Below are 452,969 nucleotides of genomic sequence, written 5' to 3'. Positions count from 1 at the left end.
CGTCTTGTGAGAGTCTGCACCTGTTCCCGGCGGACGTCAACACCGAGTCGGACGATCGTCCAAGTAGTGTCCCGGGCGGACTGAAATCGTTACCGAGACTCCCCTCCCCGGCGCCGAAACAGTCCCCTCTGCCGCAGGATCACGCCGTTCCCGCGCGGTGCGCTCGCCGCCTCGGCTGCCTGCCGCCCCGCACCGTCCGGGCCCCGTCGAGGCGGCGTCCGGCGTCGCGGAGATCACCCCCTCCTGCAGGGCGTCGGATCCCGACAAAAAAGCATGGACGTCGTACCTAGACTTGACTATTTGTGAGCAAACTCGTCGAGGCAGTCTTTCCCCGCCGGCTCGGCCGGTCGTTCCGCTGGCTCGTCGGCTCGTCCTGGACCAGCAACATCGGGGACGGCATAGCCCTCGCCGCAGGCCCCCTGCTGGTGGCGTCGCAGACCGACAGCGCGTTCCTCGTCGCGCTCGCCGCGATGCTCCAGCGACTGCCCTGGCTCCTGTTCGGCCTCTGGGCCGGCGCGCTCGCCGACCGCCTGAACCGCCGCCGCATGGTGATGGTCGCCAACGGGCTGCGCGTCGCGGTGATCGCCGCGCTGTGCACGTTCATCGTCACGGACGTCGTGAACGTCTTCCTCGTCCTTGCGGTCATGTTCGCCCTCGGTGTGGCCGAGGTGTTCGCCGACTCCACGAGCCAGACGCTCCTGCCGATGGTGATCCCCAAGGCGGATCTCGCGATCGGCCAGGCACGGCTCATGGCCGGCTTCGTGACGGCGAACCAGCTCGCCGGGCCCCCGATCGGGGCGTTCTTGTTCGCGGCAGGCATGGCCTGGCCGTTCGCCGTCCAGGCGGTCACCGCGTCCCTGGCGATCCTGCTGGTCTCGCGGGTCGCGGTGACCCGGGTCCCCCCGCGCGAGACCCGCACGCACATCCGCCAGGACATCGCCGAGGGCCTTCGCTGGGTGTGGCGCACCCCTGCCGTGCGGACGCTGATGCTCACGATCCTCACGTTCAACGTGACCTATGCGGCGCCGATGGGCGTGCTCGTGCTCTACGCGACGGAGCACCTCGGCATGACCACTCCGCAGTTCGGCCTGCTGACCACCGCGATGGCCGTGGGCGGCCTCCTCAGCACCGTCGTCTTCGACAAGCTCCAGAAGCGTGTCGCGCTCGCGACACTGATGCGCGTCGTCCTGACGTGCGAGGTGCTCTGGCACCTGGTCCTCGCACTCAACACGACGGCGTGGGGCGCGTTCGTCGCGATGTTCTGCTTCGGTGTCTACTCGTTCGTCTGGGGTGCCATCTCCAACGCCGTGCGCCAGCGCGCCACCCCGATCGAGCTGCAGGGTCGGGTCGGCTCGCTCAACATGGTGAGCGTCTTCGGCGGGATCGTGCTGGGCAACGCGCTCGGTGGCTTCATCGCCGAGCACTGGGGGCTGACCGCGCCGTTCTGGTTCGGGTTCGTCGGTGCGGGGATCACGCTGGTCCTGATCTGGAAGGCCCTGGGAACCATCGCCCACGCCGGAGAGCCGGCGTAGCCCGAAACAACCCGGCCGTGCCTCAACGGGGCTTGACGACCGGGATCGAGCCGGTCTCCGTGAACTCCCGCATCCGCTTGCCCACCGTCGACCGGCTGACGCCGACCTCTTCCGCGATCTCCCGGTACGTGCGGCCCTTGGTCCGCAGGTCGATCATGCGCTCGGCGTCCTGCGTGCCGAGCTGCGTGTTCCGGCGCGGCTTGCGGCGCGGAGGCAGCGCCTCCCGCACGTTCTCGGTGGCGCGGGCCGCCGCCTCGGCCGGCTCCGCGACAGACGCACCGCTCTGCTCCGCCGGCTCGGCGTCGGGCAGCGGGGCACGCTCGCTCACTCCCTGCCGTGGGGTGCCCCGGGCGGCGCTGACCCGCGCCGGAGCGCGCCCCGCGTCGCCGTCGAGCACACGCTCCCCGAACCGGTCGCCGTCGTATCCGTCCTGGTCGAACCCGCCCTGGTCGAACCCGCCCTGGTCGAACGCCTCGCCGTCGAACACGCCACCCGCCAGGCCCCCCGAAGCCGGGCGGTCGGCGGCGAACTCGGCGGCCACGGCTTCGGCGGCCCGGCCCTCGTACTCCGGAGCCCCGACGCGGGCACCGGCCAGTACGCCGTCGCGCGTGTCGTAGGCCCGTCCGTCCATGCGCTCGTCGTCGACGAGGATGCCGGTCAGCCGCTGCCGGTCGGCGAGGTGCAGGCGGGCGACGTCGGCCGTGCCGTCACCGACGGCGGCGAGCGCCTCGCACCAGGCGGCGACCTGGGCCCGCATCTCCGTGGGCGGGACGGTGCGCAGCGCGACGGAGCGCGCCCGGCGGCGTCCCGCCTCGGCCCGGGCGAGCCGACGGCGGGCGGTTCGCGAACCGTCGCTCAGGCTCTGCGCCCGGAACAGGTCCTCGGTGGAGAGGAAGAGGGCGTGCATGCGTGCGGACTGCCGCATCGCCGACCAGGACGTGCCGGTGGCGAGGTGGCGGTCGCCGATCAGCGCGAGGTGCCACATGAGGGCGGCAAGCAGCGGCACGACGAACCGGAACACGACGGCGCCGAGCGGGTGGTCGATGTAGGCCTCGTGCCAGGCGGCGAACACCCCGGACGCGGACGAGAGGGCCCAGGTCAGGGCGAGCAGCGTGCCGCCGGGCCGGTTGTCCCGGGCTGCCTCGCGGGCCAGGAGGGCGACGGTGACGAGAGACAGCTCGAAGACGCCCGCGGTCGCGTAGGCGGTGCCCTGGTTCATGGCGAGGACGTCGATGCCGAACTGGACCATCGCCAGGTACGCGGACCCGGTCGAGATGAGGGCGACGGATATCGCGCCGGTGAGGACCAGTCTGCGGGAACGGCGCGTCGGGACGGTCGATACTGGGAACGTCCGGTCGGCGGGTGCCACGGGATCTCTCCTTGGTCGAGGACTGTCGGGTGACTGCGTCTGCAAGAGTTCAGGTACCCAGCGGTTCGGGCGACCACGAAGATATCGGACAAGTGTGACAACCCGGTATCGTCCGTCACTTTGCTGCGTCCGGCAGCCTGCTGGGGGCACGATGGACACGCACGGCACAACCTGCGCGGGCGGCGCAGGGCTCACGGAGGGGACACCATGACGGAGACGCACAGTGGGCCGACGGCCGAGGCGGGCCCACGCCGCCCCGGCGGACGCACCTGGGCCTGGGTGGCGGGCATCGTCGCCGTCGCGCTGCTCGGGTCCGCGCTCTGGGCCAGTGTGCGGCCGGTCGACAAGGCTGATGCGGCAGCGGTCGTGGTCACCTCGCCGAGCCCGTCGCCGTCGCCGTCGCCGTCGGCCACCCCGTCCCCGCCGAAGCCGAGGCCGACGCCTGCGGAGTACTCGCTGACCGACCTGCCCCGGCCGGACATCGACGCGATCCTGCCCCGCGGCCTGCCGCGGGCCGACGTCGGCCGCTTCGAGAGCCTGCCCGGTTCGGTCGCCGAGCCCACGCGGCAGCGGATCCCGGTCTGGACGCAGCCCGATGTGACCACGGCGCCGGTCCTCGCCCTCGAGTCCGAGTACTACGAGGCCGACGCGCGCTGGCTCGTGCTCGAGCGCCGGCCGGGTTGGGTCAAGGTGCTCGTCCCGTACGGGCGCGGTGCCCTGCCGTCGCGCAACCCCGAGAAGGTCAACGGAGCGGCGGGCTGGCTCCGCGCGAAGGACGTGGACCTCGAGCGCGAGAAGCGGTCGGTGGTGATCGACCTGTCGGAGCGCACGGTGACGGTCAAGCACGCCGACGGCACGAGCGACGAGCTCCCCGCCGCCGTCGGAGCACCCGGTACCCCGACGCCGCAGGGCCTCACGCAGGTCTTCACGGTGACGGAGGCGGTGAACACCGGGCTGTCCGTGTTCCTGTCGATGCAGAGCGAGTCGCTGGACGGGTTCTTCGGCACCGACTACGCCGCCACCGCGCTCCACGTGGGGGTGGGCCAGGGCCAGGCGGTGAGCAACGGCTGCGTCCGGCTCACGAGCGCGGACTTCGAGCGGCTCACCGACCTGGAACCCGGCGTCCCGGTGCTGGTCAGGGCCTGACGGTCGGCCCCGCCGGGCACTCCTCCTCCGCCGCCTTGCGGAAGCACCCCACGAAGTGGCCGGGCGCGTGCTCGACCAGCCCGAGGCCGTCGGGCACACCGTCCACCGACTCGGCCTCCTCGCCCAGCGAGCGGCCCTGCGCGGCGACCTCCTCGTGGTACAGGCACCGCCCCGCGAGCCGCCGGGTGCGCTCCTCCTCCTCGGCCTCCACCTCGGCCCAGGTCCGGTCCAGGTGCGGCACCGAGGCCAGGAGGTCCCGGGTGTAGGGGTGCAGCGGGTCGTCGAAGACGGCGCTCGTGCCGCCCCGCTCCACCACGCGCCCCTTGTAGAGGATGACGACGCGGTCGGACACGTAGTTGCCGAGCGAGAGGTCGTGCGTGACGAACAGGATGCCCAGGCCGCGCCCCTTGAGCTCGCCCAGCAGGTTGAGCACGTCGATGCGCGTGGAGGCGTCGAGCATGGAGATGATCTCGTCGGCCACCAGCAGCTCGATGTCGAGCAGCAGGGCGCGCGCGATGAGCAGGCGCTGCAGCTGCCCGCCCGAGAGCTGGTGCGGAAACTTGCCGAGGATGTCGTCGGGCTCGAGCGTCACGGCAGCGAGCGCGTCGTCCAGGCGCGAGCGCCACTCCTTCGACGAGACCCTGGCGAAGTAGGAGCGCCGCAGGGTCTCGAACGTCCGGTCCACCTTGTAGATGGGGTTGAAGGACGAGAACGGGTCCTGGAACACGCCCTGGACCTTGCGGTAGTAGTCGCGGCGGGCGCGGAACCCGAGCTTCGTGACGTCGTCGCCGTCGAACGTGATGGTGCCGCCCGTGGAGTCGAGCAGGTGGAGCACCATCTTGCCGATGGTCGACTTGCCGCTGCCGGACTCCCCGATGAGCGAGACCACCTCGCCGCGCCGCACGTCGAGGCTGACCTGCCGCACGGCGTGGAGGTCGGAGGTGCCGAAGGTGCCGGTCCTGTAGACCTTGTCGAGCTGGTCGAGGGTCAGCATCAGCTCACCGCCCAGCAGGCGACGTGATGGCCTTCGGCCACCTCGCGGAACGGCGGCGCCTCGGCGCACTTGTCGTGCACCAGGGGGCAACGGTCACGGAACCGGCAGCCGGCGGGTGGTTCGAGGAGCGACGGCGGCCGTCCTTCGATGCCTTCCAGCGGCTGCTCCTCGTACCGGTCGCCGACCTTGGGCAGCGCCCCGATGAGCATCTTCGTGTACGGGTGCAGGGGTTCGCTGATGATCGTCGTGGCGGGCGCCTTCTCGGCGAGGTGTCCCGCGTACATGACCAGGATGGTGTCGGCGACCTGGAACAGCACGGAGATGTCGTGCGTGATGACGATCATCGACTTCACGAAACCGTGGTCGCGGAACTCGACGAGCGCCCTGGCGACGGCCTTCTGCGAGGACACGTCGAGCGCGGACGTCACCTCGTCGCCGATGAGCAGCGACGGGTTCAGCAGCGTGGACAGCACCAGCACGACGCGCTGCTTCATGCCGCCGGACAGCTCGATCGGGTAGCGGCCCAGCACGTCGGTCTCCAGCCCGACGAGCCGGAGCCGCCGTTCGAGCTCGGGCAGCACCTCCGCGTACCGCACGCCGTGTGCCGACAGCAGGTCGCGGATCATCCGGCCGATCTTGCGGGTCGGGTTCATCGCGGACATCGCGTACTGCGGGATGAGGGACACCTCGCGGTAGCGGTGACGGCGCATGGCGGCGTCGTCGGCCAGGGGCAGCTCGTCGTCGTCGAGGACCACCGTGCCGCCCACGTGCCGCATGCGGGTGTCGAGGCGGATGAGGGCCTTGCCGAGCGTCGTCTTGCCGCAGCCGGACTCCCCGGCGATTCCCATGATCTCGCCGTCCGCCACCTCGAAGGTGACGCCGTCGAGCGCCTTCACGTCACCGCGCAGGGTGCGGTACCAGACCTTGAGGTCGTTCACAGCCAGGGCCATGTCACATCTCCCGCAGCTTGGGGTTGAAGACCTCGTCGAGGCCGACGTTCATGATGTAGAGCGAGCCCACGATGAGCGTGATCCCCAGGCCCGGCGGCACGAACCACCACCACAGCCCCAGATGGAGCGCGCTCCACTGCACCGCCTGGTTCATCATCAGGCCGAGCGACATCGCGTTGGTGGGGCCGAGCCCGATGAAGTCGAGCGACGCCGCCGTGAGGATGGAGCCGCCGAACAGCAGCACGAACGTCATGAAGAGGTAGGAGTACATGTTGGGCGCCACCTCGCGCCGCAGGATCGTGCCCACCCCCACGCCGGACAGCCGGGCCAGGTCGATGAAGTCGCGTGACCGCAGCGACAGCGTCTGCGAGCGCACGGCGCGCGCCACCCACGGCCAGGTGAAGATGCCGATGTAGAGCGCCTGCATCGGCACGCTGCGCACGCCCAGGTAGGCGTTGATGATGATGAGCACGACGAACCCCGGGATGACGAGCACCACGTTGGTGAGCATGTTCAGGAGCTCGTCGACGAGGCCGCCGCAGTAGCCCGCGACGAACCCGATGGTCATGCCGATCACGGCCGCCACCCCACCGCCGAGCAGACCCACGAGGAACGTGGACCGCAGGCCGGCGACGAACTGCGCGAACACGTCCTGCCCGAACGTCGTGGTCCCGAACGGGAACTCCGCCGACGGCGGGGCCATGGGCGGTCCCGCGTAGTCCATCGGTGCGTAGCGCAGGAACGCCGGCCCGATCAGTCCCAGCAGCAGGAACCCGAGCACGACCACCGCCCCGATCAGGACCTTGGGGTTGCGCAGCGCGAAATACAGCGTCTCGCGCTTGTCCCCCCGTGCCTTGCGGCCGCCCGCCGGCGGCCCGGCCGCCCCGGGTGGCTCACTCGCCCCGGTCCCGGGCCCCGCTGTCGGTCGTGTCGCCGTCATGCTCTGCTCCTTCCGCACGAGTCTGCGACTCCGTTACGGCCGGGTGCCTCGTACCTCGGCCCCCACCCTCCACTGCGTCTCCGGCTCATGCGGTCGCCCCCGTCAGTCCGGTCCGCGTGCGGGGATCGACCAGCACGTAGACGATGTCGATCACGAAGTTGGCCAGCAGCACGCCGATCACCACGAACAGCAGGGTGCCCTGCAGCAGGAAGAAGTCCTGGTTCTGGATGGCGGACAGCACGAGCTTGCCCAGGCCCGGGTACGCGAACACGATCTCGGTCACCAGGGCGCCGCCGAGGATGGTGCCCAGCTGCAGCGCGAGGCCCGTGATCTGCGGCAGCATCGCGTTGCGGAACGCGTACTTCCGGATGAGCCGCTTCGGCGCACCGAGCGCGGCGAGATAGTTGGAGTAGTCCGACTCGAGCTCGTAGATGATCAGGTTGCGCATGCCGATCGCCCAGCCGCCGAGCGCGACGAGGAACAGCGACAGGAAGGGCAGCACCCAGTGCTGCAGCAGGTCCACGGCGAACGACCACGACCACTGCGGCACCAGCCCGAAGTCGTAGCCACCGGCCACCGGGAACCACCCGAGCGCGACGCCGAAGCCCCAGGCGAGCAGGATCGCGAGCCACATGTACGGCATCGCCGTCACGAGATACCCGATCGGCAGGGCGACGTTGTCGAGCCACCGGCTGCGCGCCGCCATCGCGCCCACGCTGTTGCCGACCACCCAGCTGAGCAGGATGGCGGGGATCATGATGCCGAGCGTGTACGGGACGGCGGCGAGCACCACCTCGCTCACCGGCGCGGGGAACAGCCACACGCTGGTGCCGAGGTCACCCCGGAAGAGCGCGGCCCAGTAGTTCAGGTACTGCTGCCAGACCGGCAGGTCGAGGCCGAACGTGCGCTCGTAGTAGTCGGTCATCGACGCGATCGTCTCGGGATGCTGGACGGCGGCGCGCGCCACCATCCGCTGGACCGGGTCCCCCGGCATGAGCCGGGGGATCAACCAGTTCAGCGTCACCGCCACGACGAAGGTCAGGCCGTAGAGCAGCGTCTTGCGGGCGAGATAGCCGCGCATACGTCAGGAGACCGGCTCGAGGGCGAGCAGCGTGTTGAGACCGCCCATCTGCACGTAGTTGTTCCACATCACCGGGAAGTACGCGTCCGCACGGCCTTCCTTGGGCCAGTTGGTCCACTGCGACTCGTTGTACTGGGCCCACGCGCCGTTGTACCAGAGCGGGATCACCGGCAGGTCGGTCATGAACTTCTCCTGGACCTGGGACAGCGTCTCGGAGAACTCCGGCGTGCCGGTCTCGGTGCGCGAGAGGTCCTCCACCAGGTTCCAGGCCTCCTCGTTCTCGTAGCGACCGAAGTTGCCCGCCAGCATCTGCTCCTGGATGGGCTGGTAGAACGCGTAGTTGTAGTAGGTCCACGGCGTGTTGCTGATGCCGGCGTTGCCATTGATGAGCAGGTCGAAGTCGCCGGTGGCCCGGGCGACGTCGAGCGCACCCGCGTCGGGGAAGTCGGCGGTGACCTTGATGCCTGCCGCCGAGGCGTCCTCGGCGATCACGCGCGCCGCCTCCATCCAGTCGGTCCAGCCCGCGGGGACGATCAGCTTGAGGTCGATCGGCTCACCGTCCGGCGTCTCGACGAACCCGTCGCCGTCGGTGTCCTCGTAGCCGGCGTCGGCCAGGATCGACGTGGCCTCCTCCGCGTCGAAGGTGAAGCCGTGCTCCGCGGCGACGTCCTCGTCGTAGTACTCCTCGAACGCCGGCACCAGACCCGAGGGGTGGGCCTTCGACACGAGGCCGCCGTACGCGTTGGTGACGATCTTGTCGACGTCGATCGACCGCGCCAGCGCCTGCCGGAAGTCGACGTCGTCCATCGGCGCCCGCGTCTGGTTCGGGATCAGGTTCGCCGACGCCGCCGCCAGCATGTACGGCTCGCCGTCGTAATAGGTGCTGACCGAGCCCTGGTCGACGAGCGTGTTGACGCCGGGCAGGAAGTTGTTGCTCAGGTCGAGGCTGCCGGACAGCATCAGGCCGAGCGCCACTTCGTTGGAGGTGTTCACGACGTCCACGATGTACTTCATCGGCATCTCGAGGCCGAGCTCGCTCTTGGCCCACCAGTCGTCGTTGCGCTCCCAGACCATGCGGTCCTGGCCGACGGCGGAGAACTTGAAGGCGCCCGAACCGATCGGGTCCTCGTTCGGGTTGGACAGCAGCTCCTCCTCGGACCACTCGCTCATGATGTGCTCCGGGAGCACCATGTTGCTGTAGAGCCAGTTGTCCCACTCCTGGTAGCGGGGATCGGAGAAGGTGAACTCGACGGTCGTGTCGCCGGTGGCCTCGACCTTGTCCAGCCAGGTCCACAGGTTGCTCCACGGCACGGCGTCGACCTTGCCGAGCTCTGCGGTGAAGACCACGTCGTCGGCGTCGAGCGTCTCGCCGTCCTGCCAGGCGAGGCCCTCGCGCAGCGTGAGCTCGTACGTCTTGTCGTCGGTCCACTCCCCGCCCTCGGCGAGCCATGGCGTCAGCTCGAGGGTGATCGGGTCGAACTGGAACAGCGGCTCGTAGAGCAGGCCGCGCGCGCCCGTGGCGTGCCCCGCGCCGGAGATCGGATTCCAGGACGACGGCGGCCCCCACTGTGTACCGCTCGTGAAGAGCGTCTCCTCGCGGGGGTACTCACCCACGAGCTCGGTCGCCGCATCCATTCCTTCGGCGGACGCGTACGGGTTGGCGGCAGGTGTGGGTGCGTTCCCACCACCACCACCGGAACAGCCGGCGAGCAGCAGGCCCGCCACTGCGGCTGTCGCCAGAGCCGATGTGCTCCGGGACCTGGTCTGTCGAAGGAACATCGTTGATCCTCTCGTCCACCCCGCACGGCCGTCGTGCGGACCCGGTGCAGCGCCGCACCAGGTTGCTGAGCATCGTTCTGCCCGCGTAGCGGACGCGTCAAGGTTTGGGAGGGAAGTTGCCAAACTGTGACGTGCGCGTGGCCCGGCACTTTCGCGCGCCGGGCCGCGCTGACGTTAGGCTGTGTGCGCCGGTCCGGGCTGTGCCCGGCGCCGACCTCGCTCCTCCCGCCAGGAGAGGTGCGAGCGCCTGTAGCTCAGTGGATAGAGCACCGCTCTCCTAAAGCGGGTGTCGGCAGTTCGAGTCTGCCCAGGCGCACCGTGGGACCCGCCGTTCCGGCACGGGCCCGGTCACCGGCTCCCTCACGGGCGGGCGGAGCCGGGGAACCCGGTCCAGCGCAGACGGGCGGGCAGATGGCTCATGTCGTTGAACATGACGACGCCCGGTGGCAGGCCCTGCCGGTACTCGATCAGCGTGAGGGCCGTGTTCGCGCTGCTGAGGCCGAGCCATCTGGCAGCAGGCGCGTCGAGGGCGTCCCTGACGAGCCAGGCGATCTGGTACGCGTGGGTGACGAGGAGCTCGTGGACGTCACCCTCGCGATCGGCGGGTGCGGAGGCGAAGCGGGTGATCAGGCTCCTGGCGGTCCGGTGCCCGGACTCGGCCTCGTCGGCGTCGTAGCCGTCGAAGAACGGGATCCACGAGGACGGCATCTCCTCCGGTCCGGGCACGTAGGGGATGTGGTCGACGAGCTCCGCGGCCTCGGCGACGGGCGTCCCGGGCCGAAGATGCGCTGCGATCTCCCGAGCGCTGTCCGCCGACCGGGGTAGCGGAGAGTGCCAGACGGCGTCGAGCGGTGTGTGCGCGAATCGCTCCCCGAGCAGGCCTGCCTGCTCGCGGCCCGTCTCGGTGAGCCGCCCGAAGGGGTCGGCGTCGCCGTGTCGGATCACGTAGAGATATCGGATCGTCATGCGGTCACCGGGACGTGTTCCCGTTCGGTTCACGTCCCGCCTCCTCGAGGTCGGCGGTCGGGACGACGCGCGGTGTGGCCGAGACCTGGACGGCGACCACCGTTCCCGCCGTGCCGTCGAGGGTGATGCTGGTTCCGTCGCGCAGCCGGCCGGACACGCCCGCGACCCCGAGGACCGCCGGGATGCGCAGCTCACGGGCGACGATCGCGGCGTGGGAAAGTGCCCCACCGGTCTCCGTGACCACACCGGCGGCGATACCCAGGAGAGGCGTCCAGGCGGGGTCCGTACCGGGGCAGACCAGGATGTCGCCGCGACGTACGCGGTCGAAGTCGTCGGGTCCGCGAACGGTGCGCGCGGTTCCGGTCACTACCCCGTGGCTCCCTGGCGTGCCCGTCAGCGTCAGCCCGGAGCTGGTGCGCGCTTCCCGCACGCTCATCCCTGGCACGTGCGGCGGGAGCGCTGCGGTGATCGGCCGGGCCTGCAGGATCCAGATCCGGCCGTCCGCGACCGCCCACTCGACGTCCCGCGGCGCACCGAGCACGGCAGCGACCCGCCGGCCGAGCCGCGCCAGTCGCGTCACGCTCGCGTCGTCGAGCGTCGCCACGCGGCGGTCTGGGACCGGGACGTCCCGGGTGACGAGGTGTGTGCCGTCCCGGTCCACGCGGCTCCGCTTGTCCGAGACCGCCCTGGTGACACTCCCGTCTCCGGCGACCCGGAAGGCGTCCGGGGTGACGGAACCGCCGACCACGGTGAGCCCGAGACCCCAGGACGCCTCGATCTCGGTGACACCATCCGGAGCCCTCGGGGTGAACATGACCCCGGAGACCTCGGCGTCGACGAGGCGTTGCACGAGGACCGCCATCGCGCGGTGCTCGGACGACGACCCCTGGCCCGATGCGGCGCGGTAGCTGATCGCCCGCGACGAGCGCAGCGAGGCCCAGCACCGCTCCACGGCGTCCGCCACCGGGCCCATGCCCTGCACGGCGAGGAAGCTCTCGTACTGTCCGGCAGCGGAGGCCCCTGCCGCGTCCTCGTCGTCCGCCGAGGAGCGGACCGCGACCGGTGCGCCGCCGAGCCCCTCGAGTCCCTCGGCGATCGCCGCACGCACCGCGCCCGGCACCGCACCCGGCATCGGACCGGTGGACGCTCTCGCAGCCGCCCGGTAGGCGTCGAACGGCACGACGAAGCCGTCCGGTACCGGCAGGCCTGCGCGGAGCAGGGACCCGAGCGCGGCCGCCTTGCCGCCGCCGGTCTCCGCGACCGCCTCTCCGAGTCGTTGCACCGCTTCGCCACTCCTCAACATTATGTTGACAACATTATGTTGACTATGGAGGATCAGGGCATGGAACGCAAGCACGAGGTCGCGGGCACGACGAGCGACGATCACGCGGACGCAAGGCGTGAGCAGGACGCCGCCGAGCACCTCCTCGCGCTCGGCGCGAACGAGCTGGCCGCACGCCCTTGGCGGCCCGCGCCCGCGCCGCCGTCGGCGGTCGACCTCGCCCAGTACGCGCTCTGGCGCTCCACCGACCTCGCCCCCGACGCGATCGCCAGCGCCCTGGCCCTGCTCCCGGCGGCCCGTGCCGAGACCGAAGGGCTCGAGGCCGGGTTGCTGTTCACCGCACGTAGTGCCGGTCTGACCTGGGCGCAGATCGCGGACGCCCTGGGATTCAACTCGCCCCAGGCCTGCCAGCAGCACTACAACCGGCTCACCTCCCGGCACAGGTCCGCCTCCTGACCTGCTCGTCCCGCACGTCGGCGACGGTCAGGGCCGCCAGAACGACCACGACGCATCCGGCCCGCCGCACGTGGTGCGGCGGGCCGGATGCGTCGTCGGCGCGGACGCCGTCAGAGGATCGCGCCGTCAGAGGATCGCGCGGAGGAACTCCTTGGTCCGCTCGTGCGTCGGCGACGTGAAGATCGTGTCGGGGTCGGCTTCCTCGATGATCTTGCCGCCGTCGAACATCAGCACCCGGTTGGAGACCTCCCGGGCGAACTGCATCTCGTGCGTGACGATCAGCATCGTGATGTCCGTGGTCTCCGCGATGTTGCGGAGCACACCGAGCACGTCGGCCACCAGCTCGGGGTCGAGCGCCGACGTCACCTCGTCCAGCAGCAGGATCTCCGGCTCCAGGGCCAGAGCGCGCGCGATCGCCACGCGCTGCTGCTGCCCACCGGACAGCTTGTTCGGGCGCTCGTCGCGCTTCTCGGCCAGACCCACCTTCTCCAGGAGCGCCTCGGCACTGGCGATCGCCTCGGCCTTGGTCTTCCCGAGCACGTGGATCGGGGCCTCGATGATGTTCTCCAGCACGGTCATGTTGGGGAACAGGTTGAACTGCTGGAACACCATCCCGACCCGACGCCGCACCAGGCTGCGCCGCTTCTCCGGGATGGCCACGCGCTTGTCGCCACGCATCTCGTGCGTGTACGGGTCGCCGTCGACGTAGACGAGGCCGCCGTTCGCCTCTTCCAACGTCATGAGCAGGCGCAGGATGGTCGTCTTGCCGGAGCCCGACGGGCCGATCAAGGTGACCCGGTCGCCCTTGGCGACCGAGAAGTCCAGGCCGTCGAGAACGACGTTGTCGCCGAAGCGCTTGACGACCCCCTGGAACTGGATGGCAGGGGTGGTGTCCTTCTCAGGCAAGACGGTTCTCCAATCGGCGGACGAGCAGCGAGGTCGGGTAGCTCACCAGCAGGAAGAGCAGGCCGGCCATCGTGATCGCCTCCATGTAGCGGAAGGTCCCGGCGCCGTACTGCTGCGCCGCCGTGTACATCTCGACCACGAAGATGGCGAACAGGAACGGCGTCTCCTTGAACATGGAGATCGCGTAGTTCCCCAGGCCCGGCAACGTGTTGCGGATGGCCTGCGGCAGCACGACCGCGCCCCAGGTGCGCGAGCGCGGCAGGTCGAGCGCGATGGCCGCCTCCCACTGCCCCTTCGGCACCGCGTCGATGCCCGCGCGGTACACCTCGGACATGTACGTCGCGTAGTGGATGCCGAGCACCGCGCAGCCGATGGCCAGCGACGGGATCTGCGCGAACAGCAGGTTGGCGAAGACGAGCTGCACCAGCAGCGGCGTCGACCGGATGAACTCGACCAGGAAGCCGACCGGGAAGGTGATGACCCGCAGGTGCGACCGGCGGACGATCGCCACGATCAGCCCGAGCGTCGAGGCGATGAGCATGCCGACCACGGTCGCGAAGACCGTGATCTGCAGACCCTCGAGCAGCTGCGGGAGTGCGGCCGCGGCATGCTCCCAGTTCCATACGACGTTCTCATTCATCTCGGCCACCTCCCATCGGCGTCGTCGGCGGCAGCTGGCTGGTGACCATCGGAGCCGGGGTTCCGGCACCGACGTCTGCCCTGGTCTGCACGGGCGCGAGGCGCAGGACCTCACGCAGCGACGGGCCCACGCCCAGCCGGTTCTTCGCCCGCACCTCGAGGGCGTTCATGGCCAGCGTGAGCAGGTAGGCGACCAGGAAGTAGCAGAGCAGGCCGATCGTGAACGAGAAGATCGTGTCCGACGTCCGCTGGCGCAGCTCGCCGGTGAAGAAGTTGAGGTCGTGCAGCGAGATGTACGCCGCCAGGGCGGACCCCTTGACCAGCTGGATCAGCAGGTTGGTGAACATCGGGATCATCAGCGGCCAGGCCTGGGGCAGGATCACCCGGCGCATGCGGTGCACGGCGCCCAGGTCGAGCGCGATGGACGCCTCCCACTGCCCCTTGGCCACCGAGTTGATCGAGCCGCGCACCACTTCGGACGCGTAGGCCCCGTAGTTGAGCCCGAGCGCGATGATGCCGCAGGCCAGCGGGTCCAGCTCGACGTAGAACGGCGGTAGTGGCAGCACGTAGTAGAGCCAGAAGATCTGCACCACCAGCGACGTGCCGCGGAAGAACTCCACGACCACCCGGGACGGCACGCGCGCCCACTTGGTGTGGGCGCGCGAGCCGAAGCCCAGGGTGAACGCGACGAGCAGTGCGAGCACCGCACCGCCGAGGGTCAACTGGAGCGTGACGATAATTCCTTCACCGAGCTGCGGAAGCAGATCGACGAATTGTTGAAAGTTGTCTGACACGCGCTCGGTCAGCCGTCCAGGCCGAGCTCCGGAGCCAGCTCCTTGGCCAGCGTCTCGAGGTCACCCTCGCAGAGCTTCTCCGTGGTCAGGCCCTCGACGGGACGCTCGGCCTCCGTGAAGCCGAACGGCCCCACGATCTCGAGCCAGCGCTCCTCGTCGGAGACGATCTTCGCGAGCTCCTCGTTGTAGGCGTCGCGCAGCTCCTCCTCGCCCTGCGGGAAGACCTCGGCGCCGGCGCCGATCTGCGGCACGCCGTCGATCTCGGCCACGAACGAGTCCGTGACCTCGACCGGGGCATCGGTCTTGGACTCGAGGGTGCGCAGCGAGATACCCGTCAGGGCCAGTGCGTCCGCACGACCCGACACGACGGCGTCCAGGCCGTCCTGCGCGTCGCCGACCTCGATCTTCTCGATCTCGAGGTCGTCGGCGTAGCCGGACTCGATGGCGCCGCTGAGGACGGCGAGCTTGACGCCGGCGTCCTTCGCGGACTGCATGTCCGACAGGTCGTCCGGGTTGCCGTCCGGCACCATGAATGCGGTGGTGTACATGATCTCGGGCTCGGAGAACAGAGCCTGCTCGCACCGCTCCGGCAGGATGGACATCCCTGCGCTGACGGTGTCGTAGCGACCTGCGGTCAGGCCGGGGATGAGCGAGTTCCACTCGGTCTGAGTGCCCTCGATGTTGTCGATGCCGAGCGCACCGAAGATCTCTCGGTCCAGGGCGATGGTGGCGCCGGTGAGATCGCCACCGTCCTCGTAGCTGTACGGCTCCTCGCCGTTGAACGCGACGGTGACGGTGCCCTCTTCCTGAAGCTGCTCGAGCGTGCTGGCGCCTTCTTCGCCGCCTTCGTTCGGAGCCGTCGACGAGCACGCGGCCAGCGCGACCAGGGTGAGTGCTGACCCTGCCGCGAATACGGCCCGGCGGAGCGGTCGGACGCTTGATGTAGACATGGTTCCCTTCACGCCACCCGGCGGTCTTGGCAAAGCCTGGGTGGGCTGGAGTTCACGGACGATTCGCAACGGTAGCGCGGTGCTGACGTACATACAATCTAGCGTTCGACATTAGGATTGTCTACAATCTACAAGTTCACCCGACCGGCGCAGCCCTGGACACCGCCGTCGTCGTACAGCTGTCTGCGCACCGGGGATGATGTCGTCATCGACGTGCGCTCACGGAAGGAGCACCATGTCCCACCCGTCGCGGGCCACGCTGACGACCGCCCCGTCCTTCTCCCGGGTCACGCGTCCTTCGACCGTCGACCTGATCCAGACGGAGCTGCGCAACGCCGTCTACGCGGGGGTACTCACCGTCGGCTCGCCGATCCGGGAGGTCGACGTCGCCGCCCAGCTCGGCGTGAGCAGGGGCCCGCTGCGCGAGGCCGCCCAGCGACTGGTCCAGGAGGGCCTGCTGGTGGCGACCCCGGGGCGCGGGATGCGGGTGGCGACGATCGGGAGGGAGCGGCTCCCCGCTCTGTACGAGGCGCGCAAGTCGGTGGAGATCACGGCGGCCCGGCTGCTCGTCCGGGCCGGCGACGACGCGGCGGTCGCCGGCGTGCGGCGCGCACACGACGAGCTCGTCGCCGCGAACGGCACCGGGGACGCCCGCCGGGTCGGCGGCGCCGACCTCAACCTGCACTGGACCCTCGTCGCCGCAGCGGGCAACCCCTGGCTCACGCGCTGGATGACGACGCTCATCGTCGAGGTGCGGATGGCCACGTTCACGGTGAGCGACGAGTACGTGGTGCGCAAGGACACGGCGGACGCGCACGCACTGATCGTCGAGCGGCTGGAGGCAGGGGACGAGCCGGGCGTGGTCCAGGCCATCACCCAGACGCTCGAGGGCGCCGTCGTCCGGCTGCTGGGCCAGGAGGACGGCGCCGTCGAGACGCTCGAGGAGCCCGCGGACGCCCCAGCGATCACTCTCGGCCCGATCGACGCACCGGACGAGTAGGCCGCTGCCGTCAGGCGTCGGTCGCGATGATCGGCTTGCTCTCCTTCTCCCCCTCGGGCTGCTGGGTCTGCACCCGCATCCCTGCCACGGGCACCCGGATACTGACGAACCGTTCGCTCTGCAAACCGCGCCACAGTGCAAACATCGCAGCGAACATGAGGATGAAGATGGGCAGCCCCATCACCGTGATGACCTGCCGCAGGGCTTCAAGTCCCGCGTCGCCCGCGAGCACGATCAGGCAGGCCGCCACCGCCCCCTCCGAGACGCCCCAGAAGACCCGCTGCCGCACCGGACCCGGGTCCTCGGTTCCGGTGCACAGCATGTCGACCACCAGGGAGGCGGAGTCGGACGACGTCGCGAAGAAGATCGCGACGATCACGACGACGAAGCCGGACACGATCGCGGTCATCGCACCGCCACCGAGCAGCTGTTCGAAGAACGTGAACATCGCCGTGGCCACGTTCTCGTTCACGGCATCCGTGATCGCGTGCGGGCCGTCCGCCTCCATCCCGATGCCGTCCAGCTCCATCGCCGTCCAGCCGAAGATGGCGAACCAGATCAGCGTGAACACCGACGGGGCGACGAGCACCCCACCGACGAACTCCCGGATCGTCCGACCCCGCGAGATGCGCGCCAGGAAGATGCCCATGAACGGCGCCCAGGTCACTGTCCACGCCCAGTAGAAGACCGTCCAACCGGCCTGCCAGCCCCAGCCCGCCTCGCCGGTGAACTGCGCGAGTGCGTCGTTCCAGAAGGCCAGCCGCACCAGGTCCTGCAGATAGACGCCGAAGGTCTCGATGATCTCGCGGAACAGGAACAGCGTGGACCCGGCGAACAGCACGAAGATCATCAGCCCGACGGCCATGCCGATATTGATGTTGGACAGTGTCTTCACGCCCTTGTCCAGCCCGACGACGATGGACGTCACCGCGATCGTCGTCAGGATCGCGATGATGATCACCTTGGGGAGCACCGCGTCCGGGATCGTGGTGAGCACCGCGAGGCCGCTGTTGATCTGCTGCGTGCCCAGGCCGATGGACACCGAGACGCCGAAGAGCGTGCCGAGGATCGCGAAGATGTCGATCGTCTTTCCGATCGGCCCGTGGATGCGCTCCTTGATGAACGGGTAGAAGACCGAGCTGACGCGCAGCGGCAGCTTGTGCCGATAGATGAAGTAGCCGAAGGCCAGACCGGGCAGCGTGAAGATCGCCCACGTATGCAGGCCCAGGTGGTAGATCGAGATCCCCATCGCATCGGTGGCGGCCTGGGCCGAGAACGGTTCGGCGCCCAGCGGAGGAGCCGAGAAGTGCGAGATCGGCTCCGCGACACCCCAGAACATCAGCACCGTGCCGATGCCGCCGGCGAAGAGCATGGTGAACCACGAGACGTTCGAGTACCGCGGACGCTCGTCGTCGTCCCCGAGCCGGATGCTGCCGTACTTGCTGACCGCGATATAGATGAGGAACAGCACCCATGCTGTGACGCCCAGGATGAAGAACCAACCGAGCGTCTCGGTCACCCAGGCACGCCCGGCGGAGAAGAAATCGTTGATCCGCACCGGAAAGATCAGCAGCAGGATGAGGAAGACGATCATCAGGCCGGCCGCGACGAAGAAGATCACCGGGTCTGTCTTGAGCCCTAACCGCCGAGCGAGTGAATGCAGCACAGAGAACGCCTCCTCGCGGGGGAAACTGGGCGGATTCCCACTGGCCCGATATCCCCTCTCGTACCGAACCAATGGCCAGGCATGTTGCCAACAATTCGCCCTGGCGTCTATCCCAGAAGGAAATCTTCTCTCGCCGGACGGAAATCGGCGACGCAGATCAGACCCAGGCGGCCGGGTCGGCGAGCACGGCCCGCAGCACCTCGCGCGCCCCGCCCGTGAGCGCCGCGTGCGGCCCTGCCTGCGCGGCCCGGACGTCCAGGTGGACGAACGGTGCGGCGAGCACGCGGTCGGCCAGGACGGCCTCGACGTCGGGGCGCAGCCACGGCAGCAGCTCGGTGTACGCGCCGCCGAGCACGATGGTGGCGACGTCGAGCAGGTTCACGAAGTCCGCGAGCGCCGAGCCCAGCGCGCGCCCGGCGGGTAGCGCCGGGTGCGGACCGCCGGACGCCGTGGCGCCGGCGGCGGTCCCGGTCCCTGCCAGCCGGGTGACGAGAGCGGCCAGCGGAGCATCCGGGGGCAGCCCCGCCGCACGCAGCATCGCCGCCTTGCCCGCGTACTGCTCCAGGCAGCCGAACGCGCCGCACGAGCAGCGTGGCCCGGCGGGGTCGACGACCACGTGGCCGATCTCGCCGTTCCAGCCCCGCTCCCCCAGGAACAGCTCACGGTCGACGACGATGGCCGCGCCGATGCCGACGTCGCCGGACACGAAGATGAAGGAGTCGGGCGCCGCGACGTCGGAACCGCCCGCCAGCTCCGCGAGCGCGGCAAGCTTGGCCTCGTTGGCGATGCGCACCTCGGTGCCGCCCAGCCCGAGCAGCGGTACCGGGTCGAGCGACGACCACCCGAGGTTGGGCGCCACCTCGAGGAGCCCGGTGCGCGGGTCGACCAGCCCGGGCAGCGCGAGGCGGGCGCCGGCGACCGTCATGTCCGATGCCGCGACGCCGTCGGTCACCTCGCGGGCGAGCTCGCCGAGCCGGCCCAGGACGACGGCGGGATCGCTGTCGTGGAACGCGCCGGGCACCACGCGCTCCGCGACGACGTCCCCGGTGAGATCGAGGACCCGCGCGCCCAGGTAGTCGACGTTGACCTCGAGTCCGAGCCCCACGACGGAGCGCGGCGCGGGTACCAGCGGGACCGCCGGCCGGCCCGCGCGTCCGCCGGTCACCGCGGGCAGCTCGCGCACGAGCCGGGCGGCGACGAGCTGGTCCACCAGGGTCGACACCGTCGCCCGGGCCAGGCCGGTCGCGGCGGCCACACCGGCGCGCGAGAGTGGTTCCGGTACCTCGAAGACCGCGCGCGCGACCAGCTCGAGGTTGCGCTCGCGCAGGGTGTGCTGGCGAGCCGCGCCAGAACCCGGGAACGTGGCGGTGTCGGCTGCAGGGCCTGCGGTGGTCACGCCTTGACTGTAGCCGAGACCCGGGTAATAGTTCAGTCGTACAACTAATGCGGCGCCGCATGTCGGGGCCGCCTCGATGAGGAGACCCCCGTGAGCGACATCAAGTACTCGTTCGGCCTGTGGACCGTCGGCTGGAACGCCGTGGACCCGTTCGGCACGGCATCGCGTCCCGAGCTCGACCCGGCCGAGTCCATCCGCAAGCTCGCCGACCTGGGCGCGTGGGGCTTCACGTTCCACGACAACGACGTCTACCCCTTCGGGTCGGACGACGCCGCACGGCAGAAGCACATCGACTCCGTCAAGCAGGCGGCCGCCGACACCGGCCTGGTGTGCGAGATGGTCACCACCAACACGTTCACGCACCCCGTCTTCAAGGACGGCGCGTTCACCTCCAACAGCCGCGACGTGCGCCGCTTCGGGCTGCGCAAGGTGCTGCGCAACGTGGACCTGGCCGCCGACATGGGCGCCGAGACCTTCGTCATGTGGGGCGGCCGCGAGGGCACCGAGTACGACAACTCGAAGGACCTCAACGCCGCGCACGCGCGCTACGCCGAGGGCATCGACACCGTCGCCTCGTACATCAAGGAGAAGGGCTACGGGCTCAAGATCGCCCTTGAGCCCAAGCCGAACGAGCCGCGCGGCGACATCTTCCTGCCGACGATCGGCCACGCCATCGCGCTGATCGACTCGCTCGACAACGGCGACATCGTGGGCATCAACCCGGAGACCGGTCACGAGCAGATGGCCGGCCTCAACTACACGCACGGCATCGCGCTGGCCCTGCACCTGGGCAAGCTGTTCCACATCGACCTGAACGGCCAGCACGGCCCGCGGTACGACCAGGACCTCGTGTTCGGTCACGGCGACCTGCTGTCGGCGTTCTTCACGGTCGACCTGCTGGAGAACGGCTTCCCGAACGGCGGCCCCCGCTACGAGGGTCCCCGCCACTTCGACTACAAGCCCTCGCGCACCGAGTACCTCGACGGCGTGTGGGAGTCGGCCAAGGCCAACATGGAGACCTACGACATGCTCGCGGCCAAGGCCGCCGCATACCGTGCCGACTCCGAGGTGCAGGCGGCGTTCGAGCACGCCGGCATCTTCGAGCTGGGCCAGTCGACCCTCGCCGAGGGCGAGACGTTCGACTCCTTCCTCGCCGAGGCGGACCCCGACGTGGACGCGCTCGCCGAGCGGGACTACGGCCTGGTCAAGCTGCACCAGCTCGCGCTGAAGCACCTGATCGGCTGACCCCCCTCGTCGAGTGTCGTTGAGTGCTGGCCATCTGTTGCCCTGACCCGGGAAATCCAACAGATGGCCAGCACTCAACGTGTGCGGTGTGGGGCGCGGTAGCGTGTCCAGCCGTATCTCCCTTCCGTCCCACCCTTGTTCTGGAGCACCGATGCCCCTCGTCGCCGGCGTGGACACGTCCACGCAGTCCTGCAAGATCGTCGTGCGCGATGCCGAGACCGGCGCGCTGGTCCGGACCGGTTCCGCCAAGCACCCCGACGGCACGGAGGTGGACCCGCAGCACTGGTGGGACGCCTTCCAGGAGGCGTCCGCCGCGGCAGGCGGCCTGGCCGACGTCGCCGCGCTCTCCGTGGGCGGTCAGCAGCACGGCATGGTCACGCTCGACGCCGACGGCAACGTCGTCCGGCCCGCGCTGCTGTGGAACGACAACCGTTCCGCGCCGTCGGCCGAGACCCTGATCACCGAGCTGGGCGAGGGCGACCGCGAGGCCGGGGCCCAGGCCTGGGCCGATGCCGTCGGCTCGGTGCTCGTCGCGTCCCTCACCATCACCAAGCTGCGCTGGCTGCGCGACAACGAGCCGGAGAACGCCGCCAAGGTGGCCGCCGTCGCGCTGCCGCACGACTGGCTCTCGTGGCGCATCGCCGGCTACGGACCGGTCGGCGACCCCACCGCGCCCCTCGGGCCCCAGCTGGACAAGCTCTTCACCGACCGCTCGGACGCGTCCGGCACCGGGTACTACGACGCCTCGGCCGGTGAGTACCGGCTCGACCTGCTGGAACGTGCTCTGGGGCGTACCGATGTCGCGCTGCCGCGCGTGGTCGGCGTGGCCGAGGCCGGCGCGGGCGCCCACCCGACCGTGGCCGGTGGGGCGACCGCCACGTCCACCGGCTCGAACGGGTGCCTCATCGGGCCCGGCGCCGGCGACAACGCGGGTGCCTCCCTCGGGCTGGGCATGACGCCCGGTGACATCGCGATCTCGATCGGCACCTCCGGGGTGGTCTCCGCCGTCGCACCGCAGCGCACCGCGGACGGGTCCGGCGCGATCAACGGCTTCGCCGACGCCACCGGCAACGCGCTCATGCTCGCCGTGACCCTCAACGCCGCACGGGTCCTCGACGCCGCGCGCGAGGTGCTCGACGTGGACTTCGATGAGCTGGCCGAGCTCGCGCTGCAGGCCCCGGCCGGCTCCGACGGCCTCGTCCTCGTGCCGTACCTGGAGGGCGAGCGCACCCCCAACCGGCCCGACGCCACCGGCACCCTGCACGGCATCCGCCTCGCCACGTCGACCCGCGCCCACCTGGCCCGGGCCTACATCGAGGGCATGCTGTGCGGTCTCGCGGACGGCCTCGACGCGCTGCGCGCGCAGGGCGTCGCGGTGGAGCGCGTGATGCTGATCGGTGGCGCCGCACAGTCCCCCGCGGTGCAGCAGATCGCCCCGCAGATCTTCGGGCTCCCGATCAGCATCCCCGAGCCGGGCGAATACGTGGCCGACGGCGCCGCACGCCAGGCCGCCTGGACGCTGGCTGTCGCCGCCGACCAGGACGCAGGCGCCCCGGCGTGGTCCACGACGATCGCCACCACGCTCGCCGCCGACCCGCGGCCGGTGGTCCGCAAGCAGTACGCCGCGGTCCGCGACCTCGCGTGAGTCTGAGCCAGTGCCCGCACCTCCGGAGAGCATGTCCACGGAAGAACTGATCGGCGCGCTCGCCCAGCGGGCGAGCGCGCTCGACATCGCCCTGCACACGGTCCAGGTGAGCGTCCACGGCGAGACCGTCACGCACGCCGTGAGCGAGCCGTTGGACCTGGACACGCCGCAACGGATGTACTCGGTGTCCAAGACGGTCACCGGTCTGGCGATCGGGCTGCTCGCGGACGAGGGCCTGCTGAGCCTCGACGACCCCGTCACGAAGCACTTCCCCGAGATGGGCCCGGTGCACCCGTGGCTCGAGGCCACGACGATCCGGCACATGCTCACCATGCGCGGCCCGCACCGGTCCACCACGTACAAGCGCACGGCGGGCGGGTGGTTGGAGTCTTACTTTCGCGTGCCGCCGACGCACCCACCGGGCACGGTCTTCACCTACGACACCAGCGCCTCGTACACGCTCGCCGCGCTCGTGGAGCGGCTGTCCGGCGCCTCACTCGTGGACTACCTGCGTCCGCGCCTCTTCGACCCGCTGGGCATCAGCCCGGACCTGCGGTTCCTCACCGGACCGGAGGGCATCGCCCACGGCGGCTCGGGGCTGATCTCCACCCCGCGGGACCTGCTGCGCCTGGCCCACCTCCTGCTCGACGACGGCGTGCACGACGGCGTGCGACTGCTCCCTGCCGACTACCTGCGCGCCGCCACGAGCCCCCAGGCCGACACCGCCCTGCAGAGCTCTGCCGCCGCGCTGCGCGGAGGCTATGGCTACCAGCTCTGGCTCCCCCGTCCGGGATGGTGGCTGATGTTCGGGCTCGGCGGCCAGCTCGTCTACGGCAACCCCGCCCGGGGGCTCACGGTCGTGGTCACCGCGGACTTTCAGGCCTGCCCGAGCGGCGACCGGTTCCTCGACGACGTCCTCGACCTGCTGGTGGACCCGCTCGTCGCGGAGCTTGCCGCCGGCCACGACCTGAGCAGGCCGGACACCGCCGTCCGGCTCCCCTGGCCCGCACCGCAGCACTCCGCTGGGCACGTGCGACCCGTCGACGCCCGCTACGAGAACGTCGTCGACGGCCCCGGGCCGGCTGAGCTCGTCCTGTCGCTGGACGACGACGGCGGCCGGCTGCGTACCGCCGGAGGACCCGACCTCGGGTACCCGGCCGCCGACGGCTGGGACATCGAGCTGCGCTACGACCGTCCGGTCCAGACCGTGGTCGACGACCAGCCCGCCGTCGTCACCGCCGGCTGGACCGGCGCGGGCACGCTGGACGTGCGCTGCGCGCTGCTCGGCGACGAGCTGACGACATGGCGCGCCCGTCTCGCCTGGGCACCCGACGGCACGCTGGCCGTGCAGTCCCAGGTGTTCGGCGAGACCGCTGACCAGAGCTGGACCTTCCACACGGCCTACCGGCCCGTGGCGCCCCGCCCGCTGGACGGCGACACGACGAGGCCCGACGACCCCAACAGGCTGCACGCGACACGCCGACGGTAACGTGCACATCGTTGGGGTCGCACCCAGAGCCTCCCGAGGCCCTATCCCTTGACGGACCCGATGAGCGCGCCCTTCACGAAGTAGCGCTGGATGAACGGGTACACCAGCAGCATCGGCAACGTCGCCACGACGATCACTGCCATCTTCACGGACTGCGCCGGTGGCACCACGTCCACGACCGACGCGTCCGCGTTCATGCCGCTCGCGACGATGACGATCTGCCGCAGGAGCACCTGGATCGGCCACTTCGCGGAGTCGTTGATGTACAGGATGGCGTGCTGGTACGTGTTCCAGTAGCCGACGGCGTAGAACAGACCGATGGTCGCGATCGAGGCGAGCGACAGCGGCAGCACGATCCGCAGGAACACCCCGAGGTCGGAGCAGCCGTCGATACGGGCCGCCTCCTCGAGGCTGTCGGGGATCGCCTGGAAGAAGCTGCGCATGATCACGAAGTTGAACGCGTTGATCGCGACGGGCAGAATCAGCGCCCACAGCGAGTCGATCAGGCCCAGCTTCTGCACCACGATGAACGTGGGGATCATCCCGCCGCTGAACAGCATGGTGAAGATGACGAGGAAGTTGATCACCCGCCGCCCCCGCAGGTAGGGCTTCGACAGGGCGTACGCCATGAACGACGTGAGCAGCAGGCTCACGAAGGTGCCCATGGCCGTGACGAACACCGAGACACCGAGCGCACGGAAGATCGTCGACGTCGACAGGATGTAGCGGTACGCGTCCAGCGTGAACGTCTCGGGAATGATGACGAAGCTGCGCGTCGCGAGCTCGCCCGGCGTCGCCAGGGAACTGCCCAGCACATTGAGGAACGGCAGCACGCAGATCAGCGCGAAGCCGCCCAGCACGAGCACGTTGACGACGCGGAAGACCCGCATCGCAGCGGTGGGTCGTCGGTGGCCGCTCGTGCGCTTCGCCAGCCGGTTCAGTGGCACCCGCGGTGCCGCGTCGGTCGTGGTCATCGGGTGCTCCCGGGGTCGGGCCGCGGATCCGGCCGGCGGAGCGCGAACATCGCCGCGCTGACGAAGAACAAGAAGGCGACCGGGTAGAGGACGAGCTGGCTGCCCACCAGGCAGACCAGGCCCGTGGCGGCGAAGAACCAGCCCGCCGTGCGGCTCCCCGGCCGGCGCCTGGCCACGAAGATTCCGACGACGCCGAGGAGCAGCACCGCCATGAGCGTGCAGCCGAACCAGGCGGCGAGGGCCCGTGCGGCGTCATAGGCGTCACCCGGGACACCTCCCGCCGTCAGGTCCAGGCCGATCCGCTGCATCTCCGGGTACAGGGTGCTGGCGAACTCCGCCTCGCCGATCCGGTTCAGCACCAGCGTGAACGCACCGAGGAACAGGGTGGACAGCACCATGCCCGTCCCGGCCGCCCAGATCTCTACGGTGCGCCGAGGCGACGACTCCGCCACGGCGGGTGCGGACCTGGCCGGCACGGGCCGGGCCGTGACCCGGTCAGTCGTCGTCGATGCCATCGCCTCGCACCTCCGCCCTGCGCAGCGTGGGGCTGTCGTCGACGTGGAGCACGGGACCCTCGCGGCCGTCGACCCGGACCCGCGCGACGTCGGAGTCCGCGACGTTCCCGAGGTAGAAGCCCTGCCGGGCCATGAGGTCCACCCCGTCCGCCATCGCCGGCCGCCCCGGGACGGGGTCATGGGCGAAGGAGACCGTGATGTCGTCGAGGGTGAGCTCGGCAAGGGGCTGCTCGGGCAGCCCGTAGAGGTGCCCGGCCGCCGCGTGCACCCCGCGAGCGGTGATGTGCGCCAGATGGATACGGCGGAAGACCGGCGTGGCGTCGTCCACGGGGTACGGGCGCCGGTCCGCGATGTGCGGTGCGTCGCCGCCCGGGCCGCAGAAGTAGTACGGGTTGACCACGATCGGGCACATCACGTCGCTCATCACGATGTTCGTCACCCGGATGTCCTCGACCACCCCGCCCCGGCCCCGGCGGGACTTGATGCGGATACCGCGGTCGGTGCCCTGGAACACGCAGCCGGTGATGACCACGTTGCGCACCCCGCCGCTCATCTCGCTGCCGATGACCACGCCGCCGTGCCCGTGCACCATCGTGCAGCCCGTGATCGTGACGTTCTCGCACGGGACCCGCTCCGGCGAGGCCTCCGTGCCCGCCTTGATGGTGATGCAGTCGTCGCCGACGTCGATGTGACAGTCGCTGATCCGGACGTTCCGGCACGACTCGGGGTTGATGCCGTCGGTGTTGGGCGAGTCGGGCGGGTTGGTGATCCGCACGCCCGAGACGCTGACGTCCTGGCAGAGCAGCGGGTGCACCGTCCATGCCGGCGAGTCCCGCAGCGACACGTCACGGATGGTCACCCGCTCGCACCCGTGCAGCCCGATCAGGGTGGGCCGGGGGTAGGCCAGGGCTGCGCGGTCGTCGCGGAAGGTGTCCCACCACCGCTGCCCCTGACCGTCGATGGTGCCCAGCCCGGTGATCGCGACGTCGGTCTCGCCGCTCGCGTACAGGCACGGGGAATGGATCAGGCTCGGCGCGCCCTCCCAGCGTGCCTCGACCGGCGGGTACAGGTCCGGGTCAGGGACGAACTCCAGCCGGGCCCCGGCCTCGAGGTGCAGCTCGACGTGGCTGCGCAGGCGCAGCGCGCCGGTGCGGTGCACGCCGGACCGGACCACCACGGTGCCGCCACCCGCCCGTGCGGCCGCGTCGATCTCGGCCTGGAACGTGGCGGTCTCCAGGACGTCTGTGTCACTCGTCTGCATGCGTTGCCTCTCGCATCGCCGGGGGGGGTGGGTGCCGGCCGGCCGTCGTCGGACCGCCCGGCACCCGGGACGGTCAGCCGTTCACCTCGGCGTACGCCGCGGTGAACTCCTCGATGATCTGGTCGAGGCCCTCGCCGCGGAGGCCCTCGATCGTCGCCTCGAAGTCGGACATCTCGATGGCCCCGGTGATGTACTGGTTGTAGGCGTCGTTGACCTGCTGCTCGATCGTCGACCAGCGGCTGTCGTACGTCTCGGACGTCAGGGACTGCGCCGGGTTGGTGATGACGTAGTCCTCGTTCTCCGCCATCAGCTCGTTGCCCTCGTCCACGTACGGGGTCGCGTTCTTGTACGTGACGACCTTCTCGGACGGCCGCGACGAGCTGAACGGCTGGACCTCCTGCTCCCACGCGGTCTGGTCGGTGATCGTCACCACGCCGTCGGCGTCGACCTCGTAGTGGGTGCCCTCGACGCCGTTGGTCATGAGGCCGTACGCCTCCTCGTCCATGAGCTTGTCGATGAAGCCCAGCACCTTGCGCAGGTCGTCCTCCGTCTCCACCTCGGACTTGGGGATCGCGAGCCAGCCGCCCATGCCGCCGTTGGTGTCCGAGAGGATGCGGCGAGGCACGTCCTCGTAGGTGAGGTCGTTGACCAGCGCCCACTTCATCGGCGTCTCCGGGTCGGCGCTCTCGGCGATGGCCAGGTAGTTCTTCGCCTCGAAGAGGCCGGTGACGACGATGCCACCCTTGCCCTGCGCGATGCCGTCCTGCTGGTTCTGCTTCTGCACGGTGACGAACTCCTGGTTCACGCCGCCGTCCTCGTACACGCCGCGGTACCACTCCATGGCTTCCTTGAACGCGTCTGTGGTGAAGGTCGGCACCACGTCTCCGTCCTCGGTCGCCTCGAACACGCTGCCCGCGCCGAAGTACCCGGTCAGGGAGCGGAAGCCGACCCGGAAGCTCTCCTCGCGGTCGTAGAACCCCGTGGTGTCGTCCTTGCCGTTGCCGTCCGGGTCGTCGTGGGCGAACGCGTGGGCGACCTCGGTGAGGTCCTCGATGGTGTGCGGCACCTCGAGGCCCAGGTTGTCCAGCCAGTCCTGCCGCACGACGACGCCGTAGCGCGCCTTGATCTTCTGGTACGGCACGCCGTACAGCTCGCCGTCGATCCGGGCGGCCTCGAGCGTCTGGGGGTCGATCTTCGACAGGTTGGGAAACTCGGAGAGGTATTCCTCGACGTCCCAGAACATGCCCGAGGTCAGGGACGAGCGCACGGTCGTGCTGTCGATCTGGGTGAGCGAGACGATGTCGGCGAGCGTGCCCGAGGCGAGCGCGGCGTTGATCTTCTCCTCCTTGGAGGCGTCGGGCACCCACTGCATCTCGAACTCGGTCCCCGTGTACTCCTCGAGCGCCGTCTCGATCGTGCCATTCTTCTCCGGCGTCGTCGGGGTGTGCAGCATCGACATCCAGGTCAGCGGAGCGTCGGCGGCACCCCCGTCGCCGTCGCCCGACCCGCCGCCGCACGCGGCGAGCGTGAGTGCCAGCACCGTCGCCGACGCCACTGCCGTTCCGTTCCTTCTTGAGATCATGAGACATCCCTTCCGTGATGTGAGGTCGTCGCCCGTCCGCGGCGTTGCGGGCGGGCGGGTAGAGCTATCGGGCCACCGCGGTTCGCGGCACCGCCGGTTCCGCCTCCTCGTCCGGCGCGTCGTCCGCCTCCTCGTCCAGCGCGTCGTCCGGCGCCAGGCCGCGGAACACGGCGCGGGTGACGAGGCCGACGGCGAACGCCGGGATCCCCACGCCGAACAGCACGAGCAGCGGCAGGGCGAACTGCCACAGCAGCCACCAGGCCGCTCCGACGAGCGTCGCTCCGAGGACCGTCCAGTGGAGCGACCCGAAACCGATCAGCAGCGCTCCGCCGAGCTGGCGCGGGATGGTGGTCAGGTCGGTCGCCACCAGGACCGGGTACACGTAGGCCGTGGTGATCGCGAGCACGACGAGCGCGCCGACGTTGAGGATCTGGAGGTACCAGGTCGATGCGAGAAAGACGTTGGTGACGATCACCGCACCGGCCGCCAGCAGGATCCAGGAGACCAGGATCGATCTGCCGGCCTGCTCGCGGGCGTACTTCCAGAAGACGCGTGCCGGCGGCGGAGTCTCGCCGGCACGCAGCCAGCGGTCCAGGTACTTCGCCAGGGCGTACGACGCCGGTCCGACGCCCACCACGACCAGGCCGCCCACCGTCGTCACCAGCCAGAGCAGGTTGAGGAACGCGACGCGGTACACGCTGGTCAGGAACGTGTTGATCCGTACGAAGCCCTCGAACGAGAACACGGTGCACCACCCTTCACAGCCGGACCGGGCGCATCAGTACACGCCTTCTTCGCCGAAACGCTTGGCCAGCCGGTTGGCCATGACCACGAGCAGGAGGCCGACGAGCCCCTTGAACAGCCCGACGGCAGCCGCGTAGCTGAGCTGCCCGTTCTGGATGCCCGTCGTGTAGACGTAGGTGTCGAAGATCTCGCCCACCTCGCGGTTGAGCGAGTTCATCACCAGGAACATGTGCTCGAAGCCCAGCTCGAGGAAGTCGCCGATGGCCAGGATGAACATGACGATGATCGTGGGCCGGATGGCGGGCAGCGTGATGTGCCAGGACTGGCGCAGCCGGCCCGCTCCGTCGAGCTCCGCGGCCTCGTAGAGCTGGGTGTCCACGGCGGTCATCGCGGCGAGGTACACGATGGTGCCCCAGCCTGCGCCCTTCCAGATCTCCTGGCCGATGTACAGCGGTCGCAGCCATTCGGGATCGGTGAGGAACGGGACCGGCTCCCCACCCGCGTCGACGATGAGGTTGTTGATGCTGCCGCCGTCGGTGGACAGCAGCACGTAGAAGATCGAGGCCACGATGACCCACGACAGGAAGTGGGGCAGGTAGATGACGGACTGGATGCTCCGCTTGAAGTACTTGCCGCGCAGCTCGTTGAGCAGCAGCGCCAGGACGATCGGCACCGGGAAGGCGAAGACCAGCAGCATCAGGGAGATCACCAGTGTGTTGCGCAGCAACATCAGGAACGTGTCCTCGGTGAACAGCCGGACGAAGTGGTCGAGGCCGACCCACGGGCTGCCGCCGATGCCGAGGAACGGCAGGTAGTCCTGGAAGGCGATGACGAGCCCACCCATGGGCGCGTACTTGAACACCAGGAAGTACGCGATGCCCGGCAGCGCCATCAGGTACAGGGTCCGGTGCCGCAAGAACGCGGAGCCCCGCGGCCGGCGCCCACCTCGCGAGCGCCCCGGGGCCGCCGTCGGTGCCGGCGGACGCGGCACCGACGTGGTCGGCGCGCTCATCTCCGCGACCCCGTCATCGTCACTACCACCATTGGTGTGCCCTTCTGCTCGCCCTCGAGCCGGATCCGGTGAAGACCTCGATGTCAGCAACCGGTTTCTGGGACCGTACCCGACGAGTGCAGGCGCCGCAAGACCCTGTTTTCCTTGAACTTCCGTCAATTCCGGCGGCAGCTACCGCCAACAGGAAACCGGTTGCTAGAGTGGACGGGCCGCAGCAGGAGAAACTTGGGGCGAACCGGTTTCTCGCGTTTCACAAGGGTGTGACGGACGAAAGGCAGGCGATGGTGCTCTACTCGAACCCGGTCCTCGACGCCGACTGGCCGGACCCGGACGCGATTCGCGTCGGTGACGACTTCTGGATGATCGCGTCCAGCTTCAACAGAGCGCCCGGGCTCCCGGTGCTGCACTCCCGGGACCTGGTGAGCTGGACCCACGTCACCAACGCACTGCCGGCGGTCCCGCCCGTCGACCACTACGCGCTCCCCCGCCACGGCTCGGGCGTCTGGGCGCCGAGCCTGCGCCATCACGACGGGCTGTTCGTCATCGTGTACCCCGATCCCGACCACGGGATCTACGTGCTCACGGCCGCGGACCCCCGCGGGCCGTGGTCGGAGCCCTGGTGCCTGCTGCCGGGCCGTGGCCTGATCGACCCGTGCCCGCTGTGGGACGACGACGGCCGGGCCTACCTCGTGCACGGCTGGGCCGGCAGCCGCGCCGGAATCAAGAACCGGCTGACCGTCGTCGAGGTCGACCCGGACCTGCGGCGGGTCGTCGGCGACCCGCGCACCGTCGTCGACGGCGACGAGCTGCCCGGGTTCCGCACCCTCGAAGGCCCGAAGCTCTACCGGCGCGACGGCTGGTACTGGATCTTCGCTCCGGCCGGTGGCGTGGCGACGGGCTGGCAGACCGTCTTCCGGTCCCGCTCCGTGTGGGGTCCGTACGACCACCGCGTGGTGCTGGAGCAGGACACGTCGAGCGTCAACGGCCCGCACCAGGGCGCCTGGGTGGACGCGCCGGACGGATCGGACTGGTTCCTGCACTTTCAGGACCGCGGCGTCTTCGGCCGCGTCGTGCACCTCCAGCCGATGCGCTGGGCGGACGGGTGGCCACAGATCGGTGAGCCGCTGGGGCAGGGCCGGGGCAGACCCGTGCTCGAGCACCCTCGGCCGGTCCCGGCGGTCGGCGACGGCCAGCAGGAACCGGTCCGCAGCGACGACTTCACGTCTCCGGGGCCGGCCGCCCGCTGGCACTGGCAGGCCAACCCCCTGCCCGACTGGTCGGCGGCGACCGGGGACGGGACGCTCCGGCTGCGGGCGCAGGTGACCACCCGCGGTGACCTGCGCGAACAGGGGGCGGTGCTCTGCCAGCAGCTCCCTGGCCGGCCGAGCACATGGACCACGCGTGTACGCCTCCAGGGCGACGCGGCGGGGACGCGGTGCGGGATGGTGCTGCTCGGGCGCGAGTACGCCTGGCTCGGGCTCGTCCGCACGCCGACCGGTGTCGACGTCGCCCTGCGCCGCAGCGGCGGGGGCACGGAGGACACGCTCGCGCAGCTCCCGGCACCGGGCGACGCCCTCGACCTCCGGCTCACCGTCGACGACGAGGGTTCGGCCACCTTCGCCTGGCGCACCGACGACACGGAGCCGTGGCACGACCTTCCGACCGCGTGGGCGGCGGTCGAGGGACGATGGATCGGTGCGGAGGTAGGACTCTTCGCCACCGGCATGCCGGGCACACCTCTCGACGAGCGCGGCGACGCGGTGTTCGGCCCGGTCCGGGTCACGGTCGCCGGAAAGGAAGCATGATGGCGCGGGCCGCGAAGAACGGGACCACGATCGCCCAGGTGGCAGCTGCCGCGGGAGTGTCGCGGGCAACCGTCTCACGTGTCATGAACGGCCGGTCGACCGTCGCGGCGGACATGGCCGAGCGGGTGCGGGCGGCGGCCGCCGACCTGCAGTACCACCCCAGCACGACGGCGCGCGGCCTCTCTCTCGGGCGCACGAACACGGTGGCGCTCGTCGTCCCGGACCTCGGCAACCCGATGTTCCAGCAGATCCTGCGCGGTGCGGTCGCCGCGGCCGAGCCCTTCGGCTTCCGGTTCCTCGTCGCGGAGACCGCCGAGCACGCCGACGCCGAGGCGGAGACAGCCCTGGAGGCACGGCTGCGCTGCGACGCCCTGATCCTCGCCGCGCCACGCAGCTCCGAGGCTGCGCTGCGTGAGCTGCTCCCCCAGGTCACGCCGGCCGTCCTCATCAACCGCGACGTGCCGGGACTCGACGTGCCGTCCGTCCGCGTCGACTACGGCGCGGGCGTGCACAGCGTCGTCGACCATCTCGTCGCGCTGGGCCACCGCGACCTCGCCTACGTGGCCGGACCACGCGCCAGCGCCTCCCACGCGTTGCGTGCCCGCGCGCTCGAGGAGGCCCGGGAACGCCACAGCAGCCTGCGGGTCACCACCGTGGCCTGCGGGTCGACGGTCGATGACGGCTACCGCGTGGCCGACGAGGTGCTCGCGACCGAGGCGACCGGGGTGGTGGCGTTCAACGACCTCGTCGCGTTCGGGCTGCTCGCCCGGCTCAACGAGACCGGTGTCGACGTTCCGGGGGACATCTCGATCGCGGGCTTCGACGACATCGAGCTCGCGCGCTACGGTACCCCCTCCCTGACGACAGCCGCCGTGCCGCAGGCCGAGCTCGGTGGGCGCGCCTGGGGACTCCTGCACCAGCTCGTCGCCGACCAGGCCGCCACGCCGGGTGCCGGACGGCCGGCCCCGGCCGCGAGCCCGCTCGTCATGCCGGGTCTCGTCGTCCGGTCCAGCACCGGGCCGGTCCCGCCGGCACGACGGCTCGCCGTACCGTCGTCGGACCGGGCCGGCCGGGTGCGGACCTCGGATCCCGGCGTGCGTGCCAGGTGGTCCGCGACGAACGACGGCTGGGCCCTGACCACGGGCGAGCAGCCGTTGGCCCGGTACGCGAGCGGGGACGCCATGCCCGCAGTGCACAGCCCGCGCCCGCACCTGCACCCGCTCCACTCGCTGGGCGGCGTGGCGATGACGCAGACGACGCCGATCGACCACCGGCACCACTACGGGGTCTCGATGGCGGTGCCCGACGTGAACGGCACCACCTACTGGGGCGGCCGCACGTTCGTCCGTGGCCAAGGGCCCACGCTGCTCTCCAACCAGGGCCGGCAGCACGCGGACTTCACCGAGGCCCTCGAGGGCGGTGCGACGCTGTCGAGCCAGGTGCGCTGGACCGACGAACGCGGGCACGATCAGGTCGTCGAGCACCGCCGCCTCACTGGCCTGCTGCTCCCGGAGGTCGAGGCCTGGTCGCTCGGCTGGTCGAGCCGCCTGCACGCGCAGGGTTCGGACGTGGTGATCGGCAGCCCGGCGACCAACGGCCGGCCCGGGGCCGGCTACGGCGGGCTCTTCTGGCGCCTCCCGTTCGCCGACGAGGCCACCGTGCTCACCGCGGACGGCGATTCCGAGGCGCACGCGCACGGATCGCGCTCGCCGTGGATCGCGGTCGTGCGCCGGCACGGTGAGGCGTGGACCACGCTCCTGCTCGTCCAGCCCGGCGACGTCGACCCCTGGTTCGTACGGGTCGCCGACTACGTCGGGGCCGGTCCGGCGCTCGCCTGGGACGCGACACGGCGCATCGCCGCCGGGTCGTCGCTCGACGTCGAGCTGGTCGCCGTGGTCGTCGACCGGCGGCTCGACACGGTCGACGCCGCCGACCTGACCGAGTTCGCCGTGGCCCGGGTGCGGGCGGCCGGAGGTACGTCACGGCTCGGCCCTCCTCAGGCCTCCGTCTGCCCCCCGCGCGTGTAGCGCAGGTGGCGGTAGCGGAGGCCCGACGACGACGTCGTCCACCCCGTCGCTTCGGCGACCGTCCACTCGGGGCCGATCTGAGGGGCGAACACGTCGCCCTCGACCTCCGTGTTGATCTCGGTCACCACCAGCACGTCGGCGACCGGGAGCGCCTCGCTGTAGACCTGGGAGCCGCCGATGACCCACACCTCGTCCCCGCCGGGCGCCTTCGCGGCCGTGTCGAGCGCCTCGGCGAGCGTCCCCGCCGGCACGGCTGCCGTGTCCGGCACACCGAACGGACCCCGCGAGGACACGACGACGTTGGTGCGGCCGGGCAGCGGGCGCTTGGGCAGCGACTCCCAGGTGAGCCGTCCCATCACCACGGGATGACCGGCCGTGGTCCGCTTGAAGTGGGCGAAGTCCTCGGGGACGCGCCACGGGATGTCGCCCCCCGCGCCGATGACCGGTCGTCCGGCGCCGTCGCGTGCCTGTGCCCAGATGAGTCCGATCATCAGACGGCGATCGGGGCCTTGATGGCGGGGTGCGAGACGTACCCGAGCACCTCGATGTCCTCGAACTCGTAGTCGAAGATCGACTCCCGCGGGGCGAGCCGCAACGAGGGGTACGGGTACGGGTCGCGCGCGAGCTGCGTCTCGACCTGCTCCACGTGGTTGTCGTAGATGTGGCAGTCCCCGCCGGTCCACACGAACTCACCGAGCGCGAGCCCGGTCTGCGCGGCCACCATCTGCGTGAGCAGCGCGTAGGAGGCGATGTTGAACGGCACGCCGAGGAACAGGTCGGCCGACCGCTGGTAGAGCTGGCAGCTGAGCTTGCCGTCGGCGACGTAGAACTGGAACAGGGCGTGGCACGGCGGCAGCGCCATGTCGTCGACCTCTGCCGGGTTCCACGCCGTCACGACGTGCCGCCGCGAGTCAGGGTTGGTGCGGATCTGCTCGATCACCTTGGCGATCTGGTCGACGTGCCCGCCGTCGGGCGTGGGCCAGGAGCGCCACTGGACGCCGTAGACGGGCCCCAGCTCGCCCGTCTCGTCGGCCCAGTCGTCCCAGATCTTCACGCCGCGCTCCTGCAGCCAGCGCACGTTGGAGTCGCCGCGCAGGAACCACAGCAGCTCGTAGACGACCGACTTGAGGTGCACCTTCTTGGTGGTGACCAGCGGAAAGCCCTGAGCGAGGTCGTACCGGATCTGCCGCCCGAACACGCTGCGCGTCCCCGTGCCGGTCCGGTCGCCCTTGTAGGTTCCGTTCGCCAGCACGTCGCGCAGCAGGTCCTCGTACGGGGTGTCGATCGCGGTCATGCGGCAAGCCTAAGCCTCGCCGCCGACACGGCGCGGGGCGGCCCACGCCGTCAGTCCTGCTGCGACCGCAGCTCCTTGATCCGGGCGCCCCGACGGCGGTACAGCACGCTCATCGTCACGATCGTCAGCGCCACGATGCCGCCGATCACCGCGCCCCACGCGGTCCCGCCGCGGAACGCCGGCCCGTCGACGTCGAGGATCCGCTCGCCGGCGTGCGCCGCCGCCGAGGTGCCGAGCACGATCCCGAGCGTCAGCAGGTTCGGCACGGCGAGCAGCACCGCGAGGACCAGGAACGCGCTGCGCACCTGCCAGGACCTCCGCGTCATGACCGCCTGGGCCAGGAGCAGCACGGGGACCACCGTGAACACCGCACCGACCAGCAGTCCCCACCACGCGCCGGCGGCGAACGAGCCGTCCACCGCGTTGCCGATCACCTGCGCCCACCAACGGGGCAGGAAGGCGTCGAGGAACAGGTAGATCAGCCACACGGCCACGATCACCGCGACCACGCCGACCAGACGCTTCACGACGTCGCGCCAGTTCGGCCTCCACCGGGCAGGACCCGACGTCGGACCGGTCGACGTCGGGCCGGTCGCCTCCGGCTTGTCGCTCGGGTTCTGCGCCATGAGCACGATCGTTGCAGCGCGCGGCCCCCTGTGCGCGGTGAACGGGAACGTCGCGGGCCTCGTTCGCGTTGTGCACTAGTCCGACCGACCGGGATGCGTTGGACCTCACTCCGTGACCGTGTCGGTGACCAGTGGAAGGATGATCCTCATGACGGAGCAGACCACCACCCCGGGCGCCACCGGCGCCGACAGCACGGCGACCCCTTCGCCCACCGACCCGCTCTGGGTGGAGCGCAACGGCACCCGCACCTACACGGGCTTCTCGGCCCGCGGTGCCCGGGTCGACATCGGTCCGGTCGAGGCCGGCGCCGTGTTCACGCCGGGCGAGCTGCTCAAGATCGCGCTCGCCGCGTGCGCCGGGATGAGCAGCGACAAGGCGTTCGCGCGCCGGCTGGGCGACGACTACCGGACGACCATCCGGGTCGAGGACCCGAAGGACGTCGCCGACGACCGGTACCCGGTCCTGACGGAGAAGTTCGAGATCGACCTGTCCACCCTCGACGACGAGGACCGGGCGAAGCTCCTCACGATCGCGCAGCGGTCGATCGACAAGGCCTGCACGGTGGGGCGCACGCTCAAGGCAGGAGCCCAGATCCCGGACGCGCAGTTCGAGCAGCCGACGGAGGGCTGACATGGCGGATGAAAAGCAGAAGCTGACGGCGGCGGAGGCCAACGGCCGGTCGGCTGCGGGCGACGCCGTCCTCAAGCCGGACAACTCGGTGGAGGTCACGCCGGCGGACTGGCTCCACTACAAGCCGCAGAGCCCGCTCGACCACCTGGTCGGCCGGGCGGTGACCATCCCGTCGGCGACCATCCACAAGCATGTGGACAAGGTGCGGGCGCGCAACCCCGGCGCGTCCCCGGCCGAGGTCATCAAGCTCCTGGAGAAGGAGTACCTGCGGGTCATCCAGACCACGGGCAGTGCCGTCGGCGCGGCGGCGGCGATCCCGGCCGTCGGCACCGCAGCCAGCGTCGCACTGTCCACGAGCGACGTGGCGACGTTCTTCGCCTCGTCGGCGGCGTTCTCGCTCGCGGTGGCCGACGTGCACGGCATCGAGGTCGAGGACGTCCCGCGACGCCGGGCGCTGCTCCTGGCGACCGTCCTCGGCGACAAGGGCGCGCAGGACGTCGAGAACGCCATCGGCGGTTCCGGCGTCGCGTGGGGCAAGGTGCTGCTCACGAGCATGCCGCGCACCACGCTGCACCGGGTGAACAAGGCGCTCACGCACCGGTTCATCCAGAAGCAGATCGCCAAGCAGGGCAGCCTGATGCTCGGCCGCATCCTGCCGTTCGGTGTCGGTGCGGTCGTGGGCTGGGTCGGCGCGCGCGCCCTCGGCCACACGGTGATCGCTCAGTCCCGCATCGCCTTCGGCACCCCACCGGAGCGGTTCCCCCGCGTCATCGAGCAGAAGCAGAAGTAGCCCGGCCGGGCGTGCCGTGCTCTGGCACGACGTGCCGTTCGGCGGCCGCCAGGCGGCTGAGCAGCGGATATCGCACACCTGCTCGGCGGGATCCGAAGTCCCGACCTAGGCTGCAGATCATGGCGGACACGACGCACGGCGCACTCGCCCCGACGTACCACCCACTGCCGATCATGATCGCGCGGGCGCACGGTACGCATGTGTGGGACACGGACGGCAACGAGTTCCTCGACTTCCTGTCGGGGTACTCGGCCCTGAACTTCGGGCACCTGCACCAAGGCCTGGTGGCGGCGGCGATGACGCAGCTGCGCCAGGTCACCCTCACCTCGCGCGCGTTCGACCATGACCGGCTGGAGGAGTTCGCGCAGCGGCTCGTCGAGGTGGTCGGGCCGCTGACCACCGGCGGCGAGGACAGCGTCGTGGTGCCGATGAACACCGGCGCGGAAGCCGTGGAGACGGCGATCAAGGCGGTCCGCAAGTGGGGGTACGACGTCCGCGGCGTACCCGAGGACGAGGCGACAGTGATCGTCGCCGACGGGAACTTCCACGGCCGCACCACCACGCTCGTCGGCCTCTCGGACAACCCGACCACGCGGGACGGGTTCGGCCCGTTCGCCCCCGGGTTCCGGCGGGTCCCCTTCGGCGACCTCGACGCGGTCGCCGAGGCCGTGGACGACACCACGGTCGCGGTCCTGATGGAGCCGGTGCAGGGCGAGGCCGGCGTGCTGGTGCCTCCGGACGAGTTCTGGCCCGGGCTGCGCGAGCTCACCACCACGCAGGACATCGCCCTGGTCGCCGACGAGATCCAGTCCGGGCTGGGCCGCACCGGCACCACGCTCGCGTGCGAGCTCTGGGACGTGCGGCCCGACCTGGCCTGCCTCGGCAAGGCACTGGGCGGCGGGATAGTCCCCGTGTCGGCGGTGGTCGGCAAGCCCGAGATCCTCGGCGTCCTGACGCCGGGAACGCACGGCTCGACGTTCGGCGGCAACCCGCTGGCGTGCGCGGTCGGTATCGCCGCGCTCGACCTGCTCTCGACGGGGCAGTACCAGGCGCGAGCCGCGGAGTCGGGCAAGGTGCTCAGGGAGCGGCTCGACGCACTCGTCGGGCGGGAGCTGCTGACCGAGGCCCGCACCGTGGGCCTGTGGGCTGGCATCGATCTGGCCCCTGAGCTCGGCACCGGGAGGGAGCTGTGCGAGGCGCTGCTCGAACGCGGCGTGCTCGCGAAGGACACCCGCACCGGAGCCGTCCGCCTGTCGCCGCCCCTGTCGATCGTCCAGCCCGAGCTGGAGATGGCGCTGGACATCCTCGAGGAGTCCCTGGTGGCGCTGCGCGACGCCGATCCCGGCGAGACCGGCGAGACAGCCGACACGGGCGAGACGGCCGACACGGCCGGGACGGGCAAGATCGCGGACCGCACCACCGCCGGCGACCAGGACGAGCGCTCCGAACTGTCACCGAGCGCCGGCTGAGCGTAGGCTCCCAGGGGTGACCACTACGACGTCGTCCCACACCACCGCAACGCTCCCGGCCCTCCACGAGCTGCAGCAGGCCTACGCAGACCTTCAGGCCAAGGGCCTGAAGCTGGACCTCACGCGCGGCAAGCCGTCGGCCGAGCAGCTCGACCTCGCCGAGCCCCTGCTCGCCCTGCCCGGGATCGGTGTGCACGCCGACGACACGGGCACGGACGCGCGCAACTACGGCGGGCTGGACGGCGGGCTCGCGGTCCGCCGCATCTTCGCCGAGCTGCTCGACGTACCGGTGGAGCAGCTTCTCGCGGGAGGCAACGCGTCGCTCACGCTCATGCACGATGTCGTCACGTTCGCCGAGCTGTTCGGCTTCCCCGAGTCGCCGAAGCCGTGGGCGCGCGAGGAGAAGGTGCGCTGGATCTGCCCCGTCCCGGGGTACGACCGGCACTTCACCGTGTGCGAGGCCCTCGGCATCGAGATGATCCCCGTGCCCATGACGCCGGACGGTCCGGACGCCGACGCCGTGGCCGAGCTCGTCGCGTCGGACCCCACCATCAAGGGCATGTGGGTGGTCCCCACCTACTCGAACCCGGACGGCGCGGTCATCAGCGACGCCGTCGCCCGTGCTCTGGTCTCGATGCCGACCGCCGCCCCGGACTTCCGCATCCTGTGGGACAACGCGTACGCGGTGCACCACCTGACCGACGACGAGGTGACGAGCCCCGACGCCATCGCGCTGGCTGCCGAGGCAGGCCACCCGGACCGGGTGCTCCTCTTCGCGTCCACCTCGAAGATCACGTTCGCAGGCGCGGGTGTCGCGTTCCTCGGAGGCTCGCCGGCCAACATCGCCTGGTACAAGAAGCACCTGTCGGTGGCGTCGATCGGCCCGGACAAGCTCAACCACCTGCGGCACGCGATGTTCTTCGGCTCGGCCGACGGCGTGCGGGAGCACATGCGCAAGCACCGCGAGATCCTGGCGCCCAAGTTCGAGGCCGTGGTGCAGATCCTGACCGAGCGCCTCGGCGGGTACGACGTCGCGTCGTGGAACGAGCCCAAGGGCGGCTACTTCGTGTCGCTCGACGTGGCACCGGGTACGGCCTCGCGCGTGGTGCAGCTGGCCAAGGAGGCGGGGATCGCCCTCACGCCGGCGGGCGCCACCTACCCGTACGGCAAGGACCCCGAGAACAAGAACGTCCGCCTCGCGCCCTCGATGCCCCCGCTGGACGAGGTGCGCACGGCGATGGACGGCGTGGCCACCTGCGTGCTGCTGGCGGCCGCAGAGGCCGCCCACGTCGACTGACCTGTCAGCACCGCCCCGATGTGTCAGACCCTCAGGTCACTCCGGTGACCTGAGGGTCTGACACGTTCGAGGGCGCCTGACCGGTCAGTCGTTGCAGTGCTTGTTGACCACGAACACCGGGCACGCCGAGTGGTGGAGCACGGCCTGGCTCGTGGAGCCCAGCAGCAGCCCGCGGAACCCGCCGCGGCCACGCGAGCCCACCACCACCAGGTCGGACGCCGTGGAGAACTCCGTCAGCAGCTCGGCGCCCGTACCGTCCAGCACGATCCGCCGGATCCGCAGGCCGGGGTTCTCCGCCTCGTACCGGTCGACCAGCACGTCCATGCCCACCGCGATGTCGGCCAGCACCTGCTCACGGTCGATCGTGGACGGCAGCCACGCCAGCATGCCGGTGTTCCCCACGGGTACGCCGGTCACCGCCGTCAGCTCCGCGCCCCATGCGTTGGCCTGCACGATCGCGTGCTGCAGCGCACGCTCCGCCTGCGGCGACCCGTCCACGCCGACGACGATGCGGCGCACCTCCCGGATCTCGGCAGCGCCGGGCGCGACGGCGGTCGGTGTCTCTGCCGCACCGCCGGCAGCAGTGCCCGGCACGCTCCAGGAGACGCCTCGGTTGGCCTCCGCACGCAGCGGGACCACGACGACCGGGCACTGGGCGTGCGCGGGTAGCGCGGACGACACCGTGCCCAGGAGCCGCTCCGTGAATCCACCCCTGCCGCGCGTCCCGACGACGGCGAGCCCGTAGTCGGCGGACAGCTCCACGAGCACACCCGCCGCGTCGCCGGTGGCGACCTCGGTGGTGGCACGCACCCCGGCGTCGGCCACGCGGGCCTCGGCCTCGGCGAGCACCGACTTGGCGCCCTCCTGGATGGTCGTGTCGTCGAGGGCGGCGTACCCGCCGTCGAGCGAAGCGGCCGTGAACGACGGCAGGGAATAGCTGCACACGATGTGCAGCGACCAACCCACACGATGTGCGTAGGCGGTCGCCCAGTCGAGCGCATGCAGACTAGCGGCCGATCCGTCCACCCCGACCAGTACGACCTCGGATCGCGTCATCGCCAGACCTTTCTTCGCCCAAGCACCATTGCACTCCCAACGCTACCGGCGGCGGGCACGTTGTGGGTATCCGGAGGCATGACGACTGCAGAACGATGGCACGACAGAGCGCCTGCCCGATGGTCCGGACAGGCGCTCTGGCTGGTGGTCGTGCGCGGCTGGGGTCAGCCCATGCGGATGAACGTGGGGTTCGACTGCCAGATGGTGCGGAAGTCGACCACGGTGCCCGGCTTGGACGCGTCGATCATGGTGTTGCCACCGGCGTAGATCGAGACGTGCCCGGGGGTCCACATCAGGTCGCCCGGCTGCGCCTCGGACGCCGGCACCTGGGTGCCGTAGCTGGGCTGCGAACCCGACGAGTGCGGCAGCGGGATGCCCAGCTGGCCGTAGACGTACGCGGTGAAGCCGGAGCAGTCGAACCCGCTCGGCGAGGAACCGCCGGAGACGTACGGGACGCCGACGTAGCGGCTCGCGACGGAGATCACGGAGTTGCCGATCGCCGACGCGGGCACGTCCACGGACGCGGCCGTCGTGGTGGCAGCGGCCTCGGCAGCCTCAGCGGCCTCGGCGGCAGCAGCCTCGGCGGCCTCCGCAGCCTCGGCGGCGGCGAGCTCTGCCTGGTAGTCCTCGTTCTCGGCGGCGGAGACCACGGAGACCGCGGCCTTCTCCACGTTGAGCTCGGCGTCGGGTGCGACGGTCACGACCGGGGCGTTGGTCAGCGCCTGGCGGGCCTGCGACGTCAGTGCGTTGAGGTCAACCGAGTTCATCTTCGCGTGGCCGGCCTCGACGGGCGCGGCCTGTGCGGCCATCGCGCCACCGAAGGTCGAGACGAGAAGCGCGCCACCCGCGGCGGCGACGGCGGTACGGCGGCCGACCGCGGCGTTCTGGGCGAGTTCGGTGAGCGGAGTTACTGGTCGTCGCGCAGCCCGATGACGAGCGCGAGTCGTACGTGCAGTCACGTATTACCTCTCCTTGTACGCCTTCGAGGTCAGCTGTCGGGTTCGGGTGGGAGAAATCACCCGGCCGTGCAATCCCGAAGGAGTGCCCGGCTTCACCCCGAGGACGCACCCTGGCGCCCGTTGGTGGGTCCCCCGCCTCTGTCATGCGGTCGTATTGGACCCCGGCCGGTGACAGAGTTCGGCGTCCGTCCGAGGACCCCCACGAACAACTCCGCGGGAGCGGTCTGAACGTACCGGACCTCACCCTCAATGTCACGTTCCGGCAACGAATGCCATGACGTGTCGTACCTTGGGTGGCAGGTTTCCGACAAACCGGACGGTTCGGAACCGACTCAGGTGGTCGGCGAACCGGCTCAGGCGGTCGCGACGAAGAGGTGGCGGGCCAGGTCCTCACCGAGCTCCAGCGCCGTACCCGCGCCGTCGACCGTCACCGTGTAGGTGCCGTCGCTGTGCTCGGCGGTGATGCGCGAGCCGGGCACCAGGCCGGCGTCGGACAAGCGGGCGAGCAGCTCCACGTCGGTCTGCAGCGGCTCCGCGATACGGGTGAGGGACGCCGCGAGCGGCTCACCCCTGACCCCCTTCTTCGCCGCTGCCTCGAACGCCGACGGCAGCGAGATCACACCGCTCAGGAACGGCACGTCGGTATAGGCCTCACCGAGCTCCGACAGGCCCGGGATGGGGTTGCCGTACGGGTCGTGGTGCGGGTGGTCGAGCAGGCCCACCAGGCGCTTCTCCACGAGGTCGCTCATGACGTGCTCCCAGCGGCAGGCCTCGACGTGCACGTGCTCCCAGTCGAGCTTGATGACGTCGGTCAGCAGGCGCTCGGCGAGACGGTGCTTGCGCATCACGCGCATGGCCTTGTCCTGGCCCAGCTCGGTGAGCTCGAGGTGCCGGTCGCCGGTCACGATCACCAGCCCGTCGCGCTCCATGCGCGCGACAGTCTGTGACACCGTCGGTCCGGAATGCCCCAGGCGTTCCGCGATGCGCGCGCGCAGGGGCGTGATGCCCTCCTCGTCGAGCTCGTAGATCGTCTTGAGGTACATCTCGGTGGTGTCGATCAGATCCGTCACGTCAGCTCCCGTCATGCGCACAGCCGCCCAGTCGCCCTGGACACGTGCGGCCCGGGCGTCGGCCCAGGTTCTAGTCTAGTTCTGTGCCACTGACTATCCCGCCACACCTGCTGCCCACCGACGGCCGTTTCGGCTCCGGCCCCTCCAAGGTGCGCCCGGGACAGGTCGATCATCTCGTGGCGAACGCGCACGTGCTGGGTACGTCACATCGACGGGCGCCGGTGAAGGACCTGGTGCACCGCATTCGTGAGGGTGTCACGGAGCTGCTGGGCGCGCCCGACGGGTACGAGGTGGCGCTCGGCAACGGAGGCGCCACGGCCTTCTGGGACCTCGCCACCCTGTGCCTCGTGGAGCGCAGGGCGCAGCACGCGGCCTTCGGCGAGTTCGGCGGCAAGTTCGCCGCCGCGACGTCGCGAGCCCCGTTCCTCGAGCCCTCCCAGGTGATCGCGGCGGAGCCGGGCACGGTGGCCTACCTCGAGACGGCCGAGGGCGTGGACACCTACGCAACCCCGCACAACGAGACCTCCACGGGGGCGGTCGCCCCGGTGCTCCGGCCGGCCGGGTCCGACGGCGCCATCGTGCTCACGGACGGGACGTCCGGAGCCGGTGCGCTGCCCGTCGACCTCAGCCAGACCGATGCCTACTACTTCGCACCGCAGAAGGTGTTCGCGGCCGACGGCGGACTGTGGCTCGCCGTACTCTCCCCCGCTGCCGTCGAGCGCGCCGCGCGGATCGAGGGCTCGGGACGGTGGGTGCCGGAGTTCCTGTCGCTCACGACGGCCCTCGAGAACTCACGCCAGGACCAGACGCTCAACACGCCCGCCGTCGCGACGCTGCTCCTCCTGGCCGACCAGGTCGAGTGGCTGCTCGACCAGGGCGGGCTCGAGTGGTCGACGAAGCGCAGCGCGGCGTCCGCGGAGATCCTCTACTCCTGGGCAAGGGCCCGGGAGTGGGCGACGCCGTTCGTCGCGCGCCCCGAGGAGCGGTCACCGGTGGTCGGCACCATCGACCTCGCCGCGGAGATCGACGTCGACCGTGTGCTCGCGGACCTGCGCGCCAACGGGGTGCAGGATGTCTTCGCGTACCGGAAGCTCGGGCGCAACCAGCTCCGGGTCGGGATGTACCCGGCCGTCGATCCCGACGACGTCGCAGCGCTCACCGCGTGCGTCGACTACCTCGTCGAAACCGCCTGACCAGCATGATCACGTCCGCAATATCCCTTGGACGGCGGGTTCTGCCTATTGTCCGAGACAGAGGGACTCTGTAACGTTTCCGCAACAGAGGGAACCATTCGAGGGGCTGTTCAAACACCATGCCAGTGATCGACCACTTCACCTTCGGGATCGTGACGCCTCTGCTGGCGTACGCGATCTCGTGTACCGGCGCGGCGACGGGCCTCGCGTGCACGTCCCGAGCCCGAGCAGCTTCGGGCGGCACGCGCGCGGCGTGGCTCGTGTTCGGCGCCATCGCCCTCGGCGGCACCGGCATCTGGGTGATGCACTTCGTCGCCATGCTGGGGTTCTCCGCTTCCGGTGTGACCATCCGATACGACATTCCCCAGACCCTCCTGAGCGCGGCGATCGCGATCGTCGTGGTGGGAGCGGGCCTGTTCATCACGGAGCTGGGCAAGCGGAAGCTCGCGGCGATGCTCGTCGGCGGTGCCCTCGCGGGCGCCGGCGTCGCGGCCATGCACTACATGGGCATGGAAGCGATGCAGATGTCGGCGCAGGTCGTCTACAACCCGGTCTACGTCGTCGCCTCGATCGTCATCGCGATCGTCGCGGCCACGGCCGCACTGTGGTGCACCGTGCACATCCGCGGCACGCTCGCCACGATCATCGCCACCCTGGTGATGGGACTTGCCGTGACCGGCATGCACTACACCGGCATGGCCGGTGTCACCGTGATCAACCCGATCGACAGCGTCCCCGCCGGCGCCTCGACGATGCAGCTTCTCGTGCCGCTCGTCATGGCGGTGAGCGTCGTGACGTTCCTGCTCATCCTCGGTATCGGCCTCTGGCCCACCGAGGAGGAGCTGCGCACGCAGGCCGAGTTCGAGAACCGGCTCAAGGCGCACAGCGAGCAGGGCCAGCAGTTCGAGAACGTCCGGCAGGACCCGCAGCCGGGGCCCGCACAGTTCGCGCAGACGCATCGCGCGCACTGACTTCCGTCCGGCAGCGATCTCGGAGCGCCCGTCCCCTCGTGGGGCGGGCGCTCCGCTCGTCGGGGGGGGGGGGGGGCGACCCGTGCGCGCGGGCGGGTGTGACCCCACCCACGTACCGTTAGCAAGGCTAATGATCTAGACTGGAGCGGTGTCGAGCTCCCGCAGATCCAGCCGCAGCCCGGCCACCGTCGGGGGCGACCTCCGCGTCGCCCTGACCCGGGTCTCCCGCCGCCTGCGTGCCGAACGCGGCGAGGCCGATCTCCCCGAGGGCCAGTTCGGGATCCTGACGGTGCTCCACAAGCACGGCGAGATGTCCCCCGGTTCCCTCGCCGAGCACGAGCGCGTCCGGCCCCCGTCGATGACCCGAGCCGTCAACACGCTGACGGAGCTCGGCCTCGTCGAAAAGGTGGAGCACGCGACGGACCGCCGTCAGGTCGTCGTACGGCTCACTCCCGCAGGTTCCCGCGAGGTCGCCGAGACCCGGCGCCGGCGCGACGCCTGGCTCACCAAACAGCTGTCCACCCTGACCGGAGAGGAGAGAGAGATCCTCGCAGGAGCCAGTGAGCTCCTGATCAGGATCGCCGCTCGATGAGCGCCACTTTCGCCAGCCTGAAGTACCGCAACTATCGCCTCTGGTTCGCCAGCGCTCTCGTCGCCAACATCGGCACCTGGATGCAGCGCGTGGCCCAGGACTGGGTCGTACTGACCCTCCTCACGAACAACTCCGGCGTCGCCGTGGGTATCGTCACCGCCTTGCAGTTCATCCCCCACATCTTCCTGTCCGCCTGGGCGGGGCTCCTCGCCGACCGTGTCGACCGCCGCAAGCTCCTGATGATCACGCAGGGCGGCATGGGTGTGCTGGGCCTCGGGCTCGGTCTGCTGGTGCTGTCCGGCGCGGCCGAGCTGTGGCACGTCTACGTGTTCGCGACCCTCCTGGGCGTGGTGAGCGCCGTCGACGGACCGGTGCGCCAGACCTTCGTGGCCCAGCTGGTGCCGACCACCCGGCTCGCGAACGCCGTCGGCCTCAACTCGACCAACTTCAACGCCGCACGGCTCATCGGCCCCGGTGTGGCAGGCCTGCTCATCGCCGCTGTCGGCACGGGGTGGGTGTTCATCATCAACGGCATCGCGTTCGGCGCCGTGATCATCTCGCTCGCCCGGATGCGCGACCTCCAGCCCTTGCCGATCGCCTCGCGCGCCAAGGGCCAGATCCGCGAGGGCCTCGCCTACATCCGTGGTCGCAGCGACATCGTCGTGATCATGGTCGTCATGGGTGTGGTCTCGACGTTCGGCCTGAACTTCCAGCTGACGTCCGCCATGATGGCGCGCGTCGAGTTCGGCCGGGGCGCCGGCGAGTACGGCATCCTCGGGTCCGTCCTCGCCATCGGCTCGCTCGCCGGAGCCCTCCTGGCGGCCCGGCGGGAACGCCCCCGGGTGCGGCTCGTGCTCGGTGCCGCGTTCGCGTTCGCGGTCTCGATGGGGGTCCAGGCGGTCATGCCGACCTACCTCGGTTACCTGTTGATGTGCATCCCGGTCGGCTTCGCGTCCCTGACCATGCTGACGTCGGCGAACGCCGCGATCCAGCTGTCCGTGGCCCCGGAGCTGCGTGGCCGCGTCATGTCGATCTACGTGATGGTGCTGCTCGGCACCACGCCCCTCGGCTCGCCGGTGGTGGGCTGGATCGGCGAGGAGTTCGGCCCGCGGTACGCCGTGCTGATCGGTGCGGTGGCGACGCTGCTGGTGACCGTGCTCGCGACAGTGTGGGCGTACCGCACGTGGCACGTCCGCGTGCGCGCCCGGCTCTCCCGCTCGCACCGCATCCCCCGCCCGTACCTCCAGGTGACGTACCCGGAGCTGGACCGGAAACCGGAGCAGCAGGCCCTAGCGGCCTGACCCGACCGCCGCTACCCAGCGATTGCGCCCGAACTCGCGCTGAGTTCGGGCGCAATCGCTGGGTAGCGCCGCGTCCGAACTCGACCACAGGGCGTGTCGGAGCGCCGTTGTGCACAGGTGGCCGTCGGGCGGCCTGCCCGGTCGGCTCGGCGCTGCTGGAGTGGTCCCATGCCAAAGAGCTTCACGATGCCCCGAGCGGCAGAACCACTCCTCCGACGGCAGGCAGGGCTCCTGTCCACGCTCCAGTGCGAGGAGCTCGGCATCGGACGCGAGGTTCGGCGCCGCATGGTCAAGCACGGTCGCTGGACCAGCCCGGCGCGGAGCGTCTACGACACCGATCCCGTGCCGCTCGCACACAGGGTCCGGGCCGACTTCTTCGATCACGTCGCGCGGTGGCGCACCTGGTTCGCCCTGCTGCTGCACGGCCCGGACACCGTAGCGACCGGCGGCTGCGCGCTCGTGCTGCACGGTGTGTCCGGTCTGCCCCGCGACTTCTCGCTCGAGGTCGCACGTCAGGACCGGTCGCCGCGACAGCGCCGGCACGGGGTCGCCGTCGTCGACCATGCGCCGTTTCCCACCGTGACGATCGGTGGCCGCGAGGTCGCCCGGATCGACCACGCCGCAGCGCAGGCGATCCCCAAGCTCTCACGGCAGAACGCCCTCGCCGTGCTCGACGACCTCGCGCGGTCGCACCGGTTCGGCCCGGTCGACCTCGCCGCGCTCCACGACCTGGTCCGACGCCGCCACGGTGCCGCCATGCTCCATGAGCTGTTCGGTCTGGTCGACACGCGCTCGGAGTCGCCCGCCGAGTCGTTCGTCCGGTTGTCGTGTCATGACAACGGGGCACCTCCGGACGACATCCAGGCCCTGATCGTGATGGGCGGCACGGTCGTGGCCCGCGTCGACTTCGTCTGGCGGCTGCCTGACGGGCGCTGGCTCGTCGTGGAGATCGACGGCATCGGCCCGCACAGCACGCAGCAGGCCCTCGTCCGGGACGCTCCACGGCAGAACCAGCTCCTGGCGTCCGGCCAGGTGATCATGCTGCGTTTCAAACCGGCCGACAACGACAAGCCCGGCGGCGTCGGCGCAGAGATCGCCAGGGTCCTCGCCGCCCATCGTTGGCGGCCGGGTCAGTACACCGGCGCGGGCACCCACATCGACCTGCCCGCGCCCGCGCGCGCCCGCGCCTACCCAGTGATCTGGCCCGAACTCAGCGGGATTTCGGGCCAGATCACTGGGTAGGCCGCCGCACATCCGCCACCCGCCCGCACCGGACCAGCTAGATGCCTACCGCGGCCCGGATCGGTCCGATCAGGAAGTACACGACGAACAGTGCCGCGGCCACCCACAGCAGCGGGTGCACCCTGCGGGTCTTGCCGACGGCGACCTTGAGCAGCACGAACGAGATCACACCGGCCCCGATGCCCACCGTGATCGAGTAGGCGAACGGCATGAGGATCATCGTCAGGAACGCGGGGATGCCGACCTCGAGGTCGGTCCAGTCGATGCCCGTCACCTGGACGACCATGAGGAACCCGACCACCACGAGCGCGGGCGTGGCCGCCTCGTGCGGCACCACCTCGACGAGCGGTGACAGGAACGTGGTCAGCAGGAACGCCACACCGGTGGTCACGGCGGCGAGCCCCGTCCGGGCACCGTCGCCCACACCGGACGCCGACTCGACGTACGCCGTGTTCGACGAGACGGAACCGGCACCGCCCGACACCGCGGCCAGCGAGTCGACCACCAGGATGCGGGTGGTGCGCGGCGGGTTGCCCTTCTCGTCGAGCAGGCCGGCCTCGCCACCGATGGCGACCATCGTGCCCATCGTGTCGAAGAAGTCGGCGATGAGAAGCGTGAACACCAGCAGGATCACGGCGACGGGACCGATCGCAGCGAACGACCCGAACAGCGAGAACTGGCCGAGGAGCGAGAAGTCGGGCAGCGCCACCACGGAGTCGGGCAGGGCGGGGACGTTGAGCGCCCAGCCACCGGGATTGTCCTCTCGCGACCCGATGTTGCCGACGGCCTCGACCACCAGGGCGAGCACGGTCGACGCGACGATCGCGATGAGGATGCCGCCGCGCACCTTGCGCACCATCAGGACGGCGGCGAGCAGCAGCCCGAACGCGAACACGAAGAGCGGCCAGGTGCCGACCGAACCGCCCATGCCGAGCTCGGTGGGGGTCGCCAGCGACGCGGGGATGCGCACGAAGCCGGCGTCGAACACGCCGATGAACGCGATGAACAGGCCGATGCCCACGCTGATCGCGATCTTGAGCTCCCGCGGGACCGCCCGGAACACCGCCTCGCGGAAGCCGGTGATGACCAGGATCAGGATGACGAGCCCCTCGAGCACCACGATCCCCATGGCGTCGGCCCATGTCATGCCCGGCAGGGCGGCCACGGAGTAGGCGACCACGGCGTTCAGGCCGAGACCGGCCGCGAGCGCCATCGGGAAGTTCGCGATCACGCCCATGAGGATCGACATGATGCCCGCGACCAGGGCGGTGGCCGCGGCGATCGCGGCCAGGTCGCCGCCGGACGCGTCGCCGCCGAGGAACTGGCCGGTCCCGTCGGGCACCTTGCCCAGGATGAGGGGGTTCAGCACCACGATGTAGCTCATCGTGAAGAAGGTGACGAGGCCGCCGCGTACCTCCGTCCAGACCGTCGATCCGCGTTCGCTGATCTTGAAGTACCGGTCGATGGCGCCACGCGCCTGGGCCTGGTCGTGAGCCATGGTCCGATGTTCCCCTTCGTTACCCGAGGTTGCTTGCCGACGTGCCACGGACGGCGTCGCGGAGCATCTGCTCCACGGACGGCACCCGTGTCAGCACGTAGTCGACGCTGAGGTGGTGAAAATCCCGGTAGACGGGGTGGTCGGTGTCGCCGACGCCGCAGAGCTGCGCGTCGCACGTCTCCGTCCACACTCCGTCCCAGGTGGGGATACCGTACTTCGTCCACACCTCGGCGCTGATACGCGGCAGGTCACCGTTGGACGCTTCGGCGTCCGCACGCGACATGCTGCAGTCGCCGAGGCCGGACAGGGGCCGGGTGAGGCACTCGAGCGGGTCGACGTCGAGCCGGGGGTTGTCCTTGACGGCCACGACGGCGGGTGCCACGGCGGTGAGGTGGGCGAACAGCTCGTCGTTCGCCTTCGCCCAGGCGCCTCGTGCCTCGCCCGCGGTCATGCGGGTGCCGTCGGGGTGCTGCATGCGGTCCGCGTAGATCTGCGCCTGGCTGACGACGACGGCGTCGGGCCGCAGCTCGTCGACGGCCCGCAGGGACTCGGCCTGGAAGTCGGTGCACGGTCCGCGTTCGGCGGGCTGTTTCACGTCGACCGGTGCGGCGGGACAGCCGTGCCGCCAGCGGACGGCGAGCCGCAGGCCGGCGTCCTGCGCTGCCGCGTCGAACGCCGGGATCCAGTGCATGGCGTGCGAGTCGCCGAGCAGCAGCACGGTGGTGTCGGCGGCGAGGTCGCCCAGCAGGCACACCTCGATGCCCGACGCCGTCTCGGTGGTCTCGGCGCACTCGTACGGGTCGGGCTCCGTGCCGGCGGTGACGGCCGTGGCGTACGGCTCGCGCTGCAGCACGGCTCCGGTCGCCACCCGGGTGCCGACGGTCACGGCGCCGACGGTGAGCCCGATGGCCACGGTGATCGCGGCGGTGCGCCGCCATGACTTCATGGCGCGGCTGAACCGGACGGGGTTCTCGACCCAGCGGTAGGTGGCAACGGCGGCGCCGAGCGCAGCGAGGGTGGCGAGCACCTTGATCCAGATCGCGTCGTTCTGCACCGCGGCGGTGGTGAGCACCACGAACGGCCAGTGCCACAGGTACCAGGAGTAGGAGACGTCACCGATCCGCTGCAGCACCGGCACGGCGAGCATGCGGTCCACCCAGGTGCCCGGTGCGGGGATGCTGCCGGCGGCGAGCACCAGGAGCGCGCCTCCGACGGGCAGCAGTGCGACGGTGCCGGGGAACGGGTCGGTCTCGTGCACGACGGCGAACGAGAGTCCGAGGAGTGCCAGCCCTGCGGTACCGAGCAGCGTCCGGAGCAGCACCGGACGCAGGCCGGACAGCCTGGCGAGCCGACCCCAGGGCAGCGTCGCGACCAGCGCGGCGCCCGCGAACTCCCAGGCGCGGGTGGGCAGCACGTAGAACGCCCAGTCGGGGACGGTCGCGGTGAGCCAGGCGGAGGTGGCGAGCGATACGACGAACGTGCCGGCGAACAGCACCTGCAGCATGCGGCGGGCCGGCACACGGGTGCGCCGGGCGGCCGCGACCGCCAGCAGGATCAGCAGCGGCCAGAAGATGTAGAACTGTTCCTCGATGCCGAGCGACCAGGTGTGCAGGAACGGGCTGGGGGTGACGGAGTCCGAGAAGTAGTCCTGCCCCTGGTACGGGAACAGCAGGTTGGAGACGAACAGCATCGCGGACGCGCCGTGCCAGGCGAGCCGCCCCCACACGAGCGGCGACAGGACCAGGACGCTCGCGAGCAGCGTGACCGTCACGACCAGCGCGAGCGCCGGCACGAGGCGCCGCATGCGCCGGGTCCAGAACTCGACGAGGTCGACCGAACCGGCGCGGTCCACCTCGCGCAGCAGCAGAGAGCTGATGAGGTAGCCGGAGATCACGTAGAAGACGTCGACGCCGGTGAACCCGCCAGGGATCGCTATCCCGGCGTGGTAGACGACGACGGCGAGGACCGCGACGGCCCGGAGCCCGTTGATGTCCGTGCGGAACGCGTGACCGGTGCCCGGTCCGGCAGGGGCCGTGTCGGCGCCGGTGCCGCGGGGCTCGGTGCTCGGCCCGCTGGGTCGGCCGACGGCAGTGGTCGTCCCCTGCGCCATTTTTCTCCTGCTGTCGTTCCGGACGGGTGCGCGGCTCACACCATAACGGGCGCATCGGGTGGGCTTGACGCGTTCTCGGGGAGGGTGTGGGGAGAGCTGCTCAACCGAGGAACACGTGCGAGCAGATCAGCACGGGTGCCGCGGCCGTGCCGCCGTCGCGCACGCACCCGATCGCACCCCGCCGCAGGTTCCCGTCGACGAGGTTGTCCCGGTGCGACGGCGAGTCGAGCCATGCCTGCACCACGTCCTGCGGCGGGCGCCCGGTGCGGCTGAGGTTCTCGGCGGCGACCGTGTCGCCCGGGCAGCTCCGCTGCACCGGCCGCAGGGGTGCGTGCACCAGCTCCGGCGCTCCGACCAGAGCCTTGGCACGGCCGACCGCGACGGCCTCGAGGCAGGCGTCGTGCTCCAGCGGCGGCACGTCCTGCTCGATCCTGGCCGCGTTCACCCCCGCCTCCAGGACTGCCCCGTACTGCTCCGGGTCGGTCAGGTCGACGCTGCCGGAGGTCTCGGGACCGCGCGGGGCGGTGTCCGGCGCCGTCGAGCAGGCGGTGAGCAGCACGGCGACGGTCAGGAGCGGGACGGCGAAGCCGGTCGGGGTGCGGCGCACGACGTCGATTCGACACCGCGCGTCCACCCTCCACAACCGGAGGCAGCACCGTCCGACAGCGCCGCGTCGGTACGGCTAGCCCAGGAACACGTGGGCACAGATCATGACCGGGGCGGCGGTGTCCCCGCCGTCCGGCACGCAGGCGACCGCGCCGCGCGTCAGGTGGCCGTCCAGGATGTTGGCGCGGTGCCCCTCGGAGTCCATCCAGCCCTGCGCCGCCTCCGACGGCGCCCACGCACCCTTGGCCAGGTTCTCCGCGACCGCGTCGGTGGGGCAGGCCTCGAAGATCGGCTCGAGCGGCGCGTGCGCGAGCTCCTTCCCGACCAGCGCGCCGGCCCGCTCGAGCGCCACGTCGTACGCGCAGGCGTCGTGGGCCAGGGCCGGAAGTCCGTTCGCGGTGCGGTGCCCGTTGACGGCGTCCTCGAGGTCGACGGCGTACTGCTCGGCGGCGCTCGGGTCACCCTCGTCCGAGCCTGCGCCCGGGCCCGAGCCCGTGCCGGCGGAGCCGCCGCCGGAAGCTCCCTGGTCCGCGCCAGTGCTCGGAGCCGCGTCCTCGCCGGCCTCCGGCGTCGGCTCACGGCCCGCGCCGCGCGACGCCGAACCTGCCGGTGCGGGCTGTACGTCCACCGCGGCGGACTCCTGGGTGTGCTCCCCCTGGATCGATCCCACCGACGTCGGCCGCGGCGAGGGCGCCGCCTCCACGGGAGCGGCGGCGCCCACCACACCTGGGGCGATCCCCGGAGCGGGCATCGGCTCGGCGCCCGGGTCGAGCACCCCGGCGCACGCCGTCAGGCAGGCGGCCACCGCCACACCCAGGACCACGCGGGCGGCGCGGCGCAGGGCGCGGCCCGGTGGAGCCGCGGACGACGTCGTGCAGCGCGCTGGGAACACAAGCCCGGACAATACCGGCGATCTCGACAGGACGGAATAGCCCGGACGATAAGCACCGAAACACCGCAACCACCGAACGGCCGCAGAGGGACACCGTGACGGTCGAGCACCGGCGGCGGGAATTGCCGGGCTCAGGTCGCACGCGGAACATTCATCGCATACTTTTACGGGGCAGAACGCCCCTTTCCCGCCGACCACCTTAGGTTCTTGATGTCCGGAACGAGCACCAGCAGCACGCCGTGGAACGACCGTCGTCTGACCTTTGTCGGCGGGCTGCATCGCAGCGGCACCACCCTCGTCGCCCGCATCATCGGCGCGAGCGACGACGCCTCCGTGCTGACCGGAACCGGCAACGTGCTGGACGAGGGCCAGCATATTCAGGACGTTTATCTCGGTGGTCTGGGTAATACGTCCGAATGGTCGTTTCATCAGCAGGCGCACCTCACCGAGGAGGACGCGCGGCGCGTGCCCGATGCCGGAGCGCGGCTCTGGCAGAGCTGGTCGCCCTACTGGGACGTCGACCGCACGGTGCTCGTCGAGAAGTCGTCACCGAACCTCACGAAGATGCGGTACTTCCAGGAGATCTTCCCGAGGTCGCGCTTCATCGTCGTCACGCGGCACCCGGTGGTGCAGGCGCTGGCGGTCCGGAAGTGGGCCACGCGTACCCGCGGACGGTTCACCTACGGCTTCCCGCGGCTCGTCGAGCACTGGGTGCACGCGCACGACGTGTTCGCGGAGGACGCTCTGCACATCGAGAACCTGCTCGTGCTGCGGTATGAGCACCTGATGCGGGATCCCACGCGGGAGCTCGGCCGGGTCGCGGAGTTCCTGGGTATCGAGCTCGACGCCGAGGCGGTCGGCGCCATCGACGCGGGGCGCAGCAACCGCTACGCGGAGCTGTGGCAGACCGGCGGCAGAGGACAGCTGGCCGGACGGGTCCGGAGCCACGTCGGAAACCTCGGTTCCCGCAGCGGCACGCCCCGGGCCGACCTGCTCCGCGACGTCACCGACGCCGCGCTGCTTCCCCGCTATCGCAACGTCGTCAACGAGCACCTCGGAGACCGCATCCGCGCCCACGGCTACGACCTGAGCACGCTGGACGAGGCCGCCCCGTGGGCTCCGGTGGTCCGCGGCGCCCCGGCCGTCCTTGCGGCCGACGCCCGATGACGCGGTCCGCACGCGTCGTCTATGTCACCGGCTCCTGCCACAGCGGCACCAGCCTGCTGGCCGGGGTGCTGCGCCAGTTCGGGCTGCACGTCCCCGGACCGGAGGCAGCGGCAGGCCCGACCAGCCCGCGCGGCTCCGCCGAGCCGCAGTGGGTGGTGGACTTCCACGACGGCTTGCTGCGGTCGGCCGACGTGCAGCCCTCCGACCCGCGTCCCATCGCCTGGCACCTCGTCGACCGGGCGAGCACCGAGGGCGGCGCGCTCGCCAAGATCCGGACCTGGCTCGGTGCCCAGGTGGCCGCGCACGGCGACCTCGTCATCAACGACCCCCGGCTGCTCTGGTTCCTCGAGCTCTGGCTGGAGGCGGCCACGAGCGCCGGGAACCCGGCGTCGTGCCTCACCGTGCTCCGCCCCCCGGCGGAGGTGGTCCGCAGCAAGGCCGACCACGACCCCGGGCGCGGGCTGGTCGACCACGTGGCGGGATGGATCAACCTCATGCTCGGGACGGAGCTCGCCACCCGGGCGACACCCCGGGCCTTCTTGCGCTACGCGGACATCGTCCACGACTGGGACGAACCCGTCTTCGGGGCCGCCGCGGCGCTCGGCCTGCCGATGGTCGACCCGGAGGACATGGCAGCGGTGGAGCGGGTGGACGCGTTCGTCGACCCCGCGATGCACCGTGCCGGCGTCACCTGGCGCGACGTACCCGTCCCCGCGACGCTGCGTACGCTGGCCGACGATACGTGGGCAGCGCTCGACGCCCTCCCCGACCACGACGACGCGGGGACCCGCGCCGAGTTCGACCGGCTCCGTGCGCTCTACCCCTACGTCCACCGCAGGACCGCGGCGTCACCGGCCCGGCGCATCGCGCGCATGGTCCCTGGCGAGGTGGTGCCGTCGCTCGTCCGGCAGGGCGTCAGCGGCATGCTCCGCCGGCGGCCGCACACCACGCGCTGACGGCGCACCGGGCAGCCGTCACACCACGCGTGCCCCTCCGGTCGCGGTCGCGTATGCCTCGAGCACGCCGTCGTGCAGGGCCGACTCGTCCATCGCGCCGACGAGCCAGTCGCCCGACTCGACCATGTGCAGCCGCTGCTCCGGGTCCTCGACGGCGGCATGAGCGGCGAAGGCGGCCTCTGCCGGTGACTCGACGACGGTGAGCCGGGTGCCCTCGAATGCCGGTATGTCCCGCACGACGGTCGGCAGACCGACGCGAGCGGCGTCCAGCACGCTGATCGGGAACCCCTCGTACGCGGCGGAGTGCAGGTAGACGTCGGACGCTGCCATCCGGCGCACGCCGTCGTCCACGGTAAGCCGGCCGGTGACCTCGACGCCCCGGTCCGTCAGGGTGCGCACGAGGGTCTCCTCGCCGTCGCCCAGCCAGCGGAAGTGCAGGTCCAGGTCGAACCGGCGGGCGAGCCGGGCGGCCTCCGCGAAGAACTGCGGATCCTTCTGGGCCACGATACGGCCGGCCATCGTGACGGTCCGCGGGTTGGTCGCGACCACCCCGGAGCGCGTCGCGGCCTCCCGCACCGCCGCGGACGACGGGACATTGGGCACCCGCACGATGTTGCGCATGCCCAGGGACCGGGCGACCCGCTCCTCTCGCGGGCTCACCACCGCGACCACCGAACCGTTCGCCGCCAGCGCCCGCTCCAGGGCTCGGGCCCCGTGCCGGACCGGGCCCGGAAGTCGCGGCCGCTCGAAGTAGTAGCAGTGCGGCTGGTAGACGACGGGCACCGGCAGCCTCCGGACCCGCGTGTACATCCCGGCCGGGCCCGAGTGCGCGTGCACGACGTCGGGCGCGATCTCGTCGACGATCTGGTGGACCGCACGGACCCTGGCGACGAACCCGTCCGGCAGGCCGGCCGTGCTCGCGTAGACGCCGTGCCCCTGGGTGCGCCCGACACCCGAGGACAGCAGATGGTGCTCGGCCTCCGGGACCAGCTCCGTCATGCGGTCGATCGCGCGGCCGACTCCTCCGGAATACCGGTCCGCGACATGCAGAATTCGCAACAACGCCCCTCCGTCGCGTGCCGAGATCGCCCTGCACCGGAGAAGAGTTCCAGCGAGCGCCTTTCCACCGAACGTCGGGTCAGATTACCAATGAAAGCGCAGGTAGGCGCGGCAAAGAAACCTCAGTGACACAGATCCACGCATTGTTCCCGGCTGGCGACAACGAATGTCCGCACGTCGGCAGAGGAGTGGCGCTCAAATCACCGGATATCCTCGATAATTCGCAATAGCCGCATTCTCGCGATTGCCGTGACTCGCCGGGCGGGTAACCGCCGGCCTGTTCGTGAAGTCACCGACCGGCGAGGTGCGGCACCACCTTGCGGTACGCCTCGGCATGCCGCCGACCGACCTGCTCCCAGTCGCGCGCGCCCAGGTGCGGCCGCCTCCCCCGCTCCCGGGTCATCCGCGCGACGGCGACCGCCCGGAGGAGGTCCGCCGGCTGGAGCACACGGTCGAACATGATCACCCAGCCCTCGCCGACCTCCCGAGCGAGCGCGTCCGTCGCGGCGCTGCGCGGCACGAGCACCGGCCGGTCGAGCGAGAGCGCGAGGAGTGCGGCACCGGAGCCGTGCGTCTCCAGGGAGGGCAGCACCACCAGCTCCGCGCGACGCACCTCCCCTGCCAGCACGTCGTCGGGCACGGGCCCCAGCCTCGCCTCGATCCGGTAGTCGGCGGCGGCGACCGCCCCGACGCGGTCGGCGAGGGTCGGGTCCAGGGACGTTCCGACGACAGTCAGGCGCATCACCGGGTCGTTGACGGCGCGGAACACGTCGAGCAGCCGTTCGATCCCAGCGTTCCGGCGGATCTGACCGAACAGGACGAGTCGGCCCGGCTCCGCCCTGCTGCCGGGATCGGGCGGGAACACCGACCGGTAGTGGCCGTGCGGGATGGTCACGCTGCGCACGCCGGGCGGCAGCGACGTGGTGGGATCGAGCCTGATCCACAGGGCTGCCCGGCGGTCGAGCGTCGCCAGGACGGACCGCACCAGGCGATGGCGGGACTCGTGCGACGTGGCGTCGTGCGCTGTGCGCACGACCGGTGTCTCGGTCAGCTCGAGCCGTAGCAGGAGCGTGTAGGCGAGCGCCACGTCGACGAGCCGGCCGACCCAGGTCCGCTGCCGCACGAGGAGCTCCGGCCAGTGCACGTGCAGCACGTCATACGCGCCGAAGACCGCCCGAGGCCACGAGAACGTGCGGATCACGATCTCGGGCGCCGCTGCCCCGATCATCTGGTCGACGTACTGCGTGGTGCCGTTCGGAGCGGGCAGGACGTGAAGCACACGGATCCGGTCACGGACGGCCGGCTCGGCACCTGCTGGTTCTCCAGGATCGGCGGTTCCACCCATGCCGCGCGCTAGACGCACCATGCCCCTTTCCGACGAGATGCACAGAGATCCAGGGAGCTGAACACCCGGCAATGGCTGTAGATGGTATTCCCCTGACCGGTACTGCGCACCCGGGACGATGGCCGGTCGGCGACCCACCGAATTCACCCCGGACGCGCAGAGAGCATGAACGGGCTTGACCCGCTCTTGTCCGTAGAATCGCAAGGTGCCAACGATCCGCTCCCTGCTGGCCCACCCGGAGGAGCGCCGGCCCAGCCCGCCGGCACCGCGCGCCGACCTCTTCCGGGTCTTCGGCCTGGGCATGGGGCTGTTCGCGGTCGGGCTCGTCGTGACGCTGGTGCTCCACCTGACCGGCCGGGGCGGCGCCGAGGCCATCGCCATCTGCGGTACGGGCATCGTGCTCGGCGGTCTCGGCCTGATCTGGGCACGCCGGCACCGGTAGGACGCCGCCGCGCGCTCAGCCCCAGGCGCGTTCCGCGCTCGACCCCCAGGCGCGTTCCGCGCTCAGCTCCTCCGCCCGTGCCGGATCCCGCAGCGCCGCCTCCAGCAGCAGCACGTCCGCCCCGGTGAGCTCGGCCAGCGCGCGAGCGAGCCCTTCCGGCGAGGTGGCATGGGCGACTCCCGGTCCTGCCGGGTCTTCCGACGCCCACCACGCGACGCGGGTGCCGTCCACGGTGAGCACGGCGTGGCGACGCCAGGTCGCGGGTGCGCCAGGCACGAGGGCACGGACCCGGGGATCCAGGTCGACCGGCTCCCCCGGCTCGTCGGGGACGAGATCGGCGGCGCCCTCGTACGGAAGGTCCAGCAGGTCCGCCAACCGTTCGGCGACGTCGGGGGGTGCCGGCACCACGGGGCCGAGCTGCGCCCACCGGGGCGTGGCGGCGACCGCGAGATCGTCGGTGCTCTCGACGGTGACGCCGGTGGGCCCGAGCGCGGGGAGCCGAGGTGGGGCGATCGTCCGCGCGTCGTCGGCCCGCGCGAGCGCGGCGAGTCCCGTCCAGACGGCACGCGCGACGTCGACGGGCGGCCGGTCGTCCCCCCGTGCGGCGGGCAGACGGTCCAGGACCGTCTGCCACTCGTGTCCGGGCAGGTCAGCCAGGTTGTACAACCCGCCGAGCGCCGTCAGGAGGTCGTCGCCGAGGCCGGCGGTCTCCGGTGGGGCAGGCGGTAGGAGCGGCGTGTCGCTGAGCGCGAACGGGCCACCGAGCCGGCGGCGCAGGAACCACGCCGGGTACGACAGGGCCTCGCGGCCGGGAGTGTCGGGCGACCGCACGGGGGTCAGCAGGGCGCGGCGCAGATCAGGTTCGGCGGAGATGCGGTCGAGCGCCGCCGCGAGCGGCGTCCCGTCGGCGGGATCGCCCTCCGTGGGATCCCGCAGCGCGTCGAGGTCCGGTATGGCCGCCACGTCACCGATCCACACACCCGGACCGAGCTCGTCCGCGAGGTGGTCAAGATACTCGTCCCAGTCGGAGAGCCAGCCGGCCGGATCGTCGGGCCCGTAGTCGGCATCGTCGCCGTCGTCGGGCGTCAGCACGTCGACGAGCCGGTAGACGCCCAGGTCGGCCCTGGCTCCCGCCGCGGTGAGGGACTGCGTCCCCCAGCGCTCGACGACGTCGTCCCGCACCAGGGCGAGGTCGAGGTACCGCGCCGCCCACGTCCCGGGCAGCGCCGCCTCACGCAACGGAACGACGTCGCCGTCCGCCACGACGGGCAGCTCGCCCAGCCAGAACGGGAGGTCGGCCCCGGGCTCGGCGGCAGCGAGGCGCACGAGCTCGAGCACCGCGGAGACCGTCTCGGCGGGCGTCGGGTCGTCGAACCCGCCCGGATCGTCGGCCGCCGACGCGGAGTCCGGTCCCGACGCGGAGGCGGACCCCGATGCGGAGAGCACCGCCCCGAGCTGTTCCCCGTCGCCGTCGTCCAGCACGTCCTCCGCCGCGGCGAGCGCCGCCGACCGGACCGCGGTGTCCGCGAGCAGCCCGCGCGGCGTGGTGGGCGTGGCGCCGGCGCGCTCCAGCACGGGGTGCGCTGCCTCCGGGTGCACCACACGGACCCCGAGGGCGCGGGCGATCCCGGCGAGGTGCGGCGCGGCCAGCAGCACGGTCCCCCGTGCGCCCCGGGTCACGCGGCCGTCGGCGAGCGGGAGCGGCGCCCCGGCGACGGCCTCGAGGACCGCGGGTTCGCTCGCATGGGGTGCGAGGGCCGTGAGGGCCGCGTGCACCAGCCTGGGGTCGGGTGGCAGCATCTCGACGAGGTCGGCGAGGTCCACGGGGTCGGCGCCCAGCGAGCGGGCCAGTGCCTGATGGCGCACCGGCACCGTGACGAGCGCCGACGGGGCACCACCGGCGAGCGCCCGCGCGAGCGCGGCCTCCTCACCCAGCGGCCCGGCGAGGAAGACGGCATCTCTCGGCGCGACCCGCTGTGCTGAGGTCGAGGGGGTGCTCAACCGGAGGAGCGGGGTGTCGCGCAGCGCGTCGTCGGCCGATCTCCGGATCGCGGCGTCGACGTCGCCCGCCGGGAGCCCGGTCGGCACCAGACCGAGGACCTCGCGGTCCGCGCCGAGCTCACCCAGGAACGCCGCGTAGGCCCGTCCTGCCTCGGCAGCCACGCGGTCCGACGTCGGCCCCGGGAGCACGCCGCGCCGCCCCGGGTCGACCGGGAACGAGGCGATGAGCAGCGCCGGGAACGAGAGCCGGACGTCCGTGGGGGTCGGCGCGTGCAGCATCGGACGCTCCGTCACGCCGGCCCCGGCGGTGGGCAGCGCCCAGAGCACCGACCAGTCCGGGCGGCGCGCCTCCGACGGCAGCGACCCGTCGTGCTCCAGGGCCCCCGCAGCCCGGTGCACCCGCCACCGCGAACCGACGTCACGCAGCACGCGCCGGCTCGGTGACGCCGCGGTGTCCGGGCGGTCAGAACCCGGCTGACCTGCGAAGTCGTCCTGGATCACCACCTCGTCGAGGGCGGGGAGGGCGAGCAGGAGGGCGTCGTCGAGCGCGGTGAGCTGGGCGCTGACGGCGGCCACCGCGTCGGCGTCCCGCAGCAGGAGCTCGACCACGGTGTCGGGCTCGTCCGCCGCGGTCCCGGTTGCCGGGAACGGGAGCCGCAGTACGGGCAGTGCATCGCCACGCGCCTGGGCCTGGTCGACGAGATCGGTCGGTTGCCGGCCGTCCGGACCGGGACCGGGACCGGGACCGGGACCGGGACCGGAGAGCGGACCGGGGTCCGCGTCGCGCGTCTCGTCCGGTCCGTGCCCCAGCACGGCGCGGGTCGCGGCGAGCGAGAACCGCACACCACCGTCCCGGGAGCGCACCAGCACGTCGTCCGACACGGAGCGCACGGCCGCGAACCCGACGCCGAACCGCCCCACGACGCCGCCGGGTCCGGGGACCTCGCCGCCGGGCACCGTGGTTTTCGCCGAGGCGCGGAGGGAGGCCAGTGACGCGACGCCGTCGGCGTCGAGCGGCGCCCCCGAGTTCGCGGCGACGAGCCGCCAGCCCGTATCGCCGCCGGTCCCACCGTCGTCGGTGGACCCACCGGCACCGGGACCGACCGGCTCCAGGCGCAGGACGAGCCGCCCCGGCACGCCTGCCCGCGCGGCGGCGTCGGCGGCGTTCTGTGCCAGCTCGACCACCACCCGGTCGCGGTAGTAGCCCCGGGCGTGATCCTCCTCGGCGTTCGCGTCCTCGCGAAAACGGGTCGGCGACGCGCGCCACGCCTCGGTCACCGCGCGCCGCAGCGCGCCGGTGCCGAAGGGATCGTCGGTCACGTGGAGGATTCGTCCCCGTTGCCCGGGTGCTCGGCGGCCGCGTCCTGGACCGGTCGGGGGGCGACCAGCTGGGCGGTCTCCACCTCGTGCTCGTCGATCAGCGGTGCGGGCGCCGGCCAGTCGGTCGGGTGCTCCTCGACGTCGGTCTCCGAGTGCGCGCCGCAGCCGTGGTCGAGCGAGACGACCTTGCCATCGTCGGGCGACCACTCGTTGGCGCACACGCCGAAGAGCTGTCCCATCGACCCGGACAGCGGGATCAGGAACGCGCACGTCATGCACTCGGCCGCTGCCGCGACGGCACCCGCCGTGGTGGGCCCGCGCGAACCGCGGTACCAGCGGTCCGCGGCCTCGGCCCGCCCCTGGGGGGACAGCACACGGGTCCGGGCGAGCGCGAGCTCGTCGATCGCGACCTCGTCCATCTCGGGGTCGCCCGTCGCCGTGTACCCGGGCTCGAGCCTGGGGTCGTCGGCACGGAACGGCAGCACGTCGCCGGCGCCGACATCACCCGGGCGCAGGCGCTCGGACCACGGCAGCCAGGCGGGGGCGAGGATCGCCTCGTCGCCCGGCAGGAGCTCGACCTCGCTGATGGTGGCGGTCCGGCCGCGCGGCACGCGCGTCACCGTGACGGTCCAGTGCCAACCGCGGTAGCCCCGCATCGTGGCGGCGAACCGGTGGGAGACCACCCGTTCGTCCTCGAAGAGGGTGCCGAGGTGCTCCCCGACGTCGTCCGGCCGCTCGGCGACCTCCTGTGCGGCGGCGCGGGCGAGCTCGGTGGCGCCGTTCAGCACGGCGTCCCGGCTCGAGCGTGCGGCGATCCTCCGGGTGGGTGTTCGGGTGGCGGGCGCGATGGTCGTGACCATGTTCCTCAGGACCTCGTGGGGGGTGTCAGGCGTCGAAGTCGTCTGCGACCTTGCGCAGCATCTTGGCTAGCGTCTCCGGGTTCTTCGGATAACGCCCCTTGCGCAGGTCATTTGCTACGCGGTCCAGCATCTGCGTGAGATCGCCGACGATCACAGCCATGTCGTCGGCGGGCTTCCGCTTCGCTTTGGCGACCGACGGGGCAACGTCCAGCACCTTGACGGCGAGCGCCTGGGGACCACGGCGGCCGTCGGCCACTCCGAAGTCCACCCGAGCGCCCGGCTTGGGCACTACGCCCTCGGGCAGGGCGGAGGCGTGCAGAAATACCTCGCCTCCGTCCTCGTTGGCGATGAAACCGAAGCCTTTGTCGGTGTCGAACCACTTAACCTTGCCGGTGGGCACTACGACCTTCTTCTGTGCTTGTCAGTACTGCTCGTCGAAACTGCTCAGAGAAACTACTCAGAACGGCCTGGTTGCTGCGAGCTGAGCGCGCCACCGCCGGCCGGAGGCACCAGGTTACCGGGCAGATGCCCACCACGTCGCATGCATTCGGCACTCTTCGCCCGGACGCCGTCGCCGGAGCCGTCTCGCACGAGGCCCCCAACGGCCCTCAGGCCCGGATCCCGAGGTCGGCGCCGAGCCGGAGCGCCACCTCGTCCAACCACGCCTCGGGGTCGGCGACCGAGCCCACCTGGTGCCCGAACAGCTCGAACGAGATCACGCCGAACAGCGCGGTCCACGCCATCAGCGCACGGCGGACCACCTCGGGCAGCCCGTCGTCCGACAGGTCCGGTTCCGCCATCAGGCCGTGCTCGGCGATGAACGACAGCGCGGGCGCGACGGTCGACGGATCGGTGGCGGCCCGTGCATCCGGCACCACCGGCGGTCGGGCGCCCGCCGCATAGGCGTCCCCGACGATGCGGACGAGCACCCGCACCACCCGGGTGGCGGGGTCGACGGTGTCCCGTGGTGCGGCGTAGCCGGGCACGGGCGTGCCGTAGAGCAGCCCGAACTCCCCCGGGTGGGCGACGCACCACGCCCGCACCGCGCGGCAGGTCGCGAGCCAGCGAGCCGCGTGGTCGGAGCGGTCGGCGACGCCGGCGTCCGCGCTCTCCGCGGTGTCCCCCAGCTCGTCGTAGGCCTCGATGAGCAGCGCGGTGAGCAGCGCGTCCCGGCTGGGGAAGTACCGGTAGACGGCCGAGGAGACCATCTCGACGTCGCGTGCGACGGCGCGCAGGGACAACGCGGCAGGACCGTCGGTCCCGAGGCGCGCTCTGGCCGCGTCGAGGATCTCGCGGGTGATGGTCTCTCGGGCGAGGGCGCGAGCTGTGCGGGCCGGACTCATGCGCCCAGGCTGCCACGGTGGATCACCGCACACAAACGTGAGCACCGCTCTTGCCAAGGCATGTCCGGCCGTGGCAGGCTGATCGCACAAGAGAGCACCGCTCTCAGAATGGAGCATCGATCATGACTGACCGCCACCTCATCGTCGGAGCAGGCCCCGTCGGCCGCCATGTCGCAGGCCTGCTCGCCGAGCGCGGGTCCCGCGTCACCGTCGCGAGCCGCTCGGGACGCAGCACCGGGATCGACGGCGTCGAGCACGTCGCCCTCGACGCCTCGGACGCCGACGCGCTCGCCCGGGCCGCCGAAGGCACCGACCACCTGTACAACTGCGCCAACCCCGCCGACTACACCCAGTGGGAGCGCGTCTGGCCCCCGCTCGCCGCGTCCCTCCTCTCGGCCGCCGAGCGCTCCGGCGCCGTCTACGCGATCACCGGAACGCTCTACCCGTACGGCCCGGTCGACGGCCCGATCTCCGAGGACCTGCCCGACGCCGCCACCGACCACAAGGGCCGCCTCCGGGCCCGGATGTGGGCGGAGGCCAAGGCGGCGCACGACGCCGGACGGATCCGCGCCGTCGAGATCCGTGGCTCCGACTACATGGGCCTCGGCGTCGGCGGCAACGGCCACATCTCGCGCCTCGTACCCGACGCGCGGGAGGGCAGGCGCGTCACGATGATGGGCCGCACCGACCAGCCGCACACGTTCACCGACGTGCGGGACGCGGCCCGCACCCTGGTCGCCGCCGCCGAGGACCCCGGCGCCCACGGCCAGGTCTGGCACGTGCCGAGCAACGCGCCCGTCACACAGGCGCAGGCCCTGACGGACGTCCTCGCGAGCGTCGGCAAGCCGCCAGTACGGATCTCCGCCCTCCGCGGCGCAGCGCTCGGCGCCGTCGCGCTGGTCTCCCCGTTCATGCGGGAGATGCGCGAGATCGTCTACCAGTGGGAGCGCCCGTACGTGCTGGACGACTCCGCCGCGCGCACCCGCTTCGGCATCGCCCCGACCCCGTGGGAGGAGGTCTGCCGCCGGACCGCACAGGGCTGAGGCCGCGCCAGGCGTGGAACGGCCGAACTCCGGCCCAGGAAACCCGCGTAGCATCGTCAGGATGGCCTCCTCGCTCCCCGCAGCGCCGGCGGCGGCCACGCGGCACTTCGCCGACGACCTCCGGCAGCGCTCGGACACCGCGCTCGCCGCGCTCCTGCGCGCCCGTCCTGACCTCGCCTCGCCCTCTCCCTCGACACTCCGGTCGCTCGCGGCCCGCGCCTCCAGCCGCACGTCGCTCGAGCGGGCACTCGCGCGCGCGGACGCCCTGACACTGCAGGTCCTGGAGGCGGTGCTCGCCCTGGAACCCGTCTTCCGTCCGCTGCCGGAGCCACGCGACGTACCGGACCGCGGCGGGGACACCTCGCGGGCCGGCGGCAGGGGCGAGCCACCGCTGACCGGCCCGCTCGGCGTCGACGTGGTCACGTGGGCGCTGGGCGGTGCGGCGGAGGACCGGCCCCGCGTCGCCGACGCCGTCCGCCGCGCGGTCGAGGAGGCCCTGCTCTGGGACGCCGCCGGCGAGTACGGCGACACGCTCGACCTGCGCACGGTGCCCGGCCTCGACGAGCTGCTCGGCCCGAACCCGGCAGGTCTCGGGCCGCACCTCGACCCCGTGCCGGACGGTCTGCCCGAGGCCGTCGGCCACGCCCTCGGCGCGGCCCCCGGCCGGACCGAGACGGCCGTGGCACTCGACGCGCTCCTCGCCCAGGCGCCTCCCGGTGCGCGGGCCATCCTGGACGCACTGGCCTGGGGGCCGCCGGTCGGCGTCGTGCCGCCCGCCGGCTCCCGGCCGCGGGACGCCGTGAACTGGCTGGTCACCGAACATCTCCTGGTCCGGTCGGACGCTCGACACGTGGTGCTGCCGCGCCTGGTCGGGCTGGCGCTCCGCGACGGGCACACGCACCGCGAGCCACGCACCCTGCCGCCCCGGGCGGAGGGCCGCACCGTGCACACCGCCACGGCCGACGCCGAGGCGGCCAGCGCGGCGCTCGAGCTCGTCCGGCGCGTCCGGCTGCTGCGGCAGTCCTGGGACGAGAGCCCGCCGACGGTCCTGCGGGCGGGCGGCCTGGGCGTGCGTGACCTGCGCAGGGCCGCGACGCTGCTGGAGACGGACGAGCAGGCGGCTGCGTTCGTGGTCGAGGTCGCCGCGCTCGCCGGCCTGGTGCGGGACGACGGCGACGCGCCGCCGTCGTACGTGCCGACCGTGACCGACTGGGACGACCTGGACGACGCCGCACGCTGGGCGCGGCTCGCCGAGGCCTGGCTGGCCTCGCGCCGCGCACCGTGGCTGGTGGGCTCGCGCGACGACAAGGGAACCCTCCGGGCCCCGCTGTCCCCCGACCTGCAGCGCCCGTGGGTGCCCCGGCTGCGCGACGGCGTGCTCGGGGTGCTGACGGCAGAGCCGTCCGACGACACCGTCCTCGCCCCCACGACGGAGGCGGTGGTCGAGGTGCTGACCTGGCACACGCCGCGCTCCATCCCGCCGGCGAGCGCCGTCGAGGGCCTCCTCGCCGAGGCGGAGTGGCTGGGCGTGACGGGCGCGGGAGCGCTGTCGACGCCGGGCCGTGCGCTCGTGCTCGGCCGGCCCGACGTCGCCGACGCGCTGCGGGCGATCCTGCCGCACGAGGTGGACGAGATCCTGCTGCAGGGCGACCTGACGGGGATCGTCCCGGGGCGACCCTCGCGTGACCTCGCACGGCTGCTGGACCGGTCGACGGACATCGAGTCCCGCGGCGCGGCGACGACCGTGCGGTTCAGCCCGGCCACCGTGACCCGGGCCCTCGACCAGGGCGAGACGGCCGACGGCATGCTCGACGAGCTGGCCCACCGGTCGCCCGTACCGGTCCCGCAGCCGCTGGAGTACCTGATCCGCGACACCGCTCGACGGCACGGCGCGGTACGGGTGGGTGCGGCGTCGTCGTACCTGCGGGCCGCCGACGCCACGGTGCTCGCCGGCCTGGAGCACGACCCGACGCTCGTGGGGCTGAACCTGGTGCGGCTCGCACCCACCGTGCTGGCGGCATCCGTGCCCGCGGCGACCCTGCACGAGGCGCTGCGCAAGCGTGGCCTGGTCTCGGCCCTCGAGGGGCCCGACGGACGCGTGCTCGTCGCCCGCCGCGGCGTGACGGGACGGGCCATGCCGGCCCCCCGCTCGGCGGCGGCCATCCGGATGGGCACCACGGCCGACGTCGCGGGGCGCGTGCCCGACCCGGAGACACTGGTGGCCGAGCTGCGCGCGGTCGAGGACGCGGCGCGGTCCGGGGCGCGCGCACGGGCCGACGCGGCGGAGGTGGCCCGGTCGGTGACGGCGTCCGGCGGAGGTGGCCCGCTGCGCGGCTACCGCGTGGTCGCCAGCGTGCCCCGGCCCGAGCCAGTGAGAGAAGTGCCACGCCATGGCGCCCTGGAACCGCTGTCTGCCGCGGATACACCCGGTCTGGACCGCGCCGTGACGCCCGCCGCCGACCCGCACGGCGACGACCCGGGAACACAGCACCCCGCTGACGGGTTGGCATTGCTGCGCGACGCGCTCCGCGACGGCTCCACGGTGATCGTCGAGGTGGCCGGACACACCGGCCGGCTGGAGCGCCGCGAGCTGAAGCCCCTGAACCTCGACGGCGGGCGGCTCCGTGCTCTCGACCCGGACCGAGAGGCCGAGCTGACCATCGCCGTCCACCGCATCGCGTCGGTCCTGCCGACGACGTCCGCGCCGTAAGGCGCAGCAGAGCAAGACCAGAGCAAGACTGAGGGAGTCCCGTATGCCCGACGGCCCGTTGATCGTCCAGAGCGACAAGACGCTCCTGCTGGAGGTCGACCACCCGCGCGCCGAAGAGGCGCGCCGCTCGATCGCGCCGTTCGCGGAGCTCGAGCGTGCGCCCGAGCACGTGCACACCTACCGCCTCACGGCGCTGGGCCTCTGGAACGCGCGCGCCGCGGGCCACGACGCGGAGCAGGTGGTCAGCACACTCATCGAGTTCAGCCGCTATCCCGTGCCGCACGCCCTGCTGGTCGACGTCGCCGAGACGATGGCCCGCTACGGGCGCCTCCAGCTGGTGCAGGACCCGGCGCACGGCCTCGTGCTGCGTTCCACCGACCGGGCGGTCCTCGCGGAGGTGCTCAAGTCACGGCGTACCGCCGGGCTGGTGGGCGAGCGTCTGGACGAGGCGACCGTGGCGGTGCACCCCTCCGAGCGCGGCCACCTCAAGCAGGTCCTCGTCAAGCTCGGCTGGCCGGCCGAGGACCTGGCGGGCTACGTCGACGGCGAGAAGCACCCGATCGAGCTGAGCCCCACCACCAAGCCGCGCACCCCGCACGAGCAGGCCGCCGCCTGGGAGATGCGTCCGTACCAGGCCCAGGCCGTGGACGGGTTCTGGCACGGCGGCTCCGGTGTCGTGGTGCTCCCCTGCGGCGCGGGCAAGACCATCGTCGGCGCCGGCGCGATGGCGAAGTCGGGCACGACGACGCTCATCCTGGTGACCAACACCGTCAGCGCGCGCCAGTGGCGCGACGAGCTGGTGCGGCGCACCAGCCTCACCGAGGACGAGATCGGCGAGTACTCCGGTACCCGCAAGGAGATCAAGCCCGTCACCATCGCCACCTACCAGGTGCTCACCACCAAGCGGAAGGGCGTCTACACGCACCTCGAGCTGCTGGACGCGCGGGACTGGGGCCTGGTCCTGTACGACGAGGTGCACCTGCTGCCCGCCCCGGTCTTCCGCATGACCGCGGACCTCCAGGCGCGCCGCCGGCTGGGCCTCACGGCCACGCTGGTGCGCGAGGACGGCCGGGAGGACGAGGTGTTCAGCCTGATCGGGCCCAAGCGGTTCGACGCGCCGTGGAAGGACATCGAGGCGCAGGGCTACATCGCGCCCGCCGACTGCGTGGAGGTGCGGCTCACGCTCCCGGAGAGCGAGCGCATGACGTACGCGACGGCCGAGATGGAGGACAAGTACCGGCTGGCGGCGTCGGCTTCGGGCAAGAAGAAGGTGGTGGAGCAGATCGTGGCGCGCCACCCGGACGACCAGGTGCTCGTGATCGGCCAGTACATCGACCAGCTCGAGGAGCTGGCCGAGCACCTCGGCGCGCCCATCATCACGGGGGCGACCACCAACAAGGAGCGGCAGCGGCTCTTCGGCGCGTTCCGCGAGGGGGAGATCTCCCGCCTCGTGGTGAGCAAGGTCGCCAACTACTCGGTGGACCTGCCGGAGGCCTCGGTGGCGATCCAGGTCTCGGGCTCCTTCGGTTCTCGTCAAGAGGAGGCACAGCGCCTCGGACGCATCATGCGACCCAAGGCCGACGGCAGGACCGCGCACTTCTACGCCGTCGTCGCGCGGGACACCGTGGACCAGGACTTCGCCGCCCACCGGCAGCGGTTCCTGGCCGAGCAGGGGTACGCCTACCGCATCGTGGACGCCGAGGACCTGGACGAGTCCCCGGCCGACTCGTCGGCCCTCTGACCGGCGGTCGAACCGCTGCGTGAAAATGGGCTTCACGCTGGGCGTTTACCTGAGGATTCGTTGCATATGCGCAACAGCACCCTCTCCGATTGCGAGGTCTTGAACCCGGGGCGACGATCAGGGACGTGATCGAGTCCCCAGCAAGACACGAGCATCCGTACCAGCCCAGCACCCGGTCCTCCGGGGGGTGGGCAGTCGTAGCCTTCGCAGGCCTCGTCGGTATCGTGCTGGCGGCCACCTCCCAGGCCGCCAACGCGACGGTCACCGCTCCGGCGGAGCCACTGCCGTCGGTGTCGCCGCGGCTGTCCGCCGCGACCCAGGCAGAGCTGATGTCCGACGTGCTGCCGGCCTCGCCACCGATCACGCTCACCGCCCCGGTGACGGACGGCGCCGGCGCGCTCGACGACAGCGCCCGCCAGGACGTGCAGGCCGCCTTCGACCGGCTCACCGACGAGTCGGACCTGCGCATGTTCGTCGTCTACATCGAGAGCTTCGACGGCACGGAACCGGACGACTGGGCCAACGCGAGCGCCAACCAGTCCGGGCTCGGCACGGAGGACCTGCTGCTCGCCATCGCCACCGTCGACCGCGAGTTCGGCCTGTCCGCGGACAGCAACGTCCCGCTCACCGCGGCGGAGCTCGAGGCGATCAGCGAGACCGTGACGGCGGCGGTCGAGGACGAGCAGTGGGCGGCCGCCGCGACCGAGGCCGCCGAGACGGTCCGACGGTCCACCGCGGCCTCGACCAGCCCGCTCCTCGTCGCGGGCATCGCCGTCGGCGGCGTCCTGGTCCTCGCCGCCCTCGGGTTCGTCCTGTGGCGCTTCGTCGCGCCGCGACTCCTGCCGCGCCTGGCCCGCCTCCGTGCCGGCACCCCCGCGTCCGGTGGCCCGACGTCGGACGAGCTCGACGGCCTGTCCCTCGGCGAGCTCGACGAGCGCGCCGCCGCCGCACTGGTGGGGATCGACGACGCGCTCAAGACATGCACGCAGGAGCTCGGTTTCGCCCGCGCGGAGCTGGGCGCCGATGCGACGAAGGACTTCGAGCTGATCCTGGCGCGCGCCACCGGCGACGTCCGGCAGGCGTTCGCGATCCGGCAGGAGCTGGACGCCGACGACGCAGGCGCCGGCCCCGACGACCCGGCACGGCGCACGCGCCTGTCCCGCGTCATCGCGCTGTGCGAGAGTGCCGCGGACACGCTCGACGCGCGCACCCGCGCGTTCGACGACCTGCGCCGCCTGCAGCAGCGCGCCCCCGAGCTGCTGTCCGACGTCGAGGCTCGTGAGCCGGAGGTCGCCCGACGGGTGGCCACCACGCGTGCCACGCTGGAGCAGCTCGCGCGGCGCTACCCCGAGAGCACGCTGGCGATGGTCGCCGGCAACCCGGAGCAGGCCGAGCTGCTGCTCGCCAACGCCCAGGAGGCGGTGGGCGCCGGTCGGTCCGCCCTGGAGACCGGCCAGAAGGCCGTCGCCGTCGCGCACGCCCGCGGGGCCCAGAACGCCCTCGGGCAGGCGGTCGTGCTCCTCGATGCCGTCGATGCCATCGCGGCCCACCTCGAAGAGGCGGCCGGCCGGCTCGACAAGTCGATAGCGTCGCTGACCCAGGATGTGACCGCCGCCCGTGCCGTCGAGGGCGACTTCCGGATCACGCTCGCCCGGACCGCCGCCCAGGCCTCGCTCAAGCACGTCGAGGTGACCCGTGAAGGTGGTGACCCGCTCGCCGGCCTGCAGCGCATCGCCGCCGCGGAGGCGTCGCTCGACGCCGCCCTTGCGGGCACCCGGGACGCCACCGAGGTGGCGGCACGGGCCTCGGCGCTGCTGCGGGACACCCTCCGCCGGGTGGACGAGCAGCTCCGGCAGACCGCCGACTTCGTCGCCACGCGCCGCGGCGCCGTCGGCTCGACGGCGCGGACCCGGCTCGCGGAGGCAACCCGGCTCGCCGACACCGCCCGCACGCCGCACCCCGCCGACCCGGCCGCGGCTCTCGGCATGGCCCAGCGTTCGAGCGCGCTCGTGCAGGAGGCCGCCCGGCTCGCACGCGAGGACGCGGACGCCGTCGTGGAGACGGATCCGGAGGCGGTCGTCGAGGAGAACGGGCCCGTCACCGGCGGCATGCTGCTCGGCGGCATCCTGCTGGACCCGAGCCTGGTGCGCTCCCGCCGGCGCGCCAGCACGGCGCGGATCGGCGGCGGGTTCGGTGGCGGCGGGTTCGGCGGCGGCCGACCCGACGCGCTCAAGAAGCTCGGCACGGTCCGCACCTGGTGGCCGACGGCCACGAGGTAGCCGGTCAGCCATGGGCCGACAGCAGACTTTGCCAACACCTCCGCTCACGACTGCAGATTTGGTCGCGGATTGAGTGCTCCTGGCCGCAATCAAGTCTGCAGTCGGCCTTCGCGGCCGCAACCAACTCTGTACTCGGCCGCTAGTGCGCCAGGACTGCGGTGCCCTCCGACACGGTGCGGTTGCCCTCGGGCTGGGTGTGGCGCGCGTTGTGCCCCTGCGACGCTTCCTCGAGCACGGCGATCTGGTCGGCCGAGAGCTTGACGGGCGTGGAGTACACGACCCAGTGGACGCCCTCGGTGCACGGCGGTGTCGTGAGGCTGCCCAGGTAGGACACGTAGGTCGGATCCGTCGGCAGCATCGCGGCGACGTAGAACGGAAGGTCCGTGGTGCCGGGCCTTGCCGCGCCCTCGACGAACGGCTGCCAGACCTTGTTCTCGCGCGTGCCCTCCTCGGCGAACACGCCGACCACCAACGTCTGCCCGCCCGGCGTGGCGTAGACGAAGTGGAGCTCGGCGTCCATCGCCTCGCCGTCGACCGTGTGCTCCGACGGTGCGTGGAAGTGCAGCTGGGCGAGGTCGAACTCGGTGCCGTCCCGCTCGACCCTGGACGCGCCGCGCTCGGGCACGAGCTGGATCGTGTGGCCCGTGTCCACCGACTGCGCGACGGTCGGCGTCGACGTGATCTTCAGGTACTCCGTCGGCTCCTGATCGGCGTGGGCCGGCAGGTCGATGGGCGACTGGGCGTGCCCGGCCGAACAGGTCTCGAAGTCGGCGGAGAGGTCGCCCCACTCATCCTGGCCCTCCTCGCCGTCGTACGACCAGTGCACCTCACCCGCCTCACCCGTCTCGGCGGCCTCGGTGGCTTCGGCGGTCGACGAGGCCTGGGCTGCTTCACCGTCGGCGAGGCTGCCCGACCCGCAGGACACGAGCAGTGGGGCGACGAGCAGGACGACGGGCAGGACAGAGCTCTTCACCCGTAGATTGTGACCCACCCCGGCTACAGGTAGCGCAGCGGGTCGAACTCCTCGATCGGGATGATGCGCACGCGCGGCAGCATGGTGGTGAAGGCGTCGGCGTCGGCCTCCAGGTCGTACATGACCAGGCCATGCTGCTCCAGCTCGGTGAACCGGGCGTTGACGAACTCCCGGAAGCCCAGCAGGCCCACGCGGCGGTCGTCGTCGTCGAGCAGCGCCTCGATCTGGGGCAGGAAGTCGCCGTCATGGCTCGCGAGCAGCACGTCGCCGGGGCGGTCCAGCAGCGCGTCGAGGGTGCGCTGGATACCGACGTCGACGACCTTCTCCGACCCCTGGGCGGCCAGCGGGATCGGCTTGTAGCCCATGGCGAGCAGCGCCTGCACGAACGGCATCGGCATCTGGCCGGACGTCGCGTTGAGGAAGAACAGCGGCACCACGTTCTGCGACCAGACCTTCTCCGCGAACGCGGAGATGCGGTCCCAGCGGGGCCGCTCCTCCGGTGCCGGACGGCGGTTCAGCACGTTCATGCCGAGCGTGGCGTCGATGTTCTCACCGTCGACGATGAGATACGTGCGCCGGGGCGTCTGCCCTGAAACCTGCGGGAACGGTGCTGACATGCGTCACAGCCTAGCGGCGGGGCAGGTGGCGGGCCGGACGGATCGTGGGGCTGAAGTCTGGGCGATTTCCCGGGCGAATCTCAGGCACCCTTCAGGAACCGGTCGCACACTGGAAACATGGCTACTCCTGAGGCGCGTCTCGTCGTCGTCGACGACGAACCGAACATTCGTGAGCTCTTGTCCACCTCCCTGCGTTTCGCGGGCTTCGAGGTACATGCGGCCGCGGACGGCAACGGCGCCCTCCAGCTCGTCCGCGACGTCGAGCCCGATCTCGTGGTGCTCGACGTGATGCTCCCCGACATGGACGGCTTCACCGTGACGCGCCGCATGCGCGCGACCGGCCGGCACACCCCCGTCGTCTTCCTCACGGCGAAGGACGACACACAGGACAAGGTGCAGGGCCTGACCGTCGGCGGCGACGACTACGTGACCAAGCCGTTCAGCCTCGAGGAGGTGGTGGCCCGGATCCGCGCGGTGCTGCGCCGCACGGGGGTGCCCACCCCCGAGGAGGAGGCGGTGCTGCACGTCGGCGACCTGGAGATGGACGAGGACTCGCACGAGGTGCGCCGCGCCGGCATCGAGGTGGACCTTTCCCCCACGGAGTTCAAGCTGCTGCGCTACCTCATGCTCAACTCCGGACGGGTCCTGTCCAAGGCGCAGATCCTGGACCACGTGTGGCAGTACGACTGGGGCGGGGACGCGAACATCGTCGAGTCCTACATCTCCTACCTGCGGCGCAAGATCGACACCCTGGAGGTCGACGGAGAGCTTCTGCCCCCACTGATCCACACCAAGCGTGGCGTGGGGTACCTGCTCCGCGCCCCGCAGCCTGCCCGTGCTTGAGCGGATCAAGGAGCGCCTGTCCGGCATCCCGCTGCGTGCCCGCCTCGTCGCGATCATCTCGCTGCTGCTCGCGGCGGGGCTCGGCATCGCGGGTTTCGCGACGACCACGTTCGTGTCGAACAACCTCGTGGAGCAGGTCGACAACGAGCTGCGCAACACCGCCCTCGACCCCAGCGACGTGCTCCAGGGAACCTCGCAAGGACTACCCAGCGACTACTACGTCCAGGCCGTCGGCGTGGAGGGGACCGTCAGGTCGGCGGGCACCTGGGCGATCGCGCGGTTCGGCAAGCCGAACCTGCCGGACCTCACGTACGAGCAGGCAGCGGACAGCGGCAGGAAGCCGTTCACGGTCCCCTCGGCGACCGATACCGCGGGGAGCGAGAGCTGGCGCGTCATCGCCCTCGTCGGCACGCTCCAGCCGTCCGGCGAGCGGGCGGTCATCTACGTCGCGCTGCCGCTGGTCGGAGTGGACCGCACGGTCTCGTTCCTGACCAACACGCTCATCCTGTCCGGGCTGGGCATCGTGCTGCTGGGTGGGCTCACGGCATGGGTGCTCGTCGAGCGGTCGCTCCGGTCGCTGCGGTCCGTCGAGCACACGGCCGCGCAGATCGCGCAGGGTGACCTGACCCAGCGGGTGCCCGAGGCGCCGCCCAGCACCGAGATGGGCTCCCTCGCCGTATCGCTGAACGCGATGCTGGCCCAGATCGAGCGCGCGTTCGCGGCGCAGGAGGCGTCCGAGGCACGGATGCGGCAGTTCGTCTCGGACGCGTCGCACGAGCTGCGCACGCCCGTCGCGACCATCCGGGGCTACGGCGAGCTGTACCGGATGGGCGCGCTCGACTCGACCGACAAGGTCGACGACACGATGGCCCGCATCGAGGACGCCGCTCGCCGCATGGGCACGCTCGTCAACGACCTGCTGGTGCTCGCCCGGCTCGACGAGGGCCGGCCCATCGCCCGGGAGAACGTCGATCTCGCCGCCCTCGCCAAGGACTCCGCCCAGGACCTGCATGCGCTGGACCCCACCCGCGACGTCGCCGTGGTGCCGCTCGCGGCAGGTGCCGACGGCCCGCAGGGGCAGGCTCCCGACACGCTCGTCGTGGAGGGCGACCGCGACCGCCTGCGTCAGGTCGTCACCAACCTCATCGGCAACGTCGCGCGGCACACCCCCGCCGGCACACCGGTCGAGATCGCACTCGGCACACGGCCGGACGGCGTCGCGGTGCTGGAGGTGCGCGACCACGGACCCGGCCTCACCAAGGAGCAGGGCCATCGGATCTTCGAGCGGTTCTACCGCGCGGACTCGTCACGTACCCGCGAGTCCGGCGGTTCCGGGCTCGGGATGGCGATCGTCGCGGCGATCGTCGGCGCGCACGGCGGGCACGTCGAGGTGTCGACCACCGCGGGTGGTGGCCTCACGGTCCAGATCACGCTGCCGCGCTGACCACCACCCACACGTGGGGTGACCACCATCCAAGACAGTGGTAGCCGCCATTGACGTATTCGGTAATAGGCTGACGGTGCAGTGACCGACCTCAACCGATAGGCAGAATTCACATGGGCGTGCTGACGTCTGACGCGCCGCAGTGGTTCCTCAAGTCTTTCGTCCGCAGCGCGGTGGGCGCGGGAGCCACGGCGGACACCGAGGCGATCGAAGATGTCGGTCAGAAGCTGCTCGACCGATGGTCCGACGAGCACCGCCACTTCCACAACCTGCGTCACCTGGCCGCGGTGCTGCACCGGGTGGACCAGCTGGCCGAGGAGACCCACGAACCCGACCTGGTGCGGCTCGCCGCCTGGTACCACGGGGCCGTGTTCAGCTCCGAGAAGAAGGTGGCGGAGGCGTCGCACGGTGGCGAGCAGTCCACCGCCTCCGCGGTCCTGGCCCATGACGAGCTCACCGACCTCGGGGTGCCGCCGCGTGCGGCCGACCGCGTGGCAGCGCTGGTCAACGCCATCGTGCGGCATGCGCCGGATCCGGCGGACTTCGACGCGGCGGTACTGAACGACGCCGACCTGGCGATGCTCGCCGCCGAGCCCCAGCGCTACAAGGAGTACAAGTCGGCGGTGCGCGCCGAGTACGCGCACATCCCGACGGACCTGTACCTCAAGGCGCGGATCCGGGTCATCGAGCGGCTGCTCGCCCGCAAGTCGCTGTTCCTGAGCCCGATGGGTGCCGCCTGGGAGGAGCCCGCGCGGCAGAACCTCGACATGGAGCTGCACCGCCTGCGCAAGGAGCAGCGGAAGCTCGACTCGGCCTGAGACAGACCCTCCCGACCACCCCGCAACGGTTCGAGCACGACCACACCCCGGGCTCGCACGCGCCCGTGCACAGCGCGCCCCGGGTACGCCGCGCCGTCGGGCGGCGTGTCCCTACCGTCGGTGGACGACGCCGGACGGGCCGGCGCAGGGAGGTGAGGGCCATGCGGTTCGAGGTCGACAGCGACCAGGTGGAGCAGGCGGGCGCCGCGGTGGCGGGCTCGGTGGCGACGGTGCGCACGGAGGTGGGCGCGCTCATGCGCAACCTCGACGCGCTGCAGGCGACCTGGCACGGGCCGGCCGCCGCAGCGTTCGGTGGCACGGTCGCGCAGTGGCGGGGCGCGCAGGCACAGGTGGAGGGCGCGCTCGACGCGATCCAGGCCGCCCTGACGGCTGCGGCGCGCACCTATGCGGAGGCGGAGGCGGCGACGACCCGCATGTTCTCGTGAGACGGCCGACGCCGGCCGGTCGCCCTCCGTGCGGAGGGCGACCGACCGGCGTCGGACGGGTGCCCGGGCCAGGGCCCGAACGGGTCAGGCAGGACTCAGAAGTCCATGCCGCCCATGCCACCGGTCGGGTCGCCGCCACCCTGCGAGCCCGCGGGCTCCGGCTTGTCGGCGACGACGGCCTCGGTGGTGAGGAACAGCGCGGCGATCGACGAGGCGTTCTGCAGCGCGGAACGCGTCACCTTCACCGGGTCGTTCACGCCCGCGGCGAGCAGGTCCTCGTACACGCCGGTCGCGGCGTTGAGGCCCTGACCGGAGGGGAGGTTGCGCACCTTCTCCGCCACGACGCCGCCCTCGAGGCCGGCGTTCAGGGCGATCTGCTTGAGCGGGGCGTCGATGGCGGCACGCACGATGCTCGCACCGATCGCCTCGTCGCCCTCGAGCTCGAGCTTGGCGAACGCGATGGCACCGGCCTGGATGAGGGCCACGCCACCACCGGCGACGATGCCCTCCTCGACGGCAGCCTTCGCGTTGCGAACGGCGTCCTCGATGCGGTGCTTGCGCTCCTTGAGCTCCACCTCGGTGGCCGCACCGGCCTTGATGACGGCGACGCCGCCGGCCAGCTTGGCGAGGCGCTCCTGCAGCTTCTCGCGGTCGTAGTCCGAGTCGGACTTGTCGATCTCGCTGCGGATCTGGTTCACGCGACCGGCGATGAGGTCGGCGTCGCCGGCACCCTCGACGATCGTGGTCTCGTCCTTGGTGACGACGACCTTGCGCGCCTGGCCGAGCTCCTCGAGCGTCGCGTTCTCCAGCTTGAGGCCCACCGTCTCGGTGATGACCTGGCCGCCGGTGAGGATCGCGATGTCCTGCAGCATGGCCTTGCGGCGGTCGCCGAAGCCCGGTGCCTTGACGGCGACGGACTTGAACGTGCCACGGATCTTGTTCAGCACCAGGGTCGCCAGGGCCTCGCCCTCGACGTCCTCGGCGATGATGAGGAGCGACTTGCCCGACTTCATGACCTGGTCGAGCAGCGGCAGCATGTCCTTGACGTTCGAGATCTTCGACTCGACGATCAGGACGTACGGGTCCTCGAGCACGGCTTCCTGGCGCTCGGGGTCCGTCTCGAAGTAGCGGGCGAGGAAGCCCTTGTCGAAGCGCATACCCTCGGTGAGCTCGAGCTCGAGGCCGAACGTGTTCGACTCCTCGACGGTGATGACGCCTTCCTTGCCCACCTTGTCGAGGGCCTCGGCGATGAGCTCGCCGATCGCCGGGTCACCGGCCGAGATGGCGGCCGTGGCAGCGATCTCTTCCTTGGTCTCGATCTCCTTGGCAGCGTTCAGCAGCTGCTCGGTGACCGCCTCGGTGGCCTTCTCGATGCCACGCTTGATGGCGATCGGGTTGGCACCGGCGGCAACGACGCGCAGGCCCTCCTTGACGAGCGCCTGGGCGAGCACGGTGGCGGTGGTGGTGCCGTCACCCGCGACGTCGTCCGTCTTCTTGGCGACCTCCTTGACGAGCTCCGCGCCGATCCGCTCGTACGGGTCGTCGAGCTCGATCTCCTTGGCGATGGAGACACCGTCGTTCGTGATCGTGGGGGCACCCCACTTCTTGTCCAGAACGACGTTGCGGCCCTTAGGGCCGAGCGTGACCTTCACCGTGTCGGCGAGCTGGTTGAGCCCGCGCTCCATGCTCCGACGAGCTTCCTCGTCGAAAGCGATGATCTTGGCCATGGGGATGAATCCTCCGCTGGTGGCTTGTCCAGGCCGGCCGGTGCCCGCGACGGACGGCCTACCGCCGGCGGCGATCATGTCTCGCCGCGACAGGAGGCCTCACCATTCGACCCTGCTGTCACTCTCGAACGGAGAGTGCTAAGACATTATTGGCACTCGGACCAGGAGAGTGCAAGGCGCGTACCCTGCCGGCGAACTGCCGGCGAGACCGGCCGCGGGCCTATCCCGCCGCCAGGCCGGGCGCGTGGCGCACGTCGAACTCCCGCAGGAGCGCGCGGCGGGCGGCGTGCCAGCCACCCATCCCGTGCACTCCCGGACCGGGCGGGGTCGACGCCGAGCAGAGGTATACGCCCTCAGCGATCTGGTACGGGTCGGGCGCGAGCGTCGGGCGCGCGACCATCTGCCACATGGTCGCTGCCCCGGCGGAGATGTCGCCTCCCGGGTAGTTCTGGTTGTGCCGCTCCAATCCCGCGGCAGGGATGCACCGCGAGCCGACGACGACGTCGCGGAAGCCGGGCGCGAACCGCTCGATCTGCCGGGTGACCGGCTCGGTGACGTCCTCGGTGGAGCCGGCGGGAACGTGCGCGTACGCCCACAGGGGCCGCGTCGAACCACGCAGCCGGCTCACGTCGGCCACGCCCGGGTCGCTGACCAGCACGACCGGACGGTCGGCATGCAGCCCGTGCGCCACGGTGTCCTCGGCGATCACCATCTCGGCGCGGGTCCCGCCCACGTGCACGGTCGAGGCGCGCCCGACGTCGGGCACCCGCCAGGGGACCGGGCCGTCCAGGACGAAGTCGACCTTGGCGGCCGCGTTCCCGTACCGGAACCTGCCCAGGGCCGCGCGCCGCGACGGCCGGATCCGGTCCCCCGCGATCCGGAGCAGGGTGCTGGGCGTCGTGTCGAAGAGGACGGCACGGGCGGGCGGGAGGTCCGACCAGCTCTCGACCCGGCGGCCGGTGCGAACCTCACCTCCGTGGGCCTCCAGATCACGGACCATCGCGTTCGTGATGGCCTGGGAGCCGCCGAGAGGTATCGCCCAGCCGCCGTCGGCGTGCGCGAGTGCGGCGAGGAGCAGTGCGGTACCCGCGCCCGCGAGCGACGGGAGCGGCGTGATGTTGTGCGCCGCGACGCCGGTGAGCAGCGCCTTCGCCTCGTCGGTGAGGAACCGCCGGTCCCAGCGCGGGCCGCCCTGCTCCAGGAGGGCTGCCCCGAACCGCAGGCCCGGCCGGACCATCGAGCCGAGGTTCGACGCCGTGAGCGCGTGCTCGCCGGGGCCGCCCAGCCCGTCCAGCATGCCGCGCGGGGTCCGCTTGTCGCCCATGGCGAGCGCCGTGACCTGCCGCCAGTCGCTGGCGAGCGGACCCAGCAGGTCGCACCAGGCGTCGCCGTCCACCCCCAGACCGTCAGCGGTCCGCGCCAGGTCGCGATAGGCGAGGCCGGCCCGGTCGCCGTCGAGCGGCTGGGCGTAGGCGATGTCGGGCGCGATCAGCTCGACGCCGTGCGCGGGGAGGTCGAAGGCCCGGAAGAACGGCGACGCCCAGGCCATGGGGTGCACCGCGGAGCAGAGGTCGAACAGCATGCCGTCCGCGAGCTCGGGGATCGCGACGGTACGTGCGCCGCCACCGACCGTGGGCTCGGCCTCGAGGACCTGGACCCCGAGGCCCGCGCGGGCGAGCGTCACCGCGGCCGCCAGGCCGTTGGGTCCTGAACCCACCACCACCGCGTCGAGCAGGGTCACTCCCCCATCGAATCACGGCCGGGCGGCAAGCGGCCGACGACGGGCGCCGGGGACGACGAGCCGGCCTCACAACCAGAACGAGCAGCCGCGGTACGGGGCGGCTGCTCGTGGGGGTCGGGCATCGTCGTCCGACACTGTGCGGGGGAGGTCGTCGTCGACCGTTCGGGGGGCGGACGCCAGGGTCTGGGTCCCGGCATCCTTGGGGGGCGGGCGACGGGCGGGCCCTTCCCGCCCGTCGTCCCATCGATGTCAGGCTGGACGAACCTGCTCCGCCTGCGGACCCTTCTGTCCCTGCCCCACCTCGTATTCGACCGGCTGACCCTCATCGAGGGTCCGGTAGCCGTCGGTCTGGATCGCACTGTAGTGAACAAAAAGGTCCTGGCCGCCGGCGTCGGGGGTGATGAAGCCATACCCCTTCTCGGCGTTGAACCACTTGACGGTGCCCTGGGCCATGCGTAGTTCTCCTTGTACCTCTGCACGGGACACTCGGTCGACCCGTGGTGGTTCGAGCCTAGTGGTCCGGCTCACACCAGGGAAGCCTCTATGTCCGGTATGAGGCATTCAGCGGAAGGCGAACGCGCAGGTCAGAGGCTTGCACAAGGGTCGGCGCAGGCGAATATCAGCATGGTGGTACGGAACTGGTGGACATTCCGCCCCCGTGCTGCCTCCCGCGGGCGCCGCCCGAACGTTGACCGAAAGCCGACGACCACACTGCCATCGGCTCTCGGTCACGCACGCTCCAGCAGTCCTGCCGCGGTCGTACCCTTCGGGCCTGTCAGCCCGTCGGCTCCGTGTACATGAAGACCCAGACGGCTTCCGACGAGTTGGTCACAGCGTCGTTCATGACGACGTTGGATTCCGGGATGCCAAGGATCGCCGCAGTCGCCTTGCCCTCCGTCTCCCGCCCTTCGCCGTACCAGACGGTATTTGCGGCCGCCGTGTCGACAGCCGAGAGGTCGGGCGCGCTCTCCGGGTCCGCCTCCTGGCTGAAGGTGGCACCCCCGAGTCCGCTCGAGACCAGACCCTCGCTGGTCGACGATGCAAGCCCGGGGACCGTCCCGCGGTTGAACACCATGTACGCCGCAGCAGGGTCGACGGAAGCGACAAGCTCCTCGACGCTCTGCTCGGGCGTCTCGGTCGACGGCGAGGCGCTCGGCGACGAGCTGGGCGACGCGGGGGCCGAAGCGGACGTCGACGCCGACGCCGATGCGGAGGGCGACGCGCCACCCGACGCCTCTGCCGGGTCGTCACCCCCGGACAGCAGCGTGATGCCGCCCCACGCCACGGCGGCGCAGACTACGGCAACCAACAGGAACGGCCAGGCCGAGCTCCATCCGCTACGCGGCGCACGGTGCACACCCACGGGTGCGCCCCCGGGGACAGCGACGTCGAACTCGTCGGGCGGGTAGGGGTAGCCACTCTTCGTCACGGCAGAGAGAGTAGCGGGTCGTTGTGACGGATCGGTGCCCGCTCAGTGGTTCTCGTCCGTCAAGCGGCGTGCGGAACGCGCCCGCTGACGGGTCGAACGGAGCCTGCGCAGGCGTTTGACCAGCATCGGGTCGTGCTCGAGAGCCGCCGGGGTGTCGATCAGCGCGTTCAAAACCTGGTAATAACGCGTCGCCGTCAGATCGAACAGTTCCCGTGCGGCTTCCTCCTTTGCGCCGGCGTACTTCCACCAGCGGCGTTCGAACGCGAGAATCTCTCGTTCACGGTCGGAGAGCTTGCGCTCGGACTTCTCGACCCGCTCGGCGCGGTCGTCGACGGGGGCGCCCCCATCGGCGGCCAGCACCTCGCCCACCAACCCGCCGTGCGCCCCGAGCATGTGGCTGTTCTTCACCCTTCCCCTTTCACAGTGTCAACACGCCGACCCCCCTCGCGACGCCGGGTACCACGCCGGAGCCGCCCCTACGGGAGACGCCAGTCGACGGGCTGCGCGCCCTGCTGCTCGAGCAGAGTGTTGGCCCGGGAGAAGGGCTTCGAGCCGAAGAAGCCGTTGCGCGCCGACAGCGGCGACGGGTGCGCACTCTCGACGACCGGGATGTCCCCCAGCCACGGCTTCAGGTTGCGTGCCTTCGCGCCCCACAGGATCGCCACGAGCGGACCGCCGCGCGCCACCAGCGCACGGATCGCCGCCTCCGTGACCTCTTCCCAGCCCTTGCCGGCGTGCGAGTCCGACGAGCCGGGACGGCAGGTGAGCGTCCGGTTGAGCAGCATGACACCTTGGTCGGCCCACGGCCGCAGATCGCCGTTCGACGGGAGCGGGAGACCGAGGTCGTCCTGCAGCTCCTTGTAGATGTTGACCAGCGAGCGCGGGACGGGCCGCACGTCCGGCTGGACGGAGAAGGAGAGCCCCATGGCGTGGCCCGGCGTCGGATAGGGGTCCTGACCCACGATGAGCACGCGTACGTCCGCGAGCGGCCGCTTGAACGCCGCGAGCACGTTCTCACCCGCGGGAACGTAGGTACGCCCCTGGGCCACCTCGGCACGCAGGAAGTCCCCCATCGCGTGAATGCGCGGCTCGACGTCCGCCAGCGCTTCGGCCCAGTCCGGTGCGACCACCTCTGACAAGGGAGGCGGGCCCGCTGCGGCGTCGGTGTCGACTGGGGGTGTCTGGTTCACGGTGGTCTCCACGTGCAGGAGGTTACCGGCACCCTCCGACACTGCCAGGGTGTGCTGCCCGTCACACGCGCGAGCCAGCGACCTGGCCCCCGCAGCCGGGAGAATGAGGGCCGTGACCACGACAACCCCAGACCCGGAAGGCCACACCCCCGACGTCGCCGCGACCGCACCCGTCCGCTGGGAGCGGTACATCGCCATGGGCGACTCCTTCACGGAGGGCCTGTGGGACCCGTACCCCGACGCCCCGGACGTCCAGCGAGGCTGGGCGGACAACCTCGCCGCCGTGCTCTCGGCACGCCGCATCGCGGCGGGCGAGACGCCCCTCGAGTACGCGAACCTCGCGATCCGCGGCCGCAAGCTGCGCCCGGTCATCGCCGAACAGCTCGATGTCACCATCGACGCCCGGCCGGACCTCGTGTCGCTGGTCGCGGGCGGCAACGACATCCTGCGCGCCTCGGCCGACGTCGAGGCGATCTCGGCCGCGCTGGAGGACGCCGTCGTGGTGCTCCGCGCGTCCGGCGCGGACGTCCTGCTGGGCACCGGCTTCAAGGCCGGCGCCGCCCTGAGCTGGACCAACGGCCGTACGGCCATCTTCAACGCGAACCTCTGGTCCATCGCCCGCCGCACCGGTGCCCACGTCCTCGACCTGTGGGGCATGCGTTCGCTGGGCGACCTGCGCCTCTGGTCCGACGACCGGATCCACCTGACGCCCGAGGGGCACCAGCGGGTCGCGAACGCCGCCCTGGTCGCGCTCGGCCTGGAGCCGGACGACGACGCCTACGACAACCCGCTCGACGCCGCCCCGCCCGCGGCCTTCCGCGACGCGGCGCGCGCCAACGCGGTCTGGATGCGCCAGCACGTGGGCCCGTGGGTCAAGCGCCGTCTGACGGGCACCTCGAGCGGGGACGGCCGCTCCGCGAAGTGGCCGACGCCGCAGACGTGGCCGCGGGCGTGACCGCTCGACCCGTCCTAGACTTTCCAGGGTGAGCCAGGGGCTCCGGCGTCCGCGCCGGCTGGCCTCCGAGCCCGTCGGAGGCCAGCCGACTCAGCGGGTAACTTAACCTTCTAGAAAGTACAGTTACCCCATGACGATCAGCCCTCCGCTCAGCGCACGCACGCCGCTGCTCGGCCCTCGACGGCGCTGGACGCTCCTGGTCACCGTGGGCACCGGCCTGTTGCTGATCACCCTCGACAACTCGATCCTCTACACGGCGCTACCCACCCTCACCCGCGAGCTCGACGCGAGCTGGACGGAGAGCCTGTGGATCATCAACGCCTACCCGCTGGTGATGACCGGACTCCTGCTGGGCACGGGCACCCTGGGCGACCGGTTCGGCCACCGGCGCATGTTCCTGGTCGGGCTGGTGGTGTTCGGGCTGGCCTCGCTCATGGCGGCCACCGCGCCCACCCCTGAGGTGCTGATCGCGGCGCGGGGGCTGCTGGCCGTCGGCGCGGCGGCGATGATGCCGGCCACGCTGGCGCTGATCCGGGTGGCCTTCACCAACGAGCGCGAGCGCAACATCGCGATCAGCGTGTGGGGCAGCCTGTCGGTGGTGGGCGGCGCGCTCGGGCCGATCGTCGGCGGTGCGCTGCTGGAGCACTTCGCGTGGGGTTCGATCTTCCTGATCAACGTGCCGGTGGTGGTGCTCGCCGTGATCGTCGGGGTCGCCGTCGCCCCGGAGAACGAACCGCACCCCGGCACCCGCTGGGACCTCATCTCGTCGGTACAGGCCCTGATCACCCTGGTCGGGCTGGTGGTGCTGATCAAGGAGGTGGTCAAGGTCGACCGCTCCGGGACCGTCGTGCTCGCCGCGGCCCTGGCGACCTTCGTCGGATGGTGGGTCTTCGTCCGTCGCCAGCGCCGGCTGCCGTTCCCGCTGCTGGACCTGTCGATCTTCCGCAACGCCGCGTTCGCCTCCGGGGTGCTGGCGGCCGCGTTCGCCATGTTCGCGATGGGGGGCCTGCAGCTGGCCACCACCCAGCGGTTCCAGCTCGTGGCGGGCTTCTCGCCCCTCGAGTCGGGGCTGCTGGTGGCCGCCGTCGCGGTCGGGTCGCTGCCGTCGTCGATCCTGGGCGGGGCGTTCCTCCACGTCGTGGGCCTGCGGGTCCTGATCGGCGGCGGCCTGGGTGTCGGGGCCATCGGCGTGGCCTGGACCCTGGTCGGCGTCCAGCACGGGATGAGCTGGCTGCTCGGGGGCCTCGTCGTCACGGGCCTGGGGCTGGGCGCCGCGATGTCCGTGGCGTCGACCGCGATCATCGGGAACGTGCCGGCCCGGCGGGCGGGCATGGCCTCGTCCGTCGAGGAGGTCTCCTACGAGTTCGGCAGCCTGGCGGCCGTCGCGCTCCTGGGCTCGCTGCTGACCACCGTCTACACGATGACGGTCCGCCTGCCCGAGGGTGCCCCCGCCGAGGCCGGCCGGTCCATGACCGACGCGCTGACGGCGCCGGGCACCGGCCCGGCGGTCCTCGACGCCGCGTTCCGCGCATTCGGCAACAGCTACTCCACGGTGATGGTCGTCTGCGCCGGAGTGCTGGCCGTCGGCGCTATCGTCACCACCGTGCTGCTCCGCGCCTACGGCCCCGGGTCCGAGTCCTCCGCCTACGGCTCCGGCCACTGAGACCAGGGAGGCCCCGTGCGACCGAGCAACCGCGACCACATCCTCGACGCCGCCGTACGCGTCATCCAGCGTGCGGGCGTCACCGCCGTCACCTTCGACTCCCTGGCCGCCGAGACGGAGCTGACGCGCGGCGGGATCATGTACCACTTCCCGTCGCGGGAGGACCTGCTGGCCGCCATCCACCAGCACCTCGCGGACCGGTGGGAGGCCTCGCTCCTGGCCTCCGCCGGCGGGCCCGCCGAGCAGCTCACCGCCGACGAGCGACTGGCCGCCTACGTGCGGGTGAGCGCCCAGTCCGCGACGCGCGCGGAGCTGCAGCTCATGCTCGAGGCCGCCACCCGCCCGGAGTGGGCGGCGCCATGGAGCTCCGTCCTGGAACGCTGGGCGCCCGTGCCCGCCGACGCCGGGGACGACTCCGCGTCCATGGCCCGGCTCGTCACCCGGCTCGCCGCCGACGGGATGTGGATGTTCGAGGCCCTCGCCTACCGCGCACTGCCGGAGGCGCAACGCCGAGCGGTCACCGAACACCTGGTGCGGGCAGTCGGCTGAGTTCGGTCGGATGGGATGAGATCGGTCGGTCAACCGACCGATCTCACATCAAGGGACCGAAGTCGCTGAGTTCGGTCCGTTGGCCAAACCAAGGAGCTGACCGCGCCAAGGAAAACGTACGGCCCAGGTCAGCAGAGTCGCTGACCTGGGCCTCTGGAGCCGCCTGTCGGGTTCGAACCGACGACCTTTCGCTTACAAGGCGAGCGCTCTACCAGCTGAGCTAAGGCGGCGGGCGGGGACCAGCCTAACGGCTCTTCCCACCAGAATCCGAGTCGAGCGCCACGAGTCCGCCGGAACGAACGGACGGGGCCCCGGGCCGTAGCCCGGGACCCCGCCGTCGGCGTGCCGCGACTGCTACTCGGACGGCTCCGTCGACGGCTCCCCGGAGGGCTCCGACTCGGACTCCGTCGAGCCACCGAGGGCCTCGGTCAGCGCACCGGGCGTCTGCCAGCCCTCGAAGCGCTCACCCTCGACCAGTACGGTCGGCGTCCCGAAGCCGCCCTGTGCGTTCAGCAGGCGCTCGTCCTCCTGCGCTACCTCTGTCGACGCCGTGACCCACTCGCCGAACGTGTCGTGCGCGTCGCCGTCGGCGATGCCGGCAGCAGCCTCGGCCGGCACACCGGCCTGCTGCGCGACCTGGGCGATCTGCTCGTCGGACAGCCCGGCGGTGTTCTCCTCGGGCTGGCTGGCGAACATCGCCTCGTGGAAGGCGGTGAACTGCTCGGGCGCCCGGTCAGCGACCCACGCGGCGGCCGCGGCGGCACGCGTCGAGTACTCGGTGCCCTGCGACGCACGGTCCAGGATCGAGACGGGGTGCACCACGAGCGTCACGTCACCGGCCTCGCGCATCTCGGTGATGCTCGCGCCGTTCAGCGACTCGAACTGGCCGCAGATGGGGCACATGTAGTCCACGTAGACGTCGAGGGTCTTCGCGCCCTCGTTCGTGGTGCCTGCCGTGCCCTCGGCGCCGACGGGGATGCCGGTGTCCTGGACCACGCCGGCCGGGACGTTGTCGACCTTCTCCATGGGCGCCTTCTGGCCCTCGAGGAAGATCATCACGACAGCCACGACCAGGACGACGAGTCCGAGTCCGAGCAGGCTCAGCACGATCGCGCGGCTTCGCTTCTCGCGCGACTGCTGCTTCTTCTGGAGTGCAAGGGCCTCGGCACGGGCGGCGTCTCGACGCTGCGCCTTGGTCATGTTCGTCGACATCGGGGTCCTTCGAGATGCGGGCCAATGGGGCGAGGCGCTGTGCGCCCGGAGTCAAGCCTACTCGCGCTGGCTGGGAGACTGCTGGACGTTTCGGTACCAACCCGACACCAAGCCTGGGTATTACCACACAACGTCGGGCCGGTCCCCCATGGGCCACCACAGCACGTCCACCGAACCGTCGAGCAGCGGCCAGGCCGCCAGGCCCGCGAGGGCCAGCACGACCACGGCAAGCACGATCTTGGCCGTCCTGGAGGGCGCGACCCGGCGTAGCAGAGGGCCCGCCCCGACCCGCGTCGCGTACGACGCCGGCCCGAACCAGGTGACGATCACCGTCACCAGCATCGCGACGCCGAGGACCAGGCTGTCGACGATCGGCTCGTTCATGCCGCCCACCGATCGTGCCTCGACGGTCGGGATCGGGGCGATGATCACGTTGCCCGGCGCGAACACCGCCAGCCCCAGCAGCACCACGATCACCCCGCTGCAGATGCCGACCGCCGCGGCGGGCAGCACACCGAACACGGCACGCACGAGGTGCCAGGGGGACAGGAGCGTCGCGACGAGGGCATCGACGCGACGGGGCCCACGCCGCGCGCGGCGGCTCCGGAACTCGTCGACGGCGATCCCCGCCAGGCGCGCCACGATCAGCAGCGCCACGAGCACCGCGGCCGCCACCCCTGGCCGCACGGCAGCGAGGGCCACGAGCGCGAGGGTGAAGGCGACGAACAACCCGCGATAGCCGGTGACGTGCGCGGGGTTGGCCGTCTGCAGACCGAACGTCTGGTCGCCCGCCGGCGCGCCCGGGCCCTGTGCGCCCAGAGCCCGTCCGGTGACCGACCGCCCCCTGGCCGCGGCGGGCGCCGCTGCCAGGTCCGTCACGCCGCCCACGCCGGGGTGCGAGGCCTTGGCGTGCGCGGCCGCACCGGCCGCGGCGCCGACGCCCGTACCACCGGCGGCCGCGGACACCGGACGGGGCAGGAGGCCCTGCGGCATGACCCGCGTCGAGCCGAGGTCGGCCGGCAGCCCGGCGGTCCGCGCGTCGGCGGCGCCGAGCACCACGGTCCCGGAATCGTCCGGTCCCACCGTCGCGGCGATGAACGCCTCCGACTCGCCCTTGAGCGCCCGCGCCACCTCGTCGGGACCCCAGCGCTCCGCGGGCACCGCCCGCAGCGCCGCGTCGAGCGCCCGGGCCGACCGCGGAGGCAGCCCTTCGAGATCGGCCTGGCCCTGGCGGGAGCGTCGCAGCACCAGCTCGGTGGGCCGCACGCCGAACGGCGCCCGGCCCGTGCCGGCGAAGCCCAGCACGGCGGCCCAGGACCACCAGTCGGTGTCCGGGCCGGGCTCCGCGCCGTCGAGCAGCTCGGGGGCGAGGTACCCGGGGGTGCCCATGACGAAACCGGTACGCGTGGCCCGGACGTCGCCGGGTCCCTGCGCGAGCCCGAAGTCGATCAGGACCGGTCCGGACCGCGCGATGAGCACGTTGGACGGTGTGAGGTCGCGGTGCACCACGCCGGTGCCGTGCACGGCCTCGAGGGCATCGGCGAGCTGGTCGGCGAGCTCGAAGAGGTCCCGGGCGTCGAGCGGACCGCGTTCGTCGATCTCCTCCTCGAGCGTGGGGCCCTCGACGAGCTCGGTGACGATGAAGGCGTCGGGCCCCTCGAGCTCGGCGTCCAGCACCCGGGCCACCGCGGGATGTCGCAGTCCTTGCAGCGCCGAGGCCTCGCGGCGCAGCCGCTCGCGGGCGGCGGGGTCGTCGAGGTGGCGGTGCAGCATCTTCAGCGCCACGGCGTGCCCGCCGTCGTCCTCGGCACGGTAGACGGACCCCATGGCACCGGAGCCGATCTCGCGCACGACCGTGTACCCGCCGAGCTGCGCGCCTGCAGCGGGGCCGGTGCCGTTCGAGGGCGCCGTCGAGGCCTCCACCTCCTTCATGTGGCACACGGTAGCCGCCGGGGACCGGCGATGCCCGCCAAGTCTCAGCCCTCTGACCAGGGCCGAGAGGAAGGCCGACCCACGCTGCCGACGACCTCGTTACCCTGAACAGGTAAGAGACCTCGGTACTCTTGGCACTGCGCAGCGAGACTTCTACACATCTAAGGAGAAGTACATTGCCAGGTAAAGAAGGATACGATCTGGTCGTCGTCGCGAACCGGCTTCCGGTCGATTTCTCGGTCGGCCCCGACGGCGACCTCACCTGGCAGAGGTCACCGGGCGGCCTGGTCACCGCGCTCGAGCCAGTGATGCAGGACGCTGATGGTGCCTGGGTGGGCTGGTCGGGCGCCCCCGACCTGGCGCACGAGCCCTTCGAGGCCGACGGCATGCTGCTGGTGCCGGTCACGCTCAACGCCACGGAGATCGAGCGGTACTACGAGGGCTTCTCCAACGCCACCCTCTGGCCGCTCTACCACGACGTCATCGCGCCGCCCGACTACCACCGCCAGTGGTGGGACGCGTACCGGCGGGTGAACCAGCGCTTCGCCGACGCCGCGGCGGAGCAGGCGGCAGAGGGCGCCGTCGTGTGGGTGCACGACTATCAGCTCCAGCTCGTCCCCCGCATGCTCCGCGACCTGCGGCCGGACCTGCGCATCGGGTTCTTCGACCACATCCCGTTCCCGCCCGTCGAGCTGTTCGCGCAGCTCCCGTGGCGCCGGCAGATCATCGACGGGCTGCTCGGCGCGGACCTCGTGGGCTTCCAGCGCAACGGCGACGCAGCGAACTTCGTCCGTTCGGCACGCCGCCTCACCGGGTACACCACCCGTGGGCCCGTGATCACGATCCCGGACGCCGACGGTCGCCCCGGCCGGCACGTCCGCGCGTCGTCGTTCCCCATCTCGATCGACTCCCGCCGGTTCGACACCCTCGCCCGCACGCCCGAGGTGCAGGCACGGGCCAAGGAGATCAAGGCCGACCTCGGCAACCCCGACACCCTGATGCTGGGCGTCGACCGCCTCGACTACACCAAGGGCATCCGACACCGCATCAAGGCGTACGGCGAGCTGCTGGACGACGGCCGCCTCGACGTGGAGCACGCCACCCTCGTGCAGGTCGCGAGCCCGAGCCGCGAGAACGTCGGCGCCTACCAAGAGCTCCGGGAGCACGTGGAGGGCCTCGTCGGCCGGATCAACGGCGAGTACGGCGAGCTGGGCCACTCCGCGATCCACTACCTGCACCACTCCTACCCGCCGGAGGAGATGGCGGCGCTCTACCTCGCGGCCGACGTGCTGCTCGTGACATCGCTGCGCGACGGCATGAACCTGGTCGCCAAGGAGTACATCGCGGCGCGCTCCGACGAGCGCGGTGCCCTGGTGCTCAGCGAGTTCACCGGCGCCGCCGACGAGCTCTCGCCCGGTCCGCTGCTCGTCAACCCGCACGACATCGACGGCATGAAGGACATCATCGTGGCCGCGGCGACCATGGACCCCAAGGAGCAGCGCCGCCGCATGCGGCGCCTGCGCCGCAAGGTCCTGGCCGACGACGTCGCCAAGTGGTCGGAGACCTTCCTCGGAGTGCTCACCTCCGTACCGGCCCGGCCGCTCACCGTGGACCCGCGGTCGACCGAGCCCCGCCACCACAACCTCCGCGACGCCCTGACGGCGTTCACCACGGTGCCGGAGGGCGTGCCCGCGCGCGGCCGGCTCGCCCGCATGGGCAACGGGAACGGGCGGCGCAAGAAGCCGACCACCGGCTGGCTGCTCGCGTGCGACTTCGACGGGACCCTGGCACCGCTGGTCGACGACCCCAAGTCGTCCAGCATGACGCGTGCCGCACGCACCGCCATCGAGCAGCTGCACGCGCTCGGGCAGGAGGCGCCGGTGCGCCTCGCCTTCATCTCCGGGCGGGACCTCTCCGACCTCGCCGAGCGGACGGTCGCGCCCGACGGCACGTTCCTCGTCGGCAGCCACGGCGCCGAGGCGGGCCGGGCCACCACTACCGGCGTCGAGCAGGTGCCGTTCCACCTCACCACCACCCAGTCCGGCGAGCTCGACGCGCTCGTCGCCGGGTTCGAGTCGGCGGTGTCCGGCCGTGAGGGGGCCTGGGTGCAGGTCAAGCCCGCCGCCGCCGTCGTCCACACGCGCCTGGCGAGCGTGGACGACGCCGCCGCGATCACCGTGGCCGCCGACGAGGTGGCCGCCAACCTGGGCCTGCCCGCCATGCACGGCAAGGACGTGGTCGAGGTGTCGGTGGTGCCCACGAGCAAGGGTGAGGCGCTGCGCCGGCTGCGCGGCACCGTGGCGGCCGAGCTGGGCGTCGAGAAGGTGCGCGTCCTGTACGCGGGCGACGACACCACCGACGAGCACGCCTTCGGCGCCCTCGAGGCCGGCGACCTGTCGATCAAGGTGGGTACGGGCGACACGCTCGCCTCGCACCGGGTACCCGACCCCGACGCCCTGGCGGCCGTCCTCGCCGGGCTCGCCCGGACCCTGCGGAGCGAAGGCTGACCCGAACGTGACCCCGTCGATACCGCGACCTTGACCAACCGGGGTACGATCGCGCTGCAAGTGTCACCGCCGACACGTGAGTGGAAGCAACGGCACCCGACCACAACGGATCGTCCGGCACGTACCTGCCGGTGGAGGGATGTACTAGTCATGGCTACGGTCACTTTCGATCACGCGACGCGCGTCTACCCGGGCACTGAGCGCCCGGCCGTCGACCAGCTGAACCTGGAGATCGAGGACGGCGAGTTCCTCGTCCTCGTCGGCCCGTCCGGCTGCGGTAAGTCCACGTCGCTGCGCATGCTCGCGGGCCTCGAGGACGTCAACGGTGGGCACATCTTCATCGGCGACCGTGACGTCACCGATGTGCAGCCCAAGGACCGCGACATCGCGATGGTCTTCCAGAACTACGCCCTGTACCCCCACATGTCGGTGGCGGACAACATGGGCTTCGCCCTGAAGATCGCGGGCACGCCCAAGGCGGAGATCCGCCAGCGCGTCGAGGAAGCAGCGAAGATCCTCGACCTCGTGGAGTACCTCGACCGCAAGCCGAAGGCCCTCTCGGGTGGTCAGCGTCAGCGTGTCGCCATGGGCCGCGCCATCGTGCGTCAGCCCCAGGTGTTCCTCATGGACGAGCCGCTGTCGAACCTCGACGCCAAGCTCCGTGTCCAGACCCGTACGCAGATCGCGTCGCTGCAGCGCCGCCTGGGCGTCACCACGGTCTACGTGACCCACGACCAGACCGAGGCGCTCACCATGGGTGACCGCATCGCCGTCCTGAACCACGGCGTGCTCCAGCAGGTCGGCACGCCGCGCGAGATGTACGACCGCCCGAACAACGTCTTCGTCGCCGGCTTCATCGGCTCGCCCGCCATGAACATCGGCACGTTCGACGTCAAGGACGGCAACGTCCAGGTCGGCTCGGCCGAGGTCCCGCTCGAGCGTTCCATCGCGAGCGAGATCACGGACGCCGACGGCGGCAAGGTGACGCTCGGGTTCCGCCCCGAGGCGCTCGACCCGGTCCCGGTCGGTACGGCCGGTTCGTTCGACGTCGAGGTCAACCTCGTCGAGGAGCTCGGCTCGGACGCCTTCGTGTACGGGACGCTGAAGGGTGACACCGAGCTCAACCTCACCGCCGGTGAGACCAACCAGCTCATCGTGCGCATCGACCCGCGGAACGTGCCCGACAAGGGCGACGTCATCGCCGTCGCGATCCAGCCCGGCCACTCGCACGTGTTCTCCGCGACCACGGGTGAGCGCCTCGGCTGATCCCTGCGACTGATCCCTCGGCGCGCCGGGGGAACGGTTACGTCCTCGGGGTGTGTTGCTGTGCGTGGACAATGTCCACCCACAGCAACACACCCCGCAGGCCTTTCATCACTCCGCCTCCCGGAGATCCCCGGCTGCCCCGTGCCGTGCGCGGACGAGTGGCCGGCACAGCGCAGAATGGTGCCCATGCCCCAGCAGAAACTCCAGATCACCGCGGTCGCGCCCGACCCCGCGCTGCTGGACCTCCCGTGGGACGTGCCGCTGGCCGAGTGGCCCGACGACGTCCTGGCCGCGCTGCCGCAGGGCATCTCCCGGCACGTGGTCCGCTTCGTCAGCCACGGCGGCCGCGTGCTCGCGATCAAGGAGATCGGCGAGACCGTCGCCTACCGCGAGTACGAGCTGCTGCGTCAGCTGCACCGCATCGAGGTGCCGTCCGTGGTCCCCGTGGGGGTCATCACGGGCCGTAGGGCGCCCGACGGCGAGCGGCTCGAGGCCGTGCTGCTGACCGAGCACCTGCAGTTCTCGCTGCCGTACCGCGCGCTGTTCAGCCAGGACCTGCGCCCCGACACGGCGACCCGGCTCATCGACGCCCTCGCGGTGCTCCTGGTGCGCCTGCACCTGGTGGGCTTCTACTGGGGCGACGTCTCGCTGTCGAACACGCTGTTCCGGCGCGACGCCGAGACCTTCGCCGCCTACCTGGTCGACGCCGAGACCGGCGACATGCACCGCACGCTGACCAACGGCCAGCGCAACTACGACGTCGACCTCGCGCGCACCAACATCATCGGCGAGCTCATGGACCTCGCCGCCGGCGAGCTGCTCGACGAGGCCGTCGACGAGGTGTCCATCGGCGACGCCCTCGTGGAGCGCTACCAGGAGCTGTGGGACGCCCTCACCGGCTCGGAGGCGTTCGACTCCGACGACCGCTGGCGCGTCGCCGCCCGGATCGAGCGGCTCAACGACCTCGGCTTCGACGTGGGCGAGCTCGAGATCACCACCGACATCGACGGCACCAAGGTGCGCATCCAGCCCAAGGTGGTCGACGCGGGGCACCACTCCCGCCGCCTGCTCCGCCTCACGGGGCTGGACGTGCAGGAGAACCAGGCCCGCCGCATGCTCAACGACCTCGACAGCTACCGCGCGGCGACGGACCGGCAGAACGACCAGGAGCAGATCGTCGCGCACGCCTGGGTACGCCAGGTGTTCCGCCCGACGATCGACGCCGTGCCGCGCGAGCTGCGCCGCAAGCTCGAGCCGGCGCAGCTCTTCCACGAGATCCTCGACCACCGCTGGTTCATCTCGCAGCAGGCCCAGCGGGACATCCCGCTGCCCGAGGCCGCGGAGTCCTACGTGGAGCACGTGCTGCGGCACCGGCCGGACGAGGACGCCGTGCTCGGCCTCGCACCGGGCGAGGCCGAGCCGGAGGACGGCTGACCGCTAGCTCGACTCCCCGCGCTGCTTCGCCACCTCGTACAGGGTGATGCCCGCGGCGACCGCCGCGTTCAGCGACTCAGTGGCGGCGGCGATCGGGATCGACACCACGGCGTCGCACGTCTCGCGCACGAGCCGGGACAAGCCCTTGCCCTCGGAGCCCACGACCAGGACGAGCGGGTCGGTGGCGTACGCGAGCTCCCCCACCTGCATGTCGCCGCCGGCGTCGAGCCCCACTACGAAGCAGCCGGACTTCTTCAGCTCGGCGAGCTCCCGCGCCAGGTTGGTCGCCCGCGCCACGGGGACGCGTGCGGCGGCCCCTGCCGAGACCTTCCAGGCCGACGCCGTCACGCCCGCGGCCCGCCGCTCCGGCACCAGCACACCGTGCGCACCGAACGCGCCGGCGGACCGGAGCACCGCGCCGAGGTTGCGGGGGTCGGTGATGTTGTCGAGCGCCACGATCAGCGCGGGCTCCCCGGCCTCGGCCGCGACGTCGAGGAGGTCCTCGCTGTCCTTGTAGTCGTACGGCGGCACCTTCATGGCCACGCCCTGGTGCACGGCGCCGTCGGTGATCTTGTCCAGGTCGAGCCGAGACGCCTCGAACATGGGGTGGCTGCGCGTGTGCGCGATCTCCAGGATCTCCCGGGTACGGTCGTCCGAGTCCAGGTGCGCGGTCAGGTAGATGCCCTCGACGGGCATCTCCGCGCGCAGCGCCTCGAGCACCGCGTTGCGGCCGGCGACGACCTCGGTCGCTCCGGCGCCCTTGCGGCCCGCGCCGCGGCCACCAGGACCGCCCGGTCGCCGTCCGGCGGCCACCCGCTTCTCCGCCGCGACCTTGCGCTGGTGCGCGGGGTGGTAGGTCCGGTCCTCCGCCTTGGGCGTCGGACCCTTGCCCTGCAGGCCCTTGCGGCTGTGCCCGCCGGTGCCTACCTGCGCGCCCTTCTTGGAGCCTGCCTTGCGTACCGCACCGGCGCGCTTCGAGTTTCCTGCCATGGTGTGTCTCGTCTCTCAGCCGGTGGTCGAGCTTGTCGCGACCACCGCGGGTTCGGTAGAGGTGGCCTCGACAAGCTCGACCACCGGGGAAATGTTCAGGAGAGCGCCCAACGGGCGCCGTCGGCGGAGTCCTGGACCTCGATGCCGGCAGCCGCCAGGCGGTCCCGGATCGCGTCGGAGGTGGCCCAGTCCTTGGCGGCACGCGCCTCGGCCCGCGCCTTGAGCTCCGCCGTGACGAGCTCGTCGAGCGCCGTGGCGTACCGGTCGTCGGTGGACGTCGCCCACTGCGCGTCCGCCGGGTCGAGGCCCAGCACGTCGAGCATCGCACGCAATGTCACCAGCTCGGCACGCACGGCGGCGTCCGCCCCGTCCGCGAGGGCGGTGTTGCCGGCCCGCAGGTGCTCGTGCACGACGGCGAGCGCCTGCGGGACGTTGAGGTCGTCGTCCATGGCCGTGGCGAACGCCGGGGGCAGCTCGGCCTTGGCCACCTCCTCCGCCGGGACCGCGCCCACCCGTTCCGAGGCCCGCGTCACGAACCCCGACAGGCGCTCCCACGTGGTGCGCGCCTCGTCGAGCGTGTCGGGCGCCCACTCCAGCATGGAGCGGTACTGCACGGCCGCCAGGGCGTAGCGCACGACCGGCGCGGGCGCCTGGTCCAGCAGCTCGCTGACGAGCAGGCCGTTGCCGAGGGACTTCGACATCTTGACGCCGGACTGCGTGACCCACGCGACGTGCATCCAGCGCTGCGCGAACCCGTAGCCGGCCGCCCGTGACTGCGCCTGCTCGTTCTCGTGGTGCGGGAACCGCAGGTCGAGGCCACCGCCGTGGATGTCGAACGTCTCGCCGAGGTAGCGGCGGGCCATCGCCGAGCACTCCAGGTGCCAGCCCGGGCGGCCACGGCCGTAGGGCGTGTCCCAGGCCGCGGACTCGGGCTCACCCGGCTTGGGGGCCTTCCACAGGGCGAAGTCGTGCGGGTTCCTCTTGGCCTCGGCGGTGGAGCCCGGGGCGACGTCGGAGCCGTCCTCCGGGCTGAGGTCCTCGACCTTCTGGCGCGTCAGGTCGCCGTAGGCGGGCCAGGAGTGGACGTCGAACCAGACGTTGCCCGCGCCGGTGCTGTACGCGTGCCCCTTGGCGACGAGCCGCTCCATGAGCGCGACCATCTCGGGCACGCTGCCGGTGGCGCGCGGCTCGTAGGTGGGCGGCAGCACGCCGAGCGCGTCGTACGCCTGGCTGAACACGCGCTCGTACAGCGCGGCGTGCGCCCACCACTCGCGGCCGGCGGCCGCCGACTTGGCCAGCACCTTGTCGTCGATGTCGGTGACGTTCCGGATCAGGGTGACCTTGAGGCCGCGCCGGGTGAGCCAGCGGCGCAGCACGTCGAACGCGACCGCGGGGCGCAGGTGGCCCACGTGCGGCGGGGCCTGCACGGTGGCGCCACACAGGTAGATGCCGACCTCACCCGGGGTGATGGGGTTGAGATCGCGCACCTCGCGCGCAGCGGTGTCGAACAGGCGAATAGTCACCTGCCCAGGGTACCGGCGCCGCGGTACCCCTTTCCTGCGCGACGCGTGTGCCGCCGCGCACTCGTCGGCTAGTGCGTGTCGGCGGCCAGGAGCTTCGCCACGTGCCGGTGCCCGTGTACCTCGTAGCCGACGACCGACACGACCGGGGCGAGCATGACGAGGAGCAGTGCCCACGCCATGTGGGCTCCGGCGGCCACCGCCGCGACGGCGACGGCGAGGACCACCACGGTGCCGGTGACGAGCAGCAGGTGGAACCGGTCGAACGAGCGGGTCAGGGCCCAGAACTGGGCGTAGTCGGCCACCACGAACACCAGCACCGGCACGGCGACGGCCAGCACCGTCCCTACGGCGCCGACGTGGGAGTGCCCCTCCAGGTAGTACGCCGCCACGTGCAGGCCGGCGCCCACACCCGCCAGGGCGGCGAAGACGACGATGTGCCCGTAGCCCCAGGTGAACGACCGTTCGCGGTACCGGTGCAGCATCTCGGCGTCGGGCGTGAGGTAGTACGTCCACCAGAGCCCGAACGTCAGGGCGGTGCCCGCGAACGCGACGAGGGCGGCATCGAGCGTCCAGCCCGAGTCGTGGACGACGGCGGACAGCGTCGCGACGGTACCGATCACACCCTCGCCGAGCGTGATGATGGCCAGCAGCCCGTACCGCTCGGCCATGTGGTGGGCGTGCCACGGGGTGCTCCGCTGGCCGGGCTCCTCGGCACGGAACCGTTCCGCGAGCCACGGGCCGGCCATCTCGACGGCGCCGAGCAGCGCCCCCACGACGAAGAAGACGGGCACGCTCACGGGGGCGATCGCGAGGGCGACCCACCCGACCTGCGTGACGACGAGCGTGCGCACGTACCCCATGCAGGTCGCGCGGTACTCGGGCGCCTGCCGGGCCGCGCGTAGCCACTGCACGAGCATCGCCAGCCGCATCACGATGTATCCGGCGACCATCACCTCGTTGTGCACCCGGTCGCCCTCGACGAGCGACTCGAACATCTCGGGCAGGCCGAGCGCGAGCACCACCACGCCGATCATCTGGACCATCGTGGTGACACGGTAGAACCAGTCGTCGGTGTCGAACGCGGACGCGAACCAGGAGAAGTTGATCCACGCCCAGCAGATGGCGAACATCGAGAACGCGAAGCCGATCACACCGGCGGGAGCATGGCCCTCGGCGATCAGGTGGGCCCCCTGCTCCCCGGCCACGCCGAACCCGACCACGAACGCGAGGTCGAACAGGAGCTCCAGCGGGGTCGCGCTGCGCGCCCGTTCGTGGGGGTCACGACCCGTCATGAGCTGGTTGTGGTGATGGATGCGCGGCATGGCCCCTTGTCTACCGGATGGACCGCGCCGCGGCCTACCCGAAGTTCCTGCCCGCACCCCGATAGGTCGGCACCGTCTCCACGATCTCGGCGCCACGGACGAGGTGTACCTGGTCGAACCGCTCCATCATCTCCCCCGCCTTCGCATGGCGCAGCCAGACCCGGTCCCCGATGTGCAGCCTGCCGTCGGGCGAGAGCCCGCGGGTCACCCGCAGCGGCGTCTGCACCTCGCCGACGCCCTCCGGGCCGCTCAGGGCGTAGCCGGGCGTGAACGGCCGCGGCACCCGTGCGGCGCCGGCCTTGCCCGATGCCACGTACCCGCCGGCGAACGCGGTCACCCAGCCGGGCGCCGGCTCCCGCACGACGTCGAGCCCGAAGAAGGCGGCGGGGCGTGCCTCGAACGAGCGGTAGCCGTCGAACAGGCCGGGTGCGTACAGGCCGGAGCCCGCCGTGACCTCGGTGACGCCCGGGGCGCCGCCGCTCACCTCGATCGATCCGGTCCCGCCCGCGTTGACCAGCTCCACCTCGTGTCCGACGGCGTCCCGTACCGCCGTGAGGATCTGTACCCGGCGCTCGTTCACCTCACGCATCGAGAGACGTTTGACGAGCCGGACGGCAGGGCTCGTGTCGGGCAGACCGGCCACCTGGGCCTCGTAGAACATGAGGCCGCGCACGCTCAGGCCCTTCGCCTGCGCGACGGTCGCGAAGGCGGCGACGTCGCTGGGCCGGCGCAGGGGCGAGCGCCGGACCCCGAGGTGGGCGGTCAGGGCGCCGGCCCCGACGCGCAGCGAGCAGTCGACGTCCAGGCACACCTGGACGGGGCCGGCGTCCGCGATGAGGCCGAGATGGGCGACGTCGTCGACCATCAGCGTGATCTCGGCGCGCGCCACCGCGTCGGCCGCCAGGGCGGCGAGCGCCTCCCGGTCCACCGTCGGGTAACCGACCAGCACGTCGCGCACACCCGCACCGACCAGCCACAGCGCCTCGCGCAACGAGTACGCCATGACGCCGGCGAACCCGTGCCCTAGAGCGCGCTCGACGAGCGACCGCACCCGCACCGACTTCGACGCGACCCGGACGGGAACGCCGTCGGCGCGCTTGAGCAGGTCGCGCGCGTTGGCGTCGAACACGTCCAGGTCCACGACGGCGACCGGAGCGGGCAGTCCGGAGGTGGCGGCGGACAGCCGCGCGACGGTGTCTGCTGCGGAGCTCATGACCGCACGCTACTCCCCCGGCTCGGCCCAGGGACGGAGAGCGGACGCCGCACCGTGGCGGTCGGATCCGTGAGATACCGGGAGATACCGCCTCTGGTTCGCCGTACGGGGGCGTGGGATAGTGCATCGGTGATCTGGACGAACTGGGCACGCACCGTCAGCGTGACGCCTGTGCGGCAGGAGCAGCCTGCCTCGGAGGACGAGCTGTCCGACGCCGTGCGCCGCGCGGTCCGGGAGGGGCACCCGGTCCGCGTCGTCGGGGGCGGGCACTCGTTCGCGCCGGCGGCCGCGACGGACGGCGTCCAGCTCAACCTCGATCGGCTGAACGCCCTGCACCGTGTCGAGCGCGATCCCGACACGGGGCACGCCCTCGTGACCGTGGGCGCCGGCATGCGGCTGCACCAGCTCAACCGGATCCTCGCCGAGCGCGGCCTCGCCATGCAGAACCTCGGCGACATCGACCAGCAGTCGCTGGCCGGCGCCATCTCGACGGGCACGCACGGCACCGGCGCCCGGTTCGGCGGCCTGGCCACCCGTGTACGCGGCCTGGCGATCGTGGGGCCCGACGGTGAGGTCACGCGGGCGACGCCCACCGAGCAGCACGACCTGTTCGAGGCCTCGCGGCTCGGCCTGGGCGCCACGGGCGTCCTGAGCTCCGTGACGATCGAGGCGGTCCCCGCCTTCGACCTGCACGCCATCGAGGAGCCCTGGCCGCTCGACCGCGTCCTGGAGGGGGTCCACGACCTCGTCGCGGACAACGACCACTTCGAGTTCTTCTGGTTCCCCGCGACGCGTCGGGCGCTCACCCTGCGCAACCGGCGGATCGAGCCCGGGACGCACACCGGTTCGGGCCTCGGCAGTCGCGCGCGGAAGCTCGCCGGAGCGGCCCGCACCTTCCTCGACGAGGAGGTGCTGTCGAACGGGCTGTTCGAGGTGACCAACCGGATGGCGACGGCATTCCCGGCGACGACCCCCACGCTGAGCGCGATAGCGGCCCGTGCCCTGACGGCCCGCCGGTACACGGCGCCATCGCACGAGGTCTTCTGCACCAACCGCCGCGTCCGGTTCCGCGAGATGGAGTACGCGGTGCCGCGAGCCGCCGTGGTCCAGGTGCTGGCCGAGCTCGACTCCTGGCAGCGGTCCACCGGCGAGAACATCCCGTTCCCGGTGGAGGTGCGCTTCGCCCCCGCCGACGACGTCTGGCTCTCCACCGCGTACGGCCGCGAGACCGCGTACATCGCCGTCCAGCAGTACTGGCGCCTGCCGCACGACCGGTACTTCGACGCCGCCGAGCGAATCTTCACTGCCGTGGGCGGGCGCCCCCACTGGGGCAAGCTGCACACCCGCGACGCCGACTACCTCGCCGACCAGTACCGGCGGCTCCCGGACTTCCGCCGGGCACGGGCGGCCGCCGACCCGGAGGGAGTGTTCGCGAACCCCTACACGCGACAGGTGCTCGGCTGAGCCGGCGTCCTCACGCCTCCATCTCGTCGAACACGTCGTGCGCCAGCACCGCGAACCCCTCGCGCGCGGCCTCGTCGTCCTGGTCGACCATCCAGGCGAGCTCGATGCCGTCGATGCGCAGTGCCGTCATGCGCGCCAGCGTGCCGATCTCGGTGCGGTACTTGACGCCCGCGACGTCGGCGAGGCGCTGCAGGTACTCCCTCGTCATCGCGATGCTCTGCTTGAGGTGCGCCTGTGCGACCTCGCGCAGCACGGGCGTACGGGCACCCGATACGGCGAACTCGAAGGTCAGGAGCCGCATGTGCTGGTGCTGCTTGAGGCCGACCAGCAGCGCCTCGACCGTCCCTTCGGCGAGAGCCGACCGGTCGGGTCCGACGTCGAGTGCGGAGAGCACCGGCTCGGAGGCCCGCATCGCGATCGCCCGGCCCATGGCCCGCAGCATCGCGTCCTTGTCGTCGAAGCAGTAGTGCACGGTGCCCAGCGAGATGCCGGCCTCCTGCGCCACGCGGCGCACCGTCACCGACTCGACGCCCTCCCGCATCGCGACGTTGAGGCCGGCCTCGACGATCTCGGCGCGGCGTTCGTCGAGCGGCTTGCGCTTGTTCATGGTTGCCCCCCGACGTCGGGGACGACGAGCGCCGTCGCGATCGCCGCGACGCCCTCACCGCGTCCGGTCAGACCGAGCGCGTCGGTGGTGGTAGCGGTCAAGGACACGGGCGCGCCGGCGGCGGCGGACAGAGCCGCCTGTGCCTCGTCGCGCCGCGTGCCGACCCGCGGATGGTTTCCGATCACCTGAACTGCCACGTTACCGATCATGTACCCAGCAGCGCGTACGCGCCTCGCGGCTTCCGCGAGCAGGGTGGTCCCGGACGCGCCGGCCCACTCGGGGCGACCGGTCCCGAAGTGGGAACCGAGGTCGCCCAGGGCCGATGCCGAGAACAGCGCGTCCGCCGCCGCGTGCGCGGCGACGTCGGCGTCGGAGTGCCCGGCCAGGCCGCGCTCGCCGGGCCAGTGCAGGCCCCCGAGCCACATCTCCCGGTTCGAGCCGTCGGGCGCGAAGGCGTGCACGTCGACCCCGATCCCCGTGCGGGGCAGCGGGTATGCGGTCGGAGCCGGTCGGGCGGGGTCCGGTGTGCTGGACGAGTCGGTCATGCGTTGGTCTCCTGCAGCACGAGGGACGCGAGCCACAGATCGCGTTCGGTGGTGATCTTGAAGGCCGCCGCGTCGCCGGCGACCATGTGGACCGGTTCGCCGAGAGCCTCGACGAGCCCGGCGTCGTCGGTCGCCGCCAGGTGCTCCGCCACGGCCCGGCGGGCGCCCGTGCGATGCGCACGGACGAGCAGGTCACGGGCGAACCCCTGAGGGGTCTGCACGGCGCGCAGCATCGACCGGTCAGGAGTACCCGTGACCAGCTCCGCGTCGCCGTCCGGGCGAACCTGCTTCACCGTGTCGGTGACGGGGACCCCGGGCACCACCGCGCCGTGCCCGCCGCGGACCGCACCGACGACCCGTTGGACGAGGTCCGGCGGGACGAGGGGACGGGCGGCGTCGTGCACCAGCACAACGTTGTCCCTACGACTGGCGAGGGCCAGCCCTGCAGCGACGGACGCCTGCCTGGTGGGCCCGCCGTCGGTCACCTGGACCGAGATCTGCACCTGCGGATCGTTGGCCAACAGGTCGGTCATGACGCCGACGAGGCCGTCGGGTGCCGTCACCACGAGGGAGTCCACGACGCCCGACGCCGCGAGGCGTCGCGCGGCGTGCAGCACGAGTGGAAAGCCGTCGAGCTCGACGAGCGCCTTCGGCAGGTCGCGCCCCAGTCGGGAACCCGAGCCGGCGGCCGTCAGGATTGCAAGGGTCGTCATCTCGTCGCGGGTCCCCACAGGATCATGATTGAAGCGAAGGATCCCGTGGGGCGCGAGCACCGGGTCCTGACGGGTACGTCAGACGTGCGAGGGATCCTGTGGGTAAGTCAGGAAGCGAGAACCTCGTCGAGGATCGCTTCCGCCTTCTCCTCTTCCGTGTGCTCGGCCAGAGCGAGCTCGGACACGAGAATCTGGCGGGCCTTGGCGAGCATTCGCTTCTCGCCTGCGGAAAGACCGCGGTCGGCGTCACGGCGGGACAGGTCGCGAACGACCTCGGCCACCTTGATGACATCGCCGGACGCGAGCTTCTCGAGGTTCGCCTTGTACCGGCGCGACCAGTTGGTGGGCTCTTCGGTGTACGGCGCACGTAGCACCTCGAACACGCGGTCAAGGCCCTCCTGGCCTACGACATCGCGCACGCCAACCAGGTCGACGTTCTCCGCCGGGACCTCGATGGTGAGGTCGCCCTGGGCGACCTTGAGCTTGAGGTACATCTTTTCTTCGCCGCGAATCTTGCGGACCTTGATCTCTTCGATCAGCGCCGCGCCATGGTGCGGGTAGACAACCGTCTCGCCTACTGTGAACGTCATCTGCAGATGTCCCCTTTCCCTGAAACCAGGTTACCACGGCGTGATCCGCAGAAGTTGCGCCCTTGGCCTGGCCCACGCACCGCCTGAAAGCGCGTTTCCGCAGGTCAGAGCGCTATAGCCGAGGCAGTGCGCGACGGTAAGCACCCCGTGCCCCACGGTCGGATCGTTCCGGAGCCGTGACCCCCGCCACGCTCTGACCGGGCATTTCGTCGCCAACGGCGATGCGCGGGCACCCCCCGCGGACCACTAAGATGTGGCGGGGATCCGACCCCGCCCGAACCAAACGAACATCAGGGAGTTCACCGTGTCCCGTCGCGCCACCGCCGCCCGAGGCGCCCGCACCATCGCCCTCGCCGCGGCCTCCGCCGCGGGGGCCCTCCTCCTGGCGGGCTGCTCCCCGAGCACCACGACGCTGGACTACGACCCGTCCGACGGCGTCGGGGTCACCATCCAGAGCGTGGACGGTGACGAGCTGCGTGGCATCAACCTGATGGTCGTGGCGACGGCCGAGGGCGAGCCCGGCAACCTCCTCGGCGCACTGACCAACGAGACCCAGGATGACGCGACGTTCACGCTCGAGCACCCGGACGGCTCCCCCGTGTCTCTGGAGGTCCCGGCCGGTGGCACCGTCTACCTGGGCACCCCGACCGGCGAGACGGTTCAGTTCGACACGGTGAGCGCGGCTCCTGGCAGCTATGTCGACGCGACCCTCTCCGCCGCCGGCGCGGCCGAGGAGTTCAAGCTGCCCATCCTCGACGGCACGCTCCCGGAGTACGCAGACCACCTGCCCAGCGCAGCGGCCTCGCCGTCGCCGTCGGCCACTCCGACGGACTGAGCCGCACTCCACGGCAGGACGAAGCCGGCGGGCGCCGCGTGGTCTCCCACGCCGCACCCGCCGGCTTCGTCGTCCGCTCAGGCGGTCGTCACCCGAAGCGGCCCGAGACGTAGTCCTCGGTGGCTTTCTCGGCGGGCGACGAGAAGATCGTCGCGGTGTCGTTCATCTCGATCAGGCGACCCGGCTTGCCGGTGCCCGCGATGTTGAAGAACGCCGTGCGGTCGCTCACGCGCGCAGCCTGCTGCATGTTGTGCGTGACGATGACGATCGTGTAGTCCTTCTTGAGCTCCTGGATGAGGTCCTCGATCGCCAGGGTCGAGATGGGGTCCAGGGCCGAGCACGGCTCGTCCATGAGGACCACCTGCGGCTTCACCGCGATGGCGCGCGCGATGCAGAGACGCTGCTGCTGACCGCCCGACAGGCCGGAGCCCGGCCGGTCCAGGCGGTCCTTGACCTCGTTCCAGAGATTCGCACCGCGCAGGGACGACTCGACCAGCTCGTCGGCCTCGGCCTTGGAGATCTTGCGGTTGTTCAGCTTGACGCCCGCCAGCACGTTGTCCTTGATCGACATCGTGGGGAACGGGTTGGGGCGCTGGAACACCATGCCGATGTTGCGGCGTACCGCCACCGGGTCGACGTCGTCGCCGTACAGGTCGACGCCCTCGAGCTCGACCTTGCCCTCCACGTACGCGCCGGGGATCACTTCGTGCATGCGGTTGAGGGTGCGGAGGAAGGTCGACTTGCCGCAGCCCGACGGACCGATGAAGGCCGTCACGGACTTGGGGTCGACGGTCATGGTGACGCCCTCGACAGCACGAAAGTCGCCGTAGTAGATGTTGACGTCCTTGACGTCGATGCGCTGGGCCATCGTGAAGTTCCTTCGGGCTGTGGCTTCGGGTGAGCTGAGGTGTGTGGGTCAGCGAGTCTTCGGCGCGAACCAGCGGTTCACGAGGCGACCGGCGATGTTGAGCAGCATCACGATCGCGATCAGCGTCAGGGCGGCGCCCCACGCGTTCTGCAGAGCGATGTCCGGAACGCAGTTCACCTGATCCGGCTGGCACGTCGCGGGCCCCTGGCTGTACTGCCGGTAGATGAACACCGGCAGCGTCATCATGCGTCCCTCGGTCGGGTCGAAGTTGATCGAGTCCGTCACACCGACCGCGACGAGCAGCGGCGCCGTCTCGCCGATGACGCGTGCGACGGCCAGCAGCACGCTGGTGGTCAGCCCCGCCACGGACGTACGCAGCACGATGCGGACGATCGTGAGCCACTTGGGCACGCCGAGCGCGTACGACGCCTCACGGAGCTCGTTGGGCACGAGCTTCAGCATCTCCTCGCAGGACCGCACCACCACGGGGATCATCAGCACCGACAGGGCGACGGCACCGATGAGGCCGAACCGGGCGCCTGGCCCGAAGAAGATCGTGAACAGCGAGACCGCGAACAGACCGGCGACGATCGACGGGATACCCGTCATGACGTCCACGAAGAACGTCACCGCACGGGCCAGCGGGCCGCGCCCGTACTCGACCAGATAGATGGCGACGAGGATACCGATCGGCACGGAGATCAGCGTGGCGCAGCCCGTGATGATCAACGTGCCCATGACGGCGTGGTAGATGCCGCCGCTCGTGTCACCGCCGAAGATGCCGCGCATCGAGTAGGAGAGGAACTCGAGGCTGATGCGGCCCGCACCGTTGAACAGCACGGTCCAGAGCAGGGACACCAGGGGGATCATCGCCAGCACGAAGGCGAACCAGATGAGCCCCGCCATGATGCGGTCGGTGCGCCGGCGGCGCGGTTCGGCGGTGGTCAGGAGCGCACGGGTGCTCTCCGTCGAGTCCTTGGTCGTCGTGTCGGTGCTCATCAGTTGGCCCCCGAGAAATCCTTGCGGCGGGCGACGATGGCCCGTGCGGCCATGTTCACCGCCAGCGTGATGACGAACAGCGCGAGGCCGGTGGCGATCAGCGCGTTGACGGCCAGGCCGCTCGCCTCCGGGAAGTCCAGGGCGATGTAGGCGGCGATGGTCTGCTGCTGCGCAGCCTGGAAGATCTTGAACGAGTACAGGAAGCCGGGCGACAGGATCATCAGCACGGCCATGGTCTCGCCGAGCGCGCGACCGAGGCCCAGCATCGCGGCGGAGATGACGCCGGACTGGCCGAAGGGCAGGACCGCCGTGCGGACCATCTCCCAGCGGGTGGCGCCGAGCGCGAGCGCCGCCTCCTCGTGGAGCTTGGGGGTCTGCAGGAAGACCTCACGCGAGACCGCCGTGATGATCGGCAGGATCATCACGGCCAGCACCACGGCGACGGTCGCCATCGTGCGCGCCGTCGGCGACACGTCACCGGCGAACAGCGGGAACCAGCCGAACCAGTCGTTGAGCCACGTCCAGACGGGCGCCGCGACCGGCGCCAGGACGGTGAACCCCCAGAGTCCGTAGACCACCGAGGGGATCGCCGCGAGCAGGTCGACCAGGTACCCGAGGGCTTGGGCGAGCCGACGCGGCGCGTAGTGCGAGATGAACAGCGCCACGCCCATCGCGATCGGCGTGGCGATGAGCAGGGCCAGCACGGCGGCGAGCAACGTGCCGAAGACGAGCGGCCCGACGTACGCGATGAACGACGTGTCGTCGGGGTACCTCGGGACTGCTTCCGCCAGCGCGTCCGAGCCTGCCGTCATGGCGGGCCATGCCCGCACGATCAGGAACAGGGCGACCGCAGCCAGTGTCGCGAGGATCAGGGCGCCGGCCCCTGTCGCGATCCAGCGGAAGGTCCGGCTGAAGCCCCGCTCGGTGTCGCCGCTCGACCGTCGGCGCCGGACCGGCGCCACAGGAGCGGGCGGGCTGTCAGTGGTGGTCACAGATGTTCCTCGGCTCGTCGTGTCTGTGTGAGGTCAAGCCTGGCACAACCGTGCCGGTGGTCGGGGCCACGAGCGTCCGTTGCGCTCGCGCGGCCCGACCACCGGCCGGGTGTCGTGCCAGTTCTAGCTCCCAGCTGGGTCAGCCGGCCGTGATCGACTCGACCGCAGGCAGGAAGTCCTCGCGGAGCTTCGTCGAGAGCGGCGCGGAGCCTGCCGAGTCGGCGGCCGTGGTCTGGCCCTCGTCGCTCAGGATGTAGGTGTAGAAGCCCTTGACCAGGTCGGCCGTCGCCTGGTCCTCGTACGTGCCGCAGGCCAGGTGGTACGAGACCAGGACGATCGGGTAGGTACCCGCGATGTCACGCTTGAGGTCGTAGGCGAAGACGTTGTCGCTGGTGCCCTCGATACGGTCCGAGCCCTCGACCACGGCTGCGGCTGCCTCGGGGCTGTACTCGACGAAATCGCCGCCCACGCCCACGGCCACCGTGCCCAGGTCGGCGATCGCCGACGCGTCCGCGTAGGTGATGGTGCCCTCGCCGGCCTGCGCGGCGCTGACCACGCCGGAGGTGCCCTGCGCGGACTCCTGGCCCTTGATGGGCCAGATGCCCTCGGCCTCCCAGGTCCAGACGTCCGGGACCACCGTGTGCAGGTACTCCTGGAAGTTCTCGGTCGTACCGGAGTCGTCCGAACGGTGCACGACCGTGATGTCCGTGCTGGGCAGCTCGGCGTCCGGGTTGTCGTCGGCGATCGCCTCGTCGTCCCAGGCGGTGATCTCGCCGGCGAAGATGTTGGCGATGGTCTCCGGGGACATGTTCAGGGTGTCGACGCCCTCGAGGTTGAAGGCGACCGCCACGGGGGAGATGTAGGCGGGGTACTGGATGACGCCGCCCTCACCGCACTGGGCCTCGGCGTCGGCCATCTCGTCGTCGTCCAGCGCGGCGTCCGAGCCTGCGAACGGGTAGGCACCGGAGATGAAGCTCTCGCGGCCACCGCCGGAGCCGACGGGGTCGTAGTTCACGGTGACGTCCGGGTTCTGGCTCTGGAACCCGGCACGCCAGGCCTCCATCGCGTTCTCCTGCGAGGACGCGCCACCGCCGTTGAGCTCGCCGGACAGGTCACCCGTCTCGTCGGACGTACCGGTGGTCTCACCCGTCGACGGGTCGGACCCGCAGGCTGCGAGGCTCAGCGCGAGCGCGCCCACCATGACAGCGGAGCCAACGCGGGGGAATCGGCTGATCTTCACGTGTCGTTCCATCCTGTTCAAGTCGTACGCGCGGCGATCGCCAGCGCGTCAGTCGGGACGCTAGGCAGGTGGAGTGACCTGCTCACCAGGTATAGGTAAACGGAAGGTGAACAAGGCCGGGTAGAGCGGGTGATCCGCACCACCTTCCACCATGGCACGCCCTGGCTTTCTCCACCCGTCAGGCCGCCCCTCCGGGCTGGTCCTGTGCCTGATCGACCGGCTGGTCGACCGACTGGTCGTCCGGGCGGTCCTGGGTCAGGTAGATGGCCTTGGCAGCGTCGGCGATCCAGTCCTGGAGGTCGCTCGAGATCGTGGCGCTACCCGCGGCGGCCGCGGCACGCTCCTGCCCCTCGGTGGACGCGACGTACTCGACGAACTCCTTGACGAACCTGCCCTCCGCCTTGTCCTCGTACCGCGAACACACGATGAGGTAGGAGACGAGCACCATCGGATAGGCGAAGGGGTTGTCGATCGTGCGGTCGAGCACGAACGCGAGGTCGTGCTCGTAGCGGTTCTCGATCCGCGGCGAGACGTCGACGACGGCGGCCGCGGCCTCGGCGCTGTAGGGCACGTACTCCTCGCCCACCTTGATGGCGACGCGCCCGAGGTCCGCCGTCGCGGAGGCGTCCGCGTAGGTGATGCCGCCGGGCGTCGACCGCACGGTCTCGATCACGCCGCTCGTGCCGTCGGCGGCGAACCCGTCCGGCAAGGGCCACAGCCCGTCCGGACCGTGCGGCCACGAGTCCGGCGCGGTCGCGTGCAGGTAGTCGGTGAAGTTCTCGGTGGTGCCCGAGTCGTCCGACCGGTGCACCGGCGTGATCGCCAGCTTCGGCAGCTTCGTCTCGGGGTTCGCCGCGGCGATCGCCGGGTCGTCCCACGTGGTGATCTTGCCCGTGAAAATCTGCCCGATCATGGCGGAGGACAGGTTCAGCCGGTCGATGCCCTCAAGGTTGAAGGTCACGGCGATCGGGCTGATGTAGACCGGCAGGTCGATGGCGTTGCCACCGTCGCACGCCGGACCGGACGCCGCCATCTCCTCGTCGGTGAGCGCGACGTCGGAGGCGCCGAAGGCCGTGTTGCCCCCGAGAAAGGCCTCCCGGCCACCGCCCGAGCCCACGGAGTCGTACGTGATCGCGGCGTCCGGATGCTGCTCCTGGAAGCCGCTGATCCACGCCTCCATCGCCGCTTCCTGGGACGACGCCCCGGCCCCACGGAACTGTCCGGCGACCAGGGGCTCGGGGTCGGCAGTGGACTCGTCGCCCGCCCCGAGACCCGGCAGCTGGACCGCACCACAGCCCGCGAGCGGGAGTACGAGGGCGCCTGCGGTGGCGGTCGAGATGAGACGGGTGTAAAGGGAGGTGCTCACGGGTCGGGAAACTACTCACGGGTGGGGTCCGGTGAGCAAACACCAGGTGAACGGAAGGTGACCAGACTCGCGGTCACCCGTGAGGTTCGACACGCGGCGGCCGCGCGACCGGTGAGCTCACCCCTCGTCGTCGGCCAGCTTGTAGCCCAGGCCGCGCACCGTGAGGAGGTACTTGGGCGTGCCCGGGTCCGGCTCGATCTTCGAGCGGATGCGCTTCACGTGGACGTCGAGCGTCTTGGTGTCGCCCACGTAGTCGGCGCCCCAGACCCGGTCGATGAGCTGGCCACGGGTCAGCACGCGGCCCGCGTTGCGCATCAGCAGCTCGAGCAGGTCGAACTCCTTGAGCGGCAGCGCGACACCCTCGCCGGACACGGCGACGGTGTGCCGCTCCACGTCCATCCGGACCGGCCCGACCTCGAGCACGCCGTCCTCGTCCTGCTCCGCCGAGTCGTTGGGCTGCCGACGGCGGAGCACGGCGCGCACGCGGGCCAGCAGCTCCCGGTACGAGTACGGCTTCGTCACGTAGTCGTCGGCGCCGAGCTCGAGGCCCACGACCTTGTCGATCTCGGAGTCCTTGGCGGTCAGCATGATGACCGGCACGTCGCCGCGGGCCCGCAGCTCCCGGCACACCTCCGTGCCCGACAGGCCCGGCAGCATCAGGTCGAGCAGCACCAGGTCCGCCCCCTCCGCGTCGTACGCAGCGAGCGCCGAGTTGCCGTCGGCGGCCTCGACCACCTCGAAACCCTCGCGGGTCAGCTGGTACGTCAGCGGGTCCCGGTACGACTCTTCGTCCTCAACCACCAGGATGCGCGTCACGCACCTACCTCCTCGTTCTTCGTGGCCCCATGGCCTGTGGCCTTGTGCTGACCCTGCTTGCCCTGCCGGTCCTGCTGTCCTGCTGCTTCGGGCGGGGTCCCGCCCGGGTCGTCCCGGCCCGGCCCGTCGTGCGGCTCGGTGCCGTCACGGACCACGTCCACCAGCGGTGGCGGTGTGACCCGTCCGGTGCGGGACCCGCCGTCCGGCCGGTCCGCGGACGGGATCCGCAGGGTGAACGTCGAGCCCCGGCCGGGTTCCGACCACATCGTGACGTCGCCACCGTGGTCGGCGGCGACGTGCTTGACGATGCTCAGCCCCAGCCCCGTTCCCCCAGTGTCGCGCGAGCGTGCGGGATCCACCCGGTAGAAACGCTCGAAGACGCGGTCCTGTGCGTCCTCCGCGATCCCGACGCCCTGGTCGACGACGGCGATCTCGACGAGACCGCCGCGCTCGTTCACCCCGACGCCCACGCGGCTGGCGGGCCCGGAGTAGGCGACGGCGTTGTCGACCAGGTTGCGGACCGCGGTGACCAGGAGGTTGTGGTCGCCGTAGACCTCGGTGTCCAGGTCGCCGCCCATCGTGATCGCGATGTTCTTGGACTGTGCGGTGATGCGGGCCCGGTCGACCGCCTCTTCCACGACCTCGCGGATCGGGACGGGGGTCAGCTTCGGCACCGCGCCGGCGCCCTGCAGGCGGGACAGCTCGATGATCTCCTGCACCAGCGCGGACAGCCGGACGGCCTCGCGCTGCATCCGTTCGGTGAACCGGCGGACGGCGACGGGGTCGTCCGCCGCGTCGGCAACGGTCTCCGCGAGAAGTGCCAGGGCGCCCACCGGCGTCTTCAGCTCGTGCGAGACGTTGACCACGAAGTCGCGGCGGATCGCCTCGACGCGGCGCGCCTCTGTACGGTCCTCGGCGAGCACCAGCACCCGTTCGAGGCCGAGCGGCGCGACGCGGACCTGCAACAGCACCGTGCCCTGACCCACCGGACCGCGGGGCAGCTCCAGCTCCTGCTCGCGGATCACCCCGTCGCGCCGCACCAGGGCGACCAGGTCGGTGATGGCCGGATGCACCAGGGCGTCGTTGCGCACCACTCCCAGCGCGTAGGCGGGTGGGGAGGCCCGGATCACGTCGTCCTCGCCGTCGAGCACGACGGCGGCGGAGCGCAGCACCGAGAGCACGCGGACGAGACCCGCGTCGAGCTCGTCGGGTTCGGCCTGGGGCAGGGCGTGCTGCTGCCGCTCGGAGACGCGGAACGCCACGGTGGCGACCACGCCGACGATCACGCCGAGGATTCCGGCGGCCAGCACCGGTACCCCGGAGATGATTCCGTCCACGACTCCAGAGTAGGTCGAGGTTTCAACCGCAGGTCGACGTCGGCAGGCGCTCGGAGGATCGTGTCGCCTACTGTTCATGTCAGGGAGGAAGCGCGTTAACCTCCCGGTACAACGCGACGTCGAACCTTGGCGGGTGCGGGCGGTAGCTGTGCCGTGTGCCGTTCCGGGACTTGTCCGGGGCGGTCGGCCCGGCCGCGCGTCGGCCCTGCCCGCCCGTCGGCGGCGCGACAGCGGACGCGTACCCGTCCGCGCGCCCCGAGTGCGAGAGGAAACCGATGCGACAGATCTTCGAAGCTGAGCTCCAGCAGGTCGGAGAAGACCTGACCGAGATGAGCAGGCTCGTGGAGTCCGCCATCACCCGTGCCGGCACAGCGCTGCTGGAGGCCGACCTCCAGCTGGCCCAGGAGGTGATCGCCTCCGACAAGACCATCGACGCCATCGAGGACTCCCTCGACGCGCGATGCGTGCACCTGCTCGCGCAGCAGGCGCCGGTCGCCACCGACCTGCGGGTCGTCGTGAGCGCCCTGCGCATGAGCTCCTCGCTGGAGCGCATGGGCGATCTCGCCCGGCACGTGGCGCAGGTGGCGCGCGGACGCTACCCGGCGCAGGCGATCGTGCCCGAGGCACGGGACACGTTCGTGAGCATGCACGACGCGGCGGTCCGCGTGGCCCAGCGCACCACCAAGCTGCTCGCCACGCGCGACCTCACGGTGGCCGAGGCGCTCGAGCGGGACGACGACCGGCTCGACGAGCTGCACCAGGAGACGTTCAACAAGCTCCTGGCACCCGAGTGGCAGGGCACGGTCCAGGAGGCGGTGGACGTCACCCTCGTCGCGCGCTACTACGAGCGGTTCGGCGACCACGGCGTGTCGGTCGCCCGCCGCGTGACCTTCCTCGTCACCGGAGACTTCCACGACGAGTAAGCACCGCACGGCCTGCGCCGTCGTCGACCATGCTGTTGCCGCTCCCGGCTCCCGGGGGCGGCAACAGCTGCATGGTGGCGTGGGTGGCAGGATGGAGCCATGACTTACACCCTCGTGCTGCTCCGCCACGGCGAGAGCGAGTGGAACGCGAAGAACCTGTTCACCGGCTGGGTGGACGTAGCCCTCTCCGAGAAGGGCGTGGAGGAGGCCAAGCGCGGTGGCGCGCTCCTCAAGGAGGCCGGTGTGACGCCGGACGTCCTGCACACCTCGCTGCTGCGCCGCGCCATCTCGACGGCGAACCTCGCGCTCGACGTCGCCGACCTGCACTGGATCCCCGTCAAGCGCAGCTGGCGCCTCAACGAGCGCCACTACGGCGCCCTGCAGGGCAAGGACAAGAAGCAGACGCTCGAGGAGTTCGGTGAGGAGCAGTTCATGCTCTGGCGCCGCTCCTACGACGTGCCGCCGCCCGAGATCGAGCTGGGCTCGGAGTTCAGCCAGGACAGCGACCCGCGCTACGCGGACGCCCCGCTGATCCGCACCGAGGCGCTCAAGCTCGTGCTCGACCGTGCCCTGCCGTACTGGGAGAGCGAGATCGTGCCTGACCTCAAGGCGGGCAAGACCGTGCTCGTGGCCGCCCACGGCAACTCCCTGCGCGCCCTGGTGAAGCACCTGGACGGCGTCTCGGACGAGGCCATCGCCGGCCTGAACATCCCGACCGGCATCCCGCTGGTCTACGAGCTCGACGAGGAGACCCTCGCCCCGGTGAACCCGGGCGGCACCTACCTGGACCCGGAGGCCGCGAAGGACGCGATCGCCGCGGTGGCCAACCAGGGCCGCTGACCCCGCTCGTCCCCGTACCGAGGTAGGACCGTGGCGCGGCGGTGCCGCGCCACGGTCCTACCTCGCCCGTTCTACCTCGCCCGTGCTACCTGGTGGCGTGGTGCTTGCGCGCCTGCTCGTAGACGTCCAGGACCTCGTCGGCGGCGCGGTCCCAGCCGAACCTGGTCGCGGAGGTGCGGGCGCCCACGGCCAGCCGCGCGCGGAGCGCGTCGTCGTCCAGGAGGCTCTTGAGGACCAGCGCCCAGCTCTCGGGCTCGTGGTCGGGCACGAGCACCCCCGAGACGCCGTCCTCGACCACGGTGCGCAGACCGCCTACCGCGGCAGCGACGACCGGGGTCCCCGTCGCCTGCGCCTCCGCCGCGACGAGACCGAACGACTCGCTGTGTGACGGCACGGCCACCAGGTCAGCCGCCCGGAAGTAGTCGGCGAGTGCCTGCTGCGGCACCGGCGGGCGTACCTGGACGTGGGCGGCCACCCCTTCCTGGTAGGCGAGCGCCTCGAGCTCGCGGACCGCCGTCGGACGGCCCGACGCGCCGCCCAGCACCACGAGCAGCGGCGGCTGCCCGTCGTCCACCGACCAGATCGGCTCCCCCAGGGCGCGCACCAGGATGTCAGGGCCCTTGAGCAGCTGCACCCGTCCCGCGAACAGCACGATCTGCCGGTCCACCGGCAGCTCCAGCCGTTCCCGCAGCCGTGCGCACTGCTCGGCCCGCTGCCGGCCGGCCTCCACCGGGTCTCCCCCGGCGGTGTCCGGGAACGGGGAGAACACTCCGAGGTCCACGCCTGGCTGCACCACGCGCACCCGGTCGGCGTCGGCCCGGTAGTCGCGTACCAGCTCACCGGCCTCCTGGTCGGTGTTCGCGACCAGGGCGTCCGCCTCGGCGACCACCTGCTCCTCACCGATGATCCGGCCCTGCGGCTCGGGGGCGTCGCCGGGCGCGAGCGCGGCGTTCTTCACCCGCGCCATGGTGTGCATGGTGTGCACGAGCGGGACGTCCCAGCGCTCCGCCGCGATCCAGCCCACCTGACCGGAGAGCCAGTAGTGGGTGTGGAGCACGTCGTACCAGCCCTCGGGGCGGTGCGCCTCGGCGCGCAGCACCCCCGCGGCGAACGCGCAGAGCTGACCCGGCAGGTCGTTCTTGTCCAGCCCTTCGTACGGCCCCGCGGCCACGTGCACCACGCGGATTCCCGGCTCGGCGTCCGTCACCTTGGGCTGGGCCGAGGACGTCGCCCGTGTGTAGATCTCCACCTGCGCGCCGCGCCGGGCGAGCGCCCGGGACAGCTCCAGCACGTACACGTTCATGCCGCCGGCGTCGCCCGTTCCGGGCTGCTCCAGGGGCGACGTGTGCACGGAGACCATCGCGATCCGGAGCGGGCGGGGCGCGTCCGGCTCGACGAGGTCCGGCGGCAGGCTGTCGCGCATCATGCCTCCAGGACGCACGCGGGCACGGGCAGCTCCAGTCGATCCGCGATCTCGCCCTTGCCCGACGTGCGGTCGAGGCGCACCGCGATCAGCTCGTCGCTGTTCTGCGCCGCGACGACCACGACGGCGCCGTCGGCCACGACCGCGTGGTGGCGCGGCCAGGCGCCGGCGCCGAGCTCGATGTCGGAGACGTTCTCGATGGCGAGGTGCCCGACGGCGCCGGCGGACCCGGTCGCGGACTCCGCCTCGCGGACGCGGAGCACGGCCAGCACGTCCGGGCCGCGCACCCCCACGTGCACCAGGTCGCCGGCGACGGTGATGTGCGAGGGGTACCCGGCGGCGCCGTCTGGCATGGTGCGCCGGGTGATCGCCACGGAGCCGACGTGCTCGAGACGGCCGGGGCCCGCGGGCACCAGGACGTGCAGCCGGCAGTCCAGCTCGCCCACGAGCAGGACCGTGCCGTCGGCGAGCTCCACCAGGTGGCGCGGCCCCGTCCCGGGCGGCAGCACGGCGGCGACCTCGCCGCTCGGCGACTCCGGCGCGTCCGCCGTGCCGGCCGGGTCGAGCGGGTAGGTGCGCAGCTCGTCGGTGCCGAGGTCGGACACCAGCACGCGGTCGCCCCAGACGTGCGCGAAGTGGGCGTGCGACCCCTCCTGCCGGTCGAGGACCGGACCGGAGCCCGTGTGCGCGAAGCCGCGGGGCGCGCCGAGGGCGCCGTCCGGGTGCAGCCCGAAGACCGCGGCCGTCCCGTCGCCGTAGTTCGCCACCCAGGCCGAGGTGCCGGTCGCGACCACGTGGCAGGGGCTCGCGCCGCCCGAGGAGACACCCCCCGCGGGGGCGAGCGCGCCGGCGTCGGACACCTGGAAGGAGCTGACGGCACCGGCCTCCGCCTCGGTGACCGCCAGGAGCGTGCGCCGAGCAGGGTCCAGCGCCAGGAAGGACGGCGCCGCGACCGGCGCGACGAGCTCACCGGCCGTGAACCGTCCGGTCGGGTCGACGCCGACGCGCCAGATACCCTCTCCCGCGCCGGGGGCGTTACCCGCCGTCGGATAGGTGCCGATCCAGAGGGCAGCGGTAGCGATGCTCATGCAGCCAGCCTAATGACGTTGCGCCCATGCTCTCGCCGGAATGCACGACGCCCCGGCCGCCCCTTGTCACGGGGGCGCCGGGGCGCAATATGCCGTCGTGCCGGCGACGCGTCAGCCGTTGGCCTTCGCGTAAGCCTCCTGGACCTCTGCCGCAATTCGGCCGCGGTCGCTCACGGTGTAGCCGTTGGCCTTGGCCCATTCGCGGACAGCAGCCGTGTCGCTGCCGGAACGGGACCGACGCGTGGTGGCAGTGCGCGCAACGGGCGACTTCACCTTGCGTGCGTGGCCGACCCACGAAGCGAGCGCATCACGCAGCTGGGCCGCGTGCTCGGCATTGAGGTCGATCTCGTAGGAGACGCCGTCGAGGCCGAAGTTCACGGTCTCTTCAGCGGCACCGCCATCGATGTCATCTTCGAGAACGAGCTGAACCTTCTGAACCATACGGGTACTTCCCTTCCGCGCCACAAATTCCGGGGTTAGTTCGTGAGCATGCCGCACTCAATATTGACATGTCAATAATAGACATGTGACACCGATCACGAAAACTTCACCCTGCGGTGGTGAAGTGCGTGGATTTGATCCGGAAGGTCGGCGGGGATAACCTCGGCCGCGCGGATCAGCGCGAAGGCGAATTCCTCGCGCTTTCCGCTGCCGCCGTCATGCCTTCGCGGTCCATTCGGTCGAGCGCCTCGCGCTCGTGGCGGTCGGCACGAAGGATCTTGCGCATCGAAAACCAGAACAACAGGCCGACGCCCACCGAGGGCGTGAGCCCGGCGAGCACCGCAAGCGTCGTATCCATCACAAGATCCTCACAAACTCGTCTGCACCGATTGAAATCTCAAGCCTGCGGCTTCACCAGCGGGAAAAGGATGGTCTCACGGATCCCTTGGCCGGTGAGTGCCATGAGCAGGCGGTCGATGCCCATGCCCATTCCGCCCGAAGGGGGCATCGCGAATTCCATCGCGGTCAGGAAATCCTCGTCCAGGAGCATGGCCTCGTCGTCGCCGGCCGCGGCCATCCTGGCCTGCGCCTCGAAACGCCGGCGCTGGATCACCGGGTCCACCAGCTCGGAATAGCCGGTGGCCAGCTCGACGCCCCGGACGTACAGGTCCCACTTCTCGACCTGACCCTTTTCCGTACGGTGGTCCCGGGTGAGCGGTGACGTCTCGACCGGAAAGTCCCGCACGAACGTCGGCGCGGTCAGGTGGTCGCCCACCTGGTGCTCCCAGAGGGTCTCGACGAGCTTTCCGTGATTCAGGATCTTCTTGTTGCCGACCTCGACATCGAGCCGCTCGGCGATCTTCTCGAGTTCCTCGACCGACGTCTCGCCGGTGATCTCCTCGCCCAGGCTTTCGGACAGCGAGGCATACATGCGCAGGTTTGCCCATTCGCCGCCGAGCTCGTACTCGGAACCGTCCGGGAGAGTCACGAGCGTGGTACCGAGAACGTCAAGGGCCGCGGTCTGCACCAGGTCCTTGGTGAGAGCGCCGATGGTGTTGTAATCCCCGTACGCCTCGTACGCCTCCAGCATGGCGAACTCCGGCGAGTGCGATGAGTCCGCGCCCTCGTTACGGAAGTTGCGGTTGATCTCGAAGACCTTCTCGACACCGCCCACGACCGCCTTCTTGAGGAAGATCTCCGGCGCGATGCGCAGGAAGAGCTCCAGGTCGTACGCATTCATGTGCGTCGAGAAAGGCCGGGCCGTCGCGCCCGACGCAATGGTCTGCAGCATCGGCGTCTCGACCTCGAGAAAGCTGCGGCGGTGGAAGTTCTCGCGCAGAGAACGCACCACACCCGCGCGCAGGCGCACCATGTCGCGGGCCGCGGGCCGCGCGATGAGGTCCACGTAGCGCTGCCGCACGCGCGCCTCCTCGGACAGGTCCTTGTGCAGCACCGGGAGGGGGCGCAGCGACTTCGCCGCCATCTGCCACTCGTCCGCGAAGATGCTCAGCTCACCCCGGCGGGATGCGCCGACGCGGCCGTGCAGGAACAGGTGGTCGCCCAGGTCGACGTCGGTCTTGAAGGCCGCGAGCGCCTCCTCCCCGAGCACGGCGAGGCTCAGCATGCCCTGGAGGCGGTTGCCCTCGCCGTCCTGCAGCGTGACGAAGCACAGCTTGCCGCCGATGCGGATGAAGACCACGCGGCCGGCGACGCCCACGAGGTCGTCCGTCTCCTGGCCGGCCTCGAGGTGCCCGTACGCGGTGCGGACCTCGGTGATGGCGTGCGTGACCGGCACGGTGACCGGGTAGGCCTCGGTGCCGCGCGCCAGGAGGCGTTCACGCTTCTCACGCCGGATCCGCAGCTGCTCGGGCAGGTCGTCGGTCAGCGGGTTTGCGGCACTCTCGGCAGCCGGGTTCTCGGTCGTCACCCGAGTGATTCTATCGGTGCGGGGAGCTGGGTCAGGCGCGCAGGTCCAGGGCCAGGTCGAGGATCGGCGCACTGTGCGTCAGCGCACCCACCGACAGGAAGTCCACACCGGTGGCCGCGACCTTCCCTGCCGTGGCGAGCGTCAGGTTGCCGGTCGCCTCGAGCTCGACGTGCGCGGGGACGCCGTCGTGTCCCTCCCGTTCGCGGACGGCGGCCACCGCCTCGGCGAGGCGGTCGGGCTCCATGTTGTCGAGGAGCAGGAAGTCCGCGCCCGAGTCCAGTGCCTCCAGGGCCTGGGCCGTGGTGTCGGCCTCGACCTGGACCGGTACGTCCGGGAACATCTCCCGCACGGCGTGGATCGCCGCGGCGACCGAGCCGGCGGCGACCACGTGGTTGTCCTTGACCATGGCGACGTCGTACAGGCCCATGCGCTTGTTCGTGCCCCCGCCGGCGCGCACCGCGTACTTCTGCAGCGCGCGCAGGCCGGGCGTCGTCTTGCGGGTGTCCAGCACCTGCGCGCCGGTGCCCGCGAGCTCGCGGACGAACGCCTGGGTCGCGGTGGCCACGCCCGAGGCGCGGCTCACGAGGTTCAGCAGCGTGCGCTCCGCCACGAGGAGCACCTGGGTGCGGCCCTCCAGCGTGGCCAGCACCTGGCCGGCGGTGACGGCGTCGCCGTCCTGCGCGTGGAAGGTGGCGGCTGCCCGGTCGAGACCCAGTCGGGTCGCCACCTGGTCCAGTACCGCCTCCGTCACCACGAGTCCCGCGAGGACGCCGTCCTCCCGCGCCACGAGCTCGGCGGCACCCGTGCCCGACGGCGGGATGGTCGCCTGCGAGGTCACGTCCCGCCCCGGCGCGGGGCCGAGGTCCTCGTCGAGGGCGACCTCGACGGTGCGGGCCACCCAGCCGGCGTCGAGCCCCGGGGTGACGGTGGAGGGGGTGGCGAAGACGGGGAGAGTGCTCACGGGCTCACCGTATCCGCCGCGCGGGGCGTCGCGGCGCGGTCCACGACGTCCTGGAGCAGGTGCTCCGAGTCCGCGAGGTACCGGTTCAGGTCGGACGCCGCGCCCTCGGCGTCGCCCGCCAGGAACCGGCGCAGCAGGGCCGCGTTCCGGTCCACGAAGCCGTCGAAGAAGTCGCCGTCGTCGCCCAGCAGACCGAACGACAGGCGGAGCTCCGCGGAGAGGTTCGCGTGCACGCGGTCGAGGCGTGGGCTGCCGGCGAGCGCCACGATCCCCGAGTGGAACCGCATGTTCGCGGCGGCGATGTCGCGCCAGTCGCCGCCGAGCCGGGCGGCGAGGGCCGCGTCGACGGCGTCGCGCATGGCGCGGGCCCCAGGATGCTGGGGGTCGCCCGCCGCGAGGACGGGCACCTCGATGAGCCGCCGTAGCCGGTAGATGTCGACGACGTCGGTGAGCGTGGGTCTCGCCACGGCGACGCCGGCGTTGTGCCGCCGGACCAGGAGCCCCTCGTGGACGAGGATCCGGAAGGCTTCCCGCAACGTGTTGCGGGACACGTCGAGCGACTCGCTCACCGACTGCTCCGAGAGCCGCTGCCCCGGTGCCAGACGGCCGGTGACGATGAGCTCGCGGATGGCGTCTGCGCTGCGCTCGGCGCGGTCCGGCTTCACCGCCTCAGTCTACGGACCCCGACGGATCGTCGAGTGCTGGGTATTTGCGCGTCAGAGAGCGGAGAACCCGCAAATACCCAGCACTCGGCGAAGGCTGGTCAGTCGATCGTGTCCAGGACCGCGTGGACGAGGTTGCGGGACTGGGCGGCGATCGAGGTCCGCCACGCGTCGAACGTCGGGTCGCTCACCGCGAAGTCGGTCTCGAAGCGCTGCATGTCCGGGGTGTGGATGTGCCCGGCGGGGATGTCGAGACCCGCACGGTCACGCAGCAGGGTGTTGCGGTAGGCGCTCTCGTTCGAGAGGTAGTTGCCGCCGCCGCCGCTGTACGAACAGGAGCTCTCGGCGGGCGGGACCGGCGGTGTGGCCGGCGGGTAGGTGACCGACGGCGGGCTGTTGAACCGCTCCAGCTCCGGTGACGTGCAGTCCGGGAACTGCGTGTAGCTGGTGTTCCACACCACGCCGAAGGCCACCGACTCGTCGGGCCAGGTGTCCCCCGGCGGGCGCGGCACGTCGGCACCGGTGTTCGCGGCGATCATCTCCGCGATCGGCAGGCTCGCCGTGGTCCACTGCGGCGGGTCCGTGAGCCCGTCCCCGCCGCCCCAGCGGTCGACGACCTGGATGTTGCACGCCGGGTTGTCGACGGCGAGCTGCGGCACGCCGCCCACCGCCCGGCACGGCGCACCGTTGTCGTTGCCCGGGTACGTGCCGTGGTAGCGCGCGTTCCACTGCTCCAGGTTGAACTGGGACCCGCCGGCCTGGCTGACGGTGAGGGACGCGTCGACCTGGCGGGGCCCGGGCTCCATGAACGGACCGACGGTGTCCTCGAGGTAGCCCCGCTCGAACTCCGGGTAGCTCACGGGCAGGGTGTACGCCTCCACGTGCGCGACCTTGCCGTCGTCCGTGCGGTAGGTGCTGCCGTCCAGCAGGAGCGCCGTGGCACCCGACGGGTTGCCGTGCCGGATGTTGTTGCCGACGGTGCCGGGCGCCGGGCCGGTGACGCCGCCGTCGAGCGTGTAGACGTCGAACCCGCTCACGATCACGCGGAGGACGTCGTCGCCGGGCGGCAGGTCGATGTCGAACATGCCACGCGCCGCCTTGTCGAACGTCTCGACCAGCTCGGCGCGCTCCGCCTCGGTGAGGCCGCCGTCCGGTGCCCACTGACGCAGCACCGACATCGCCTCGACGCGGGTCCAGTACAGCGGTCGGTCGTCGCTGGCGGGCAGGTCGCCGCGGACGGCGCCGGCGGACTGGGCCCTGCGGACGGCGGCGTCCCACAGGGCCTCGCCCTTCCGCTCGGCCAGCGCCATGGCGCCGTCGAACGACCGGGTGCGGCACAGCGACGCCGTGAAGGCGTCCGTGTACCGGCCGAACCCGCCGCCCTCGATGACCGTCCGGGCGTAGGTCCGGTCGGCCGGGACGGTCGGATCGGCGGCGTCGGGCAGGTGGGCGGCCAGGCGGCTCTCCTCGACCGACAGCGGGACGCTCGGGTCGAGGCAGTCGGTGCCCCGGTCGGACGTGGCGTGCGCGGCCCCAGGAGCCCCGAGCGCGGCGGAGGCGCAGAGTGCGAGGGCGACGGCGCCTGCTCGCATCCTGGTTGCGGTACGTGGTGTCGACATGTGGTCTGTTCCCCTCGGTAGTGGGTCGTCACGACCGTATTCGTTCGTTGAACAATTCGACAGGGCCCGGTAAGTAAACATCTCGTGTCCCCGACCGGACTGCAGGGCCTGAGCCGTGTCATGATCGACAAAGTTCCGCAATGCGACGGAAACATTCGGCGAGGACCATCCTGACTGTTGAACAATCCGGCTCACCCAACAACCAGGAGGACGCCATGTCCGACCCGAGCCAAGACACCTCGGCCCCGCAGGCACCGTCGCCACCGGGTACCCGCTCCGCCGGCATCAAACGGTTCGCGACCGCACGCAGCCGGTCCCTGCTCGGCGCGCTCTTCCTCATGGCGACGTCCGCCATCGGGCCCGGCTTCATCACGCAGACCGCCACGTTCACGCAGCAGCTCGGCGCCGCGTTCGCGTTCGGCATCCTGGTCTCGGTCCTCATCGACCTCGCGGTACAGATGAACGTCTGGCGCATGATCACGCTGACCGGCAAGCGCGCGAGCGTGCTGGCCAACGACGCCCTGCCGGGCAGCGGCTATGTGCTCGCCGTGCTGATCGTGCTCGGCGGGCTCGTCTTCAACATCGGCAACACCGCGGGCGCGGGCCTCGGCATGAACGCGCTCTTCGGCATCGACCCCCGGCTGGGCGGGGCCATCAGCGCGGCGATCGCCATCGCGATCTTCCTCGCCAAGCGCGCCGGGGTCCTCGTCGACCGCGTGGTGATCGTCGCCGGACTGGTGATGATCGTGCTCACCGTGACCGTCATGATCCTGTCCGACCCGCCCGTCGGGGACGCGCTCCGGCAGACGGTGCTGCCGGACACCGTCAGCTTCGCCACGATCACCACCATCGTCGGTGGCACCGTCGGCGGCTACATCACGTACGCGGGCGCCCACAAGCTGCTCGATTCCGGCACAGCGGGCCCGGAGCACATCGCCGAGGTGAACCGTGCGGCGGTCAGCGGCATCATCGTCACCGGCATCATGCGGTACGTCCTGTTCCTCGCGATCCTTGGCGTCGTCGCCTCCGGCGTGGTCCTGGACGTGACGGGCAACCCCGCCGGTGACGCGTTCGGCGCTGCGGCCGGCGAGACGGGTCTGCGCCTCTTCGGTGCGGTGTTCTGGATCGCGGCCATCACGAGCGTCATCGGCGCCGCGTACACCTCTGTCTCGTTCCTGCCGGTGTTCTCCGCGCGGATCACCGGCCGCGTCGCCGACCGGTGGACGGTGGGCTTCATCGTCGTCTCCCTGGCGGCATACCTGTCGATCGGCACGCCGCCGGCCACCCTGCTCGTGTTCGTGGGTGGCCTCAACGGCCTGATCTTGCCGATCGGCCTGACCTTGTTCATGTACATCGGCTGGTTCCGCGGCTCGCTCCTCGGCACCGCGCGGTACCCGCGGTGGCTCCTGGTGGTCGGCACCCTGGCCACCGTGGTCACCTGGTACATGGCGGTCAACGCGGTGGGCCCGATCTTCGACCTGCTGTCCGTCTGATCCCGGGCCTCCGGCCCGGTACATGAAAGGAAACGCACCATGAGCGCCGTCGACCTGAACAGCGACCTCGGCGAGGGCTTCGGCCGCTGGACCCTGGGGGACGACGAGCAGATGCTCGGCATCGTCTCCAGCGCCAACATCGCCTGCGGGTTCCATGCCGGGGACCCGGCGTCGATCCGCCGCACCGTGCGGTCTGCGGTGGCGCACGGCGTCACCGTCGGCGCACACGTCGGCTACCGCGACCTGGCCGGGTTCGGCCGCCGCAACATGGACGTGCCCGACGACGAGCTCGAGGCCGACGTCGCCTACCAGATCGGGGCTCTCCGGGGCCTGGCCGACGCCGAGGGGGCCTCGGTCTCGTACGTCAAGCCTCATGGTGCGCTGTACAACACGGCGGCGGTCGACGAACGGGTGGCGACGGCCGTGGCCGCGGCCGTCGCCGCCGTCGACCCGGCGCTGGTCATGCTCGGCCTGCCCGGCAGCGCGGCCCTCGCGGCGGCGTCGGCGGCCGGCCTCGTGACCGCCACCGAGGCGTTCGCCGACCGCGCCTATACGCCCGAGGGCCGACTCGTCTCCCGGCGCGAGCCAGGTGCGGTGCTGCACGACGCGGACGACGTCGCGCGGCGCATGCTCCGCCTCGTCACCGAGGGTGTGGTGACCGCCGTTGACGGGTCCGACGTCGCCGTCCGCGCCGACTCCGTGTGCGTGCACGGCGACTCCCCCGGCGCCGTCGCCATGGCCCGGCGGATCCGCGAGGTGTTCGACGCCGAGGGCATCGCGCTCTCGGCCTTCGCCCCGGCGCCGGGCAGCGGCTCCACGGCGTGATCCGGGTCCTGACCGCGCGCGACGACGCTCTTCTGGTCGAGCTCGACGACCTGGACCAGGCGGTCGCGCTGTACGAGTCCCTCACCGCCGACCCGGTGCGCGGCGTCGGCGTCCCCGTGCCCGGCGCCCGGACCCTCCTCGTGCCGTTCCGCCCCTCGGCGATCACGGCGCGGGTCCTGGCCGCCGAGCTCCGGGCACGGCCCCTGGAGCGCCGCGCCACCTCCGCCGCGCGCACCGTCGAGATCCCAGTCCGGTACGACGGCGCGGACCTCGCCGAGGTGGCCGGTCTCCTCGGGTGGAGCACCGACGAGCTCGTCCGCCGGCACACCGCGGCGGCGTGGACCGTCGGCTTCGTCGGCTTCGCGCCCGGGTTCGCCTACCTGACGAGCGACGACCCCGAGCTCGTGGTGCCCCGCCGGGCCAGCCCGCGCACCCGCGTGCCCGCCGGGTCGGTGGCCCTCGCCGGACCGTACAGCGGCGTCTACCCGCGGGAGAGCCCCGGCGGGTGGCAGCTCGTCGGCCGCACCGACGCACCGGTGTGGGACGTGACGCGTGAGCGCCCGGCCCTCATGCTCCCGGGCGACAAGGTCCGCTTCACCGCTGTGCGCGACCTGGTGGGGCCGAGGGTGGAGACCCCGACGGAGCCGGCGGCCACCGGTGCCGGCCTGGGCCCCGGAACTCTCGAGGTCATCAGCCCCGGGGTGCAGGCCCTGGTCCAGGACCTCGGGCGGCCCGGTTCCGAGGGGGCGGGCGTCTCGGCGTCGGGCGCCCTGGACCGGCCCGGCCTGCGGGCGGCCAACCGCGCCGTCGGCAACCCGTCCGACGCCGCCGTCATCGAGTCCGTGGGCGGCCTGCGGATGCGCGCCCGTGGCCCGCAGGTGCTCGCGGTGACGGGCGCGGTAGGCGACGTCGTCGTGCGGCCGGGTGCGGGTGGACCTGGCTCGGGTGGATCCGACACGGCGCACCCGGGCGCCGACCGTCCCGACCGCCGTCCGCGCCCGGGCGAACCCTTCGCACTGGACGACGGCGACGAGCTGCGCCTCACCGCACCCGCCCGGGGCGTGCGCGCCTACGTGGCGGTGCGCGGCGGGATCGACGTGCCGCCCGTGCTGGGTAGCCGGGCCACCGACGTGCTGGCCGGGCTGGGGCCCGACCCGCTCGAGCCGGGCGACCTGCTGCCGGTCGGCGTGCCGGACCGCGGCCTGACGGCGACCAGCGCCTCCGGGAGCACTGCGCCCGGGGACCTGGCCGACGCACCGGCGCCGGGCGGGCTGCCCGCGGCCGGCGAGGTCACCGAGCTGCGCATCGTCCTGGGCCCGCGCGACGACTGGTTCGACGCCGCGACGATCGAGCGGCTGACCGGCCAGGACTGGCTGGTGACGCCGCGCTCCAACCGGATCGGGCTGCGCCTGGAGGGCGAGCCCCTCAGCCGCGTCCCCGAGCAGGAGGGCACCGAGCTGCCGAGCGAGGGCTGCGTCACCGGCGCCCTTCAGGTACCGCCGAGCGGGCAGCCCGTCCTCTTCCTCGCCGACCACCCGCTGACCGGCGGGTACCCCGTGGTCGGGGCGGTCGTCGCCGACCACGTGCCGCTCGCCGGGCAGCTCCCCGCCGGCGCGCGCATCCGCTTCACGATCCAGCACCACCCAGGAGGCACCCCATGATCCGCACCGTGCTCATCGCGAACCGAGGCGAGATCGCGGTCCGCGTGGCCCGCGCCTGCGCTGATCTGGGCGTCCGCTCCGTCGCCGTGTACGCCGACCCCGACGCGGACGCCCCGCACGTCCGCCTCGCCGACGAGGCCTGGGCCCTGGACGGGCGCACGGCTGCCGAGACCTACCTGTCCGTGGACAAGCTGCTCGACGTGGCACGCCGGTCCGGGGCGGACGCTGTCCACCCCGGGTACGGCTTCCTGTCCGAGAGCGCCGTCGCGGCGCGTGCCGTCGAGGACGCGGGGCTGGTGTGGGTGGGGCCAACCCCGGCCACCATCGAGCTGCTCGGCGACAAGATCGCCGCCCGCGAGCTGGCGCGGACCGTCGGCGCACCCCTCGTACCCGGTTCGGACGGTCCGGTGCCCGACGCCGCCGCCGCGCTCGCCTTCGCCGAGCAGCACGGGCTGCCGCTCGCCATCAAGGCGGCCCACGGCGGTGGCGGACGTGGCATGCGCGTGGCCAGGACCCTCGAAGAGGTGCCCGAGCTCTTCGAGGCTGCTCGGCGGGAGGCCGAGGCCGCGTTCGGACGGGGCGAGTGCTTCGTCGAACGGTTCCTCGACCGGCCCCGGCACGTGGAGGCGCAGATCATCGCGGACGACCACGGCCACGTGGTCGTCGCGGGCACGCGGGACTGCTCCTTGCAACGGCGCAACCAGAAGCTGGTCGAGGAGGCCCCCGCGCCGTTCCTCGACCCCGCGGTGCGCCGGCGGATCCACGAGTCCGCGCGCGACCTCTGCGCGGCCGCCGGCTACCGCGGCGCCGGAACCGTCGAGTTCCTGCTCGGCGCGGACGGCACCCTGTCCTTCCTCGAGGTGAACACCCGGCTCCAGGTGGAGCACCCGGTCACCGAGGAGACCACCGGGCTGGACCTCGTGGCCGAACAGCTCCGCGTCGCGAGCGGTCTGCCGCTGTCCGTCACCGAGGACCCCGAACCGCGCGGGCACGCGATCGAGCTGCGGCTCAACGCCGAGGACCCGGCGCGGGGCTTCCTGCCCGGCCCCGGGCGCGTCGAGCGGTTCGCCGCTCCCGCCGGCCCGGGCGTGCGGGTCGACGCCGGCGTGGAGCCCGGGTCGGTGATCCCCGGCGAGTTCGACTCGCTCTTCGCCAAGATCGTCGTGTGGGGACCGACCCGGGAGCTCGCACTCGCGCGGGCCCGGCGAGCGGCGGCCGAGACCGTGGTCGAGGGCGTGCCCACGGTGCTCCCGTTCCACCGCGCGGTGCTGGCCGACCCGGCGTTCACGGGTTCGGCGGACGGGTCCGGCTTCGCCGTCCACACCCAGTGGATAGAGACCGAGCTGCTCACGTCGATCGACCCGCAGGCGCTGGCCGCACCGGTGCTCGAACCCGGTGTCGTGGCGACGTGGGTCGAGATCGACGGCCGGCGGCACCGGGTGCGGACACCGGGCGGGATCGGGCTCGCCGGGTCGGGTCCGGCGACGGGCTCCGGTGCGGCGGCCGGCTTCGGTGCGGCGGCCGGGTCTGGTGCGGCAGCTGGGCCTGGTGCGGCAGCTGGGTCTGGCTCGGCGCCAGCTCAGGCCGCGTCCCCGACGTCGGGCGGCGGAGCGGACGACGGCCGCGTGCCGCTGCTCCCCGCGATGCCGGGCACCCTGGTGCGCTGGTTGGTGGCCGACGGCGAGACGGTGACCGACGGGCAGCCGTTGGCCGTCGTCGAGGCGATGAAGATGGAGAGCCAGCTCGTGGCGGAGGCCGCGGGCGTGCTGGAACAGGTGACCCCGGAGGGTGCGCAGATCACGACGAGTGACCCGATCGGCTACCTGCGGTAGAGCCGCTGAGTTCGGCCCATGCTCAGCAGGACTGCTGAGTTCGGTCGGATGGGATGAGATCGGTCGGTTGACTGACCGATCTCATCCCATCCGACCGAACTCAGGCCCAGGGCTGTGCAACAGACCGAACTCAGACCGCCTGCAGCACCCCGTCGCCGTCCAGCCAGACCCGCACCCGGCGCCGCCACGCGTCGTCCGGCTTCGGGAAGTCCGTACGGTAGTGACCGCCACGGGTCTCCTCCCGCAGGGCGGCCGCCCGGGTCAGTGTGCGGGCCACCTGGTGCACGTTGGTGGTCTCCCACTCGGCGGCCTGCGGCTCGGCCACCACCTCGCTCGCCAGGTGCGCGTCGGCCCGGACGGCGCCGAGCCGCTCGTCGACGTCGGCCAGCGAGCGTGCCGACCGGATCACGCCCGACCCGGCGGACGTCACCTTCTGGATCCGCGACCGCGCCGCGGCCGCGACCAGCGCCGACCCGCCGGCGCGCTCGACGGGGCTGCTCGGCCGGAGCTCACCGGCGGCGAACCGGGCCGCGATGTCGCGCGCGGCCCGGGAGGCGAACACGATGCCCTCGAGCAGCGAGTTCGAGGCGAGCCGGTTGGCGCCGTGCACACCGGTGCAGGCCACCTCGCCCACCGCGTACAGGCCCTCCACCGAGGAGCGTCCGTCGAGGTCGGTCACCACGCCGCCCGAGTGGTAGTGCTGGGCGGGCGCCACGGGTACCGGCTCCTCCGACCAGTCGATGCCGACCTCCAGCAGCCGCCGGTTGATGGTGGGGAACCGGGTGCGCAGGAACTCCCTGCCGAGGTGGCGGGCGTCGAGCAGGACGTTGTCGGCACCGGTGGCGGCCATCTGCCGCACTATCGCGTGCGCCACGACGTCCCGTGGCGCCAGCTCGGCCATGTCGTGCACGGCCGGCATGAACCGGTGCCCGTCGACGTCGAGCAGCAGCGCACCCTCACCACGGACCGCCTCCGAGATGAGGGGCAGCTGCCCCTTCGCGCCGGTGCCCAGCCACAGGACGGTGGGGTGGAACTGCACGAACTCGAGGTCGCCGAGCACCGCACCGGCCCGGAGCGCCGCGGCGATCCCGTCCCCGGTGGCCCCGGGCGGGTTGGTCGACGACCGGAACAGCTGCCCGATGCCGCCGGTCGCCAGCACCACGGCAGGCGCGAGGACGGCGCCCACCCCGTCGCGCGAACCGGTGCCCCGCACGTGCAGCGTCACCCCGCAGGCGCGCCCGTCCGCGGTGGTCAGCACGTCGAGCACCAGGGCGTTCTCCACGACCTCGATGCCGGGGTCGTGCCGGACCGCCTCGATCTGCGCCACGAGCGCCCGGGAGATCTCCGCGCCCGTGGCGTCGCCACCGGCATGCGCGATCCGGTCGGCACGATGACCGCCTTCGCGGGTGAGCGCGATGTCGCCGTCGGCCGCCTTGTCGAAGACCGCGCCCCGCGCCACGAGCTCGCGCACCCGCGCCGGGCCCTCGGTGACCAGCACCTGCACGGCCTCCGGGTCCGACAGGCCCCCTCCGGCGGCAAGCGTGTCGGCGTGGTGCGCCTCCGGCGAGTCAGACGGGTCGAGCGCGGCGGCGATACCGCCCTGCGCCCACACCGTCGAGCCCGACGGCAACCGCCCCTTGGTCACGAGCAGCACCCGCGGTACGTGCGTACGCAGCTCGAGCGCCGCCGTCAGCCCGGCGATCCCCGAGCCGACGACGATCGCGTCGGCCTCGGCGGTCCAGCCGGGGGCCGGGGCGGCGAGGGAACGTGCCAGGCGAGGTCCGTGCCCGGCGCTCACGCGCGGCCCGACGCCGTGCGCACCAGGCCGGCCTGCTGGAACGGCTCGATGGCGAGGCCGCTCTCCTCCAGGCCGTACCCGTCGGGCACGTGTCCGGGCTCGTCGTTGATCTCGACGATCTGGTTCTTCTCGTCGACGAACACGACGTTCGGCAGGAACGTGCGCGCGTCGTGGTCCGAGAGCATGCCGTACCCGATGAGGATGACGACGTCGCCCGGGGTGACCAGGTGGGCCGCGGCACCGTTGATGCAGATCTGCCCGGAGCCCGGTGCGCCGGGGATCACGTAGGTGGTGAGCCGGGCGCCGTTCGTCACGTCGACGACGTCGACCTGCTGGCCCGGCACGAGGTCGGCGGCGTCGAGCAGGTCGGCGTCCACGGTGATGGACCCGACGTAGTGCAGATCCGCCTGCGTCACGGTGGCACGGTGGATCTTCGCGATCATCATGGGCCGCTGCAGCGATGCGGGACGGCCCACGGGCGGGCGGTGTGGCGTGGAGCTCATGGTGCTACCTCTGGACCTCGGGCGAGACCTCGATGGCCTGGTTGTCGATCAGGCGGGTAGTACCCACCCGTGCGGCCACGAGCAGCAGCGCATGGCCGGAGAAGTCGTCGGCGACCGCGTCCACGGTCACCGGATCGACGAGCGCGAGGTAGTCGACCACGACGCCGTCGGCCTCGTCCAGCACTTCGCGCGCGGCGTTGATCACACCCGCCGGCCCGGTGGCGGCAGCCGCCGCGCCGGCGCGCAGCGAGCGCGACAGGGCGAGGGCTCGCTCGCGCTCGTCCGCGGACAGGTAGGCGTTGCGGGAGGACAGGGCGAGCCCGTCGGACTCCCGGACCGTCGGCACGCCCACCACCTCGACCGACACCTCCAGGTCGCGCACCATGCGGCGCACCGCCAGCAGCTGCTGGGCGTCCTTCTCGCCGAAGAGGGCGACGTCGGGCCGCACGAGGTGCATCAGCTTGAGCACCACGGTGAGCACGCCGTCCAGGTGCCCGGGCCGGTGCTCACCCTCCAGCACCTCGCCGACGTGACCGGCCGCGACCCGGACCACCGGGTCCCCGTCGGGATAGACGACGTCACGAGTCGGCGCGAAGACGAGATCGGCTCCGGCTCCGGCGAGCTTGGCGACGTCGCCGTCCAGGTCACGGGGATAGGTGTCGAGGTCCTCGCCCGCACCGAACTGCAGCGGGTTCACGAAGATCGTGACGACGACCTGGCCGTTCTCGCTGGCCTCTGCGCGGGCCCTGCGCACGAGCTCCAGGTGCCCGTCGTGCAGGGCTCCCATGGTCATGACGACCGCACGCTTGCCGGGGTCGGCGTCGAGGCCCGCCCCCGCCAGCGGACCGCCGATGGCCCAGCGCATCTGTGCGTCGCGCAGCTCGGAGCGGGTGCGGACCACGTACGGCGTGCGCGGCGCGGATTCCGCGTCGGACGGGGTCAGAGCCTCGGTGGTCACTGGGTGGTCCTTCCTGCCTGCGGCTCGCCGGCCGCGCCGTCCAGCGCGTCCAGCAGCGCCTGCGCGGCCGAGTCGTCGATGCGGTGGCTCGCCAGCGCGCGGCGCGTGGCCCCGCGGGCGAGCTCGGTGTAGCTGTCCGGTACGTCGGTGGCTCCGCTGGCCGCGGCCAGGGTGCCGAGCTCCGTCAGATGACGGCGCACGGTGCCGACGTCGCCCCGCGACACCGGTCCGGTCAGGGCGGAGATCGCTCCTGGCCCGACGCCGTCGCGCGTGTCGGCGGACCGGGTGGCCGATTCGAGCGCCGCCGAGAGCAGCGGTGCGAGCACCCGGCCGGGTGCCTCGATCCCGGCCGCCTCCAGCCCCTGGGCCGCCTGTGCGACGAGCACCACCAGGTGGTTCGCACCGTGCGCGAGGGCCGCGTGGTAGAGGCCGCGGAGCTGCTCGTCGACGATCACCGGCTCGCCACCGATCTCGACCACCAGCGCCTGCCCGATGGGTTGCACGGGTCCCGGCGCCGTCACGGCGAACGTGCAGCCCTCCAGGCGCGCCAGGTCGAGCGACGTCCCGGTGAAGGTCATGGCGGGATGTACCGCCAGCGGGATCGCACCCCCCAGCCGGGCCGGCTCGAGGACGGCCGTCCCGTACCGGCCCGACGTATGGATCGCGAGCTGTCCGGGCTGCCAGGCCCCGGTGTCGGCGAGGCCGGCGACCAGAGGGCCCAGGGCGTCGTCGGGCACCGCGAGCAGGACGAGCTCGGCCCGCTCCACGACCTCGGGCACCTCGAGGTTGGGGACGCCCGGCAGGAGCGTCTCGATGCGCTCCCTGGAGTCCTCCGAGATACCGCTCGCGCCCACGACCGCATGGCCCGCCGCACGCAGCGCGTTGCCCAGCACGGCTCCGACCCGTCCCGCGCCGACCACGCCGACGCCCAGCCGGCCGGGCCGGCGGCCTGGCTCGTCCGGGGCGCTCACCGGTCACTCACCCGGTCCGTCACCCTGGTTCTCCATCCATCGTTCGGGTCCCGCGGCCGCGCGTGCGGTCCGGGCGCGTGTGGCCTGCTCGGCCATGAGCCGCGCTGCGTCGGCGGAGTCGAGGTGCGAGGCCACCGGCCCGACCGGACCCTCGGTCGAGTGCACCTGGAACGAGGCCACCCGCAACCGGCGCTGCCACGGACCCTGGCTCAGGCCCAGCGACTGCGTCCGCTCGTGCGGCACCACGTCCAGGATCTTCACCATGCGGCCCCTGCGCAGCAGCAGTGCGCGGCCGGTCACGGTGAACCCGTTGCGGCGCCACGCCACCGGATCCAGTATGCGCGTCCGCCGGGGTGCCGTGACGTACGCGCTCTCGGTCCGGGAGTCGCCGTCCAGCCCCGCGTCGAGGATGCGCCGCGGCTCGTCGACGCCGAGGTCCGGCAGCACGAGGGACAGCACCGTGAGCGCCTCCTCGCGGGTGCCGACGGGCAGGAGCACGCTGTTCTTGTCGTCGCTCTCGCCGCCGCCGTAGCCGGCGACGTTGACCTGCACGCGCCACCAGTCGCGGCCACGCCACAGCACGCTCTGCACGAGGCGTACGGCCTGCACCCGGCCGGGCGGGATGGTCTGGGACCGCGTCTCCAGCATGCCGTGCCGCAGCCGCACGCCGTCCGGCGAGATCGCCACCCGGAAGTCGAACTCGCCGGTGAGGCGGCCGAACAGGTAGCCGCCCGCGCCCAGCACCGCCGGCAGGGACGCGGTCAGCACGGCGAACTCGCCCGTGGCGATCATGACCACCAGCACGGCGAGAGCCCACACGACCAGCGTGATCATCGCCCCGGACCGCACCACCGAGGCGATCAGCCGGCCCAGGGGCACGCTGAGCACGGGTACCTGGGGCGCTTCGAGGCTCGCCGGCGCCGCCGGTCCGTCCGCCGGCGCACCCAGCGCGCCGGACGCACCCGGCACACCGGTGGGCTCGACGGTGTCGTACGGGGCTGCTTCCGGCTCCGTACCGTCGGGAGCCGCCACCGTGTCGGGCGCCGGTTGGGTCCTGGCGGCCGCCGGGCCCTTCCGGGCCACCTTGAGTCCGGCCGCCCGCGCGAGGAGCTCGGCACGCAGCTCGTCGGCGTCGGACCCCTTGAGGAAGCCGATGGCGACGCCCGAGTCCGTGCCGCCGGCGGTCTCCAGGGTCAGCTCGCACAGGCCGAAGAACCGGGCCACGAGGGGCTGCCGGATGTCGACCGACTGCAGCCGGTCCAGGCGCGCGTGCCGCTGCTGGCGGAACAGGATGCCGCGTCGCAGGTGCACGGTCTCCTCGCCGATGGCATAGGTGGTCATGCGCCAGGCCAGCACCGAGTAGCCCCAGCCGACCAGCGCGACGGCCGCGAGGGCGGCCAGGACCGTCCACCAGTACTCGCTGCTGATCAGCTCGATCAGGCCGCCGCGCGGACCGCCGTCGAGGCTCTGCTGGCCCAGGATCACGAGGGCGGCACCGACCACCGCCCAGCCCCTGACCAGAGGCGTGACCGGATGCACGCGCCGCCAGTCGAGCTCCTCGGCCTCGGGCTGCGCGCGCTGCCCCGCGGCACCGTGACCGTTCCTGTCCAGATCGTGCTCCGGGGTGCTCACAGACCCGCCAGACGGGCCTCACCGCGGGACGCCAGGCGGTCGCGCAGCCGCGCCGCCTCGTCCGGCGGCAGGCCGGGAATCTGGGCATCCGTGCCGACGGACGCCGTGTGGAGCTGCACCTTCGCCAGGCCCAGCTTGCGGTCCAGGGGTCCCGCCTCGACGTCCACGTACTGCATCCGGCCGTACGGCACCACGACCATCGACCGGAACATGACCCCCTTGCGGATGAGGAGGTCGTCGTCGCGCTCGGCGTAGCCGATCGCCCTGACCTGACGAGGGACCAGCAGGATCGACCAGAGGAGGAAGATGGCGGGGACACCGGCGAGGAACCAGAACCAGGGGCTGACGGTCACGGCGAGCACGACGCCGACGACCACCGGTATGCCGAGGCTGATGGCGGCCGGCACCAACATGGCCGTCACGAGGCGCGGGGACACGCGGTTCCAGTTCACATCGTGCGGTTCGAAGGGGCTGGTCATGTTGGCCATTGTTCCGCAGAGAGCAAGCCCTGGACAGCGAAGGCTCAGGCCGGGGCCGGAGACTCGCCCTCGTCCGAGCCGGAGCGGTCCTCGTCGGACGGCGGGAGCTCGCAGAACTTCTCCGCGATCAGTCCGACCACGGCGAGCACGACCGAGCACAGCACCGCCACGCCGGCCGCGATCGCCCGGTCCCGCCGTGGCTCGATCGCGAGATCGCTCACCACCACCAGGACCTGCGCCAGGTACCACCCGCCGAGCAGGGCGCCCGTCAGTGCCGCCGCCTTGGCCAGGACGAGGGTCCGGGCGGCGCGGAGGCCGTCGAGCGAGGGACGCTTGCCCTGCTGGTACGACCGCACGGTCCAACCGGCCCAGAACACGGCTCCGGCCAGCACCAGGATCGCCACGTCGACCAGCCAGGGCACCATCGGCAGGTGGACGCCGCGCGCCTCCAGGGCACGCAGGACGAGCCAGCCGACGAGGGCGACGGCCACGAGAACTGCGATCAGTGACCCGATCGGCGTCCTGCGCATGTCAGGCGTCGCGCCCCCGTTCGTCCCGCACCGGGACCCAGGAGGGCACCGAGTCGATCGGGCCGTCGGACGGCGGCGGGGTGCGCTGCTCGCCGACGAAACCGGGGACCCGGATCACCGTGTGGTCGTTGTCGTAGGCGTCCTGCTGACCGTTCGGCTGACCGTTCTGCGCCGGGTCGGACCCTGCGCCGGGCGGGGTGGTGACCGGAGCGAAGACCGGACCGGCCGGCTCCTGCGGCGCGCCGTTGACCGGCGGGAACACGCCGCTCTGCTGACGCGACGGGTTGACCGGCGCGAACACCGGCTGGGGCTGCGCGGACGCGGGCGGCAGCGACTCGTGCGCCGGGGCCTCGTGTGCCGTGTCCCGTACCGCACGCGGCGCGATGGGCGCCGGTGCGGGAACGAGCGCTTCCTCCGGCGGCGGCACGGCTGAGCCGTTGCCGGGCAGGCCGGCCGGGCGGGCGCCGCGCGCGGGCAGGGGTGCACCCTGCGGCGCGGAACCGTCCCCGCCAGGCACCGGACCACTGGAGTAGCCCTGCGGGTGGCTGCCGCCCGGGTACGCCTCCTGCTGCCGCGGTGCGGCGCCCTGCGTCGGGCGGTCGAGCTCGACCTGGCCGCTGTGCTGCCCCTGCGGGTGACCACCGCCCGGGACCTCGACCACCGGCCCACTGCGCGATGCCTGCGGCCGACCGCTCGGCGGCAGTGACGGGGGCAGCGTCGGCGGCAGCTCGGCAGCGGGTGCGTCCTGCCCCGGGTTGCCCTCGTCGCCGGGTACTGCCGGCTGGTTGGAGGCGGTGGTCCCACCACCCTGCTCCGGCTCCGGGTCGGTCAGCCAGTCGAGCGCGAGCCACCGGATGCCCGCGCGGTCCGGGGCCGTGGCAGCGAGCTGGGCCACCGGGCCACCGCCGAGGCCGGGCAGCACCGCGTCGGGCGCGATCTGCGACCACGGCTCGAGGACGAACGCCCGTTCGTGCGCACGGGGGTGCGGCACCTCGAGGTCCTCCGCGGCGTCCGTCAGGTTGCCGTAGGTGATGAGGTCGACGTCGAGCGTGCGGGCGCCCCAGCGCTCCTCGCGGACGCGGCCGTGCACGTTCTCGACCTCCTGGCAGAGGTGCAGCAGACCGCGTGCCGAGAGCGTGGTGCGGGCCAGCAGCACCGCGTTGAGATAGTCCGGCTGCTCCTCGGGACCGCCGACGGCGGCCGTGCGCGCCAACGGCGACACGTCGGTGATCTGCAGCCCGGGCATCCGGTCCAGCTCCGCGACGGCCGAACGCATCGTCGCCTGCGGGTCGCCCAGGTTGGCGCCGATCGCGATGACCACGTCCACGGGCCCGGCGGGCACCTCGTCGAACCGGTCGCGCGGCTCGGCCTGATACGGCTCGGCCTGGTACGGCTCCGGCTGGTACGGCGGCTGCCCGTACTGCTCGGGCTGGCCGGCGGGGTCGGGAACCGCAGCGGCCGCGCCGGCGGGCTGCGGGTCGCCCTGCTGCTCGAACAGCTGGTCGTACTGGTTCTGCTGCGGGTCGAGCTGCTGCTCGAACTGCTGCGGCGGCTGCTCGTAGCCCGCTTGCGGCCGCTCGAACTGCTGGGCCTGCTCGAACTGCTGGGCCGGCTCGAACTGCTGGGCCGGCTCGAACTGGCCCTGCTGCTCGAACTGGTCGTACTGCTGCGCGGGCTGGGCCTGCTCGGGCTGCTGCTGCCCGAACTGGTCGTGCCGCTGCTCCTCGAAGCCGCTCTGCTCGAAGCCGCTCTGCTCGTGCCGCTGGTCGAAGCCCTGGAGCGACTCGTACTGCTGGGCCGGCTCGAAGGCGTGGTCGGGCAGGAACTGCTCGTCCGGCCGGAACGCCGGCTCCTGACCGACGTCGTTCCGCTGGTCGGGGTGCGTCGAGGTGTCGGACGGCAGCTCCCAGGTGGCGGGAACCACCTGGAGCGGCTCCGGCGCGATGAGCTCGGGCGCGGGAGCCGGCTCCGGCTCGGCGACGGGCTGGGCGGGCGCCACCGAGGCGGGGACCCGGTCCACGAGCGGCTCAGGATCGAACGGCTCGGACCGGAGCTGCGCCGGCTCGGCCGGCTCAGGCTGGTACGGCTCGGGCTCGAACCGCGCCGGTTCGTCGTGCGCCGGACGGGTGACGGGCTCGACGTCCCGTGCCTCGGGTTCCGCGGCGAACGGCGCGCTGTCGAGCCCGCTCCGTGCGTGCTCCGCCGCGCCGTTCCACGAGTCGGCCGGCGGGTTCACCGGGAAGACGTCCTGGGGGTTCGGGGCCTGCTCGTAGCCCGGCGTCTCTGCGCCCGAGGCGCCCGCGACATCGGCGGTGTCGGCGGGCGCCAGCGGCGCGGCCACGACGGGCATGCGGGTACGGTCGCGGCGGATCGCCACCTCGACGTCGGCGAACGGCACCGGGATGGGAGCCTGCGGCTTGTGCACGCGGACGTCCACCGCGTCGACCTGCGGTCGGGCGAGAACTGCCGCGGCGATGCGCTCGGCCACGGTCTCGACGAGATCGGCCGGCTCGCCCGCCAGGACGTCGTGGACGTCCTGCGCGACGTCCGCGTAGCTCACCGTCTGCGCCAGGTCGTCACCGGCGGCCGCCGGGCGGGTGTCCAGGTACAGCACGACGTCGGCCCGGAACTCCTGGCCCGTCTGTCGCTCCGACGGCAGCACACCGTGGTACCCCCGTGCGCTCACGCCTGTCAGCTGGACCTGGTCCAGCGACCGACCGTCCGGGCCTGTAACGCCCGTTCCGAACGCTGTGGTCACCGTGGTCTCCCCCCGTCGTCATTGCGTGTCGTGATTGCGTGCACCGGAATCCTGCCAGGTCGGCAAGCCCTGTTCCCCGGTCGTCCACGATTCTGTGGTCAAGGCCACGGTGGAAGTCAATGGCTCCGGTGCGGCTGCGGGAGAGGTACGCGGAGACCCTACCCGGGGCCCGTCGCTCGCGGCGGTCCACGCGGCCGCCACCTTGACCGCATCGGCGCTGGCCCGGACGGTGTGCACCCGGACGCACCAGGCTCCGGCCGCGGCCGACAGCGCCGAGATCGCGGCGGTCGCGTCGTCCCGCGCGCGCGGCGCCGCGGGGTGTCCCGCGGAGTCCGCCAGCAGGTGACCCAGGAACCGCTTGCGGGACGCCCCGACGAGCACCGGGCGGCCCAGCTGGTGCAGGGCGTCGAGGTGCGCCAGCAGCGGCCAGTTCAGCACCCCGGCCTTGGCGAAGCCGAGCCCGGGGTCGAGGATCAGCTGCTCGGACCGCACCCCGTCGTCGAGCAGGGCGGCCATGCGGGCCGCGAGCTCGTCACGGACGTCCGTCACGACGTCGTCGTACACCTGACGGTCGTCCATGACGTCCGCGTGCCCGCGCCAGTGCATCGCCACGTACGCGGCACCGGTCTCGGCCACGGCGCGGCCCATCTCGGGGTCGGCGAGGCCACCCGAGACGTCGTTCACGATGCGTGCTCCTGCGGCCACTGCCCGCTCGGCCACGGCTGCGCGCGTGGTGTCCACGCTCACGGTCGCGCCGCGCGCGGCGAGCCGCTCGATCACGGGCAGCACCCGTGCCAGCTCCTGGTCCTGCGGGACGCGGACCGACCCGGGGCGGGTGGACTCCCCGCCGACGTCCAGGATGTCCGCGCCCTCGCCGAGCAGCTCCAGCCCGTGCGCCACGGCGGCAGAGGGCTCGAACCACTCACCACCGTCCGAGAACGAGTCCGGGGTGACGTTGACGACACCCATCACCAGGGTGCGGCCCGCCCCGGACAGCTCCGGCAGTCCGAGGACCGGGGCGTCCCGGGTGGGATGACGAGCGGTGGAGGCCACCGTCACTTCCCGAGAATGAGGCTCATCGCCTCGGCTCGTGTGGCGCCGTCCCGCATGACCCCGCGCACCGCGGAGGTGACGGTCCGGGAGCCGGGCTTGCGCACACCACGCATCGACATGCACAGGTGCTCGCACTGCACCACCACGAGGACGCCGCGCGGCTCGAGGATCTCGACCAGGGAGTCCGCGATCTGGGTGGTCATGCGCTCCTGCACCTGCGGACGGCGCGCGTAGACCTCGACCAGGCGCGCCAGCTTGCTGAGCCCCGTGATGCGCCCGTCCACGTTGGGGATGTACCCCACGTGCGCGACGCCGTGGAACGGCACCAGGTGGTGCTCGCACGTGGAGTACACCTCGATGTCCTTGACCAGCACCATCTCCTCGTGACCGAGGTCGAAGGTGGTGGTCAGCACGTCCTGGGGCTCCTGGCGCAAGCCGGCGAAGATCTCCCGGTACGCCCGGGCGACCCGCGCCGGGGTCTCGCGCAGCCCCTCCCGGTCGGGGTCCTCGCCGACGGCGACGAGCAGCTCGCGCACTGCCGCCTCGGCCCGTGCGGCGTCGTACGGCGGAACGTCCGCCGCACGCCGCACGGGCGTCGTCACAGGGGTGACTGACCCATCGGTCATCGTGTCGCTCCGGTCTTCGTCACGGCTCAGTTCGGCGAATCCGTGGGTGCTGCGTCCGACGGCGGGGCCGTGTCGAGCACCGCCTCGTCCTGCGGCACGCCCGAGTGCCCGTTCTGGGCCGCCAGCTCCTTGGGCGTCAGCACGGGGCCACGCGTGTGCACCGTGCGCTGCTCGCTGGACAGCCAGACGTCGCGCGCGGGGCGCTTCTCGACGGGCCGGAAGACCTCGGCGAGCTCCTTCTGGTTCAGCGTCTCCTTGTCGAGCAGGCGCAGGACCAGCTCGTCGAGCACGTCGCGGTGCTGGGTCAGCACCTCCCACGCCTCGTCGTGCGCTGCGTCGATGAGCTTGCGCACCTCGTTGTCGATGGTGCCCGCCACGGACTCGGAGTAGTCGCGCTGGTGACCGTAGTCCCGTCCCATGAACGGCTCTCCGGCGCTCGTGCCGAGCTTGACCGAGCCCACCAGCTCGCTCATGCCGTACTCGGTGACCATCTTGCGCGCGATGGCGGAGGCCTTCTCGATGTCGTTCGACGCACCCGTCGTGGGGTCGTGGAACACGATCTCCTCGGCCACCCGGCCACCCATCGCGTACGCGAGCTGGTCCAGCAGCTCGTTGCGCGTGGTCGAGTACTTGTCCTCGAGCGGCATCACCATGGTGTACCCCAGCGCACGGCCGCGCGGCAGGATGGTCACCTTGGTGACGGGGTCCGTGTAGCGCATCGCCGCGGCGACGAGGGCGTGCCCGCCCTCGTGGTACGCGGTGATCTTCTGCTCCTTGACGTTCATGACGCGGGTGCGCTTCTGCGGACCGGCCACGACCCGGTCGATGGCCTCGTCCAGGGCACGGTCGTCGATGAGCTGGGCACCGCTGCGCGCGGTGAGCAGCGCGGCCTCGTTGAGGACGTTCGCCAGGTCGGCGCCGGTGAAGCCGGGGGTGCGGCGGGCGACGGCCTCGAGGTCGACCTCCGGGACCATCGGCTTGCCCAGCGCGTGCACCTTGAGGATCGCCTCGCGACCCTTGAGGTCGGGTGCCTCCACGGCGACCTGACGGTCGAAGCGGCCCGGGCGCAGCAGCGCCGGGTCCAGGATGTCGGGCCGGTTGGTGGCCGCGATCAGGATGACGTTCGTCTTGACGTCGAAGCCGTCCATCTCGACGAGCATCTGGTTCAGCGTCTGCTCACGCTCGTCGTGCCCACCACCCATGCCGGCACCACGGTGCCGGCCGACGGCGTCGATCTCGTCCACGAAGATGATCGCCGGCGAGTTCTGCTTGGCCTGCTCGAACAGGTCGCGGACGCGGCTCGCGCCCACACCGACGAACATCTCGACGAAGTCGGAGCCGGAGATCGAGTAGAACGGCACGCCGGCCTCGCCGGCGACGGCACGTGCGATGAGCGTCTTACCGGTACCGGGCGGGCCGTACAGCAGCACGCCCTTGGGAATCTTGGCGCCGACGGCCTGGAACTTGGCCGGCTCGGCGAGGAACTCCTTGATCTCCTGGAGCTCCTCCACCGCCTCGTCCGCACCCGCGACGTCGGCGAAGGTCACCTGCGGGGTGTCCTTGGTGGCCAGCTTGGCCTTGGACTTGCCGAAGCCCATGACCCGGTTGCCGCCGCCCTGTGCCCGCGACAGCAGGAACCAGAACACGACACCGATCAGCAGGAACGGGATCAGCACCGACAGCATGGAGGACCAGAAGCTGGGCTGCGGCACCTCCGAGTCGAACCCGTCGGCCGGGTCGGCCTCGACGATGGCGTCCTCGACCCGGTCGCCCTGCGGCAGGGTGTAGAAGAACTCGACGGTCGTGCCCTTGTCGACCTCCTCGGCGTCCTCGCCCTCACCCTCGGTCACCGAGTACGCCTCGGAGAGCTCGAGCTCGACCCGCTGCTCGCCGTCGACCATGAGGGCGTGCTCGACTGTGCTGCCGTTCAGCAGCTCGATTCCCTGTGACGTCTCGATTCGCGAGACCTTGGGCTGGTTCAGTGCCGAGATGGCCAGCGTCACCACGACCAAGGCGACCAGGATCCAGATGACAGGCCCGCTCAGAAGCTTCTTGATGTTCATCGGCGACGGGGACCGAGCCCCGTTTCCCTCCGCTCGCGCAGTATGTTTCCGTCGAAACTACATGGTCTCCCTGACAGGAGCCCCGAGTGTTCGCCCAGAGCATGTGATGCTCGGGCCACACCTCGCCCAGACGTGACGAACCGCCCGGGATGGGCATTCCGCGGCGTCGAGCGGGACTGAGGAATCAGCCCCCGTAGACGTGCGGTGCCAGGGTGGCAACGAACGGCAGGTTGCGATAGTTCTCGGCGTAGTCGAGGCCGTAACCCACCACGAACTCGTTGGGGATGTCATATCCCAGGTACTTCACGTCGACGTCGGCCTGTGCGGCGTCCGGCTTGCGCAGCATCGCAGCGATCTCGACGGACTCCGGCCCGCGCGAACGGAGGTTCGACACCAGCCACGACAGGGTGAGACCCGAGTCGATGATGTCCTCGACGATGATGACGTTGCGGCCGGTCAGGTCGGCGTCGAGGTCCTTGAGGATGCGGACGACGCCGGAGGACCTGGTGCCGGAGCCGTACGACGACACCGCCATCCAGTCCATCTGCACCTGGTGGTGGAGCCGGCGGGACAGGTCCGCCATCACCATGACCGCGCCCTTGAGCACGCCGACCAGGAGCAGGTCCTTGCCCGCGTAGTCCGCGTCGATCTGGGCTGCCAGCTCGTCGAGCTTCTTGGTGAGCTGCTCCTCGGAGAGCAGGATCTCTGCGAGGTCGGGGCCGACGTCGGACTGGTCCACGAGTTACTCCTGAGTTGTGCTGGGGGGCCGGACGCCGGTCCCACCGTCCGAGATACCGGTCGGCGCGGCGCGCAGGAAAAGACTGCCACACGCGCGACGGGCTCGTGCGCCGCCCGGGAGGTGGACGGACCCTTGACCGCCCCATGACACGACGAGCGCGTCCAGCGCATCCACGTGCCGCGTGGTGGTGTCCGTGGGCTTGCAGCCGACGGCGAGCGCCGCGAGCCGGAGGGTACGACGCCGGAGCGCCGGGTGTGCCTGCTCCAGGAGGCCGACGTCGAGGGCGTGCTCGTCGCCGTCGGCCATCCGGGCCCGGTCCAGGAGCTCCGCGGCGAGGGTGTCGAGCAGGTCCGCGTCGTCACGCAGCTGGTCGGCGCTGCGCCCCAGGGCCTCGACGACACCGGGGCCGAGGGTCTGCTCCAGCACCGGCAGCACCCGTCCGCGCACCTGCGAGCGCAGCGGCGTATAGGCCCCGCGCGCCCGGTCCGTCGCGTCCTCGCGGACCTGATCCGCGTCCTCGCGGACCTGATCCCGCGCCGGCGTGGCGGCGGGCAGCAGGTTGGTCGGGTCGGTCCAGAAGCCCAGGCCCGACGCCGCGCACACGGCCTCGGTCTGCGCCCGCCGCAACCCGAGGAACGGCCGGTGGAAGATCCCCCGCTCCCTCGGCATCCCCGCGAGGGACCGGGCGCCGGCCCCCCGGGCGAGGCCCAGCAGCACCTGTTCCGCCTGGTCGTCGAGGGTGTGCCCGAGCAGCACCCGGGCGGCCCCGGTCTCTCCCGCGACGTCCTGCAGCACGGCGTACCGGGCATCCCGGGCGGCGGCCTCGGGGCCGCCACCGGGCCCGGCCGCCCGGTCCACGCTCCGGACCACCACCGGGTCCAGGCCCAGTGCGCCGCACTGCTCCGCCGCCCGTGCGGCCACCTCGGCGGACCCGTCCTGCAACCCGTGATCCACGATCACCGCACCCGCGCGCACGGCGTACCCGCGGGACCTCACCGAGCGTCCGACCCGCCGGGCCTCGAACGCCGTCGACGCGGCGAGCGCGAGGCTGTCCGCGCCACCGGAGCACGCGACCAGCACCAGGTCCTCCGGGCCGAGCCGGGCCAGCACGGCGCGCACCGCGTTCCGGGCCGCGGCGACGGCGGGGTCGACCCGGGCCACGGTCAGCCCTTCCCGGCGTCGGACGACGGGAGCGCCGCCCTGCCCGCCGTCGTCATCCGTGCACCCTGCGCACCCAGGCACGGGCGTCAGCGATCTCGCGTGCGGTCGGCAGGTTCTCCGGCGCCGCCCACACCGCGTTGAGCCCGTCGCGCCCCACGGTCCGCTCGACGGCGCGCACGAACACCGCTCCGTCGCGGTACTGCGCGAGCTTCGCCTCCATCCCGAGCAGCTTCTGCAGCACGACGTCGAACGTGTTGCGTCCCTCGCCGTCGCGGCGGCGCTCGAACCGCGCGCGGATGCGCCGTACCGACGGCACCACCCGCGGCCCGACGGCGTCCATCATCACGTCCGCATGGCCCTCCAGGAGTGCCATGACGGCGGTGATGTCGGCCAGCTCGTCCTTCTGCTCGTGCGTGAGCATGCCGTCCATGATCGTGCCGCCCTCGCCGCGCAGGGTGGCGAGGACGTTCCGCCCGATCGCGACCACCTTCTTGTCGAACCGCGCCTTGGCCAGCTCCGCCGACGTCCGGGCCATGCCGGCGATCAGGCCCTGCGTGCGGTCCCCGAGGTGGCCGGCGAGCCATGGCGCCGCGGCGAACTGCAGGGCGTGGGTCTGCTCGTGCAGGCACACCCACAGCCGGAAGTCCCGCACCGGGACGCGCAGCGCCTGCTCCGCCTGCAGCACGTTGGGGGCGACGAGCAGGAGCCGGCCGGGACCGGAGTACGGGTCGAACTGGCCCAGCACGCGCCCGCTGAGCAGGGCGAGGACCGCCCCGATCTCGGCGGCACCGGCCATCTGGGCGCCCGGTGACGTCGCCCCCTTGGACACCTCGGCGACGACCGCGCCGATCCCGTCGGTCATGGCGGCCATCGACTGCGTGTTCGCCCGTGCCCAGGTGGCACGGTCGACGATCACCACGGGGCTCAGCGGCCCGCCGTCGTCCCACGCCGCCAGACCCTCCCGTGGGGCCGGCAGCATGCGCGTCGTCTCGAGCACGTGGCCGACGGCGTCTCCTGCCGCGGTCCGCAGACCGCTCACCAGGGAGTCGAGCTCGTCCCGTGGCGCTTGCGGCCCTGGCGCGGCGAGGCGCCCGGCGATCTGTGCTGCCGCCGACCAGTCGACGATCTGCGGGGCGGTGGATGCCTGGGTCACCGGACCACGGTAACGGTCCCGGCAGGCGGGGCGTCAGCCCGGGACCGAGTACGCCGCGAGGTCGCCGACGAAGCCGTCGTAGATCTGCGTGGCGCCCACGGTCTTCTCGGCGGGGATGGAGTCGGCGAGGATCGAGAAGACGAGCATGCGGCCGTCAGCCGTGATCACTGTCCCGGCGAGGGCACGCACCTTGGGCAGGCTGCCGGTCTTGGCGCGCGCGAGCCCGCGCGCGGGGTTGGTCCCCGTGAACCGGCCGACGTCGCTGTCGAGCGTGCCCGTCAGGCCGGCGATCGGCATGCCGACCGCCTCGCTGCGCAGTTCCGGGTGCTCGGGATCGACCATGATCCCGAGCAGGTCCACGAGCTGCTGCGCGCTCAGGTACGAGCCGTCGCCGAGACCGGAGCAGTCCCGCAGCCGGGCGCCGGTCATGTCGACGCCGAGGCGCCGCGCGCTCGAGATCACCGCCTGGGTGGCCCCGTCGTTCGAGCCGGGGAGCCCGGCCTCGACCGCGACGAGGCGCCCGAGCACCTCGGTGATCGTGTTGTCGGAGTACTGCATGGCGAACCCGACGACCTCTGCGAGCGGCGCGGAGCTGACCGTGCCGAGCACCTGGGCGTCGTCCGGGGCGGTCTCGGCGACCACTGCGCCGGCGGTCCGGAGACCCTCGGCCTCCAGCGCGGCGGCGAAGACCTCCGCGGCGTACTTGCCGGGGTCGGACGCGCGCGGTCCGTTGTCAGTGTAGCCGTCGGTCAGCAGCCCTACGTTGATCGCGACGGAGGAGACGGGCGCCACGTAGCCGGCCGCGATGTCCGGGCTCGCCACGGTCGGCGCGATGTCGTCGCCGCTGAAGAGCGTGTCGTCGAGCGCGACCCGCACCTCGGTGGTGCCGGTCACCTTCACCTTGGCGGCGACCTGCCGGGCGAGGTCGGCCAGCCCGGCACGACCGTTGACCGCGTCGGGGTTGCCCTCCCCCGCCGCCAGCATCATGTCGCCCCCGCCGACCAGGACCACGGTGTTGTCCTCGACGAGAACGGCCCTGGTGTCCAGCGTCGTGCCCGCGATGGGCGACGACAGGGCCGCGACCCCGGTGAACAGCTTCTGCGTGGAGGCCGGGGTCATGAGCTTGTCCGGGCTCGACGAGCCGAGCACCTCGCCCGTGCCGCCGTCGGCCACCATGACGCCGACCCGGGAACCGAGCCGCTTGTCCTTGGCCAGGCCCGTCACCAGGCGCTGCATCGCGACGCTGTCGGGGACCGGCGCGTCCTCCGGGAGGTCCTCGAGGAGTGCGACGGGAGCCGGCCCTTCGACGGCGCCGGGGGCGGACGGGAAGGGACTGGGCTCCGGCCACGGCTCGGCCGTGGTGAGCATGCCAGGCACGACGTCGTACGCGTCGGCGACAAGGTACCCACCGAACAGTGCGACGACCGCGGCGACGGCAGCGCCGGAGCGCAACCCCCACTCCATGGGCATCCTCTCGATCGTCACGTAAAAGCCATAGGCAACTCTAGTGGCGGCAAACCATGCAGCGGGTACGGCAGCGGCGATTCGCGGGAGATTTCACCCGCACGCGGCGCCCGTTCGCGCGCGCGACGCGCACGCTGCGAATTATGCCCAACCCGGAGAGTGGTGCTGACCACAGGTAACGGTCGGGACACAAGACACATGGCACACTGGACAGGCGCAAGGCCGCCGCCGCGGTAAGACACTTCGGCGACCATCTTCGAGAACTGGAGCACATCGGCGTGGAGTTCGACGTCACGATCGAGATCCCCAAGGGTCAGCGGAACAAGTACGAGGTGGATCACGAGACCGGACGCATCCGCCTCGACCGCATGCTCTTCACCTCGACGCGCTACCCGGACGACTACGGCTTCATCGAGGGCACCCTCGGCGAGGACGGGGACCCCCTGGACGCACTGGTCCTGCTGGAAGAGCCCACCTTCCCGGGCTGTCTGATCAAGTGCCGTGCCCTCGGCATGTTCCGCATGCGCGACGAGGCCGGCGGCGACGACAAGGTGCTCTGCGTGCCGACGGGCGACCAGCGCGCCGCGTGGCGCCAGGACATCGACGACGTGTCGGACTTCCACCGCCTGGAGATCCAGCACTTCTTCGAGGTCTACAAGGACCTGGAGCCGGGCAAGTCCGTCGAGGGCGCCCACTGGGTCGGCCGCTCCGACGCCGAGGCCGAGATCGTTCGCTCGATCCAGCGCGCCAAGGACACGGGCTACTACGACAAGCACTGACCCGGGGCACGACGTACCGGACGCCCGGGCCACTGACGGCGGCCCGGGCGTCCGTCACGTCCGGTACTCGGACACGCCCGGGCTCAGGGGCGGCCGGCGTACGGCATCGCGCCGGAGAGCCGAAGCGGGTTCTCCGACAGCGGCTGCCCCGGCAGGGTCGCCTCGATCATCATGCCGCCGCCGGTGTACATGGCCACGTGGTAGATCGACGACGGGTCGCCCGGGTTCGAACCGTAGAAGATGAGGTCTCCCGTCCGGAGCGACCCGTAGTCCACCTTGCCGACGGCGAGGTACTGCGACCGCGAGGTGCGGGTGATGTCCACACCCTGGCTCGCCCACGACCTCATGGTCAGGCCCGAGCAGTCGTAGTGCGTAGGACCGGCGGCCCCGAGCAGGTAGGGCGCACCCACCTTGGTGCGCGCCCAGGCGACGGCGCCGGCGCCTCGGTCCTGCGACCCCTGGGTGACGCCCGACGTGGACGGCCCCACGAGCGGCGGGACGGGTGCACCCTCCGGGGCCGGCGCGGGGGCGCCGCCGGAGCCGTCCAGGGCGCCGGACGCAGCCCCGGACGCTGAGCCGTCCGCGACGCCGGAGCCGGCCTCCGCCCGGGCGTGCTCCTGGCGCTCGAGCTCCGCCTTCGCCGCAGCCTCGCGGACCGCCTCCGCGGCGACCGCCCGTGCTTCCTCTCGCTGCCGCTCGATCTCGACACTGGTCTGCCGCAGCTGCGCGAGCCGCGCGACCAGGGCCTGGCGCTCCGTCTCCGCGGCCCGGGTGCGCGCCTCGAGGTCGGCCGCGGCGGCCTGGGCGGCGGCGAAAGCAGACTCCGCCTGAGCGGCCGCCGTCGCGCGCTGCTCCTTCGCGGCGGTCCACCGGGCATCGGCCGACTCCGCCGACGCGCGCGCCTCCTGGTACTCGGCCATGGCCCCGCCGAGCTTGCGCTGCACCGCGCGTTCGGCAGCACTGCGCCCCACCATGTCGGGCACGGACTCGGCGCCGAAGGCGACGTCGAGGGATCCGAGGTCGGCGTCGCGCACGGACGCCCGGTACACCTCGGCCAGGCTCGCGCGCGCCGACACCTCGCCCTTGCGTGCCGCCCGCGCAGCACGGCGGGCGGCGGCCACCTCCTGCTCCGCCTGCTCGACCGCCTCCTGCGCCTCGGCGTAGTCGGCAGCGGCCACCTGGACACGGACGCGGGCCGCCTCGAGCTCCGAGCGGAGCGCGGTGAGCGCAGCCTCCGCCTGCTGGACGTCCAGCGTGCCGGCCGCGACCGCGTCCTGCGCCGCCTGGGCTTCTTCCGCGGTGGGCGGATCGGGCGGGGGGTCCGCTCCCGCGGTCGGCCCCCACGGGATCACCAGACTGAGCGCCAGCACCGCGACTCCGAGCGCGCGGAGCGCCAGCGTCGTGCCGTGGCCGTGCCTCGACTCGTCCACACCTCGGATACGCCCCATGATCCCCTTTCCCGATCAGCGCTACTTCCGGCGTGTCGCCTTGCGCGGATCTTGTGAATCACTTCCGTGTCACGGTCCAATGTGGCCCAGGCTGCCGGATCGCGCTACCGGAGTGCGCCGCACAGCCTCAGCGCCGACGTCCGCCATCGTCCCGGGCCCGTCTCATTTTTCGATCTCACGATTCAAGACATGACTTTCGGTGCCGCCCGCAGCCGTCTACGGTCTCACCCATGACTCGTCGAATGTGCAGTTGCTGAACCAGCGCACGTTCGCCTGCCCTCGGCCGTCCGGCCGACTTCCGCGTGCGCGCCTCCCCGCCGCGGACCACCTCCTGATGCGCAGGCCCCATGGGGCACGTCGCGGCACATCTCGGCCAGTTCCGCCCGAAGCACGCCACCAGCTACAGGAAGCAGGAGAGCCATGACTCAGCCCCAGTGGTCGTTCGAGACCCGCCAGATCCACGCCGGCCAGGAGGCGGACCCCACCACGGGAGCCCGTGCCCTGCCGATCTACCAGACCACGTCGTTCGTGTTCCCCGACGCCGGGGTGGCCGCCGACCGGTTCGCGCTCAAGGATCTCGGCCCCATCTACACCCGCATCGGCAACCCGACGACACAGGTGGTCGAGGACCGGATCGCGAGCCTCGAGGGCGGCGTCGGCGCGCTCCTGGTGGCGTCCGGCCAGGCTGCCGGGTCGCTCGCGCTGCTCAACCTCGCCCAGGCGGGTGACCACATCGTCGCCTCCGCGAGCCTCTACGGCGGCACGTACAACCTGCTCCACCACACGCTGCCGAAGTTCGGCATCGAGACCACGTTCGTGAACGACCCGCACGACCTGGACGCGTGGCGTGCCGCCGTCCGGCCGAACACCAAGGCGTTCTTCGGCGAGACCATCCCGAACCCGCGCTCCGACGTGCTCGACATCGAGGGCGTCGCCGCAACGGCGCACGAGGCCGGGGTCCCGCTGATCGTCGACAACACCGTCGCGACGCCGTACCTGATCCGCCCCTTCGAGCACGGCGCCGACTTCGTGGTGCACTCGGCGACCAAGTACCTGGGTGGTCACGGCACCACGATCGGTGGCGTGATCGTCGACGGTGGCAGCTTCGACTTCGCCGCCGACCCGGACCGGTTCCCCGGCTTCAACACGCCGGACCCCAGCTACAACGGCCTCGTCTTCGCGCGGGACCTCGGCGTCGGCTCGGCGCTCGGGGCGAACCTCGCGTTCATCCTCAAGGCCCGGGTCCAGCTCCTGCGGGACCTCGGCGCGGCGATCTCGCCGTTCAACGCGTTCCTCCTCGCCCAGGGCATCGAGACGCTGTCGCTGCGGATCGAGCGCCACGTCGCCAATGCGCAGCACGTCGCCGAGTGGCTGGAGGCCCGGGACGACGTCGGAACGGTCCACTACGCGGGCCTGCCGAGCTCGCCCTGGCACCCGAACGCGCAGAAGTACGCGCCCAAGGGTGCCGGTGCCGTGCTCGCCTTCGAGCTCGACGGCGGTGCCGATGCCGGGCAGGCGTTCGTGTCTGCCCTGGAGCTGCACTCCAACGTGGCGAACATCGGCGACGTCCGGTCCCTCGTGATCCACCCCGCCTCCACGACCCACTCACAGCTCACGGCCGAGGAGCAGGCGCTGTCGGGGGTCACCCCTGGCCTGGTCCGCCTCGCCGTCGGCCTGGAGAACGTGGAAGACATCCTTGCCGACCTGGAGCTGGGCTTCACGGCGGCCAAGGGTCTCCTGGGCGGGGAGAAGTAGCAGCAGCAACGATGTGACGTCGCCGTCCGCGCCGGGGCAGGGCCCCGAGCTCACCACACCGAGCTCACCACACCAAGCCGCAGGAGACACCATGGCCATCACCACCCCGAGGGCCGCGCACGACACCCCGGACCAACCCGTCCGCTCGTTGCTCGTGCCCTTCCCTGCGCCGGACGGCGCACACGGCCGGGACGGCGGCGCCCCGCCGAGCCCGGCCGACCCCGTACAGACCTCACGCTCGCGCAGCAAGCCGCCGGTGCCCGCGAGCGGCGCCTGGCGCGAGGGCGACGACCCGGGGCACCGGCTGTTCGCCGACGTCGGTGCGTTCGACCTGGAGGCCGGTGGGCGGCTGCCCGCCGTGCGCGTGGCCTACGAGACCTGGGGCACCCTGAACGCCGACGGGTCCAATGCCGTCCTGGTGCTGCACGCCCTGACGGGTGACTCGCACGTGACCGGCGTCGCCGGCCCGGGACACGCGACCGACGGCTGGTGGGCGCAGACGGTCGGCCCGGGCAAGCCCATCGACACCGACCGGTACTTCGTGGTGGCACCCAACGCGCTCGGCGGCTGTCAGGGCACCACGGGGCCGTCGTCCCTGGCGCAGGACGGGCGGCCGTGGGGCGGGCGCTTCCCCTACATCACGACACGCGACCAGGTGGCCGTGGAGATCGCCCTGTCCAAGGAGCTCGGGATCCGGTCGTGGGAGCTGGTGGTCGGCGCGTCGATGGGCGGGCTGCGCGTGCTCGAGTGGGCGCTGCTCGGGCCCGAGGCCGGCATCGACGTGCGCAACGTCGCCGCCATCGCCACGACCGCCCAGACCGGCGGCGACCAGATCGCGTGGGCACACCCGCAGCTCGCCGCGATCCGGGTGGACCCCCGCTTCCGCGACGGCGACTACTACTCCGCCGCCGACGACGACGGTCCGCACACCGGCCTCGGCATCGCGCGACAGATCGCGCACACGACGTACCGCACGGGCTACGAGCTGGACCAGCGCTTCGGCAGGCTGCCGCAGGGTGGCGAGGACCCGTTCGCGGGCGGCCGCTTCGCCGTGCAGTCGTACCTCGAGCACCACGCCGACAAGCTGGCCCGACGGTTCGACGCCAACTCCTACCTGGTGCTCACCGAGTCGATGCTGTCGCACGACCTGGGCCGGGACCGCGGCGGCGTCGAGGCCGCGCTCAGCCAGATCACGGCGCGGGCGCTCGTGGTGGCCGTGGACAGCGACCGGCTGTTCCCGCCCACCCAGTCCGCACGGCTCGCCCGGTGGATCCCGCAGGCCGAGTCCCTGCGGATCGTCACCAGCGACGTGGGCCACGACGGGTTCCTGGTCGAGGCCGACCAGATCGGCCCGATGGTGAGTGAGTTCCTCGGGTAACCATCCAGCAGGCCGGCGGTCCCGGGACTAACGTGGCCGTATGGCAAAGCTCAATCCGTACCTCAGCTTCCGGTCCGAGGCCAAGGATGCCCTGGACTTCTACCAGTCCGTGCTCGGCGGTGAGCTCGACGTCAGCACCTTCGGTGAGAACCCGATGGAAGGGATGCCCACGCCCGACGAGGACAAGGACCTCGTCATGCACGGGCAGCTCGACACCTCGGGCGGCCTCACGATCATGGCGTCGGACACGCCGTCGTTCATGGAGTACGTGGCGCCCTCGGCCGGCGTCACCGTCGCACTGACGGGCGGTCCGGACGACCACGACTACATCAAGGGCGCCTTCGAGAAGCTGTCCGACGGCGGGACACCGGGCCAGCCGTTCGAGCTCGCGCCGTGGGGCGACTACTACGGGCAGCTCACCGACAGGTTCGGCATCTCCTGGATGTTCGACGTCGCCGCCACGTGATCCGGGGCGTCGTGGTGTGGTCCGGGGTCGGTTAGGGTCGCCGCATGCTTGCCGCCTATGTGACCAGCTTCGCACCCGACAGCCCGCTCGACGGCCTGGAGGTGGGTGACCGCCCCGAGCCGGACGCCGTGGAGCACTGGACCACCGTGGACGTGCGGGCCGCGAGCCTGAACCACCACGACCTGTGGTCGCTGCGCGGAGTGGGCCTCAAGGAGCAGCAGCTGCCGATGATCCTCGGCACCGACGCCGCCGGTGTGACCCCGGACGGCGCGGAGGTGATCGTGCACGGCGTCGTCGGGGCCGACGGCCACGGCGTCGGGCCGAAGGAACCGCGATCCCTGCTGTCGGAGCGCTACCCCGGCACGCTCGCCGAGCGGGTGTCGGTACCGACCGCGAACCTCGTGCCCAAGCCTGCCGAGCTCTCGTTCCAGGAGGCGGCCTGCCTTCCCACGGCCTGGCTCACCGCGTACACCATGCTCTTCACCGCGGGCGGGCTCACCCCGGGCGACCGCGTGCTGGTGCAGGGCGCGGGCGGCGGGCTCGCCACCGCCGCCGTCACGCTCGGGGCGGCGGCCGGCCTGGAGGTCTGGGTGACGTCGCGCTCCGCCGAGAAGCGCGAGCGCGCGGTCGCGCTGGGCGCCGCGGGTGCCGTCGAGACCGGCGCACGTCTGCCCGCCCGTGTCGACGCGGTGCTCGAGTCCGTGGGCCAGGCGACGTGGGCCCACTCGATCCGCTCCGTACGCCCCGGCGGCTCGGTGCTGGTCTGCGGCGCGACGTCGGGTGATGCTCCCCCGGCCGAGCTGACGCGCGTCTTCTTCCAGGAGCTCCGGGTACAGGGCGTCACGATGGGCTCGCGCGAGGACCTCGGCGCGCTCGCCCGGTTCTGCGCCAGGACCGGTGTACGCCCGGTGATCGACGCCGAGGTGCCGCTCGCGCAGGCCGCCGACGGCCTGAGCCGGCTCGACGCGGGCAACCAGTTCGGCAAGGTCGTCGTCCAGCCCTGACCCGAGGCTCAGGCGAACCGGCGCGCGAACTCCTCGACCAGCGTCGGGCCGGTGTCGCCGATCCGCCACACGTTCCAGCCGTCGGCCGTGTACGAACCCGATGCCGCCGTGGCGGCGGAGTCGGGGTGCCGGTAGCGGGCACCGTTGGCGAGCTCGATGGCGCCGTCCGGCAGGAGCATCGCCTCGAAGTGCTGGTTCCGGCGCGGCCGGGACCACACGACGCGCGTGGGCGTACCGATGCTGCGGGCGAGCGCCTCCAGGTCGGGGTCGTCCTCCTCCTCGAACAGCATCGGCGTGCTGGCACGGATGCTCTCGCTCGGCGGCACGGGACGGGCCGGCGCCTCGGGCGCGCTCGACGGGTACGGGTCGGCTCCGAACGACGGCTGCCCGAACCCGTCGTCGGGGCCGGCCAGGTAACCACCGGACTCCCAGGGGCTCTGCTCCGTGATGACCGGAGCCGCGTTCTCCGGGTAGGGCGACTGGTACCCCTGCTGATCGCCGTAGGCGTAGCCGTTCTGGTCGCCGTACGCGGCGGGCGCGTCAGCCGGGTACCCGTACGCCGACACGCTGGGTGCGAAGCTCGACTCCGCGCCGTAGGTGGGCTCCGGCGTGTACCGGGGCCGGGTGATGTCGAAGTCGGACGGCTCGTTCGAGTCCGCACCGGAGTAGGCGGGCGGCGCGTCGAACGACGGCGGCTGCCACAGGTCCTCCTCCACCGGCGGCTGCGGCGCGGGGGGCGGCGGCGGCGAGTAGCCGGGCCCGGTAGCCGACGGCGGCTCGTCCGGCTGGCTGGACGCCGCGAACCGGTCGATGCGCGACCGACGACGCACGGACGCCAACGGCGCCGACTCGGCCGCGGGCTCGGGAAGCGGCGGGACGGCCGTGTCGCCGAGCGAGGAGCGGCTCGTCGCGAGCCGCGGCGGAGTGCTCGGCGTCGGACGGGACTCCGCACCGGGCCGCACGGACGAGACCGGGGCGCTCGGCATGCTGCCGCTACCCGGTTCGCTCGCCGGCGGTACCGGCGGAGCGGCTGGTGGGGCCGGCGTGGCGCTGGGCGCCGCCGCGGCGGCCTGGGCGCGGCGTGCGGCACGGGTGCCGGCCGCACGCTCAGGGGTTCCTGCTCGGGGCGCGTGCTCCGACGTACCGGCGTCCGCCGCACGCTCGGGCGCGCCGTTGCGGGGCGCGGCACCGCGGAGGCTGGACCGCAGGCCGGTCGCGGCGTTGGTCGGACCGGCGGACGGGTTGTCGGCAAGCGGCTTGTCGGCCAGCGGCTTGTCGGCCGGGGACGGAGCAGGTTCCGCACGGACCGGCGTCTGTCGCGCACGCTCGGCACGGGACTGGGGCACCTGCGGTGACCGGCTCTGCGGCGCCTGCGCGACGACCGGCATCTTGCCGGTGAGCGCGTAGCCGACCTTGACGCCCTCCTCGAACGCGTCCTTGGGCGCCCCGGTACCGCCGACGACCCCGCCGGTGACGCCCGCGTCCATCGGGCTGCGCAGCGACCCCTCCATCGAGCTCGTGATGGAGCCGCCGATCGGCGCCGACTTGGGCGCGGGCAGGCCCGGTGGCAGATGCACCACGAGGGGCGAGACGTCCAGGAACTTGCGGCCGTCGTCCGAGTTCACGACGCCCATCTTCAGCACCTCGACGGGCATCGTCGGCTGGCGCAGGAAGTCGACGGCGTTGAGGATCTCGTCGGGCGCGTTCTGGCAGATGATGATGAGCCGAGCGCCGCTGCCACCGTTCTTGCCCGACTGCGTGCGGGTGATCGGCACGCTGTCGTAGAACGCGGCGACGTCGTGCTGGAACGAGCTCGCCCCGCCGCTGTAGCGCGCCGCGAGGTCCGCCCGGGTCAGCCGGCCGGCGGCCCCGGCGTGGTCGAGCGCCTTGGCGAGGTTGTCCCGGTCGAGGTCCGCGACCAGCTCGACGACGACGGGCGAGCCCGACGCGTCGAGCGCCAGCAGGTGCGGCTCGTCGGGGCCGGAGCCCTGCGCGATCGGGAACACCTCTTCGCCGAGGAGCCCGTCGATGTGGGAGTCGACCACCTGGTTGGCCGTGGTCTTCAGTCCTGGTTCCGAGCCGTGCGCACCGTTCGCGGACGTCACGAGGAGGGGCCGCTGGGTATCGACCTCGAACAATGGCATCTCGTGATCTCCCCGGGTCCTGCGGCATCGGTCCGCCTTAGCCTAAAGGCCGCGCGCAAGAGACCGGAAACACGGGGGTGAAGGTGTCGTGTTGCTTGTCCGAGGGCCCGGGGTCGTGCTCGACGGCCGGCCTCAGGAGTGGCCGGTCTCCGCCTCGTCGGCAGCGAGCCGCTCCTCCACCCGGGAGATCTTGCTGTCGATCTGCCCGGCGGGCGCACCAGGACGGATGTCGGCCTTGATGACCAGGGACACCCGGTGCCCACCGGCGGCCACGGCCTCGGTGGCACGCTGGATCAAGGGCATCACCTCGTCCCACGCGCCCTCGATCTCGGTGAACATCGAGGTCGTCCGGTTGGGCAGGCCCGACTGCCGGACGATGCGAACGGCCTCGGCAACCTGCTCGGCAACGGACTCGCCCGCGGTCATGGGGGCGACGGAGAACGCGAAGACAGCCATGTACCCAGTCTGCCCCGACCCGGGCGGGATGTTCTGACAGAACCGCCGCACACGTAGGCTCGACGCGTGAACGTCACCCTCCTCGCGGGCGGGGTCGGCGGTGCGCGGCTCGCGCACGGCCTCGATCTCGCGCTCGGCGCGGCCACTACCGACACTCCCTCCACCACCACTCCCCCAGCCGCTCCCCCGGCGACGCCCGCGCACCCGCTCACCGTCGTCGTGAACGTCGGCGACGACACGGAGCTGCACGGCCTCGCCATCTCCCCGGACATCGACACCGTCGTGTACACCCTGGCGGGCCTGAACGACGAGGAACGGGGCTGGGGCCTGCGCGGCGAGTCGTATGCGACCCTGTCCGCCCTGCGCGACCTGGGCGAGGACACGTGGTTCACGCTCGGCGACCGGGACCTCGCCACGCACATCGTCCGCACCCAGCGCCTGCACCGTGGCGAACCGCTGTCGGCCGTCACGGCGCACCTCGCCCGCTCGATGGGCGTCGGGCCGCGCATCGTGCCCGCCACCGACGACCACCTCGCCACCCTCGTCGACACCCCCTCGGGCCGGCTCGGGTTCCAGGAGTACTTCGTGGGGCGCCAGCACGCGGACGCCGTCCTCGGCCTGCACTTCGACGGGGCCGAGACGGCCCGGCCCGGCCCCGGCGTGCTCGACGCGCTGGCCGCCGAGCTGGTGGTGCTCGCGCCGTCGAACCCGTTCCTGTCGATCGAGCCGCTGCTGGCGGTGCGTGGGGTCCGCGAGGCGCTCGCCACCGCCCGGGGACGCCGCGTGGCGGTGAGCCCCATCGTGGGCGGGCAGGCGATCAAGGGGCCGGCGGCCCAGATCCTGGAGACGCTCGGGCACGAGGTGTCGGCCCTCGGCGTCGCGCGCATCTACGCGGACCTCGTGGACGTCATGGTGATCGACGACCGCGACGCCGGACTCGCCGGACCCATCGCGGACCTCGGCCTGGCCGTGCACGTCACCGACACCGTCATGGGCGGCCCGCCCGGCCGCGAGCGCCTGGCCCGCGAGCTGCTGGCGCTGGCGTGAGCAGGGCGACCTCGCCGGAGGGCCCGGGCACGACGGCGGTGGTGCCGCTCCGCGACGGCGTCTCCGGCAAGTCGCGGCTGGCGGCGGTGCTCGACGCCGGCTCGCGGCGCCGGCTCGTCCGGGTGCTGGCCCGGCACGTGGTGGAGACGCTGCTCGCCACCGACGGGATCGGGCACGTCGTGGTGGTGACGGCGGACCCGGTGTTCGCCCGGGAGACCCTGGCCGGGCTGACGGTCGAGGTGCTGGAGCAGCCGGTTGCACGGCCGGGCCTGAACGCCGCGCTGGAGCATGCCCGCGAGGTGCTCGCGCCGAGGGCGCAGGGGCTGAGGCCCGGGGTACCGGATCCTGCCCCCGGCCGGCTCCTCGTCGCGCACGCCGACCTGCCCGCCCTGACTCCGGAGGACGTCACGGCCCTCCTCGCCGAGCCCACCCGGGTGGTCATCGCGACGGACCGCGACCGTTCCGGCACCAACCTCCTGCTCCTCCCCTTCGAGGCCGAGGCTGATTCGCTTTCAGCGGCCGCAAAGCGAAGAAACCTTGGCTTCGAAGGGGAGGGGGACGGGGACGAGCCCTTCCGGTTCCGGTTCGGGGTCGGCTCGCTCGTCGCGCATCTTTCGGAGGCGGAGGTTCAGGGGCTGGACGTGACGGTCGTGCACCGTCCGGGTACGGCCGTCGATCTGGACACTGCGGACGACTGGTCGCAGCTTCCGGACGAGGTGCGGGCCAAGGTCGGCCACGAGGTGCCCGGTCTGATGTAGTTTGCGCGGTGTCTACGAGTGCTGCTCGTGATTCCGTCCCAGACCCAGGGAGACACCGTGAGTGCTGTGCAGAACGTTGGAATCGTGGGCGCGGGGGCCGCTGGGCTCGCGACCGCCATCCTCTTGGCCGAGTCCGGGGCCGACGTCGTCGTGTACGAGGCGAAGCCGAGCCTGGGCGCGCTCGGGTCCGGCATCACGATGCAGGGCAATGCGCTGCGGGCCTTCGACCGGCTCGGGGTCTGGGAGCAGGTGCGGGCCAGGTCGTTCTCGTTCGACGTGACCAGCATCCGGGCGCCGGGGCCGGAGGCGCCCCTGGTCGCCGAGATGCACGACAACCGGATGGGCGGACCCGACTACCCGGCGACCGCGGGCATGTTCCGCCCCGACCTGGCCGAGATCATGCTGGCCCGGGCCCAGGCGCTCGGCGCCCGCATCCGCTTCGGCACCCGGGTCACGGCCGTGCACCAGGACGACGACGGCGCCACGCTCGTCCTCGCGACGGACGCCGGCACGCAGGAGGCGACCCACGAGCTCGTCGTGGGGGCGGACGGGCTCAACTCCGCCGTCCGTGCACTCATCGGCATCGAGACCCGTCCGGAACCGAACGGGATGGGTATCTTCCGAGCCTTCGTCGCGCGGCCGGCGGGGGCCGACCACACGGAGCTGGTGTTCGGCGGCCCCTCGTACATCGCGGGCTTCTGCCCCACGGGCGAGGACACGATGTACGCGTACCTGGTCGAGGACAAGCAGGACCGGCAGGGCATGACACCCGAGGAGGGCTCGAAGCTCATGGCAGAGCTGGCTCGCCCGTACGGCGGCCACTGGAACGCCATCCGAGCCCAGCTCGAAGCGGGTGTCGAGCACGTCAACTACACCTGGTTCACCAGCCACGTCGTCACCGAGCCGTGGAACCGCGGTCGCGTGGTCATCATCGGCGACGCGGCCCACTCCTGTCCGCCCACCGTCGCCCAGGGTGCCGCGCAGGCCGTCGAGGACGCCCTCGTGCTGGGCGACGTCCTCGCCAGGCACGACGGCCTGACCGAGGAGCTGTGGGCCGAGTTCCACGGGCGCCGCGTCCCGCGCGCGACCACGGTGGTCGAGGCGTCGAACCAGATCACGAGCTGGCTGCTGGCCCACGAGCGCGGCGACGTGCAGGGCTTGCACACCACGATCTCGGAACTGGTCTCCCGGGAGCCGTGACCGACAGCGCGCCGTGACCGGCCGCGAGCCGTGACCGGCCGCGGCTGACGGCGGCGCGGGCGGGCTCACCACCCGCCGCGGCGGATGACCTCGTCCAGAGGCTTGCGCCTGCGGCGGGTGGGCGATCCCTTCGCCCCGCCGTCGGCCGGGTGCCCGACGGCGACGACGCCGGTGATCTCGAACTCGTCCGGGATGCCGAGCTCCGCCCGGACCGTCCCGACGTGCTCGGGCGGAACGCCGAAGAAGCACGCGCCCAGCCCCTCGTCGACGGCGGTCTGCAGCATGAGCAGCGACGCCATGCCCACGTCGATGTGCCAGAACGGGACCGGCCAGCGCGCCTCGTCGAGGTCCGCCCAGCCCTTGTCCTTCTCGGCGTACCGCCGCAGGTACGCGGCCTTGGACGCGAGGGCGAGGACGATCACCGGTGCCGTCCGCATGCCGGTGAGCCAGGCCGAGAGGTCCCGCTCCGAGTCGTCCGGCGTCGATGCCGCCCAGAACCGGTCCCGGTCCTCGACGGCCTCCAGCACCACGAACGCCCACCCCTGGCTGAACCCCGCGCTGGGGGCGCGGACGGCGTTGCGGGTGATCCGGTCGACGGCCTCGGCGGAGACCGGCTCATCGGTGAACTTGCGGTGCATCCGGCGCTTGCGGACGACGTCCTGGAATTCCATGGGCCCATTCTCGTTCCCCGCGCACGGAGCTTCGGCAGGCCACGAATCGCGTTGCCGTACGGCAGCGCGCCCGTCAGCCTGAGCACATGACTCTTCAGGCGATCGACCAGGCGACGCTGCCGCACGGCAACTTCGAGGGATACCTCCACGGCTCAGAGGTGTCCGTCATCTTCGAACGTGTCGCCGAGGACGGCGTCGGGCCGAGGCTGCACCGGCACCCCTACTCGGAGACCTTCCTGATCCGGTCCGGCCGGGCGCTCTTCACCGTGGGCGGCGAGGAGCTCCAGGCCGTGGGTGGCCAGATGCTCGTGGTCGAGGCGATGGTGCCGCACAAGTTCCGGACCCTGGGCGCCGACCTCTACGAGGCCGTCCACATCCACGCGAACGACCGGTTCGAGACCGAGTGGCTCGAGTGAGCCGTCAGCAGGTGGCCAGCAGCGCCGGTACCAGCACTCCGTTCAGGTCGTACAGCGGCTCGTCGGTGTAGACCGGGTAGGCCATGTCCCGCCCGGTGACGGCGAGCGAGAGCTGCCGCTCGCCGTCGGGCGACGTGAAGTTGAACGAGAGGGTCCCGTACGACACGCCGTCGTGCCCGTACAGCCAGCCGCCGGGGACGCACGGGTCGGGGATGCGGTAGACGCCCAGACCGTAGTCCGGGAACATCTCGTGGTCCACGGTGCGAGGATCCAGCATGTCCGCGGTGGTCTCCGGGTCGACCAGCCGGCCGGTGACCAGGGCCTCGGTGAAGTCGGCGAGATCCTCGGTGGTGCTGGTGACGGCGCCGGCCGCGTCGAACAGGCTCGGGTCGAAGTGGTCGAGGTCGTACCAGCCGGCGCCCTCGGGTCCCGTGTAGGCCGACTCGTGCAGGAACGGGCCGCGTACGCCCGGGTCGTCCGGGTAGGCGCTCTGCCGCATGCCCGCCGGAGCGAACACCCGGTGCCGCAGCAGGGTCTCGACGCTGTGTCCCGTGACCTCTTCGAGCATCACCCCGAGCACCACGTAGCCGGCGTTCGAGTAGGAGAAGTCGGTCCCCGGCTCGTGCATCCACGGCGCGGACCGCGCCGCCTCGAGGTGGTCGGCCTCCGTGACCTCCTGGCCCATCACCGCGAAGACCTCGTCCACCGAGGTCGGATCGGCCACCCGGGACAGGAGGATCCAGTCGGTCGCGGTCGGCGCGCCCGAACGGTGGCTCAGCAGCTGCTCGATCGTCACGTCCGCCGGCATGACACCGGGCAGCACCTCCGCCACGGGTGTGTCGAGCGTCCAGGTGCCCTTCTCGACCTCCTGCATCACGAGCGTCGCGATCATCGGCTTGGTGTTGCTCGCGGCCCGGAACCGGTCGCGCGGCCGGGCCGGCGCGTGACCCTCGCGCTCCCGGGTCCCGGCGGCACCCCGCCAGATGTCGGACGCCGTCTCGACGCGCGCCGTGACCCCGATCGCGCCGTCCGCGACGACGGCGTCCAGGGCGGCATCGAGCTCGGCGTCGGCCGGTGTCGTCGGGCCCTGCGCCAGCGTCCGGTTCCTGGCGAGGTCGCGCTGGGCCGCGCGGGCCGCGTCGGCGACCACCTCGGACAGCGGGGCGTCGGCGGCGGTGACGGCCGGCGACGGCGACCGGTCGTCTGCTGCGTGCGCGGACCCTGCGACGGCCAGTGGCGCCGCGAGCGCCAGCGACGCGCTCAGCGCGAGCGCCGCCCGGCGGGTGGTGCGATCCATGGGAGTCTCCTTCGTCTCGGCGGTGCTCCCATCCTCCCGACGCACGCCCCCGAGGAGATCACCCGCCGGACTGATATCCCTCCGACCTGCGACGGAACTCGCCATCCCGGCGAAACCGCCGAACGTAGGCCTGGTTGCTCCAAGAACGCTCAGAGACCAACTACTCCTCCGTTCGGTGTGGGTGGCGGTGGGGCCGCCGATCTACAGGCGGTCCGCGATGAGCTCCAGCAGGGACCTGCCCTCGACATCCGCCAGGTCCAGCGCCTGGATACGGCAGGAGAAACCGTCGGCCAGGTAGGTAGTGCCCGGGGCCGCGTCGCGCAGCGCGGGCAGCAGCGCGTTCTCGGCGACCGCGACGGACGTCTCGTAGTGCCCCTTCTGCATGCCGAAGTTGCCGGCCAGACCGCAGCAGCCCGCGAGGACCTCGATCTTCGCCCCGCCCTTCTCGAGCAGGTTCTGGTCCGCCGCGTACCCCATCACGGAGTGCTGGTGGCAGTGCGGCTGCACCACGGCGGTGACGTCGGCCAGCGACGGCAGCTCCCACTCCTCGGGGGTGTCGGCCGAGGTGAGCAGCTCGGCCGGCGTCCGCGTCATCCGCGCGACGGCGTGCGCGCGGGGGTCGTCCGGGAACAGGTCGAGCAGGTCGGAGCGCAGCACCGCGGTGCAGGACGGTTCGAGGCCCATGATGGGGATGCCGTTCACCGCGTACGGGCCGAGCACCTCGAGCAGCTTGAGCAGCCGGCGGCGGGCGCCGTCGAGCTGGCCGGTCGAGATCCAGGTCAGACCGCAGCAGGCCTGCTCGTCCGGCACGATGACGTCGAACCCCGCGGCGGTCAGCACCTTGAGCGCCGCCTGCGGCACGGTCGGCGAGAGCGCGTCGCTGAACGAGTCGGTCCAGAGCACGACCTTCGGCTTGGTCGCCAGCCGGGCCGCCGTCTCGCCCTCGCGGCCGGGCACACCCAGCCCTTCCTCGTTCGTGACGGGCAGCCCCGGCACGCCGTGCGTCGCGCCGCCGCGCGCCCACCACTGCCGGAACGGGATCTCGGCGAACCTCGGCATCGACCGGCGGGTGTCCATGCCACCGGCCCACAGCACCGCCTTGCCGATCCACTTCACGCCCAGCAGGCCGTTGACCAGCTCGGGAACGGCCCCGGCGAGGCGCGCCCAGCGCGGCAGCCAGCCGAGGGCGTAGTGGTCGACCGGGCGCAGCTTGCCGCGGTAGGTCCGGTACAGCACCTCGGACTTGTACTGCGCCATGTCGACACCGGCCGGGCAGTCGCTCGAGCACGCCTTGCACGACAGGCACAGGTCCAGCGACTCCCGCACCTCGGGAGCCTGGAGACCACCGACGAGGGTGCCGTTCACTGCCTCCTGCAGCACGCGGGCACGCCCGCGGGTCACGTCCTTCTCGTCCTTCGTCGCCTGGTAGCTGGGGCACATGAAGCCGCCCGACGCCGACGTGTCCGCCCGGCACTTGCCCACGCCCACACAGCGGTGCACCGCCGTGGACAGGTCGTTGTGGTCGTGCGCGAACGAGAAGCCCTCGTACCCGGACTTGCGCCGCACCCCGTGGCCGGAGCCCTTGCCCACCAGCGGCAGCTTCGTACGCACCGGCGCGGCCTGCGGCCGGCGCAGGTCGGCGTCCACGGCCCGCGGCCGCACGACGACGCCCGGGTTGAGCAGGTCCTTCGGGTCGAACAGGGCCTTGAACCGCTCCATCAGTGCGATCGCCTCGGGCGAGTAGATCAGCGGCAGCAGCTCGGACCGGGCACGACCGTCACCGTGCTCACCGGACAGGGAGCCGCCATAGCTCGCGACGAGCTCCGCCGCCTCGATCATGAACGTACGCAGCACCGATCCGGAGGTCTCCAGCGGGATGTCGATCCGCAGGTGCACGCAGCCGTCGCCGAAGTGCCCGTAGGGCAGGCCGTCCACGCCGTAGCGGTCCATCAGCGCCTGGAGGTCGCGCAGGTACGGCCCCAGCTTCTCGGGCGGTACCGCGGAATCCTCCCAGCCCGGCCACGCCTGCTCCCCGGCGGGCGTCCGCCCGGCGAGACCCGCGCCGTCGGCCCGGATCTGCCACATCTTGGTGGCGTCCGGACCGGCGGGCAGCACCAGCGAGTCCAGCGCCGTCGACGACGCGACGATGGCGTCGGCACGGCCGAGGGCCTCGGCCTGCGACGCGCCGCCCACCTCGATCATCAGCCAGCCGGAGACACCCCGGACGTGGGCGCCGGGCAGCGGCGGCACCGAGCCGTCGCCCTTGGCCCGCCGTACGACGTCGACCAGACGGGCGTCCAGCCCTTCGATCGCGAGCGGCTTGTGGTCCAGCAGGCCCGGCACGTCATCGGCGGCGGTGGCCATGTCGGGGTAGCCGAGGACGACGAGCGTCGGAGCGCTCGGTGTCTCGACGAGGCTGAGCTCCGCCTCCAGCACCGTGACGAGCGTGCCCTCCGTCCCGACGAGGGCGCGCGCGAGGTTGGACCCGTTCTCGGGCAGGAGGTGTTCGAGCGAGTAGCCGGACACCTGCCGGCCGAACCGGCCGAACTCCGTGCGGATCAGCGCGAGATTGTCCCGGACCAGCTCCGCCAGACCGGGTACGGAGCTGAACTCGGGGTCGCCGGAGCCCGCGGTGAACCGCCGGCCCGCACCGTCGAGCACATCGAGCGACACCACGTTGTCGGCGGTGCGCCCGTACGCGACGGCGTGCGGCCCGCACGCGTTGTTGCCGATCATGCCGCCGAGCGTCGCGCGGTTCTGGGTGCTGGGGTCCGGGCCGAACCGCAGCCCGTGGACCTTGGCCTCCGCCTGGAGGGTGGACATGATCGTTCCCGGCTGCACGCGGGCGGTACGCCGCTCGGGGTCGATGCTCAGCACCTGGTCGAGGTGCCGCCCCAGGTCGAGGACGACACCCGGGCCCACCGAGTTGCCGGCGACCGAGGTACCGGCGCCGCGCGCCGTGATGGGGATCTTGAGCTCGCGCAGCACCTCGAGCGCCGCGACGACGTCGTCGGTGCTCTCCGGGAAGAGCACGCCCTGCGGCACCACCCGGTAGTTGGACGCGTCCGTCGAGTACTCGGCGCGTCGGCGGGAGCTGATGTCGACCGCGCCGCCCACGACCGTGCGCAGCGCGCCGGCGACGGCCTCCCGCGCGGTCTCGGCGGCGCGGTCTGCCTCCCGGCGCGCGGCCTTGCGCTGCTCCTCGCTCTCGACGCGGCGACGCTCGGCCTCCTCGGCGGCGCGGACCTCGGCCTTCTCCCGTGCGGCACGGGCGGCCTCGGCGTCGTCGGCCGTGTGGGCCGTGCGGCCCTTGGAGCCCTTGGAGCCCTTGGAGCCCTTGGAGCCCTGTACTTCCTGACCGTCGTCGTTCATACCGTTCCGGGACGGGGCGTCGTGGGTCTGCGGTGGCACGTCGCGATTCTCGCACCAGAACCCGGCAAGCCGCACACCTGTCCGACCTGCCGCTGAGTGCTGGATATTTGTGGTCCCCGAGCCGCAGGACTCGCAAATACCCAGCACTCAACCGACGGGTCAGCCCTCGAAGGTGACGTCCAGCGTGATCTCGCCGACGCCGGCCAGCGCCTTCGAGATCGGGCAGCCGACCTTGGCGGCCTCGGCCGCCGCCTTGAAGCCGGCCTCGTCGATACCGGTCGCGAACCCGCGCACGGTCAGCGCGCTCTTGCTGATGTAGAGCCCGCCGGCCGGGTCCGGCCCGAGGGTCACCTCGGCGCTCACCTCGATCTGCTCCGGCGTGGCGCCGGCGGTGCCCAGCTCGTTCGTGAACGCCATGGTGAAGCACGACGAGTGCGACGCCGCGAGGAGCTCCTCGGGGCTGGTGACGCCCCCGGCCTGGTCGGCGGCGCGCGCAGGGAACGACACGTCGTACGTGCCGACGCCCGACGACGACATCTCGACCTGTCCCGACCCCTCCTCGAAGGTGCCGTTCCAGGCGGTGCGGGCGGTACGTGCTGGCATGGTGCACTCCTTGTATGACGAGATGCGATCTCAGTTGGATCCTGCCTTCTCGACCCTACCGGGCATGCCGTCGCCTCACGGCGTGAAGTCGAGCAGCTCCTCGTCGACGGCCATGACGGTCCAGACACCGCCCTCGGTGTCCGTGAGGTCGTAGGCGGGGACGAGCAGCACGGCGCCGTCCGCCGGGTAGCGCACCTCCGTGAGCGTCGCCGACACGATGGTCACGTCCTCGACCGGCCACGCGATGGGGCCTCCGGACTCGGGCACCGTCCGGGGCCCCGCGCCCTCCGACGGCCCGGCCTGCCCGGACCGGCCGAGCACCGCCCCGGAGAACCGCGGATCGCCCAGCCGCTCGACCGCCTCCACCTCGCTGACGACCGGGTACGCCCCGAGGCTCTGGTCCGCGGACCCCTCCTCGGCGAGACGCACCTGCGCCGTGCCCGGCTCCGTCGACAGCCCGGCGCCCGCGTGGAACACGAACCCCGTGGCCTCCGGCAGGTCGCCGGGCGCGTCGAACGGCTGCACGCCGGACTCGGCCTCGCCGTGCGGCCCGGCCTCGTCCGGTACGTCCATGACCGACGGCGCCTCCGCGCCGGACTCGACCGTCGTGTCGGCGGTCGACACGGGCAGCCCGCGCTCCCCGGCGACATAGCCACCACCACCCGCCGCGACGATCCCGGCCACGGCAGCGGCGACCAGCCACGGCGTCCTCCGCCGGTGCCGGCGCACCGCCAGGTCGTCCCGCGCCCGCTCGTGCCCGGTGGCCTCCCGCTCGGCGGGCGCACGCCCGCCGAGCCCGCGCACTGCTGGTTCCCCCTCGGCCTGCTCGGCGATCAACGCGTCGACCTTGGCCCGGAGCACGCCCTGGACGGGATCGGGCGCACGCCTCGCGGGGTCCGCCGCCATCAGGCGGTCGAACGCCGGGTCCCCCTGCCGCTCCTGCTCGTTCATCGCCGTCCCTCCGTGCCGTGCTCGGCTCCGCACCGCGCACACCCTCTACATGTGCTCATGCGTCCACCGCTTGCTCGTGGCCGTCCCACGCGTCGCGGAGCCGTGCCCGCGCACGGGACAGTGCCGCGTCCGCACCGCCTCGCGAGACGCCGAGCACCCGGGCGAGGTCGTCCCCCGACAGCCCGTCCCAGGCGACGAGCAGCAGGATGCGCCGGTCGCGTGGCGTGAGCAGGGCCAGGACCTGCCGTACGACGTCGTCGGTCGCGGCGAAGGTGGCGGGGTCCACGTCGTCCGGCTCGTCCGGGACGACGGCGACCGGCAGTGCCCGCATCTTGCGCCGGTGGTTCGCCAGCACGTAGCCGGCGGTGCGGTACATCCACGGGAGCTCGGCGCCGTCGGGCACGTCGTCACGACGGCGCCACGTGGTCGCGAGCACCTCGGCGGCGAGGTCCTCGGCGTCGGAGGCCCGGCCGCCGTCGGGCAGCCGACGGAGGAAATAGGCGTAGAGGGCACGCGAGTGCGCGTCGAAGAGCGCACTGAACCACGCGTCGTCGTGCGGTAGCCGGTTGTGCGGCGGCTCGTCCTGCGGGGCGCCGGGGCTGTCGTCCACACCCCCACTCTGTCGCGCCCGGGCCCGACCTTGCACGCGCACGCGCACGGATCGTCGTGGTCGGTAGAACGTCAGGTGGTCGGCACCCCGGGGTGCCGACCACCTGACGTTCTACCGACCACTCAATGTCGCCCGATCAGCAGGCGCCCTGGTCCTCCCAGACCCCCCACTCACCCGTGGTGCCGGGCGTCTCGTTCGTCGTCCACCACTTGGCACGCCACTCGTGCCCGTCGTGCGACACCGTGTCGCCACCCACGTAGACCTCCGAGGCGCTCCAGGCCGCCGAGACACACTCATCGGCCGGCGGGTCCGTCGGCGGGTCCGTCGGCGGGTCGGTCGGCGGGTCCGTGGGATCCGTCGAACCGCCGTCCTCCACGGGGCCCGGCGTGCCGGAGCCCAGCACGTTCCACAGCGCGCCGGTCAGAGCACCCGACCGGTCACCCGACAGGTCCCACCACATGGCCCCGCCCAGGCCCTGGGCCTGGATGTAGTCGGCCTTGGCCGTCACGGACTGCTCGTTGTCGTACGACCACCAGGTGTTGCCGTCGTGCCGCCAGGCGGCCCCCAGCCCGGCGTCGTAGTACCCGGTGCCGGAGTTCTTGATGACGTCGTAGTCGTTGATCCCCGCCTCCCACTGGCCGGAGGCCGGCCCGGTCGCGGTGCCCCACGCGTCGGACGACGGGGCGCCGGTCCAGCCGCGGCCGTACATCGCGAGGCCGAGGCCCAGCTGTGCCGGGTCGATCCCGGCGTCCACGTACTGCTGCACGGCAAGGTCCACGCTGAACTGCCGTGCGGGCTCCCGCGGGTCCGCGGGGTCGTGGTAGAGGTTGCCCTGGTGCCCGGTCAGGCTCGGGTCCCAGGCTCCGTGCAGGTCGTAGCCCTGGACGTTGCCGAAGTCGAGATAGTTGAAGATCTCGGGGTCATTCCAGCCACCCGCCTCGATGTCCGCGGGGTTGGCGGGGAGGAACGCGGAGAGCTCGTAGTCCTTGCCTGTCGTCGCGCCGAGCGCGTCGAGCTGCTCGCGGAACTCGGCGAGCAGGAGCTTGAAGTTGCGTGCGTCGTTCACGGGGTCGACGTGGTTGCCCTCGGCGCCGTTCGGCGAGCCCGGCCACTCCCAGTCGATGTCGAACCCGTCGAACACGCCGGCGGCGGCACCCGGGCCGCCGCGGCCGTCGATGACGGGCAGGTTGCCCTTGATGAACATGTCGATGCAGCTCGACACGAGCTTCTCGCGCGAGGCGTCCGTCGCGGCGGCGAGCGAGAAGTTCTTGGACCAGGTCCACCCGCCCATCGACATCATGACCTTGAGGTCCGGGTGCTTCTCCTTGAGCTGCTTGAGCTGGTTGAACGATCCGGCGAGCGGCTGGTCCCAGGAGTCGGCGGTGCCCGACACGGAGTTGGCCGCCGTGTAGCCCATGCCGTAGTCGGCCCAGGCGTCGCCCGCGCCGTCGGAGCCGTTGGGCCCGGGGCTCTGGGCCTTGTTGGCCTCGAAGCACTCGAGGTTCTGGTGGTGGATGTTCGCGAAGGCGTAGTTGATGTGGGTCAGCTCGTCGGCCACACCGGACGTGTCGAGCTGCTTGACCTGGTAGCCGCGCCCGTACACGCCCCATTGCGTGAAGTAGCCGACGCTGCGGAAGCCGTTGATGGCGGAGGAGCTCGCCGTGCTGGCGGGCTCGGCCTCTGCCGCGTTCGCCGCGTGCAGGCCGACGCCCGCCACGGCTGCGGAGGCGGTTACGGCGAGCGCCGCCACCCCCGCGAGGATTCTTCTGGTCGTCCTGCTGGCGGCTGACGCCGGTTCGTACGTCGAGTCCATCGTCTTCCCTCTCTAGTTCCGGTCGCGCTGCTCCAGAAACGGTGGTCCGCTAAATGTAAGGAAACCTGCGTTAATGGGAAATAAGGGAATTCCACACGATGGGACTACGTAGTGAAACCACCTGGTACCGCACGAGGTTGTTTCGGCCCTGGCATCCGGGCACCGAAACAACCTCGTGCGGTACCAGGTACATCGGCGACACGACGGGGCAGGATGGCAGGTCGATCGGCAGCTCGCAGCAAAAGTCGTGGGCCCAGGTTGATGCGGGTGAAACGTGAGGAGGTCATACTTGCGAGCACCGTGAACGAATCCGGGGAGGGTCAACGATGACCGCGCTACCGCTGCAAGTCGTTTTTCCGCTCTCCCTCGGTGACCGCACCGTGGCGCCCCACGTCGCGTGCGAGCTCAGCCGAGTGGTGGGTGACGAACCTGGATGTGTGGACCAGACCGCCCGAATGCTCGACGACGAGCATCTTCTCGGGACGGCCCTGCTGCCGGACCCGCTCCCCGCCGCACGTGCGGTCCGAGAAGCCGTGGGCCCGCTCGGCCTCGACGACGACGCGCGCCGCGTGCTGCTGGTCGCCGCCGTCGCCGTCGTGGACCGCACCGAGGTGCTGCTCGCCGCGTCGGGCACCGACATCGACACGCTCATGGCCGGTCCGGCCGGCCGCCACCTGCATCTCGTGGGCGGCCGGTTCCGCTTCCACCATCCGCGCATCCGCTCGGTGGTGCACGACGACGCCGACCTGGCCACCCGAACCGCCGCCCACGTCGCCCTGGCAGACGTGCACCGCAAGGCCGACGAGCCGCTCATCGCCATGTGGCACACCGCCCTGAGCACGCTGGCCGGTGACCCCCTGCTCGCCGACGGCCTCGTCGAGCTCGCCGAGCAGCACCTCGCGCGCGGCGACGTCCACCGCGCGCACGAGGTGGCCCGCGAGGCCGCGAGCCACGGCACCGACCGGGTACGGGCGCGCGCCTTCGCGGTCGCCGGGCGGGCGGCGCTCTGGGCAGGGCACGTGCACGACGCCGTCGTGCACCTCCGTCGCGCCACCCACTCGCTCGACAACGGCTCGTCCCCCGGTGGAGCGCCCGACGCCGCCCGTCCGCTCGGCGTCACGCTCGCGCTCCTGGACGGCCGGCCCGACGCCGTGCTGCCCGACGAGGCCTGCGGCGCCGACCGCGCGGTGATCGCCGCCGCACGCAAGACGATCCGCCTGCTCGACGGCGCGCCGGGCGAGGCCGCCACCATCCTGTCGGAGGTCGCGGAGCTGGCCCCGGCACGCCCGGCCGGACGGTGGTTCGACGGCCCGGACGAGGCCATGACCCCGCTCGCGGAGGCCCACCTGCGCGTGGCGCAGTCGTACCTCGCGCTGCGCCTCGGCGACGTCACCGGCGCCGCGTCCGTGCTCGACGACGCCGTCGAGCGCCTTCCCGTCGCTCTCGCGTTCGGCGGGCTCGGGATCGCGCTCGCGCGGCGTCTCGACCTGGTCCGCGAAGGCCACCTGAGCCGGCCCACCACCGCGCTCGAGGCGTCGGTGCCGGGTCAGGTCGCGCCCGTCGTGCGAGCAGCCACGCTCGGCGACCGCGCCCAGACCGCCGTGCTCGACGGCCGCTGGGTCGAGGCCGCCACCCTGCTCGGGCTCGCGGCCGAGCGGGGCGGCGACGACCTGCGCCGGCTCTGGCTCCCCACGCCCGACCCGGTCGAGCTGCTCGTGCTCGCCGGGCAGGAGCGTGCAGCCCGGCGTGCGCACGAACGACTGCGGCTTCGTGTCCTGCCGGCGGTCGGGGCGGAGTCCGCGGGCGGCTTCTCCGGCGGGCCCGTGCGCCGGCGGCGACTCGACCTGGCGCGCGCCGAGCTGGCCCTCGCGGACGCCGCCGGCGTCAGCCGGGCACGCGAGCGCGCCGTGGAAGCCTCCCTCCGCGTGGGGTCCACCTTTGAGCGCGGTCTCACCGAGCTGGTTGCCGCCCGCGCCTTCGCCCGTCTCGGCCTGCCCGGGGACGCCGCCGCGCACCTCCTCGGCGCGCACGAGCTGTTCGAGGAGTCCGGGGCGAAGGCCTGGGAACATGTCGCGGAGCAGGCGCTCCTAACGCCGGAGCTCGTGCCGACGGGCGCCGGACGGCCCGGAATGCCCCCGCCCGGCAGGACACCGCGGCGGGTCGCCACCGGCGGCCCCGGGTCGCAGCAGGGCCGAGCGTCCGGCGACGCCGCCGGATCGGGCCCGGACGACGCGGCAGGTGAGGCCGTTCCCGGGACCGGGCAGGACGAGCCGTGCGGGCAGTGGAACGGCCTGCTCACCGAGCGCGAGCTCGACGTGGCACGGCTGGTGGTGCAGGGCAGGACCAACCGGCAGGTCGCCGCGAGCCTCTACGTGTCGGTCCGCACCGTGGAGGTGCACCTGGGCCGGGTCTTCCGCAAGCTCGGGGTGCGCTCGCGCACGGAGCTGGCGGTCCTGGCATTGCGGGGCTGAGCCCGTACGCGCCCGGTCAGGCCTCGACGAGGACGGTCACCGGGCCGTCGTTGACCAGCTCCACCTGCATGTCGGCGCCGAACCGGCCGGTCTCGACCGTCAGCCCCCGCTCGCGCAGCGCGGCGACGACGGCGTCCACGAGGGGCTCCGCGACCGGCCCGGGCGCCGCCTGGACCCAGGTCGGGCGGCGTCCCTTGCGGGCGTCGCCGTAGAGCGTGAACTGGCTGACGACGAGCACGGGCGCGCCGACGTCGGCCACCGACTTCTCGTCGTGCAGGATCCGGAGCTCGGCGATCTTGCGGGCGATCATCTCGACCTGGGCGGGGCCGTCGTCGTGCGTGACGCCGACCAGTGCCATGACGCCCGGCTTGTCGATGGCGCCGACCACCTCACCGTCGACCGTCACCGAGGCGCGCGTGACGCGCTGCAGGACCGCCCTCATCGACGGCCCTCGTACGCGTCGGCGAAGACCGCCCGGACCTCCCCGACCGGTCGTCCGCCGCCGAGCACCGGCACGCGGCCCAGCCCGTCGAGCCCACCCGGGTACACGCCCGGCAGGCCGGCCGCGCCCGCCGCGCGCAGGGCGGCGGCGAGGATGGCGGGACGAGCCCGGGCGGAGCCGTCGAGGACCTTGAACGCGATGGCGGAGCCGTCGGGCAGGCCTGCGGCATAGACGCCCTCGGCGCCGTCCTTGGCGACCAGGCCCGGCACGGCCTGCATGGCGAGCGTGGCGTCCCGGCCGGTTCCGCCCACCATGTCGGGGTGCGCGGAGATCGCGCGACCCGCACGCGCCTCGTGCGAGCGGACATCGACCGTGGGTGCGGCGCCCAGGGCCGAGAACGCGCGCGCCAGACCCAGCAGCGTCGTGGAGAGCAGGGGCGCGCCGCAGCCGTCGACCGTCGTGTGCATGACCACCTCGGCGTCCCCGGTCAGCTCGAGGATGGTGGCGCGTACGGCCCGCTGCAGCGGGTGCTCGGGCGACAGGTAGGTCTCGATGTCCCAGCCCTGCGTGAGGCACGTGGCGAGCATCGCGGCGTGCTTGCCCGAACAGTTCTGCGCCAACGACGCCGGCCCCGGTCCGCCGCCCAGCGGCGCCATGTGCCACTCGAGCGCGGCCGGCGGGTGGATCGGCAGGTCAGGCGTGTTCTGCAGGGCGTCGGGCCCCAGGCCTCGGGACGCGAGGATCTGCAGCACGCCCTCCAGGTGGAACCGCTCGCCGTTGTGGCTCGCGGCGGCCAGCGCCAGCAGCCGGTCCGGCAGCTCCAGCCCGGCGCGCAGCATCGCGACGAGCTGCAGCGGCTTGAGCGACGACCGCGGCCAGATCGGCGTGGTCGGGTTGCCCACCTGCACCACCGGCCGGCCCGACGGGTCGAGCACCACGAGATGCCCCAGGTGCACCGACTCCACGAGGTCACCGCGGATGACCTCGGCGAGCGGCGCGGCGTCGTCGAGCACGCTGCTCGACGCCGGTCCACCGGCGCGGGACATCGACGCGGGCCGTCCGGACGCCACGGGCGCCGTCACCAGCCGCTCTGCGGGCCGCGCGGCTTGTTGCCGGTGCCGTACGGCTGCAGGCGCGGCCGCAGGCTCACCCAGTAGATGATCGCGGGCGCCACCGCGATGATGTTGAGGAAGGAGCCGAACATGAACCCGCCCCGCATCCAGCCCTGGGGCAGCCCGAGGAAGCCGAGGGCCGCGGCGAAGGCCAGGATCGCCAGCCAGCCCGCCTTGGGCACCCGCCCTTCGGCCCGGTACCCCTTGTCCGGTCGGCGCACCGCGTCGACGAAGGCGACGAGCTGCACGACAAAGACCACGAGCGCGAGCGCGGCCATCACGAACCACTGCAAGAATCCCACGGCGCGAGCCTACGGCACGGACTCAGTCCTGACGGGCGTGCTTCGCGCCGAACAGCATCGTGGCGAGCATCAGCATGAACACTGCCCAGCCCACGACGCCGGGCACCCACACCCAGTACCAACCCGCCGTCGCACCGACGATCAGGGCCGTGGCCCCGGTCAGACCCCACACGACCGCCGTGTAGATACCGAACCGCGCGGCGGCGGCCGGGTCCCGCTCGAACCGGTTGCCCGCGTCGGCGCCCCGGCGCCCCTCCTCGAGCACCCACGGCTTGCGCCGGTTGGTCTGGGTGGCACCGAGCCAGGCGAAGAGCACCACGCCGCTCACCAGCGCGACCATGCTCACCGCGAGCACCACCAGGTCGAGCCCGGCGAGAGCGGCGAGCCGTGCAGCCTCGGCGCCGAGCGCGACACCTGCGACGACGAGCGCCGTGGCGACCCCGAACAGCGCCGCCCGGCCGCGTGGCATCGGATGGTGCGTGGTGGTCTCCTGCGCGAGCGAGCTGCCCACGATCCATCCCGCGGCGAGGGCAGCGACCACCAGGAGTGCCACGACGGCCGCGAACGCCATCTCGATCACGCCGGCGCCGCCCAGCACGGCCGCGACCAGCGTGCCGACACCGACGAGGGCAGCGGCCACGACCGCCACCACGAAGCCGGGCCTGCGCCGTACCCGATGACGCGCGTGCGCGTCCGTCGTCCTCGCCGCGCCGGCTGCCCCCAGGGCGCCCGGAGCTCCCGAGTCGTCCGGGCCCTCCTCGTCGGCGACCAGCGACCGCACGTCGCCGAGCTCCTCGATCGCCCGCCGGGCCGCGGCCTCGCCGGGCACACCGGACGCCTCGAGCTCAGCCGTCCGGGCCAGCAGGTTCACCCGTACCTCTTCCTTGAGATCCTGGGCCTCGGGCGTCATGGGGACTCCGGCGAACGCTTCGTCGAGGAGCCGGTGCAGCGAGGTGTGCACAGTCATCATCGGGAACCTTTCAGGTCGAGAAGGGAGTCGATGGTGCGTCGCGTGACCACCCACGCGTCCACGTTGCGCCGGTACACGGCGCGACCCGCGTCGGTGATGCGGTAGTACTTCCGACGTCCGCCCTGGGACTCGTCGCCCCAGTAGGCCTCGACCAGGCCGTCCTTCACGAGCCGCCGGTAGGCCGCGTAGAGCGTGGCCTCCTTGATCTCGTAGTTGCCGCCGGTCGCGTCGCGGATCGCCTTGTAGATCTCGAACCCGTAGCGGTCCCGGCCACGCAGCGCGCCGAGCACGATCGTGTCCGTGTGGCCGCGCAGCAGGTCGGCGGCGAAGGCATCGGCCCCGCCGTCCGACGTCGGGTCACTCGCTCTTTGGATCACAGCAAGTACTGTATCTGATCAACTACTGGATCACAACGGAGTTCGGTCCATGAACCTGGTCAGGGGCGGGTGGGCGGCAGCTGGGAGCTACAGCTCCGGCAGGGCGTCCCGGGCCTCGCCCGGCGAGGCACCGGCGGCCTCCAGCGTGTCGACGACGGGCGACCGCAGCAGCATCACCAGCGACTGCACCTGCCAGTCGCCCTCGCCCACGGTCCGGGGGTCCACCTGTGCCGCCACGGTGGTCAGCACGTCGCGCCCGCGCGCCCCGTCCGCCCCGGATCCGACGTCGGACGCGAGCTGCCGCACGCCCGTCGCGAAACCCTCGACCAGATCGGCCACCGGCTCGACGTCGTGCTCCCCCTCGACGACCGGGAGCACCCGGCGGGCGAGGACCCGGACCGACCGCATCGTCCGGTCCACGAGCACTGCCTGGTCCTCGAGCCGTCCGAGCTCACCGCGGTGCATCCGCCCCACCGAGATCCGTGCCAGCTCACGCGCACCGCGCGCGGCCTCCTGCCACTCGGCGAGCACCGGTTCGGAGGCGCGGCCACGCACGAGGGCTGCGCGGACGTCGTCCGTGTCACGCGAGCGCAAGCCGCGGGCGAGGGTCTCCAGGGTCTCCGCGAGCTCGGTCACCGCCTGCTCGGCGAGAGCCCGCGGACGCCGCCGGGTGTCGCCGGGCGTGAGCAGGGCGACGAGCAGTGCGACCGCGCCGCCGATCAGGGCGTCCGTCCATCGCCCGAGCGGACCGCCCGATACCGACGGCAGGCCCACCACGATGATCGCCTGCACCCCGGCCTGCGTGACGAGGAGGGCACCCCGGTCGATGAACCGCGCGACGATGGCGGAGATGAACAGCACCAGGCTGAGCTGCCACCAGCCCGACCCGATCAGGTGCACGATCAGGTCGCCCATGGCAACGCCGACGGCCACGCCCACCGCCATCTCAGACACCTTGCGGACGTCCCGCTGCGCGGTGAAGCCGAGGAGCACCCAGGCCGCGACCGGCGCGAAGAAGGGCTGCTCGTGGCCCAGCACGTAGCGGGCGATGAGATAGGCGGCCCCCGCGGCGAGCGCCGCCTGCGCGATCGGAATCATGCTCGCCCGCGCACGGGTCCAGCCCTGTCGCAGCCGGGTGCGCAGCATGAGCGTGCGCATGGCCTTGCGCCACATCTCGTCGGCCGCGCCGGGCAGTGAGGTCACGAGGGCATCTTTGCACTCACGCCCGGCGGTGGCCGCCGCCCAGGCGGCTGGTCAGATCAGGCTGCCCGGTCCGCGCAGCCCACGGGTCAGGGGACCGTGCGCCTCGGGGCGGTCGACCGACACCCCGTCGCCGGGCACCACGGTCTCCTGGGCCGCGGACACCTCGAGGACCTGGCCGGAGATCTCGCCGGACACCATGAGCTCGACGTCCTCGGGAACGTTGCGCTTGAGCACCGCGAGCCCGATGGGCCCCAGCTCGTGGTGGCGGGCCATCGAGGTGAGCGTGCCGACGACCTTCCCCGCGCCGTCCGACGCCGGGAGCCGTACCTCCGCGCCCGGCTCCGGGAGGAGGTGCTGCGAGCCGTCGAGGTGCAGCATGACCAGCCGGCGCGGCGGGCGGCCGAGGTTGTGCACCCGCGCGACCGTCTCCTGCCCCCGGTAACAGCCCTTGCTGATGTGGACGGAGGTACGCAGCCAGTCCAGCTCGTGCGGGATGGTGCGGGCGTCGACCTCGCGCGCGTACCGCGGGCGCCAGGCCTCGACGCGCAGGGCCTCGGTGGCCCACGTCCCGGCGAGCGGCCAGCCGGCGGCCTCGCGGGCCGCGACCTCGCTCTCCAGGTCGGCACGGGGCACCAGCACGAGGCGCCACGGGCGCTCGGCACCGGGGTGCTCCGACTCGGGCGGACCATAGCGTGTGCCGCCACCGACCACGTGGGGCCAGGCGTCGTGCCAGGTCACCGGCTCACCCTCGATGCCGTCGGCGGCGACGGGCTCACCGATCGCCGCCCACTGCTCGGTGGCGTCCGTGACCTCGACGCGGCGCGTGAACTTCATGCGGTCGAGCCAGCCGGCCAGGCCGGGTGCCGACTCGCGCTCGGTGATCAGCCACGTGGCCTCGCCGTCGTCGACGACGCCCGCGGCGTGCTCGATGTGGCCCTGCGGCGACAGGACGAGCAGCTCGGTGCTCGTCCGCGGGGCCAGGTCCTCCAGCTGCTGCGAGGTGATCGAGTGCAGCCAGGTCAGCCGGTCCGGCCCGGCGACGCGGACGACCCCCAGGTGCGACTGGTCGACCACGGCACCGCCGCGCGACAGCGCGCGCTGCTCGGCCGTCGGGTCGCCGTAGTGCCAGGCGACCCCGGCGTCGGGGCCGGCGGCGGCGACCGCGCCGCGGCGGCTCAACAGAGGGCTCTCGTAATCCATGCTCACCTCAGGTGCAGCGTTGTGGGCGGGCGAGGCATTCCCCGCCCGCGAGACGGGTCAGACGCTCAGGTCACCGGAGTGACCCGTGGTTCTGACCCGGCTCATTGCCGGTCCAGCTCCGCCGACGCGTACGAGCGCAAGGGCTCGCCGAACGCGGCAAGCTCCTCGACCCACAGCAGGCGGCCCTGCACCAGGCCGTAGAGGCGCTTCGACGCACGCACCTCGGACGCCGTCGACGTACGCGCGATCGCGTCCGACGCCAGGTCGATCCGCCCGTTGCCCGCCGCGCCGACATAGACGGTGATGCGCCCGGAGGCGTCGGCCACGAGCACCTCGAGCGCCTGCTTGTCCTCCTCGAGACCGTCCGGACGGTCGGTGGACACCCGCCAGTAGCCGGTCTCGGTGGACCAGACGGTGCCGGTCGCCGCGACGTCGGGGGCTGCGGGTGCCTCCGCGGCGTCGGCTGCCGCGGAGACCCCGGTCTCGGTCGGGTCCGGCACCGGGGCCGGCCACTCGCCGTCACCCGGCAGCTCGTCCGGCACCGCGTCCTCCAGCACCCGCAGCGTGGACTCGAACCGCAGGTAGGGGCCGCCGTCGTGGTCGAAGACCAGGTCCTGCACGAAGGACTTCTTGCCGATGCCCGGGTACTCGATCACGCCCTCCCCGCGCCATCGGCCCACCAGCCAGGCCAGCGGGTACACCTCGGGCGAGAGGCCGTCAGGGAAGGTGAACGTCATCAGCGCTGGCCCGCGTACAGCTTGTAGACGACGTAGCCGGCGAACCAGGCGACCGCGACGGCGACGGCGACGATGAGGCCGGTGAAGATGAGCTCAAGGGCATGGATCGACATGGTGTCGATCCTAACCGTCCAGCGCTTACAGTCGGCGGCATGCGCCAGCTCGTGATCAAGACCACTGCAGGCCTGGACCGGCCCGAGGCCACCAACCAGGCATTCACCGTCGCCGCCGCCGCGGTGGCATCCGGGGCGGAGGTGAGCCTGTGGCTGACCGGGGAGTCGGCCTGGTTCGCGCTGCCCGGCCGGGCCGCCGACCTCGCGCTCGAGCACGCGACACCGGGGCCCGACCTGCTGGAGACGGTCCTCGCCGCGGGCACCGTCACCCTCTGCACCCAGTGCGCCGCGCGCCGCGACATCACCGAGGCCGACGTGCTGCCCGGGATCCGCATCGCGGGATCCGCCCTGTTCACGGAGGAGATCCTGCGCGACGGAGCCCAGGCGCTCGTCTACTGACCTCAAGGTCGGCAAAAGGTCAGGTGATCGGCAGTCCGAGCTGCCGATCACCTGACCTTTTACCGATCATCTGGGCCCGGATCCGGGCCAAGACCGTCAGGCGCGGACCAGGCCCGCCCTGCGCATCAGCAGGTACATCTCGCACCCGAGGCAGAGTCCGACGACGGCGTTGAGCGCCGCGGCGACGAACGCCACCGCTGCCGCGATCGGCACCGCCGGGAGCAGGCCGAGGAAGCCGAGCAGCACGCCGACCGCGGTGACGAACAGGCCGACACCCTGCGCGAAGCGCGGTGGGCGCCGGTCCTCCAGCTCGCCGGGTGGGCCGAGACGCGGGCGCACGAACTTCTTGAACACCATGCCCTGCCACGAACCCTCGGCACCGCGCAGCGTGCCGAGCAGGAAGCTCAGCATGATGAACGTCAGCAGCCACAGGCCGGCAGTGCTCGCACCGAGCAGCACGACGGAAGCCAGCAGCACCGCTGTGATGCTCGCCCCCACCCGCGGCCCCCGTGGGTCGATCCCCTTGCTCACACTCATGACTGCCCTTCCCCGTCCGCTTCGGTCACCGCATTCGGGACCCGGTTCAGTGCCTGACGTGCCTGGGTGTCGGACACCACGCCACTCATCCGGGCGACCTCGCGCCCGCCGCCGTCCACCACGAGGACCGTGGGCGTCCGGAGCACGCCCAGACGGCGCACGAGGTCGAGGTGGTCATCGACGAGGAGCTCCCGGTGACCGACGTCGGACGCCGACCGGGTGAGCCCGCCGAGCACCCGTGACGTGGACCGGCACGCGGCGCACACCTCCGCGGAGAACTGCACGAACGTCACCCGGTCCGCGAGCGCGATCCCGGACGATGCCCAGTCGATCCCGGCGGGCGCCTCGCGGGGCGCGCGCACAGCACCTTGACGTGCTGACCACCACACTCCGAGCGCCGCGGTACCCAGCACGAGCACGACCAGCGCTATCACCTGTCCCAGCATTTAACCCACGATGCCGTGAGTTGCTCATCCAGACAAGTCCTCACCTGCAATGACGCCTGTCACAGTGCGGGGTTCCGCCCTTCTCGCGGGCTCGGACGCATGCTTTCCTTGGCAGGACAACTGGCTCCGGCAGTATTTCTCGTGCCGAAATGCCGACCAACTCGCTGCCACCCCGATGGTAACGTGCATGCATCCGCATATATGGGAGAATTTGCTAAGATGGAAGTTTTGCCAACTCGCACCTGGAATGGAATTACCATCCCAGCGGCCGGGGTGTACCAGCTCGACGGAAACCACAAGCGGCTCGGTTTTCTCGCCATGCACATGATGGTGAGCCCCGTGCGGGGCGAGTTCGCGTCCGGAGAGGCGTCCGTCGTCGTCGCCGAGGACCCCCTCGCCTCGCGAGTGGCCTGCACCATCCAGGCCGCGTCGATCGACACACACGTGCCCGACCGTGACGCCCACCTGTCCGGCCCCGACTTCCTGGACGTCGAGAACCACCCCACCATCGAGTTCCGCAGCACGGGCTTCCGGATGCGGACCCAGGTGGACCCCATCTTCTCGTGGGCGCGGCTCAAGGCAGGCACCGCTGGCCGGGCGCCGCACGACCCGATGCGGCCCGACGGCTCCTTCACCAAGTTCGTCATGGACGGGCTGCTCACGGTCCGTGGTGTCACCCGCCCCGTATCGCTCGAGTGCGAGTTCGGCGGCGTCGGCCACGACCCGTACGGCCAGGACATCTTCGGCTTCCACGGCAGCTGCGACATCGACCGCGAGGAGTGGGGCCTGCTCTGGAACGTCGCGCTCGAGGCCGGCGGTGTCCTCGTCGCCAAGAAGGTTCGCATCGAGATCGCCGGCGAGATGATCCGTCAGTCCTGAGTCGCCCGACGCCGTCCGGGGCGCGTCGGAACACGTCGTGGGTGCGTCAGAGAATGACCATCCGGCCCACGACAAAGACGAAGATGCCGCACACCGCGACGGGCAGCGCGCTCGCCGAGAGCCCCGCCAGCCGGGCACCACGAGCCGGCAGGCGTTCCAGCAGCAGGTGCAGCGCCCCCACGACGACGCCCGAGACCAGCCCGCACCAGAGGCCGCTCACCGTGTCGATGTTCGGCAACAACGTTCCGACCGCGCCACCCACCACCACGGCGGCGACCGCGGAGATCCCCAGGGCGACCCAGCCACGCACCGGCAGCGCCGAGACGGCGGCGGCGACCGCCAGCGCGACCGCGCTCGTCACGACCAGGTCCGCACCGGCGTCGGAGCGCGCGGCAGCGATCCAGCCGGACGCGGCGACGGCGGCGACCACACCGGTCACGGTGCCCGACACCGACTCCGTGAGCTGGGGCCGCCCGTCGCGGCGCAGCATCTCCGCGATGAAGGCGAGCACCACCGCACCGGCCAGGACGGTCGGCAGGTGCCGCAGCACCGGCTCCCCCGGCGTGGAGTAGGTGGCCGCCGCTCCGCCGATACCGCAGAGCGCCACCACCACGCGGGTGCTTCCCGGCGCGGGCAGCCGGAGCAGCGACGGCCAGCCCAGCGCGACGAGAACCACCAGGACCACTACGGCCGCCACGAGGGGCAGCGGCCGGGGCTGGACGTAGGACGCTGCGGCGACGAGGGCTGCGAGCGCAGCGGTCGTCACGGCGCGGGTGGAGACGGACACACCCAGAGTTTTCCAGAGTCTGTCCCTGTTCCTTCAATCGCGGCACCTCAGGCGCCGGAACCGGGGGCCGAAGAGAGACGAGCGACACTCGCGTCATGCGTACGTCACGGGCCCTGACCGGCATGGTGGTGACCAGGAAAAGGGCGTGTAACATGCACGCAACAAGCAACAGGGCAGACTTCCGCAGAGAGCCAGTTGGACGCGACGGGACGTCTCGCTACCGCGAGACCCGAGCCAGGGACGGTTGCACGACGCCGGTTCCGAGAGGAGGTGCGTCAATGGCAGAGCTGTTGATCCTCACACCCGCTACCGGCGGGTCTGCCGAGGTACTGCCCGCACTGGGACTGCTGTCCCACCGGGTGCGGGTACTACCGATGGAGCCGTCGGCGCTCGTGGACGCACCGGACGCGGACGTCGTCCTGCTCGATGCCCGGCGCGACCTGGTCGCTGCCCGCACCACCTGCCGGCTGCTGCACGCCACCGGGCTCACGGTGCCGCTCGTACTGATCCTCACCGAGGGCGGCCTCACGGTCGTGACCCACGAGTGGGGTGCCGATGACCTGCTGCTGGAGTCGGCCTCACCGGCCGAGGTCGAGGCTCGTCTACGCCTTGTCATCGAGCGCTCGGCGCGCGGCCCGGCCGAGGAGTCGCAGCAGGAGATCTCCGCGGGCGAGCTCGCCATCGACGCCGGCGGGTACACCGCCCGGCTCCGCGGTCGCCCCATCGACCTCACGTACAAGGAGTTCGAGCTCCTGAAGTACCTCGTGCAGCATCCGGGCCGGGTGTTCACCCGCGCCCAGCTGTTGCAGGAGGTCTGGGGCTACGACTACTACGGGGGCACCCGTACCGTCGACGTCCACGTGCGACGGCTGCGGGCCAAGCTCGGTCCGGAGCACGAGCAGCTCATCGGCACGGTGCGCAACGTGGGCTACCGGTTCGACCCGCCCAAGGAGCAGCGCCCGGCCGAGGAGCCGCCGGCTCCCCCGGCGGCCGACGACCTGCCGGACGCCGCCTCGTCGGCGGGTAGCTCGACCAGCGCCCCGGCACCGGGCTCCACGGACGATCCGAACGGTGGCCCCACGGGCAAGCGGGTCGCGCAGACGGGGCACTGAGTCCCGCGCGGACCCGACACCGAACGCGTAGGTTCGTACCCGTGACCGCACTCTCGGCCCGACCGGCAGTCCGCAGGGCAGCCACCAGCGACTACACGTGTGCCCTGGTCGAGGGCCCGTGGCAGCACGAGTTCGTCTCGTCGGGCGGGTCCCGCTTCCATGTCGCGGTCGCCGGCCCCGAACGCCGTTCGGCTCCGCTGGTTCTCCTGCTGCACGGCTACCCCGAGTTCTGGTGGGCGTGGCGCGCCCAGATCCCCGCCCTGGCCGACGCCGGCTACCGCGTCGCGGCGATGGACGTGCGCGGTGTGGGTGGCTCGGACAAGCCGCCGTCGGGCTACGGGGTACCGGCGCGGGCGGCGGACGTCGCGGGCGTCGTCCGTTCCCTCGGCCGCGAGCGCGCCGTGATGGTGGGGCACGGCACGGGCGGCACGCTCGCCTGGGCCCTGGGGGCGCTGCACCCCGGCACGACGGCGGGCGTCGCCGTGCTGGCCAGCCCCCATCCCGCGCGGGTGCGCCTGCGCAGCCGCGCGGCGTTCACGACAGCGGCCCTGCGCGCGCTCGCGTACCTGCAGGTGCCGACGCTGCCCGAGCGGGCGCTGGCCCGCGGCGACCTCGTGGAGCGCACGCTCGCACTGGGCGCGGGTGCGCCGCTGCCGGCCGACGTGGTGGAGCGGTACCGGACCGTCATGCGCATCCCGTTCGCCGCGCACTCCGCCGCCGAGGCGTTGCGCTGGGCCGTGCGGTCGACGCCACGGATGGACGGGCGCCGGTTCGGCGCCGCGCTGCGCCGCCCGCTCACCATGCCCGCCCTGCAGCTGCAGGGCGGCCTGGACGGCATCGTGCGGCCGGAGCGTGCCGACCTCGATGCCATCGCCCTGGCACCGGACCTGCGTTACGAGCTGATCCCTGGCGCCGGCCACTTTCTCCCGGAGGAGGCGCCGGACACGGTGAACGAGATCCTGCTCGACTGGCTGGCCCGGGTGAGCCCGGCGCGGCGGTAGGGCTACCTGGGCGCGACGATGGGCAGGCCGGCCGAGGGCGAGCGCTCCGGCGCCGGCCGTACCAGCTTCCCTGCCTTGTCGGGGTCGGTCTCGCCTGCCCCGTAGGACGGGCACAGGTCCGAGATGCTGCAGGCGCCGCACGCCGGGTTGCGTGAGATGCACACCCGCCGCCCGTGCCAGACGAGGTGGTGGCTGAGCTTGGTCCAGTCCTTCTTGGGGAACAGCTCCCCCACCTCGGCCTCGACCCTCACCGGATCCTCCTCGGTGGTGAGCCCCAGCCGCCGTGCCACCCGCCCGAAGTGCGTGTCGACGGTGATTCCCGGGACGCCGAACGCGTTGCCGAGCACCACGTTCGCCGTCTTGCGCCCGACGCCCGGCAGCGTCACCAGGTCCTTCAGCCGGCCGGGGACCTTGCCGTCGAACCGCTCGACGAGCGCCTGGCCCAGACCGATCACGGCCCGCGCCTTGGCCCGGAAGAAGCCGAGCGGCCGCAGGATCTCCTCGAGCTCGTCCGGGTCCGCCTCGGCGTACGCCTGGGCGTCCGGGTACATCACGAACAGCTCCGGCGTGGTCTGGTTCACGCGGACGTCGGTGGTCTGCGCACTGAGCACCGTCGCGATCAGCAGCTCCAGCGGTGTGGTGAAGTCCAGCTCGGCGCGGGCGTCCGGATAGGTCTCCGCGAGCCGGCGGTTGACACGCCGTGCCCGGCGCACGAGGGCCAGCCGGCTCTCCTGTGCGTTGGCGGCGTCCTTTTCGGGTTCGCGTTCCCTGACAGTTGTCACATCGGTCACACTAGCGATCCTTACTGACATTCGGCTGCCGAGCTCTACCGCCCGGTTTGGCGCCGTGTACCTAGGACGCGGAGTATGAGAAGGTCGAGGGCGCACACGCCGTCCACAAGCCGTGCGGTCGCACCCGATGCCCCCACCCCCGGGTCCGGGCAGCACCCGGACCCCACGACGGTCCACGTGAATCGAGGAAGAATCACCATGCCGTACACGCACCACCTGCGCGTCTACCCGTCCGCCGAGCCGCTGAAGCGCTCCGACCAGCTCGCCTGGAAGCTCGCGGAGCTGGCCACGGACGCCGTCGAGCCCACCGCAGAGGTCACCGACATGGTGATCAACCGCGTGATCGACAACGCCGCCGTCGCCGCAGCCAGCCTGACGCGTGGTCCGGCGGTCGCCGCCCGGTCCCAGGCGCAGGCGCACCCGTACCGGCCGGGCGCCACCGTGTCGGGTCTCGCACCCGAGGCGACGAGCAGCCCCGAGTGGGCGGCGTGGGCCAACGGCGTCGCGGTGCGCGAGCTCGACTTCCACGACACGTTCCTGGCCGCGGAGTACTCCCACCCGGGTGACAACATCCCGCCGATCCTCGCCGTGGCGCAGCACGCCGGCTGCACCGGCCGGGACCTGCTCCGGGGCATCGTGACCGGGTACGAGATCCAGGTGGACCTGGTCCGCACCATCAGCCTGCACAAGCACAAGATCGACCACGTGGCGCACCTCGGCCCGTCGGCGGCGGCCGGTATCGGCACGCTGCTGGGGCTCGACACGGAGACGGTCTTCCAGGCGATCGGCCAGGCGCTGCACACCACCACCGCCACCCGCCAGAGCCGCAAGGGCCAGATCTCCACGTGGAAGGCCCACGCCCCGGCGTTCGCGGGCAAGCTCGCGGTCGAGGCCGTGGACCGCGCGCTGCGCGGCCAGACGTCCCCCGAGCCCATCTACGAGGGCGAGGACGGCGTGGTCGCCTGGCTCCTGGACGGACCCGACGCCGCCTACGACGTGATGCTCCCCGCGGCCGGCGAGCCGCGGACGGGCATCCTCGACACGTACACCAAGGAGCACTCGGCGGAGTACCAGGCACAGGCGATCATCGACATGGCCCGTGCCCTGGGCAACGAGCGGCCCGAGCTGCGGGACCCCGCCAACGTCCAGAGCATCGTGCTGCACACCAGCCACCACACCCACTACGTGATCGGCTCGGGCGCCAACGACCCGCAGAAGTACGACCCGACGGCGTCGCGCGAGACGCTCGACCACTCGGTCCCGTACATCTTCACGGTCGCGTTGCAGGACGGCGGCTGGCACCACGTGGACTCCTACGCCCCCGAGCGCGCCCAGCGCCCCGACACGGTGGGGCTGTGGCGCAAGGTCACCACCGCGGAGGACCCGGAGTGGACGCGCCGGTACCACTCGACCGATCCCGCGGAGAAGGCCTTCGGCGGTCGCGTGGAGATCACGCTCACCTCCGGCGAGGTCGTGACACGCGAGATCGCCGTGGCCGACGCCCACCCGCTGGGCGCCCGCCCGTTCGCCCGCGCGAACTACGTGGAGAAGTTCCGCACCCTGGCCGCGGGCGTCCTCGAGGACGCCGAGATCGAGCGCTTCCTCGGCCTGGCCGAGCGGCTGCCCGAGCTCACGCCCGCCGAGGTCCGCGAGCTCACGATCGTCGCCGCCCCGGGAGTGCTGGACACGGTCACCGCCCCGACGGGCCTCTTCGAGCTGGGGCGTGCCTGATGCTCTACTCCCACCTCACGCCCGCGGCGAAGCGCCGTGCGTTCCGCGAGGCCCTCGCCGGGCCGGACATCCTGCGGCTCCCGGGGGCGTTCAACCCGCTGAGCGCGAAGCTGATCCAGGACAAGGGGTTCGACGGCGTCTACGTCTCCGGCGCCGTGCTCTCCGCCGACCTCGGCCTCCCCGACATCGGCCTCACCACGCTCACCGAGGTGGCCGGGCGGGCGGGCCAGATCGCCCGGGTCACCGACCTCCCCGTGCTGGCCGACGCCGACACCGGCTTCGGCGAGCCGATGAACGTGGCCCGCACGGTCCAGACCATGGAGGACGCCGGCGTCGCCGGCATCCACATCGAGGACCAGGTCAACCCCAAGCGGTGCGGCCATCTGGACGGCAAGGAGGTCGTCGGGCTCGACGACGCCGTCCGGCGCATCCGGGCCGCCGTCGACGGCCGCCGCGACCCCGACTTCCTCATCATGGCGCGCACCGACGTGCGCGGCACGGAGCCGGGCGAACGTGGGCTCAAGCTCGCGATCGACCGCGCCAAGGCCCTGGCCGACGCCGGTGCCGACGCGATCTTCCCCGAGGCGATGACGGACCTCACCGAGTTCGAGGCGGTCACCTCGGCACTCGATGTTCCTGTGCTCGCCAACATGACGGAGTTCGGCAAGTCCGAGCTCTTCACCACCCAGCAGCTGCACGACGCCGGTGCGCAGCTCGTGATCTACCCCGTCACCCTGCTGCGCATCGCGATGGGCGCCGCCGAGCGGGCACTGGACCAGATCGCGGCGTCGGGCACCCAGGACGCCCTGGTACCCGAGATGCAGACCCGTGCGCGGCTCTACGAGCTGACCGACTACGCGGGCTACAACCACTTCGACTCGAACGTCTTCACCTACAAGCCCTGACTTTGTCTCGACACGAAGGAGTGCACATGACCGAGACCACGGAGGTCCGCAAGGGCCTGGCCGGCGTCGTCGCTGACACGTCGGCCATCTCGAAGGTCAACCCCGAGACCAACTCGCTGCTGTACCGCGGCTACCCGGTGCAGGAGCTGGCGGCCAAGAAGACCTTCGAGGAGGTCGCCTACCTGCTGTGGCACGGCGAGCTGCCGACGCCCGCACAGCTCACCGAGCAGTCGGCGACCGAGCGGGTGCACCGCGAGCTGCCGGACAACGTCCGGGACGCGATCCTCGAGCTGCCCACCGACTGCCACCCCATGGACGTGTGCCGCACCGCGGTCTCGATCCTGGGTGCCCACGACCCGGCGGCCGAGGACTCCTCGGCCGAGGCGGAGCTCGCCAAGGCACTGCGGCTGTGGGCCGTCCTGCCCGCCGTCGTCGCGCTGGACCAGCGGCGCCGCCGCGGCCAGGAGCTCGTGCACCCGCGCGAGGACCTCGGCTACTCCGCGAACTTCCTGTGGATGACGTTCGGCGAGGAGGCGGAGGCCGCCGTCGTGCAGGCCTTCGAGGCCTCGATGGTGCTGTACGCGGAGCACTCGTTCAACGCCTCCACGTTCACCGCGCGGGTCATCACCTCGACGCTCGCCGACCTGCACTCGGCCGTGACGGGCGCGATCGGTGCCCTCAAGGGCTCGCTGCACGGCGGCGCGAACGAGGCCGTGCAGGCCACCTTCGAGGAGATCGGCACGGCGGACAAGGCCGAGGCCTGGCTCGAGGACGCCCTGACCAACAAGAAGAAGATCATGGGCTTCGGCCACCGGGTCTACAAGAACGGCGACTCGCGGGTGCCGACCATGCGGGCCGTGCTCGGCGACCTGGCCGAGCACTACGGCCAGACCGAGGTGCTCGACCTGTACAACACCCTCGAGAACGCCATGGGCGCGATCAAGAACATCAAGCCGAACCTGGACTACCCGGCGGGCCCCGCGTACCACCTGATGGGTTTCGACACGAACATCTTCACGCCGCTGTTCGTGGCCTCCCGGATCACGGGCTGGACCGCGCACATCATGGAGCAGCGCGCCGCGAACGCGCTGATCCGGCCGGTGTGCGAGTACGTGGGGCAGGAGCAGCGCGAGGTTCCCTGAGAGGGTGGCCAGGACGCCCGTTCCAAAGTCCCAGGTGACACCCCCTAGGATTTATGGACGGGCGTCCTACTTCGCACCGAGCAAAGCCGACATCCGCCCCGAGGCGGACGATCGCGTCGGGCTGCACACCACGCGGGCGCCACGAGACACACCGATAACCCGGCAATCTCGTGACATTGAGGCAGACTGAGAGGTGGAAAAAGACTGATGGACGAAAGTCCCCGACACGTGAGGACACCACTGGTGGACGACGAAGTCGTACTCTCTGCCCCCCTCTTCGCGGACATGGAAGGCGAAGAGACCCGCGCGCTCTTCGAGTCCATGGTGCCCGTGGAGCTGGTCCGGGGTGACGTGCTCTTCCGCGAGGGCGAGCCGGGCGACCGGCTCTACGTCATCGCGCAGGGCAAGATCAAGCTGGGTCGCCGGTCGAGCGATGGCCGCGAGAACCTGCTGTCCATCCTGGGCCCGGGCGAGATGTTCGGTGAGCTCTCCCTGTTCGACCCGGGACCCCGCACCGCTTCGGCCTCGTCCGTGTCGGACTCGGTGGTCTACGAGCTGCGGCACGAGTCGCTCGTGCGCTGGATCGCCGATCATCCGGGGTCGCCACCCAGTTGCTCGGTGCGCTCGCGCGCCGCCTCCGCCGCACCAACGAGACGCTCGCGGACCTCGTGTTCTCCGACGTCCCGGGCCGCGTGGCCAAGGCGCTGCTCGACCTCTCGACGCGCTTCGGCGAGCCGAACGACGACGGCATCCGGGTGGCGCACGACCTCACGCAGGAGGAGCTGGCACAGCTCGTCGGCGCCTCGCGCGAGACGGTGAACAAGGCCCTGGCCGACTTCGCGACCCGCGGCTGGGTGCGCCGCGAGGGCCGCGCCGTCGTGCTGCTGGACCTCGACCGCCTGGAGCGCCGGGCACGCTGACCCCGCCTCGCCGGAGTAGACCTACTTCGGCGAGGCCGTCAGGGTCATCAGCGTCGCCTCCGGGCGGCACGCGAACCGGACCTGCGCATAGGGCGACGTGCCGGCACCCGCCGAGACGTGCAGCCACGTCGAGTCCTCGCCGCCCTCGCGGTCCGGCCGGGCACCGGGCCAGCCGTGCAGCCCGGACGCGCGGACCCGGTCCAGGTCGCAGTTGGTCACGAGCGCCCCGTAGAACGGCAGGCAGAGCTGCCCGCCGTGCGTGTGGCCCGCGATGATGGCGTGGACGCCGTCGTCCTTCAGCTGGTTCAGCACCCGCTGGTACGGCGCGTGCACGACGCCGAGACGCAGCACCGCGTCCTCCTCACCGGGCACGCGACCCGGCTCCGGCATGATGTCGCGCTCGAGGTGCGGATCGTCCATGCCGACCAGCCCGACGGTGCGTCCGTCGCGCAGCTCGACGAGACCACGGCGGTTGTCCAGGTCGACCCAGCCGGCCTCGGTGAAAGCCTTGGCGAGCGACTCCGAGGGCAGCGGCACCTTGTCCTCGCGCTCCACACGAGCGTCCGAAAGCAGATACCGGGCCGGGTTCTTGAACGTTGGCGCGAAGTAGTCGTTCGACCCCATGACGAACGCCCCGGGGACGTCCATCAGCTGGTCCAGGACGTCGAGGAGCGGGGCCAGCGACTGCGCATGCCCGAAGTTGTCCCCCGTGTTGATCACGAGGTCGGGCTCGAGCGCGGCCAGCGACCGGACCCAGGCCTGCTTGGTGCGCTGACTCGGCGTGAGGTGCAGGTCGGAGACGTGCAGCACGCGGATCGGCCGCTGTCCCGGGGGCAGCACGGGCACGGTCACGCGCCGCACACGGAAGAGCTTGGTCTCCACGTGCGCGTACGCCAGCCCGGCGGCGGCGACGCCCCCGGCGATTCCGAGAGCCTTGCCGACGTTACCCAGGGTGCCCATACAGATCAGTCGTTCCCGTTCCCGTTGCCGCCGCCGTTGCCGCCGCCGTTACCGTTGCCGTTCTCACTGCCGCCGGAGTCACCGGAGCCGGAGTTACCTGAATCACCCGAGTCGGAGTCTCCTGAGTCAGAGTCTCCCGAGTCGGAGTCCCCGGTGTCGTCCGTGTCCGGCTTCGGCGGCGTCGGCACCTGGCCGACGAGGTCGGGGTCGGCCGGGGGGAAGTTCTTGACCGGCAGTCCGACGACGGCCTGGTCCATGTACGCCTTCCACGTCGGTGCGGCGATCTCGCCACCATAGAGGGCTTTGTAGAGCTCACCCTTCACGTAGAAGTCGAAGTGCTCGAAGTCGCCGTTCGACTCCCCTACCCAGACGGAGGTCGAGAGGTTCGGGGTGTATCCGGTGAACCAGCTCTGGTAGGCGCCGTTCGTCGTACCCGTCTTGCCGGCCACCGGACGACCGTCGCTCAGACCGCCGCCGAGCTTCCATGCAGTACCCGTCGAGCCGAACACCTTGGTCATCGCGTAGGCGACGGTATTCGCCACCTCGGGCTCGAGCGTCTGCTTGCAGTCCTTCCCGGGCACCTCCAGCTTCTCACCGTCTCGCTTCCGCACCTCAAGGATCGCGATCGGCTTGCAGTAGGTGCCACCGCTGGCGAACGTCGCGTACGCCGCCGCCTGGTAGACAGGCGTCGTCGACTGCGTGCCCAGGACCATCGGTGCGAACACGTCGATGTCCGACTTCTTCGGGACGTCGATGGTCCGGTACTCGGGGTCGGACGACGTCGTCGGCCGGAAGCCCACGTCCCACGCGGTGCTTGCTACGTCGCAGAGGTTCAGCTCGTGCGACATACGGGCGTACACGGTGTTGAGCGACTGATAGGTGCCCGTGAGCACGTCCGTCATGCCGCTCGTCGACCCCTCGACGTTTCCTACGTTCCACGCGTCGTTGGCCAGGCCTTGCTTGCAGGGCTGGACCTTGAAGGACGACGACAATGCCGAGAACGGATTGGCGCTGATCGGGTCGCGCAGCTGACGGCCAGAGCGCAACCACTCCGCCAGGAGGAACGGCTTGAAGTTCGATCCCAGTTGGAACCCGCTCGATCCGCCGTGCGAGAAGTCCGCAGAGTAGTTCACCGAGGTATGCCGCGGCTCGGGCTCAGCGCTCGGATCGTAGGGGATGTTCTGTGCCATCGACAGGATCTTTCCCGTACCGGGTTCGACCGAGGTGATCGCGGCCTCGAGCTGGCTCGGGTCGTCCGCCGGGACGGACGCTGTAATCGTCTCCTCGGCGGCACGCTGCTTCTTCTTGTCCAGCGTGGTGACGATCTTGAGGCCACCGCGGTAGAGCAGGTCCTGGCGGTCGGCCCTGGTCTTCCCGAACTCGGGGCTGGCCATGACCTCCTTGATGACGTAGTCGCAGAAGAACGCGGCGCCCTTGGCGGACTCGCACCCGACGTCGAGCGGCTGGACGTCGAGCGAGTCCTTCAGCTTGGTCTCGAATGCCTCGTCCCGTTCCTCGGTGGTGATGTAGCCGAGCTGCCACATCTTGCCGATCACGAGGTCGCGCCGTACCGAGGCGTCCTTGGGGTTCTCCACCGGGTCGAACGCGTTCGGGGACTTGGTGATACCGGCGATCGTCGCGGCCTCGACCACCGACAGGTCCTTGGCGGACTTGTTGAAGTAGTGCCGAGAGGCGGTCTCCACGCCGTACACGCTCCGGCCGAACTGCGCGATGTTGAGATAGCCCTCGAGGATCTCGTCCTTGGACATCTGCTTCTCGAGCGCGATGGCGAGCTTCGCCTCGCGGAGCTTGCGCGTGAGCGAGCCCTCGCTGGCCTCCAGCACGCCGAACGTGTCGCCCGAGCGGTCGGCCTCCTCGATGAGCACGTTCTTCACGTACTGCTGCGTGAGGGTCGAGGCGCCCTCGGTCGCGCCACCACCGAAGTTCTTCACCGCGGCGCGCGAGATGCCCTCGGGGTCCACGCCACCGTGGTTGTAGAAGCGCTCGTCCTCGATGGAGATGACGGCGTTCTTCATGTTGTCCGACACCTTGTCGAGCGGCACGACGATGCGGTTCTGCGCGTAGAACGTCGCGAGCTTCGTCTTGCCGTCGCTCGCGTAGATCTGCGACTGCTCCGACAGCGGCCCAGGCACCAGCTCCGCGGGCACTTCCTCGAACACTTCGACGCCCGTGTCGACGGCGGTGTCCACGCCAGAGGCCAGTGGAATCACCAGTCCGGCCGCGATCACACCACCGGCGCCTGCAGTGAGCACGAATGCGAGTAGGAGTCCGATGAGCTGCGCGGCGGGAATGGTCCGGGTGATCCGGCGCGGCTCGCGAGGGTTCGCCATGGCCATGGGCCCAGGTTACGGGGTGTCCCTGACAGAGCGCGCCGAAACGCGATCCACCGGTGTGCAGGTCTCGTGCGGAATCGCCGTCGCCGATCGCGGGCTAGCATCGGCGCTATGGCAACGAAGTGGGAATACGCGACGATCCCCCTCCTCATTCACAACACCAAGGCGATCCTCGACCAGTGGGGCTCGGACGGCTGGGAGCTCGTGCAGGTGGTCCCCGGCCCCGACGGCACCGGACTGGTCGCCTACCTCAAGCGGCCGACGGACGGAGACGCATGAGCCACGAGACTCGCCTCGCCGAGCTGGGCATCACGCTCCCCGAGGTGGCGGCGCCGGTCGCGGCATACGTCCCGGCAGTGCGGACGGGCAACTACATCTACACCTCCGGCCAGCTGCCGTTCACCGCAGGCACCCTGCCGGCCACCGGCAAGGTCGGTGAGGGTGACGGCCTGGTCTCCCCGGACGACGCCCAGGTGTACGCACGCACCTGTGCCCTCAACGCGCTCGCCGCCGTCCGATCGGTCACGGGGTCGCTCGATGCGATCGCCCGGGTCATCAAGGTCGTCGGGTTCGTCGCGAGCGATCCGGCATTCACCGGCCAGCCCGCGGTCATCAACGGCGCCAGCTCCGTGCTCGGCGAGATCTTCGGCGACGCCGGAGTGCATGCGCGCTCGGCCGTCGGGGTGACGGTTCTCCCGCTGGACTCGCCGGTCGAGCTGGAGCTCGTCGTCGAGCTGGTGTAGCCCTTCCGCAGCGGCCCGGGACGGACGTGATCGGACCCACTGTCGATTCGGTTTCCGTTCCGGGCCATCCGTCGGCTATTCTGAGCAGGCTTCCGCGGGAAGGCCTTGTGCCTGTCGTGCGGTGGACTCCATCGGGGTGTGGCGCAGCTTGGTAGCGCGCTTCGTTCGGGACGAAGAGGTCGCAGGTTCAAATCCTGTCACCCCGACCGTGTGATGTCGCAGGACATCGGAATGGCCTGAACCTACGAATCGTAGGTTCAGGCCATTCGTCATTTCCGGGTAGGGCCGGGTGGTCGGCCGGTGCCCTGGTAGATCCGGGTCGGGTCGAGTGTGAGGTCGCGGAGGATTTCACCGGTGGCTGCGTTGATGATCCGGATGTCGAGGTCCTGGACCAAGGCCAGGACGTAGGTTCGGGCGTAGGTCTTGCCGATCCCGATCCGGTAGAGCGTGCCGTTGTGGCGCAGGGTGATGGTTCCGGCGGTCGAGACGCGGTCGTGGCGGACGCGGTCGTGGGTATCGGTGGTGCGGTCGGTGTTCGGGGTCGCCTTCGGGCGGGCCTGGTAGGCGGTGGCCGGGGTCTGGCGGTGCGGCAGTGACCGGTGTGGGCGCCGGTGGTTGTACTCGTCGACGAAGGTGTCGATCAGTGTTTGCAGCTCTGTGGTCGTCGTCGGCTGGATCGGCTGGGCGCGGAGCCATTTCTTCATGGTCTGCTGGAAGCGTTCGACCTTGCCCTGGGTGGTGGGGTGGTTCGGGCGGCCGTTCTTCTGGACGATGTTCAGGCGGCGTAGCTCGTGCTGGAGGTGGTTGCGTCCACCGCGGCCGCCGGCGTAGCGGACGGTGTAGACCATGCCGTTGTCGGTCAGCACCGAAGCGGGGTGTCCGTGCTGCTCACAGGCCTTGCGGAACGTGTGCAGCACGACGGGTGCGGTGACGCGCTGGTGAGCGCTGGCGTGCAGCACGTAGCGGGAGTGGTCGTCCAGCCAGGTGATGATCTCGGCGTCGGTGCCGGGAGTGCCGTCGGGTCGGGTGAGCCGGTAGTGGGTGAAGTCGGACTGCCAGGTCTCGTTCGGCTGGTCGGCCTGGAATCGGAGGTAGGAGGACCGGGGGCGTTTCCTGGGTTCGGGGGTGATGGTGCCTTCGCGGGTCAGGATCCGGTGGACGGTGGCCCGGGAGACGGTGGTCTGGTGGTGGTGGGTCAGGTGCCACACGATCGTGTCGGCGCCGGCGTCCAGGCCCTGCTCGGTCAGACGCTTGCGTAGTCGCAGGATCTGTTCCACGACAGCAGGTGGGGTCGCGTTCGGTGTGGTGTGCGGGCGGCGAGACCGGGTCTCGAAGGCGGCGTCACCCTCGGCCGCGTAGCGGGCCATGAGTCGTGAGACCCAGCCCTGCGAGACGCCGTAGCGGCGGGCGGTCTCGGACTGCGACGAACCGGCCAGCACGGCCGTGATCACGAGCTTCCTGATGGACATGACCGGGGTGTACCGGCCGCGGGATGCCGATGTCTTGAGACACGCCTATTCCGATGACCCGAGACACCCCATTCCGATGTCCTGAGATCACACACTGTCACCCCGACCAGTGGATTACGGCCCTGACCAGCATTTATGTTGGTCAGGGCCGTTCGCGTTCCCTGGCACCGAGGCTCAAACCCTCCACTGCTGCACTACGGATCAGCGCGGCGACGGTATCTCTACGATTTCGACGCCTAGGGCAGCGGCACTGCTGCTGGTGCTATGTCCCCGTACCGTGCTTCTCGGCTACTCCGGGCACACGCTTCGCGCCTGCCCAGCGATGCACGCGCCAAGCGAGAACGACCTCGATCCCGATGAGTAGGATTGACACGGCCGGCGCTAGGATCCACGTCTTCTCACCAGGAAGATAGACCACCTGAGGGTCGGCGAACCTGTCGCTGTGCAGTGTTGGGTGAACAGGTTCGGGCGGAGCGTCTCCTTCCTCGGAGCCCAGGCTGTCGTCAAGGTGAACGTCGCGCAGAACGCGGCCGTCAACGTCGGAAACCCACGTGCCGTTCCACGTGCAGATCACCGTGGTGACTCTGTGCCGCGAGCAATGCTGTTCGACGGGCGTGAATGTTCCGGTTTCACCGCCATGCTCCGCTTCCCAGCTATTCACTGCGCCGAAGACTCCAGACGCCGCTGTGACGAGGACTCCGGCCGTCAGGAGGACATACACGACAACCTCCACGACGGTGACACCGATTCGTCGCAGCCTCCCGCTAGCCATGGCCGCAACCTACCCGGTCAGCCATGTCTCCGGCCCCGTGATGAATCTCCTTGCTGTCTCAAGGCACGCCGGTGAACAGGACGTCCTTGCGGGCTCGCTTGGCCAGCAGCCGGTAGGCCTTGCGTAGCCGGTCGCGGGTGTACCACCACGTCTGTCCGGGTCGAGTCCAGGACGGGACCGCCGCGACGTGGACGACGTGCCGGTAGGTGCGTTGCCGGGGTCAGGTGCCCCTCAGCCTGCGCACGCCGGACGGCGTCGGGCCGTGACCGTGTCGAGAAAGACCTGCAGTCGTGCACCGCCATCCGGTCTTTCCCGCGTTCGTGGTGTCGTTGCGCTTGACCCGCCCACCGCATACACGACACCCACGCCGAGGTCCAGCACCCTGTGCAGCCATGCCCCCAGGGCATAACGAACCCCGATTTACGGCATCCGACCAGCCTCAAGACCCCGTCAGCAGACACACATCCTTGCCGCTAACCCGCTTTTCCACAGGATCTCGGTTCGAGAAGCGATTCGTACACGTGTGCGATACATTGATGCCATGACGCGAAGTGCCAACCAGCCACCACCGAAAGTCGGCGGGCAGCTCTCGCCGGCTCCGGTCGGCGTGGACGGCACGATCGCCCACGTCGCAGAAGTCCAGGCTGTCCGTGAGCGGCTCGCGAACATGATCCTCCCAGGTGCTACCGACATGACCGGGCCGGCGCAGCAGCAGGTCCAGGCCGAGTGGGTGGACCTGCTCGGTGAGCTGGAGGCCCTGAAGAACACTGCAGCGGCCGCTCAGGCGCGGCTCGCCGTCGCACTGGAGCAGGCCACTCGGTCCGATGAGGCCCGGCAGGGTATCCGCGCCGAGCGGCGGGGCCGTGGCGTACCGAGCCAGGTGGGGGCAGCGATGCAGTCCAGCCCACATGGGGGTGGTTCGTTCCTGGGCACTGCCCGGGCGTGGGTCACTGAGATGCCGTACACGTTCGATGCCCTGCGCACCGGTGTGCTCTCGCAGTGGCGCGCGACGCTCATGGTGCGCGAGACCGCTCACCTCTCGGCTGAGCATCGCGCCCGGATCGACGAGGAAGTCTGCGGACCGGCGCACCGGGCTGCGCTGGCCCGCATGGGCACCAAGCGACTGATCGCGAAGGTCAAGGAGCTCGCCGCTCGGTTCGATGTCGACGCGTGCGTCAAGCGCAACGCGAAGGCGGTCTCCGAGCGCTGCGTCTCCGTCCGTCCCGCTCCGGACCTGATGGTGTACCTGACCGCTCTGGTGCCGATGCAGCAGGGAGTGCAGGCCTACGCCCGTCTCAAGAAGGAGGCCGAGTCGGCCAGGGCCACCGGAGACGAGCGCGGCACGGGGCAGATCATGGCCGACACCCTGGTCGAGCGCATCACCGGGCGCGAGCCCGGCAAGGCGGACGACGTCCCGGTCACGATCAACCTGCTCGTCTCCGACCAGACGCTCCTGACCGGCGGCGACCTGACCAGCACTGACCTGACCAGCACCGACCCGACGGGCAGCGGCGGCCAGCCGGGCACGGAGCAGCCCGCCGACCAGCCCGCCGTCGTCGTCGAGGGAGCTGCTGCGGGTGCTGGAACGGTCCCGGGACCGGTGGCACGAGCCCTCGTCGCGCACGCGATCGACGCCGATGCGGCGTGGTTGCGCGCGATCTATGTCGACCCCCGCGGACGGCTGTTGGCCACGACATCGACCTCCAGGTTCCACCCGCCGGGTCTCTCCGCCCTGTTGCGTGCCCGCGAACAGGGCATCTGCGCCACCGCCTGGTGCGACGCCCCGGTACGGCACATCGACCACGTCACCCCGCACGCCGACGGCGGCCGGACCAGCCTCGACAACGGACAAGGCCTGTGCGTCCGTTGCAATCACGCCAAGCAGGCACCCGGCTGGACACAGCACCCGACGGATGTCGAAGGGCGGCACGCCGTGGAGACGATCACGCCCACCGGGCACGCCTACACCACCGTCGTGCCCGTTCCACCGAAACCCGTCCGCGAGTCCGCACCGGAATGGACCACGGCCACCGGAACGGCCGGCCCCGGGCCCGGGCGCATCCCCCGCAGCCGGTACAGCCTCGGCTGCGGCGTTCCACGGCGCAGGGGAACGGTCGCATACCGGCCTCCTGGACGGCGTCGGGCACCTGGCCGGCTGCCTCGGGCCGACCTGACGTGGGCACATCCGCGCTGAGCTGAGGGTTTCCCCAGCGCTCGTGCCCGCCTCGCCCTCCGGTGCGAGACTGGGACCTCAGCGAGCACGGGAGGCACCTGATGGATCCGTACGTCCTCGTAGGTGGCGGGCTGACCACGGCCCGCGCCGCTGAAGCGCTGCGCGCCGGCGGTTACGACGGCGACCTGATGGTCGTCACCACCGAACCCCACCATCCGTACGAGCGACCACCGCTGAGCAAGGACTACCTGCGTGGCGAGTCGGAACGCGACGTCGTCTTCCCGCTCGACGAGGCCTGGTACCGCGAGCACGACGTCGTCGTCCGCACCGGCGAGACGGTCGTCGGACTGGACCCCGCCGGCCACGTGCTCACGCTGTCCGACGGCGACACGCTCGCCTTCTCGAAGGTGCTGCTCGCTCCTGGCTCCACGCCGCGCACCCTCGACCTGCCCGGCGGTGACCTCGCCGGGGTCCACTACCTGCGCACCATCGACGACTCCGACCGCATCTCCAGCAGGCTCCTCGAGGCGTCGTTGGAAGGGGTGGGACGGATCGTCGTGATCGGCGACGGGTGGATCGGGCTGGAGGTGGCGGCGTCGGCCCGCACCCTCGGGCTGGATGTCACGGTCATCGGCGACGGCCCGCACCCGCTCGGGCGGGTGCTCGGGGCCGAGATGAGCGACTTCTACGCCGGGGTCCACCGTGAGCACGAGGTGCGTCTGGTCCGTAGTGCGAGGGTTACGGCACTGCGTGGCGTGGACGGCCGGGTGACCGGCGTCGACCTGGCGGACGGCACCCACCTCGGTGCCGACGTCGTCGTGATCGGTGTGGGTGCCACACCGAACGTCGGCCTCGCGGAGGCCGCGGGCCTGGACCTCCGGCCCACCGCGCTGGGTGGCGGGATCGTCGTGGACGGCACCCTCGCGACATCGCACCCCGACATCTTCGCCGGGGGCGACGTGGCAAGCATCCCGTCCGCGCACTACGGACGCCCGCTCCGGGTGGAGCACTGGGCGGTAGCCCAGGAGACCGGCGCGCATGCCGGCCGCGCCATGCTCGGCGCGACCGACCCGTACGACAAGCTGCCGTACTTCTACAGCGACCAGTACGACGTCGGCATGGAGTACACCGGCTGGGTGGACGTCCAGGCCGGCTACGACGACGTGGTGGTCTCCGGCGACGCCCGCAAGCGGGAGTTCGTGGCGTTCTGGCGCGTCGACGGGCTGGTCGTGGCGGGGATGGCGGTGAACGTGTGGGAACAGATGGAGCGGGTCGAGGAACTGATCAGGTCTCGGCGGAAGGTGTCGACGGCGGAGCTGGAGGGCTTCGCCGGCTGACCAGTGGTGTCCGGGTGGTCGAGCCTGCCGCGTGGCGACAGGCTCGACCAGCGAGACTCAGCCCCGGCGCTCCCGAACGGCCTTGGCCAGCTCGCGGAGCAGGTCCTCGGTGGTGTCCCAGTCCATGCACTTGTCGGTGACCGACTGGCCGTACGTGAGCTCGGACAGCGGCGCCGGCTTCTGCGCCCCGGCCACGAGGAAGCTCTCCATCATCAGACCCGTGATGCCGTGCTCGCCGTCGGCGATGCGGTTGGCGATCTCGTGCACGACGCCGGCCTGGCGCACATGGTCCTTGCCGGAGTTGCCGTGGCTCGCGTCGACGATCACCCCGTTCTCGACGGCGCCGCCCAGGCCAGAGCCCCGGGCCACGCGCAGCGCGTCGGTGATGTGCTCGGGCGAGTAGTTGGGGCCGGAGCGGCCGCCGCGCAGGATCACGTGGCAGTCCGGGTTGCCGGTGGTCTCGACCGCTGCGGCGCGCCCTTCGCCGTCGGCCCCGAAGAAGGTGTGCTCGCTCGCCGCGGTGACACAGCCGTCCACCGCGATCTGCACGTCGCCGTCGGTCGCGTTCTTGAACCCGACCGGCATCGACAGACCGGAGGCCAGCTGCCGGTGCACCTGCGACTCCACGTTGCGGGCACCGATCGCGCCCCAGGTCACGGCGTCGGCGATGTACTGGGGACTGGTCGGCTCGAGGAACTCGGCTCCCGCCGGCACCCCCGCGTCGAGCACCCCCAGCAGCACCTCGCGGGCGAGGTTCAGACCGTGCCGCACGTCGTGCGAACCGTCCAGGTGCGGGTCGTTGATGAGGCCCTTCCAACCCACGGTGGTACGCGGCTTCTCGAAGTACACCCGCATGACGACGACCAGGTCGTCGGACAGCTCACGCCGGAGCGTCGCGAGCCGGGCGGCGTAGTCGAGCGCGGCGGCCGGGTCGTGGACCGAGCACGGGCCCACGATCGTCAGCAGGCGGTCGTCGTCGCCGGCCAGGACGTCGCGCACCTCGCGGCGGGACGTCGTGACGAGGTCGCTGCGGGCGGTGCCGAGCGGCATCGACTCCAGCAGACCGTTCGGGGCGGGCAGCGGGTCGAGAGCGCGGATGCGCAGGTCGGAGGTGCGGGTACCGAGGTCGGATGCCTCGGTGCTGGGTTCCGCAGGGGTGATGCTCATCGGGATCGGGGCTCCTGGTAGGCGGGTCTGGTTCGAAGGAACCGGACGGCCCGCCACCGACTCCTGGTCCGGAGCGGCCCGTCTGGCAAAGACGAAGGGCCTGGACGCGATCGGCGTCCCAGGCCCTGGCTCCGGGTGGAAAGTTGGTCAGGCGAGCGCCCGCCGAGCTCCACCAGGAGCCGACGTAAAGCGCCAATACCAACGGATGTCCACGGCCAAAACGGTAGCCGGACCCCAGCGGGCTGTCCACCGGGTACCAGGATGCGGTCGATCACAGTCCTGCTCTCCCCGGGCAGCTACCGGGCGTACCGCTCCACGAAGGCCCGCAGGATGCGCATCGGCTCGGCGACGGTCACGGCGACGACCCGCTCGCGCACCAGCTCCGCCTCCTCGCTCGGGAAGTAGCCGTAGTCCCGGTAGACGACGATCCGCTGCTGCATCCCCACGACGTCCAGCTCCGGGTGGAACTGCGTGGCGTACAGGTTCTGCTTGATCCGGAACATCTGGACCGGGCAGTCGGCCGAGGAGGCGAGCAGCACCGCATGGTCCGGCAGCTTGCGCACCGCCTCCTTGTGACCCACGTACGCCGGGAACGTCGGCAGCACCCCGTCCAGCAGGGGGTCCGACGCCGCGTCCGGGGTGAGCTCCACGACGACCGGTCCCGGCGGCTCCCCGTAGGTGCTGTCGATCACCGCCCCCTGGTGCGCACCCAGCGTGCCGACGCCGTAGCAGGCGCCGAGGAACGGGAAGTCGCGCGCGACGAGCTCGTCGAGCAGCACCGCGAGCTCCGCCTCGACGCGCCGCTGCACCGGCCCCTTCTTGTCCGCGGGATCCGAGGAGTTGAACGGCCCGCCACCGACGAGCACGCCCGAGTAGTCGTCGAGGTTCACCGCCGGCAGCGGCTCGCGCTCGAGGCGTACCCGGTGCAGCTGCTCCGGTTCGAGTCCGCCGTACTGGCAGAACGCCGCGTACTCGCCGTCCGCGGCGATGTCCTCGCCGCGCGTCGCCAGCAGCAGGAACGGCTTCATGACAAGAGAGTAGGCGAGATCAGCGCGTCTCGGAACGGCGAGCCCACCACGTTGCCAGACCCGCCCCGGACAGGTTGTGCCACACCGAGAACAGCGCCGCGGGCAGGGCGGCCGCCGGGGTGAAGTGGGTGGCCGCGAGGCTCGCGGCGAGACCGGAGTTCTGCATGCCGACCTCGACGCTCACCGCCCGGCGCGCGGCCCGGTCCAGGCGCGCCGCCTTGGCGGCGCCGTACCCGAGCAGGAGCCCGAGCAGGTTGTGCGTGATGACGGCGAGCGCCAGGAGCAGGCCGGTCGAGAGCACCGTCTGGGCGTTGGCGGCCACGACGCCGAGTACGACGAGCACGATGCCGCCCACGGAGACCAGCGGCAGGTAGGGCAGCACCCTCTCGACGTACCTTCCGGCGACGGTACGGACCACCAGGCCTGCGAGCACCGGCACGAGCACCACCTGGACGATCGAGCCGAACAGGTCCATGAACCCGACGTCGAGGGTCTCGTCGGCGAGCCACAGGATGAGTGCGGGCGTGAGGAACGGAGCGAGCACGGTGGAGATCGCGGTCATCGTCACGGACAGGGCGGTGTCGCCCTTGCCGAGGTAGACGATCACGTTGGAGGCCGTGCCTCCGGGGGCCGACCCGACGAGGACCATGCCGAGCATCGCCATGCCGGTGAGGCCGTAGATGCCGCCGACGCCCCACGCGAGCAGCGGCATGACGAGGAACTGCGCGACGACGCCGATCAGCACCGCCCAGGGCCGCTTGGCGACGAGCGCGAAGTCGCGGCCCTGCAGGGTGAGGCCCATGCCGAACATGATGATCCCGAGGAAGAGCGGGATGTGGCCGGCGAGCGGCGCCAGCTGTGCCGGCGCGAGCAGGCCTGCCACACCACCCAGCAGTACCAGTACGGCGAACCAGCGCCCGGCGAGCTCGGCGATCTTCCGCAGCGTTCCCATGTGTGTTCCTCTCCCGCGTGTCACCTCGACATCGGCCGGGTCACGATAGACCCGGCCCGGCCGCAGCCTGGGCCGGGTCCCGTCAGGTGGTCACTCCCAGCGGAAGAGCTTCACCCCGAGAGGGAAGAGCACCAGCGTCCATGCGGCCAGCACGAGCACCTGTGCCAGCGGGAAGCCCTCGGTGCCGAACCAGCCGGTGGTCAGCCCCTGGGCCGACGCGCCGAGCGGCAGGTAGAGGCCGATCTCGCGCATCCAGTCGGGCATGACGTCCAGCGGCACCCACACGCCGGAGAACATCAGGGACGGGAAGTAGATCAGCATCCCGAGGCCCGAGGCCGTGGCCCCCTTCTCCGCCCGTGCTGCGACCAGCATCCCGAGGGAGAACATGGCGGTCGTCGACAGCACCAGGACGAGGAGGACGGTCAGCGGGTCGGCCGCGAACGGGACCCCGAGGACCACCATGCCGCCGACCACTGCGGCCCCGGCCGACACGAACAGGGCCAGCACGTTGATCACCAGGTGCGCGCCGATCAGGTTCTGCGGTGGCATGGGAGTGGTCGAGAGCCGCTTCAGGATGCCCTTCTCGCGGAACGTGGCGAACTGGACGGGCATGGTGGTCAGGGCGATCGTCCCCACGGCCAGGGCGATGATGGTGGGCAGGTAGCTGGTGACGCCCGGTGCCTCGTTCCAGGGCGGCGGGGCGTCGGTCATCGGCTGGGAGAAGTCGGGGATGGCGAGTCCGAGGCCGAGCAGCAGCAGGCTCGGGAAGACCAGCGCGAAGAACACGGCGGTCGGTTCGCGCAACCACACCTTGAGCTCGGTGACGAGCAGGGTCCGGAAGGCGCGGGCCCCCGCCCCGGCGCGGCCCGTCCGTACGGACACTGCGGTTCCCAGGGCGGTCATGCCGCCACCTCCTCGTTCTCGTCCACTCGGTAGGCGCGTCCGGTGACCTGCACGAACACGTCCTCAAGGGTGCGTTCGAGCGTGCGCACGTCGTCGGGGACCACGTCGGCCGCCGCGAGCGTCTGGACCACGGCGAACAGCACCTTGTGGGTCCCGGTCACCTCGATCTCGTCGCCGACCGGGACGGCGGCGGTCACGTCGTCGTCCCGGTCGGCGAGGGCGGTGAGCAGCGCGGTGGCACCGGCGCGGGCACCGGCGTCGGCGAACCGGAGCCGGACGCCCCGGTCACCTTCGAGCCCTTCGATCAGGGCGGACGGCGTGCCCTGGGCGACCACGCGTCCGCCGTCGATCACGACGAGCCGGTCGCAGAGCCGTTCGGCCTCGTCCATGAAGTGGGTGACCAGCAGGACGGTCACGCCGGAGTCTCGGACCTTCTCCACGAGGTCCCAGGTGGCGCGGCGTGCCGCGGGGTCGAGGCCGGTGGTGAGCTCGTCGAGGATCGCGACCTGCGGCTTGCCGACCAGGGCGAGTGCGATCGACAGCCGCTGCTTCTGCCCACCGGACAGCTTGGCGAACTGCTGGTCGCGGTGCGCGGTCAGGTCGAGCAGGTCCAGGAGCTCGGCGGGGTCGGCACGATGCGTGTAGAACGAGCCGAAGACGTCGAGCGCCTCGCCCACCGTGATCTTGTCGTGCAGGGCGGCTTCCTGGAGCTGCACGCCGACGTGCTCACGGACCGACGTCGGGTCGGCCTGGGGGTCGTGCCCCAGCACCCGGACGGTGCCACCGTCGGCGTGCCGGAGCCCCGAGACGCACTCCACCGTAGTGGTCTTGCCGGCGCCGTTGGGGCCGAGGATCCCGAAGATCTCGCCGCGTGCCACCTGGAACGACACATCGGTGACGGCAGTCTTGGGGACACCACCACGACGGGCGGCCGGGTAGGTCTTGCGCAGATGGCCGACCTCGACGACGGGTGCGTCGGCGTCAGGCTGGGGAGTTGCCATGGTGCCTCACCTTCTGTGGACAAGTCTGTGGATAAGTCCGCTGGCGTACGCACGGACGGAACTGTGGACAAAGCTGTGGACAAGTGCGGGGCGGGTGGTCGGCCGTCGATCAGCCGAGCGTCGGGCGCAGCGGCATGTCGCGGTAGAAGCGGTCGACGCCGAAGGCCGCGACCGCCACGGCCAGCACGCCGCCGCAGAGCCCGAGGAGGGCGCGGCCCGGCCCGGCGTCGACGAGGGTTTCCCAGCCGAAGACGTAGCCGGTATGCACGCACCAGTCGACGAAGATGACGAGAGCCAGCAGGGCCAGGATCCAGAAGCTGCCGCCCCACGCCCCGAAGCGCTGGTAGCCCGCGGGCAGCATCGCTCCGGCGAGGATGTAGGTGGCGATCACGAGGGCCTCGCCCGCGACGGTGACGACGAAGCTGCCCTCGGGCACCAGTCCCTGGCTGAACTGCCAGTCCCAGCCGACCGCGCCCCAGGCCAGCCGCTCGACCAGCAGCAGCAGCGCCAAAAGGAGCCCGGTCGACAACCCGGCGAGCACGGCGGCCCGGATCAGCCCGTTGACGAACGCACGCCGGGTACCGCCCGCGGCGAGGTGGAGGGGCAGCGTCGCGACGCCGAGGATCAGGCCCATCGTGAACATGAACCACCGCGCGGAGCCGATGGTGTACTGCAGCGCGCTGCCCTCCATGCCACCGAACCGGGCCTGGATCACGGCGATCACGATGCTGGCGACGACGACCGCGACCCAGAACCAGGCGCCGGCCTGCAGCATGCCGCGCAGGAACACCTTCTCGGCCGCGCGGCTGGAGCGTTGGTGGGCGAGCCGCCCACGCTCCTCGAGGATGGTGCCCGTCATCAGTCGGTCTCCTTCGGTGCGGTGGTGCGGGTGAGATGGACGAACAGGTCCTGCAGCGGGACGGCGCCGACCTGCACGCCGGAGTCGGCGGCCTCCGCCTCTTCCCGTTCGGTGAGCGCGCCCTCGAGCGTGACCATGACGGTGGGGCCCAGCTCCTGGCGGTGCAGCACCCGGTGCCCGGCGGCCAGGTGGTCGACGGCGGCGGCGCTCCCCGTGAGGCTCGTGCCCCTGGCCCGCATGTCGTCGGCCGGCTCGGCGAGCAGCACCCGGCCACGGTCGACGACCACCACGTGCTCGAAGAGCCGCTCGGACTCCTCGACGAGGTGGCTGGACAGGATGATCGTGCGGGGATGCTCCGCGTAGTCCTTGAGCAGCTCGTCGTAGAACGCGTAGCGCGTCGGCGCGTCCATGCCGAGGTACACCTCGTCGAAGATGGTCAGCGGTGCCCGGGCGGCCAGGCCGATCGTGGCGCCGAGCGCCGAGCGCTTGCCGCGGGACAGCGCCGCGGGTGTCTTCTCGACATCGATCTCGAACAGGTCCAGCAGCCGGTCCGCGTAGTCGGAGTCCCACTCGGGCCGCATGGTGGCGTAGTGCTTGAGCGTGGTGCTGACGTCCTCCTCGGCCATGACGTCGCCGCTCTCGCGGACGAGCTGGACGCCTGACAGGATCGCCGGGTTCTCCCACGGGTCCTGCTCCTGCCCCTCCGGCCCGACCCGGACACGGCCGGCGGTCGGACGGCGGAACCCGGCCAGCAGGCCGAGCAGGCTGGTCTTTCCCGCGCCGTTCCGGCCGAGGAGGCCCGTGATGGCGCCGGCAGGGAACACGCAGGTGGCGCCGTCGAGCGCGACACCGCCCGCCTCCTTCGCCACCGTGCCCTGCTGCGTCATCCGCCACGAGGCGCGGTAGCGCACGCCGACGTCGTCGAAATGGGCGCCGAACGGGTCGAGGCTCATCGCTTCTCCTTCTTGACGGTCCGCGCGCCGGAGTGCGGGGCGCGGCCGAGGATGTGGTCGACGATGTCGCCGACGGGGATGTCGAGGACCTCGGCCTGGGCCAGCGCCGGGTCGAGCACCTCGTCGAAGTAGCGCGTGCGGTGGTCGGCGAGCAGCTGCTGCCGAGCGCCGGGCGCGACGAACATGCCCAGTCCGCGCCGCTTGTAGAGGATGCCCTCCTCGACCAGCCCGGAGAACGCCTTGGCGGCCGTCGCGGGATTGATGCGGAAGGTGGTCGCGAACTGCGTGGTGGACATGACCTGCTCCTCCTCGCCGAGCTCGCCGGAGAGCACCTGCGCGCGGATCCACGTAGCGATCTGCACATAGATGGGCTCTGGTCCGTCGAACATGTCTCGGTCCTGACGTTCAGTGGTTCGTTACTTGACCAATGAACCACATGACCCCTCCCCGGCGCAAGCAGTCCGGGTACACCGGGACCGTCCGGGTACGCAAAGAGGGGCGGGGCAGCGTGCGTGTGCACACTGCCCCGCCCCTCCTGGCGGTCGTCGGGCCGGCTACGTGTCGGCCGGCTCCGCCGCGTCTAGCGTCTGCAGCTCGGCCAGGTCTGCCGCGATGAGCTCGGCGATCTGGATGGTGTTCAGCGCTGCCCCCTTGCGGAGGTTGTCGTTGCTGACGAAGAGGACCAGGCCACGACCGTCCGGCACCGACTGGTCCGTGCGGATGCGACCCACCAGGGACGGGTCGACGCCGGCCGCGGCGAGCGGCGTCGGGACGTCGGCCAGCTGGACCCCGGGAGCGTCGGCCAGCAGCTTGCGGGCCTCGTCCGGGGTGATCGGCCGCTCGAACTCCGCGTGGATCGACAGCGAGTGACCGGTGAACACCGGCACCCGCACGCAGGTCCCGGCCACGGCCAGACCCGGCAGGCCCAGGATCTTGCGCGACTCGTTGCGCAGCTTCTGCTCCTCGTCGGTCTCGCCCGAGCCGTCGTCGACCAGGTTGCCGGCCAGCGGGAGCACGTTGAACGCGATGGGCTCGACGTACGCCTTGGGGTCGGGCAGGTCCACGGACCGGCCGTCGTGCACGAGACCTTCGAGCTGCTGCTCGGCACCGGAACGCACCTGCCCGGCCAGCTCGTCCACCCCGGCCAGCCCGGAACCGGACACCGCCTGGTAGGTCGCCACGCGCAGCCGCTCCAGGCCCGCCGCCTTCGCCAGCGGCGAGAGCACCGGCATCGCGGCCATCGTGGTGCAGTTCGGGTTCGCCACGATGCCCTTGACCGCTTCCTCGAGCGCCTCCGGGTTCACCTCGGAGACGACGAGCGGAACCTCGGGGTCGAGGCGCCAGGCCGACGAGTTGTCGACGACCAGGGCGCCCGCCTCGGCGAACCGCGGCGCGTGCTCGCGCGACGTGCCACCGCCCGCGGAGAAGAGGGCGATGTCGATGTCGGCGAGGTCGGCCGTGGCCGTCGCGGCGACATCCTCCAACGGGACGTCCACGCCGTCGAACGGCAGGGTGGTGCCGGCCGAACGGGCGGACGCGAAGTACCGCACCGAGGCCACGGGGAAGTCTCGCTCCTCCAGCAGGCGGCGCATCACGGCACCCACCTGACCGGTGGCGCCGACGACGGCGAGGTGTACGCCCTGATCAGAGATGGTGGTCATGTCAGCGCCCCGTTCCCGCGTAGACGACGGCCTCGCCGTCGGCGCCGTCGAGCCCGAACGCGGTGTGCACGGCGCGCACGGCGTCGTCCAGCGAGTCCGCGCGAGTCACTACCGAGATGCGGATCTCCGAGGTGGAGATCATCTCGATGTTGATCCCTGCGTCCCGCAGCGCGGCGAAGAGCCGGGCCGAGACACCGGGGTGCGACTTCATGCCCGCGCCCACCAGCGACAGCTTGCCGATCTGGTCGTCGAACTGCAGCGAGTCGAAGCCGAGCTCCGCCTGCACGGCGGTCAGTGCCGCCATCGTGGCGGGGCCGTCCGAGCCGGGCAGCGTGAAGGAGATGTCGGTCAGGCCGGTGGACGCCGCCGACACGTTCTGCACGATCATGTCGATGTTCGCGCCCGTGCGGGCGACGACCTCGAAGATGCGCGAGGCCGATCCCGGCACGTCCGGCACGTCGACGACGGTGATCTTGGACTCGGAACGGTCGTGCGCCACACCGGAGATGATCGCGGCTTCCATGGTGCTCTCCTTCAACTTCTGGGGCTTCATTTCCTCGGAGCTCACGCGCGTGCCGTCGTGCGCGCTGAACGAGCTGCGCACGTGCATCGGCACGTTGTACCGGCGCGCGTACTCCACGCTGCGCAGCGCGAGCACCTTGGCGCCGCTGGCCGCGAGCTCGAGCATCTCCTCGTAGGAGGCCCACTCGATCTTCCGGGCGTTGGGCACGATGCGCGGGTCGGCGGTGAACACGCCGTCGACGTCCGTGTAGATCTCGCACACGTCGGCGTCCAGGCCGGCCGCGAGCGCCACGGCCGTCGTGTCGGAGCCGCCGCGGCCGAGCGTGGTGACGTCGTTCGTGGACTTGGTGACTCCCTGGAAGCCGGCCACGATCGCCACCTGGCCCTTGTTCAGGGTCTCGCGGATGCGATGCGGTACGACGTCGACGATCCGTGCCCGCCCGTGCACCGCGTCGGTGATGAGGCCGGCCTGCTGGCCCGTGTAGGACTTGGCCTTCACGCCGAGGTTCGTGATCGCCATCGCGAGGAGCGACATGGAGATGCGCTCGCCCGCGGTGAGGAGGATATCGAGCTCCCGCTTGGGCGGGAGCGGGGTGATCTGCTGTGCGAGGTCGAGGAGCTCGTCGGTGGTGTCGCCCATGGCGCTCACCACCACGACCACGTCGTTACCTGCTCGCTTTGCTTCGGCGATCCGCTTGGCGACACGCTTCACGCTGCGCGCGTCTCCGACCGAGGATCCGCCGTACTTCTGCACGACAAGTGCCATGCGCCTGCCTTCCGTTGCCGGCCGCCGTCTTTCTCAACGGTCCGCCGGGTGGTTGGGTTTGCGGGTCGATGGTACGTGCTTGGCCATCCCAGGGGTAGCCCGTCCCACGTCGTGGGCTCAGGCCAGGACGTCCCAGGCCAGCCGGGCGATCAGGGCGCCGACCACGAGGACGAACACCACCCGGACGAACTTTGATCCCTTGGCCACCGCCATCCGGGCGCCGATGTAGGCCCCGACCAGGTTGGCCAGCCCCATACCGAGGCCGAGGGTCCAGATGACGGCGCCGCTCGGGACGAAGAAGATCAGCGCACCGAGGTTGGTCGCGAAGTTCACGATCTTCGCGATGGCCGACGCCGGGAGGAACGAGTAGCCGAGGGCGCTGACCAGGCTGATGACCAGGAACGTTCCCGTTCCGGGGCCGAGCAGCCCGTCGTACGCGCCGATGAGCAGGCCGATGAGCGCGGCGATCCGCTTGTGCCCGTTGCCGACCCAGCGCAGGTTGTCGTGCTGGCCGACGTTCGGCTTGAGCAGCGTCCAGGCCAGCACGCCGACGAGCACCACGAGGATTATCGGCTTGAAGAGCTCGGCCGGGATGTGGGACGCGCCGATCGCGCCGCCGAACGCGCCGGCCAGGGCCGCGAGCGCCATCGGGCCGGCGGTGTGCAGGTCGGGCTGGACGCGCCGGTAGTAGGTGATGGCGCTGGTGGAGGTGCCCATGATGCTGCCGAGCTTGTTGGTCGCCAGGGCTTGGACGGGGCTGATCCCCGGGACGAGCAGCAGCGCGGGCAGCTGGATCAGACCGCCGCCGCCCACGACGGCGTCGACCCACCCGGCGGCGAATCCGGCGAGCAGGAGGAGGACGATGGTGAGGAGATCGAGTTCGGGCACGGACGTATTGTGCCTAGAGCCTGGTACCGCGGCGGACGGTGACCGGGGAACGCACCAGCCGTCGCGGCCCGCGTGTCGGTGCCGACCCGTAGGCTGACCTCTTGTGTACGAAGGCGCGGTCCAAGACCTGATCGACGAGCTCGGCCGGCTTCCCGGCGTCGGGCCCAAGAGCGCGCAACGCATCGCGTTCCACCTGCTCGCGACCGACGACCAGGAGGTCAAGCGGCTGGTCGACGCGCTCACCGAGGTGAAGCTGCGCGTCCAGTTCTGCGAGCTGTGCGGCAACGTGGCGGAGGCGGAGCGCTGCCGTGTCTGTCTCGACCCACGGCGCAGCGACGATGTGATCTGTGTCGTGGAGGAGCCGAAGGACGTGGTCGCCATCGAGCGCACCCGCGAGTTCCGCGGCCGCTACCACGTGCTCGGCGGAGCCATCAATCCCATCGAGAACGTCGGCCCGGACGACCTGCGCATCAGCGAGCTCCTGTCGCGGCTGGCGGACGGGACGGTGCAGGAGGTCATCCTCGCCACCGACCCGAACGTCGAGGGAGAGGCCACGGCGACCTATCTTTCCCGACTGATGGCCCACATGGGTATCACTGTCTCGCGGCTGGCCTCGGGTCTGCCCGTGGGTGGAGACTTGGAGTACGCGGACGAGGTGACGCTCGGCCGCGCGTTCGAAGGCCGCCGTGTCATCGGTAACGACAAGTAGGTGGGATCACGATGAGTGAGATAGCCCCCGGGTCGGACCTCAGCGAGGTCTCGGACCAGGTGTCCGCACAGGCACGGACGTTCCTGTCGACGGTGACCCAGGTGGCGTCCGGCGGGATGCCGGGGGCGGAGCTCTCGCTGCTCGTCCTCGCGTCGTCGGACCTGCTGGCCGCCGGTGCGCGCCTCGCCGCGATCGTGGACGTGGTGCCCAAGGAACGCTACGAGCCGGACGCCGGCCCCGACACCGATCTCGATCCGCTGCGCGAGGCCCTGTCCAAGATGTTCGACGGGTTCGACGACTACATCGAGGTGGTGGACCCGGTGCTCGGCGACGAGGTGGGCCAGGCGTCCCTGTCCGGTGACCTCGCGTGCGTCGCGGAGGCGCTGGCCAAGGGCCTGCAGCACTTCGACAGCGGCCACGAGCTCGAGGCCCTGTGGTGGTGGCAGTTCTCCTACTTCTCGATCTGGGGCGAGCGCGCGGCGTCCGCCCTGCGGGTGCTGCAGGGGCTGTTGGCGCACGTGCGCCTCGATGTGGAGGACGACGTGGCCGCCGAGGCGGAGTACGACGCGCTCCACTCCTGACCGGGGCTGACCACCCCTCGCCGCGGTCAGCCCCGGCGAGCCTTGCCCCGGACGTCCAGCAGGCCGCGCTCGCCGAAGGCGACGTTGCGGTCGATCACCACGGCCACCTCCGCACCGGAGAACCGCAGCTCCAGGCACCACTCGAACGGGGTGCCGAGGAACACCATCCGGCCGCGCAGCGTCGACTCGTCGACCCAGGCGGCGGAGGTCGCGACATCGGCCGGCGCCCCGAGGAGGGAACAGGTTCCTGGGCTCCATTCCCCGTGCCCGAACCGCACGAAGTGGTCCAGTCCCCCGATCGTGAAGGCGATCTCGGTCCGTCCGTACGCGTCGCGGCCCAGCGTGAGGGCGCTGACGTCGCGCGGGTTCGGCTCGAGCTCGTAGGTCACGCCCCGCAACGACTCCTCGATCGGGGTCGACGCTGCCCCGTCCGGAGTCCGCAACGCCGGCCGGAACGGGGCAGTGGCGTCCGGGCCGTCGAGCGCCAGGGCCCCGGCGGAGCGGCCGGTCCAGGCGCCGTCGGGCAGCAGCGTGTCCCACACGACGTCGAGCACCGACTGCAGGTCCGAGAGGCCCGACGTCATGGTGATCACCAGGTCCTTCTCCGGCCAGACCACGATGTACTGCCCGAACGCCCCGTCTGCCCGGTAGACGCCGTGCCGGCACTGCCAGAACTGGTAGCCGTAACCCTGGTTCCACTCCGGCCAGTCGTGCGGGCCGTTCGGCACCTGCTTCGCCGTGGCCGCCGCCACCCACTCGGCCGGTACGAGCTGCTCTCCCTCCCATACCCCGCCCTGGAGGTAGAGCTGCCCGAACGCCGCCATCTCCTCCGTGGTGATCGACAACCCGAACCCTCCGGTGTCGATGCCGTCCGGGTCCTGCTCCCACGCGGCGTGGGTGATGCCGAGCGGCGCCAGCAGACGTGGCGTCAGGTAGTCGAGCAGCCGCTGGCCCGTGAGCCGGTGCAGGATCGCCGACAGCAGGTAGGTCGCACCCGTGTTGTACACGAAGTGCGTGCCCGGCTCGTGCTCCACGGGCTGCGCCAGGATGGCACGGGCCCAGCGGGAACCCGGCAGGGAGATCGTGCGGTCGATGCCCTCCATCGTCGAGGCGCTGTGGCCGGTCGTCATGGTCAGCAGGTCACGCACGCGCATCGCACGGAGGTGGTCGCTCGGGTCGGCGGGGAGGTCGTCCGGCAGGAGGTCGACCACGTGGTCGTCCACGGTGAGGAGCCCTTCGTGGACAGCCATCCCGACCGCGGTCGCCGTGAAGCTCTTGCTCACCGAGAACATCGTGTGGGGGCGGTCCGCGGTGTGCGGATGCCACCAGCTCTCGGCGATCACGTGCCCGTGCCGCAGCACCATCACGCTGTGCACGTCCTCGAGGCGGTCCAGGCGGTCGACGAGGAGCCGCACCGCTGCGGGGTCGACCCCCTCGGCCTGCGGGGTAGAGCGGGTCAGGATCCGAGACATGCTGCGGCACGTCCTTTCGGTCGGCGACGCAACATTGTTTCGCACCGCGTACGACGCCGGAAGCGGAGCCCGCCATACGGTCAGCCCAGCAGGAGCTCTCCCGCTACCTGGTCGAACACGACGCTCCCCGTCTTGCGGAAGCCGCAGCGCAGGTAGAACTCCTCGGGCCCGTCCGGGCCCGGGACCCAGAGCACCGTGATGCGGTCGAGCCCTCGCCGGCGAGCCTCCTCGGCCACCTGCTCCACGGCGAACCTGCCCACGCCGCGCCTCCGCGCTTCCCGGGCCACATTGAGACGCCAGATCCCCGCACGGAACTCCGGGACCTCCTCGGCCGGGTTCCAGTTCGCCATCACGAAGCCGACCACGTCGTCGCCGTCGAGGACCACCCTGGGCCACGCGGTGGGATTGACGTAGGCCTCGGCCACCGACCAGGCGACCGGTGACACCGGTTCCACGTCGTTCGCCTGCGGGGGCAGCCCGAGAGCTGCCGGAAGATTGTCCACGGTGAGCTCCACGAGCTGCAGGTCGGCCATGCCAGAACCCTTCCACGAGCCACCGACACTGCGAGGACGACCAGGCGATGCTGTCCGCGCCTAGGGCCGCGTGGCCCGCCGGCCGCCGCTCGCACCGACCGCCGCCGCCTGCTCCCGCATGGTCGCGGTGGTCAGGCTCACCCAGCGCGCGACCACCGTCAGCTCGTCGACGGTGAACTGCTCCGTGACCCGGGCCATGGCCTCCTGCATCTCTCCCAGAGCCCTCTTCACCTGCGGTGATGAGGATGCCGTCGCCTCGATCACGAGCTGTCGCCGGTCGGTCTCGTGTCGCGTCCGCCGGGCGTGGCCGGAGTGCTCCAACCGGTCCACGAGCCCCGTCACGGCGCCCGCCGTCAGTCCTGTCCGGTCAGCGAGCTCCCTCGCGGACATCGGCCCGTCACGGCGGATCACCCCGAGCGCCTTGTGGTCCGCCGCGGAGAGTCCCATCAGCGCACCGAGCGCCTCGTGGAACAGCACGACGGCGTCGCTCAGCTCGGCGCCGAGCCGGGCTCCGGAGTCGTCGTCTGCGGGCGTCTCGGCGCGCTCGGGTGTTGACACCCCTCCATTGTGCACTCCACCATACAGTTTAGTGTACTGAATCATTTAGTGGACCGAACGGAGATGTCATGAACACGCACGTGGCGACCGCACGATCCCGCCCCTGGTCCGAATCGGTAGAGCTCCTCGCTGAGACCTGGCGCTTCTTCGCCCAGAACTATCCGGTTGTGCTCGCCTTCGGCGCTCTCGCCTCGATCCAGCGCTTCCTGGCGGTGAGCGGCACCGCGGAGTGGGCAGGCGGTCCGGGCGGCGAGGCGTTCACGGCGGTCGCCCGTATCGCGTTCATCGCGTGGCTGGCGTGGGCCCTGCTGCGCGACCGGCGCATCGAAGGGTCCGGTGCGGGAGCCCGCTGGTCCGACTGGATCTCGCGCCACCGGGGCACACTGCTGGTCAGCGCCGGCTTTCTGCTCGTCTTCCTGCTCGTCTTCAAGGTCGTCCCGGACTCGATGGCCGGCCGGGTGGGCGGGATCGACGAGGCCACCTGGATGTCGTGGGAGCTCGCGATCAAGAACGTCACCGTCATCCCGTTCACGATGGTGTGGATGACGGTCCTCCTGGCAGCCCGACCGCTCAGGCGCGAAGCCGCTCCCGAGCCGCCGGCAGAGCGAACGTCCGGAACCACCGACACATCGAACGGTCAGTCCGCGACGACCTCGACCTCGTAGCCGTCCTCGTTCTCCAGGTAGGCGGCGTAGTGGTCGGGACCACCGGCGTGCGGATGGCGGTCGGGGAACAGGAGCGCCACCCACAGCTCGACGTGGTGCAGCCGGCCGCGACTCATGGCGCGGCTGCCGCGATCACCTGCGTGAGGCTGCGGTGCAGCACCTTGAGCTCCTCGAGGGAGAGACCCAGGCGCGCCATGATCGCCGGCGGCACCAGCAGCGCCTGCTCGCGCAGCTCCCGCCCCGAGGCGGTGAGCTCGACGGCGAGGGCCCGCTCGTCCCGCGGATCACGGCGCCGCGTCACGTAGCCGATCGCCTCGAGCCGCTTGAGCAGTGGCGACAGCGTGCCCGGGTCGAGCTGCAGCAGTCCGCTGAGCTGCTTGACCGAGAGCGGCGACCGCTCCCACAGCGCGAGCATGACCAGGTACTGCGGGTGAGTGATGCCCATCGGCTCGAGCAACGGCCGGTACAGCGCGATGACGCTGCGGGACGCGACGGCGAGCGCGAAACAGACCTGACGATCGAGGGCCAGGAGGTCATCGGGCGCGGGGGCGCCCGCCAGGAACTCGTTCGGGGCGCTGTCGTCGGGCGACGCCGCGGCGTCGGTCCGTGATGTGACGGTCATGTGGCTCCTCTCGGATGTTGACCAGATTAACAGTTTGCAGGCAAACTGTTTGTACACCAAGTAAATGGAGGAACGGCATGCGTAACAGTGACGGCCTGACCCTGGGGTACCGCGTCAAATGGCGGCTCAACTGGCTGCTCCTGCACGTGGCCGGACCCGCCGAGCAGGCCGACGAGACTGATCCGCGACGTCGGATGGAACGCGAACGCGCCGAGCGCGTGGCGCGGTACCGGGCGGAGCAGGCCGGACGCTGAGGCGTTCAGTGCCCGGCGGCGGTCAGCAGGTCCCGCGACAGCGGCGCGATGGGGTAGTTCGCGACCGGGTCGGCAGGATCGATCCACACGAGCTCCTCGAGTTCGGCCTGGACGGCGATCTCCGTGCCGGGGCGCAGTCGCACCCGGTAGGCGTGCGCGTCGACGACGTGGTCGGGCTCGTTCGCGGCGGGCGCCGCGAACCGGCCGAGGCTCTCGACGTCGGCCGGTGCCAGTCGCACCCCGACCTCCTCCTCGAACTCCCGCACCAGCGCGGCCAGGGGCTCCTCACCCGGCTCGATCTTGCCGCCCACCTGCATGAAGGCGTGCGTACCCCGTTTGCGGACGAGGAGATGCCGGCCGTCGGAACGCTCCACGACGGCCGCGACGATCCGGAGCGTCGTGAGCGGACCGAGCACACCCTCCGCGCTCATGGCTGCTCCACCACCTCGTCGATCACCGTTCCACCCAGCACCTGGACCACGAGCGGCACGCCGACCATGCCGGCCGACGTGATGTCCGGGTCGTCGGCCGACGGCTCGTCGTAGAAGTCGGCCTCGCCCCCCGCCGGCCCCGAACCAGGTGCACTCACGCTCGTCGAGGCAGCAGCCCCCGGTTCGACAGGTGCGCCGTTCGCCGCACGCGCCCGGCGCTCGTTCGCCTGGCGCAGCGCCTCTCGCGCACTGCCGGCCCCGGACACCGGGGCAGCTGCGGGCGCCGGCGCCTGCTCCTCGTAGACAGGCTCGGGCTCCGGCATGTCGTAGTCGGCGGGCGGCTCGGTCGCGGCCGCGCCCGAGAGCCAGGCCTCGTCGGCCGCGCTCGCGGCCGACGGCGGGCGGACCGCCGGCCGAGCGGGCTCGGGACGAACCGGCTCAGGACGAACCGACTCAGGGCCCGTCGGCCCGGGCCGCGAGGGCTCGGGCCGTTCGGCGACGGCGACGCCACCCGGAGGCGACGAGACCGCCACGGCCGGCGACGCCGCGGCGGGCACCGATGCTGTTGACGCCGCGGATGCCGTGGCGCCACCACCCCCGGGCGTGGGCACGTCGGGCCAGTCCGGCACCGCGGCAGCAGCAGGCGCCGGCGCCGCAGGCGGGGAGCCACCCGACGACGCCCGGCCCTCGGCGGACGATGCCCCGCCGGACGCCCCGCCCGACGTCCCTCCGCCGGACGCGCCACCGCCAGAGCTTCCGCCACCGGACGGTCCGTCACCGCCGGACGGCCCTTCGTCGAGCGTCGCCTCGACCCGGACGCGGATACCGAGCGTCTGATAGACCGCTTCTTCCACCGCACTGGTGTGCCGCGCGTTCGAGAAGGTGCGGGCCAGGCCGGGCGCCGCGAAGCCCAGCTTCAGCGTGGCGCCCTCAAGGGCCACCACCTGCGCGTTCGGACCGACGAGGGACCACGTCACCCGGGCGGCGGCGAGCGCACCGAGCACCTCCGGCCACCGCCGGCGGACCGTCTCCGTGGTGACGCCGGGCTCGGCGCCCTGGGCCGAGTCCGGCACAGGCGCCGGGGCGGTGGCTGCAGGTGCCGGCCGCTCCCGAGCCGGCTCCGGCTCCGGCTCCGAGACGGCAGGGGACGGCTCGGGGGCTGCAGCCGCCGTCGGCGTGGGCCCCGCCGTCGACGCGGGCTCCGGTGCGGCGGCAGGGGTGACCGGCGCGGGTTCCGGAGCAGCCGGTGCGGGTTCCGGAGCCGCCGGCGGCTGGGCCGGCTCACTCCGCTTCTTGCGCGCGTCGAGCACCGCGCGCGCGGCCGCAGGGCCGGCGAGCCCGCCCGACGTCGGCTCCCCTGCCGGTCCCGGACCTGCGTCCCGGGCCGGGCCGGACGGGGCGGGCGCCCCGGACGCCACCACACCGCCCCGTTCGAGCCGGTCGATGCGTGCGGCGAGGCCGGCGGCACCGTCGTCGGCGCCGGGCAGGAGCAGGCGCGCACACAGCAGCTCCAGGTGCAGACGCGGCGACGTGGCACCGGTCATCTCGGTGAGGGCCGCGTTCACGAGATCGGCTGCCCTCGACAGCTCTGCCACCCCGAGCCGTCCGGCCTGAGTGCGCATGCGGTCGAGCTGGTCAGTGGGGATGCCGCGCAGCACGGCGCTGGCGGCATCGCCCGAGACACCGATCACGATCAGGTCGCGCAGGCGTTCCAGCACATCCTCGACGAACCGGCGCGGCTCGTGCCCCGTCGCGATGATCTGGTCCACGACCCGGAAGATCGATCCCCCGTCACGTGCGGCGAGTGCGTCCACGACGTCGTCCAGCAGGGTCGCGTGGGTGAAACCGAGCAGGCCCACGGCGTGGTCGTAGTCGACGACGCCACCGGTGGCGCCGGCGATGAGCTGGTCCATCACGGACAGGGAGTCCCGCACCGAACCGCCGCCCGCCCGGGTGACCAGCGGGAGCACACCGCTGCCCACCTCGATGCCCTCGGCGCCGCAGAGCTGCTCGAGGTACGGGGACAGCACGTCCGGCGGCACGAGCCGGAACGGGTAGTGGTGCGTGCGGGACCGGATCGTCCCGATCACCTTGTCCGGCTCCGTGGTCGCGAAGATGAACTTGATGTGGGGCGGCGGCTCCTCGACGATCTTCAGCAGCGCGTTGAAGCCCTGCGGGGTCACCATGTGCGCCTCGTCGAGGATGAAGATCTTGTAGCGGTCGCGAGCGGGCGCGAACGTAGCGCGTTCGCGCAGGTCACGCGCGTCATCCACACCGTTGTGCGACGCGGCGTCGATCTCCACCACGTCGAGCGACCCGGAGCCACCGCGCGCCAGCTCGACGCACGAGGGGCACTCGCCGCACGGGGTGTCGATCGGCGACTCGGGCGTGTTCTTCGCGCAGTTGAGCGTGCGGGCGAGGATGCGCGCCGACGTCGTCTTGCCGCATCCTCGAGGACCACTGAACAGGTAGGCGTGGTTCACCCGCCCGCTGCGCAGGGCCTGCATGAGGGGGCCCGCGACATGGTCCTGGCCGATCACCTCGGCGAACGTCTCGGGCCGGTAGCGGCGGTATAGGGCGGTGCTCACCCCCGCAACGATAGACGGCCTCACCCACACTCGGAGGACGGCCCTCCACAGGTCTGGATTCGGCGCGCACATCGAACGTATGTGCCATAGAATGGCAGCAGATCAAGTCAGCGCAGTAGATCCGTCCAGCAGAGAGAGGTGGCCAGACATGCGGAACATCAGCCCTGCCCTGCGCTCGGCACCGATCGTGCCACTCGCCACCGACACCACCCGTACCGACCCGACAGCCGTCCTCGGCGATGTCGGCGCGGAGCCGCTCGCAGTCCTGCACGCCTGGCTCCTCGCCGCGGCCAAGCCGGGTGACGGCCCTGCCCGGATCGACACCGTGCGCGCCCTGGAGGAGGTCAAGGCCGCCTGCGGGGCGATGCAGGCGCAGATGCTGGTCGAACTGCACGACGACGCCCTGCGGGCCGCTCGCGAGCACGCCGAGAACCCTGCCGCGCACCACGACTCGGCCGGCAGGCAGATCCCGGTCACCGTGAAGTCTGCCGAACGTGACGCGACCGCGAGCACGATCCAGCAGGCCGCCCACGCCCTGCGCCTCTCGCCGCACCGGACCCGGACGCTGCTCGGCGCCGCCCGCGTCTGGCACGAAGAGATGCCGCACACGCTGGTTGCGCTGCGAGAGGGCCGGCTGTCCGAGGAGCGGGCGCTGCTGCTGGTGAAGGAGACCGCCTGCCTCACGCCGGAGGACCGCGGCCGCGTCGACGCCGACCTGTGCACCGACCCCGCAACGCTGGACGGGGTGGGTACCCGCCGGCTCGCCGGGCTGGTGAGGGACCGTGCCAACCAGTTCGACCCCGCCGCACTGGTCAAGCGCGCCGCGAAGGCGGTGACCGAACGGTGCGTGTCCATCCGACCCGCGCCCGACGCCATGGCCTACGTCACCGCGCTGCTGCCCATGGCACAGGGCGTCCAGGTCCACGCGGCGCTGAAGCTCACCGCGGAGTCGGCCCGGCACACCGGCGGCGACGAGCGGTCCACCGGCCAGATCATGGCCGACACCCTCGTGGCGCGAGCCACCGGTCAGGAACGCGCGACCGACGTTCCGGTCGCGGTGAACCTGGTCGTGGCGGACACCGCCCTGCTGGGTGAGGGCCACGAGCCTGCGGTCGTCCTGGACGGCACCGGCGCCGGCCACGGCACCGTCCCGGCGGCAGTGGCCCGGACCCTCGTGGCCGGCGCCCTCGACCTCGACGCGGCCTGGCTGCGGACCGTCTACGCCACCGCGAACGGCGATCTGATCGGCGCGACCAGCAAACGCCGGTTCTTCGCCGACGGACTGGCCGACCTGCTGCGGATCAGGGACCAGGGCACCTGCCGAACCCCGTGGTGTGACGCCCCAGTCCGCCATCTCGACCACATCCGACCGGCGGCTGACGGCGGCGACACGAGCCTGACCAACGGGCAAGGACTCTGCGCTGCCTGCAACCAGGCCAAGGAGGCCCCGGGCTGGCGCTCGGTCGCCGGGACGGACCCGCGCAGCGGTCGCCACGTCGTCGTCACCACTACGCCGACCGGACACGGCTACCAGTCGGTCGCACCGCCTCCGCCGCGGCCGGCCCGCCGGATCGCGACCCACGGCGCGAGTCGGAGCGCACCGCGCAGCGCGACGATCCTGCGACCAGTGCGGCACGCCGCCTGACTCTTGCCGACCATAATGTTAGTGACTAACATTATGGCGTGCCCACACCCCGAACCCTCCGCACCAGGGCCCGCATCCTCGATGCCGCGCTCGACCTCTTCGAGCGCCGGGGCTACGAGGCCACCACGGTGAACCAGATCGCCGACGCGGCCGGCGTCACTCCCATGACGTTCTTCCGGCACTTCCCCACCAAGGACGCGGTGCTGGTCTCCGACCCCTACGACCCCCTCATCGCGGAGGCCGTCGGCGCCCAGCCCTCCGACCTCCCGCCCCTGGAACGTGTGCGGCTCGGCCTGCTCGCCGCCCTCGGCGACATCACGCCCACCGAGGACGCCACCGCCAAGCGTCGCGTGGCTCTCGTCGCGCAGTCCCCTTCGCTCCGCGCCGCGGCGGCGCTCGGCACCGACGACACCCAGCAGGCGATCGTCGAGCGGCTCGTGGCCGACGGCGTCGACCGCCTCGACGCCGCCATCGCTACCGCCGCCTGCCTTGCCGCCACGACCGCGGCCCTCCTCGCCTGGGGTACCGCGCCCGATGACCTCTCGGTCCTCGTCCGCCGCGCCCTGGCGCAGCTCGCACCCGCGGGAGCCACTCCATGACCGCTCTCCTGCTCGACGACGTCTCGCACGCCTTCGGCGGCCGCGCCGCCCTCGACCACCTCACGCTGTCGGTGGCACCGGGCCGGGTCACGGCCCTGATCGGCCTCAACGGCGCGGGCAAGACGACGGCGCTCCGTGCGCTGGCCGGCCGTCTGCAGCCTGCGCGTGGCACGGCCCGCGTGCTCGGTCACGACCCGGCTGACCTGCCCAGCAGCGTCGCGATGCGGTTCGGCCACGTGGTCGACACCCCCTTGGTCTACCCCGAGCTGACCGTCACCGAGAACCTTCGCTGCGCCGCCAGGCTGCACGGCCTACCGACGCGAGCCGCCGCGCGGACGGCGAGCGCCGCCGTCGCACAGCTGGGCCTGGAACCGTGGCGGCTCGCGCGGGCCGGAACACTGTCGATGGGCAACCGCCAGCGCCTCGGGATCGCCTGCGCGACCAGTCACCGACCCACTGCGCTCATCCTTGACGAGCCCACCAGCGCCCTGGACCCGCAGGGCGTCGTCCTGGTGCGCGGGCTCGTGCGTCGGCTGGCCGATGACGGCGCCGCGGTGCTCGTCTCGAGCCATCACCTCGACGAGGTCGCGCGGGTGGCCGACGAGGTAGTGGTGCTGCACGCCAGCCGCGACGTCGGGCGCCTGGATCCCGGCGGCACCGACCTGGAACAGCGGTTCTTCGCCATGGTGCTCGACGCCGACACGCGGACTGCGGCCGGCACCCACACCGAGGCCTCAGGAGGCCGGGTGTGACGACCGTCGCACACCTCAGGACAGCCCTGTCCGTCGAGGCCCTCAAGCTGCGTCGTTCGGTCGTGGCGCGCCTCGCGACCGCACTGCTCGTGCTGCTGGTGCCGCTCGGCAGCGTGGGCATCGTGGCGCTCGCCAGGTCACCTCAGGCCGTCGGCCCGACGGCGGCCAAGCTCGCCGACTACGCCACCGGCGACCTCGCGACGACCCACCTGCTGGTGTGCGCCCAGGTCATCGCGGTCGCCGCGCTGGTAGCGGGCGGGTTCTTCCTCGCGTGGTCGTTCGGCCGGGAGCTGGAGGACGGGACCGCCGGTGCCCTGTTCGGCCTCGCCGTGCCGCGCGGCACGATCGCCCTGGCCAAGTGCCTGGTCGCGCTGGCGTGGATCGCGGCGTGCGTGGTGCTGACCGTCGCCGTGACGGTAGCGGCGTCGGCCGCGGTCACCGCCGCCTCCGGCGAGAGTTTCGGCCCGAGGGCCTGGGCGGGCGCCTCGACAGCCCTCGCCGCCGGCCTCCTCGGCGGCGGACTGACCCTGCCGTTCGCCTGGGTGGCCACTGTGACGCGCAGCCAGCTCGGCACCGTCGGTGCGCTGGTCGGCATCGTCGCGCTCACCCAGATCGTGGTGCTGCTCGGGGGCGGATCGTGGTTCCTCTATGCCGCGCCGTCCCTGTGGACGGGTATGGGCGGAGCCGACGCCGCCGCCGCGATCGGCCTGCCTCACCTGCTGCTGACGGCGGCGGTCGCGCCGCTGGCCGCCGCCGCCGTCGTGCACGCATGGCGCCGCCTCACGAACGTGTGAGACGAGCCGTTCAGCGGCGCAGCGCTCGCCGCGCCAGGCCGTTCCCCAGCCACTGCACGGCCTGGACGATCAGCACGATGATCAGCACGACGACGGCGGTCACGGCCCAGTCGTACTGCCGGTAGCCCTGCACGATGGCGAAGTCGCCCAGCCCGCCGGCGCCCAGGTAGCCGCCGATCGCGGACATGTCGAGCACCCCGACGAACAGGAACGTGTACCCGAGGATCAGTGGCGCGAGCGCCTCCGGAACCAGCACGGTCCGCACGATCCGGAGCGGTGACGCGCCCATGGCCCGAGCGGCCTCGACCACACCGGGATCGATGGAGACGAGGTTCTGCTCCACGAGGCGCGCGAAGACGAACGTCGCCATGAAGCACATGGCGAACGTGAACGCCTCGATGCCGATCGTCGAGCCGATGACGGCGCGGGTCAGCGGACCGAGCGCCACCAGGAAGATGATGAACGGCACCGGCCGCACCACGTTCACCGCGAGGTTCAGCACGCCGAACACGAACCGGTTGCCGAGCAGGTTCCCCGGTCGCGTCAGGTACAGCCCGAGGCCGAGGGCGAGCCCGAGGAAACCGCCGACCAGGAGCGTGATCAGCACCATGAAAGCGGTCTGGCCCGCGGCCTCCCAGAGCAGCGGAGTCAGCCGCTCCCAGTCCCCGCTCATGCGACTGCCCTTCCGTGGTCGTCCACCCAGGTGACGTCACGCAGCTCGGCCACGGCGGCCTCCACCGCGGCCGCGTCACCGACGAGCTCGACCGTCAGGGACCCGTAGGGCCGTTCCGCGACCTCGGTGATGCCGCCGAAGACGACGGTGCCGTCGACGCCGTGCTCACGCAGCGTGCGGGTGAGCACGGCCGACGACCCCGCCACCTCGTCCACGCCCACCGTCACGATGTGCCCGGCGTGCCGGGTACGCAGGCGCTCCAGCACCTCCGGCGACGGCCGGTCACGCAGCGCGGTGGCGACGAACCGTCGGGTGACGTCGTGGGCGGGCGCGCTGAACACCTGGTACGCCTCGCCCACCTCGACCACGCGCCCCCGGTCCATCACGGCGACCCGGTGACAGATCGAGCGCACGACGTCCATCTCGTGCGTGATCACGACGACGGTGACCCCCAGCTCGCGGTTGACGCGCTGGAGCAGGTCCAGCACGTCGCGCGTGGTCTCGGGGTCGAGAGCCGACGTCGCCTCGTCCGCCAGCAGGATGCGGGGGTTGGTGGCGAGGGCACGGGCGATGCCGACGCGCTGCTTCTGCCCGCCCGACAGCGCGGACGGGTGCACACCCGCCTTGTCCGACAGCCCGACGAAGTCGAGCAGCTCCGCCACCCGGTCGGCGCGCCGGGCCCGTGACCAGCCGGCCACCTCGAGCGGGTAGGCGACGTTTCCCGCGACCGTCCGGGAACCGAGCAGGTTGAACTGCTGGAACACCATCCCGATGCCGGCTCGGACCGGACGCAGCCGGGCCTCGTTCAGGGCGCCGAGTGCGACGCCGTCGACGACCACGTCACCGCCCGTGGTGCGCTCCAGGGCGTTGATCAGGCGGACCAGAGTGGACTTGCCGGCACCCGAGTGCCCGATGACGCCGAAGATCTCGCCCTCGCGGATGTCGAGGGTGACCTCGTCGACGGCGCGGACCTCCCCGCGGCGTCCCCGGCCCGGGAACACCCGGGAGGCACCCTGGAACCGCACGATGCTGCCCGTCGCAGCTCCGGTCGCGGCAGGCATCAGGACGCGTCCGCCTCGATGCCGGACAGGATCTCCTGGAGCTCCGCGGCCGGGTTGTCCTTGATGACGCCCGTGTCGCCCGAGGCCTCCAGCACGCCCTCCTCGACCTCCGGGGAGTGGTAGATCTCGACGAGCTGCCGGAACACCTCGTTGTCCGCGTCGTCCGCACGAGCGGCGAAGACGTTGATGTACGGAGCGGCCGCGGCGGAGTCCGGGTCGTCCGAGAAGATCGCGTCGTCAGAGGTCAGACCGGCGTCGCCCACGAAGTCGTTGTTGATGATCGAGGCGTCGACGTCCTGCAGGGCGAGCGCCGTCTGGGCTGCGTCGACCGGGGTCACGCTCACCCGCGACTCGTCCTCGAGCACGTCGGCAGGCGTGGAGAACGCGCTGCCGCCGTCGCGCAGGGCGATCAGGCCGGCCTCCTGGAGCACGAGCAGCGCGCGGGCCTGGTTGGTGTCGTCGTTGGGGATGGCGACCTCGCCGCCCTCCGGGATGCCCTCCACGCTGTCGTGCGACTGCGAGTAGAGACCCAGGGGGTAGACGGCGGTCGCGGCGATCGGCGTGAGGTCCTGCCCGGAAGCCGTGTTGTAGCCGGCGAGGAACTGCAGGTGCTGGAACTGGTTGAGGTCCAGGTCACCGTCGGTCAGACCCTGGTTGGGCAGCTGGTAGTCGCTGAAGTTCACGAGCTCGACGGTGATGCCCTGCTCCTCGGCAAGGTCCGTGAACGTGTCCCAGTAGGCGTCTCCCGTGTTGACGACGCCGATGCGGACCGGATCCTCGCTGGTCCCGGCGGCAGCCGTGACGTCCCCGGCGCCGCAGGCGCTCAGGGCGAGGGTGGTAACGGCGGCGAGGCCGGTGGACAGGACGGCGGTGAAGCGAGACATGGGTGGTCCTCTCGGGACGCACGGGCACGGGTATGCCGGTGCTCAGGATGTGGGACTACGCGCGGCGTAGGCCGAGGTATGACGGCGGCGGGCCACGGCCATCAGCAACGTGGCGAGCTCGCGGGACTGTGCGGAGCGGTCCTCAGCGGACCATGGGAAGGTGCGGCGCTCTCAGCGCTCGCACATTCGCCCGCCGCGCACGTGGCCGCCACACATGGCGTCGCGGCGGGTGCGCGACGTCGTGGCTGCGGTCCAGGTGCGGGTCATACGGACATCGTGCGGCACTGCACGACGTCGAAGCGAATCCTCTCGGGGAAAATCCCATGATGCGGACGAAATTCTGTCCACATGGTGGAGGCCCGCAGAATCCCGGGACATAAAGGACCCCTCGCACACCCACCAGAGCTCACTTACCCTTGCTGCCTTCCGGCCCTGGGGGAGTTCGGCGAGGTGGTGCCGCACGAGGGGTCTGCCCCCAGCCTAACCGATCCGAACACCCTGGCCCAACCACGCCGGACCCCCGGTACGCGACCTCACGACGCCGCACCGCAGCCCGATTCGTTGTCCGAGCGTCGCGTCCGGTATCCTCGTCAGGCCGCTCCAGACTTCGGTCCGGCGGTCGTGCGCCCACGATGGTGCGGCGCGCGAGGAGGATTCGCCTAGTGGCCTATGGCGCACGCTTGGAAAGCGTGTTGGGTTAACGCCCTCGGGGGTTCGAATCCCCCATCCTCCGCAGTGAACAAGGGCTCGGAACCGTTCGTATCCAACGGTTCCGAGCCCTTCGTCATGTCCGGCCCCCAGACGACCGACTACGTCACGACTGCCATTCCTCGCGGTAGTCCGGGTGATCGGCGAACGTCATGGCGTGGGCCAGGACCGCGACCTGGAGTCCAGCGAACAGGTTCCTCGTGACGGCAGCTTCGTCCGCGTGCCCGCCATCCAACGCCTTGGTCAGGACCTGCCCAAGCTCCTCGTACGTCTGCACGATTGTCCGCTTGGCCGCGATATCGACGAGGACCCGAGCCGGGCTCCAGCGGTCGATGTGCTGCTGCTGCGGGAGGGACGGGGCGGCTGCGGCGGGCTCGCCGTCAACCTCATCCGGCTGCGACGAGGCGCTGTCGGCCATCCGTGCGATCGACTCGTCCTCGTCCAGCCGTGCGATCAGGAACTCAGTGATGGTCATGCCACCAATCCTTCCACGCGGACCTGGACCGGGGGCCTCTCGTCATTCGCCAGATCAGACGGCAAACGACCCGGTCCGCGAGTACGGCACGCTGTCCACGTAGACCCAGGATCCGTACGAGCGCAGCCATTCACCACCGCCCATCAGCTCCAGGACACCGTCCTTCTGTCCGGATATCTGGATCTCCCGGCGCTCGACCAGGTGCACGTCACCGTTAACCAGGACGATGCGGTGAACAGGCACCCCCTCGTTCACGAACTTGTCGGCGTCGACGACCTTCAGGTGCTTCTCGTCGAGGACGTAGTGCGTCGTGCTCATCGCGTTCCTTTCGTCACTCCCGCACGTCTCGTGCACAGCGGGAGCGCCATCGAACCTACGGCGCCTGTCTGGCGCCCGGAACGCCACAATATGCCCTCGATGCCCCGCTTCACTCGCCGGGCGGGCCGTCGTGGCGGCGGTAGCCCGCGGCCATCGGTCCGGACGGTTCGATGCTCTCCAGGATGGCGTCACTGATCGCCGTGAGCTGGTCGATCTGCTCCGGCGTGAGCACGTCGACGACGTGACGGCGGACCGTCGCGACGTGTCCGGGCGCGGCGGCACGCATCTTCGCCCGCCCCGCGTCGGTGAGGCGCGCGTTGGTGGCCCTGCCGTTCTCGGGGCAGGGCAGGCGCTCGACGAATCCTCGGTCCTCGAGTCGCTGCACGACGTGGGAGAGCCGCGACAGCGTCGCGTTCGTCGCCGCGGCCAGCTCGGCCATCCGCAGCGTCCCGCCGGCCGTCTCGGACAGCACCGCCATGACGAAGTACTCGAAGTACGTCACGCCGGAGTCCCGCCGCAGCTGGCTGTCGAGCACCCCGGGGAACAGCTCGAGCACCGCGACGAAACGGACCCACGCCGCCATCTGGCGACGGTCGAGCCACGGAGTGTCAGTCATCCGACCAGGATCCCATGTGACGGTTGAAGCTTCAATTCACCCGTGCTAGCGTGCGCGCGAAAGTTGAAGCGACAACTTGATTCACCCTCTGCACCGCTCGCACCAGCCAGAACAACACCGGGAGAACCCCATGAACTTTCCGTGGACCAAGGACCTCGCCGTACTCGTCGCCCGGGTGGCGATCGGTGCGGTGCTCATCGCGCACGGCGCCCAGAAGTTCTTCACCTTCGGGATCGGGGGAACCGTGGACTCCTTCGCCGGCATGGGCGTTCCCGTCCCGGAGGCGGCAGCCCTCTTCGCCGCGGTGGTCGAGCTCGTCGGCGGCGCCGCGCTGGTCCTCGGGGCGGCCACGTCCGTCGCCGGACTCCTGGTCACGCTGAACATGCTCGGAGCCCTCGTGCTGGTGCACCTCGGCAACGGCGTGTTCGTCGACCAGGGCGGCTTCGAGCTCGTCGCGGCGCTCGGTGCCGGCGCGCTGATCCTCGCGGCCACCGGACCTGGGGCGTGGAGCGTGGACCACCTGGTGGGGCGCACGCGGACGGCGCGCCGTGCGGTGGCGACCGCGGCCGGCTGAGCCCGGCAATTCGTCCATACGACACACGGCGTTGTGGACACGCTCACCTCGCTCTGGTCGGGTGAACGGGCATCAGTTCCCTGACCTGGAGGAGAACCCATGTCCAACACCCCCGGCAGCACCCCCGGCATCTCTCGCCGCACCATGCTCACGGCGGCAGGCGCCATGGGTGCACTCGGCGCGTCGGCCGCGCTGGCGACTCCTGCCGCCGCCGAGAGCCCCCGAGCCGGAAAGCCGGTGATCGGTCGTGCGCGGGGCGAGCTGCTGCACGCCATGAGCTTCAACATCCGCTACGACCGGGTGGGCCAGACGCACCCAGGAGAGCCCGACTACTGGCCGGAGCGCGCGCCGCTCACCATCGAGTTCCTGCGGCTGGAGCAGCCGACCGTCCTGGGCGTCCAGGAGGTTCTGTTCCACCAGCTCTCCGCGGTCGAGGAGGGTCTGGGCCGGCACTACAAGATGGTGGGATTCGGGCGTGACGGCGGGGCGGGCGGCGAGTACTCCGGCATCTTCTACGACGCCCGCCGCCTGACCGTGAAGTGGTGGGACCAGCTCTGGCTGTCCGACACCCCGAAGGTCATGGGCTCTGCGACCTGGGGTAACTCGGTCACCCGGATCGTCACCTGGGCCGAGTTCCACGACACCGTCACGGGCCGCGACTTCGTGCACATCAACTCGCACTTCGACCACCAGTCGGAGAACGCGCGCCTGAGGAGCGCCCGGGTCGTCCGGGACCTGGCGGCGGAGGCCGGCCTCCCGGTCGTCTTCACCGCAGACGTCAACGCGGCAGCCGAGAGCTCGGCGCCGTACGACGCCCTGGTCACCGAAGGCGGCCTCCAGGACACCTGGCTCGCCGCCGACCGGCAGCTCACCCCGTACGCCGGCACGTTCCCCGGCTACGGGACGCCGGACCCCGACGGCACACGCATCGACTGGATCCTCGCCACGCCCGGTGTCGAGGTTCGTTCGGCGGCGATCAACACCTGGACCAAGGACGGCCGCTTCCCGAGCGATCACACCCCGGTCCAGGCGCTGCTGAAGATCTGACGCCCGGCGCCCCGATTCGCCGAGTGCAGACTTCAGTGCCGCTAGCCGCCCTCTCACCGCAGCGAAGTCTGCACTCGGCCAGTCGGGCCGCACCGAAGTCTGGACCGCTCAGCGGTTCTCAGGCACGACGGCGGGTGACCAGCACCGCACCGATCGCCACGGCACCCACCACGACGCCGGCCGCACCGAGCCAGCGGCCCACGGGGTCCACGGCCGGGGCCGCTGCGGCGGCCTCGGCACCGGCCGCACCGGCACCGGCGGCGCCGTCCGAGGCCGCAGCCCCGTGGTGCCCCTCCTCCGACTCGCCGGCAGTCGTCGTGAACACGGGTGCGGGAGCCTCCGGTTCCTTGCCGTCGTCGGCGGGGAGGTCGTCCCAGTCGACGACGGTGCCGTCGGTGTACGTCTGGTGGGCGGGGAGCACGACGGACGTGCCCTCCTCGGGCAGGGCACCGACCCGGACGGCGAACTCCTGGTACTCGTGCGGTGGCACCTCGTTGCCCTTCTCGGCGGTCCAGGTCACGCGGACGGGTGCTTCCGAGACGGTCGCACCCTCGACCTCGAACGGCTCGTCGAGCTGCTCCACGTCCACCTCCACGTCCCAGCCGGGCAGGGAGCGCGGGGTGACGCTGAGGAACGGGGTGTCGGTGGGCAGGTCCACCACGAGCTTCTCGGTCGACGCCGACTCCGACTCGGTCGGCACGCGGAACGTGAGGCCGGCATAGCTCTCTGCGGCGGTCGTGTCCGGGTTCACCGTGACGTGTGCGGAGGCCACCGTGGGCAGGAGTACCAGAACGGCGGTGGCGGGGACGGCCGCGAGGGCGCGGCGGGCGGGCATGCTGAAGCGAGTCATGTACTCGGTCCTTCGGTGTGGAGTGAGTGGGAGGGCGTACGGCGACGCACCTCCCGCCCGACTCCCGGCCCCCGGTGGGTGAGCCGCCGTCAGGCCGCGAGGCGCAGCGCCAGGGCCGGCGACGGCGGTCCGCGCTCCGGCGCGACGTGCACGTCGACGGAGCCCGCCGGCGTCTCGGGGTCTGCCGGCACCGGCACCCGCCGGACCACGGGCAGCCACAAGGGCCGCACGGCGAGGGGCCGCACCAGCCACGACGCCAGCAGGTAGACGCCGCGCTCGATCCCGACGAGCAGCCCGACGGACACCACCGTCGCCAGGCCGTGCCAGGCGAGCATCCCCGGGTCGATCCCCGCGAGATCCGTCCCGACGCACGTCTCGTGCGCGAGCGCCGTGGTGACCGGACGGGCCGGGTGGGCGTGCGCTCCGCCGCCGGGCAGCGTGGTCGACGCGCACGAGCCACCGCCCAGGAACGAGAAGACCTGGTGCAGGGCGTACTGCCCGAGGCCCGCGAGAACGAGGCCGCCCGGCCAGCGGATCTGCCGTCGCACGGCCAGCGTGGTCACCACGAGCAACAGCGCTCCGAGCAGCGCGGTCACCCCGGCGGGCGGCAGATGGCCGCCTGCCTCGAAGTGCGCGGTCAGGGCGAGCGCGAGCACGATCACTGCCCAGAGGAGCGCACGGCCGAAGGCGACGGCTCCTGAGGACGGGATCAGCACAGCACAGACCCTAGTCCTCGTTACTTCGCCGGCCGCACCGCGTCGCCGTCGTCCTCCGTGGCCTGCTTGACGCGCTGCTCGGGCTCGATCGAGTCCGCAGGCACGCAGTCCTCGGCGTTCTGGAGCGGCTGGTCGGCGGCCAGGTCGACGTCCTCGATGTCGAGGGGCGGGTCGAAGTCCGCACCGATGAGCAGGTCGATCGCCTTGCCGCCCCGGTCGTCGAGAACCAGCCGCATCGTCGGGAAGTGCGCGGCGAGCGTGTACGCCTGGACCGTGCCCTTGGTGCCGAACCGGATCTCGGACTCCTGGAGCATGAGGGGCACGTTGCCCTTCTCCAGGATGGTGAAACCACGCTCGGCGAGGACCGTTTCGTGCGCGCCCGCCAGGCCGGTCTCCGTCGATGCGTTGAGCAGGCGCACCTCGACCTGCGTGTACGCGATCGGCAGGGCGCCGTCCGGCTGCCCCTCGACGGCCGGCAGGCAGGGCACCGGGTAGGTCTTCTGCGCCGACGCGCCGACCGTCATGAACGGCCGGTTGAACGGCGAGCTGATGGCACCCGAGTACACCGCGAGCGCGAAGATGCCACAGACCGCCAGGAACGCGATGAGCACGCCGAAGACCACGGCCTGGCGCTCGTGCTCGCGGCGACGGCGCTCCACACGCGCCTGGTCGTACCCGGGACTTGTCACTCGTCGAACCTACCTGAGGTCATCGGATGATGAGCACGCGAGCGTGCAGCACTGGACGTTGTTGCAGGGCGGCACGCACGGCACGGTGCAGTCCGTCCTCGAGGTACAGAGTGCCCTCGTACTCGACGACGTGCGCGAACAGGTCGCCGTAGAACGTGGAGTCCTCCGCCAGAAGCGTGTCGAGGTCGAGCGTGCGCTTGGTGGTGACCAGCTCGTCGAGGCGCACCTGGCGTGGCGGCACGTCGACCCAGTCGCGCGTGCGCGAACGCCCGTGCTCGGGGTACGGGCGGCCGTCTCCTACGGCCTTGAAGATCATCGGTCCATCCTCACTGGACTCGGCGGGGCGCGGTCGGGGGCGGCGGTGAGAACCTGCCTGCTGGCACCGAACGGCGCCCCGAACCTTACCGGACGGAGAGTGCGGATGACAGCCGCACCCTCCGCCCGGCGCCGTCAGTTGCTCTGCAGGTCCCGCCGCCGGAAGCCGAGGAACGCCAGCGCGAGCAGCACGACGGCCACCCCGGCGAGACCGATCATGTGGGCGGCATCGGGCGTCTCGCCGAACCCCGCGGGGAGCCAGTCCAGCGGGGAGAGTGCCTCGGCACCGGAGGGCAGGTCGAAGACCTCACCGAACATGCCGACCACGAACGAGTACACGAGCAGCAGCCACGCGGCGGAGGTGAAGCGTGGCGCCCATGCGTACAGCGCCGCGGCGAGGCCCAGGTACACCAGGACCGCCACGGAATAGGTCCAGAACACGTCGGTGTACGCGCCGAGTCCGGGTTCCGACATACCGACCTGGACGGCTCCGGCCCACACCGCATAGACGCTCACCGCGATGAGGGCCACCGTGCTGAGCCCTACGACGGCGAGGTGGGCACCGAGCCAGCGCGAGCGCGACACCGACAGCGCGAGCAGCACCTCGGCGCGGCCCGCCTCTTCCTCCCCCTTGGCGCGGGCCGACATGACTATCGCGTAGGCGACGCAGGTCAGGGCGGCGAAGAGCAGCATGACGGTCAGGAACCCGTCGCGGAACACCGCCGGGTCGCTACCGCCGAACACCGCCGCGAAGATCTCGTTGTCCGCGGCGCCGGAGGCCCCCATCTCCATGATCTCGGGCAGGAGGGTGCCGGAGGCGTACCACAGCAGGGCCATCCCGAGGGCGGTCCAGCCGAACGCCGACCGCTGCTGGCGCCAGGCCAGGGCGAGCGGGCTCCGCAGGCTCGCCGGGGCGTCGGCCCGGCCGCCACGAGTGGCGACGAGCCCGCCCCCGAAGTCGCGCCGGGACGCGAGGACCGCCGCCAGCACCAGCAGCAGGAGGATCGCCGCGACCGAGAGAGCGGTGGGCCACCAGCGCAGGTCCACGAAGGCCCGCATCTGTTGCGCCCAGCCGATCGGGGAGAGCCAGGACAGGATGTTGCCGTGCTGTTCCTGGATGTCCCCGGCGGAGCGGAGCACGAGCGCCAGGCCGTAGGCGGCGAGGCCGATCCCGGTCGCACCGCGCCCGTGCTCGGTGACCTGGCAGGCCACCACGGCGACGGCGCCGAACACCATGGCGGCGAGGCCGGACCCGATCGTGAGACCGAACGAGTCCGCGAGCGGCAGGTCTCCCCCGCTCGCGCCGGAGAGCGCGAGCGCCGACACCATCGCGATGACGGCGTTCACGACGAACAGGGTGACGATGGCCGCCACCGCGGGTGCGTGCCGCCCCACGGGTGCGGCCCGCACGAGCTCCGACCGGCTGCTCTCCTCCTCGGCGCGGGTGTGCCGCACCACGTGCAGCACGCTCATGATGCCCAGCGCCAGGACCACCCACGTGATTCCTTCGTTGGCGATCGCGACACCCACGGTGTAGTTCTCGACGCCGTAGCCGGGTCCGCCCATGACGATGCCTGCCGGGGTCTGCATCAGGGCGGCGCGTGCGCCGCGTGCAGCGGTTCCCATCGCGTCCAGCGCGACGGCGTAGTACGCGTAGAAGGCCACGATGGACAGCGTCCACACGCTGAGTCGTACGCGGTCGCGGCGCAGGATGAACCGGACCAGCCGGCCGGTCCCAGCCAGGGTGGACCCGAACGACGGCAGCGGGACGGCCGGTGCCGCCACGGCGGCGGTCACCGTGCCCCCGCCGTCCCGCGGGCAGGCCGCGTCGCGCCGTCCGGGAGGGTGCCGTCGCCGGACTCCGCACCGGCCGACGTGTCCGCGCCGGGCAGCACGTCGCCGTAGTGCCGCATGAAGAGCTCCTCGAGCGACGGCGGCGCCGCGGTGAGGCTCTGCAGCCCGAGGGCCGTCAGCTCGGACATGACTGCCCCGACCTGGGCGTTGTCGACGTCGAAGGTGACGCGCGTGCCACCGTCGGCGGGTACGGCGGTGAGGTCGTGCACACCGGCGAGCCGCCCGACGGGTGACGGGTCGCCCGCGACGACGGCCGTCACGTTGGACCGCGTCAGGTGGCGCAGCTCGTCGAGCGTGCCGGACTCGACCGACACCCCGTTGCGGATGATCGTCACGGTGTCGCACACCTTCTCGACCTCGTGCAGGATGTGGCTGCTGAGCAGCACCGATGTGCCCTGTGCGGCGGCCTCACGGACGTACTCGGTGAACACGGCCTCCATGAGCGGGTCGAGACCGGACGTGGGCTCGTCGAGGATCAGCAGGTCCACGTCCATGGAGAACGCCGCCACGAGGGCGACCTTCTGTCGGTTGCCCTTGGAGTAGGTGCGGGCCTTCTTGGTGGGGTCCAGCTCGAACCGCTCGAGCAGGTCGGCCTTGCGCTTCGTGTCGACCGTGCCGCGCAGGCGGCCCAGGAAGTCGATGGCTTCGCCGCCGGTCAGGTTGGGCCAGAGGCTGACGTCGCCGGGCACGTAGGCGAGACGCCGGTGCAGCGCGACGGCGTCGCGCCACGCCTCCCCGCCGAACAGGCGGGCGGTGCCGGAGTCCGCGCGCAGCAGACCGAGCAGCACGCGGATGGCGGTGGACTTGCCGGCCCCGTTGGGGCCGAGGAACCCGGCGACCTCGCCGGGCCGGACGGTCAGGTGCAGACCGTCGAGGGCCTGGACGCTCCCGAAGGACTTGTACAGGTCGTGGATCTCGATCGCTGGTGTCGCGGTCATGGCTCGCTCGCTCTCTGACGTCGGAAGGGGGACGTAACAGGGCAGCGCTCGTTCGACCGGCGGGTACCCGGTCAGCCTGGCGCGGGCGCTGCCTCGTCCTGCGACGGCGGGTCCGAGACGTACATGAGGTAGTCGTCCAGCATGCGGCGTGACGTGAGAAACCCCTCCGAGAACAGCTCCATCATCGGCAGGTAGCTGTTCGCCAGGTAGTCGCGGACGATGGCCACGAGGTCGCTCGGGTCCGACGGCGGGTCGAGCGTCACCTCGAGCAGCAGCGCGCCGAGCGACGAGAGCGTGAGGTAGCGGGCCCGCGCGGCCTCGTCCCGGCTGGGCACGATGACGCCGGCGGCGACACCCTCACGGGTGTAGTCGACCGCGTCGGTGACCATGTGGTCGATGAACTCCCGGGCCAGCGCGCCACCGTCCTGCATGGACCGCAGGACGTACCCGACGATGGGCGCGTTCTCCTCGGCGGCGGCGAACTTGTGGAAGAAGCTCTGGTTCGCCGCGGCGTCTGCGACGTTCTCCCGCTTGAGCCGGCGGATGGTGGCCAGCAGGTGCGCGTCGCACTCGGCGCGGAGCTTCTCCTTGGACCCGAAGTGGTGCATCACCAGGCCGGCGCTCACCCCGGCGTCGGCCGCGATGGCTCTCACCGAGGCCCCGAAGCCCTCCACCGCGAAGCGGCGGACCGCGGCATCGCGGATCCGGGCGCGTGCGGTGCGGTCGGCGTCGGCCGGCACGCTGTTGCCCGACGGCGGCACGGCCCCCGCCTGCTCCTCGGCACCACTGACTGAACGCATGTTCAACATGCTAACCAAGCGTTCAGCCCAGTGTCCATACCTGTGTGGGTCAGGCCTCCGCGGTACCGCGCCAGCGGCCGATCGCACCCATCACGTGGTAGATCACCAACGCGGCGGCGGTGCCGAGCGCGATGCCGCCGAACTGCAGGTCGCCGGCCGTCCACGTGTAGTCGGCGATGCCGATGATGAGCGGCACGGCAGCGGTGGTCAGGTTCACCGGGTCGGAGAAGTTGACCTTGCCCTGCACCCAGATGCGCGCGCCGAGAATGCCGATCATCCCGTAGAGCATGGTCGTGGCACCGCCGAGCACCCCCTGGGGGACGGTAGCGATCAGCGCGCCGAACTTCGGCGAGAGGCTGAGCACCAGGGCGCCGAACGCGGCCACCCAGTACGCCGCCGTCGAGTACACCCGGGACGCGGCCATGACCCCGATGTTCTCGGCGTACGTGGTGGTGCCCGAGCCGCCGCCGAGACCCGCGAACGTGGTCGCCACGCCGTCGGCCAGGAGCGCCCGGCCGGTCAGCCGGTCGTAGTTGCGTCCGGTCATCGCGGCCACCGACTTCACGTGCCCCACGTTCTCCGCGATGAGCACGAGCACCACGGGGAGGAACAGGCCGAGCACGCCCGGGTCGAACGACGGTGCGACGAACTGCGGCAGGCCCACCCAGTCCGCCTGCTCGGCCGCCGAGAAGTCCACCTCGCCGCGAACGGCCGCGAACGCGTACCCGACGGCCACCCCGAGCAGGATCGCGAGCCGGCCGATGAGGCCCCGGAACAGCACCTGGATCAGGATGATCGACGCGAGAGTGACCACCGCCGTCACCGGCGAGCTCTGGAACCCCGAGCAAGCGCCGCTCTCGTCGCACGTGCCCCACGCCACGGGCGCCAGGTTGAGGCCGATCAGCGCCACGATCACGCCCGTGACCACCGGCGGCATCGCGACCTGGATCCAGCGCGGCCCCGCGAAGTGCACCACCACGCCGACCAGCGCGAGGAGCACGCCGGTGGCCAGGATGCCGCCGATCGCCACCGACTGCCCGCCCGACGCCGTGGCGGCGAGGATCGGCGCGATGAACGCAAAGCTGGACCCCAGATAGCTGGGCAGCTTGTTGCCCGTGATCAGCAAGAAGGTGATCGTGCCGAGCGCCGAGAAGAACAGCGTGGTCGCCGGGTCGAAACCCGTGAGGATCGGCACCAGGAACGTGGCCCCGAACATCGCGACGATGTGCTGCAGGCCGATCCCGACCGTACGCGGCCAGCTCAGGCGCTCGTCGGGAGCGACCACCTCGCCGGGGGTGATGCGGGCGCCATCACCGTGCAGCTGCCAGCCGATTCGCATGTGTCTGTCCTTGATCTCGCAACGGGAATGCCGTGCGGATCCTAGTCGCAGGTGGTGCGGACCTCGCTGAGGTCGTCATCCACGGCCGGCGCCGGGCAGAGGAACTGCGCGTACCGCTCGTCGTCGTCGACGTAGCGCTTCAGCCAGGACAGGCTGTACCTGGCGATCGCAGTGTGGGGCGCGCTCGGCGCGGAGTGTGACGCGTCGCGCAGCTCCAGGTAGGCCTTGTCGCCGTCCGCCGGCAGCGACTCGTAGAGCGGCTCGGCGTGCGACCGCACCCGCGCGATCCGGTCGTCCTCGGCGCCGACGATCAGGGTCGGGGCGGACACCTCGGGAAAGGTCTTGTCCGAGCTCCACGGGGTCATCGGGATGACCGCCTGCAGGGCCGGGTACTCCTTGGCGGCCTCCAGGCTGCCGCCGCCGCCCATCGAGTGCCCCATCACGGCGAGCCGGTCGGGGTCGATCCGGTCCGCCAGCTCCGAGTCCTGCAGGTGGTCCAGGGCGGCGAGCAGCTGGTCACCCCGGCGAGCCGGGGAGTCGGCGGGCCGCATCGTGTCGATGGTGACCACGACGAAACCCTGGGAGGCCAGCCGCGGGCCGAGCCACGCGATCGCCGCCTGCGAGGAGCGGTAGCCCGGGGACACCGCGACCGCGCCGAACGTGCCCTCGGAGGTGTCGGTCGGGTAGTAGACGGTGCCGCCGCCAAAACCCTCTGCGGTGGCACGCGGGACGACGGCGACCTCGATCTCGAACGTGCCCCGGGGCGCCTCGATGCTCTCCTCGGTCGGGTCGGGGCCACGCTGGAAGTCGTCGGCGGCGACGGCGGCCGGTACCGCGGCGAACGTGCCCGTGGTGAGCACGGTCGCCGCGAGAGCGGCGCGGAGGGCACGAGAAAAGCTCTGCATGGAGTTCTCCTGGGGTGTGTCGCGAGAAGCGGCCGACACGACCATAGGAAGAATTTCTCCGTGCGGCCTGCGCTGGGTGTCATCCCGCGCCCCACCGCATCGCCGTCAGCCGAGCTGCGGGCGCACCTCGCGTGCGATCAGGTCGAGGTGGTCGAGGTCCGCCAGGTCGAGGATCTGCAGATAGACCCGCTGGATGCCGTCGGCCTCCAGGGCCTTGAGCCGGTCCACCACCTCGCCGACCGTCCCGGCGATGCCGTGCTCGCGCAGCTCACCAGGTTCGCGGCCGATCGCAGCGGCCCGCCGGGTGAACTCGGCCTCGTCCTGTCCGACGGCGGCCACGAGCGCCACCGACTGCACCATCGACTCGGGCCCACGGCCCACATCGGACAGTGCCTTCTCGATCACCTTCACCCGCGCGCCGATCGTGTCGATCTCCGGGAACGCCTGGTTGTACTCCGCGCCGTACCGCGCCGCCAGGGCGGGCGTGCGGCGCGGGCCGCCACCGCCGACGAGCACGGGGATCTTCGGCTGCGTGGGCTTCGGCAGCGCCGGCGAGTCCGTGAGCTGGTAGTGCTCGCCGGCGAACGAGAACTTCTCCCCGACCGGCGTCTCCCACAGGCCCGTGATGATCGCGAGCTGCTCCTCGAGGAGCCCGAACCGCTTGTCCGGGAACGGGATGCCGTACGCGCTGTGCTCTGCCTGGTACCACCCGGTGCCGAGGCCGAGCTCGACCCGGCCACCGGACATCTGGTCCACCTGCGCCACCTGGATGGCGAGCACGCCAGGGTGCCGGAACGTGGCCGAGGACACGAGCGTGCCGAGCCGCACGGTCGAGGTGTCGCGGGCGAGACCGGCCAGCGTGGTCCACGCGTCCGTGGGACCGGGCAGCCCGTCCCCGCCCATGGCGAGGTAGTGGTCGGAACGGAAGAACGCACTGAACCCGAGCTGCTCCGTCGTCTGGGCGACGGCGAGCTGGTCGTCGTACGTCGCGCCCTGCTGGGGCTCGGTGAAGATGCGCAGGTCGAGAGTCATGCCCCCACAATGCCACGCGACCCGCCGTGGGCCGGGAGCGCTCTCGTCCCGCCGCGCGACCGCTGCCGGCCTCCGCGGCCGGACGGCGTCAGTCGAACCGGGGCTTCGTCGTGCGGGAGCGCTTGAGCTCGTAGAAGTACGGGTAGCGCGCGAGCGCCACCGCGGCGTCGAACAGGACCGCCGCCTCCGCACCGCGCGGGATGCGCGTGAGCACGGGGCCGAAGAACGCGACGCCGTCCACGTGGATCGTCGGCGTGCCGACGTCGTCCCCGACGGGCTGCATGCCCGCCTCGTGGGACGCCGCGAGCGCCGTGTCGTAGCTCTCCCCCGTCGCGGCCTGCGCGAGGGAGGCGGGCAGCCCGGCCTCGGCGAGCGCCTCGGCCGCCACGGCGTCGAAGTCCTTGTTCTGCTGGTCGTGGATGCGGGTCCCGGCGGCCGTGTAGAAGGCGGAGAACGCCTCGGGACCATGCTCCGTCTGGACGGCGGCGGCGACGCGGCCGATGCCCTGCGATCCGTCGATGCGCGCCCGGTAGTCGGCGTCGAGGTCCCCGTCCTTGTTGAGCAGGTACAGGCTCATGAGCTTGAAGGTGAGCTCGACGTCACGGTGCCGGGCTACCTCGAGCGCCCAACGGGACGTGATCCAGGCATACGGGCAGATGGGGTCGACGTAGACATCGACGGCGGGCTGGGCAGCGGTCTCGGTCACGCCCAGCAGACTACGCTCACTGCGTGACCGGGATCCGTTGGGCAAGTCTGGCCACCGTCGTCGGCGGCGGGGTGATCTTTCTGGTGTGCCTCGTGGGCGTCGTACTGGGCCATCCGTGGTCGGCCGTGCCCGGTGGTGTCGCCCTCCTGATGGCCGTGCGCGAGGTGCGCTACCTGCGGAGACTGCGGTCGGGGAAGATCGCCGGACGGGAAAGTTAGCGCCATGAACAGCACGTATCGCTCAAGTACTCTTCACGCGGTCCGGCACGCACGGGGTAGCCTGCCTGGCATGACCGCCGTCCGTACCCACACGCACGCGCAGGCAGTAGACGCTGCGGTGGACCTGTTCACCCGGCAGGGGTACGAGGGAACCACTGTCGAGGAGATCGCCGACGCCGCCAAGGTCAGCCGGGCCACGTTCTTCCGCCGGTTCCGCTCGAAGGAAGACGTGGTCTTCGCCGACCACGAGCTGCTGCTCGAGGAGGTGGTGGTGATGCTCGCCGCCACGCGTCCCGACGCCCGCGCCAGCGAGGAGTCCGGGCACGACCTCGGGCGCGCCTGGGACCCCGACGTCGACCCGTACCTCGAGGTGTGCCGCGCCGCACGCATGGTGTTCGACCACCATGTGGGCCAGCGCGAGACCTCGCTCGCCCGGTACGCCCTGCTGCAGCAGGTCCCCGCGCTACGTGACCGTGAGCTCATCACCACGCACCGCTACGAGCGGGCGTTCACGCACTACCTGCGCGACACGCTGCCGCCGGAGCGTTCCGCCTCGACGGCGTCGATAGCCTTCGCCGCCTCCGTCGTCGCCGTGCACAACGCGATCCTGCGCCGCTGGCTGCGTACGCCGTCGCTCGAGCTGCGGCCCGAGCTCGAGGAGGCGTTCGCCGACCTCCGGCGGGCCGCCGTCCTCGGCACTGCCGCCCACCCGCTGTCCGACGACGGCACTCCGGCGGGCCGGCGCGTGGTCGTCACCGTCGTCGAGGGCGGGGCGGGGGCCGACGAGGTGGCCCGCGCGGTCCGGGACGCCCTCGTCTGACTCCACGTGTGAGACCGCGGTCGCTCGGGTGACCTGTGCTTCTGACCCGTCGGGGGGCGGGTGTTCGGTCGGGAATGCGCCCATGGCATCCTGTGTTCCGATAGTCAACGTGCAGCAGATGCACACGTGCTCCGGGGTCGGTGAAATTCCGAGCCGGCGGTGATAGTCCGCGACCCGGGTCGCTCCTTCGGGAACGACCCGGCTGACCTGGTGAGATTCCAGGACCGACGGTTAAAGTCCGGATGGGAGGAAGCACGTGCGGCGCGCGCCGACGCCCCTCGGGGCGCCGTCACCGCGCCGTCGTCGGCGCCTTGTGGCGCGCCGGCCCTCACCCCGGAGTCCCCGTGTGCGGACCGGGAGAGGGAAGAGACATGGACTGGTTCCGCGCCGCCTACGACGCGACATTCCTGGTAGGCGACCAGCAGATCTACTGGCGCGAGGTCATCGGCAACGTGTTCGGGCTGGCGTCCGCGCTCGGTGGGCTGCGCCGCAAGGTGTGGGCCTGGCCCGTGGGCATCGTCGGGAACATCCTGCTCTTCACCGTCTTCATGGGCTCCTGGTTCGGCGAGACCTCCCGGGCCGACATGCTGGGCCAGGCCGGGCGCCAGATCATGTTCATCGCGGTCTCCGTCTACGGCTGGTACCGCTGGCGCCAGACGCGCCGGCTGGGCGGCGTCGGCACGGTGGCCGTGCACCCCCGCTGGGCCTCCTGGCGGGCCCGGGTCGGCCTGGTCACCGGGATGCTGGCTGGCACACTGCTCCTCACCCCGCTCTTCCGCACCCTGGGCTCGTACGAACCCGTCTGGGCCGACGCCTGGATCTTCATGGGCTCCGTGCTCGCCACCTACGGCATGGCCAAGGGCTGGGTCGAGTTCTGGCTGATCTGGGTCGCCGTCGACCTCGTGGGCGTGCCCCTGCTCTTCTCCGCCGGCTACTGGGCGACCGCCCTGATGTACCTGTTCTACGGCGCGTTCACGCTGTTCGGGTTCTTCGCCTGGTGGCGCATCAGCCGCCGCGAGAGCGGAGATCCCGACCGGCCCGGCAAGGTGGCCGCGGCGGCCTGATCGCGTACCGTCGGCCCTCGTGACCGCACAGGACCGCACGGCCAGGATCGGGATCGTCGGATCGGGCTTCCGCGCCCGCACCATGTTGCGCGTGCTGCACGCCCTGCCGGACCGCTTCGAGGTGTCCGGCGTCGCCACCCGGAACGCGGCGGACCGTGCGGAGCTCGCGGCGAGCGGCCTGCCGGCGGCGGGCCTGCCGGGCCGGCCGGGCCGCGTCTACGCGTCGGTCGCCGAGCTGCTCGCCGGCGGCCGGCCCGACGTCGTGCTGCTGACGCTGCCCGCCGGCGCCGCCCAGCCGGTGATCCGCGAGCTCGCCGCCGCGGGCGTCCCGGTGCTCACCGAGACACCGGCAGCGGGCACGGTCGCCGAGCTGGCGGCGCTGCAGCACCTCGTGGACGACGGCGCCTGCGTGCACGTCGCCGAGCAGTACCACCTGGAGCCGCTGGTCGGGGCACAGCTCGCGGTGGCGGCGTCCGGCCGGCTGGGCAGGGTCACGGACGCGCACGTCGCCGTCGCGCACGACTATCACGGCCTCGACGTGCTGCGCCGGGCACTGGGTGTCACCTTCGAGGACGCCGTCATCACCGCCCGGCGCGACGCCCGCCGCGTGCTGCCCAGCCCGAGCCGTGCGGGCGACCCCGAGGACCTGGCCCTGGTCGACACCGTGCACGCGACCGCGTGGCTCGACTTCGGCGACCGGCTCGGCACCTACGAGTTCGACGACGTCCAGTACCGCTCCTGGGTGCGCTCCCCCGCACTGCTCGTCCGCGGCGAACGGGGTGAGCTGCGCGACGACGTCGTGCGGCACGTCGGCGGCGACGGGCTCCCCCGGCGCTCCACGCTCGAACGCGTGGCCGCAGGCGGCGCCGGCAGCCACGAGGGGCTGTTCCTGCGGGGCTACACGCTCGACGGCGAGTGGCTCTACCGCAACCCGTTCCGCCCGGCCCGGCTGCCCGACGACGAGCTGTCCATCGCGCACATCGTCATGGCCATGGCCGACCACGTGCTGCACGGGGCACCAGCGCCCTGCTCCGTCGCCGAGGCCGCGCAGGACCAGTACCTCCAGCTCGAGGTGCGGCGCGCTGCGGCGTCGGGCGAACGGGTGCGGACCCGGCAGCAGCCCTGGGCAGCCGGACGGGTCTGCGGTCGCGCCGAGGACCACCGAGTGTGAGACCTAGTATCGCTTGACCTGAGATCCGGTACCGGAGCACCATGGGAAGCATGACTCAGACTCCCGGGGTGACGGCACCCGACTACGACGTCACGCAGCCGCTCGACATCGACTTCGCCGGCGCCTTCGCCGACGTCACGGAGGAGGAGCGGGCCTGGCAGCTCGCCGTCCGCCGGTTCGTCCAGGACGAGGTGCTGCCCGTCATCGACGGCTACTGGGAGCGCTACGAGGTCCCGATGGACCTGGTCAAGCGCATGGCCGAGCTGGACTTCCTGCGCGACGGCGTTGACGTGCCCGGGTACCCGAAGATCTCCAAGATGGCGGAGGGCCTCGCCGCGATGGAGATGTCGCGCGGTGACGGCTCGGTGACGACCATCTGCGGCGTGCAGGGCGGTCTCGCGCTGCGGTCCATCGTGATGCTGGGCTCCGACGAGCAGATCGAGCAGTACGCGGGCCCCATGGCCCGGGGCGAGATCCTCGGCGCGTTCGCGCTGACCGAGCCCACCCACGGCTCGGACTCGGTGGGCCTGGAGACCACCGCGGTGCGGGAGACCCGCGACGGAGTCGAGGGCTACGTCATCAACGGCGAGAAGAAGTGGATCGGCTTCGGCTCGATCGGCGACATCTCCGTCGTGTGGGCACGCGGCGAGGACAGCCAGGTGCACGGCTACATCGTGCCGCAGGACACCCCCGGCTACGACGCGACGACGATCGAGGGCAAGATCTCGCTGCGCGCCATCCACCAGGCGCACATCGTGCTGAACGACGTGTTCGTCCCGGCCGAGAACCTCCTGCCGAAGGCCCGCTCGTTCAAGGACACCGGCCGCGTCCTGTTCGCCACCCGGCTCGGGGTCGCCTGGGGCGCCGTCGGCCAGGCCGTGGCCTGCTACGAGGCCGCCGTCGCGTACTCCAAGCAGCGCACGCAGTTCGGCCGGCCGTTGGCGGCGAGCCAGATGGTGCAGGAACGCCTGACCAAGATGCTGTCGACCATCACGCAGATGCAGCTTCTGGTGAAGCAGCTGACGCGCCTCGACGAGGCCGACCAGCTCACCGGCCCGCAGGCCTCGCTCGCCAAGTACACGTGCACGCGCGGCGCCCGGGAGGTCGCCGCGATCGCCCGCGACATGCTGGGTGGCAACGGCATCCTGCTGGAGAACCGCGTGGCCCGGCACTTCGCCGACATCGAGGCCCTGCACACCTACGAGGGCACCGAGAGCATGCAGGCCCTCATCGTCGGCCGGGAGATCACGGGCACCAGCGCCTTCGCCTGACCCGGCCCGCCGAGGTAGAGCCGCAGCCCCGGTCCTACCTCGGCACGGCGAGGCACGGGAAAGAGCGAGGGGAAGGGGTAGGGGTAGGGGAAACCCGACCCTCGCCCCGTGGGCCGGCAGCATGTTGCGGGGCGCCGCGTCGGCCTAATGTCATGACCATGACCAGCGATGACGGCCCGGCGCCGCCCCAGCCCCCCGCTCTCGAGGACCTCGTCGCACCCGCGCTCGTCTCAACCTCCGCGTTCTTCCGGGCGCCGTACGACCCCGCGACGTGGCGTGCGCTCGCCGCCCTGACCGTCGGCTGGCTCTGGCACCTGACCGGCGGACTGACGCTGTGGGTCCTCGTCGTGGTGTCGGCGAGCATCGTCCCGGCGCTCGGCGTCGGGCTGCCGCTGCTCGCGGCGTCCCTCGTCGTCGCACGGTGGTTCGGCCGGGCCGAGCGCGCCCGCATCGCCACCCAGACCGGGATCACGATCCCCGCGCCGTTGACACCGACGCCCGCGCGGCGCGGCTTCTGGTCACGCCTGTGGTCCCCGGTCCGCGACGGCCGCGCGTGGGCCGCGGCACTCTACGCCTTCCTCGCGATGCTGGTCAGCACGGTATTCTTCCCGATCGCCGTGGCGCTGATCGCCGGCGCGATCGCAGCGGTCGTGTTCGTGCCGCTGGGCCGGGGCACCGCGCTCGCCCAGTGGACCGGCCTGTCGTGGCCGGCCCTGGTGGTCGGCGCGCTGGCCGGCGCGGTCGTGCTGGTGTGGGCGGGATCGGCCCTCGCGCAGTACGGGTCGTACCTGCTCGTGCGGCTCGCGGCGCTCCTGCTGGGCCCCTCCGCCGCCGACGTCGCCCGCGCCCGCGCGGCCTTCGCCGAGCAGGAGACGCGCCTCGCCGAGGCCGCTGCGCACACCGCCCGCGAACGGGCAGTGGTCCTGACCGAGTCGCGCACGGCGGTCGTCTCGGCCGCCGACATCGAGCGCCGCCGTATCGAACGTGACCTGCACGACGGAGCGCAGCAGCGTCTCGTCGCCCTCGGGGTCGAGCTGGGCGTGGCCCGCCGGCTGGCCGACAAGGATCCCGAGCACGCCGTCGCCGCCCTGGAGGTGGCGCACCGCGAGATCAAGGAGACCCTCGCCGAGCTGCGTGACCTGGTCCGGGGGATCCACCCCGCCGTCCTGTCCGACCGCGGGCTGGACGCCGCGCTCTCTGCCCTCGCGGGGCGCAGCCCGGTCCCGGTCCGGGTGGAGGTGACTGGCGACCTCGCCCCGGCGGGTTCCGCCGCACAGGCCGCCGCCTACTTCGTGGTCGCCGAGGCGCTCACGAACATCGCCAAGCACGCCGGGGCGGAGTCGGCCCGGGTCCGTGCGAGCCTGGTCCCGGAAGGGCGTCCGGCGCGGCTTCGCGTCGTGGTGTCCGACGACGGCCGGGGCGGCGCCGAGCTGTCCCCCGGCAGCGGGCTCGAGGGCCTGCGGGGCCGGGTCGCGGCCCTGGACGGCACGTTCGAGCTCGACAGTCCGCCCGGCAAGGGCACCCACCTGACCGTGGAGGTCCCGTGCGCATCGTGATCGCGGAGGACTCGGTCCTCCTCCTGGACGGCCTCACCCGGCTCCTGGCCGCGGAGGGCCACACCGTGACGGGGTACGGCACGGCGGACGACCTCGTCCGGGCACTCTCGACGCCCGACGGCGGGCTGCCCGACCTGCTCGTCACGGACGTCCGGATGCCGCCGTCGCACACCGACGAGGGGCTGCGGGCCGCCGTGCACCTGCGCAGCCTGCACCCGGACCTGCCCGTGCTCGTGCTGTCGCAGTACGTGGAGCAGAGCTACGCGACCGAGCTCTTCGCCCGCGGGGCGCGCGGCCTCGGCTACGTGCTCAAGGACCGCGTGGCCGACGTCGACGAGTTCCTGGACGCGGTCGCCCGGGTGTCCGGCGGAGGGACCGTCGTGGACCCGGAGGTCGTCACCCAGATCATCGCCCGGAACCCGCACTCCAGCCTCGACGTGCTGACCCGGCGTGAGCACGAGGTGCTCGCACTCATGGCAGAGGGCCGTTCCAACGCCGCCATCGCGGACCGCCTCGTCGTGGGGTTGGCCGCCGTGGAGAAGCACGTCACCAACATCCTGAACAAGCTCGGCCTCCCGCCGGCCACCGACGACCACCGCCGTGTGCTCGCCGTGCTGCGCTGGCTCGACCAGAACGGATCCCGCTGATGACCCAGCCTGACGCCCAGCAGGGCGCCTACCCCCAGGACGCCGGATTCCCGCCGGAACCGCCACGGCGCGGCGTCACGGGCCGCGTGCTCGGCACCGTCGGCGTGGTCGTCGCCGTCGCGGTGGTCGGGTTCGGCGCCCTGTTCCTGACCGACCTGATGATGGCGCAGACCACCGCCACCCACCGGTCCTACGACGCCGCGTCCGTGGAGCTCGTCGAGCTCGTGGCCGACGGCGACGTCACGGTCCAGGCCGCCGAGGGCGACATCGAGGTGGACGTCATCGCGCACAGCGGCCTGCGTGAGCCGACGTACTCGGCGGACGAGATCCCTGGCCGGCTCGAGCTCACGCACCGGTGCGGGTGGTCCATCGCGCTGCCCCGCTGCTCGGGCGAGCTCGACGTGACCCTGCCGCCCGGCACCGAGGTGGTGATCCGGACGGAGAACGGCGACGTCGTCGCGAGCGGCCTGGCCGGTGAGAGCCTCCTGCGGACGAGCAACGGTGACATCGAGGCCTCCGACCTGTCCGGACCGGTGACCGCCCAGTCCAGCAACGGCGACGTCGACCTCTCCGACACCGTCGCCGACGTCGACGCCATGACGTCCAACGGCGAGATCTTCGTCAGGGACGTCGACGGGACCGTGACGGCGCACACCAGCAACGGCCGGATCTCCCTCGCCACGGTGACCGGCGACGCCTCGGCGACCACCAGCAACGGATCGGTGGAGATCGCGGCGGTGAGCGGGAACGTCTACGGCGAGTCGAGCAACGGACGGGTCACCGTGATCGGCGACGGCGACCCCGTGGCCCTGACGATGAACACCTCCAACGGCAACAAGACCGTCGAGGGGCCCACCGACCCGAACGCCGAGCGCACCGTCGAGATCCGCAGCTCGAACGGCGACGTCGCCTACCTCGACCGGTGACTATCCCGCGAACGTGAGCCAGAGCAGCGTCACGTTCAGTGCCACGATCACGCCCGCGACCACCCAGGCCAGCACCTGGGTGGTCAGGGCGTTCCGGTGCTCGCCGAGCAGCTCGCGGTCCCGCGTGAGGCGCACGAGGGGGATCATCGCGAACGGGATGCCGAAGCTGAGCACCACCTGGCTGACCACGAGGAGCCACGTGGGCGAGATCCCGGTCATCAGCAGGATGATCGCGGGCAGCAGCGTCACCAGCCGGCGAGTCAGCAGCGACACCCGGATCCGCAGCAGCCCGGACATGATCTCCGCGCCCGCGTAGGCACCGACCGACGTCGACGCGAGCCCCGAGGCCAGGAGCCCGACGGCGAACAGCACGCCCACCACGGGTCCCAGCGCGCCGGCGATCGCGGCGTGCGCCCCCTCGATGGTGTCGGTGCCCTCCCGGCCCGGGAGGTTCGCCGCCGCGAGCAGGAGCATGGCGATGTTCACGCTGCCGGCCAGGATCAGGGCCAGCACCACGTCGATCCGCGTGGCACGCAGGATCCGCGGCGTCGACGTCGACGGCGCGTGCAGGTGGTCGCGGGCGAGCGAGGAGTGCAGGTAGATCGCGTGCGGCATCACCGTCGCACCGAGCATGGACGCGGCGAGGAGCACCGAGTCGGCACCGGCCAGACGCGGCACCAGACCGGCCAGCATGGCTGCCGGGTCCGGTGGGGAGAAGAACAGCCCGGCGCAGAAGCCGACGGTGAGCACCGCCAGCATCGTCGTGACGACACCCTCGAAGGCCCGCTGGCCACGCTGCTGCTGCACCGCCAGGACCAGGAGCGACACCACCCCGGTGATGATCCCGCCCAGCACGAGCGGCACGCCGAACAACAGGTGGAGCGCGATGGCGCCGCCGATCACCTCGGCGAGGTCGGTGGCCGCCGCCACGATCTCGGCCTGCACCCAGTACGCGAGGCGGGCCGGGCGAGGCAGCCGCTCCCCCAGCACCTCCGGCAGCGACCGGCCGGTCACCACGCCGAGCTTCGCCGACAGGTACTGCACGAGCACCGCCATCGCGTTGGCCGCGACGAGCACCCAGACGAGCAGGTAGCCGAACCGGGCCCCGGCGGTGAGGTTCGCGGCCACGTTGCCCGGGTCCACGTAGGCGATGGCCGCCACGAAGGCGGGGCCCAGCAGGACGAAGAGGCGGGCACGGCCTGCACGGGGCCCTGCGACGGTGCGGGTCATCTGATCTCCAGAAAGTTCGGGTAGCCGAACTCTAACTCGCGGGTGCCCGGATTTGTACCCCCTGGAGGGCGCACCACCGACGCGATCACCGATCAGTGCAAGGATGTGGCCGTGCCGAGCGCGTCAGACATTTCGACAACGCCCAAGGCCGTGGGCAAGGACATCCTGCGGTCCGCCACCCGTGTGCTCTCGTCCTGGCCGGCCCTGTGGATCGGGTTCGCCCTGGCGCACGCCTGGATCATCCTGCAGGCCTGGGTCTTCGAGCAGCAGATCTTCGGCGACGTGAACCTGTACGAGTGGTGGGTCCGCAACGGCATGGACGCCGGCTGGTGGCCCGTCTTCGACTACGACTGGGTGTACCCGATCGGTGCGCTCGGGCCCATGGCGGTCCCCGCGCTGCTCGCCGACTCGACGCACGGCTACTACTGGATGTGGATGGGCCTCGTGACGGCCGCCAACGCCGTGGCCGTGCTGCTGCTCGGCCGGGCCCGCCCGCACGGCCGCGCCGCCGTCTGGTTCTGGCTCGCCTTTCTCGTCGCGCTCGGCCCCATCTGGATCGGGCGGCTCGACGGCCTGCTCGCCCCGATCATCCTCGTCGCGCTCCTCGTCGCGTCCCGGCGGCCCGCGCTCGCGATGACGCTCGCCACCGTGGGCGCGTGGATCAAGATCGCCCCGGGCGCGGTGGCGCTCGCGCTGGCCGCGACGGCGTCCAGCCTCAAGGCGTTCCTGCGCAACGTCGTGCTGCCCGGCGCGGCGGTGTGCGCCGTCGTCGTCGGTGTCGCTCTCGCGGGCGGCGGGCAGGACAACGTGCTCGACGTGTTCGGCGAGCAGGGTGACCGCCAGCTCCAGGTCGAGGCCGTCGCCGCCACGCCGTTCACCCTGGCCCGGCTCTGGGACTCGTCGATCCGGGTCGAGTACGACACCGTCATCTACACCTACGAGGTGCTCGGCGAGGGCGCCGACGGCGTCGCGCAGGCCCTCGACGTCGCGCTCCCGGTCGCCGCGATGCTGCTCGCCGCGCTCATCTGGTGGGCCGCCCGACGCCGGCCCGACCGCGTCGGCGACGTGCTCCTGCTCGGCGCCGCCGCGGAGCTGCTGGCCCTCATCGTCTTCAACAAGGTGGGATCACCGCAGTTCATCGCGTGGATCGGGCCCCCCATGGCGGCCGCGATCGCCCTCGGCAGCCGCAGCCAGGGCACCCGCCGCACGTGGTTCCTGCCCGCGCTCGGCACGCTCCTCGTCGCTCGGCTCACGATGGAGATCTACCCGCTCCGGTACGGCGAGTTCCTCGGCGGCTGGCCGCTCGCCACGACCGTCGGTGCCGTGCGCAACGCACTGCTCGTGGCCCTGCTGGTGGGCGCGGTCGTCCGGCTGATCCAGGTCGCTCGGAGCCGTCAGCCCGCATCCAGAGCAGACTAAGGGTCCGTTCAGGGGTGTTCCCCATGCCAGGTACCTGGTGGCTCCGCTACCGTCATGAACGTGACATCGTGTGTAGCGGTAACCGTCTCGACGCCACCCGTTCCCCGACTCGCCGCACGGAAGACTTCGTCCGGACATCGACGACCGGCAGGTTCGTAACGTGCGAGTAGCCATCGTTGCGGAGAGCTTCCTCCCCCAGGTCAACGGGGTCACCAATTCCGTCCTGCGGGTTCTCGAGCACCTGCACGAGCGTGGGGACCAGGCCATGGTCCTCGCGCCCGACGCCGACGCGTCCATCGGTCATGTCCCGCCCTTCGTCAGCGGAGCCCCCGTGGTCGAGCTCGGCTCCATCGGCTTCCCCGGGTATCCGGACGTGCGGCTGGTCGTCGGCAAGAAGTGGCGCACCGAGCGGACGCTGGCCACGTTCGCACCCGACGTGATCCATCTGGCGTCACCGTTCATCCTCGGCTGGCGCGGCATCCTGGCCGCTGAGCGGCTGGGGCTGCCGAGCGTCGCCGTCTACCAGACCGAGGTGCCCGGCTACGCGGCGCGCTACGGCCTGGGCGGCTTCGAGCCGCTGCTCTGGAAAAGGGTCAAGGACATCCACGAGCGCGCGACCATGACGCTCGCACCGTCCACGGCCACCATGCGGCAGCTCGAGAACCACGGCATCCCCAACCTGCGCCTCTGGGGCAGGGGGGTCGACACCCAGGCGTTCCACCCGCGGTTCCGCGACGAGGCGTGGCGCCGCACCGTGGGTGCCGGCCGCGAGATCCTCGTGGGCTACGTGGGCCGCCTGGCCGCCGAGAAGCAGGTCGAGGCACTCCGGGTGGTGCAGAACCTGCCGGGCGTGCGCCTCGTGATCGTCGGCGACGGGCCGGAACGGGAAGACCTGCGGCAGATCCTCCCGGCCGCGCACTTCACCGGGTTGCTCCGCGGGGCCGAGCTGTCGCGAGCGATGGCGAGCCTCGACGTGTTCGTGCACCCGGGCGAGCTCGAGACCTTCGGCCAGACGCTGCAGGAGGCCCACGCCAGCGGGGTCCCGGTGGTCGCGCCCGCCGCGGGTGGCCCGCTGGACATCGTCCGGCACTCCCACGACGGCTGGCTGTACTCTCCAGGTGACCACGAGGCGCTCCGCGCCCGCGTCACCGACCTGGTCGGCGACGAACGAAAGCGGCGCGCCTTCGGCACTGCGGCGCGCGAACGCGCCGAAGGGCGCACGTGGCACGACATCTGCTCCGAGCTCATGGGGCACTACGACGACGCGATCCGGGTGCACGCGAGAGCCGGCTCAGCGGAGGTATAACTTGCGAATCGTCCACGTCGCGAACTTCTACAGCCCTCGTTCCGGGGGGATCCGAACCGCGATGCACGCCATGGCCGGGCAGTACCTGTCCCGGGGGCACGAACCCGTGCTCGTCGTGCCGGGAAAGCGGGACGGGGTATCGCTCGTGGACGGTGTCCGGGTCGTCACCCTCGCGGCGCCGCGCGTGCCCTTCTCCGGCGGCTACCGTGCCGTGGTGCAGCCCGGCAAGATGCGCGGCCTGCTCGAGACGCTCGCCCCGGACCGGCTCGAGGTGAGCGACCGCACGACGCTCGCGGGCCTGGGCGACTGGGCGCGCGAAGCCGGTATCCCGTCGCTCATGATGCTGCACGAGCGGGTCGACGGCGTGCTGCGGTCCTGGATCCCCGGTGCCGCGGCGGGCGGCCGGGCGGCGACGCTCGGCGCCGCGGCGGCGCCGGCGCTGGCCGACCGGTACAACCTCGCGACCGTCACCCGGTTCGACCGGCTCGTGGCCACCACCCAGTTCGCCGCGGGTGAGGTGGAGCGTCTGGCCGCCCGCACCCGGGCAGCCGCCCTTCCGCCGCTGTACCGGGTACCGCTGGGCGTCGACCTGGAACGGTTCCGCCCCGACCGGTACTCGGACGAGGCGCGCGCCCAGTACGCACCGCCCGGCACGGCACTCATCGTGCTCGCGAGCCGCCAGTCCACCGAGAAGCGACCGGACCTCGCCGTGGACGCCGCCGCCCAGCTCGTGCGGGACGGCCGCCCCGTTCGCCTCGTCGTCGCTGGTTCGGGGCCGCTCCTGCCGGCGATGCGCCGTCGGGCCGAGGCCTCCGGTCTGCCGCACCGGTTCCTCTCGTTCATCCCCGACCGCGACCGCCTCGCAACCCTGCTGACCTGCGCCGACGTCGTCATCGCGCCCGGACCGATCGAGACGTTCGGGCTCGCGGCACTCGAAGCGCTGGCCTCCGGGACCCCGGTGGTCTGCAGCTCGTCGAGCGCCCTGCCCGAGGTGGTCGGCACGGCGGGCGCCGCCGCCGCACCGGACGGAGCCGCACTCGCCCTCGCGCTGCACGAGGTGCTGGACCGTGACGTGGACCAGCGGCGCAAGGCGGCCCGCGCCCGGGCCGAGCTCTTCCCCTGGAGCGCCACCGGCGACGCGATGATCGAGCTGCACTCCCGCAAGGCCTTCGACCTGGCACCGGACCCGGCGCTCCCGGAGCTGGCACGCCTGGAGCATGCGGCGCCCGCGCCCGCGCCCACGCCCGTCGACCCGACGGAACCGGTCCACGTAGGACCTGTGGGACGACGGTGAGATGACGTCGCCGGCGGGACACGAGCGCTGCTCCGGGCTGGTCGCCCTCGGCGACTCGATCACCGTCGGTGTGGGCGACACGGTAGGCCCCGACGCCGCGCACGGGACGGGCTGGGCCGCGCACCTCGCCGCCGTGCTCGGCCTGGAGTCGTTCACGAACCTCGCCACCAACGGCGCACGCTCCCACGACGTCGCCGGCACCCAGCTCGATGCGGCGCTGGCCCTGCGGCCACGGCTGGCGACCGTGCTCGTGGGCGGCAACGACGTGCTGCGCAGCGACTTCGATGCGCGACTCATGCTCGCCGACCTGCAGCGCTGCGTCAGTGAGCTGTGCCGCGTCGGCGCCGACGTCGTGCTCGTCCGGCTCCCCGTGATCGGCCTGTTCGAGCTCGGCCCGCGGCTCGTGCGGCGCGTCATGCGACGTCGGGTCGCGTTGATCAACGCGGCGGTCGACGAGGTCGCTGCGGCCGTCCGGTCGGGTGAGCCGTCCACGGCCTCGGTCCCGTGCGAACCGGGGCCGAGCACGGGGTCCGGGCGGGTGGTCGTGGTGGACGCAGCGCAAGCGATCGCCCCGGCCGGTGCCAAGGCCTGGCACATCGACCGCGTGCACCCGTCACCGGCAGGGCACCGCGGACTGGCGCTGGCCGCTGCGGGCGCCCTCGCTCGGCCGGCTCCAGGTCACGAGAACGGGGTTGTGCCCGTGCCGACCTCTGTCACGGACACAACCCCGTTCTCGCCTGCCGAAGGCGTGGGAGGGAAGGACGACGCGGCGCGGGTCGACGCCCTCGCCGCCCGGCTCCCTGCGGCACCCGACCCGCCATCGGCCTGGGAACGCCACGTCTGGCTCGTCAAGGCCGGGCTGCCGTGGTGCATACGCAGGGGACGGGACTTCCTCCCCGGCCTGCTCCGGGCCGTCGTGCACGACCTGCGGGCGGAACGGGCGTTCACGCCCGGTGGCATGGTGACGAGCCTCGCCGATTCCGGCCTGGACCCTCGCCGACGGGTCGGCAGAGGCTGACCGGACCGTCCGGTGGTCACTCCGCGTGGGGTCGCATGGCGTCGATGATTCGGGTCCAGTTGTCGCCCCCGTGGCCGTGGTCGCGAGCCCAGGTGTAGTACGCCCGGACCGCCGCGGGCAGGCCCGTGTCGACGCCCGCCGCCTCGCTCGCCGCGACGATGTGGTCGGCGGTCGCGCCCATCATGGTGACCGTGCTGAGGTGGCCGGGATGCTCGCCGGCCTCGATCTGCACGCCGGGGTTCTCACCCACCTCGAGCATGTCGGAGGTGCCGGTCAGGGTCCGCAGCAGCTCGGGCATCGCCGTCGTCGCACCGATCCCGCCGGACTCGAGCAGCGCGGTGGCGTGCAGGAGCGAGGCGAGCGAGGTGAGGAACACGTCGAGGTTGGCCTGGTACATGAGCTGCGCCAGCCCGGGGTCCGCACCGAGGTACTGCGGCGTACCGATCGTGGCCAACGCGTCCCGGGCCGCGTCCAGCACCTCGGCGGGGCCGCTGTAGTAGACGTAGGCCGCCTCCGTGCCCACCATCGGTGCGGGCGTCATGACTCCGCCGGTCAGGAAGCGCGCACCGTGTCCGAGCGCCCACGCGGCACCCTCCCGTGTCCGGTCCGGCGAGTCCGAGCTGAGGTTCACGAGCGTGCGGCCCGCGAGTGCCTCCGTGGCAGGGCCGAGGATGTCGTACATCGCCTGGTAGTCGGTGAGGCTCAGGATCACGAGCTTGCTCGCGGCGAGCGCCTCGGCGGGTGTGGCGGCGAGCGTCGCCCCGGCCGCGACGACGTCGGCGGCGCGGCTGGGTGTGCGGTTCCAGACGGTGACGGGGTGGCCCTCCCGCAACAGGGAACGGACCATGGCCTGGCCCATCGGGCCGAGACCGATGAGGGTGACGGGTGTACTCATCGAAGGGTCTCCACTCGGTCGGTGCCGTCGGTGCCGTCGGTGCGGTCAGTGCGGTCGGTGCGGTCGGTGCGCAAGCTCTCGTAGATCCTGGCGAAGCCCTCGGCGCCGTAGCCCTGGGCGATCTGCTTGCTGATCAGCTCCTGCACGGCGGCGACGGGCACGGGGGCGACGCCCTGTTCCTCGCTCGCGCGCACGATGTGGCTGAGGTCGGAGAAGTCCAGGCTCTGCTGGCCGGCGACCGTGTAGTCACCGCCGTCGACCACTGCGGCGTCGTGCGCGAAGGCGAAGGTCATCGCGCTCAGGAACGGTGTGGCGCGGGCCGCGAACTCGGTGGCCGTCATGCCGGCCGAGCCGGCCATCGCCGCGCCGTGCAGGAACCCGGCGAACATCGTGTACATGCCCGAGAGCATGGCCAGGTCGAACAGTGAGGCCAGGCCGCTGTCCTCGCCGTCGTAGGTGCTCGTCGCCCAGCGGTCGAGCACCGGCCGGAGATCGGCGAACACCTCCGCGGAGCCGCTGTACAGGATCGATGCCTCGGGGGTACCGATCATCGACGGGGTCGCCATGATCGCGCCGTCGAGGTAGCGGACGCCGTGCCCGGCTGCCCAGGTGTCGAGCTCACGCGCCTCGTTCGGTGTGGTGGTCGTGACGTTCAGGAGCGTGCTCCCGCGCATCCCGGCGATCACCGGGTCGAGGGTCTCGTGCACCGAGGCGTGATCGAGCAGGCACGCGACGGTCAGCGGGTGCGCGGCCACGGCCGTGCCGACGGCCGCCGCCGCCTCGGCGCCGCGCGCGCTCAGCCCGGCGGCACGTTCGGGGCTGCGGTTCCAGACGGTCACGTCGTGCCCGGCGTCGAGCAGGGTGGCCGCGAGCGTGCTGCCCATCGCGCCCAGTCCGAGCACCGTGACGCCGGTGCTTCCGGGGTCGGTCATCAAAGATCTCCTCGCTGGTAGGTACGTGACCATGCTCGGCGAGCGACGTACCATCCTGGAAGTACCCACTAATTACTGGGGTACTTACCTTGTGGTTGCATGGAGGAGTCTGAATGGCCAAGGCAGCGCGTACGGGCCCGTACATCTGCGGCATCGATGCGGCGCTCGACGTCGTCAGCGGCAAGTGGAAGGGCCTGATCCTCTGGGAGCTCGAGGAGCACGGCGTGCGCCGGTTCGCCGAGCTCCGGCGTGGCCTGCCCGGCGTCAGCGAGAAGATGCTGACCCAGCACCTTCGCGAGATGGAGGCGGACGACCTGGTCCGCCGGACGGTGTACGCCGAGGTGCCGCCGCGGGTCGAGTACTCCCTCACCGAGCACGGGCGAGCGCTCAACGCGGCCCTCGCGCCGCTCGGGGACTGGGGTGTCGAACGGATCCGCCGGGAGCGCTCGGACCTGGTGGAGCACCGTGACGCCGCGGCGCTCCCGCGGCCCTGAGGCGCCGGGCTAGTCAGCGGCCAGCGGCAGCAGCCCGCGGTCGGCGAACACCTTCTTGGCGATGCCGACGGCGTTCAGGGCACGCGGGATACCGCAGTAGACGGCGCTGTGCAGGAAGGCTTCGATGATCTGCTGCGGCGTGAGGCCGACCTTGAGCGATGCCTCGACGTGCACCTCGAGCTGCGGTTCGCAGCCACCGAGCGCGGTGAGCATGCCGAGGGTCAAGAGCTGACGCTCCCGCGGCGGCAGCTCCGGGCGGGAGTAGATGTCCCCGTAGCCCCACGCGACGATCTGGTGCCCGAGCTCCGGCGCGATGTCGGCGAGGGAGTCGATGACCCCGTGGCCCGCGTCCCCGTGCACGGTGTCCAGGACCGCCTGGCCCGATGCGAATCGTTCCGCGCGCACGGTCTCGTCGTCCGTCATCGTGGTTCTCCTTCTGAGCTGCCGGCATGGGGGGTGGTGCTGGATCAGTGACACAGGAGCAAGCGCTGGTGGGCGCAGTCCAAGTCCAGCCCATGACCGGGTACCGGCGCAAGTATCTACGCAGGTCAACCTGGTTAAATCCCCCGCCGGCAGGGATCCACTTAGGCTTGCCGTGTGCCCGCATACGTGCCCTTTGTGCCGCTGCCGCTCGACCAGGAGGACGTCCGGTACGACTATGGACCCGACTCGTCACGCAGCCCTGGCGTCCCGCGTGGTTTCACCGTCGAGCTGCGCTGGGACAGCACCGCCTACCCCGGGACGAGCCGGAAGGTCTGGATCCACGTGCCTGCCGCGTACAACCCGGCCGAACCCGCCGGTCTGGCGCTCTTCCAGGACGGCTGGTGGTACCTCGACCCTGACGGTGAGGTGCGTGGCGGGATCGTCCTGGACAACCTTGTCCACCACGGCGACGTCCCGGTCACGATCGGCGTGTTCGTGGATCCGGGAGTGTTCGAGGGTGTCGAGGATCCCGTCCGGCGCAAGAACCGCAACGCCGAGTACGACGCGTTCGACGACCGGTACGGCGCCTTCCTCCTCGGGGAGATCGTCCCCGAGGTCCGACGGCGCTTCGCCGTCAGCGACGACCCGGAGCGCTGGGGCATCGTCGGCGGCAGCAGCGGCGGAAGCTGCGCCTTCACCGTGGCTTGGCACCACCCGGACCGGTTTCGCCGGGTAGCCGGCTTCCTGTCCAGCTTTTCGCAGCTGCCCGGTGGCAACAACTACCCGGCGCTCATCCACACGACGCTGCGCAAACCGCTTCGCGTCTTCCTGCAGGCCGGCCATCGCGACCTGCGCTGGAACGAACCGGACCACAACTGGCTCGCCGAGAACCTCCGGGTCGCCGCTGCCCTCGCCGAAGCGGGCTACGACTTCCGCCTGGTCCTCGGCGACGGCGGGCACAGCCCCAACCACGCCGGGGTCCTCCTGCCGGATGCGCTGCGCTGGCTGTTCCGTCAGCCTCCCGGGAACTGATGCCGCTCACTCAAGACCGGCGATCACCAAGGTCTTGTCGTCATGGCGCTTGGAGCGCGGCCAGCGGCGTCCGTCCGCGTCAGCGGCCTCGGCGTCGTGGAGCTCCCGAAGCACCTGCGCCGGGCCACGCCGGTACGCCGCGCCGGAGAGCGCACGCCACGTGACTGCCTCGGGATGCCGTTCGGGGGCGACGCCGTCGCTGGCCAGCACCAGGGCGGAGACGCCAGACCGCTCCCCGGTCGTCGTGATCCCGTGGTGCGCGGCTTCCGGTTCCGCTCCCGCGATCCAGTAGCCACCGGGCCGGTTACGACGGCAGGCCTGTTCCGCCTGCAGGGCCAGGAGCAGGTCGCGGTGCCCGACGTCGTACTCGCCCCCAGCGGCCAGGCGCGCTCGGTAGGCGGCCCGTTCGGCCGCTCCGACGGCGTCCAGGCGGTCGTCGGTGTGCACGGTCTCGTCGCCGTCGGCACGCAGCACGACGACGAAGCTGTCGCCGAGCAGGTAGGTCTCCACCGTGTCGCCGGACCACCGCGCAAGGGCAACTGTGCTGGTCGGGCTGGTATCCGGGTCCAGACGGTGGGCGTCCCGGACCGCGCGGACGGCGTCGGCCACCGTGTCGGCGAGCGCCCCGCCGCGGGGCATCCGGGCGCCGATCTCCCGCGCGAGCCGGTCGGCGTACCAGCCGGGGTCGTGGGAGCGGTCACCGGCGACCGAGGTGGCGCCGTCGAGCACGGCGGCGAACCCGTCGCCGTGGACGTAGCGGTCCTGGTTGTTGGTGCCTCCGGCACGGGTCGCGGCCTGAACGGGTACCGATGACGGCGGTTGGAGCGATTCCACCCAGAGACCGTCTCACGAGCCGAGCGGGACAGCACGGATGGTGTCCCACTCGTACATCCGGCGGTCGCGGTGCATGCGGATCAGTGCGACCTGACGGTACGTCGCGCTCGACGGTGTCGTCGGCTCGGCTCGGTCCAGCGCGGTTCGGAGTGGTGCAGCGTCCGTCTCGGCATTGCTGTACGCGACAGAGACGTGCGGTCGGAACCCGGCTTCGGGTTCCGGGCACTCTCCCAGTGCGTCGGTGATGCCCGCTCGGATGGCCCGGCGCACCTCCATGAATGCCGCAGGATCGTCCGGCGGCAGGATCAGGGCCTCGCTCGAGATGTGGGCGCGGCGGTACGACGTCGTGATCGGGGCAAGTGAGCGCAGCCGCTCGGCCACCCGGACCGTCACGTAGTCGAGGGCTGCGATGTTGATGTCCTCGACGTGGCCGACGCCCTGCATCGTCATGTGCAGCCACTCGTCGGGGACCGGGTCGAGGGTGTGGAACGTGGGCACGGCCTCGCGGTACCGCTGCGCGAGGTCGTGAACCCCGGCCTGGTCCTCCTGGGTGATGTGCCAGGCGTAGAACCTGGTCCCGACATGCCAGCTCGGACGCCACCACCAGTGGTCGGTCATGGTGTCCTGGTCGGCGTAGAGCGCGCTGTAGTCGGCCATCAGGGATCGGACCTTCCTGCGTCGGGGTCGCCCTCTGCCAGGATGCCGCATCCGGACGTACCGAGCGCAGGGCGCCCGGGTGATCTTGGGGGACGACAGCGGTCAGCCTTGGTCGGTGCCAGACCGGAAAGTGGCTACGCGGAGTCGATCAGCCTGCAGATGACGACAGCAGTCGTGTCGTGACCGGTCGAGTCGTGGCGAGTGCCGCGTTCCAGAGAAACGGTGCGGGGCTGTTCACAGATCGCGTAGGAGCGTAGGAGCGCGAACCATCATGCCGATGGGCCAGCAACAGGTCGACGGGTTTTTCCGGGCTACCGGACCCGCAGATGTCCAACACACCGTCGCTTGGCTGGTGTCGAACGGCTACTTCCACGAGTCACAGGAGGGCGAGAGCACATTCGGGGCCGCCTTAACACTTCGGCGGGGCAGCGAGAACATGGCTGCAGTCACTTCGCCGATCTGATCCAGATCGGCGATGAGCGTGGCAGGTCTCAACGTCAGTGGCGGAGCGTAACCTCGGCCCGGTGGCAGTGAACAAGACTCCAGGACCCCGCGTCGTGATGATGTGCGGGCCAGGTGGTGCAGGAAAGACCACCTACGCCAAACGCCTGGAACGCGAGGGCTGGACGCGTTTGTCGTTCGAGGTGGAGTTCTGGGATCGCGGAATCACGACGATGCCCTCCGCCGAAGTGGTCGCCGAAGTGGCAGCAGACCTGAAGGCACGCTTGCTGCGCCATGTCGCGGCGGGGAACGATGTCGTGCTCGACTTCGGATTCTGGTTCCGGCGACAGCGCGATGAGTTCCGCGCACTGCTCGCACCCCAGGACATCGTGCCGGAGACTGTTTATATCGCGACGAGTCTTGCAACCATCCTGAGCCGAGTCGGCGACCGACACGGCAGGCGGGCGGACGATTGGCCGCTCACCGAGCAGACGGCGACTGAATACTTCGAGAGGTTCGAGCCGCCGACGCCCGAGGAGGGACCGCTCGAGGTGGTCCGCTAGGCCGGACACATGTCACCCCGGATCTGCGAATCGTGAGGTGCAGTTGGAGTACGACCCCGTTGACCTACATGTTCACTCGACAACGGTTGTATGTCGTCGGCCCTCGTTGGTCGGTGCCCGATCTGAAAGTGATGGGTAAATCATGGATTCCGGCCATCACCGCGGGACGGTGACGCGTCGACAGCTCGGGCTAGGAAGGGTCGATCAGGGTATGGATGATCGCGGCGACGGCGGTCGTGTCGTGCCCTGTCGGGTCGTGTCGGGTGACGCGCTCCAGGGAGACGGTGCGGGGCTGCTCGCAGATCGCGTAGGACTTCGGCGCCACCTCGACGCGGGTCGGCCATGGCTTGTCGGTGCCGGTCAGGGGGACCACGATCGCCAGCCGCATGGACCGGTGCTGGCGGGCGTTCGACAGCACCAGGTGCGGCCGGTGCTTCGCCTGCTCGCGGCCAACGGTGGGATCCATGGACAGCCAGATGACATCACCGCGCTGAACGATCACGCGGTGGTCTCCTGGGCACGGATCATCCGCTCCTCGGCGGCGTACTCTCCCTCGGTCGGCCATGCGCCCTCTTCACGGCTCTCGGCCTCGTACTCGTCGGGGTCGATGGCGTCCATCGCTTCCCAGAACTGGCGGCGCTCGTGCTCCTCGATGAGGGCAGCCACGGTCTCGTCTGCCGTCTTGAGCGGCTTGCCGTTGAACTTGACGTGGGCGAGCCGCTGCCTCGTGGCGCGTGCAATGGTGATGGTCGTGGTCTCACTCATGACATCCACAATGACAGATTTCATGCCCTCAGGGAACCCCATACGGGTGACGCTGTCACCCGATCGGGTGACACAGACACCCATACGGGTGACGTCGCGCTCTCAGCCCTGCAGGTCTGTGACCCAATCATTCTCCCGGCTCGGGGTCCCTGATCCTCCGTCATCCGTTGGCGCGGGGCACGTCTCGGACATCGGTTCTGCCGGTAGTGCAACAGGTCCCGCTCGCCCGGCGTGGGTGACGTGGTGCGCTGGATCGGCGGGACCTGTTGCACTACCGGCGGGTTCGGTGTCAGGGCCCCGGTCAAGCCAGTGGATGGCGGAGGAGCAGGGACGCCGACGCTGCGGCACTACGTCAAGCGGACGCATATCGCGCCGGACGTCCGGGTGGTCCTGGACCTGCCGGTCAACCAGCCCGACAGCGACTCCCGGGTCGAACGCCATCACGTAGTGACGCGGAGCGGCCTCGATGCGGTGCCACGTCGATGAAGATCCTCAGAGAGCCGGACGTCGTTCCACTGGTGAGATGATCGCCGCCCTCCCTCGCGACCGCGCCCGCCAGGCGGATGATCTGGTCCGCTGCCTCGTGCGGGCGGATGTTCTGCGGATGCGCGGCGCCTGCCCGTAAGTCACGCAGGCGCAAAGCGGTGCGCGCGCTGTCCCTCAACGAGGTCGTGACGCCCTGAAAGGTCGTCCGCGCGTGGGAGGAACGCCCGCGAAGCGATCGGCACGCTACTGGACGACGAGCTCGACACCCCGCTCCCGTTCGGAAAGTTTCATGATGCGAAAGATACATCTTCAATCGGTGCTACAGCAGGGCAAATGCCAGATTTCATTTCATTGACGGCCAAACGACGCGTCAGGCAAGGTTCGGTCCGGGTCAAGAAAAGGATTGGCCTGCCGACGTCGCGTCGGACGCGGCAACGCTCGACGCGACCGAGCCATGGGAGATCCCCGGCTCGGCACAACACTCCGAAGGGTCATGTGCAATGCAGAACTACAAGAGCATCGTCTACAAGATGGTCGCCGTCCTCCTGCTCACCGTGATGGGAGCAACCACTGCGGGTGCAGCAGCTCACGCCGTACCCGAGAGCGACCCCATCCTGGAGGAATCGCCATCTACGCCGGTGGCCCCGGTAGCACGCCCAGGCCAAGTGACCTACGAGGACTACCGGGTACTCTTCGACACCCTTGACCATTCTGACGCGACCCGCACGGAAGAGGTCATCGATGGCGTGCGAGTGGTGACGTTCACGATCGACGACTCTTCGCTGACCCTCGCAGATGTGAACGAGAGTGAGTACTCGACACAGATCTCGGTCGGCATGGGGTTTTACGGCCCCTACGTTCAGTTCAACCAAACCGATCAGCGTGCGCTCATCGCGGGGGGTACGGCGGCTATCGTCATCGGGATCTGCGCAATCTCCGCTGGCACTGCCTGCGGAGTGGCGGGCGTCATCGTCTCGGCTGCTACGGTGTACCTGACAGAGAACGGGACGTGCTCGAATGGTCGACACTTGAGGGTGTACCTCGCCTCCGGGCGTATCCCCCGGAAGGGTTGCGTCAACGCATAGGACGAGGTTTCCCTGGTGAATGGTCTTCTACTGGGTCTTCTAGCAATGCTGCCAATGCTGGGGTTGTCCTTTTACTGGCAGAAACATCGACGCAGTCGGGGGCGTGGCCTCGCTGAGGCTCTTGGCGTGATCTTGCTAGCGATACTCATCGTGTTCGTCGTCGGTCCACTAATTCCAAACTCGGATAGGCCTATAGCCGGTGTGACGCTGCCGATTGCCATGGGCGGCGTGGTCATGGGCATGTCACTCAATCGGATGGTCCGCGACGAGGACTGACTGAACCGACCACACCCTGCCCGCGAGGGCGCGATAGTTGGCCGACCGGGAGCGGTCCGGACCCGCAATGCGAGTTCGGACCGTTCCCGTGCGACGAGACTTGCGTTCACAGCCCGCCCAGGCGCGGCGATCTGCCGAGAGCCGGACGTCAGCCCAATGGTGAGATGACCGCTGGCCTTGTGCTCGCGACGGTGTCCGATGGTCGAGCTGGCGCGCCTTGTGCGGCCGGTTGTTAGGCGGGCGCACGACATAGCCAGCTACGAGTGCTCGCCGCCGTGACCGGCCGCGATCTACGGGAAGTACCATCACGAGCTGAACAACGAAGAGACGGTCCTGGCTAGTGATCCAGGACCGCCTTCGTCGGGTGAGCGCCAGCGTCGTAGGTGGGGTGCGGTGGGGGTGCGGCCGGAGGCGCCGCCAGGCGCTGGAGGTCGCGGGGGCCCCATCGCGGGGCCCCCGCCGTAGGCGCGAGCCGGCGCGGCGGAGCCGCGCCCTTGATCTCATAGAGGTCAATTCGGCAGTCCGCCCGAGCGTGCCGTCATTCCGGCGGAGCGTCCCGACCTCTCGCGGCATCCTCAAGAGCACGGTCCATCTCGTGCCACGATCTGAATGTCTCAGGGCCACGGTGTCCGCAAGCAGAGCAGACTTCGGAGCTGAGCCAACCGGACTTTCCCTCACGTTCAGCGAGGTCACCGTCCGTGACAAACCGATATGACTCACAGGCGGGGCACCTACTTGGAGGATCCATCTTTGTCTTCCGGATCGCGATTGAATAGACGTCGAGAACGTGACCAATGGCGTCCAACGTTATTTCAGCGTCCCATGCGGTCGCATTCGCATCGTGTTGGAGCCCGACGGCCAGGTCCCACGCCTTTGCCGCGATCTCTTTGAGATAGCGCCGAAAGCGCCCAGTAGCAAGTGCCTGAGCGTAGCGATCAGTGCAGCCCTTGAAATCAGCGCGCTTCGGCGGGGCTGCCTGGTCCGGAAGCCATTCCGCCGCCTGATGCTGCACCCCGAATGCAATCAGTGCTTCGCGGCATTTCACACCAACTGCCTGGTAATCTTCGGCCTCCCGCGCATCGTTCATCGCATCGACGGCCGCCCTGTATCGTCGCCATGCGCCTAAGACCTCCCTCGCCGAATCCTCGTCGATCTCTACCCGGTCTCGTTCCTGCAACTGCATCATCAGGCCGAGATGGAATGTGAAGGCCGTGTCAAGTTTGGGAAACTCGGCTTGCGAGTACAGGTTTGTCATCGCGGTGATTACCCACCAACGATCTTCAGTCGTGTGGACGTCGTAGATATCGTGTACCTGACCCCACAGCCGGCGGCTCTCCACCTTCTGGACCAGAGTGACTGGCGTATCGTCGTCGCGGATTTGCCCCTCGACGTACTGCCGAATGTGGCGCTCCTCATGGTCAGGCAGGTCAGGCATGCGGCAACGGTAGTCCGGTTGGCCCACTCTGGTCAGAGCCGCGCGACAGCAATTCGAGACATCACCCCACCAGGGGTGAACGGAGATGCGCCGCCCGTGAGAGCTGGTTCGGTGTATCCGAACTATGCCGAAATCTCGATCGCGACGAGGCTCGCCATCCGCAGTGGTGGCGAGCTGCGGGTGAACTGCACCAAAACCGGCTCGGCGAACGCCATCGCCTGGGCGTACAACCCTATGCTCTGGCAAGCCCGGTTCGCCGGTCATTGCGCTGCGGACGCTGGCCGAGCACCACTACGCAACCAAGATGACGGGCTGCGAGTTCGTGTTCCTGTTCAACGAGCACGAGCGAGGCCGCTACGCCCGGCTGCAGCAGAGCCTCGGCGAGCTCGAAGCCGAGGCAACGCCCCGCTCCCCCGGTCGAGTTCGTGAGCAATTGCGCCAGGCTCGCGAGGGAACGGGCATCACGGTGACACCGCACGACTTCCGTCGACCGATCGCGACGCAGGTAGCGATTCAGACCACGGTCGGGAACGCGACGGCGCTCCTCGGTCACGCTGACGAGGGAACTACCCTGCGGCACTATGTGAGGCGGACGCACATCGCTCCGGACCTCCGGATCGTCATCGATCAGCTCGTCCAACAGGCAGAGGCTGACGAAGCCCCGGAAAGCCAACTCGGACGGTAAATGGACGGCGCGGCATGACGAAGGCCCCCAGATCCGCATAGTTCTGCGGTTGGGGGCCTTCGGGGTGCGGTAGCGGTGGGGTTGGAAAGGGCACTTGTACGGCGTCGCACGTGGAACGACACAACCCCGCTGACCTGCGCCGATACCTCGGGCGCACCCCGACCGGCTTGGATGCGTTGGCACGGCCCTCGCCAGCAAACCGGAGCGAAAACGGAGACATCCAGGCGCGTTCGGGGTGGGGCGTCGTTCGGCTCCCTGCCACGTTCTTCGTCGTCGTGGTGCCGGGTCAAGGCTGGCGCTTGCGCCATCACGCAGTGACGCGGAGCGGCCTCGACGTGGTGCCTCGTCGATGAAGATCCTCCGAGAGCCGGACGTCGTTCCACTGGTGAGATGACTCGCCCACCACTCCCCCGGGCTCGTGTCCGACACCGGATGGTCTGGCACGCCGGCGTCGGGCGGGCGGTTGTTAGGCGGGTGCTCGACATAGCCGGCTACGGGTGCCGGCCGCCGTGACCGTCCGCGACCTACGGGAAGCAGCGAGAGACTTCCCCGCCGCGCGGCCACCTGCGAACCTTTGCTGATGGTGACGGCGGAGACGGTCATATCAGCACTCAGCGCGGCAGGCATCGGCGGCATCGCCGGCCACATAGTTGCGGGCGCCAAAGAGCGCCGCGAGGCGAGGGCACGGGTCTTCGAGGCCGTTGCCAAGGTCGAGCGTGCACGCTGGGCACCTGCCTCGACATACGAAGAACTCCATGTGCTGAGAAACGAGGCTGCGGCCGCGATGCTTGTGGCTCGAATTCCGCGAAGAACTGCGCGCCAATACCTCGTGCTCGCACACGCCGCCGGAGCAATTAGCGAGTTCAAGTACGAGACAACCGACGAAGGCTCAATACCCCCGGCTATCGCGCAAGCTACTGCGGACGCTGCACGTGCGGTGGTCTCCTCTGCCTGGCACCCATGGTGGGGACGGATCACCGCGCTGCGGCGACGCCAGCTCGACGGGGAGACCTTCTCCGAGCTCCGCGCTAAGAACTCAACGGTTGCCGATGCCCTTGACGAGGCGATGCGCCTAAATCGCGTGTGAACGGCGAACTCGAGGGCTCGGCCCGGGTCTGTGGCGGGGTGCGGTGGGGGTGCGCGTAGGCGCTTGCGCCGTAGCGCGGGGGCCCCATCGCGGGGCCCCGCCGCAGGCCGGGGCAGGCGCGGCGTAGCCGCGCCCTTGATCTCATAGAGGTCAACTCGGCAACGATGTCACGCTCCCGCCCACCGAATCGCTTCGGCGTCGGCTGGGCCTTCGTCTCGGAGTGACGCTCACGTTCCGATGGCTCCGGCAAAGCTCCTGGAACCGGTGCCAACGGTGGTTGGCCATCAAGTTGACCTCCTACAGCGCCACCACAGGGTCCTGTAACGCTTTCAGCGAGTCCTGTAACGTTGTGGACACTTTAGGGCCCCTCGCGGCCGCACTGCGTTACGCTCAACCGCACCGATGTTACGCATGCCAACGAGGGGGAACCGCTAGTGGAGCACCTGTCCGAGGTCCTCAAGATTCTCGAAGGGGCTCTCCGCCACGACCCAAGCGGAGCCCGTGAATATGCCCTGCTACTTGCCGACAAACTTGAAGATGAGCGGAGAGCTCGTCAAGCAGAGGCGCTCCGCCGGACCATCGCTCGTATGCCAGGTCTTGCCGTCCAGTCCACGGAGGCGGCGGCCGCGCTCCCTCGGGATGACGAGTCCGACACCCCCACGGTAGACATTGAGCAACCTCTCGAAAATAATCGCCCCCTTGCACTGCCTCGGTTCGTTCGGCAGCAACTCGACGAGTTCGTGCAAACGGTCGAGAAGCGCGACCTGTGGGTTGAACACGGCATTGATACGCCGGCCCGCCTGCTCCTAGTTGGATTGCCTGGCACCGGAAAAACCCAAACAGCACGTGAGGTGGCAAGGAATCTTGGGCTACCAATTGTAATGACTCGAAGTGACGTCTTAGTCTCGTCGTTCCTCGGCCAGACAAGCAAGAATATTCGGCGTGTATTCGAGTACGCATCAAGTCGACCTTGCGTGCTGTTCCTCGACGAGCTAGATGCAATTGCCAAGCGGCGGGACGATTCTCAAGAAGTCGGTGAGCTCCAGCGAGTCGTAATCGCACTACTCCAGAATCTCGACGCGCTTCCCGAGTCTACTGTTGTACTCGCAGCGACCAATCACCCGGAATTGCTCGACAGAGCGATCGGACGGCGGTTCGCATTTCACATCGACATCCCACTTCCGGCCGCAGCCCAGCGGGCACAGATCTGGGCCGATCGGCTAGGTTCCCATGCCCCACCGCCCGAGGACATAGACATCCTCGCTTCCGTATCGGAGGGCATGAGTGGAGCCGTGATCGAAGCTGCAGCGCTGGACGCTCGTCGTCAGGGGGTGATCTTGGGTCACGATGTCGCACCGCTCACGCTCATATTGAGGCGCCTAGCAAGGATGCTCTGGTACGAAGATCACCAGGTGTTCGAGAGCCCGGAGGCAGAGATGATCGCGCTGCGCCGTTGGCTCCCGAAGGTTTTCACCTACCGAGAATTATCCGAGCAGTTCGACGTGACAACAAGGCAGGTGGGCAATGCCGTCCGATCGCGAACAGAGGCGCGAGCCGATTCTCTTGGTGCGCACGAGACCCAATGAGTTCGCACGAAAATCTGGTAGCGGGGGCGAGCCCGGCCCGCCGTTCGTCCCGGTAGACCAGGCTTATCGGTCGGAGCTGGCGTCTCAGATCTCCGGGGTGCAGCAGATGATAAGGGGGACACTGCCCCAACTTGCCAATATCGGTCTACCCCTCGCCATCGAACTGCGCAGCGAAGCGCTCGCCAAGTCCAACCGACCGCACCATCTCCTCGATCGCGCGGGATTGAAGGTGCGAGCGAGCGTTGGAAGCCGAAAGATAGTTGCCCAGGCGCATCCAACAGAGCTAGATACATTGTCGGAGAGGGTACTAAATCGCGAGACCTCGCCACGTTCGCGCCGAGAGATTTCCGCGATTGAGTCGCTATCCCTCTGGGACCCCATAACCGATGCGATGGGCGTAGGAGACGCGGCCGAGAGCGTCACGCTGCTACGGGAGTTCGAGCGCGCCGACCGCCCAATCGTGCTCGAACTATTTCCATGGCTAGCACCTGAGACGCGAGTCGAACATGACAGCACTTTGGCGCAATATCTCGCTCAGATAGGTTTCTCGATCGAGTATGTATCAAAGACTGGACGATTGGCACTCTATACGCGCGCCGATCGAATTTCCGTCGAAGGCTTGCGCCGACTGGCTGGAATTCGATCGATCTATGCCGCTCCTCAGTACGCGGCCGCGTACCCGGACAGCGACATAATCAGCGTAGGGATACCAGAAATAGGAGCACCAGAGCCTCAGTCGCCGCTGGTCGGCGTACTCGATTCTGGCATTGATTCTGACCTGCTTGGCACATGGCTAGCCGGAGCGGATCGGTACGTCATCCCTCGTGATGAAGACCGCAACCACGGAACATTTGTTGCCGGACTTATCGCCAACTCCCGGAGCCTTAACGGCGACGACTCAAGGTTTCCCAGCGATCGATGCCGTGTTTTCGATGCACAGATCATGCCCCGCGGGCAACTTTGGGAGCATGAGTTGATGAACCGGATCGAAGAAGCCGTCGAAAAGCACGGCGATTCGATTAAGGTATGGAACTGCTCTTTCGGCACGACTCAAGATCGAGCACCGGGAAGCTATTCACCGTTTGCTGCATTCATGGACGAACTGGCCAACCATAAGGGAATTTTGTTTGTGCAAGCCGCTGGCAATTATCCGACGAACCCGCCGCGCACTTGGCCTCCCGTTGGTACGCACCAGGACGCCCTTCGCAGCCCTGGCGAAGCCGTAAACTCGGTCACAGTTGGCGCACTAAATCACGTTGCAGGAGCTGTCACAGGTGTTGGTCACCCAGCCAGTTATTCGCGAAGAGGCCCAGGCTTAGACGGCGTTGTGAAGCCGGATGTGTGCCACTATTCCGGTGATGTCGATGTGACTGGAGACTATTCGCACACCGGAGTCCTTTCGTACGCTGCAGGCGGTGGAATTCGGCGCGGTGTAGGAACCTCGTATGCCACACCCATCGTAAGTGCAACGGCTGCGTCAGTCGCGGAATCACTGTCTGCACCAGAGATGAGGCAGTTCAGTTCGCCCCTCTTGACTCGCGCACTTCTGGTCCACGCCGCTCGGCAACGCTCGCCTTCGTCCGATGCTCACCGCTCTTATTACGGCAATGGTGTACCGCCGTCGGCATCGGAGGTTCTATCGGACCCCTTCGAGACATTCACGACCATGTACCTCGTGAAGTTCACGTCCGCCGGGGAATGGATGAAGCGCAACTTCCCGATCCCGTCGTGCCTTAGGGTGAACGGCATCTTGCGTGGGGAGGTATTCGTAACTGTGGCGCAAGATGCGATCCTCGATGCTTCGTTCGACCGCGAGTGCATTCGAACTTCGGTTTCGTCCCAGCTCGGCCCTGTGGTGCTCCATGAGAACGGCCAACCACCGACCGTGGACAGCCAGGTCCCCGTTGAAGCATCGTCTCGCGGCTGGGAAGCCGACCTGGTCGATCGTGGAAAGTGGAGTCCTATCCGCACTTATCACAAGCGCTGGCCGAGGGGGACACAAAGCGGCGAAGGTGAATGGGGCCTCAAGTTGAGCCTCCTAGAACGCCTTGAAGCCCTAAAGAGGCCGGTGGAGGTTGCAGTACTTGTCACATTCAGAGGAATCGACCCGAACCTACCTGTAAGGGCTGATGGTGCTAGGGCACTTCAATCCGCTGGCCATGCAACGCAGGAAGTCACAGCGACTGCTCGGCTTCGGATTCAAGGGCCGACAAGCTAGCTCAACTCGGTTAGGAAGCGGCGGCTGCCGACTGCTGGAACATCGACCTAGGACACCGCATAGACGGCGGCAGGTTCGGTGAGTCCGTCGCCGTAATGGTGGGTGAGAGTGTCGATGCGTACGGCTCCGAGTCGATCGTAGAGGCGGATCGCGGCGCGGTCCTTGAGCATGACATCGAACGCGATCGCAAGCCTTCGGAATCGCGCAAATTCCACTGCGGCTTCCATTAAGAGTCGGCCGGCTCCGCTTCCCCGGTGGTCGGGGTCTACGAACAGCCGCACAGGGATAGCCAGGCGGTTGATGTCGCCGCCGGTGTGCTCATGCCAGACCCGGGCGGCGTCGTCGTCGACCACGGCACGCGTGAGGGTGATCTGCCCGATGGGTCGGTCGTCTTCGACGGCGGTCCAGCTCTGCAGCTCGTTGGGGTGGCGTAGCCAGCCTTCGGGGTCGGCCACGCCTTCGACGGGGTAGCCGTCCTGGGCGTGGACTCGGACGAGTACGGCGGCGAGGTCGGGCAGGTCTTCGTCGCGGCGTGGGCGGGTCGTGAGGGTCATCAGTAGTCCACGGGCATGTCGTAGTCGAGTGCTGAGTAGTCGGCGCGCATGCAGAAGTTCGTGACTTCGAACGGCTGCTTCTCGGCGGTCATGCCGGTGTGCCATAGATCGATCATGGGCACGCCCGGCGGCAGGTCGAGAACTTCGGCTTCTTCCCGGGTGGCCGGCCGCGCGGTGATCTCTTCGCGGATGTTGGCTATGGCGTAGCCGAGGTCTTCGAGGCATCCGTACAGGCTGCGCTTGCCGAGGTTCTCCGCCTTCGCGAGAGCCGTCCCCTTGGCGATGGACCACGGGATGTACGTGATGCCGACCTGCATCGGGACCTCGTCGGCGTAGTACCAGTTCTCACGCCGCACCACGTCGGTCCCGGGCTCGATGCCGAGCCGTTCCGCGACGTCGGCCTCTGCGGGGATGCGCTCGGCGCTGCGGACCTCGACACGTGGCGTCTTGCCCTGCGCCCGGGCCTCGGCGCCGAACGGGCCGTGTCGGGTGACCGCTCGCATCGGGGCCGTATACCGCAGGCGACCGAAGCGCATCCAGCGGGGACGCTCGCGAACGAAGTACCCCCGGCCGTGCTCCGGCCGGACCAAGCCCTCCTGGATGAGTTCCTGGATGGCTGCTCGAGCTGTGTTCCGGGCACTGTGGTGCGTCGCGGCAAGCACTCGCTCGGACGGCAGTTTGTCACCGGCGTTGAGCTCGCCGGCGTGGATCGCGTCCCGCAGGGCAGCGGCGATCGCGCGCGCTTCGGCGTTGTCGCCGTGGGGTCGCTGATCAGGCATGACCCCAACTCTAGCGAACTGGTTCAAGCCACCCTCTTGCGCAACTGGCTCAAGCCAGTTTATGGTCTGTATCACTGGCTTAAGCCAGTAGGCCGGATGGTCGCAGAGATGACTGAGGAGAAGAAGAGATGGCGACGTTCGCTGTAGACAGCAACCGACAGCAGATGGTGGCGACCGGCGTAGTGGAGCCGGTCATGGAGTGGATCGAGACGGCGGAGGGCAAGCGTCGTCCGGGTGACGTCCAGGCCCGGCACGAGGACACGGGCGCTCCGCTGTGGGGCGTGGAGGTCGTGTACCAGTCGGCGTCGTGGGGCCGTGTCTCGACGGAGTCCGTGAAGGTGACGGTCCCCGCGCGGGAGATGCCCGCCCCGTCGATGTTCACGCCCATCAAGTTCGACGAGCTGGTGGCAGCCGTACGCGTCGACCGGCGCAACAACGGTCTGTCGACGTCGTGGGAGGCGGCCAGCATCGTCGAGATGGCCGGTGCCTCGACCGCCACGCAGGCCAAGGCTGCCTGACCGATGCGCGTCAACACCATGTCGTCGGGGGTGGCCGATGCTGTTGTGTCGGCCCCCTCGGCGGGGGACATGCTCCGGTTCGCCGCGTACGTAGCCGAGCTGATCGGCGACGACCGTATCGAGTCGATCTCCTGCCACGACAGGACGTCGGCCGGGACGAAGAAGCTCTTCGTGACCGTCACCGACACCATGCACGGCGAGACCGTGGCGCACTTGCTCGGACTGGAGCTGCGCACGGACCTCGGTCGCGAGGACTCCGAGGGGTTCTCGTGCTGGGAGGGCAACTCCGGCAACGTGCCGGTCTTCCTGTCCGCACCGATGGCCCTCGGCGGGCTGCCGCGTCGTCGCCCGTGGGACTGGTCAGAGCTGGATGACACCACGAACTCTGACATGAAGGCGGTCGCCTGATGTCGCGCGCGGAGTCGCTGGCGGCGGCAGCAGACAACCTGTTCAACGCGGTCAACGGGCTGGAGAGCGCAGCCCGGACCTTGGACCGTGCCGGGGTACTCGGTGCGGCTGACCAGGCCCTCGCTCTGTACGACCGAATCACGGAGCTGCACCGCGAGATCCGTTCAGCGGCACGAACCGCGCACCGTGCGGAGCGTCCCGAGTTCTACGACGAGTCCGGCCGCTGGGTCGGTCGCCCTGACACGAAGGGACGGAGCTGATGCCGAAGCGCTGGGCATACACCGGTCCGACCGATCCCGGGCTGGACGAAGCGGGCAAACGCCGGGATCTGATCACCACGGCCCGGGAGGGCGTGACGCAGATCAACGAGGCGTACGCGCTGATGGCATTCGGCGGGGCATTCCTGGTCCCGCTGGATGAGGACCTGGGCGAACGGATCTACCAGGTACGCGTGCAGCTGCACGGATTGATCGATGAAGCCGAAGCCCTCGTGCGACCCCGCGAGGCCGAAGAGGGGATGAGCTGATGGCACTGGACGAGACGACACGGCAGGTCAACAAGCGCGCCATCGAGGCGCTGGAAAACGCGCAATGGCGGCTGCAAGAGGCCGATCTGGACGTTCTCCACGCCCTGGAGCCGCTGGAAGACCTGAGTAAGTACACCAACGCGCACGACCCGGCCGTGCAAGAGCTGGGCGCTGTGTCCGCCCGGATCAAGGCCGCTCGTGAGGACGTGACCCGCCGCTGGATCGCGGAGAGCGAGGGCGAGTGAACACGGCAGAGCGCCAGGCAGACGAGAACAACACCGAGGTAGGGCGCCGGCTGCGCGCTGACGGAGAGGGGAAGAGCTGATGTTCGGACGCAAGGCAAAGGTCGATGAAGAAGCATTGAACAATCTGCTGTGGCTGGAGCGGACCCTGACGAACTCGAAGGACTCGCTCATCGCGGCGGAACGTCACGCCGAGCTGATCGGGGACGACGAGATCACCGAGGGCATCAAGGCGGTATCGGGCCGGCTGTCTGACGCCGGCTATGCCGTCTCCTGCCGCGTGGAAGACGCACGCGCGGGGAGGCTCTGATGAACACCCCGACCATCACCGGCCTGCGGGCCGCTCTGGACGCTCGCGTCACCTCGGCTCGTGCTGCGGTCCGTGCCTCCACCGTGGGTCGTCCCGGCCGGTCCGGCAAGGCCTGGCGGATCGCCGCATGGATCGCCTATCGAGACTGGATGTTCACCCGCGCGTTCGGGCTCTGGGCAGGCAAGCACCCTCTGCCCGTGATCCTCGGCGTGCTGCTCGCCGTCGGCTGGTGGGGCATCCTCATCCTCGCGGACGTCCCCGGGGACCGGATCACCGGCCCGGCACTTCTGCTGCTGGTGTTCCTGTCTCCGGGCCTGTTCCACGGCCTGTGGGCCATGGTTTCCCCGCGCCGGTACCGGCAGGTCATGAACGCTCGCGCGATAGCCGGCGTCTGGCCGAAGGTCGCCGAGTCCTGCGGTCTGTCCGCCCGACAGCCGGACGGCACCATCACCATCTCCCGGCTGCGTCACGTTCGGCACCAGGCCGGCGCGGTCGTGCTGCGCATCGAGACGTTCGCCGGCCAAACCCCGGACACACTCCACCGTGCTGCCCAGGCGATCACGACGGCCTACCGCGCTCACGGATACGAGACCTCGACCGTGAAGCCCGGAGTCCTCGACCTGATTCTGTTCACCACCTACCGCATCGCCCCGGCCACGGCACGCATGCCCGAACCGGAAACCGCCAACCCTGACAACCTGCCGGTCGGTCGGACCCGTGCCGGTCAGGTCGCGCGGCTGGTGGTGCGTGGCCGTCACACCCTCGTGGTCGGGGCCACCGGCGCCGGGAAGGGATCCGCCCTGTGGTCCGTGGTCGGCAACCTCGCCCCGGCCGTGCACGTCGGAACGGTTCGGCTGTGGGGACTGGACCTCAAGGGCGGCGTCGAGCTGGAGATGGGCCGCGCCCTGTTCGGCCACGTCGCCTACGGCTCCGAAGATGCCATCCCGGTACTCCGTGCCCTGCTGCGCGTCATCGACCAGCGCAAGGAGACCATGCGCGGCATCTCCCGACTCCACGTCCCGACCCCCGGCGACCCGCTCCACGTCCTGATCATCGACGAGCTGGCCGACCTCATGGCCTACGCGGAGTTCGAGGTCCGGCGTGAGGCTGACCGGCTGATGTCCAAGATTCTCACCCAGGGCCGCGCGCTCGGCGTCGTCGTCCTCGCCTGCGTGCAGAACCCGCGTCAGGAGGCCGTGGGCCAGCGCAACCTCTACCCACAGAAGGTGGCCCTGCGCCTGGACTCGGACATCGAGTCAGACATGGTCCTCGGCCCCCAGGCTCGCCTGGCCCCGGCACACGAGATCTCCCGCGGCGAGCAGGGCACCGCGTACATCGTCGGGGAAGACGGCATGGCCTCGATGGCCCGGTTCGACTACTGGCCCGACGACCTCATCCGTGCCGTCGCCCTGCGGTACGCCGCGCCGGCCGACCACACCGCTCCCGAACCCCGGTCCGGCGACGACGCCCTGAACGCCTGGACCGCTGCCGCTGCCCGCCGCGGGGTCCACAACAACGCCGCCGACAAGACCACGGACAACGCCGCGCCGGCTCCCCGCCCGCGCAAGCCTCGCGCTCCCCGTAAGCCCCGAGCGCCACGCGCACCCCGCTCGACCCCGACCGCTGAGGAGGACTGACCATGAACCGCACCGTTCCACGGACCGCCGTTCGGATCGCCGCCGACTCACGGCCGGTCCTGGTCTTCACCGTCGTGTTGACCCTGGCCGTGGCGCTGGCGTCGTTCGCTCTGTCGTTCGCGTCGCTGCGGGATGCCGCCCTGTGGGGCCGCGTACCGGAGTCGCTGGCCTTCCTCGTTCCCGTGGTCATCGACGCCTCGGTCCTGGTCTACGGCCTCGTGGCGCTCGTGCTGCGGGCCCGGGGTCGGTCCTCGGCGTGGGCCTGGACTCTGATGTTCGGCTTCACCGTCGTATCCATCGGCGCGAACGCGGCGCACGCCTACGACGTCGGCCCGAGCTGCGGACCATCGTCGGCGTCGTCCTGGTCGCCCTCGCGCCGCTGTCGGTGCTCACCTCGACCCACGCTCTGGCCTCCCTCGTGGTCGCCGACGATTCCGCGCCGGCCCCGGCGCCAGCTCCGGCCGCGGTCGAGCCGGAACCCGTGCAGCTCGAAGCACCCAAGCCCGCTGAGGCTCCGGTCTCTGACGCTCCCGTAGCCGAATCTCCTGCGCCCGTCACAGCACCCGACCCGATACCAGTCCTCGCCCCGGTGCGGTCGTCCTCGCGGCCCCGGACCCGGGTCTCCACGGCGTCGCAGAACACGCTGCCCGGCCTCGACGTGACAGGAGTGACGGCATGAGCACCGAAGACCTGACCGATGCCGCTTGTGCCCTTCCCGAGAACCGGGCCCTGCCGTGGATCAGCGAGAACGCCTCACTGATGTCCCAGGCACGCATGCTCCGGGCCTGCGCCTCCTGCCCGGTCCTGGCCTCCTGCGCCCTGGAAGTCGCCACCACGACCACCACGGCAGGCTTCTGGGCAGGTCACGACCGCACTGTCCCGGACCTGCCTGAGCAGGACACCCTGCCCGGCTTTGAACTCTCGGGAGTAGCTGCCTGATGGTCACGTTCACCAGCACCCTCGACTCCCGCCCCACGGGTCTCGGCGTCGACGACGCTGCCCGTCAGGCTCGCGAGCTGGCCCGCTCCGCTGCGGAGGCCAACGGGGTCTGCACGTCCCCGATCGTGCGTGCGGTGCACGACCGCGAGACCGGCGTCTCCCACCTGGTCCCGATCCCATGCGGCTCGACCCGGGAGTCCAAGTGCAAGGGCTGCGCCGACAAAGCACGCCGGCTACGCATGCACCAGTGCCGCGAGGGCTGGCACCGCGACGTCGAACCCGACCTACCGCCGGCCCCAGAAAAGACCCCCGACGAGGACGACGACGAACCCGAGAATGACGGCCCGGCACCGGATCGTGCTGTGCGCTCCACCCGCCGGCTGCCTGACGTCCCCGACCTGCCCAAGCAGGACATGAACCCCGGCACCATCGGCCGCACCTTCACCGACCCCAAGACCGGGCAGCGTTTCCGGCCCTCGATGTTCCTCACCCTCACCCTGGGCTCCTACGGACGGATCAAGCCCGGTACCGGGGTCCCGACCAACCCGGACCGGTACGACTACCGCACCGCGGCCCTGGACGCCCTGATGTTCTCCCGCGTCGTGGACCGGTTTATGCAGAACCTCCGACGCTGCGCCGGCTACAACGTGCAGTACTTCGCCGCTGTCGAACCGCAAAGGCGCCTCGCGCCGCACCTGCACGCCGCGATCCGGGGCACCATTCCCCGCGCGATCGTGAAGCAGGTCGCCGCTGCTACCTACTTCGCCGCCTGGTGGCCCTCGTGCACCGACGCCGATGTCGTCTACAGCGACCGCGCCGAACCCCCGGTCTGGGACGAGGACACCTTGAGCTACCGCGACCCGCACACGGGTAGGGCCCTGCCGACCTGGAAGGAAGCGACCGCGCGCCTCGAGGACCCGGCGCACGTGGTCCGGCTCGGCAAGCAGGTCGACGTCAAGGGCCTCCTGGGCGGCACCCCGGACAGTGACCGGGCGGTGCGGTACCTGTGCAAGTACCTGACCAAATCCATCGCCAGCACCTACGCCGCACCCGGCGACGACTCGGCCGATGACGTGCCCGCATCGGACTATGACCGGCACATCGATCGGCTCCACGCCCATGTCCGTGTGCTGCCCTGTGGTCCGAGCTGCGCGAACTGGCTCCGGTACGGCGTCCAGCCGAAGAACCCGACCCCGGGTCTCCAGCCGGGAGCCTGCCTGTCGCCGGCACACGACCGCGAAAACCTCGGCCTCGGTGGTCGACGCGTGTTGGTCTCCCGCGGCTGGTCCGGCAAGACCCTCACGCAGCACCGCGCCGACCGTGCCGCCGTCGTCCGCCAAGCCCTCGAAGCAGCCGGCATCGAGCACGACGACGCCGACCGGCTCTCCACCACCCAGGAAACCGCTGATGGACGCGCCCGCTACGTCTGGCGCGAACCAGAGGCCGGCACCTACACCTACGCCGCGGTGATCACCGCGAGCTTGCAAGAACAACTCCGCCGACGTGGGCAGTACGACGCGGCGAAACAAGCCCTCGGGGCCAGTCCACCCGGCCCTGTGGATAACCGTTCGGCAACCGCCGCAACGCCGGCCGCACCCGCGGCGTGAGGAAGGAGAGGTCATGAGCAACAACGACAACGTGAGGTCGATCAACGCCGCGCCCGGTCGCCGGCTGATGACGCCGGACGAGCTCGCGGACTACCTGGGTGTGACGCTGCACTGCGTCTACGCCTGGTCGAGCCGTGGCGGTGGTCCGAAGGTGCTCCGCGTCGGGGCACGTCTCCGCTACCGCCCGGCTGAGGTTGAGGCGTGGCTGGACAGCGTGACCGATACCCGGAAGGTGGGCTGACCTGTGGGCAGAGAGGCGCTGGAGCCTGGTCGCTGGGGAAAGATCAGCAGCACGGAGTTCAAGCCTGGCAAGTGGCGTGCTCAAGCCTGGTATCGCGATTTTGCGGGCCACTATCACCGGCCCCAGGCTCGGGGGTCGTCGGCCACTGGCGCGGCGCGCACGTTGGAGAACAAGCTCCACGAGATGCGCGACGCCGGCTTGGTCGGTGGGTCGACCACGATCGAACCCGCTACGCCGATGTCGGACGTCTTTGACCAGTGGCTCCAGGAAAAGCGTGCAGAGGCTCAGGTCACCTCGCAGTCTCTCAACACGTACACGAGCACTCTGGAACGCGAGCTGCGGCCGTCACTCGGCGCCCTGCGGGTCCGGGAAGTCACGCCGGTAGCCGTGAACCGGGTGCTGATGGCGCTGAGCGCTGCTGGCAAGCACGACACCGCACGGCAGACCCGCAACGTGCTCTCGCAGATCATGATGATGTGCGTTCGCTACGGTGCAGCACCGTTCAATCCGGTTCGCGACGCGGTGACGGTGCGCAAGCCAAAGCGGGGTGCAGTTCACACGCTCAAGCTCGACGAGATCGTGCAGCTGCGGGCCGCTGTTCGTCGTTGGGAGGCCCGGCCGCCGGCTACTCGTGGCAAGCGGAGCATCACGCTCCTCCCCCAGATCGTGGACACGATGATCGGCACCGGGCTGCGTATCGGTGAGTGCCTGGCGCTGCGGCAATCTGACGTCGACCTCGACACCGAAGTGCCCACGCTCACCGTGACGGGCACCGTCGTTCGCGTCGAAGAGACGACTCCGGCGGGGATCGTCAAGGGCCGGCTGGCACGTCAAGCCAAGCCGAAGTCGGACACCTCGCGCCGCACGATCACGCTGCCGGACTTCGTGGTCACGGCACTCCGTGAGGCGATCGGCCTCGGGCTCGACGGCGGGCCGGACAAGCTCGTCTTTCCGTCGACGGAAGGCACGCCCCGCTCCCCCGGTCGAGTTCGTGAACAGTTGCGCCAGGCTCGCGAGGGAACGGGTATCAAGGTGACGCCCCACGACTTCCGTCGAACGATCGCGACTCGGGTAGCGAACGAGACCACGATCGGAAACGCGACGGCACTACTCGGCCACGCGGACGAGGGAACGACCGTGCGGCATTATGTGGATCGGACGCACGTCGCCCCGGACCTGCGGATCGTCATCGATCAGCTCGTCCAACAGGCGGAAGCCGAGAGCACCCCGGAAGCCAATTCGGAGTGAAAACGGAGTGCCTGGCACGACGAAGGCCCCCAGATCCGCATAGTTCTGCGGTTGGGGGCCTTCTGGGTGCGGTAGCGGTGGGATTTGAACCCACGGTGGACTTTCACCCACACACGCTTTCGAGGCGTGCTCCTTAGGCCGCTCGGACACGCTACCTTTGCCCACCACTACTTCAGCGGGCCGTAGCAGGATACCCGGTCGAAGCCCGGTTCCACGAATCGGCCGCTCGGGGCCGGCGCGAGCCCCCACGACCCACCCCGGAAAGGCAGGGCCAAGGCGGGGTGGAACCGCGCGGAACTGCGGTTTCACCCCGCCCTGGCTCTACATCGCCGCCGCCCTGCTCGCCGGGGCTCTGGCGCCGGGGTGGCTCAGTACACGTACGGCCAGCCCGCGGAGTCGTAGCCGAGCAGGTTGATGCCCAGCCGAGGCGCCCCGCTGTCGGTGTAGTAGTGATAGAAGAGCGCGTCGGCGTCGTTGTCGGCCAGGACCGCCTGGTGGCCCGGGCCGTGGACGCTCCCGTGGCTCGCGAGGATCTCCGTGCCGCCGCCGGAGTTCATGGCGGTCCCGGCACGGTCGACGTACGGCCCGGTGACCGACGTCGACCGGCCCACCATCACGCGGTACGTGCTGTTCGCGCCCTGGCAGCAGCGGTCGAACGAGACGAACAGGTAGTAGTAGCCGTTCCGGTAGTGGATGGTCGGCGCCTCGATGGCCCCGCCACCCCGGCCGGCGATGCTGTGGAACTCCGTCCCGGACCGCTCGCCCGTCGAGGAGTCGACCCGGATCATCTTGAGACCTGACCAGAACGAGCCGAAGCTCAGGTACCAGCGCCCGGACTGGTCGATGACGAGGTTCGGGTCGATGGCGTTCCAGTCGTCCGACGTCCGCGACTCGATGACGAGCCCCTGGTTGGTCCAGGAGCCCTGTGCGCCCGTGGTGCTCGTGGCGAGGAAGATGCCCGAGCGGTTGGAGCCGAACGTCGAGGCCGAGTAGTACATGTAGTAACGGCCGTTGGCGTAGCTGATGTCCGGAGCCCAGACGTGGTCGCTGCCGTTCGTGTACGGGTGCGCCCACGGCACACCGTTCGGGAACGCCGCCCCCGCGTTGTTCCACCGCGTGCGGTCGGTGGAGGTCTTGAGGGAGACCCCGTTGCCCGTGTGGGCGAGCAGGTAGTTGCCGGCGTGCGACTTGACGACCTCCGGGTCATGGACCTCCGTGCTCCCGGTGACGTACCCAGGGTCGGGGTAGGCCGCCAGCGCGGCCGGGCTGCCCGACGCCGCGGGGCTGACCGCGAGCCCTGCTGCGACGAGCAGCGCGACGGCCGCCCTTCGGCGTCGGGTGCTGCTGGTGGATCGTGCTCGGAACTGGTGCATCATTGCCTCCGTCCGGGACGTGCCGGCAACGACGGAGCCCGGTTGTGAGCGCTCACATTCCAGGTCCGGACCCTCGTCGCTCCGGCTTCTACAAGGTTGTAGAACAGTGTGGGGCGGGCGATTTGGCACGTCAAGAGACGATCCGGATCAGTGTTCGCGCGGTCCTCGGCCCGGACCCGGCGCCTACCCCCGACTAACCTGTCGAATGTCGCCGCATGCGCGGTAGTGTTCCGACACCGCCGAGGGAGGACACCGATGCCCGCGCCCACACTCTTCGACTACTCGGATCACAGTCCGTACTCGAACCCCGGAACTCACGCCGGATTCTTCACCGAGCTGAGCACCGAGCCGGAAGAGCTGCACCGGTTCGCCTGCACCACCGTCGTGCACTACCGGGCCGAAGGCCCGCAGCTGACCGAGGCGCAGAAGGCCGACCCGGACCGGCGCTGGCTGACGTCGATCCTGGAGGCTGCCGAGGCGCGCGCACCGCTCGACGGACCGCGCACGCACGCGCAGCAGGTCGCCGGGTGCTGCCGCGACCACACCCTGATCTCGCTCGGCGTGCTGCGCACGCACGGCATTCCCGCACGGTCCCGCATCGGGTTCGCCACGTACTTCACGCCCGGCTGGTACAGCGACCACGTGGTGGGTGAACGCTGGGACGGCGAACGCTGGGTGCGGTTCGACCCGGAGCTCGATCAGAAGGACCACGACTTCGACGTCCACGACATGCCCACGGGGCCCCGGTCGCCGTTCCCGACGGCGGCCGAGGCATGGCTGGCGATCCGTGACGGAAGCGCCGACGCGAACGCGTACGGTGTGGGGCCGGACGCGCCGGACCTGCGAGGCAGGAACTTCGTTCGGCAGTACGTGCTGTTCGAGGTGGCGCACCGGCACCGCGACGAGCTGCTGCTCTGGGACCTCTGGGGACCGCAGCTCAGCTCCCCGGAGCTCCACGAGGCCGCAGGCGGGCAGGTCGGCACCTGGATCCGGGAGGCGAACCTGCCGGGAGCCGACGTGTCCGACGCCGAGTTCGACGCCGTCGCGGACGAGCTCGCCTACCTGCTCGTCGCCGCCGACGCCGGGGACGAGGAGGCAGCCGACCAGCTCGCCGAGCTGTATCGCGAGGACGTACGGCTGCACCCGGGCGAACGCGTCCTGACGCTGTCCCCCACCGGCCACGCCGGCATCACCGACCTCGCGGTCACCCGCTGACACCCGGGGGCGTGCGCGCTGCGGCGCGGCGAGCACGCCCCCGCGGGTCAGAGCCGGCAGTGCGGTCAGAGCCGGCGGTCCAGCTCGTCCAGCACGTCGCTCACCCCGGCGTCGATCTTCACCGTCGCGTACTTGTCGCCCCGCGTGATCCCGCGGTTCACGATCACCACGGGCTTGCCCTCGGTGGCGGCGTGGCGCACGAACCGCAGGCCGCTCATCACGGTCAGGGACGAGCCCGCGACGAGCAACGCGTCCGCTGAGTCCACCAGCGCGAACGCCCGCTCCACCCGCTCGCGCGGCACGTTCTCGCCGAAGTAGACGATCTCCGGCTTGAGCACACCGCCGCAGAACTCGCAGGGCGCCGGCCTGAAGTGCGCGGTCGACTCGATGACGGCGTCGGCGTCGGGCGCGATCTCGATGTCCGCGACGTCGCCGACGGACTCGAGGAACCCCGGGTTGAGCGCGTCGAGCCGCTCGGCGAGGTGGGTACGCGAGATGACCCGGCCACAGGTCAGGCAGATCACGCGGTCGTAGCGTCCGTGCAGGTCGATGACGTTGCGGGAGCCCGCGTCCTCGTGCAGCAGGTCCACGTTCTGCGTGATGATCCCGGCGACGAGATCGCGCTCCTCGAGGCGGACGAGCGCCCGGTGTCCCGCGTTCGGCAGGGACCGGTTCACGTGCTGCCAGCCCACGTGGTTGCGCGCCCAGTAGTGCCGACGGAACTCCTCGTCGCCCACGAACTGCTCGTAGGTCATCGGGCTGCGCGGCGGGGAGTCGGGTCCGCGGTAGTCGGGGATGCCGGAGTCGGTCGAGATCCCGGCACCCGTCAGTGCCGTGAACCGCAGGCCTGCGAGCACCTCGGCGGCGTCGTCCACGGTGGTGCGGGCGACCGCGACGGGTTCGGGGGTCCACGTGGTGGGTCGGGCTCGGGGGAACACGCTTACGAGGGTATGTCGAGACGGGTCCTCCGGCGCCGCTGTGTGTTCCATTTCGCACGCGGCGGCAGCCCGAACGAGCGGCTGTTCCGGCTCCGGCCGCGCACGCTGCTCGAACCAGCTGCACTCGGCGCTGCCGTAGGTCCGAGGGCTCGGTTCAGCCCCGCCGAGCCTCGAAGAACTCCCGGAGCAGCGCCCCGCACTCCCCCTCGCGCAGGCCGCCGAGCACCTCGACCTCGTGGAGCGCGCGCTGGTCGCGCACCAGGTCCCAGACGGATCCGGTGGCCCCCGCCTTGGGGTCCCAGGCGCCGAGGACCAGGCGCGGCACCCGTGCCTGCACGAGCGCGCCCGCGCACATCGGGCACGGTTCCAGGGTCACGACGAGCGTGCAGCCCACCAGGCGCCACTCGCCTCGCGCCGCTGCGGCGGCCCGCATCGCGAGCAGCTCGGCATGGGCGGTGGGGTCGCCCGTCGCCTCGCGTTCGTTGTGCCCGACGCCGATGACGTGTCCCGACTCGTCGAGCACCAGGGCGCCGACCGGAACGTCGCCGGTGTCGAGCGCACGGCGCGCCTCGTCGAGGGCGACGCCCATCCAGCTCTCCCAGTGCGCTCGGCGCTCGGCGGCGCTCAGCGCGCTCAGTCCCGCTGACCAGTCAGACACACAGGTCACCCTAGTGACCCACGCGACTGACAACTCGGTGAGGGCCGACGTGCACCCGCCCGGTAGCGTTGGCCCCATGCGCCTCCACGTCGTCGATCACCCCCTGGTCGCCCACAAGCTGACCGTCCTGCGGGACGAGACCACCGCCTCGCCCACCTTCCGCCTGCTCGTCGACGAGCTCGTCACGCTCCTGGCCTACGAGGCCACGCGGGACATCGCGACCGAGCCGCACGAGGTGAAGACACCGGTCACCACCATGACGGGGACCCGTCTCGCGTCCCCGCCGCCGCTCGTGGTGCCGATCCTCCGCGCCGGCCTGGGCATGCTCGACGGCATGAGCCGGCTGCTCCCGACGGCGGAGGTCGGGTTCTTGGGCCTCGTCCGCGACGAGGAGACGTTCAAGGCCGTCACCTATGCCAACCGGCTGCCCGACGACCTCACGGGGCGGCACGTCTTCCTCATCGACCCGATGCTCGCCACCGGCGGCACGCTGGTCGCGGCGATCGACTACGTGCTGGAGCGTGGCGCCCGCGAGGTGACCGCGGTCTGCCTGCTGGCCGCCCCGGAGGGCATCCAGGTGCTCGAGGAGCACGTGGGCGACCGCGTGAACCTGTCCATCGTCGTGGCCGCGGTGGACGAGCGCCTCAACGAGAAGGCCTACATCGTGCCCGGTCTCGGGGACGCGGGCGACCGCCTGTACGGCATCGTCTGAGCCGTTCCGGGTCCCGCCAGGACCGGAGGCGTCACGCCTCGTCGGCGGTCCAGTCGCCGCACTCCCCGAACCACAGCCACTGCGGCAGCCGCGCCTCGGCCGCGGCGGCCGCGGCCGGGGACGTGACCGACTCCGGCTCGCACATGTTGCCGAGGCAGGCCTGGCGGTCGACGAAGAACGACTGCTCCACCGTGTGACCGCGGCCTTCCAGCTCACGGACGAGCCGCACGGTGACGGAGCCCTCCTGGCTGATGGCGGTCTCCCTGGTGAGCTCCAGCGTCGTGGCCTGGCCGGCGACGACGGGCTTCGCGGGCCCGACCTCGCCGCTGCTCTCGCGGATCAGCACGCCCTGCCACTCGTGCCGGGTCCCGTTCTCCACCGTCGCCGTGAGCCGCACCCGCTGGTCGACGCACTGCGCGGCGGTCGTGACCGACACGGACTCGCTGGGCCAGGTGACCTCGGCGCACGACTCGAACGTGACGGGCATCGTGTCCAGGTCCTTGCCCGCCGCCGTCAGCGTGGCGGTCTCGGTACCCCAGACGACCGGGAACTCGATCGTCTCCACCGCGCCGGCGGGCACGGTTTTGAGCACGTCCCCCACGTGGAACCGCACCGGAAGCGTGGACCCGGTGTTGTCGGCCGTGAAGGCGAACGTGCGCACCGAGCGGTCCTGCTCGGTGTCGAACTCGCAGACCCCTGCGGTCACGGGTGCGTCGCCACTTGCCGGGGCGATGACCGCGCCGCCGTGGGGCGCGGTCGGGTTCTTGGCCGGCACGACGGGGCCGGCGGGCAGATCGCCGTCAGAGTCCTCGCCGGCCCGCGAGAGGCGGAACGTGACGTCGCCCTCGGCCAGGTGCGTCCGGCCCGTGTTCACCGTGAGGTTCACCGTGCCGCCCGGGGGGACCGGACGGCCCGGTGACTCCATGGTGGTGTCGCCCACCGGGACCACCATGACGACGGTCATCGACTCGTCCGACGTGTTGGTCACGGTGCCCCGCACGCCGACGGCACCCGCCGCGTTGTAGGTCTCCGCGCTCGTGGTGGTGCCCCACGACGGCGAGTAGCAGTCCGCTCGCTTGTGCTCCCCTGCCGGCACCGGTGTGGTGTAGGTCTGGCCGTCCACCACGGTAGCCAGCACGAAGACCGCCTGGCCCGCCGGTACCCGCAGGCCGTCGGGCACCGTGAGGCTGGTGGATTCGCCGGGAGCGACGTCCCTGCCCGAGGAAGCACTGCCGCCAGCCGCCTTGAGCTCGACCCGCAGCGTCCGCGCCGTCGTGTTGGTGTAGGTGCCGGTCACGGCGGCCTTGGCGGTGCCGGCTCCCCCCTCGGCGATGCAGGAGGCGGCGACGTCGCCCACGCCGTCACCGGCGTGCACCCAGGCAGACGTCACGGCCAGTGCCGCGGAGGCGGAGCGGGCTTTGCCCTCGGGGACGACGGGCCGGACGTTCGCGGCGCCGAGCACCGCCGGCACTGCGGCCGGCGCGGCCGTAGCCGTCGTGATGTTGAGCGTGACGCCCAGGGTCGCGCCCGGTTCCAGCGCCATCGCCGCCGCGGCGGATCCCGCGGGCGGTGCACAGAGCCAGGCTCTGGGGGCGGCGCCGGCCGTGCAGGAAAGCTCGGGCTGCGCGGCGGCGGGCCGGACGCCGCTGGGCAGAGCCACCTCGACCGCCCAGCCCGCGGGCACCGCGCGGTCACCCGTGCTCGTGACCCGGACCGGCAGCGCGGCGGTACCGGGGCTCGACAGGGAGACGTCATCGGTCGACGCGGTCAGCTCCGCACCGAACGGCGCCACCGTGCGGTGCGCGAGGGGGACGGTGGCCGGCTCCACGCCGTCGGCCCAGATCTCGGCCCGGACGGGGTAGTCGCCGCCGGCGTTGGCCTGCACGGGCACCACGACGTGGTGGTGCTGCCCCGGGGCGAGCTCACCGAGCGAGCAGACCAGAGCGTTCGCCTCCTCCGTCGGCATACAGGCGGCCGGGCCCTCCTCGGGAATCTGCCCCACGGTGGCGGGCGCACTGGGCGACGAGCTCGGCATGGCCGCCATCTCGTCGTCGGACGCGTCGCCGGCGCCGGCCTCGGTGCTGCCGTCGCTGTCGGACCCGCTCGCACTCTCCGCGCCCGCGTCGTCATCGGGTTCGGCGGCGGCATCAGCCGGTGCGCTCTCGTGGGTGCCGTCGGCCGCCGGGTCCTCGGTCGGCTCCACCGAGCTCGTCAGCCGACCGCCGGCGCTCGTGCCGAACGGTCCGCCCGGTCGCGTCACGGTGAGCCCGTCGGGGAGCATGATCCGCAGCTGCGTCCCGGTGACAGCCGTCTCGCTGGAGTTCTCGACCGCGAGGCTCAGGTGCTGGGGCTCCCGCGCGGTCAGCGGCTTCGAGTCGTCCGTGTAGTCGACGACGAAGTAGGTGCTCGTGCTCGTGCCCTCGCCCGGCTCCGTGTCGGTCGGCAGGACCGGGGTGCCGGCGACGTCCTCGGTGGGCGGTAGCTGGCGACCGTCGTCCGTCGTGGTGATCACCTGGTCCGCGAGCACCGGCTCGGCGTCGACCGGTGCGGCGATCTGCAGTGCCGCCACCATGCTGACGGCGGCCACGGCCAGCGCACCGGCCGCCACGCTGCCGCCCGTGGCGGCAGCGGCCGCGGAGGCGACCGCACCGGCCGTGGCGGACACCGCGCCCGCCGTGGCCGAGACCGCCGAAGACACCGCGCCCGAGAGCGTTCCGGTCGAGGCAGCGCCGACCGTCGCCGTTGTCGCCGTTGTCGCCGTGGCCGTGGGCGCACCGGTGACGGCCGCGCTCGCTCCGGCCTTGGCCGCGACGACCAGGCCGCCGATCGGCGCACCCATTCCGACGAGGGCGAGGCCGCCCGCGCCGAGCACCAGCGGGGCGATGACGGTCTTCATGCCGTGCGCGACGTCGTGCAGCTCGAGCACGAGCGCGCTGCAGGTGCCGCACGTCTCGAGGTGGTCGTCGATCTTCGCGGTCTCCCGCTTGGACAGGCTGTCGCGCACATAGCCGCCGAGCAGCGGGTTCACGGTGCGGCAGGTGTCCGACGGCGCGTGCGTCAGGTGCTGCTGGAGATACCCGGCCCGCAGGGCTTCCTTGGCACGGTAGAGCAGGGCCGAGACGCCGTTGGGGCTGAGCCCCAGCACGGGTGCGACCTGCGCGGGCTTCAGGTCGTCGACCAGCACGTACCAGAGCACCTCGCGCCAACGCTCGGGCAGGTCGAAATAGGCCTTGGAGACCACGCTGCGCTCGAAACCGGCGAGCGCGGGGTCCTCCTCCGACGCGACGCGGCCGAGCACCGACTCGATCTCGTCGTCCGTGCTGGGGCGGGTGCGGGCGGCACCGCGGGTCACGTCGAACGACCGGTGCCGGACGACGGTGTACAGGTAGGGACGGAACCCGGCGTCCGGTCCGGCGCCCCTGCGGAGCATCTCGAACAGCTTGCTGAAGGCGTCGGCGACCACGTCGTCGGCGTCCGCCGGCGAGACGTACTGTCGCGCAAGGGCCCGCGCAGCGCCCGCGTGGCGCTCATAGAGCACACCAAAAGCGTCGCGGTCACCCGACCTGACCTGCAGGATCAGTTCCGCGTCGCTCGGGGTTCCCCCCGTGCTGCTCTCGGCTTGCTTCACGTCTACCCAGACTCTCGGCCGTGTCCTGCCAAAGACTATAGAGGCACGCGAGCGGTTTAGGGGTGGAAAAAACATTTCCCGCATGAGATTGGGGTGAAGTGCGGTACACCACTGCCGAAGGTGCGTCATGATGTATCCCCGTGAGGGTCCCTTCATCATGAGCGAGTCACAGCAGGAGGCGCGGGTGCGTGTGCATGACCTGCGCGAGCGGTGGCGCGCTACCAGTCTGGCGTCGGTCTGGATCCGGCCCAACGACTGGGAGCATCCCGCCGCCGAGGCGTTGGCCGAGGCCCTGGCCGAGGGTCGTGGCGTGATCGCGCCCGCGGAACGTCTGGGAGCCGCGCGGGCCGCCGTGGGCGCCGGTATCACGGAGGCGCTGGACGACGTCGCCTGCCTCTATGCCGCCTTCGGCCGCCCTACCGACGTGGGCGCACTGCGCGCGGCGGCGATCGGCTGGGTCGGCGAGCGCGAGCGCGTGCCGTACCAGGTGGCGACGCACGACCCGTCGACGGGCCTCCCGACGGGCGAGTACCTGGGCGAGCGGCTGCGCGAGACCTACGGCACCGCGCAGCGAGCCGGGACCACCGCCGGGACCTCCCACTGCCTGCTCGTCCTCGACGTCGGCCTCGACAGTCTCGATACGTGGCAACGGCTGGCCCGGTCGGCCGCGATCGGCCGCACGCTGCACCAGGTCTTCGGCGAGGGACACCCGATGGCCGCCGTCGACGACGGCACCTTCGTGGTGCTGTGCGAGCGCGGTCCGGCGACCGCCGAGCTGGGCCAGTCGCTGCGCCGCGTCGTGGAGCGCAACGCCGAGGTGCTCGGTCTCACCACCGAGGTGCGCCGGCCGACCCGTGTCTGGGTCGAGCGCCTGCCCGGCACGCACGACGACGCCTTGCTGCTGCTCGACCACCTGGCTCGCTGAGGTCTCCGGACCGGCTGAGCCACATCCCCGCGCCATACAGCAGAGCGCCTGCTCGTCGTCGAGCAGGCGCTCTGTCTCGTCCGGGGCCGGCGGGTCGGTCAGCGTTCCTGGACAGTTCAGCGTTCCCGGACGGGTTCAGCGTTCCTGGAAGGTGAGGCAGTCGGCGTGCCCCGGGTCCTCCGGACCCGCTCCGACCCGGATCGACGGAGCGTTGCACTCCAGGCTCTGGTTGTGCGTGCACTCGGCGCGCTGACAGGCGCCGACGTGGGCGATGACCTTCTCGAGACCGCCCTTGGTGCTCAGCGGGATGAACGTGGCACAGGACGCGTCACCCTGGTGGCCGGCGATGGTGACGGCACCCGCATGGCAACCGTGGTCATGGTTGTAACCACAGCCGTCGATCGAGCACTCGGCGACCTCGGGCATTTCCATCAGTGTGGTCATGGTCTGCTCCTCGCATGGTGCGCTGGACATCTCCGAGAGGTAGATCCTATTCCGGAAATGGCAGGCCCGTAGAGCAAGGAATGCCTTACCTATTTTTCATCACGCATTCTCGATTAACGAAAGAATTGCGTTTCCGAAATTCCGCCCGCCGGTTCGCGTGTCAGCTGTCGCGGCGATGGCTCGGGCGCCAGAGCACCACGGCACCACCGCCCACGGCTCGCCGCTCGAGGTCCACCCGCATCGCCGTGCTGCGGACCCGCTGACCACGCTGCACCACGACGACGTCGCCGGCGTCCGGACCGGCGGCGAACACACGCCCTTCTTCCTGGACCCGCATCAGCAGATCACCGAGGCGCTCCTCCAGCACCGAGACGTGGGCCTCCAGGTCGAGGATGCGCTTGATCCCGGCGAGGTTGATGCCCTCGACCTGCGCGAGCCGCTGCACCTGCAGGAGGCGCGCGACGTCCCGGCGCGAGTACCTCCGGCCCCGGCCCCGGGTGCGCCGAGGTACCACCAGGCCAAGGCGGTCGTACTGGCGCAGCGTCTGCGGGTGCATGCCCGCGAGCTCCGCGGCCTTGGAGACGGTGAGCACGGGTGCGTCGTCGTCGACCATGTGCGCCTCCCTGTCTCGTTCGCTTCGCTGTGCGTGCGGGCAGGCTAACCGACTGCGGCGCGGTGGGACATATGCCCCACCGCGCCGCCCGTCATTCCGCCGCCCGCTCGGCCAGCCCGGCGCGTACGTCCTCGCCGTCGCTCTCGGCGGCAAACGACTCGAGCGCCTGCTTGGCCTTCTTGCTGAGCTTCTGCGGCACGACCACCTGCACACTGACGAGCAGGTCGCCGGTCGCCGTCGCCGTCTGCACCCCACGCCCCTTGACGCGCAGCGCCCGGCCCGACGGCGTCCCCGCCGGCACCTTCAGCCGCACGGTGGCACCGTCGAGGGTCGGCACCTTCAGCGTGGTGCCGAGGGCCGCCTCGGCAAACGTAATAGGCACGGTCATGCGCAGGTCGAGCCCGTCCAGCGTCCAGACCGGGTGGGACGCCACGTGCACGGTGACCACCAGGTCGCCCGCCGGGCCCCCGCCGACGCCCGGCTTGCCCTTGCCGCGTAGCCGGATCTTCTTGCCGTCGTTGATCCCTGCCGGGATCCGGGCCGTGATGGTGCGGCCGTTGACGTCCAGGTCGGCGGTCGTACCCTCGACGGCCGCACGGAACGGCAGCGTCACCTGCGCGACGACATCGGCGCCCGGGGTCGGCGCCGTGAAGCCCGAGGGACCGGCCGAGCCGTAGGGAGACCTGCCCCCGCCGGCGAACATCGAGCCGAGGATGTCCTCGAAGCCAGGGGGCGCCCCACCGCCCTGCGTATAGCGCACGCGCGGCCCGCCGCGGCCGGCCGGGCCCTGGCCACCACCGAACATGGCGCCCATGATGTCCTCGAAACCGCCCGCACCGGCGCCGCCGGGACCCGCGGAGAAGCGTGCGCCCCCCGCCATGGCACGCACGGCGTCGTACTGGCGGCGCTGTTCCGGGTCGGACAGCACCGCGTAGGCCTCGCCGATCTCCTTGAACCGGGTCTCTGCGGACACGTTGCCCTGGTTCTGGTCCGGGTGGTACTGGCGCGCCAGCTTGCGATAGGCCTTCTTGACGGCCGCGTCGTCGGCGTCCTTGGGCACGCCCAGCACGGCGTAGAAGTCCTTCTCCATCCAGTCCTGACCGGTCATGGCACCTCCTTCCGCACTGTGTTCCCGATGGCCGGGCCCGCCCCGTGGGGAGCGGACCCGGCCTCCGGGATCCGAGGACTACTCCGGCCCGACGACACCAACACGTGCCGCCCGGACCACCTTGTCGCCGATCTTGTACCCGGGCTCGACCACGAGGTTCACCGTGGCTGCCGTCGCGTCGGCGGAGGTCGAGTGCATGAGTGCCTCGTGCAGGGTGGGATCGAACTCCTCCCCCACCTTGCCGAACCGCTCGACGCCGAACTTCTGCAGGCTCTGGTCGAGCTTCTCCGCGATGGCCGCCATGGCTCCGCTCAGCTCACCGTGCTGCTTCGCGCGCTCGACGTCGTCGAGCACGGGCAGCAGCGCGGCCAGCACGTCCTGCACGCCGCGGTTCCGCGCCGCCTCCTGGTCGCGCAGAGCCCGGTTGCGGTAGTTGGTGAAGCTCGCCCGCTCCCGCTGCAGCGCGTCCAGGTGCTCCGCGGCCTCGGCCTGGGCCTTGAGCACGGCAGCCGCCTCGGCCGCCTCACCGGACGGTTCGAAGTCGAGGCCCTCCAGCGGGTCGCCGGAGGCGGACTGCTCTGCCTCGGCCGGCTCCGCGGGTTCGGCGGCAGAAGCCGCCTCGTCCGCCGCCGGAGCCTCGGGCTCCGCCGGCCGGCTCTGCTCGCCGGAGTTGTTCACCTTGCGCTTGTCCGTGAACTGGAAGGGGTGCTCCCCGGAGCCCTCGGGCTCAGGGGGTCCCTGCGGGTTCTCTTCGGTCACTTGCGCTCGTCCTCATCGTCGACGATCTCGGCGTCCACGACGTCCTCCTCAGGAGCGGACTGTGCGTTCGCCGTCTGCGGGCCACCCTCGGCACCCTGTGCCGCGGGCTGCTCGGCAGAGTACAGCGCCTCACCGATCTTCTGCGAGGACGCCCCGAGCTTCTCGTACGAGGTCTTCACGGCCTCGCCGTCCTCGCCCTCGAGCGCGGACTTGACCGCGGCGATGTCCGCCTCGACCTCGGTCACGACCTCCGCCGGGAGCTTGTCGCGGTTGTCCGCGATCTGCTTCTCCATGGAGTACGCGAACGTCTCGGCCTGGTTGCGGGTGTCCGCCTCCTCGCGACGCTTCTTGTCCTCCTCGGCGTGCGTCTCGGCGTCCTTGACCATGCGGTCGATGTCCTCCTTGGGGAGGGCCGAACCGCCGGTGATCTTCATCGACTGCTCCATGCCCGTGCCACGGTCCTTGGCGGACACGTGCACGATGCCGTTCGCATCGATGTCGAACGTGACCTCGATCTGCGGCACACCACGCGGGGCCGGTGCGATGCCGGTGAGCTCGAACACGCCCAGCGGCTTGTTGTCGCGCGTGAACTCGCGCTCACCCTGGAACACCTGGATCGCCACGGACGGCTGGTTGTCGTCGGCCGTGGAGAAGACCTCGCTGCGCTTGGTCGGGATGGCCGTGTTGCGCTCGATGAGCTTGGTCATCACGCCACCCTTGGTCTCGATACCGAGGGACAGCGGGGTCACGTCGATCAGCAGGACGTCCTTGCGGTCGCCCGAGATGACGCCGGCCTGCAGGGCGGCGCCGACGGCGACGACCTCGTCCGGGTTCACGCCCTTGTTCGGCTCACGGCCGCCCGTGAGCTCCTTGATGACCTCGGTCACGGCCGGCATCCGGGTGGAGCCACCCACGAGCACGACGTGGTCGATGTCGGAGACCGAGATGCCCGCATCGCGGATGACCGCGTGGAACGGGGACTTGGTGCGGTCGATGAGGTCCTGCGTCATCTGCTGGAACTGGGCCCGCGTGAGCTTCTCGTCCAGGTGGATGGGACCGTTCTCGCTCATCGACAGGTACTGCATCGAGATGTTGGTGCTCGTCGCTGACGAGAGCTCCTTCTTGGCCTGCTCAGCGGCCTCACGGAGACGCTGCAGCGCGATCTTGTCCTTCGACAGGTCGACACCGGAGGAGTTCTTCACCTGCTTGATCAGGTGCTCCACGACGCGGGAGTCCCAGTCGTCGCCGCCCAGCCGGTTGTCACCGGAGGTGGCGCGCACCTGGATGGTCGAGAAGTCGTCCTCGTCCTTGCCCACCTCGAGCAGGGACACGTCGAACGTGCCACCACCGAGGTCGAAGACCAGGATGAGCTCGTCCTCCTTGCCCTTGTCCAGGCCGTAGGCGAGCGCCGCAGCGGTGGGCTCGTTGACGATGCGCTTGACGTCGAGGCCGGCGATCTGGCCGGCGTCCTTCGTGGCCTGCCGCTCGGCGTCGTTGAAGTACGCGGGAACCGTGATCACGGCCTCCGTGACGGGCTCGCCGAGGTACTCCTCGGCGTCGCGCTTGAGCTTGCCCAGGATGCGGGCGGAGATCTCCTGCGGCGTGTACTTCTTGTCGTCGATGTCCTGGGACCAGTCGGTACCCATGTGGCGCTTGACCGACGAGATGGTGCGGTCCACGTTGGTGACCGCCTGACGCTTGGCGACCTCGCCCACCAGGACCTCACCGGTCTTGGAGAACGCGACCACGGACGGGGTGGTCCGCGAGCCCTCCGCGTTGGCGATGACGGTGGGCTCTCCGCCTTCGAGGACCGACACCACCGAGTTCGTGGTGCCGAGGTCGATTCCTACTGCGCGTGCCATGTTGCTGCCTTCCTACGACAGATTGAGTCTTCTGCACTCAACTTAGGCCGGAGCTCCCCCCGGAAGCAAGCCAGAGGCTCCAAAGTTGAGTCCGCTTCACTCAACCTTCACGGCGGCCAGCAGGTTCCCGTCCGCGACGGGACCGCACGGCGCCGCGATTATGGTGTTCAGCATGCCCTTCGAGAGCGTCCTGACCGACGACGTCACAGATGTCACAGACGTCACACTGCGTGAGCTGACCAAGGACGATGCCGTCGCCATCGCCCACGCCTATGCCCGCAACCGGGAGCACCTGGCGCCCTGGGACCCCGCCCGGCCCGAGGAGTTCTACACCGAGGAGTGGCACAAGGAGCGCCTCTGGGCCCAGGTCCTGGAGAACTCCACGGGCCGCGCGCTGCACACGGTGCTCGAGGCGGACGGCGAGATCGTGGGCCGGCTGAACCTCACCGACATCGTGCGCGGCGCGTTCCAGAACGGGCATGTCGGCTACTGGCTCGACGCCCGGTTCACGGGACGCGGCCTGATGACGCGCGCCATCGAGGCGCTGGCCGCCCATGCCCGGGACGAGCTGGGCCTGCATCGCCTGCAGGCCGCGACGCTCCCCCACAACGAGGCATCCCAGGCCGTGCTGACCCGGCTCCGGTTCGAGCGGATCGGCTTCGCGCCCCGGTACCTGAAGATCGACGGCCGGTGGCAGGACCACGTGCTGTTCCAGCGGATCCTGCACGACTGATCCGCTGGCCGGCCGACCCTCGTTTCGCCCCTGTCAACAGGCGCGACGCTCCGACCTGCGGTACACAAGGGTGCACGACCGAGGCCACAGGGGGTGGGGCATCGGACGAGTGCCTCGCGGGCCTGCCCGCGGGGGCCTGATGCCCGGGTACCCGGGCCCCGACGGGGGGAGACCACCATGGCAAGCATCCACGGAAGCTCGTTGTCGATAGCGCTCCTGACAGCTCTGCTCGATCCCGAAGAGGACGGCCTCAGATCGCCTCACGTCCAGGACCTGCTGCAGGAGGCGCTGGAGACCCGGGAGGACGCGCGCGACGTGATCGTCGCGCTGCTCGCCTCGTCCGGCTCCATGCTGCGGCAGATCAGCTACCACAACGAGCAGGAACCGCTCGAGTCCCTGCAGAAGGTGGCCCTGGGCTTTCAGCGCAAGGTCGTTCAGCTCCCCGGCTGAGTCACCGTTCGGCCCGCGCCGCCACCGACTCGGCATCGCGGAGCACGCGCAGCATGTTCCCGCTGGCCAGCTTGCCGAGGTCTGCGTCGGACCAGCCCTTGTCCGCGAGCGCCACGAGCAGGGCGGGGTAGCCCGTCACGTCCTCGAGCCCCTCGGGCAGGGTGGGCGTGCCGTCGTAGTCGCCGCCCAGGCCCACGTGGTCGATGCCCGCGACCGCGCGGACGTGCTCCACGTGTGCGACGACGTCGGCCAGCGTGGTGCGCGGCTGCGGGTGCTCGGCCCGCCACTGTGCGATGAACGGTTCGAACGCACCCAGGTCGGTGTTCCTGATGCCTTCCGCCGCGGCGGCCTCCGCGCCGGCGGCCCGCCAGTCGGCGACGGCCGGCGACACGAACTGCGGTACGAAGGTCACCATGCAGAGGCCGCCGTTGGCCGGGAGGGCGGCCAGGACGTCGTCGGGCACGTTGCGGGGCACGTCGCAGACGGCGCGGGCGCTCGAGTGGCTGAAGATGACCGGGGCCGAGGTGACCCGGAGGGCGTGGCGCATGGTCCCGGCCGAGGTGTGGGAGAGGTCGACGAGCATGCCGAGGCGGTTCATCTCGCGGACCACGTCCTCGCCGAACGGGGAGAGCCCGCCCAGCACCTCCTCGTCGGTGCCGGAGTCGGCCCACGGGACGTTGTCGTTGTGCGTGAGCGTCATGTACCGGACACCGAGCGCGTACAGCATGCGCAGCACGGCGAGGGACTCGTCGATGGAGTGACCACCCTCCGCGCCCATGAGTGACGCGATCCGTCCGTCGCTCCACGCCTGCTCGACGTCGGCGGCGGTCAGGGCGAGCCGGAGCGTCTCCGGGTACTTCCGCACCATGCGGTGCACGCAGTCGATCTGCTCGAGGGTGGCGGTGACGGCCGCCCCGCCGGCGAGCGTGGCCGACACGTACACGGACCAGAACTGGGCGCCGACGCCGCCCTCGCGCAGGCGGGGCAGGTCGGTATGGGTGGTCGTGAGGCGCTGCGCGATGTCGACGACATCCAGGTCGTAGGACGACTGCTGACGCAGCTCCCACGGGAGGTCGTTGTGGCCGTCCCAGACGGGGTGCTTCTCGAGGAGTGTGGTGAGGCGGTCTGCGGTCGTCATGCGGGCGAGGCTACCGGCCGGTTCTCCTGACGCGGCAGGCGTGCGGGCCACCGAGGTGGTCCGCACGCCTGCCGTCGGCGGGGGTCGGCCCGGGTCAGCTCACTCGCTGCCAGGTGCAGTTGGCCGTCTCGAAGCCCTTCACGCCGGCCGGCAGCGTGATGGTCTGCGCGTCGGTCACGCTGCCCGACGCGGCGAGGTGGCTGCCGTTCGGCTTGCCGATGAACTCCTCGATGATCGCGTAGTAGCAGGAGCCCGCGTCCTCGTCGGCGGGGCCCGTCGTCACGTACGTGCCGCGCTGGAGCTGGTCACCGAGCACGTACACGCCGTTGTTGAACGTGCGCGTCCTCGGTTCCGTCATGCCCGAGTAGTACTTGGCCCAGCTGCCGCAGCTGTCGGACCAGAAGTAGTAGTCGGTGGGCTTCACCGTCGCGAGGCGCTGGCCGGAGCCGAAGTCCAGGCCCCAGAGGGTCGACCGGGAGCCTCGCTCCCAGCTGCACGTCCGCGAGCCTGCCGTGGCCATGTAGGTACCTGCGGGGACGCTGTTGCTGCCCACCAGGTACGCGCCGTCCGGTGGGATGGTGGCGCTCGGCTTGCCGATGGCCACGGTCTGGCTGCTGGTGCGCGAGGTGGTCGCGTAACCCGGCTTGCGGGCGGTCACGGTCGCCACGATCTTCTTGCCGTAGTCGCTGCCCTTGAGCCGGTAGGTCTTCCCGGTGACACCCTTGATCGTCTCGCCAGAGGCGTACCAGCGGTAGGACAGGGAGGCCGAGGGGCTCCAGCTACCCGGGCTCAGGGTCAGCGTGGACCCGACCCGCGCGGAGCCGCTGAGCTGGGGGTACGGCCTCCTCGTGAACGGCTTGCCGACCTTGTAGCCGATCGACTGGAGCGACTTCGTGGTGTATCCGGCGCGCTGGCCCTTGACCGTGACGGTGAGCACACGGCCGTGCGCGTACCTCGACGGGAGCGTGAACGACGACCCGGTCGCCCCTCGGATCACCTTGCCGTCGATCTTCCAGGTGTAGCTGGTCGTGCTCCGCGAGGGCACCCACTGGGGAGTGGAGGCCTTCACGGTCTGGCCGGGGGTGGTGTTCCCGATGATGCGCGGGTACCGGGTGGAGAACGCCCCGTAGGCCACCGTGACGGCGGCGCTCGTGCGGGTGTCGGACACGTAGCCCGCCCGCTTGCCCGTGAGGGTGACGGTGAGCTGCTTGCCGCGGTGCGCGCTCGTGGGGACGAACGTGAAGCCGGTGGCCCCGGTGATCGGTGTCCCGTTCGCCAGCCACTGGTAGGTGAACGTGGTACCGGAGGTCCAGCTGCCCGAACGCGCGTAGAGGGTCTCGCCCACGCGGGCGGTGGGCGAGATCGTCGGGGCGCTGCTCGTGAGGGCACCCTTGGCGATCGGCGTGGTCGGCTCGCTCGTCACCGCGGTGGGGATGTAGCCGTCGGCCGAGCCGACGACGGTGACGGTGATCCGGGCCCCGGCGTCCGCGGGCTGCGGCTGGTACGTGAACCTGTCCGCACCCGAGATCATCTTGCCGTCACGACGCCACTGGTAGCTGAACGTGGCGACGGGGTTCCAGACCGGGTCCGGCTCGACGGCCAGCATGCCCCCCACCTCGGGGGCGAGCTCCCGGATCACCGGGGCCGGCGTCTCGGTGAAGCGCTCGTCCTGCGCCAGCTCATAGGCCGCGAGGACGTCGAGCTTGCCCTCGCCCCACACGTTGTTGTCGTCGGTGTTGCCGCCGCAGGACGTGTCGCCCACGTCCTTCGCGGAGCCGTCAAGAATGGCGCGGGTGCGGGCGACATCGCCCACGAGCTCCGGCACCGCTTCCCACAGGAGGGCGACGGCGCCCGCGACGTGCGGCGCCGCCATGGACGTACCGGACCACTGCGCGAAGCCACCACCGGGTACGGCTGACCGGACGCCCGCGCCAGGTGCTGCGATGTCGGGCTTCACGGTGCCGCTCTGCCCCGGTCCGCGCGAGGAGAAGTCGGCGATTTCACCGTCAATGGTGAATGCCCCCACGGAGTAGGACGCCTGACGCGATCCCGGCGAGCCGGACGACTCACAGCCGAACTCGCCCTCGTTGCCGTTCGCCCAGGTGCTGAACATGCCCGCCGCCTCCCAGGCGCCGATCACGTCCTCCATGAACGGGTCGCTCGACAGGGACAGGCCCCACGAGTTGTTCACGATGTGCGGCCGCTGGGCCGGGTCCGCCCCGGTGCCGTCGGTGCGGGTGGGCGCGAGCAGCCACTCCCCCGACGCGATGAGCGCCGCGTCCGCGCACAGGTCGGCACAGCCGTTCGTCGCGATCCACTGCGCGCCGGGCGCGACGCCGATGTTCATCGCGCCGTCGTCGGTGCCGACCATGGTGCCCATCGTGTGGGTGCCGTGCCCGTCGTCGTCGCGCGGGACGGTCACACCGGCCCCCGCGGCGTCGAACCAGTTGTAGTTGCTGCCCGACGTGGCGCCGCGGTACTGCGCGGACAGTGCGGGGTGGGTGCGGTTCACACCGGAGTCCAGGCCCGCCACGACGATGCCGTCACCGGTGACGCCAAGGTCCCACATGTCGTCCGCGTTGATCGCCCTGATGCCGTAGGTCGATCTCGCGGCCGCGTCCGGCGCCGCGACGTCCGTGGTCTCCGGCTCGTCCAGCGCGTGCAGCGTCGTCGGCCGGACCTCCAGGACCTCTGCGTCCGCCGCAAGCTCCACCGCCTGGTCGAGCGAACCGTTCTCGACCAGGATCGCGTTCGTCGCCCAGTACGACGTGTACTCGGCACCGGACCTCTCCAGCTCGGCGATCGCCTGCTCCTGCGCAGCGTCCGCCGTCGCGACGAGCGTGTCGTACACGTACTCCCCGCGCTCGCTCCAGCTCGTGATCGCCTTGGCCGCCGTCAGGTCCGGCTCGTCGGCGAACCGCAGCCAGAAGTCGGTGGTACCCCGGGCACGGAAGGCCTTCGTGGCCGCGGGGGTGATCTTGTCCACCGGGTCGATGCCGGGGCGCGCCTGCGGGGCGTGGCCGCTGCGCGGGGCGCTCGTGGTCGGGCCGGTGCCGGGATCTGGGGCAGCGACGGCCGTGCTCGGTACTGCCAGGAGTGCCAGGACGGTGGCCGAGGCCAGTGCCCTGGAACGACGTCGGGTGCGAGGATGCATAGGTTCTCCAGGCTGGGGCGCCCGGCGGACCAGGGCGCACTGGACCTGCACGAGGCAGGGAATATGCCGTGAAGGTATCGCCAGCGATCAGCCAAATGTCCGAAAATGCCGAGAACTCACCCGGGTGATTTTCAGGGCTGGCGACCGCGCAACCGGTCGATCTCGCGCCGCTCCCGCTTGGTGGGGCGCCCGGCTCCGCGGTCGCGCAGTCCCACCGCCTCCCGCTCGACGCGTGTCGGCAGCGCGGGGCTGTGATCCAGGTACGCCTTGGCCGCGACGGGCGCGCCGACCCGCTTGGGCAGGAGCTCCACGACCTCGATGTCGCGGTCTCGCAGGGGGTCGCGCCACGTCACCCGATCACCGACGGCGACGGACGCCGAGGCCTTGGCGACCTTGCCGTTGATCCGGACCTTGCCGCTGCGGCACAGGTCGGCGGCGACCGACCGGCTCTTGGTCAGTCGCACCGCCCACAGCCAGACGTCGATGCGCATCGGCCCATCCTCCCACCGCACCAGCTCGTCGAGTGCTGGGTATCCGTGCCGAACTGGCCGCGAGACCCGCACATACCCAGCACTCGACGCAGTGCTTCAGTCGGCCGTCGTCACCGTGACCCACCGGGGGTCGGCCGTGGTGACCTCGTGGACGTCGCCCATGATCGCGACCGTCCGGCGGGCGGCCTGCGCTGCGACGTGAGCGGTGCCGTCCGGCGCGTCGTTCGGCTCGTTCAGGTCAGCGATGCCCTCCGCCACCACCCTGACAACGCTGTCGGCCGCGTGCGCGCCCACCCACACCTCGACGTCCCCCGGCTCGACGATCCGCACCATCCTGCGGTCGGTGAACGCGAACCGGGCGGTCGGCACGTCGAACACGATGGTCGTGGACTCCCCGGGCTCCAGCGTGACCCGGTGGTAGCCGAGGAGCTGCGCCGTGGGTCGTGCTATCGAGCCCACCACGTCGTGGCCGTACAGCTGCACGACGTCGGACCCGGCCACGGCACCGGTGTTCGACACGGTCACGGCCGCACGGAACGTGCCGCCCGCCGTCACGACCGGGTCGACGGAGACGAGCTCGCGCGTGAACGTCGTGTACGACAACCCGAACCCGAAGGCGCGCAGCGGTGTCGAGTCGGTTGCCGTCACCTCCGACGCGCCGCCGAGGATCGGGTGCAGGTACGAGTACGGCTGCGAGCCCGTGGAGCGCGGGAGCGACACGGGCAGGCGGCCGGACGGGTTCACCCGGCCGGAGATGACGCCCGCGAGCGCGGCGCCGCCCTCCTCACCCGGGAAGAACGACTGGAGCACGGCACCGGGCCGCTCGGCCCCGTCCGCGGGATCGAGCGCCCAGCCCACCGCGTACGGACGACCGGTGATCAGCACCATGACGACGGGCTTGCCGGCGGCGAGCACCGCCTCGACGAGCTCGCGCTGGACCCCCGGCAGCTCCAGCGACTCGCTGTCGTTGCCCTCGCCCACGGTGCCACGGCCGAACAGTCCGGCCTGGTCGCCCACCACGACCACCGCCACGTCGGCGGACTCGGCGGCGGCGACGGCCTCGGCGAACCCGGACGTGTCGTCGCTCTCGACGGCGCACCCCTCCGCGAACGTGAGCTCGGGTACGGGCAGGCCCGCCCGGTCGAACTCCACGGCCAGCGCATCGGCCACCGACGGGATGTCGAACCCGGCGGGCACGCCGGGGAAGTGCGCGAGCACATGGTTCGGGAACGAGTAGCAGCCCATCAGCGCCTCGGGGCGGGCGGCGTTGGGCCCGATCACCGCCACGCGGGCCGGCTTGTCGTGCCACGAGCCGAGCGGCAGCACGCCGTCGTTCGAGAGCAGCACCACCGACTCCTCGGCGAGGCGCCGGGCGATGTCGCGGTGCGCCGGCGAGTCCAGGTCGACGACGGCGGGCGGCGCGTCCTCGAACGCGTCCGGCTCGAGGAGGCCGAGCTCCTCCTTCTGCCGGAGCGCGCGGAGCACGGCCCGGTCCACGATGTCGACCGGCACGGTGCCGTCCATGACGAGCGCCGCGAGCGGCTCGAGGTACGCGTCGCCCGACGGCAGCTCGATGTCGACACCCGCCTCGAGCGCCGCCGCGGCGGCGGCACCGCGGTCGGCCGCGATCGCGTGCATGACGTTCAGGAACGCGACGCCGAAGTAGTCGGCGACCACGACGCCGTCGAACCCCCACTGCTCACGGAGCACGCCGGTGAGGTACTCGGCCGACGAGTGCATCGGCACGCCGTCGACGTCGTTGTACGACGCCATGACGCTGCGCACCCCGCCGTCGAGCACCGCCATCTCGAAGGGCGGGAGGTAGATGTCGGCGATCTCGCGCGGGCCCGCGCTCACCGGGGCGTGGTTGCGCCCCGCCTTGGAACCGGAGTAGGCGACGAAGTGCTTGAGGGTGGCGTGCACGCCGGCACCCTGCAGGCCTCGGACGTAGCCGGTGCCGACCGTGCCGACGAGGTACGGGTCCTCGCCGATGCACTCGTCGACGCGTCCCCAGCGGGGATCACGGACGACGTCGAGCACGGGCGCCAGCCCCTGGTGGACGCCGAGCTCCCGCATGGACTCGCCGATGACCCGTCCCATGTCGGCCACGAGGTCCGGATCGAACGTGGCCCCCCACGCCAGCGGTGTCGGGAAGGTCGCCGCCTGCCAGGCGGCCAGGCCCGTGAGGCACTCCTCGTGGACCAGCGCCGGGATCCCGAGGCGCGTCTCGCGCTTCAGCCTCCGCTGCTCGGTCCAGAGCCACGCCGCCCGCTCTGCCGGGTCGACCGGCCGCGTGCCGTACACGCGGGTGTAGTGGCCCAGGCCGTTCTTCGTGATCTCCGGGAGCGAGGAGGAGGCCTGGCCGGCCATCTCGCCCTGCATCGGTGCCACGACGTTGCCGCCCTGGTCCAGCCAGTACCCGACCAGCTGGGCCAGCTTCTCCTCGAGAGTCATCTGTGCGTGCAGCGCGCGCACGCGCTCCGACACCTCGGGCGTCGCCTGAAGTGCCACCGGCAGCTCCGTCATTGCATTCCTTTCTCGACCTGCTTGTCAGCCCTGCTTGAAACCTGGTCCGCCGGGAGGGTGATCCGTGCGCGGCGGCCGCGTCCGTGCTCAGCCCTTGACGGCTCCCGTGAGCCCGCCGACGATGCGCCGCTGCATGGCCAGGAAGAACACCAGGGCGGGGATCATGGCGAGCGTCGTGAAGGCGAACACGCCGGCCGTGTCCGCTGCGTGCTCCGACGAGAAGTCGGCGACGCCGAGCGGCAGCGTCTTCATGTCCGACTGCAGCAGGAGCAGCGGCAGGAGGTAGGCGTTCCACGACCCGACGAACGCCAGCACGCCGACCGTCACCATCCCCGGACCGGAGAGCGGCAGCAGGATCCGCCAGAAGAACCCGATGCGGGACGTGCCGTCGAGCTGCGCCGCCTCCTCGAGCTCCTTCGGCAGCGCGGCGAGGAACGGCCGCAGGATCACGACGGTCACCGGTAGGGCGAACGCCGCCTGCGGCAGGGCCACACCGATCCAGGTGTTGCCCAGCTGCAGGTTCTGCGTGATGAGGATGAACAGCGGGACGATCGCCACCGTGGCGGGGAACAGCAGACCCACCACGAAGACCATGAACAGTCCCTCGCGCCCCTTGAACTGGTACCGGGCCAGCGGGTAGGCGGCCATCACCCCGAACACCACGGTGATGGCAGTGGTCAGCACGGCGATGATCGTCGAGTTGAGCGCGTACTGCCAGAAGCTGGCGCCGGTCAGGACGTTCACATAGTTGTCGAGCACCCACGGGCCCGGCAGGCCCGACGGGTTCTGGGCGATCTGCGCGTTGGTGCGGAAGCCGCCCAGCACCCCGTAGAGCACGGGCCCCAGCGTGAGCGCCACGACCGCCAGGGCGATCGCGTAGACGAGCGGGGTGCCGCCCCCGAAGGAGCGGCTCTTCCGGGTCCGGTCACGGGTGGAGGGGCTGCGCATGAGGACGTGCGCGTTCGTAGCGCTCACCGGATCACCATTTTCGTCTTCGTCTTCTTCACCGTCACCACGTCGGACCTCGTGTCCCGGCTGAGGATGAGCTGCTGGTAGAGGACGGCCATGACGAGCGCGATCACGAACAGGATCACGGAGGCCGCTCCGGCGATGCCGAAGTTCTGGCTCTGCGTGCCCTGGTTGATCAGGTACGTCGCCATGGTGGTCGTGGAGTTGGCGGGGCCACCGCCGGTCAGGATCCACACCATGTCGAAGAGCTGGAGCGAGCCGATCATCGACAGGAACGCCCAGGTGCGCATGGTCGGGCCCAGCAGCGGGACGGTGATCCTGCGCTGCACCTGCCACCACGACGCGCCGTCGAGCTGGGCCGCCTCGTAGAGCTCGTCGGGCACCCCCTGCAGACCCGCGAGGAACAGGATCACGGCGAGGCCGAGGTACTTCCACGTGAGCACCACGAGCACGGTCCACAGCGCCAGGTCGGGGTCGCCGAGCCAGCCCTGCTCCGGCCCCTGCAGGCCGATCGAGCCCAGGAGGCCCTCGATCACTCCGTACTCGGGCTGCAGGAGCTGGAACCAGACCACGCCGGCGACGACCTCGGCGAGCACGTACGGCACGAAGATGATGGTGCGCAGGAGGCCCTGGCCCCACATCTTGCGGTTGAGCAGCAAGGCGATCGCCAGACCCAGCGGGAGCTGGATCGCGATGGAACCGCCGACGATGATCAGGTTGTGGACCACCGAGTCGACGAAGACGTCGTCGTTCAGGACCGTCAGGTAGTTCCGCAGGCCGACGAAGTCGACGAGCGGCCCGAACCCTTTCCAGCGAAACACCGAGAGCTGGACCGCGGTCACGATCGGCCAGATCACGAAGAGGGCGAACAGCGCCAGGGCGGGCGCCACGAAGAATGCGATCTCAAGGCGCTTGCGCCAGGCAGAGGTCACCCTGCCGCGCCCGCCCCGGGCTGCTGTCGTCACTGGCTCACTGCTCCGCTTCTGCCGCCGACTGGATGGCGTCGACGATGTCCTGCGGGCCGGACTCACCGGCGAACGCCAGGGCGATCTCGTCGTTCATCGCGTTGCCGATCGACTGGCCGAGGCGCGTGTCGAGGTAGAGCTGGGTAAGACCGCCACCGTCACGCACGGGGATCAGCTGCGCGAGGGTCTCGTTGGTCAGGGAGTCGGTCGCTGTCGGGTTGGTCGGCAGACCCATGTCGCGCTCCGCGAAACCCTGCTGGACCTCGTCGGTGAGGAGGTAGTTGGCGAAGTCGACGGCCGCATCAGGCGCTGCCGCGGAGACCGACCACGCGTCGCCGCCGCCCATCTGGTCGACGGGGTTGCCGCCCTGGCCCTCGAACGTCGGGAACGCGAACCAGCCGAGGAAGTCGGGCACCTGGCCGTCCTCGGTGAGGCCGCCGGCCGTGCCGGGCTCCCAGTGACCGGCCAGCTCCATGGCGACCTTCTCTGTCGCGAGGAGGCCGGAGGCCGACGTCGGGCCCTCCTGCGCCTTGGTGGTCAGGAAGCCCTTGTTGAACGGCTTCTGGGCGATGATGTCCTCGAGGTGCTCGCCGGCCTTGAGGAAGCACGGGTCGGAGTAGTCGGCGCTCTCGATCGCGGTCTCGACGACGTCGTACGGGCACTCACGGACCACGCCGTAGTACCAGTAGTGCGCGGCCGGCCACTTCTCGCCCGCGCCGACGGACAGCGGCGTCTTGTCGGCGGCCTTGAGCTTGTCGAGGTAGCCGTTGAACTCCTCGATGGTCGGGCTCGGCGACACCTCGGTGATGCCGGCCTCCGCGAAGATGTCCTTGTTGTACCAGAAGCCGACGAGGCCGATGGAGTACGGCAGGGCGTAGACCTTGCCGTCGACCGTGTACTGGTCGGTGAAGTTCGAGATCGTGCCGATCGTGTCCGCCGAGCTCTCGGTCAGGTCGCGCACGAGGCCGGCCTCGACCTCGGCCGCGAGCTCACCGCCGCCACGGCTCATGTAGACGTCCGGGATCTGCTCGTCGTCGCCGGACTGGAACGCCGCCTGCAGCTTGGTCAGCATGGACTGGTGCTCCATGGCCTCGACGTTGACCTTGACGCCGGTCTCGGCCTCGAAGTCGGCGGCGACCTGGTCGTAGTAGGCCTTGCCCTCGCCGTTGTTCGAGTTGTGCCACCAGGTGAACTCCTGGGCGTCGGCGTTCTCGTTGGTCTCGTCCGCGCCCGAACCTGAGCCGGCACCGACGCAGCCGGACACGAGCAGTGCGACGGTGCTGCCGAGCGCGACCAGCGCCGTTCCGCGCATATTCCTCATCATTGTGGAACCCCTTGTAAGTCGTCATCGACGGTCGGCAGGAGGCTGCCGCTTGACGGACGACAGGTCCGTCAGTCAGGACTCTGGCAGCCGGCCGTCGGTTTCGTCAATCGGTTTCGATATCGATTTCGAAACGGCCGGCCCAGCCAGACACACCCGATTGCCCGAGGTACTCTCACTCCGTGCACAGTGGGACAAGCTCACCCGGGTCCACCGCCGGACCGGATGAGAGCGTGGCGAGCGGCCCGGAGACCCCGGAATCGTTCGCCACCCAGGAACGTGCGACCGGCCGCGCCACCATCACCGACGTCGCGCGCGTCGCCGGCGTCTCCGTCGCCACCGTGTCCAAGGTCGTCAACGGCCGGTACGGCGTCGCGGCAGCCACCGCGGAGCGCGTGCTCGGCGTCGTCGCCGACCTCGGGTACGAGTCGTCCCTCGTCGCGCGCAGCCTGCGCCGCCGGCAGACCAACGTGATCGGCGTGCTCGTGGCCGAGTTCGAGCCGTTCAGCACCGAGCTCCTCAAGGGGATCTCCGCCGCCGTCGACGGCACGGGCTACGAGCTGCTCGCCTACTGCGGCGACGCCGGACGCTCGGACCACGTCGGCTGGGAGCGCCGCTCGCTGTCGCGCCTCGCCGGCACCCTGATCGACGGCGTCGTGATCGTCACGCCCACGCTCGCCCTCCCGGTGCACGAGGGTGTGCCGATCGTCGCCATCGACCCGCACACCGGGCCCACCGGACCGGCCACCGTCGACTCCGACAACCTGGGCGGCGCCCGCACCGCCACCGAGCACCTCATCGGCCTGGGCCACACGCGCATCGGCTACCTGGGCGGACGCGCCGACCTGGAGTCGGCCCGGCTGCGCGAGCTGGGCTTCGTCGAGGCGATGACGGCGGCGGGCCTCACCCCGGACCCAAGCCTGGTGCTCGAGGGCGGCTACCGTCCGGACCGGTCCGACCGGCCGACGCACGACCTGCTCGAACGTCCCGACCGGCCGACCGCCGTCTTCGCCGCGAACGACCTGTCGGCCATCCATGTCATCCAGGTCGCTCAGGAGCTGGGCCTGCGCGTGCCCGAGGACCTGTCGGTCATCGGGTTCGACGACGTCCCGGAGGCCGCCGGCTCCACCCCGCCGCTCACGACCATCGCGCAGTCGCTGCACGAGATGGGCGCCGAGGCGCTCCGCATGGTCATCGCGATGCTCGAGTCGGGCACCACGGCGAGCAAGCACACGCGCCTGCCCACGCGGCTCGTCGAGCGCGCGAGCACGGCTCCCCCGGCCACCGCCTGACCGGTCAGGCAGGCAGCAGGGCCGGCAGGACGGGCGCCACCAGCCGCTGCCCCAGGCCGGGCTCGGCGGCGCTCCCGTCGTCCCAGAACGCGGCGAGGAAGGCCTGGTGCAGCGCGGCGCCCACGAGGAGGCGCGCGACGGCCCCGAGGTCCGCGTCGGCGCGCACCCGGCCGGCCGCGCGCTCCGCCTCCAGGTAGGCCTGCACCCGCAACCGGGGCGCCTGCGGCCCGGCGCCGTGCGCCGCTATCGCCTCCCGGTGCCGGGCCAGGAGCGTGCTGCTGGAGAAGATCGACGCCGAGATCGGGAAGCTGTCGACGTAGAAGGCGAGCAGCCCGGTGACGAGCAGCGCGAGGTTGCCCTCGACGGTTCCGCTGCCGACCGCGGAGTCGGGCAGCGCGAAACCCGGCAGCCGCTCGCGGAGGACCGCCATGAACAGGCCCTGCTTGTCGTCGAAGTGCCGGTAGAGCAGCGCTTCGGAGCAGCCGGCCGCGCGCGCGATCTCCTTGGTCGTGGCGTGCGCGACGCCCTGCTCGCGCATCACCTGCGCGGCCGCGTCGAGGATCCGCTCTCGTGTACTCATGCCAGACATTCTCACCCCGTTCCCTTGACCAGCGGACATGCCGCGTGCCACCGTGTTAGTAAGTATTCACTCACACCTTTCGACCCGCCACCCTGGAACGAGGAGATGCCATGCAGATCGCTGTCGTCGGAGCGAGCGGCCGCACCGGCCGCGAGCTCGTCCGCGCTGCCTCGGCGGCCGGACACGAGGTCGTCGCCGTGGTGCGCGACCCGAGCCGGCTGCCCGACCCGCCCGGTGAGGTCCGCGTCGCCGACGCATCCGACGTCGCCGCACTCACCACCGCCTTCGAGGGCGTCGACGCCGTCGCGAGCTGCCTGGGACCCGTACCGGGCGAGTCGCCGCACGTGCTGCGGGACGGCATCACCACCGTGCTCGCCGCCATGGACGGTGCCGGTGTGCGCAGGCTCGTCGCGATCAGCGCCAGCGGCTGGCTGGTCGACGGCGACGACCCGCTCTCCCGCTACGTCGCCAAGCCGATCCTGAAGCGGGCGCTGGCGGAGGCGAACGCGGACCTGGAAGCCATGGAGAAGGTGATCCGGGCCAGCCACGTCGACTGGACGATCATGCGGCCGCCGCGCCTCCAGGACCGGCCGGGCACCGGACGCTACAAGGCCCGGCGGGACGGCAACGTGCGCTGGGCCTGGACCATCGCCCGCCCCGACCTCGCCCTGGCGATCCTCGACGCGCTGACCGACCGCACCGCCGTCGGACACGCGATCTCCGTCGCCGCCTGACCCGGGCGCCCTGGCCACCGAAATCATCTCGCCGCCGATGGCGGGCCGGGGCACCCTGGTGGCATGACCTCCCTCACCGGACACACCCCGGCGCCTACGACGTGGCACGTCCTCGAGGTGGCGGCGGTGCCGTCCACCGACCACCCTGACGCCTGGGCGTACCACGGGATGGCCGCCGTCGACCGGGCGGCGGAGACCGCGACCCTCGGCTACGACGACCTCGCCCGCCCGGCGCAGCAGATGATCAGCGGGATGCTGCACCAGGAGTACTCGCGCAAGCACCGGTTCGTCGCGGTCCTGGACCGCCCCGACGGCGCAGCGCCGACCGCTGACGACGTCGTCGGCTTCGCGTTCCTCGCGATGGCGCTCAAGGACAACACGCACACCGCCGACATCTACGTGGGGGTCCATCCGGACCACCGGCGCCACGGCATCGGCACGGCCCTCGCCGCGCGGGCCGAGGAGGCAGCCGCCGACTTCGGACGCACCACGTTCTTCAGCTGGTCGCTGGCACCGCGGGAGGCCGCCGACGGCGAGGAGGCGCTGGTGCCTGCCACCGGCGCCGGACGGCTGCCCGCCGACACCGCCGGGGCCCGGTTCGCGCTCGACCGCGGGTACACCGTCGAGCAGGTGGAGCGGATGTCCCGGCTCGATCTCCCGGTGGATCCCGGCACGCTGGCGGAACTCGAGGCGGAGGCCCGCACGAAGGCCGGCGACGACTACCGGACGCACACGTGGGAGGGCATCCCCGAGGAGTGGCACGAGGGATACGCCCAGCTGATGACCCGGATGTCGACGGACGTGCCGCAGGGCGAGCTCGACTTCGGCGAAGAGACGTGGGACGCCGAGCGGGTGCGCGTCTATCTCCAGGACCGGGCCGACAGCGGCCAGCGCCTGCTGACGACCCTCGTGGAGCACGTCCCGTCGGGCGAGATCGCGGCCGGCACGTCGTTCCTGGTGCAGGACGGCAGGCCGGCGTTCGTGTTCCAGGAGGAGACGATCGCGGTGAGGTCCCACCGCGGACACCGGCTCGGCATGCTGGTCAAGGCGGTCAACCTGCGCGAGCTCGCCACCCGGTACCCCCGGACGGAGCGGGTGCACACGTTCAACGCCGAGGAGAACGCGCACATGCTGAGCATCAACGTCGCGCTGGGCTTCCGGCCGTCGGGTGCCGAGGCGGCGCTGCAGAAGCGTCTCTGACGACGTCGTGGGCAAGGGCCGACCAGGCGGCTGCGGTTGATGGACGTACGCTGCCGGTGACGCCGCGAAAAAGCCGTGCGCACCGATCCCCCGGCGGAGCACGCTGGGACCCATGACCTCACCCTCCGCAGCGCCCGCCCCGACGACGTCGGCGTGGCGACTCATGGATGTGCCTCGCATCTCGTCCCTCGACGACCCCGAGGCGTGGATGTACCACGGCACGGCGAAGCTGCACACCGCGGCGGAGCATGCCGACCTCGGCAACGCGGACGCCGCGCCGACCGCGATCGCGATCATGGTCGCCCTGAACAACCAGGACTACGTGCGCAAGCTGCGCCGGATCGCCGTCGTGGACACGCCCGACGGTCCGCAGGTGGTCGGGAACGCCGTCCTGAACCTCCAGGTGCGCTCGAACCGGGAGCTGGCGATCGGTCTGATCGTCGTGCACCCCGACCACCGCAGGCAGGGCATCGGTACGGCGCTGGCCGAGTGGCTGCGCACGACGGCCCGCGCCGAGGGCCGGACGTCGCTGCTGGCACCGGTCGACTTCGGCGCCGAGCGGCCCGGAGCCGAGGTGCTGGTCCCGGAGTCGGGCAACGGGCACGTCGCGGCCGGCCTGCCGGGGGTCCTCCTGGCGCAGAAGCAGGGGCTGGACCTGCAGATCGTGGAGCGCCGCTCGCGGGTCGACCTGCCGGTCGCGCCGGAGACGGTGGAGCGGTTCGAGGCCGAGTCCCGTGCCGCCGCCGGCGACGCGTACCGGATCCACACGTGGACCGCACCTACGCCGGAGGAGTGGATCGAGCAGTACGCCGCGCTGGAGCAGGCGCTCGCCGACGACGAGCCCCGCGGCGGGCTCGACATGGAGTCCGACGTCTGGGACGCCGAACGCATCCGGGGCGAGGAGGTCGCGATCGCGGCGAAGGGCGACGAGTACGTCGTGACCGCCGCCGAGCACGTGGCGACCGGACAGCTCGTCGCGATGACGATGCTCCTGTGGAACCGCCAGAAGCCGGACCACACGGACCAGCAGGCGACCGTGGTGCTCAAGGCGCACCGCGGGCACCGGCTCGGCATGCTGGTCAAGGCGGTGAACCTGCGGGAGCACGCCGGGCTGCGGCCCGGGTCCCGGCGCATCTACACCTGGAACAACGAGGAGAACCCGCACATGCTCGCGATCAACGTCGCGCTCGGGTTCGTCCCCGCGGGCGGCTGCGCGACGTTCCAGGGCCCGCTGTGACGGACTGACCCTGGTTCAGCAGGCTGCGGCGGACCGTCAAGCAGGCGAGAACGGCCCGCTCCAGCCTGCTGAACCGGAGTCAGCAGACGCTCGTCAGAGGAGCCTCGGGGTCAGGTCCGGGCCTGCGCCGAACGACTCGTCGTCGTCGAACGGGTGGACCGGTCCGCCCAGGGCGGTGTGCGGCAGGCGGAGCAGGTCCTGGTCCACCCCGCCCGGGGTCAGCATGAGCATCCAGTCCTCGGCCATGTCGTACAGCTCGGTCTCGAGGGTGCCGATCTTCAGCACCACGACGTCGGTGCCGCGCGGGTCGAGGCCGATCGCCGTGAAGTCCGACTCCAGGTGGTAGGGCCGGCGACGTTCGGTGAGCACGACCTTCAGGCCACCGGCCGCCACCACGCACACGGTTCCCGCGACCGGGTCGTCGGTGCGCACGTGCTCGACCAGGCCCCGCAGCGTGACGGGTCCGCACGGGCCGGCGTCGACCCGGGCACCTGCCGTCACCTCCACGACGGTGCCCACGCCGGCGGCGGCCACCGCACGGGCGGCCTCCGGGTCGGGCAGCGACGCGTAGATGGCGCTCCGGCCACCCGCGTCCGGCGGGACGGCAAAGGTCGGCTCCGCCAGGAGCCGGGCGAGCGTCCAGGTGACGTCGCCCGCACCGCCCGCCATGGGGTTGTCCCCGGAGTCCGAGAGCACGAAGGGACGCGCGTCGCTCGCCAGCACCGCCGCCAGGCACTCCTCGTAGGTGCCGGCCGGCGTCACGAACTCGAACTCGTCGCGGGCGTCCCAGTACCGGCGGGCCAGCCGCTCCGCCTCCCGGGAGATGAGTGCGTCGTCGTCGCCCAGCACGACGACGGCGGCCCGGCACCGTGGCTCGTCCGCCCAGGCGTAGCCGACCCAGACGGAGGCGTCCAGCACCCCGTCCAGCGCACCGACCCGTGCCACGTCCGCGTAGATGCCCCGGGCGGGCTCGAGCCGGGTGCTCGTCTTCTCCCCCGGCAGCAGCACCGGGACCGGTACCCAGGCCTTGCGCGGTCGCCCCGCCCCGTCGATCCGGCGGAGCAGGTTCGTCGCCGCGCGCTCGCGCGCCTCGTCGTCGTCCTCGTGGGGGGTCATCCGGTGGCAGGTGATGAGGTCGACCGCCTCGACCAGGTCCCGCGACACGTTGCCGTGCAGGTCCGTCGAGGCGGAGACCAGGCACCCCGGCCCGACGGCGGCGCGCACCGCGCGCACGAGGTCCGCCTCCGCATCGGTGTACCCGAGCACGGCCATGGCCCCGTGGATGTCGAGCAGCACGCCGTCGAACGGACCCTGCGCCTCCAGCGCCAGGCCGATCTCGGTGCGGATCGTCTCGTAGACGTCGGTCGGGACGGCGCCGCCGGGCAGGGCGCCGGCGCGCAGGATCCCTACCCACTCGGCCTCCCGGCGCAGCGGGGCACGGTCCCGGAGGAAGGGATACCGCCGGACGAGCTCGTTGCCGCGCAGAAGGGTGAACGCCTCCCAGCCCGAGCGGTGCGGGGAGAACGTGCTGGACTCGATGGCCATACCGCAGATCGCGATCCGCGGCCGATGGTGGATACGGGTCACGGGCGCAGTGTAAGCGGGACGGGTTACGACTTTGCACGCATTTCACAGCAAAAGACCAGGTGGTCGACCGCTGCCGACCACCTGGTCCCCGTGCCCGCCCTGCGGGAGCTCCCGCAGGGCTCAGTCGTCGTCCCGGTCGTCGTTCGCGTCGTTCGGGGTGTCGTCGTCCTGGTCGTCGACGTAGTTCGAGTCGTCCGGCGAGTCCGCCGACTGGGCCGAGCCCGCGGTGTCACGCGCCGACTCGTTCGGCGAGTCGGCGGACTCCGGGGAGGGGTCGTAGTTGGCGTCGCCCGGCGAGTCCGCGGACTGGGCCGAGCCCGGTGTGTCACGGGCGGACTCGTTGGGCGAGTCCGCCGACTCCGGCGAGGGGTCCGCGGTGGCTGCGCCCGCGCCGCCGTCCGACGGCGCCGGAGCGTCCAGCGCGACCGCCGCGGCGGACTCCGCACGCGGGGCCGGGTCGTTGAGGGCCGCGGCCGTGGTCGCCCCGGCGACACCGATCACCGCGGCTGCCCCGACGACGGCCCAGCGCTTCTTCATGGTCGAGGGGTTCATCTCTGTGGCCTCCGCCTCTCGCGGCACCACCTTCGGGTGCCTCCTGACCACGAGTCTGCGCCGCCAGGATGAGGCGACGAGGAGATCCCGATGAGACGCCTCTCATCTGCCGTGCGGGCTGCTGGCGCCCGTGCGACGGATCAGCCCCGGAACCGGTAGCCCGCCCCGCGCACCGTCTCGATCCGGTCCGCCCCCAGCTTCTTGCGCAGGTAGCGCACGTACACGTCCACCACGTTGGAGCCCGGGTCGAAGTCGTAGCCCCACACCCGGGACAGCAGCTGCTCGCGCGACATGACCTGGCCCGGATGCTGGAGGAACACCTCGGCGAGCGCGAACTCCCGCGCCGACAGCTCCACCTCCCGGCCCGTCACGGTGGCGGTGCGGGTGCGCAGGTCCAGCCCGACGTCGCCGTGCTCCAGCCGGTCCGACGGCGCGGCCTCCCCCGTGGCACGCCGCAGCCGCAGCCGGATCCGTGCGAGCAGCTCGTCGAACCCGAACGGCTTGGACATGTAGTCGTCAGCACCGCCCTCCAGGCCCGCCACCCGGTCGGACAGCGAGTCCCGTGCGGTCAGGATCACCACCGGCAGCGTGGAGCCGACGTCGCGCAGCCGCTGCAGCACCGTGAACCCGTCCAGCACCGGTAGACCGATGTCCAGGACCATCAGGTCGTAGCCGCCGGACATCGCGTGGGCCAGCGCCGTCGCGCCGTCGGACACCACGGTGGGCTGGAACCCGTGCGCCTTGAGCCCCTTGCGCACGAACTGCGCGATGCGCTCCTCGTCCTCCGCGATCAGGATCTGGTTCAACCTGCCTCCTCCGTCGCCGCGCTCCTGGCCGTGGGCTGGGCGCCCGGCGCGGCGCCGTCGGCCGGCCAGGTCATCACGAACCGTGCCCCGCCGCCGTCGGACCGCTCGACCACCACGTCTCCACCGTGTCCCTGGGCGATGGCCCGCACGATCGCCAGCCCCAGGCCGGATCCCGGCACCCCGCCCGTCGTGCTGCCCCGCGCGAACCGGTCGAAGATGCGGTCCGCCTCCTCGGTCGGCACACCCGGCCCGGTGTCGCGCACCCAGAGCCGCACCTGGCGGCCGGACGACACCTCGACCACCTGTGTGCCGATCCCCACCTCGTCGTCGGGGCCGGTGAACTTCACCGCGTTGTCACCGAGCTGCAGCACCGCCTGGGTGAGCCGGTGTGCGTCGGCGACCACCTCGACGTCGGCCCGGGCGTCCACCACCCAGCGGCGCGCGCCGAGCGCGCGTGCCTTGTCGTGCACCTCGTCGGTGAGGCGGCCCAGGTCCACGGGAGCCGGTGTCACGAAGTCGGCCCGCTCCGCCTTGGCGAGCAGGACCAGCTCCTCGACGATCTGGCCCATCCGAGAGGTCTCGTCGAGCAGGAGGTCCCGGGTCTCGCGCACGTCCGCCGGGTCGTCCGGGTCGAGCACCTCCAGGTGGCCCCGCAGGACGGTCAGCGGCGTGCGGAGCTCGTGCCCGGCGTCGTCCAGGAACTGGCGCTGCGTCTCGATGGCCGTGGACAACCGGTCGAGCATGGTGTTGAACGCGCCCGCGAGCTCCCCGAGGTCGTCGTCGGTGGCCACGGGGACGCGCTGGGACAGGTCGGTCTCGGTCACGCGGGTGGCGGTCGAGCTGAGCTGCCGCAACGGGCGCAGCAGGCGGCTCACGACGAGCCACGCGAACACGCCGAGCAGCACGAGCGCGACGCTGCAGACGATCGCGTAGGTGCGCATCACGTCGGTCTCCGCCCGGAGTGCCCGGTCCAGGGCGGACGCCATCACGTACGCGCCCACCTCGTCCCGGTCGGGCACCGTCACCGGCACGACGACGAACCACACCCGTCCGATGTCCGTGTCGATCTCGCGCTGCACGGTTCGTTCCGAGGCCGGCGTGAGGCTCTCGACGGCGGCCTGGACCGCTGCGCTCTCCTCGACGAACCGGCCCATCGCGGGCGGGTTCGACTGCTGGTGCCTGCCGTCCAGGTAGCTCACGAACATCTCGTTGGTTCCGGGGACGTTGCGCTCCATGGCGACGCTCATCAGTCGTCCGGCGCCGTGGAAATCGCCGCCCGTCTCCGGGTCCACGCCGTTCTCCGCGAGCTGCTGCAGCTCGCGGATCTCCTGGTCGAAGTCCTCGGAGATGTCGTCCATGATCTGCTGCGACTGGATGGCATGGGTGAGCAGGCCCGTCGCGAGCAGCCCGATGGCGGTCACCGCCACGACCACCGTCACCACCTTGGCCCGTACCGACGGCCGGCGCAGGCTCATGTGGGGCCCGCACCCGCGAGCCTGGACCCGTCGAGCCAGGCGGCCACCACGTCCAGCCGCCGTGAGGTCGCGGCCTGCCAACCGCGCTCCTGCACCCGGTGTGGGCCTGTGGCCAGCGAGAGCAGCACCCCGGCGACACGTGTGGCCAGGTCGCTCCGGTCGGCGCCCCGACCCCCCGGTGCGGCGACGAACCCCGCCGCGTAGTCGGCCGCCAGCCGCCGCATCCGGGTCGCGTACCTCGCTTGTGCGGCGTCCGACCCGTGCACGAGGGACAGCACGTCCAGGTGCGCGACGAGGCACGCGAGGTCGTCGGCGCGATGGCCGGGGCCGGCGGAGTCGACGTCGAGCAGCCCGGTGATCCGGCCGTCGGTGAGCATGATCTGCGCCTCGTACAGGTCGCCGTGCGTGGGGTCCGCTCCCGTGCCCCGCTCGGTGAGCCGCGCGCGGACGGCGCCGGCCAGGTCGGCGGCCCGGCCCGCCTCCGCGGGGAGCGCTGCCCCGATGACGCCCGCGTAGTGCTCCGCCGACTCGCTCCAGGCGGGGCGGCGCGGCAGGTCGCGCACCTCGGACGGCAGCCGGTCGAGCAGGTCCAGCACCTCCAGCGGCGACGGGATGGGTCCCCCGTCCCGGACGGCGGAGCGCATCTCCGTGCCGTGCAGCGGGGACAGCACGAGCAGACCGTCGTCGGACCAGCCGAGCGGGCGCGGGACCGGTAGCCCCGCACGGGACAACAGCGTGTGCCGCTGATGCAGGTCAGCGACCTTGCGCGGCCGCAGCACCTTGAGGAACACACGCGACGCGGCGGCACTGGCCTCGATCACCGCGCGCCGGGTCGGCCGGTAGGCCCGGACCTTGAGCTGGGGATGCGCGCGCTCCGCCTGTCCGACACCCAGGCCGGCCAGGAGGTCCTCGACGGCGGCGGGGTCGAACGCGCGGGGCAGCGCCGGTAGGGCCGGGTCGCCGGGGAACCGCCACACGGCGACCTTCGCGTCGCCGTCGGACAGCGTGACCACCCCGGGTTTGCGGCCGTCCCGGGCGCGGCCCACGCTGGCGCCGAGGGTCTCGGACCGCTCCACGCCGTCCCAGCGCACCGTCGCGCGATACGCCACGGTGGTGGTGGAACCGGGACGATGGTCCACCTGCCGCACCCGCCAGTCCACGAGCTCGCCGCCGGCCGTTGCCACGGCGGCATCGAGGAGCCCCGCGGCGGCGTCACCGGTCAAGAGGTCGAGGTGCGTGCTCACCCGGTAATCCTCGCAGCCGGTCCCCGCCAAAGCCTTCCCATTCGCATGAGAATCCTCTAACCCTGACGCGGAGCGCGCATCGCGATGGACGGCGCTCTCCCCTTCGAGGCCTAGGTCTCTTCGCTTTGAAGCGGCTCAAAGCGAAGAAACTTAGGCCTCGAAGGAGGGAAACGGGGTCGTCAGCCGCGCAGGGAGCGGTACTTGGCGATCAGGGCCGCCGTCGACGGGTCCTGCGCCGCAAGGGCCGCCTCGTCGCCCGCTACCGCCGGGGCGATCTCCAGGGCGAGCTTCTTGCCGAGCTCCACACCCCACTGGTCGAACGAGTCGATGCCCCACACGACGCCCTGCACGAAGGTGATGTGCTCGTACAGCGCGATCAGCTGACCCAGCACGGACGGGGTCAGTGCGGGGGCGAGGATCGACGTCGTCGGCCGGTTGCCGCTGAACACCTTCGCGGAGACGAGGTCCTCGGCGACGCCCTCGGCCCGTACCTCGTCGGCCGTCTTGCCGAAGGCGAGCGCCTTCGTCTGCGCGAAGAAGTTCGCGAGGAACAGTCCGTGCACGTCCGCGCCGGCAGCCACGGCACCGCCGTCGCCCACGGCGTCGGCGAGGGGGTAGGCGGGGTTCGCGACGGCGATGAAGTCGGCCGGGACGAGCCGGGTGCCCTGGTGGATGAGCTGGTAGAACGCGTGCTGGCCGTTGGTGCCCGGCTCGCCCCAGAAGACCTCACCGGTGTCGGACGTGACGGGGGTGCCGTCCCAGCGCACCGACTTGCCGTTGGACTCCATGGTGAGCTGCTGCAGGTAGGCCGGGAACCGGTGCAGCTGCTGCGCGTACGGGAGCACGGCGTGCGTGTGCGCGTCGCGGAAGTTCACGTACCAGACGTTGAGCAGCCCCATGAGGACTGGCACGTTCCGCTCGAACGGCTCGGTGCGGAAGTGCTCGTCCATCGCGTGGAACCCGGCCAGCAGCTCGGCGAACGCGTCGGGCCCGATCGCCACGGCGAGCGAGGTACCGATCGCCGAGTCGACGGAGTAGCGGCCGCCCACCCAGTCCCAGAACCCGAACGCGTTCTCGGGGTCGATCCCGAACGCCTCCACCTTGTCCAGGGCGGTGGACACGGCCACGAAGTGCTTCGCGACGGCGTCCGCGCGGCCCTCCTCGGAGTCCTCGATGGCGCCGACCGCGACCAGCGAGCGCCACAGCCAGTCACGCGCGAGGCGTGCGTTGGTGAGGGTCTCCAGCGTGCCGAACGTCTTGGACGCGACGATGAAGAGCGTGGTGGTCGGGTCGAGGTCGGCGGTCTTCTGCGCGACGTCGGTGGGGTCGATGTTGGAGACGAACCGGCATTCCAGCCCGTCCTGCACGAACGGCTCGAGGGCCTCGTACGCCATGACGGGGCCGAGGTCGGAGCCACCGATGCCGATGTTCACGATGGCCCGCACGGGTTCACCGGTGACGCCGGTCCACTCGCCGGAGCGCACCTTCTCCGCGAAGGCGTACATCTTGGCGAGCTCGTCCTGCACGTCGGCCGTGATGTCCTGGCCGTCGACGCTCAGGGGCTCGTCCGACGGGCGGCGCAGCGCCGTGTGCAGCACGGCGCGGTCCTCGGTGACGTTGATGTGCTCGCCCGCGAACATCGCGTCGCGGCGCTCGGCGAGCCCGACCTCGTCGGCCAGGTCCCGCAGCGAGGCGAGCACCTCGTCGGTGACGAGGTTCTTCGACAGGTCGACGTGCAGGTCGGCGGCCTGGTGGCTCAGGCGGCCGGCCCGGGCCGGGTCGGTGGCGAACCAGCCACGCAGATCCGGCTGGAGGTTCTTGGAGAGCTCGGTGAGCGAGCCCCAGGCAGTGGTGGTGGTGGCATCGACAGGCTGACGGGCCGGCTCTGAGGTCATGGGTCAACCGTAGTGCGGTACGGCCCGGCGGGACCCGGTGGCCGGCAAGGTGCGAGGCGTGTCACACCCGCCGTGCCGTCGGCGCTACGTCGCGGCGGGCAGGCCGAGCGCGGTCGCGGCGGCCCGCGCGAGCTCGGGGTCCGTCACCTCGTAGCCGGCGTCGCCGCCGCCGGGGCCTCCGGTCTCGACCACCGAACGCTTCGCCGAGAGGTGCACGGCGTCCACCCCGGTGCCCAGCAGAGCGGGGATGTCCGCGGCCGTCACGCCGCCGCCCGCCATGATCTCGATACCCAGCTCCGCGCTGCGCTCGACCAGGGCCGCCAGCCGGTCCAGGCCGTCGCCCGCGCGGGCCGCGCCGCCGGAGGTGAGTACGCGCGCGACGCCGAGGTCGGCGAGCGTGTCGAGAGCGGCCAGCGGGTCGGCGATCACGTCGAGCGCCCGGTGGAACGTCACCTCGGCGTCGTCGGCCGCGGCGACCAGGTCGCGCATCCGCGCCTGGTCGACCGTGCCGGACGACGTCAGCGCGCCCAGCACCACGCCGTCGACTCCGGCGTCGACCGCCAGGGTGACCTCCCGGAGCATCAGGTCGGTCTCGGCGGGCGAGTAGACGAACCCGCCGGGCCGGGGCCGCACCAGCACATGGACCTCGAGGATCGGGGCGGCGTCGGACGACGGGACCACGGCCGCGGCCTCGACCACCGCCTCGACGAGTGCGGCGCTCGGCGTGATGCCGCCGGTGGCGCCGAGCGCGGAGCAGAGCTCGACGCGCCGGGCACCGACGTCGGCGGCGATCACCGCCCCGGCGGGATCCTGGACAGCGAGCTCGAGAGCGACACGTTGGGGCACGGGCGCCAGCGTAACCGTGCACGGGGGCTGCCCGTCGCCCGCCGCGTCCGCGGCCGAGTCGGTAGGGTCCCTGACATGGCCATCGATCCCAGTGCGATCCTCCAGGGGCGGGCGCCCGGGCGGGCTTCGGTCGGAGTGATCCTCGGGATCGTCTTCGCCTCCGTCTGCCTGCTCGTCATCCTCACGTTCGACGCCGTGACGGGCGGCGCCTCGTTCGTGGTCGGGCTGCTGCTGGCCGTCCTGCCGGTCGCCGTCTGGCTGCCGCTGGTCCTGGCCCTGGACCGGCTGGAGCCGGAGCCGCCGAGCGCCCTGGTCTTCGCGTTCCTGTGGGGTGCCGGCGTCGCGGCGCTGTTCGCGAGCATCCTGAACACGCTCGGCCTGTCGCTGCTCACGGAGACCGAGCTCACCGGTGAGCAGGAGGGCTGGTACGTCGTCGCGACGTTCGGCGCGCCCGTGGTCGAGGAGCTGCTCAAGGGCGCGGTCCTGTTCGGCATGCTCTGGTGGCGTCGCCAGGAGCTGAACGGGCCCACCGACGGTGTCATCTATGCCGCGATGGTGGGTCTCGGCTTCGCCGCGACGGAGAACATCCAGTACTTCATCGACGCCGTCGAGGTGGACCAGCTGGGGTACGTGTTCGTGCTGCGGGCCATCGTCTCGCCCCTGCTGCACCCGCTGTGCACGGCGATGACCGGCATCGGGGTGGCGATGGCGGCCCTGGCCGGGCCGGGCCGCATCCGCCGCCGAGCGCCCCTGTACGGGCTGCTCGGCGCGATAGTTCTCCACAGCCTGTGGAACGGCTCCACGAAGTTCGGTCTGGTGGGCCTCGCCGGTGCGTACCTCGTGGGGTTCGCGGTACTGATCGGGGTCATCGTGATCCTGGCGCGGGACCGCCGCCGCATCGTCCAGCTCATCGGGCACTACCTGCCGCTGTACGGTCCGGTCGGCATCGTCACCCCGGACGACCTGCGGATGCTGTCGACCCTGCCCGGCCGCCGGGCCGCCCGGAACTGGGCCCGCTCGGCGGGCGGCAAGCCTGCCGAGCGCGCCATGACGGACTACCAGCAGGCGGCTACCGAGCTCGCCCTGCTGCACCAGCGGGCCGGCGCGCAGAAGGACCTCGACCCGCACGGCCTGGAGCAGCAGCGGCAGTATCTCGTGTGGCTCATGCAGCAGGCGCGGGCCACGTTCGTGGCCCGGCAGCCGCGCCCGCCGGCGACCCCGTGGGGCACCACGGGCTTCGGCCCCCCGGCCCGCCCCTGACACCTCGTTGGGTCAGCGGGGAGAGACCAGGTCTGCCAGCAGCGCGCGCAGCAGCGCCGCGCGGTCGGCGATCCGGTCCACGAGGACGTGCTCGTCGTCGGCGTGCGCACCACCGCCGACGGCACCCAGGCCGTCCAGCGTGGGCGTGCCGACGCCGGCGGTGAAGTTGCCGTCGGACGCGCCGCCCACGGCCACGCCGGTCGGCGCGGGCAGCCCGGCCGCCGCGGCGATCCGGGAGGCGCGGGCGAAGAGGTCGGCGGACAGCGCACCCTCCAGGGGCGGCCGGTTGATCCCGCCCTCGATCTCGATGGCGGCGTCGGGCAGCACCGGGGCGAGAGCCCGCAGGGCCGCGTCGACCCGCTGCTGCTCGGCCACCGTCCGTGCCCGGACGTCGACGGCGAACGATGCCTCGGCCGGGACGGTGTTCCGGGTGGTGCCAGCGACGGCGTCCGTCGGCGTCACGGTGGTCCCGACCGCCGGGTCGCCCAGTGCGGCGACCGCGAGCACCTGGTGCGCCAGCTCGACCGAGGCGTTCACACCCTTCTCCGGCTCCAGGCCCGCGTGCGCGGCCCGGCCCTTCACCAGCACGCGGTAGATCGAGGTGCCCTTGCGCTCCAGCTTGAGCGCACCGCCGTCGGCCGAGGCCTCCAGCACGAGCGCGGCTTCGGCCCCGCGCGCCTCGTCCTCGATGAGCGTCTGGGACGACGGCGAGCCGAGCTCCTCGTCGCCGGTGACGAGCAGGGTGACCCCGGTCCGGTCGTCGAGGGAGCCCAGCACGTGCAGCGCCATGGCGAGGCCGGTCTTCATGTCGAAGCTGCCGGGCCCGCGCAGCACGCCGTCGGTGATGCCGAACGGGTGCGTCCGGAGCGTACCGAGCGGCCACACGGTGTCGTGGTGCGCGAGCACGAGCACGCGGGTGGGTCCGCCGAGCCGCCACCGCAGGTGGATGCCGAGCCGCTCGGGCTCGGCGCCGAGGTGCGCGGTGCCGAGCCGGGCGACCAGGTCCGCGGACCGGGCCAGCGCGTCCGGGTCGGAGGACGGCGACTCGCACTCGACCAGCGTCCGCAGGTCCTCGATCAGCGGGTCGACGGCGGTCCGGGCGGGTGTCTCGTGGAAAGCCATGGACGCACGGTAGCGGCCCCGGCGGATGCCCGGGCTCTCGGCGAGCGGGGCCGCAAGCACTACGCGGTCCTGGACGCACCACCCGGACCCTGACGCAGGCCCAGCGCCACGACGAAGCCCACCACCACGTGCTCGGCCATCAGGATCGCGATGGCCTCCGGCGTGGTCCCGGAGGCCGCGCCCACCAGGGAGCCGAGCAGGACGAGACCGCACAGCACGAGCCAGGCCACCTCGCCACCCCCGCGCGCCAGCCGGCCGATCATGACGCGGACGCCCCAGCCGGCCAGGCCGACGACGAGCGCCGCGACCAGCACGGCCACCACCGTGACCGACTGCGTGCTCGCTCCCGTCCGGGCCTCGACGTCGACGCCGAGCGCCGCGCCGACGAGCCACACGGCCACGGCGGCCGCCGCCGCGACGAAGGGCACGGCCCAGGCGGGCCACCGGCGTCGGGCTGCTGAGTTCTCGGTCATGGGAATCCTCCTTCGCGGCACGTCCCTCGCACCTGGGGAACAGGCTCCCGGGAGCCGGCCCGCCGGACATCGGCCTGCAGTACCGAACCCACCGGACCTTTGGGCGGACGACCCCCCTACTTCGGTCGGTTCTGCCACCCGGCCGCCGTGCGTAGGGTCGCCGGCATGACAGCTGGTGACTCGCAGGACTGCCCCCCGGACGGCGACGTCCGGCCCGGCGGCCTCGTCCGCTCTCCACGCTCGCCGTTGCGGGTGGCGCTGCCCGCCATGATCGTCCTCACCGCCGTGACCGTGTGGGCGGTCCTGGCGCAGCGGCCGACGGTTCCCGGGCTGCTCGACGCCGGCGGGCTCACCGTGCTGGACCCGGTCGTGGCGGTCGCGGCGCTCGCCCTCGTCCCCGGCCTCTGGTCCCGGCACCCTGTCGCGGTGGTGCTGGCCCTCGCGGTGCTCGCCGCCGTCTCGCCGGTCGCCACCCCGGCGGCGACCGCGGGCACCCTGCAGGTCGCCCGCTGGTACCCGCTCCGCACGGCGGTCCTCGTCACGGTCGCGGGCATCGCAGCCCATGCCGTGCAGGCCCTGTGGCGCCCCCCGGCCCTGCCGCTGGGCTGGTGGCTGCTCTGCGACATCGCGGTGCACGCGGCACTGCTGGGTTGGGGCGCGTTCTGGCAGGCGCGGGCGCAGGTGCTGCGCGACCTGCGCGAACGCGCCCGCCGCGCCGAGGCGGACCGCGGCAGGGCGCTGACCGAGGCTCGCGCCGCGGAGCGCAGCCGGATCGCGGCCGAGATGCACGACGCCCTCGGCCACCGCCTGTCCCTGCTGGCCGCCACGGCGGGCGCCGTCGAGTTCCGGCCCGACGCCCCGCCGGAGCGGCTCGCGGCGGCCGCCGGACAGATCCGGACCGGGGCCGCGGAGGCGCTGGAGGACCTGCGCCGGCTGGTGCGCCTGCTCCGTGACGGCTCGGACCGGCTCGCGCCGCCACCCACCCTCGCGGACATCCGCGGGCTGGTCGACGCCGCCCGGTCGGTGGGCACCACCGTCGTCCTCGACCTGCCGGACGAGACCGGCGGTGACGGACCACCGCCCCCGGTCGCCACCGCCGCCTACCGCGTGGTCCAGGAAGGACTCACCAACGCGCGGCGCCACGCGCCCGGAGCCGCCGTCCGCGTCGCCGTGGTCCCGCGCGCGGGCGAGATCCTGGTGACCGTGGCCGACGACGGCCCCGCCCTGCCCGCGAACGGCGAGCCCGGCACCGGGCTGGTCGGCCTGCGCGAACGCGTCGAGCTGCTGGGCGGCACGCTCGACGCGACCCGCTCCCCTGCCGGCTTCACCGTGGACGCGCGGATACCGTGGCGCTGATGGAGACCCGGATCGTGATCGTCGACGACGACGCGCTGGTACGCGCCGGGCTGCGCCTCATGCTCGACGGCGCCGACGGCATCCGTGTGGTCGGCGAGGCCGGCGACGGCAGCGACGTGTCCCAGGTGCTCGACGCCCACTCGGCCGACGTCGTCCTCATGGACCTGCGGATGCCCGGGGTCGACGGGATCGAGGCCACGCGCCGGGTCCGGGCGCGCTCGTCCCCGCCGGCCGTGGTGGTGCTCACGACCTTCGACACCGACACCGAGGTGGTGGGTGCGCTGCGCGCCGGTGCCGCCGGCTACCTGCTCAAGGACATGCCGCCGGCGCGCATAGCGGCAGCGGTCCGCGCGGCCGCCGCCGGCGAGCCGGTGCTCGCACCCGACATCGCGCGCCGCCTGATGGACACGGTCGCCGCTGGTGGTGGCGGGGCGCGAGAGGCCCGGGCCGCGCTGGGCCGGCTGACGGATCGCGAACGAGAGGTCGCCGTGGAGATCGGGCACGGCTCGTCCAACGCCGACATCGCCCGGCGGCTCCACCTCGGCGTGCCGACGGTGAAGGCGCACGTCTCCAGCGTGCTGGTGAAGCTCGGCGTGGAGAACCGCACCCAGGTGGCGCTGCTGGTCCAGCAGGCGGGCGCCGACTGAGGCCCTGCGCGGCCGATCAGTCCCGCAGCCCCAGGAACTCTGCCACCCGGTCGGACGCCGGGGCGGTCCGCAGCTCGTCCGGCGCGGCCACCTGCAGCAGCCGGCCCCGGTCCATCACGCCCACCCGGTCGGCCACGGTGGCCGCCTCGGCGTGGTCGTGCGTGACGAACACCGCCGTCGTCCCGGTCTCGACGAGCGCCGCACGTACCTCGCCCGCGAGCCGCTCCCGGAGCTGGCGGTCGAGGGCGGACAGCGGCTCGTCCAGCAGGAGGAGACGGGGCTGCGGGGCCAGGGCCCGCGCCAGGGCCACGCGCTGCTGCTCGCCGCCGGACAAGGTGGGCACGGCCCGCCCCTCGTAGCCGGCCAGTCCCACGAGGTCGAGCAGCGTGGCCACCCGGGCGTCGCGCTCCGCCCGGGACAGCTCCTGGGTCTCCAGCCCGTAGGCGACGTTCCGCCGCACGTCGCGGTGCGGGAACAGCTGCCCCTCCTGGAACATCAGCCCGAACCGGCGCTTGTGCACCGGCAGCCCGGCCAGGTCCTCGCCGTCGTAGACGACACGGCCGCCCGACAGCGGCTCCAGACCCGCCACCGCGCGCAGCAGCGACGACTTGCCGCACCCGCTGGGGCCGAGCAGCGCGACGACCTCGCCGGGTGCGACGGTCAGCGACACGCGATCCACCGCGGTGACGCCGCCCGGGCCGCGGGCCGAGCCCGTCACGACCCCGTACCGCACGGTGACGTCCCGGATCTCCAGCCCGGCCATCAGAACTCCCCTCCGGCGCGTTCGTCGCGCAGCTGCTCCGCCACCATCATCACCGTCGCGGTCAGCACGGCGAGCACCACCGATGCCGCGAGCGCCATCCCGTAGTTCTCCGCGCCGGGCCGTCCGATGAGGCGGTAGATCACGACGGGCAGCGTGGCGCCGTCGGGCCGCGCCAGGAACGACGTCGCACCGAACTCCCCGAGCGACACCGCGAACGCGAACCCGGTGGCCAGCCCGACCGAGCGGAGGGCGATCGGCAGGTCCACCGTCCGCAGCACGCGACCCGGTCCGGAGCCGAGCACCGCGGCGACCTCACGCAGCCGAGGATCGATCGCCCGGAGCACGGGCAGCACGGTGCGTACGACGAGCGGTACGGCGACGACGGCCTGCGCCACGGGGACGAGCAGCCCGGAGGTCCGCAGGTCCACGCCGAGCACGGGTTGGTCCATGGTGATGAGGAACCCGAAACCGACGGTCACCGCGGACACGCCGAGCGGCAGCATGAACAGCCCGTCGAGCGTGCCGACGGCGCGGCGTGCGCCGGGGGAACGCGGCCGGCGCGAGACGACGAGCGCCACGAGCCCCCCGACGACCAGCGAGATCAGCGTGGCGGTCAGCGCGATCCGCAGCGAGGTCGCCGTGGCTTCCCAGACGGTCACCACCAGGGCGTTCCGTTCGCCCGTCGTCCCGAGGGCCACGTAGTTTCCCGGACCCCAGGATCCGTCCGGTTCCCGGAAGGACCGGGCGACCAGTCCGGCGAGCGGCAGCACCAGGAGCCCGACGACGATCGCGGCGCCCACCAGCGCCATCGTCACGTCCTGGGGGGACCGCCAGGACAGCCGCCGGGCCGAGCCGCGGGCGGACACGAGACGCAGGGCCGCCTCGCGACGCCGGCGTGCCCGGGCGGACAGGGCCAGAGCGCCCGAGATGACGACGAGCTGCATGATCGACAGCACCGAGGCGGACCGCAGGTCCAGGAACTGGGTGGTGCGGATCCAGATCTCGGTCTCGATGGTCCCGTACCGCACGCCGCCGAGCACCAGGACCACGCCGAACGCCGTGGCGCAGAACAGGAACACGACCGAGGCCGCCGACACGATCGCCGGTGCGAGCGAGGGCAGCGTCACGGTCCGGAACACCCGCACGGGCCCCGCACCGAGGGACGCGGCGGCCTGCTCGGTCCGCGGGTCGAGGCGCTCCCAGAGCCCGCCGACGGTGCGTACCACCACCGACACGTTGAAGAAGACGAGCGCGACGACGATCCCGGCCAGCGACTCCTCGAGGCCGAGGAACCCGAGGGTGCCGCCGGGTGCGAACAGGGTGCGGAACGCGACGCCGACCACGACGGCGGGCAGCACGAACGGTACGGTCACGAGCCCCCGCACCAGGCTGCGTCCGGGGAACGACCGCCGGTACAGCAGGTAGGCGAGCGGCAGACCCAGCAGGACGGAGAAGGCGGTGCCGAGCACCGCCTGGGTCAGCGTGAAGCGGACGAGCTGCCACGTGCGCGGCCGGAGGAGCACCTCGGTGAACCCGGTGAGGTCGAGCATGCCGTCGGGCAGGAAGCCGCGGACCACGAGCGCGATGACAGGCCAGGCGAAGAAGGTCCCGAGGAAGCCGAGCGGGACCGCGACCGCCACCGCCCAGAGGAGCGGTGCGGAGCCCGTGGTGCCGCGCCGGCTCAACCGAGCACTGTCTCGGTCCACCGCTCGATCCACTCGTCGCGGTGCTCGCTCACCTCGGTGGGCTCCACCTCGAACGGCGCGTCGGCCTGGGGCGCGAACTTCTTCCAGTCGGCAGGCAGCTGCACCGACGGGTCGGCCGGGTACATGTACATCGACTCGGGCAGTGCGGACTGGACGTCCTCGGTCAGCAGGAAGTCGACCAGCTCGCGCGCACCCTCGGGATTATCGGACCCGGTGAGCACGCCGGCGTACTCCACCTGCCGGAAGCACGTCTCCAGCAGAGCGCTGGTGGTCGACTCCGAGCCGTCCTCGCTCACCGTGAACGCGGGGGACGTCGCGTACGACAGCGCGAGCGGGCGCTCGCCGCCCTCCCCCGCACCCGAGAAGTCCACGTAGTACGCGTCCTCCCAGGAGTCGGCGACCTTGACGCCGTTGTCCACGAGCGACGTCCAGTAGCTCTCGAACCCGTCCTCGCCGAACGCGCCGATCGTCGCCAGCAGGAACGCGAGCCCGGGGGAGGACGTGGCCGGGTTGGTCACCACGAGCAGGTCGCGGTACTTCGGGTCCGCGAGGTCGTCCAGGGTCTTCGGCACCTCGAGGTCGGACTTCTCGAACCAGGCCTCGTCCGCGTTCACGCAGACGTCGCCCTGGTCGATCGGGGTGAGTGCCCCACCGAGCTGCTCGGCGCCGTCGGGCAGCCCCGTGGGTGTGTACTCCTCGACCACGTCGGCCTCCAGCGCACGGGAGGCGAAGGTGTTGTCGATGCCGAACACGGCGTCGCCGAGCGGGGCGTCCTGGGTGAGCACCAGCTGGTTCACCAGGGTTCCGGCGTCGCCCGCCGCGCTGACCTCGAGGGTCAGACCGGACTCCTGCTCGAACCGGTCGACGAGCTTCTCGTCGAGCGCCCAGGAGTCGTGGGTCACGAGGGTCACGGTGCCGGACGCGGACGGGTCGCCCGAACCGGTCTCGGAACCGCCGGACCCGGAGCTGCCGCACCCGGCGAGCAGGAGCGCCACGGCGAGCAGCCCGGCGACCGGTCCAGCATGGTGGGTGCCCGCGTGGGCACCGGAAAGACGCAACATCGTGCCTCGACTTCCTCCGCCGGTGTGACCCGGATCAGGTTCAAGGGTCTGCGGTTTTCCGCACTCTCAGCGCCGGGAGGCGCTCCCCTGTCGTTTCCAGGCAGCCTACTGGCCCATCGGGGGCTACGGTGTGAAGGTGGCCCAGATTGAGACGGAACAGACACTCGCCGAGAAGGTCGGCACTCTCGCCCTGACGCTCGCGGCCGGCTGGGTCGCGCAAAAGGCGGTCAGCATGATCTGGAAGGGCGTGACCGGCAACGACGCACCCAACAAGCCGGACGACCCGGAACTGGACCTGGTGCAGGCCACCGTGTTCGCGGCGGTCGCCGCCGGCACGGCGGTGTTCGCCAAGCGGCTGGCGGCGAAGGGCGCGTCGAAGGCCGCCCTGCGGATCGCCGCCCGCCGCTCAGCGCACTAGCCGGCCGGCCCAGGCCCGGATCCGGTTCAGCCGGCCACCTTGCGTGGCCGCCGGGTGAGCAACGGGTCGTGCCCGCGCGGTCGGCCCACGGGCTCGACACCGTCGAGCGCACGCGTCAGCGCTGCCTGCGTGATGCCGGGTTCCTCGGACTCGGCGTGCAGCCTGGTCATGACCTGGTCCGCCGCGAGGCGCAACGGGATGCTCACGCGGTTCGCGGCTTCGAGCAGCAGGTGACCGGCAGTCTCGTCGTCGACCCCGCGCACCGCCATGACGACCCCCTTGGCCTGCTCGATCACGGCCTGGCTCACGAACGCCCGGGTCACCACGCCCTCCGACCGGCGGGTCAGCGCCTCCTTCTGGACCGGTGTGGCGTCCACGACGTAACCGACCAGCTCCGGTGCCTGGTCCGGGCCACCACGCAGGCCCTGACCGATCACGACCACCGACCGCGTACGACCCTTGCGGTCCACGATGCGGTGGGAGCAGGCGAACGGCCGACCCTCCCGCATCGCCTCGGCGGCGGCCCGGACGATCCGGCTCCGGTCGTCCGGATGCTTGCGCGAGCGGAGCGCCTCGAGACAGGGCTCCACCTCGTGCCGCTTCCAACCGTGCATGGTGTAGATCTCGTCGGACCACCACCAGCTGCCCGACATCAGGTCGACGCGGAAGCGGCCGACCAGCAGATTGGTGCCGAGGCCCAGAGCATGTGCCAGATCCCCCGCCGAGAAGCTCGGGGACGGTGCTGGCGCATCGCCTCCGGAGCCGTCCACCACACTGAGCGCGGGCTGCTTGAAAGAGGACATCTCAACCTCCCAGATCCGGTGTGGACTGAGAGCCGCTTCATGACTCCGCGGCATCGATTGTAGAGCGGTTCTCCTCCTTCGACAGCCGGAGGGAGCAGTCGCGGCGCCGGCACGCTGCGAGTGCCCGCCCCTCGTGCCAGCCTGAAGTCGCCCGCAGCGACCGACCGGCACCCGGAGGTGCACCGTGAGCGAGACTCCCCACGACCAGGCGACGGAGCCGGACGCCACGGGCCCGAGCACGAGCACGGCGAGCCTCCTGGCCGCGGGCCCGCTGCGCACCGACGTCGCGGTGGTCGGCGCCGGGCTCACCGGCGTCGTCACGGCACAGCTGCTGGCCGACGGCGGGGCGAACGTCGTGGTGCTCGACGCCGGCACCGCGCGCACCACCACCACGGCTCGCTCGACCGGCAAGCTGTCGGTGCTGCAGGGCACGCGGCTCGCGCAGGTCGCCCGGTACGGGGACGACGTCGTCCGGGACTTCCTGGCGGCCGGGTTCGCCGGCCTCGGGTGGCTCCGCCGCGTCCTCGGCGACCTCGGCGTACCCGTCGACAACCGCGACGACCTCACGGTGGCGACCGCCCCCGAGGAGGTGGCCGACATCGACGCCGTGCTCGCCACCTGCGCACGCCAGAGCCTCGCGGCGCAGTGGGAGGAGGACCCGCCCTATCCCGCACGGACCTTCGGCGCCGTACGCCTGCCCGGGCAGGGCCAGGTGGACCCGCTGCGCATGCTCTCGGCGCTGCGCGCCCGTCTGCGGTCCCGCGGCGTTCCGATCCACGACGGCGTGCGGGTGCGGCAGGTACGCCGGCTCAGCTCCGGCGTCGCGCTCCGCACGACCCGTGGCACGGTGCTCGCCGACCGCGTGGTGCTGGCCACCGGCACCCCGCCCGGCCGCCTGGGCGGCCTCTTCCTCCGGCTGGAGGCCGGTCGCAGCCTGCTCACCACCTGGGACGTCGCGGATCCCGGAGCGCTGCCGCCCGGCTTCACCGAGACCATGTCGATCACGGCGGGCTCCCCCGTCCGCTCGCTGCGCATGGCAGGCGGCCTGCTCATGGTGGGCGGCGAGGGCTACACCGTCGGCAGGGAGCACCACCCCGACCGACGGCTCGCCGCCCTCGACGCGTGGACCCGTGCGCACCTGCCCGTCGGCGCGCCCCGGCACGCGTGGGCGGCCCAGGACTACAGCAGCGACACCGGCCTCCCGCTCGTCGGCCCCGCGATACCGGGCAACGACCGGGTGCTCGTCGCGACGGGCTACGCCAAGTGGGGACTCACCAGCGGCGCCGCGGCCGGGCTGGCGCTCGCCGGCCGCCTCCTCGACGACCCCGTCGAGTGGGGGCCGACGCTCGAGCCCTGGGCGCGCCCGGCCCGGCCGACCCCCCGCACGGCGGCGACCTTCGGCGAGCAGACCGCCGGCTGGGCCTGTGCCACCACCCGTCCCACGGGCGGGCGGCCGGGAACGGTGCACGTGTCCCGGATCTGCCCCCACCTCGGCGGCGTGGTGCGGTGGAACGACCAGGAGGAGTCCTGGGACTGCCCGGTGCACGGGTCCCGGTTCGCCGCGGACGGAACCCTGCTGGAAGGCCCCGCAACGGAGGACCTCGCACGGCGCTGACCAGCAGGTATGCCGTGCAGACGCCAGCGGTTCCGCCGAGAAGCGGTTCGAGATGCGAGTGCTTGTGCAGCCGGAGAACGTAGGAGAACCGGAAGAAGCCCGGTGACGACCCATCTGTGGAGGTCACTGTGCGAGTTCTCGGCGTGAACGCTCTCTTTCATGATCCGTCGGCCGCGCTCGTCGTGGACGGTCACGTCGTCGCCGCGGCCGAGGAGGAACGGTTCAGCCGGCGCAAGCACGGTAAGCGCCCCGTCCCGTTCGCTGCCTGGGAGCTACCGGAGCAGGCGATGCGGTGGTGCCTCGACGTCGGTGGGCTGACGCCCACGGACCTGGACGCGGTCGCGTACTCCTTCGACCCGGCGCTCGCCAAGCCGTCGGACGAGATGGGGCTGCCCGACCCGTGGGACTGGCTGCGGCAGCGGTACGCCGAACGAGCACCGCAGTTCATCGCCACCGCGCTCCCCGGGCTCGACCCGGCCACCGTACGGTTCGTGCCCCACGAGGTGGCCCACGCCGCATCGGCGGCGCTCGCCTCCCCGTACCGCACGTGCAGCGTCATGTCGCTCGACGGCCGCGGCGAGCGCTCGTCCTACCTCGCGGGCCGGTACACCGACGGGCGGCTGGAGGTGCTGGCGAGCCAGGAGCTGCCGCACTCCCTCGGCCTCGTGTACGAGTCCCTCACCGAGCACCTCGGCTTCCTGCGGTCCAGCGACGAGTACAAGGTGATGGCGCTCGCGTCGTACGGGAGCCCGCGGTTCCTGCCGGAGCTGCGCGAGGTGCTGCGGACCACGCCCGACGGCGGGTTCGCGGCCGAGGCCCCCGACTGGTCGCGCTGGACCCGGCCGGCCACGCCCGGCTCGCTGCAGGAACCCACCGGGTCCGGCGGACTGCCGCCCGACCAGGCGGACCTCGCGGCGTCCGTCCAGGTGCGCCTGGAGGAGCTGCTGGTCGAGCTCGCCACGTCGCTGCACGAGCAGACCCGGGACACCGTGCTGGCCATGGCCGGCGGTACCGCGCTGAACTGCGTGGCCAACTCGCGGCTGTGGCGCGAGACCCCGTTCGAGCACGTCTGGGTCCAGCCCGCCGCGGGCGACTCGGGCACCGCCCTCGGCGCGGCCCTCCAGCTCACGGCGGAGGCGGGCGTGCGGACCGAGCCCATGCCCTCGGCGGCACTCGGGCGCTGGTGGTCCGACGACGAGCTGGCCGAGGCCCTGCGCACCGCGCGCGTGCCGTTCACGACTCCCGCCGACCTGCCGGACCAGGTAGCGGCCGTGCTGGCCGACGACGGGATGGTGGCCTGGTTCGACGGCCGGGCCGAGTTCGGACCGCGGGCGCTGGGACAGCGGTCGCTCCTGGCCAACCCGGGTCCCCGGTCCAACACCGAGCGCCTCAACGTGGTCAAGGGGCGCGAGCAGTTCCGGCCGGTCGCGCCGATGGTGCTGCTGGAGGACGCCGCCGACATCTTCTCGGGCGGCCCGATCCCCAGCCCCTACATGCTGTTCGTCCACGAGGTGGCCCCGGAGTGGCGGGACCGGATCCCTGCGACGGTCCACGTCGACGGCACGGCGCGCATCCAGACGGTGGACGGCACCCAGCCACGGCTCCAGGCGATGCTCCGGGCGTTCCGTGCCCGCACCGGCTTGCCGGTCGTGGTCAACACCAGCCTCAACACAGCGGGCCGCCCCATGGTCGACAGCCCCCGGGACGCGCTCGAGCTCTTCGGCTCGGCGCCCGTCGACCTGCTGGTGCTCGGTCCCCACCTGGTCCGGCGAGCGGACCTGTTCCCGTCCGAGCAGCCGTCCGGAGGTGTCGGGTGACCCCGTCGTACTCGATCGTCGTCCCGACCGTGGGCCGTCCCCAGCTGGCTGCCCTGCTCGGCTCGCTGCGCACCGCCTGCGCCGGTGGCCCGCAGCCGCTCGACGTGGTCGTGGTCGACGACCGCCCCTTCCCGGATGCGGACGGCGGGCGGAACCAGGACCTCGACCTCGGCCGCGACCCGGTCCCGGGCGTGCGTGTGCTCCGGACCGGCGGGCGGGGTCCTGCTGCCGCCCGCAACGTGGGCTGGCGCAGCGTACGGACCGAGTGGGTGGCCTTCCTGGACGACGACGTGGTGGTGCCCGAGCGCTGGGCCGCGGCGCTGGAGCAGGACCTGGCGACGGCCGGCCCCGACGTGGCGGGTGTGCAGGGCAGGATCGTCGTGCCGTTGCCGAGCCACCGGCCGCCGACCGACCTCGAGCGCAACACCGCCGGCCTGGAGACCGCGGCGTGGGCGACCGCCGACATGGTCTACCGCCGGTCAGCGCTACGGACGGTCCACGGATTCGACGAGCGCTTCCGGCGGGCGTACCGCGAGGACGCCGACCTGGCTCTCCGCGTGCGCACCGCGGGCTGGGACCTCGAGCACGGTGTCCGGTTCGTCGAACATCCCGTACGCCCCGCCGACGACCTGGCGAGCGTGCGCGCCCAGGCGGGCAATGCGGACGACGCGCTGCTGCGCACGCTCCACGGCCGCGACTGGCGCACGCGGACCCGAGCGGGCCGCGGCCGGCTGCCGTGGCACGTCGCGACCGTCGCGGCGGGGCTGACCGCGGTCGGGAGCTGCCTCGCCGCCGTCGGCCCGGCCTCCCCCGGCCGGCGTGCGGCGCGCGCGAGCGCCGTCCTCGCCGGCTCGGCCTGGGCGGGCCTCACCGCGGCATTCGCCACGCAGCGTCTGGCGCCTGGTCCCCGGCGCGGCGACGACGGCTACGGCCCCGAGCTGCGTCGGATGGTCCTGACGAGCGCGCTCATCCCGTTCGCCGCCGTCGGCCGGCGGGTGCTCGGCACCTGGCGGTGGCGGCGGGTGCTCGGCGGCGAGGTGCCGGCCTGGCCGCCGCCGATCCGTGCCGTCCTCTTCGACCGGGACGGCACACTCGTGCACGACGTGCCCTACAACGGTGACCCGGACGCGGTCGAGCCGATGCCGGGCGCCCGCCGGGTGCTGGACGGTCTGCGGGACGACGGCCTGTGGGTCGGTGTGGTCTCCAACCAGTCCGCCATCGGCCGGGGCCTGCTGACGAGCGCCCAGGTGGACGCCGTGGACGCCCGGGTCCGCCGGCTGCTGGGCCCGTTCGACACCTGGCAGCGCTGCCCCCACCGGCCGGAGGACGAGTGCACGTGCCGCAAGCCGGAGCCGGGTCTCGTGCTCCGGGCGGCCGCCGAGCTGGGGCTGCTCCCGGCCGAGTGCGCGGTCGTCGGCGATATCGGCTCGGACGTGGGCGCCGCCGTGGCGTCCGGTGCGCGCAGCGTCCTGGTGCCGACTGAGGTGACCAGACGCGAGGAGCTGTCCGCAGCTCCCGTGGTGGCCGCCACTCTCGACGAGGTGGTGACACTGCTATGACCCCCACACAGCACCGTGTCCGCGTGCTCGCGGTCCGGCTCGACAGCGACGGCGACGTGCTGCTGACCGGCCCCGCCATCCGCGCGCTGGCCGCGACGTACGACCAGGTGGACCTCCTGGTCTCGGGTTCCGGCCTGCAGGCGGCAGAGCTGTTGCCCGGCGTGACCGAGACCCTCCGGTTCGACGCTCCCTGGTCCGGGGCGGAGCCGCCCCGGGTCTCCGCCGAGGCCGTGCTCGATCTCGTGGCCGGGCTGATCGCGCGCCGCTACCAGCTCGCCGTCGTGTTCACGTCGTTCCACCAGTCGCCGCTCCCGATGGCGCTGCTGGCCCGCCTGGCCGGCATCCGGCGCATCGTCGGGGTGAGCGAGGACTACCCCGGCTCGCTGCTCGACGTGCGCCATCGCCGCCCTCCGGGCCTGCACGAGGTGGAGGCCGGCCTGGACCTCGCCGACCAGGCGGGCGCCCAGCTGCCCGCGGGTGACGACGGGCTGCTCGCCGTGCGGCGGCCGCTGCCCGCCGTGCCGCCGGCCGCCGAGCACACGCTGGGGGTCGGCGGTGCCCGGGGCCGGCGCTCCGTCGTCGTGCACCCCGGCGCGTCGGTGCCCTCCCGGGCCCCGCTGCCGGAGGACGCCCGGGCCATGGCCGCGCGCCTCGCCCGCGACGGCTGGGACGTGCTCGTCACCGGATCGGCCGCGGAACGGGACCTCACCGCGTACGTGGCCGGCGGTCACGCCACCGACCTGGGCGGACGCACCGACCTGGCCGAGCTCGCCGCCGTCCTGGAGTCGGCGGCCTGCGTGGTGGTCGGCAACACGGGTCCCGCCCATCTGGCGGCCGCCGTCGGTACTCCCGTCGTCAGCCTCTTCGCGCCCGTCGTCCCCGCCGACCGGTGGGCGCCCTACGGGGTGCCCCGGCTCGTGCTGGGCGATCAGGGCGCGGCCTGTCGCGGCACGCGGGCACGCACGTGTCCCGTACCGGGCCACCCGTGCCTCTCGTCGGTCACGCCCGACCAGGTGTCCGACGCCGTCGCGCGGCTCGCGCACCGGGCACCCCCGGCGCCGGCCACGGCCGGGCGGCCCCACGTCGAAGGGTGGACCTCATGAGGATCCTGCTGTGGCACGTGCACGGGTCGTGGACCACCGCCTTCGTCCAGGGCGAGCACGAGTACCTGGTGCCGGTGCTGCCCGGGCGGCCCGCCGACGGCCGCGGGCGCGCCCGGACCTGGGACTGGCCGGCCTCGGTACGCGAGGTGAGCCCGGCCGAGCTGCGCCGCGTGCTCGACACGGAGGGCGTCGACGCGGTGCTGCTCCAGCGACCGCACGAGGCCGGGCTGCTGCACGAGTGGACCGGCCGCCGCCCCGGCCGCGACGTACCTGCCGTGTACCTGGAGCACGACGCGCCCGGCGGGCCGGCCGCCGCCACGCGGCACCCCCTGGCCGACGCCGGCCCGGTCGCCGGCGGGCAGGTTCCGATCGTCCACGTCACGCGGTTCAACGCCCTCATGTGGGACACCGGTCCGGCCCGTACCGCCGTGATCGAGCACGGCATCCCCGACCCCGGCCACCGGTACACCGGTGAGCGGGAACAGGTCGCCGCCGTCGTGAACGATCCGGTGCGCCGCTGGCGGGCTGCCGGCACGGACGTGCTGCTGCACGTGGCCCGGGAGGTCCCTACCGAGGTGTACGGGATGGGCACGGAGCTGCTGGCGGAGCACCTCTCGCCCCTCGGCCCGACCGCGGCGGAGGCCACCGGGCACCTGTACGACCTGCCGCAGTCGGAGCTGCACTCCCGCCTCGCGGGAGCCCGCGCCTACCTGCACCCGTACCGGTGGACGAGCCTCGGGCTCGCCCTGCTGGAGGCGATGGCGCTGGGCCTGCCGGTCCTCGCCCTGCCTGTCACGGCCGCCTACGCCGCAGTGCCCCCGGAGGCCGGGGTGCTCAGCGCCGACCCCGACGAGCTCGCCGTCGTCGCCCGCCGCTGGCTCGCCGACCCGTCGGAGGCCGCCGCGTACGGCAAGGCCGCACGGGAGCACGTCCTCACCCACTACTCCCTCGACGTGTTCCTCAACAGCTGGACCACGCTGCTGACACAGGAGGTGTCCCGTGAAGATCGGCATGATCTCTGAGCACGCCAGCCCGCTCGCCACCCTCGGGGAGGCTGACGCCGGTGGGCAGAACGTCCACGTCGCGGCGCTGGCCCAGCGCCTGGCGGCGGACGGCCACACGGTCGACGTCTACACGCGGCGGGACGACCCGGCGCTCCCTGAACGGGTGCCCCTCACCGACGGGGTCGACGTGGTGCACGTCGCCGCGGGACCGCCCGAACGCCTGCCCAAGGACGAGCTCCTGCGCTGGATGCCGGAGTTCGGCGACGACCTCGCGGCGCGCTTCAGCGACCCGGACGTCCGACCCGACGTGCTGCACGCCCACTTCTGGATGTCGGGCCTGGCGGCGCTGCGGGCCACCCGCCGGTCGGACCGGCCGGGACCGACGGTCCCGGTGGTCCCGGTGGTCCAGACCTTCCACGCGCTGGGCTCCGTCAAGCGCCGGTACCAGGGCGTCGCCGACACCAGCCCGACCGCACGGATCCCCCTCGAGCGGACCCTGTGCGCGGACGTGGACCTGGTGGTCGCGACCTGTCACGACGAGGTCCGGGAACTGCGCCGGATGGGTGCCGCGGAGGACCGTGTCCGCGTGGTGCCGTGCGGCGTCGACCTCGGCGTGTTCACGCCGAGCACCACCCGCGCGGGCACCGCGGACGACGCTGCGCCCCTGCGGGTGCTGTCCCTGGGCCGGCTCGTGGAGCGCAAGGACGTGGCAACCGTCGTCGAGGCGCTCGCCCGGCTCGGCGAGCACGACCCCCCGGTGGAGCTGCTGGTGGCCGGCGGGCCGCCCCTCGACGAGCTCGAACGCGATCCCGAGGTACGCCGCCTGCGTGCCCTGGCCGATCGCCTGGGCGTCGCCGACCGGGTGCGGTTCCTCGGCGCGGTGTCGCACGACGAGGTACCGGCGCTGCTCCGTGGCGCCGACGTCGTGGCCTGCACCCCCTGGTACGAGCCGTTCGGGATCGTGCCGTTGGAGGCCGCCGCGTGCGGCCTGCCGGTGGTCGCGTCGGCGGTCGGCGGCATGCTCGACACCGTGGTGCACGACCGCACGGGACTCCTGGTCCCGCCGCGGGATCCCGCCGCGGTCGCCGACGCGCTCGTGCGGCTGTCGGACCGTCGCTTCCGGCTCCGCCTCGGCGCCGCCGCCCGGGTGCGCGCCGAGCGCCAGTACGGCTGGGCCGCCGTGGCCCGGCAGACGGCCGAGGCCTACGCCGAGGTCGTCAGTTCCTCGTCCGCTCGCCGGCCTCTGCCGCAGTGGCGTGCGACGGACGCTCCGCTGGTCCCCGCAGGAGGTACCCGATGAGTTCCGAACCCGTCCGCCCGACAGCCCTCCGGCCAGAAACCTCCAGCGGCCGGAGCTGGCTGCGCCAGCACCGCGCCGACCTGACGATCGGCCTCGACCACGTGACCGCCAGCCTCGGCCGCATCGAGGCCTGGGGACAGGACCTCGCCGACCGGCTGCTCGCCGGTCATCGGCTCCTGGTCGCGGGCAACGGCGGCAGCGCCGCCGAGGCCCAGCACCTGACCGCCGAGCTGGTCGGCCGGTTCGAGGGCGAGCGGGTGCCGCTCGCCGCCATCGCCCTGCACGCGGAGACCTCCAGCCTCAGCGCGATCGTCAACGACTACGGACAGGACGAGATGTTCGCCCGGCAGGTCGCGGCGCACGGGCGGCCAGGGGACGTCCTGCTGTGCCTGTCGACCTCCGGGTCGAGCGCCAACGTGCTGGTGGCGGCCCGGCGGGCCCATGAGCTCGGCCTGACGACCTGGGCATTGACGGGCCAGGCACCCAACCCGCTCGCGGCGCTGTGCGACGACGCGCTCAGCGTCCCGTCGGCGTCGACGTCGGCCGTGCAGGAGGTCCACCTCGTCGTCGCGCACGCGCTGTGCGCGGTGCTCGATGCGCGGGTCGCCGCACGGGCCCGCGTGGGGCGCGCCAGGTCCCCGAAGGCAGGAGCACGCACATGACCGGGAACGGCACCGCCGTCGGCGACCTCTCGCGCAAGCTGACCGGATCCGCGTCCGGCGAGAGCGGCGTCCGGCCCCGCATCGCCGTCGTGGGCGACGTCCTGCTCGACCGGGACATCGACGGCTCGGTCACGCGGCTTGCGCCCGACGCCCCGGTGCCCGTCGTCGACGTGTCGGAGGTACGGCAGAGCCCCGGCGGCGCAGGACTGGCCGCGCTGCTGTGCGCCCAGCGGGCCGACGTCGTGCTCGTCGCACCCCTTGCCGACGACACGGCCGGCCAGGAGCTACGGCGTCAGCTCACGGACGTGACGCTCGTCCCGCTCGGCCACGACGGCCCGACGCGCCGCAAGACCCGCGTACGGAGCTCTGGTCAGGGCCTCGTCCGCCTGGACGACGGCGGCCCGGGCACCCCGCTCGGGGTGGACCAGCGCACGGCGGAGCGGGTGCACGACGCCATCGCCGGCTGCGACGCCGTGCTGGTCGCCGACTACGGCGGCGGGGTGACCCATGACCCGCTCCTGCGGGAGCTGCTGGCCGAACGGGCCGAACAGGTGCCGCTCGTCTGGGACCCGCACCCACGAGGCGGCGTACCCGTCCCGGGTGCGGCGCTCGTGACGCCGAACGTGGCGGAGGCCCAGCGGGCGGCGCGGCAGCTCGCCCTCCAGCCCGCCGACACGGACACCGAGCTGCCCGCGGTGGCGGACGTGCTGCGCCGGGCCTGGGCCGTCCAGGCCGTCAGCGTCACCGCCGGGGACCAGGGCGCGTTCGTCGCCTCCCGGCAGGCCGACGCGGCGCACGCCGCCGACGGCTCCGGAGCCGTTCGGCACCTGCCCGCCCGGGCCGCGGACGGTCCGGACCCCTGCGGCGCCGGTGACCGGTTCGCCGCGACGGTGGTGGACCGGCTGGCGCGCGGCGACGGGGCGGCCACCGCCGTCCGCGAGGGCGTGGTCGCGGCGAGCGCCTGGGTCGCCTCGGGGGGCGCCGACGGATTCCGCCGGTCGCGCGAGGCCCCGGAACGGCCCACGGCGCGGAGCCGTTCCGCCTCCCTGGAAGAGCTCGGCGCTCGGCTGCGCGCGGAGGGCGGGGTGGTCGTCGCGACGAGCGGCTGCTTCGACCTGCTGCACGCCGGCCACGTCACCATGCTCGACGCCGCACGGCAGCTGGGCGAGCACCTGGTGGTGCTGGTCAACTCCGACCGGTCCGTGCGACGCCTCAAGGGCCCCGAACGGCCGGTGGTGCCGCTGGCCGACCGGCTCCGGGTCCTGGAGGGCCTCGGCTGCGTGGACGCGGCGGTCGTGCTGGACGACGACGAGCCGTCGAACGCCGTGGCCGCCCTGCGACCGGACGTCTGGGCCAAGGGCGGCGACTACACGTGGTCGGAGCTGCCGGAGGCGGCGGTGGTCCGTTCCTACGGCGGGCGCGTCGTGACCCTGCCATATCTCCCGGGCCGCTCGACCACCGGGCTCTTCAGCCAGGTCCGGGAGTCCGAACCCGTACCCGCCGCCATCCCACCGACCATGAGGAGGTCATCATGACCGCAACCACCACCACTGCCGGCACGCCGTCCGCCGTCCCTGCTCCCGCGAGCTCCCCGCTCGCCCCGAGATCCGTCGGCACGGTGTTCGTCACCGGCGGGGCATCGGGGCTCGGCGCGGCGCTCGTCGACGTGCTGGCCGCCGTCGGGGGCACGCCCGCCGTCGTCGACCTGGCCGAACCGACCGCCGACGTGCCCTTCGCCGGCGCCGACCTCGGCGACCCGAACGCCGCGCAGGCCGCCGTCAGCTCCCTCGTGGAGCAGGTGGGCCCGCCCGACGCGGTGGTGACCGCCGCCGGGATCGACGCGTGCGGCCCACTGCTCGACATCGACCCGGAGCACTGGGAACGCGTGGTCCGCGTCAACCTGTTCGGGACGGTGTCGATGGTTCGGGCCGCCCTGCCGTACCTGGAGGAACGCCACGGCACGGTGGTCACCGTCGCCTCCACGCTCGCGTTGCGCGGGGCGGGCGACGCGACGGCGTACTGCGCGTCGAAGTGGGGAATCCGCGGGTTCACACAGGCGCTCGCGGCCGAGTACGCGGGCCGGGTGGGCGTGACCTGCCTGATCCCGGGGGGCATGCGGACGCCGTTCTTCGACGGCCGCACCGAGCAGTACAAGCCGGGTCCGGATGCTGACCTCAACGACCCCGCCGCGACGGCCGCCGCCGTGGTGACCGCGTTGACGCAGCCGCCGGGGAGCGAGATCCGGGAGATGCTGGTCATGGCGTCGGGAGAGGCATCATGGCCGTGACCGGGCGAATCGTCAGGAGCCTGCCATGACCGTGCTCGTGCTCCGTGCGCTGGGCCTCGGTGACGCCCTGACCGGCGTGGCAGCGCTCCGCGGGGTGCGGCGAGCCTGGCCCGGACACCGGGTCGTGCTCGCCGCACCCCAGCCCGTCGGCCAGTGGCTGGCCGGCCACGGGGTGGTGGACGCGGTGCTGCCGACGCGGGGGCTGTCGCAGCTCCCCTGGCCCTGGGCCGGCCCGGGCGGTGCGCAGGACGCACCCGGATGCCTGGCGGTGAACCTGCACGGACGCGGCCCGGAGAGCCACCGGGTGCTGCAGGCCACCCGCCCCGACGCCCTGGTCGCCTTCGCCAACGCCGAGGCCGGACACGTCGGCCCCGACTGGGACGAGACCGAGCACGAGGTGCTGCGCTGGTGCCGGCTGGTGCGGAGCGTCGGCGGCCACTGCGACCCGGAGGATCTCCGGCTCGGCCCCGCGGACCCGCCGGGCGGGCGCGGGCAGGAGAGCGGCCCGGGCGAGGTGATCGTCCACCCGGGAGCGGCCGCCGAGGCCCGCCGCTGGCCCGCCGCACGGTGGGCCCAGGTGGTCGCCGCTCTCGCGGCACAGGGCCACGCCGTCGTGCTGACCGGGTCGGAGGCCGAGCGGGGCCTGTGTGCCCGGGTCCGGCGGGAGGCCGACCAGGGCGACGCGGTGCGGGACGCCTCGGGGCGGCTGGGCCTCCAGGCGCTGGCCGATCTGGTGTCCGCGGCGCCGCTGCTGGTCAGTGGCGACACGGGTGTCGCCCACCTGGCCACGGCCTACGGCACGCCGTCCGTCACGCTGTTCGGGCCCACGCCGCCCGAGCTGTGGGGTCCCACCATCGACCTGCCCCGGCACGCCGTCGTCTGGCACGGCGAGCGGGGTGCACCGCCGCGTGACCCGAACGCGAGCCGCCTGGACCCGGCTCTCGCCCAGGTGCCCGTGGACGAGGTGGTCGCCGCGTGCGAGTCGGCGCTCACGCAGCTCCCCGCGACCGGGAGCGAAACCACGACACCGTCCTGGCCAGACCGTCCAGCCAGGGCACCCGGGGTTCCCACCCCAGCTCGGTACGCGCCAGGCTGATGTCCGGGCAGCGCATGCCGGGATCGTCGACGGGTCGCTCGACCTGCTCGACCGGTGACGCCGAACCCGTCGCCCGGATCACGTCCTCGGCGATCTGGGCGACGGTCAGCTCGTGCGGGTTGCCGAGGTTCATCGGGCCGGGATGGTGGCTGTCCGCGAAGGCGAGCAGGCCCGCGACCAGGTCCTCGACGTAGCAGAGGGATCGTGTCTGGCTGCCGTCGCCTGCGACCGTGAGGGGTTCGTCGGCGAGCGCCTGTCGGACGAACGTGGGGACCACGCGCCCGTCGTGCGCCCGCATGCGCGGACCGTAGGTGTTGAAGATGCGGACGATGCCGGCGTCGGTGCCGCGTGCGCGCCGGTAGCCGGCCGTGAGTGCCTCGCCGAACCGCTTGGACTCGTCGTAGACGCTCCGGGGCCCGACGCTGCTCACGTTGCCCCAGTAGTCCTCGGTCTGGGGATGGACCTGTGGATCGCCGTACACCTCCGAGGTGGAGGCGAGGACGAAGCGCGCGCCGTGCTCGTCGGCCAGCTCGAGTGCGGTGCGGGTACCCCGCGACCCCGCGTCGAGCGTCTCGATCGGATGCTCGAGGTAGTCGACGGGCGACGCCGGTGAGGCCAGGTGCAGCACCAGGTCCACGCCGGGGCGCAACGCGGCCCGGACAGCACGAGAGGTGCAGCCCTCGGCGACGTCGCAGTGCTCGAACAGGAACGCGGGGTCGCCACGAAGACCTGCCACGTTCGCGGCCGCACCGGTCAGCAGGTTGTCGAGGCACACCACCTCGGCACCGGAGTCGAGGAGCGCCTCGCACACCCAGCTCCCCACGAATCCTGCACCGCCCGTGACGACGGCCCTCATCGCAGGGCCTCGCCCGGGCATCCGGTCCAGCTGTCGCTGCTCATCGGGTCGTCCTCTCGCCGGAGGTCCAGCAGCCTCGTCTCGACCGCACCGTTCCCTCGACCGCACCGTTCCACGGTGCACCGGGCCTGCTTCACTCGCAGCGGCGCTCGGATCGGGTTCGGGAGACGGTGGTTCGGGCGACCAGTAGTTCGGGAGACGGTGGTTCGGCCGGCCGGCGTGGCACCCTGGTCCCGTGACCTTCACGCATCTTGATGACCGCGGTCAGGCCCGCATGGTCGACGTCACCGCCAAGCAGCCGACGATCCGCTCCGCGACGGCGTCCGGCACCGTCCGGTGCGGCCCCGACGTCGTGCGGGTGCTGCGCGACGGCGCCGTGCCCAAGGGGGACGTGCTGGCGGTGGCCCGTATCGCGGGCATCGCAGCGGCCAAGCGGACGCCGGAGCTGCTGCCGCTGGCACACGTGATCGGCGTGCACGGCGCGGCGGTGGACCTCGAGGTGACCGACGACGGCGTCGTCATCTCGGCGACGGTCCGGACCGCCGACCGCACGGGCGTGGAGATGGAGGCGCTCACCGCGGTAGCCGTGGCGGGCCTTGCCGTGGTCGACATGGTCAAGGGCCTGGACAAGTCCGTCTCGCTCGCGGACGTGCGCCTCGAGCGCAAGACCGGTGGCAAGTCGGGCGACTGGGTGCGTGCGGAATGATCACCGTCCGCTACTTCGCCGGCGCGCGCGAGGCGGCCGGGGTCACCACCGAACGGCTCGACGGCCCGACGTCGGTCGCCGGTCTCCGGGCGAGCCTCGCCGCCGCGCACCCCGGTCTGGCCGAGGTCCTGCCGAAGTGCGCGCTGCTGGTCGCGGGTGCCCGGGCGACGACCGACGACGCGGTGGTCCCGGACGACGTCACGGTCGACGTGCTCCCGCCGTTCGCGGGCGGCTGACCCTACCCTGCTGAGGTAGAGCTGCTTCGACCCGAGCTCTACTACGGCGTGGGGCGGGGGTGGTCGCCGCCGTCGAGCTGCGAGCGGACGTGGGGCCAGAGCGTCAGGATCACCTCGAGCCCGTCGCGCACCCCGCCCGACGACCCCGGCAGGTTCACCACGAGAGCACGCGCCCCGTCCGCGGTGCCGGCGAGCCCCGCCAGCCCTCGGGAGAGCGCGGCCGTGGGCACGCCCGCCGCGATGCCCTGCTGGCGGACGGCCTCGGCGATCCCCGGGATCTCGTAGTCGAGCACCTCGCGCGTGCCCTCGGGCGTGAGGTCCCGCGCCGTGATCCCGGTGCCGCCGGTGGTGATGACCAGCCGGGCACCGTCGGCGAGCACGGTGCGCAGCACGTCCCGGACCGACTCGACGCCGTCGGCCACCAGGTGCCGGACGACGTCGGTGAGTCCTGCCTGCTGCAGGAGCGACGCCGCCGTCGGGCCCGACCTGTCCTCTGCCTCGCCACGTGCACAACGGTCGGAGACGGTGATCACCGCTACCCGGTCGGACGTCATACGGACACGCTATCGGCCTCCGGCTGCTGGGGCTGCGCCGCCGCGACCGCCTTGTCGCGGCGGTAGGCGCGTACGGACCACGCCACCGCCGCGACCCAGGCGACCCACACCACCACGTACACGCCGGTCCGTACGCCGTCGGAGGCGGCGATCCAGTCGCTGTTCAGCAGGGTGCGCGAGTTGGTGAGCACGATGACTCCGCCGACGAGCGACCCGAGCACGCGCGGCGGCACGAGCCGAACGAGCCATGCGGCGATCGGAGCGGCGATGAGGCCGCCGATGAGCAGGGCCAGGGCCCAGGTGAGGTCGATGCCCTCGCCGCTGAGGCCGACGAAGAAGCCGGCGCTGGCCGCGATCGCCACGAAGAACTCGCTGGTGTCGATCGAGCCGATCACCTTGCGCGGCTCCATCCGACCGCTCGCCAGGATCGCCGGCGTGCCCACGGGGCCCCAGCCGCCACCACCCGTGGCGTCCATGAAGCCGGCCACCAGGCCCAGCGGGGTCAGGAACCGACGGCGGAGCGGCTTGTCGGAACGCGCCGGGAGCCCCTGCACCGTGAAGCGGAGCAGCACGTACAGCCCGAGCGCGAGCAGGATCAGCGACATCACCGGTGCGGCGATCTCGGTGGAGAGCGACGACAGGAACGTCGCGCCGGCGAACGCACCGACCGCGCCGGGGATCCCGATGCGTGCCACGACCCTCCAGTCCACGTTGCCGAAGCGCCAGTGCGACGCACCGGACGCGAGCGTGGTGCCGATCTCGGCGAGGTGCACCGTGGCCGACGCCGCGGCGGGGTTGGTGCCGATCGCCAGCAGCAGCGTCGTGGAGGTGACGCCGTAGGCCATGCCCAGGCTGCCGTCCACCAGCTGGGCGCCCAGCCCGACGAGCGCGAGCAGGATCAGGGTTCTCATGGTCATCGACCTTCCGCGTCCGGGGGTGCTGCACCGGCCGCACCGAACGGCCGGGGACAGAGTAACCGCCTAATCCGGTCGGAAACAACAGGCATCTTATCCGTCGGATAAGTAGACATACCCGCGGGGCCGGAGCGACCCGCCGGCCCCGCGGCGTCGACGAGTGCTGTGGAGCTAGGAGTTGGCCCAGGCCGAGTCACCCTGGGTCAGCGCCCGCACGTCGTCCGGCAGCGTGCCCGCCACCAGGTCGGCGAGCGACACCGCCTCGAGCACGGCACGGACGTTGGCACGCAGCGCCACCCACACGTGGAGCAGGGGCGCGGCCGGCCCTTGGAACTCCAGGTCGGACGGCCGGTTGCCGCGCACGAACACCAGCGGACCGTCCACGGCGCGCACGACGTCGGCGATGGTGATCGACTCGGCAGCCCGAGCCAGCCGGTAGCCGCCGCCCGCACCGCGGTGGCTCGTGACGAGCCCGTCGCGGCGCAGGTCGCTCAGGATCCCCTCCAGGAAGCGGTGCGGGATGTCCTGTGCGCGGGCCAGGGCCTCGGCGCGGACGGGCCCGTCGTGGTCGGTGGCCGCCAGCTCGGCGGCTGCCCGGACGGCGTAGTCGGCTCGTGCGGAGATCCTCATGAACCCATTCTCTCCTGTGCGCCGCGCACGGCGTGCCGGGATAGCCTCGGCACCGTGTCGAGACTCGCGAAGCTGCCCACCGGTGCGCCGCGCCGGGCGCCGGCACCGGGCGTGGCCGTGGTGGTCGCCCTCGTCCTGACGGGGTGCACCACGGCCTCCGACGGCGAGACCCTGACCGTGCTGGCCGCCGCCTCGCTGCGTGAGCCGTTCGCGGCGCTCGAGACCACGTTCGAGGAGACGCACCCGGATGTGGACGTCAGGATGTCGTTCGGCGGGTCCTCTGATCTCGCCGACCAGATCGAGGCGGGCGCGCCCGCCGACGTCGTCGCCACGGCGGACGAGCCCACCATGGATCGCCTGTCCGACGCCGGGCTGGTCGCCACCCCGACCGTCTTCGCCACGAACGTGCTCACGGTCGTGGTGCCCGCCGGCAATCCCGCGGGCGTCGAGGACCTTGCCGACCTCGGACGACGCGACGTCGACGTGGTGCTCTGCGCGCCGGAGGTGCCCTGCGGCCGCGCCGCGGCGGCGGTGCTCGACGCCGCCGACGTCACCCCGCACACGGTGAGCGCGGAGCCGAGCGTCACGGACGTGCTGGCCAAGGTGGCCCTGGGCGAGGCGGACGCCGGCCTCGTCTACGTCACCGACGCGGCCACGGAGCCCGACGACGTCGAGACCGTCCCCACGCCCGCGGCGGCCGACGTCGTCAACCGGTACCCCCTGGCCGTGCTGGCCGACCCGCCGGCCCCCGACCTGGCCGAGCAGTGGGTCACGCTCGTCACGGGCAGGGAGGGACGGTCGGCACTGTCCGAGGCGGGGTTCGGTACGCCGTGAACGGCCTGCCCCGCTGGCTGGTCCTCCCGGCCGTGCTCGGCGCGCTGCTGGTGGTCCTGCCGGTCGCGTCGCTGCTCACCCGGGTCGACGTCGGCTCGCTGTGGCTGCTCCTGACCGCTCCGGGCGCTCGGGACGCGCTCTGGCTCTCCCTGCGCACCTCGGTCGTCGCGACCGTCCTCTGCGTGCTGCTGGGCGTGCCGCTCGCGCTGCTGCTCGCTCGCGCGTCGTTCCCCGGACGCCGGCTGGTCCGCGCGCTCCTGCTCCTCCCCCTCGTGCTGCCGCCGGTGGTCGGCGGCCTCGCGCTGCTCACCCTGCTCGGGCGGAGCGGGCTGCTGGGCGGTGCGCTCGAGGTCATCGGGGTACGCGTCCCGTTCACGACGGCGGCCGTGGTGCTCGCGCAGGCGTTCGTGGCCCTGCCGTTCCTGGTCCTGACGCTGGACGGCGCCCTCCGCTCCCACGACACGGCGCACGAGGACGTCGCCGCGACGCTGGGTGCGCGGCCCACCCGCGTGCTGCGCCGGGTGACGCTGCCCGCGCTCGCACCGGCGCTCGTCTCCGGGACGGTCCTGGCCTTCGCCCGCGCGCTCGGTGAGTTCGGCGCGACCATCACGTTCGCGGGTGCGCTCCAGGGCGTCACCCAGACCCTGCCCCTCGAGATCTACCTGCAACGCTCGTCGGACCCGGACGCCGCGGTCGCGCTCTCCCTCGTGCTCGTGGTGGTCGCGCTGGCGATCATCGTGGCCGCGTACGGACCGTGGCCCCCTCCGGTCCCGGAACCCGGTGCGCCGAGCCCGGCGGCCGCCACCGGGCGGACGTACGCGGAGGTGGGGACGTACCGGACGTCGCGGCCGGCCCGTGGAGCCGATGCAGGCGGTACCGCGTCCGACGGTCCGACGGGCGTCGCGGGCGATGCGGGCGTCGCGGCGGGCGGGCGGTCCCGCCCACCAGCCTCGCTGCGCGTGCACGTCCGGGTACCGGAACGTGGCGTCGACGTCGCGTTCGAGGTGTCGCCCGGTGAGGTGGTCGCCATCCTGGGCCCGAACGGCGCCGGCAAGTCGACCCTGCTCCAGGCCGTCGCCGGCCTGGGCAGCCACGGCGGGGACGCCACGGTCGCCGTCGGTGACCGGATGCTGACCGGCCCGGGCGTGCCGACCCTGCCTCCGCGCGACCGCCGCGTCGGCTGGCTCGGCCAGCGCGCCCTGCTGCTGCGCCACCTGTCCGTCGCCGACAACGTGGCCTTCGGCCCCGTCTCCCGCGGGATGCGCCGGGCGGCGGCCCGGTCCCTCGCCCGTTCCCTCCTGGCCGACGTCGGCGCGGCACACCTCGCCGTCCGCCGCCCCCACGAGCTCTCGGGCGGTCAGGCGCAGCGAGTGGCGATCGCCCGCGCCCTGGCCACAGATCCGGACGTGCTGCTGGTGGACGAACCGTTCGCCGCCCTCGACGTCGGTGCCGCTCAGCATGCCCGCCTGCTGCTGCAGTCGGCCCACCGCGCCGCGCCGCGCACCACGCTGCTCGTCACGCACGACCTGCTGGACGTCGCCCAGCTCGCCGACCGGGTCATCGTGCTGGAGCACGGCCGAGTTGCCGAGGACGGCCCTGCCGCGGAAGTGCTCACCCGGCCACGTTCATCGTTCGGTGGACGCTTCGCGGGAGTGAACCTGCTGGTGGGCAGGGTTGCGGAGGCTGCGGGGAACGGCAGCACGGACGCGCTCGGGGCCGGCCCGGGCCGTACCGCAGACATCGCGGAAGCGTCGAACGTCGTCCTCACCACCGCGCTCGGCGACGTCCACGGCACCAGCGACGACCTGCTCGACCTGGGCGCCGAGGCCGTCGCGCTCTTTGAACCACGCGCGGTGTCGGTACACCGGGAGCCGCCCGGCGGCAGTCCGCGCAACGCGTTCTCGGTGGTACTGACCGGGATCGAGCCGCACGGCCCCTTGCTGCGGGTATGGGCCACCGCTGGGCGGGCTCCCGGCGGGCACAGTGCTGAGGTCTCCGGCACTGGGGCCTCCGGCGTGGCTGGCGCGGTCGGTGCGGCGGTTCCGGAGCACATCGCCGCCGATCTCACACCCGCCGCCGTCGCCGAGCTCGGCGCAGCTCCCGGGGAGCGGCTCTGGTTCGTCGTGAAGGCGGCCGAGGTGACGGTGCTCCTGCGGTGACCGGCACGGCTGTCCGCCGTCGTCAGGCCAGGATATGGCCCGCCCGCTGCGCCGAGGCGGCGAACGACCCGGTCAGCGGCAGCTCGGGCAGAATCACTGCCTGCGCGGCGTGGTAGACGTCGGGCTTGCCGACCCAGGTACGGCCGGACGGCTGGTTCTCGGTGTCGAGCTCGTGGTGCCAGGAGCCGTGCGCGGCGTCGATGAGGTTCGCCTGGATCCACGCCCACCACTCCCCCTCGAGCTCGGCGTAGCGGGCCTCGCCGGTGACCCGCCCCAGCACGTGCGCGGTGGCGACCGCCTCGGCCGCCACCCAGTGGAAGCGGCGCGCCTCGACCGGCGTGCCCGACCAGTCGGTGGTGTAGACGAAGCCGCCACCGTTGGCGTCCCAGCCGTCCTCGACCGCCCGGTCGAACAGGGCGACGGCCGAGTCGGTCCGTCGTCCCGACGTGCCCGCCTCCGCGTCGATCTGGAGCAACAGCCGTGCCCACTCGAGCCCATGGCCGGGTGTCGCCCCGTAGGGCTTGAACGGGTCGTGCGGCCGGTCCGAGTTGTACTCGAGCATGGGGTTCCAGGCCGCGTCGAAGTGCTCGGGGATCCGCCACTCGTTGGACGACGCCCAGCTCACGACCCGGTCACCGATCGCCGCCGCGCGCTCCAGCCACAGGCCGTCGCCGGTCGCGGCATGCGCCGCCAGCAGCGCCTCGACGGAGTGCATGTTGGCGTTCACTCCGCGGTAGTCCGACGCCGACGACCAGTCCCGTGACCGCTCGTCCAGGTGCAGTTCCTGCTCCGGCTCCCAGAACCGCGCGTCGAGGACGGCAAGCGCCGTGGTGAGCAGCTCCGACGCGCCGGTGATGCCGGCGACCTTCCCCGTCGAGGCGGCGAGCACCACGAAGGCGTGCGCGTAGGCCTCCTTGGTACCGACCAGCTCGTCGCCCTCGCCGCGGGACGCGAGCCATCCGCCGAACTCCGGGTCACCCAGCACGTCCCGGAGACCACTGATCGCCCGGGCGGCGTACTCGTCCGCGCCGCTCACCCCCAGCAGGTGCCCGACGGCGAAGATGTGCGCCATCCGCGACGTGATCCACGTTTCCACCGGGTGTGATTCATCGGGACGTCCCAGGTCGTCGAGCCAGCAGGCGGCCCCGTCCTGCCGGATGGATCCCTCGGCGAAACGCAGCAGCGAGACGAAGTGGTCCCTGCGCCACACGGACTCGGTGGTGCTTGCGGGCTGATTGCTGGTGGCGCCCGCACCGGTGCGGGTCGTGTCTGCGTTCACACGGCCACGATAGTCGCGGCGGCTGTGCGGGGGACAAGTTGCCCAGGAACGCCGGCGCCGGGCCCGCAGGACCGTGAGCCTGGCCCTCGTGCGCCGCGCTCGGTGCGACGACGGTCGCCGTGTCGTCGGTTGCCGTGTCGTCGGGTGCACAAAAGAAGGGAGCCTTCCTTTCCTGACCAGTACTGGTCGGAAAGGAAGGCTCCCCTTGAATGGTTGTCCGGCGGCGTCCTACTCTCCCACCCCGTCTCCAGGGCAGTACCATCGGCGCTGTGAGGCTAAGCTTCCGGGTTCGGAATGGGACCGGGCGTTTCCCCCACGCTATGACCACCGTAACACTATCGAGAAGGCAAACCCTCTCCGCCACTCCCAACCCAACACCCTTAAAAAGAGGGATGTGTGCTGGTCGTGTGTCGGGGGGTTGGTGCCCGTGACTCGGGAACCGCATAGTGGACGCGTAACAAAAACCTTGAGCATTATTAACAGCGTTGAGGTGTTATGAAGTTATCGGCAGTTAGTACCGGTCAGCTCCGACAGTCGTTAGTCCTGTCTTCCACATCCGGCCTATCAACCCAGTGGTCTGCTGGGTGCCTCTCACACCGAAGTGTGTGGAAACCTCATCTCGAAGCAGGCTTCCCGCTTAGATGCTTTCAGCGGTTATCCCTTCCGAACGTAGCCAACCAGCCGTGCTCCTGGCGGAACAACTGGCACACCAGAGGTTCGTCCGTCCCGGTCCTCTCGTACTAGGGACAGCCCTTCTCAAGTTTCCTGCGCGCGCAGCGGATAGGGACCGAACTGTCTCACGACGTTCTAAACCCAGCTCGCGTACCGCTTTAATGGGCGAACAGCCCAACCCTTGGGACCTACTCCAGCCCCAGGATGCGACGAGCCGACATCGAGGTGCCAAACCATGCCGTCGATATGGACTCTTGGGCAAGATCAGCCTGTTATCCCGGGGTACCTTTTATCCGTTGAGCGACGGCGCTTCCACAAGCCACCGCCGGATCACTAGTTCCGACTTTCGTCCCTGCTCGACCTGTCGGTCTCACAGTCAAGCTCCCTTGTGCACTTGCACTCGACACCTGATTGCCAACCAGGCTGAGGGAACCTTTGAGCGCCTCCGTTACATTTTAGGAGGCAACCGCCCCAGTTAAACTACCCACCAGGCACTGTCCCTGATCCGGATCACGGACCGAGGTTAGACATCCGAAGCGATCAGAGTGGTATTTCAACAATGACTCCACCCGAGCTGGCGCCCTGGCTTCACAGTCTCCCACCTATCCTACACAAACCGCACCGAACACCAATACCAAGCTATAGTAAAGGTCCCGGGGTCTTTCCGTCCTGCTGCGCGTAACGAGCATCTTTACTCGTAGTGCAATTTCGCCGAGTTCGCGGTTGAGACAGCGGAGAAGTCGTTACGCCATTCGTGCAGGTCGGAACTTACCCGACAAGGAATTTCGCTACCTTAGGATGGTTATAGTTACCACCGCCGTTTACTGGGGCTTAAATTCTGGGCTTCGCCTTACGGCTAACCCGTCCTCTTAACCTTCCAGCACCGGGCAGGCGTCAGTCCGTATACATCGTCTTGCGACTTCGCACGGACCTGTGTTTTTAGTAAACAGTCGCTTCTCCCTGGTCTCTGCGGCCCTCCCCGCGTCCCCCAGCAAGTGGGTTAACGGTTCAGGCCCCCCTTCTCCCGAAGTTACGGGGGCATTTTGCCGAGTTCCTTAACCACGATTCTCTCGATCGCCTTAGTATTCTCTACCTGACCACCTGAGTCGGTTTAGGGTACGGGCGGCTAGTCCCTCGCGTCGAGGCTTTTCTAGGCAGCATAGGATCACCAGTTTCCCGCGTAAGCGGTCACTATCAGCTCTCACCCTCATGCCCCACGGATTTGCCTATGGGACGGGCTACAACCTTGGACGTGGACAACCATCGCCACGCCTGGCTACCTTCCTGCGTCACCCCTGTTAACACGCTTACCTACTACCGGATCAGGTCCCACGCCTCGCCCACGATGACACCCGAAGGTGCCGGTGTGGGTCCGGGGTGGTTAGTATCACCGGGCTCGGTATGGGCGGTACTTCGCCGGTAGGAGAATATCAACTCCTTGTCCATCGACTACGCCTGTCGGCCTCGCCTTAGGTCCCGACTTACCCAGGGCGGATGAACCTGGCCCTGGAACCCTTGGTCATTCGGCGGACGGGATTCACACCCGTCATTCGCTACTCATGCCTGCATTCTCACTCGTGTAGGCTCCACCGCTAGGTCACCCTGCGACTTCACTGCCCACACGACGCTCCCCTACCCACCCACACACCTGAACACACAGAACAAGTCTGGTGCTGGGCTAACGTGTGAGTGCCACGGCTTCGGCGGTGTGCTTGAGCCCCGCTACATTGTCGGCGCGGAATCACTTGACCAGTGAGCTATTACGCACTCTTTCAAGGGTGGCTGCTTCTAAGCCAACCTCCTGGTTGTCTGTGCAACTCCACATCCTTTCCCACTGAGCACACGCTTAGGGGCCTTAGCCGGTGATCTGGGCTGTTTCCCTCTCGACCACGGAGCTTATCCCCCGCAGTCTCACTGCCGCGCTTGCACTTACCGGCATTCGGAGTTTGGCTGACGTCAGTAACCTGGTGAGGCCCATTAGCCATCCAGTAGCTCTACCTCCGGTAAGAAACACGCGACGCTGCACCTAAATGCATTTCGGGGAGAACCAGCTATCACGAAGTTTGATTGGCCTTTCACCCCTAACCACAGGTCATCCCCCAGGTTTTCAACCCTGGTGGGTTCGGTCCTCCACGCCGTCTTACCGGCGCTTCAACCTGCCCATGGCTAGATCACTTCGCTTCGGGTCTAGACCCGGCGACTCAATCGCCCTATTCGGACTCGCTTTCGCTACGGATACCCCACACGGGTTAACCTCGCCACCGAGCACTAACTCGCAGGCTCATTCTTCAAAAGGCACGCCGTCACCCCTACTAGGGAGGCTCCGACGGATTGTAGGCACACGGTTTCAGGTACTATTTCACTCCCCTCCCGGGGTACTTTTCACCTTTCCCTCACGGTACTTGTCCGCTATCGGTCACTAGGTAGTATTTAGGCTTAGCAAGTGGTCTTGCCAGATTCACACGAGATTTCACGGGCCCCGTGCTACTTGGGATCCCCTCCACCAGGCCATGCCATTTCGTCTACGGGACTCCCACCCACTACGGTCCGGTATTCAACCCGGTTCGACTATGACACGACTTTCTTACTGGTCCGGAGACTGTCAGATCTCCACAGAAGGTCCCACAACCCCGCACACGCAACGCCTGACAGCTTGACACGCATACGGTTTGGCCTCATCCGCTTTCGCTCGCCACTACTCACGGAATATCTCTTCCTGTCGGTACTGAGATGTTTCACTTCCCGACGTTCCCTCCACACGCCCTATACATTCAGGCGCGGGTAACCGAACATGACTTCGGCTGGGTTCCCCCATTCGGAGACCCTCGGATCACAGCTCGTCTGCCAACTCCCCGAGGATTATCGCAGGCTACAACGTCCTTCTTCGGCTCCTAGTGCCAAGGCATCCACCAATGTGCCCTAAAAAACTTCAACAACACTACAATCACAGAAACCAAGATGACCGATAAAACAACAAGACCACACACCCGAAGGTACACAGCCCCATCATCTCACGATCGCAATCTTGGAAAATTTCAAAGATGCTCGCGTCCACTATGCAGTTCTCAAGCAACGGACGAACCCACCAGGCAAACCCGCACCACCACACCCAACAACCAACCAGCTCCAAAGAACCAGTCAGCGTGAGCGGGTATGACACGAACCTCGTGACCCGTACTCGAACCAGAAACCCCCGACACATGGCCGGTTGTCTCAGGACCCAACAGTGTGCTCGGCGAACCACCCCCACCCGGCAGACCGCGTTCCAACCCGTGACAAGCACCGGCGTACTAGCAGCCAACCCGGACAGCAGGCGACTCTTCGTCAATGTTCCACCCATGAGCAACCACCCCAGACACGTACGGCCTGGGCCTGGCCTCTGCCACCAGCACCAACCACGCTACGCAGCACCCGCTCCGAAGAACGACCACTGCCGGCAGCCGGCGACCCCACTGTGTGGGGGCTGATGGAGATGAGCTCCTTAGAAAGGAGGTGATCCAGCCGCACCTTCCGGTACGGCTACCTTGTTACGACTTAGTCCCAATCGCCAGTCCCACCTTCGACCACTCCCTCCCACAAGGGGTTGGGCCGTGAGCTTCGGGTGTTACCAACTTTCGTGACTTGACGGGCGGTGTGTACAAGGCCCGGGAACGTATTCACCGCAGCGTTGCTGATCTGCGATTACTAGCGACTCCGACTTCACGGGGTCGAGTTGCAGACCCCGATCCGAACTGAGACCGGCTTTTTGGGATTCGCTCCACCTCACGGTATCGCAGCCCTCTGTACCGGCCATTGTAGCATGCGTGAAGCCCAAGACATAAGGGGCATGATGATTTGACGTCATCCCCACCTTCCTCCGAGTTGACCCCGGCAGTCTCCCATGAGTCCCCGGCATAACCCGCTGGCAACATAGGATAAGGGTTGCGCTCGTTGCGGGACTTAACCCAACATCTCACGACACGAGCTGACGACAACCATGCACCACCTGTGTACGAGTGTCCAAAGAGAACCCCATCTCTGGGGCGTTCTCGTACATGTCAAGCCTTGGTAAGGTTCTTCGCGTTGCATCGAATTAATCCGCATGCTCCGCCGCTTGTGCGGGCCCCCGTCAATTCCTTTGAGTTTTAGCCTTGCGGCCGTACTCCCCAGGCGGGGCACTTAATGCGTTAGCTACGGCACAGAACCAGTGGAACTGGCCCCACACCTAGTGCCCAACGTTTACGGCATGGACTACCAGGGTATCTAATCCTGTTCGCTCCCCATGCTTTCGCTCCTCAGCGTCAGTAACTGCCCAGAGACCTGCCTTCGCCATCGGTGTTCCTCCTGATATCTGCGCATTCCACCGCTACACCAGGAATTCCAGTCTCCCCTACAGTACTCTAGTCTGCCCGTACCCGATGCAAGCCCACAGTTGAGCCATGGGATTTCACACCAGACGCGACAGACCGCCTACGAGCTCTTTACGCCCAATAATTCCGGACAACGCTTGCGCCCTACGTATTACCGCGGCTGCTGGCACGTAGTTAGCCGGCGCTTCTTCTGCAGGTACCGTCACTCTCGCTTCTTCCCTGCTGAAAGAGGTTTACAACCCGAAGGCCGTCATCCCTCACGTGGCGTCGCTGCATCAGGCTTTCGCCCATTGTGCAATATTCCCCACTGCTGCCTCCCGTAGGAGTCTGGGCCGTGTCTCAGTCCCAGTGTGGCCGGTCGCCCTCTCAGGCCGGCTACCCGTCGACGCCTTGGTAGGCCATTACCCCACCAACAAGCTGATAGGCCGCGAGCCCATCCCCCACCGAAAAACTTTCCAACACCCACCATGCGGCAAGCGTTCATATCCGGTATTAGACCTCGTTTCCAAGGCTTATCCCGAAGTAGGGGGCAGGTTGCTCACGTGTTACTCACCCGTTCGCCACTGATCCACCCAGCAAGCTGAGCTTCACCGTTCGACTTGCATGTGTTAAGCACGCCACCAGCGTTCGTCCTGAGCCAGGATCAAACTCTCCGTAAAAGAGAAACATCCACACCCACCCCCGAAAGGGCAGGCACGAACAAATGATACCGGCCAGATACAAATCTGATGATTTGTGTCCGTCCAAAAAACCCCACAAGACCTGCAACCCACCAACCAGACAGCTGGCACGCCACACCCTCACGAGGATAAAACATTGGCATTGACTATCAAGCACACTGTTGAGTTCTCAAACAACCGACGCACACCGTCAGAGCCACCATCGTTTGGATGCTGACCCCATCCGGGGCAACCTCTTCAACTTACCAGACCCGAACCCGCCTCGCAAACTTGCTGGTCCTGATGGACCGGCATGCTCTACAAGAGAGGATCCTCATCCGATATCCCGCAGGGCAATGTGAATTGCCCTGCATCAGAGATGGGATCCAGCCCCGGCGCGGCCACTCGGTCCGTTTCCGGCCCTCGTGTCCGTCGGCCCGTCGGGCTGACATCCAGAACAGTACGTCAGGTGCTGGGGTGCGTCAAAGCCAGGGTCGGTGACGGCGGACACAGAAGCGCTGTTCACCGGCTGTTTTTCCAAGAGAACCCCAGTTCCGGGCGCTCCCGAGCCATGTGAGACCGCCTCTGCCGCCCCCTGGAGCGCCTTGTTGCCCGCAACCAGACCAAGAACCGTCCCGTTCGGCCATGTCTACGTAATCTTTGGTTCAGATTTCGTCATCGCGCTCGACGTGCCGACGCCGTCCGGTCCGGCGTCCTTCACTGTGTCCGCGCAGCTCGTGCTCGGGCCGGGGTGCGCAGGGGACACAGCGGGGCGCAGGCTCAGGCCCAGCATCTCTTCGAGCTCTGCGTGCGAGACCCCGTAGGTCTCGACGACGCCGGCTCCCCTCCCCGACGGATCCGGCCCCACGTCGATCACGGCGACGTCGCCGTAGATCCGCGACACGCATCCGACCCCCGTGAGCGGAAGCGTGCACTCGCGGACGAGCTTGGGCTGACCGTCCTTGGTCAGCAGGCGCATCATGACGACCGTCCGCCGGGCGCCCACTGCGAGGTCCATCGCGCCGCCCACCGCTGGGACCGCACCAGGCTCGCCGGTGGACCAGTTCGCGAGGTCGCCGGAGGCCGAGACCTGGAACGCACCCAGCACACAGACATCGATGTGGCCGCCGCGCATCATCGCGAACGAGTCGGCCTGGTGAAAGTACGAAGCACCCGCCAGCTCGCTCACCGGCACCTTGCCCGCGTTGATGAGCTCCGGGTCCACGAGGTCCGTGTGCGGCGCCGGCCCCATACCCAACAGCCCGTTCTCCGTGTGCAGGGTGATGCCGGATCCCTCGGGCAGGTACTCGGCCACGAGAGTCGGAAGACCGATCCCCAGGTTCACGTACGAGCCCGGCCCGATGTCGGCGGCGACCCGCGCAGCCATCTGGGCCGAGGACAACGGCGCGGCACCTCGGGCACCCGCCGGAACCGCCCCCGCCGTCATGTCGTTGCCCCCCGCTCGGTGGACCGCCCGCCGGCGAGCGTGGTGACGGCATCGATCGGCACCACCGCATCGACATAGATGCCGGGCGTCACGACCGTCTCCGGATCTATCCCTCCGGTTCGCACCACCTCGTTCACCTGGGCCACCGTCCGGCGCGCGGCCGTGGCCATGACCGGTCCGAAGTTCCGTGCCGTCTTGCGGTAGACGAGGTTGCCTGCGCCGTCGGCCCGGAAGGCCTTGATCATGGCGAGGTCGGCGTGCAGGGGCGACTCGAAGACCATCGGTACGCCGTCGATCACCCGTGTCTCCTTACCCGCGGCCAGCGGTGTGCCGTAGCCGGTCGGGGTGAAGAAGCCGCCCAAGCCGGCGCCTGCCGCACGGATCCGCTCGGCGAGGTTGCCCTGAGGCACCAGCTCCAGCTCGATCCGCCCCGCGCGGTAGGCATTGTCGAAGTGCCACGAGTCCGCCTGCCGGGGGAACGAGCACACGATGCGGCGGACGCGGCCGAGGCGGATGAGCCGAGCCAGAGCGTCCTCACCGTTGCCGGCATTGTTCGAGACGACGACGAGGTCGCCCGCACCCTGTTCCAGGAGTGCCTCGAGGAGCTCGACCGGCTGTCCGGCGGGCCCGAACCCGCCGACCATCACCGTCGACCCGTCGGCGACGTCGCCGACTGCTTCCAGGGCGGTCTCCGCGATCCGATCCGTCATCCGGTACCTCGGACGTTGCGCCCTGCCGTCGAGGAGCGATCGAAGGCAGGGCGCACCGCGCCGTCGGTAGATGCGTGATCCATCGATCGCCTCCCTGCCCGTTCGCAGAGCGCACATATGTTCCATCTGCGCACACCTACGCTGACAGCCGGCTCAGGTCCGGGTCCGGGCCAGATCTGCCTCGATCTCGCGTGCGGCACGCAGCAAGGGTGGAAGCAGCTCCGCGACCATCTCCTCGACCGGCCCGCGGCGCACCGGAGCCGAGACGTTCACAGCGGCGACCACTCGGCCGGCGCTGTCGCACAAGGGCACCGCGATGGAGCGCAGGCCCTCCTCCAGCTCCTGGTCGACGAGCGCCCAGCCCTGTTCACGAACGACCTCCAGCTCGGCACGCAACACGTGCTTGTCGGTGATCGTCCGTGCGGTGAGCGGCACCAGGGTGACGGCGGCGAGGAAGGTTTCCCGCTCGCCGTCCGACACGTGGGCCAGGACCGCACGCCCCATCGAGGTGGCGGACGCCGGAAGCCTGGTGCCGACCTGGATGGCCGCGGACATGATCCGGCGAGTCGCCACGCGAGCCACATAAACGATGTCGGCGCCGTCGAGCACCGCCACCGACGATGATTCCCCGGCATCCTCCACAAGCTGCTCCAGGTGGGGCTGCGCCACCGCGGGCAACGAGAGGCTCGACAGGTAGGCGTACCCGAGCTCGAGTACCTGGGGCCGCAGGGCGAACACCCGTCCGTCGGTCACCACATAGCCGAGCTCCACCAGCGTATGGAGAAAGCGCCGCGCCGATGCCCGGCTCAGCTGGGCTTCGCGAGCTACCTCGCTCAGGGTCATCCGGGCACGGTCCGTGCCGAATGCTCGGATCACTGCGAGCCCACGCTCGAGGGACTGCACGAACTCACCCGACCGGATGCCGGTGCCCTGAACGATCTCGCTCATCTCAGGTCCTCCCTGCCGCGTGCGCGTCCGCTTCGCATCCTCGGCCGGGCATCCGACCGCTGCAGCTCGCAGACGTGCGACCGGCAGAGGGTGCGTCGCCCTGGGTGGCACACCCGTCCGGGGTCCTCCCGGGGCCGACGGCGGAACGCGTCGTTGAGCTCCGACGCCTGTCGCTCCGGTCGCACTCCGAACGGGTGTGCCGCACGTGAACGTAGCGACAGGCCCGAGCCCTGGTCAACACTCGAGTGGCCTGGGTCACAACCGTGACCCGATCGGGATGTGGCTGCCAGGCGGCGCCTCGCGCACGAGACTGCGAGCAGGTCCACCCCGGCAACGGCGAAGCCCCGGCCAACGAGGTGCTGGTCGGGACTTCGGTCTCTGCTGTGCACCCGGAGGTGTGCTGGGTCCGGACGTCGTTCAGGTCGGCGGGTCGAGGCGGGCGGGTGCGCTGTCCGGCGTCGAGCCGCACGTCGTGTGTCGATCAGGCCGTGTGGCCGCCGTCGAACCGCACGATGATCGTGCTCCTGCACGCCGAGCCGCACGAAACACGTCGCTCAGAGCCCGGATAGCCACGTGGCCTGCGGTTCGGCCGGCACGCGGAGCCCTACCTCGCGGTTCGACGCCGAGTCGTGCCGGGCCCGAACGAGCTAGAGAGCACGGCCGATAGTCAGGCTCCCGAAACGAACGACGAGGCATCATCTACCAGTGCGCAACGACGACCGGTATCTCTGCGGCTTCTGCGGCGAACCGACCGACGACGACCCGAGGTACGTCCGTCTCGACTCGGTCTGCACCCTGCGGGCTGTACCCGTCATCCTCCCGGCTCGCGATCCCTGCCCCTCAAGGTGACCGACGGCCACGCCCGGGGTGCACGGTGACGCTCTGGACCTCGCGGTGGCGGCGCTGAATGCCTACTCGGGACGAGCGTGATGGCCAACGCGACGGGGAACCCAACGGGGAGACGCCCTTTCAGCCCGGACAACGACGAAGCCCCGGCCAGTGTCTCCACTGGCCGGGGCTTCCTTTCTGCTGTGCGCCCGGAGGGATTCGAACCCCCAACCTTCTGATCCGTAGTCAGATGCTCTATCCGTTGAGCTACGGGCGCTGGTTGTACTGCACACTACTGGCCTGCCGTTCACACGGCCGACCGACGAGAACATTACCGCCTGTTCGACGTGGACCCAAACCCAAATCGACGTCAGCCGGGGAGAACTCCGTCACAACCCTCCGGGAAGCTCGAGCACACGCTGAGCCGCCGCTCCGGATCCTGCCGCAGAAAAGGCCCCGGGCGTCACGCGCGGCCGGGACCTTCCTGGCGGAGACGGAGGGATTTGAACCCTCGAACGGGTTGCCCCGTTACCACCTTAGCAGGGTGGCGCACTAGACCTGACTATGCGACGTCTCCTCGCGGCCCGCTCTACCCAGGCAGACCAATGCCGCGCGGCCCAGGCTACCTGGCGTACGGCGCGCTGAGCAAAGCGGAGGTCCTTGCACCGCCCCTACCGGCCGAGGATCGGCAGCATCCCGCCAATTTTTCTGCCCGAATCCATCCGCGCCCTCGGCGAGGAGCTCGCCGGAGCCGCGTCCCGACAGTCCCCACCGGGCGCGTATTTCACACTGCGTCAATAGCGGGTACATTCGCGGTCATGGACTACGACGTCTTGGTGATCGGGTCAGGCTTCGGCGGCAGCGTTGCCGCTCTCCGCCTCACCGAAAAGGGCTACCGGGTGGGCGTGCTCGAGGCGGGGCGCAGGTTCGAGGACCACGAGTTCGCCAAGAACTCCTGGCACCTCAAGCAGTTCCTGTGGGCGCCCGCCCTGGGCTGCTACGGCATCCAGCGGGTACGCCTGCTGCGCAACGTGCTGTGCCTGACTGGCGCGGGCGTCGGGGGCGGCTCCCTGGTGTACGCCAACACCCTGTACCGGCCCCTGGACCCGTTCTACGCGGACTCCGCCTGGTCCCACATCACCGACTGGAAGACCGAGCTGGCGCCGTACTACGACCAGGCAGAGCGCATGCTCGGCGTCGTCCAGTACCACGGCCGGTCCCCCGCGGACGCGATCATCCGAGGTGTCGCAGAGGACATGGGCGTGAGCCACACGTTCCGGCCCACCCGCGTCGGCGTGTACTTCGGTCCGGGCGGTGCCGAGGACCCAACTCCGGGCTGCCGTGCCGCCGACCCCTACTTCGGCGGTGCCGGACCGGAACGCAGCGGCTGCACCGAGTGCGGCGAGTGCATGACCGGCTGCCGGCACGGTGCCAAGAACACCCTCGTCAAGAACTACCTCTACCTCGCGGAACGCGCGGGCGCGCAGGTCCACCCGCTCACCACGGCCGACGTCGTGCGACCGCTGCCCGCCTCCCGGGGCCCCCGCGAAGGACCGCAGCGCAGCGAGGACGCTTCGTGGGGTGAGGGCGGCGGCTACGAGATCCGTACGCACCGCACCGGCAGGATGTGGGGCGGCCGACGGCGGTTCACCGCACGTCACGTCGTGTTCGGTGCGGGCACCCTCGGCACCCAGCGCCTGCTGCACGCCATGAAGGACGCCGGCACGCTGCCGAGACTGTCGGAGCGGCTCGGACACCTCACGCGCACCAACTCAGAGGCGCTGCTCGGCGCGATGACGCGCAGGGTCGGCACGACGGACTACTCACGCGGCGTCGCCATCACGTCGTCGTTCTACCCGAGCGAGAGCACCCACATCGAGCCCGTGCGCTACGGCCACGGTTCCAACGTCATGGCCGCACTCCAGCACCTGCTCGTCGACGGCGGACCCTTCCGGTTCGTCCGGTGGTTCGGCGAGATGGGCAAGAACCTCAGGTCGCTGCCCGCCCTGGTCGACTGGCGTCGGTGGTCCGAGCGCACCGTCATCGCCCTGGTCATGCAGGCGCAGGACAACTCACTGACGACGATCACGAAGCGGGCGCTGTTCGGCCGCTTCATGACGTCCACGCAGGGCACCGGCGCCCCCAACCCCAGCTGGATCCCCGAGGGGCACGAGGCCGTACGTCGTATGGCCGACAAGATGGGCGGCGACGGCGGTGACGGCATCGCCGGCGGCACCATCGGCGACCCGTTCAACATCCCGCTGACCGCGCACATTCTCGGCGGCTGCGCCATCGGGTCCGACGCGGACGGCGGCGTCGTCGACCCGTACCTGCGGGTGTTCGGTCACGACGGCCTGCACGTCATGGACGGGGCGGCCGTCACCGCGAACCTCGGGGTCAACCCCTCACTCACCATCGCGGCCCAGGCCGAGCGTGCGTGCGCGCTGTGGCCCAACGCGGGTGAGCGGGACGCACGTCCGGCGCTCGGGTCCGGCTACCGGACCGTGGAGCCGGTACGCCCCACTGCTCCGGTCGTACCGGAGGCCGCCCCGGCCGCACTGCGCCTGCCTATCGTGGACATCACCTGACAGTTCGGCCGGGCTCTCGAGACGAACGTCCCTGATATGACGATGACGCGAGACATCTATCAACGATGTCCCGCGTCATCACCCTGCGGAGGGCGAGGGATTCGAACCCCCGGTGCGTTGCCGCACAACGGTTTTCAAGACCGTCACATTAGGCCGCTCTGTCAGCCCTCCTCGTGGGCCGCGTCCCGCCGTGCACCTGGCACCACGGCGCGGCCACACAGTCTAACGTCTGCCGGAACAGCGACGGCGGGCCGCCCTCAGGGTGGCCCGCCGTCCGCGGAGTGCTGGACCTGCCTCAGCCCTGCGCCTGTGCGCCGGACCGCAGCTGACGCATCGCGAGCTGGACCAGCGCGATGAGCGTCTGCTTCGTCGCCGCGCGGGAGCGTGCGTCCGTGTACAGCATCGGTACGTGCGCCGGGATCTGCAGCGCCTCGCGCACGTCCTCCAGCCGGTGCTTGGCCACGCCGTCGAAGCAGTTCACGCCCACGACGAACGGGATGTTGCGCGACTCGAAGTAGTCGATCGCCGGGAAGCACTGCTCCAGGCGGTCGGTGTCCACGAGGACCACGGCACCGATGGCGCCCCGCACCAGGTCGTCCCACATGAAGAGGAAGCGGTCCTGGCCCGGCGTGCCGAACAGGTAGAGCCACAGGTTGCCCGGGAGCTCGACACGGCCGAAGTCCATCGCCACCGTGGTCGTGGTCTTGCGGTCGGTGACGCCGCCGGCGTCGTCGACGCCGACCGAGTGCTCCGTCATGGCGGCCTCGGTGTTCAGCGGCTCCACGTCGGAGATCGAACCGATGAACGTCGTCTTGCCCACGGCGAACCCACCGGCGACGACGATCTTGACGACGGTCGGCGCCGTGCGCTCGGCCGCGGGCTGCGCGTTCGGAGCACCCTGTGCCCCGGCGTTGCCCGCCGGAGCCTGCTGCATCACGGGCGGCGCAGGCTGCGCCTGCGCCGGGCGGGACGCCTGCGCGGTGGGTGCCGGAGCACCACCGCCGCCGCCCAGCACGCTCTGGCGCGCAGGCGCGTTCGAGGAAGCGGTCGCGGTGCCGGCGTTACCCGACACCGGGGCCCAGTTGGGACCGCTGCGGGCCCCGCCGTCAGAGGGCGGAAATGCCATTCAGAACACTCTCCAAGACGCTCAGCGACAGGCCCGAGTTCGAGCTGCCGTGGCCTGTGTGGACGTTAACCGGTGTCGAGGTGTGCACGGTGACGTGCCCTTCCTCCTGCATATCCGCCACAAGGATTCGAACGACACCGAGAGGCAGCCGCAGGAGGGCTGAGAGCTCGGCGATCGACACATACGTGTGCGCGGCGTGCTGGAGGATCGCGCGCTTCTCGGGAGGCAACCCGAAACTGCTGACCGCGCCGGGCAGAACCTCCACGAGGGCTTCGAGCGGCAGGTCGGACAGCTCCGACCGGACCCGGCCTCCGGTGACCGCGTAGGGGCGCACGGTGGACGTCTCACGGACGTCCCCCTGTCCCTGGGAACCGAAAGGTGCATACGTCATGGTCGAGTCCTCATCCCACGCTGGCGGCTCGGGTCTGCCCATCGACCGGGAGGCTGCCACGCATCTCCGAGATCAGCTGCGGCGTGAGCGTGGCCTCGGTGCGGGACACCAGGAGAGCCATCTCGTAACCGATAAGACCGATGTCGCACGTAGCCTCCGCCACCACGCCGAGTACGGACCCGTTCGAGACGTTCATCAGGAAAAGGAAGCCGTTGTCCATCTCGATGATTGCCTGACGGACATTACCGCCGTTGAGCTGCCGAGAAGCTCCACGCGTAAGGCTTGACATACCTGAAACGATCGCCGCGAGCTGGTCGCCGCTGGTGCGGTCCAGCTGGTCGGACATCGCCATGAGCAAGCCGTCTGCCGACACGACGAGCGTGTGCCGACTGCCGGGAACGGTACGCACGAAGTTGTCGAGCAGCCACCCGAAATTCGTTGCTTCGGTGCTGAGGGTCACTCTCTGTTCCTCCTAGTCAGAATCCACAGACGCGCTTGTCACCGCGACTGCGGCGCTGAGTCAGGGACATGATTCACGGTCGAGGGTGCCCACGTCGAGTCCCCATCGGCCTTCTTGCCGTTCTCGTGCTCCGATCCGCGCTCGTCCACGGACTCCGACCGGCCACGCGCGGTGGCCGACTGGAACGCCGAGAGACGCGAGCGAAGCTGCTCGGGATCACGGTCGATGCGAGCCGAGAGGCGCTCGACAGTGGGATCCGCCCCGGTGCCGGAGGCACCGCGAGTGCGGCGGGTCAGACCGCCGTTGACAACCTCGGTGTTGACGGCTGCCGGACGGTACGAGTCGTTCTCTTTCACATCATCTTCCTGATAAGCCCCTCGGCGAAGGAGGCTTGTCATCTCCTCGTAGAGGACCGCCGAAGCGGTCCACTCCGACCGAGCCTCCACCGAGTCCCGCACGTACTGCGGGTCCAGCGGGTCCTTCCCGTCACCGTCCGTACCGGCGGCCCGCTTGGCGAGCGGCGTCGGCGAACCGTACGTGGGGTCGTACACAGCACCCGTCGGGTACGGCTCCCTGAACTCACGGGCGGGAGCCTCGGCGGACTGCTGCGCGGTCGCCATCGGCACGGCCTGGGTCGCCGGGCTCGACGCGAACGAGGTGGGCACCTGCTCAGGAGCCGGTGCGGGCGCCGGCGACGCCGCTCGCGGCGCCGCGTCGACGAACGGGTTGCTGCCCTGCACCGGGGCCGTTGGCTGCGCCGGAGCGCTGCTCGCGGCAGGGGCGGCACTCGGCACGGCCGGCGTCGCCGACGTGAGCGACTCCCGCACCGCCCGCTGGTAGCCCTCCTGGTAGCCCCGCTGATACGTCGGGTCAGCAGCCGGCTGCGGGTTCGGCGCCGGAGCAGGGGCCTGCTCACGCTGGACCGGGAAAGCATCGGTCAGCGGAGCGCCAGGCTGCGGGGCCGAAGCGCCCTGCGGCGGGCCGCTCTGCGGCTGGAAGTCCTGCAGACCCGCCGGCGGCTGGAAGTCCTGCAGACCGGCCGGCGGCTGGAAGTCCTGCGGCAGGCCCGCGGGTGCCTGGAAGCTCTGCGTCTCCGCGTTCGGGGCGCTCGGGGCGTTGGGCGCACCGAAGCTCGGCACACCGGCCACCGGACCACCCACGGCCTGGACCGGCCGCGACGCCGGGCGCTCCTGCGGCTGGTAGGCCCGCAGCTCTCCGGTGGCGGGCTGGCCCGGCCGACGACCGAACAGGCCACGCCTCTGCTGGGCCGGCTTGCCACCCTGCTGGCTGCCGGAACCGGTCGAGCGTCGGCTCGGCAGGTCCGCCATGAGCTCCTCGAAGGCAGGAAGTGCCTCGAAGGACGAGTCCGGACCCTCGAGGCCCTCTGCCTCGAAGCCCTGCGGCTGGCCGTCCTCGCCCTGGACCGGGCTGCGGTAGCCCTCCGCCGGTCCGCCGAAGCCGCGGGCGGGTGCCGGCGCCTGGGGCGCCTGGTTTCCGCTCCCTGCCGGGAACCGCATCACGTCGGTGTCGGACATCCCTGGCAGCGCGGCCGGGTCCTGTGTGACCGGGTCGAGCTGCAGCGACTGAGTGCCGCCGCCCTCGGCCGGGTCGATCGTGCTCAGCGAGCGGAAGCTCGAGAAGAGGGCGCTGCGCTGGTCCACGTCCACCGCAGCCGGCGTGGTGTCCTCGAACACCGGCGCGACGGGCTCCTCCTGCTTCGGCGCCCGCTGGCGGCTCGGCAGGGAGTTGCCCTCCGACACGTTCGACGGCGGGGCCCAGGCGTTGTCGTCACCCTGGTACTCCTGCGGGAGCGACGGCGTCTGGATCTCCGGCAGCACGATGGATCCGGTCGGCGTCGTCTCCGCCGCCGGCTGCGCGGCCGTCGAGCTACGGCGCCGGGCGAGGCCGAGCGCCGTCGTGCCGTCCGTCAGGGCGTTGATGTCGACCTGCTGCGCGGCGGGTGCCGGCTGCGCCGCGAAGGCGGCAGCGGCGATCTGCGACGTACCGGTGGGGACCGGCATGCCGCCCTGCTGCGGCACGGAGGTCGTTGCCGGCGAAGCTGCGGTGATCGCGGGCGAACCGAAACCGTTGGTGGGCGCACCCGCGCCCCGCATCGCACCGGTACCCGGACCGGCGGTCAGGCCCCCGTTGAACTGCGAGGCGGCCGCCTGCGTGTTGGCCTCCAGCGGGTCCGTCGGCATCGGCAGCGGCATCGCGTTGTCCGGCATGAACAGCACCGCGGGGAAGCGGACCGTCACCTCGGTGCCGGTGCCCCCCTCGCCGACGCCGAACTCGACCAGGGCGCCGAGCCGGTCCGACAGGCGACCGACCACGTAGAGGCCGAGACGCTGGGCGCCCACGGCGTCCGACGCGGCGTGGCTGAGCACCTTGCGGTTCGCCTCGGCCACCTCGTCGGGGTTCATGCCGAGCCCGTGGTCGCGGACCACGACGGTGACGAACTGCTCGTCGCGGGCCGTGGTGACCTCGACCGGGGTGTGCGGCTCGGAGAACATCGTCGCGTTCTCGAGGAGCTCGGCCAGCAGGTGCGCCGCGTTCAGCGCGTTGTGGCCCAGCATCATCGGGTCGACGACGAGGTTGAGGCGCACCCGGTCGTACAACTCGATCTCGGAGGACGCCGTACGGATGACGTCGGAGACCGGCATGGGCTGGCGGACGCGACGGCCCGAGTCGATGCCCGCGAGGACGAGGAGGGACTCCGCGTTGCGGCGCATCCGGGTCGCGAGGTGGTCGAGCCGGAACAGGTTCGACAGCGTCGACGGGTCTTCCTCGGAACGCTCGAGGTCGTCCAGGAACGCGAGCTGCCGGTTGAGCAGCACCTGGTCACGGCGGGCCACGTTGACGAACATCTCGGCGATGGAGCCGCGGAGGGCCGCCTGTTCGCGGGCGACGTCGATGGTCGTCCGGTTGACGTCGTTGAACGCCGCGGCCAGCTGGCCGATCTCGTCCGACGACTCGACGGTGATCGGGTCGAGGTCGATGCTCGGGCCCTGCCCGGGCACGGACACCTGCTCCACGAGGGTGGGCAGCCGGTCACGGACCACGCCGGCGGCCTGGGTGAGGCGACGCAGCGGGGAGACCAGACGGCGGGCGATGACGAGCGCGGTGATGATCGAGAAGCCGAGGGCGGCGATAGCGACGCCACCAGTGAGGTAGGCACGGTTCGCGGCGACGTCTGCCTGCTCCTGGGCGAAGTCGGAGGCGTCCTCGCGGACCGCGTCACGGACGATGCGACCCTCCTCGACCCACTTGGCGGACTCTCCCCCGAACGCCTCCACCTGCGCCGGCTGGATGGCGTCGAGCTGGCCCCGCGCCACGTGGCCGCGGACGGTGCCGAGGGCGCCGTCCATGACGGGCACCTGGTAGTCGCCGGGGATGCGGTCGTAGAGGTCCTGCGTCTCGTCCCACTGGCGGTCGCCCAGGTTCACCAGGTCGGCCGCACGGAGCGCCATCGTCCTGGATGCTTCCGGGCCCTGCGGGTGGTTGTTGAAGATGCCGAGAGCCAGGCTCACGACCGGACGCTCATAGGTGTTCGTCAGCATGAGCTGGTCCATCGAGTGGTACGCCTCGAGCCGGGTACCCAGCTCGCGATCCTCCGACGTGTCCGCGATGGCGTCCATCACCTCGAGGGCACCGTCGATGTATCCGCCGTACGCGTCCGTCGCACGCTGCTCGGTGAGCTGTCCGTTGGCGACCTTCTTCTGCACCTCGGTGATGGCCGCACGGTCCTGGATGGTCTCGGCCACGGCGTTCTTGACGCGCTGGTCGAGCATCGAGATGTCGATGTCCAGCAGGGCCTCGTCGCGCTCGTCGAGGGCCGTGATCGTTTGCGCCTGGGCGGCATCGGCCTCCCACTTGGGGCTGCCGTCCTCATTGGTCGCCTGGGTGACGCCGTCGTCTTCCATCGCCGGCTTGCCCTGCAGCAGAGCGACACGGGCCGCCATGCCGGCCTCGGTGTCGTCGATCATCCCCACGATGTTGTACGCCCGCTCCTGCGCGAACTTCGTTCCTGCCTCGTCCTGGTACTTCAGCGCGGCGACGAGATCGCTCGTCTGCTGCGCGCGCATAGCGTCGACCACCGACAGGCCGATGATGTACGCCGCTGCGATGACCAGGACGATGGCAGGCGTGACCAGTGTCGCAAGAACTTTCCCGCGCACTCCCAACCTGCGGAACATGCGTACCTCTCTCCATCACTGATCCGGAAGGGGGTGGCGTGCGTGTGCCCGCCGAACGACCCTCGGTGCTGCGTACAAGTTACCGGCACCCGGTTTCCGCTGACGACCCTCGTGAGGCCACACGGAAGTAGGCTTCATCGATGTGCGAGCCGTCACGATATCTGGACCGGGCCCATCAGGGAAACTCTCCATTTCCTCCCTGAATCCACCGATTGCTGGCCAAAGGGACGTGGTGATCGCTGTCGCCGCTGCCGGCGTGAACCGTGCTGACCTGCTCCAACGCGCCGGATACTACCCCCCTCCGGCGGGTGCCCCCGACTGGCCCGGTCTCGAGATATCCGGAACTGTGAGGCGTGTCGGGCCCGGCGTGTCGCGCTGGCGTGCCGGAGACCAGGTCACCGCGCTGCTCGAAGGCGGCGGTTATGCCGAGGAGGTAGTGGTTCGCGAGACGCAGGTGCTGCCGGTTCCCGACGGCGTCGACCTGGTGGACGCGGCAGCCCTTCCCGAAGCAGCGTGCACCGTCTGGAACAACCTCGTGGATGTCGGGCGCCTGGGCCCCGGCGAGTGGGTCCTCGCGCACGGCGGGTCCGGCGGCATCGGCACCTTCGCCATCCAGCTCGCCCGGGCGCTCGGTGCGCACGTGGCCACGACGGCCGGCGGACCGGAGCGCACGGCGCGGTGCGCCGACCTGGGGGCCGAGCTGGTCATCGATCACCGGGAGCAGGACTTCGTGGACGAGGTGCGACGGGCGACGGACGGCCGCGGCGCCGACGTCGTGCTCGACCTGCTCGGCGGCGGCGCCCTGGGCGACAACGTCCGCGCACTGGCCCGGGGCGGCCGGCTGGTCGTCATCGGCATGCAGCAGGGGCGGCGCGGCGAGCTCGACCTCACCGACCTCCTCGCCCGGCGCGGTACCGTCACGGGCACGCTGCTCCGGTCGCGGCCCGCGGACGAGAAGGCCCGCATCGTCGCGGACACCGAGCGGCACGTCTGGCCGCTGATCGCCGACGGACAGGTACGGCCGGTGGTCCATGCCCGCATCCCGTTCGCCGAGGCGCAGTCGGCCCATGAGCTGCTGGAGTCCGGCGAGGCCTTCGGCAAAGTCCTCCTGGTCCCCTGATCAACCCGTGCCTATATATAGGCATGGTCGACAATTTCGTTCGCGCCGGAATACTGCCATGCGAACGACAGGCAATCCGGGCAAGACTGGACTCATGACCGACGAGCGAGCCAATCCCCAGTCCGACGAGCGACGCGACGACAGCCCCGACCGCGAGCGACCCGACGACGGAACGTCCGCCGCCCACCCCCAGGTGGTGACCCCCGACGGCGCCGCCGTGCCGTCCGACCACACGGCCGAGGGCGACGACGGCGAGGACGAGATGAACGAGGCCGAGGCCGTGGTGGGCCAGGTCGAGGAGCCGGCCAAGGTCATGCGCATCGGCGGCATGGTCAAGCGGCTGCTCGACGAGGTCCGCGACGCCCCGCTGGACGAGGCTGCGCGCTCACGTCTGGCCGAGATCCACGAGCGGTCGATCCACGAGCTCGAGGACGGGCTCTCCCCCGACCTCGTCGAGGAGCTGCACCGCATCACCCTGCCGTTCTCGGACGACTCCGCGCCCTCCGAGGCCGAGCTGCGGGTGGCTCAGGCGCAGCTGGTGGGCTGGCTCGAAGGCCTGTTCCACGGCATCCAGACGGCGCTCGTGGCGCAGCAGATGGCGGCCCAGGCGCAGCTCTCGCAGATGCGGCGGGCGCTGCCACCCGGCAGCGGGACGTTCGGCCCGGGCGGACCGGGCGGCCCCACCATGCCGGGCGGTCACGACGACGAGTCGGGCGGCGAGCGCCGGACCCCGGGCCAGTACCTCTGACCCGGCAGCCTCAGAGGTCGGAGGGGTCTACCAGAAAGCCATCCTCGTCGGCGATCTCGCCTCCGGCGGCAGCGTGGATGGCGCCGGCGAGCCGGGCCACCAGCTCCGCCGCGCGCTTCCGCGCGACCCGTAGCTCCATGGACGGGAACTCCCGCTGCGACTCCACGGGGTCGTGCGGCTCCCAGTGCACCCAGTAGCGCACCGCGCCCTGCTCCGCCCACGGCAGTCCGCGCAGCAGGCGTGGCAGCTTCTCCTCGCCCGAGATCTCCACGGCGACGATCCCGTCGACGTCGAGGTCCACGACGAGTCCGTACCCGTCCAGGACGCGCGGGCCGGTGAGTGCCTTGATGTCGTAGTCGTCGGCAGCCGCGTGCAGCATCTTGCGCAGCTCGGGGTCCAGAGGGTCGCCGGGATACAGCGGCTTGTCGGCGATCCCCTGGGGCGGCCCGCCCCACTCCTGGCCGTCCATGTGGAGGCGGGCGCGCGGGTGCACCTTCTGCAGGATCGCGTGCGCCGCCTGCGGGTCGAGCCAGACGTCGGAGTAGACAGTCATGTCGATGGCCGCTCCGGCGTCCGGCGTGAGCACCACACCGGATCCGGGCTTCGCCGTCGGGCCCGCTGCAGTGCCGGGAGCGTCCCAGATCGCGCCCACGTCCAGGCGGAGCGACCCGCCCAGGCGGCGCGCCACCGAGACGAGCCACTCGACGAGGCGGCGCTCCTCGCGCTCGGGCATGCCGGCGGCGAAGGCCCGTCCTATGCCGTCACGGTCGCCGGCCGGGAACGGTGCCTCGCCACGCTCCCGATGGCAGACGACGTCGAACGCCATCGCGGCACCCGGCGGCACCCCGACGTCGAACCCCTCGCCGGCAGGCCGGTACGGCCCGTTGATCACGGCGTGGCGCGAGACGCGCAGCACGCCGACCTCCTTGCCCTGCGCGCGGCGGCCCTGCGGCGCTCCCGCGACGTTGCCCGGCAGGATCCCCGGTGGCACCACGTCCCACCGCGTGGCGGAGAAGCGGGAGAGGGCGAGGACCTCGATCTCGTCCAGCTCCACGTCACCGGGCACGGTCAGGATGTGTCGTGCCTGGTGTCCCTGCGCAACGGTGCGCGGCAAGAGCGGGAGCTGGGGAGCTGCCATCGGGGTCCCTTCAAACGTCCGGATGCCCGGTCCGCGCCGGGCATCCGGAGCCTACCGCTCGACGAGCACGGCCAGCGGCGCCGACCACCGCCGGCGGTCACACCTCGCTGCGGTGGAAGTTCTTCGCGGAGCGGGACGCCGTCGGGCCGCGCTGACCCTGGTACCGGGACCCGTACAGGTCGGACCCGTACGGGTGCTCGGACGCCGACGACAGGCGGAAGAAGCACAGCTGCCCGATCTTCATTCCCGGCCACAGCTTGATCGGCAGGGTCGCGACGTTGCTCAGCTCCAGGGTCACGTGCCCGCTGAACCCGGGGTCGATGAACCCGGCCGTCGAGTGGGTGAGCAGGCCCAGGCGCCCCAGGGAGGACTTGCCCTCGAGGCGGGCCGCGACGTCGTCGGGCAGGGTGACGGACTCGAACGTGCTCCCGAGCACGAACTCCCCCGGATGCAGCACGAACGCCTCGCTGCTGTCCGCCTCCACGAGGCGGGTCAGCTCCGGCTGGTCCGTGGCCGGGTCGATGAACGGGTACTTGTGGTTGTCGAAGAGCCGGAAGTACCGGTCGAGGCGCACGTCGATGCTCGAGGGCTGGAGCATCGACGGTTCGTACGGGTCGAGGACTACGCGGTCGGCCTCGAGCTCGGCACGGATATCGCGGTCGGAGAGGAGCACCCCGATACGGTACTGGGCGCCACAGGGCGGCGCCGCCCCGCACCGGGGTAGCGCCGCGACCTCACGGGGTGACCGTCACCACTGCAGCGGCTTGTGCTTCGAGTCCACCGACCAGTAGCCCTTGCGCATCACGAGGTACAGGATGCCCTCGATCCCACCCCAGATCGCGGGCACGAACCATGCCTGCCCCAGGGACACCGCGGTGATGAGCAGCATGATCCAGCCCAGGCCCTTGTACCCGAGGTAGAACCGGTGCGCTCCCACCACGCCCAGCAGGATCCCGAGCAGCCCGGCGGTGAGGCGCGACTTGCGTCCCGGCACGTGCTCCACCGGTGGGGTGGGCCGGTCGTAGTCGTACTGCTGCTGGTAGTTCGCCGGTCCGGCGCCCGGCGCCGTCGTGCCCGCTGGAGCCTTCGGGTTCCGCAGGGCACGGGTGTCGCCCGGGGGCGGGGGTGGCGGGGGCTGCGGCGGTCCCGACGGCCGCGGGGGCAGCGGTTTCGTCTCCTGGTAGATCGGCTCGGTCGGCTTCTCGCTGGGGTGCTCGGTCACGGCTGCTCCGGCTGCTCGGCGACACTCGCTCCGAAACCCGGTTCGGCATCTGGGCGAGTTTGGGTATGATCGGGTCGCACGCCAGGTTCACGGGCGCTGTTGCGGAACCCTAGCGGGATTCGCAAACGGCAGATACCCGGGCAGAACCGGACGATGCGGGTGTAGTTCAATGGTAGAACTTCAGCTTCCCAAGCTGATAGCGCGGGTTCGATTCCCGTCACCCGCTCCACAGGGCAACGCCCCAGGTCAGGATGCAGATCCTGACCTGGGGCGTTGCTCGTTCCCGAGCGATCGGCCGCTCCGGCGTGCCAGCCGTGCCCTGCTCAGCGCCGTACCGGGGCCGTCAGTCGCAGCGAGACCGCCAGCCCCCGTTCGGCGACCGGTACCCAGCCGGTCCAGCACCGCCACACCGCCGAACCCGTGCCGTCGTGGTCTCCCCGGTGTTCCGCCAGGTGGAGCATCCCGGCGAGCCGCGCCGCGTCACGCACCCGCGCAGCGACGACGTCCACGGTCAGGACGCCCACCACGTCGTCCTCGAGATCGAGGTGGTCCACGCCTGCCCGGACGTCCAGGGTGTGGATGTCGAAGACGTGCGCGATCAGCGCGGTGACCTCGACGAGCTCCGCGAGATGCGCTCCCGGCGTCGGACAGCCGCCGGCGCCGGGGTCCGCCGCACAGGGGCCGGCGGTCACGTCGGCCACGCCCGGACCGGCCGCGCGGTTCCGCGCAGCTGGCCGTAGACGAACATGTCCATGTCGTTCCACCGGCCCGTCCACACCGTGAATCCGGGCTGCGTGGCCGGGTAGTCCGTCGCGACGGTGATCCCGAGCTGGGCGGCGATGTCCGCCCCCTCGGCCAGTCGCGCCGGATGCACGACCAGATGGTCGCGAAACACCTCGACCCACTTGATCCGTGCATCCCCTACCTCCGCCAGCAGGTCCGCCGCACCAGCCGCGGAACGGGCCAGACTGCCCGCTATCGTCGCCATCTCTCCCACCTCTCCGCGCCTACCTCTAGGCACATAGACAGCCTGTTGGGGCTCGGCGGAGAGCCGCAACCGCTACGCCGAAAAGTTGCGTATACGCACTGGCTGCGGGTTAGGTGGGTTCCGTGTCTAGAGAGGGACGTGTGACTGCCGCAAGCATCGCCAAGGATCTTCGTGCCGCGATCCGCTCCGGGACCTACAATCCGGGCGACCGCCTTCCGAGCGAAGCAGCGCTCATGTCGAACTACGGCGTGGCGCGCATGACCGCGCGCCACGGGTTGTCGATGCTCAAGGACGAGGGGCTGACCGTGACCCGGCACGGCTCCGGTGTCTTCGTCCGCACCTTCGAGCCGATCATCCGGGACACCACCGGCGCCGCGGTCGACGACTCCACCGTGACCGCCGAGGTCGACGAGACCGGCGCAGGACTCACCGTCCGCACTCTTGCCGTCACCGCGGAGGCCGACCCGCCGGAGAAGGTCCGTACCGCGCTCGGCCTCGCGGAGGGCGACAAGGTGACCGTGCGCGAGCGTCTGCATCTGCGCGAGCGCAAGCCGGTGCTGTTCGCGACGTCGTACCTGCCGGCGTCGGTCGCGGCGGGGACGCCCATCGCCGCGCAGGACGTCGGACCGGGCGGCACGCACGCGCGCCTCACCGAGGCCGGGCACGCGCCGGTCCGGTTCCGCGAGGACGTGGTCGGCCGGATGCCGACGATCGAGGAGATCGAGGAGCTGCGGATCGAGCCGGGCACACCCGTGCTGTCCGTGACCCGCACCGCGTTCACGCAGGACGGCACGCCGGTCGAGGTGAGCTATGTGGTGCTCGACGCCGGCGAGTTCATGCTCCGGTACGACGTCGAGGGCTGAGCACCGACCCGCCCGGTCCTCACAGGAGCCGAAGCCGCCGCTCGGCCACCCCGACCCGGACCTCCTGGCCCCACGAGACCTCGAGCCGGTCGGCCTCCATGCCGTCCCCGAACACCACCAGCCGGTCGGACTGGGCGGTCACCACGAGCTCACCGCCCCTCCCGAGCACGCCCTCCGTCATCGTGACGCCGGTGACCGGCGACGGCCATGCCTCCCGCACGAACCAGGCCAGTGCCCGGTCCGTCGGCCCGGGCAGCCTGCGGCCGCCCCGGTCGTGCGCGATCGAGGCGCACCACCCGGTGGCGCCGGTGCCCGTGCTGACGATCAGGCCTGACGACGACTGGCGCTCCGCACCGCCGTCGGCCCCGAGCACGTAGCGCGCCGACTGGTGACTCGGATGCCCCAGGAACAGCTCGTTGACGGCGCGGAGCTCCTGGCCGTCGTCGAGCCGCGCACTGACCATGGTGAGCTCGTCGCAGCGCACGGCCGAGAACGGGCCCTCGCCCGCGCCGGCCCGCGGGGCCGCGAGGCTGCCGATGATCTCGGCGACGTCGCCGACGTCGTGCCGTACCAGGACACCGAGGTTGGTCCCCGGCTCCGGGTCGACGCCGACGACGAGCTGCCGGTCCAGGTACTTGGCCACGTTCGCGACCAGCCCGTCCTGGCCCACCACGAGCACGACGTCCTCGGGCGCGAAGAGGAAGCGGTCCAGGTCGGTCCGCTCCACCTCCGCCAGCGCCCAGTCGGAGGGCACGCTCGCCGCGACCGCGCTGCGGGCCGACGTCGCGGCCTCGTGCCGCGCCTCGACGTCCGCCAGCGTGCGGCCGCGGGTGCGGAGGAAGAACTCCGCCTGGCCGCGCGTGGCGTGCCGGTCGAGCAGCTCGTCGAGCTCGGTACGGCGGTGCACCAGCACCGCCCGGGTGCGGAGCGCCACGTCAGCGCTCCGCGGCCGGCACGCCGTCCGGCGTCGGATCGCTCGACCGGGCGGTCAGCGCGCTCAGGAGGCCGCTCACCAGGTCGGGCGTGACCGTCAGCGAGCCGACGGCGGGCAGGTGCGGCGCGGCGTCGCGCAGGGCGAGCGCCGTGAGGACATCCCGCCCGACGTTCGAGTACACCTCCATGAGCGCCGACTCCTTGGCCGCCTCGGCCTCACCGAGCTGCCGCAGCGAGGCCGCCTGCGCGGTTGCGGCGATCTCGCGCCGCTCGGCGTCGGACCTCGCCGACACCAAGGCGGCCGCCGCCTCCTCCTCCGCCTCACGGCGCTTGTTCGCACCCTCCTGGGCGACGAGCTGCTCGCGGCGCGCGGCGAGCTCGATCTGGCTCGCCAGCTCGTTCTCCGCGATCTTCCGCTCGCGCTCGACGGCGACCGCGCGCCGTTCGTAGGTCGCCCGGTCGGCCTCGGACTGGAGCCGTTCGCGGACCGGTGTACGCAGGGCCTTCTCGACGTCGCCCTCCGGCCGGACCGCGAGCACCCGTACGCCCAGCACCTCGATGCCCGTCGCGGCCAGGCGCGCGTCGTCGCCGAGCGCTCCGAGCGCCGAACGGACGCGCCCGATGCCGGACTCCAGCGCCTCGGCCAGGTCCAGCGTGGCGATCAGGTCGACCGTGAGGCTCTGCGCGAGCTGACCCACGATGGCACCCACCTGCTGCCGGCCGCTCGCCTCCCGCCCCTTCTCCGTGACCGGGAAGATCCCGAAGTCGAGACGCTGGGACGCGAGCACCGGGTCACCGAACCGGTAGGTGACGTTGGACTGCACGCTCACGTCCTGCTGGTCGCGCGTCACCGCGTGGAACAGGACCGGGAGCTCCTGGTCCGTGGCGGGAACCTCGCTCAGCACCGAGGTGTCGGGACGGAACCAGAAGGCCTGGCCCACACCCTCGTGCCGCACGCGGCCCTTGCTGAGGTGCACCACGTAGTCGCTCGCAGAGCCCAGGAACTGGCGGACCCAGGGGTAGTGCTTGATGGTTGCCATCGCCGGCTTCTCCTCGTCATTGTCGTCACCTTGACGATATCTACTGGCTCCGCTTTTCGTCAAGGTGACGAGAATGTACGGTCGTTGTCATGGCCCGCACCGCACCAGCCCTTCCCGCCGTACCCGGCACGGCGGGCTCGTTCCCCGTCACCGTCGACGTCGTAGCCCTGACGGTGCGCGGCGGCACTCTGCAGGCCCTCGTGGTCGACCGCCTCCTGGAGCCGTTCCGTGGCCGCGCCGCGCTCCCCGGCGGGTTCGTGCTGCCGGGCGAGACCCTGGAGCGTGCGGCGGAGCGGGAGCTCGCCGAGGAGACGGGGCTGACGGCTCCCGCCGGCGCGACGGGCGTCGGGCCGTGGCATCTCGAGCAGCTACGGACGTACGGCCCGCTCGACCGCGATCCGCGCGGCCCCGTGCTGTCGGTCGCCTACCTGCTGCTCGCGCCCGCCTTCGGGCTGCCGGCTGCGGGCGGCGACGCGGCCGAGGCCCGCTGGGTCACCGTCGGCGACGGCGCCGTGCACCTCGCCTTCGACCACGACCGCATCCTGGCCGACGGCGTGGAGCGGGCCCGCGCCAAGATCGAGTACTCGCCCCTCGCCGCGGCGTTCTGCCCGGCGGAGTTCACGGTCGCGGAGCTCCGCGGCGTGTACGAGGCGGTCTGGGGCACCCGGCTGGACGCCCGGAACTTCCACCGGAAGGCGACGGGCACGCCGGGCTTCCTGGAGCCGACCGGGCGGCTGGGCGGGGGCGGCCCCGGCCGGCCGGCCGAGCTCTACCGCCTCGCGCCCGGCGTCGACCCGACGGCGACCGTGCTGCACCCGCCGCTGCTGCGGCAGGTCAGCCCTGACCCGGGCGCGCCCTCGGCTTGAGGCGCAGGTCCGGCAGCGCGGGCGCGCGCAGCGGCCCGCTCGGGTAGCCGAGCACCTGGCCGAAGCGACGCGCGGCGGCGCCGTCCGTGTATGCCGTCGCCCCGTCTCCCGACCCGTCCGCCGGGCCGAGCTCCGCAACGAGGGCCATCCAGTCGTCGCGAGCCTTGACGATGTCCTCGTGCGTGCGGCCCATGAAGTTCCACCACATGATGACGTCCTCGGTGAACGGCAGGCCGCCGATCAGGATCACGCGCGCCGGTGCACCCGCCGCCGCGCGCACCACCAGGGCGGGCCGTCCAGGTGCCGCGTAGCCGAGGTTGGCCGGGGGCACGGCACGCCCCTCGAACGTCACGTCGCCGGTGTCCACGAGCAGGGCGTGCTCGTGCGCCGGATCGACGTCGAGCCGCACCTCCGCGCCCGGCTCCAGGTCGATCTGCGCTCCCACCAGCGGCGTGTACGTCGTCGCGGGCGAGTACAGCTCCTCGCCCGCGACCGCCAGGCGCCCGATGAACACCTGCACGACGGCACCGTCGTGCCGCGCGACCGGTAGGTCGCCGTGGTGCTCGAAGTGCGGGTCGACGCCGAGGGCCGATCCGGGCAGCGCCGTCCACAGCTGCACGCCGTGCAGCAGGGGCGGGCGCCCTTCTGCCGGCGACTCCTCCGAGTGGGAGATGCCGACCCCCGCCGTCATCAGGTTGAGCTCGCCCGGCCGGACGGTCTGGAGCGAACCCACGGAGTCGCGGTGCAGGATCTCGCCCTCGAAGAGCCAGCTCACCGTCTGGAGCCCGGTGTGCGGGTGCGGCGGGACCTGCATGCCTGCGCTGGCGGACACGTCGTCGGGCCCGTAGTGGTCGCTGAAGCACCAGGCACCCACCAGGGACCGGGCGCGCTGCGGGATGGTGCGCCGCACGTTCATCGCCCGCGGCCCGCCGAGCGGTACCTCGCGCGGGGTGAGGAGCTCGATGCCGTCGCTCTGCTCGCCCGCCGTACAGACCTGCTCGGCCGGCCGGATCTCGAGGTTGCTCATGCGCTGAGCCTAGATCGGGGCCCGGCTCCCGGCACAAGGCCAGGGCCCCCGGGGCAGGCCGGGGGCCCTGGCATCACCGCGCACCCGTGGTCCGGCTTCGGTGCGGACCAGAGCGCCGTGTCGACGTCACGGCCCCGAGACATCCGCCAGACCTGGATCGCCAGGCCTGTTTCTTCGCGGACACCTCGGACGCGGGCGGTCTTCCGGCCCCGTACAGGCACCTGTGACGTCATCCACAGCCCGCACCGCGGTACGGGACGTCCTGTCGTTCTCCGGTCAACCATGTATTCGACCTTCGGGCCGGTCGGTACTGCTGCAGCGCACCGAATCAGTACCCGAATCGCCGAACCATTGCACCGTTTCTATCCGCGAGGCGCACGCCCGGCAACTGCTCCACCGTTGTAATTTTCACCCGCAACTTGCCCACAGTTTTGTCCACAGGAACAGGCCCGGGTTTCCCACACTGCACACAGGGCTGTGGACAAAATCTGTGGATAACTAAAGGGACGCTCAAACCCAGGCGCGAGTTCCTGGGGCACCCGTGGTGGGGTCATGGCGCCCGTCCAGCTCTTCGGGCGCGGCGATGAAGCCCCCGTCGTCCACGAGCACACCCCCGATCCGGCTCTGGAGCGCCACGGCCAGGCGCGCCACGGAGACACGCATGCGAGCCCGGGCGATGACGTGCAGCCCCGACGCCTGCTCCAGCTCCAGCTCGTAGGGATCGGACGGGACCCAGCTGATGCGGTAGGCGAACGGCCCGTAGCTGCGCCAGTCCAGCGCACCCAGGGCACGTGGCACCCGGTCGACCCGCTCCATGTCGATGCTGATCGCCCCGTCGTACGCCGTGCTCCCGGCGAGGGTGTAGTGCGGCGACCCGTCCGCCGTGACCTGCTCGGCGGACACGTCAGCGGTGGCGATGAGCGAGCGCAGCATGGGCAGCACGTCACCGGACAGGAGGGGGTGCGCCGCGAAGAGCGCGAGGTTCACCGAGGCGGCAGGGTCGGGCACGAGCGGCTGCCTGCCGTCCGCGAGCACACCACCACCCGACTTGCGCGCCGCCGCGACCATCCACTGCACGATGCGCAGCTCCTCCCCCTGCGGCAGCGCGTGCGGGAAGGCGCGTGCGATGCCGTCGCGGTCGTCGTACGACGACGGCGCCGCACCGCGCACGTCGCGCAGGCCGTCGGTGCGGCTGACCGAGTACGCCTCGGCCGTGGTCGCCGAGATCTTGAGCTCGGCGAGGTGCCCCGCGCCGACCTCGAACGGCCCGGTCGCCACGTGCCCCTCCCCCAGGCGCAGGACACCGGGGACGATCGTGTCCGGCTGCGCCATGCCGCGGAACCGGGCGCCGGTCATCCGGCGCGCCCTCCCGGTACGGGAGGGTTCTCGGAGCCATTCGATCTCCGAGAACCAGGCGGCCGCGAGCTCGCTGACGGCGACCGGACCGTTCGTACTGGGCAGGATCAGAACGTGACCCGAGGCGTGTTCCGCTGGAAGCACGCCCGCCAGAAATGTCATGCGGGAACTTTACTGCCGGTCACTCTCCACGATGATGCAGGCATGTTACGGAGAGGAAACGCCCTCATCACAGCAACCGCACGGCGTTTGACACTCCGCGGTAATCATTCCGCCGAGTCTCTCTCATATTCCTATGAATATTCATAGGGCGACCGAGTCTCACTGCTATGACAGCCGGAAATGCCGGCCATTGAACAGTGGCGCGGGCGGCGGCGCGAGCGGTGGACGCGGACCGCGGAAGCGCCCGCCCGGTACGGTCCGTCCAGCGCCTCGGGCGGCGGGCCCTGATCCGGCGTTCCGGTTACCTGACGACGCGTGCCTATGATGTCAGCATGCCCAAGATCATCGGCAAGAGTCTGCACGAGCACCGCCAGATGACCAGGCACAAGCTGTTCACCGCTCTGTCCACCCTCATGGCGGAGCGCGGGTTCGACACCATCACGCTGGCCGACATCGCCGCAGCGGCGCACGTCGGCCGCACTGCTGTCTACAACCACTTCCACGACAAGGAAGCGCTGCTCCTCGGCTTCATCACGCACGAGACCGAGCAGTACGCCCACACCCTGGAGCGCGCGCTCGACGGCGTGGACGACCCCGTGGAACAGCTGCGTACCTACATCCGCCAGCAGGCTCAGCTCACTCGCGTCTTCCACCTCGCCCCCGGACCGGACCTGCGGACGGTCCTGTCGCGCGCCACGCAGCAGCGCCTGCGTGAGCACGCCGACATCGTGGAGGCGATCCTCCGCCGCATCCTCACCGCGGGGATCGATGCCGGGACGTTCCCGCCCCAGGACATCGAGCCGACGGTGCACCTCGTCAACGCCTGCCTGTCCGGCCGCCTGATCCCCGACGAACCCGTCGCCCGCGAGCGCACCATCCGCGCCGCGGAGTCGTTCGTGCTGCGCGCGGTCGGGGCGCGTGCGCCCGAACGGGTGCCCGCCTGACGGCACGACGGGGACCGGTCAGATCCAGCGCTTCCAGCGGAAGACGCCGAACAGGCCCACGCTCACGGCCAGCATCGCGACGAGGGCAGCCGGGTAGCCGTACGCCCAGTCGAGCTCCGGCATGACGTCGAAGTTCATGCCGTAGACCGTGCCGACGAGTGTCGGGGCGAACAAGATCGCCGCCCAGCCGGAGATCTTCTTGACCTCCTCGCCCTGCCGGATGCTGACCTCCGAGAGGTGCTTCATCTCCTCGTTCTGCCGCTGCGCGACGAGGGTGGCGGCCACGGTGAGGATGTCCCGCAGGGCAGCGCGGAAGACCTCGATGCGGTCCGCGGCCTCCGTGAGGTGGTCGGCGACGTCGCGCAGGTAGGCCTGGAGCTCCGGGTCGACGTCGTACTTGTCGGCGCCCTTGGCGAGCGAGGCACAGAGGCTCTGCTCGGGCCGGACCGCCCGCTGGAAGTCGATGACCTCGCGGGAGAGCTCGTAGATGCGCCGCGACACGTCCGGCGCTCCGCCCCACACGTCGGACTCGATCTCGTCGATGTCGTGGTCCAGACCGGCGACGACGGGGGCGTACCCGTCCACGACGCTGTCCAGGATCGCGTAGAGAACGGCCTCCGGACCGCGCGCGAGCATCTCGCGGTCCGACTCCAGGCGGCTGCGCACCGCCGCCAGGTCGGGCGACGCACCGTGCCGCACCGTCACCACGAAGTCGGGGCCCACGAAGACGTGCAGCTCGCCGAACTCGACCTCCTCGAGGTCGTCCAGGTACCGCGCGGCGCGGAGCACCACGAACAGGGTGTCGCCGTACCGCTCGATCTTGGGGCGCTGGTGCGCCTGGATGGCGTCCTCGATCGCGAGCGGGTGCAGGTCGAACTCCGGGCGAGGGACGTCAGCTCGTCCTCGTCCGGCCGCTCCAGCCCGATCCAGGCCATGCCGCCGGGCCGCGAGCGCAGCGCGCTGAACGTTTCCGCCAGGTTGTCGTAGGCGGCGGTACGGACGCCGTCGTCGTAGATCGCGGCGGCGACGACCGACGAGCGGGGTGCGGGCTGGACGGCGCTCGGGGCGACGTCGGGCACGACGGCGCGACGCTGGCGCCGGACGCCGAGCAGCGGGCGAGAGGGGCGGGAGGGCAGGAACGTGGCCATGGGGTACTCCTGGGGTCGAGCGCAGGAAACGGACTGCGAACGGACACCGCAGCAGGGACGGCCGAACGACCGGTGGATCTCACGCCCGGGAGTCAGGGCGGAGCGCACCGGTGCGCGAGAGCCCGCGGAGACGCGGGCGGGGAACCGTCAGCTCAGCTGCGGTTCGGACTACTCGGAGGCTCGCTGCGGGTCATGCGCGCCACCTCCTTGGTCCCTGCGGCGGATCGCCGCGCCGTACGTTCTCGACAGTGGCCCAGTCTAGCCACGTCGAGGCACGGAATCGAACCCATTCGAGAGCAGGATCACAGAACTCGTCACCAGGCGTCGTGCGGCCGGTGGCTTACTCCGGGTGGGGTGTGGAACTCCTGCGGCGTCGGTGACAGATAGGCACGCGCGAACTGCAGCGAGGCCGCCAGGTCGTCGTGCCGCTCCGCGGCGGTGCGGGCGGCACGGGTCGAGATCTCCACACAGACGTCGCCGCTCCAGTGGCGCGCGACCAGCTCCTGGAGCACCTTCTCGGCCTGCATGCTGCCGCGGCCCGGTACGAGGTGCTCGTCCCGGGCGCCGTGGTTGCCGTCCGCCAGGTGCACGTGCCGCAGGCGATCGCCGAAGGTGTGCAGCAGCGTCAGCGCGTCCTGCTGCGCCACGCTCGCGTGCGAGAGGTCCAGGGTGACGGCGTCGTAGTCGTGCTCCGCGGGGTCCCAGCCGGGCAGGTACGCCTGGAACTCCCGCTTGCCGCCCCGCCAGGGATACATGTTCTCGACGGCGATGGTGATGCCCGTCGTCTCGCTCAGCGCACGCACCTGGTCCTGGAACTGCCGGGCGTACTTGTACTGCCAGCGGAACGGCGGGTGCACCACGACGGTGCCCGCACCGAGCTCGAGCGCCATCTCCGCGGTCCGTTCCAGCTTGGCCACCGGCGACCGGCCCCAGACCCGCTGGCTCACCAGCAGCGTCGGCGCGTGCACGGAGCGCACCGGCATACCCGTGTCGGCCGAGAGCTTGGCGAGGGACCGGGGGTTCTGGGTGACCTCCTCGGACCAGATCATGACCTCGACGCCGTCGTAGCCGAGCTCGGCGGCCGACTCGAAGGCCAGCGGCACACGGCGCGGGAAGACCGACGCTGTCGAGAGCGTGACCTGCACACCGGGCGCGCCCGGCTCCTGCGGTTCGGTCCAGATCGGTTCGGGCATGCGGGCCACCTTAGAGCGCCTACGTGACTGTCATGTGACCGGGGGGTTCAGATGAGGTTCAAGCGAGCAGACGTCCCCGGACCACGTCGCGTGCCGCCTGCGCCGTCGGGCACTCGAGCACTGTCCGTGCCAGGTCCGCGCACTCGTCGCGGGACACACCTGCCAAAGTACCCGCGACGTCCGCCAGTGCGCGGGGTGTCATGGACAGTGATGTGACGCCCAACCCCACCAGGACGGGGGCGAGCAGCGGGTCCGCCGCCGCCTCACCGCACACGCCCACGGGAGCACCATGCACCGCGCCGCCTTCGCACGCCACCCGGACGAGCTCCAGCACGGCGGGCTGCCACGGGGTCGAGAGGGCGGCGACGCCGGCCAGGTCCCGGTCGGCCGCCATCGTGTACTGCGTGAGGTCGTTGGTGCCGAGGCTCGCGAACGCGACCTCCGCCAGCACGTGCCGGGCCTGGAGCGCGGCGGCCGGGGTCTCGATCATCACACCGGGCTGTTCCAGGCCGTGTGCGGCACAGGCGGCCGCGAAGTCGCGGGCCTCGTCCACCGTGGCGACCATCGGAGCCATGACCCAGACCTCGGCGGTCTCCGCGGCGGCGGCCTGGGCGATCGCATCGAGCTGCCGGTCCAGGACGTCGGGGTGCGCGACGGCGGTGCGCAGCCCGCGCACGCCGAGGGCTGGATTGTCCTCGTGGTCCGGCGTGAGGAACCGGAGCGGCTTGTCGGCGCCGGCGTCGAGCGTGCGGACCACGACCCGTCGATCCGGAAAGTGGGACAGGACCGCCCGGTAGGCGGTCACCTGCTCCTCGATGGTGGGTTCCTCGCCCCGCCCGAGAAAGCAGAACTCGGTGCGGAACAGCCCGACGCCGCGTGCACCGGCGGCCGCGGCCGCCTCGGCCGCTGCGGGGTCCGCGACGTTCGCCACGAGCTCCACCTCGAAACCGTCGCGGGTGGCGCCCCGGCCGTCGAAGGTGACGGCGGTGATCCGGCGCCGGGCGCCGGCGACGTCGGCCGGGGCCGGCGACCGCAGGACGGTACCGAGCGTGCCGTCGACGACCACCTCCTCGCCGTCGGTGAGGTCGCTCGCGCTCGGCAGCGCCACCACGGCGGGGATGCCGAGGGCGCGGGCCAGGATCGCCATGTGGGAGGTGGGGCCGCCGCGGGCCGTGACGACCGCCGTCACCACCGTGGGGTCGAGCATCGCGGTGTCGGCCGGGGCGAGATCGCTGGCCACCAGCACGAACGGGTGCCCAGGATCGGGCACGCCGGGTGGGGCGGCCCCGGTGAGGGCGGCGACGATGCGGTCGCGCACGTCGCGCACGTCGCGGGCCCGCTCCGACATGGGCGGGCCGAGCGCCTCGAGCTGCGTCGCCACCGAGCCCGCCGCGTCCCACACCGCGCGCTCCGGGGTGAGGCGGTCCTCCAGGACGCGACGAGCGGCGCCTGCGGCGAGGGTGGGGTCGGCGGCCATGGCCGCGGTGACCGCGAGGACGTCGGCCGCGGTACCCGACGCGCGGCCCGCACGCTCTGCCAGGTCCGCCTCGACCTGGGCCGCTGCCTCCTCGACGGCGCGAACGGCCTCGTCCGCCGAACCGGACAGCCGGGTGGTCCGCGGCTCGGGCACGCGGGCCGGCATCCGGACCACTGCTCCCACCGCGCGTCCCGGGCTCGCCGGGACCCCCGTGAGCCTCTCGCTCGTCATCCGTACGCTCCCTCAAGGCTCGTCGTCGAGTGCGCTGGGAACGTTACACGCGAGCGACTCTCCGGGCGAGGCTCGGTCGGTAGGAGCTGTTTGGGGGATCGGTCGGGCTGCTTCGCTCGGGCGGGAGTGCTTCTCGCACCGGCGGATGGAGTGGCGATCCACCGGCCGCGGCTCCGCTCGGAGGAGTCCGCCGTCTGACAGGATGGCTCCATGGCCGAGGCCCTGATCGTCGGATCCCCCGTCGCCGGACGGGTGGTCGCGATGCGCGACGTGCCCGATCCTGTCTTCGCAGAGAGCATCGTCGGCCCGGGGCTCGCGATCGACCCCGACCCCGAGCTCGGCGGACGTGTCGTCGCACCGTGCGCGGGCGTGGTGGTGAAGCTCCACCCGCACGCCTTCGTGCTGCTGGCGCCGCCCGTCGGCCGGAGCGACCTGGCGGGACAGGACGCGCAGGACGCGCCGGACCAGGGCACCCCGGGCGACCCGGCGGCGCACCCTCCCCCGGCCGGTGGCCGTGGCGTCCTGGTGCACCTCGGCGTCGACACGGTCCAGCTGAAGGGCCAGGGGTTCACGCTGCTCGTCGCGGAGGGTGCAACCGTCGCGGCCGGCCAGGCGCTCATCGCCTGGTCCCCCGTCGAGGTGTCCGCCGGCGGCCGCTCCCCGCTGGTACCGGTCGTCGCCCTGGACCTCGCCCCGCTGGGCCTCGAGGAGCTGGCCCGTCCGGGGGCTCGGGTCCAGGCCGGGGACCCGCTGTTCCACCTGGCGTGAAGCGTCGTGCTGCGCCGACCCCTCCGCGACCGGTCCGACGCCCCCGGACGGGTCAGAGGGACGGGTCACTCACGTGACCTGTGCTTCTGACACGGCCTAGGGTCGGGCCCATGGTGCGCACCGTGGTGTTCGACGTCGGCGAGACACTCATCGACGAGTCCCGGATCTGGCTTCGCTGGGCCGAGCGGCTCGGGGTGCCTCCGCTCACGTTCCTCGGTGTGCTCGGTGGCTGTGCCGCGCTCGACCTGCCGCACCAGGACGCGTTCGAGATGGTGCGCCCTGGCCTCGACGTCGAGGCCGAGATCGCCCGGTGGACGCGCGACGACCCGACCGGTCTGTGCAACGGGTTCGACGCCGACGACCTCTATCCCGACGTCCGGCCCGCTCTGACGGCGCTGCGCGGAGCCGGCTTCGACGTCGTCATCGCAGGGAACCAGCCGCCCGAGGCACGCGCCGCGCTGGAGGCCATGCACCTGCCGGTGAGTGCGATCCGCACCTCGGACGAGTGGGGCGTCCAGAAGCCGGAGCCCGGCTTCTTCGTCAAGGTCGCGGAGCTGTCGGGGGTCGCGCCGGAGGAGATCGCGTACGTCGGTGACCGGCTGGACAACGACGTGCTGCCCGCCGCCGACGCCGGGATGCGACCGGTCCTGCTCCGTCGCGGCCCCTGGGGCTACCTGCACGCGCTGCGTGCGGAGGCCGCGCGTGCGACGGTCATCGACTCCCTGGCCGAGCTTCCGGCGGTCCTCGCCCGCTGAGCTGTCAGCCGCGGAGCGGCAGCGTGAGCTCCGCGTCGCCGGACGGCACCACGCGGACCGGCACGCCCCAGTCCTGCTGCGCGAGGTGGCAGGCGGGGAACACGTCCGGGTCCGGCTCGCCGTTCGGCAGCAGGGGCACCTCGTCGCACGAGGCAGCCTTCGCGGTCACGTGCAGCACGCCCTCCGGCACGTCGGGGTTGACCACCAGGTCGCGGAACAGGTCGGTCCCGTCCCCGGCACCCGAGAGCAGCAGCTCCGGTGGAGTCGCGCTGACCTGGAGCGACGTGGACGGGCCCCAGCGGTCGTCGAGCTTCTGACCCGGCGCAGGCACGAACGGCACGTCCAGCCGGAGCGCCCCCGCACCGACGTCGGTCGCCGGCCGGGCGACCCGGTGGGCGCCACCGTCGAGCACCTCGCCCACGAGCGTCGCGGGGAGAGCCACCCGGGTGAGCCGGTGTGCTGCCGACTCCACGACGAGCAGGTGGACGGCATCGCCGGCGACCTCGACGAGCACGTCCGACGGCTCTGCCAGGTCGGTCGCCAGGGTCGTCACGGCGGCGGTGGCGGGGTCGTACCGGCGCACCGCGCCGTTGTACGTGTCCGCGACGACGACGGAGCCGTCGGGCAGCGCGGCCACCCCGAGCGGGTGCTGCAGCAGTGCCTGGTCGGCGGCGCCGTCGCGGTGGCCGAAGTCGAACAGCCCCTGGCCGACGGCGGTGCGGATCTCCGCGCCGCCGTCACCTCCGGGCTGGATCCGGCGCAGCGCCGACGTCTCCGAGTCCGCGAGCCAGACCGTCCCGTCCGCGGCCCGTGCGAGACCGGACGGTTGCGCGAACCAGGCGGTGGCACCCGGCCCGTCCTCGAGCCCTTCGTTCATCGTCCCGGCGAGCAGGCGGACGCTCCCGTACCCCTCCCGGGCGACGGGGTCGAAGGCCCAGAGCGTGTGGTTGCCGGCCATGGCCACGACGAAGGCTCCGAGCTCGGGCGACCACTCGACGTCCCACGGCGACGAGAGGTTCACGGTGCGCGCGGGATGGTCGTCCCCGGCGTGGAACGGCAGCGCGGGACCATCCGTCTCCGGGACGAGCCGTGCGCCGGGTACCGCGGAGTCCTCGTCGATCCAGCCGGAACGCAGCACGTTCTCCTGGCCGCCGACCATGAACTGCCGGCCCGTTCCCGCGACGGTGTGCACGGCACCGTCGGACAGGCGCACGCCGCGCAGGGCGTGGTTGACGGTGTCGGCGACCACCACGTCATAGCCGAGGCGGGCCCTGAGGTCCTCCGGCACCAGGGCGAGCCCGTTCGGCTCCGAGAACCGCGCCTCGTCCGGACCGCCGTCGGCCGGCCCGCGCTCACCCGAGCCGATGCGCCGCACGAGCGTCTCGCCGTCCGGTGCGAGCTCCGCGAGGGAGTGGTGCCCGGCGTCCGCGACCAAGAGGTTGCCGTTCGGCAGCGCGAGAGCCTTGGCGGGGAACCGCAGCGTGCCCGACGCCGGGGCGGGCGGCACGTACGGCCCGGAGCCGCGGTGGAGCGTGCCCTTGGCCCCGTGCTCGGCGATCAGGTCGGTCACGAGCGCCGCGATCGCCGAGCCGTGCCCTTCGCCGGCCATCTGGGCCACGATGTAGCCCTCGGGGTCGATGACCACGAGGGTGGGCCAGGCCCGCGCGGTGTAGGCGCCCCAGGTCACCAGCTCCGGGTCGTCGAGCACCGGGTGCCGCACCTCGTACCGCTCGACGGCGGCGGCAAGCGCGTCCGGGTCGGCCTCGTGCTCGAACTTGGGTGAGTGCACGCCCACGATGACGAGCGCGTCGCGGTGCTGCTCCTCGACCTCGCGCAGCTCGTCGAGGACGTGCAGGCAGTTGATGCAGCAGAAGGTCCAGAAGTCGAGCACCACGACCTTGCCGCGGAGGTCGGCGAGCGTGATGCCGTGGCCACCGGTGTTCAGCCAGCCGCGCCCGACGAGCTCGGACGCACGGACCCGGGGCATCTTCTGGACTCCTGTACTCACCGGCCCATTGTCACTCCGCGGGTGCGCTGCCCTGCTCGGTGTCCGGCCTGCGGGCACGCCACTGCTCGACCAGGGCCTTGTCGGCCCGCCGGCGCGTGAGGTCGCTCTTGTTGGAGTGCACGGCCGCCCGGTGCGCGAGCAGAGCGGCGCGATCCCGCTCGAGTGCCCACATGAGGGCCTCGCGCACGTCGGCGCGGGTTACCCGCACGCTCCGCGTCTCATCCATCGTCCCGATCATTCTCGCCGTTCCGTGTCCACCGGCGTCCAGAGCGAACGCCGCCAACGATTCAGGAGGCTTACCGAGGATGTTTTGTGACATCTCAGGTCTTCCTGGCTTTCACCCGGCCATGGTTGGGTGTAGCAGAGGAACGTACCGCGCAAACCTGGCAGGGCGATATCCGCCTTTGGGATGACTTTCCGGCACAGACCGGCGTGTCGTCGGCTGTGTGCCGTGTGGTGTTGGTGGGCGAGGAGAGGATCAGGGCATGGACCGCGACCAGGCCAGGAAGATGAAGGAGCAGCTCGCAGCCTTCGCCCGAGAGCTAGCCGAGAAGCATGGAGTCGTGGCAACACCGCGTTCGCTGGGCGGGCAGTCGGTGTCCGAGGCAGCCGACCTCGTCCGCGCCCCGACCCTCGCGCTCGGCCTCGTGCCCCAGCCCGAGGGCGGCTTCGGCATCGCCGTCCGCTATCGGCTCGGGGTGCCTCGGGCACGCTCGATAGTGCGCAAGATCTCAGCGGAGGTCGGGCCCGACGTCGACGTCCGCCGTACGGGGCGCATCCGTCCCGTGAGCGAGCTGGGCCCGCGCCCGCCCGCACCGACGTCGCAGGCCGACGGCGACACGGACCGACGCCGTCCCCTGCGGCCCGGCATCTCGATCGGCCACGTGGGCGTCACGGCGGGCACCCTCGGCGCCTTCGTGACCCGTGCCCGGCCCGGAGGCCGGGACGGCGGGAGCAACGGCACCCCGGACGACGGGCTGTACGCGCTCTCGAACTACCACGTGCTGGCCGGTTCTCCGGAGGCGCAGCCCGGCGACGTCGTCCTGCAACCCGGCCCGGCCGACGGCGGCCTGGCACCCGGCGACCGGATCGGCGAGCTGACACAGGTGGTCGACCTGGAGGCGGTCGAGCCCGCCTACACGGATGCCGCGATCGCGCGTCTCGACCAGGTGCCGGTGGACTTCGAGTACCCCGTGGGGCGCGTGGTGAAGACCGCGCGCGCACTCGGCGGGGAGGTCGTCGGCAAGGTGGGCCGCACGACGTCGCTCACGCGCGGGCGGGTGACGGCCATCGAGCTCGATGACGTCATCGTCGGATACGAGGATCTCGGCGCCCTCAGCTTCGACGACCAGATCGAGATCGAGAGCCTCGACGACGGGCCGTTCTCGCGAGGCGGCGACTCCGGTGCGCTCGTGTACCGGGAGGACGGGGTCGCGCTCGGGCTGCTGTTCGCCGGGTCGGAGTCCGGCGGGCGCAGCGGCAAGGGACTCACGTACGCCAACCCGATCGACCAGGTGCTCGAGATCCTGGGGATCGAGCTGGCGGGCGAGCCCACGCAACCGTTCGGCTAGGTGCGCACGCTCGTGCGCGGTCTGCCCCGGTTCGGGCGGCGTTCGGTATGCGCACCAGCGTTTCCAGCGCCGGGCGTGTCGCCCGTGGCGCTCGGTGGCACGGGCGTGTCCGTCCGGCGCGTCGGGCGCCGCGACACCGCTGACCTGCGAAGCCATCGGGGTCCCCGCGGCGGCGGGATCGGCCGCCCTGCGGCCCCCTGCAAGGGGTAGACACGGGGGACACAATGGATGACCAGGAGGTGATCGGGATGGCAACACTCGACGAGGCTCGGTCGGCAAAAGCCGCATTGCGGGAAAAAGTGACCGGGCTCGACGGTGTGATCGGAGTTGGCGTCGCCCCTGAGTTCACGACGTCCCTCGGGCAGCCCCCGCGCGAGTTCCCAGCGCGTCAGCACGCGGAGCCCGACACGTCCGGTGGATCGCCGGTCGAGGTGCTCGCCGAGGAGGTCTCGGTGGAGCAGGTGACAGGCCCCGGCGGAAGCTGGGTGCTGCAGGTCAACGTGACGGACCCCGGGCTGGTGGACAAGGTGCCCGAGGAGATCAACGACGTGGCCGTGCGCGTACGCGTCCTGGGCGCGGTCCGGGCGGGCTGAGCGCAGCACCGAGGCAGAGCGCCTGACCGGCGCTCCGCCCCAGCGTGCCCGAGGCGGCCCGGATGGCAGCCCTCGCGACCCGTCGGCTCAGCCGAGGGTCGTCGGCAGCTCCGGCGTCTCGCCGAGCAGCTGCTCCGCCAGGAAGGCGGACACCACCTGGTACCAGACCTTGGCGTTCTGCGGTGTGAGGACCCAGTGGTTCTCGTCCGGGAAGTACAGGAACCGGTGCACGGTCTCCCCGTCGTCCGACGCCGGAAGGCCGGACCTGGTCAGGAGCTCGAACCACAGCCGCAAGCCCTCGCCGATCGGGACGCGATAGTCCTTGTCGCCGTGGATCACGAGCATCGGGGTGCGGATCTCGCCCACGGCCAGGTGGGGGCTGTTCTCGAGCGCCATCTCCGGCGTCATCTCGCGGGCCCAGTAGAAGCTGGCGTCGGTGGTGGGGCCGAACTGGTCCAGCGCCCACAGGCTGGCGTGGGTCACCACCGCCTGGAAGCGGTCGGTGTGCCCGGCCACCCAGTTCGCCATGTACCCGCCGAACGAGCCGCCCATCGCGGCCGTACGGGTCTCATCGATCTCCGGCAGCGCCTCGGCGGCGTCGGTGATCGCCATGAGATCGGTGAACGGCGCCTTGCCCCAGGCACCCCAGCCGCGCTGGACGAACTCCTGGCCGTAGCCGGTCGACAGCGCCGGGTCCGGCAGCAGCACGGCGTAGCCCTGGGCGACCATCAGCCACGGGTTCCAGCGCCAGCTCCACGTGCTCCAGGTGCTCAACGGGCCGCCGTGGATCCACAGCAGGAGCGGGGCCTTGGCCGACGTGTCTGCGTCGCCGGCCGGGGTGGGCAGCGCCAGCCAGGCCCGCACCCGCGTCCCGTCGTCCGCCGTGGTCTCGATCTCGGTGAGCCGGCCCGGTAGCGCCGGAGCCGGCACCGGCGAGCGCAGGAGGATCGCCCCGACCGGCGTCCGCTCCCCTGCCGCGCCCGAGGCGAGGAAGGCCGCGAGGTCGATGCGCACGGGCTCGGCCGGGGCCGCGTAGGAGGACCGCAGCGCGAACACGCCGGAGCCGTCGGGGGTGATGGAGAGGTCGGAGAAGAACGCGTCGTCGGCGGTCAGCCGCTCGACCACCACATCGCTGCCCGGCAGCGCCCCGGAGAACGTGAGCAGGAAGACGGGGCCGCGGCCGTCGTCGTCGGCCTGGACCAGCAGGCCGCTGCCGTCCGGGAGCCAGGTGGGCCGGCCGGGCCAGCGGTCCCAGTCGTCCGCGAGGACCACCGGTTCCGCCGAGCCGTCGACCGGCGCCAGGGCGAGGCGCATCACCGGGGCGTCGGCCGGGGACGAGATCGACTCGGTCACGTAGGCGACCCAGGCGCCGTCGGGCGAGATGCGCGGGCCGCCGGCGTCCGCGTCCGGGTCGTCGACGAGCACGCGCCGGTCACCGGTGGCCGTGTCGACGACGACGAGGGTGGTGCGGACGGCGGCGCCGGGGTCGGGCACGGCCCAGGTCGCGACGAGCGTGGTCCCGTCGGCCGACAGGTCCGCGGAGTGTTCCACGAGGTGCCGGCCGGCGCCCGTGAGGTCGCGCAGCTCGAGGTGCTTGCCCGGCGCCGGCGTCTCGCCCTCGCCGGAGGCGCTGGGCAGCGGCGACGCCGGATCGTCGGCGAGCGCCGCGAGGTCGCCCGCGAAGAGCCGTGCCTGGTCGGGTCCGAGGTCGTGGTCCCAGAGCCGCACCGGGTAGCCCGTGTGCAGGATCGCGGAGACCTTCTGGTCCTTGCGGGCCTTGCGCAGCTCGGTGTCCTGCGCCAGGTCCTTGGCGGAGGGCAGGACGTCGGCGGCGACGCTCACGATGTCGGTGTCGCGTGCCGTGAGCGCCGCGGAGACGCCGCCGGGCGGTGCGGCGATCACGCGGGCCTCGCCACCGTGCGCGGGCAGGAGCCACAGGGCGGACACCGGGTCGGTGGTCGAGGACCCGTCCGGGTCGGGCCGGGCGGAGGTGAACAGGAGGTCGCCGGTGCGGGTGAAGACGGCGGACGACTCGCCCTTCGTCGAACGGGTGAGGCGCCGGGCGGGCGCCGCGCCCGTCGGGTCCACCTCCCACAGCGCGGTGCGGTAGCCGGTGCGCTCGTCGTCGAGCGTCTGGACTCCGGCGACGAGGCGAGTGCCGTCCTGGCTGGCGGCAAGGCCGGTGAGGCGCGGGATCGCGACGTAGTGGTCGAGGTCGTGGAACGGGGTCTGTTGGGATTCGCTCACGCGAGACACCTAATCACGCCCGCCCGGACTCGCCTCGTCGCACCGCCTGGTCCGCCTTCTGCGCCAGCATCTCGTTGTACGCCTCGAGCTCGGCGTCGCCGTCCCGTTCCGCCTTGCGGTCGGTCCGCTTGGCCTCGCGTGCGTCGGACCGCGCCCAGGAGAACGCCACACCGACGGCGAGCAGCAGCGTCGGCAGCTCGCCGATGCCCCAGGCGACGCCGCCGCCCTTCTGCTGGTCCTCGATGGCGCTGGGACCCCATTCCCGGCCCATGAGGCCGAACCAGTCGGGCAGGAGGAGCGCGGTGCCGGACATGAGGGTCACACCGAAGAACGCGTGGAACGCCATGGTCGCGAAGAGCAGCACGAGCCGCAGCGGGTAGCTGGGACGGGCGGGTCCGGGGTCGATGCCGATCAGCGCGTTCGCGAAGAGGTACCCGACGAGCGTGAAGTGGGCGACCATCCACACGTGGCCCACGTAGGTGGTCATGGCGAACTCGAAGAGGGGGGTGAAGTAGAAGACGATCATCCCGCCCGCGAACAGGACTGCGGCGACCACCGGGTTGGCCATGAACCGGCCCACGGTGGAGTGCACCAGTACCAGGACCCATTCGCGCGGGCCGCGTGAACCGTCCTTGCGGGCCGGGACGGCCCGCATGAGCAGGGTGACCGGCGCCGCCAGGACGAGGAACAGCGGCACCACCATGGCCAGGACCATGTGCTGCACCATGTGGGCGCTGAACAGCACGTGCCCGTAGGCGGCCGCGCCGCCGCTGGTGGCCCAGAACAGGACCACCATGCCGAGGCACCACGAGACGGTGCGGCCGAGGGGCCACGCGTCCCCGCGCTGCCGCAGGCGCAGCGTCCACCGCACGTAGACGAGCACGGCGGCCGCACAGGCGAACGCGAGAAGGAGGTCCCACTGGAACTCGGTGAGCCAGCGCAGCACCGTGGGCTCGGGCGGCAGGGGGTGACCGGTGACGAGCTCGGCCGGAGTGGGGTCCGCGATGGGTTCGTCGGGCACGGGCGGTGCCGTGGAGCCGAGCGCCACCGCCACGCCGGAGACCGCACCCATCACGCCGACCTCCACGGCAGCGAGCCGCCAGAACAGCCCGATCGCCGCGTTCCTGGTGGCGGTCCCCGCGGTGAGCCGGGCGACGACGGTGCTGCGGTGCAGCCAGCCCAGGCCGCCCAGGACGATCAGCAGCACGACCTTCACCACGAGCAGCAGCCCGTAGTCGGTGGCCAGCCCGTCCAGGGACCCGATCCGGATCCACGCGCTGACGAGGCCCGAGACGGCCACCGCGGCGAAGCACCAGCCCGCGATCTCGGAGTAGCGGCGGATCACGTCGGAGGTGGTGGCGTGCCGGATCCCGACCAGGCCGATGGCCGCGAGACCACCGATCCAGAGGGCGGCGCCACCGAGGTGCAGGAACAGGGCCGAGACCGCGAGGTCGTGGCTGGACGCGCCGGCGGCGTGGCCGGTCGAGGACTGCATGCCGAGGGCGGCGAGCGGCAGCGCGATGGTGCACAGGGCGCCCACCGGTCCGCGGACCAGGAGCGCGACGGCCGCGGTCACGGCGGCGACGATCACGATCCCGAGGTACGTACGCCCCACGGAGATGGTCGAGACGTACTCCATGAGCGCGGGGCCGAAACCCTGCGCGTCCAGCGGCAGGTACGTGGACCAGGAGAACCGCAGCACGAGCTGCACCAGCGCCGCGAGGGTCCAGAGGCCGGCGGACACGCCCGCGACGCCGAGCGCCCGGTCGACGAGCGGTCCCCGCGGCAGCACGCAGGCCGCCAGTGCCAGGGAGCCGACCGTCACCGCGAGGGCCAGCTCCGTGACCACCGTCGCGACGGGCATGCCCCAGCGCACGAGCACGCCCGGGTCGGCGAAGTTGGCGAACGAGGTGAAGGCGCCGGAGAACGTGCCGGCCGCGACGAGGGCTGCCAGCGCGACGAGGCCGGCGGTCGGCAGTGCGACGGCGAGCCACGACGGGCTGGTCGGTCCGTTCGCAGTGCTCGTCCGCGCGGTGCTGCTGGTGCTGTTCCGGGCGTCGGTCGGGTTCACGCGTCCAGCCTAGGCGTGCTGCGCCGCGGCACAGACCGTCCGCTGGTGTCCGGTTGACCACTCCCCGGGCCACCCAGAACCGGGCATTTCGACGAAGTTGCGGAAAAGTTTGGCCCGATTATGAACCAAACCCAACCCTTCGGCCCTCTTCTGCGTTGTGACCAGTGTGGACCTCGCGAACATCATCACCGAGACCGACGACTCCGTGCCGTGCTCGGACCAGCCCGAGCTCTGGTTCGCGGAACATCCCGCGGACCTCGAGGAGGCGAAGCGCGCGTGCGCGGTCTGCCCGCTCAAGGCGCAGTGCCTCGCGGGTGCGCTTGCCCGGCGCGAGCCGTGGGGCGTGTGGGGCGGCGAGATCGTCGTGGACGGCACCGTACGGAGCCGCAAGCGGCGCCGCGGCCGGCCGCGGTCGATCGGAGGCATGCGCGTGGCGTGAGCCGCGTGACCCACGAGACCTGCCCGAGGCACGGCGATCGAGTCCAGTCGCCGTGAGACGCCGGAGCAGTGCGCTCTCCGCACCGAGGATCTCCCAGACGGATCCGGACGAGCGCACTGCCCCGGTCGCAGCACGAGTCAGACCCCCAGGTCACCGAAGTGACCTGGGGGTCTGACACGTTCTGGCTCAGCCCCAGACGAGGCCGTGCGCCGGCTCTTCGAGCACCCGCGCGACATCCGCGAGGAACCGGGAGCCGAGCTCGCCGTCCGCCAACCGGTGGTCGACGCTGAAGCCGAGCTGGGTGACCCACCGCGGCTTCACCTTGCCCTTGTGCACCCAGGGCTGCTTGCGGATCGCGCCGAAGGCGAGGATCCCCGTCTCCCCCGGGTTCAGGATGGGCGTGCCCGTGTCGATGCCGAAGACGCCCACGTTGGTGATCGTGATGGTGCCGTCGGACATGTCCGTGACCGAGGTACGCCCGGCACGCGCGGTCGCCGTCAGCCCGACGAGCGCCTTCGCGACGCCGAGCAGGTCGAGCGTGTGCGCGTCCTTGATGTTCGGCACCACGAGGCCCCGGGGGGTCGCCGCGGCGATCCCCAGGTTCACGTAGTGCTTGTAGACGATCTCCTGCGCCTCGTCGTCCCACGCCGCGTTGATCTGCGGGTGCCGCCGCACGGCGAGCAGCACCGCCTTGGCGGCGATGAGCAGCGGTGTCACCCGCACGTCCGCGAAGTCGCGGTCCTCCTTGAGCCGCTCCACGAGCCGCATCGTCTTGGTGACGTCGACCGTGTGGAACAGGGTCACGTGCGGAGCCGTGAACGCGCTGGCGACCACTGCCTCGGCCGTGCGCTTGCGCACCGACCGCACCGGGACCCGCGTCTGCCGCCCGTCCGACGACACCACGCCCGACGCGAGCCACGGCTCGTCGTCCGGGTAGTGCGTCAGCGTCCGCACCGACGAGCGCTCGGCGTGGGCGACCACGTCCTCGCGCGTGACGATGCCGCCAGGGCCCGACGCGTGCACACCCGCCAGGTCCACCCCCAGGTCCTTGGCGAGCTTGCGGACCGGCGGCTTCGCCAGGACACGAGCACGCGCGGCCGTGGTGGTACCCGTGTCCGACGCCGGAGCAGCCGCCGGGCCACGAGCCGGCGCCGGGGTCGGTGCCGCGGGAGCCTTGGTGGCTACCGCCGACGCACCGGCCCTGGCGGGTTCGGGCGCCGGAGCGGCGGGAGCCGCCGGAGCCGGTGCGGCCGGTGCGGCCGGTGCCGGAGTCGCCGGTGCCGGTGCCGGTGCCGGTGCCGGTGCCGGTGCCGGTGCAGCAGGCGGAGCCGCCTGGTGCCGACGTCGCCGTCCGCTCGCCTTCGCCTCCGCCGTGCCGTAACCGACGAGCACCGATCCGGAGCCCTCGTCCTGCGTGCCCTCGCCGGCGGGGGCACCACCACCGGGTCCGGCGGCCGGCTCGGCCGCCGATGCGGTGCCGTTCGGCGTCGATCCGGCGGGACCACCAGCGCCGTCGGACACCGCGATCTCGATGATCGGCGTACCGACGTCGACGGTGGTACCCGGTTGGACGAGCAGGGCGGACACCGTCCCTGCCCACGGCGACGGCAGCTCGACGAGCGACTTCGCCGTCTCGATCTCGACGATCGTCTGGTTCACCTCGACCGTGTCGCCGACGGCGACCTGCCACTCGACGATCTCGGCCTCGGTGAGGCCCTCTCCGACGTCGGGGAGCGGGAACCTCTGGTTCTTCAAGCTCACTCTCGGCTCACTCCTGGGTCAGTGCGCGAAGGCACGGTCGACGGCGTCGAGCACGCGATCCACGCTCGGCAGGTATTCGTGCTCGTGCTTCGCCACCGGGTACGGGGTGTGGAAGCCGCCCACGCGGAGCACGGGCGCCTCCAGAGCGTAGAAGCACTCCTCGGTGACACGGGCGGCGATCTCGGCCCCGGCACCGAAGAACACGGGTGCCTCGTGGATCACCACGCAGCGCCCGGTCTTGCGCACGCTCGCCACCACGGCGGCGGTGTCGATGGGGGAGATCGCGCGCAGGTCGAGCACCTCGGCCGAACGCCCCTCCTCCGCGAGGGCGTCCGCGGTCTTCATCGCGGTCACGACGGACGGCCCATACGCGACGAGCGTGACGTCCGTGCCCTGGCGCACCACCTGGGCCGCGTTGAGCGTCTCGGTGCCGATGGGGGTGCCGAGGTCGACCGGTCCCTTGCCCCAGTAGCGGGCCTTGGGCTCGAAGAACACCACGGGGTCCGGGGAGGCGATGGCCTCCTGGATCATCGTGTAGGCGTCCTGCGGACCGCTCGGCGTGACCACGCGCAGGCCCGCGGTGTGCGCGAACAGTGCCTCCGGGCTCTCGCCGTGGTGCTCCACGCCGCCGATCCCACCGCCGTACGGGATGCGGATCACCACGGGCATCTGCACCGCCCCGCGCGTGCGGTTGTGGATCTTCGACAGCTGCGTGGTGATCTGGTTGAACGCCGGGAAGACGAACCCGTCGAACTGGATCTCGCAGACGGGCCGGTAGCCGCGCATGGCCAGGCCGATGGCGGTGCCGACGATGCCCGACTCCGCCAGCGGCGTGTCGACCACGCGCTGCTCGCCGAACTCCGCCTGCAGGCCGTCGGTCACGCGGAAGACGCCGCCCAGCGGGCCGATGTCCTCACCCATGAGCATGACCTTGTCGTCGTGCCGCATCGCGGCGCGCAGGCCCTCGTTGATCGCCTTGCCGAGCGTGAGCGTCTTGGTGCCGGACGCCGCGTCGGGGGCGTCGCTGGATGTGTGCGTACGTTCCGCCATGGTTGTCATCGTGCGCCTCCCTGCGCTGAGTCCGCGATCGCATACTGCGGGGCCGGCGGGTCACCGGCGTCGTAGGCCTCGTACCAGGCCCGCTCGGCTGCGACGACGGCGTGGGGGGTGGCGTACACGTCGTCGAACGTGCTGGCCACGGCCGAACCGCCGTCGAGGGTGCGGACGCCGGTGCGCAGCGCGTCGCCCAGCTCGTCACCCGCTGCCTTGATCTCCGCCTCGAACTCCGCGTCGAGCGCGTCCTCGGCCCGCAGCAGTGCGGCGAGGCGCTCGATCGGGTCGCGGCGCCGCCACATCTCCTCCTGCTCGGAGGTGCGGTACCGGGTCGGGTCGTCCGACGTGGTGTGAGCGCCCATGCGGTAGGTGAACGCCTCGATGAAGCTCGGGCCCTGGCCCAGGCGGGCCCGTTCGAGCGCCTCCTGGGTCGCGGCGTACACGGCGAGCACGTCGTTGCCGTCGACCCGCAGGCTGGGCAGGCCGAACGCCTCGCCCCGCCGGTACAGCGGGGTCTTCGTCTGCCGGGTGGTCGGCTCGGAGATGGCCCACTGGTTGTTCTGCAGGAAGAACACGACGGGGGCGTCGTTGACCGCCGCGTAGACCATGGCCTCGTTGACGTCACCCTGCGAGGTGGCGCCGTCGCCGAAGTAGGCGACCACCGCGGTGCCGTCGTGCTTGTCGTGCGGGGTGCCGTCCCGCTGCACACCCATGGCGTAGCCGGTGGCGTGCAGGGTGTGCGCGCCGATGACGATGGTGTAGACGGCCGTGTTGCTCTCGGTCGGGTTCCATCCACCGTGGTCGGAACCGCGGAAGAACCGCAGCCGATCGACAGGGTCCAGGCCACGGACCTGCAGGACACCGTGCTCCCGGTACGACGGGAAGACGTAGTCCTGGGGGCGCAGCGCGTGGGCGCTGCCGACCTGCGCGGCCTCCTGGCCACGAGCCGGCGCGAACAGGGCGAGCTCGCCCTGTCGTTGGAGCGAGGTTGCCTCGTCGTCGAAGCGACGAGTCAGGACCATGTCGCGGTACATGCCACGGAGGTCTTCCGCGGTCAGGGCAGCGGCTCGGTCACGGTATCCCTTGGTCCCGCGCGTGGTGACGCGGTTCCCTTGGGGATCGAGTAGCTGCAACGTTGGGATCGCCTCGTTGGAGCCGTTGGTCGTTGTCACGCTTCCTCCTTCAACTGCGGACGCGAGCGCCCGCTGTTGCGGAGACGCCCGGCCCGTTCCGGGGACCTTTCCATCCTGGCACGGGTCCAGCCGGAAATTTGGCCGATCCGCAACCTACGCTGTCGTAGCCTACGCAAGCGTAGGCTACGGGTCCGTAGGTTGGTCTGCCGCGATGTCACCCAATCTCTCGGGTGCCCGTTTGTCGGATTCCACCAAGCCGCGCGAGGCCAGGGCCCGGAAGCCGCGCGAGGCCAGGGCCCGGATGGTCGGCAGAAAGTCAGGTGATCGGTCGCTCGGGCTGCCGATCACCTGACGTTCTGCCGACCACGGTCAGCGCTGGCGCCAGGCCGACGCGACGGCCAGGAACGCGTCGTTCGCGTCCGGGTCGCCGATGCTCACCCGGATCCCGTGGCCGGCGAACGGGCGCACCAGGACGCCTGCGTCCTTCGCCTCGGCGGCACGCTCCATGGTCGCCTCGCCCAGGTCGAACCACACGAAGTTGGCGTGCGTCTCCGGCAGCACCCAGCCCTGGTCGCGCAGGCCCTCCACGACGCGGGTGCGCTCGCCGACCAGTGCCTCGACGCGTTCCTTCAGCTGGCTCTGCGCCTCCGGCTCCAGTGTCGCCAGCGCCGCGGCCTGCGCCACGAGCGAGACACCGAACGGCGTGGACACGCTGCGGATCCCCGCGGTGAGGCGCGGTTCGGCGATCGCGTAGCCGATGCGCAGCCCGGCCAGTCCGTGCGCCTTGGACAGGGTCCGCAGGAGCAGCACGTTCGAGTAGCGCGTGTAGATGTCGATACCGTTCGGCGCCTCCGGGTCGCGCACGAACTCGAGGTAGGCCTCGTCCAGCACGACGAGGACGTTCTTCGGCACCGCGGCCAGGAACGTCTCCAGCTCTCCCACGTGCACGGCCGGACCGGTCGGGTTGTTGGGGGTACAGACCAGCACCACGCGCGTGCGCGGGGTGATCGCCGCCGCCATCGCGGGCAGGTCGAGCCGCCCGGTGCCCTCCTCGAGCGGCACCGTCACGGTCGTGCCACCGGACACGGCTGCCGCGATCGGATAGGCCTCGAACGAGCGCCACGGGAACACGATCTCGTCCCCGTGGTCGACCACGGCGTTCAGGATGTGCGACAGCAGCGCTACCGAACCGTTGCCGACCACCACGTTCTCCGCTGCCACACCGCTGTGTGCGGCAAGCCGTCCGACGAGCTCGTCGGCGTAGATGTCGGGATACCGGTTGACCTCGGCGGCTGCGCGCGTGATGGCGGCCTGCACCGACGGCAGCGGCGCGTAGGGGTTCTCGTTCGACGAGAGCTTCCACGCCGGGGCGCTCGACCCGGCGCGCGCCCCGGGAACGTAGGACGGCAGGGCCGACACGGCAGGGCGGAGCGGTACGAATGCTTCTTCCACGGAGGTCAGCATGCCACGATGACCAGATGAAGCTCGTGGCGCGCATCCTCATCACCGCACTCGCGATCGGGCTGTCGTCCCTGATCCTGGGTTCTCACATGGACATCGTCAGCAACGGCACCACCCTCGGCACGATCCTCGCGGCCGTGGTGGTCGCGGTGGTCTACGGCCTTGTCCACATGATCGTGAAGCCGATCGTCCAGCTCATCTCCCTCCCCCTCTACATCCTCACGCTCGGCCTCGTGTCGGTGCTGGTCAACACGCTCATGCTGTGGATCACCACGCTCATCACCAACCAGTCCTGGTTCTCCGACCAGCCCAACTGGGGTCTGGAGGTGACCGGCGGCTTCTGGTGGTTCGTGCTCGCGGCGCTCGTGATCTCGGTGGTCCAGACGATCCTGCTGGCGATCCTGCCCAAGAAGGTCTCGGACTGACCCGAGGGCGTACCGGAGGACGAGGTCAGGGGTCGGCGCGCTCCGCGCGGTAGAAGACGGTGCGCACCGCCCTCCCGTCCAGCCTCGTACCGATCCGGTCTGCCACCTGGGAGACCCGTGGGTCCCCGAGTGCGACCGCGAGATCGAGGGTGCGGACGTGCGTGGCGACCGCATGCGCCTGCGCCACGTCTCCGGACGCCGCCCGGTCGCTCGCGTCGGCCGAGTCCCGCAGCGACCGGACCACCGTGACGCGGTCCCGCGTGCGGGGGTTCTCCGCGGCGGAGCGGCCGTCGGCGTGCGAGACCAGCTCCTCCGGCGTCTCCAGGTGCAGCACCGGCACGCCGGGCGGGGTGACGAGCAGTCCCGTCGGTGCCCCGGCCGTGACCAGCCCGCCGACCCGGTAGCGCTCCGTGAAGCTCGCCCGCGACACCAGCGCGGCCGCAGCGATCCCGCCCAGGCTGTGCCCCACGAGGGTGACCGGCTCGTCGGGCCCCGCCCCGGAGTCCGCGAGCGCGCGCTCGACGGCCACGGTCCCGCCGTCGGCCTGACCTGCGATGAGCTCGACGTCGGTCCGGCCGTCCCAGGGATGTTCCGCCGGGAGCGCGGACTGGGTACCGGGGATGAGTACCGTCCAGGACACCGTGCCGTCGGCACCGGTCACCTTCTGGATCGCCACCGTGGCCGGCGGCGCACCGCCCTGCTCGGGGTACAGGCTGTCGATCCTGGCCACCGCCTCCTGGACGGACCGGGCCCCGGTGTCGGACCACGCGGGCACCGCCCCGTCCGCGAAGTCCCCGGCACCCAGCCGTGCGACCCGCAGGCCCCGGTCGTCGTTGCCGAGCACCGGCAGCTCCCGGGCCACGTGCGCGAGCGCCCCGGCACCGCCCGGTACGCCGGAGCGGCCCTGCGCGAGCCCTGGCTGGGCCAGCGCGACGCCACCACCCAGGCCGGTGAAGGCCTCGTCGGAGTACGGGGCGAGGCCCCGGGTGGCCGCGGCCCAGACCTGACCGGTGACCGGCGAGAGCGCACCACCCGTGACGGTCCCGCCGACCATCCGCCCCGCCATCTCGGCGCCGCCGACGGCGGCGGACCCGGCGAGCCCCGCCCAGCCCAGCCCGCCGACCGCCGCTCCGATGCCGAACGTGCCCGCCGTGACGAGGGCACCAACCACCCGTTCCGCCGTCGACTCCGCCTCCTCGTACGACCCCGCCGCGCGGAGCAGGCGCCGGCCCAGCAGCTCGCACAGGTCGGCACGCGTGACGAGGCCGCGAGCAGCGTCCTGGGCGGCTGCTTCGAGCGCCCGAGCCTGGGCCCCGGCCTCGCCGGTCACCCACGAGGTGGCCTCGGTCCGACCCGCTCCGAATACGTCCAGGTCGCCGCCCGCCTCCAGGCAGCGCACCGCTGCCGACCGTAGGTCGGCGGCGGCGCCGGCAATGAGCGCCGCCGCCCGCCGCACCGAGTCCAGATCGACGGCCGACGGGCCCGCCCCGCCGTACACCGTGACGGTGTCGACCGGGGCCAGCGGCGCGTCGGGCGTGCTCACCATGGCCGGACGCCGACCGGACCCGAGCCGCCCGCCCCCGGCTCCGGCTCCGGAGCGGGCCCACCGGGAGACGGGAGGACCGCCGTCTGAGCAGCGACCGCGTGCCGCACCGCCACGTCGACCAGCTCTCGGTCCCGGCCGAGCGCCTGCAGCGCCTCGGTGACCGCGACGCGGTACAGCTGCGCCGCGCGGGCCTGCCACTCCACGTCGCCGGACGCGCGCAGCGCGTCGGTCGCCCGCTCCACCAGGGCGACCGCTTCGGCGAGCGCCGACGCCGGTCCGCCTCCCCACCGGCCGTGGCCCTGCGCGGGGCACCACTCGCTGGTCCTGGACGTGCTGGCGTACATCGGCCCTCCTGCCTCCGCGGGTGTCGAGCCGGTCAGCTCTTCCGCAGACGTTACGGAGCGGCCGGGCCCCGGCGTCGGACCGGTCCCGCCGCCTGTGCACAGGTCGGCGTGGGACGGGGGTGTGGTCGGGCTCGCACCCGCGGAACGCCGTCGGGAGGGCCCTTGCCCGGCCCCGGACGGATGGCCTGCCCGGACCACGGTCCAGGCAGGCCATCCGGGAGTGCCCGCTACAGGCAGACCTCCGTGCGGCCCGCCTCGACCGTGGCACGGTGCGCGGCTCCCTGCTCCGGGAAGACCTGGAGCCGAACGGCTTCCGCGGCGTTGACCTCGAAGCAGGCGCCGTCGGCGGACCACTGGAAGTCACGCACCACGACCCGGCCGCCGACGGCCTGGAACACTCGGCGACCGTCCTGCCGCAGCTCGGTGCGCTCGGGGCTGACCGTCGCGGCATACCGGTGTCCGTGCACGCGGACGTCGTCGACGGCGTTCCGGCCCGACAGGTCCCACGAGCCGAACGTGACCGACCCCGGCTCGCCCCACGGGTCCTCCGCGACCAGCTCGTGCACCGCCATCAGCGGCATCACGTTCGACCACGTGTAGTAGCGCCACGCGCTGTCGACCGCCGACGCGTTGATGACCTGCCCCGGCTCCGGGTCGAAGTACTCGGGGAACCAGCCGTTCTTGTCCCAGCTGTCGAGCCACATGCGCGTGCTCTTCGACGCGAGCTCGCCGGCCGCCGCGTCGAGCCCGTACCGCTTGACGCCGTCGTACACGGTCGCGTTCATCGGTGGCCACACCGCACCACGCCACTGCTCGCAGGAGTTCTCGTCGCCCCACGCGAGGTAGAACCGGTAGTTCTGCGAGTCGTTCGGCCGGTCCAGCCCGTTCGCGCAGTACTCGGGGTCGGACCGGCTGATGCTCGGTATGCCGTACTCGCCGCCGAACTTCTCCGGGTCGAGCAGGTTCTCCTCGACGGTCCGCTGCGCCCGCTCCTGCGTCGCCACCCCACCGAAGAGCGGGTAGAAGACCGTGGCCGTGACGACCTCGCCCCAGGTTCCGTCGAGGTGCCGGTCGAGGTACATGCCCTTCTCCTCGTTCCACAGCCTCTCGTTGAACGCCTCCTTCACCGTGCTGAAGACGGCGCGGAACCGCGCTTCGTCCGCCGGCCGGTCGAGCACGCCGGCGAGCTCGGCCAGCGACTCCGCCATCAGCGCGTAGTAGGACGTCAGCGCCACGTCGGTGAGGTCGGTGTTGTCCCGCTCGTCGCCGCTGCCGCCGTCCTTCGGGACGCGGTTGGCGGCCTGGTAGGCCGGCAGGTCGTCGAGCCCCAGGTGGTTGCCGACCTTGCTCGCGTCCGCGTCGTAGGGCGCTTCGAGGAGGCCGTCGCCGTCCACGTCCCACTCGGGCAGCTTGTCGAAGAAGTCGACCAGGGCGGGGTAGGCCTGCTCCACGAGCTCCTGGTCGCCGGTCGCCGCATGGATCCGCTTGACCGCGTACGCGTGCATCGGTCCCGAGTGGAGCTGGTCGTAGCGCGGCCCGCCGACGTCGAACAGGTCTCGTTCGTGCTCACGTGCCAGCTCGGGATCGACCGTGAGCGCGATGATGGCATCCCAGGCGGAGTCCCAGCCGGTGAAGATGGTGTCGTTCTCGGCACCACCACGACCCCAGCCCCAGACGAGGAAGCTCCGCTGGAACGTCTCGTCGTAGTTGGCGTTGAGCGCGATGGCGGAGCGCATCACCGTCGCCGCCCTGCCTGCCGGTCCCTCGCCGCTCAGCGTGCCGACGTCCGCCTGGGCCTCCGCCCGGTCGAGAGCCGCGAGGATCTCGCTCTCGTCGGCCTCGTCCGTCGCCACCGGAGCTCCGGACACGGTCGACGTGAACGTCACGGTCTCGTTCGCGTCGAGCGTGTAGCGCAGGGCTGCGGCCGCCTGGCCGGGGGCTGCCGGCTCACCCTCCATCGCCGCGACCAGGTCGTCCTCCGACGCGTACGACGCACCACTGTCCGGGCGCACCGTCGGCGTCAGGGCGAAGTGGCTGGTCTTCCCCGGATCGTCCACCCCGGCGCCGCTGGCACGGATCCCGTGGTCGGTGACCTGGTAGGTACCTGGTTCGTCCCAGGGTGGCGCGGCCTCGAGGAAGACCGTCGTGTCGTCGGCCAGCGCCGTCACCGAGCCCACCAGCACGTTGGGCGCGGTCCGCGCGAACCGGATCTGGATCGTCTGCTTCTCCCGCTGCGTCTGCTCGTACCGGGACTCCATCACCGGAAGCAGCTCGCGCGCCTCCGCCACCTGGTCGGCGGGCCAGTCGTCGGGGTGATCGAGGATCTCCCGCAGCGCACCGAGCTGCTCGGGCGTGATCTTCCGGTCGTCGCTGCTGACCTTCACCTCGTAGTAGGAACCGTCGACCGTCGCCGGACCGACCTCCGCGACGTAGGGGACCAGCCCCTGGTTCTCCCGGATGAGGCGATCGCCGCTCGTCAGCAGGTTCACCCGCATGGTGAACCTGCTCTCGCCCTCGCCGACGAACAGGGCACCGTTGTCGTCCCGCTCCGTGTAGCCCGGCATGGCGAACGGACGCTCGAGCCCGTCCGCGCCGTCGTTCCCGTCCGGCGTGGTGACCTGGGCATCCGCCGAGACCGCCAAGGACGCCATGCACGCCGCCGACACCAGTGCGGCGCCGACGACGAGCGGACTGCGGCGCACGAGCCGGATCACGCCATTGTGATCGGTCATCTTGATTTCCTCCCGATTGTGAGCGCTAACAAGCTGACGGCGTCCAGGCTAACGTGACATGTATCATATGACAACAGTTACTTCTGTCCGGCTTCGGCCATCTCGCCAGGGAGCTCGGTACGGCCCGGGCACACTGCGCTCCTCGTCCAGCGGCGAGCTGGGCGTGGGAGAATGGAGGACGTGCCTGAGACGACCGCGCCCGCCGCCAGCCCTGCCAGCCCCGTCACCCGCGTCACTCTGGCGGAGGTGAGCCCGGCCATCGCGCTCGGACCGCTCGACGGCCGGTACCGCAAGGCCGTCGCCCCGCTCGTGGACCACCTGAGCGAGGCCGCGCTGAACCGCGAGCGCATCCACGTCGAGGTGGAGTGGCTCATCACGCTGTGCAACGGCACGCCCGGCGACCCGTCGCCCGTGGTCCCCGGTGCCCCCTCGCTCTCGCAGCAGGAGGTCGCCTACCTCCGCGCGATCCCCGCGTCGTTCGGCGCGGACGAGATCGCCGAGCTCGCCGAGATCGAGCGGGAGACGGTGCACGACGTCAAGGCGGTCGAGTACTTCATCAAGCGCCGTATCGCCGCCGCCCCGGAGGCGCTCGGCAGCACTGTCCTCCCCGCGGCGAGCGAGCTGGTGCACTTCGCCTGCACCAGCGAGGACATCAACAACCTGTCGTACGCGCTGATGGTCCGGGGCGCGGTCCGCGACGCCTGGCTCCCGGCGGCCACCGCCGTCGTCGACCAGCTCGCGGGCATGGCACGCGAGCACGCGGCGGCGCCGCTCCTGAGCCGCACCCACGGCCAGCCGGCGACGCCGACCACGCTGGGCAAGGAGCTGGCCGTGCTCGCGCACCGGCTGCGCCGGCAGCTGCGGCGTATCGAGGGTGCGGAGTTCCTGGGCAAGCTGAACGGCGCCACCGGCACGTACGGCGCACACACCGTCGCCGTGCCCTCGGCCGACTGGCCCGCCGTGTCCAAGGCGTTCGTCGAAGGCCTCGGGCTGGACTGGAACCCGCTGACCACGCAGATCGAGTCGCACGACTGGCAGGCGGAGGTCTACGCCGACATCGCCCGCTTCAACCGGATCCTGCACAACCTCGCGACCGACGTGTGGACCTACATCTCGCTCGGGTTCTTCACGCAGATCCCGGTCGCCGGGGCCACCGGCTCGTCGACGATGCCGCACAAGGTGAACCCGATCCGGTTCGAGAACGCCGAGGCCAACCTCGAGATCTCGTGCTCGCTCCTGGACACCCTCTCGGCCACGCTCGTGACGAGCCGCCTGCAGCGCGACCTCACCGACTCGACGACGCAGCGGAACATCGGCCCGGCTTTCGGGCACAGCCTGCTCGCCATCGACAACGTGGCCCGCGGCCTGGACCGGCTCGCCGTGAACGAGACGCTCCTGCGCGAGGACCTGGACGCCAACTGGGAGGTGCTCGGCGAGCCCGTCCAGTCCGCGATGCGCGCCGCGTCCGTCGCGGGCGTTCCCGGCATGGAGAACCCGTACGAGCGCCTCAAGGACCTCACGCGCGGCCAGCGCGTGGACGGCGCGCGCATGCGCGAGTTCGTGGCCGGCCTCGGTCTGCCCGACGACGTCGCAACCCGCCTCGCCGCCCTGACCCCCGCGACGTACACGGGGCTCGCCGAACAGCTGGTGACGGACTACCTGGAGGCCTGACCCCGGGCCGGCTTCCATACGATGGACGGCATGAGCCGCTCCAGCCCGCCAAGCACCGCATATCTCGACCACCTCGTCGCCGAGACCGCCGGGCGGCGGGAGGCGCTGGCCGGCGCCGCCCCCGCAGGTGGCCCCGGCGCGGTAGGCCACCCGGGACCCGCCGTGTCCGACGGCGGTGCGCCCGCCGCTCTCGTCTCCGCGGTCGAGCAGGCAGCCGGACGGCTCGAACCGGAGCTCGCGGAGATCGTCCGACGGCTCCACGAGCACCCTGAGCCGGCCTTCGAGGAGCACCGCAGCGCGGCGACGCTGCTCGAGGTGCTGGCGCGGTACGGCGTCGAGGCAGAGCTCGGCGTCCACGGGGTGCCGACGGCGTTCCGTGCCGAGCTGGGCGACCCCGCAGGCCCCACCATCGCGATCTGCGCCGAGTACGACGCGCTGCCCGGCATCGGGCACGCCTGCGGCCACAACGTCATCGCGGCCTCGGGCGTCGGCGCCTTCCTCGCCCTGCAGGAGGTCATGGCCTCCGGTGATGCTCCGGCCGGCCGCGTGGTGCTGCTCGGCACCCCCGCCGAGGAGGGGCACAGCGGCAAGGAGGTGCTGGCCCGCAACGGGGCGCTGGAGGGCATCTCCGCCGCGATCATGGTGCACCCGTACGGCCTCGACGTCGCCGACCAGGTATGGCTCGGCCGGCGGCTCCTGACCTGGACGTTCACCGGACGCCCCGCGCACGCCTCCGCCCAGCCGTACATGGGTCGTAACGCGCTGGACGCCGCCAGCCTGGCCTACCAGGGCATCGGCCTCCTGCGGCAGCAGATGCCGCCGGTGGACCGGGTGCACGCGACGATCGCCGAGGGCGGCACCCGGCCGAGCATCATCACCGAACGGGCCGTGGTGCACCTGTACGCCCGGTCGAAGTACGTGGACACCCTGCGCGACCTGTCACGTCGCCTCGACGACATCGCGCACGGCGCGGCGCTCATGACCGGCACCGACGTCGAGATCACCTGGGACGACGGCGCCCACCCGAGCCTGCCCGTGCGGGGCAACCGCGCGCTCACCGGCCGGTGGGTCGCGGCGCAGCGCCGTCGAGGACGTGACCCGCTGCCCGCCGGCGTGCTGTCGGAGACGCTCGCGGCGTCGACCGACTTCGGCAACTTCTCGTTCCGCGTGCCCGGCATTCACCCGCTCGTCCAGGTCTCGGAACCCGACGTCGCGCTGCACACCGCCGAGTTCGCGGCCGCGGCGGCCACCCCGGCTGCCGTCTCCGCCGCTGTGGACAGCGCTGCGGGGCTCGCGGCGACCGCCCTGGACTACCTGTACGACGCCGACCTGCGCGCCGCCGTCCACGAGGAGTTCGACCAGGAGGGCGGCGCCGTCGACGTGCCGGCCTACTTCGACTGACGACCGGCTCGATACCCCGGCCGACCATGCGCCTGCTGCCAGTTCTCGGCCAGGTTCGGCAGCAGGTGCATGGTCAAAAACAGTGGGGCCTGCGGCAGCCGGCAATCTTATGGTCAGGCCATGACGACGCCGGAGATCGCCCCCATCGACACCTGGCTCGCCGTCACGCGGGACGACGGCGAGATCGTCGGCTACCTCGAGCCGTTGACCGACGACTACGCCGACGTGGTCCCGCGCAACCGCCTGGGCCACGCCGTCGGCGATGCGCACGACTATCACGCGGCCGAAGAGCTGGTGCTCGAGCGCGGGCTGCGCGAGCTGGCAGAGCACTGGGTGCTCGACGGCGAGGGGCCGGAGCTCTCCGTCATCGAGCTCGCACCCGACGGCATCGTGCTGCGCGACGCGTTCCTGTCGAAGTCGCTGGCCCCCACGAAGCGGGTGCACGTGCCGTGGCCCGACACTGCGGCTCGCCTGCGCCGGGTCTGACGCCGGTCGGGCCACCTGAGACCGGTCGATCGAACGAACTCGACGACTTCGGTCCGTTGCCCTGGGGCCGGTCCTTTGCTGGACCGGTCCCGGGACAACGGACCGAGTCATTCCGGCCGGCCGCAGCCGGCCACGGTCACGCCGTGCGGAGCAGCTCCCCGACCCGGACCGTGCGCTGACGCGCCACCATGATCGTCGTCACGGCGAGACCGGCGATGCCCCACAGAGCCACCGCCGCGATCGCTGTCCCGACGCCGCCGACGCCCGGTTCGATCAGACCGACGAGGCCGTCGAGCGCAGCGCCGACCGGCAGGAACGCCGCCAGCCCTTCGAGCACACCGGGCACCGTCGACACCACTCCTGTCGCGATGACGAGTACCGCGACCAGCAGGCTGATCCCGCGGCCGACATGGCCGAGCGCGGCGGCCAGTGCCTGGTTGGCCGCGACGAAAGCGACGGAGACCAGTGCGCCGAAGCCCATGGCCGCCAGCCAGCCGCCGAGGTCGAGGTCCTCGATCCCGGCCAGCACGGCCCCCGTCGCGAGGCCCGTGACCAGGCCGACGGCCGCCGGGACGGCGAACGTCTCGAGCGTGAGCCGCAGCGCGCCACGGGTCGATCCTCGGGCGTGCAGCGGGACCGGGGAGAAGACGATCATCAGCGCGAGCGCACCGAGCCAGAGCGCCAGCACCGCGAACATCGGGCCGGTCGCGCCGGTGTCGAGGTCCGTGACCGCACTGTCGGTGGCGACCGGGTCGGCCACCACGGAAGCGAGCGACGTGCGCTCCTGCTCGGTGTACGACGGGATCTCCTCGGTCGCCTGTCCCAGACCGTCGGACAGGTCCTCGGCGCCCCCGGCCAGCTCGCCGACACCGTCGGCGAGGCCGTCCACGCCCGTCGCGAGCTGGGTGGTGCCGGCGCCCAGATCACTGACGCCGTCAGCCAGACCGTCGACCCCCGTGGCGAGCCGGCTCGTGCCGGTCGCCAGCTGACCGGCGCCGTTCGCCAGCTCCGTCGCGCCGGACGAGATGCCGCCCGCGCCGTCGGAGAGCTCCCTCGCGCCTGCGGCCAGCTGGATCACGCCGCCAGCCGCCTGGTCAGCTCCGGCCTCCAGCTCGTCGAGGCCGCCGGAGAGCTGGTCCGCGCCGTCGGCCAGTCCCGAGGCTCCGCCAGATACCTGCTCTGCGACGCCGGCGAGCTCGCCGGCACCACCGGCGAGACCGGAGATGCCTGCGGACAGCTGGTGGAGACCGGTCGGTTCTTGACCGGGCGATCCCGCGGTACCTGCGAGACCGGCCATACCTGCGGCGATCTCGTTCAGCCTGTCCTTGTCCGCGCAGATCGCCGTGAGCCGCGGGTCGGCGGTCGGCGCGGCGCACGCCAGCTCGAGGCCGTCGACGAACTCCTGCATTCCGCCCGCAAGAGCCTGCGCATTCTGGGGGATCTGCTCGGCGCCGGCCGCTGTCGCCGCGAGCCCGTCCGCCAGCTCCCGGGTACCGGTCGCGACGCCCGCCGTGCCGGTCGCGAGCTCGTCGGCTCCGGTTGCCAGGTCCGCGGCACCGTCGGCGGACCGGCCTGCGCCGTCAGCCAGCCGGCCGACACCTGCGGCCGCCTGGTCCGCGCCCGCCGCCCACTGGTCCGCACCTGCCGCCCACTGCCCGGCCCCACCGGCCAGGCTGCTCACCCCGTCGCCGACCCCGGCCACGCCGACGGCGGTCTGGTGCGCGCCGTCAGCCAGCTCCTGCGCACCCTCGCCCGCGTCGGTCGCCCCGTTCGCCAGCTCACCGGCGCCGTTCGCCAGCTCCTGCGCGCCCTTGCCCGCCTCGGTCGCTCCGTCGGCGAGCTGGTCGGCGCCGTCGGCGGCCTTGCCCAGCTCCTCCGAGAGAGTGGAGAAGCCGACGAGCACGTTGTCCACGTAGGTCTCGGTCAGGGTGCTGCCGAGTACCCCGGTAGCGGTCTGCGCCACCACCTGCGCGAGGGCGTCGTCGAGCACGCGACCGTTCGCGGGCGTCGCGACGTCGATGGTGGCCTGCCGCGCCTTCGCCGGGTCGTCGCCGCCGAACGACGTCGCCGCGGCGGAGAATCCCTCCGGGATGGTCACGACAGCCGCGTACGTGCCGTCGGCGAGGCCGTCGGCCGCGCCTGCCTCGTCGGTGATCTGCCAGTCGTAGCTCGCGTCGGAGGCGGGGACCGCCGCCGCCTCACCGGCCGCGGCGTCCGCCGTCTCACCGCCGCTCACCAGTCCGGCGGCGAGCTGGCGGCCCAGCGGCACCGTCTGCCCGTCGACCTTGACCGGCTCGTCGAGGTTGACGATCGCCGCCTTGACGGTGTCGAGCCGGTCCTGGGGGTTCCAGAGTGCCGAGATCAGCAGCCCCAGGATCATCAGCGGAAGGAGCGCCACGGCCAGGGCGCGCCACGGGTTGCGGAACGGCTCGGGCCGCAGCCATCTCGTTGCGGTGCTCATGCCCGCACCTCCTGCTCGGTCATGTCTGATAGCTGGTCAGGTTCTGTCGTGCGGAGTCCGGTGCGGGCACCCGGGCTCACGTCCAGCTCCGGGGTGCCGGACGGCGCCAGGTCGGTCGCGGCCGGACCCGTCGAGCCGAGCAGAACGGCGACACCCGCGTCCTGCGCACCCGCCACTGCCCGTGCCAGTGCGGCCCGTGCGGCGAAGTCGCCCACCATCTCGGTGGCGTCCACGACGAGCACGCGCGGCTTGTCCCGCAGTGCCCGGCGGACGGCCTCAGCGGGACGCCCGCCCTCGTCCGCCGCGTCGACGAGAGCCACCCGGTGCCGCACGGACGACGCCCGCTCGGGCAGCACGAACCCGGCGGTCTTCGCCACACCGCCCGTCACGTCCAGCCGGCCGGCGACGGCCAGCAGGAACCCGCTGACCGGTGCGGTGGAGTCGCCGCGGACGAGCAGCAGGCCGCCGTCGGGCACCCGCACGCTCACCGGACCGACCACCAGGCCGGACCGGCCACGCACCTCGAGGGCTCCGGTGGCCACCGCGTCGGTCGCGCCGGGCTCCGGCCAGTCCGCGAGCGACAGCTCTCGGGCCAGGCCCTCGCCCTCCACGTCGAAGGACGGCAGCGCCCTGTCGAGCCACTTCGGCATGTACCAGGCTTTCTCCCCCAGCAGGGCGAGCACCGCCGGGACGAAGATCATGCGCACGATGAACGCGTCCACGGCCACCCCGACGGCGAGGCCGAGCGCGATCGGTTTGAGGTTCATGTCGCCGTGCGGGACGAACGCCACGAAGACCGCGATCATGATGACCGCCGCGGCGGTCACGACCTTGGCCGACCCCTGGAACCCGGTGGTGATGGCGTGCTTGGCGCTGCCACCGTGGACGTAGTCCTCGCGCATGCGGGACACGAGGAACACCTCGTAGTCCATCGCGAGCCCGAACAGGATGCCCATGAGCACGATCGGCATGAAGCTGATGACCGGTCCCGTACGGGTCACGTTGAGCGCCTCGGCGAACACACCGTGCTCGAACACGAGCGAGACCACGCCGAACGCCGCACCCACGGACAGCAGGTAGCCGACCGTCGCCTTGATCGGCACCGCGATCGAGCGGAACACCATCGTGAGCAGGATCAGCGACAGGCCCACGACGACAAGGGCGAACGGCAGCAGCGCGTCGCCGAGCTTGTCCGACACGTCGATACCGACGGCGGTGAAGCCGGTGACGGAGAGGTCCACGCCGTACTCGTCGAGGAAGTGGTCGTGCTGGGACCGGATCTCGCGGACCAGGTCCTCCGTCTGGGCGGACGTCGGACCACCTTCGGGCACCACCTGGATGATGCCGGTGTCCGCGGACTGGTTCGGCGTCGCGAGCGGCACGTCGGCCACACCCGGCAGGTCGGCGATCTCGTCGCCGATCTCGTTCATGAGGCCCACCGGGTCGGTGCTCGTCACGATCGATCCGGTGACGATCAGCGGGCCGTTGAAGCCGTCGCCGAAGTGCTCCGACACGAGGTCGTACGTGACGCGGGCCGGGTCGTCCTCCTCCATCACACCGGCGTCCGGGAGCGCGAGGCGCAGGTCCAGCGCGGGGTAGCTGAGGGCGCCCATCGCAGCGATGACGAGCACGACGGTCAGCGCCGGGACCCTGGTCACCGCACGGACCCACCCGGAGAAGAACCGGTTGGGCCTCGGTTCGGGCGAGGCCGCGACGGGGGTGCGGCGGCGGGTGGTCTCGGGGTCCGCGGCCGCCTGCTCGGCGGTCCTGGCCTCCTGCGCCGCGGCGCGACGGGCGCGGCGCGACGGCTTGGGTCGCAGGCGCTCCCCCGCGAACCCGAGCAGCGCCGGCAGCAGCGTGAGCGAGACGAGCACCGTGATGCCCACGGTCACCGCCGCCGCGACGCCCATGATGGTGAGGAACGGGATGCCCGCGACACCCAGCCCGACGAGCGCGATCATCACCGTGAGGCCCGCGAACACGACCGCGGAACCTGCCGTCGCGGTCGCCCGCGCGATCGACTCGTGCACGTCGAGCCCGGTACCGAGCTGCTCCCGGTGCCTGGACACGATGAACAGGGCGTAGTCGATGCCGACCGCCAGGCCGAGCATCACCGCCAGCATCGGCGTCGTGGAGTTGATCGGGCCGAGCGCGGTCGCGGCGAACAGCAGCCCCATCGAGGCGCCGACGCCGAGGAGCGCGTTGATCAGCGGCAGGCCGGCCGCCACGAGGGAGCCGAGCGTCAGGACGAGCACCACGAGCGCGACCAGCAGGCCGACCCCCTCGGTGAGCGTCATCTCCGGGAACTTCGAGGAGAAGAGCTGGCCGCCCAGGTGTGCGTCGGCGCCCTCGGGCAGCGCTTGCGCGAGAGCCTCGGCCTCGACGCCCAGCGCCTCCTTGGTCTCCTCGGTGATGGAGCCCTGGTCACCGTCCAGCTGGATCGTGAGGAGCGTGGCGCGCTCGTCGTCGGACACCGACGCCGGCATCTGCTCGTCGAACGGCGAGGTGACGGCGGCGACCTGCGAGACGTCGCCGATCGCCTCGACGCCGTCGGTGATCGCGGCGCGCAGGGGCTCGTCCTTGACGGACGCGCCCTCGGGCGCCACCACGATCACCTGCGCCGAGGCGCCGCTGACCTCCGGGAAGGTCGCGGCGAGGCGGTCGAGCGCCTCCTGGGACTCGGTGCCCGGGATGGACACCTGGTTGTCGAGACCTTGCTGCAGCAGGCCGGCCGCACCGCCCACCAGGACGAGTGCCACGACCCAGATGGCCACGACGAGCCGGCGAGCGCGTACGGCCCAGCGGCCGAGCGAGTAGAGAACGGAGGACACGCACACTCCTGGACGAGGCGGGGTACGACGAGGGGACGTTCGATGCACCACTGTATCCGATACATGAGTGCATCCAATACAGGGATGTATTGATAGACTGGCCGCCTGCCATCCCAAGGAGTTTTCTGTGACCTCTGAGCACGCCACCGACGTCGGCTCCGGGTCGTCCGTCGAACGCGAGCTCGCCGCGGCGCTCACCCCCCGACGTGAACGAACCCGCGAGCGCCTGCTCGACGCCGCCTTCACCGTCTTCGCGCACCACGGCATCCGTGGCGCGTCCATCGAGGCAGTGTGCGAGGCCGCCGGGTTCACCCGCGGCGCCTTCTACTCGAACTTCAGCAGCAAGGAGGAGCTGTTCCTCGCGCTCGCCGAGCGGGCGATGCGGCAGCAGCTCGCCTCGCTGGAGTCCATCGGCAAGGAGCTCGAGCCGGACATCGTCCGCGGCGGCTGCGTGGATCACGACGCGATCCGCACCATCCTCTCGGTGGTGGTGACCGATCCCGGCGACGCCAGGCAGTGGGCGCTGATGCGAGCCGAGCTGGAGCTGCTCGCGATGCGCGACCCGGCGGTCGGCCGGCCGTTCCTGGCACAGGAGGAGATGCTCCGCACCGAGGTCGGCGCCGCGATCGAGCGCATCCTCGCGGACCTCGGTCTGCGGTTCACCGTGGACCAGCGCACGGCCGTCGACCTCCTGCTGAGCGTCTACGAGTCGTCGGCCCGGTCCGCGGTGGTGGCGAACCCCACGGCGGAGGACGGCGATGCCGCCCCCGACACCGCCGTCCTGAGCGGGCTGGTCAACCTGTTGGTGACGACCGCCGACTGACCCTGGGACCGCCTGTCACCAGTGTGCGTTGGCTGCCAGCTCCAGTGCGATCTCCTGCCACCACTGGCCGGCGGCGGGGCCTCCGTTGCACGCGCCGTCCGACTCACCCGGGAGCTTGACCCACAGCAGTGCGTCGAGCGACGTCGCGTCGTCGACGAGCCGGGGCCGCTCCCCCAGCGCGCGACCGCGCGGGTTGCACCACTGCCTGTTGGAGCCGTTGCCGTTACGTGAGGTGTCGATCACGTACGGCCGTCCGCCCACCTGCGACGACACCTGCTCGGCATACGCCTGGGTGTCGGCGGTCGTCTGATAGTTCGAGGTGTTGAGCGCGAACCCGACGGCGTCGGTGAAGCCGATCAGCTCCAGCCGCCGCGCGGCCTCGCTCGCGCCCAGCCACCCCGAGTGCCCGGCGTCGAGGTAGACGCGGGCGCCGGCGTCGGTCAGGGCGGCCGCCGCGTACCGGAGGTAGCCGACCCGGTTGCCCTGCCCGTCGCAGTCACCGAGCTGGGCCAGCGCGTCGGGTTCGAGAACCACTATCGGGCTGCCCTCGATGCCGGTCGCCACGGTGTCGACCCACCGCGCGTACTCGCTCTGCGGCACTCCGCCGCCCGAGTGGTTGCCGCAGTCGCGGCCCGGGATCGCGTACACCGTCAGGACGCCGGTCTGCCCGGCGGCAGCGGCACGGCCCGTGTAGTCCGCCACCTCGTCGCGCGAGCGGGCCGCGTCCGCCCAGCCACCCACCCAGTACGACTGCGGGGTCAGGGCGATCTTCGCGAGCAGGTCCTTGTCCCGGCCGGCCGCAGCCGCCCAGGCGGCATGGGCCTGCGTGGTGGGATCCACGTAGAGGCTCGACGCAGCGGGTGCCGCCAGGCTGGTCACTCCTGCCGTGGCGCTCTGCGACATCGCGATGGTGCCGGTGGTCAGGAGTGCGAGGGCTGCGGCCAGGGCCGCCGTTCGGGTGCGACGTCGTACGCGAGGCATGGCGCTCTCCGTTCAGTCGGGTTCACCTCGGCCGGGCCGGCCGAGGCGTACCCGCGTGACGCTAGGAAGAACACCGGGGACCGGGAACCCCGCGAAACGTTTAGGCACGGTTGGGGGTGCACGACCCTTGCGGCCGGGCCGGCCGAGAGGGGTCCCGACCGGCCCGGCAGGCGTGGGTACCGCTCAGGCGAGAGCCTCGTCGACCAGTGTCTTCGCGGCCTCCTGCACCTCGGTGAGGTGCTCGGCGGACACGAAGGACTCCGCATAGATCTTGTAGACGTCCTCGGTGCCGCTCGGCCGCGCGGCGAACCAGGCGTCCGCCGTCGTCACCTTGAGACCACCGATCTTCGCACCGTTGCCCGGCGCCTCCGTGAGCTTCGCCGTGATGGGCTGCCCCGCGAGCGTGGTGGAGGTGACGTCCGCCGGTGCCAGCGCACCGAGGCGTGCCTTCTGCTCCCGGGTCGCCGCGGCGTCGACGCGGGCGTACCAGCTCTCGCCGTAGCGCTCGACCTGCGCGGCGTGGTGCTCGGCCGGCGACCTCCCCGTGGTCGCCATCACCTCCGAGGCGAGCAGCGCGAGCAGGATCCCGTCCTTGTCCGTGGACCAGACGCGGCCGTCCTTGCGCAGGAACGACGCACCCGCCGACTCCTCGCCGCCGAACCCGACCTCGCCGGAGAGCAGGCCGGGGACGAACCACTTGAAGCCGACCGGTACCTCCAGGAGGCGCCGGTCCAGCCCGCCGGCCACCCGGTCGATGAGCGCGGACGAGACGAGCGTCTTGCCGATCGCGGCGCCGGTGGGCCAGCTCGGCCGGTTGCCGCCGTACAGGTACTCGATGGCCACCGCGAGGAAGTGGTTGGGGTTCATGAGGCCGTCGGCCGTGACGATGCCGTGCCGGTCCGAGTCGGCGTCGTTGCCCGTGGCGATGTCGAAGGGCGCCGGAGCGCCGGGCCCTCCCCCGGTCATCCGCTCCACCAGGGACGCCATCGCGTACGGCGAGCTGCAGTCCATCCGGATCTTGCCGTCCCAGTCGAGCGTCATGAACGCCCAGCGGGGGTCGACCCGCGGGTTCACCACGGTGAGGTCGAGGTCGTACCGGTCGGCGATCTCACCCCAATACTCGACCGACGCCCCGCCCAGGGGGTCGGCGCCGATCCGCACGCCGGACGCCCGGATGATCTCGAGGTCCAGCACGTTCGCGAGGTCGTCCACATAGGTGGACAGGAAGTCGTGCCGGTGCGTCCGGTCGGAGCCCAGCGCATCGTCCAGCGACACCCGCCGCACGTGCCCGACGCCCGTACGAAGGAGCTCGTTGGCCCGTTCGGCGATCCACCCCGTCGCGGCGGAGTCCGCGGGACCACCGTGCGGGGGGTTGTACTTGAACCCGCCGTCGCGCGGCGGGTTGTGCGACGGCGTCACGACGATCCCGTCCGCCAGCCCGGCGCCGGGCGCCGCGAGACCAGGCGTCCCCTCGGCGAACCGGGTCTGGTTGTGCAGCAGGATCGACTGGCTGACTGCGGGGGTCGGCGTCCAGGAGTCGCGAGCGTCGACCATGACGTCGACATCGGCCGCCGCGAGCACCTCCAGCGCCGTCTGCCACGCCGGGCGGGACAGCGCGTGCGTGTCCCTGCCGATGAACAGCGGGCCGTCCGTGCCCTGGCCACGCCGGTACTCCACGATCGCGGCGGTGATCGCGACGATGTGGGCCTCGTTGAAGGCGTGGTCCAGGCTCGACCCGCGGTGGCCGGACGTACCGAAGGCAACCTGCTGGCCAGGGTCGTCGGGGTCTGGGGAGAGGTCGTAGTAGGCGCCGACCACCTGGTCGACGTCGATCAGGTCGCTGGGCTGGGCGGGGGTTCCGGCACGCGCATCCATGCAGGCGATACTGCCAGGTACCGGGCACGTCCGTCGCGACCGGAGCGCTCGGGGCGCCGTCGTAGGCTGGTGGCATGTTCCCGCCGATGCTGCCCGAGGTCCCCTCGGTCCACCCCAGCGAGCTCGACCCGACAGCTCCCGTACCCGACGGTTCCCTCCTGCTCGACGTGCGCGAGCAGGACGAGTGGGACGCCGGCCACGCCCCGGGCGCCGTGCACATCCCGCTGGGCGACCTGCCCGCGCGCTACGAGGAGCTGGACGCCGACTCGCCGGTCCTCGTCATGTGTCATTCCGGCGGACGCTCGGCGCGTGCCACGCAATGGCTCAACGACGCCGTGGGCCTCGAGGCGAAGAACCTCGACGGCGGCATCATCGCCTGGCAGGGCGCCGGGCTTCCCGTCGAGCGCTGAGACACTCGGGCCGCACCCCGGCGCCGCCTACGCGGTGGTGCGCGGCTGGCTCGGGTCGGTCTCGTTCCACACCCGGTCCAGCGCCGTGACCGCGTAGGTGTAGTGCGTGCCCGCCTCGGCCGAGGTGTCGACCCACGACTGGACACGTCCGCCCGCCGAGCGGAACGTGCCCACGAGGTTCGCCGGGTCGTTCGTGTCCACGAAGTCCACGGTTCCGGGCACGCGGTACACCGCGAACGACGTCGCCCGGGCAGCCTTGGTGCCGATGTCCGCCACGTGCACCCGGACGCCGTCGCGCACCCGGCGCGCGTTCGCGAGGACCGGCGTGACCACCGGATCGGCCGGCAGGTGCGGCATCGGCGGCACCAGCGCCGGGTACTGGTAGTGGTCCTCGACGACCTTCGACATACCGCCCTGCGCATCGATGGGGAGGTGCTTCGCCGAGTAGTAGACGTTGCCGTGGATCGGCCCGACGTCGCGGCTGACCTCACGGCACAGGTCGAGGTGGTTCGTGAGCTCCTCCCGATCGGTGAAGACCCCGCTCGTCATCTTGTACAGGGCCTCACCGACGTAGAGCTGCGTGCCGGACTGCGCCGCGACCTCCGCCCACCACGGGACGAGGGCCGCGTAGTCGGCGACCGCGAGCCCGATCTGCCAGTAGATCTGCGGGTTGATGTAGTCGAGCCAGCCCTCCAGCACCCACTTGCGGGTGTCGGCGAACTGGTCGTCGTACGACTCGGAGCCACCGGTGTCCGACCCGAGCGGGTCGGTGCCGGCGTTGCGCCAGATGCCGAACGGGCTGATCCCGAACTTCACCCAGGGCTTGGTCTCCTTGATGCGGACGCTCATGGTCTCGACGAACCGGTCCACGTTCCCGCGGCGCCAGTCCTCGATCGTGTCGAAGCCCGCACCGTACTGCTCGTAGGTTCCGGCGTCCGGCAGCACCTGACCGGACACGGGGTACGGGTAGAAGTAGTCGTCGAAGTGCACACCGTCGATGTCGTAGTTCTCGACGGCATGCAGGATCGCCTGCTGGATGTGCTCCCGCGCCTCGGGGATGCCCGGGTCGAAGTAGAGCTTGCCGCCGTACGCCCACACCCAGTCCGGGTGCTGCCGTGCCGGGTGGTCCTCGACGAGCTGCCCCGGGTCGGTCTGCATCGACACGCGGTACGGGTTGAACCAGGCGTGCAGCTCGATGTTGCGCTTGTGCGCCTCGGCCACCATGAACGCGAGCGGGTCGTAGCCCGGGTCCTGGCCCTGCGTCCCGGTCAGATACTGGGACCACGGCTCGTACGGGCTCGCGTAGAAGGCGTCGGCCGTGGGCCGCACCTGCACGAACACCGCGTTGAGCCGGTTCTCCTCCGCGACGTCCAGCCAGTGCAGGAACTCGGCCTGCTGGGTGGCGGCGTCGAGCCCGCTCGTCGACGGCCAGTCGATGTTGACCACCGAGGCGATCCACATGGCCCGCAGCTCGCGCTTGAGGTCGGCGCCCGACGAGGGCGGCGGCGTGGCGTTGCCGGTCATGGCCGGTGCGCCGAGGGCCGTCGCCGGGTCGAGGGCGGCGATCGTGACGCTGATCGCCGCCGCGGCGGTGCCCGCCGTCGCCATGGTGAGAAACTCGCGGCGGCCGAACCCCGTGGTCAGGCCCGACAGCCTGGCCGGTGGATGCGACGTGGTGCGCGCGTAAGCGGGCTTGGGTGTCGCCTCATGGCTGGCGGGCTGCCTCACGTGCTTGACCTCCGGTACTGGCTGCTGGGGGTTGGTGCCGTGGTGCTCTCTGTTGTGTTGCTACGTTGGCCGGCGCCGGTCCGGAACACTGAGGTGACGAACAATGCCACCGGGCGACGCCGTGGGGAAACTCTCGCACATGTCGCTTCGGATGTGAAGTTTGCAGTGCGATCGAGATTGCGAAACTTACTTTCACGCCTGGAACGCGCGGTGCCCCACCCCTGAAGCAGCTACGACGTGCAGGAACGGCAGCCGCCTCGCTCCCGCACTCACGCCTTCGGGGCGTCCCGCAACAGGTCGTCGTACTCGGGCGAGTGCTTCTGCACGTACGAGCGGATGAAGGGGCACAGCGGCACGACGGTGCCACCGGTCTCGCGCACCGTGCCGAGCGCGACCTTCGCGAGCCGTCCCGCCAGACCCTGGCCGGCGTACTCGTCGAACACCTCCGTGTGCACGAAGACGACGGCCCCGGCGTCCGTCTCGTAGGCGGCGAAGCCGGCCAGGGTGCCGTCGACGCTCACCTCGAAGCGTGACCTGTCGGGGTTGTCGGTCACTGTCACCTGCGGTTCATCGGTCATGCGCACCATCGTGGGCCCTCCGAGCAGCCGCCTGCCACCCTGGCACGCCGCCCGCACCCACCCGGGCCCCCTCGCCGCGAGCCGGACGCTCCGGCGCCAGTCGGCGGCACGCCGACGGGGCCGCACATTCACCCGTGTACCACCGGGATGGCAAGCGTCTTCCTGATACGTTGCATCCGACTTTTCCGAATCTTCACGAACGGACCCGGGATGCTCGTCTTCATCATCATCGGTCTGGTCGGGCTCGCGCTCGCCGTCGCCTCCCTCGTGTTCGGCGACTTCCTCGACCTCGCTGACGGCGCCCTCTCGGGCACCTCGCTCGGCGCGGGAGGGATGCTGTTCGGCGCGACCGGCATGGTGGTGCTGTCCGCCGGCCTCGAGCCATGGGTCGCCTACCCGGCGGGCCTCGTGGTGGGCGTCCTGGTGATCCTCCTCGTCAACGTGCTGCTCAAGCGCCTCCGGGCCGGCGACGACGGCACGCCCGTCTCCCTCGTCGGCGCGCAGGGCTCCGTCACGTCCGATGTCGACACCGGCCACGGTGAGGTGTCGCTCGACGCCGCCACCGAGCTCGAGACCCGGCTCGCCTTCTCCGACGAGCCCATCGGACAGGGCACACGGATCGTCGTCGTCGAGCAGCACGGGGCGCGCGTGAAGGTGGAGCCCGTGCCGCGCTGAGCGGTCCCGGCGTCAGCATCTCCCCATCCCCGCACCACCACAGATCCGGCCGGGACCGTCCGCGTGCCTGGCCACCGCAACCCCAGGAGCCGACATGGAACTGACCGGTCAACTAGTGGGCATCATCGCCGCCGTGGCAGCGGCGCTCGCGATCTTCCTCGTGCTCGCGTTCGTCGCGAGCCGCATCCGGCGCGTGCCGCCGAACGAGGCCCTGATCATCGTGGGCCGTGGCGCAGGGAGGTCCGAGGCCCAGCTGTCGAGCCAGCGCGTCGTCGTGGGCGGCCGAGCCTTCGTGTGGCCGGTGCTGCAGCAGGGCTTTGCGATCTCGTTGGAGCAGCGCCAGATCGGCATCACCGTCGAGGGTGTCGACAAGAACCGCATAAAGATCGCGATCAAGGCGTCGATCAACTTCAAGGTGCGCGGCGACGAGGAGGGCGTCCGACGGGCGGCCCAGCGCTTCCTGTCCCAGCAGCACCTGCTGACCGAGATCATCAAGGAGTCCCTCGAGGGCTCGCTGCGGTCGATCGTCGGCGACATGACGATCGAGCAGATCATCTCGGACCGCAAGGGCCTGTCCGACCGCGTGGTCCAGTCCACCAAGACCGACCTCTCCGAGCAGGGCCTCCAGGTCGACCTGCTCAACATCTCCGACATCTCGACGCCGGGCTCGGACTACCTCGCGAACCTCGGTCGCGCCGAGGCCGCCAACGCCCGCCAGCTCGCCGAGGTCTCCGAGGCCGAGGCCAACCGGGCGTCCGAGTTCGCCGTGATCGAGGCCGCCGAGCAGATCGCCGAGCGCAAGAAGGCGCTCGACCTGAAGCAGGCCACCATCAAGGCCGTGACGGACAAGGCGAACGCCGAGGCGGAGGCGGCCGGCCAGCTCGCCCGCGCCGAGCAGGACCGGCTCGTGGCCCAGCAGGAGCGCGAGGCCATGGCCGAGAAGGCGCGCGTGGAGCAGGAGCGGCTCGACATCGAGGTCCGCAAGCCTGCCGAGGCCCAGGCCTACGCGGAGGTCCAGAACGCCAACGCCCGCCGCGACGCCGAGAACGCGGCCACCGAGGCCGAGGCCTTCAAGCGCACCACGATCGCCCAGGCGAACAAGACGGCGGCGCTGCAGGACGCCGAGGCGTCCGCCGAGTCGGTGCGCCGCGCCGGTGAGGCGGAGCGGGACAAGCAGGTGGCGCTCGCCGCAGGTATCGAGGCAGAGGGCCGCGCGCGGGCAGCCGCCGTCGAGGCGGAGGGCCTCGCCGAGGCCGCCACCATCGACGCCAAGGCCGAGGCACTGCGCAAGTACGGCGAGGCCGCCCTGGTGCAGGAGCTCATCGAGCGGATGCCGGACATCGTCCGCGCCGCCGCCGAGCCCATGGCCTCGATCCAGGGGATGACCGTGATCTCGACCGACGGCGCCTCCGCCGTCACGAAGAACGTGGCATCCGTGATCGGTGAGGGCCAGGGCGTCATCAAGCAGCTCACCGGCGTCGACATCAACCAGCTGATCTCGAACCTCGCCGGCCCGCAGAACGGTGAGGGATCCGCCCCCACAGAGGCCGCGGAAAAGAACTGACCCTCCGCCAAACCGTTGAGTGCTGGCTATTTGTGGGATCGGAACGTTTCGAGCCCACAGATAGCCAGCACTCAACGGTTTGGGAGTCAGGGGTTTGGGAGTCAGGGGGTCGGGTGCCGTGCGTCGTACTGCCAGAACCGTGGTGTGAGCCGCACGATGAGCCAGAGCAGCACCAGGCACAGCAGACCGCCGACGACGGCCGCCCAACCCTCACCGACCCAGGTCGCCTCGGCGCCCAGGACCATCTCCCCGAGGCGCGGCCCGCCGGCCACCACCACGATGAAGACACCCTGCAGGCGCCCGCGCATGTGGTCGGGCGTCGCGGTCTGCAGGATGCTCTGCCGGAACACCGACGAGATGCTGTCGGAGCCGCCCGCGAACGCGAGCGCGATCCCCGCCGCGACGACGGCCCAGACGATCGGCCCGTCCGGTGAGCCCCGGCCCACGAGGACGAGGACGAGTCCGAAGAGGACGATCGACAGTCCCCACGCGGTGATCGCCCAGATGATCACCTGCCCCTGCCGGCGCATGCGCGTCAGCCCGCCGGAGAACACGCTCGCGAGGATGCCGCCGACGGCGAAGGCGGCGGCGAGCACGCCGGTCGTCGTCTCACCGCCACCGAGGTAGACGACGCCCGCGGCGGGCCACAGCACGCGCGGGAACGACAGGACCATGGCGCAGATGTCGACGAGGAACGTGGTGCGCACGTTGGGCTGGGTGGCGAGGTAGCGCAGGCCGTCCACGACGGACCGGAGCCCGGCGGTGCGTGCCCGGCCCCTGCCGTCCAGGCGGACGACGTCGTCCCCCGAGCTCTCGGGCGGTATCGGCGGCAACCGGAAGACCGCCCAGAGGGCTGCGAGGAACAGCACCATGTCGAGCGTGTACGCCCCGGCGTAGCCGAGCTGGGCCACCAGCAGGGCGCCGATCAGCGGTCCGCCAGTCATCGCGACGTTCATGGAGAGCGTCGTCAGCGCGTTGGCCGCCGGCATGAGCTCCTTGGGCAGCAGGCGCGGGATGATCGCCGACCGGGCCGGGTTGTTGATCGCGAACGCCGCGCTCTGCACGGCAACGAGGCCGTACAGCAGGGGCACCGATTCCAGGCCGAGCCAGGCCTGCGCGGCGATGGCGGCCACGACCACCCACAGGACGGCGGACGACACGAGCGACACCTTGCGCCGGTCGTAGTGGTCCACGAGCGCCCCGCCGTACAGGCCGAGGGCGACCAGGGGGACCAGCGTGAAGAGCCCGAGCAGGCCCACCGCGAGCGTCGACCCGGTCAGCGCGTAGACCTGCAGGCCCACCGCCACGATGGTCACCTGCGTGCCGATGTTCGAGATCGACAGGCCGAACCAGAGGCGCCGGTAGTCGGCAGACACCCTCAGTGGCGTGGTGTCGGCGAGGAAGCGGCGCATGGTGCTCCGATCGTAGGCCTCGGCCGACACCCGGCCGGGCGGCCCGGATGTGAAGTGCACCTCGGAACATGACAGAGCGGGCGCTCAGGACACCCCCCGATGTCCCGAGCTCCCGCTCTGTTCTGTCCCGGTCCGCGGGCCGGGGCGCCCCCCAGCGGCGCCCCGACCTACGAACCTGCCGACCCGGACGGGATCGGCCCTCGTCCGTGAGTCACCTTGATGGCTCACGAACGCGAACCGCGCCCGGATCGTTTGTCGACCGGTAAGACGTGGTCAAGCCACGTCCTACCGGCGACGCGTTCGGAGCGCCGCGATCCCCAGCCCCAGAAGGAGCGAGACCAGCGAGAGCTGCCCCGTGATCATGTGGCCCTTGTCGGGGAGGGCTGCCTCGGGCACGATCCGCTGGGCCGCCTCCACCTCCGTCTCGGGCTCGGTCAGTGTGCGGTGCGCGTATTCGCTCGCACCGCCGGTCGGGATGGTTCCGGCCCCGGACGTCGGAACCGGGCCGCCCGTCTCACTCCAGGTGAGGTCGACGCCCCCGGCGGGAGTGTCCCGGTCGGCCACGAGCTCGGCTGCGGGCTCTGCCGCGGACCCGGCGACGCGGTCCTCGTCGGTGGCCGCCAGGGAGCGGTCGGTGTCCGAGGCGTCTCTGCTGGACCAGCCCGCAGCGAAGCCTGCTCCCGTCGACCAGGAGCCTGCTCCACCGGACAGTCCGGCCCCCGGGTATCCGGTGCGCGGCCCGGTGGCGCCTGGCTCGGCGCGGCCAGCACGGTCGGCTGCCGGATCGCCCTGGCCAGTACGGTCGGCGCGCGGACCGGCATCGTGATCGCCCGTGCCCGGACGATCCCGTCCGGCGCCTGTACCGGAACGGCCAGTTCCCGGGCGGTCGGATTCAGGTCGGTCAGATCCGGGTCGGTCAGCGCCAGGTTCACCGGCTCCGGGATCGTTCGTGCCCGGCTCGTCGGTGCTGGGCTCGTCGGTTCCCGGCGCCTCGGGTCGAGGCTCGACGGGGCCGGGCTCGACAGGACCAGGCTCGACAGGACCGGGCTCGACAGGGCCGGGCGCCTCAGGCTCGGGATCGCCAAGGTCAGGAGGGTCAATGGTTCCGGGACCGTCGGTGCCGGGTACAGGGCTGGGTGCTACGGGCCCGGGCTCCACGGGGCCGCCTGACGAGGCGCCGGTCAGCAGATCGTCGACCAGGCCGTCCTCGCCCAACGTCCCGTCGACCACGCCGGCGACGTCGGCGTCCAGCAGGGACCGCACGACCCCGCTGGAGCCGACGAGGTCACCCACCAGGCCTGCTTCTCCGCCCGGGTGACCGGCGTCATCGCCGGGCACGGCGGCGTCGACTCCCGTGCCTGCCGGGGACGCGCCCTCGACCGCGCCGAGGGCGCCGCGCTCCGCGGGCGCTTCCTCGGTCGTGTCGGTGGTCCCCTGAGTGACCGGATCCGAAGGACCTTCCGCTGCGGCGTGCGCAGCGGAAGCACCGACGGCCATGAGGCCGCCTGCAACAAGTGCCGTGTACAGCACCCGTCGGAAGTTTCTGTCCATGGGTCTCTCCTTGCCTGACGTGGAGCCGACGGCAGATGCACCGTCGGGAGGTGCCGCACGCGAAGGCGCGGCCCAGCCAGGTCAGGCAGGAGAGACAGGGATATCCGTGTAGCTGCTCGACAGCTTGCCGCGGGCCTCGTCGGTCGCCACGCGCCACGTGCGGGCCTGGAGGACGAGCAGCGCGGAGAGCACCGCGAGGACGTCGCCGCCCAGCACCTTCAGCTGCGGTGCACCGCCGCCCAGGAGGCCGCCGGTGGCGGCTGCCGCGTGCCCGGTACCACCAGCGGCGAACGGAAGGCCCGCGCCACCCGCGTGCACGACGCCGGCCGTCGCGACGCTCAGGGCGGGCGCGAGGTCCGCTGCGGTGGCGCCCTCGGCGACGCTCACCCGCAGCGGGTCGTGCAGCGCGGACGGGGTCACCCCGGAGGTCCAGGCTACGACTGCGACGTCACCGTGAGCCTGCAGCGCTCCCGGGTACGTCTGCTCGGTGTTCCCGGCCGGCGCCGGGACAGCTGGGTTCGGTCCGCTCGACGTCGCGAGCTCCGGCGCGAGGACACCCGGCGCCAGAACGCCGGGCAGCAGGACGCCGGACACCGGGGCGAGCGGCGCCGTGACCGGGTTCAGGGCCCCGGTGACCGGAACGAGCGCGCCGCCCACAGGAGCGACCGCCTCACCGACCGGTTCCAGGACCGGCGCGAGCGCATCCGTGACGGGCGCGGTGGCGGGTTCGAGCACCTGCACGATGGGCGTGGTCAGGCCGCCCACGGCGTCGGTCAGCGGCGAGACCAGGCCGACGACAGGTGCCAGCAGACCGCCGGTCACCGGGGCGAGCGGCGTCGCCGCCGACTCGAGCACCGGGGCGAGCGGGGAGGCGACCTGCCCGACCAGACCCGTGACCGGTGCCAACAGCCCGCCCAGGGGCTCGGCCACCGGCTTCACTGCTCCGCCGGCCTGCTCGGTGACGGGCTCGAGGACCGGGTCCGAGACCTGCTCGACAACCTCGGTGGCGTGGGCGACCGGCTTCTCGGTGAGCTGCGTGACCGCCTCGCCCACCGGCTCGGTCACCGCCGTACGGACCGGCTCGGTCACCGGCTGCACCAGACCGCCGGAGACGAGCTCCACCGCACCCTCGACGGTCGTGCCGATCGGATCGGCCACCTGCCCGGCCGGTTCAGCGGCCGGCTCGGCAGCAAGCTCGGCGGCGGGCTCCGTGGCGGGTTCCGCGGCCGGCTCGGCGGTGGGTTCCGCGGCCGGCTCGGCGGCGGGCGCCGCGGCCGCGCTCGACCGCGCAGGCTGTCCGGCTACCAGGTCCGGTCCGGTGTCCGTCGGTGCGGTGTCCGTCGGTGCGGTCGGCCGGGTCGGCGTCGGCGCCGCGGCTACGGGCTCCGCAGCCACCGGGACGTCGTCCGTCGTCACCGGCTCCGGCGGCTCCGCCGCGCGGCCGGTCAGTCCGAGCAGGTCGGTGGTGCGATCGACGGTCTGCGCCGTCGCCCCCACCGGGTCACCGAGGACGGTGCCGAGCGGGCCGCGCTCGGCGGCACCCGACGGGGCCGCCAGCGTGACGCCGAGGGCCAGTCCCGCCGCGCCCAGCGCGACGGTTCCTAGGGCACGCGTGACGGCGCGACGGAGGTGGGCCCCCGTGCTCGTCAGCGCGTCCTTGGACATCGGTTCTCCCGCTCTCGGACCTCTCGGAGGTCACCAGCAGACATGCATACACATTTAATCTGCTCGGGGACCCGCTGATCGGCAACCGCACACCTGCGGTTTGCGGATCGGGGATTTTGTGCTCAGTACAACGACATGTCGGAACAGGCGCACTATCTCGGTCATCTCGGGAGCAACCAGCCGCTCCCATGCCGGAGTAACGGCCTATGGGTGAACTGTCCTACTTCACCCGACCGTCGCCCCGAAAACGAGGCCGAGCACGTAGGTGACACCTGCCGCACCCAGGCCGATGCCAAGCTGGCGCAGTGCCCTGGTGAGCGGCGAGGTACCCGACAGCAGCCCGACGACGGCACCCGTCACCAGCAGCGCGAGCCCGACAAGCGCGGTGGCGACGACCACTGCGGCGAGGCCGTCGAGACCGAGCAGGTACGGCAGCACCGGCACCACGGCGCCCGACGCGAAGAAGCAGAAGGACGAGACCGCCGCGCCCCACGCGGTCCCGTGCGTCTCGAGATCGTCGGTCTCGGCCCCGGACTCCTCGGCGCGTCCGTGGGCCGGCGCCTCCTGCACCCGCAGCAGCGGGCCCTGGTGCTCGACGGGAGTGACCGCCAGGCGGGCGAGCACGGCGTCGGCGTGCGCCGTCGCGTCGTCGACGCTCATCCCCCTGGCGCGGTACACGAGCGCGAGCTCGTTCGCGTCGACGTCCAGGTCCGGAAGTGCCGCCCCGGCCTCGGGCGACGGGGACGACGCCTCGAGCAGCTCGCGCTGCGACCGCACGGACACGAACTCCCCGGCGCCCATGGAGAGCGCACCCGCGAGGAGCCCCGCGAGCCCGGACAGCAGCACGGTGCTCGTCGCCACACCCGATGCCCCGATGCCGAGCACGAGCGCGAGGTTCGACACGAGCCCGTCGTTCGCACCGAACACCGCGGCGCGGAACGTGCCGGACAGCCGATTCCGCCCCCTGGTCGCCAGGGCGCGCACCACCTCTTCGTGGATCTGCTCGTCGGCCGCCATGGTCACGGTGGCGTCGGCGTCGTGCGCGTACGACGACCTGGCCTCGGCGCGCTGTGCCAGCGCCAGCACGAACACGCCGCCGAAGCGGCGGGCGAGGAAGCCGAGCGCGCGGGTGCGGAGGTCGCCACGCACGGGAGCGCCGACGTCGGGGCCCAGGAGGTCGAGCCAGTGCGACTCGTGCCTCTTCTCCGCGCGCGCGAGCGCGAGCAGGATCTCGCGCTCCTCACCGGTGCGCCGCCCGGCGAGGTCGCGATAGACCGCAGCCTCGGCTCGCTCGTCCGCGAGCAGCCGGCGCCACCGCCTGATGTCGGCACGGGTCCGACGGCGGGCCGGGTGCAGCTCCTGGGCCCGCTCGGCGGGCGTGGGTGTGCGGTCGGACGGACGTCGGGCCGGGTCGGAGGGTGTGTGAGGCACTACGCCATCATGCCCACGGATCGGACGACGTGGGTTTCGTGGCTCCCGGGCTCGAGGTTCGCCCTGCCGAACTCTCGGCCTGGCAGGTCCGAAGGTGCCGTTCCCCGGCCTGCCGTACGGATTCGCGGGCAGAAGGATGCACAATGGACGCCGTGATCATCGTCAGCACGCACGGGTCGGCCGCACCCGGCGGCGCGATCGGATGGGCGTGGATCAACCACGCGGGTGGCCAGTTCGACTCGGGCGGCGCTGCCCGGGGCAACGACCAGGTGGCCGCACTCTCGGCCTTGCTGCGCGCGATCGAGGCCCACCCCGGTGACGAGCCGCTGCTCGTGGAGTCCGGCTCCCAGTACGCCATCCGGTCCGTGTCCGAGTGGTCCGAAGGATGGAAGCGCAACGGCTGGCGCTCTCCGTCCGGCGACCTCGTGCCGAACCTGGACCTGGTACAGAGCATCGACCGCACCGTCGCGGAACGCACCGGCCCCGTCCGGTTCCACTGGGTACGCGGGCACGTGGGCAACCCGTACAACGAGCGGGTCGACCAGCTCGCCGGCTTCGCCGCCGAGGAATGGGACGCGGGACGGGGCGGCGTCGGCGAGATGCTCGTCCCCGACGCCGGGATGATTCCCGACGCCGAGCTGCGCGGCGCCGGCTTCATCGCCGAGGTGCCCGAGACCCGTGCGCCGGTGACGCCTCCGGCCCCGGTCGGCACCTCGGCCGGGCGGACCTGGGTGTCGGAGACGTTGTTCGACTGACGGTCGTTCGAACCAAGATCAAGCGAGACGGACTGCGGCCCTGACTCGACGTACCTGGTACGGCGAGTCAGGGCCGCAGTCCTCGTTCCAGGAGCCGGCTTACAGACCGAGGAGGAGCAGCTCCTCAGCGGTACGTGCCTCCGGGGCGACCCGCCCGGTGACCGGGTCGGCGTCGTCGGCGTCGTCGCCCTTGGTGGCCCCCTCCCGGACGAAGAGCGGCACGGGCTCGGCCGTGCGAGCGCTGAACTCGAGCCGGTCCGCGACCCCACGGGCGTGCTGCGCCATCTCGTGCGCGATGGTGACGCTCTCGCCCAGGTAGGCGCTCGGGTCGATCAGACGACGGATCTCGTCGCCGCCGAGGTACGCGCTGACCGTCGTGTTCGCCAGCAGCAGGTCGAGGAACGGCGTGTCGCCCACGGCCGACTCCTGCGCCACCTCGTACACCACCTCGTGCGCCTTCTGCCGGCCGATGCGCTCGCCCAGCTCCATCATGAGCGACTCGGAACCGATAAGCCCCTCGCTCAGGGCCAGGTTGGCGCGCATCCGCTGCTCGTCCAGCTCCAGCCCGTCGAGGATGACGTCGAGCCGGGTCAGGATGTCGCCGCCGAGCACGGTGGCGCGCTTGACCGTCTCCTCCAGGAGGTCGGTCATGCCACCGTTGGCCTCGTGGTCGTGCTGCATCGACTCGAGCGCCGGTGCGGCGAGCGCGCGGAGCTGGGCACTCATCGACAGCAGGTCGAGGGCGAGCTGCGGGTTGCGCTTGTGCGGCATGGTCGAGCTGCCGACCGTCCCGTCGGGGATGGGTTCGAACGCCTCGCCGAACTCGGGCTGCATCATCGAGTAGATGTCCTTGCCGATCTTGCCGGCGGTGCCGGCAACCTGGCCGAGGACGAGCACCAGCTCGACGATGCCGTCGTTGATCGCGCGCGACGGCACCGGCATGGTGCCCAGCCCGAGATGGCCCGCCACCCGCCGCTCGACGTCGCGCCCGGCCGGCCCGAACGAGGCGAAGGTGCCCACGGCGCCGCCCATGAGCACCCGGAACAGCCGGTCCTCGAGACGCTCGAGCCGGTCGGTGTGCGCGGTCAGCTCGTCGATCCAGACGGCGACCTTGAAGCCGAACGTGACCGGCACCGCGTGCTGGCTGTGCGTGCGGCCTGCCATCGGCACCGCCGCCGACGCGTCCGCCAGCTTCGACATACCGCGCAGCACCTTGGCGAGCAGATCCTTGACGGCGCGGTGCGCGTCGCGCAGCACGAGCACGTCGGCCGTCTGGGTGATGTTCTGCGTCGTGGCACCCCAGTGCACCCACCCGCCGTGCTCGCGCCCCACCACACGGGCGAACTCCTCGATGAGCGGCATCAGCGGGTGGCTCGCCGACACCGTCTCGGCCGCCACCCGGACGAGGTCCAGCTTCTCGATCTGTGCCGCCTGGGCGATCGCCTCGCCCGCCGGCTCCGGAATGAGGCCGACCTCGGCCTCGGCCAGTGCGAGCGCGGCCTCGACGTCGAGCCTCGCCTGGAACCGGTTCTCGACGCTGAAGAGGTGCGCGATGCCGGCGTCGGGCACGCGTCCGTCCGTGAAGTGTCGAATCGATTCGCTGTACATTCCTGGGTTCCCCACTCAGTTTTCGTCGTCGTCCGTGACCGCACGTGCCCTGACAGACCAGTCCCTGACGTGGGGTCGACCTGTCGGCGATCTCGCCTCTCCACGTGGCGCCGGCCGCCGCGGGACCTGCCCGCCTGCCTCGCCGAACGCACCACGGCCGCTGCCGGACGCACCGGACCGCGGTTCCGAATGGTGGAGAAGATGCCTTGTCCAGGTTAGCGGAACTGTTTCAGGAATGTAACGCGGGCGCGGTCCGCCGCACGCAAGGAGCCCGGCCGCGCGCGCCATCCAGGGGCATGCGACCGGGCTCCGTGACGAGGCCCCGGCAGTTCGGCGCGGGCGCCGTGCGGTCAGCCCGCAGCGGCTCCGTCGGCCGGTGCTTCGTGTTCCTCGTGCTGGGACACGTAGGTGTCGGCGACGCTCCGATGCAGGAGCGTGGTCCGGCGAGGGTTGGCGATGGAGTGGTACTGGGCGTCGTTGGCGTCCGTCATGGTCCTCCTCCGGTGCAGGCGTACGGGCTACGGTGCACGTGGTTCACCGCTGATGTGCGGATCAACTATTTTCGTTGATACCGAGTCGCGCCGTCGACTGAAGAAGCTGTGATATGGGCCTCACCGCGCCGTCAGAACTTTGTCGTGCGCGCGATCGTTGCGGCTACCTGCCCGTCCCCGGCGCAGCGATCGCGCCCACGGCACCCTGGCGGACGTGGTGGGTCGTGGGGAACAGCTGGTAGCGGCCCGCCACCAGCCCCCACAGGCCGCGCGGCGCCAGGAGCACCACGGCCACCGCCACCGCACCGAGCACCACCAGGTACCAGGTGCCGAGCGGGGCGAGTGCCTGCTGGAGGGCCCAGTACAGAACCGCCCCCACGAGCGGCCCCTCGATGGTGCCGATCCCACCGACCACCACGATGAAGATCATCGCCGCGGTCCAGTTCACGGAGTAGATCGACCCCGGAGTCACGCCCAGGGTGCTCAGCGCGACGAGGGCGCCAGCGAGCGCGGCGCCGGCCGACCCCGCGACGTACACGAGGCGGCGTCCGCGGTCCACGGCCACGCCGAGGCTGCTCGCCGCGACGCGGTCGTCACGGATCGCCGTGAGCCCGAGTCCCACGCGGGAGCGCATGAGCAGGTAGGTCCCGAGCACGACGGCGACCATGAGCGCCAGGGCGAACCAGTAGACGAAGGCCACACGCTCCACCCGGTCGGTGCCGCGGAATGCGCTCAGGGTCAGCCCGGCCCCGCCGCCCAGACCGTCGATCTGCATGGTGACCAGGCGGAACACCTCGGCCACCACCCAGGTCCCGATGGCGAAGTATCCACCGGCCAGGCGGAAGACGAGGTAGCTCGTCGGCAGCGCGATCGCGGCGCCGACCAGGCCGGCGGCCAGGACGGCCGCCCACGGCGGAGCGCCGACGGCGTCAGCGAGCTGGATCAGGGCGTACCCGCCCACGCCGACGTAGGCCTGCTGGCCGACGCTCACCATGCCGCCGTACCCGGCGAGCAGGTTCCAGGTGGTACCGAGTATCACGAGAGCGAAGAGCATCACCAGGCTCGACAGCGCGCCGAGGGTCACGGCGTACGGCACGACGGCGGCGAGCAGCACGACCACGAGCAGGAGCACCCCGCCGCCGACCCAGGAGCCACGTCCGCCCCGTGTGACGGTGGGGGGCGCTGTGGGCGGGGTGTTGGGGACTACAGCAGCGGAGCCGCTCATGCCGGCACGCTCCTCGGCATCAGGCCGCCCGGCCGGACCACCAGGACGGCGAGGAAGACGAGGTGCCCGGCAAGCACCCCGGACTGCGGGTCGATCTGCGCGCCGATCGTCTGGGCCAGGCCCAGGACGACGCCGCCGGCGAGCGTGCCCCACAGCGAACCGAGCCCACCGATGATCACGGCCTCGAACGCGAACAGCAGCACCAGGTCCCCGTAGCCCGGCGAGAACTGCGTGCTCATCCCGACGAACACGCCCGCGAGCCCCAGGGTCGCGAACGCGAGAGCCGTCGCGACGGCGTACATGTGCTTCGGGTCGACGCCCATCATGGCGGCGGCCCCCGCGTCGTCGGCGACGGCACGCATGGCGCGGCCGGTCGCGGTGTGCGCGAGGAAGAGCTGGACCGCCGCGATGACCGTCACGGCCACGACCAGGGTGATCAGCGGCAGCACCCCGACCGAGAGGTCACCGAGGGACAGCCCCGCCGACGCGAGACCGGCCGTGGGAATCTTGCGGGTATCCGCGCTGAAGACCACCTGGAGCAGGTTGGTGAGGGCTACGGCGACCCCGAACGACACGAGCAGCGGCGCGAGCTCGCCCGCGCTCCGCGAGCCGCTCCGGGCTCCGCCGCCGACCTGCGCGAGGGCCGGGTTGAACAGGCCGCGCTGCATCGCGTAGCCGAGGGTCGCGAACACCGGGACCACCACGACGATCGCGAGCCAGAGCGGGAGCCCCTGCTCCACCAGGACCAGCGAGAGGTACGCGGCCAGCACCGCGAGCACGCCGTGTGCCAGGTTGACGATGCGCATCACGCCGAAGATCAGCGACAGCCCGCAGGCCAGGAGGGCGTACTGCCCACCGAGCAGCACGCCCTGCACGCCTGCGTTGAGCCAGTCCATTCAGGCCTCCGTGGGGTGCGGGCGCGGGCCCCGGTGATGCCGAAGTAGGCGTCCGCGACGATGTCGCGGTCCAGGCCGGTGGCCGGGGCCTCCAGCACGGTCCGGCCGCCGAGCAGGCACTGGACGCGGTCGGCCACGCGCAGCGCCTGGTCCAGATCCTGTTCGACGACGAGCGCGGTGGTGCCGGCGGCGGTGATGCGCCGCACGGCATCGTAGAGCTGCCCCACGACGGTGGGCGCGAGCCCGAGCGACACCTCGTCGAGCAGCAGCACCCGCGGGTTCGCCAGGAGCGCCCTGCCGATCGCCACAGCCTGCTGCTGCCCGCCCGACAGGACACCGCCTCGCCGGTCCTTCATCTCCGCCACCAGCGGGAACATGTCGTAGACGGCGCGCAGGTCCCATGGTCCGTCGCGCCGGGGAAAGCGACCCATGAGCAGGTTCTCCTCGACCGTGAGCGAACCGAAGATGCGCCGCCCCTCAGGGACGAGCGCGATCCCGCGCCGCACCCGCCGGTGGGCGGGCAGCCGGGTGACGGGCTCGCCGTCGAGCAGCACCCTGCCCGACGTCGGCAGGTGGGTACCGGCGAGCGCGCCCAGCAGCGTGGACTTGCCCGCGCCGTTGGCGCCGAGCACCGCGAGGGTCTCCCCCTCGGCGAGGGACAGGGCAACACCGTCGACCGCCGTCAGGTCCCCGTACCGCACCTCCAGACCGGTCACCTCCAGGACGCTCATGCGGTCTCCCCGGTGGGCGTGGTCGCCGGGCCGGGCGCCGGGTCCGTCGCCGTGTCGACGGTCGAGCCCAGGTAGACCTCGACCACCTCCGGGCTGCGGATCACGGCGTGCGGGTCGCCCTGCGCGATCACCTCCCCGCCGGCGAGGCACATCAGCCGGTCCACGACGTCGAGCAGCGCGTGCAGCACGTGCTCGATCCAGACCACCGCGACACCGTCGTCCCGCAGGCGGCGGACCAGGCGCACGACCTGCGGCAGCTCGCTGTCGGTGAGTCCCCCGGCGATCTCGTCCAGCAGGAGCAGGCGCGGGCCGGTCGCGAGCACCCTGGCCACCTCCAGGCGTTTGCGGTCGAGCAGGCGCAGGCTGCCCGACGGCGTGTTGGCCACCTCGGTCATGCCGGTCACCTCGAGCGCGTGCCAGGCCTGCGCACGGGCGTCGTCGGCCGGTCCGGTCCTGGTGTGCCGGCCCGCGAACGACGCACCGACCAGCACGTTCTCGTACACGGTGAGCCCGCCGAAGGGCCGCGGCACCTGGTACGACCGGGCAATGCCCCGGTCGGCCCGGGCGGCGGCGCCGAGCCGGGTGACGTCCCGGCCCTCGAGCACCACGGTCCCGGCGTCCGCCCGCAGAGTGCCCGCGACGATGTCGAGCAACGTGGTCTTGCCCGCGCCGTTGGGGCCGACGAGGCCCAGCGCCTCGCCGGCCGCGACCTCGAACGACACGTCGCGGGCCGTGACGACGCGTCCGAAACGCTTGGCGACGCCGGTCACCTCGAGCAGGGGATCGCTCACCGGAGCGGCTCGACCTCGCCACCCGTCGGGATCTCCGGCGCCAGCGTGTTGGAGACGACGACGAGCTCGTACGGGTTCGCTCCCTCGTCCTGCCCCTCGTCGAGGCGCCACTGGCCGCCGACCAGCGGGGTCTTCGCGACGTACGGCGGGACGCTGTCGTCGGCGCCCCAGGCGACGTCACCGACGACCGTGGAGACCTCGAGCGTGGACAGGGCCTCGGTGATCGCGTCCGGCTCGGTGGAACCGGCCTTCTCGACGGCCGCGACCGTGATCTCGAACAGCGCCTCGGCGAAGCCGAGCGGCTGGGTCCACTGCTTGCCCGTGTCGGACTCGTACTGGTCGGCCAGCTCCTGCGCGGTCTGCCCGGTGAGGGACGACGTGAACGGCGCCGTGGGGTGCCACCAGACCTCGGAGGTGAGCCCGTCGCCCGCGTTGCCCAGCGCCTCGACGGCGGACGGGAACAGCAGCGCCTTGCCGATCGTCGCGACCTTCGGCTGGTAGCCCTGCTGCCCGGCCTGCTGCCAGAACGTGGTGAAGTCGGGCGGGATCGGCACGCCGACCAGGATGTCGTGGCCCTTGAACGCGGAGAGCTGCGCCGAGAAGTCCTGGGTCCCGTTCGGGTACAGGCCCGGGTCGTCGATCGTGACGCCGGTGTCCGCCGTGAGGGCCGGGAAGTTGGCGCTCCAGGCCTGACCGTCCGGGTCGTTGGGGAACAGGCCGGCGGCCTTCTGGTTGGTGTCGACCTGGCCCCACATGTCCGCGTACACCGCCGACACGTCCTCCAGGCCCCAGAACGCGTGATAGCTGTACTTCAGGTCGGCAGGCTCGTCACCCTCGCGGATGGCGAAGGGCTGCCAGGGCGCGACCGTCGAGATGCACGGGACCGAGTTGGCCTCGCACTGCTCGGAGACGGGGTTGGTGATGTCCGGTGTGGAGGAGGTCAGCACCAGGTCGACGCCGTCGCTGTTGATCAGCTCCGCCGCCACCTCGCCGGCACGGGCCGAGCTGGACTGCGAGTCCTTCACGATGATCTCGACGCTGTGCTCGGTACCGTCGATGGTCACCGGGTTGTCGGCGAACCACAGCTCCATGGCCTCGATCACGTAGGTGTTGGCCTCACCGAACAGCGCCGACGGCCCCGTCTCGGTCGAGACGAAGCCGATCCGCAGCACGTCGTCGTCCCCTCCGCCGGCTACCGTCCCGCCGCCGACCTCGCCGCAGCCCGCGAGGGCTCCGGCCAGCGCCGCCGTCGACGCCCAGGCCACTGCTGCCCGTACGTTCAGGGCCCGTGCCTGCGCAACGCGTCCGTTCCGAACCATCGTCGTCACTCCATCATCTGTAGTAGAGCCTGTTGTCCGCCGCCCGGGTCACCGGAGTGACCCGTGCGTCTCACCCTGGTTGGTCGGCAGGGGGCAGCACGATGTCGAACCGGGTGCGCGACCACGTGCCCTCGACCGCGCGGCCGTCCGGTGTCGGGGTGCCCGCGGGCAGTTCCTCGAAGTCCATGACGAGCGACTCCTTGACCCCGAACACGGAGTCCGAGCCGAGCAGCTCGTCGCCACGCACGAAGATGTGGGTCACCAGCGTGCGGAACCCCGGTGCGGTGACCATGAAGTGCAGGTGCGCGGCCCGCAGGGGCGACCGGCCGGACGCCGCGAGCAGCGCCCCCACCGGCCCGTCGTGCGGGATCGGGTACGGCGTGGGCGTGACGCCCCAGAACCGGTAGGTGCCGTCCTCGTCGGAGAAGAGATGGGCGCGGCCCGCGGTGCGCTCGTCGCCGTACTGGACGTCGTAGTAGCCGTCCGCGTCCGCCTCCCACACCTCGATCCGGGCGCCGCGCACCGGCCGCCCCGACGTGTCGGTGACCGTGCCCTCCACCCAGCACGGCCGGCCCGCCGCCCCCTGGGCGATGTCCCCGCCGTTCTCGATGCGCGGGGCGTCGTCCACGAAGAACGGGCCGAACACCGTGGCCTCGGTGGCGTTCGCGCGGGCCTCGTTGTTGATCCCGATGGTCTGCATGGAGGCACCGAGCACGTCGGACAGCAGGATGAACTCCTGCCGCTCGTCGTCGGTGAGGTGGCCGGCGGCCGTGAGGAACTCGATGCCCACGCTCCACTCGTCCTCGGTGAGCCGCACCTCGCGCAGGAACGCGTGCAGGTGCCGGGTCAGGGCCTGCATGACGGTGCGCAGCCGCTCGTCGTCGGCGCCGTCGAACGACGCCACCACCCGGTCGGTGAGCTCCTGTTCCCGTGCCGCCTGGTCGACCGGCTCCGGCTCACCCATCGTGCTCGCTCCGGCCGAGCACCGACCGCAGCGCATCGCCCAGCGCCCGTGCCGGGTCGTCGGCGAGCGTCTGCGCGCGCCAGGCCACGTGCGTGTCGGGACGCACCAGGATCGCACCGGACTCCTCGACACCACGGATCCTCGCCCAGTCGTAGTAGGTGTCGATGACCTCGCGGCCGGGCCCGATGACCACCGCGCCGAGCGGCACGCCGACCTCCTCGGCGACCTTCGCCGCGGCGTCGGCCCATGCCTCGCCGGCGATCCCGGTGACCAGGGTGAACTGCCCGTACGGCACCAGGTCGTGGGTCGAGCGCTTGTGGCCGGCGACGTCCGCCACCCACACGTGCGGGAACCGGGCGCCCGGAACCGTGGACTGCTTGTAGTAGAGCTCGGGGTCGCGCTCGTCCACAGGCTGGGGAGAACCGTCGGGGACGACCGCGGCCGACTCGTAGAACTGACCCATGTCCACGCCGTGCGCGTTGAACTCGTAGTGCTTGAGGTCCATAGCCTCCACGAGCGCCGCGCGCTTGGCCGCGCCGGCCGGGGTGTTCGCCTTGCGCTCGTCGATGGCGGCCTGCATGGCCTCCGGCGTCTCGGCGTCGAGCACGCCGAGCACCTCCATGAACCGGAACTCGCCCCCTGACTTGTTGGCGCGCAGCACGATCTGCTCGGCGATCGGCGCGCGCTCGGTCGAGTACGTGTCGAGCAGGGACGGCGCCGCCTGGCCGTTCAGCACCGCAGCGATCTTCCAGGCCAGGTTGTACGAGTCCTGGACCGACGTGTTCGAGCCCAGGCCGTTGCTCGGCGGGTGCCGGTGCACGGCGTCGCCGGCACAGAAGACGCGACCGGCCTGCAGGTGCGTCGCGTACATCTGGTTGTTGCCCCACAGCGAGTAGCCGGTGATCTCGACCTCCAGGTCGTCGACCCCGACCAGCTGGCGCACGATCTCCGCGGCCGCGTCGTCGTCGAGCTGCGGCGGCTCGCCGGCGATGTCGTAGCCCCAGACGATCAGCCACTCGTTCCACGGCCGGACCATGCGGACCAGGCCCGCGCCGATCCCGCCGACGTCGGACCCGGGCTGCAGCACCCAGTACAGGACCGACGGGCGATGGCCCACCAGGTGGGTCAGGTCGGCGTTGAACGTGATGTTCATGGAGCCGGCGATGTCCATCGCCCCCTCCATGGGCAGGCCGAGGTCGGCCGCCACCTGCGAGCGGGCGCCGTCGCCGCCGATCAGGTACTTCGACCGGATCGTGTACTCCGTGCCGGTGACGCGGTCGAGCACGCGGGTGCTCACGCCGTCGTCGTCCTGGGTGTGGCTCAGGTACTCCGTGGAGAACCGCGACTGCGTGCCCCGCTGGGTCGCGTTCTTGACCAGGACCGGTTCGAGGTAGGTCTGCGGGATGTCCACCGTGAGTGACGGCGAGGCGAGCCGCGCGTCCGCCTCACGAGCCGGGTGCGTCTCCCAGGTGAGGATGCGGCCGATCTCCTCGCCCGCGATCGTCGTGCAGAACACCGTGTCGCCCACCAGCTCGTGGGGCGTGGCGTCCGCGAGGACCTGGTCCTCGATGCCCAGGTCCCGGAAGATCTCCATGGTCCGCTGGTTGGTGATGTGCGCGCGGGGCGTGTTCGCCGTCCAGCGGTACTTGGTGATCATGATGTTGCTGATCCCGAGCGTGGACAGGAAGAGGGCGGCGGACGCTCCGGCGGGCCCGGACCCGACCACCAGCACGTCGGTCTCGACGACGACGTCGGTGCCGTCGGCACTCCCCGTCCTGGTTCCGGTGCTGGTGGCGGCGGTGCTGGGCAGTGCGGTCGCGGACTGACCGTCGTCGAACTCAGGCATGAGCCCAGGATGGCGTGTGCGCCCCGTACAGAAAAGGGCAAAGCAGTAATATTTCGCAGATGCCACTAGGTGGCGGGCGGCCAGAGGTGCGTGTCGCCGCCGGACGCAGGATGCTCGTGACATGCCTACTGAGCCGACAGCACTGAAGCCCACGCGCGACCCGCAGCTCGTGCTCCTGCGGCACGGCGAGACGGAGTGGAGTGCGAAGAGGCAGCACACGGGGCGTACCGACCTGCCGCTCACAGCGGCCGGCGAGGAACAGGCCAGGGTCGCCGGGTCGACCCTCGCCGACTACGAGTTCGCGGCCGTCTACACGTCCCCGCTGCTGCGCGCCCGGCACACGGCGGAGCTGGCGGGCTACACCGACGCCATCGTCGACGAGGACCTCGCCGAGTGGGACTACGGGCCCGTCGACGGCCGCACCTCGGACGACGTCTCGAAGGAGCTCGGGCGGGAGTTCCTCATCTTCGACGACGGCGTGCAGGTGCTCCCGCCGTCGGCCGCGCACGGTGACGGGCGGCCGGGCGAGACGCTGGACCAGGTCGCCGTGCGGGCGGCGCGGATGGTGGCCCGGGCGGAGGAGACGCTCGGGGGCCGGACCGGGTCGGGTGACGGCCGGGACGTGCTGTTCGTCGCGCACGGCCACCTGCTGCGGGTGCTCGCCACCGTCTGGCTGGGTGTGGACCCGCGCCTCGGCTCCCGGTTCGAGCTGGGCACTGCCGCCGTCTGCCTGCTGGGCTACGGACACAACCTGCGCACGATCGAGGGATGGAACCTCGCCGCACAGTAGATCCCGATCACGCAGTAAGGCAGTATTCGCGGCATGAGGGAAGAGCACCTCGCCGACGGCGAGACCATCGTGATGCAGCTCCGCACCCACCCGAAGAAGGTCATCAGGCCGATCCTCGTGCTCGTGCTCCTGCTCGTGGTCCTCGCTGCCGTCTGGATCGTGCCGCTGCCCGTGGACGGGATGGTGCTCTGGTTCGCGACGCTGGTGCTCCTGGTGCTCGGCCTGGCCGCCGCGGCCGGACCGTTCCTGCGTTGGCGCACGACGCGCTACATCATCACCAACCAGCGCGTCGCGCTGCGCACCGGCGTCCTGACGCAGACCGGCCGGGACATCCCGCTCTACCGGATCAACAACGTCACCTTCGAGAAGCAGCTCAGCGACCGGATCTGGGGCTGCGGCACCCTCGTGATCTCCGACGGCACCGACCAGCCGGGCATGGTGCTCGACGACGTGCCCGACGTCGAGGCGGTCCAGCGCGCCCTGCAGGACCTGGTGCGCCAGGGCAGCCAGCTGAGCGACGACTAGCCGTAGCTCACCGCACCGCTGGGGTGGGCCGCGGCCCTACGGTTCCCCGTCGAGGACCGCCGCGAGGTCCGTTCCCGCGCGCAGCAGGGCCACGGTGCGGGTGGCGATCCGGCCGAGCCGCCGGTCCAGGATCCGCTCGGCCTCGTCGATCCCCTCGGCGAGCCCGTCGGCCGTAACGGAGTCCGCGCGCAGCGTCGCCACGACCTCCCGCACGGCCGGGATGCCGTACCCGCTGCTGCGCAGCGCCGCGACGATGCGCGCCTCCCGGATCGCCTCGGTCCCGTACCGCCGTGCGCGCAGGGTCGTCACCCGCTCGGGGACCGCGAGCCCCTCCTGCTCCCAGAACCGGAGCGTGGAGGTGCGTACGCCGAGCGCGGCGGCGAGCTCGGTGACGGTCATGGTGTCGCCGGCGGCACCGGCGGCGTCGGGCGTGGACCGGGCCTCGTCCTGGATCGCGCGCAGCGCCGCCCGCGCGCGGAGCGCCTCGTCGCGCTCGCGCGCCAGCCGGACGTGCACGGCACCGATCCGGGCGGCGGCATCGGCGAGGCACAGTGCCTGCCCGGCAGGCGGCGCGGTCGACGGTTCGGCGGACGGCGGTTCGGCGGACGCCGGGCCGGCGGACGGCGGTTCGGCGGCCGACGGCAGCGCGGCATCCGCTGAGCCGGCGAACAGCTCGGCGAGCAGGCGTCGCGCATCCACCGGCCCGGCCGCGCTCGCGAGACCCCGGTACGCGCGCAGCGCCCGGACGTGCCCCGTCGTGTAGGCGCGGTAGCCGTTGGCCGCGCGGCCGGCGGGCGGGATGACGCCCTGCCGTTCCAGGTCCCGGACCTGCTGCACGGAGTAGCCGGACTCCCGCGCGACGTCGGCCGTACGGAGCGGCCGGCGGTCCTCTCCCGTCATCCGCTCAACCCCACAGAAGCACTTGAAGGTGATGCTTGAACCATGAGCACTGACCAGAGTATCGACCAGATCATCGGCGCCGTGCGGCGTCTCGACGGTTCACTCGTCGTCGCCCCCGCCGTCGGCGACCCCGGCTTTCCCGAGCTGGCCTGGGGCGACGCGTTCTTCTACTACGCGCCCGACGGGGAGATGCCCCGGACCGTACAGCCCTACGGAACCATCGTCACCAAGAACTACCCCGACGACACCTCGTCCGACCTCGACCCGCCCGGCCTCTGGCGGGTGAACATCCGTGTCGACCGGGAGACGTTCCGCGAGCTCACCGGGCACGGCACCGGGGAGCAGACCACGGACGACGCCGCCGTCGACCACGCGGCCGCCGACGTCGTGCTGCCGCACCCGGTCTACGGGTCGGCCGGCTGGATCGCCGTCGTGACACCCGGGAGCCGGACGGGCGAGACCGTGCTGCGACTGCTGCGGGCCGCGCACGACGCCGCGCGCGCCCGGTACGAACGGCGCCGGACGGGCTGAGCCCCACGCGGGCAGGTCGGCGGCGGTCAGGCCATGGCGTCCGGTCGACGAACGTCAGCCGGCGGCGCGGCCTGCCGCCTGCTCACTGCGGCGCACCATGTCGGCGCCGAGGCGGATCTCCCCGACCGCGTGCGCGTCCAGCAGGCGCCGGGCGAGCTTCTCCAGCGTGTCGGGGTCCGGCAGGGCCTCGCCATGTGCGACGCCGAAGCGTGCGGCGAACCATTCCGCGATGGTCACCCCGTGCACGGGCGTCCGCACGATGCCGACGGTGTCGCCGGCACCGATCTCGCCGTTCTCGATCACCCGCAGGAAGGCGCCCGTACGGTTCGCCTGGGTGAACCGGCGCACCCAGCGCTGTTCACCGAGCCGGCGGCCGAACGTCTGGCAGGGCACGCGGGGCTGGGTCACCTCGAGCAGCGCCGAGCCGACCTGCCACCGTTCGCCGATCACCGCACGGTTCACGTCCAGGCCACGGACGCGCAGGTTCTCGCCGAACAGGCCGGGCGGAACCGGTCGGCCGAGCTCGGCCGACCAGTGGTCGGCGTCCTCCTGCGCGTAGGCGTAGACGGCCTGGTCGAGGCCGCCATGGTTGGCACGGTCGGCCTGGACGTCCGCGTAGAGGCCGTAGGGCCGCACCTTGACGCGCCCCTCGATGGGCCGCTTGTCGATGGCGGTGACCCCGACGGTGCCGGCGTCAGGGAGCAGTACATGGACGCGGCAGACCGCGACGAGCTCGGGCATGCGCACATGCTCTCACCCGCACCGTCCACCCCGCCCCAAAAAACCGGCCAACCAGCTGACTCTCGTTCAGCAGGCCACGAGCGGCCGTCTGCCCTACCAGAACGGCACTCCGTGGCCTGCTGAACCGAAGTCAGGAAGGGCTGGCCCTCGTCACCGGCGGTTCGGCAGCGGCAGCGGCTCCATCCACTGGTCGTTCGCCGTGAGGTCGATGCCGAACTCCCCGGCGAACCGCATGCGCGTGCCGGTGAGCACACCCTCGACCGACTCGTCGAGGTCGTAGACCCGCGCGCCACGCAGCCGGTTCCGTTCGGCACCGGACAGACCGTAGGTACCGAAGCCGGTGTTGCCCGCGTAGCCGAGCAGCACGCCGTAGTAGTCGCCCGAGTAGGTGTTCACGTGGTCGTGGCCACAGAACACGCCCCGCACGTCACCGCGCTGCTGGATGGCGGAGAACATGCCCGAGTTGAACGGGCCGGGGCACTCCTCCTCGTTCCGCTCGCCCTCGATGCGGTGCCGCGCCTTGCCGCGCTCGTGGTCGGCGTCGGAGCGGCCGTCCACCGAGCCGAACCACATGAACCGGTACTCCCACAGCGGGATGTGGATGAACATGAGGGCCGGTACGACGTGGCCGACCTTGCGCTCGAGCTGCACCGACGTGTCGTAGTACCACTTGACCTGGTCCATGCGCAGCCAGTCCCAGGTCGGGTAGCCCGCGAAGTCCTGACCGGCCAGCGTCTCAGGCGCGTACCGCCCCGAGTCGAGCAGCCAGAGGTTGAACGCCGGACGGCCGTTGCGCCCCTGGATCAGCAGGCTCGAGTTGCCCTGACCGGTCACGCCACGGGCCGTCGGGCCGTTCACGTTGTAGCGGTAGGACCGGTAGAAGGCCAGCATGTCGGCCTCGTCGAGGCCGCTGTCGGGCGTCGAGTCCTCGTCGTGGTTGCCGAAGGTGATCGCCCACGGCACCTCCCGCTCCTCCATCGGCTGCACCACGTTGTTCATCGCCTGGTGCATCTCGAGCGGGGTGTCGCAGCCGCCCGTGATGTTGTCGCCGTTGAGGATCACGAGGTCGGGGCGCTCGTCGTCGAGCACCGCACGCATCAGCTCGAGGGTGCGGCGGTCGACCTTCTCGTCGTCCTGCGTGTCGTTGAACTGGACGATCTTGAACCTGCCGTCGCGCCCGAACCGCAGCGATCCCTGCGGGTGCCGGGTGAGCTGGGCGGCCCCGGCCGGGGCCGCGGCCGCCACCGTCGCGGCACCTGCCGCGCCGAGGCTGCTCAGGGACAGGAACGTCCGGCGGTCGACGGCGGACGTCCTGCTCCCCGCCGAACTGGTCTCGCTCGGCAGGTCGCCGGCTGTCTTCTCACTCATACCGACGACGATCGGAGGCCCGGCTGGCGACCGCTCGACCGGAGGGTGGACCCCCGGTGACGGTCTGCTGAACGCCTACTGCTGGGGGCGGTCCCCCTCCACGACGGAGGTCCGCCGCACCGCACGTGCGATCGCGTAGACCGCCAGGATCACGACCACCAGCCCGGCGGTCGCCGCGATCTGCGGCCGGGCGGCGGCGTCGGACAGCATGAGGCCCACCACGGCCAGGAGCGCCACGAGCGTGGCCCACGACAGCCACGGGTAGCCCCAGGCGCGCAGCCGCAAGGTCTCGCCACGCTCCGCGGCCTCCGCCTCCAGCCGCGGCCGCAGCCGGAGCTGCGAGACGACGACGAGGAGCCAGACCACGAGGAGCGCCGAGCCGACGGCGTTGAGCAGCACCCCGAGCAGTGACTCGGGCAGCAGGTAGTTCAGGAGCACCGCGACGACGCCGAAGAACACGGAGACCAGCACGGCCACCCACGGCACGTCGCGCCGCGAGACCCGGGTCGCCACCGCCGGCGCGTCACCACGACCGCCGAGCGAGAACAGCATGCGGGAGGTCGCGTACACGTTGGCGTTGAAGGCGCTCAGCAGTGCGAGCACCACGACGACCTCCATGAGCCGCGCCGCGCCGTCGAACCCGGCCATCTGCAGCACGGACACGAAGGGCGACTCGAGGCGGGCGGTGTCGGTCCAGGGGATCAGGGCGACCATGATCGCCACCGAGCCCACGTAGAAGAACAGGATGCGCCACAGGATGGTGCGGGTAGCGGTGGCCACCGCAGACCGGGGGTCACGCGCCTCGGCCGCGGCGATCGTGACGATCTCGATGCCTCCGAAGGCGAACACGACGGTGAGCAGCCCTGCCGCGATCCCGGGCAGGCCGGCCGGCGCGAAGCCACCGTTCGCCGCCCAGTCCCCCAGCACGCTGCCGGCCACCGGCACCACACCGATCACGATGAAGAGGCCGAGCACCAGGAACCCCACGATCGCGGTGACCTTGATGGCCGCGAACCAGAACTCCGCCTCGCCGAACTGGCGCACACCCACGAGGTTGATCGCGCCGAACACGGCGACGATGACCGCCGCGACGGCCCACTGCGGCACCGCGGGCCACCAGCCGTGCACGATCCCGGCCACGCCCGTGACCTCGACGCCGAGCACCATGACGATGGTGAACCAGTACAGCCAGCCCAGCAGGAACCCGGCCCAGCGGCCGAGGGCCGCCTCCGCGTAGACGGAGAAGGATCCGCTCGACGGCAGCGCCGAGGCCATCTCCGCGAGCATCCGCATGACGAGCACGACGATGGCACCGGCTATCGCGTAGCTGAGCAGGACGGCGGGGCCCGCGGCGGCGATGCCGAGTCCGGAGCCGAGGAACAGGCCTGCTCCGATGGCGGAACCCAGGCCCATCATCGTCAGGTGCCGGGGGCGTAGTCCATGGGCCAGCTGCTGGCTCAGGTCGTCGGTGGTGCTCACGACCGACCACGGTAACCCGAGCCGCGGGATGCCGGTCCCCAGCGGATGTGAGTGCCACGCCTCCGGTGAGAGAATCTGGCACGTGACCGACTCTGCGCACACCCCCGTGCACGCCGGCAAGGACCACGCCGTGGAGGACCAGGACTACGGCCTCGAGACACCGCTGGCCGGGCACCCCGAGCCACTGCCCCACGTGGTGGTGGTGGGTGGCGGGTTCGCCGGCATGGCCGCCGTAAAGGCGCTGCGGGACGCACCGGTCCGCATCACCCTGATCGACCGGCGGGTCTACAACACGTTCCAGCCGCTGCTGTACCAGGTGGCGACGGGCGGCCTGAACCCCGGAGACGTCACGTACTTCCTGCGCGGCATGCGGCTCAGGCAGAAGAACGTGCACGTGATCCACGAGCATCTCGTCGAGGCGGACCACCACGCGAAGAAGATCCGCCTGCTCAACGACCACTGGGTCAGCTACGACTACCTCGTGGTGACGGCGGGCGTGACCACCAACTTCTTCGGGACGCCCGGCGCCAAGGAGTACGCGTTCCCGATGTACTCGCGGTCGCAGGCCATGCGGATCCGCGACAACCTCTTCATCCGCCTGGAGAAGGCCGCGAAGTCGAAACGGGCCGACGACGGCCTCCGTGTCGTCGTCGTGGGCGGCGGTGCGACCGGGGTCGAGGTGGCCGGTGCGCTCGCGGAGCTACGGACCGCCGGCCTGGCGCCCGCGTACCCGGAGATCCACGGCGACGCGTTCGAGGTCAAGGTGGTGCAGCGTGGCGGCGAGATCCTCAAGGCGTTCGCGCCCCAGCTACGGGCCTACGCCGCCAAGGAGCTGTCCCGGCGCGGGGTCTCGCTGCACCTGGGCGCGGGCGTCGCCGCCGTCGAGCGCGACGCGGTGGTCCTGACCGACGGCAAGCGGATCCACGCCGACCTCACCGTCTGGTCCGCCGGCGTGCACCCGCACGAGGAGGTCGCCGACTGGGGCCTGCCGCAGGACGAGGGCGGCCGCATCCGGACCGGCGACACCATGCAGGTCGAGGGGCTGCCAGAGGTGTTCGCGGCGGGCGACATCGCCGTCTCGCCGTCGGGCCTGCCCCAGCTCGCCCAGCCGGCCATCCAGGGCGGCACCCTGGTCGGCCGGAACATCCGGGCCCTGGTCGACGGTCGGCCCCTGGAGGAGCTGCGCTACGTCGACAAGGGCACGATGGCGGTGATCGGTCGGCGGGCCGCGATCGCCGAGATCAACCTGCCGGGCGGCAAGCCGTTGCGGATCACCAAGGGCCTGGCCTGGCTGGTCTGGCTGTTCGTGCACATCATGTCGCTGGTCGGCCCCCGCAACCGGGTCACGACGCTCGCCGGCCTGGTCACGCGCTACGGGTTCCCGTTCCACCGGCGTCCCATCCCGATCGTGGGCGACGTGCCGACGGTCCGACCGCCCAAGCCCGGCGCCTGACACCGGAGAGCTCCCTGGCCGGTACGACTCACCCGACCTGACACTTGCCCCCTGTATTGACAGATGTAAACATAGAGTCATGTCGATACAGGATCCGGACGCCGCACGGGCCACGTCCGCCGAGGCGCACGCGATCGGGGCCGACGCCGCCGCCGACCTCGCCGCGACGCTGAAGGCGATCGCCGACCCGCTGCGGCTCCGCATGCTGTCGGCGATCGCCACCTCGCCCAGCGGCGAGACCACGGCGGGCGAGCTCGCGACCCTGACGGCCGTCTCGCAGCCCACCGTGTCGCACCACCTCAAGGTGCTCCGCGACGTCGGCCTCCTCACGTCCGACCGGCGCGGCACCTGGGTCTGGTACCGCGTGGCGCCCGCCTACCGCGGTGCCGTCACCACGCTGCTGGACCGGTTCGCCCCCGCGGCCATCGACGTGCACGGCGCCCGGGGCGGTGGCGCCCCGGCGGCAGGATCCGCGGACGCGGAGCCCGGCAGCATCGCCGGACTCGGCAACGTGGACCCTGCCCTCGACCGCGTGGCCGCCTCCCTCGCCGAGCGCTTCACCGGTACGCCCGAACGCGAGTGCTACCGCGTGGTCCGGGAGTCCTACGCGGCGCTCGCCCGCCGCGGCGGGAACGCCGCGCACCTCGTCCCGCTCACCGAGCACTTCGCCCGGCAGCGCATCATCGACGCGGAGCGAGCGCGGGCGGCGGACGACGGGCACACGCCGCAGGTGCTCTTCGTGTGCGTCGCCAACGCCGGACGGTCGCAGCTGGCCGCGGCCCTCCTGCAGCACTACGCCGGCGAGCGGGTGGTGGTCCGGTCGGCCGGCTCCGCGCCCGCGAGCGACGTGCACGCGGCCGTGCGCAGCATCCTCGACGAGCTCGGCGACACCGCCGCGGCCGACGTCGTCGACGACATCACACGGTTCTACCCCAAGCCCCTGACGGACGACGCCGTGCGCGCCGCCGACGTCGTCGTGACCATGGGCTGCGGCGACGCCTGCCCCGTGCTGCCCGACAAGCGCTACGAGGACTGGATCGTCGGGGACCCCGCGCTCGCCTCTCCCGCCGGGGTCGCCGCCATCCGTGACGAGCTGGACCGGCGGGTGCGCGAGCTGCTCGCCTCGCTCGTGCCGGACGAGGACGACCTGACGACCGAAGGAACCCGATGAACGCCCAGCCCTCGGCGAGCGCCCCGCTGAAGATCGTCGTCGTCGGCTCGGTGGCCGCCGGCACGTCGGCGGCCGCGAAGGCCCGCCGCAACACCGAGACCGCGCGGATCACCCTGTACGAGCGGGACCACGACATCTCCTACTCCGGCTGCGGCCTGCCCTACTTCGTGGGCGGTGAGGTGGCCGACATCGACGACCTCACCCCGCGCGACCCGGCCTGGTTCAAGGCCAGGTACGACGTGGACGTGCGCACCGGGCACGAGGTCGTCGCGGTCGACGCCGGCGCCCGCACCGTGACCGTGCGCGACCTGGCCACCGGCCGCACCTTCGTCGACCCCTACGACGAGCTGGTCCTCGCGACCGGCGTCCGCGCCGTCGTCCCCCCGATCCCGGGCGTCGAGTCGACCGGGGTGTTCTCCGTGCGCACCCCGACCGACGCCCGCGCCATCCGCGCCTGGATCGAGGACAGCGGGTCCAGGGGCCGGACCGTGCGGCACGCCGTGGTCGTCGGTGCCGGGTACATCGGGCTCGAGATGACCGAGCAGCTCGTGGCCCGCGGCCTGACGGTCACGGTCGTCGAGTCGCTCGAGCACGCCATGCCCCGCATGGACCCGGACATGTCCGCCCGGGTGGACGCCGAGGTCCGCGACAAGGTCCGCGAGCGCGGCGGCGACCTGCTGCTGTCCACGAGCGTGGTCGGCATCACGTCCGACGACGGCGGCGTGACCGGTGTCGCGGTGGAGGGCGGGACGCACGCGGCCGAGCACATCGAGGCGGAGCTGGTGATCGTCTCCGTCGGGGTCCGCCCGAACACCGAGCTGGCCGAACAGGCCGGCGTACGGATCGGCGCGACCGGCGCCGTCGCGGTCGACCGTCGGCAGCGCACCGACGTGGCGCACGTGTGGGCGGTCGGGGACGTCGCCGAGTCGTTCCACGTGATCACCGGCGAGCCGGTGTGGGTGCCGCTCGGCTCGACCGCGAACAAGACGGGACGCATCGCGGGCGACGCGATGACCGGCGGGCCGCTGGAGCACCGCGGGATCCTGGGCACCTCGATCGTCCGGGTCTTCGACCTCGGTGTCGCCCAGACGGGATTCACCGAGACGCAGGCGCGGTCCGCCGGCTACGACGTCGAGGTGCTGCACAACATCAAGCCCGACCGGCCCGAGTACCTGGGCGGCACGCCCCTGGTCCTCAAGGCGGTCGCCGACCGGGCCACCGGGCGGCTCCTGGGCGCACAGGCGATCGGGGCGTCGGGGGCGGACAAGCGCATCGACGTGCTGGCCACCGCGATCACCTTCGGTGCGGACGTCGCCGACCTGTTCCACCTCGACCTCGCCTACTCCCCCACGTATGCCACGACCAAGGACCCGGTCCACTACACCGGCATGGTGCTGACCAACGCGATCCACGGTCAGGCACCGCTGGTCGGCCCGGCCGAGCTGGACCGGCGTCGGGCAGAGGGCGAGCGGGTCCAGGTGGTCGACCTGCGTTCGGCGAAGGACCGCGCGAAGTCCGCCGTGCCCGACTCGGTCCACATCCCGCTGGCGGAGCTGCGGCAGCGGGCGGGCGAGCTCGACCCGGCGCTGCCCACGGTGACCTACTGCAACAAGGGGGTCACCGGGAACGCCGGCCAGAACGTGCTGCGCAACCTCGGGTTCACGGACGTCGCGAACCTGTCCGGCGGCAACCAGAACTATCAGGCGCGCGCCGCGGCGTCGTCCTCGACCAGACCCCCCGAACACCCTGGAGACCTCGTGTCCGAGACCCCGGCCCCGACCAAGCCGTCCGCCCTCTTCGTCTGCGTGCACAACGCGGGCCGCTCCCAGATGGCAGCCGGTTTTCTCCGCGCACTGTCCGACGGGGCGGTCGATGTGCGCTCCGCGGGGTCCATGCCCGCCGAGCAGATCAATCCCGTCGCGGTGGAGGCCATGCTCGAGGTGGGCATCGACATCCGCGACGAGAAGCCCAAGATGCTCGCGCCGGAGGCGGTCGAGGCCTCGGACGCCGTCATCACCATGGGCTGCGGCGACGCCTGCCCCTACTACCCGGGCAAGAACTACCAGGACTGGGAGCTCGACGACCCGGCGGGCCAGGGCATCGACGCGATCCGGCCCATCCGTGACGAGATCGAGCGGCGCGTACGGGGCCTGCTCGTCGAGCTCGGCGTCACGCCCGCCGCATGAGCGCTCCCGCGGACGCACGAGTGGGTGCGCCGGGCGACCCTGCCGTGGCCCCCGTGGCCCCGGCGGCGGGTGCCGCGGTGACCGAGCGGGCGGCGCTCTGGCGCCGGGCGTTCGGCGAGTTCCTGGGGACCGGCCTGCTGGTGGCCGTGGTGGTCGGGAGCGGGATCGCCGCCGCGAACCTGTCGCCCGACGACGTGGGGCTGCAGCTGCTGGAGAACTCGCTCGCCACGGCGCTCGGGCTGGGCGTGCTCATCGCCGTGCTCGGTCCGCTGAGCGGGGCGCACTTCAACCCCGTGGTCACGCTCGTGGACTGGACCCTCGGACGGCGGGACCCCGCCGGGCCGCGCCTCCGGGACGTGGCCGCGTACCTCCCGGCGCAGGTGACGGGCGGGATCGGCGGTGCCGTGCTGGCCAACGCGATGTTCGGCGAGCCGACGGCGATCGCGACCACCGACCGGGCGTCCGGCGCGGCGTTCCTGGCCGAGGTGGTCGCCACGGCGGGCCTCGTCCTGGTGATCTTCGGGCTGCTGCGCGCCGGGCGCGACACGCTGATCGCCCCGGCGGTGGGCGCCTACATCGGTGCCGCGTACTGGTTCACGAGCTCGACGTCGTTCGCCAACCCCGCGGTCACCCTCGGCCGTGTGTTCAGCGACAGCTTCGCCGGGATCGCCCCGGACTCGGTGCTGCCGTTCCTGCTGGCCCAGCTGATCGGCGGAGCAATCGGCATGGTCCTACCGCTGGCCCTCTACCCACCCGGCAGGTAGCACCCGCCCGTCGACTGCAGAGTTGGTTGCGGTTGGAGGCCCATAAACCGCAACCAACTCTGCAGTCGACGCTCGGCGGGACCGACTACAGCTAGTCGGCCGAGCGGCCGTGGGCGGCTCCGGTGCTGAACCCCAGCGACGGGACCGGCGTGGCGCCGATCGAGACCTGCTGCGGTCCGGCGGGGACCGAGCAGCACGAGCTCGCGCCGGCCGCCGCCAGCTCGTCCGGCGAGATCACGCCGTCCGCGTCGGCGGCCATCGCGAGGTCGGACGAGCAGACGCCGGTCTCCGGGAGGTTCAGCTCGACCGCGTCGGCCGCCACGCGGTCGCCCGCCAGCGCCGCGGCGATCGAACGGACCTGCTCGTAGCCGGTGGCCAGGAGGAACGTCGGGGCCCGGCCGTACGACTTCATGCCCACCAGGTAGAACCCCGCGTCGGGGTGCGTCAGCTCGGCCTCGCCGTGCGCGGGCACCGTGCCGCACGAGTGGAAGTTCGGGTCGATGAGCGACGCGATCCGGCGCGGCGCCTCCACCACGGGGTCGAGCTCGAGGCGGACCTCCCGCAGCATGTCCAGGTCGGGGCGGAACCCGGTAGCGGCCGCGATGTGGTGCACCGTCAGGTCGAGCGCACCGTCCGCACCGTCACGACGGGCCGACCCCAGGACCCGCACCGTGTCGCCCGCCGGGTCGGCCGCCGGCTCCAGCCGGTCGATCGCCACGCGGGTGAGCAGCTCGATCCGGCCGGCCTCCACCGCGTCGCGCAAGCGGGTGCCGAGCAGGCCGCGCGCCGGCAGGTCGTCGCCGGTCCCGCCGCCGTACAGCCGCCGCGGCGAGCCACCACGGATGGCCCACGTGATCCGCGTGCCCTCGGCACCCCGTGCAGCCTCCTGCTCTGCCAGCTCGACCAGGCTCAGCAGCGTGTTCGCCGCCGAGTGCCCCATGCCGACCACCAGGGTGTGCCGCCCGGCGAACCGTGCGCGGTCACGGCCGAGCACGTCGGGCAGGGCACCCGCGAGGAACCGCGCCGACTCGGGCTCGCCGAGGGTGGGCAGTCCCGAGGCCCCCAGCGGGTTGGGCTGCTCGAACGTTCCGGACGCGTCGATGACCGCTTGCGCGCGGATCTCCTCGACGGTGCCGGTGCCGTCGCCGCCGTCCGCCGGACCGGTGGCCAGCCGCACGAGGTACGGCAGGCGTTCGCGCCCCAGCGAGCGGGAGCGGTCGGCGCCGTCCTTGGTGACGGCGAGCACCCGGGTGCCGTAGCGGACCTGTGCTCCCGCCCTGCTCACGAGCGCCTCGGCCAGCGGCGCGAGGTACTGCTCGACGAGCTCGGTGCCCGTGGGCAGCGCGTCCGGGGCGGGCTCGGCCCAGGCGGCCCCCGCTCCCCCGCCGGTCGTGAGGAGGCGACGGGCGGCGGCGTCGACGTCGTACCGCCACGGCGAGAAGAGGCGCACGTGCCCCCAGCGCGCGACCGCCGCGCCTGCTCCGTCACCGGCCTCGACGACCACGGGTTCGAGCCCGCGCTCGGCGAGGTGCGCCGCTGCGGCGAGGCCCACGGGCCCCGCGCCGATCACCACGACCGGAAGGTTGTGCGCTGTCGTCATGTTCCCGTCCCATCTCTCTGTCACCTTCGCTCATCCTCGCCGCCATCGGTGCCGCCGTCGACACCGCCGACCAGGATCAGATCGAAGTTCCTCGATACGTTGTGTGTGAGCGAACATATCCAGAAACTTCGATGCGTGGCAAGATGGGCGCATGACGACGATCGCGCTCGAGCTCGCACCGGCTTCTCCGAGGTCCGGCACCTGCTGCGCTCCCCTCGTGCGGGAGGCGACCGACCCGGTGGCCGCCGCCGGCCTCGCCCGCTCCTTCAAGGCGCTCGGCGACCCCACCCGGGTCCGGCTGCTCTCGATCGTCGCGGCGCACGACGGCGGTGAGGCCTGCGTCTGCGACCTCACGGAGCCCGTCGGCCTGAGCCAGCCCACGGTGAGCCACCACCTGAAGATCCTGGTCGACGCCGGTCTGCTCGCCCGGGAGCAGCGCGGCAAGTGGGCCTACTACTCCGTGATCCCCGGCTCGCTCGACCGGCTCGGTGCGCTGCTCAGCGAGGCGGCGCGGTAGCCTCGCTCCTGGCACTCGGCCACACCGCCGTCCGCCAAGGAGAACCCCCATGACACCGGACGAGCTGCGCTCCGCGCAGAAACTGACCATGGCGAACCCCGCACGGTTGCGTCTGCTGGCCCGCATGCTCACGCATCCGGGAGGCGGCTCGACCGCCGCGGACCTGGTGCCGCACCCGACGTCGAGCACCCGGGACGTCGAACAGGATCTCGAGGCGCTGGTGGCCGTGGGCCTGGTCGCCTCCGTCGGTCCGGTCGCGGCCGACGCGCGGCTTCCCGAAGCACCGCTCGCCGCGGACGGGCTTCCGGCCGCCCCGCTGTACCGGGTGTCGTCGCGGGGTATCGCCCGCTTCGGGGCGGCAGCCCTCGCAGCTCCCCGCGGCCCGCGCGAGCCGGCGCTCGACGTGCACGACCACGAGGCGCTGCTCGCCCGGCTGACCGAGACCCTCTCCGACCGGTTCGCGACGAACGCGGGCACCGCCACGGTGGAGCGCCTGGTGCGCGAGTGCTACTCGTCGCTGAGCGAGCAGATCCGGTCGTTCGCGCACCTGCCCGCACTGACCGCCTGGCTCGCGACCGACCGCCTCGCCGCGATGACGGAGGTGACGTACGGCTCCCCGCGCGACGTGCTGTTCGTCTGCGTCCACAACACCGGCCGGTCCCAGATCGCCGCTGCGGTCACCCGCCGCCTCGCCGGCGACCGCGTCCGGGTCCGTACCGCAGGGACCAGGCCCGTCGCCGAGCCCGACACGATGACCGAGGCCGTGCTGGCCCGTCGGGGCCTCGACGGGCTCATCGAGTTCCCACGCGAGCTCACGGACGACATCGTGCGCGCGTCGGGCGTGATCGTGACGATGGGCTGCGGTGACTCGTGTCCCGTCTACCCGGGCCGCCGCTACCTCGACTGGCCGCTCGACGACCCGGCGGGCCGCCCGGCCGAGGAGGTCGAGCGGATCGTGGACGACATCACCGCGCGGGTGCGGACGCTGCTCGCGGAGATCGACGCCGCAGAGACGACCACGGATGCGACCGTGCCGTCCGGCGACCGGTCCGGTTGGCCGCCGTACCGGAGCCGGCACGCGTGGCCGTCCGGCACCACCGCGGACGACACGGACGACGCGGACGGCCGACGCGAGGCGCGCTAGCCGGAAGCTCGTTGGACACATGGTTACAGGGACACATATTCACAGGGCTGTGGATAACTGCTGTGCACAACTCGGTGGTCGACGGCCCGGTGGGGAGTGTCGGCGGCTCGGTGCAAGGTGGTGCTACGTGCTGTGTCCGTGCCACCACCTTCTGAAGGGCTGAGCCATGACCGAACCATCCTCCGCGCCGGCACCGTCCACCTCCGACGGGGTGGGCACGGTGCACGCCGTGGTCCTCGACGTTCCCGACCTCACCGCCGAGTCGAACTTCTGGACGGCACTCACGGACGGCGCCGTCACCAAGGCCACCGACGACTGGATCACCGTCGTGACCCCCGACCGCTGGGGCATCGCGTTCCAGCTCGCACCCGACCTCGTGCCGCCGCAGTGGCCCGGGCAGGAGCACCCGCAGCAGGCACACCTCGACCTCTACGTCCCCGACCTGGCTGCGGCCGGCACCCGCGCGGTGGAGCTCGGCGCCACGGTGCTGCGTGAGAACGAGCAGTGGATCACGCTCGCCGACCCTGCAGGACATCCCTTCGACGTGTGCCTCGACGAGAAGTCGGACGGTGTCAGCGTCATGGGTGCCACCTTCGACTGCGCCGACGCCTCGGCACTTGCCCGGTTCTGGTCGGACATGATGGGCGAACCCGTGACCTACGACGCCGACGGCGTCGCCATGCTCGGCGGACCCCGGCCGCTGCTCTTCCAGACCGTGGAGGGGTACAACCCGCCGCGCTGGCCGGATCCCGCGTACCCGCAGCAGCTCCACCTCGACATCGAGGTACCCGACCTCGACGCCGGCGAGGCAGCGGTCCTCGCCCTGGGCGCGACCCGCCTGCCCGGGGAGGGCGACGACTTCCGGGTGTTCGCCGACCCGGCGGGCCACCCCTTCTGCCTGGTGCACTGAGCCTGCCGTGCACTGAGCCTGCCCGGGCCCTGAGCCTGCCCGGGCCGAGCACCACGTCAGCCGTGCTGGAGGGCCGGGTGGTCCGGGTGGTCGACCCGGACCACCAGGTCCGGTACGCCCTCGATCTCCCGGGCGTAGCGTTCGTACGCGGGCAGGGCCCAGGCCTCGCCGGGCGGCGTACGGCGCCGGAGCGTCGCCGGCTTGAGTGCGAGGTGGACGGCGATGTCGACGGCCAGACCTCGCCCGATGGTCAGCGCACCGTCGAGCACCACGACGGTGCCGGGGGCGGCGTCTCGGTAGCCGGCCCGTGTGGCGCGGTCGGTATCGGGATCGCGCAGGCTCGGCAGGTACTCCCGGCGGTCGACGACACGCGTCAGCACCTCGCGGTTCAACGCACCGACGTCGATCCAGTCGTCCAGCAGGCTGTCCGAGTCCTCGCGCCCGTGCTCGAGCCGGAGCGACCGCGGGCGCAGGAAGTCGCCGACGCGCACGCGTGCCGCGGGCCTGCCGGCAGCTTCGAACGGTACGACGAGCGCATCGGCGAGCCGCCCGGGGTCCGTGGACGGATGTCCGTCGACGAGCAGCCGGACCGGCACGTCGTCCTGCGGCTGCCCGGCCGGCGTCCGGGCCCACGGCTCCGCACGAGCAAGGACGAACCCGGCGACCCGTTCGACGAGGAGTGCCGCGCTGACCGGTTCGATGCGTGTGCTCATCGTGCAGTGACTCTACGACGGTCCCCGTCACCCGCTGCGCACAGCGTTTTCCGATGACGGGTGCGGACCGCGCGAGTACGTTGAACCGGTGACCCAGCCCTATCTCCGGTTCCCCCACATCCACGGCGACCAGGTCGCGTTCGTGGCCGACGACGACGTCTGGCTCGCCCCGATATCCGGCGGCCGCGCGTGGCGACTGACCAACGATCACGCTCCGGCCACCACCCCGCGCTTCTCCCCCGACGGCACGCGTCTCGCCTACGTGTCGCACAAGGACGGCCATCCCGAGGCCTACGTGGTCGAGCTGGCCGACGGCGCCACGCGGCGCCTCACCTGGTTCGGCGGCACCACCACCATGGTGCTCGGCTGGGCGGACGCCGACCGGGTGCTGGTCTCGTCCAACGCCGGCACGCCCGAGCGGTCGCTGACCGTCGTGCGCACGGTGAGCCTCGACGGCGCCGTCGAGACCCCGCGCTACGGGCCCTCCTGGGGTGTGGCCGAGCACGAGGGGGCCGACGGTACGCGGACGACGGCTCTGGTCTCCGCGGGCTATCGCACCCCCGCCTACTGGAAGCGGTACCGCGGCGGCACGGCCTCGGTGCTGTGGATCGACCGGGGTACGGGCGACTGGCAGCGCCCGCTGCCCGACGACGAGGCCGGCATCTACGACCCGCTCTGGATCGGCGACGCGCTGGTGTTCACGTCGGACCGCGGGGCCACCTTCCCGGACCACGCCGACGAGCAGGCGAACCTGTGGGTGCTCGACGACCTCGCGACCGACGCCGAGACACCCGCACCCCGACAGCTCACCAGCCAGTCCGAGACCGAGGGCTACGTCCGTGACGCGACCTCCGACGGCTCGCGGGTCGTGTGGCACAGCCGTGGTGACCTCTGGCTGCTCGACGGCCTGGACGGCACCCCGCGCCGCCTCGAGATCACGCTCACGGGCGCGCTGCCGCAGCCGTACTCGGCCGACCCGGGCTCGACCCCGGGCGGCATCGACGGTCTGGCCGTCGACCGGACCGGCGACGCGAGCGTCGTCGGCTGGCTCGGCACCGCGTACTG

General features: G+C 71.4%; 408 protein-coding genes, 9 tRNA genes, 3 rRNA genes, 1 other RNA gene, 4 pseudogenes and 3 riboswitches (1 of these 428 running past the window's edge). Of the genes and pseudogenes, 170 read left to right on the top strand and 255 right to left on the bottom strand.

Features of this window, described 5'->3' with window-relative positions; translation table 11 throughout:
* Positions 1-302: 302 nt before the first annotated feature.
* Positions 303-1,532: an MFS transporter gene (locus ACFSL2_RS20440; RefSeq protein WP_377199598.1), complete on the top strand. Its 1,230-nt coding sequence runs from the start codon at positions 303-305 to the stop codon at positions 1,530-1,532.
* A 22-nt stretch (positions 1,533-1,554) separates the two neighbouring features.
* Here the strand turns inward: ACFSL2_RS20440 and ACFSL2_RS20435 are convergent, their stop codons facing one another.
* Positions 1,555-2,901 (bottom strand): winged helix-turn-helix domain-containing protein, encoded by a 1,347-nt coding sequence (locus ACFSL2_RS20435; RefSeq protein ID WP_377199597.1) that lies wholly within the window; start codon positions 2,899-2,901, stop codon positions 1,555-1,557.
* A 207-nt stretch (positions 2,902-3,108) separates the two neighbouring features.
* Here ACFSL2_RS20435 and ACFSL2_RS20430 point away from each other — a divergent pair, with 207 nt between their 5' ends.
* Positions 3,109-4,047 (top strand): L,D-transpeptidase, encoded by a 939-nt coding sequence (locus ACFSL2_RS20430; protein WP_377199596.1) that lies wholly within the window; start codon positions 3,109-3,111, stop codon positions 4,045-4,047.
* On the opposite strand, the gene ACFSL2_RS20425 is transcribed toward ACFSL2_RS20430, so the two are convergent.
* The 5 genes from ACFSL2_RS20425 to ACFSL2_RS20405 all read right to left on the bottom strand — a co-directional run bounded on the left by ACFSL2_RS20425 (position 4,037) and on the right by ACFSL2_RS20405 (position 9,791).
* Complete coding sequence (locus ACFSL2_RS20425) at positions 4,037-5,041, bottom strand: ABC transporter ATP-binding protein (RefSeq protein WP_377199595.1); 1,005 nt, start codon at positions 5,039-5,041, stop codon at positions 4,037-4,039. The two genes, ACFSL2_RS20430 and ACFSL2_RS20425, sit on opposite strands and share 11 nt — an antisense overlap.
* Entirely contained in the window at positions 5,041-5,991 is a 951-nt protein-coding gene (locus ACFSL2_RS20420; RefSeq protein WP_377199594.1) for an ABC transporter ATP-binding protein, read from the bottom strand. Before ACFSL2_RS20420 ends, ACFSL2_RS20425 begins: the two co-directional genes overlap by 1 nt.
* Before the next feature lies 1 nt (position 5,992).
* A complete protein-coding gene (locus ACFSL2_RS20415; RefSeq protein ID WP_377199593.1) occupies positions 5,993-6,931 on the bottom strand; it encodes an ABC transporter permease in 939 nt (312 codons plus the stop codon).
* Between the two features lie 85 nt (positions 6,932-7,016).
* Complete coding sequence (locus ACFSL2_RS20410) at positions 7,017-8,012, bottom strand: ABC transporter permease (RefSeq protein ID WP_377199592.1); 996 nt, start codon at positions 8,010-8,012, stop codon at positions 7,017-7,019.
* Between the two features lie 3 nt (positions 8,013-8,015).
* On the bottom strand, positions 8,016-9,791 hold the full coding sequence (locus ACFSL2_RS20405; protein WP_377199591.1) for an ABC transporter substrate-binding protein: 1,776 nt from the start codon (positions 9,789-9,791) through the stop codon (positions 8,016-8,018).
* Between the two features lie 243 nt (positions 9,792-10,034).
* Between ACFSL2_RS20405 and ACFSL2_RS20400 the strand changes: the two genes are divergently transcribed.
* Positions 10,035-10,107, top strand: a tRNA-Arg gene (locus ACFSL2_RS20400).
* Between the two features lie 44 nt (positions 10,108-10,151).
* Here the strand turns inward: ACFSL2_RS20400 and ACFSL2_RS20395 are convergent.
* Both ACFSL2_RS20395 and ACFSL2_RS20390 read right to left on the bottom strand, forming a co-directional pair.
* Positions 10,152-10,757, bottom strand: a complete 606-nt coding sequence (locus ACFSL2_RS20395) for a histidine phosphatase family protein (protein WP_377199590.1) — start codon at positions 10,755-10,757, stop codon at positions 10,152-10,154.
* A gap of 4 nt (positions 10,758-10,761) precedes the next feature.
* Positions 10,762-12,039 carry a PEP/pyruvate-binding domain-containing protein gene (locus tag ACFSL2_RS20390; RefSeq protein ID WP_377199589.1) on the bottom strand — a complete coding sequence of 426 codons (1,278 nt, stop codon included), beginning with the start codon at positions 12,037-12,039 and terminating at the stop codon, positions 10,762-10,764.
* 60 nt (positions 12,040-12,099) lie between these two features.
* On the opposite strand from ACFSL2_RS20390, the gene ACFSL2_RS20385 reads away from it, so the two are divergent.
* Positions 12,100-12,495 carry a DNA-binding protein gene (locus ACFSL2_RS20385; protein WP_377199588.1) on the top strand — a complete coding sequence of 132 codons (396 nt, stop codon included), beginning with the start codon at positions 12,100-12,102 and terminating at the stop codon, positions 12,493-12,495.
* A 126-nt stretch (positions 12,496-12,621) separates the two neighbouring features.
* Here ACFSL2_RS20385 and ACFSL2_RS20380 read toward each other — a convergent pair whose 3' ends face one another.
* The 4 genes from ACFSL2_RS20380 to ACFSL2_RS20365 are packed head-to-tail and all read right to left on the bottom strand — an operon-like array spanning position 12,622 to position 15,784.
* Positions 12,622-13,401: an amino acid ABC transporter ATP-binding protein gene (locus ACFSL2_RS20380; protein WP_377199587.1), complete on the bottom strand. Its 780-nt coding sequence runs from the start codon at positions 13,399-13,401 to the stop codon at positions 12,622-12,624.
* Entirely contained in the window at positions 13,394-14,041 is a 648-nt protein-coding gene (gene ehuD, locus ACFSL2_RS20375; protein ID WP_377199586.1) for an ectoine/hydroxyectoine ABC transporter permease subunit EhuD, read from the bottom strand. Before ehuD ends, ACFSL2_RS20380 begins: the two co-directional genes overlap by 8 nt.
* Positions 14,034-14,834, bottom strand: a complete 801-nt coding sequence (gene ehuC / locus ACFSL2_RS20370; protein ID WP_377199585.1) for an ectoine/hydroxyectoine ABC transporter permease subunit EhuC — start codon at positions 14,832-14,834, stop codon at positions 14,034-14,036. Before ehuC ends, ehuD begins: the two co-directional genes overlap by 8 nt.
* An 8-nt stretch (positions 14,835-14,842) precedes the next feature.
* Positions 14,843-15,784, bottom strand: coding sequence for a transporter substrate-binding domain-containing protein (locus ACFSL2_RS20365; RefSeq protein WP_377199584.1), 942 nt, complete (start codon positions 15,782-15,784; stop codon positions 14,843-14,845).
* Positions 15,785-16,019: 235 nt separating this feature from the next.
* Here ACFSL2_RS20365 and ACFSL2_RS20360 point away from each other — a divergent pair, with 235 nt between their 5' ends.
* Positions 16,020-16,784, top strand: a complete 765-nt coding sequence (locus ACFSL2_RS20360) for a GntR family transcriptional regulator (RefSeq protein WP_377199583.1) — start codon at positions 16,020-16,022, stop codon at positions 16,782-16,784.
* A gap of 10 nt (positions 16,785-16,794) precedes the next feature.
* Here ACFSL2_RS20360 and ACFSL2_RS20355 read toward each other — a convergent pair whose 3' ends face one another.
* Together ACFSL2_RS20355 and ACFSL2_RS20350 are read right to left on the bottom strand one after the other, a co-directional pair.
* Positions 16,795-18,450 (bottom strand): BCCT family transporter, encoded by a 1,656-nt coding sequence (locus ACFSL2_RS20355; RefSeq protein ID WP_377199582.1) that lies wholly within the window; start codon positions 18,448-18,450, stop codon positions 16,795-16,797.
* A 157-nt stretch (positions 18,451-18,607) separates the two neighbouring features.
* Positions 18,608-19,846 (bottom strand): ROK family transcriptional regulator, encoded by a 1,239-nt coding sequence (locus ACFSL2_RS20350; protein WP_377199581.1) that lies wholly within the window; start codon positions 19,844-19,846, stop codon positions 18,608-18,610.
* A 90-nt stretch (positions 19,847-19,936) separates the two neighbouring features.
* On the opposite strand from ACFSL2_RS20350, the gene xylA reads away from it, so the two are divergent.
* The 3 genes from xylA to ACFSL2_RS20335 all read left to right on the top strand — a co-directional run bounded on the left by xylA (position 19,937) and on the right by ACFSL2_RS20335 (position 24,225).
* The gene (gene xylA, locus ACFSL2_RS20345; protein WP_377199580.1) at positions 19,937-21,091 is read left to right on the top strand and encodes a xylose isomerase; all 1,155 of its coding nucleotides are present in this window, start codon (positions 19,937-19,939) and stop codon (positions 21,089-21,091) included.
* 151 nt (positions 21,092-21,242) lie between these two features.
* Positions 21,243-22,736, top strand: coding sequence for a xylulokinase (gene xylB, locus ACFSL2_RS20340; RefSeq protein ID WP_377199579.1), 1,494 nt, complete (start codon positions 21,243-21,245; stop codon positions 22,734-22,736).
* A 31-nt stretch (positions 22,737-22,767) separates the two neighbouring features.
* Positions 22,768-24,225, top strand: a complete 1,458-nt coding sequence (locus tag ACFSL2_RS20335; RefSeq protein WP_377199578.1) for a serine hydrolase domain-containing protein — start codon at positions 22,768-22,770, stop codon at positions 24,223-24,225.
* Positions 24,226-24,266: 41 nt separating this feature from the next.
* On the opposite strand, the gene ACFSL2_RS20330 is transcribed toward ACFSL2_RS20335, so the two are convergent.
* The 6 genes from ACFSL2_RS20330 to ACFSL2_RS20305 form a co-directional block, all read right to left on the bottom strand.
* Positions 24,267-25,199: a carbohydrate ABC transporter permease gene (locus ACFSL2_RS20330; protein WP_377199577.1), complete on the bottom strand. Its 933-nt coding sequence runs from the start codon at positions 25,197-25,199 to the stop codon at positions 24,267-24,269.
* On the bottom strand, positions 25,196-25,714 hold the full coding sequence (locus ACFSL2_RS20325) for a hypothetical protein (RefSeq protein WP_377199576.1): 519 nt from the start codon (positions 25,712-25,714) through the stop codon (positions 25,196-25,198). The genes ACFSL2_RS20330 and ACFSL2_RS20325 overlap by 4 nt, the downstream gene beginning before the upstream one ends.
* The gene (locus ACFSL2_RS20320; RefSeq protein WP_377199575.1) at positions 25,695-26,975 is read right to left on the bottom strand and encodes a glycoside hydrolase family 28 protein; all 1,281 of its coding nucleotides are present in this window, start codon (positions 26,973-26,975) and stop codon (positions 25,695-25,697) included. The genes ACFSL2_RS20325 and ACFSL2_RS20320 overlap by 20 nt, the downstream gene beginning before the upstream one ends.
* Positions 26,976-27,048: 73 nt before the next feature.
* A complete protein-coding gene (locus ACFSL2_RS20315) occupies positions 27,049-28,557 on the bottom strand; it encodes an extracellular solute-binding protein (RefSeq protein WP_377199574.1) in 1,509 nt (502 codons plus the stop codon).
* Positions 28,558-28,621: 64 nt separating this feature from the next.
* Positions 28,622-29,302, bottom strand: coding sequence for a YesL family protein (locus tag ACFSL2_RS20310; RefSeq protein ID WP_377199573.1), 681 nt, complete (start codon positions 29,300-29,302; stop codon positions 28,622-28,624).
* Positions 29,303-29,335: 33 nt separating this feature from the next.
* Entirely contained in the window at positions 29,336-30,313 is a 978-nt protein-coding gene (locus tag ACFSL2_RS20305; protein WP_377199572.1) for an ABC transporter permease, read from the bottom strand.
* A 260-nt stretch (positions 30,314-30,573) separates the two neighbouring features.
* Between ACFSL2_RS20305 and ACFSL2_RS20300 the strand changes: the two genes are divergently transcribed.
* Together ACFSL2_RS20300 and ACFSL2_RS20295 are read left to right on the top strand one after the other, a co-directional pair.
* On the top strand, positions 30,574-32,118 hold the full coding sequence (locus ACFSL2_RS20300; protein ID WP_377199571.1) for a glycoside hydrolase family 43 protein: 1,545 nt from the start codon (positions 30,574-30,576) through the stop codon (positions 32,116-32,118).
* Positions 32,118-34,145 carry a DUF6807 family protein gene (locus ACFSL2_RS20295; protein ID WP_377199570.1) on the top strand — a complete coding sequence of 676 codons (2,028 nt, stop codon included), beginning with the start codon at positions 32,118-32,120 and terminating at the stop codon, positions 34,143-34,145. Before ACFSL2_RS20300 ends, ACFSL2_RS20295 begins: the two co-directional genes overlap by 1 nt.
* Here ACFSL2_RS20295 and ACFSL2_RS20290 read toward each other — a convergent pair.
* Genes ACFSL2_RS20290 through ACFSL2_RS20280 form a run of 3 tightly spaced genes read right to left on the bottom strand, consistent with a single transcriptional unit; the run spans position 34,115 to position 36,065 of the window.
* Positions 34,115-34,636, bottom strand: a complete 522-nt coding sequence (locus ACFSL2_RS20290) for a dihydrofolate reductase (RefSeq protein ID WP_377199569.1) — start codon at positions 34,634-34,636, stop codon at positions 34,115-34,117. The two genes, ACFSL2_RS20295 and ACFSL2_RS20290, sit on opposite strands and share 31 nt — an antisense overlap.
* Positions 34,636-35,439 (bottom strand): thymidylate synthase, encoded by an 804-nt coding sequence (locus ACFSL2_RS20285; RefSeq protein ID WP_377199568.1) that lies wholly within the window; start codon positions 35,437-35,439, stop codon positions 34,636-34,638. The genes ACFSL2_RS20290 and ACFSL2_RS20285 overlap by 1 nt, the downstream gene beginning before the upstream one ends.
* Before the next feature lie 50 nt (positions 35,440-35,489).
* Positions 35,490-36,065, bottom strand: a complete 576-nt coding sequence (locus ACFSL2_RS20280) for a hypothetical protein (RefSeq protein WP_377199567.1) — start codon at positions 36,063-36,065, stop codon at positions 35,490-35,492.
* Positions 36,066-36,213: 148 nt separating this feature from the next.
* Here ACFSL2_RS20280 and ACFSL2_RS20275 point away from each other — a divergent pair, with 148 nt between their 5' ends.
* The 4 genes from ACFSL2_RS20275 to ACFSL2_RS20260 all read left to right on the top strand — a co-directional run bounded on the left by ACFSL2_RS20275 (position 36,214) and on the right by ACFSL2_RS20260 (position 40,252).
* On the top strand, positions 36,214-36,696 hold the full coding sequence (locus ACFSL2_RS20275; RefSeq protein ID WP_377199566.1) for an OsmC family protein: 483 nt from the start codon (positions 36,214-36,216) through the stop codon (positions 36,694-36,696).
* Position 36,697: 1 nt separating this feature from the next.
* Positions 36,698-37,486 (top strand): hypothetical protein, encoded by a 789-nt coding sequence (locus tag ACFSL2_RS20270; protein ID WP_377199565.1) that lies wholly within the window; start codon positions 36,698-36,700, stop codon positions 37,484-37,486.
* A gap of 119 nt (positions 37,487-37,605) precedes the next feature.
* Positions 37,606-38,955: an ornithine--oxo-acid transaminase gene (rocD, locus tag ACFSL2_RS20265; protein WP_377199564.1), complete on the top strand. Its 1,350-nt coding sequence runs from the start codon at positions 37,606-37,608 to the stop codon at positions 38,953-38,955.
* A gap of 16 nt (positions 38,956-38,971) precedes the next feature.
* Complete coding sequence (locus ACFSL2_RS20260) at positions 38,972-40,252, top strand: aspartate aminotransferase type Ic (protein WP_377199563.1); 1,281 nt, start codon at positions 38,972-38,974, stop codon at positions 40,250-40,252.
* 84 nt (positions 40,253-40,336) lie between these two features.
* Here the strand turns inward: ACFSL2_RS20260 and ACFSL2_RS20255 are convergent, their stop codons facing one another.
* The 3 genes from ACFSL2_RS20255 to ACFSL2_RS20245 all read right to left on the bottom strand — a co-directional run bounded on the left by ACFSL2_RS20255 (position 40,337) and on the right by ACFSL2_RS20245 (position 43,337).
* Positions 40,337-41,308, bottom strand: a complete 972-nt coding sequence (locus tag ACFSL2_RS20255; protein WP_377199562.1) for a universal stress protein — start codon at positions 41,306-41,308, stop codon at positions 40,337-40,339.
* 164 nt (positions 41,309-41,472) lie between these two features.
* Positions 41,473-42,267, bottom strand: a complete 795-nt coding sequence (locus tag ACFSL2_RS20250; protein ID WP_377199561.1) for a C40 family peptidase — start codon at positions 42,265-42,267, stop codon at positions 41,473-41,475.
* Positions 42,268-42,269: 2 nt separating this feature from the next.
* Positions 42,270-42,444, bottom strand: a riboswitch (cyclic di-AMP (ydaO/yuaA leader).
* 176 nt (positions 42,445-42,620) lie between these two features.
* The gene (locus ACFSL2_RS20245) at positions 42,621-43,337 is read right to left on the bottom strand and encodes a metal-dependent transcriptional regulator (protein ID WP_377199560.1); all 717 of its coding nucleotides are present in this window, start codon (positions 43,335-43,337) and stop codon (positions 42,621-42,623) included.
* 83 nt (positions 43,338-43,420) lie between these two features.
* Between ACFSL2_RS20245 and serC the strand changes: the two genes are divergently transcribed.
* From serC to ACFSL2_RS20220, 5 genes are all read left to right on the top strand, one after another.
* Positions 43,421-44,530, top strand: a complete 1,110-nt coding sequence (gene serC, locus ACFSL2_RS20240) for a phosphoserine transaminase (protein WP_377199559.1) — start codon at positions 43,421-43,423, stop codon at positions 44,528-44,530.
* Between the two features lie 119 nt (positions 44,531-44,649).
* Entirely contained in the window at positions 44,650-45,501 is an 852-nt protein-coding gene (locus ACFSL2_RS20235) for an MHYT domain-containing protein (protein WP_377199558.1), read from the top strand.
* Between the two features lie 148 nt (positions 45,502-45,649).
* Entirely contained in the window at positions 45,650-46,093 is a 444-nt protein-coding gene (locus tag ACFSL2_RS20230) for a MarR family winged helix-turn-helix transcriptional regulator (protein ID WP_377199557.1), read from the top strand.
* Positions 46,090-47,394: an MFS transporter gene (locus tag ACFSL2_RS20225; protein ID WP_377199556.1), complete on the top strand. Its 1,305-nt coding sequence runs from the start codon at positions 46,090-46,092 to the stop codon at positions 47,392-47,394. Before ACFSL2_RS20230 ends, ACFSL2_RS20225 begins: the two co-directional genes overlap by 4 nt.
* 168 nt (positions 47,395-47,562) lie before the next feature.
* Positions 47,563-48,636 (top strand): hypothetical protein, encoded by a 1,074-nt coding sequence (locus ACFSL2_RS20220; RefSeq protein ID WP_377199555.1) that lies wholly within the window; start codon positions 47,563-47,565, stop codon positions 48,634-48,636.
* A gap of 37 nt (positions 48,637-48,673) precedes the next feature.
* Here the strand turns inward: ACFSL2_RS20220 and ACFSL2_RS20215 are convergent, their stop codons facing one another.
* From ACFSL2_RS20215 to ACFSL2_RS20200, 4 genes are all read right to left on the bottom strand, one after another.
* Positions 48,674-50,134 carry an NCS2 family permease gene (locus ACFSL2_RS20215; RefSeq protein WP_377199554.1) on the bottom strand — a complete coding sequence of 487 codons (1,461 nt, stop codon included), beginning with the start codon at positions 50,132-50,134 and terminating at the stop codon, positions 48,674-48,676.
* A 19-nt stretch (positions 50,135-50,153) separates the two neighbouring features.
* Positions 50,154-52,244, bottom strand: coding sequence for an acyltransferase family protein (locus tag ACFSL2_RS20210; RefSeq protein ID WP_377199553.1), 2,091 nt, complete (start codon positions 52,242-52,244; stop codon positions 50,154-50,156).
* Between the two features lie 100 nt (positions 52,245-52,344).
* Entirely contained in the window at positions 52,345-52,851 is a 507-nt protein-coding gene (locus ACFSL2_RS20205; RefSeq protein ID WP_377199552.1) for a CAP domain-containing protein, read from the bottom strand.
* A gap of 75 nt (positions 52,852-52,926) precedes the next feature.
* The gene (locus tag ACFSL2_RS20200; protein ID WP_377199551.1) at positions 52,927-53,742 is read right to left on the bottom strand and encodes a CAP domain-containing protein; all 816 of its coding nucleotides are present in this window, start codon (positions 53,740-53,742) and stop codon (positions 52,927-52,929) included.
* A gap of 210 nt (positions 53,743-53,952) precedes the next feature.
* Here ACFSL2_RS20200 and ACFSL2_RS20195 point away from each other — a divergent pair, with 210 nt between their 5' ends.
* Together ACFSL2_RS20195 and ACFSL2_RS20190 are read left to right on the top strand one after the other, a co-directional pair.
* On the top strand, positions 53,953-54,909 hold the full coding sequence (locus tag ACFSL2_RS20195) for a sulfotransferase family protein (RefSeq protein ID WP_377199550.1): 957 nt from the start codon (positions 53,953-53,955) through the stop codon (positions 54,907-54,909).
* A complete protein-coding gene (locus tag ACFSL2_RS20190) occupies positions 54,906-55,865 on the top strand; it encodes a hypothetical protein (protein WP_377199549.1) in 960 nt (319 codons plus the stop codon). The genes ACFSL2_RS20195 and ACFSL2_RS20190 overlap by 4 nt, the downstream gene beginning before the upstream one ends.
* An 18-nt stretch (positions 55,866-55,883) precedes the next feature.
* On the opposite strand, the gene ACFSL2_RS20185 is transcribed toward ACFSL2_RS20190, so the two are convergent.
* Complete coding sequence (locus ACFSL2_RS20185; protein WP_377199548.1) at positions 55,884-56,924, bottom strand: glycosyltransferase; 1,041 nt, start codon at positions 56,922-56,924, stop codon at positions 55,884-55,886.
* 289 nt (positions 56,925-57,213) lie between these two features.
* On the bottom strand, positions 57,214-58,290 hold the full coding sequence (locus tag ACFSL2_RS20180; protein ID WP_377199547.1) for a glycosyltransferase: 1,077 nt from the start codon (positions 58,288-58,290) through the stop codon (positions 57,214-57,216).
* A 184-nt stretch (positions 58,291-58,474) separates the two neighbouring features.
* Here ACFSL2_RS20180 and ACFSL2_RS20175 point away from each other — a divergent pair, with 184 nt between their 5' ends.
* Positions 58,475-58,711, top strand: coding sequence for a DUF2530 domain-containing protein (locus ACFSL2_RS20175; protein ID WP_377199546.1), 237 nt, complete (start codon positions 58,475-58,477; stop codon positions 58,709-58,711).
* 15 nt (positions 58,712-58,726) lie between these two features.
* Here the strand turns inward: ACFSL2_RS20175 and ACFSL2_RS20170 are convergent, their stop codons facing one another.
* The 4 genes from ACFSL2_RS20170 to ACFSL2_RS20155 all read right to left on the bottom strand — a co-directional run bounded on the left by ACFSL2_RS20170 (position 58,727) and on the right by ACFSL2_RS20155 (position 64,235).
* Positions 58,727-62,032, bottom strand: a complete 3,306-nt coding sequence (locus ACFSL2_RS20170) for a sacsin N-terminal ATP-binding-like domain-containing protein (protein WP_377199545.1) — start codon at positions 62,030-62,032, stop codon at positions 58,727-58,729.
* Positions 62,029-62,892, bottom strand: coding sequence for a DUF3027 domain-containing protein (locus ACFSL2_RS20165; protein ID WP_377199544.1), 864 nt, complete (start codon positions 62,890-62,892; stop codon positions 62,029-62,031). Before ACFSL2_RS20165 ends, ACFSL2_RS20170 begins: the two co-directional genes overlap by 4 nt.
* Before the next feature lie 25 nt (positions 62,893-62,917).
* Positions 62,918-63,292, bottom strand: coding sequence for a cold-shock protein (locus tag ACFSL2_RS20160; protein WP_377199543.1), 375 nt, complete (start codon positions 63,290-63,292; stop codon positions 62,918-62,920).
* A gap of 208 nt (positions 63,293-63,500) precedes the next feature.
* Positions 63,501-64,235, bottom strand: a complete 735-nt coding sequence (locus ACFSL2_RS20155; RefSeq protein ID WP_377199542.1) for a TetR/AcrR family transcriptional regulator — start codon at positions 64,233-64,235, stop codon at positions 63,501-63,503.
* Positions 64,236-64,357: 122 nt separating this feature from the next.
* Between ACFSL2_RS20155 and ACFSL2_RS20150 the strand changes: the two genes are divergently transcribed.
* From ACFSL2_RS20150 to ACFSL2_RS20135, 4 genes are all read left to right on the top strand, one after another.
* On the top strand, positions 64,358-65,278 hold the full coding sequence (locus ACFSL2_RS20150; protein ID WP_377199541.1) for an NAD-dependent epimerase/dehydratase family protein: 921 nt from the start codon (positions 64,358-64,360) through the stop codon (positions 65,276-65,278).
* 61 nt (positions 65,279-65,339) lie between these two features.
* Entirely contained in the window at positions 65,340-67,988 is a 2,649-nt protein-coding gene (locus tag ACFSL2_RS20145; RefSeq protein ID WP_377199540.1) for a helicase-associated domain-containing protein, read from the top strand.
* A 43-nt stretch (positions 67,989-68,031) separates the two neighbouring features.
* Positions 68,032-69,729 (top strand): DNA repair helicase XPB, encoded by a 1,698-nt coding sequence (locus tag ACFSL2_RS20140; protein WP_377199539.1) that lies wholly within the window; start codon positions 68,032-68,034, stop codon positions 69,727-69,729.
* 125 nt (positions 69,730-69,854) lie between these two features.
* Positions 69,855-72,008: a TPM domain-containing protein gene (locus tag ACFSL2_RS20135; protein ID WP_377199538.1), complete on the top strand. Its 2,154-nt coding sequence runs from the start codon at positions 69,855-69,857 to the stop codon at positions 72,006-72,008.
* A 139-nt stretch (positions 72,009-72,147) separates the two neighbouring features.
* Here ACFSL2_RS20135 and ACFSL2_RS20130 read toward each other — a convergent pair whose 3' ends face one another.
* Both ACFSL2_RS20130 and ACFSL2_RS20125 read right to left on the bottom strand, forming a co-directional pair.
* A complete protein-coding gene (locus ACFSL2_RS20130; RefSeq protein ID WP_377199537.1) occupies positions 72,148-72,981 on the bottom strand; it encodes a carbonic anhydrase in 834 nt (277 codons plus the stop codon).
* 23 nt (positions 72,982-73,004) lie between these two features.
* Positions 73,005-73,598 (bottom strand): NYN domain-containing protein, encoded by a 594-nt coding sequence (locus ACFSL2_RS20125; protein WP_377199536.1) that lies wholly within the window; start codon positions 73,596-73,598, stop codon positions 73,005-73,007.
* A 117-nt stretch (positions 73,599-73,715) separates the two neighbouring features.
* On the opposite strand from ACFSL2_RS20125, the gene ACFSL2_RS20120 reads away from it, so the two are divergent.
* From ACFSL2_RS20120 to ACFSL2_RS20105, 4 genes are all read left to right on the top strand, one after another.
* Positions 73,716-74,441, top strand: a complete 726-nt coding sequence (locus ACFSL2_RS20120) for a response regulator transcription factor (RefSeq protein WP_377199535.1) — start codon at positions 73,716-73,718, stop codon at positions 74,439-74,441.
* Positions 74,395-75,885 carry a sensor histidine kinase gene (locus tag ACFSL2_RS20115; protein ID WP_377199534.1) on the top strand — a complete coding sequence of 497 codons (1,491 nt, stop codon included), beginning with the start codon at positions 74,395-74,397 and terminating at the stop codon, positions 75,883-75,885. Before ACFSL2_RS20120 ends, ACFSL2_RS20115 begins: the two co-directional genes overlap by 47 nt.
* Positions 75,886-75,998: 113 nt before the next feature.
* Positions 75,999-76,703 (top strand): HD domain-containing protein, encoded by a 705-nt coding sequence (locus ACFSL2_RS20110; RefSeq protein WP_377199533.1) that lies wholly within the window; start codon positions 75,999-76,001, stop codon positions 76,701-76,703.
* A gap of 161 nt (positions 76,704-76,864) precedes the next feature.
* The gene (locus tag ACFSL2_RS20105) at positions 76,865-77,149 is read left to right on the top strand and encodes a WXG100 family type VII secretion target (protein ID WP_377199532.1); all 285 of its coding nucleotides are present in this window, start codon (positions 76,865-76,867) and stop codon (positions 77,147-77,149) included.
* 95 nt (positions 77,150-77,244) lie between these two features.
* On the opposite strand, the gene groL is transcribed toward ACFSL2_RS20105, so the two are convergent.
* The 6 genes from groL to ACFSL2_RS20075 all read right to left on the bottom strand — a co-directional run bounded on the left by groL (position 77,245) and on the right by ACFSL2_RS20075 (position 83,185).
* Entirely contained in the window at positions 77,245-78,876 is a 1,632-nt protein-coding gene (gene groL, locus ACFSL2_RS20100) for a chaperonin GroEL (protein WP_377199531.1), read from the bottom strand.
* A gap of 220 nt (positions 78,877-79,096) precedes the next feature.
* Positions 79,097-80,617, bottom strand: a complete 1,521-nt coding sequence (locus tag ACFSL2_RS20095; RefSeq protein WP_377199530.1) for a phytoene desaturase family protein — start codon at positions 80,615-80,617, stop codon at positions 79,097-79,099.
* Between the two features lie 249 nt (positions 80,618-80,866).
* Entirely contained in the window at positions 80,867-81,070 is a 204-nt protein-coding gene (locus ACFSL2_RS20090; RefSeq protein ID WP_274995013.1) for a cold-shock protein, read from the bottom strand.
* 322 nt (positions 81,071-81,392) lie between these two features.
* Entirely contained in the window at positions 81,393-82,046 is a 654-nt protein-coding gene (locus ACFSL2_RS20085) for a hypothetical protein (protein ID WP_377199529.1), read from the bottom strand.
* Between the two features lie 42 nt (positions 82,047-82,088).
* Positions 82,089-82,454: a DUF3263 domain-containing protein gene (locus ACFSL2_RS20080; RefSeq protein ID WP_377199528.1), complete on the bottom strand. Its 366-nt coding sequence runs from the start codon at positions 82,452-82,454 to the stop codon at positions 82,089-82,091.
* A gap of 68 nt (positions 82,455-82,522) precedes the next feature.
* Complete coding sequence (locus ACFSL2_RS20075; RefSeq protein WP_377200862.1) at positions 82,523-83,185, bottom strand: uracil-DNA glycosylase; 663 nt, start codon at positions 83,183-83,185, stop codon at positions 82,523-82,525.
* Between the two features lie 154 nt (positions 83,186-83,339).
* On the opposite strand from ACFSL2_RS20075, the gene ACFSL2_RS20070 reads away from it, so the two are divergent.
* The 3 genes from ACFSL2_RS20070 to ACFSL2_RS20060 all read left to right on the top strand — a co-directional run bounded on the left by ACFSL2_RS20070 (position 83,340) and on the right by ACFSL2_RS20060 (position 86,403).
* On the top strand, positions 83,340-84,191 hold the full coding sequence (locus ACFSL2_RS20070; protein WP_377199527.1) for an SGNH/GDSL hydrolase family protein: 852 nt from the start codon (positions 83,340-83,342) through the stop codon (positions 84,189-84,191).
* 130 nt (positions 84,192-84,321) lie between these two features.
* On the top strand, positions 84,322-85,854 hold the full coding sequence (locus ACFSL2_RS20065; protein ID WP_377199526.1) for an MFS transporter: 1,533 nt from the start codon (positions 84,322-84,324) through the stop codon (positions 85,852-85,854).
* 15 nt (positions 85,855-85,869) lie between these two features.
* Positions 85,870-86,403 carry a TetR/AcrR family transcriptional regulator gene (locus ACFSL2_RS20060; RefSeq protein WP_377199525.1) on the top strand — a complete coding sequence of 178 codons (534 nt, stop codon included), beginning with the start codon at positions 85,870-85,872 and terminating at the stop codon, positions 86,401-86,403.
* A gap of 154 nt (positions 86,404-86,557) precedes the next feature.
* On the opposite strand, the gene ACFSL2_RS20055 is transcribed toward ACFSL2_RS20060, so the two are convergent.
* From ACFSL2_RS20055 to ACFSL2_RS20045, 3 genes are all read right to left on the bottom strand, one after another.
* Positions 86,558-86,633, bottom strand: a tRNA-Thr gene (locus tag ACFSL2_RS20055).
* A gap of 124 nt (positions 86,634-86,757) precedes the next feature.
* Positions 86,758-87,615, bottom strand: a complete 858-nt coding sequence (locus tag ACFSL2_RS20050) for a DsbA family protein (protein WP_377199524.1) — start codon at positions 87,613-87,615, stop codon at positions 86,758-86,760.
* A 120-nt stretch (positions 87,616-87,735) separates the two neighbouring features.
* Positions 87,736-89,547 (bottom strand): protein kinase domain-containing protein, encoded by a 1,812-nt coding sequence (locus tag ACFSL2_RS20045; protein ID WP_377199523.1) that lies wholly within the window; start codon positions 89,545-89,547, stop codon positions 87,736-87,738.
* A gap of 176 nt (positions 89,548-89,723) precedes the next feature.
* On the opposite strand from ACFSL2_RS20045, the gene otsB reads away from it, so the two are divergent.
* The 3 genes from otsB to ACFSL2_RS20030 all read left to right on the top strand — a co-directional run bounded on the left by otsB (position 89,724) and on the right by ACFSL2_RS20030 (position 94,754).
* Positions 89,724-92,054 (top strand): trehalose-phosphatase, encoded by a 2,331-nt coding sequence (otsB, locus tag ACFSL2_RS20040; RefSeq protein WP_377199522.1) that lies wholly within the window; start codon positions 89,724-89,726, stop codon positions 92,052-92,054.
* Positions 92,055-92,204: 150 nt separating this feature from the next.
* The gene (locus ACFSL2_RS20035) at positions 92,205-93,320 is read left to right on the top strand and encodes an ABC transporter ATP-binding protein (protein WP_377199521.1); all 1,116 of its coding nucleotides are present in this window, start codon (positions 92,205-92,207) and stop codon (positions 93,318-93,320) included.
* Between the two features lie 186 nt (positions 93,321-93,506).
* The gene (locus tag ACFSL2_RS20030; protein ID WP_377199520.1) at positions 93,507-94,754 is read left to right on the top strand and encodes a DUF4032 domain-containing protein; all 1,248 of its coding nucleotides are present in this window, start codon (positions 93,507-93,509) and stop codon (positions 94,752-94,754) included.
* Positions 94,755-94,757: 3 nt separating this feature from the next.
* Here ACFSL2_RS20030 and rlmB read toward each other — a convergent pair whose 3' ends face one another.
* The 4 genes from rlmB to ACFSL2_RS20010 form a co-directional block, all read right to left on the bottom strand.
* Positions 94,758-95,744, bottom strand: coding sequence for a 23S rRNA (guanosine(2251)-2'-O)-methyltransferase RlmB (gene rlmB, locus ACFSL2_RS20025; protein ID WP_377199519.1), 987 nt, complete (start codon positions 95,742-95,744; stop codon positions 94,758-94,760).
* A gap of 95 nt (positions 95,745-95,839) precedes the next feature.
* Positions 95,840-97,267 carry a cysteine--tRNA ligase gene (gene cysS / locus ACFSL2_RS20020; protein WP_377199518.1) on the bottom strand — a complete coding sequence of 476 codons (1,428 nt, stop codon included), beginning with the start codon at positions 97,265-97,267 and terminating at the stop codon, positions 95,840-95,842.
* 68 nt (positions 97,268-97,335) lie between these two features.
* Entirely contained in the window at positions 97,336-98,589 is a 1,254-nt protein-coding gene (locus ACFSL2_RS20015; RefSeq protein ID WP_377199517.1) for a low temperature requirement protein A, read from the bottom strand.
* Between the two features lie 34 nt (positions 98,590-98,623).
* Complete coding sequence (locus tag ACFSL2_RS20010; RefSeq protein ID WP_377199516.1) at positions 98,624-99,802, bottom strand: alanine racemase; 1,179 nt, start codon at positions 99,800-99,802, stop codon at positions 98,624-98,626.
* A gap of 129 nt (positions 99,803-99,931) precedes the next feature.
* On the opposite strand from ACFSL2_RS20010, the gene ACFSL2_RS20005 reads away from it, so the two are divergent.
* The gene (locus tag ACFSL2_RS20005; protein ID WP_377199515.1) at positions 99,932-101,266 is read left to right on the top strand and encodes a D-arabinono-1,4-lactone oxidase; all 1,335 of its coding nucleotides are present in this window, start codon (positions 99,932-99,934) and stop codon (positions 101,264-101,266) included.
* A gap of 10 nt (positions 101,267-101,276) precedes the next feature.
* Here the strand turns inward: ACFSL2_RS20005 and ACFSL2_RS20000 are convergent, their stop codons facing one another.
* From ACFSL2_RS20000 to ACFSL2_RS19985, 4 genes are all read right to left on the bottom strand, one after another.
* Positions 101,277-101,873: a TetR/AcrR family transcriptional regulator gene (locus tag ACFSL2_RS20000; protein WP_377199514.1), complete on the bottom strand. Its 597-nt coding sequence runs from the start codon at positions 101,871-101,873 to the stop codon at positions 101,277-101,279.
* Positions 101,870-102,418: a 2-C-methyl-D-erythritol 2,4-cyclodiphosphate synthase gene (ispF, locus tag ACFSL2_RS19995; RefSeq protein WP_377199513.1), complete on the bottom strand. Its 549-nt coding sequence runs from the start codon at positions 102,416-102,418 to the stop codon at positions 101,870-101,872. Before ispF ends, ACFSL2_RS20000 begins: the two co-directional genes overlap by 4 nt.
* The gene (ispD, locus tag ACFSL2_RS19990; RefSeq protein ID WP_377199512.1) at positions 102,415-103,131 is read right to left on the bottom strand and encodes a 2-C-methyl-D-erythritol 4-phosphate cytidylyltransferase; all 717 of its coding nucleotides are present in this window, start codon (positions 103,129-103,131) and stop codon (positions 102,415-102,417) included. Before ispD ends, ispF begins: the two co-directional genes overlap by 4 nt.
* A gap of 107 nt (positions 103,132-103,238) precedes the next feature.
* Positions 103,239-103,721 (bottom strand): CarD family transcriptional regulator, encoded by a 483-nt coding sequence (locus tag ACFSL2_RS19985; protein ID WP_116677014.1) that lies wholly within the window; start codon positions 103,719-103,721, stop codon positions 103,239-103,241.
* Positions 103,722-104,025: 304 nt separating this feature from the next.
* On the opposite strand from ACFSL2_RS19985, the gene ACFSL2_RS19980 reads away from it, so the two are divergent.
* Positions 104,026-104,556, top strand: a complete 531-nt coding sequence (locus ACFSL2_RS19980; protein WP_377199511.1) for a hypothetical protein — start codon at positions 104,026-104,028, stop codon at positions 104,554-104,556.
* Positions 104,557-104,644: 88 nt separating this feature from the next.
* Here ACFSL2_RS19980 and pstB read toward each other — a convergent pair whose 3' ends face one another.
* The 7 genes from pstB to ACFSL2_RS19945 all read right to left on the bottom strand — a co-directional run bounded on the left by pstB (position 104,645) and on the right by ACFSL2_RS19945 (position 112,174).
* On the bottom strand, positions 104,645-105,424 hold the full coding sequence (gene pstB / locus ACFSL2_RS19975) for a phosphate ABC transporter ATP-binding protein PstB (RefSeq protein ID WP_377199510.1): 780 nt from the start codon (positions 105,422-105,424) through the stop codon (positions 104,645-104,647).
* A gap of 48 nt (positions 105,425-105,472) precedes the next feature.
* Positions 105,473-106,423, bottom strand: coding sequence for a phosphate ABC transporter permease PstA (gene pstA / locus ACFSL2_RS19970; protein ID WP_377199509.1), 951 nt, complete (start codon positions 106,421-106,423; stop codon positions 105,473-105,475).
* Positions 106,423-107,415, bottom strand: a complete 993-nt coding sequence (gene pstC / locus ACFSL2_RS19965; RefSeq protein WP_377199508.1) for a phosphate ABC transporter permease subunit PstC — start codon at positions 107,413-107,415, stop codon at positions 106,423-106,425. Before pstC ends, pstA begins: the two co-directional genes overlap by 1 nt.
* A gap of 139 nt (positions 107,416-107,554) precedes the next feature.
* On the bottom strand, positions 107,555-108,655 hold the full coding sequence (locus tag ACFSL2_RS19960) for a phosphate ABC transporter substrate-binding protein PstS (protein WP_377199507.1): 1,101 nt from the start codon (positions 108,653-108,655) through the stop codon (positions 107,555-107,557).
* Positions 108,656-108,833: 178 nt separating this feature from the next.
* Positions 108,834-110,021 carry a phosphate ABC transporter substrate-binding protein PstS gene (pstS, locus tag ACFSL2_RS19955; RefSeq protein WP_377199506.1) on the bottom strand — a complete coding sequence of 396 codons (1,188 nt, stop codon included), beginning with the start codon at positions 110,019-110,021 and terminating at the stop codon, positions 108,834-108,836.
* Between the two features lie 117 nt (positions 110,022-110,138).
* A complete protein-coding gene (locus ACFSL2_RS19950; protein WP_377199505.1) occupies positions 110,139-110,837 on the bottom strand; it encodes a response regulator in 699 nt (232 codons plus the stop codon).
* On the bottom strand, positions 110,834-112,174 hold the full coding sequence (locus tag ACFSL2_RS19945) for a sensor histidine kinase (RefSeq protein ID WP_377199504.1): 1,341 nt from the start codon (positions 112,172-112,174) through the stop codon (positions 110,834-110,836). Before ACFSL2_RS19945 ends, ACFSL2_RS19950 begins: the two co-directional genes overlap by 4 nt.
* 275 nt (positions 112,175-112,449) lie before the next feature.
* Here ACFSL2_RS19945 and phoU point away from each other — a divergent pair, with 275 nt between their 5' ends.
* Positions 112,450-113,097, top strand: coding sequence for a phosphate signaling complex protein PhoU (phoU, locus tag ACFSL2_RS19940; protein ID WP_377199503.1), 648 nt, complete (start codon positions 112,450-112,452; stop codon positions 113,095-113,097).
* Between the two features lie 99 nt (positions 113,098-113,196).
* Positions 113,197-113,937, top strand: a complete 741-nt coding sequence (locus ACFSL2_RS19935) for a phosphoglyceromutase (protein ID WP_377199502.1) — start codon at positions 113,197-113,199, stop codon at positions 113,935-113,937.
* Positions 113,938-114,022: 85 nt separating this feature from the next.
* Here ACFSL2_RS19935 and mshA read toward each other — a convergent pair whose 3' ends face one another.
* The 8 genes from mshA to ACFSL2_RS19895 form a co-directional block, all read right to left on the bottom strand.
* Positions 114,023-115,360 (bottom strand): D-inositol-3-phosphate glycosyltransferase, encoded by a 1,338-nt coding sequence (mshA, locus tag ACFSL2_RS19930; protein WP_377200861.1) that lies wholly within the window; start codon positions 115,358-115,360, stop codon positions 114,023-114,025.
* Positions 115,360-116,448 carry a lactonase family protein gene (locus ACFSL2_RS19925; RefSeq protein WP_377199501.1) on the bottom strand — a complete coding sequence of 363 codons (1,089 nt, stop codon included), beginning with the start codon at positions 116,446-116,448 and terminating at the stop codon, positions 115,360-115,362. Before ACFSL2_RS19925 ends, mshA begins: the two co-directional genes overlap by 1 nt.
* Before the next feature lie 111 nt (positions 116,449-116,559).
* Positions 116,560-116,889: a histone-like nucleoid-structuring protein Lsr2 gene (locus ACFSL2_RS19920; RefSeq protein WP_377199500.1), complete on the bottom strand. Its 330-nt coding sequence runs from the start codon at positions 116,887-116,889 to the stop codon at positions 116,560-116,562.
* A gap of 175 nt (positions 116,890-117,064) precedes the next feature.
* Positions 117,065-117,247 carry a hypothetical protein gene (locus ACFSL2_RS19915; RefSeq protein WP_377199499.1) on the bottom strand — a complete coding sequence of 61 codons (183 nt, stop codon included), beginning with the start codon at positions 117,245-117,247 and terminating at the stop codon, positions 117,065-117,067.
* Positions 117,248-117,286: 39 nt separating this feature from the next.
* The gene (lysS, locus tag ACFSL2_RS19910) at positions 117,287-118,816 is read right to left on the bottom strand and encodes a lysine--tRNA ligase (RefSeq protein WP_377199498.1); all 1,530 of its coding nucleotides are present in this window, start codon (positions 118,814-118,816) and stop codon (positions 117,287-117,289) included.
* 31 nt (positions 118,817-118,847) lie between these two features.
* Positions 118,848-119,777, bottom strand: coding sequence for a carboxylating nicotinate-nucleotide diphosphorylase (gene nadC, locus ACFSL2_RS19905; protein WP_377199497.1), 930 nt, complete (start codon positions 119,775-119,777; stop codon positions 118,848-118,850).
* The gene (locus ACFSL2_RS19900; RefSeq protein ID WP_377199496.1) at positions 119,774-120,442 is read right to left on the bottom strand and encodes a GntR family transcriptional regulator; all 669 of its coding nucleotides are present in this window, start codon (positions 120,440-120,442) and stop codon (positions 119,774-119,776) included. Before ACFSL2_RS19900 ends, nadC begins: the two co-directional genes overlap by 4 nt.
* A gap of 98 nt (positions 120,443-120,540) precedes the next feature.
* The gene (locus ACFSL2_RS19895; RefSeq protein WP_377199495.1) at positions 120,541-122,031 is read right to left on the bottom strand and encodes a hypothetical protein; all 1,491 of its coding nucleotides are present in this window, start codon (positions 122,029-122,031) and stop codon (positions 120,541-120,543) included.
* Between the two features lie 242 nt (positions 122,032-122,273).
* Between ACFSL2_RS19895 and ACFSL2_RS19890 the strand changes: the two genes are divergently transcribed.
* Genes ACFSL2_RS19890 through ACFSL2_RS19875 form a run of 4 tightly spaced genes read left to right on the top strand, consistent with a single transcriptional unit; the run spans position 122,274 to position 127,869 of the window.
* The gene (locus tag ACFSL2_RS19890; protein ID WP_377199494.1) at positions 122,274-123,551 is read left to right on the top strand and encodes an NRAMP family divalent metal transporter; all 1,278 of its coding nucleotides are present in this window, start codon (positions 122,274-122,276) and stop codon (positions 123,549-123,551) included.
* Positions 123,552-123,590: 39 nt separating this feature from the next.
* Positions 123,591-124,376 (top strand): LamB/YcsF family protein, encoded by a 786-nt coding sequence (locus ACFSL2_RS19885; RefSeq protein WP_377199493.1) that lies wholly within the window; start codon positions 123,591-123,593, stop codon positions 124,374-124,376.
* Positions 124,373-126,037 (top strand): 5-oxoprolinase subunit B/C family protein, encoded by a 1,665-nt coding sequence (locus ACFSL2_RS19880; RefSeq protein WP_377199492.1) that lies wholly within the window; start codon positions 124,373-124,375, stop codon positions 126,035-126,037. Before ACFSL2_RS19885 ends, ACFSL2_RS19880 begins: the two co-directional genes overlap by 4 nt.
* On the top strand, positions 126,034-127,869 hold the full coding sequence (locus ACFSL2_RS19875; protein WP_377199491.1) for an acetyl/propionyl/methylcrotonyl-CoA carboxylase subunit alpha: 1,836 nt from the start codon (positions 126,034-126,036) through the stop codon (positions 127,867-127,869). The genes ACFSL2_RS19880 and ACFSL2_RS19875 overlap by 4 nt, the downstream gene beginning before the upstream one ends.
* A gap of 130 nt (positions 127,870-127,999) precedes the next feature.
* Here the strand turns inward: ACFSL2_RS19875 and ACFSL2_RS19870 are convergent, their stop codons facing one another.
* The 15 genes from ACFSL2_RS19870 to dacB form a co-directional block, all read right to left on the bottom strand.
* Positions 128,000-129,667: an L-aspartate oxidase gene (locus ACFSL2_RS19870; RefSeq protein ID WP_377199490.1), complete on the bottom strand. Its 1,668-nt coding sequence runs from the start codon at positions 129,665-129,667 to the stop codon at positions 128,000-128,002.
* Entirely contained in the window at positions 129,664-130,170 is a 507-nt protein-coding gene (gene panD, locus ACFSL2_RS19865) for an aspartate 1-decarboxylase (RefSeq protein WP_377199489.1), read from the bottom strand. The genes ACFSL2_RS19870 and panD overlap by 4 nt, the downstream gene beginning before the upstream one ends.
* A 4-nt stretch (positions 130,171-130,174) precedes the next feature.
* Positions 130,175-131,035 carry a pantoate--beta-alanine ligase gene (panC, locus tag ACFSL2_RS19860; RefSeq protein WP_377200860.1) on the bottom strand — a complete coding sequence of 287 codons (861 nt, stop codon included), beginning with the start codon at positions 131,033-131,035 and terminating at the stop codon, positions 130,175-130,177.
* A gap of 89 nt (positions 131,036-131,124) precedes the next feature.
* A complete protein-coding gene (locus ACFSL2_RS19855; RefSeq protein ID WP_377199488.1) occupies positions 131,125-132,099 on the bottom strand; it encodes a Rossmann-like and DUF2520 domain-containing protein in 975 nt (324 codons plus the stop codon).
* A gap of 3 nt (positions 132,100-132,102) precedes the next feature.
* Positions 132,103-133,731 (bottom strand): PH domain-containing protein, encoded by a 1,629-nt coding sequence (locus ACFSL2_RS19850; protein WP_377199487.1) that lies wholly within the window; start codon positions 133,729-133,731, stop codon positions 132,103-132,105.
* Positions 133,728-134,219 (bottom strand): PH domain-containing protein, encoded by a 492-nt coding sequence (locus ACFSL2_RS19845; protein WP_377199486.1) that lies wholly within the window; start codon positions 134,217-134,219, stop codon positions 133,728-133,730. Before ACFSL2_RS19845 ends, ACFSL2_RS19850 begins: the two co-directional genes overlap by 4 nt.
* 35 nt (positions 134,220-134,254) lie before the next feature.
* On the bottom strand, positions 134,255-134,740 hold the full coding sequence (locus ACFSL2_RS19840; protein ID WP_377199485.1) for a DUF3180 domain-containing protein: 486 nt from the start codon (positions 134,738-134,740) through the stop codon (positions 134,255-134,257).
* A gap of 1 nt (position 134,741) precedes the next feature.
* Complete coding sequence (gene folK, locus ACFSL2_RS19835; RefSeq protein WP_377199484.1) at positions 134,742-137,498, bottom strand: 2-amino-4-hydroxy-6-hydroxymethyldihydropteridine diphosphokinase; 2,757 nt, start codon at positions 137,496-137,498, stop codon at positions 134,742-134,744.
* Between the two features lie 18 nt (positions 137,499-137,516).
* Positions 137,517-138,467 carry a dihydropteroate synthase gene (gene folP, locus ACFSL2_RS19830; RefSeq protein ID WP_377200859.1) on the bottom strand — a complete coding sequence of 317 codons (951 nt, stop codon included), beginning with the start codon at positions 138,465-138,467 and terminating at the stop codon, positions 137,517-137,519.
* Between the two features lie 86 nt (positions 138,468-138,553).
* Complete coding sequence (folE, locus tag ACFSL2_RS19825) at positions 138,554-139,177, bottom strand: GTP cyclohydrolase I FolE (protein ID WP_377199483.1); 624 nt, start codon at positions 139,175-139,177, stop codon at positions 138,554-138,556.
* Positions 139,178-139,203: 26 nt separating this feature from the next.
* Entirely contained in the window at positions 139,204-141,240 is a 2,037-nt protein-coding gene (ftsH, locus tag ACFSL2_RS19820; RefSeq protein ID WP_377199482.1) for an ATP-dependent zinc metalloprotease FtsH, read from the bottom strand.
* A 184-nt stretch (positions 141,241-141,424) separates the two neighbouring features.
* On the bottom strand, positions 141,425-141,979 hold the full coding sequence (gene hpt / locus ACFSL2_RS19815) for a hypoxanthine phosphoribosyltransferase (protein WP_377199481.1): 555 nt from the start codon (positions 141,977-141,979) through the stop codon (positions 141,425-141,427).
* A 3-nt stretch (positions 141,980-141,982) separates the two neighbouring features.
* Entirely contained in the window at positions 141,983-143,140 is a 1,158-nt protein-coding gene (gene tilS, locus ACFSL2_RS19810) for a tRNA lysidine(34) synthetase TilS (protein WP_377199480.1), read from the bottom strand.
* A 52-nt stretch (positions 143,141-143,192) separates the two neighbouring features.
* Positions 143,193-144,293, bottom strand: a complete 1,101-nt coding sequence (locus tag ACFSL2_RS19805; RefSeq protein WP_377199479.1) for a zinc-dependent metalloprotease — start codon at positions 144,291-144,293, stop codon at positions 143,193-143,195.
* Between the two features lie 33 nt (positions 144,294-144,326).
* Positions 144,327-145,778, bottom strand: coding sequence for a D-alanyl-D-alanine carboxypeptidase/D-alanyl-D-alanine endopeptidase (gene dacB, locus ACFSL2_RS19800; RefSeq protein WP_377199478.1), 1,452 nt, complete (start codon positions 145,776-145,778; stop codon positions 144,327-144,329).
* A gap of 257 nt (positions 145,779-146,035) precedes the next feature.
* On the opposite strand from dacB, the gene ACFSL2_RS19795 reads away from it, so the two are divergent.
* Positions 146,036-146,536: an inorganic diphosphatase gene (locus ACFSL2_RS19795; protein ID WP_108493354.1), complete on the top strand. Its 501-nt coding sequence runs from the start codon at positions 146,036-146,038 to the stop codon at positions 146,534-146,536.
* An 83-nt stretch (positions 146,537-146,619) separates the two neighbouring features.
* On the opposite strand, the gene ACFSL2_RS19790 is transcribed toward ACFSL2_RS19795, so the two are convergent.
* Positions 146,620-147,984: a C40 family peptidase gene (locus ACFSL2_RS19790; RefSeq protein ID WP_377199477.1), complete on the bottom strand. Its 1,365-nt coding sequence runs from the start codon at positions 147,982-147,984 to the stop codon at positions 146,620-146,622.
* Positions 147,985-148,404: 420 nt separating this feature from the next.
* On the opposite strand from ACFSL2_RS19790, the gene ACFSL2_RS19785 reads away from it, so the two are divergent.
* The 4 genes from ACFSL2_RS19785 to ACFSL2_RS19770 all read left to right on the top strand — a co-directional run bounded on the left by ACFSL2_RS19785 (position 148,405) and on the right by ACFSL2_RS19770 (position 152,587).
* A complete protein-coding gene (locus ACFSL2_RS19785; RefSeq protein ID WP_377199476.1) occupies positions 148,405-149,739 on the top strand; it encodes a bifunctional o-acetylhomoserine/o-acetylserine sulfhydrylase in 1,335 nt (444 codons plus the stop codon).
* A 91-nt stretch (positions 149,740-149,830) separates the two neighbouring features.
* Entirely contained in the window at positions 149,831-151,117 is a 1,287-nt protein-coding gene (gene metX / locus ACFSL2_RS19780) for a homoserine O-acetyltransferase MetX (protein ID WP_377199475.1), read from the top strand.
* A 40-nt stretch (positions 151,118-151,157) separates the two neighbouring features.
* Entirely contained in the window at positions 151,158-151,583 is a 426-nt protein-coding gene (locus ACFSL2_RS19775) for a VOC family protein (protein ID WP_377199474.1), read from the top strand.
* A 44-nt stretch (positions 151,584-151,627) separates the two neighbouring features.
* Positions 151,628-152,587, top strand: a complete 960-nt coding sequence (locus ACFSL2_RS19770; RefSeq protein WP_377199473.1) for a zinc-binding dehydrogenase — start codon at positions 151,628-151,630, stop codon at positions 152,585-152,587.
* Positions 152,588-152,595: 8 nt separating this feature from the next.
* Here ACFSL2_RS19770 and ACFSL2_RS19765 read toward each other — a convergent pair whose 3' ends face one another.
* Together ACFSL2_RS19765 and ACFSL2_RS19760 are read right to left on the bottom strand one after the other, a co-directional pair.
* The gene (locus ACFSL2_RS19765) at positions 152,596-154,731 is read right to left on the bottom strand and encodes a restriction system modified-DNA reader domain-containing protein (protein ID WP_377199472.1); all 2,136 of its coding nucleotides are present in this window, start codon (positions 154,729-154,731) and stop codon (positions 152,596-152,598) included.
* A gap of 132 nt (positions 154,732-154,863) precedes the next feature.
* Positions 154,864-155,187 (bottom strand): thiamine-binding protein, encoded by a 324-nt coding sequence (locus ACFSL2_RS19760; RefSeq protein WP_377199471.1) that lies wholly within the window; start codon positions 155,185-155,187, stop codon positions 154,864-154,866.
* A 66-nt stretch (positions 155,188-155,253) separates the two neighbouring features.
* Between ACFSL2_RS19760 and cofD the strand changes: the two genes are divergently transcribed.
* From cofD to ACFSL2_RS19745, 3 genes are all read left to right on the top strand, one after another.
* The gene (gene cofD, locus ACFSL2_RS19755) at positions 155,254-156,234 is read left to right on the top strand and encodes a 2-phospho-L-lactate transferase (RefSeq protein WP_377199470.1); all 981 of its coding nucleotides are present in this window, start codon (positions 155,254-155,256) and stop codon (positions 156,232-156,234) included.
* Complete coding sequence (locus ACFSL2_RS19750) at positions 156,231-156,992, top strand: CofC family guanylyltransferase (protein WP_377199469.1); 762 nt, start codon at positions 156,231-156,233, stop codon at positions 156,990-156,992. The genes cofD and ACFSL2_RS19750 overlap by 4 nt, the downstream gene beginning before the upstream one ends.
* A gap of 66 nt (positions 156,993-157,058) precedes the next feature.
* The gene (locus ACFSL2_RS19745) at positions 157,059-158,192 is read left to right on the top strand and encodes an FAD-dependent monooxygenase (RefSeq protein WP_377199468.1); all 1,134 of its coding nucleotides are present in this window, start codon (positions 157,059-157,061) and stop codon (positions 158,190-158,192) included.
* Positions 158,193-158,257: 65 nt separating this feature from the next.
* On the opposite strand, the gene ACFSL2_RS19740 is transcribed toward ACFSL2_RS19745, so the two are convergent.
* Positions 158,258-158,863, bottom strand: coding sequence for a nitroreductase family protein (locus ACFSL2_RS19740; RefSeq protein WP_377199467.1), 606 nt, complete (start codon positions 158,861-158,863; stop codon positions 158,258-158,260).
* A gap of 86 nt (positions 158,864-158,949) precedes the next feature.
* On the opposite strand from ACFSL2_RS19740, the gene ACFSL2_RS19735 reads away from it, so the two are divergent.
* Positions 158,950-159,279, top strand: a complete 330-nt coding sequence (locus ACFSL2_RS19735) for a cupin domain-containing protein (protein ID WP_377199466.1) — start codon at positions 158,950-158,952, stop codon at positions 159,277-159,279.
* A 4-nt stretch (positions 159,280-159,283) separates the two neighbouring features.
* Here ACFSL2_RS19735 and ACFSL2_RS19730 read toward each other — a convergent pair whose 3' ends face one another.
* The 6 genes from ACFSL2_RS19730 to ACFSL2_RS19705 form a co-directional block, all read right to left on the bottom strand.
* Positions 159,284-160,576, bottom strand: coding sequence for a serine hydrolase domain-containing protein (locus ACFSL2_RS19730; RefSeq protein ID WP_377199465.1), 1,293 nt, complete (start codon positions 160,574-160,576; stop codon positions 159,284-159,286).
* A 201-nt stretch (positions 160,577-160,777) separates the two neighbouring features.
* A complete protein-coding gene (locus ACFSL2_RS19725; protein WP_377199464.1) occupies positions 160,778-163,987 on the bottom strand; it encodes an FAD-binding and (Fe-S)-binding domain-containing protein in 3,210 nt (1,069 codons plus the stop codon).
* 120 nt (positions 163,988-164,107) lie between these two features.
* Positions 164,108-164,551 carry an OsmC family peroxiredoxin gene (locus ACFSL2_RS19720; RefSeq protein WP_377199463.1) on the bottom strand — a complete coding sequence of 148 codons (444 nt, stop codon included), beginning with the start codon at positions 164,549-164,551 and terminating at the stop codon, positions 164,108-164,110.
* Positions 164,552-164,626: 75 nt separating this feature from the next.
* Complete coding sequence (locus ACFSL2_RS19715) at positions 164,627-165,502, bottom strand: hypothetical protein (RefSeq protein WP_377199462.1); 876 nt, start codon at positions 165,500-165,502, stop codon at positions 164,627-164,629.
* A 55-nt stretch (positions 165,503-165,557) separates the two neighbouring features.
* Positions 165,558-166,112 (bottom strand): RNA polymerase sigma factor, encoded by a 555-nt coding sequence (locus ACFSL2_RS19710; protein ID WP_377199461.1) that lies wholly within the window; start codon positions 166,110-166,112, stop codon positions 165,558-165,560.
* 136 nt (positions 166,113-166,248) lie between these two features.
* Complete coding sequence (locus tag ACFSL2_RS19705; protein WP_377199460.1) at positions 166,249-167,925, bottom strand: glycosyl hydrolase family 18 protein; 1,677 nt, start codon at positions 167,923-167,925, stop codon at positions 166,249-166,251.
* Positions 167,926-168,362: 437 nt separating this feature from the next.
* Between ACFSL2_RS19705 and ACFSL2_RS19700 the strand changes: the two genes are divergently transcribed.
* Complete coding sequence (locus ACFSL2_RS19700) at positions 168,363-170,396, top strand: helix-turn-helix transcriptional regulator (RefSeq protein ID WP_377199459.1); 2,034 nt, start codon at positions 168,363-168,365, stop codon at positions 170,394-170,396.
* 16 nt (positions 170,397-170,412) lie between these two features.
* Here the strand turns inward: ACFSL2_RS19700 and dtd are convergent, their stop codons facing one another.
* From dtd to ACFSL2_RS19660, 8 genes are all read right to left on the bottom strand, one after another.
* Positions 170,413-170,838 carry a D-aminoacyl-tRNA deacylase gene (dtd, locus tag ACFSL2_RS19695; RefSeq protein ID WP_377199458.1) on the bottom strand — a complete coding sequence of 142 codons (426 nt, stop codon included), beginning with the start codon at positions 170,836-170,838 and terminating at the stop codon, positions 170,413-170,415.
* The gene (locus ACFSL2_RS19690; RefSeq protein WP_377200858.1) at positions 170,835-171,923 is read right to left on the bottom strand and encodes an asparaginase; all 1,089 of its coding nucleotides are present in this window, start codon (positions 171,921-171,923) and stop codon (positions 170,835-170,837) included. The genes dtd and ACFSL2_RS19690 overlap by 4 nt, the downstream gene beginning before the upstream one ends.
* Positions 171,917-172,252: a DUF2516 family protein gene (locus ACFSL2_RS19685; RefSeq protein WP_377199457.1), complete on the bottom strand. Its 336-nt coding sequence runs from the start codon at positions 172,250-172,252 to the stop codon at positions 171,917-171,919. Before ACFSL2_RS19685 ends, ACFSL2_RS19690 begins: the two co-directional genes overlap by 7 nt.
* Positions 172,253-172,274: 22 nt before the next feature.
* Positions 172,275-173,219, bottom strand: a complete 945-nt coding sequence (locus ACFSL2_RS19680) for a permease prefix domain 1-containing protein (protein WP_377199456.1) — start codon at positions 173,217-173,219, stop codon at positions 172,275-172,277.
* Entirely contained in the window at positions 173,219-173,599 is a 381-nt protein-coding gene (locus tag ACFSL2_RS19675; protein ID WP_377199455.1) for a PadR family transcriptional regulator, read from the bottom strand. Before ACFSL2_RS19675 ends, ACFSL2_RS19680 begins: the two co-directional genes overlap by 1 nt.
* Before the next feature lie 87 nt (positions 173,600-173,686).
* Positions 173,687-174,802, bottom strand: a complete 1,116-nt coding sequence (locus ACFSL2_RS19670) for an FUSC family protein (RefSeq protein ID WP_377199454.1) — start codon at positions 174,800-174,802, stop codon at positions 173,687-173,689.
* Between the two features lie 51 nt (positions 174,803-174,853).
* A complete protein-coding gene (ygfZ, locus tag ACFSL2_RS19665) occupies positions 174,854-176,002 on the bottom strand; it encodes a CAF17-like 4Fe-4S cluster assembly/insertion protein YgfZ (RefSeq protein WP_377199453.1) in 1,149 nt (382 codons plus the stop codon).
* 101 nt (positions 176,003-176,103) lie between these two features.
* A complete protein-coding gene (locus ACFSL2_RS19660) occupies positions 176,104-176,739 on the bottom strand; it encodes a heme-binding beta-barrel domain-containing protein (protein WP_377199452.1) in 636 nt (211 codons plus the stop codon).
* Positions 176,740-176,891: 152 nt separating this feature from the next.
* On the opposite strand from ACFSL2_RS19660, the gene ACFSL2_RS19655 reads away from it, so the two are divergent.
* A complete protein-coding gene (locus ACFSL2_RS19655; protein WP_377199451.1) occupies positions 176,892-177,251 on the top strand; it encodes a DsrE family protein in 360 nt (119 codons plus the stop codon).
* 96 nt (positions 177,252-177,347) lie between these two features.
* Here the strand turns inward: ACFSL2_RS19655 and ACFSL2_RS19650 are convergent, their stop codons facing one another.
* Together ACFSL2_RS19650 and ACFSL2_RS19645 are read right to left on the bottom strand one after the other, a co-directional pair.
* The gene (locus ACFSL2_RS19650; protein ID WP_377199450.1) at positions 177,348-177,788 is read right to left on the bottom strand and encodes a DUF4395 domain-containing protein; all 441 of its coding nucleotides are present in this window, start codon (positions 177,786-177,788) and stop codon (positions 177,348-177,350) included.
* Complete coding sequence (locus tag ACFSL2_RS19645; protein WP_377199449.1) at positions 177,785-178,234, bottom strand: thioredoxin family protein; 450 nt, start codon at positions 178,232-178,234, stop codon at positions 177,785-177,787. The genes ACFSL2_RS19650 and ACFSL2_RS19645 overlap by 4 nt, the downstream gene beginning before the upstream one ends.
* Positions 178,235-178,507: 273 nt before the next feature.
* Between ACFSL2_RS19645 and ACFSL2_RS19640 the strand changes: the two genes are divergently transcribed.
* The gene (locus tag ACFSL2_RS19640) at positions 178,508-179,113 is read left to right on the top strand and encodes a YceI family protein (RefSeq protein ID WP_377199448.1); all 606 of its coding nucleotides are present in this window, start codon (positions 178,508-178,510) and stop codon (positions 179,111-179,113) included.
* A 46-nt stretch (positions 179,114-179,159) separates the two neighbouring features.
* Here ACFSL2_RS19640 and ACFSL2_RS19635 read toward each other — a convergent pair whose 3' ends face one another.
* The gene (locus tag ACFSL2_RS19635; RefSeq protein ID WP_377199447.1) at positions 179,160-179,900 is read right to left on the bottom strand and encodes a hypothetical protein; all 741 of its coding nucleotides are present in this window, start codon (positions 179,898-179,900) and stop codon (positions 179,160-179,162) included.
* Between the two features lie 278 nt (positions 179,901-180,178).
* Between ACFSL2_RS19635 and ACFSL2_RS19630 the strand changes: the two genes are divergently transcribed.
* Complete coding sequence (locus ACFSL2_RS19630; protein ID WP_377199446.1) at positions 180,179-181,012, top strand: winged helix-turn-helix transcriptional regulator; 834 nt, start codon at positions 180,179-180,181, stop codon at positions 181,010-181,012.
* 41 nt (positions 181,013-181,053) lie between these two features.
* Entirely contained in the window at positions 181,054-182,013 is a 960-nt protein-coding gene (locus ACFSL2_RS19625; protein ID WP_377199445.1) for an alpha/beta fold hydrolase, read from the top strand.
* A 2-nt stretch (positions 182,014-182,015) separates the two neighbouring features.
* Here ACFSL2_RS19625 and nth read toward each other — a convergent pair whose 3' ends face one another.
* Positions 182,016-182,795, bottom strand: a complete 780-nt coding sequence (gene nth, locus ACFSL2_RS19620; protein ID WP_377199444.1) for an endonuclease III — start codon at positions 182,793-182,795, stop codon at positions 182,016-182,018.
* Positions 182,796-183,002: 207 nt separating this feature from the next.
* On the opposite strand from nth, the gene ACFSL2_RS19615 reads away from it, so the two are divergent.
* From ACFSL2_RS19615 to ACFSL2_RS19600, 4 genes and pseudogenes are all read left to right on the top strand, one after another.
* On the top strand, positions 183,003-184,535 hold the full coding sequence (locus ACFSL2_RS19615; protein WP_377199443.1) for an MmgE/PrpD family protein: 1,533 nt from the start codon (positions 183,003-183,005) through the stop codon (positions 184,533-184,535).
* The gene (prpB, locus tag ACFSL2_RS19610; protein ID WP_377199442.1) at positions 184,535-185,440 is read left to right on the top strand and encodes a methylisocitrate lyase; all 906 of its coding nucleotides are present in this window, start codon (positions 184,535-184,537) and stop codon (positions 185,438-185,440) included. The genes ACFSL2_RS19615 and prpB overlap by 1 nt, the downstream gene beginning before the upstream one ends.
* Positions 185,441-185,466: 26 nt before the next feature.
* Entirely contained in the window at positions 185,467-186,582 is a 1,116-nt protein-coding gene (locus tag ACFSL2_RS19605; protein ID WP_377199441.1) for a bifunctional 2-methylcitrate synthase/citrate synthase, read from the top strand.
* Positions 186,583-186,825: 243 nt separating this feature from the next.
* Positions 186,826-187,502: pseudogene (locus ACFSL2_RS19600) on the top strand (Crp/Fnr family transcriptional regulator).
* Between the two features lie 21 nt (positions 187,503-187,523).
* Here the strand turns inward: ACFSL2_RS19600 and ACFSL2_RS19595 are convergent.
* On the bottom strand, positions 187,524-188,462 hold the full coding sequence (locus tag ACFSL2_RS19595) for a metallophosphoesterase (protein ID WP_377199440.1): 939 nt from the start codon (positions 188,460-188,462) through the stop codon (positions 187,524-187,526).
* Between the two features lie 5 nt (positions 188,463-188,467).
* Positions 188,468-190,819 (bottom strand): transglycosylase domain-containing protein, encoded by a 2,352-nt coding sequence (locus ACFSL2_RS19590; protein ID WP_377199439.1) that lies wholly within the window; start codon positions 190,817-190,819, stop codon positions 188,468-188,470.
* Positions 190,820-190,927: 108 nt separating this feature from the next.
* Here ACFSL2_RS19590 and ACFSL2_RS19585 point away from each other — a divergent pair, with 108 nt between their 5' ends.
* From ACFSL2_RS19585 to ACFSL2_RS19575, 3 genes are all read left to right on the top strand, one after another.
* A complete protein-coding gene (locus tag ACFSL2_RS19585; protein WP_377199438.1) occupies positions 190,928-191,095 on the top strand; it encodes a DUF4177 domain-containing protein in 168 nt (55 codons plus the stop codon).
* Positions 191,092-191,559 carry a RidA family protein gene (locus ACFSL2_RS19580; protein ID WP_377199437.1) on the top strand — a complete coding sequence of 156 codons (468 nt, stop codon included), beginning with the start codon at positions 191,092-191,094 and terminating at the stop codon, positions 191,557-191,559. Before ACFSL2_RS19585 ends, ACFSL2_RS19580 begins: the two co-directional genes overlap by 4 nt.
* Positions 191,560-191,691: 132 nt before the next feature.
* Positions 191,692-191,765, top strand: a tRNA-Pro gene (locus tag ACFSL2_RS19575).
* Between the two features lie 63 nt (positions 191,766-191,828).
* On the opposite strand, the gene ACFSL2_RS19570 is transcribed toward ACFSL2_RS19575, so the two are convergent.
* Together ACFSL2_RS19570 and ACFSL2_RS19565 are read right to left on the bottom strand one after the other, a co-directional pair.
* Positions 191,829-193,028: an IS481 family transposase gene (locus tag ACFSL2_RS19570; RefSeq protein ID WP_377196447.1), complete on the bottom strand. Its 1,200-nt coding sequence runs from the start codon at positions 193,026-193,028 to the stop codon at positions 191,829-191,831.
* Between the two features lie 262 nt (positions 193,029-193,290).
* The gene (locus ACFSL2_RS19565) at positions 193,291-193,800 is read right to left on the bottom strand and encodes a hypothetical protein (protein ID WP_377199436.1); all 510 of its coding nucleotides are present in this window, start codon (positions 193,798-193,800) and stop codon (positions 193,291-193,293) included.
* A 667-nt stretch (positions 193,801-194,467) separates the two neighbouring features.
* Here ACFSL2_RS19565 and ACFSL2_RS19560 point away from each other — a divergent pair.
* Both ACFSL2_RS19560 and ACFSL2_RS19555 read left to right on the top strand, forming a co-directional pair.
* Positions 194,468-195,994, top strand: a complete 1,527-nt coding sequence (locus ACFSL2_RS19560) for an HNH endonuclease (RefSeq protein ID WP_377200857.1) — start codon at positions 194,468-194,470, stop codon at positions 195,992-195,994.
* A gap of 80 nt (positions 195,995-196,074) precedes the next feature.
* Positions 196,075-197,310 carry an NAD(P)/FAD-dependent oxidoreductase gene (locus tag ACFSL2_RS19555; protein WP_377199435.1) on the top strand — a complete coding sequence of 412 codons (1,236 nt, stop codon included), beginning with the start codon at positions 196,075-196,077 and terminating at the stop codon, positions 197,308-197,310.
* A gap of 57 nt (positions 197,311-197,367) precedes the next feature.
* Here the strand turns inward: ACFSL2_RS19555 and ACFSL2_RS19550 are convergent, their stop codons facing one another.
* The 11 genes from ACFSL2_RS19550 to ACFSL2_RS19500 all read right to left on the bottom strand — a co-directional run bounded on the left by ACFSL2_RS19550 (position 197,368) and on the right by ACFSL2_RS19500 (position 208,010).
* Complete coding sequence (locus ACFSL2_RS19550) at positions 197,368-198,477, bottom strand: 3-deoxy-7-phosphoheptulonate synthase (protein WP_377199434.1); 1,110 nt, start codon at positions 198,475-198,477, stop codon at positions 197,368-197,370.
* Between the two features lie 296 nt (positions 198,478-198,773).
* Positions 198,774-199,505: a glutamine amidotransferase gene (locus ACFSL2_RS19545; protein ID WP_377199433.1), complete on the bottom strand. Its 732-nt coding sequence runs from the start codon at positions 199,503-199,505 to the stop codon at positions 198,774-198,776.
* Between the two features lie 19 nt (positions 199,506-199,524).
* Positions 199,525-200,457 (bottom strand): bile acid:sodium symporter family protein, encoded by a 933-nt coding sequence (locus ACFSL2_RS19540; protein WP_377199432.1) that lies wholly within the window; start codon positions 200,455-200,457, stop codon positions 199,525-199,527.
* Positions 200,458-200,547: 90 nt separating this feature from the next.
* On the bottom strand, positions 200,548-201,360 hold the full coding sequence (locus ACFSL2_RS19535; protein ID WP_377199431.1) for an ABC transporter permease: 813 nt from the start codon (positions 201,358-201,360) through the stop codon (positions 200,548-200,550).
* Entirely contained in the window at positions 201,357-202,361 is a 1,005-nt protein-coding gene (locus ACFSL2_RS19530; RefSeq protein ID WP_377199430.1) for an ABC transporter ATP-binding protein, read from the bottom strand. Before ACFSL2_RS19530 ends, ACFSL2_RS19535 begins: the two co-directional genes overlap by 4 nt.
* A gap of 109 nt (positions 202,362-202,470) precedes the next feature.
* Positions 202,471-203,220: a hypothetical protein gene (locus ACFSL2_RS19525; protein WP_377199429.1), complete on the bottom strand. Its 750-nt coding sequence runs from the start codon at positions 203,218-203,220 to the stop codon at positions 202,471-202,473.
* Positions 203,220-204,173: an ATP-binding cassette domain-containing protein gene (locus ACFSL2_RS19520; RefSeq protein ID WP_377199428.1), complete on the bottom strand. Its 954-nt coding sequence runs from the start codon at positions 204,171-204,173 to the stop codon at positions 203,220-203,222. Before ACFSL2_RS19520 ends, ACFSL2_RS19525 begins: the two co-directional genes overlap by 1 nt.
* Complete coding sequence (locus ACFSL2_RS19515; RefSeq protein ID WP_377199427.1) at positions 204,170-204,562, bottom strand: GntR family transcriptional regulator; 393 nt, start codon at positions 204,560-204,562, stop codon at positions 204,170-204,172. The genes ACFSL2_RS19520 and ACFSL2_RS19515 overlap by 4 nt, the downstream gene beginning before the upstream one ends.
* Before the next feature lie 165 nt (positions 204,563-204,727).
* The gene (locus tag ACFSL2_RS19510) at positions 204,728-205,834 is read right to left on the bottom strand and encodes an aspartate-semialdehyde dehydrogenase (protein WP_377199426.1); all 1,107 of its coding nucleotides are present in this window, start codon (positions 205,832-205,834) and stop codon (positions 204,728-204,730) included.
* 1 nt (position 205,835) lies between these two features.
* A complete protein-coding gene (locus tag ACFSL2_RS19505) occupies positions 205,836-207,122 on the bottom strand; it encodes an aspartate kinase (RefSeq protein WP_377199425.1) in 1,287 nt (428 codons plus the stop codon).
* Positions 207,123-207,239: 117 nt separating this feature from the next.
* Complete coding sequence (locus tag ACFSL2_RS19500; RefSeq protein WP_377199424.1) at positions 207,240-208,010, bottom strand: TSUP family transporter; 771 nt, start codon at positions 208,008-208,010, stop codon at positions 207,240-207,242.
* Between the two features lie 103 nt (positions 208,011-208,113).
* On the opposite strand from ACFSL2_RS19500, the gene recR reads away from it, so the two are divergent.
* Together recR and ACFSL2_RS19490 are read left to right on the top strand one after the other, a co-directional pair.
* On the top strand, positions 208,114-208,719 hold the full coding sequence (gene recR / locus ACFSL2_RS19495) for a recombination mediator RecR (RefSeq protein WP_377199423.1): 606 nt from the start codon (positions 208,114-208,116) through the stop codon (positions 208,717-208,719).
* Between the two features lie 11 nt (positions 208,720-208,730).
* Complete coding sequence (locus ACFSL2_RS19490) at positions 208,731-209,300, top strand: DUF5063 domain-containing protein (protein WP_377199422.1); 570 nt, start codon at positions 208,731-208,733, stop codon at positions 209,298-209,300.
* A gap of 26 nt (positions 209,301-209,326) precedes the next feature.
* Here ACFSL2_RS19490 and ACFSL2_RS19485 read toward each other — a convergent pair whose 3' ends face one another.
* The 3 genes from ACFSL2_RS19485 to ACFSL2_RS19475 form a co-directional block, all read right to left on the bottom strand.
* Entirely contained in the window at positions 209,327-210,772 is a 1,446-nt protein-coding gene (locus tag ACFSL2_RS19485) for a serine hydrolase domain-containing protein (RefSeq protein WP_377199421.1), read from the bottom strand.
* Positions 210,773-210,852: 80 nt separating this feature from the next.
* Complete coding sequence (locus ACFSL2_RS19480; RefSeq protein ID WP_377199420.1) at positions 210,853-211,305, bottom strand: GNAT family N-acetyltransferase; 453 nt, start codon at positions 211,303-211,305, stop codon at positions 210,853-210,855.
* A gap of 60 nt (positions 211,306-211,365) precedes the next feature.
* On the bottom strand, positions 211,366-211,863 hold the full coding sequence (locus tag ACFSL2_RS19475; protein ID WP_377199419.1) for a MarR family winged helix-turn-helix transcriptional regulator: 498 nt from the start codon (positions 211,861-211,863) through the stop codon (positions 211,366-211,368).
* 68 nt (positions 211,864-211,931) lie between these two features.
* Between ACFSL2_RS19475 and ACFSL2_RS19470 the strand changes: the two genes are divergently transcribed.
* Positions 211,932-212,528: a hypothetical protein gene (locus tag ACFSL2_RS19470; protein WP_377199418.1), complete on the top strand. Its 597-nt coding sequence runs from the start codon at positions 211,932-211,934 to the stop codon at positions 212,526-212,528.
* On the opposite strand, the gene ACFSL2_RS19465 is transcribed toward ACFSL2_RS19470, so the two are convergent.
* A complete protein-coding gene (locus tag ACFSL2_RS19465; RefSeq protein ID WP_377199417.1) occupies positions 212,501-212,644 on the bottom strand; it encodes a VOC family protein in 144 nt (47 codons plus the stop codon). The genes ACFSL2_RS19470 and ACFSL2_RS19465 overlap by 28 nt on opposite strands.
* The gene (locus ACFSL2_RS19460) at positions 212,641-213,150 is read right to left on the bottom strand and encodes a MarR family winged helix-turn-helix transcriptional regulator (RefSeq protein WP_377199416.1); all 510 of its coding nucleotides are present in this window, start codon (positions 213,148-213,150) and stop codon (positions 212,641-212,643) included. The genes ACFSL2_RS19465 and ACFSL2_RS19460 overlap by 4 nt, the downstream gene beginning before the upstream one ends.
* A gap of 77 nt (positions 213,151-213,227) precedes the next feature.
* On the opposite strand from ACFSL2_RS19460, the gene ACFSL2_RS19455 reads away from it, so the two are divergent.
* Positions 213,228-213,404 carry a hypothetical protein gene (locus ACFSL2_RS19455; protein WP_377199415.1) on the top strand — a complete coding sequence of 59 codons (177 nt, stop codon included), beginning with the start codon at positions 213,228-213,230 and terminating at the stop codon, positions 213,402-213,404.
* A 5-nt stretch (positions 213,405-213,409) separates the two neighbouring features.
* Here the strand turns inward: ACFSL2_RS19455 and ACFSL2_RS19450 are convergent, their stop codons facing one another.
* Together ACFSL2_RS19450 and ACFSL2_RS19445 are read right to left on the bottom strand one after the other, a co-directional pair.
* Positions 213,410-213,835 carry an NUDIX hydrolase gene (locus ACFSL2_RS19450; RefSeq protein ID WP_377199414.1) on the bottom strand — a complete coding sequence of 142 codons (426 nt, stop codon included), beginning with the start codon at positions 213,833-213,835 and terminating at the stop codon, positions 213,410-213,412.
* The gene (locus ACFSL2_RS19445) at positions 213,832-216,423 is read right to left on the bottom strand and encodes a DNA polymerase III subunit gamma and tau (RefSeq protein WP_377199413.1); all 2,592 of its coding nucleotides are present in this window, start codon (positions 216,421-216,423) and stop codon (positions 213,832-213,834) included. The genes ACFSL2_RS19450 and ACFSL2_RS19445 overlap by 4 nt, the downstream gene beginning before the upstream one ends.
* 148 nt (positions 216,424-216,571) lie before the next feature.
* On the opposite strand from ACFSL2_RS19445, the gene ACFSL2_RS19440 reads away from it, so the two are divergent.
* The 4 genes from ACFSL2_RS19440 to ACFSL2_RS19425 are packed head-to-tail and all read left to right on the top strand — an operon-like array spanning position 216,572 to position 220,213.
* A complete protein-coding gene (locus ACFSL2_RS19440; RefSeq protein WP_377199412.1) occupies positions 216,572-218,068 on the top strand; it encodes an HNH endonuclease in 1,497 nt (498 codons plus the stop codon).
* A gap of 38 nt (positions 218,069-218,106) precedes the next feature.
* A complete protein-coding gene (locus ACFSL2_RS19435) occupies positions 218,107-218,667 on the top strand; it encodes a TetR/AcrR family transcriptional regulator (RefSeq protein WP_377199411.1) in 561 nt (186 codons plus the stop codon).
* The gene (locus ACFSL2_RS19430; RefSeq protein ID WP_377199410.1) at positions 218,664-219,419 is read left to right on the top strand and encodes an ABC transporter ATP-binding protein; all 756 of its coding nucleotides are present in this window, start codon (positions 218,664-218,666) and stop codon (positions 219,417-219,419) included. The genes ACFSL2_RS19435 and ACFSL2_RS19430 overlap by 4 nt, the downstream gene beginning before the upstream one ends.
* Positions 219,416-220,213, top strand: a complete 798-nt coding sequence (locus tag ACFSL2_RS19425; RefSeq protein ID WP_377199409.1) for an ABC transporter permease — start codon at positions 219,416-219,418, stop codon at positions 220,211-220,213. The genes ACFSL2_RS19430 and ACFSL2_RS19425 overlap by 4 nt, the downstream gene beginning before the upstream one ends.
* Before the next feature lie 10 nt (positions 220,214-220,223).
* On the opposite strand, the gene ACFSL2_RS19420 is transcribed toward ACFSL2_RS19425, so the two are convergent.
* From ACFSL2_RS19420 to ffs, 4 genes are all read right to left on the bottom strand, one after another.
* Positions 220,224-220,886, bottom strand: coding sequence for a methionine ABC transporter permease (locus tag ACFSL2_RS19420; protein WP_377199408.1), 663 nt, complete (start codon positions 220,884-220,886; stop codon positions 220,224-220,226).
* Complete coding sequence (locus tag ACFSL2_RS19415; protein WP_377199407.1) at positions 220,883-221,947, bottom strand: methionine ABC transporter ATP-binding protein; 1,065 nt, start codon at positions 221,945-221,947, stop codon at positions 220,883-220,885. Before ACFSL2_RS19415 ends, ACFSL2_RS19420 begins: the two co-directional genes overlap by 4 nt.
* The gene (locus ACFSL2_RS19410) at positions 221,947-222,831 is read right to left on the bottom strand and encodes a MetQ/NlpA family ABC transporter substrate-binding protein (protein ID WP_377199406.1); all 885 of its coding nucleotides are present in this window, start codon (positions 222,829-222,831) and stop codon (positions 221,947-221,949) included. Before ACFSL2_RS19410 ends, ACFSL2_RS19415 begins: the two co-directional genes overlap by 1 nt.
* 376 nt (positions 222,832-223,207) lie before the next feature.
* Positions 223,208-223,304, bottom strand: an RNA gene (gene ffs / locus ACFSL2_RS19405) — signal recognition particle sRNA small type.
* 175 nt (positions 223,305-223,479) lie between these two features.
* Between ffs and ACFSL2_RS19400 the strand changes: the two genes are divergently transcribed.
* Positions 223,480-223,564 (top strand) — tRNA-Ser (locus ACFSL2_RS19400).
* Positions 223,565-223,645: 81 nt separating this feature from the next.
* Here the strand turns inward: ACFSL2_RS19400 and ACFSL2_RS19395 are convergent.
* From ACFSL2_RS19395 to ACFSL2_RS19385, 3 genes are all read right to left on the bottom strand, one after another.
* Entirely contained in the window at positions 223,646-224,014 is a 369-nt protein-coding gene (locus ACFSL2_RS19395) for a DUF6221 family protein (RefSeq protein WP_377199405.1), read from the bottom strand.
* A gap of 54 nt (positions 224,015-224,068) precedes the next feature.
* A complete protein-coding gene (locus tag ACFSL2_RS19390) occupies positions 224,069-224,332 on the bottom strand; it encodes a hypothetical protein (protein ID WP_377199404.1) in 264 nt (87 codons plus the stop codon).
* 109 nt (positions 224,333-224,441) lie between these two features.
* The gene (locus tag ACFSL2_RS19385) at positions 224,442-224,948 is read right to left on the bottom strand and encodes a MarR family winged helix-turn-helix transcriptional regulator (RefSeq protein WP_377199403.1); all 507 of its coding nucleotides are present in this window, start codon (positions 224,946-224,948) and stop codon (positions 224,442-224,444) included.
* A 130-nt stretch (positions 224,949-225,078) separates the two neighbouring features.
* Between ACFSL2_RS19385 and ACFSL2_RS19380 the strand changes: the two genes are divergently transcribed.
* The gene (locus tag ACFSL2_RS19380) at positions 225,079-225,522 is read left to right on the top strand and encodes a DoxX family protein (RefSeq protein WP_377199402.1); all 444 of its coding nucleotides are present in this window, start codon (positions 225,079-225,081) and stop codon (positions 225,520-225,522) included.
* A 99-nt stretch (positions 225,523-225,621) separates the two neighbouring features.
* Positions 225,622-226,569 (top strand): endonuclease/exonuclease/phosphatase family protein, encoded by a 948-nt coding sequence (locus tag ACFSL2_RS19375; RefSeq protein ID WP_377199401.1) that lies wholly within the window; start codon positions 225,622-225,624, stop codon positions 226,567-226,569.
* A gap of 118 nt (positions 226,570-226,687) precedes the next feature.
* Here ACFSL2_RS19375 and ACFSL2_RS19370 read toward each other — a convergent pair whose 3' ends face one another.
* The 11 genes from ACFSL2_RS19370 to ACFSL2_RS19320 all read right to left on the bottom strand — a co-directional run bounded on the left by ACFSL2_RS19370 (position 226,688) and on the right by ACFSL2_RS19320 (position 236,713).
* Positions 226,688-227,419, bottom strand: coding sequence for a YcnI family copper-binding membrane protein (locus tag ACFSL2_RS19370; protein ID WP_377199400.1), 732 nt, complete (start codon positions 227,417-227,419; stop codon positions 226,688-226,690).
* A gap of 89 nt (positions 227,420-227,508) precedes the next feature.
* Positions 227,509-228,135 (bottom strand): hypothetical protein, encoded by a 627-nt coding sequence (locus tag ACFSL2_RS19365; RefSeq protein WP_377199399.1) that lies wholly within the window; start codon positions 228,133-228,135, stop codon positions 227,509-227,511.
* Between the two features lie 20 nt (positions 228,136-228,155).
* Positions 228,156-228,824: a LytR C-terminal domain-containing protein gene (locus ACFSL2_RS19360; protein WP_377199398.1), complete on the bottom strand. Its 669-nt coding sequence runs from the start codon at positions 228,822-228,824 to the stop codon at positions 228,156-228,158.
* Positions 228,825-228,843: 19 nt separating this feature from the next.
* Positions 228,844-229,140, bottom strand: coding sequence for a type II toxin-antitoxin system VapB family antitoxin (locus ACFSL2_RS19355; protein WP_129786236.1), 297 nt, complete (start codon positions 229,138-229,140; stop codon positions 228,844-228,846).
* A 134-nt stretch (positions 229,141-229,274) separates the two neighbouring features.
* On the bottom strand, positions 229,275-230,936 hold the full coding sequence (locus tag ACFSL2_RS19350; protein ID WP_377199397.1) for an ABC transporter permease: 1,662 nt from the start codon (positions 230,934-230,936) through the stop codon (positions 229,275-229,277).
* Positions 230,933-231,931: an ABC transporter ATP-binding protein gene (locus tag ACFSL2_RS19345; RefSeq protein WP_377199396.1), complete on the bottom strand. Its 999-nt coding sequence runs from the start codon at positions 231,929-231,931 to the stop codon at positions 230,933-230,935. Before ACFSL2_RS19345 ends, ACFSL2_RS19350 begins: the two co-directional genes overlap by 4 nt.
* A 71-nt stretch (positions 231,932-232,002) precedes the next feature.
* Positions 232,003-232,731, bottom strand: a complete 729-nt coding sequence (locus tag ACFSL2_RS19340) for a TetR/AcrR family transcriptional regulator (RefSeq protein ID WP_377199395.1) — start codon at positions 232,729-232,731, stop codon at positions 232,003-232,005.
* A gap of 49 nt (positions 232,732-232,780) precedes the next feature.
* Positions 232,781-234,070 (bottom strand): uracil-xanthine permease family protein, encoded by a 1,290-nt coding sequence (locus ACFSL2_RS19335; RefSeq protein WP_377199394.1) that lies wholly within the window; start codon positions 234,068-234,070, stop codon positions 232,781-232,783.
* A gap of 41 nt (positions 234,071-234,111) precedes the next feature.
* On the bottom strand, positions 234,112-234,975 hold the full coding sequence (locus ACFSL2_RS19330; RefSeq protein WP_377199393.1) for a poly(ethylene terephthalate) hydrolase family protein: 864 nt from the start codon (positions 234,973-234,975) through the stop codon (positions 234,112-234,114).
* Positions 234,976-235,080: 105 nt separating this feature from the next.
* Positions 235,081-236,007 carry an LLM class F420-dependent oxidoreductase gene (locus tag ACFSL2_RS19325; RefSeq protein WP_377199392.1) on the bottom strand — a complete coding sequence of 309 codons (927 nt, stop codon included), beginning with the start codon at positions 236,005-236,007 and terminating at the stop codon, positions 235,081-235,083.
* A gap of 88 nt (positions 236,008-236,095) precedes the next feature.
* Positions 236,096-236,713, bottom strand: coding sequence for a mycothiol-dependent nitroreductase Rv2466c family protein (locus tag ACFSL2_RS19320; RefSeq protein WP_377199391.1), 618 nt, complete (start codon positions 236,711-236,713; stop codon positions 236,096-236,098).
* Positions 236,714-236,736: 23 nt separating this feature from the next.
* On the opposite strand from ACFSL2_RS19320, the gene ACFSL2_RS19315 reads away from it, so the two are divergent.
* From ACFSL2_RS19315 to ACFSL2_RS19280, 8 genes are all read left to right on the top strand, one after another.
* A complete protein-coding gene (locus ACFSL2_RS19315) occupies positions 236,737-236,931 on the top strand; it encodes a hypothetical protein (protein WP_377199390.1) in 195 nt (64 codons plus the stop codon).
* A gap of 70 nt (positions 236,932-237,001) precedes the next feature.
* Entirely contained in the window at positions 237,002-237,751 is a 750-nt protein-coding gene (locus ACFSL2_RS19310) for a TetR/AcrR family transcriptional regulator (protein ID WP_377199389.1), read from the top strand.
* Positions 237,752-237,873: 122 nt separating this feature from the next.
* Positions 237,874-238,011, top strand: a riboswitch (FMN riboswitch).
* Positions 238,012-238,122: 111 nt separating this feature from the next.
* Entirely contained in the window at positions 238,123-238,815 is a 693-nt protein-coding gene (gene pnuC, locus ACFSL2_RS19305) for a nicotinamide riboside transporter PnuC (protein ID WP_377199388.1), read from the top strand.
* A gap of 19 nt (positions 238,816-238,834) precedes the next feature.
* Complete coding sequence (locus ACFSL2_RS19300; RefSeq protein WP_377199387.1) at positions 238,835-239,986, top strand: Gfo/Idh/MocA family protein; 1,152 nt, start codon at positions 238,835-238,837, stop codon at positions 239,984-239,986.
* A gap of 50 nt (positions 239,987-240,036) precedes the next feature.
* On the top strand, positions 240,037-241,257 hold the full coding sequence (locus ACFSL2_RS19295) for an acyl-CoA dehydrogenase family protein (RefSeq protein ID WP_377199386.1): 1,221 nt from the start codon (positions 240,037-240,039) through the stop codon (positions 241,255-241,257).
* 158 nt (positions 241,258-241,415) lie between these two features.
* The gene (locus ACFSL2_RS19290; protein ID WP_377199385.1) at positions 241,416-242,813 is read left to right on the top strand and encodes a sensor histidine kinase; all 1,398 of its coding nucleotides are present in this window, start codon (positions 241,416-241,418) and stop codon (positions 242,811-242,813) included.
* Positions 242,801-243,460 (top strand): response regulator, encoded by a 660-nt coding sequence (locus ACFSL2_RS19285; RefSeq protein ID WP_377199384.1) that lies wholly within the window; start codon positions 242,801-242,803, stop codon positions 243,458-243,460. Before ACFSL2_RS19290 ends, ACFSL2_RS19285 begins: the two co-directional genes overlap by 13 nt.
* Positions 243,460-244,386, top strand: a complete 927-nt coding sequence (locus tag ACFSL2_RS19280) for a DUF4097 family beta strand repeat-containing protein (protein ID WP_377199383.1) — start codon at positions 243,460-243,462, stop codon at positions 244,384-244,386. The genes ACFSL2_RS19285 and ACFSL2_RS19280 overlap by 1 nt, the downstream gene beginning before the upstream one ends.
* Here ACFSL2_RS19280 and ACFSL2_RS19275 read toward each other — a convergent pair whose 3' ends face one another.
* Entirely contained in the window at positions 244,387-245,616 is a 1,230-nt protein-coding gene (locus ACFSL2_RS19275; RefSeq protein ID WP_377199382.1) for an Nramp family divalent metal transporter, read from the bottom strand.
* Positions 245,617-245,727: 111 nt separating this feature from the next.
* Here ACFSL2_RS19275 and ACFSL2_RS19270 point away from each other — a divergent pair, with 111 nt between their 5' ends.
* From ACFSL2_RS19270 to ACFSL2_RS19255, 4 genes are all read left to right on the top strand, one after another.
* Positions 245,728-247,035, top strand: coding sequence for a hypothetical protein (locus ACFSL2_RS19270; RefSeq protein WP_377199381.1), 1,308 nt, complete (start codon positions 245,728-245,730; stop codon positions 247,033-247,035).
* A gap of 160 nt (positions 247,036-247,195) precedes the next feature.
* On the top strand, positions 247,196-248,341 hold the full coding sequence (locus tag ACFSL2_RS19265; RefSeq protein ID WP_377199380.1) for a glycosyltransferase family 4 protein: 1,146 nt from the start codon (positions 247,196-247,198) through the stop codon (positions 248,339-248,341).
* Position 248,342: 1 nt separating this feature from the next.
* Positions 248,343-249,635, top strand: coding sequence for a glycosyltransferase (locus tag ACFSL2_RS19260; RefSeq protein WP_377199379.1), 1,293 nt, complete (start codon positions 248,343-248,345; stop codon positions 249,633-249,635).
* A gap of 1 nt (position 249,636) precedes the next feature.
* On the top strand, positions 249,637-250,653 hold the full coding sequence (locus tag ACFSL2_RS19255; RefSeq protein ID WP_377199378.1) for a GDSL-type esterase/lipase family protein: 1,017 nt from the start codon (positions 249,637-249,639) through the stop codon (positions 250,651-250,653).
* 16 nt (positions 250,654-250,669) lie between these two features.
* On the opposite strand, the gene ACFSL2_RS19250 is transcribed toward ACFSL2_RS19255, so the two are convergent.
* Complete coding sequence (locus ACFSL2_RS19250) at positions 250,670-251,548, bottom strand: NAD(P)-dependent oxidoreductase (protein WP_377199377.1); 879 nt, start codon at positions 251,546-251,548, stop codon at positions 250,670-250,672.
* Positions 251,545-252,480, bottom strand: a complete 936-nt coding sequence (locus ACFSL2_RS19245; RefSeq protein ID WP_377199376.1) for an NAD(P)-dependent oxidoreductase — start codon at positions 252,478-252,480, stop codon at positions 251,545-251,547. The genes ACFSL2_RS19250 and ACFSL2_RS19245 overlap by 4 nt, the downstream gene beginning before the upstream one ends.
* Positions 252,481-252,593: 113 nt before the next feature.
* Between ACFSL2_RS19245 and ACFSL2_RS19240 the strand changes: the two genes are divergently transcribed.
* Entirely contained in the window at positions 252,594-252,974 is a 381-nt protein-coding gene (locus ACFSL2_RS19240; RefSeq protein WP_377199375.1) for a winged helix-turn-helix transcriptional regulator, read from the top strand.
* Between the two features lie 9 nt (positions 252,975-252,983).
* Here ACFSL2_RS19240 and ACFSL2_RS19235 read toward each other — a convergent pair whose 3' ends face one another.
* The gene (locus ACFSL2_RS19235; protein ID WP_377199374.1) at positions 252,984-253,397 is read right to left on the bottom strand and encodes a carboxymuconolactone decarboxylase family protein; all 414 of its coding nucleotides are present in this window, start codon (positions 253,395-253,397) and stop codon (positions 252,984-252,986) included.
* A 174-nt stretch (positions 253,398-253,571) separates the two neighbouring features.
* On the opposite strand from ACFSL2_RS19235, the gene ACFSL2_RS19230 reads away from it, so the two are divergent.
* Positions 253,572-254,429 (top strand): alpha/beta hydrolase, encoded by an 858-nt coding sequence (locus ACFSL2_RS19230; RefSeq protein WP_377199373.1) that lies wholly within the window; start codon positions 253,572-253,574, stop codon positions 254,427-254,429.
* A 6-nt stretch (positions 254,430-254,435) separates the two neighbouring features.
* On the opposite strand, the gene ACFSL2_RS19225 is transcribed toward ACFSL2_RS19230, so the two are convergent.
* Entirely contained in the window at positions 254,436-255,263 is an 828-nt protein-coding gene (locus ACFSL2_RS19225) for a protein phosphatase 2C domain-containing protein (protein WP_377199372.1), read from the bottom strand.
* A gap of 12 nt (positions 255,264-255,275) precedes the next feature.
* Positions 255,276-255,920 (bottom strand): 2'-5' RNA ligase family protein, encoded by a 645-nt coding sequence (locus ACFSL2_RS19220; protein ID WP_377199371.1) that lies wholly within the window; start codon positions 255,918-255,920, stop codon positions 255,276-255,278.
* Between the two features lie 524 nt (positions 255,921-256,444).
* Here ACFSL2_RS19220 and ACFSL2_RS19215 point away from each other — a divergent pair.
* Positions 256,445-256,924 carry a P-loop nucleotide/nucleoside kinase family protein gene (locus ACFSL2_RS19215; protein WP_377199370.1) on the top strand — a complete coding sequence of 160 codons (480 nt, stop codon included), beginning with the start codon at positions 256,445-256,447 and terminating at the stop codon, positions 256,922-256,924.
* A gap of 190 nt (positions 256,925-257,114) precedes the next feature.
* On the opposite strand, the gene ACFSL2_RS19210 is transcribed toward ACFSL2_RS19215, so the two are convergent.
* Together ACFSL2_RS19210 and ACFSL2_RS19205 are read right to left on the bottom strand one after the other, a co-directional pair.
* Positions 257,115-257,426 carry a type II toxin-antitoxin system PemK/MazF family toxin gene (locus ACFSL2_RS19210; protein WP_357474987.1) on the bottom strand — a complete coding sequence of 104 codons (312 nt, stop codon included), beginning with the start codon at positions 257,424-257,426 and terminating at the stop codon, positions 257,115-257,117.
* Positions 257,423-257,689, bottom strand: coding sequence for a hypothetical protein (locus ACFSL2_RS19205; RefSeq protein WP_377199369.1), 267 nt, complete (start codon positions 257,687-257,689; stop codon positions 257,423-257,425). Before ACFSL2_RS19205 ends, ACFSL2_RS19210 begins: the two co-directional genes overlap by 4 nt.
* Before the next feature lie 986 nt (positions 257,690-258,675).
* On the opposite strand from ACFSL2_RS19205, the gene ACFSL2_RS19200 reads away from it, so the two are divergent.
* Complete coding sequence (locus ACFSL2_RS19200; RefSeq protein ID WP_377199368.1) at positions 258,676-259,260, top strand: hypothetical protein; 585 nt, start codon at positions 258,676-258,678, stop codon at positions 259,258-259,260.
* A gap of 814 nt (positions 259,261-260,074) precedes the next feature.
* Here ACFSL2_RS19200 and ACFSL2_RS19195 read toward each other — a convergent pair.
* Positions 260,075-260,971, bottom strand: a complete 897-nt coding sequence (locus ACFSL2_RS19195) for a hypothetical protein (RefSeq protein WP_377199367.1) — start codon at positions 260,969-260,971, stop codon at positions 260,075-260,077.
* 304 nt (positions 260,972-261,275) lie between these two features.
* Here ACFSL2_RS19195 and ACFSL2_RS19190 point away from each other — a divergent pair, with 304 nt between their 5' ends.
* The 4 genes from ACFSL2_RS19190 to ACFSL2_RS19175 all read left to right on the top strand — a co-directional run bounded on the left by ACFSL2_RS19190 (position 261,276) and on the right by ACFSL2_RS19175 (position 266,547).
* On the top strand, positions 261,276-261,656 hold the full coding sequence (locus tag ACFSL2_RS19190) for a site-specific integrase (protein WP_377199366.1): 381 nt from the start codon (positions 261,276-261,278) through the stop codon (positions 261,654-261,656).
* A gap of 580 nt (positions 261,657-262,236) precedes the next feature.
* Complete coding sequence (locus ACFSL2_RS19185) at positions 262,237-262,743, top strand: hypothetical protein (protein ID WP_377199365.1); 507 nt, start codon at positions 262,237-262,239, stop codon at positions 262,741-262,743.
* Positions 262,744-263,177: 434 nt separating this feature from the next.
* The gene (locus ACFSL2_RS19180) at positions 263,178-264,329 is read left to right on the top strand and encodes an AAA family ATPase (protein WP_377199364.1); all 1,152 of its coding nucleotides are present in this window, start codon (positions 263,178-263,180) and stop codon (positions 264,327-264,329) included.
* A gap of 106 nt (positions 264,330-264,435) precedes the next feature.
* Positions 264,436-266,547 (top strand): S8 family peptidase, encoded by a 2,112-nt coding sequence (locus tag ACFSL2_RS19175; protein WP_377200856.1) that lies wholly within the window; start codon positions 264,436-264,438, stop codon positions 266,545-266,547.
* 47 nt (positions 266,548-266,594) lie between these two features.
* Here the strand turns inward: ACFSL2_RS19175 and ACFSL2_RS19170 are convergent, their stop codons facing one another.
* A complete protein-coding gene (locus tag ACFSL2_RS19170; RefSeq protein WP_377199363.1) occupies positions 266,595-267,101 on the bottom strand; it encodes a GNAT family N-acetyltransferase in 507 nt (168 codons plus the stop codon).
* Positions 267,101-267,880, bottom strand: coding sequence for a GntR family transcriptional regulator (locus ACFSL2_RS19165; RefSeq protein ID WP_377199362.1), 780 nt, complete (start codon positions 267,878-267,880; stop codon positions 267,101-267,103). The genes ACFSL2_RS19170 and ACFSL2_RS19165 overlap by 1 nt, the downstream gene beginning before the upstream one ends.
* A 128-nt stretch (positions 267,881-268,008) precedes the next feature.
* Between ACFSL2_RS19165 and ACFSL2_RS19160 the strand changes: the two genes are divergently transcribed.
* The 12 genes from ACFSL2_RS19160 (at position 268,009) to ACFSL2_RS19105 (ending at position 275,556) form a co-directional block, all read left to right on the top strand.
* Positions 268,009-268,398, top strand: a complete 390-nt coding sequence (locus ACFSL2_RS19160; RefSeq protein ID WP_377199361.1) for a hypothetical protein — start codon at positions 268,009-268,011, stop codon at positions 268,396-268,398.
* Positions 268,399-268,401: 3 nt separating this feature from the next.
* Positions 268,402-268,806 (top strand): hypothetical protein, encoded by a 405-nt coding sequence (locus ACFSL2_RS19155; protein ID WP_377199360.1) that lies wholly within the window; start codon positions 268,402-268,404, stop codon positions 268,804-268,806.
* The gene (locus tag ACFSL2_RS19150) at positions 268,806-269,066 is read left to right on the top strand and encodes a hypothetical protein (RefSeq protein WP_377199359.1); all 261 of its coding nucleotides are present in this window, start codon (positions 268,806-268,808) and stop codon (positions 269,064-269,066) included. The genes ACFSL2_RS19155 and ACFSL2_RS19150 overlap by 1 nt, the downstream gene beginning before the upstream one ends.
* The gene (locus tag ACFSL2_RS19145; protein WP_377199358.1) at positions 269,066-269,332 is read left to right on the top strand and encodes a hypothetical protein; all 267 of its coding nucleotides are present in this window, start codon (positions 269,066-269,068) and stop codon (positions 269,330-269,332) included. Before ACFSL2_RS19150 ends, ACFSL2_RS19145 begins: the two co-directional genes overlap by 1 nt.
* Positions 269,332-269,577 (top strand): hypothetical protein, encoded by a 246-nt coding sequence (locus tag ACFSL2_RS19140; protein ID WP_377199357.1) that lies wholly within the window; start codon positions 269,332-269,334, stop codon positions 269,575-269,577. Before ACFSL2_RS19145 ends, ACFSL2_RS19140 begins: the two co-directional genes overlap by 1 nt.
* Positions 269,578-269,656: 79 nt before the next feature.
* Positions 269,657-269,884, top strand: a complete 228-nt coding sequence (locus tag ACFSL2_RS19135; RefSeq protein WP_377199356.1) for a hypothetical protein — start codon at positions 269,657-269,659, stop codon at positions 269,882-269,884.
* Positions 269,884-271,521, top strand: coding sequence for an FtsK/SpoIIIE domain-containing protein (locus tag ACFSL2_RS19130; protein WP_377199355.1), 1,638 nt, complete (start codon positions 269,884-269,886; stop codon positions 271,519-271,521). Before ACFSL2_RS19135 ends, ACFSL2_RS19130 begins: the two co-directional genes overlap by 1 nt.
* A 2-nt stretch (positions 271,522-271,523) precedes the next feature.
* Positions 271,524-272,057, top strand: a complete 534-nt coding sequence (locus ACFSL2_RS19125) for a DUF2637 domain-containing protein (RefSeq protein WP_377199354.1) — start codon at positions 271,524-271,526, stop codon at positions 272,055-272,057.
* A 139-nt stretch (positions 272,058-272,196) separates the two neighbouring features.
* Positions 272,197-272,460 (top strand): hypothetical protein, encoded by a 264-nt coding sequence (locus tag ACFSL2_RS19120; RefSeq protein ID WP_377199353.1) that lies wholly within the window; start codon positions 272,197-272,199, stop codon positions 272,458-272,460.
* Positions 272,460-274,067, top strand: coding sequence for a replication initiator (locus ACFSL2_RS19115; protein WP_377199352.1), 1,608 nt, complete (start codon positions 272,460-272,462; stop codon positions 274,065-274,067). The genes ACFSL2_RS19120 and ACFSL2_RS19115 overlap by 1 nt, the downstream gene beginning before the upstream one ends.
* 13 nt (positions 274,068-274,080) lie before the next feature.
* Positions 274,081-274,308 carry a helix-turn-helix transcriptional regulator gene (locus ACFSL2_RS19110; protein WP_377199351.1) on the top strand — a complete coding sequence of 76 codons (228 nt, stop codon included), beginning with the start codon at positions 274,081-274,083 and terminating at the stop codon, positions 274,306-274,308.
* A 3-nt stretch (positions 274,309-274,311) separates the two neighbouring features.
* Positions 274,312-275,556, top strand: a complete 1,245-nt coding sequence (locus ACFSL2_RS19105) for a site-specific integrase (protein ID WP_377199350.1) — start codon at positions 274,312-274,314, stop codon at positions 275,554-275,556.
* 69 nt (positions 275,557-275,625) lie between these two features.
* Here the strand turns inward: ACFSL2_RS19105 and ACFSL2_RS19100 are convergent.
* Both ACFSL2_RS19100 and ACFSL2_RS19095 read right to left on the bottom strand, forming a co-directional pair.
* Positions 275,626-275,712 (bottom strand) — tRNA-Ser (locus ACFSL2_RS19100).
* Positions 275,713-275,924: 212 nt separating this feature from the next.
* On the bottom strand, positions 275,925-276,929 hold the full coding sequence (locus tag ACFSL2_RS19095) for an arabinan endo-1,5-alpha-L-arabinosidase (RefSeq protein ID WP_377199349.1): 1,005 nt from the start codon (positions 276,927-276,929) through the stop codon (positions 275,925-275,927).
* A gap of 255 nt (positions 276,930-277,184) precedes the next feature.
* Here ACFSL2_RS19095 and ACFSL2_RS19090 point away from each other — a divergent pair, with 255 nt between their 5' ends.
* A complete protein-coding gene (locus ACFSL2_RS19090; protein ID WP_377199348.1) occupies positions 277,185-278,144 on the top strand; it encodes a transglutaminase-like domain-containing protein in 960 nt (319 codons plus the stop codon).
* Between the two features lie 65 nt (positions 278,145-278,209).
* On the opposite strand, the gene ACFSL2_RS19085 is transcribed toward ACFSL2_RS19090, so the two are convergent.
* Positions 278,210-279,082, bottom strand: coding sequence for a Sir2 family NAD-dependent protein deacetylase (locus ACFSL2_RS19085; protein ID WP_377199347.1), 873 nt, complete (start codon positions 279,080-279,082; stop codon positions 278,210-278,212).
* Between the two features lie 154 nt (positions 279,083-279,236).
* Positions 279,237-279,671 carry a nucleoside deaminase gene (locus tag ACFSL2_RS19080; RefSeq protein ID WP_377200855.1) on the bottom strand — a complete coding sequence of 145 codons (435 nt, stop codon included), beginning with the start codon at positions 279,669-279,671 and terminating at the stop codon, positions 279,237-279,239.
* A gap of 145 nt (positions 279,672-279,816) precedes the next feature.
* On the opposite strand from ACFSL2_RS19080, the gene upp reads away from it, so the two are divergent.
* Complete coding sequence (gene upp, locus ACFSL2_RS19075; RefSeq protein ID WP_377199346.1) at positions 279,817-280,452, top strand: uracil phosphoribosyltransferase; 636 nt, start codon at positions 279,817-279,819, stop codon at positions 280,450-280,452.
* A gap of 31 nt (positions 280,453-280,483) precedes the next feature.
* Here upp and ACFSL2_RS19070 read toward each other — a convergent pair whose 3' ends face one another.
* Positions 280,484-283,990 carry a sigma-70 family RNA polymerase sigma factor gene (locus tag ACFSL2_RS19070; protein WP_377199345.1) on the bottom strand — a complete coding sequence of 1,169 codons (3,507 nt, stop codon included), beginning with the start codon at positions 283,988-283,990 and terminating at the stop codon, positions 280,484-280,486.
* Positions 283,991-284,207: 217 nt separating this feature from the next.
* On the opposite strand from ACFSL2_RS19070, the gene ACFSL2_RS19065 reads away from it, so the two are divergent.
* Positions 284,208-285,005 carry a hypothetical protein gene (locus ACFSL2_RS19065; protein WP_377199344.1) on the top strand — a complete coding sequence of 266 codons (798 nt, stop codon included), beginning with the start codon at positions 284,208-284,210 and terminating at the stop codon, positions 285,003-285,005.
* 135 nt (positions 285,006-285,140) lie between these two features.
* On the opposite strand, the gene ACFSL2_RS19060 is transcribed toward ACFSL2_RS19065, so the two are convergent.
* From ACFSL2_RS19060 to dnaK, 5 genes are all read right to left on the bottom strand, one after another.
* Positions 285,141-285,449: a DUF1540 domain-containing protein gene (locus tag ACFSL2_RS19060; protein WP_377199343.1), complete on the bottom strand. Its 309-nt coding sequence runs from the start codon at positions 285,447-285,449 to the stop codon at positions 285,141-285,143.
* Between the two features lie 160 nt (positions 285,450-285,609).
* Positions 285,610-286,062 (bottom strand): heat shock protein transcriptional repressor HspR, encoded by a 453-nt coding sequence (locus ACFSL2_RS19055; RefSeq protein WP_377199342.1) that lies wholly within the window; start codon positions 286,060-286,062, stop codon positions 285,610-285,612.
* A gap of 91 nt (positions 286,063-286,153) precedes the next feature.
* Positions 286,154-287,170 carry a DnaJ C-terminal domain-containing protein gene (locus ACFSL2_RS19050; protein WP_377199341.1) on the bottom strand — a complete coding sequence of 339 codons (1,017 nt, stop codon included), beginning with the start codon at positions 287,168-287,170 and terminating at the stop codon, positions 286,154-286,156.
* Positions 287,171-287,248: 78 nt separating this feature from the next.
* On the bottom strand, positions 287,249-287,929 hold the full coding sequence (gene grpE / locus ACFSL2_RS19045) for a nucleotide exchange factor GrpE (protein WP_377199340.1): 681 nt from the start codon (positions 287,927-287,929) through the stop codon (positions 287,249-287,251).
* Complete coding sequence (gene dnaK, locus ACFSL2_RS19040; protein WP_377199339.1) at positions 287,926-289,791, bottom strand: molecular chaperone DnaK; 1,866 nt, start codon at positions 289,789-289,791, stop codon at positions 287,926-287,928. The genes grpE and dnaK overlap by 4 nt, the downstream gene beginning before the upstream one ends.
* 172 nt (positions 289,792-289,963) lie before the next feature.
* Between dnaK and ACFSL2_RS19035 the strand changes: the two genes are divergently transcribed.
* A complete protein-coding gene (locus ACFSL2_RS19035) occupies positions 289,964-290,524 on the top strand; it encodes a GNAT family N-acetyltransferase (protein ID WP_377199338.1) in 561 nt (186 codons plus the stop codon).
* Between the two features lie 177 nt (positions 290,525-290,701).
* Positions 290,702-290,974, top strand: coding sequence for a hypothetical protein (locus tag ACFSL2_RS19030; protein ID WP_253870913.1), 273 nt, complete (start codon positions 290,702-290,704; stop codon positions 290,972-290,974).
* A 1-nt stretch (position 290,975) separates the two neighbouring features.
* Here the strand turns inward: ACFSL2_RS19030 and ACFSL2_RS19025 are convergent, their stop codons facing one another.
* The 7 genes from ACFSL2_RS19025 to ACFSL2_RS18995 form a co-directional block, all read right to left on the bottom strand.
* Positions 290,976-292,112, bottom strand: a complete 1,137-nt coding sequence (locus ACFSL2_RS19025) for a dipeptidase (RefSeq protein ID WP_377199337.1) — start codon at positions 292,110-292,112, stop codon at positions 290,976-290,978.
* Positions 292,113-292,206: 94 nt separating this feature from the next.
* Positions 292,207-295,266, bottom strand: a complete 3,060-nt coding sequence (locus tag ACFSL2_RS19020; protein ID WP_377199336.1) for a S8 family serine peptidase — start codon at positions 295,264-295,266, stop codon at positions 292,207-292,209.
* Positions 295,267-295,397: 131 nt separating this feature from the next.
* Positions 295,398-295,757 carry an RNA-binding S4 domain-containing protein gene (locus tag ACFSL2_RS19015; RefSeq protein ID WP_377199335.1) on the bottom strand — a complete coding sequence of 120 codons (360 nt, stop codon included), beginning with the start codon at positions 295,755-295,757 and terminating at the stop codon, positions 295,398-295,400.
* Between the two features lie 96 nt (positions 295,758-295,853).
* Positions 295,854-298,283, bottom strand: coding sequence for a beta-xylosidase/alpha-l-arabinosidase (locus ACFSL2_RS19010; RefSeq protein WP_377199334.1), 2,430 nt, complete (start codon positions 298,281-298,283; stop codon positions 295,854-295,856).
* Between the two features lie 87 nt (positions 298,284-298,370).
* The gene (locus ACFSL2_RS19005; RefSeq protein WP_377200854.1) at positions 298,371-299,231 is read right to left on the bottom strand and encodes a carbohydrate ABC transporter permease; all 861 of its coding nucleotides are present in this window, start codon (positions 299,229-299,231) and stop codon (positions 298,371-298,373) included.
* Positions 299,232-299,254: 23 nt separating this feature from the next.
* On the bottom strand, positions 299,255-300,217 hold the full coding sequence (locus ACFSL2_RS19000) for a carbohydrate ABC transporter permease (RefSeq protein ID WP_377199333.1): 963 nt from the start codon (positions 300,215-300,217) through the stop codon (positions 299,255-299,257).
* 4 nt (positions 300,218-300,221) lie between these two features.
* Positions 300,222-301,529, bottom strand: a complete 1,308-nt coding sequence (locus ACFSL2_RS18995) for an ABC transporter substrate-binding protein (RefSeq protein WP_377199332.1) — start codon at positions 301,527-301,529, stop codon at positions 300,222-300,224.
* Positions 301,530-301,720: 191 nt separating this feature from the next.
* On the opposite strand from ACFSL2_RS18995, the gene ACFSL2_RS18990 reads away from it, so the two are divergent.
* On the top strand, positions 301,721-302,830 hold the full coding sequence (locus ACFSL2_RS18990; protein ID WP_377199331.1) for a LacI family DNA-binding transcriptional regulator: 1,110 nt from the start codon (positions 301,721-301,723) through the stop codon (positions 302,828-302,830).
* A gap of 4 nt (positions 302,831-302,834) precedes the next feature.
* Here the strand turns inward: ACFSL2_RS18990 and ACFSL2_RS18985 are convergent, their stop codons facing one another.
* A complete protein-coding gene (locus tag ACFSL2_RS18985) occupies positions 302,835-303,410 on the bottom strand; it encodes a TetR/AcrR family transcriptional regulator (protein WP_377199330.1) in 576 nt (191 codons plus the stop codon).
* 110 nt (positions 303,411-303,520) lie between these two features.
* On the opposite strand from ACFSL2_RS18985, the gene ACFSL2_RS18980 reads away from it, so the two are divergent.
* The 3 genes from ACFSL2_RS18980 to ACFSL2_RS18970 all read left to right on the top strand — a co-directional run bounded on the left by ACFSL2_RS18980 (position 303,521) and on the right by ACFSL2_RS18970 (position 306,581).
* Positions 303,521-304,144, top strand: coding sequence for an NAD(P)-dependent oxidoreductase (locus ACFSL2_RS18980; RefSeq protein ID WP_377199329.1), 624 nt, complete (start codon positions 303,521-303,523; stop codon positions 304,142-304,144).
* A gap of 63 nt (positions 304,145-304,207) precedes the next feature.
* Complete coding sequence (locus tag ACFSL2_RS18975; protein WP_377199328.1) at positions 304,208-305,344, top strand: GNAT family N-acetyltransferase; 1,137 nt, start codon at positions 304,208-304,210, stop codon at positions 305,342-305,344.
* 112 nt (positions 305,345-305,456) lie between these two features.
* Positions 305,457-306,581, top strand: a complete 1,125-nt coding sequence (locus ACFSL2_RS18970; protein WP_377199327.1) for a GNAT family N-acetyltransferase — start codon at positions 305,457-305,459, stop codon at positions 306,579-306,581.
* 93 nt (positions 306,582-306,674) lie between these two features.
* Here the strand turns inward: ACFSL2_RS18970 and ACFSL2_RS18965 are convergent, their stop codons facing one another.
* From ACFSL2_RS18965 to ACFSL2_RS18935, 7 genes are all read right to left on the bottom strand, one after another.
* Complete coding sequence (locus tag ACFSL2_RS18965) at positions 306,675-308,168, bottom strand: M81 family metallopeptidase (RefSeq protein ID WP_377199326.1); 1,494 nt, start codon at positions 308,166-308,168, stop codon at positions 306,675-306,677.
* Positions 308,169-308,288: 120 nt separating this feature from the next.
* A complete protein-coding gene (locus tag ACFSL2_RS18960; RefSeq protein ID WP_377199325.1) occupies positions 308,289-308,720 on the bottom strand; it encodes a hypothetical protein in 432 nt (143 codons plus the stop codon).
* A 140-nt stretch (positions 308,721-308,860) separates the two neighbouring features.
* A complete protein-coding gene (locus ACFSL2_RS18955) occupies positions 308,861-309,526 on the bottom strand; it encodes a response regulator transcription factor (RefSeq protein ID WP_377199324.1) in 666 nt (221 codons plus the stop codon).
* Positions 309,523-311,001 (bottom strand): sensor histidine kinase, encoded by a 1,479-nt coding sequence (locus ACFSL2_RS18950; protein WP_377199323.1) that lies wholly within the window; start codon positions 310,999-311,001, stop codon positions 309,523-309,525. Before ACFSL2_RS18950 ends, ACFSL2_RS18955 begins: the two co-directional genes overlap by 4 nt.
* A complete protein-coding gene (locus ACFSL2_RS18945; RefSeq protein WP_377199322.1) occupies positions 310,998-312,245 on the bottom strand; it encodes a phosphotransferase in 1,248 nt (415 codons plus the stop codon). The genes ACFSL2_RS18950 and ACFSL2_RS18945 overlap by 4 nt, the downstream gene beginning before the upstream one ends.
* 179 nt (positions 312,246-312,424) lie before the next feature.
* Positions 312,425-314,140: a glucose-6-phosphate isomerase gene (gene pgi, locus ACFSL2_RS18940; protein WP_377199321.1), complete on the bottom strand. Its 1,716-nt coding sequence runs from the start codon at positions 314,138-314,140 to the stop codon at positions 312,425-312,427.
* An 84-nt stretch (positions 314,141-314,224) separates the two neighbouring features.
* Positions 314,225-314,986: a copper homeostasis protein CutC gene (locus ACFSL2_RS18935; RefSeq protein ID WP_377199320.1), complete on the bottom strand. Its 762-nt coding sequence runs from the start codon at positions 314,984-314,986 to the stop codon at positions 314,225-314,227.
* Positions 314,987-315,061: 75 nt separating this feature from the next.
* On the opposite strand from ACFSL2_RS18935, the gene ACFSL2_RS18930 reads away from it, so the two are divergent.
* Positions 315,062-316,246: a PrsW family intramembrane metalloprotease gene (locus tag ACFSL2_RS18930; protein WP_377199319.1), complete on the top strand. Its 1,185-nt coding sequence runs from the start codon at positions 315,062-315,064 to the stop codon at positions 316,244-316,246.
* A gap of 12 nt (positions 316,247-316,258) precedes the next feature.
* On the opposite strand, the gene ACFSL2_RS18925 is transcribed toward ACFSL2_RS18930, so the two are convergent.
* Both ACFSL2_RS18925 and ACFSL2_RS18920 read right to left on the bottom strand, forming a co-directional pair.
* Positions 316,259-317,368 (bottom strand): M20 family metallopeptidase, encoded by a 1,110-nt coding sequence (locus ACFSL2_RS18925; RefSeq protein WP_377199318.1) that lies wholly within the window; start codon positions 317,366-317,368, stop codon positions 316,259-316,261.
* A gap of 59 nt (positions 317,369-317,427) precedes the next feature.
* Positions 317,428-317,841: a DUF6069 family protein gene (locus ACFSL2_RS18920; RefSeq protein WP_377199317.1), complete on the bottom strand. Its 414-nt coding sequence runs from the start codon at positions 317,839-317,841 to the stop codon at positions 317,428-317,430.
* Between the two features lie 165 nt (positions 317,842-318,006).
* Here ACFSL2_RS18920 and ACFSL2_RS18915 point away from each other — a divergent pair, with 165 nt between their 5' ends.
* The gene (locus ACFSL2_RS18915; protein WP_377199316.1) at positions 318,007-319,197 is read left to right on the top strand and encodes a sensor histidine kinase; all 1,191 of its coding nucleotides are present in this window, start codon (positions 318,007-318,009) and stop codon (positions 319,195-319,197) included.
* Positions 319,197-319,844 (top strand): response regulator transcription factor, encoded by a 648-nt coding sequence (locus ACFSL2_RS18910; RefSeq protein WP_377199315.1) that lies wholly within the window; start codon positions 319,197-319,199, stop codon positions 319,842-319,844. Before ACFSL2_RS18915 ends, ACFSL2_RS18910 begins: the two co-directional genes overlap by 1 nt.
* A gap of 16 nt (positions 319,845-319,860) precedes the next feature.
* Here the strand turns inward: ACFSL2_RS18910 and ACFSL2_RS18905 are convergent, their stop codons facing one another.
* The 3 genes from ACFSL2_RS18905 to ACFSL2_RS18895 form a co-directional block, all read right to left on the bottom strand.
* Positions 319,861-320,607 carry an ABC transporter ATP-binding protein gene (locus tag ACFSL2_RS18905; RefSeq protein ID WP_377199314.1) on the bottom strand — a complete coding sequence of 249 codons (747 nt, stop codon included), beginning with the start codon at positions 320,605-320,607 and terminating at the stop codon, positions 319,861-319,863.
* Entirely contained in the window at positions 320,607-322,313 is a 1,707-nt protein-coding gene (locus ACFSL2_RS18900) for an ABC transporter permease (protein ID WP_377199313.1), read from the bottom strand. Before ACFSL2_RS18900 ends, ACFSL2_RS18905 begins: the two co-directional genes overlap by 1 nt.
* Entirely contained in the window at positions 322,289-323,374 is a 1,086-nt protein-coding gene (locus ACFSL2_RS18895; RefSeq protein WP_377199312.1) for a thiamine ABC transporter substrate-binding protein, read from the bottom strand. Before ACFSL2_RS18895 ends, ACFSL2_RS18900 begins: the two co-directional genes overlap by 25 nt.
* Positions 323,369-323,473, bottom strand: a riboswitch (TPP riboswitch). It overlaps the preceding gene by 6 nt.
* 37 nt (positions 323,474-323,510) lie before the next feature.
* Here ACFSL2_RS18895 and ACFSL2_RS18890 point away from each other — a divergent pair.
* On the top strand, positions 323,511-323,792 hold the full coding sequence (locus ACFSL2_RS18890) for a DUF4235 domain-containing protein (protein WP_377199311.1): 282 nt from the start codon (positions 323,511-323,513) through the stop codon (positions 323,790-323,792).
* A gap of 26 nt (positions 323,793-323,818) precedes the next feature.
* Here the strand turns inward: ACFSL2_RS18890 and ACFSL2_RS18885 are convergent, their stop codons facing one another.
* Positions 323,819-324,595 carry a PAS and ANTAR domain-containing protein gene (locus tag ACFSL2_RS18885; RefSeq protein ID WP_377199310.1) on the bottom strand — a complete coding sequence of 259 codons (777 nt, stop codon included), beginning with the start codon at positions 324,593-324,595 and terminating at the stop codon, positions 323,819-323,821.
* Positions 324,596-324,779: 184 nt separating this feature from the next.
* On the opposite strand from ACFSL2_RS18885, the gene ACFSL2_RS18880 reads away from it, so the two are divergent.
* The 10 genes from ACFSL2_RS18880 to ACFSL2_RS18835 all read left to right on the top strand — a co-directional run bounded on the left by ACFSL2_RS18880 (position 324,780) and on the right by ACFSL2_RS18835 (position 337,038).
* On the top strand, positions 324,780-326,210 hold the full coding sequence (locus ACFSL2_RS18880) for an FAD-dependent oxidoreductase (protein ID WP_377199309.1): 1,431 nt from the start codon (positions 324,780-324,782) through the stop codon (positions 326,208-326,210).
* A gap of 143 nt (positions 326,211-326,353) precedes the next feature.
* Entirely contained in the window at positions 326,354-328,027 is a 1,674-nt protein-coding gene (locus ACFSL2_RS18875; protein WP_377199308.1) for a carbamoyltransferase family protein, read from the top strand.
* Entirely contained in the window at positions 328,024-329,586 is a 1,563-nt protein-coding gene (locus ACFSL2_RS18870) for an HAD-IIIA family hydrolase (RefSeq protein WP_377199307.1), read from the top strand. The genes ACFSL2_RS18875 and ACFSL2_RS18870 overlap by 4 nt, the downstream gene beginning before the upstream one ends.
* The gene (locus tag ACFSL2_RS18865; protein ID WP_377199306.1) at positions 329,583-330,689 is read left to right on the top strand and encodes a glycosyltransferase family 9 protein; all 1,107 of its coding nucleotides are present in this window, start codon (positions 329,583-329,585) and stop codon (positions 330,687-330,689) included. Before ACFSL2_RS18870 ends, ACFSL2_RS18865 begins: the two co-directional genes overlap by 4 nt.
* Positions 330,686-331,711, top strand: a complete 1,026-nt coding sequence (locus ACFSL2_RS18860; RefSeq protein WP_377199305.1) for a glycosyltransferase family 4 protein — start codon at positions 330,686-330,688, stop codon at positions 331,709-331,711. Before ACFSL2_RS18865 ends, ACFSL2_RS18860 begins: the two co-directional genes overlap by 4 nt.
* A complete protein-coding gene (locus tag ACFSL2_RS18855; protein WP_377199304.1) occupies positions 331,701-332,993 on the top strand; it encodes a glycosyltransferase in 1,293 nt (430 codons plus the stop codon). Before ACFSL2_RS18860 ends, ACFSL2_RS18855 begins: the two co-directional genes overlap by 11 nt.
* Positions 332,990-333,655: a D-sedoheptulose-7-phosphate isomerase gene (locus ACFSL2_RS18850; protein ID WP_377199303.1), complete on the top strand. Its 666-nt coding sequence runs from the start codon at positions 332,990-332,992 to the stop codon at positions 333,653-333,655. Before ACFSL2_RS18855 ends, ACFSL2_RS18850 begins: the two co-directional genes overlap by 4 nt.
* The gene (locus ACFSL2_RS18845) at positions 333,652-335,190 is read left to right on the top strand and encodes a PfkB family carbohydrate kinase (protein WP_377199302.1); all 1,539 of its coding nucleotides are present in this window, start codon (positions 333,652-333,654) and stop codon (positions 335,188-335,190) included. The genes ACFSL2_RS18850 and ACFSL2_RS18845 overlap by 4 nt, the downstream gene beginning before the upstream one ends.
* On the top strand, positions 335,187-335,942 hold the full coding sequence (locus ACFSL2_RS18840) for an SDR family oxidoreductase (protein ID WP_377199301.1): 756 nt from the start codon (positions 335,187-335,189) through the stop codon (positions 335,940-335,942). Before ACFSL2_RS18845 ends, ACFSL2_RS18840 begins: the two co-directional genes overlap by 4 nt.
* A gap of 25 nt (positions 335,943-335,967) precedes the next feature.
* Entirely contained in the window at positions 335,968-337,038 is a 1,071-nt protein-coding gene (locus ACFSL2_RS18835) for a glycosyltransferase family 9 protein (RefSeq protein ID WP_377199300.1), read from the top strand.
* Here the strand turns inward: ACFSL2_RS18835 and ACFSL2_RS18830 are convergent.
* The gene (locus ACFSL2_RS18830; protein ID WP_377199299.1) at positions 336,932-337,894 is read right to left on the bottom strand and encodes an NAD-dependent epimerase/dehydratase family protein; all 963 of its coding nucleotides are present in this window, start codon (positions 337,892-337,894) and stop codon (positions 336,932-336,934) included. The genes ACFSL2_RS18835 and ACFSL2_RS18830 overlap by 107 nt on opposite strands.
* 235 nt (positions 337,895-338,129) lie before the next feature.
* Between ACFSL2_RS18830 and moaC the strand changes: the two genes are divergently transcribed.
* Together moaC and ACFSL2_RS18820 are read left to right on the top strand one after the other, a co-directional pair.
* On the top strand, positions 338,130-338,600 hold the full coding sequence (gene moaC, locus ACFSL2_RS18825) for a cyclic pyranopterin monophosphate synthase MoaC (RefSeq protein ID WP_377199298.1): 471 nt from the start codon (positions 338,130-338,132) through the stop codon (positions 338,598-338,600).
* Positions 338,597-338,836, top strand: a complete 240-nt coding sequence (locus tag ACFSL2_RS18820) for a MoaD/ThiS family protein (RefSeq protein ID WP_377199297.1) — start codon at positions 338,597-338,599, stop codon at positions 338,834-338,836. The genes moaC and ACFSL2_RS18820 overlap by 4 nt, the downstream gene beginning before the upstream one ends.
* A 41-nt stretch (positions 338,837-338,877) precedes the next feature.
* Here ACFSL2_RS18820 and ACFSL2_RS18815 read toward each other — a convergent pair whose 3' ends face one another.
* The 3 genes from ACFSL2_RS18815 to ACFSL2_RS18805 all read right to left on the bottom strand — a co-directional run bounded on the left by ACFSL2_RS18815 (position 338,878) and on the right by ACFSL2_RS18805 (position 340,934).
* Positions 338,878-339,390: a MogA/MoaB family molybdenum cofactor biosynthesis protein gene (locus ACFSL2_RS18815; RefSeq protein ID WP_377199296.1), complete on the bottom strand. Its 513-nt coding sequence runs from the start codon at positions 339,388-339,390 to the stop codon at positions 338,878-338,880.
* Positions 339,387-340,301, bottom strand: a complete 915-nt coding sequence (locus ACFSL2_RS18810; RefSeq protein WP_377199295.1) for a sulfite exporter TauE/SafE family protein — start codon at positions 340,299-340,301, stop codon at positions 339,387-339,389. The genes ACFSL2_RS18815 and ACFSL2_RS18810 overlap by 4 nt, the downstream gene beginning before the upstream one ends.
* 174 nt (positions 340,302-340,475) lie before the next feature.
* Positions 340,476-340,934, bottom strand: a complete 459-nt coding sequence (locus ACFSL2_RS18805) for an RrF2 family transcriptional regulator (RefSeq protein ID WP_377199294.1) — start codon at positions 340,932-340,934, stop codon at positions 340,476-340,478.
* A gap of 54 nt (positions 340,935-340,988) precedes the next feature.
* On the opposite strand from ACFSL2_RS18805, the gene modA reads away from it, so the two are divergent.
* The gene (gene modA, locus ACFSL2_RS18800; protein WP_377199293.1) at positions 340,989-341,768 is read left to right on the top strand and encodes a molybdate ABC transporter substrate-binding protein; all 780 of its coding nucleotides are present in this window, start codon (positions 340,989-340,991) and stop codon (positions 341,766-341,768) included.
* Entirely contained in the window at positions 341,765-343,927 is a 2,163-nt protein-coding gene (locus ACFSL2_RS18795; RefSeq protein WP_377199292.1) for an ABC transporter permease, read from the top strand. The genes modA and ACFSL2_RS18795 overlap by 4 nt, the downstream gene beginning before the upstream one ends.
* Positions 343,928-343,949: 22 nt before the next feature.
* Here the strand turns inward: ACFSL2_RS18795 and ACFSL2_RS18790 are convergent, their stop codons facing one another.
* The 9 genes and pseudogenes from ACFSL2_RS18790 to ACFSL2_RS18750 all read right to left on the bottom strand — a co-directional run bounded on the left by ACFSL2_RS18790 (position 343,950) and on the right by ACFSL2_RS18750 (position 355,396).
* The gene (locus tag ACFSL2_RS18790; protein ID WP_377199291.1) at positions 343,950-345,206 is read right to left on the bottom strand and encodes an AGE family epimerase/isomerase; all 1,257 of its coding nucleotides are present in this window, start codon (positions 345,204-345,206) and stop codon (positions 343,950-343,952) included.
* 215 nt (positions 345,207-345,421) lie between these two features.
* Positions 345,422-345,538, bottom strand: a 5S ribosomal RNA gene (gene rrf / locus ACFSL2_RS18785).
* Positions 345,539-345,698: 160 nt separating this feature from the next.
* Positions 345,699-348,812 (bottom strand): 23S ribosomal RNA (locus tag ACFSL2_RS18780).
* 551 nt (positions 348,813-349,363) lie between these two features.
* Positions 349,364-350,886 (bottom strand): 16S ribosomal RNA (locus ACFSL2_RS18775).
* Together the 16S, 23S and 5S rRNA genes form the textbook arrangement of a ribosomal RNA operon.
* A 766-nt stretch (positions 350,887-351,652) precedes the next feature.
* A pseudogene (locus ACFSL2_RS18770) lies at positions 351,653-352,333 on the bottom strand (3-oxoacid CoA-transferase subunit B); the annotation flags it as partial.
* On the bottom strand, positions 352,330-353,043 hold the full coding sequence (locus tag ACFSL2_RS18765) for a 3-oxoacid CoA-transferase subunit A (protein WP_377199290.1): 714 nt from the start codon (positions 353,041-353,043) through the stop codon (positions 352,330-352,332). The gene ACFSL2_RS18765 and the pseudogene ACFSL2_RS18770, both read right to left, overlap by 4 nt.
* 153 nt (positions 353,044-353,196) lie before the next feature.
* Entirely contained in the window at positions 353,197-353,991 is a 795-nt protein-coding gene (locus ACFSL2_RS18760; protein ID WP_377199289.1) for an IclR family transcriptional regulator domain-containing protein, read from the bottom strand.
* 1,032 nt (positions 353,992-355,023) lie between these two features.
* A tRNA-Arg gene (locus ACFSL2_RS18755) sits at positions 355,024-355,096 on the bottom strand.
* Positions 355,097-355,304: 208 nt separating this feature from the next.
* Positions 355,305-355,396: transfer RNA gene (locus ACFSL2_RS18750), tRNA-Ser, on the bottom strand.
* A gap of 241 nt (positions 355,397-355,637) precedes the next feature.
* Here ACFSL2_RS18750 and ACFSL2_RS18745 point away from each other — a divergent pair.
* Positions 355,638-357,407, top strand: a complete 1,770-nt coding sequence (locus tag ACFSL2_RS18745) for a GMC oxidoreductase (RefSeq protein WP_377199288.1) — start codon at positions 355,638-355,640, stop codon at positions 357,405-357,407.
* Positions 357,408-357,493: 86 nt separating this feature from the next.
* On the opposite strand, the gene ACFSL2_RS18740 is transcribed toward ACFSL2_RS18745, so the two are convergent.
* From ACFSL2_RS18740 to ACFSL2_RS18720, 5 genes are all read right to left on the bottom strand, one after another.
* Positions 357,494-357,578 (bottom strand) — tRNA-Ser (locus ACFSL2_RS18740).
* A gap of 124 nt (positions 357,579-357,702) precedes the next feature.
* A complete protein-coding gene (locus ACFSL2_RS18735) occupies positions 357,703-358,341 on the bottom strand; it encodes a GTP-binding protein (RefSeq protein WP_377200853.1) in 639 nt (212 codons plus the stop codon).
* A gap of 172 nt (positions 358,342-358,513) precedes the next feature.
* Positions 358,514-358,924 (bottom strand): DUF742 domain-containing protein, encoded by a 411-nt coding sequence (locus ACFSL2_RS18730; RefSeq protein WP_020017526.1) that lies wholly within the window; start codon positions 358,922-358,924, stop codon positions 358,514-358,516.
* Positions 358,925-358,934: 10 nt separating this feature from the next.
* Entirely contained in the window at positions 358,935-359,384 is a 450-nt protein-coding gene (locus ACFSL2_RS18725; protein ID WP_020017525.1) for a roadblock/LC7 domain-containing protein, read from the bottom strand.
* 38 nt (positions 359,385-359,422) lie between these two features.
* Positions 359,423-363,580 carry a HAMP domain-containing sensor histidine kinase gene (locus ACFSL2_RS18720; RefSeq protein WP_377199287.1) on the bottom strand — a complete coding sequence of 1,386 codons (4,158 nt, stop codon included), beginning with the start codon at positions 363,578-363,580 and terminating at the stop codon, positions 359,423-359,425.
* A gap of 142 nt (positions 363,581-363,722) precedes the next feature.
* On the opposite strand from ACFSL2_RS18720, the gene ACFSL2_RS18715 reads away from it, so the two are divergent.
* A complete protein-coding gene (locus ACFSL2_RS18715) occupies positions 363,723-364,700 on the top strand; it encodes an NAD(P)H-quinone oxidoreductase (protein WP_377199286.1) in 978 nt (325 codons plus the stop codon).
* 94 nt (positions 364,701-364,794) lie between these two features.
* Positions 364,795-365,448 carry a bacterial proteasome activator family protein gene (locus tag ACFSL2_RS18710; RefSeq protein ID WP_377199285.1) on the top strand — a complete coding sequence of 218 codons (654 nt, stop codon included), beginning with the start codon at positions 364,795-364,797 and terminating at the stop codon, positions 365,446-365,448.
* Positions 365,449-365,458: 10 nt separating this feature from the next.
* Here ACFSL2_RS18710 and ACFSL2_RS18705 read toward each other — a convergent pair whose 3' ends face one another.
* The 3 genes from ACFSL2_RS18705 to ACFSL2_RS18695 form a co-directional block, all read right to left on the bottom strand.
* Positions 365,459-366,586, bottom strand: a complete 1,128-nt coding sequence (locus tag ACFSL2_RS18705) for a hypothetical protein (protein WP_377199284.1) — start codon at positions 366,584-366,586, stop codon at positions 365,459-365,461.
* Positions 366,587-366,683: 97 nt separating this feature from the next.
* Complete coding sequence (gene dcd / locus ACFSL2_RS18700; RefSeq protein ID WP_377199283.1) at positions 366,684-367,259, bottom strand: dCTP deaminase; 576 nt, start codon at positions 367,257-367,259, stop codon at positions 366,684-366,686.
* Positions 367,260-367,334: 75 nt separating this feature from the next.
* On the bottom strand, positions 367,335-367,808 hold the full coding sequence (locus tag ACFSL2_RS18695) for a TM2 domain-containing protein (RefSeq protein WP_377199282.1): 474 nt from the start codon (positions 367,806-367,808) through the stop codon (positions 367,335-367,337).
* 155 nt (positions 367,809-367,963) lie between these two features.
* On the opposite strand from ACFSL2_RS18695, the gene ACFSL2_RS18690 reads away from it, so the two are divergent.
* Positions 367,964-368,037: transfer RNA gene (locus tag ACFSL2_RS18690), tRNA-Gly, on the top strand.
* Positions 368,038-368,131: 94 nt separating this feature from the next.
* Here the strand turns inward: ACFSL2_RS18690 and ACFSL2_RS18685 are convergent.
* Positions 368,132-368,509 (bottom strand): hypothetical protein, encoded by a 378-nt coding sequence (locus ACFSL2_RS18685; protein ID WP_377199281.1) that lies wholly within the window; start codon positions 368,507-368,509, stop codon positions 368,132-368,134.
* Positions 368,497-368,796: a hypothetical protein gene (locus ACFSL2_RS18680; protein ID WP_377199280.1), complete on the bottom strand. Its 300-nt coding sequence runs from the start codon at positions 368,794-368,796 to the stop codon at positions 368,497-368,499. Before ACFSL2_RS18680 ends, ACFSL2_RS18685 begins: the two co-directional genes overlap by 13 nt.
* A gap of 140 nt (positions 368,797-368,936) precedes the next feature.
* Between ACFSL2_RS18680 and ACFSL2_RS18675 the strand changes: the two genes are divergently transcribed.
* Positions 368,937-369,659, top strand: a complete 723-nt coding sequence (locus ACFSL2_RS18675) for a GntR family transcriptional regulator (protein ID WP_377199279.1) — start codon at positions 368,937-368,939, stop codon at positions 369,657-369,659.
* A gap of 19 nt (positions 369,660-369,678) precedes the next feature.
* Here the strand turns inward: ACFSL2_RS18675 and ACFSL2_RS18670 are convergent, their stop codons facing one another.
* Positions 369,679-370,593: a diacylglycerol kinase catalytic domain-containing protein gene (locus ACFSL2_RS18670; RefSeq protein WP_377199278.1), complete on the bottom strand. Its 915-nt coding sequence runs from the start codon at positions 370,591-370,593 to the stop codon at positions 369,679-369,681.
* Position 370,594: 1 nt separating this feature from the next.
* A complete protein-coding gene (locus ACFSL2_RS18665; protein ID WP_377199277.1) occupies positions 370,595-371,632 on the bottom strand; it encodes an SPFH domain-containing protein in 1,038 nt (345 codons plus the stop codon).
* An 89-nt stretch (positions 371,633-371,721) separates the two neighbouring features.
* Between ACFSL2_RS18665 and ACFSL2_RS18660 the strand changes: the two genes are divergently transcribed.
* The gene (locus ACFSL2_RS18660) at positions 371,722-372,498 is read left to right on the top strand and encodes an NUDIX domain-containing protein (protein ID WP_377199276.1); all 777 of its coding nucleotides are present in this window, start codon (positions 371,722-371,724) and stop codon (positions 372,496-372,498) included.
* On the opposite strand, the gene ACFSL2_RS18655 is transcribed toward ACFSL2_RS18660, so the two are convergent.
* Complete coding sequence (locus tag ACFSL2_RS18655; RefSeq protein ID WP_377199275.1) at positions 372,467-373,525, bottom strand: pirin family protein; 1,059 nt, start codon at positions 373,523-373,525, stop codon at positions 372,467-372,469. The genes ACFSL2_RS18660 and ACFSL2_RS18655 overlap by 32 nt on opposite strands.
* A gap of 510 nt (positions 373,526-374,035) precedes the next feature.
* On the bottom strand, positions 374,036-375,043 hold the full coding sequence (locus ACFSL2_RS18650; protein WP_377199274.1) for a hypothetical protein: 1,008 nt from the start codon (positions 375,041-375,043) through the stop codon (positions 374,036-374,038).
* A 332-nt stretch (positions 375,044-375,375) separates the two neighbouring features.
* On the opposite strand from ACFSL2_RS18650, the gene ACFSL2_RS18645 reads away from it, so the two are divergent.
* Positions 375,376-375,987, top strand: coding sequence for a TetR/AcrR family transcriptional regulator (locus ACFSL2_RS18645; RefSeq protein WP_377199273.1), 612 nt, complete (start codon positions 375,376-375,378; stop codon positions 375,985-375,987).
* Between the two features lie 18 nt (positions 375,988-376,005).
* Here the strand turns inward: ACFSL2_RS18645 and ACFSL2_RS18640 are convergent.
* The 3 genes and pseudogenes from ACFSL2_RS18640 to ptsP form a co-directional block, all read right to left on the bottom strand.
* Positions 376,006-377,135 (bottom strand): annotated as a pseudogene (locus tag ACFSL2_RS18640) (magnesium and cobalt transport protein CorA).
* A 314-nt stretch (positions 377,136-377,449) separates the two neighbouring features.
* On the bottom strand, positions 377,450-378,328 hold the full coding sequence (locus tag ACFSL2_RS18635; RefSeq protein ID WP_377199272.1) for a sugar phosphate isomerase/epimerase family protein: 879 nt from the start codon (positions 378,326-378,328) through the stop codon (positions 377,450-377,452).
* Between the two features lie 58 nt (positions 378,329-378,386).
* On the bottom strand, positions 378,387-380,036 hold the full coding sequence (gene ptsP / locus ACFSL2_RS18630; RefSeq protein ID WP_377199271.1) for a phosphoenolpyruvate--protein phosphotransferase: 1,650 nt from the start codon (positions 380,034-380,036) through the stop codon (positions 378,387-378,389).
* A 210-nt stretch (positions 380,037-380,246) separates the two neighbouring features.
* Here ptsP and ACFSL2_RS18625 point away from each other — a divergent pair, with 210 nt between their 5' ends.
* Together ACFSL2_RS18625 and ACFSL2_RS18620 are read left to right on the top strand one after the other, a co-directional pair.
* Positions 380,247-380,804: a PTS sugar transporter subunit IIA gene (locus ACFSL2_RS18625; protein ID WP_377199270.1), complete on the top strand. Its 558-nt coding sequence runs from the start codon at positions 380,247-380,249 to the stop codon at positions 380,802-380,804.
* A 110-nt stretch (positions 380,805-380,914) separates the two neighbouring features.
* Entirely contained in the window at positions 380,915-381,559 is a 645-nt protein-coding gene (locus tag ACFSL2_RS18620; RefSeq protein WP_377199269.1) for an HAD family hydrolase, read from the top strand.
* A gap of 4 nt (positions 381,560-381,563) precedes the next feature.
* Here the strand turns inward: ACFSL2_RS18620 and ACFSL2_RS18615 are convergent, their stop codons facing one another.
* Both ACFSL2_RS18615 and ACFSL2_RS18610 read right to left on the bottom strand, forming a co-directional pair.
* Positions 381,564-383,546: an NHL domain-containing thioredoxin family protein gene (locus tag ACFSL2_RS18615; protein ID WP_377200852.1), complete on the bottom strand. Its 1,983-nt coding sequence runs from the start codon at positions 383,544-383,546 to the stop codon at positions 381,564-381,566.
* Positions 383,547-383,577: 31 nt separating this feature from the next.
* Positions 383,578-383,793 carry a hypothetical protein gene (locus tag ACFSL2_RS18610; protein ID WP_377199268.1) on the bottom strand — a complete coding sequence of 72 codons (216 nt, stop codon included), beginning with the start codon at positions 383,791-383,793 and terminating at the stop codon, positions 383,578-383,580.
* 259 nt (positions 383,794-384,052) lie between these two features.
* Between ACFSL2_RS18610 and ACFSL2_RS18605 the strand changes: the two genes are divergently transcribed.
* Both ACFSL2_RS18605 and ACFSL2_RS18600 read left to right on the top strand, forming a co-directional pair.
* On the top strand, positions 384,053-385,138 hold the full coding sequence (locus ACFSL2_RS18605) for a hypothetical protein (protein ID WP_377199267.1): 1,086 nt from the start codon (positions 384,053-384,055) through the stop codon (positions 385,136-385,138).
* Positions 385,139-385,386: 248 nt separating this feature from the next.
* Positions 385,387-385,731: a hypothetical protein gene (locus ACFSL2_RS18600; RefSeq protein WP_377199266.1), complete on the top strand. Its 345-nt coding sequence runs from the start codon at positions 385,387-385,389 to the stop codon at positions 385,729-385,731.
* 87 nt (positions 385,732-385,818) lie between these two features.
* Here the strand turns inward: ACFSL2_RS18600 and ACFSL2_RS18595 are convergent, their stop codons facing one another.
* Complete coding sequence (locus tag ACFSL2_RS18595; protein ID WP_377199265.1) at positions 385,819-387,987, bottom strand: S9 family peptidase; 2,169 nt, start codon at positions 387,985-387,987, stop codon at positions 385,819-385,821.
* A gap of 4 nt (positions 387,988-387,991) precedes the next feature.
* The gene (locus ACFSL2_RS18590) at positions 387,992-390,049 is read right to left on the bottom strand and encodes a bifunctional copper resistance protein CopD/cytochrome c oxidase assembly protein (RefSeq protein ID WP_377199264.1); all 2,058 of its coding nucleotides are present in this window, start codon (positions 390,047-390,049) and stop codon (positions 387,992-387,994) included.
* A 157-nt stretch (positions 390,050-390,206) separates the two neighbouring features.
* Between ACFSL2_RS18590 and ACFSL2_RS18585 the strand changes: the two genes are divergently transcribed.
* Complete coding sequence (locus ACFSL2_RS18585) at positions 390,207-390,488, top strand: WhiB family transcriptional regulator (RefSeq protein ID WP_308292390.1); 282 nt, start codon at positions 390,207-390,209, stop codon at positions 390,486-390,488.
* 186 nt (positions 390,489-390,674) lie between these two features.
* Here ACFSL2_RS18585 and ACFSL2_RS18580 read toward each other — a convergent pair whose 3' ends face one another.
* The 4 genes from ACFSL2_RS18580 to hisC all read right to left on the bottom strand — a co-directional run bounded on the left by ACFSL2_RS18580 (position 390,675) and on the right by hisC (position 395,899).
* Positions 390,675-392,249: a dihydrolipoamide acetyltransferase family protein gene (locus ACFSL2_RS18580; RefSeq protein WP_465264541.1), complete on the bottom strand. Its 1,575-nt coding sequence runs from the start codon at positions 392,247-392,249 to the stop codon at positions 390,675-390,677.
* A gap of 18 nt (positions 392,250-392,267) precedes the next feature.
* Positions 392,268-393,299 carry an alpha-ketoacid dehydrogenase subunit beta gene (locus ACFSL2_RS18575; RefSeq protein ID WP_377199262.1) on the bottom strand — a complete coding sequence of 344 codons (1,032 nt, stop codon included), beginning with the start codon at positions 393,297-393,299 and terminating at the stop codon, positions 392,268-392,270.
* A 5-nt stretch (positions 393,300-393,304) separates the two neighbouring features.
* Entirely contained in the window at positions 393,305-394,474 is a 1,170-nt protein-coding gene (pdhA, locus tag ACFSL2_RS18570) for a pyruvate dehydrogenase (acetyl-transferring) E1 component subunit alpha (protein WP_377199261.1), read from the bottom strand.
* A 330-nt stretch (positions 394,475-394,804) separates the two neighbouring features.
* On the bottom strand, positions 394,805-395,899 hold the full coding sequence (hisC, locus tag ACFSL2_RS18565) for a histidinol-phosphate transaminase (protein WP_377199260.1): 1,095 nt from the start codon (positions 395,897-395,899) through the stop codon (positions 394,805-394,807).
* Between the two features lie 14 nt (positions 395,900-395,913).
* Here hisC and ACFSL2_RS18560 point away from each other — a divergent pair, with 14 nt between their 5' ends.
* Entirely contained in the window at positions 395,914-396,321 is a 408-nt protein-coding gene (locus ACFSL2_RS18560) for a phage holin family protein (protein WP_377199259.1), read from the top strand.
* Between the two features lie 25 nt (positions 396,322-396,346).
* Here the strand turns inward: ACFSL2_RS18560 and ACFSL2_RS18555 are convergent, their stop codons facing one another.
* The 3 genes from ACFSL2_RS18555 to ACFSL2_RS18545 form a co-directional block, all read right to left on the bottom strand.
* Positions 396,347-397,867: an RBBP9/YdeN family alpha/beta hydrolase gene (locus ACFSL2_RS18555; protein WP_377199258.1), complete on the bottom strand. Its 1,521-nt coding sequence runs from the start codon at positions 397,865-397,867 to the stop codon at positions 396,347-396,349.
* Complete coding sequence (locus ACFSL2_RS18550) at positions 397,861-398,211, bottom strand: hypothetical protein (RefSeq protein ID WP_377199257.1); 351 nt, start codon at positions 398,209-398,211, stop codon at positions 397,861-397,863. The genes ACFSL2_RS18555 and ACFSL2_RS18550 overlap by 7 nt, the downstream gene beginning before the upstream one ends.
* A gap of 227 nt (positions 398,212-398,438) precedes the next feature.
* Positions 398,439-400,943: an amylo-alpha-1,6-glucosidase gene (locus ACFSL2_RS18545; RefSeq protein WP_377199256.1), complete on the bottom strand. Its 2,505-nt coding sequence runs from the start codon at positions 400,941-400,943 to the stop codon at positions 398,439-398,441.
* 171 nt (positions 400,944-401,114) lie between these two features.
* On the opposite strand from ACFSL2_RS18545, the gene purB reads away from it, so the two are divergent.
* The 3 genes from purB (at position 401,115) to ACFSL2_RS18530 (ending at position 404,501) form a co-directional block, all read left to right on the top strand.
* Positions 401,115-402,614, top strand: a complete 1,500-nt coding sequence (purB, locus tag ACFSL2_RS18540; protein WP_377199255.1) for an adenylosuccinate lyase — start codon at positions 401,115-401,117, stop codon at positions 402,612-402,614.
* Between the two features lie 21 nt (positions 402,615-402,635).
* Positions 402,636-404,015 carry a M20 family metallopeptidase gene (locus ACFSL2_RS18535; protein WP_377199254.1) on the top strand — a complete coding sequence of 460 codons (1,380 nt, stop codon included), beginning with the start codon at positions 402,636-402,638 and terminating at the stop codon, positions 404,013-404,015.
* Positions 404,016-404,135: 120 nt separating this feature from the next.
* On the top strand, positions 404,136-404,501 hold the full coding sequence (locus ACFSL2_RS18530) for a serine/threonine protein phosphatase (protein ID WP_377199253.1): 366 nt from the start codon (positions 404,136-404,138) through the stop codon (positions 404,499-404,501).
* A 136-nt stretch (positions 404,502-404,637) separates the two neighbouring features.
* On the opposite strand, the gene ACFSL2_RS18525 is transcribed toward ACFSL2_RS18530, so the two are convergent.
* Together ACFSL2_RS18525 and ACFSL2_RS18520 are read right to left on the bottom strand one after the other, a co-directional pair.
* Positions 404,638-406,962 (bottom strand): hypothetical protein, encoded by a 2,325-nt coding sequence (locus ACFSL2_RS18525; RefSeq protein WP_377199252.1) that lies wholly within the window; start codon positions 406,960-406,962, stop codon positions 404,638-404,640.
* On the bottom strand, positions 406,959-409,793 hold the full coding sequence (locus tag ACFSL2_RS18520; RefSeq protein WP_377199251.1) for an MMPL family transporter: 2,835 nt from the start codon (positions 409,791-409,793) through the stop codon (positions 406,959-406,961). The genes ACFSL2_RS18525 and ACFSL2_RS18520 overlap by 4 nt, the downstream gene beginning before the upstream one ends.
* 127 nt (positions 409,794-409,920) lie before the next feature.
* On the opposite strand from ACFSL2_RS18520, the gene ACFSL2_RS18515 reads away from it, so the two are divergent.
* Positions 409,921-410,616, top strand: a complete 696-nt coding sequence (locus tag ACFSL2_RS18515; RefSeq protein WP_377199250.1) for a TetR/AcrR family transcriptional regulator — start codon at positions 409,921-409,923, stop codon at positions 410,614-410,616.
* A gap of 15 nt (positions 410,617-410,631) precedes the next feature.
* On the opposite strand, the gene ACFSL2_RS18510 is transcribed toward ACFSL2_RS18515, so the two are convergent.
* Together ACFSL2_RS18510 and pgm are read right to left on the bottom strand one after the other, a co-directional pair.
* The gene (locus ACFSL2_RS18510; RefSeq protein ID WP_377199249.1) at positions 410,632-411,597 is read right to left on the bottom strand and encodes a glycoside hydrolase family 6 protein; all 966 of its coding nucleotides are present in this window, start codon (positions 411,595-411,597) and stop codon (positions 410,632-410,634) included.
* 183 nt (positions 411,598-411,780) lie between these two features.
* Positions 411,781-413,472: a phosphoglucomutase (alpha-D-glucose-1,6-bisphosphate-dependent) gene (gene pgm, locus ACFSL2_RS18505; protein ID WP_377199248.1), complete on the bottom strand. Its 1,692-nt coding sequence runs from the start codon at positions 413,470-413,472 to the stop codon at positions 411,781-411,783.
* Positions 413,473-413,546: 74 nt separating this feature from the next.
* Between pgm and ACFSL2_RS18500 the strand changes: the two genes are divergently transcribed.
* Entirely contained in the window at positions 413,547-413,882 is a 336-nt protein-coding gene (locus tag ACFSL2_RS18500) for a rhodanese-like domain-containing protein (protein WP_377199247.1), read from the top strand.
* Between the two features lie 27 nt (positions 413,883-413,909).
* Here ACFSL2_RS18500 and ACFSL2_RS18495 read toward each other — a convergent pair whose 3' ends face one another.
* Both ACFSL2_RS18495 and ACFSL2_RS18490 read right to left on the bottom strand, forming a co-directional pair.
* Positions 413,910-415,610, bottom strand: coding sequence for a glycoside hydrolase family 10-like protein (locus ACFSL2_RS18495; protein WP_377199246.1), 1,701 nt, complete (start codon positions 415,608-415,610; stop codon positions 413,910-413,912).
* A gap of 269 nt (positions 415,611-415,879) precedes the next feature.
* On the bottom strand, positions 415,880-416,188 hold the full coding sequence (locus ACFSL2_RS18490) for a GNAT family N-acetyltransferase (protein ID WP_377199245.1): 309 nt from the start codon (positions 416,186-416,188) through the stop codon (positions 415,880-415,882).
* A gap of 210 nt (positions 416,189-416,398) precedes the next feature.
* Here ACFSL2_RS18490 and ACFSL2_RS18485 point away from each other — a divergent pair, with 210 nt between their 5' ends.
* Positions 416,399-416,863 carry an NfeD family protein gene (locus ACFSL2_RS18485; RefSeq protein WP_377199244.1) on the top strand — a complete coding sequence of 155 codons (465 nt, stop codon included), beginning with the start codon at positions 416,399-416,401 and terminating at the stop codon, positions 416,861-416,863.
* Between the two features lie 94 nt (positions 416,864-416,957).
* Positions 416,958-418,427, top strand: coding sequence for a flotillin family protein (locus ACFSL2_RS18480; protein ID WP_377199243.1), 1,470 nt, complete (start codon positions 416,958-416,960; stop codon positions 418,425-418,427).
* A gap of 101 nt (positions 418,428-418,528) precedes the next feature.
* Here the strand turns inward: ACFSL2_RS18480 and ACFSL2_RS18475 are convergent, their stop codons facing one another.
* The 4 genes from ACFSL2_RS18475 to ACFSL2_RS18460 form a co-directional block, all read right to left on the bottom strand.
* Positions 418,529-419,839 (bottom strand): MFS transporter, encoded by a 1,311-nt coding sequence (locus tag ACFSL2_RS18475; RefSeq protein WP_377199242.1) that lies wholly within the window; start codon positions 419,837-419,839, stop codon positions 418,529-418,531.
* Between the two features lie 285 nt (positions 419,840-420,124).
* Positions 420,125-421,390, bottom strand: a complete 1,266-nt coding sequence (locus tag ACFSL2_RS18470; RefSeq protein ID WP_377199241.1) for a hypothetical protein — start codon at positions 421,388-421,390, stop codon at positions 420,125-420,127.
* Positions 421,391-421,471: 81 nt separating this feature from the next.
* Positions 421,472-423,055 (bottom strand): hypothetical protein, encoded by a 1,584-nt coding sequence (locus ACFSL2_RS18465; RefSeq protein ID WP_377199240.1) that lies wholly within the window; start codon positions 423,053-423,055, stop codon positions 421,472-421,474.
* Between the two features lie 225 nt (positions 423,056-423,280).
* Positions 423,281-424,486, bottom strand: coding sequence for a VIT1/CCC1 transporter family protein (locus ACFSL2_RS18460; protein ID WP_377199239.1), 1,206 nt, complete (start codon positions 424,484-424,486; stop codon positions 423,281-423,283).
* Between the two features lie 143 nt (positions 424,487-424,629).
* On the opposite strand from ACFSL2_RS18460, the gene ACFSL2_RS18455 reads away from it, so the two are divergent.
* A complete protein-coding gene (locus ACFSL2_RS18455) occupies positions 424,630-425,241 on the top strand; it encodes a ribonuclease H family protein (RefSeq protein WP_377199238.1) in 612 nt (203 codons plus the stop codon).
* Positions 425,242-425,340: 99 nt separating this feature from the next.
* Here ACFSL2_RS18455 and ACFSL2_RS18450 read toward each other — a convergent pair whose 3' ends face one another.
* The 9 genes from ACFSL2_RS18450 to ACFSL2_RS18410 form a co-directional block, all read right to left on the bottom strand.
* Complete coding sequence (locus ACFSL2_RS18450; protein ID WP_377199237.1) at positions 425,341-426,810, bottom strand: class-II fumarase/aspartase family protein; 1,470 nt, start codon at positions 426,808-426,810, stop codon at positions 425,341-425,343.
* 389 nt (positions 426,811-427,199) lie between these two features.
* Positions 427,200-427,340: a hypothetical protein gene (locus ACFSL2_RS18445; RefSeq protein WP_377199236.1), complete on the bottom strand. Its 141-nt coding sequence runs from the start codon at positions 427,338-427,340 to the stop codon at positions 427,200-427,202.
* 163 nt (positions 427,341-427,503) lie between these two features.
* On the bottom strand, positions 427,504-428,565 hold the full coding sequence (locus tag ACFSL2_RS18440; RefSeq protein WP_377199235.1) for a branched-chain amino acid ABC transporter permease: 1,062 nt from the start codon (positions 428,563-428,565) through the stop codon (positions 427,504-427,506).
* A complete protein-coding gene (locus ACFSL2_RS18435) occupies positions 428,562-429,461 on the bottom strand; it encodes a branched-chain amino acid ABC transporter permease (protein WP_377199234.1) in 900 nt (299 codons plus the stop codon). Before ACFSL2_RS18435 ends, ACFSL2_RS18440 begins: the two co-directional genes overlap by 4 nt.
* Entirely contained in the window at positions 429,383-430,192 is an 810-nt protein-coding gene (locus ACFSL2_RS18430; RefSeq protein WP_377199233.1) for an ABC transporter ATP-binding protein, read from the bottom strand. The genes ACFSL2_RS18435 and ACFSL2_RS18430 overlap by 79 nt, the downstream gene beginning before the upstream one ends.
* Positions 430,189-430,983, bottom strand: a complete 795-nt coding sequence (locus ACFSL2_RS18425) for an ABC transporter ATP-binding protein (RefSeq protein WP_377199232.1) — start codon at positions 430,981-430,983, stop codon at positions 430,189-430,191. Before ACFSL2_RS18425 ends, ACFSL2_RS18430 begins: the two co-directional genes overlap by 4 nt.
* Positions 430,980-432,302, bottom strand: a complete 1,323-nt coding sequence (locus ACFSL2_RS18420; RefSeq protein ID WP_377199231.1) for an ABC transporter substrate-binding protein — start codon at positions 432,300-432,302, stop codon at positions 430,980-430,982. Before ACFSL2_RS18420 ends, ACFSL2_RS18425 begins: the two co-directional genes overlap by 4 nt.
* 70 nt (positions 432,303-432,372) lie before the next feature.
* Positions 432,373-433,266 carry a dioxygenase family protein gene (locus tag ACFSL2_RS18415; protein ID WP_377199230.1) on the bottom strand — a complete coding sequence of 298 codons (894 nt, stop codon included), beginning with the start codon at positions 433,264-433,266 and terminating at the stop codon, positions 432,373-432,375.
* Positions 433,259-435,112 (bottom strand): FAD-dependent oxidoreductase, encoded by a 1,854-nt coding sequence (locus ACFSL2_RS18410; RefSeq protein WP_377199229.1) that lies wholly within the window; start codon positions 435,110-435,112, stop codon positions 433,259-433,261. Before ACFSL2_RS18410 ends, ACFSL2_RS18415 begins: the two co-directional genes overlap by 8 nt.
* A gap of 121 nt (positions 435,113-435,233) precedes the next feature.
* On the opposite strand from ACFSL2_RS18410, the gene ACFSL2_RS18405 reads away from it, so the two are divergent.
* Entirely contained in the window at positions 435,234-435,902 is a 669-nt protein-coding gene (locus ACFSL2_RS18405) for a histidine phosphatase family protein (protein WP_377199228.1), read from the top strand.
* A gap of 33 nt (positions 435,903-435,935) precedes the next feature.
* Entirely contained in the window at positions 435,936-436,427 is a 492-nt protein-coding gene (locus ACFSL2_RS18400) for a PH domain-containing protein (RefSeq protein WP_377199227.1), read from the top strand.
* A gap of 36 nt (positions 436,428-436,463) precedes the next feature.
* Here the strand turns inward: ACFSL2_RS18400 and ACFSL2_RS18395 are convergent, their stop codons facing one another.
* Positions 436,464-437,327, bottom strand: coding sequence for a MerR family transcriptional regulator (locus tag ACFSL2_RS18395; protein ID WP_377199226.1), 864 nt, complete (start codon positions 437,325-437,327; stop codon positions 436,464-436,466).
* Between the two features lie 42 nt (positions 437,328-437,369).
* On the opposite strand from ACFSL2_RS18395, the gene ACFSL2_RS18390 reads away from it, so the two are divergent.
* On the top strand, positions 437,370-437,858 hold the full coding sequence (locus tag ACFSL2_RS18390; protein WP_377199225.1) for a DUF6194 family protein: 489 nt from the start codon (positions 437,370-437,372) through the stop codon (positions 437,856-437,858).
* Between the two features lie 54 nt (positions 437,859-437,912).
* On the opposite strand, the gene ACFSL2_RS18385 is transcribed toward ACFSL2_RS18390, so the two are convergent.
* The 3 genes from ACFSL2_RS18385 to ACFSL2_RS18375 form a co-directional block, all read right to left on the bottom strand.
* On the bottom strand, positions 437,913-438,599 hold the full coding sequence (locus ACFSL2_RS18385) for an MOSC domain-containing protein (RefSeq protein ID WP_377199224.1): 687 nt from the start codon (positions 438,597-438,599) through the stop codon (positions 437,913-437,915).
* A gap of 150 nt (positions 438,600-438,749) precedes the next feature.
* The gene (locus ACFSL2_RS18380) at positions 438,750-439,967 is read right to left on the bottom strand and encodes a metallophosphoesterase family protein (protein WP_377199223.1); all 1,218 of its coding nucleotides are present in this window, start codon (positions 439,965-439,967) and stop codon (positions 438,750-438,752) included.
* A 75-nt stretch (positions 439,968-440,042) separates the two neighbouring features.
* Positions 440,043-441,446 carry an amino acid permease gene (locus tag ACFSL2_RS18375; RefSeq protein ID WP_377199222.1) on the bottom strand — a complete coding sequence of 468 codons (1,404 nt, stop codon included), beginning with the start codon at positions 441,444-441,446 and terminating at the stop codon, positions 440,043-440,045.
* 82 nt (positions 441,447-441,528) lie between these two features.
* Between ACFSL2_RS18375 and ACFSL2_RS18370 the strand changes: the two genes are divergently transcribed.
* The 5 genes and pseudogenes from ACFSL2_RS18370 to ACFSL2_RS18350 all read left to right on the top strand — a co-directional run bounded on the left by ACFSL2_RS18370 (position 441,529) and on the right by ACFSL2_RS18350 (position 447,020).
* Entirely contained in the window at positions 441,529-442,899 is a 1,371-nt protein-coding gene (locus ACFSL2_RS18370; RefSeq protein ID WP_377199221.1) for an NAD(P)/FAD-dependent oxidoreductase, read from the top strand.
* A gap of 79 nt (positions 442,900-442,978) precedes the next feature.
* Entirely contained in the window at positions 442,979-444,070 is a 1,092-nt protein-coding gene (locus ACFSL2_RS18365; protein WP_377199220.1) for a metalloregulator ArsR/SmtB family transcription factor, read from the top strand.
* Positions 444,067-445,764: pseudogene (locus tag ACFSL2_RS18360) on the top strand (FAD-dependent oxidoreductase); the annotation flags it as partial. The gene ACFSL2_RS18365 and the pseudogene ACFSL2_RS18360, both read left to right, overlap by 4 nt.
* 63 nt (positions 445,765-445,827) lie before the next feature.
* Complete coding sequence (locus ACFSL2_RS18355; protein WP_377200851.1) at positions 445,828-446,256, top strand: arsenate reductase ArsC; 429 nt, start codon at positions 445,828-445,830, stop codon at positions 446,254-446,256.
* On the top strand, positions 446,253-447,020 hold the full coding sequence (locus ACFSL2_RS18350) for an aquaporin (RefSeq protein ID WP_377199219.1): 768 nt from the start codon (positions 446,253-446,255) through the stop codon (positions 447,018-447,020). Before ACFSL2_RS18355 ends, ACFSL2_RS18350 begins: the two co-directional genes overlap by 4 nt.
* 91 nt (positions 447,021-447,111) lie before the next feature.
* Here the strand turns inward: ACFSL2_RS18350 and ACFSL2_RS18345 are convergent, their stop codons facing one another.
* Positions 447,112-448,620 carry an FAD-dependent oxidoreductase gene (locus tag ACFSL2_RS18345; protein WP_377199218.1) on the bottom strand — a complete coding sequence of 503 codons (1,509 nt, stop codon included), beginning with the start codon at positions 448,618-448,620 and terminating at the stop codon, positions 447,112-447,114.
* A 151-nt stretch (positions 448,621-448,771) separates the two neighbouring features.
* Here ACFSL2_RS18345 and ACFSL2_RS18340 point away from each other — a divergent pair, with 151 nt between their 5' ends.
* The 3 genes from ACFSL2_RS18340 to ACFSL2_RS18330 all read left to right on the top strand — a co-directional run bounded on the left by ACFSL2_RS18340 (position 448,772) and on the right by ACFSL2_RS18330 (position 451,191).
* Positions 448,772-449,137, top strand: a complete 366-nt coding sequence (locus ACFSL2_RS18340) for an ArsR/SmtB family transcription factor (RefSeq protein ID WP_377199217.1) — start codon at positions 448,772-448,774, stop codon at positions 449,135-449,137.
* 49 nt (positions 449,138-449,186) lie between these two features.
* Positions 449,187-450,281, top strand: coding sequence for an arsenate-mycothiol transferase ArsC (locus ACFSL2_RS18335; protein WP_377199216.1), 1,095 nt, complete (start codon positions 449,187-449,189; stop codon positions 450,279-450,281).
* Between the two features lie 166 nt (positions 450,282-450,447).
* Positions 450,448-451,191 carry a VOC family protein gene (locus tag ACFSL2_RS18330; RefSeq protein WP_377199215.1) on the top strand — a complete coding sequence of 248 codons (744 nt, stop codon included), beginning with the start codon at positions 450,448-450,450 and terminating at the stop codon, positions 451,189-451,191.
* Between the two features lie 56 nt (positions 451,192-451,247).
* On the opposite strand, the gene ACFSL2_RS18325 is transcribed toward ACFSL2_RS18330, so the two are convergent.
* On the bottom strand, positions 451,248-451,904 hold the full coding sequence (locus tag ACFSL2_RS18325; protein ID WP_377199214.1) for a nucleoside/nucleotide kinase family protein: 657 nt from the start codon (positions 451,902-451,904) through the stop codon (positions 451,248-451,250).
* An 88-nt stretch (positions 451,905-451,992) separates the two neighbouring features.
* On the opposite strand from ACFSL2_RS18325, the gene ACFSL2_RS18320 reads away from it, so the two are divergent.
* Positions 451,993-452,969 carry the 5' portion of a S41 family peptidase gene (locus ACFSL2_RS18320; protein ID WP_377199213.1) on the top strand. The gene runs 2,476 nt beyond the window's last position, so only the first 977 of its 3,453 coding nucleotides appear in the window; it begins with the start codon at positions 451,993-451,995; its stop codon lies beyond the right edge, outside the window.

The organism is Promicromonospora aerolata (assembly GCF_042682255.1).
In the GTDB taxonomy this organism is placed as follows: Bacteria; Actinomycetota; Actinomycetes; order Actinomycetales; family Cellulomonadaceae; genus Promicromonospora; species Promicromonospora aerolata.
Note: the sequence above shows the minus strand (reverse complement) of the source record. Positions and strands in the feature narration are given on the sequence as shown.

Coding starts and splice junctions, on each gene's coding strand:
- ACFSL2_RS18760 (WP_377199289.1), bottom strand. CDS start 353,991: ATGAGCGAGATCGTTCAGGGCACCGGCATCCGGTCGGGTGAGTTCGTG.
- ACFSL2_RS19280 (WP_377199383.1), top strand. CDS start 243,460: ATGACCCAGCCTGACGCCCAGCAGGGCGCCTACCCCCAGGACGCCGGA.
- ACFSL2_RS18805 (WP_377199294.1), bottom strand. CDS start 340,934: ATGAGGATCTCCGCACGAGCCGACTACGCCGTCCGGGCAGCCGCCGAG.
- ACFSL2_RS19255 (WP_377199378.1), top strand. CDS start 249,637: ATGACGTCGCCGGCGGGACACGAGCGCTGCTCCGGGCTGGTCGCCCTC.
- ACFSL2_RS20295 (WP_377199570.1), top strand. CDS start 32,118: ATGGCGCGGGCCGCGAAGAACGGGACCACGATCGCCCAGGTGGCAGCT.
- pgi (WP_377199321.1), bottom strand. CDS start 314,140: ATGACCTCAGAGCCGGCCCGTCAGCCTGTCGATGCCACCACCACCACT.
- ACFSL2_RS19370 (WP_377199400.1), bottom strand. CDS start 227,419: ATGACTCGCTTCAGCATGCCCGCCCGCCGCGCCCTCGCGGCCGTCCCC.
- ACFSL2_RS18330 (WP_377199215.1), top strand. CDS start 450,448: ATGACCGAACCATCCTCCGCGCCGGCACCGTCCACCTCCGACGGGGTG.
- ACFSL2_RS19310 (WP_377199389.1), top strand. CDS start 237,002: ATGACCGCCGTCCGTACCCACACGCACGCGCAGGCAGTAGACGCTGCG.
- ACFSL2_RS19060 (WP_377199343.1), bottom strand. CDS start 285,449: ATGACCACACTGATGGAAATGCCCGAGGTCGCCGAGTGCTCGATCGAC.
- ACFSL2_RS19735 (WP_377199466.1), top strand. CDS start 158,950: ATGACTCTTCAGGCGATCGACCAGGCGACGCTGCCGCACGGCAACTTC.
- ACFSL2_RS18710 (WP_377199285.1), top strand. CDS start 364,795: ATGACCGACGAGCGAGCCAATCCCCAGTCCGACGAGCGACGCGACGAC.
- ACFSL2_RS19385 (WP_377199403.1), bottom strand. CDS start 224,948: ATGACTGACACTCCGTGGCTCGACCGTCGCCAGATGGCGGCGTGGGTC.
- ACFSL2_RS18920 (WP_377199317.1), bottom strand. CDS start 317,841: ATGACCGAGAACTCAGCAGCCCGACGCCGGTGGCCCGCCTGGGCCGTG.
- ACFSL2_RS18405 (WP_377199228.1), top strand. CDS start 435,234: ATGCCTACTGAGCCGACAGCACTGAAGCCCACGCGCGACCCGCAGCTC.
- ACFSL2_RS19785 (WP_377199476.1), top strand. CDS start 148,405: ATGACTCAGCCCCAGTGGTCGTTCGAGACCCGCCAGATCCACGCCGGC.
- ACFSL2_RS19055 (WP_377199342.1), bottom strand. CDS start 286,062: ATGGTCGACGACGACGCACCCGTGCTCACCGTCTCCAAGGCCGCGGAG.
- ACFSL2_RS19375 (WP_377199401.1), top strand. CDS start 225,622: ATGTCCAACACCCCCGGCAGCACCCCCGGCATCTCTCGCCGCACCATG.
- ACFSL2_RS20330 (WP_377199577.1), bottom strand. CDS start 25,199: ATGACCACGACCGACGCGGCACCGCGGGTGCCACTGAACCGGCTGGCG.
- ACFSL2_RS18435 (WP_377199234.1), bottom strand. CDS start 429,461: ATGGACTGGCTCAACGCAGGCGTGCAGGGCGTGCTGCTCGGTGGGCAG.
- ACFSL2_RS19115 (WP_377199352.1), top strand. CDS start 272,460: ATGGTCACGTTCACCAGCACCCTCGACTCCCGCCCCACGGGTCTCGGC.
- ACFSL2_RS20420 (WP_377199594.1), bottom strand. CDS start 5,991: ATGGCCCTGGCTGTGAACGACCTCAAGGTCTGGTACCGCACCCTGCGC.
- ACFSL2_RS20410 (WP_377199592.1), bottom strand. CDS start 8,012: ATGCGCGGCTATCTCGCCCGCAAGACGCTGCTCTACGGCCTGACCTTC.
- ACFSL2_RS18490 (WP_377199245.1), bottom strand. CDS start 416,188: ATGACCGATGAACCGCAGGTGACAGTGACCGACAACCCCGACAGGTCA.
- ACFSL2_RS18605 (WP_377199267.1), top strand. CDS start 384,053: ATGGACCGCGACCAGGCCAGGAAGATGAAGGAGCAGCTCGCAGCCTTC.
- ACFSL2_RS19125 (WP_377199354.1), top strand. CDS start 271,524: ATGAACCGCACCGTTCCACGGACCGCCGTTCGGATCGCCGCCGACTCA.
- ACFSL2_RS20335 (WP_377199578.1), top strand. CDS start 22,768: ATGTCCACGGAAGAACTGATCGGCGCGCTCGCCCAGCGGGCGAGCGCG.
- ACFSL2_RS19190 (WP_377199366.1), top strand. CDS start 261,276: ATGACGGGCTGCGAGTTCGTGTTCCTGTTCAACGAGCACGAGCGAGGC.
- panD (WP_377199489.1), bottom strand. CDS start 130,170: ATGAGCTCCACGCCACACCGCCCGCCCGTGGGCCGTCCCGCATCGCTG.
- ACFSL2_RS18445 (WP_377199236.1), bottom strand. CDS start 427,340: ATGACGGACGCCAACGACGCCCAGTACCACTCCATCGCCAACCCTCGC.
- ACFSL2_RS20180 (WP_377199547.1), bottom strand. CDS start 58,290: ATGGTGCGTCTAGCGCGCGGCATGGGTGGAACCGCCGATCCTGGAGAA.
- ACFSL2_RS20415 (WP_377199593.1), bottom strand. CDS start 6,931: ATGACGGCGACACGACCGACAGCGGGGCCCGGGACCGGGGCGAGTGAG.
- ACFSL2_RS19660 (WP_377199452.1), bottom strand. CDS start 176,739: ATGACGTTCACCTTCCCTGACGGCCTCTCGCCCGAGGTGTACCCGCTG.
- ACFSL2_RS18810 (WP_377199295.1), bottom strand. CDS start 340,301: ATGAGAACCCTGATCCTGCTCGCGCTCGTCGGGCTGGGCGCCCAGCTG.
- ACFSL2_RS19090 (WP_377199348.1), top strand. CDS start 277,185: ATGCCCGCGCCCACACTCTTCGACTACTCGGATCACAGTCCGTACTCG.
- ACFSL2_RS18610 (WP_377199268.1), bottom strand. CDS start 383,793: ATGGATGAGACGCGGAGCGTGCGGGTAACCCGCGCCGACGTGCGCGAG.
- ACFSL2_RS18905 (WP_377199314.1), bottom strand. CDS start 320,607: ATGGCCGGGCTGGAGATCCGGGACGTCACCGTGCGGTACGGGGTCGTG.
- ACFSL2_RS19165 (WP_377199362.1), bottom strand. CDS start 267,880: ATGCCTGATCAGCGACCCCACGGCGACAACGCCGAAGCGCGCGCGATC.
- mshA (WP_377200861.1), bottom strand. CDS start 115,360: ATGCGCGACAGCCTGCCGCCGGACCTCGTCGAGCCGGACGCGCCCCGC.
- ACFSL2_RS19035 (WP_377199338.1), top strand. CDS start 289,964: ATGCCCTTCGAGAGCGTCCTGACCGACGACGTCACAGATGTCACAGAC.
- ACFSL2_RS18550 (WP_377199257.1), bottom strand. CDS start 398,211: ATGTACGCCAGCACGTCCAGGACCAGCGAGTGGTGCCCCGCGCAGGGC.
- ACFSL2_RS18575 (WP_377199262.1), bottom strand. CDS start 393,299: ATGGCGGAACGTACGCACACATCCAGCGACGCCCCCGACGCGGCGTCC.
- ACFSL2_RS18600 (WP_377199266.1), top strand. CDS start 385,387: ATGGCAACACTCGACGAGGCTCGGTCGGCAAAAGCCGCATTGCGGGAA.
- ACFSL2_RS18440 (WP_377199235.1), bottom strand. CDS start 428,565: ATGAGCGGCTCCGCTGCTGTAGTCCCCAACACCCCGCCCACAGCGCCC.
- ACFSL2_RS19420 (WP_377199408.1), bottom strand. CDS start 220,886: ATGAGCGGGGACTGGGAGCGGCTGACTCCGCTGCTCTGGGAGGCCGCG.
- ACFSL2_RS19465 (WP_377199417.1), bottom strand. CDS start 212,644: ATGAGTCGCGGCCGGCTGCACCACGTCGAGCTGTGGGTGGCGCTCCTG.
- ACFSL2_RS19120 (WP_377199353.1), top strand. CDS start 272,197: ATGAGCACCGAAGACCTGACCGATGCCGCTTGTGCCCTTCCCGAGAAC.
- ACFSL2_RS18765 (WP_377199290.1), bottom strand. CDS start 353,043: ATGACGGATCGGATCGCGGAGACCGCCCTGGAAGCAGTCGGCGACGTC.
- ACFSL2_RS18410 (WP_377199229.1), bottom strand. CDS start 435,112: ATGCCTGAGTTCGACGACGGTCAGTCCGCGACCGCACTGCCCAGCACC.
- ACFSL2_RS18960 (WP_377199325.1), bottom strand. CDS start 308,720: ATGAACCCCTCGACCATGAAGAAGCGCTGGGCCGTCGTCGGGGCAGCC.
- ACFSL2_RS18845 (WP_377199302.1), top strand. CDS start 333,652: ATGACCGGGAACGGCACCGCCGTCGGCGACCTCTCGCGCAAGCTGACC.
- ACFSL2_RS20010 (WP_377199516.1), bottom strand. CDS start 99,802: ATGAGCTCCGCAGCAGACACCGTCGCGCGGCTGTCCGCCGCCACCTCC.
- purB (WP_377199255.1), top strand. CDS start 401,115: ATGGAGGACGTGCCTGAGACGACCGCGCCCGCCGCCAGCCCTGCCAGC.
- ACFSL2_RS18850 (WP_377199303.1), top strand. CDS start 332,990: ATGAGTTCCGAACCCGTCCGCCCGACAGCCCTCCGGCCAGAAACCTCC.
- ACFSL2_RS19195 (WP_377199367.1), bottom strand. CDS start 260,971: ATGCCTGACCTGCCTGACCATGAGGAGCGCCACATTCGGCAGTACGTC.
- ACFSL2_RS19580 (WP_377199437.1), top strand. CDS start 191,092: ATGAGCCACGAGACTCGCCTCGCCGAGCTGGGCATCACGCTCCCCGAG.
- phoU (WP_377199503.1), top strand. CDS start 112,450: ATGCGACAGATCTTCGAAGCTGAGCTCCAGCAGGTCGGAGAAGACCTG.
- ACFSL2_RS18665 (WP_377199277.1), bottom strand. CDS start 371,632: ATGGCAACCATCAAGCACTACCCCTGGGTCCGCCAGTTCCTGGGCTCT.
- ACFSL2_RS18820 (WP_377199297.1), top strand. CDS start 338,597: ATGATCACCGTCCGCTACTTCGCCGGCGCGCGCGAGGCGGCCGGGGTC.
- ACFSL2_RS20165 (WP_377199544.1), bottom strand. CDS start 62,892: ATGGTCACGACCATCGCGCCCGCCACCCGAACACCCACCCGGAGGATC.
- ACFSL2_RS20280 (WP_377199567.1), bottom strand. CDS start 36,065: ATGGCGCAGAACCCGAGCGACAAGCCGGAGGCGACCGGCCCGACGTCG.
- ACFSL2_RS20140 (WP_377199539.1), top strand. CDS start 68,032: ATGCCCGACGGCCCGTTGATCGTCCAGAGCGACAAGACGCTCCTGCTG.
- ACFSL2_RS19175 (WP_377200856.1), top strand. CDS start 264,436: ATGATAAGGGGGACACTGCCCCAACTTGCCAATATCGGTCTACCCCTC.
- ACFSL2_RS19605 (WP_377199441.1), top strand. CDS start 185,467: ATGACCGAGACCACGGAGGTCCGCAAGGGCCTGGCCGGCGTCGTCGCT.
- ACFSL2_RS19770 (WP_377199473.1), top strand. CDS start 151,628: ATGCTTGCCGCCTATGTGACCAGCTTCGCACCCGACAGCCCGCTCGAC.
- ACFSL2_RS18430 (WP_377199233.1), bottom strand. CDS start 430,192: ATGAGCGTCCTGGAGGTGACCGGTCTGGAGGTGCGGTACGGGGACCTG.
- ACFSL2_RS19715 (WP_377199462.1), bottom strand. CDS start 165,502: ATGAACGAGCAGGAGCGGCAGGGGGACCCGGCGTTCGACCGCCTGATG.
- ACFSL2_RS18910 (WP_377199315.1), top strand. CDS start 319,197: ATGGAGACCCGGATCGTGATCGTCGACGACGACGCGCTGGTACGCGCC.
- ACFSL2_RS19140 (WP_377199357.1), top strand. CDS start 269,332: ATGGCACTGGACGAGACGACACGGCAGGTCAACAAGCGCGCCATCGAG.
- ACFSL2_RS18995 (WP_377199332.1), bottom strand. CDS start 301,529: ATGCGCGGAACGGCGCTGGTCGCGCTCGGCAGCACCGTCGCACTGCTC.
- ACFSL2_RS19775 (WP_377199474.1), top strand. CDS start 151,158: ATGGCAAAGCTCAATCCGTACCTCAGCTTCCGGTCCGAGGCCAAGGAT.
- groL (WP_377199531.1), bottom strand. CDS start 78,876: ATGGCCAAGATCATCGCTTTCGACGAGGAAGCTCGTCGGAGCATGGAG.
- ACFSL2_RS19765 (WP_377199472.1), bottom strand. CDS start 154,731: ATGCCATTGTTCGAGGTCGATACCCAGCGGCCCCTCCTCGTGACGTCC.
- ACFSL2_RS18455 (WP_377199238.1), top strand. CDS start 424,630: ATGGACGCCGTGATCATCGTCAGCACGCACGGGTCGGCCGCACCCGGC.
- ACFSL2_RS20120 (WP_377199535.1), top strand. CDS start 73,716: ATGGCTACTCCTGAGGCGCGTCTCGTCGTCGTCGACGACGAACCGAAC.
- ACFSL2_RS18855 (WP_377199304.1), top strand. CDS start 331,701: ATGATCTCTGAGCACGCCAGCCCGCTCGCCACCCTCGGGGAGGCTGAC.
- ACFSL2_RS18480 (WP_377199243.1), top strand. CDS start 416,958: ATGGAACTGACCGGTCAACTAGTGGGCATCATCGCCGCCGTGGCAGCG.
- ACFSL2_RS19895 (WP_377199495.1), bottom strand. CDS start 122,031: ATGCGAGCAGGCGCCGTCGCCCTCGCACTCTGCGCCTCCGCCGCGCTC.
- ACFSL2_RS19010 (WP_377199334.1), bottom strand. CDS start 298,283: ATGACGGAGCTGCCGGTGGCACTTCAGGCGACGCCCGAGGTGTCGGAG.
- rlmB (WP_377199519.1), bottom strand. CDS start 95,744: ATGGCAGGAAACTCGAAGCGCGCCGGTGCGGTACGCAAGGCAGGCTCC.
- pstB (WP_377199510.1), bottom strand. CDS start 105,424: ATGGCCCAGCGCATCGACGTCAAGGACGTCAACATCTACTACGGCGAC.
- ACFSL2_RS18745 (WP_377199288.1), top strand. CDS start 355,638: ATGGACTACGACGTCTTGGTGATCGGGTCAGGCTTCGGCGGCAGCGTT.
- ACFSL2_RS18720 (WP_377199287.1), bottom strand. CDS start 363,580: ATGTTCCGCAGGTTGGGAGTGCGCGGGAAAGTTCTTGCGACACTGGTC.
- pgm (WP_377199248.1), bottom strand. CDS start 413,472: ATGGATGCGCGTGCCGGAACCCCCGCCCAGCCCAGCGACCTGATCGAC.
- ACFSL2_RS19515 (WP_377199427.1), bottom strand. CDS start 204,562: ATGTTCGACGGACCAGAGCCCATCTATGTGCAGATCGCTACGTGGATC.
- ACFSL2_RS19915 (WP_377199499.1), bottom strand. CDS start 117,247: ATGGATACGACGCTTGCGGTGCTCGCCGGGCTCACGCCCTCGGTGGGC.
- ACFSL2_RS18530 (WP_377199253.1), top strand. CDS start 404,136: ATGACGACGCCGGAGATCGCCCCCATCGACACCTGGCTCGCCGTCACG.
- ACFSL2_RS20275 (WP_377199566.1), top strand. CDS start 36,214: ATGACGGAGCAGACCACCACCCCGGGCGCCACCGGCGCCGACAGCACG.
- ACFSL2_RS19450 (WP_377199414.1), bottom strand. CDS start 213,835: ATGAGCGCGGAGGGTGTGCTCGGTCCGCTCACGACGCTCCGGATCGTC.
- ACFSL2_RS18655 (WP_377199275.1), bottom strand. CDS start 373,525: ATGAGCAACCTCGAGATCCGGCCGGCCGAGCAGGTCTGTACGGCGGGC.
- ACFSL2_RS19585 (WP_377199438.1), top strand. CDS start 190,928: ATGGCAACGAAGTGGGAATACGCGACGATCCCCCTCCTCATTCACAAC.
- ACFSL2_RS20425 (WP_377199595.1), bottom strand. CDS start 5,041: ATGCTGACCCTCGACCAGCTCGACAAGGTCTACAGGACCGGCACCTTC.
- ACFSL2_RS18500 (WP_377199247.1), top strand. CDS start 413,547: ATGTTCCCGCCGATGCTGCCCGAGGTCCCCTCGGTCCACCCCAGCGAG.
- ACFSL2_RS19415 (WP_377199407.1), bottom strand. CDS start 221,947: ATGCCTGCCGCGACCGGAGCTGCGACGGGCAGCATCGTGCGGTTCCAG.
- ACFSL2_RS19155 (WP_377199360.1), top strand. CDS start 268,402: ATGCGCGTCAACACCATGTCGTCGGGGGTGGCCGATGCTGTTGTGTCG.
- folP (WP_377200859.1), bottom strand. CDS start 138,467: ATGGGTGTCGTCAACGTCACCCCGGACTCGTTCTCGGACGGTGGTGAG.
- ACFSL2_RS19240 (WP_377199375.1), top strand. CDS start 252,594: ATGGCCAAGGCAGCGCGTACGGGCCCGTACATCTGCGGCATCGATGCG.
- ACFSL2_RS18650 (WP_377199274.1), bottom strand. CDS start 375,043: ATGACATTTCTGGCGGGCGTGCTTCCAGCGGAACACGCCTCGGGTCAC.
- ACFSL2_RS19845 (WP_377199486.1), bottom strand. CDS start 134,219: ATGGCCAACATGACCAGCCCCTTCGAACCGCACGATGTGAACTGGAAC.
- ACFSL2_RS19220 (WP_377199371.1), bottom strand. CDS start 255,920: ATGGCCGACTACAGCGCGCTCTACGCCGACCAGGACACCATGACCGAC.
- ACFSL2_RS18625 (WP_377199270.1), top strand. CDS start 380,247: ATGGCCGAGGCCCTGATCGTCGGATCCCCCGTCGCCGGACGGGTGGTC.
- ACFSL2_RS20065 (WP_377199526.1), top strand. CDS start 84,322: ATGACGATCAGCCCTCCGCTCAGCGCACGCACGCCGCTGCTCGGCCCT.
- ACFSL2_RS19740 (WP_377199467.1), bottom strand. CDS start 158,863: ATGGAATTCCAGGACGTCGTCCGCAAGCGCCGGATGCACCGCAAGTTC.
- ACFSL2_RS19130 (WP_377199355.1), top strand. CDS start 269,884: ATGAACACCCCGACCATCACCGGCCTGCGGGCCGCTCTGGACGCTCGC.
- ACFSL2_RS19535 (WP_377199431.1), bottom strand. CDS start 201,360: ATGACCGCCCTGGGAACCGCAGTGTCCGTACGGACGGGCCGCGCCGGG.
- ACFSL2_RS20255 (WP_377199562.1), bottom strand. CDS start 41,308: ATGACGCGATCCGAGGTCGTACTGGTCGGGGTGGACGGATCGGCCGCT.
- ACFSL2_RS19730 (WP_377199465.1), bottom strand. CDS start 160,576: ATGGATCGCACCACCCGCCGGGCGGCGCTCGCGCTGAGCGCGTCGCTG.
- ACFSL2_RS20220 (WP_377199555.1), top strand. CDS start 47,563: ATGCCAAAGAGCTTCACGATGCCCCGAGCGGCAGAACCACTCCTCCGA.
- ACFSL2_RS19925 (WP_377199501.1), bottom strand. CDS start 116,448: ATGAGCATCGCTACCGCTGCCCTCTGGATCGGCACCTATCCGACGGCG.
- ACFSL2_RS20225 (WP_377199556.1), top strand. CDS start 46,090: ATGAGCGCCACTTTCGCCAGCCTGAAGTACCGCAACTATCGCCTCTGG.
- ACFSL2_RS18365 (WP_377199220.1), top strand. CDS start 442,979: ATGTCGATACAGGATCCGGACGCCGCACGGGCCACGTCCGCCGAGGCG.
- ehuD (WP_377199586.1), bottom strand. CDS start 14,041: ATGAATGAGAACGTCGTATGGAACTGGGAGCATGCCGCGGCCGCACTC.
- prpB (WP_377199442.1), top strand. CDS start 184,535: ATGCTCTACTCCCACCTCACGCCCGCGGCGAAGCGCCGTGCGTTCCGC.
- ACFSL2_RS19885 (WP_377199493.1), top strand. CDS start 123,591: ATGAGCGCCGTCGACCTGAACAGCGACCTCGGCGAGGGCTTCGGCCGC.
- ACFSL2_RS19030 (WP_253870913.1), top strand. CDS start 290,702: ATGGCAAGCATCCACGGAAGCTCGTTGTCGATAGCGCTCCTGACAGCT.
- ACFSL2_RS19455 (WP_377199415.1), top strand. CDS start 213,228: ATGCGTAACAGTGACGGCCTGACCCTGGGGTACCGCGTCAAATGGCGG.
- ACFSL2_RS19025 (WP_377199337.1), bottom strand. CDS start 292,112: ATGACGACCGCAGACCGCCTCACCACACTCCTCGAGAAGCACCCCGTC.
- ACFSL2_RS19680 (WP_377199456.1), bottom strand. CDS start 173,219: ATGACTGTGCACACCTCGCTGCACCGGCTCCTCGACGAAGCGTTCGCC.
- ACFSL2_RS19460 (WP_377199416.1), bottom strand. CDS start 213,150: ATGACCGTCACATCACGGACCGACGCCGCGGCGTCGCCCGACGACAGC.
- ACFSL2_RS18680 (WP_377199280.1), bottom strand. CDS start 368,796: ATGGCGACGATAGCGGGCAGTCTGGCCCGTTCCGCGGCTGGTGCGGCG.
- ACFSL2_RS18830 (WP_377199299.1), bottom strand. CDS start 337,894: ATGAGGGCCGTCGTCACGGGCGGTGCAGGATTCGTGGGGAGCTGGGTG.
- ACFSL2_RS20155 (WP_377199542.1), bottom strand. CDS start 64,235: ATGAGTCCGGCCCGCACAGCTCGCGCCCTCGCCCGAGAGACCATCACC.
- ACFSL2_RS20110 (WP_377199533.1), top strand. CDS start 75,999: ATGGGCGTGCTGACGTCTGACGCGCCGCAGTGGTTCCTCAAGTCTTTC.
- ACFSL2_RS19065 (WP_377199344.1), top strand. CDS start 284,208: ATGATGTATCCCCGTGAGGGTCCCTTCATCATGAGCGAGTCACAGCAG.
- ACFSL2_RS19185 (WP_377199365.1), top strand. CDS start 262,237: ATGGTGACGGCGGAGACGGTCATATCAGCACTCAGCGCGGCAGGCATC.
- ACFSL2_RS19200 (WP_377199368.1), top strand. CDS start 258,676: ATGCAGAACTACAAGAGCATCGTCTACAAGATGGTCGCCGTCCTCCTG.
- ACFSL2_RS19150 (WP_377199359.1), top strand. CDS start 268,806: ATGTCGCGCGCGGAGTCGCTGGCGGCGGCAGCAGACAACCTGTTCAAC.
- ACFSL2_RS18510 (WP_377199249.1), bottom strand. CDS start 411,597: ATGCCTCGCGTACGACGTCGCACCCGAACGGCGGCCCTGGCCGCAGCC.
- ACFSL2_RS19615 (WP_377199443.1), top strand. CDS start 183,003: ATGCCGTACACGCACCACCTGCGCGTCTACCCGTCCGCCGAGCCGCTG.
- ACFSL2_RS18985 (WP_377199330.1), bottom strand. CDS start 303,410: ATGAGTACACGAGAGCGGATCCTCGACGCGGCCGCGCAGGTGATGCGC.
- ygfZ (WP_377199453.1), bottom strand. CDS start 176,002: ATGGATTACGAGAGCCCTCTGTTGAGCCGCCGCGGCGCGGTCGCCGCC.
- ACFSL2_RS20150 (WP_377199541.1), top strand. CDS start 64,358: ATGACTGACCGCCACCTCATCGTCGGAGCAGGCCCCGTCGGCCGCCAT.
- ACFSL2_RS18620 (WP_377199269.1), top strand. CDS start 380,915: ATGGTGCGCACCGTGGTGTTCGACGTCGGCGAGACACTCATCGACGAG.
- ACFSL2_RS19430 (WP_377199410.1), top strand. CDS start 218,664: ATGACCGCTCTCCTGCTCGACGACGTCTCGCACGCCTTCGGCGGCCGC.
- ftsH (WP_377199482.1), bottom strand. CDS start 141,240: ATGAACATCAAGAAGCTTCTGAGCGGGCCTGTCATCTGGATCCTGGTC.
- ACFSL2_RS18730 (WP_020017526.1), bottom strand. CDS start 358,924: ATGACGTATGCACCTTTCGGTTCCCAGGGACAGGGGGACGTCCGTGAG.
- ACFSL2_RS19545 (WP_377199433.1), bottom strand. CDS start 199,505: ATGAAGCCGTTCCTGCTGCTGGCGACGCGCGGCGAGGACATCGCCGCG.
- ACFSL2_RS18535 (WP_377199254.1), top strand. CDS start 402,636: ATGGACGGCATGAGCCGCTCCAGCCCGCCAAGCACCGCATATCTCGAC.
- ispD (WP_377199512.1), bottom strand. CDS start 103,131: ATGACGACCCTTGCAATCCTGACGGCCGCCGGCTCGGGTTCCCGACTG.
- ACFSL2_RS18885 (WP_377199310.1), bottom strand. CDS start 324,595: ATGTCCTCTTTCAAGCAGCCCGCGCTCAGTGTGGTGGACGGCTCCGGA.
- ACFSL2_RS18420 (WP_377199231.1), bottom strand. CDS start 432,302: ATGGTTCGGAACGGACGCGTTGCGCAGGCACGGGCCCTGAACGTACGG.
- ACFSL2_RS19295 (WP_377199386.1), top strand. CDS start 240,037: ATGACTCAGACTCCCGGGGTGACGGCACCCGACTACGACGTCACGCAG.
- ACFSL2_RS19705 (WP_377199460.1), bottom strand. CDS start 167,925: ATGGACTCGACGTACGAACCGGCGTCAGCCGCCAGCAGGACGACCAGA.
- ACFSL2_RS18970 (WP_377199327.1), top strand. CDS start 305,457: ATGACCTCACCCTCCGCAGCGCCCGCCCCGACGACGTCGGCGTGGCGA.
- ACFSL2_RS20105 (WP_377199532.1), top strand. CDS start 76,865: ATGCGGTTCGAGGTCGACAGCGACCAGGTGGAGCAGGCGGGCGCCGCG.
- ACFSL2_RS18555 (WP_377199258.1), bottom strand. CDS start 397,867: ATGGTGAGCACGCCCGACGCGCCGCTGGCCCCGGTCGACACCGTCACG.
- ACFSL2_RS19470 (WP_377199418.1), top strand. CDS start 211,932: ATGAACACGCACGTGGCGACCGCACGATCCCGCCCCTGGTCCGAATCG.
- ACFSL2_RS19550 (WP_377199434.1), bottom strand. CDS start 198,477: ATGAGCATCACCCCTGCGGAACCCAGCACCGAGGCATCCGACCTCGGT.
- ACFSL2_RS20325 (WP_377199576.1), bottom strand. CDS start 25,714: ATGGCATCGACGACGACTGACCGGGTCACGGCCCGGCCCGTGCCGGCC.
- ACFSL2_RS18385 (WP_377199224.1), bottom strand. CDS start 438,599: ATGCCCGAGCTCGTCGCGGTCTGCCGCGTCCATGTACTGCTCCCTGAC.
- ACFSL2_RS19395 (WP_377199405.1), bottom strand. CDS start 224,014: ATGACCATCACTGAGTTCCTGATCGCACGGCTGGACGAGGACGAGTCG.
- ACFSL2_RS18835 (WP_377199300.1), top strand. CDS start 335,968: ATGACCGTGCTCGTGCTCCGTGCGCTGGGCCTCGGTGACGCCCTGACC.
- ACFSL2_RS19520 (WP_377199428.1), bottom strand. CDS start 204,173: ATGAGCCTCGACCCGTTCGGCGCCCATTTCGACGACGTCGGCGTGCGC.
- ACFSL2_RS19005 (WP_377200854.1), bottom strand. CDS start 299,231: ATGCGCAGCCCCTCCACCCGTGACCGGACCCGGAAGAGCCGCTCCTTC.
- ACFSL2_RS18860 (WP_377199305.1), top strand. CDS start 330,686: ATGAGGATCCTGCTGTGGCACGTGCACGGGTCGTGGACCACCGCCTTC.
- ACFSL2_RS18815 (WP_377199296.1), bottom strand. CDS start 339,390: ATGACGTCCGACCGGGTAGCGGTGATCACCGTCTCCGACCGTTGTGCA.
- ACFSL2_RS18705 (WP_377199284.1), bottom strand. CDS start 366,586: ATGGCAGCTCCCCAGCTCCCGCTCTTGCCGCGCACCGTTGCGCAGGGA.
- ACFSL2_RS19540 (WP_377199432.1), bottom strand. CDS start 200,457: ATGGGAACGCTGCGGAAGATCGCCGAGCTCGCCGGGCGCTGGTTCGCC.
- ACFSL2_RS18335 (WP_377199216.1), top strand. CDS start 449,187: ATGACACCGGACGAGCTGCGCTCCGCGCAGAAACTGACCATGGCGAAC.
- ACFSL2_RS19330 (WP_377199393.1), bottom strand. CDS start 234,975: ATGCAGAGCTTTTCTCGTGCCCTCCGCGCCGCTCTCGCGGCGACCGTG.
- ACFSL2_RS19335 (WP_377199394.1), bottom strand. CDS start 234,070: ATGCGAATCGGCTGGCAGCTGCACGGTGATGGCGCCCGCATCACCCCC.
- ACFSL2_RS19345 (WP_377199396.1), bottom strand. CDS start 231,931: ATGACCGCGACACCAGCGATCGAGATCCACGACCTGTACAAGTCCTTC.
- ACFSL2_RS18915 (WP_377199316.1), top strand. CDS start 318,007: ATGACAGCTGGTGACTCGCAGGACTGCCCCCCGGACGGCGACGTCCGG.
- ACFSL2_RS19480 (WP_377199420.1), bottom strand. CDS start 211,305: ATGGCCGACCTGCAGCTCGTGGAGCTCACCGTGGACAATCTTCCGGCA.
- xylB (WP_377199579.1), top strand. CDS start 21,243: ATGCCCCTCGTCGCCGGCGTGGACACGTCCACGCAGTCCTGCAAGATC.
- ACFSL2_RS18485 (WP_377199244.1), top strand. CDS start 416,399: ATGCTCGTCTTCATCATCATCGGTCTGGTCGGGCTCGCGCTCGCCGTC.
- folE (WP_377199483.1), bottom strand. CDS start 139,177: ATGACCGATGGGTCAGTCACCCCTGTGACGACGCCCGTGCGGCGTGCG.
- pnuC (WP_377199388.1), top strand. CDS start 238,123: ATGGACTGGTTCCGCGCCGCCTACGACGCGACATTCCTGGTAGGCGAC.
- ACFSL2_RS19560 (WP_377200857.1), top strand. CDS start 194,468: ATGATCCTCCCAGGTGCTACCGACATGACCGGGCCGGCGCAGCAGCAG.
- ACFSL2_RS19290 (WP_377199385.1), top strand. CDS start 241,416: ATGACCAGCGATGACGGCCCGGCGCCGCCCCAGCCCCCCGCTCTCGAG.
- ACFSL2_RS19875 (WP_377199491.1), top strand. CDS start 126,034: ATGATCCGCACCGTGCTCATCGCGAACCGAGGCGAGATCGCGGTCCGC.
- ACFSL2_RS19555 (WP_377199435.1), top strand. CDS start 196,075: ATGGATCCGTACGTCCTCGTAGGTGGCGGGCTGACCACGGCCCGCGCC.
- ptsP (WP_377199271.1), bottom strand. CDS start 380,036: ATGACGAGCGAGAGGCTCACGGGGGTCCCGGCGAGCCCGGGACGCGCG.
- ACFSL2_RS19790 (WP_377199477.1), bottom strand. CDS start 147,984: ATGGGGCGTATCCGAGGTGTGGACGAGTCGAGGCACGGCCACGGCACG.
- ACFSL2_RS18345 (WP_377199218.1), bottom strand. CDS start 448,620: ATGACGACAGCGCACAACCTTCCGGTCGTGGTGATCGGCGCGGGGCCC.
- metX (WP_377199475.1), top strand. CDS start 149,831: ATGGCCATCACCACCCCGAGGGCCGCGCACGACACCCCGGACCAACCC.
- ACFSL2_RS20070 (WP_377199527.1), top strand. CDS start 83,340: ATGAGGGCCGTGACCACGACAACCCCAGACCCGGAAGGCCACACCCCC.
- rocD (WP_377199564.1), top strand. CDS start 37,606: ATGGCGGACACGACGCACGGCGCACTCGCCCCGACGTACCACCCACTG.
- pstA (WP_377199509.1), bottom strand. CDS start 106,423: ATGAGCACCGACACGACGACCAAGGACTCGACGGAGAGCACCCGTGCG.
- ACFSL2_RS19235 (WP_377199374.1), bottom strand. CDS start 253,397: ATGACGGACGACGAGACCGTGCGCGCGGAACGATTCGCATCGGGCCAG.
- ACFSL2_RS18660 (WP_377199276.1), top strand. CDS start 371,722: ATGGCCCGCACCGCACCAGCCCTTCCCGCCGTACCCGGCACGGCGGGC.
- ACFSL2_RS19655 (WP_377199451.1), top strand. CDS start 176,892: ATGCGCCAGCTCGTGATCAAGACCACTGCAGGCCTGGACCGGCCCGAG.
- ACFSL2_RS19490 (WP_377199422.1), top strand. CDS start 208,731: ATGAGTGAGATAGCCCCCGGGTCGGACCTCAGCGAGGTCTCGGACCAG.
- ACFSL2_RS19985 (WP_116677014.1), bottom strand. CDS start 103,721: ATGACGTTCACAGTAGGCGAGACGGTTGTCTACCCGCACCATGGCGCG.
- ACFSL2_RS19410 (WP_377199406.1), bottom strand. CDS start 222,831: ATGTCTCGCTTCACCGCCGTCCTGTCCACCGGCCTCGCCGCCGTTACC.
- ACFSL2_RS19250 (WP_377199377.1), bottom strand. CDS start 251,548: ATGAGTACACCCGTCACCCTCATCGGTCTCGGCCCGATGGGCCAGGCC.
- ACFSL2_RS20320 (WP_377199575.1), bottom strand. CDS start 26,975: ATGCAGACGAGTGACACAGACGTCCTGGAGACCGCCACGTTCCAGGCC.
- ACFSL2_RS20125 (WP_377199536.1), bottom strand. CDS start 73,598: ATGTCAGCACCGTTCCCGCAGGTTTCAGGGCAGACGCCCCGGCGCACG.
- ispF (WP_377199513.1), bottom strand. CDS start 102,418: ATGACCGACTCGTCCAGCACACCGGACCCCGCCCGACCGGCTCCGACC.
- ACFSL2_RS19920 (WP_377199500.1), bottom strand. CDS start 116,889: ATGGTTCAGAAGGTTCAGCTCGTTCTCGAAGATGACATCGATGGCGGT.
- ACFSL2_RS18930 (WP_377199319.1), top strand. CDS start 315,062: ATGGCCATCGATCCCAGTGCGATCCTCCAGGGGCGGGCGCCCGGGCGG.
- ACFSL2_RS20090 (WP_274995013.1), bottom strand. CDS start 81,070: ATGGCCCAGGGCACCGTCAAGTGGTTCAACGCCGAGAAGGGGTATGGC.
- dtd (WP_377199458.1), bottom strand. CDS start 170,838: ATGAGGGCGGTCCTGCAGCGCGTCACGCGCGCCTCGGTGACGGTCGAC.
- ACFSL2_RS18735 (WP_377200853.1), bottom strand. CDS start 358,341: ATGCAGCAGGCTCCGGCGGGCAACGCCGGGGCACAGGGTGCTCCGAAC.
- ACFSL2_RS20365 (WP_377199584.1), bottom strand. CDS start 15,784: ATGTCTACATCAAGCGTCCGACCGCTCCGCCGGGCCGTATTCGCGGCA.
- ACFSL2_RS19205 (WP_377199369.1), bottom strand. CDS start 257,689: ATGAGTGAGACCACGACCATCACCATTGCACGCGCCACGAGGCAGCGG.
- ACFSL2_RS19530 (WP_377199430.1), bottom strand. CDS start 202,361: ATGGCAACTCCCCAGCCTGACGCCGACGCACCCGTCGTCGAGGTCGGC.
- ACFSL2_RS19650 (WP_377199450.1), bottom strand. CDS start 177,788: ATGAGTGTGAGCAAGGGGATCGACCCACGGGGGCCGCGGGTGGGGGCG.
- ACFSL2_RS18415 (WP_377199230.1), bottom strand. CDS start 433,266: ATGGGTGAGCCGGAGCCGGTCGACCAGGCGGCACGGGAACAGGAGCTC.
- ACFSL2_RS18645 (WP_377199273.1), top strand. CDS start 375,376: ATGCCCAAGATCATCGGCAAGAGTCTGCACGAGCACCGCCAGATGACC.
- ACFSL2_RS20405 (WP_377199591.1), bottom strand. CDS start 9,791: ATGTTCCTTCGACAGACCAGGTCCCGGAGCACATCGGCTCTGGCGACA.
- ACFSL2_RS19525 (WP_377199429.1), bottom strand. CDS start 203,220: ATGACGGGCACCATCCTCGAGGAGCGTGGGCGGCTCGCCCACCAACGC.
- ACFSL2_RS19135 (WP_377199356.1), top strand. CDS start 269,657: ATGTTCGGACGCAAGGCAAAGGTCGATGAAGAAGCATTGAACAATCTG.
- ACFSL2_RS18840 (WP_377199301.1), top strand. CDS start 335,187: ATGACCGCAACCACCACCACTGCCGGCACGCCGTCCGCCGTCCCTGCT.
- ACFSL2_RS18980 (WP_377199329.1), top strand. CDS start 303,521: ATGCAGATCGCTGTCGTCGGAGCGAGCGGCCGCACCGGCCGCGAGCTC.
- ACFSL2_RS19340 (WP_377199395.1), bottom strand. CDS start 232,731: ATGCGTTCAGTCAGTGGTGCCGAGGAGCAGGCGGGGGCCGTGCCGCCG.
- ACFSL2_RS19570 (WP_377196447.1), bottom strand. CDS start 193,028: ATGTCCATCAGGAAGCTCGTGATCACGGCCGTGCTGGCCGGTTCGTCG.
- ACFSL2_RS18325 (WP_377199214.1), bottom strand. CDS start 451,904: ATGAGCACACGCATCGAACCGGTCAGCGCGGCACTCCTCGTCGAACGG.
- ACFSL2_RS19015 (WP_377199335.1), bottom strand. CDS start 295,757: ATGCGCATCGACGTCTGGCTGTGGGCGGTGCGACTGACCAAGAGCCGG.
- ACFSL2_RS19110 (WP_377199351.1), top strand. CDS start 274,081: ATGAGCAACAACGACAACGTGAGGTCGATCAACGCCGCGCCCGGTCGC.
- ACFSL2_RS19245 (WP_377199376.1), bottom strand. CDS start 252,480: ATGACCGACCCCGGAAGCACCGGCGTCACGGTGCTCGGACTGGGCGCG.
- ACFSL2_RS19510 (WP_377199426.1), bottom strand. CDS start 205,834: ATGACCACCATCTCTGATCAGGGCGTACACCTCGCCGTCGTCGGCGCC.
- ACFSL2_RS18545 (WP_377199256.1), bottom strand. CDS start 400,943: ATGACCGATCACAATGGCGTGATCCGGCTCGTGCGCCGCAGTCCGCTC.
- ACFSL2_RS19630 (WP_377199446.1), top strand. CDS start 180,179: ATGGCAGAGCTGTTGATCCTCACACCCGCTACCGGCGGGTCTGCCGAG.
- ACFSL2_RS18925 (WP_377199318.1), bottom strand. CDS start 317,368: ATGGCTTTCCACGAGACACCCGCCCGGACCGCCGTCGACCCGCTGATC.
- dnaK (WP_377199339.1), bottom strand. CDS start 289,791: ATGGCACGCGCAGTAGGAATCGACCTCGGCACCACGAACTCGGTGGTG.
- ACFSL2_RS19720 (WP_377199463.1), bottom strand. CDS start 164,551: ATGCCAGCACGTACCGCCCGCACCGCCTGGAACGGCACCTTCGAGGAG.
- ACFSL2_RS19355 (WP_129786236.1), bottom strand. CDS start 229,140: ATGATCTTCAAGGCCGTAGGAGACGGCCGCCCGTACCCCGAGCACGGG.
- ACFSL2_RS18635 (WP_377199272.1), bottom strand. CDS start 378,328: ATGCCCGAACCGATCTGGACCGAACCGCAGGAGCCGGGCGCGCCCGGT.
- ACFSL2_RS20305 (WP_377199572.1), bottom strand. CDS start 30,313: ATGAGCGCGCCGACCACGTCGGTGCCGCGTCCGCCGGCACCGACGGCG.
- ACFSL2_RS20035 (WP_377199521.1), top strand. CDS start 92,205: ATGGCTACGGTCACTTTCGATCACGCGACGCGCGTCTACCCGGGCACT.
- ACFSL2_RS19890 (WP_377199494.1), top strand. CDS start 122,274: ATGTCCGACCCGAGCCAAGACACCTCGGCCCCGCAGGCACCGTCGCCA.
- ACFSL2_RS20315 (WP_377199574.1), bottom strand. CDS start 28,557: ATGATCTCAAGAAGGAACGGAACGGCAGTGGCGTCGGCGACGGTGCTG.
- ACFSL2_RS18465 (WP_377199240.1), bottom strand. CDS start 423,055: ATGTCCAAGGACGCGCTGACGAGCACGGGGGCCCACCTCCGTCGCGCC.
- ACFSL2_RS20285 (WP_377199568.1), bottom strand. CDS start 35,439: ATGACCGCGATCGACACCCCGTACGAGGACCTGCTGCGCGACGTGCTG.
- ACFSL2_RS20290 (WP_377199569.1), bottom strand. CDS start 34,636: ATGATCGGACTCATCTGGGCACAGGCACGCGACGGCGCCGGACGACCG.
- ACFSL2_RS18475 (WP_377199242.1), bottom strand. CDS start 419,839: ATGCGCCGCTTCCTCGCCGACACCACGCCACTGAGGGTGTCTGCCGAC.
- ACFSL2_RS19050 (WP_377199341.1), bottom strand. CDS start 287,170: ATGACCGGTCAGGACTGGATGGAGAAGGACTTCTACGCCGTGCTGGGC.
- ACFSL2_RS19840 (WP_377199485.1), bottom strand. CDS start 134,740: ATGCGCAGGACGCCGATCGGGTCACTGATCGCAGTTCTCGTGGCCGTC.
- ACFSL2_RS19390 (WP_377199404.1), bottom strand. CDS start 224,332: ATGAGCACGACGCACTACGTCCTCGACGAGAAGCACCTGAAGGTCGTC.
- ACFSL2_RS19020 (WP_377199336.1), bottom strand. CDS start 295,266: ATGCATCCTCGCACCCGACGTCGTTCCAGGGCACTGGCCTCGGCCACC.
- ACFSL2_RS19645 (WP_377199449.1), bottom strand. CDS start 178,234: ATGCTGGGACAGGTGATAGCGCTGGTCGTGCTCGTGCTGGGTACCGCG.
- ACFSL2_RS18525 (WP_377199252.1), bottom strand. CDS start 406,962: ATGAGCACCGCAACGAGATGGCTGCGGCCCGAGCCGTTCCGCAACCCG.
- ACFSL2_RS19170 (WP_377199363.1), bottom strand. CDS start 267,101: ATGACCCTCACGACCCGCCCACGCCGCGACGAAGACCTGCCCGACCTC.
- ACFSL2_RS18950 (WP_377199323.1), bottom strand. CDS start 311,001: ATGAGCCTGCGCCGGCCGTCGGTACGGGCCAAGGTGGTGACGGTGGTC.
- ACFSL2_RS19590 (WP_377199439.1), bottom strand. CDS start 190,819: ATGGCCATGGCGAACCCTCGCGAGCCGCGCCGGATCACCCGGACCATT.
- panC (WP_377200860.1), bottom strand. CDS start 131,035: ATGCGCTGGGCCATCGGCGGTCCGCTGGCGGGGGCGGGCCTCGACGCC.
- ACFSL2_RS19505 (WP_377199425.1), bottom strand. CDS start 207,122: ATGGCACTTGTCGTGCAGAAGTACGGCGGATCCTCGGTCGGAGACGCG.
- ACFSL2_RS18975 (WP_377199328.1), top strand. CDS start 304,208: ATGACCTCCCTCACCGGACACACCCCGGCGCCTACGACGTGGCACGTC.
- ACFSL2_RS18400 (WP_377199227.1), top strand. CDS start 435,936: ATGAGGGAAGAGCACCTCGCCGACGGCGAGACCATCGTGATGCAGCTC.
- ACFSL2_RS20015 (WP_377199517.1), bottom strand. CDS start 98,589: ATGCCGCGCATCCATCACCACAACCAGCTCATGACGGGTCGTGACCCC.
- ACFSL2_RS20430 (WP_377199596.1), top strand. CDS start 3,109: ATGACGGAGACGCACAGTGGGCCGACGGCCGAGGCGGGCCCACGCCGC.
- ACFSL2_RS19325 (WP_377199392.1), bottom strand. CDS start 236,007: ATGACTCTCGACCTGCGCATCTTCACCGAGCCCCAGCAGGGCGCGACG.
- ACFSL2_RS19935 (WP_377199502.1), top strand. CDS start 113,197: ATGACTTACACCCTCGTGCTGCTCCGCCACGGCGAGAGCGAGTGGAAC.
- ACFSL2_RS18350 (WP_377199219.1), top strand. CDS start 446,253: ATGAGCGCTCCCGCGGACGCACGAGTGGGTGCGCCGGGCGACCCTGCC.
- hisC (WP_377199260.1), bottom strand. CDS start 395,899: ATGCTGACCTCCGTGGAAGAAGCATTCGTACCGCTCCGCCCTGCCGTG.
- ACFSL2_RS19760 (WP_377199471.1), bottom strand. CDS start 155,187: ATGGCTGTCTTCGCGTTCTCCGTCGCCCCCATGACCGCGGGCGAGTCC.
- ACFSL2_RS19595 (WP_377199440.1), bottom strand. CDS start 188,462: ATGGGCACCCTGGGTAACGTCGGCAAGGCTCTCGGAATCGCCGGGGGC.
- ACFSL2_RS18390 (WP_377199225.1), top strand. CDS start 437,370: ATGAGCACTGACCAGAGTATCGACCAGATCATCGGCGCCGTGCGGCGT.
- ACFSL2_RS20050 (WP_377199524.1), bottom strand. CDS start 87,615: ATGTCGACGAACATGACCAAGGCGCAGCGTCGAGACGCCGCCCGTGCC.
- ACFSL2_RS20360 (WP_377199583.1), top strand. CDS start 16,020: ATGTCCCACCCGTCGCGGGCCACGCTGACGACCGCCCCGTCCTTCTCC.
- ACFSL2_RS18615 (WP_377200852.1), bottom strand. CDS start 383,546: ATGCCCCGGGTCCGTGCGTCCGAGCTCGTCGGGCGCGGCTGGCTGAAC.
- ACFSL2_RS19145 (WP_377199358.1), top strand. CDS start 269,066: ATGCCGAAGCGCTGGGCATACACCGGTCCGACCGATCCCGGGCTGGAC.
- ACFSL2_RS19275 (WP_377199382.1), bottom strand. CDS start 245,616: ATGACCCGCACCGTCGCAGGGCCCCGTGCAGGCCGTGCCCGCCTCTTC.
- ACFSL2_RS18470 (WP_377199241.1), bottom strand. CDS start 421,390: ATGGACAGAAACTTCCGACGGGTGCTGTACACGGCACTTGTTGCAGGC.
- ACFSL2_RS20195 (WP_377199550.1), top strand. CDS start 53,953: ATGTCCGGAACGAGCACCAGCAGCACGCCGTGGAACGACCGTCGTCTG.
- upp (WP_377199346.1), top strand. CDS start 279,817: ATGCGCCTCCACGTCGTCGATCACCCCCTGGTCGCCCACAAGCTGACC.
- ACFSL2_RS20270 (WP_377199565.1), top strand. CDS start 36,698: ATGGCGGATGAAAAGCAGAAGCTGACGGCGGCGGAGGCCAACGGCCGG.
- ACFSL2_RS20000 (WP_377199514.1), bottom strand. CDS start 101,873: ATGAACAAGCGCAAGCCGCTCGACGAACGCCGCGCCGAGATCGTCGAG.
- ACFSL2_RS20210 (WP_377199553.1), bottom strand. CDS start 52,244: ATGGCGCAGGGGACGACCACTGCCGTCGGCCGACCCAGCGGGCCGAGC.
- ACFSL2_RS19160 (WP_377199361.1), top strand. CDS start 268,009: ATGGCGACGTTCGCTGTAGACAGCAACCGACAGCAGATGGTGGCGACC.
- ACFSL2_RS20215 (WP_377199554.1), bottom strand. CDS start 50,134: ATGGCTCACGACCAGGCCCAGGCGCGTGGCGCCATCGACCGGTACTTC.
- ACFSL2_RS18560 (WP_377199259.1), top strand. CDS start 395,914: ATGAAGCTCGTGGCGCGCATCCTCATCACCGCACTCGCGATCGGGCTG.
- ACFSL2_RS19485 (WP_377199421.1), bottom strand. CDS start 210,772: ATGTCTCGGATCCTGACCCGCTCTACCCCGCAGGCCGAGGGGGTCGAC.
- ACFSL2_RS18340 (WP_377199217.1), top strand. CDS start 448,772: ATGACGACGATCGCGCTCGAGCTCGCACCGGCTTCTCCGAGGTCCGGC.
- ACFSL2_RS19380 (WP_377199402.1), top strand. CDS start 225,079: ATGAACTTTCCGTGGACCAAGGACCTCGCCGTACTCGTCGCCCGGGTG.
- ACFSL2_RS18395 (WP_377199226.1), bottom strand. CDS start 437,327: ATGACGGGAGAGGACCGCCGGCCGCTCCGTACGGCCGACGTCGCGCGG.
- ACFSL2_RS19565 (WP_377199436.1), bottom strand. CDS start 193,800: ATGGCTAGCGGGAGGCTGCGACGAATCGGTGTCACCGTCGTGGAGGTT.
- ACFSL2_RS20395 (WP_377199590.1), bottom strand. CDS start 10,757: ATGACGATCCGATATCTCTACGTGATCCGACACGGCGACGCCGACCCC.
- ACFSL2_RS19440 (WP_377199412.1), top strand. CDS start 216,572: ATGCGGAACATCAGCCCTGCCCTGCGCTCGGCACCGATCGTGCCACTC.
- ACFSL2_RS18895 (WP_377199312.1), bottom strand. CDS start 323,374: ATGTTGCGTCTTTCCGGTGCCCACGCGGGCACCCACCATGCTGGACCG.
- ACFSL2_RS19095 (WP_377199349.1), bottom strand. CDS start 276,929: ATGCACCAGTTCCGAGCACGATCCACCAGCAGCACCCGACGCCGAAGG.
- ACFSL2_RS19080 (WP_377200855.1), bottom strand. CDS start 279,671: ATGGGCGTCGCCCTCGACGAGGCGCGCCGTGCGCTCGACACCGGCGAC.
- ACFSL2_RS20030 (WP_377199520.1), top strand. CDS start 93,507: ATGCCCCAGCAGAAACTCCAGATCACCGCGGTCGCGCCCGACCCCGCG.
- ACFSL2_RS20235 (WP_377199558.1), top strand. CDS start 44,650: ATGCCAGTGATCGACCACTTCACCTTCGGGATCGTGACGCCTCTGCTG.
- ACFSL2_RS20045 (WP_377199523.1), bottom strand. CDS start 89,547: ATGAAGGAGGTGGAGGCCTCGACGGCGCCCTCGAACGGCACCGGCCCC.
- ACFSL2_RS20190 (WP_377199549.1), top strand. CDS start 54,906: ATGACGCGGTCCGCACGCGTCGTCTATGTCACCGGCTCCTGCCACAGC.
- ACFSL2_RS18865 (WP_377199306.1), top strand. CDS start 329,583: ATGACCCCCACACAGCACCGTGTCCGCGTGCTCGCGGTCCGGCTCGAC.
- ACFSL2_RS18380 (WP_377199223.1), bottom strand. CDS start 439,967: ATGAGTGAGAAGACAGCCGGCGACCTGCCGAGCGAGACCAGTTCGGCG.
- ACFSL2_RS20145 (WP_377199540.1), top strand. CDS start 65,340: ATGGCCTCCTCGCTCCCCGCAGCGCCGGCGGCGGCCACGCGGCACTTC.
- ACFSL2_RS20385 (WP_377199588.1), top strand. CDS start 12,100: ATGGAACGCAAGCACGAGGTCGCGGGCACGACGAGCGACGATCACGCG.